395 protein-coding genes, 2 tRNA genes, 2 pseudogenes and 1 riboswitch (2 of these 400 running past the window's edge) are annotated in these 461,373 nt (G+C 74.1%); of the genes and pseudogenes, 137 read left to right on the top strand and 262 right to left on the bottom strand.

Translation table 11 applies throughout. The annotated features are described in order from the left end of the window. Positions 1-389: the 5' portion of a response regulator transcription factor gene (locus ASF47_RS11255; protein WP_162242272.1), read on the bottom strand. 283 nt of this gene lie to the left of the window's left edge; only the first 389 of its 672 coding nucleotides appear in the window; the start codon lies at positions 387-389; the stop codon falls past the left edge of the window. A gap of 353 nt (positions 390-742) precedes the next feature. Here ASF47_RS11255 and ASF47_RS11250 point away from each other — a divergent pair, with 353 nt between their 5' ends. Together ASF47_RS11250 and ASF47_RS11245 are read left to right on the top strand one after the other, a co-directional pair. Continuing rightward, on the top strand, positions 743-1,399 hold the full coding sequence (locus ASF47_RS11250; RefSeq protein WP_228942452.1) for a response regulator transcription factor: 657 nt from the start codon (positions 743-745) through the stop codon (positions 1,397-1,399). A 115-nt stretch (positions 1,400-1,514) separates the two neighbouring features. Beyond that, positions 1,515-2,375 (top strand): sugar transferase, encoded by an 861-nt coding sequence (locus ASF47_RS11245; protein WP_056864067.1) that lies wholly within the window; start codon positions 1,515-1,517, stop codon positions 2,373-2,375. A 1,174-nt stretch (positions 2,376-3,549) separates the two neighbouring features. On the opposite strand, the gene ASF47_RS11240 is transcribed toward ASF47_RS11245, so the two are convergent. Genes ASF47_RS11240 through ASF47_RS11230 form a run of 3 tightly spaced genes read right to left on the bottom strand, consistent with a single transcriptional unit; the run spans position 3,550 to position 8,908 of the window. Next, positions 3,550-7,047, bottom strand: coding sequence for an Ig-like domain-containing protein (locus tag ASF47_RS11240; RefSeq protein ID WP_056864066.1), 3,498 nt, complete (start codon positions 7,045-7,047; stop codon positions 3,550-3,552). A gap of 39 nt (positions 7,048-7,086) precedes the next feature. Further along, positions 7,087-7,962: a sulfotransferase family protein gene (locus tag ASF47_RS11235; protein ID WP_082500219.1), complete on the bottom strand. Its 876-nt coding sequence runs from the start codon at positions 7,960-7,962 to the stop codon at positions 7,087-7,089. Positions 7,963-7,972: 10 nt separating this feature from the next. Then, positions 7,973-8,908: a sulfotransferase family protein gene (locus ASF47_RS11230; protein WP_056864064.1), complete on the bottom strand. Its 936-nt coding sequence runs from the start codon at positions 8,906-8,908 to the stop codon at positions 7,973-7,975. A 145-nt stretch (positions 8,909-9,053) separates the two neighbouring features. Here ASF47_RS11230 and ASF47_RS11225 point away from each other — a divergent pair, with 145 nt between their 5' ends. The 3 genes from ASF47_RS11225 to ASF47_RS11215 are packed head-to-tail and all read left to right on the top strand — an operon-like array spanning position 9,054 to position 12,771. Further along, positions 9,054-10,163, top strand: a complete 1,110-nt coding sequence (locus ASF47_RS11225; protein ID WP_056864063.1) for a hypothetical protein — start codon at positions 9,054-9,056, stop codon at positions 10,161-10,163. Next, positions 10,160-11,197 carry a sulfotransferase gene (locus tag ASF47_RS11220; protein WP_056864062.1) on the top strand — a complete coding sequence of 346 codons (1,038 nt, stop codon included), beginning with the start codon at positions 10,160-10,162 and terminating at the stop codon, positions 11,195-11,197. The genes ASF47_RS11225 and ASF47_RS11220 overlap by 4 nt, the downstream gene beginning before the upstream one ends. 59 nt (positions 11,198-11,256) lie before the next feature. Continuing rightward, on the top strand, positions 11,257-12,771 hold the full coding sequence (locus tag ASF47_RS11215; protein WP_056864061.1) for a hypothetical protein: 1,515 nt from the start codon (positions 11,257-11,259) through the stop codon (positions 12,769-12,771). Here the strand turns inward: ASF47_RS11215 and ASF47_RS11210 are convergent. The 9 genes from ASF47_RS11210 to ASF47_RS11170 form a co-directional block, all read right to left on the bottom strand. Then, positions 12,761-14,065 (bottom strand): glycosyltransferase family 4 protein, encoded by a 1,305-nt coding sequence (locus ASF47_RS11210; RefSeq protein ID WP_056864060.1) that lies wholly within the window; start codon positions 14,063-14,065, stop codon positions 12,761-12,763. The two genes, ASF47_RS11215 and ASF47_RS11210, sit on opposite strands and share 11 nt — an antisense overlap. Further along, positions 14,062-15,321: a glycosyltransferase gene (locus tag ASF47_RS11205; protein WP_056864059.1), complete on the bottom strand. Its 1,260-nt coding sequence runs from the start codon at positions 15,319-15,321 to the stop codon at positions 14,062-14,064. The genes ASF47_RS11210 and ASF47_RS11205 overlap by 4 nt, the downstream gene beginning before the upstream one ends. A gap of 1 nt (position 15,322) precedes the next feature. Further along, entirely contained in the window at positions 15,323-16,747 is a 1,425-nt protein-coding gene (locus tag ASF47_RS11200) for an O-antigen ligase family protein (RefSeq protein WP_056864058.1), read from the bottom strand. After that, positions 16,744-18,276 (bottom strand): lipid II flippase MurJ, encoded by a 1,533-nt coding sequence (locus ASF47_RS11195; protein ID WP_162242271.1) that lies wholly within the window; start codon positions 18,274-18,276, stop codon positions 16,744-16,746. Before ASF47_RS11195 ends, ASF47_RS11200 begins: the two co-directional genes overlap by 4 nt. A 68-nt stretch (positions 18,277-18,344) precedes the next feature. Continuing rightward, positions 18,345-19,379 (bottom strand): hypothetical protein, encoded by a 1,035-nt coding sequence (locus tag ASF47_RS21455; protein ID WP_056864056.1) that lies wholly within the window; start codon positions 19,377-19,379, stop codon positions 18,345-18,347. Continuing rightward, positions 19,369-21,225, bottom strand: a complete 1,857-nt coding sequence (locus ASF47_RS11185) for a 6-bladed beta-propeller (protein WP_056864055.1) — start codon at positions 21,223-21,225, stop codon at positions 19,369-19,371. The genes ASF47_RS21455 and ASF47_RS11185 overlap by 11 nt, the downstream gene beginning before the upstream one ends. Before the next feature lie 13 nt (positions 21,226-21,238). After that, the gene (locus ASF47_RS11180) at positions 21,239-24,142 is read right to left on the bottom strand and encodes an Ig-like domain-containing protein (protein WP_056864054.1); all 2,904 of its coding nucleotides are present in this window, start codon (positions 24,140-24,142) and stop codon (positions 21,239-21,241) included. Beyond that, positions 24,139-26,775 carry an Ig-like domain-containing protein gene (locus ASF47_RS11175; protein ID WP_156697860.1) on the bottom strand — a complete coding sequence of 879 codons (2,637 nt, stop codon included), beginning with the start codon at positions 26,773-26,775 and terminating at the stop codon, positions 24,139-24,141. The genes ASF47_RS11180 and ASF47_RS11175 overlap by 4 nt, the downstream gene beginning before the upstream one ends. Then, on the bottom strand, positions 26,772-31,463 hold the full coding sequence (locus ASF47_RS11170; protein WP_056864052.1) for an SMP-30/gluconolactonase/LRE family protein: 4,692 nt from the start codon (positions 31,461-31,463) through the stop codon (positions 26,772-26,774). The genes ASF47_RS11175 and ASF47_RS11170 overlap by 4 nt, the downstream gene beginning before the upstream one ends. A gap of 157 nt (positions 31,464-31,620) precedes the next feature. Between ASF47_RS11170 and ASF47_RS11165 the strand changes: the two genes are divergently transcribed. Together ASF47_RS11165 and ASF47_RS21690 are read left to right on the top strand one after the other, a co-directional pair. Beyond that, positions 31,621-32,721, top strand: coding sequence for an LCP family protein (locus ASF47_RS11165; RefSeq protein WP_082500213.1), 1,101 nt, complete (start codon positions 31,621-31,623; stop codon positions 32,719-32,721). A gap of 330 nt (positions 32,722-33,051) precedes the next feature. Next, positions 33,052-34,611: a hypothetical protein gene (locus ASF47_RS21690; RefSeq protein ID WP_056864049.1), complete on the top strand. Its 1,560-nt coding sequence runs from the start codon at positions 33,052-33,054 to the stop codon at positions 34,609-34,611. 10 nt (positions 34,612-34,621) lie between these two features. On the opposite strand, the gene ASF47_RS11150 is transcribed toward ASF47_RS21690, so the two are convergent. Beyond that, entirely contained in the window at positions 34,622-34,912 is a 291-nt protein-coding gene (locus ASF47_RS11150) for a hypothetical protein (protein ID WP_056864048.1), read from the bottom strand. 328 nt (positions 34,913-35,240) lie between these two features. On the opposite strand from ASF47_RS11150, the gene ASF47_RS11145 reads away from it, so the two are divergent. After that, entirely contained in the window at positions 35,241-35,759 is a 519-nt protein-coding gene (locus tag ASF47_RS11145; protein WP_056864047.1) for a pyridoxamine 5'-phosphate oxidase family protein, read from the top strand. 43 nt (positions 35,760-35,802) lie between these two features. Next, positions 35,803-36,933 carry an SDR family oxidoreductase gene (locus tag ASF47_RS11140; protein WP_056864046.1) on the top strand — a complete coding sequence of 377 codons (1,131 nt, stop codon included), beginning with the start codon at positions 35,803-35,805 and terminating at the stop codon, positions 36,931-36,933. A gap of 30 nt (positions 36,934-36,963) precedes the next feature. Here ASF47_RS11140 and ASF47_RS11135 read toward each other — a convergent pair whose 3' ends face one another. The 6 genes from ASF47_RS11135 to ASF47_RS11110 form a co-directional block, all read right to left on the bottom strand. Further along, complete coding sequence (locus tag ASF47_RS11135; protein ID WP_056864045.1) at positions 36,964-38,748, bottom strand: L-lactate permease; 1,785 nt, start codon at positions 38,746-38,748, stop codon at positions 36,964-36,966. A gap of 91 nt (positions 38,749-38,839) precedes the next feature. After that, positions 38,840-40,261 (bottom strand): glycolate oxidase subunit GlcF, encoded by a 1,422-nt coding sequence (gene glcF, locus ASF47_RS11130; protein ID WP_235558721.1) that lies wholly within the window; start codon positions 40,259-40,261, stop codon positions 38,840-38,842. Next, positions 40,261-41,538: an FAD-binding oxidoreductase gene (locus tag ASF47_RS11125; RefSeq protein ID WP_056864044.1), complete on the bottom strand. Its 1,278-nt coding sequence runs from the start codon at positions 41,536-41,538 to the stop codon at positions 40,261-40,263. The genes glcF and ASF47_RS11125 overlap by 1 nt, the downstream gene beginning before the upstream one ends. Then, entirely contained in the window at positions 41,538-43,037 is a 1,500-nt protein-coding gene (locus ASF47_RS11120) for an FAD-linked oxidase C-terminal domain-containing protein (RefSeq protein WP_056864043.1), read from the bottom strand. The genes ASF47_RS11125 and ASF47_RS11120 overlap by 1 nt, the downstream gene beginning before the upstream one ends. 106 nt (positions 43,038-43,143) lie before the next feature. Next, positions 43,144-43,572: a GlcG/HbpS family heme-binding protein gene (locus ASF47_RS11115; protein WP_056864042.1), complete on the bottom strand. Its 429-nt coding sequence runs from the start codon at positions 43,570-43,572 to the stop codon at positions 43,144-43,146. Next, positions 43,569-45,800: a malate synthase G gene (locus tag ASF47_RS11110; RefSeq protein ID WP_056864041.1), complete on the bottom strand. Its 2,232-nt coding sequence runs from the start codon at positions 45,798-45,800 to the stop codon at positions 43,569-43,571. The genes ASF47_RS11115 and ASF47_RS11110 overlap by 4 nt, the downstream gene beginning before the upstream one ends. 141 nt (positions 45,801-45,941) lie before the next feature. On the opposite strand from ASF47_RS11110, the gene ASF47_RS11105 reads away from it, so the two are divergent. Both ASF47_RS11105 and ASF47_RS11100 read left to right on the top strand, forming a co-directional pair. Next, complete coding sequence (locus tag ASF47_RS11105) at positions 45,942-46,727, top strand: IclR family transcriptional regulator (RefSeq protein WP_228942538.1); 786 nt, start codon at positions 45,942-45,944, stop codon at positions 46,725-46,727. Between the two features lie 62 nt (positions 46,728-46,789). Continuing rightward, complete coding sequence (locus ASF47_RS11100) at positions 46,790-47,470, top strand: haloacid dehalogenase type II (protein WP_056864039.1); 681 nt, start codon at positions 46,790-46,792, stop codon at positions 47,468-47,470. Between the two features lie 4 nt (positions 47,471-47,474). Here ASF47_RS11100 and ASF47_RS11095 read toward each other — a convergent pair whose 3' ends face one another. From ASF47_RS11095 to ASF47_RS11080, 4 genes are all read right to left on the bottom strand, one after another. Further along, the gene (locus ASF47_RS11095) at positions 47,475-48,539 is read right to left on the bottom strand and encodes a hypothetical protein (RefSeq protein ID WP_056864038.1); all 1,065 of its coding nucleotides are present in this window, start codon (positions 48,537-48,539) and stop codon (positions 47,475-47,477) included. Beyond that, positions 48,536-49,117, bottom strand: a complete 582-nt coding sequence (locus ASF47_RS11090) for an RNA polymerase sigma factor (RefSeq protein WP_082500212.1) — start codon at positions 49,115-49,117, stop codon at positions 48,536-48,538. Before ASF47_RS11090 ends, ASF47_RS11095 begins: the two co-directional genes overlap by 4 nt. A gap of 48 nt (positions 49,118-49,165) precedes the next feature. Further along, the gene (locus tag ASF47_RS11085) at positions 49,166-49,678 is read right to left on the bottom strand and encodes a hypothetical protein (RefSeq protein WP_056864036.1); all 513 of its coding nucleotides are present in this window, start codon (positions 49,676-49,678) and stop codon (positions 49,166-49,168) included. 107 nt (positions 49,679-49,785) lie between these two features. After that, complete coding sequence (locus ASF47_RS11080) at positions 49,786-50,805, bottom strand: LLM class flavin-dependent oxidoreductase (RefSeq protein ID WP_056864035.1); 1,020 nt, start codon at positions 50,803-50,805, stop codon at positions 49,786-49,788. A 114-nt stretch (positions 50,806-50,919) separates the two neighbouring features. On the opposite strand from ASF47_RS11080, the gene ASF47_RS11075 reads away from it, so the two are divergent. Continuing rightward, entirely contained in the window at positions 50,920-51,963 is a 1,044-nt protein-coding gene (locus tag ASF47_RS11075) for an amidohydrolase (protein WP_200919042.1), read from the top strand. Then, on the top strand, positions 51,960-52,523 hold the full coding sequence (locus tag ASF47_RS11070) for a cysteine dioxygenase (protein ID WP_056864034.1): 564 nt from the start codon (positions 51,960-51,962) through the stop codon (positions 52,521-52,523). Before ASF47_RS11075 ends, ASF47_RS11070 begins: the two co-directional genes overlap by 4 nt. Positions 52,524-52,541: 18 nt before the next feature. Here ASF47_RS11070 and ctlX read toward each other — a convergent pair whose 3' ends face one another. Next, positions 52,542-53,570, bottom strand: coding sequence for a citrulline utilization hydrolase CtlX (gene ctlX, locus ASF47_RS11065; RefSeq protein ID WP_056864033.1), 1,029 nt, complete (start codon positions 53,568-53,570; stop codon positions 52,542-52,544). 360 nt (positions 53,571-53,930) lie between these two features. On the opposite strand from ctlX, the gene ASF47_RS11060 reads away from it, so the two are divergent. Both ASF47_RS11060 and ASF47_RS11055 read left to right on the top strand, forming a co-directional pair. Beyond that, positions 53,931-54,926 (top strand): hypothetical protein, encoded by a 996-nt coding sequence (locus ASF47_RS11060; protein ID WP_156697858.1) that lies wholly within the window; start codon positions 53,931-53,933, stop codon positions 54,924-54,926. Positions 54,927-55,003: 77 nt separating this feature from the next. Beyond that, positions 55,004-55,789: a hypothetical protein gene (locus ASF47_RS11055; RefSeq protein ID WP_156697857.1), complete on the top strand. Its 786-nt coding sequence runs from the start codon at positions 55,004-55,006 to the stop codon at positions 55,787-55,789. Positions 55,790-55,821: 32 nt separating this feature from the next. On the opposite strand, the gene ASF47_RS11050 is transcribed toward ASF47_RS11055, so the two are convergent. The 5 genes from ASF47_RS11050 to ASF47_RS11030 form a co-directional block, all read right to left on the bottom strand. Next, positions 55,822-56,733, bottom strand: coding sequence for an NAD-dependent epimerase/dehydratase family protein (locus ASF47_RS11050; protein WP_056864030.1), 912 nt, complete (start codon positions 56,731-56,733; stop codon positions 55,822-55,824). A 64-nt stretch (positions 56,734-56,797) separates the two neighbouring features. Continuing rightward, the gene (locus ASF47_RS11045) at positions 56,798-57,850 is read right to left on the bottom strand and encodes a hypothetical protein (RefSeq protein WP_056864029.1); all 1,053 of its coding nucleotides are present in this window, start codon (positions 57,848-57,850) and stop codon (positions 56,798-56,800) included. A gap of 242 nt (positions 57,851-58,092) precedes the next feature. Next, on the bottom strand, positions 58,093-58,677 hold the full coding sequence (locus ASF47_RS11040) for a DapH/DapD/GlmU-related protein (protein ID WP_056864028.1): 585 nt from the start codon (positions 58,675-58,677) through the stop codon (positions 58,093-58,095). Between the two features lies 1 nt (position 58,678). After that, positions 58,679-59,194: a cyclophilin-like fold protein gene (locus tag ASF47_RS11035; RefSeq protein WP_235558720.1), complete on the bottom strand. Its 516-nt coding sequence runs from the start codon at positions 59,192-59,194 to the stop codon at positions 58,679-58,681. A 32-nt stretch (positions 59,195-59,226) separates the two neighbouring features. Further along, entirely contained in the window at positions 59,227-60,246 is a 1,020-nt protein-coding gene (locus ASF47_RS11030; protein WP_082500211.1) for a zinc-dependent alcohol dehydrogenase family protein, read from the bottom strand. Positions 60,247-60,432: 186 nt separating this feature from the next. Between ASF47_RS11030 and ASF47_RS11025 the strand changes: the two genes are divergently transcribed. The 3 genes from ASF47_RS11025 to ASF47_RS11015 all read left to right on the top strand — a co-directional run bounded on the left by ASF47_RS11025 (position 60,433) and on the right by ASF47_RS11015 (position 62,851). Next, positions 60,433-61,341: a helix-turn-helix transcriptional regulator gene (locus ASF47_RS11025; RefSeq protein ID WP_056864026.1), complete on the top strand. Its 909-nt coding sequence runs from the start codon at positions 60,433-60,435 to the stop codon at positions 61,339-61,341. Continuing rightward, positions 61,341-61,754, top strand: a complete 414-nt coding sequence (locus ASF47_RS11020) for a (R)-mandelonitrile lyase (RefSeq protein ID WP_056864025.1) — start codon at positions 61,341-61,343, stop codon at positions 61,752-61,754. Before ASF47_RS11025 ends, ASF47_RS11020 begins: the two co-directional genes overlap by 1 nt. Positions 61,755-61,963: 209 nt before the next feature. Further along, a complete protein-coding gene (locus ASF47_RS11015; protein ID WP_056864024.1) occupies positions 61,964-62,851 on the top strand; it encodes an AbiV family abortive infection protein in 888 nt (295 codons plus the stop codon). Positions 62,852-63,236: 385 nt separating this feature from the next. On the opposite strand, the gene ASF47_RS11010 is transcribed toward ASF47_RS11015, so the two are convergent. Beyond that, positions 63,237-63,650 (bottom strand): winged helix-turn-helix transcriptional regulator, encoded by a 414-nt coding sequence (locus ASF47_RS11010; protein WP_200919040.1) that lies wholly within the window; start codon positions 63,648-63,650, stop codon positions 63,237-63,239. A 64-nt stretch (positions 63,651-63,714) separates the two neighbouring features. Between ASF47_RS11010 and ASF47_RS11005 the strand changes: the two genes are divergently transcribed. The 3 genes from ASF47_RS11005 (at position 63,715) to ASF47_RS10995 (ending at position 65,572) form a co-directional block, all read left to right on the top strand. Continuing rightward, positions 63,715-64,545 (top strand): SDR family oxidoreductase, encoded by an 831-nt coding sequence (locus ASF47_RS11005; RefSeq protein WP_056864023.1) that lies wholly within the window; start codon positions 63,715-63,717, stop codon positions 64,543-64,545. A 124-nt stretch (positions 64,546-64,669) separates the two neighbouring features. Beyond that, a complete protein-coding gene (locus ASF47_RS11000) occupies positions 64,670-65,128 on the top strand; it encodes a PaaI family thioesterase (protein ID WP_056864022.1) in 459 nt (152 codons plus the stop codon). A 249-nt stretch (positions 65,129-65,377) separates the two neighbouring features. Further along, positions 65,378-65,572, top strand: a complete 195-nt coding sequence (locus ASF47_RS10995) for a hypothetical protein (protein ID WP_056864021.1) — start codon at positions 65,378-65,380, stop codon at positions 65,570-65,572. 165 nt (positions 65,573-65,737) lie between these two features. Here ASF47_RS10995 and ASF47_RS10990 read toward each other — a convergent pair. From ASF47_RS10990 to ASF47_RS10965, 6 genes are all read right to left on the bottom strand, one after another. Then, positions 65,738-65,811 (bottom strand) — tRNA-Met (locus ASF47_RS10990). A 96-nt stretch (positions 65,812-65,907) separates the two neighbouring features. Next, positions 65,908-68,967, bottom strand: coding sequence for a UPF0182 family membrane protein (locus tag ASF47_RS10985; RefSeq protein WP_056864020.1), 3,060 nt, complete (start codon positions 68,965-68,967; stop codon positions 65,908-65,910). Then, a complete protein-coding gene (locus ASF47_RS10980) occupies positions 68,964-69,689 on the bottom strand; it encodes a PPA1309 family protein (protein ID WP_235558719.1) in 726 nt (241 codons plus the stop codon). Before ASF47_RS10980 ends, ASF47_RS10985 begins: the two co-directional genes overlap by 4 nt. Beyond that, complete coding sequence (locus ASF47_RS10975; protein WP_056864019.1) at positions 69,679-70,752, bottom strand: YlbL family protein; 1,074 nt, start codon at positions 70,750-70,752, stop codon at positions 69,679-69,681. Before ASF47_RS10975 ends, ASF47_RS10980 begins: the two co-directional genes overlap by 11 nt. A 93-nt stretch (positions 70,753-70,845) precedes the next feature. Continuing rightward, positions 70,846-71,118, bottom strand: a complete 273-nt coding sequence (locus tag ASF47_RS10970) for a hypothetical protein (RefSeq protein ID WP_056864018.1) — start codon at positions 71,116-71,118, stop codon at positions 70,846-70,848. A gap of 82 nt (positions 71,119-71,200) precedes the next feature. Then, positions 71,201-71,629, bottom strand: a complete 429-nt coding sequence (locus ASF47_RS10965; RefSeq protein ID WP_056864017.1) for a molybdenum cofactor biosynthesis protein MoaE — start codon at positions 71,627-71,629, stop codon at positions 71,201-71,203. A 67-nt stretch (positions 71,630-71,696) separates the two neighbouring features. Between ASF47_RS10965 and ASF47_RS10960 the strand changes: the two genes are divergently transcribed. Continuing rightward, positions 71,697-73,244, top strand: coding sequence for a zinc-dependent metalloprotease (locus ASF47_RS10960; protein WP_082500210.1), 1,548 nt, complete (start codon positions 71,697-71,699; stop codon positions 73,242-73,244). Beyond that, entirely contained in the window at positions 73,241-73,873 is a 633-nt protein-coding gene (locus tag ASF47_RS10955; RefSeq protein WP_082500209.1) for an NUDIX hydrolase, read from the top strand. Before ASF47_RS10960 ends, ASF47_RS10955 begins: the two co-directional genes overlap by 4 nt. Here the strand turns inward: ASF47_RS10955 and ASF47_RS10950 are convergent. From ASF47_RS10950 to ASF47_RS10940, 3 genes are read right to left on the bottom strand one after another with little or no spacing between them, the layout of a single operon-like run. After that, a complete protein-coding gene (locus ASF47_RS10950; RefSeq protein ID WP_056864016.1) occupies positions 73,801-74,373 on the bottom strand; it encodes a M48 metallopeptidase family protein in 573 nt (190 codons plus the stop codon). The two genes, ASF47_RS10955 and ASF47_RS10950, sit on opposite strands and share 73 nt — an antisense overlap. A 10-nt stretch (positions 74,374-74,383) precedes the next feature. Further along, complete coding sequence (locus ASF47_RS10945) at positions 74,384-75,439, bottom strand: PHP domain-containing protein (protein WP_056864015.1); 1,056 nt, start codon at positions 75,437-75,439, stop codon at positions 74,384-74,386. 2 nt (positions 75,440-75,441) lie between these two features. Continuing rightward, positions 75,442-76,257: an enoyl-CoA hydratase/isomerase family protein gene (locus tag ASF47_RS10940; protein ID WP_056864599.1), complete on the bottom strand. Its 816-nt coding sequence runs from the start codon at positions 76,255-76,257 to the stop codon at positions 75,442-75,444. 85 nt (positions 76,258-76,342) lie between these two features. On the opposite strand from ASF47_RS10940, the gene ASF47_RS10935 reads away from it, so the two are divergent. Continuing rightward, entirely contained in the window at positions 76,343-77,299 is a 957-nt protein-coding gene (locus ASF47_RS10935) for a TOMM precursor leader peptide-binding protein (RefSeq protein ID WP_056864014.1), read from the top strand. A gap of 1,056 nt (positions 77,300-78,355) precedes the next feature. Here ASF47_RS10935 and ASF47_RS21570 read toward each other — a convergent pair. The 6 genes from ASF47_RS21570 to ASF47_RS10915 form a co-directional block, all read right to left on the bottom strand. Next, on the bottom strand, positions 78,356-78,520 hold the full coding sequence (locus ASF47_RS21570) for a hypothetical protein (protein WP_165699038.1): 165 nt from the start codon (positions 78,518-78,520) through the stop codon (positions 78,356-78,358). A gap of 82 nt (positions 78,521-78,602) precedes the next feature. Further along, positions 78,603-78,866, bottom strand: coding sequence for a hypothetical protein (locus tag ASF47_RS10930; RefSeq protein WP_056864013.1), 264 nt, complete (start codon positions 78,864-78,866; stop codon positions 78,603-78,605). Between the two features lie 32 nt (positions 78,867-78,898). Then, positions 78,899-79,063, bottom strand: a complete 165-nt coding sequence (locus ASF47_RS21565) for a hypothetical protein (RefSeq protein ID WP_165699037.1) — start codon at positions 79,061-79,063, stop codon at positions 78,899-78,901. A 72-nt stretch (positions 79,064-79,135) separates the two neighbouring features. Further along, the gene (locus ASF47_RS10925) at positions 79,136-79,456 is read right to left on the bottom strand and encodes a WhiB family transcriptional regulator (protein ID WP_056864012.1); all 321 of its coding nucleotides are present in this window, start codon (positions 79,454-79,456) and stop codon (positions 79,136-79,138) included. A gap of 146 nt (positions 79,457-79,602) precedes the next feature. Next, positions 79,603-79,839: a hypothetical protein gene (locus ASF47_RS10920; RefSeq protein ID WP_056864011.1), complete on the bottom strand. Its 237-nt coding sequence runs from the start codon at positions 79,837-79,839 to the stop codon at positions 79,603-79,605. A 213-nt stretch (positions 79,840-80,052) separates the two neighbouring features. Then, positions 80,053-82,092, bottom strand: coding sequence for an ATP-dependent DNA helicase UvrD2 (locus tag ASF47_RS10915; protein WP_056864010.1), 2,040 nt, complete (start codon positions 82,090-82,092; stop codon positions 80,053-80,055). 99 nt (positions 82,093-82,191) lie between these two features. Between ASF47_RS10915 and ASF47_RS10910 the strand changes: the two genes are divergently transcribed. Further along, positions 82,192-82,437: a mycoredoxin gene (locus ASF47_RS10910; protein ID WP_056864009.1), complete on the top strand. Its 246-nt coding sequence runs from the start codon at positions 82,192-82,194 to the stop codon at positions 82,435-82,437. A 30-nt stretch (positions 82,438-82,467) separates the two neighbouring features. On the opposite strand, the gene nudC is transcribed toward ASF47_RS10910, so the two are convergent. After that, positions 82,468-83,382, bottom strand: coding sequence for an NAD(+) diphosphatase (gene nudC / locus ASF47_RS10905; protein WP_056864008.1), 915 nt, complete (start codon positions 83,380-83,382; stop codon positions 82,468-82,470). A 76-nt stretch (positions 83,383-83,458) separates the two neighbouring features. On the opposite strand from nudC, the gene ASF47_RS10900 reads away from it, so the two are divergent. After that, the gene (locus tag ASF47_RS10900; protein WP_056864007.1) at positions 83,459-84,538 is read left to right on the top strand and encodes an FAD-dependent oxidoreductase; all 1,080 of its coding nucleotides are present in this window, start codon (positions 83,459-83,461) and stop codon (positions 84,536-84,538) included. On the opposite strand, the gene ASF47_RS10895 is transcribed toward ASF47_RS10900, so the two are convergent. Beyond that, entirely contained in the window at positions 84,522-87,806 is a 3,285-nt protein-coding gene (locus tag ASF47_RS10895; protein WP_235558718.1) for an ATP-dependent helicase, read from the bottom strand. The two genes, ASF47_RS10900 and ASF47_RS10895, sit on opposite strands and share 17 nt — an antisense overlap. Further along, entirely contained in the window at positions 87,803-91,063 is a 3,261-nt protein-coding gene (locus ASF47_RS10890; protein ID WP_235558717.1) for an ATP-dependent helicase, read from the bottom strand. Before ASF47_RS10890 ends, ASF47_RS10895 begins: the two co-directional genes overlap by 4 nt. A gap of 140 nt (positions 91,064-91,203) precedes the next feature. Here ASF47_RS10890 and ASF47_RS10885 point away from each other — a divergent pair, with 140 nt between their 5' ends. After that, a complete protein-coding gene (locus tag ASF47_RS10885; protein ID WP_056864006.1) occupies positions 91,204-92,850 on the top strand; it encodes an alkaline phosphatase D family protein in 1,647 nt (548 codons plus the stop codon). Between the two features lie 78 nt (positions 92,851-92,928). On the opposite strand, the gene ASF47_RS10880 is transcribed toward ASF47_RS10885, so the two are convergent. From ASF47_RS10880 to moeZ, 6 genes are all read right to left on the bottom strand, one after another. After that, entirely contained in the window at positions 92,929-95,877 is a 2,949-nt protein-coding gene (locus ASF47_RS10880; protein WP_156697856.1) for a M14 family zinc carboxypeptidase, read from the bottom strand. A 189-nt stretch (positions 95,878-96,066) separates the two neighbouring features. After that, positions 96,067-96,735, bottom strand: a complete 669-nt coding sequence (locus tag ASF47_RS10875; protein ID WP_056864005.1) for a lysophospholipid acyltransferase family protein — start codon at positions 96,733-96,735, stop codon at positions 96,067-96,069. A gap of 27 nt (positions 96,736-96,762) precedes the next feature. Then, on the bottom strand, positions 96,763-97,101 hold the full coding sequence (locus ASF47_RS10870; protein ID WP_056864004.1) for an MGMT family protein: 339 nt from the start codon (positions 97,099-97,101) through the stop codon (positions 96,763-96,765). A 63-nt stretch (positions 97,102-97,164) separates the two neighbouring features. Further along, positions 97,165-98,082: a hypothetical protein gene (locus tag ASF47_RS10865; protein ID WP_056864003.1), complete on the bottom strand. Its 918-nt coding sequence runs from the start codon at positions 98,080-98,082 to the stop codon at positions 97,165-97,167. Between the two features lie 85 nt (positions 98,083-98,167). Beyond that, positions 98,168-99,070: a hypothetical protein gene (locus tag ASF47_RS10860; RefSeq protein ID WP_056864002.1), complete on the bottom strand. Its 903-nt coding sequence runs from the start codon at positions 99,068-99,070 to the stop codon at positions 98,168-98,170. A gap of 207 nt (positions 99,071-99,277) precedes the next feature. Next, on the bottom strand, positions 99,278-100,495 hold the full coding sequence (gene moeZ, locus ASF47_RS10855; protein WP_056864001.1) for an adenylyltransferase/sulfurtransferase MoeZ: 1,218 nt from the start codon (positions 100,493-100,495) through the stop codon (positions 99,278-99,280). Between the two features lie 272 nt (positions 100,496-100,767). Between moeZ and ASF47_RS10850 the strand changes: the two genes are divergently transcribed. The 3 genes from ASF47_RS10850 to ASF47_RS10840 all read left to right on the top strand — a co-directional run bounded on the left by ASF47_RS10850 (position 100,768) and on the right by ASF47_RS10840 (position 102,009). Then, the gene (locus tag ASF47_RS10850) at positions 100,768-101,355 is read left to right on the top strand and encodes a TetR/AcrR family transcriptional regulator (protein ID WP_056864596.1); all 588 of its coding nucleotides are present in this window, start codon (positions 100,768-100,770) and stop codon (positions 101,353-101,355) included. 80 nt (positions 101,356-101,435) lie between these two features. Beyond that, positions 101,436-101,657: a DUF3107 domain-containing protein gene (locus ASF47_RS10845; RefSeq protein WP_056864000.1), complete on the top strand. Its 222-nt coding sequence runs from the start codon at positions 101,436-101,438 to the stop codon at positions 101,655-101,657. Between the two features lie 52 nt (positions 101,658-101,709). Next, positions 101,710-102,009: a hypothetical protein gene (locus ASF47_RS10840; RefSeq protein WP_056863999.1), complete on the top strand. Its 300-nt coding sequence runs from the start codon at positions 101,710-101,712 to the stop codon at positions 102,007-102,009. A 15-nt stretch (positions 102,010-102,024) separates the two neighbouring features. Here the strand turns inward: ASF47_RS10840 and ASF47_RS10835 are convergent, their stop codons facing one another. Beyond that, positions 102,025-102,756: a ferritin-like fold-containing protein gene (locus tag ASF47_RS10835; protein ID WP_056863998.1), complete on the bottom strand. Its 732-nt coding sequence runs from the start codon at positions 102,754-102,756 to the stop codon at positions 102,025-102,027. Positions 102,757-102,933: 177 nt separating this feature from the next. Between ASF47_RS10835 and ASF47_RS10830 the strand changes: the two genes are divergently transcribed. Further along, complete coding sequence (locus ASF47_RS10830) at positions 102,934-104,481, top strand: DEAD/DEAH box helicase (protein WP_056863997.1); 1,548 nt, start codon at positions 102,934-102,936, stop codon at positions 104,479-104,481. Positions 104,482-104,557: 76 nt separating this feature from the next. On the opposite strand, the gene ASF47_RS10825 is transcribed toward ASF47_RS10830, so the two are convergent. Together ASF47_RS10825 and ASF47_RS10820 are read right to left on the bottom strand one after the other, a co-directional pair. Continuing rightward, complete coding sequence (locus ASF47_RS10825) at positions 104,558-105,235, bottom strand: L,D-transpeptidase (protein ID WP_056863996.1); 678 nt, start codon at positions 105,233-105,235, stop codon at positions 104,558-104,560. Position 105,236: 1 nt separating this feature from the next. Beyond that, positions 105,237-106,025, bottom strand: coding sequence for a ParA family protein (locus ASF47_RS10820; protein WP_056864595.1), 789 nt, complete (start codon positions 106,023-106,025; stop codon positions 105,237-105,239). A gap of 120 nt (positions 106,026-106,145) precedes the next feature. On the opposite strand from ASF47_RS10820, the gene ASF47_RS10815 reads away from it, so the two are divergent. After that, positions 106,146-106,931, top strand: coding sequence for an SDR family NAD(P)-dependent oxidoreductase (locus ASF47_RS10815; protein WP_056863995.1), 786 nt, complete (start codon positions 106,146-106,148; stop codon positions 106,929-106,931). A gap of 19 nt (positions 106,932-106,950) precedes the next feature. On the opposite strand, the gene ASF47_RS10810 is transcribed toward ASF47_RS10815, so the two are convergent. Further along, positions 106,951-107,832 carry a PHP domain-containing protein gene (locus ASF47_RS10810; RefSeq protein ID WP_056863994.1) on the bottom strand — a complete coding sequence of 294 codons (882 nt, stop codon included), beginning with the start codon at positions 107,830-107,832 and terminating at the stop codon, positions 106,951-106,953. A 59-nt stretch (positions 107,833-107,891) separates the two neighbouring features. On the opposite strand from ASF47_RS10810, the gene ASF47_RS10805 reads away from it, so the two are divergent. Beyond that, complete coding sequence (locus tag ASF47_RS10805; RefSeq protein WP_082500206.1) at positions 107,892-109,163, top strand: YibE/F family protein; 1,272 nt, start codon at positions 107,892-107,894, stop codon at positions 109,161-109,163. A gap of 26 nt (positions 109,164-109,189) precedes the next feature. Here ASF47_RS10805 and ASF47_RS10800 read toward each other — a convergent pair whose 3' ends face one another. From ASF47_RS10800 to ASF47_RS10785, 4 genes are all read right to left on the bottom strand, one after another. Further along, positions 109,190-109,840 (bottom strand): DUF6758 family protein, encoded by a 651-nt coding sequence (locus tag ASF47_RS10800; protein ID WP_056863993.1) that lies wholly within the window; start codon positions 109,838-109,840, stop codon positions 109,190-109,192. Between the two features lie 63 nt (positions 109,841-109,903). After that, a complete protein-coding gene (locus ASF47_RS10795; protein WP_056863992.1) occupies positions 109,904-110,458 on the bottom strand; it encodes a histidine phosphatase family protein in 555 nt (184 codons plus the stop codon). A gap of 42 nt (positions 110,459-110,500) precedes the next feature. Continuing rightward, on the bottom strand, positions 110,501-112,468 hold the full coding sequence (locus ASF47_RS10790) for a CASTOR/POLLUX-related putative ion channel (protein WP_056863991.1): 1,968 nt from the start codon (positions 112,466-112,468) through the stop codon (positions 110,501-110,503). Between the two features lie 51 nt (positions 112,469-112,519). After that, complete coding sequence (locus ASF47_RS10785) at positions 112,520-113,113, bottom strand: MaoC family dehydratase (protein ID WP_327138659.1); 594 nt, start codon at positions 113,111-113,113, stop codon at positions 112,520-112,522. Positions 113,114-113,196: 83 nt separating this feature from the next. Here ASF47_RS10785 and ASF47_RS10780 point away from each other — a divergent pair, with 83 nt between their 5' ends. Further along, positions 113,197-114,324 (top strand): endonuclease/exonuclease/phosphatase family protein, encoded by a 1,128-nt coding sequence (locus tag ASF47_RS10780; RefSeq protein WP_056863989.1) that lies wholly within the window; start codon positions 113,197-113,199, stop codon positions 114,322-114,324. 21 nt (positions 114,325-114,345) lie between these two features. Here ASF47_RS10780 and ASF47_RS10775 read toward each other — a convergent pair whose 3' ends face one another. The 12 genes from ASF47_RS10775 to ASF47_RS10720 all read right to left on the bottom strand — a co-directional run bounded on the left by ASF47_RS10775 (position 114,346) and on the right by ASF47_RS10720 (position 128,221). Next, positions 114,346-115,365, bottom strand: coding sequence for a hypothetical protein (locus ASF47_RS10775; RefSeq protein ID WP_056863988.1), 1,020 nt, complete (start codon positions 115,363-115,365; stop codon positions 114,346-114,348). Between the two features lie 23 nt (positions 115,366-115,388). Beyond that, the gene (locus ASF47_RS10770; protein WP_056863987.1) at positions 115,389-116,582 is read right to left on the bottom strand and encodes an acyl-CoA dehydrogenase family protein; all 1,194 of its coding nucleotides are present in this window, start codon (positions 116,580-116,582) and stop codon (positions 115,389-115,391) included. 116 nt (positions 116,583-116,698) lie between these two features. After that, positions 116,699-117,835, bottom strand: a complete 1,137-nt coding sequence (locus ASF47_RS10765) for a hypothetical protein (protein WP_056863986.1) — start codon at positions 117,833-117,835, stop codon at positions 116,699-116,701. Further along, positions 117,832-118,131 carry a DUF6752 domain-containing protein gene (locus tag ASF47_RS10760; protein ID WP_056863985.1) on the bottom strand — a complete coding sequence of 100 codons (300 nt, stop codon included), beginning with the start codon at positions 118,129-118,131 and terminating at the stop codon, positions 117,832-117,834. Before ASF47_RS10760 ends, ASF47_RS10765 begins: the two co-directional genes overlap by 4 nt. Beyond that, positions 118,128-119,714, bottom strand: coding sequence for a class I SAM-dependent methyltransferase (locus tag ASF47_RS21685; protein ID WP_056863984.1), 1,587 nt, complete (start codon positions 119,712-119,714; stop codon positions 118,128-118,130). The genes ASF47_RS10760 and ASF47_RS21685 overlap by 4 nt, the downstream gene beginning before the upstream one ends. 67 nt (positions 119,715-119,781) lie before the next feature. Beyond that, the gene (locus ASF47_RS10750; protein ID WP_056863983.1) at positions 119,782-120,780 is read right to left on the bottom strand and encodes a glycosyltransferase family 2 protein; all 999 of its coding nucleotides are present in this window, start codon (positions 120,778-120,780) and stop codon (positions 119,782-119,784) included. Then, the gene (locus ASF47_RS10745) at positions 120,780-121,859 is read right to left on the bottom strand and encodes a hypothetical protein (RefSeq protein WP_056863982.1); all 1,080 of its coding nucleotides are present in this window, start codon (positions 121,857-121,859) and stop codon (positions 120,780-120,782) included. The genes ASF47_RS10750 and ASF47_RS10745 overlap by 1 nt, the downstream gene beginning before the upstream one ends. Before the next feature lie 52 nt (positions 121,860-121,911). After that, positions 121,912-123,903 carry an endonuclease/exonuclease/phosphatase family protein gene (locus ASF47_RS10740; protein WP_056863981.1) on the bottom strand — a complete coding sequence of 664 codons (1,992 nt, stop codon included), beginning with the start codon at positions 123,901-123,903 and terminating at the stop codon, positions 121,912-121,914. Between the two features lie 131 nt (positions 123,904-124,034). Then, the gene (locus tag ASF47_RS10735; RefSeq protein ID WP_082500205.1) at positions 124,035-125,360 is read right to left on the bottom strand and encodes a phospholipase D-like domain-containing protein; all 1,326 of its coding nucleotides are present in this window, start codon (positions 125,358-125,360) and stop codon (positions 124,035-124,037) included. Between the two features lie 69 nt (positions 125,361-125,429). Next, positions 125,430-125,849 (bottom strand): hypothetical protein, encoded by a 420-nt coding sequence (locus ASF47_RS10730; protein ID WP_056863979.1) that lies wholly within the window; start codon positions 125,847-125,849, stop codon positions 125,430-125,432. Positions 125,850-125,874: 25 nt separating this feature from the next. After that, positions 125,875-126,963 (bottom strand): hypothetical protein, encoded by a 1,089-nt coding sequence (locus ASF47_RS10725; RefSeq protein WP_056863978.1) that lies wholly within the window; start codon positions 126,961-126,963, stop codon positions 125,875-125,877. 118 nt (positions 126,964-127,081) lie between these two features. Beyond that, positions 127,082-128,221 (bottom strand): hypothetical protein, encoded by a 1,140-nt coding sequence (locus ASF47_RS10720; RefSeq protein WP_156697855.1) that lies wholly within the window; start codon positions 128,219-128,221, stop codon positions 127,082-127,084. A gap of 51 nt (positions 128,222-128,272) precedes the next feature. On the opposite strand from ASF47_RS10720, the gene ASF47_RS10715 reads away from it, so the two are divergent. Genes ASF47_RS10715 through ASF47_RS10700 form a run of 4 tightly spaced genes read left to right on the top strand, consistent with a single transcriptional unit; the run spans position 128,273 to position 131,608 of the window. Then, entirely contained in the window at positions 128,273-129,544 is a 1,272-nt protein-coding gene (locus tag ASF47_RS10715; RefSeq protein ID WP_056863976.1) for a magnesium transporter MgtE N-terminal domain-containing protein, read from the top strand. Further along, a complete protein-coding gene (locus tag ASF47_RS10710) occupies positions 129,537-130,100 on the top strand; it encodes a DUF1003 domain-containing protein (RefSeq protein WP_056863975.1) in 564 nt (187 codons plus the stop codon). Before ASF47_RS10715 ends, ASF47_RS10710 begins: the two co-directional genes overlap by 8 nt. Before the next feature lie 11 nt (positions 130,101-130,111). Continuing rightward, complete coding sequence (locus ASF47_RS10705; RefSeq protein WP_056863974.1) at positions 130,112-131,275, top strand: Mrp/NBP35 family ATP-binding protein; 1,164 nt, start codon at positions 130,112-130,114, stop codon at positions 131,273-131,275. A gap of 3 nt (positions 131,276-131,278) precedes the next feature. Next, positions 131,279-131,608, top strand: coding sequence for a sec-independent translocase (locus tag ASF47_RS10700; protein WP_056863973.1), 330 nt, complete (start codon positions 131,279-131,281; stop codon positions 131,606-131,608). Between the two features lie 15 nt (positions 131,609-131,623). Here the strand turns inward: ASF47_RS10700 and ASF47_RS10695 are convergent, their stop codons facing one another. Continuing rightward, on the bottom strand, positions 131,624-132,157 hold the full coding sequence (locus ASF47_RS10695; RefSeq protein WP_056863972.1) for a hypothetical protein: 534 nt from the start codon (positions 132,155-132,157) through the stop codon (positions 131,624-131,626). A gap of 101 nt (positions 132,158-132,258) precedes the next feature. Between ASF47_RS10695 and ASF47_RS21680 the strand changes: the two genes are divergently transcribed. After that, positions 132,259-133,023, top strand: a complete 765-nt coding sequence (locus tag ASF47_RS21680; RefSeq protein WP_082500204.1) for a LysM peptidoglycan-binding domain-containing protein — start codon at positions 132,259-132,261, stop codon at positions 133,021-133,023. 11 nt (positions 133,024-133,034) lie between these two features. Continuing rightward, positions 133,035-133,589, top strand: a complete 555-nt coding sequence (locus ASF47_RS10685) for an Rv3235 family protein (protein ID WP_056863971.1) — start codon at positions 133,035-133,037, stop codon at positions 133,587-133,589. Positions 133,590-133,615: 26 nt separating this feature from the next. Here the strand turns inward: ASF47_RS10685 and secA are convergent, their stop codons facing one another. The 15 genes from secA to ASF47_RS10615 form a co-directional block, all read right to left on the bottom strand. Further along, positions 133,616-136,444, bottom strand: coding sequence for a preprotein translocase subunit SecA (gene secA / locus ASF47_RS10680; protein WP_056863970.1), 2,829 nt, complete (start codon positions 136,442-136,444; stop codon positions 133,616-133,618). Positions 136,445-136,517: 73 nt separating this feature from the next. Next, entirely contained in the window at positions 136,518-137,738 is a 1,221-nt protein-coding gene (locus ASF47_RS10675) for a winged helix-turn-helix domain-containing protein (RefSeq protein WP_235558716.1), read from the bottom strand. A gap of 5 nt (positions 137,739-137,743) precedes the next feature. Further along, positions 137,744-138,424 (bottom strand): response regulator, encoded by a 681-nt coding sequence (locus ASF47_RS10670; protein WP_056863968.1) that lies wholly within the window; start codon positions 138,422-138,424, stop codon positions 137,744-137,746. A 77-nt stretch (positions 138,425-138,501) separates the two neighbouring features. Next, the gene (hpf, locus tag ASF47_RS10665; RefSeq protein ID WP_056863967.1) at positions 138,502-139,134 is read right to left on the bottom strand and encodes a ribosome hibernation-promoting factor, HPF/YfiA family; all 633 of its coding nucleotides are present in this window, start codon (positions 139,132-139,134) and stop codon (positions 138,502-138,504) included. Positions 139,135-139,562: 428 nt separating this feature from the next. Next, complete coding sequence (locus tag ASF47_RS10660; RefSeq protein WP_056863966.1) at positions 139,563-140,354, bottom strand: ComF family protein; 792 nt, start codon at positions 140,352-140,354, stop codon at positions 139,563-139,565. 79 nt (positions 140,355-140,433) lie between these two features. Continuing rightward, positions 140,434-142,182, bottom strand: coding sequence for an LpqB family beta-propeller domain-containing protein (locus tag ASF47_RS10655; RefSeq protein ID WP_156697854.1), 1,749 nt, complete (start codon positions 142,180-142,182; stop codon positions 140,434-140,436). A 56-nt stretch (positions 142,183-142,238) separates the two neighbouring features. Next, entirely contained in the window at positions 142,239-143,876 is a 1,638-nt protein-coding gene (gene mtrB, locus ASF47_RS10650) for an MtrAB system histidine kinase MtrB (RefSeq protein WP_056863964.1), read from the bottom strand. Positions 143,877-143,883: 7 nt separating this feature from the next. Next, a complete protein-coding gene (gene mtrA / locus ASF47_RS10645; RefSeq protein ID WP_056863963.1) occupies positions 143,884-144,597 on the bottom strand; it encodes an MtrAB system response regulator MtrA in 714 nt (237 codons plus the stop codon). 64 nt (positions 144,598-144,661) lie between these two features. Next, complete coding sequence (gene ahcY, locus ASF47_RS10640) at positions 144,662-146,122, bottom strand: adenosylhomocysteinase (protein WP_056863962.1); 1,461 nt, start codon at positions 146,120-146,122, stop codon at positions 144,662-144,664. Between the two features lie 105 nt (positions 146,123-146,227). After that, positions 146,228-147,178 (bottom strand): DUF808 domain-containing protein, encoded by a 951-nt coding sequence (locus tag ASF47_RS10635; protein ID WP_056863961.1) that lies wholly within the window; start codon positions 147,176-147,178, stop codon positions 146,228-146,230. A gap of 80 nt (positions 147,179-147,258) precedes the next feature. Next, positions 147,259-148,365: an acyltransferase family protein gene (locus tag ASF47_RS10630; protein ID WP_056863960.1), complete on the bottom strand. Its 1,107-nt coding sequence runs from the start codon at positions 148,363-148,365 to the stop codon at positions 147,259-147,261. A gap of 13 nt (positions 148,366-148,378) precedes the next feature. Beyond that, a complete protein-coding gene (locus ASF47_RS10625) occupies positions 148,379-149,407 on the bottom strand; it encodes an SIS domain-containing protein (protein WP_056863959.1) in 1,029 nt (342 codons plus the stop codon). Continuing rightward, entirely contained in the window at positions 149,404-149,580 is a 177-nt protein-coding gene (locus ASF47_RS20670) for a Trm112 family protein (protein ID WP_082500203.1), read from the bottom strand. The genes ASF47_RS10625 and ASF47_RS20670 overlap by 4 nt, the downstream gene beginning before the upstream one ends. Further along, complete coding sequence (locus ASF47_RS10620) at positions 149,580-150,974, bottom strand: phosphomannomutase/phosphoglucomutase (RefSeq protein WP_056863958.1); 1,395 nt, start codon at positions 150,972-150,974, stop codon at positions 149,580-149,582. The genes ASF47_RS20670 and ASF47_RS10620 overlap by 1 nt, the downstream gene beginning before the upstream one ends. A gap of 92 nt (positions 150,975-151,066) precedes the next feature. Next, complete coding sequence (locus tag ASF47_RS10615; RefSeq protein WP_056863957.1) at positions 151,067-151,459, bottom strand: DUF3499 domain-containing protein; 393 nt, start codon at positions 151,457-151,459, stop codon at positions 151,067-151,069. A gap of 48 nt (positions 151,460-151,507) precedes the next feature. Here ASF47_RS10615 and ASF47_RS10610 point away from each other — a divergent pair, with 48 nt between their 5' ends. Next, positions 151,508-151,963 (top strand): metallopeptidase family protein, encoded by a 456-nt coding sequence (locus ASF47_RS10610; protein ID WP_056863956.1) that lies wholly within the window; start codon positions 151,508-151,510, stop codon positions 151,961-151,963. Positions 151,964-151,983: 20 nt separating this feature from the next. Here the strand turns inward: ASF47_RS10610 and ASF47_RS10605 are convergent, their stop codons facing one another. The 3 genes from ASF47_RS10605 to ASF47_RS10595 form a co-directional block, all read right to left on the bottom strand. Beyond that, positions 151,984-153,357, bottom strand: coding sequence for a DUF5719 family protein (locus tag ASF47_RS10605; RefSeq protein ID WP_056863955.1), 1,374 nt, complete (start codon positions 153,355-153,357; stop codon positions 151,984-151,986). After that, positions 153,354-156,254 (bottom strand): glycosyltransferase family 2 protein, encoded by a 2,901-nt coding sequence (locus tag ASF47_RS10600; protein ID WP_056863954.1) that lies wholly within the window; start codon positions 156,252-156,254, stop codon positions 153,354-153,356. The genes ASF47_RS10605 and ASF47_RS10600 overlap by 4 nt, the downstream gene beginning before the upstream one ends. A gap of 73 nt (positions 156,255-156,327) precedes the next feature. Further along, positions 156,328-156,582, bottom strand: a complete 255-nt coding sequence (locus ASF47_RS10595; protein WP_056863953.1) for a WhiB family transcriptional regulator — start codon at positions 156,580-156,582, stop codon at positions 156,328-156,330. Between the two features lie 289 nt (positions 156,583-156,871). Here ASF47_RS10595 and cofD point away from each other — a divergent pair, with 289 nt between their 5' ends. The 3 genes from cofD (at position 156,872) to ASF47_RS10580 (ending at position 159,685) form a co-directional block, all read left to right on the top strand. Then, on the top strand, positions 156,872-157,879 hold the full coding sequence (gene cofD / locus ASF47_RS10590) for a 2-phospho-L-lactate transferase (protein WP_056863952.1): 1,008 nt from the start codon (positions 156,872-156,874) through the stop codon (positions 157,877-157,879). A gap of 32 nt (positions 157,880-157,911) precedes the next feature. Further along, positions 157,912-158,856, top strand: a complete 945-nt coding sequence (gene cofE, locus ASF47_RS10585) for a coenzyme F420-0:L-glutamate ligase (protein ID WP_235557562.1) — start codon at positions 157,912-157,914, stop codon at positions 158,854-158,856. An 82-nt stretch (positions 158,857-158,938) separates the two neighbouring features. Beyond that, complete coding sequence (locus tag ASF47_RS10580) at positions 158,939-159,685, top strand: DUF3105 domain-containing protein (RefSeq protein WP_056863951.1); 747 nt, start codon at positions 158,939-158,941, stop codon at positions 159,683-159,685. Between the two features lie 15 nt (positions 159,686-159,700). Here the strand turns inward: ASF47_RS10580 and ASF47_RS10575 are convergent, their stop codons facing one another. Then, entirely contained in the window at positions 159,701-160,825 is a 1,125-nt protein-coding gene (locus tag ASF47_RS10575) for a mannose-1-phosphate guanylyltransferase (protein WP_056863950.1), read from the bottom strand. 58 nt (positions 160,826-160,883) lie between these two features. Here ASF47_RS10575 and ASF47_RS10570 point away from each other — a divergent pair, with 58 nt between their 5' ends. Further along, on the top strand, positions 160,884-161,642 hold the full coding sequence (locus ASF47_RS10570) for a TIGR03089 family protein (protein ID WP_056863949.1): 759 nt from the start codon (positions 160,884-160,886) through the stop codon (positions 161,640-161,642). Here the strand turns inward: ASF47_RS10570 and ASF47_RS10565 are convergent. From ASF47_RS10565 to ASF47_RS10530, 8 genes are all read right to left on the bottom strand, one after another. After that, a complete protein-coding gene (locus ASF47_RS10565; RefSeq protein ID WP_056863948.1) occupies positions 161,624-164,527 on the bottom strand; it encodes an FG-GAP-like repeat-containing protein in 2,904 nt (967 codons plus the stop codon). The two genes, ASF47_RS10570 and ASF47_RS10565, sit on opposite strands and share 19 nt — an antisense overlap. A 207-nt stretch (positions 164,528-164,734) precedes the next feature. Further along, positions 164,735-165,517, bottom strand: coding sequence for an ABC transporter ATP-binding protein (locus ASF47_RS10560; RefSeq protein WP_056863947.1), 783 nt, complete (start codon positions 165,515-165,517; stop codon positions 164,735-164,737). Next, positions 165,514-166,443, bottom strand: a complete 930-nt coding sequence (locus ASF47_RS21675; protein WP_235557561.1) for an ABC transporter permease — start codon at positions 166,441-166,443, stop codon at positions 165,514-165,516. Before ASF47_RS21675 ends, ASF47_RS10560 begins: the two co-directional genes overlap by 4 nt. Next, entirely contained in the window at positions 166,425-168,485 is a 2,061-nt protein-coding gene (locus tag ASF47_RS10550; RefSeq protein WP_200919038.1) for a glycosyltransferase, read from the bottom strand. The genes ASF47_RS21675 and ASF47_RS10550 overlap by 19 nt, the downstream gene beginning before the upstream one ends. After that, entirely contained in the window at positions 168,482-169,672 is a 1,191-nt protein-coding gene (gene glf, locus ASF47_RS10545; protein WP_056863946.1) for a UDP-galactopyranose mutase, read from the bottom strand. Before glf ends, ASF47_RS10550 begins: the two co-directional genes overlap by 4 nt. Positions 169,673-169,678: 6 nt before the next feature. Continuing rightward, positions 169,679-170,632 carry a glycosyltransferase family 2 protein gene (locus tag ASF47_RS10540; RefSeq protein ID WP_056863945.1) on the bottom strand — a complete coding sequence of 318 codons (954 nt, stop codon included), beginning with the start codon at positions 170,630-170,632 and terminating at the stop codon, positions 169,679-169,681. Continuing rightward, positions 170,629-171,540: a glycosyltransferase gene (locus ASF47_RS10535; RefSeq protein WP_056864590.1), complete on the bottom strand. Its 912-nt coding sequence runs from the start codon at positions 171,538-171,540 to the stop codon at positions 170,629-170,631. The genes ASF47_RS10540 and ASF47_RS10535 overlap by 4 nt, the downstream gene beginning before the upstream one ends. Before the next feature lie 15 nt (positions 171,541-171,555). Further along, entirely contained in the window at positions 171,556-173,028 is a 1,473-nt protein-coding gene (locus ASF47_RS10530) for an LCP family protein (protein ID WP_056863944.1), read from the bottom strand. Positions 173,029-173,163: 135 nt separating this feature from the next. Here ASF47_RS10530 and ASF47_RS10525 point away from each other — a divergent pair, with 135 nt between their 5' ends. Both ASF47_RS10525 and ASF47_RS10520 read left to right on the top strand, forming a co-directional pair. Beyond that, positions 173,164-174,411 (top strand): LCP family protein, encoded by a 1,248-nt coding sequence (locus ASF47_RS10525; RefSeq protein WP_056863943.1) that lies wholly within the window; start codon positions 173,164-173,166, stop codon positions 174,409-174,411. Continuing rightward, the gene (locus tag ASF47_RS10520) at positions 174,408-175,280 is read left to right on the top strand and encodes a crotonase/enoyl-CoA hydratase family protein (RefSeq protein ID WP_056863942.1); all 873 of its coding nucleotides are present in this window, start codon (positions 174,408-174,410) and stop codon (positions 175,278-175,280) included. Before ASF47_RS10525 ends, ASF47_RS10520 begins: the two co-directional genes overlap by 4 nt. Positions 175,281-175,371: 91 nt before the next feature. Here ASF47_RS10520 and ASF47_RS10515 read toward each other — a convergent pair whose 3' ends face one another. From ASF47_RS10515 to ASF47_RS10505, 3 genes are all read right to left on the bottom strand, one after another. Then, on the bottom strand, positions 175,372-175,923 hold the full coding sequence (locus ASF47_RS10515; protein WP_056863941.1) for a Dps family protein: 552 nt from the start codon (positions 175,921-175,923) through the stop codon (positions 175,372-175,374). A 65-nt stretch (positions 175,924-175,988) separates the two neighbouring features. Further along, a complete protein-coding gene (locus ASF47_RS10510; RefSeq protein WP_056863940.1) occupies positions 175,989-176,735 on the bottom strand; it encodes a dienelactone hydrolase family protein in 747 nt (248 codons plus the stop codon). 43 nt (positions 176,736-176,778) lie between these two features. After that, positions 176,779-178,590 (bottom strand): acyl-CoA dehydrogenase, encoded by a 1,812-nt coding sequence (locus ASF47_RS10505; RefSeq protein WP_056863939.1) that lies wholly within the window; start codon positions 178,588-178,590, stop codon positions 176,779-176,781. Positions 178,591-178,845: 255 nt separating this feature from the next. On the opposite strand from ASF47_RS10505, the gene ASF47_RS10500 reads away from it, so the two are divergent. From ASF47_RS10500 to ASF47_RS21065, 5 genes are all read left to right on the top strand, one after another. Continuing rightward, positions 178,846-179,178, top strand: a complete 333-nt coding sequence (locus tag ASF47_RS10500) for a helix-turn-helix transcriptional regulator (RefSeq protein WP_056863938.1) — start codon at positions 178,846-178,848, stop codon at positions 179,176-179,178. Then, the gene (locus tag ASF47_RS10495) at positions 179,171-180,487 is read left to right on the top strand and encodes a site-specific integrase (protein WP_056863937.1); all 1,317 of its coding nucleotides are present in this window, start codon (positions 179,171-179,173) and stop codon (positions 180,485-180,487) included. The genes ASF47_RS10500 and ASF47_RS10495 overlap by 8 nt, the downstream gene beginning before the upstream one ends. A 49-nt stretch (positions 180,488-180,536) precedes the next feature. Next, positions 180,537-184,118: an SIR2 family protein gene (locus ASF47_RS10490; protein WP_056863936.1), complete on the top strand. Its 3,582-nt coding sequence runs from the start codon at positions 180,537-180,539 to the stop codon at positions 184,116-184,118. 148 nt (positions 184,119-184,266) lie between these two features. After that, positions 184,267-184,524 (top strand): hypothetical protein, encoded by a 258-nt coding sequence (locus ASF47_RS21070; RefSeq protein ID WP_156697853.1) that lies wholly within the window; start codon positions 184,267-184,269, stop codon positions 184,522-184,524. A gap of 90 nt (positions 184,525-184,614) precedes the next feature. Then, positions 184,615-185,088, top strand: coding sequence for a hypothetical protein (locus ASF47_RS21065; RefSeq protein ID WP_056863934.1), 474 nt, complete (start codon positions 184,615-184,617; stop codon positions 185,086-185,088). A gap of 60 nt (positions 185,089-185,148) precedes the next feature. On the opposite strand, the gene ASF47_RS10475 is transcribed toward ASF47_RS21065, so the two are convergent. Further along, positions 185,149-186,456: a hypothetical protein gene (locus ASF47_RS10475; RefSeq protein ID WP_056863933.1), complete on the bottom strand. Its 1,308-nt coding sequence runs from the start codon at positions 186,454-186,456 to the stop codon at positions 185,149-185,151. Beyond that, the gene (locus ASF47_RS10470; protein ID WP_056863932.1) at positions 186,453-186,806 is read right to left on the bottom strand and encodes a hypothetical protein; all 354 of its coding nucleotides are present in this window, start codon (positions 186,804-186,806) and stop codon (positions 186,453-186,455) included. The genes ASF47_RS10475 and ASF47_RS10470 overlap by 4 nt, the downstream gene beginning before the upstream one ends. Positions 186,807-187,052: 246 nt before the next feature. Between ASF47_RS10470 and ASF47_RS20660 the strand changes: the two genes are divergently transcribed. Together ASF47_RS20660 and ASF47_RS10465 are read left to right on the top strand one after the other, a co-directional pair. Further along, positions 187,053-187,220 carry a ribbon-helix-helix domain-containing protein gene (locus tag ASF47_RS20660; protein ID WP_082500199.1) on the top strand — a complete coding sequence of 56 codons (168 nt, stop codon included), beginning with the start codon at positions 187,053-187,055 and terminating at the stop codon, positions 187,218-187,220. Beyond that, on the top strand, positions 187,217-188,533 hold the full coding sequence (locus tag ASF47_RS10465; protein WP_056863931.1) for a DUF3987 domain-containing protein: 1,317 nt from the start codon (positions 187,217-187,219) through the stop codon (positions 188,531-188,533). Before ASF47_RS20660 ends, ASF47_RS10465 begins: the two co-directional genes overlap by 4 nt. 193 nt (positions 188,534-188,726) lie before the next feature. Here ASF47_RS10465 and ASF47_RS10460 read toward each other — a convergent pair whose 3' ends face one another. Beyond that, positions 188,727-189,497, bottom strand: coding sequence for a hypothetical protein (locus ASF47_RS10460; protein ID WP_056863930.1), 771 nt, complete (start codon positions 189,495-189,497; stop codon positions 188,727-188,729). Between the two features lie 72 nt (positions 189,498-189,569). On the opposite strand from ASF47_RS10460, the pseudogene ASF47_RS10450 reads away from it, so the two are divergent. From ASF47_RS10450 to ASF47_RS10420, 6 genes and pseudogenes are all read left to right on the top strand, one after another. After that, positions 189,570-190,848: pseudogene (locus ASF47_RS10450) on the top strand (IS3 family transposase). 676 nt (positions 190,849-191,524) lie between these two features. Further along, entirely contained in the window at positions 191,525-191,821 is a 297-nt protein-coding gene (locus ASF47_RS10440) for an ArsR/SmtB family transcription factor (RefSeq protein WP_442937562.1), read from the top strand. An 89-nt stretch (positions 191,822-191,910) separates the two neighbouring features. Next, a complete protein-coding gene (locus ASF47_RS10435) occupies positions 191,911-192,597 on the top strand; it encodes a cation diffusion facilitator family transporter (RefSeq protein ID WP_327138658.1) in 687 nt (228 codons plus the stop codon). Further along, positions 192,597-193,307, top strand: coding sequence for a cation diffusion facilitator family transporter (locus tag ASF47_RS10430; RefSeq protein ID WP_056863926.1), 711 nt, complete (start codon positions 192,597-192,599; stop codon positions 193,305-193,307). Before ASF47_RS10435 ends, ASF47_RS10430 begins: the two co-directional genes overlap by 1 nt. Then, the gene (locus tag ASF47_RS10425) at positions 193,261-194,016 is read left to right on the top strand and encodes a methyltransferase family protein (protein WP_235558715.1); all 756 of its coding nucleotides are present in this window, start codon (positions 193,261-193,263) and stop codon (positions 194,014-194,016) included. The genes ASF47_RS10430 and ASF47_RS10425 overlap by 47 nt, the downstream gene beginning before the upstream one ends. Beyond that, positions 194,016-194,927 carry a cation diffusion facilitator family transporter gene (locus ASF47_RS10420; protein WP_056863925.1) on the top strand — a complete coding sequence of 304 codons (912 nt, stop codon included), beginning with the start codon at positions 194,016-194,018 and terminating at the stop codon, positions 194,925-194,927. Before ASF47_RS10425 ends, ASF47_RS10420 begins: the two co-directional genes overlap by 1 nt. Before the next feature lie 88 nt (positions 194,928-195,015). On the opposite strand, the gene ASF47_RS10415 is transcribed toward ASF47_RS10420, so the two are convergent. Next, a complete protein-coding gene (locus ASF47_RS10415; protein WP_082500197.1) occupies positions 195,016-195,630 on the bottom strand; it encodes a DinB family protein in 615 nt (204 codons plus the stop codon). A 9-nt stretch (positions 195,631-195,639) separates the two neighbouring features. On the opposite strand from ASF47_RS10415, the gene ASF47_RS10410 reads away from it, so the two are divergent. Beyond that, positions 195,640-195,951, top strand: coding sequence for a hypothetical protein (locus ASF47_RS10410; RefSeq protein WP_056863923.1), 312 nt, complete (start codon positions 195,640-195,642; stop codon positions 195,949-195,951). Positions 195,952-196,151: 200 nt separating this feature from the next. Here the strand turns inward: ASF47_RS10410 and ASF47_RS10405 are convergent, their stop codons facing one another. The 11 genes and pseudogenes from ASF47_RS10405 to ASF47_RS10355 form a co-directional block, all read right to left on the bottom strand. Then, positions 196,152-196,484: a YnfA family protein gene (locus ASF47_RS10405; protein WP_056864588.1), complete on the bottom strand. Its 333-nt coding sequence runs from the start codon at positions 196,482-196,484 to the stop codon at positions 196,152-196,154. Between the two features lie 55 nt (positions 196,485-196,539). Then, complete coding sequence (locus ASF47_RS10400; RefSeq protein ID WP_056863922.1) at positions 196,540-196,821, bottom strand: hypothetical protein; 282 nt, start codon at positions 196,819-196,821, stop codon at positions 196,540-196,542. Continuing rightward, complete coding sequence (locus tag ASF47_RS10395) at positions 196,818-197,300, bottom strand: MerR family transcriptional regulator (RefSeq protein WP_056863921.1); 483 nt, start codon at positions 197,298-197,300, stop codon at positions 196,818-196,820. The genes ASF47_RS10400 and ASF47_RS10395 overlap by 4 nt, the downstream gene beginning before the upstream one ends. Before the next feature lie 216 nt (positions 197,301-197,516). Continuing rightward, positions 197,517-198,386 (bottom strand): F510_1955 family glycosylhydrolase, encoded by an 870-nt coding sequence (locus ASF47_RS10390; RefSeq protein ID WP_056863920.1) that lies wholly within the window; start codon positions 198,384-198,386, stop codon positions 197,517-197,519. A 134-nt stretch (positions 198,387-198,520) separates the two neighbouring features. Then, a complete protein-coding gene (locus tag ASF47_RS10385; protein WP_056863919.1) occupies positions 198,521-199,168 on the bottom strand; it encodes a DUF305 domain-containing protein in 648 nt (215 codons plus the stop codon). Between the two features lie 134 nt (positions 199,169-199,302). Then, the gene (locus ASF47_RS10380; protein ID WP_156697852.1) at positions 199,303-199,812 is read right to left on the bottom strand and encodes a DUF6153 family protein; all 510 of its coding nucleotides are present in this window, start codon (positions 199,810-199,812) and stop codon (positions 199,303-199,305) included. A gap of 26 nt (positions 199,813-199,838) precedes the next feature. After that, positions 199,839-202,199: pseudogene (locus ASF47_RS10375) on the bottom strand (heavy metal translocating P-type ATPase). 313 nt (positions 202,200-202,512) lie between these two features. After that, the gene (locus tag ASF47_RS10370; RefSeq protein WP_056863917.1) at positions 202,513-203,106 is read right to left on the bottom strand and encodes a DUF305 domain-containing protein; all 594 of its coding nucleotides are present in this window, start codon (positions 203,104-203,106) and stop codon (positions 202,513-202,515) included. 198 nt (positions 203,107-203,304) lie between these two features. Beyond that, positions 203,305-203,712, bottom strand: coding sequence for a four-helix bundle copper-binding protein (locus ASF47_RS10365; RefSeq protein ID WP_056863916.1), 408 nt, complete (start codon positions 203,710-203,712; stop codon positions 203,305-203,307). 95 nt (positions 203,713-203,807) lie between these two features. Next, entirely contained in the window at positions 203,808-204,278 is a 471-nt protein-coding gene (locus ASF47_RS10360) for a hypothetical protein (protein WP_156697851.1), read from the bottom strand. Positions 204,279-204,517: 239 nt separating this feature from the next. Continuing rightward, positions 204,518-205,690 (bottom strand): acyl-CoA dehydrogenase family protein, encoded by a 1,173-nt coding sequence (locus tag ASF47_RS10355; RefSeq protein ID WP_056863914.1) that lies wholly within the window; start codon positions 205,688-205,690, stop codon positions 204,518-204,520. 59 nt (positions 205,691-205,749) lie between these two features. On the opposite strand from ASF47_RS10355, the gene ASF47_RS10350 reads away from it, so the two are divergent. Further along, a complete protein-coding gene (locus tag ASF47_RS10350; protein ID WP_228941923.1) occupies positions 205,750-206,217 on the top strand; it encodes a CoA-binding protein in 468 nt (155 codons plus the stop codon). Here the strand turns inward: ASF47_RS10350 and ASF47_RS10345 are convergent. The 7 genes from ASF47_RS10345 to ASF47_RS10315 form a co-directional block, all read right to left on the bottom strand. Next, the gene (locus ASF47_RS10345) at positions 206,206-207,396 is read right to left on the bottom strand and encodes a heparan-alpha-glucosaminide N-acetyltransferase domain-containing protein (RefSeq protein ID WP_056863913.1); all 1,191 of its coding nucleotides are present in this window, start codon (positions 207,394-207,396) and stop codon (positions 206,206-206,208) included. The genes ASF47_RS10350 and ASF47_RS10345 overlap by 12 nt on opposite strands. A 7-nt stretch (positions 207,397-207,403) precedes the next feature. After that, a complete protein-coding gene (gene purE / locus ASF47_RS10340) occupies positions 207,404-207,976 on the bottom strand; it encodes a 5-(carboxyamino)imidazole ribonucleotide mutase (protein ID WP_416383229.1) in 573 nt (190 codons plus the stop codon). A 4-nt stretch (positions 207,977-207,980) separates the two neighbouring features. Then, entirely contained in the window at positions 207,981-209,141 is a 1,161-nt protein-coding gene (locus ASF47_RS10335) for a 5-(carboxyamino)imidazole ribonucleotide synthase (protein WP_156697850.1), read from the bottom strand. 26 nt (positions 209,142-209,167) lie between these two features. Further along, the gene (locus ASF47_RS20655; protein WP_082500196.1) at positions 209,168-209,653 is read right to left on the bottom strand and encodes a winged helix-turn-helix domain-containing protein; all 486 of its coding nucleotides are present in this window, start codon (positions 209,651-209,653) and stop codon (positions 209,168-209,170) included. Positions 209,654-209,748: 95 nt separating this feature from the next. Next, the gene (locus tag ASF47_RS10325) at positions 209,749-210,687 is read right to left on the bottom strand and encodes an adenylate/guanylate cyclase domain-containing protein (RefSeq protein WP_056863912.1); all 939 of its coding nucleotides are present in this window, start codon (positions 210,685-210,687) and stop codon (positions 209,749-209,751) included. A 43-nt stretch (positions 210,688-210,730) separates the two neighbouring features. After that, a complete protein-coding gene (locus ASF47_RS10320; protein ID WP_056864584.1) occupies positions 210,731-211,243 on the bottom strand; it encodes a PH domain-containing protein in 513 nt (170 codons plus the stop codon). Positions 211,244-211,293: 50 nt separating this feature from the next. Beyond that, positions 211,294-212,145: a biotin--[acetyl-CoA-carboxylase] ligase gene (locus ASF47_RS10315; protein WP_056864583.1), complete on the bottom strand. Its 852-nt coding sequence runs from the start codon at positions 212,143-212,145 to the stop codon at positions 211,294-211,296. Between the two features lie 107 nt (positions 212,146-212,252). Here ASF47_RS10315 and ASF47_RS10310 point away from each other — a divergent pair, with 107 nt between their 5' ends. Beyond that, positions 212,253-213,830 carry an acyl-CoA carboxylase subunit beta gene (locus ASF47_RS10310; protein ID WP_156697903.1) on the top strand — a complete coding sequence of 526 codons (1,578 nt, stop codon included), beginning with the start codon at positions 212,253-212,255 and terminating at the stop codon, positions 213,828-213,830. Then, on the top strand, positions 213,827-214,045 hold the full coding sequence (locus tag ASF47_RS10305; protein ID WP_056863910.1) for an acyl-CoA carboxylase subunit epsilon: 219 nt from the start codon (positions 213,827-213,829) through the stop codon (positions 214,043-214,045). The genes ASF47_RS10310 and ASF47_RS10305 overlap by 4 nt, the downstream gene beginning before the upstream one ends. 18 nt (positions 214,046-214,063) lie before the next feature. Here ASF47_RS10305 and ASF47_RS10300 read toward each other — a convergent pair whose 3' ends face one another. Next, entirely contained in the window at positions 214,064-214,810 is a 747-nt protein-coding gene (locus ASF47_RS10300) for a response regulator transcription factor (RefSeq protein ID WP_056863909.1), read from the bottom strand. A 10-nt stretch (positions 214,811-214,820) separates the two neighbouring features. Beyond that, a complete protein-coding gene (locus ASF47_RS10295; RefSeq protein ID WP_056863908.1) occupies positions 214,821-216,260 on the bottom strand; it encodes an MFS transporter in 1,440 nt (479 codons plus the stop codon). Between the two features lie 90 nt (positions 216,261-216,350). Here ASF47_RS10295 and ASF47_RS10290 point away from each other — a divergent pair, with 90 nt between their 5' ends. Together ASF47_RS10290 and ASF47_RS10285 are read left to right on the top strand one after the other, a co-directional pair. Then, complete coding sequence (locus tag ASF47_RS10290; RefSeq protein ID WP_056863907.1) at positions 216,351-217,007, top strand: TetR/AcrR family transcriptional regulator; 657 nt, start codon at positions 216,351-216,353, stop codon at positions 217,005-217,007. A gap of 20 nt (positions 217,008-217,027) precedes the next feature. Next, positions 217,028-217,642 (top strand): Maf family protein, encoded by a 615-nt coding sequence (locus ASF47_RS10285; RefSeq protein WP_200919030.1) that lies wholly within the window; start codon positions 217,028-217,030, stop codon positions 217,640-217,642. Here ASF47_RS10285 and ASF47_RS10280 read toward each other — a convergent pair. From ASF47_RS10280 to ASF47_RS10270, 4 genes are all read right to left on the bottom strand, one after another. After that, positions 217,569-218,117, bottom strand: coding sequence for a GtrA family protein (locus tag ASF47_RS10280; protein ID WP_056863906.1), 549 nt, complete (start codon positions 218,115-218,117; stop codon positions 217,569-217,571). The genes ASF47_RS10285 and ASF47_RS10280 overlap by 74 nt on opposite strands. Positions 218,118-218,226: 109 nt before the next feature. Beyond that, entirely contained in the window at positions 218,227-218,328 is a 102-nt protein-coding gene (locus tag ASF47_RS22215) for an MFS transporter small subunit (protein WP_414855733.1), read from the bottom strand. Further along, positions 218,325-219,716 (bottom strand): OFA family MFS transporter, encoded by a 1,392-nt coding sequence (locus ASF47_RS10275; protein ID WP_056863905.1) that lies wholly within the window; start codon positions 219,714-219,716, stop codon positions 218,325-218,327. Before ASF47_RS10275 ends, ASF47_RS22215 begins: the two co-directional genes overlap by 4 nt. 118 nt (positions 219,717-219,834) lie before the next feature. Then, positions 219,835-221,049 (bottom strand): acyl-CoA dehydrogenase family protein, encoded by a 1,215-nt coding sequence (locus ASF47_RS10270; protein ID WP_056864581.1) that lies wholly within the window; start codon positions 221,047-221,049, stop codon positions 219,835-219,837. A 232-nt stretch (positions 221,050-221,281) separates the two neighbouring features. On the opposite strand from ASF47_RS10270, the gene ASF47_RS10265 reads away from it, so the two are divergent. The 5 genes from ASF47_RS10265 to ASF47_RS10245 are packed head-to-tail and all read left to right on the top strand — an operon-like array spanning position 221,282 to position 229,180. Then, positions 221,282-223,072, top strand: a complete 1,791-nt coding sequence (locus ASF47_RS10265) for an acetyl/propionyl/methylcrotonyl-CoA carboxylase subunit alpha (protein ID WP_056863904.1) — start codon at positions 221,282-221,284, stop codon at positions 223,070-223,072. A gap of 41 nt (positions 223,073-223,113) precedes the next feature. Then, entirely contained in the window at positions 223,114-223,641 is a 528-nt protein-coding gene (locus ASF47_RS10260; RefSeq protein ID WP_235558713.1) for a PH domain-containing protein, read from the top strand. Continuing rightward, the gene (locus tag ASF47_RS10255; RefSeq protein ID WP_056863903.1) at positions 223,638-225,179 is read left to right on the top strand and encodes a PH domain-containing protein; all 1,542 of its coding nucleotides are present in this window, start codon (positions 223,638-223,640) and stop codon (positions 225,177-225,179) included. Before ASF47_RS10260 ends, ASF47_RS10255 begins: the two co-directional genes overlap by 4 nt. 26 nt (positions 225,180-225,205) lie before the next feature. Continuing rightward, positions 225,206-228,604, top strand: coding sequence for a pyruvate carboxylase (locus tag ASF47_RS10250; RefSeq protein ID WP_056863902.1), 3,399 nt, complete (start codon positions 225,206-225,208; stop codon positions 228,602-228,604). 9 nt (positions 228,605-228,613) lie between these two features. Next, positions 228,614-229,180: a dienelactone hydrolase family protein gene (locus tag ASF47_RS10245; RefSeq protein ID WP_056863901.1), complete on the top strand. Its 567-nt coding sequence runs from the start codon at positions 228,614-228,616 to the stop codon at positions 229,178-229,180. On the opposite strand, the gene ASF47_RS10240 is transcribed toward ASF47_RS10245, so the two are convergent. Then, on the bottom strand, positions 229,177-229,728 hold the full coding sequence (locus ASF47_RS10240; protein WP_056863900.1) for a helix-turn-helix domain-containing protein: 552 nt from the start codon (positions 229,726-229,728) through the stop codon (positions 229,177-229,179). The genes ASF47_RS10245 and ASF47_RS10240 overlap by 4 nt on opposite strands. 60 nt (positions 229,729-229,788) lie before the next feature. On the opposite strand from ASF47_RS10240, the gene ASF47_RS10235 reads away from it, so the two are divergent. Further along, positions 229,789-231,006 carry a benzoate/H(+) symporter BenE family transporter gene (locus ASF47_RS10235; RefSeq protein ID WP_056863899.1) on the top strand — a complete coding sequence of 406 codons (1,218 nt, stop codon included), beginning with the start codon at positions 229,789-229,791 and terminating at the stop codon, positions 231,004-231,006. Here ASF47_RS10235 and ASF47_RS10230 read toward each other — a convergent pair. The 3 genes from ASF47_RS10230 to ASF47_RS10220 all read right to left on the bottom strand — a co-directional run bounded on the left by ASF47_RS10230 (position 230,987) and on the right by ASF47_RS10220 (position 235,231). Continuing rightward, positions 230,987-232,207, bottom strand: a complete 1,221-nt coding sequence (locus tag ASF47_RS10230; RefSeq protein WP_056863898.1) for a SpoIID/LytB domain-containing protein — start codon at positions 232,205-232,207, stop codon at positions 230,987-230,989. The two genes, ASF47_RS10235 and ASF47_RS10230, sit on opposite strands and share 20 nt — an antisense overlap. An 83-nt stretch (positions 232,208-232,290) precedes the next feature. Beyond that, positions 232,291-233,583: a SpoIID/LytB domain-containing protein gene (locus ASF47_RS10225; protein WP_056863897.1), complete on the bottom strand. Its 1,293-nt coding sequence runs from the start codon at positions 233,581-233,583 to the stop codon at positions 232,291-232,293. Positions 233,584-233,692: 109 nt separating this feature from the next. After that, positions 233,693-235,231, bottom strand: coding sequence for an LVIVD repeat-containing protein (locus ASF47_RS10220; RefSeq protein WP_056863896.1), 1,539 nt, complete (start codon positions 235,229-235,231; stop codon positions 233,693-233,695). A 115-nt stretch (positions 235,232-235,346) separates the two neighbouring features. Here ASF47_RS10220 and ASF47_RS10215 point away from each other — a divergent pair, with 115 nt between their 5' ends. Then, positions 235,347-236,036: a DUF305 domain-containing protein gene (locus ASF47_RS10215; RefSeq protein ID WP_056863895.1), complete on the top strand. Its 690-nt coding sequence runs from the start codon at positions 235,347-235,349 to the stop codon at positions 236,034-236,036. A 71-nt stretch (positions 236,037-236,107) separates the two neighbouring features. Here ASF47_RS10215 and ASF47_RS10210 read toward each other — a convergent pair whose 3' ends face one another. Then, entirely contained in the window at positions 236,108-237,514 is a 1,407-nt protein-coding gene (locus ASF47_RS10210; RefSeq protein ID WP_056863894.1) for an NAD(P)H-quinone dehydrogenase, read from the bottom strand. A gap of 29 nt (positions 237,515-237,543) precedes the next feature. Continuing rightward, positions 237,544-238,950, bottom strand: a complete 1,407-nt coding sequence (gene lpdA, locus ASF47_RS10205; RefSeq protein ID WP_056863893.1) for a dihydrolipoyl dehydrogenase — start codon at positions 238,948-238,950, stop codon at positions 237,544-237,546. A 70-nt stretch (positions 238,951-239,020) separates the two neighbouring features. Here lpdA and ASF47_RS10200 point away from each other — a divergent pair, with 70 nt between their 5' ends. The 7 genes from ASF47_RS10200 (at position 239,021) to ASF47_RS10170 (ending at position 245,174) form a co-directional block, all read left to right on the top strand. Beyond that, a complete protein-coding gene (locus tag ASF47_RS10200) occupies positions 239,021-239,473 on the top strand; it encodes a gamma-glutamylcyclotransferase (RefSeq protein WP_056863892.1) in 453 nt (150 codons plus the stop codon). A 56-nt stretch (positions 239,474-239,529) separates the two neighbouring features. Further along, the gene (locus ASF47_RS10195) at positions 239,530-240,327 is read left to right on the top strand and encodes a purine-nucleoside phosphorylase (protein WP_056863891.1); all 798 of its coding nucleotides are present in this window, start codon (positions 239,530-239,532) and stop codon (positions 240,325-240,327) included. Further along, positions 240,327-241,037 carry a TetR/AcrR family transcriptional regulator gene (locus tag ASF47_RS10190; protein WP_082500194.1) on the top strand — a complete coding sequence of 237 codons (711 nt, stop codon included), beginning with the start codon at positions 240,327-240,329 and terminating at the stop codon, positions 241,035-241,037. Before ASF47_RS10195 ends, ASF47_RS10190 begins: the two co-directional genes overlap by 1 nt. After that, positions 241,034-241,678, top strand: coding sequence for a biliverdin-producing heme oxygenase (locus tag ASF47_RS10185; RefSeq protein ID WP_235558712.1), 645 nt, complete (start codon positions 241,034-241,036; stop codon positions 241,676-241,678). Before ASF47_RS10190 ends, ASF47_RS10185 begins: the two co-directional genes overlap by 4 nt. Positions 241,679-241,716: 38 nt before the next feature. After that, positions 241,717-242,757, top strand: a complete 1,041-nt coding sequence (locus ASF47_RS10180; protein WP_056863890.1) for an aldo/keto reductase — start codon at positions 241,717-241,719, stop codon at positions 242,755-242,757. A 56-nt stretch (positions 242,758-242,813) separates the two neighbouring features. Continuing rightward, a complete protein-coding gene (locus ASF47_RS10175; RefSeq protein WP_056863889.1) occupies positions 242,814-243,434 on the top strand; it encodes a hypothetical protein in 621 nt (206 codons plus the stop codon). Positions 243,435-243,497: 63 nt separating this feature from the next. Next, positions 243,498-245,174: a phospho-sugar mutase gene (locus tag ASF47_RS10170; protein WP_056863888.1), complete on the top strand. Its 1,677-nt coding sequence runs from the start codon at positions 243,498-243,500 to the stop codon at positions 245,172-245,174. Positions 245,175-245,235: 61 nt separating this feature from the next. Here the strand turns inward: ASF47_RS10170 and ASF47_RS10165 are convergent, their stop codons facing one another. Continuing rightward, on the bottom strand, positions 245,236-245,859 hold the full coding sequence (locus ASF47_RS10165; protein WP_056863887.1) for a hypothetical protein: 624 nt from the start codon (positions 245,857-245,859) through the stop codon (positions 245,236-245,238). A gap of 180 nt (positions 245,860-246,039) precedes the next feature. Between ASF47_RS10165 and ASF47_RS10160 the strand changes: the two genes are divergently transcribed. From ASF47_RS10160 to ASF47_RS10120, 9 genes are all read left to right on the top strand, one after another. Further along, a complete protein-coding gene (locus ASF47_RS10160; RefSeq protein WP_056863886.1) occupies positions 246,040-247,047 on the top strand; it encodes a LacI family DNA-binding transcriptional regulator in 1,008 nt (335 codons plus the stop codon). Further along, positions 247,040-247,987, top strand: coding sequence for a ribokinase (locus ASF47_RS10155; RefSeq protein WP_056863885.1), 948 nt, complete (start codon positions 247,040-247,042; stop codon positions 247,985-247,987). Before ASF47_RS10160 ends, ASF47_RS10155 begins: the two co-directional genes overlap by 8 nt. After that, positions 247,977-248,381 carry a D-ribose pyranase gene (gene rbsD / locus ASF47_RS10150; protein ID WP_056863884.1) on the top strand — a complete coding sequence of 135 codons (405 nt, stop codon included), beginning with the start codon at positions 247,977-247,979 and terminating at the stop codon, positions 248,379-248,381. The genes ASF47_RS10155 and rbsD overlap by 11 nt, the downstream gene beginning before the upstream one ends. 8 nt (positions 248,382-248,389) lie before the next feature. Then, a complete protein-coding gene (locus ASF47_RS10145) occupies positions 248,390-249,883 on the top strand; it encodes a sugar ABC transporter ATP-binding protein (protein ID WP_082500193.1) in 1,494 nt (497 codons plus the stop codon). Continuing rightward, positions 249,880-250,875, top strand: a complete 996-nt coding sequence (locus ASF47_RS10140; protein WP_082500192.1) for an ABC transporter permease — start codon at positions 249,880-249,882, stop codon at positions 250,873-250,875. Before ASF47_RS10145 ends, ASF47_RS10140 begins: the two co-directional genes overlap by 4 nt. Positions 250,876-250,960: 85 nt before the next feature. Continuing rightward, a complete protein-coding gene (locus tag ASF47_RS10135) occupies positions 250,961-251,953 on the top strand; it encodes a substrate-binding domain-containing protein (RefSeq protein ID WP_056863882.1) in 993 nt (330 codons plus the stop codon). Between the two features lie 55 nt (positions 251,954-252,008). Further along, positions 252,009-253,001, top strand: coding sequence for a deoxyribose-phosphate aldolase (gene deoC, locus ASF47_RS10130; RefSeq protein ID WP_235558710.1), 993 nt, complete (start codon positions 252,009-252,011; stop codon positions 252,999-253,001). A 4-nt stretch (positions 253,002-253,005) separates the two neighbouring features. Beyond that, complete coding sequence (locus ASF47_RS10125; protein ID WP_056863881.1) at positions 253,006-254,454, top strand: aldehyde dehydrogenase family protein; 1,449 nt, start codon at positions 253,006-253,008, stop codon at positions 254,452-254,454. Beyond that, a complete protein-coding gene (locus ASF47_RS10120; protein WP_056863880.1) occupies positions 254,451-255,323 on the top strand; it encodes an aldehyde dehydrogenase family protein in 873 nt (290 codons plus the stop codon). Before ASF47_RS10125 ends, ASF47_RS10120 begins: the two co-directional genes overlap by 4 nt. 103 nt (positions 255,324-255,426) lie before the next feature. Here ASF47_RS10120 and ASF47_RS10115 read toward each other — a convergent pair whose 3' ends face one another. Next, positions 255,427-256,104 carry a hypothetical protein gene (locus tag ASF47_RS10115; RefSeq protein WP_056863879.1) on the bottom strand — a complete coding sequence of 226 codons (678 nt, stop codon included), beginning with the start codon at positions 256,102-256,104 and terminating at the stop codon, positions 255,427-255,429. Between the two features lie 69 nt (positions 256,105-256,173). Between ASF47_RS10115 and ASF47_RS10110 the strand changes: the two genes are divergently transcribed. Both ASF47_RS10110 and ASF47_RS10105 read left to right on the top strand, forming a co-directional pair. Beyond that, positions 256,174-256,785, top strand: coding sequence for a hypothetical protein (locus tag ASF47_RS10110; RefSeq protein ID WP_056863878.1), 612 nt, complete (start codon positions 256,174-256,176; stop codon positions 256,783-256,785). Next, positions 256,782-257,348, top strand: a complete 567-nt coding sequence (locus ASF47_RS10105) for a hypothetical protein (protein WP_056863877.1) — start codon at positions 256,782-256,784, stop codon at positions 257,346-257,348. The genes ASF47_RS10110 and ASF47_RS10105 overlap by 4 nt, the downstream gene beginning before the upstream one ends. Here the strand turns inward: ASF47_RS10105 and ASF47_RS10100 are convergent. Continuing rightward, a complete protein-coding gene (locus ASF47_RS10100; protein ID WP_056863876.1) occupies positions 257,321-258,427 on the bottom strand; it encodes an adenosine deaminase in 1,107 nt (368 codons plus the stop codon). The genes ASF47_RS10105 and ASF47_RS10100 overlap by 28 nt on opposite strands. A gap of 118 nt (positions 258,428-258,545) precedes the next feature. On the opposite strand from ASF47_RS10100, the gene ASF47_RS10095 reads away from it, so the two are divergent. Then, the gene (locus ASF47_RS10095; RefSeq protein ID WP_056863875.1) at positions 258,546-259,001 is read left to right on the top strand and encodes a MaoC family dehydratase; all 456 of its coding nucleotides are present in this window, start codon (positions 258,546-258,548) and stop codon (positions 258,999-259,001) included. Between the two features lie 16 nt (positions 259,002-259,017). Here ASF47_RS10095 and ASF47_RS10090 read toward each other — a convergent pair whose 3' ends face one another. The 11 genes from ASF47_RS10090 to ASF47_RS10040 form a co-directional block, all read right to left on the bottom strand. Next, positions 259,018-260,538 (bottom strand): fused MFS/spermidine synthase, encoded by a 1,521-nt coding sequence (locus ASF47_RS10090; protein ID WP_056863874.1) that lies wholly within the window; start codon positions 260,536-260,538, stop codon positions 259,018-259,020. Further along, a complete protein-coding gene (locus ASF47_RS10085; protein ID WP_056863873.1) occupies positions 260,535-261,821 on the bottom strand; it encodes a thymidine phosphorylase in 1,287 nt (428 codons plus the stop codon). Before ASF47_RS10085 ends, ASF47_RS10090 begins: the two co-directional genes overlap by 4 nt. A 56-nt stretch (positions 261,822-261,877) precedes the next feature. Further along, the gene (locus ASF47_RS10080; RefSeq protein ID WP_056863872.1) at positions 261,878-262,303 is read right to left on the bottom strand and encodes a cytidine deaminase; all 426 of its coding nucleotides are present in this window, start codon (positions 262,301-262,303) and stop codon (positions 261,878-261,880) included. Position 262,304: 1 nt separating this feature from the next. Next, the gene (locus ASF47_RS10075) at positions 262,305-263,633 is read right to left on the bottom strand and encodes an ABC transporter permease (RefSeq protein WP_156697848.1); all 1,329 of its coding nucleotides are present in this window, start codon (positions 263,631-263,633) and stop codon (positions 262,305-262,307) included. Further along, on the bottom strand, positions 263,630-264,853 hold the full coding sequence (locus tag ASF47_RS10070) for an ABC transporter permease (protein ID WP_082500191.1): 1,224 nt from the start codon (positions 264,851-264,853) through the stop codon (positions 263,630-263,632). Before ASF47_RS10070 ends, ASF47_RS10075 begins: the two co-directional genes overlap by 4 nt. Next, positions 264,850-266,415 (bottom strand): ABC transporter ATP-binding protein, encoded by a 1,566-nt coding sequence (locus ASF47_RS10065; RefSeq protein ID WP_056863870.1) that lies wholly within the window; start codon positions 266,413-266,415, stop codon positions 264,850-264,852. The genes ASF47_RS10070 and ASF47_RS10065 overlap by 4 nt, the downstream gene beginning before the upstream one ends. 172 nt (positions 266,416-266,587) lie before the next feature. Next, positions 266,588-267,694 carry a BMP family lipoprotein gene (locus ASF47_RS10060; protein WP_056863869.1) on the bottom strand — a complete coding sequence of 369 codons (1,107 nt, stop codon included), beginning with the start codon at positions 267,692-267,694 and terminating at the stop codon, positions 266,588-266,590. A gap of 110 nt (positions 267,695-267,804) precedes the next feature. After that, entirely contained in the window at positions 267,805-269,019 is a 1,215-nt protein-coding gene (locus ASF47_RS10055; RefSeq protein WP_056863868.1) for an amidohydrolase, read from the bottom strand. Positions 269,020-269,034: 15 nt separating this feature from the next. Continuing rightward, positions 269,035-270,096 (bottom strand): methylmalonyl Co-A mutase-associated GTPase MeaB, encoded by a 1,062-nt coding sequence (meaB, locus tag ASF47_RS10050; RefSeq protein WP_056863867.1) that lies wholly within the window; start codon positions 270,094-270,096, stop codon positions 269,035-269,037. An 11-nt stretch (positions 270,097-270,107) separates the two neighbouring features. Beyond that, on the bottom strand, positions 270,108-272,285 hold the full coding sequence (gene scpA, locus ASF47_RS10045; RefSeq protein ID WP_056863866.1) for a methylmalonyl-CoA mutase: 2,178 nt from the start codon (positions 272,283-272,285) through the stop codon (positions 270,108-270,110). Continuing rightward, complete coding sequence (locus tag ASF47_RS10040) at positions 272,282-274,132, bottom strand: methylmalonyl-CoA mutase family protein (protein ID WP_056863865.1); 1,851 nt, start codon at positions 274,130-274,132, stop codon at positions 272,282-272,284. Before ASF47_RS10040 ends, scpA begins: the two co-directional genes overlap by 4 nt. Positions 274,133-274,270: 138 nt before the next feature. Between ASF47_RS10040 and ASF47_RS10035 the strand changes: the two genes are divergently transcribed. From ASF47_RS10035 to ASF47_RS10020, 4 genes are all read left to right on the top strand, one after another. Then, entirely contained in the window at positions 274,271-275,344 is a 1,074-nt protein-coding gene (locus ASF47_RS10035) for a glycosyltransferase (RefSeq protein ID WP_056863864.1), read from the top strand. Between the two features lie 115 nt (positions 275,345-275,459). Continuing rightward, entirely contained in the window at positions 275,460-276,158 is a 699-nt protein-coding gene (locus ASF47_RS10030) for a succinate dehydrogenase cytochrome b subunit (protein ID WP_056863863.1), read from the top strand. 13 nt (positions 276,159-276,171) lie between these two features. Further along, positions 276,172-278,181: a fumarate reductase/succinate dehydrogenase flavoprotein subunit gene (locus tag ASF47_RS10025; RefSeq protein ID WP_056863862.1), complete on the top strand. Its 2,010-nt coding sequence runs from the start codon at positions 276,172-276,174 to the stop codon at positions 278,179-278,181. After that, positions 278,178-278,921, top strand: coding sequence for a succinate dehydrogenase/fumarate reductase iron-sulfur subunit (locus ASF47_RS10020; RefSeq protein ID WP_056863861.1), 744 nt, complete (start codon positions 278,178-278,180; stop codon positions 278,919-278,921). Before ASF47_RS10025 ends, ASF47_RS10020 begins: the two co-directional genes overlap by 4 nt. A 91-nt stretch (positions 278,922-279,012) precedes the next feature. On the opposite strand, the gene ASF47_RS10015 is transcribed toward ASF47_RS10020, so the two are convergent. The 4 genes from ASF47_RS10015 to trpS are packed head-to-tail and all read right to left on the bottom strand — an operon-like array spanning position 279,013 to position 281,899. Continuing rightward, entirely contained in the window at positions 279,013-279,240 is a 228-nt protein-coding gene (locus ASF47_RS10015) for an SCO4848 family membrane protein (RefSeq protein WP_056863860.1), read from the bottom strand. Next, on the bottom strand, positions 279,237-280,304 hold the full coding sequence (locus ASF47_RS10010; protein ID WP_056863859.1) for a YihY/virulence factor BrkB family protein: 1,068 nt from the start codon (positions 280,302-280,304) through the stop codon (positions 279,237-279,239). Before ASF47_RS10010 ends, ASF47_RS10015 begins: the two co-directional genes overlap by 4 nt. Next, positions 280,304-280,831, bottom strand: coding sequence for a 2'-5' RNA ligase family protein (locus tag ASF47_RS10005; protein ID WP_056863858.1), 528 nt, complete (start codon positions 280,829-280,831; stop codon positions 280,304-280,306). Before ASF47_RS10005 ends, ASF47_RS10010 begins: the two co-directional genes overlap by 1 nt. A gap of 9 nt (positions 280,832-280,840) precedes the next feature. Beyond that, on the bottom strand, positions 280,841-281,899 hold the full coding sequence (gene trpS, locus ASF47_RS10000) for a tryptophan--tRNA ligase (protein WP_056863857.1): 1,059 nt from the start codon (positions 281,897-281,899) through the stop codon (positions 280,841-280,843). Positions 281,900-281,989: 90 nt separating this feature from the next. Between trpS and ASF47_RS09995 the strand changes: the two genes are divergently transcribed. Beyond that, a complete protein-coding gene (locus ASF47_RS09995) occupies positions 281,990-283,108 on the top strand; it encodes a GNAT family N-acetyltransferase (RefSeq protein ID WP_056863856.1) in 1,119 nt (372 codons plus the stop codon). Here the strand turns inward: ASF47_RS09995 and ASF47_RS09990 are convergent. The 4 genes from ASF47_RS09990 to ASF47_RS09975 all read right to left on the bottom strand — a co-directional run bounded on the left by ASF47_RS09990 (position 283,081) and on the right by ASF47_RS09975 (position 290,997). Next, complete coding sequence (locus tag ASF47_RS09990; RefSeq protein WP_056863855.1) at positions 283,081-284,346, bottom strand: MFS transporter; 1,266 nt, start codon at positions 284,344-284,346, stop codon at positions 283,081-283,083. The genes ASF47_RS09995 and ASF47_RS09990 overlap by 28 nt on opposite strands. Before the next feature lie 130 nt (positions 284,347-284,476). Beyond that, complete coding sequence (locus ASF47_RS09985) at positions 284,477-284,950, bottom strand: hypothetical protein (protein ID WP_056863854.1); 474 nt, start codon at positions 284,948-284,950, stop codon at positions 284,477-284,479. Between the two features lie 77 nt (positions 284,951-285,027). After that, positions 285,028-288,660, bottom strand: coding sequence for an ATP-binding cassette domain-containing protein (locus ASF47_RS09980; protein ID WP_056863853.1), 3,633 nt, complete (start codon positions 288,658-288,660; stop codon positions 285,028-285,030). 123 nt (positions 288,661-288,783) lie between these two features. Beyond that, on the bottom strand, positions 288,784-290,997 hold the full coding sequence (locus ASF47_RS09975; RefSeq protein ID WP_056863852.1) for an NADP-dependent isocitrate dehydrogenase: 2,214 nt from the start codon (positions 290,995-290,997) through the stop codon (positions 288,784-288,786). Positions 290,998-291,177: 180 nt separating this feature from the next. Between ASF47_RS09975 and ASF47_RS20650 the strand changes: the two genes are divergently transcribed. Continuing rightward, entirely contained in the window at positions 291,178-292,326 is a 1,149-nt protein-coding gene (locus tag ASF47_RS20650; RefSeq protein ID WP_082500190.1) for an MIP family channel protein, read from the top strand. Positions 292,327-292,354: 28 nt separating this feature from the next. On the opposite strand, the gene ASF47_RS09965 is transcribed toward ASF47_RS20650, so the two are convergent. Beyond that, positions 292,355-293,089: a hypothetical protein gene (locus ASF47_RS09965; RefSeq protein ID WP_156697847.1), complete on the bottom strand. Its 735-nt coding sequence runs from the start codon at positions 293,087-293,089 to the stop codon at positions 292,355-292,357. Between the two features lie 103 nt (positions 293,090-293,192). On the opposite strand from ASF47_RS09965, the gene ASF47_RS09960 reads away from it, so the two are divergent. Continuing rightward, complete coding sequence (locus ASF47_RS09960; RefSeq protein ID WP_056863850.1) at positions 293,193-294,179, top strand: malate dehydrogenase; 987 nt, start codon at positions 293,193-293,195, stop codon at positions 294,177-294,179. A 73-nt stretch (positions 294,180-294,252) separates the two neighbouring features. On the opposite strand, the gene ASF47_RS09955 is transcribed toward ASF47_RS09960, so the two are convergent. From ASF47_RS09955 to ASF47_RS09930, 6 genes are all read right to left on the bottom strand, one after another. Continuing rightward, positions 294,253-294,699, bottom strand: coding sequence for a DUF3017 domain-containing protein (locus ASF47_RS09955; RefSeq protein ID WP_156697846.1), 447 nt, complete (start codon positions 294,697-294,699; stop codon positions 294,253-294,255). 10 nt (positions 294,700-294,709) lie between these two features. Further along, positions 294,710-295,561, bottom strand: coding sequence for a bifunctional methylenetetrahydrofolate dehydrogenase/methenyltetrahydrofolate cyclohydrolase (locus ASF47_RS09950; protein ID WP_056863848.1), 852 nt, complete (start codon positions 295,559-295,561; stop codon positions 294,710-294,712). A gap of 27 nt (positions 295,562-295,588) precedes the next feature. Then, positions 295,589-296,827 carry an MFS transporter gene (locus tag ASF47_RS09945; protein ID WP_156697845.1) on the bottom strand — a complete coding sequence of 413 codons (1,239 nt, stop codon included), beginning with the start codon at positions 296,825-296,827 and terminating at the stop codon, positions 295,589-295,591. An 11-nt stretch (positions 296,828-296,838) separates the two neighbouring features. After that, positions 296,839-298,419, bottom strand: coding sequence for a bifunctional phosphoribosylaminoimidazolecarboxamide formyltransferase/IMP cyclohydrolase (gene purH, locus ASF47_RS09940; protein ID WP_056863847.1), 1,581 nt, complete (start codon positions 298,417-298,419; stop codon positions 296,839-296,841). 38 nt (positions 298,420-298,457) lie between these two features. Further along, positions 298,458-298,553: riboswitch (ZMP/ZTP riboswitch) on the bottom strand. An 11-nt stretch (positions 298,554-298,564) separates the two neighbouring features. After that, positions 298,565-299,173, bottom strand: a complete 609-nt coding sequence (gene purN, locus ASF47_RS09935; protein ID WP_056863846.1) for a phosphoribosylglycinamide formyltransferase — start codon at positions 299,171-299,173, stop codon at positions 298,565-298,567. A gap of 20 nt (positions 299,174-299,193) precedes the next feature. Continuing rightward, the gene (locus ASF47_RS09930) at positions 299,194-300,534 is read right to left on the bottom strand and encodes a cell division protein PerM (RefSeq protein WP_200919028.1); all 1,341 of its coding nucleotides are present in this window, start codon (positions 300,532-300,534) and stop codon (positions 299,194-299,196) included. A 149-nt stretch (positions 300,535-300,683) separates the two neighbouring features. Here ASF47_RS09930 and ASF47_RS09925 point away from each other — a divergent pair, with 149 nt between their 5' ends. The 3 genes from ASF47_RS09925 (at position 300,684) to ASF47_RS09915 (ending at position 304,589) form a co-directional block, all read left to right on the top strand. Then, positions 300,684-302,579: a hypothetical protein gene (locus ASF47_RS09925; RefSeq protein ID WP_056863845.1), complete on the top strand. Its 1,896-nt coding sequence runs from the start codon at positions 300,684-300,686 to the stop codon at positions 302,577-302,579. Between the two features lie 119 nt (positions 302,580-302,698). Beyond that, positions 302,699-303,205 (top strand): RNA polymerase sigma factor, encoded by a 507-nt coding sequence (locus ASF47_RS09920; RefSeq protein WP_056863844.1) that lies wholly within the window; start codon positions 302,699-302,701, stop codon positions 303,203-303,205. After that, on the top strand, positions 303,198-304,589 hold the full coding sequence (locus ASF47_RS09915) for a hypothetical protein (protein WP_056863843.1): 1,392 nt from the start codon (positions 303,198-303,200) through the stop codon (positions 304,587-304,589). Before ASF47_RS09920 ends, ASF47_RS09915 begins: the two co-directional genes overlap by 8 nt. 80 nt (positions 304,590-304,669) lie before the next feature. On the opposite strand, the gene sucD is transcribed toward ASF47_RS09915, so the two are convergent. Together sucD and sucC are read right to left on the bottom strand one after the other, a co-directional pair. After that, complete coding sequence (gene sucD / locus ASF47_RS09910; RefSeq protein ID WP_056863842.1) at positions 304,670-305,578, bottom strand: succinate--CoA ligase subunit alpha; 909 nt, start codon at positions 305,576-305,578, stop codon at positions 304,670-304,672. A 19-nt stretch (positions 305,579-305,597) separates the two neighbouring features. After that, the gene (gene sucC, locus ASF47_RS09905; RefSeq protein WP_056863841.1) at positions 305,598-306,758 is read right to left on the bottom strand and encodes an ADP-forming succinate--CoA ligase subunit beta; all 1,161 of its coding nucleotides are present in this window, start codon (positions 306,756-306,758) and stop codon (positions 305,598-305,600) included. A 459-nt stretch (positions 306,759-307,217) separates the two neighbouring features. Here sucC and ASF47_RS21670 point away from each other — a divergent pair, with 459 nt between their 5' ends. Next, a complete protein-coding gene (locus ASF47_RS21670; protein ID WP_056863840.1) occupies positions 307,218-308,282 on the top strand; it encodes a M23 family metallopeptidase in 1,065 nt (354 codons plus the stop codon). A gap of 75 nt (positions 308,283-308,357) precedes the next feature. Here ASF47_RS21670 and pcrA read toward each other — a convergent pair whose 3' ends face one another. From pcrA to ASF47_RS09875, 5 genes are all read right to left on the bottom strand, one after another. Then, the gene (gene pcrA / locus ASF47_RS09895) at positions 308,358-310,805 is read right to left on the bottom strand and encodes a DNA helicase PcrA (RefSeq protein WP_056863839.1); all 2,448 of its coding nucleotides are present in this window, start codon (positions 310,803-310,805) and stop codon (positions 308,358-308,360) included. Positions 310,806-310,866: 61 nt separating this feature from the next. Next, positions 310,867-311,229, bottom strand: a complete 363-nt coding sequence (locus ASF47_RS09890) for a hypothetical protein (protein WP_056863838.1) — start codon at positions 311,227-311,229, stop codon at positions 310,867-310,869. A 10-nt stretch (positions 311,230-311,239) separates the two neighbouring features. Beyond that, on the bottom strand, positions 311,240-311,710 hold the full coding sequence (locus ASF47_RS09885) for a universal stress protein (protein WP_056863837.1): 471 nt from the start codon (positions 311,708-311,710) through the stop codon (positions 311,240-311,242). 52 nt (positions 311,711-311,762) lie between these two features. Further along, positions 311,763-313,193 (bottom strand): APC family permease, encoded by a 1,431-nt coding sequence (locus ASF47_RS09880; RefSeq protein WP_056863836.1) that lies wholly within the window; start codon positions 313,191-313,193, stop codon positions 311,763-311,765. Between the two features lie 99 nt (positions 313,194-313,292). After that, complete coding sequence (locus ASF47_RS09875; protein ID WP_162242270.1) at positions 313,293-314,378, bottom strand: glycerophosphodiester phosphodiesterase family protein; 1,086 nt, start codon at positions 314,376-314,378, stop codon at positions 313,293-313,295. 83 nt (positions 314,379-314,461) lie between these two features. Between ASF47_RS09875 and ASF47_RS09870 the strand changes: the two genes are divergently transcribed. After that, positions 314,462-315,004 carry a YbaK/EbsC family protein gene (locus ASF47_RS09870; protein WP_056863834.1) on the top strand — a complete coding sequence of 181 codons (543 nt, stop codon included), beginning with the start codon at positions 314,462-314,464 and terminating at the stop codon, positions 315,002-315,004. A gap of 4 nt (positions 315,005-315,008) precedes the next feature. On the opposite strand, the gene npdG is transcribed toward ASF47_RS09870, so the two are convergent. Then, positions 315,009-315,749: an NADPH-dependent F420 reductase gene (gene npdG / locus ASF47_RS09865; RefSeq protein ID WP_082500187.1), complete on the bottom strand. Its 741-nt coding sequence runs from the start codon at positions 315,747-315,749 to the stop codon at positions 315,009-315,011. Positions 315,750-315,838: 89 nt separating this feature from the next. Between npdG and ASF47_RS09860 the strand changes: the two genes are divergently transcribed. From ASF47_RS09860 to ASF47_RS09845, 4 genes are all read left to right on the top strand, one after another. After that, entirely contained in the window at positions 315,839-317,920 is a 2,082-nt protein-coding gene (locus ASF47_RS09860) for an acyltransferase family protein (protein ID WP_056863833.1), read from the top strand. Positions 317,921-318,012: 92 nt separating this feature from the next. Next, the gene (locus tag ASF47_RS09855; protein ID WP_056863832.1) at positions 318,013-319,044 is read left to right on the top strand and encodes an LLM class F420-dependent oxidoreductase; all 1,032 of its coding nucleotides are present in this window, start codon (positions 318,013-318,015) and stop codon (positions 319,042-319,044) included. 52 nt (positions 319,045-319,096) lie between these two features. Continuing rightward, positions 319,097-321,694 carry a bifunctional FO biosynthesis protein CofGH gene (locus ASF47_RS09850; protein ID WP_056864573.1) on the top strand — a complete coding sequence of 866 codons (2,598 nt, stop codon included), beginning with the start codon at positions 319,097-319,099 and terminating at the stop codon, positions 321,692-321,694. 41 nt (positions 321,695-321,735) lie between these two features. Then, on the top strand, positions 321,736-322,776 hold the full coding sequence (locus ASF47_RS09845; RefSeq protein WP_056863831.1) for a mechanosensitive ion channel family protein: 1,041 nt from the start codon (positions 321,736-321,738) through the stop codon (positions 322,774-322,776). A gap of 97 nt (positions 322,777-322,873) precedes the next feature. On the opposite strand, the gene ASF47_RS09840 is transcribed toward ASF47_RS09845, so the two are convergent. The 3 genes from ASF47_RS09840 to ASF47_RS09830 are packed head-to-tail and all read right to left on the bottom strand — an operon-like array spanning position 322,874 to position 326,057. After that, positions 322,874-324,130: a sugar ABC transporter permease gene (locus tag ASF47_RS09840; protein WP_056863830.1), complete on the bottom strand. Its 1,257-nt coding sequence runs from the start codon at positions 324,128-324,130 to the stop codon at positions 322,874-322,876. Then, positions 324,127-324,954 (bottom strand): ATP-binding cassette domain-containing protein, encoded by an 828-nt coding sequence (locus ASF47_RS09835; RefSeq protein ID WP_056863829.1) that lies wholly within the window; start codon positions 324,952-324,954, stop codon positions 324,127-324,129. Before ASF47_RS09835 ends, ASF47_RS09840 begins: the two co-directional genes overlap by 4 nt. Then, positions 324,954-326,057, bottom strand: a complete 1,104-nt coding sequence (locus ASF47_RS09830; RefSeq protein WP_056863828.1) for a substrate-binding domain-containing protein — start codon at positions 326,055-326,057, stop codon at positions 324,954-324,956. Before ASF47_RS09830 ends, ASF47_RS09835 begins: the two co-directional genes overlap by 1 nt. Before the next feature lie 168 nt (positions 326,058-326,225). On the opposite strand from ASF47_RS09830, the gene ASF47_RS09825 reads away from it, so the two are divergent. From ASF47_RS09825 to ASF47_RS09815, 3 genes are all read left to right on the top strand, one after another. Further along, positions 326,226-327,425 (top strand): ROK family transcriptional regulator, encoded by a 1,200-nt coding sequence (locus ASF47_RS09825; protein ID WP_056863827.1) that lies wholly within the window; start codon positions 326,226-326,228, stop codon positions 327,423-327,425. Between the two features lie 70 nt (positions 327,426-327,495). Continuing rightward, positions 327,496-327,984, top strand: coding sequence for a DUF5709 domain-containing protein (locus ASF47_RS09820; protein ID WP_056863826.1), 489 nt, complete (start codon positions 327,496-327,498; stop codon positions 327,982-327,984). Positions 327,985-328,381: 397 nt separating this feature from the next. Then, positions 328,382-329,701 carry an HNH endonuclease gene (locus ASF47_RS09815; protein ID WP_200919026.1) on the top strand — a complete coding sequence of 440 codons (1,320 nt, stop codon included), beginning with the start codon at positions 328,382-328,384 and terminating at the stop codon, positions 329,699-329,701. A 10-nt stretch (positions 329,702-329,711) separates the two neighbouring features. Here ASF47_RS09815 and guaA read toward each other — a convergent pair whose 3' ends face one another. The 6 genes from guaA to ASF47_RS09785 form a co-directional block, all read right to left on the bottom strand. After that, positions 329,712-331,304, bottom strand: a complete 1,593-nt coding sequence (guaA, locus tag ASF47_RS09810; protein ID WP_056863825.1) for a glutamine-hydrolyzing GMP synthase — start codon at positions 331,302-331,304, stop codon at positions 329,712-329,714. 279 nt (positions 331,305-331,583) lie between these two features. Then, positions 331,584-333,311 carry a GMC oxidoreductase gene (locus ASF47_RS09805; protein ID WP_056863824.1) on the bottom strand — a complete coding sequence of 576 codons (1,728 nt, stop codon included), beginning with the start codon at positions 333,309-333,311 and terminating at the stop codon, positions 331,584-331,586. After that, positions 333,311-334,933: a succinic semialdehyde dehydrogenase gene (locus tag ASF47_RS09800; RefSeq protein WP_056863823.1), complete on the bottom strand. Its 1,623-nt coding sequence runs from the start codon at positions 334,931-334,933 to the stop codon at positions 333,311-333,313. Before ASF47_RS09800 ends, ASF47_RS09805 begins: the two co-directional genes overlap by 1 nt. Positions 334,934-335,007: 74 nt before the next feature. Beyond that, positions 335,008-336,114 (bottom strand): GuaB3 family IMP dehydrogenase-related protein, encoded by a 1,107-nt coding sequence (locus ASF47_RS09795; protein WP_056863822.1) that lies wholly within the window; start codon positions 336,112-336,114, stop codon positions 335,008-335,010. A gap of 55 nt (positions 336,115-336,169) precedes the next feature. Continuing rightward, positions 336,170-337,672 (bottom strand): IMP dehydrogenase, encoded by a 1,503-nt coding sequence (guaB, locus tag ASF47_RS09790; protein WP_056863821.1) that lies wholly within the window; start codon positions 337,670-337,672, stop codon positions 336,170-336,172. Between the two features lie 20 nt (positions 337,673-337,692). After that, positions 337,693-338,580: a GNAT family N-acetyltransferase gene (locus ASF47_RS09785; protein ID WP_235558709.1), complete on the bottom strand. Its 888-nt coding sequence runs from the start codon at positions 338,578-338,580 to the stop codon at positions 337,693-337,695. A 144-nt stretch (positions 338,581-338,724) separates the two neighbouring features. On the opposite strand from ASF47_RS09785, the gene ASF47_RS09780 reads away from it, so the two are divergent. Then, the gene (locus ASF47_RS09780) at positions 338,725-340,272 is read left to right on the top strand and encodes a hypothetical protein (RefSeq protein ID WP_156697844.1); all 1,548 of its coding nucleotides are present in this window, start codon (positions 338,725-338,727) and stop codon (positions 340,270-340,272) included. A gap of 98 nt (positions 340,273-340,370) precedes the next feature. Here ASF47_RS09780 and groL read toward each other — a convergent pair whose 3' ends face one another. Together groL and groES are read right to left on the bottom strand one after the other, a co-directional pair. After that, complete coding sequence (gene groL / locus ASF47_RS09775; protein ID WP_056863819.1) at positions 340,371-341,996, bottom strand: chaperonin GroEL; 1,626 nt, start codon at positions 341,994-341,996, stop codon at positions 340,371-340,373. Positions 341,997-342,140: 144 nt separating this feature from the next. Next, positions 342,141-342,434, bottom strand: a complete 294-nt coding sequence (gene groES / locus ASF47_RS09770) for a co-chaperone GroES (protein WP_056864570.1) — start codon at positions 342,432-342,434, stop codon at positions 342,141-342,143. A 223-nt stretch (positions 342,435-342,657) separates the two neighbouring features. On the opposite strand from groES, the gene ASF47_RS09765 reads away from it, so the two are divergent. Next, positions 342,658-343,851 (top strand): class I SAM-dependent methyltransferase, encoded by a 1,194-nt coding sequence (locus ASF47_RS09765; RefSeq protein WP_056863818.1) that lies wholly within the window; start codon positions 342,658-342,660, stop codon positions 343,849-343,851. Here the strand turns inward: ASF47_RS09765 and ASF47_RS09760 are convergent. The 4 genes from ASF47_RS09760 to tsaD all read right to left on the bottom strand — a co-directional run bounded on the left by ASF47_RS09760 (position 343,848) and on the right by tsaD (position 347,966). After that, positions 343,848-344,990, bottom strand: coding sequence for a cobalamin B12-binding domain-containing protein (locus tag ASF47_RS09760; protein ID WP_056863817.1), 1,143 nt, complete (start codon positions 344,988-344,990; stop codon positions 343,848-343,850). The genes ASF47_RS09765 and ASF47_RS09760 overlap by 4 nt on opposite strands. A 90-nt stretch (positions 344,991-345,080) precedes the next feature. Beyond that, entirely contained in the window at positions 345,081-345,722 is a 642-nt protein-coding gene (locus ASF47_RS09755; RefSeq protein WP_235558707.1) for an MBL fold metallo-hydrolase, read from the bottom strand. Then, a complete protein-coding gene (locus ASF47_RS09750; protein WP_056863815.1) occupies positions 345,719-346,831 on the bottom strand; it encodes an S-(hydroxymethyl)mycothiol dehydrogenase in 1,113 nt (370 codons plus the stop codon). The genes ASF47_RS09755 and ASF47_RS09750 overlap by 4 nt, the downstream gene beginning before the upstream one ends. 70 nt (positions 346,832-346,901) lie before the next feature. Then, positions 346,902-347,966, bottom strand: coding sequence for a tRNA (adenosine(37)-N6)-threonylcarbamoyltransferase complex transferase subunit TsaD (gene tsaD, locus ASF47_RS09745; RefSeq protein WP_056863814.1), 1,065 nt, complete (start codon positions 347,964-347,966; stop codon positions 346,902-346,904). Positions 347,967-348,016: 50 nt separating this feature from the next. On the opposite strand from tsaD, the gene ASF47_RS09740 reads away from it, so the two are divergent. Beyond that, a complete protein-coding gene (locus ASF47_RS09740; RefSeq protein ID WP_056863813.1) occupies positions 348,017-348,880 on the top strand; it encodes a GNAT family N-acetyltransferase in 864 nt (287 codons plus the stop codon). Here ASF47_RS09740 and ASF47_RS09735 read toward each other — a convergent pair. The 10 genes from ASF47_RS09735 to glmS all read right to left on the bottom strand — a co-directional run bounded on the left by ASF47_RS09735 (position 348,802) and on the right by glmS (position 359,938). Beyond that, the gene (locus ASF47_RS09735) at positions 348,802-349,326 is read right to left on the bottom strand and encodes a GNAT family N-acetyltransferase (RefSeq protein ID WP_235558705.1); all 525 of its coding nucleotides are present in this window, start codon (positions 349,324-349,326) and stop codon (positions 348,802-348,804) included. The two genes, ASF47_RS09740 and ASF47_RS09735, sit on opposite strands and share 79 nt — an antisense overlap. 7 nt (positions 349,327-349,333) lie before the next feature. After that, positions 349,334-349,981 (bottom strand): tRNA (adenosine(37)-N6)-threonylcarbamoyltransferase complex dimerization subunit type 1 TsaB, encoded by a 648-nt coding sequence (gene tsaB, locus ASF47_RS09730; protein ID WP_056863812.1) that lies wholly within the window; start codon positions 349,979-349,981, stop codon positions 349,334-349,336. 38 nt (positions 349,982-350,019) lie between these two features. Beyond that, positions 350,020-350,958, bottom strand: coding sequence for a tRNA (adenosine(37)-N6)-threonylcarbamoyltransferase complex ATPase subunit type 1 TsaE (gene tsaE, locus ASF47_RS09725; protein ID WP_056863811.1), 939 nt, complete (start codon positions 350,956-350,958; stop codon positions 350,020-350,022). Then, positions 350,955-352,037 carry an alpha/beta fold hydrolase gene (locus ASF47_RS09720; protein ID WP_056863810.1) on the bottom strand — a complete coding sequence of 361 codons (1,083 nt, stop codon included), beginning with the start codon at positions 352,035-352,037 and terminating at the stop codon, positions 350,955-350,957. Before ASF47_RS09720 ends, tsaE begins: the two co-directional genes overlap by 4 nt. After that, on the bottom strand, positions 352,034-353,242 hold the full coding sequence (gene alr / locus ASF47_RS09715; protein ID WP_056864568.1) for an alanine racemase: 1,209 nt from the start codon (positions 353,240-353,242) through the stop codon (positions 352,034-352,036). Before alr ends, ASF47_RS09720 begins: the two co-directional genes overlap by 4 nt. A gap of 34 nt (positions 353,243-353,276) precedes the next feature. Continuing rightward, complete coding sequence (locus ASF47_RS09710) at positions 353,277-354,668, bottom strand: NAD(P)H-hydrate epimerase (protein ID WP_056863809.1); 1,392 nt, start codon at positions 354,666-354,668, stop codon at positions 353,277-353,279. A 58-nt stretch (positions 354,669-354,726) separates the two neighbouring features. Further along, positions 354,727-356,238, bottom strand: coding sequence for a CoA-acylating methylmalonate-semialdehyde dehydrogenase (locus ASF47_RS09705; protein ID WP_235558704.1), 1,512 nt, complete (start codon positions 356,236-356,238; stop codon positions 354,727-354,729). 2 nt (positions 356,239-356,240) lie between these two features. Continuing rightward, positions 356,241-357,599, bottom strand: coding sequence for an aspartate aminotransferase family protein (locus ASF47_RS09700; protein ID WP_056863807.1), 1,359 nt, complete (start codon positions 357,597-357,599; stop codon positions 356,241-356,243). Between the two features lie 109 nt (positions 357,600-357,708). After that, positions 357,709-358,062 (bottom strand): holo-ACP synthase, encoded by a 354-nt coding sequence (locus tag ASF47_RS09695; protein WP_056863806.1) that lies wholly within the window; start codon positions 358,060-358,062, stop codon positions 357,709-357,711. A gap of 31 nt (positions 358,063-358,093) precedes the next feature. Beyond that, positions 358,094-359,938 carry a glutamine--fructose-6-phosphate transaminase (isomerizing) gene (gene glmS, locus ASF47_RS09690; protein WP_056863805.1) on the bottom strand — a complete coding sequence of 615 codons (1,845 nt, stop codon included), beginning with the start codon at positions 359,936-359,938 and terminating at the stop codon, positions 358,094-358,096. 68 nt (positions 359,939-360,006) lie between these two features. Here glmS and coaA point away from each other — a divergent pair, with 68 nt between their 5' ends. Beyond that, entirely contained in the window at positions 360,007-361,023 is a 1,017-nt protein-coding gene (coaA, locus tag ASF47_RS09685; protein ID WP_082500185.1) for a type I pantothenate kinase, read from the top strand. 4 nt (positions 361,024-361,027) lie between these two features. Here coaA and glmM read toward each other — a convergent pair whose 3' ends face one another. From glmM to rplM, 3 genes are read right to left on the bottom strand one after another with little or no spacing between them, the layout of a single operon-like run. Next, the gene (gene glmM / locus ASF47_RS09680) at positions 361,028-362,392 is read right to left on the bottom strand and encodes a phosphoglucosamine mutase (RefSeq protein WP_228941722.1); all 1,365 of its coding nucleotides are present in this window, start codon (positions 362,390-362,392) and stop codon (positions 361,028-361,030) included. Positions 362,393-362,403: 11 nt separating this feature from the next. Continuing rightward, on the bottom strand, positions 362,404-362,910 hold the full coding sequence (rpsI, locus tag ASF47_RS09675) for a 30S ribosomal protein S9 (protein ID WP_374108206.1): 507 nt from the start codon (positions 362,908-362,910) through the stop codon (positions 362,404-362,406). Positions 362,911-362,951: 41 nt separating this feature from the next. Beyond that, entirely contained in the window at positions 362,952-363,395 is a 444-nt protein-coding gene (rplM, locus tag ASF47_RS09670; protein ID WP_056863804.1) for a 50S ribosomal protein L13, read from the bottom strand. 331 nt (positions 363,396-363,726) lie between these two features. Here rplM and ASF47_RS09665 point away from each other — a divergent pair, with 331 nt between their 5' ends. The 3 genes from ASF47_RS09665 to ASF47_RS09655 are packed head-to-tail and all read left to right on the top strand — an operon-like array spanning position 363,727 to position 366,142. After that, positions 363,727-365,016 (top strand): citrate synthase, encoded by a 1,290-nt coding sequence (locus ASF47_RS09665; protein ID WP_056863803.1) that lies wholly within the window; start codon positions 363,727-363,729, stop codon positions 365,014-365,016. A gap of 2 nt (positions 365,017-365,018) precedes the next feature. After that, entirely contained in the window at positions 365,019-365,672 is a 654-nt protein-coding gene (locus ASF47_RS09660) for an HAD family hydrolase (RefSeq protein ID WP_056863802.1), read from the top strand. Continuing rightward, positions 365,669-366,142, top strand: coding sequence for a hypothetical protein (locus ASF47_RS09655; protein WP_056863801.1), 474 nt, complete (start codon positions 365,669-365,671; stop codon positions 366,140-366,142). The genes ASF47_RS09660 and ASF47_RS09655 overlap by 4 nt, the downstream gene beginning before the upstream one ends. 16 nt (positions 366,143-366,158) lie before the next feature. Here ASF47_RS09655 and ASF47_RS09650 read toward each other — a convergent pair whose 3' ends face one another. The 3 genes from ASF47_RS09650 to ASF47_RS09640 all read right to left on the bottom strand — a co-directional run bounded on the left by ASF47_RS09650 (position 366,159) and on the right by ASF47_RS09640 (position 373,116). Continuing rightward, on the bottom strand, positions 366,159-367,481 hold the full coding sequence (locus ASF47_RS09650; RefSeq protein WP_056864564.1) for a M1 family metallopeptidase: 1,323 nt from the start codon (positions 367,479-367,481) through the stop codon (positions 366,159-366,161). Beyond that, complete coding sequence (locus ASF47_RS09645) at positions 367,478-371,386, bottom strand: Pls/PosA family non-ribosomal peptide synthetase (RefSeq protein ID WP_056863800.1); 3,909 nt, start codon at positions 371,384-371,386, stop codon at positions 367,478-367,480. Before ASF47_RS09645 ends, ASF47_RS09650 begins: the two co-directional genes overlap by 4 nt. Before the next feature lie 122 nt (positions 371,387-371,508). Then, entirely contained in the window at positions 371,509-373,116 is a 1,608-nt protein-coding gene (locus tag ASF47_RS09640; protein ID WP_056863799.1) for a long-chain-fatty-acid--CoA ligase, read from the bottom strand. 118 nt (positions 373,117-373,234) lie between these two features. On the opposite strand from ASF47_RS09640, the gene ASF47_RS09635 reads away from it, so the two are divergent. After that, complete coding sequence (locus ASF47_RS09635) at positions 373,235-374,515, top strand: S1C family serine protease (RefSeq protein ID WP_056863798.1); 1,281 nt, start codon at positions 373,235-373,237, stop codon at positions 374,513-374,515. 33 nt (positions 374,516-374,548) lie between these two features. On the opposite strand, the gene ASF47_RS09630 is transcribed toward ASF47_RS09635, so the two are convergent. The 12 genes from ASF47_RS09630 to ASF47_RS09575 all read right to left on the bottom strand — a co-directional run bounded on the left by ASF47_RS09630 (position 374,549) and on the right by ASF47_RS09575 (position 390,071). After that, complete coding sequence (locus tag ASF47_RS09630) at positions 374,549-375,613, bottom strand: GNAT family N-acetyltransferase (protein WP_056863797.1); 1,065 nt, start codon at positions 375,611-375,613, stop codon at positions 374,549-374,551. Next, entirely contained in the window at positions 375,610-377,295 is a 1,686-nt protein-coding gene (locus ASF47_RS09625; RefSeq protein WP_056863796.1) for an ABC-F family ATP-binding cassette domain-containing protein, read from the bottom strand. Before ASF47_RS09625 ends, ASF47_RS09630 begins: the two co-directional genes overlap by 4 nt. 57 nt (positions 377,296-377,352) lie before the next feature. Further along, complete coding sequence (locus tag ASF47_RS09620; RefSeq protein WP_200919024.1) at positions 377,353-378,081, bottom strand: lytic murein transglycosylase; 729 nt, start codon at positions 378,079-378,081, stop codon at positions 377,353-377,355. A 111-nt stretch (positions 378,082-378,192) separates the two neighbouring features. Then, the gene (locus tag ASF47_RS09615; RefSeq protein ID WP_056863794.1) at positions 378,193-378,600 is read right to left on the bottom strand and encodes a VOC family protein; all 408 of its coding nucleotides are present in this window, start codon (positions 378,598-378,600) and stop codon (positions 378,193-378,195) included. Between the two features lie 24 nt (positions 378,601-378,624). Beyond that, entirely contained in the window at positions 378,625-379,248 is a 624-nt protein-coding gene (locus tag ASF47_RS09610; RefSeq protein WP_056863793.1) for an HAD family hydrolase, read from the bottom strand. Further along, complete coding sequence (locus tag ASF47_RS09605) at positions 379,245-380,036, bottom strand: 3'(2'),5'-bisphosphate nucleotidase CysQ (protein ID WP_056863792.1); 792 nt, start codon at positions 380,034-380,036, stop codon at positions 379,245-379,247. Before ASF47_RS09605 ends, ASF47_RS09610 begins: the two co-directional genes overlap by 4 nt. Positions 380,037-380,061: 25 nt before the next feature. Next, entirely contained in the window at positions 380,062-380,658 is a 597-nt protein-coding gene (gene pth, locus ASF47_RS09600) for an aminoacyl-tRNA hydrolase (protein ID WP_056863791.1), read from the bottom strand. Continuing rightward, complete coding sequence (locus ASF47_RS09595; protein ID WP_056863790.1) at positions 380,655-381,341, bottom strand: 50S ribosomal protein L25/general stress protein Ctc; 687 nt, start codon at positions 381,339-381,341, stop codon at positions 380,655-380,657. Before ASF47_RS09595 ends, pth begins: the two co-directional genes overlap by 4 nt. A gap of 166 nt (positions 381,342-381,507) precedes the next feature. Continuing rightward, on the bottom strand, positions 381,508-384,021 hold the full coding sequence (locus ASF47_RS09590; RefSeq protein WP_056863789.1) for an FHA domain-containing protein: 2,514 nt from the start codon (positions 384,019-384,021) through the stop codon (positions 381,508-381,510). Positions 384,022-384,029: 8 nt separating this feature from the next. After that, the gene (locus ASF47_RS09585) at positions 384,030-385,997 is read right to left on the bottom strand and encodes a serine/threonine-protein kinase (RefSeq protein WP_056863788.1); all 1,968 of its coding nucleotides are present in this window, start codon (positions 385,995-385,997) and stop codon (positions 384,030-384,032) included. Positions 385,998-386,007: 10 nt separating this feature from the next. Next, the gene (locus ASF47_RS09580) at positions 386,008-387,336 is read right to left on the bottom strand and encodes an ABC transporter substrate-binding protein (RefSeq protein ID WP_056863787.1); all 1,329 of its coding nucleotides are present in this window, start codon (positions 387,334-387,336) and stop codon (positions 386,008-386,010) included. Positions 387,337-387,338: 2 nt separating this feature from the next. Next, entirely contained in the window at positions 387,339-390,071 is a 2,733-nt protein-coding gene (locus tag ASF47_RS09575; protein ID WP_156697843.1) for a hypothetical protein, read from the bottom strand. A gap of 181 nt (positions 390,072-390,252) precedes the next feature. On the opposite strand from ASF47_RS09575, the gene pepN reads away from it, so the two are divergent. From pepN to ASF47_RS09560, 3 genes are read left to right on the top strand one after another with little or no spacing between them, the layout of a single operon-like run. Further along, positions 390,253-392,745, top strand: coding sequence for an aminopeptidase N (gene pepN / locus ASF47_RS09570; protein WP_056863785.1), 2,493 nt, complete (start codon positions 390,253-390,255; stop codon positions 392,743-392,745). 35 nt (positions 392,746-392,780) lie between these two features. After that, on the top strand, positions 392,781-393,698 hold the full coding sequence (locus tag ASF47_RS09565; RefSeq protein ID WP_056863784.1) for a hypothetical protein: 918 nt from the start codon (positions 392,781-392,783) through the stop codon (positions 393,696-393,698). Continuing rightward, positions 393,695-395,020 carry a hypothetical protein gene (locus tag ASF47_RS09560; RefSeq protein ID WP_056863783.1) on the top strand — a complete coding sequence of 442 codons (1,326 nt, stop codon included), beginning with the start codon at positions 393,695-393,697 and terminating at the stop codon, positions 395,018-395,020. Before ASF47_RS09565 ends, ASF47_RS09560 begins: the two co-directional genes overlap by 4 nt. On the opposite strand, the gene ASF47_RS09555 is transcribed toward ASF47_RS09560, so the two are convergent. The 4 genes from ASF47_RS09555 to ASF47_RS09540 all read right to left on the bottom strand — a co-directional run bounded on the left by ASF47_RS09555 (position 395,017) and on the right by ASF47_RS09540 (position 399,206). Beyond that, positions 395,017-396,327, bottom strand: a complete 1,311-nt coding sequence (locus ASF47_RS09555; protein WP_056863782.1) for a reverse transcriptase family protein — start codon at positions 396,325-396,327, stop codon at positions 395,017-395,019. The genes ASF47_RS09560 and ASF47_RS09555 overlap by 4 nt on opposite strands. A gap of 241 nt (positions 396,328-396,568) precedes the next feature. Next, a complete protein-coding gene (locus tag ASF47_RS09550; RefSeq protein WP_425572632.1) occupies positions 396,569-397,549 on the bottom strand; it encodes a ribose-phosphate diphosphokinase in 981 nt (326 codons plus the stop codon). A 128-nt stretch (positions 397,550-397,677) separates the two neighbouring features. Next, positions 397,678-399,126, bottom strand: coding sequence for a bifunctional UDP-N-acetylglucosamine diphosphorylase/glucosamine-1-phosphate N-acetyltransferase GlmU (glmU, locus tag ASF47_RS09545; protein ID WP_056863780.1), 1,449 nt, complete (start codon positions 399,124-399,126; stop codon positions 397,678-397,680). A 1-nt stretch (position 399,127) separates the two neighbouring features. Further along, positions 399,128-399,206, bottom strand: a tRNA-Gln gene (locus ASF47_RS09540). Positions 399,207-399,273: 67 nt separating this feature from the next. Between ASF47_RS09540 and ASF47_RS09535 the strand changes: the two genes are divergently transcribed. Both ASF47_RS09535 and ASF47_RS09530 read left to right on the top strand, forming a co-directional pair. Then, positions 399,274-400,365: an ATP-dependent DNA ligase gene (locus ASF47_RS09535; RefSeq protein ID WP_082500182.1), complete on the top strand. Its 1,092-nt coding sequence runs from the start codon at positions 399,274-399,276 to the stop codon at positions 400,363-400,365. A gap of 36 nt (positions 400,366-400,401) precedes the next feature. After that, entirely contained in the window at positions 400,402-400,980 is a 579-nt protein-coding gene (locus ASF47_RS09530) for a hypothetical protein (RefSeq protein ID WP_056863779.1), read from the top strand. A gap of 340 nt (positions 400,981-401,320) precedes the next feature. On the opposite strand, the gene ASF47_RS09525 is transcribed toward ASF47_RS09530, so the two are convergent. Then, positions 401,321-402,409 (bottom strand): WD40/YVTN/BNR-like repeat-containing protein, encoded by a 1,089-nt coding sequence (locus tag ASF47_RS09525; protein ID WP_056863778.1) that lies wholly within the window; start codon positions 402,407-402,409, stop codon positions 401,321-401,323. A gap of 44 nt (positions 402,410-402,453) precedes the next feature. On the opposite strand from ASF47_RS09525, the gene ASF47_RS09520 reads away from it, so the two are divergent. The 4 genes from ASF47_RS09520 to ASF47_RS09505 all read left to right on the top strand — a co-directional run bounded on the left by ASF47_RS09520 (position 402,454) and on the right by ASF47_RS09505 (position 405,407). Continuing rightward, positions 402,454-403,332: an EamA family transporter gene (locus tag ASF47_RS09520; RefSeq protein WP_056863777.1), complete on the top strand. Its 879-nt coding sequence runs from the start codon at positions 402,454-402,456 to the stop codon at positions 403,330-403,332. 123 nt (positions 403,333-403,455) lie between these two features. Next, on the top strand, positions 403,456-403,662 hold the full coding sequence (locus tag ASF47_RS09515) for a hypothetical protein (protein ID WP_056863776.1): 207 nt from the start codon (positions 403,456-403,458) through the stop codon (positions 403,660-403,662). 54 nt (positions 403,663-403,716) lie between these two features. Further along, a complete protein-coding gene (locus ASF47_RS09510) occupies positions 403,717-404,649 on the top strand; it encodes an alpha/beta fold hydrolase (RefSeq protein ID WP_056863775.1) in 933 nt (310 codons plus the stop codon). Between the two features lie 8 nt (positions 404,650-404,657). After that, positions 404,658-405,407, top strand: coding sequence for a ZIP family metal transporter (locus tag ASF47_RS09505; protein ID WP_056863774.1), 750 nt, complete (start codon positions 404,658-404,660; stop codon positions 405,405-405,407). 11 nt (positions 405,408-405,418) lie between these two features. On the opposite strand, the gene ASF47_RS09500 is transcribed toward ASF47_RS09505, so the two are convergent. The 8 genes from ASF47_RS09500 to gatC all read right to left on the bottom strand — a co-directional run bounded on the left by ASF47_RS09500 (position 405,419) and on the right by gatC (position 415,282). After that, positions 405,419-406,282: an ECF transporter S component gene (locus ASF47_RS09500; protein WP_228942359.1), complete on the bottom strand. Its 864-nt coding sequence runs from the start codon at positions 406,280-406,282 to the stop codon at positions 405,419-405,421. Next, on the bottom strand, positions 406,279-407,898 hold the full coding sequence (locus tag ASF47_RS09495) for an ABC transporter ATP-binding protein (protein ID WP_056863773.1): 1,620 nt from the start codon (positions 407,896-407,898) through the stop codon (positions 406,279-406,281). The genes ASF47_RS09500 and ASF47_RS09495 overlap by 4 nt, the downstream gene beginning before the upstream one ends. Beyond that, complete coding sequence (locus ASF47_RS09490; protein WP_056863772.1) at positions 407,895-408,992, bottom strand: energy-coupling factor transporter transmembrane component T; 1,098 nt, start codon at positions 408,990-408,992, stop codon at positions 407,895-407,897. The genes ASF47_RS09495 and ASF47_RS09490 overlap by 4 nt, the downstream gene beginning before the upstream one ends. Next, positions 408,989-409,975, bottom strand: coding sequence for a hypothetical protein (locus ASF47_RS09485; RefSeq protein WP_056863771.1), 987 nt, complete (start codon positions 409,973-409,975; stop codon positions 408,989-408,991). Before ASF47_RS09485 ends, ASF47_RS09490 begins: the two co-directional genes overlap by 4 nt. Positions 409,976-409,977: 2 nt before the next feature. Then, positions 409,978-411,654: a hypothetical protein gene (locus ASF47_RS09480; protein WP_056863770.1), complete on the bottom strand. Its 1,677-nt coding sequence runs from the start codon at positions 411,652-411,654 to the stop codon at positions 409,978-409,980. A gap of 246 nt (positions 411,655-411,900) precedes the next feature. Then, positions 411,901-413,424: an Asp-tRNA(Asn)/Glu-tRNA(Gln) amidotransferase subunit GatB gene (gene gatB, locus ASF47_RS09475; RefSeq protein WP_056863769.1), complete on the bottom strand. Its 1,524-nt coding sequence runs from the start codon at positions 413,422-413,424 to the stop codon at positions 411,901-411,903. Next, positions 413,421-414,986, bottom strand: coding sequence for an Asp-tRNA(Asn)/Glu-tRNA(Gln) amidotransferase subunit GatA (gene gatA / locus ASF47_RS09470; RefSeq protein WP_056863768.1), 1,566 nt, complete (start codon positions 414,984-414,986; stop codon positions 413,421-413,423). The genes gatB and gatA overlap by 4 nt, the downstream gene beginning before the upstream one ends. Further along, positions 414,983-415,282 (bottom strand): Asp-tRNA(Asn)/Glu-tRNA(Gln) amidotransferase subunit GatC, encoded by a 300-nt coding sequence (gene gatC / locus ASF47_RS09465; RefSeq protein ID WP_056863767.1) that lies wholly within the window; start codon positions 415,280-415,282, stop codon positions 414,983-414,985. The genes gatA and gatC overlap by 4 nt, the downstream gene beginning before the upstream one ends. A gap of 119 nt (positions 415,283-415,401) precedes the next feature. Between gatC and wrbA the strand changes: the two genes are divergently transcribed. Further along, the gene (wrbA, locus tag ASF47_RS09460) at positions 415,402-415,998 is read left to right on the top strand and encodes an NAD(P)H:quinone oxidoreductase (RefSeq protein ID WP_228942354.1); all 597 of its coding nucleotides are present in this window, start codon (positions 415,402-415,404) and stop codon (positions 415,996-415,998) included. Positions 415,999-417,239: 1,241 nt separating this feature from the next. Here wrbA and ligA read toward each other — a convergent pair. Then, positions 417,240-419,381, bottom strand: a complete 2,142-nt coding sequence (gene ligA / locus ASF47_RS09455) for an NAD-dependent DNA ligase LigA (protein ID WP_082500181.1) — start codon at positions 419,379-419,381, stop codon at positions 417,240-417,242. A gap of 100 nt (positions 419,382-419,481) precedes the next feature. On the opposite strand from ligA, the gene ASF47_RS09450 reads away from it, so the two are divergent. The 3 genes from ASF47_RS09450 (at position 419,482) to ASF47_RS09440 (ending at position 422,609) form a co-directional block, all read left to right on the top strand. After that, positions 419,482-420,168 (top strand): alpha/beta hydrolase, encoded by a 687-nt coding sequence (locus tag ASF47_RS09450; RefSeq protein ID WP_082500180.1) that lies wholly within the window; start codon positions 419,482-419,484, stop codon positions 420,166-420,168. A gap of 151 nt (positions 420,169-420,319) precedes the next feature. Beyond that, positions 420,320-420,907, top strand: a complete 588-nt coding sequence (locus ASF47_RS09445) for a TetR/AcrR family transcriptional regulator (RefSeq protein WP_056863766.1) — start codon at positions 420,320-420,322, stop codon at positions 420,905-420,907. A gap of 58 nt (positions 420,908-420,965) precedes the next feature. Further along, positions 420,966-422,609: an MFS transporter gene (locus ASF47_RS09440; protein WP_056863765.1), complete on the top strand. Its 1,644-nt coding sequence runs from the start codon at positions 420,966-420,968 to the stop codon at positions 422,607-422,609. Between the two features lie 117 nt (positions 422,610-422,726). On the opposite strand, the gene ASF47_RS09435 is transcribed toward ASF47_RS09440, so the two are convergent. From ASF47_RS09435 to ASF47_RS09385, 11 genes are all read right to left on the bottom strand, one after another. Next, entirely contained in the window at positions 422,727-423,725 is a 999-nt protein-coding gene (locus tag ASF47_RS09435) for a methionine synthase (RefSeq protein ID WP_056863764.1), read from the bottom strand. A 7-nt stretch (positions 423,726-423,732) separates the two neighbouring features. Next, entirely contained in the window at positions 423,733-424,842 is a 1,110-nt protein-coding gene (gene mnmA, locus ASF47_RS09430; RefSeq protein WP_200919022.1) for a tRNA 2-thiouridine(34) synthase MnmA, read from the bottom strand. Next, positions 424,839-426,011: a cysteine desulfurase family protein gene (locus tag ASF47_RS09425; RefSeq protein WP_056863763.1), complete on the bottom strand. Its 1,173-nt coding sequence runs from the start codon at positions 426,009-426,011 to the stop codon at positions 424,839-424,841. Before ASF47_RS09425 ends, mnmA begins: the two co-directional genes overlap by 4 nt. A gap of 27 nt (positions 426,012-426,038) precedes the next feature. Next, the gene (locus ASF47_RS09420) at positions 426,039-427,028 is read right to left on the bottom strand and encodes an endonuclease/exonuclease/phosphatase family protein (RefSeq protein ID WP_156697840.1); all 990 of its coding nucleotides are present in this window, start codon (positions 427,026-427,028) and stop codon (positions 426,039-426,041) included. A gap of 62 nt (positions 427,029-427,090) precedes the next feature. Further along, on the bottom strand, positions 427,091-428,182 hold the full coding sequence (gene proB / locus ASF47_RS09415; RefSeq protein WP_056863761.1) for a glutamate 5-kinase: 1,092 nt from the start codon (positions 428,180-428,182) through the stop codon (positions 427,091-427,093). Continuing rightward, positions 428,179-429,723: a GTPase ObgE gene (obgE, locus tag ASF47_RS09410; protein ID WP_056863760.1), complete on the bottom strand. Its 1,545-nt coding sequence runs from the start codon at positions 429,721-429,723 to the stop codon at positions 428,179-428,181. Before obgE ends, proB begins: the two co-directional genes overlap by 4 nt. A 125-nt stretch (positions 429,724-429,848) precedes the next feature. Then, the gene (rpmA, locus tag ASF47_RS09405) at positions 429,849-430,103 is read right to left on the bottom strand and encodes a 50S ribosomal protein L27 (protein ID WP_056863759.1); all 255 of its coding nucleotides are present in this window, start codon (positions 430,101-430,103) and stop codon (positions 429,849-429,851) included. A gap of 47 nt (positions 430,104-430,150) precedes the next feature. Next, complete coding sequence (gene rplU / locus ASF47_RS09400) at positions 430,151-430,459, bottom strand: 50S ribosomal protein L21 (protein WP_056863758.1); 309 nt, start codon at positions 430,457-430,459, stop codon at positions 430,151-430,153. 216 nt (positions 430,460-430,675) lie between these two features. Further along, the gene (locus ASF47_RS09395) at positions 430,676-434,419 is read right to left on the bottom strand and encodes an Rne/Rng family ribonuclease (RefSeq protein ID WP_056863757.1); all 3,744 of its coding nucleotides are present in this window, start codon (positions 434,417-434,419) and stop codon (positions 430,676-430,678) included. Positions 434,420-434,781: 362 nt separating this feature from the next. After that, positions 434,782-435,513: a TIGR03936 family radical SAM-associated protein gene (locus ASF47_RS09390; protein WP_056864559.1), complete on the bottom strand. Its 732-nt coding sequence runs from the start codon at positions 435,511-435,513 to the stop codon at positions 434,782-434,784. Between the two features lie 19 nt (positions 435,514-435,532). Beyond that, positions 435,533-436,738, bottom strand: a complete 1,206-nt coding sequence (locus ASF47_RS09385) for a winged helix DNA-binding domain-containing protein (protein WP_056863756.1) — start codon at positions 436,736-436,738, stop codon at positions 435,533-435,535. Positions 436,739-436,789: 51 nt separating this feature from the next. Here ASF47_RS09385 and ASF47_RS09380 point away from each other — a divergent pair, with 51 nt between their 5' ends. Together ASF47_RS09380 and ASF47_RS09375 are read left to right on the top strand one after the other, a co-directional pair. Beyond that, positions 436,790-438,010: an MFS transporter gene (locus ASF47_RS09380; RefSeq protein WP_414855732.1), complete on the top strand. Its 1,221-nt coding sequence runs from the start codon at positions 436,790-436,792 to the stop codon at positions 438,008-438,010. A 4-nt stretch (positions 438,011-438,014) separates the two neighbouring features. Further along, on the top strand, positions 438,015-438,785 hold the full coding sequence (locus ASF47_RS09375) for a DUF4190 domain-containing protein (protein ID WP_056863755.1): 771 nt from the start codon (positions 438,015-438,017) through the stop codon (positions 438,783-438,785). 46 nt (positions 438,786-438,831) lie between these two features. Here ASF47_RS09375 and ASF47_RS09370 read toward each other — a convergent pair whose 3' ends face one another. After that, complete coding sequence (locus tag ASF47_RS09370) at positions 438,832-440,847, bottom strand: TIGR03960 family B12-binding radical SAM protein (RefSeq protein ID WP_056863754.1); 2,016 nt, start codon at positions 440,845-440,847, stop codon at positions 438,832-438,834. Between the two features lie 119 nt (positions 440,848-440,966). Between ASF47_RS09370 and ASF47_RS09365 the strand changes: the two genes are divergently transcribed. Beyond that, positions 440,967-442,088: a calcium:proton antiporter gene (locus tag ASF47_RS09365; protein ID WP_056863753.1), complete on the top strand. Its 1,122-nt coding sequence runs from the start codon at positions 440,967-440,969 to the stop codon at positions 442,086-442,088. 28 nt (positions 442,089-442,116) lie between these two features. Here the strand turns inward: ASF47_RS09365 and rodA are convergent, their stop codons facing one another. The 7 genes from rodA to ASF47_RS09330 form a co-directional block, all read right to left on the bottom strand. Further along, entirely contained in the window at positions 442,117-443,361 is a 1,245-nt protein-coding gene (gene rodA, locus ASF47_RS09360; RefSeq protein ID WP_228942343.1) for a rod shape-determining protein RodA, read from the bottom strand. After that, positions 443,358-445,535, bottom strand: a complete 2,178-nt coding sequence (gene mrdA, locus ASF47_RS09355; protein WP_235558703.1) for a penicillin-binding protein 2 — start codon at positions 445,533-445,535, stop codon at positions 443,358-443,360. Before mrdA ends, rodA begins: the two co-directional genes overlap by 4 nt. Next, positions 445,532-446,047 (bottom strand): rod shape-determining protein MreD, encoded by a 516-nt coding sequence (gene mreD / locus ASF47_RS09350; protein ID WP_056863752.1) that lies wholly within the window; start codon positions 446,045-446,047, stop codon positions 445,532-445,534. Before mreD ends, mrdA begins: the two co-directional genes overlap by 4 nt. After that, positions 446,044-447,054: a rod shape-determining protein MreC gene (gene mreC, locus ASF47_RS09345; RefSeq protein WP_082500179.1), complete on the bottom strand. Its 1,011-nt coding sequence runs from the start codon at positions 447,052-447,054 to the stop codon at positions 446,044-446,046. The genes mreD and mreC overlap by 4 nt, the downstream gene beginning before the upstream one ends. Then, on the bottom strand, positions 447,054-448,082 hold the full coding sequence (locus ASF47_RS09340) for a rod shape-determining protein (protein WP_056863751.1): 1,029 nt from the start codon (positions 448,080-448,082) through the stop codon (positions 447,054-447,056). Before ASF47_RS09340 ends, mreC begins: the two co-directional genes overlap by 1 nt. Before the next feature lie 188 nt (positions 448,083-448,270). Further along, entirely contained in the window at positions 448,271-448,678 is a 408-nt protein-coding gene (gene ndk / locus ASF47_RS09335) for a nucleoside-diphosphate kinase (RefSeq protein WP_200919020.1), read from the bottom strand. Then, a complete protein-coding gene (locus ASF47_RS09330) occupies positions 448,675-449,412 on the bottom strand; it encodes a pyridoxamine 5'-phosphate oxidase family protein (RefSeq protein WP_235558702.1) in 738 nt (245 codons plus the stop codon). Before ASF47_RS09330 ends, ndk begins: the two co-directional genes overlap by 4 nt. Positions 449,413-449,481: 69 nt before the next feature. Here ASF47_RS09330 and pdxR point away from each other — a divergent pair, with 69 nt between their 5' ends. Beyond that, complete coding sequence (gene pdxR / locus ASF47_RS09325; RefSeq protein ID WP_235558700.1) at positions 449,482-450,819, top strand: MocR-like pyridoxine biosynthesis transcription factor PdxR; 1,338 nt, start codon at positions 449,482-449,484, stop codon at positions 450,817-450,819. A gap of 13 nt (positions 450,820-450,832) precedes the next feature. Here pdxR and ASF47_RS09320 read toward each other — a convergent pair whose 3' ends face one another. The 3 genes from ASF47_RS09320 to ASF47_RS09310 are packed head-to-tail and all read right to left on the bottom strand — an operon-like array spanning position 450,833 to position 453,627. Then, the gene (locus ASF47_RS09320; RefSeq protein WP_228942296.1) at positions 450,833-451,207 is read right to left on the bottom strand and encodes a DUF4233 domain-containing protein; all 375 of its coding nucleotides are present in this window, start codon (positions 451,205-451,207) and stop codon (positions 450,833-450,835) included. Then, positions 451,204-452,643, bottom strand: coding sequence for a bifunctional folylpolyglutamate synthase/dihydrofolate synthase (locus ASF47_RS09315; RefSeq protein ID WP_056863748.1), 1,440 nt, complete (start codon positions 452,641-452,643; stop codon positions 451,204-451,206). Before ASF47_RS09315 ends, ASF47_RS09320 begins: the two co-directional genes overlap by 4 nt. A gap of 12 nt (positions 452,644-452,655) precedes the next feature. Continuing rightward, entirely contained in the window at positions 452,656-453,627 is a 972-nt protein-coding gene (locus ASF47_RS09310; protein WP_082500319.1) for a GNAT family N-acetyltransferase, read from the bottom strand. Between the two features lie 91 nt (positions 453,628-453,718). Here ASF47_RS09310 and valS point away from each other — a divergent pair, with 91 nt between their 5' ends. Then, a complete protein-coding gene (gene valS / locus ASF47_RS09305) occupies positions 453,719-456,367 on the top strand; it encodes a valine--tRNA ligase (RefSeq protein WP_056863747.1) in 2,649 nt (882 codons plus the stop codon). A gap of 79 nt (positions 456,368-456,446) precedes the next feature. Here valS and clpX read toward each other — a convergent pair whose 3' ends face one another. The 6 genes from clpX to tig all read right to left on the bottom strand — a co-directional run. Further along, complete coding sequence (clpX, locus tag ASF47_RS09300) at positions 456,447-457,730, bottom strand: ATP-dependent Clp protease ATP-binding subunit ClpX (RefSeq protein ID WP_056863746.1); 1,284 nt, start codon at positions 457,728-457,730, stop codon at positions 456,447-456,449. 202 nt (positions 457,731-457,932) lie between these two features. Continuing rightward, positions 457,933-458,538, bottom strand: a complete 606-nt coding sequence (locus ASF47_RS09295) for an ATP-dependent Clp protease proteolytic subunit (RefSeq protein ID WP_056863745.1) — start codon at positions 458,536-458,538, stop codon at positions 457,933-457,935. A 4-nt stretch (positions 458,539-458,542) separates the two neighbouring features. After that, the gene (locus tag ASF47_RS09290) at positions 458,543-459,145 is read right to left on the bottom strand and encodes an ATP-dependent Clp protease proteolytic subunit (protein ID WP_056864552.1); all 603 of its coding nucleotides are present in this window, start codon (positions 459,143-459,145) and stop codon (positions 458,543-458,545) included. 149 nt (positions 459,146-459,294) lie between these two features. Beyond that, a complete protein-coding gene (locus ASF47_RS09285) occupies positions 459,295-459,783 on the bottom strand; it encodes an SRPBCC family protein (protein WP_056863744.1) in 489 nt (162 codons plus the stop codon). Positions 459,784-459,837: 54 nt separating this feature from the next. Then, the gene (locus ASF47_RS09280) at positions 459,838-461,022 is read right to left on the bottom strand and encodes an esterase/lipase family protein (protein ID WP_156697839.1); all 1,185 of its coding nucleotides are present in this window, start codon (positions 461,020-461,022) and stop codon (positions 459,838-459,840) included. 141 nt (positions 461,023-461,163) lie between these two features. Then, on the bottom strand, positions 461,164-461,373 hold the 3' portion of the coding sequence (tig, locus tag ASF47_RS09275) for a trigger factor (protein ID WP_056863742.1). Its footprint extends 1,221 nt past the window's final position; 210 of the gene's 1,431 nt are visible here — the last part of the coding sequence; its start codon lies beyond the right edge, outside the window — the gene reads right to left on this strand; its stop codon occupies positions 461,164-461,166.

The following is a 461,373-nucleotide window of genomic DNA, read 5'->3' as shown; positions in this document are numbered from 1 at the left end:
TGCCCGGCCGCTGCCAGCCGCAGGGCGAGGTCGACCTCGCGCAGCGACGACGTGCACTCCACGACCTCGCTGGCGCCCGCCTCGAGAGCCGCGCCCCACCACGGGCCGCGCTCGGTCGTCGTCACCAGGACCCAGGGCGTGCCGACGCCGGCGACGGCGGTGCGCAGGGCGCCGAGGCGCCGCGGACTGCCCACGTCGGCCACCACGAGCACGACGTCGGGCCGGCCGTGCTCGGCGGCGGACCCGAGCACGACGTGCTCGGTGAGGAAGCCGCGCCGACGCAGCGCCGAGGCCACCGTCTCCGCCACGAGACCCTCGTCGGCGACGACCAGCACCCCCGGCCGCGACGGGGCGGGGCGCGACGTCGCCTCCGCGACGAAGGGCGTCACCACTGCCCGCCTCCCCGGCAGCGGGGCGGGGCGGCGGAGCCGGCCGGGCCGGCGGGTCTCGTGGGGCAGACGACGGCGTCTGTGCAGGTCACGGGCCCACAGTGGGGTGTGGACGGGTCGCCGGTGAGACGTCGCACCCCCGCATCCTGACTATTGGGCACGCGCAGGCGCAGCCGCCCGGCGGACCGACCGGTCGACTCGTCAAGCTTGGGTAGGGACCTAAGTCCCTGTGAGGACCCTGAGGGCCGTTCCTAGGCTCCGACCAGTCGCACGCACCGGGAGAGCCCGCGTGGTGCCGACTGCTGGAGGGGGGCCCAGTGAGTCAGTCTGTCGTGCCGCGGAGTGGGTTCCGCGTGCTGATCATCGAGAACCACGTCCTGTTCGCCGAGTCGCTCGAGCTCGCGCTCGGGGTGGAGGGCTACGACGCGCGCCGGGTGCGCCTGGACGACGTCGCCGGCGCGCCCGGGCAGCTGTCGAGCACCCTGGCGCGGCTGCGTCCGCGGATGGTGCTCATCGGGCTCGACCCGGGGCCGCTGGGCCAGGCGGCCCGCGTCGTGCGCACCATCGCCGCGACCGGCACGCCGGTCGTCGTCGTCACGTCCTCGCCCGACCGCGCCACCTGGGGGGAGTGCGTCCGGCTCGGTGCACGGCAGGTCGTGAGCAAGACCCGGCCGCTCAACGACCTGCTCGCCGTCGTGCGGCGACTGCACCACGGGCTGCCCGTGCTGCAGGTCAGCGAGCGCGAGGAGCTGCTGCGCCTGTGGCAGGAGCAGCGTCACGACCACGAGGACCTCCGCCGGCGTCTCGAGCTGCTGACGACGCGCGAGCAGGAGGTGCTCCAGGGGCTGATGCGCGGCTCGCTGGTGCGCGACATCGCCCGCGAGTCGGTGGTCTCCGAGGCCACGGTGCGCACCCAGGTGAAGTCGATCCTGGCCAAGCTCGGGGTCTCCTCCCAGCTCTCCGCGGTCGGCATCGCCCACCGTGTCGGGTGGTACTCCGCCGTGGGCTGAGCCGGCGTCGGGGCGGCCCGCATTTGTGCCGTATTTGCGGGATGCCCGCCCCCAGAGCCCTCCCTAGCGTGGAGCGCGATGAGCGGCCCGTGAGGGCGACTCGAGGGGGTAGCAGATGTCGAGCATCGAGCTGGAGCACGCCGGGCCCGAGCCCGGGTCACCGAGGGCGGAGCTCGCCCGGGTCGACGTGACGGGGGACGGTGGTCTGGTCGACGTGGGACTGGTCGACGTGGGACTGGTCGACGTGGGACTGGTCGACGTGGGACTGGTCGACGTGGTGCCCGAGGGTCTGCCCGAGCTGGTGGCCGACCTCGGTGCCGACCTGGCCGCCGACCTGGCCGCCGGGGAGCGGTGGCTCGGCTCACAGGCCACCCGGGCCTGCCGGGCGGCCTGCGACCTCGCAGGTCGCGCGGCCGCACTGCTGCTGCTGCTGGGCGTGCTGCCGCTGCTGCTGGGGCTCGTGGTCGCCGTGCGGCTGGACTCGGCCGGCCCCGCGCTCTTCCGCCAGGTGCGGGTGGGGCGCGGGGAGCGTCCCTTCATCATGCTGAAGCTGCGCTCGATGGAGGTCGCGGCCGAGCTGCGCCTGGAGGCCGTCGCCCACCTCGACGAGGGCAACGGGGTGCTCTTCAAGATGCGCCGCGACCCCCGCGTCACCCGGGTCGGTGCCGTGCTGCGGCGCTGGTCGCTCGACGAGCTGCCCCAGCTGTGGAACGTCGTGCGCGGGGACATGGCCCTCGTCGGACCGCGGCCCGCGCTGCCCTCGGAGGTGGACGCCTACGACGAGCGGACGCGACGACGTCTGCGGGTGAAGCCCGGGCTGACCGGCCTGTGGCAGGTCTCGGGCCGCTCCGACCTGTCGTGGGACGACAGCGTCCGACTCGACCTGACCTACGTCGACCAGTGGTCGCTGCGCCTGGAGGCCTCGATCCTCCTGCGCACCCTCGGCGCCGTCGTCGGCCGCCGCGGCGCCTACTGACGCGCGCGAGCCACGGCCGCCACCCGCTCGGGTGCGGAGCGGTCGGCCGTCGGCGGTCGGCGGTCGGTCCGACCCCGCAGCACCTCGCCCCGCTCCGGGACCCAGCAGCCGGACCGGCCCGCGGATCCGCTGGCCAGCCGGCCCGGGGCGGGCCCCGGGCGACCGGAGGCTCATCCACACCGGCAGTGCCCGACCCGCTCCGGGCGCCGGACACCAGCAGCCCGGGCGACGCCCCCACCGACACCCCTCCCCCGCCTGCCCCGCCCCCTGCCCCACCCCATGCCCGGCAACGGTCCTGGGTTGATCGAACATTCGTTCAACCCAGAAAGGCCTCGGCCCGCCCAGGACATGCAGCCCCACGAACAGCCACGACACCACCGACACCACCGGGCCGCCAGCAGCTGGCCGTTGGCAGTCCTGGGTTGATCGAACGTTCGTTCAACCCAGAAGGACCTCGGCCCGCCCACGACACGCAGCCCCACGAACAGCCACGACACCACCGACACCACGGTGCCGCGAGCAGCTGCCCGCTGGCAGTCCTGGGTTGATCGAACGTTCGTTCAACCCAGAAGCGCCTTGGCCCGCCGAGGACACGCGAGCCCACGACGGCGCCGACGCCACCGGCACCTCGACGCCACCGGCACCCTGGTGCCGCCGGCCGCCGGCCGCCGGCCGCCGGCGGCCTGTCGCCGATCGCCGGTCGCCGGTCCGCCCGGTCGCCGGTCGCTGGTCGCTGGTCGCTGGTCGCTAGCGGTCCTCCGTCGACCCGACGTCCGATCACCCAGGAGGAGCTGCGAGGCCACGAGCGTGGACCGACCGACGTGGCGCCGTCAGCGCGGGCACCGTCGCGCGGTGCGACGCCGGCCGCACCCGCGGGCACCGCGCCGAGCCGGGCGGCTGGCACCGCTGGATCGATCCTCCGACGGCGCCGACGGGCCCGGGAACGACGACGCCCCACCCCGCTGCGTGAGCGGGGTGGGGCGTCGTCGTCGGGTGACCCCCCTCCCCCCAGAGGGGTGGGCCCGTGTCGGGGGCGGGCGGTCAGGCCGGTGAGCGGGCCCGGCAGGCGGCCCGGGTCACCGGCGGACCGCCGGCGGCCACGGGAGCGTCGGCGGAGCGCCGGCGGCGGCGGCCACGGGAGCGTCGTCGGAGCGCCCTCGAGGGTCACCGGGGGTCATTGGAGGGTCACCGTGCGCCAGGCCGTGCGGGCGGAGACGTTGCCGGCCCCGTCGGCCGCGGTCACCTGGTAGCCGTAGCGGCCCGCCGCGGGCGGGGCGAAGGTGTAGGCCCAGGTGGCCGTCGGCACGCCGGGCGAGACCCCGGCGGCGACGGTCGTGTAGGGACCCCAGCCGCTGCCGTTCCACCACAGCTTGCTGACCGTGTCCTGCACCGCGACGCGCACCGAGGTGACCCCGACGGCGTCGGTGGCGTCGCCCGAGAGCACCACCGACGGCATCGACGCGGTGGCGTTGGTGGCGGCGGGTGCGAGCACCCGTGCCACCGGTGCGGTCGTGTCGGGTGCCCCGCTCAGCGTGAAGGAACGGGTGGCCGGGTCGGCGTCGGGCGTGCCCGACGCGTCGGTCGCGGTCGCGGTGACGGCGTAGGAGCCGGCCGGTGCTCCCGGCAGCGTGTAGCCCCAGGTGGCCGACGGGGTGCCCGAGCCCGTCAGGGTCGCGGCCACGGTGGCCGGCGCGGTGGTGAAGGCGGTGCCGTTCCACGAGCGGCCGGAGCCGTCGGTGATGGCGAGGCGCACGCCCGCCACCGCACGGTCGTCGGTGGCGGTGCCGCTCAGCGCGACGTTGCCGCTGGGCAGGCTCGCCCCCGCCTCCGGCGAGGTGATCGTGGTGTCGGGGGCGACGGTGTCGGGCGCCTCCGTGGTCACGGTGAAGGGCACCGAGGGCCGGGAGCCGTCGATGAGCCCGGCGGCGTCGCGCGCCTCCACGGTGATCGTGTAGGAGCCGGCCGCCCGTGGCGTCCACTCCCACGACCAGCCGGTGCTCGTCGCACCGGGCGCGTCCAGCGTCGCGGGCCACGACGTGTACCCCGTGGAGAAGCCGGTCGACCCGCTCCCGCTCCACCAGCGCCCGGTCGCGTTGTCCTTGAGGGCCACGCGCACCCCGGCGACGCCGACGTTGTCGGTCGCGGCGCCGGCGAAGCGCACGGTGCCCAGCGGCAGCGCCGCTGCGGGAGCCGGCGGTGGGGCGGGGAAGGTCAGCGTGCCGTCGGGGCGCGTGGTGTCGTTGGTGGTGGGCGGCGGCAGCGGCGGCGGGGTGGCGCCGGTCATGGCGAAGGAGCGCACGACCGCGGACCCGGCGTTGACGTTGCCGTTGTGGTCCACGGTCCGCACCGTGGCCAGGTAGCGGCCACGGGCGCCGACCCCGGGGAAGACGAAGCGCCACGACGCCGAGGTCGCGGGCGCGGCGCTCGAGGTCCACGAGGCCATCGACCACGTGGGGGCGGCGTCCCAGCTGGCGTCGGAGGAGTTCCAGTAGAGCCCGGTGTCGGCGTCCTGCACCGACAGCTCGACGTTGCCGACCGACTGGTTGTCGGCGGCGGTGCCGGTGAGGGTGACCGAGGCCAGCGGCAGCACGCTGCTCTGGGCGGGTGCGGTCACGACCGGGGCCGAGGGCCCGGTCGACTCGTAGGTGCGCGCGGCGGCCGTGTCGTAGACCTGGATCCGGTCGTTGCCGGAGTCGGCGACGTAGACCCGGCCCTGGCCGTCGCAGTCGACGCCGGCCGGGCCCCGGAAGGAGTAGGGGTCCTGGCCGTAGGTGGAGCCCCACCGGGTCACGAAGGTGCCGTCGGGGTTCATGACGGTGACCTTGGCGGCCTGCTCGTCGACGATGTGGACCTGGCCGCCGCAGAAGGTGAGGTCGGCGATGTCGCGGAACTGGCCGAGCGCCGTGCCCGAGGCGCCGAAGGTGGCCAGTGCGTTGCCGGCCTGGTCGTAGGTGCGCACCCGCGTCCCCGAGCCGATGTAGATCGTGCCGGTGGAGGGGTCGACCGCTGTGCCGCTCGCGGTGACCGGGATGAAGTTGGCGTCGGGGTCGTCGACGGTCGGGCTGGCGTCGAGCTCGGCGAAGGTGACGGCGTCGAGGATCTTGACGCTGGCGGCCATCCGGTCGGTGATGATCGCCACCTGCCGGCCGTCGGGTCGGGTGTAGAACTCCACGTCTCCGGGCCAGCGGAAGTGGCCGTTGTCGGTGTCGTCGGAGCCGATCTGGCCGACCTGGCGCACGTAGGTCGGGCTGCCGCCGGCGGTGGTCGGGGCGTTGTAGACCTGGAGGTGGTGGCCACGCTCGTTGACCACCCACAGCCGCTTCGGCGTGGTGGCCGTCGGCGGCTGCACCGCGATGTGGCGCGGGTAGTTCATGTCGAAGGCACCGCCCGGTCCACGACGGCCCCAGGCGCCGAGGGAGGCGCCGGTGGAGCTGAAACGCTGGAAGCGCTGGGCCCAGGCGTCGGCCACCCACACGTCGCCGGTGGCGTCGTCGACCGACACGTCGCGCGGCTGCGCGAGCATGCCCACGGGAGGTCGCCGCGATGGGCTCGGGGCCCGCAGCAGCGGGGTGCCGCCGGAGGTGTACTTCTCGACCTCGAAGCCCCCGAAGTCACCGACCCAGACGTTGCCCTCGTCGTCGACGTCGACCTGGCGCCCGCCGCCGGAGAACTGGCCCGGTCCCTCCCCCTCCCCGCCGAAGCTCCCGACGTAGGACCCGTCGCGGCGGAAGACGTCGATGTCGGAGTTCTCCGCGTCGACGAGGTAGACCCGCCCCGAGGCGTCGTCGACGGTGATGCTGCGGTTGTCGCCGCCGGTCTGGGTGGTGGCGAAGGTCGACAGGTAGGTGCCGTCGCGTCCGTAGACGTAGGCCCGGCGGTTGAAGGCGTCGGTCATGTAGACCTGGTCGTCGTCGGTGATGTCGATGCCGTAGACGCGCGCCTGGTTGGTCTCCGACGTGCCGGGCGGCGTGATGGCCCACGAGCCGAGCTCGTCGACGGTCTGGGTGGCGTCGTTGAAGTGCAGGTGCAGCAGGCGCGGCGGGTTGGCCTCGTCGAGGGTGTTCGCGGTCACCGACAGGTTCTGGTAGTGGCTGTCGAGCACCCACACGTCCCCGGTGTCCTCCTCCACCGTCATCCAGACGGGGTAGAAGGCACGGAAGCGGTTGCCGGTCGAGGAGCTCAGGCTGGCGTCGGCGGTGTAGAGGAAGTTGCCCGCCTTGTCGTACTTGGCGATCGCGGCGGTGAGCGGGTTGTCCTTGAGCTCCGCGACGTAGACCGCCCCGTCGGTGGGGTCGGTGGCGATGCTGTAGGGCTGGCCCAGCGGGTTCGGCCGGTAGAAGTCGCCCAGCGGGTTGCCCTGCTTGTCGTAGCGGCGCACCGAGAAGTTGAGGTAGTCGCCGACCAGCACCTCCTCGGTCACGGGGTTGTACTGCACGCCCCAGGCGAAGACGCCCGGGCGGCCCTGGCCGCCGATGGAGCGCAGGAAGCGGGGCTGCTGGCCCGAGGCCACCGCCGCGTCGGCGGTCGAGCCGGTCGTCGTCACGACCAGCAGGGCCGGGGCGAGCGCCACGGTGAGGGCGAGCAGGAGGCGGGCGGCGGCGACGCGCAGGCGGCTGCGCCGCCCCGGCGTACGGCGCGCAGCGCGCGGTCGGGTCTCGGACGGGTCGGTCATGGTTGCTCCTGGTGCGAGGGACGCCGCGGCGCCGGGGTGTCAGCGGTAGCCGAGGGCGAGGAGCTGGGCGTCCAGCACCTTGTCCAGGGCCGCGACGTCCCCGGTGGCGAGGTCGTCGCGGAAGGCCTCCGAGCGGGCCGGGTCGAAGTGGTGGCGGGCCAGTCCCCGCTCGAAGGACCGGCTGCGCGCCAGTCCCACGTGGTCGAGCACGGCGCCGAGCGTGCCGTGCGGGTCGGCGACGACGTCCTCGTGCCGCACCCGGATCCAGGACCCGGCCGGTGCGAGGGCGCGCGCGTCGTCGTAGGCCTCCATCAGCGAGCGCCAGGCCAGGCCCGCGAGCACCGGGAAGCTCTCACCGTGCTCGCGCCACAGCTCGTGCAGGTCGGGGCGCAGCGGGCCGAAGAGCAGCCGGCCGGCGCCGCGGTGGCCGTCCCACCACGGCATCTGCAGCCACGAGCTGGCCACCGCCCGACCGTCGCGCACGACCTCGACGACCAGGGCGTCGGGGAAGCACTCCAGCAGCAGGCCGGCGCGCGGCCAGCCGGTGAGCTTGTGCAGGAAGACCGGGGCGCCCAGCGCCTCGGCCCGGTCCTCCACCAGGTCGACCAGCCGCCGCCGCAGCCACGGGGTGGCGTCGGCGGCGGTGAGGTCGCGCGCGGGGTCGACGAGCAGCGGGGACACCTCGCGGGCCAGCAGCCGGTAGGCCTCGCTCGGCGCGAAGCGCGCCCCGCCCTTGCGGGTCACCCCGGCGGGCAGGCGCCGCCAGGCGACGTTGTGGGCGTGGCGGCTGCGCAGCACGCCGAGGTCGTCGAGGTTGGTCACGAAGCCGGTGTCCTCGTGGCGCGCCAGCACCTCGTGCACCAGTGTCGACCCGCAGCGCCCCGTGCCGAGCACGAAGACCGGTCTCGCCCTCACCGTCGGCCCCTCACCGGTAGCCGTGACGGGCCAGCGACGGCGCGAGGATGCGGGCCACGCCCACCGGCACCTCGCGTGTCGAGCGGTTGCGGTCGGGGTAGCTCAGCCGGCGCAGCTCCTCGGCCCACGCACCGTACTCGCCCAGCCCGGCGAAGCGGGCGGTCGCGCCGAGGACCGCGACGGGGTCGCGGACCAGCTCCTCGTAGCCCACGTGGCGCACGCGGCCCGGGTCGAGCCCGGCCAGCCCCGCGTCGAGGGCCTCGGTCTCGTGGAGCCAGTGGCGCGCGGCCAGCTCGGCGGGGTCGGCGCCCTGCGCCACCCGGTCGAGCACCCGCGCCCCGCCGTCCCACCACAGCTCCAGGTCGGGCCACCAGTCCACGCCGGTCAGCGAGCGCGTGACGGCACGGCCGTCGCGCGTCACGACCACGAAGCGCGCCCGCGGGAAGGCCTCGGCCAGCAGCGGCACCCGGCGGTTGTGGTCGATGCGCTTGGAGACCACCACCGCGGCGCCGGCGCTGCGGCGCAGCCGCTCCAGGTCGCGCACGAGGCCCGCGACGTCGACGGCGGGGTCGCCGGGGGCGGCGCCGGGCAGGGCGCCGCGGCGCACGAACACCGGCTCGCCCTCCACCGGCTGCGGGAAGAACCGCTCGGCGAGGCTGCGGCGCGAGGCGTAGCGGTAGGCGTCGTCGCCCCCGGGGCCGAACCACACCGCGCGGCGCCGCTCGGGCGCGAGGCGGGCCACGCGGCCCAGGGCCCCCAGCTCCGGCAGGGCCGGGAGCCGGCGGTGGTAGTTGCTGACCCAGCCCGCGCGCGGGTGCAGGGCCAGCGCGCGGTAGACCAGGCTCGTGCCCGAGCGCGGCGCGCCCAGCACGAACAGCGGCCCCGCGTCACCGCGGTCGTCGGGCCGGGCCGGACGGGTCGGCCGGGCTGCGGCGTACGACGTCATGGGGCTCCTCGGGTGGACGTTCTGACCCTCGGAGTCAAGCGAGCCGCGACCCCGTGCAGCGGGGCCCGGCGGGCACGTCCCCAAGAGTGGTGACGGCCCGTCGGGGCGGGGTCGGGGACGCTGATCGCTGCCTAGGTTCGGCGCCATGCAGCTGACCGAGCTCCTCACCGCCGCCGGCCGCGCCCGGTGGCTCCTCGTCGTCCTCCCCGTGCTCTGCGCCGCGCTGTGGGTGGGGGTGCACGCCGACGACTCCCCGCGCGCGACCTCGCTGGCCACCGTGGCCGTGGTCGTGCCCGAGACCGACACCAGCGCCTCGGCCGTGGCCCAGGCCGTCGAGGCCTTCCGCTCGGCGCTGGTCTCGGAGACCGCGGTGCAGGACGCCGGCGACGCCGTCGGCGTCGAGCTGGTCGTCGACCGCGACGTCACCGCCGAGCGCGTCGGCACCTCGAACCTCCTCGACGTCGAGGTGCGCACCCCGCCGGGCACCGACGTCGCGGCCGTCGTCGAGGCCCTCGTGCGCAGCACGGCCCAGGAGCTCTACGTCGCGCCCGTGGGCATCGCCCAGGCCCGGCTCGACCGCGCCGACGCCCGCTACGCCGACGCGCTCGAGCGCCGCGAGGGGCTCACCGAGCGCTCGGGGCTGCTGCTGCCGATCGAGGCCTACCGCGCCAAGGAGAGCGAGGCGACCCAGCTGCGGGTCGCGCTGACCACAGGCCTGGCCAACGGCACGGTGGGCGGCGCAGGGGCCGCCGCGCTCCAGGAGGCCCTGGACCGCGCCGAGGCCGACCTGGCCCGGATCGGCACCGCCGTCGACCGCTACGAGCCGGTGCAGGACGAGGTCGAGCGCTCCCGCGCCCTGCGCGCCGACGCCCGTGCCGAGCTCGACGCCGTGCTGGTGCGCCAGGACGCCGCCGTGCAGCCCGAGACCCTCGACGTCGGCGACCCCGTCACCGAGAGCCGCCGCACCCTGCTCGTGCGCGCCGGGGTGACGGGCGCCGTCGGCGGCCTGGCCCTGGCCGCGGCCGTCGTGCTGGCCGCGGGACTGCTGCGCGACCGCCCGCGCACCCACCGCTCGGGGCCGGCCCCGGCGCCGGCCAGGGGCGAGCCCGGGCCCGCGTCGACCCCCCGGCGCGAGACCCGGCGGGCGCGCCGCCGGCGCTCGGTCTCGGCCCCGCCCGCCCCCGGGGCCGACGCCCCGGACCAGGACCCCGAGCACGACGGCCCCCGCACCCCGACCCCGGTCGGTCGGCGATGAGCGTCGAGCCCGCCGCGGGCCCGCGGCCGGCCACCGGCCCCAACACCGGCCACACCACCGGACCGACCACCGGACCGACCCGCGTGCTCTACGTCGCCGGCACCGGGCGCAGCGGCAGCACGGTGCTGGCCAACCTGCTCGGCGGTGTCGACGGCTGGGTCAGCGTCGGCGAGATGCGCTTCGTCTGGGAGCGCGGCCTGCTCCAGGACCGCCTCTGCGGCTGCGGCGCCACCTTCTCGGCCTGTCCGTGGTGGGGCGAGGTGCTCGACCTCGCCCTCGGCCCCGGCCCCGGCGCGGAGCGACGGGCCCTGGCCGAGCGGATGCACGCAGAGCTCACCGCGCGCACCCGTCTGCGCACCCTGCCCACCCACGTCGTGCACCAGCGGGCGCGGGTCTCCCTGCGCCCCGACGGCGAGCTCGAGCGCCTCACCGGGCGTCTCTACGCCGCGGCCGCCGCCGTGGCCGGGGCCTCGGTGGTCGTGGACTCCTCCAAGCTGCCCACCTACGCCGCCGTGCTCGACGCCCTCGAGGACGTCGAGCCCCTCGTGGTGCACCTGGTGCGCGACCCGCGCGCCGCGGCGTACTCCTGGACCCGCGTGCGGGCCCAGCCCGACCTCGGCGCCGGCGCCCTGATGGAGCGGCGGGGCGCGTGGAAGAGCGCGGCGCTGTGGCTGCTGTGGAACCGCGGCATGGAGGCCCTCGTGCCGGCCGGGTCCGCCCGCTACGTGCGGCTGACCTACGAGGACCTGCTCGCCCAGCCGCGCGAGCAGCTCGACCGGGTGCTGCGCACCCTCGGGCTCGACGGCGGCGACCTCGGCGCGCTGCTGCCCGAGCCGGGCGTGGCGCGGCTCGGGGTGCACCACACCGTCGCCGGCAACCCCGCGCGCATGCGCAGCGGCCTGGTGCTGCTCACCCTCGACGACGAGTGGCGGCGCTCGATGCCGCGGGCACAGCAGCGCGCCGTCACCGCCCTCACCCGGGGCACCCTGCGGCGCTACGGCTACCGGCTGCGCCCCGGCGCCCCGGGGCGGTGAGCCGGCGCCGGCCCCTCGGGGGCGTCTGCGCGTCACCGGGTCGGCCCGCGTCACCGGTCGTGCTGCTCGTCGTCGCCCTCGCGCTGGGCGGCTGCGGCGGGACCGACCCCGCCGCCCGGGAGCCGGCCGCGCCGACCGCGCTGCCCGGCGCGACAGGGACGCCGGGCGCTGCGGGGGGCCGGCCCACCACCACCGGCTCCGCGACGCCCGCCCCGGTGCTCCCGGTCGACCCCGACGCCCGGGTCAGGGCGGGCGCGGCCGGGTGGCTGGGCCTGAAGTGGAGCCGGGCCCAGCCCGGCACCTTCGGCTACGTCGCCGACTTCCCCGCGGGCCTCACCTTCGCCGAGGTCGAGTGGTGCGACCTCGAGCCCCGCCCCGGGGTCCTCGACTGGACCCGTCTCGACGCGCTGGTCTCCGACGCGGTCACCCTCGGCCACGCCCCGATGCTCAAGCTGCGCACCGGCCAGTGCTGGGGCACCACCCCGCCGCGGGTGCCGCTGCCGCCCGGCCGGGTCGGCGACGAGGCGGCGGGCAAGCAGACCTCGACCCCGCCGCGCGACCTCGACGCCTACCTCGCGCTCGTGCGGCGGGTGGTGCAGCGCTACGCCGCGCGGGGCGTGCACGTGTGGGCGGTCGAGAACGAGACCGACGTGACCGGCTTCTGGGCCGCCTCCCCCGCCGCCTACGACCGGCTCGTGCGCCGGGTCGCGCCCGTCGTGCGCGCCGCCGACCCCCGCGCGCGGGTGCTCGACTCCGGTCTGTCGAGCACCGGGTACGGCGTCGTGCTGGCCGCCCGGCTGCTGGCACGCGACCGCGACCGGGCCGCCCTGGCGGCGTACCGGCTCCACTACGGGCGCCGCATCGAGGGCGGCGCCAGCCGGTGGCCCGCGGTCGAGCGGGTCGGGGGGCGCGACGGCCTCGCGGCGGTCCTGCGCAGCGAGCCCGCCCGGCGGGCCCGGCAGACCTGGCGCCACGCGCTCGCGCTGGTGCGCGACGGGGTCGTCGACGCCTACCAGCTGCACTTCTACGAGGCGCCGGAGGCGCTGGCCCAGGCGCTGCGGGCCGTGCGCGGCGCTCTCCCGCCCGGCGCCCGCGTCGAGGCGTGGGAGGTCGGCACCGCCTGGCCCGGCCCGCGGTGGGACGCCCGCCGGCAGGCCGGCGACCTGTGGCGCTCGACCGCGCTGCTGCTGGGCTCCGGGGTGCGCGTGGTGGTGCAGCTGCCCGTGGCCTGGACCCCCGATGCGGACGCCCAGGTCTTCCGTGGGCTGACCCGCCCCGACGGCCGCGTGCTGCCGGCCGGACGCGGCTGGGCGGTGCTCGCGCGGGCGCTCGCCGGCGCACGGCCCGGCACCGTGGCCCCGGTGCGGGAGCGACGCGGGCTGCGCGGGGTGCGGTGGCTCGCCGGGCCGGCCGGGTCGCCGCGGCCGTGGCGGGCGGTGGTGTGGTCGGAGACCGGCCCGAGCCCCGCGCCGCGTGCGTGGCGGCTGCGCGCAGCCACCGGTCGCCGGCTCCCCGTGGGGTCCGACGTCGGGGCCGCGCCGGTCCTGGTGCGCTCCCCCGGCCCTATCCGCTGAGCGCCGCCCGGACCGCGGCCTCAGGACCCACCGGACCCACCGGGCCCACCGGTCCGTGGCGGCGGGCGCGGGCGCGGCGGTAGACGGCCTCCAGCAGGTCGGTGGCGACGTCCCAGTCGTAGCGGCGCACGGCGTCGGCGCGCAGCTGGTCGGCACCGGCCTGACGGGTGGCGGCCGGCCGGTCGAGCTCGCTCTGCAGCACCCGGCGCAGGTCGTCGCCGTCGCCGGCCCGGAAGACGGCCCGCCCCGGGGCGGAGCCGCCGAGGATCTCCAGGTGCGGGGCGATGTCGCTGGCCACGACGGGCCGGGCGTGCGCGGCGGCCTCGAGCAGGGCGATCGGCAGGCCCTCGAGGAGCGAGGGCTGGGCGACGAGCGTGGCCCCGGCCTGCAGGGCGGTGAGGTGGGCGCCGTACTGGTAGCCGATGAGGTGCACGCGGGGGTCCAGGGCGGCGGCCGCGCGCAGCTGCTCGACGTAGGCGTCGGTGTGGCTGCTGTCGCCGACCAGCACGAGCCGCTGGTCGGTCGCGACGTCGCGGAAGGCGCGCACCAGGCCGAGCGGGTCCTTCTCCGGCACCAGGCGCCCGACGAACGCGACGTAGCCGCCCGGGCGCAGGCCGAGCCCGGCGAGGAGGTCGAGGTCGGCGGTCGGCACGACGGGCACGCCGTTGCCGATGTAGGTGGTGTAGCGGCCCAGCTCGTCGCGGTAGTGCTCGGCGAGCGCGCGGGAGACCACCACCACCTCGTCGGGCACGTGGGCCGACAGGGTCCGGCCGGCACGCAGCACGCGCTGCGCCCCACCGCCCCACTTGTCGCGCTGGTCGTCGAGACCGTGCACGGTCTGCACGACCGCGGCGCGGCTCAGCGAGCGGGTCAGCGGGGAGAACAGACCGGGACCCAGGGCGTGGTAGTGCACGACGTCGAGGTGGGCGCCGGCCGCGACGAGCGCGCTGAGCGCGCTGTGCACGAAGGCCTCTCCCCCGGCGTGGCGCACGGTGGGCAGCGAGGCCAGGTGCACCCCGTGGTAGCTGCGGGTCGTGCGCTCGGCGTAGCCCGGACGGCAGTAGACGGTGACGTGGTGGCCCCGGGCGGCCAGCCGCGTGGCGATCTCCTCGACGTGGCGCTCGACGCCACCGGCGCGCGCGGGCAGCCCGCGCTGCCCGATCATGGCGATGCGCAGCGGGCCGCGCGGGTCGCGACGGGGCCCCGCCGGCTCTCCGGCGGCTCCCGGTGCGCTCGGGGCGCTCGGGGCGGGCAGGGTGAGGGGCGTGCCGGGGCGGCTGGAGACGACGGTCATGACGCGCTTGCTTCCTGGTAGTGCCGGACGACGGAGCGGAGGTGGGTGCGGGGGTCGTGGTCGCGGGCGACCCGGGCCCTCCCGGCCAGGCCGCGGCGCCTGGCGCGGGCGGGGTCGGCGAGCACCGCGCCGAGCACCTCGGCGAGCCGGGCGGGGTCGTCGGGCGGCACGAGCCAGCCCGTGGTCTCATCGACCAGCTCCGGCAGCCCGCCGAGCGTGGTCGTCACGACCGGCACCCCGAGGGCCTGCGACTCCAGCACCGACAGCGGCTGGTTCTCGTGCCAGCGCGAGGGCACGACCGACGCGGTGGCGCCGGCCATCAGCGCGTGGAGCTCCTCGCGGGCCAGACGCCCGTGGAAGCGCACGCGCCCCGGGGCGACGGCCGCGGCGAGCCGCTCGAGCTCGGCACGGGCGGGCCCGTCGCCGGCGACGTCGAGCACCGGCCCCGCGGGTTGCCCGGCGCCCCCGGCGACCCCGGAGGAGGCCAGGTCGAGGGCGCCCACCGCGCGCACCAGGGTGTCCACGCCCTTCTCGCTGGACAGGCGCGCGGCCACCACGAGCCGCGGGTCGGCGGGCGGGCCCTCCGGAGGCGCACCGAGCACCGCGAAGTTGGGCTGCACGCGCACGCGCCCCGCCTGCACGCCGGCGGCGGCCACCTGGTCGCCGAGGAACCGGCTGGGGGCCAGGAAACGGTCGACGGCGTCGTAGGCCCCGAAGCGGCGGTGCAGGTCGACCTCGAGCGCCGCGGCGGCGCTGGCCGCGCGCGAGCCGCCCTGGCAGGAGCGCCGGGCGGCCTCCCACGGGCCGCGCGTCACGCACGCGGTGCAGGGCGCGTCGTGGTCGAGGAAGCGGTAGGTCGGACAGACCAGCTTGTAGTCGTGCAGGGTCAGCACGACCGGCACCCCGCGCGAGGAGGCCGCGTGGAGCACCGAGGGCGAGAGCTGGTGGTAGACGTTGTGGGCGTGCACGACGTCGGGGCGGAACTCCTCGATGGCCGCCGCCATGCCGCGGGCCGCGGGCACCGACCAGACCATGCGCCCGAGCAGCCCGAGGCGGGCGACCGTGCCGGAGGGCGCCGGGTCGAACTCCACGTGGCGCGGTGGGCGGCCGACCGAGGCGACGTCGTTGTCGGGGTGCTGCATCCCGAAGAAGGCGACCTCGTGGCCGTCGACCCGTTGCAGCTCGGCCAGGTCGAGCATGTAGCCCTCGGCCCCGCCGCGGCGGTGCAGGAACTTGTTGACGTGCAGGACGCGCATCTCACTCTCCCCCGGTGACGGCCTCCCCGGCCGCGCTGGCGCGACGGCCGGTGCCGGGCTCCACCGTGCCGCCCGTGGGGTCCTCCTCGGCGCGAGGCGGCCGGCCGTGCTCGTTATTGGGGACGGGTCCGGTGTGGAGGGCGGGGTGGAGCGCCGGGTCGAGGGCCGGGTCGAGGGCCGGGTCGAGGGCCGGGTCGGTGCCGCGCTGCACCATCGCCGAGACGCAGCCGGCCAGCGCGGCGAGGTAGACCCCGACCACGACCTGCGACATCAGGTTGGCCACGGCGCTCATCAGCACGTAGCCCGCGGCGACCCCCGCGAAGGCCGCGGCCAGGGCACGGTCGGCGACCGGGCCGCCCCGGGCGCGGGCCCAGCCGCGCACGGCGGTGCGCGCGAGCTGCGCCACGAAGAGCGTGAAGGCGAGCAGCCCGAGCAGGCCCATCTCGACGTAGGCGCGCAGGAAGTCGTTGTGGGGCTGCTTGCCCTCGAGGCTCTCCCCCGCGACCTGCTTGAGACCGATGCCGGTGACGGGGCTCTCCGAGGCCAGGTCGAGCGCCTCCGACCAGTACTCGAAGCGCCAGGTCAACGAGTTGCCCGGCTCGCCGCGCAGGCTCTCCTCGTCGCCGAGGTCGCCGAAGCGCTGGGCGATGCCGGGCACGAGCAGCAGCACGACGACCAGCGCGCCGGCCACGCCGAGGAGCAGCCGGCGCTGCCGCAGCGCCACCACGACCGCGACGCCCAGCAGGGCGGCCAGCCAGGCGCCGCGGGTGTAGGTGGCCAGCAGGCCGAGCGAGGCGAGCACGGCCACGGCGGCGCAGACCAGGCGCAACCGGGTCTCGCTGCGGTGCACGACCTGGGCCAGCGCCACGACGACCACGATCGAGAGGTAGGCCGCGAAGGGGTTGGGGTGGGTGAAGGTGCCGACCGCCCGGTCGAAGCCACCCGCCTCGAAGAGGCCCTCGCCCCGCACGACCTGCACCGCGGCCGTCGACAGCGGCACCACCGCGGCCAGCAGCAGCACGAGCACGAGACGGCGCCGGAAGGTCGCCGAGGCGGCCAGGCGCTCCACCACCAGCAGGGTCACCGCGATGCTGGCCAGCCTCGTCCACTCCACCAGCGCCACGGCGTACGCCGGGGCCACCGCGACGCCGACGAGGCCGGCCCCGGCGAAGGCCAGGGAGGTCAGGGCGAGCGGGGAGAGCCGCGGCCAGCCCTCGCGGCGCCAGGTCGCGAGCAGCCAGGTCGAGGCGGTGCCCAGCAGCAGGATGCCCAGGAGCGCGGCGGGGTCGAGGCCGGCCGGCCCCGGCACCCGCACGGCGTCGAGGGAGGTGCGCACGAGCAGGACGACGAGCACGAAGAGGTCGATGCGCCGCAGCGCGAGGCCCACGAGGAGCACCACGCCGAGGCCGACCACCAGGCCGGTCACGACCCGGCCCCCCCGGTGCGCCGGTGGCGGCCGCCGGTCGAGGCACGGCGCTGCACGACGACGGTGAGCACGAGGACCACGACGCCGACCGAGCCCGCGACCACGAGGCGCAGGGCCGAGCCCGGCAGCAGCGGGGCGAGACCGCCGCCGAGCGCCCAGGCCGCGCCGGCGGCCGCGGCGACGGCGAGCGCCCCCACCACCGACCCGCGCAGCGCCGCGGCGTCGAGCCGCGGTCGGGGCAGCTCGGAGCGCACCAGGCAGTGGTGGGCGTGGACCACGTTGGCGAGGTTGCCCGCCACGAAGGCGGCGGCGACGCCGAGCACCTCGTAGCCCGTGCCGAGCAGGGGCAGCACCGCCACCGGCAGCAGCGCCAGGTCGACGGCGACGCCGACGACCGCGTTGCGCAGCGGCACGCGGGTGTCGCGCGCGGCGTAGTAGGGAGCCAGCAGCGCCCGCTGCACCGCCGAGGCCGGGAAGGACAGCGCGAGCACGACCACGCACAGCCCCAGCAGCCGGGCGTCGGACTCCCCGAAGCGGCCGAGGCCGAAGAGCAGCTCCACGCCCGGCACGGCGAGCACGACGGTGAGCGCGGTCAGCGGCAGCGAGACCGCCACCATCAGCCGCAGGCCGAGGGTGGCCAGGGCGGCGGCCTCGTCGCGGCGGCCCGCGACCTGGGCCCGGGTCAGCCGCGGCAGCACCGCGACCATCACCGAGCGGAAGAGCACCGTGCCGCCGACGGCGGAGACCAGCCGGTTGCCGTAGTGCAGCACCGTCGCCGACCCGGGGGCCAGGAAGGACGCGATGGCGGTCTCGGCGACGCGGGCGAGCGGGTTGAGCCCGGCCGCGGTCGAGGGCCGGGCCAGCAGCCGCGGCAGCGCCACCAGCTCGGGGTCGCGCCAGCGCGGGCGGGCCACCCGGAAGCCCCGCACCACCGCCCAGGCGAGCACCAGCAGCAGCTGGCAGGCCGAGCCGACGACGTAGGCCAGCGGCAGCACCCGGACGTCACCGGGCCAGGTGAGCACCAGGCCGGCGGCCACCAGGTTCATCACCACCGTCATGGCGGCGGGCACCACGACCTGGGCGCGGGCGTTGAACCACGAGCGCAGCACCTCGCAGCCGGCCGCCAGCGGCAGCGTCCAGACCATCACCCACAGCAGCGAGGCGGTGAGCGCGGTCTGCTCGGCGTCGAAGCCCGGCGCCAGCACCCGGGCCAGCAGCGGCCCGAGCGCGCCGAGGGCCAGGGCCAGCGCGGCGCCGATGCCCACGGCCCCCAGCAGGGTGCCCGTCACCAGGCGTCGCATCCGCCGTGCCTCGAGGGTCACCGCCCAGGTGGCGAAGGTCGGCACCAGCACCTGGTTGCCGAGCAGGAGGAGCACGGCGGTGCCGGCCAGCGGCAGCCGCGCGGCGGCGACGAAGGCGTCGGTGTCGCGACCGGCCCCGAAGGCGGCGGCCGCCGCGACGTCGAGCAGCAGCCCGGCGCCGAGGGCGAGGGTGGCGACCGAGCCGCTGAGCGTGCTCTGGCGGGCCACGCCGCGCGTGCCGGTCGGGGGCGCCCCCGCGACCGCGGTCGCGGGCGCGACCGACCCAGGACCCACCCTCACCGCCGGGGGTCCCGCGGGGCCTGCCGCCGCAGCGACACGTCGGCCGCGGCGGCCAGGTCGGTCTCCAGCGCCGTGCACGCCGCCCGCACGCGCGGGTCGAGGTCGAGGCGGCGTGGACGCACGCTGCGCGCGTCGACGTGGGACCACAGCCCCGGGGCCGGCTCGAGGCCGAGGAAGCGCGCCATCGCACCCACCGACGGCTCGGGGTCGGCGACGGTCCGCTCGTAGGAGACCACGTGCACGTCGCGGCGCCGGTGCAGGCCACCCTCGAGCAGCAGCCGGTTGCGCACCACCCACAAGAGCGCCGCGGCCGACCAGGGGTCGAGGCGGGCCGGGTCGAGGGAGCGCACCAGGTCGAGGGAGGCCGGCGAGAGGCCGCGCTCCTGCCAGCGGCCCGTCCGGCGCCCCTCGGCCGCCGCGGCGGCGATCTCGGCCAGCACGCGGCGGTTGACGTCGCCGAACTTCGCGACCGCCGAGGCGGCGCGACCGTCGACGTCGCGGTAGACCCACACGGCGCGGCTCTCGGGCCCGAGACGGTCGAGCAGCTGCGCGGTGCGGTCGCTGTCGCACAGCGCCTTGAGCAGCACCACGGCGTGGCGGCTGTCGCCCACCACGCCGCGCACCACCGCGTCGTCGCGCAGCTGGAAGCGGGCGAAGGCGCGGCGGTCGTTCTCGTTGTGCACCTCGACCGAGGGGTCGCGCTCGATGCCGCGCACGACCATGTTGGTGCCCGAGCGCTGCACCCCCACCACGAGCACCGCGCGCGCCGAGCCGGCCGGGCGCGGGTGCGCCCGCCGCCACCGGTACGCCGACACCGCCCCGGCCAGCCGCTCGCGCGGGTCGAGCCCGTCCTCCTCCACGAGGCGGCCGAGACCGTCGCGGCGGGCCCAGGCCACGTGGCGGCCCGCGCGGGCGCGCAGCCGCGCGGCGGGCGAGGCGTCCTCGGGCAGCGGCGCGGCGGCGAGGGCGTGGACGGGCCCTGACGCGGTCTCGAGGGGGGCGTGGGAGTGGGACAGCGGGTCAGGACACACGGAAGACCTCCACCCGGTCGTTGCCGGTGTCGGTGACGTAGAGCCGGCCCTGGGGATCCAGGGCGAGCGCGGTGGGCCGTCGGAAGCGGCCGTGGGCGCGGCCGGGTCCGCCGAAGGAGCCCACGAAGGCCCCGTCGAGGCTCAGCACGCTGATCCGGTTGTTGTCGGTCTCGGAGACGAAGAGCCGGTCGCCGCGCACGGCCACGCCGTAGGCGCCGTCGAGCTGCCCGGGCCCCGTGCCGTGGCTGCCGAGCTTCGCGAGCAGCACACCGGTGGAGGAGAACTTGTAGACCACGTCCTCGGTGGGTGCGGCGGCGTAGACGTTGCCGGCGGCGTCGCGGTCGACCGAGGTGCAGCCGAAGAGGACGTAGTTGCCGGTGAGGGCGCCCTGGCCGCACGGCGCCGACCAGACCAGGTCGCCGGAGCGGGTCAGCACCTGCAGGCGACGGTTGCCGGAGTCGGGCACGTAGAGGAGACCGTCGGTGCCGACGTGGATCCCGCGGGAGTAGTAGAGCTGGTCGGGAGCGGCTCCCTGGCTGCCGAAGGAGCCGAGGGGGCCACCGTCGGCGGTGTAGTGCTTGACGTCGGCCGAGCGGGTGTTGTTGAGCCACACCGTGCCGTCGGCGGGATCGACGCCGACGCCGCGGGGGTAGTCCATGGCCGTGCCCGTGCCGCGGCCGCGGTAGCCCCAGGAGGTCTGGTAGCCCCCCGCGCGTCCGAAGCGCTGCACGCGGTGGTTGAAGGTGTCGGCGACGAAGACCTGACCGGTGCCCTGGTCGACCGCGACGCCCTCGGGCTGGTTGAAGCCGCCGGGCGGCGCGGGCTCGGGCACCGCCGGCACCTCGCGCACCAGCGCGCCAGACGGGCTGAAGACCAGGACCCGCTGACCGGTGTAGTCCATGACGTGGAGCGCGTGGTCGAGCCCCACGGTGAGCTCCCGGGGCCCGCCGGTGGTGCCCGGGTCGGGGCCGGGCACGGTGAGGGTGGCCACCGGTGTGCCGTCGAGGGTGAGCTTCTCCACCGTGCCGTCGGAGGCGTCGCTGACGTAGACCCAGCCGTTGTCGAGGTCGAGGGCGAGCCCGCGCAGGTCACCGCCCAGGAGGCCGGGTCCGGCACCCGGCGTGCCGAAGGTGCGCAGGTAGGCGCCGTCGCGGTCGAAGACGAGCACCCTGCGGTTGCCCGCGTCGAGCACGAAGACCTGCTCCTCGGGGCCGATCGCGATCCCGCGCAGGCCGAGGGTCTCCCCCGGCCCGGTGCCCGTGCGGCCGAAGCGGAAGAGGAAGGCCCCGGTGCGGTCGTAGACGTTGACGGTGTGCGGGCTGGTCCGGCTGATGCTCTGCGAGTTGACGGCGTAGACCCAGCCGTCGTGGTTCACCGCGAGCCGGGTCGTGTAGTAGCCCCCGGTGGGGTCGATGTCCCACGTCGCCCGCGGGGTGCCGTCGGGGTCGTAGACCTCGATCTCGCGCGGGATGGTGTCGGCGACGTAGAGCACGCCGGACGTGGGGTCGACCGCCAGGCCGTAGGGCTGGTTGGTCTGCCCCGGCCCGCTCCCCTTGCCCCCGATCACCTGGAGCAGCTCGCCGTCGGGTGAGTAGCGCTTGACGTCGTAGTTGTTGTAGTCGCCCACCAGGATCGACCCGTCACGGGCCGTGGCCGCGCCCCAGGCGTAGAGCCCGGCGTGGCCCGGACCGCCGATCTGGCGCACCCAGGTGGCGGTGACCGCGGCCTGCGCCGGTGGCAGGGGCAGGCTGAGCGTGCCGGCAGCGACCGCCGCCAGGGCGGCGACGACCGCCACGAGGGCCGCGGCGCCTCGGCGCCGCCGGCGCGACGGGGTGGGACGGGACACGGTGACGACCTCCTCAGGGAGCGACGGTGAAGGAGCGGAAGGCTTGCGTGGTGGGGTTGCCGGCGGCGTCGGAGGCCCGCAGCTGGTAGCCGTAGGACCCCGGGGCCGCGGCCCAGGGGCGCGACCACGTGGTGCTCGCCGCTCCGGGCGGGGCCAGCGCCGCCGGGAGCCAGCTGAAGGCGCCCCAGGAGCCGTCGAGGCGCAGCCACCGGCCCGTGGTCTTGTCCTTGAGCGCGACGTCGACCGAGGCCACCGCGCGGTCGTCGGTGGCGGTGCCGCCGAGGGTGGCGGCGTCGGCGGTCACGGTGGAGCCGGCGGCCGGCTGGGAGTCCGAGAGGACCAGTGGCGTGGTGTCGGGCGGCAGCACGCCGGTGAGCGTGAAGGAGCCGACCACGGCGACGGCACCGGCCCCCAGCACGTCGGTGGCGCGGGTGGCGACCTCGTAGCCGTCGGGCGACGGGTCGGCCCACGACCAGCTCCACGCGGTCGAGCCGGTGGAGGGGTCGGAGAGCGCGGCCGGGAGCCAGGCGGCGGTCGTCGAGAACGAGCCGTCGGGCTGCAGGAACTGCCCGGTGCCGCTGCGGCGGATCCTGACCTCCACCGACTCCACGCCGGTGTCGTCGGCCGCGTCGCCCGACACCACCAGCGGCGGCTCGATGGCCACGCTGTCGTCGGGCGAGGGGTTGGTGAGCACCGTCTCCGGGGCCACGGTGTCGGTGGTGGTCTCGGGCACCACCGTGAAGTCGACGGAGGTCGGGGGCGAGGCGTTGCCGGCGACGTCGACGCCGCGCACCTCGGCGTGGAAGCTGCCGGAGTACTCCACGCCGATGAAGCTCCACGCCCAGGTCATGCTCCGGGCGGTGTCGCCGACCAGCGGGCTCAGCGCCCAGGTCTGCGTCGTCGACCAGGTCGAGTTGCCCGCGTCGAACCACAGCCCGGTGCCGGTGTCCTGCACGGCCACCTGCACCGAGGCCACCCCGGTCTCGTCGGTCACGGTGCCGCTGAGGCGCACCGGACGGGCCGGCACGGTGGCGCCCTGACCCGGGTAGGCCAGGGTCGTGGTCGGCGGCGGCCAGGCGCTGCCGCCCCGGGCCCTGGCGGGGTCGAAGACCATCACGCGGTCGTTGCCCGCGTCGGCGACGTAGAGCAGGCCCTCGTCGTCGGTGGCGATGCCCGAGGGGTTCTTGAACTGGTAGGCGCCCTGGCCGTAGCCGCCCCACTTGCCCAGGAAGGTGCCCGAGGTCGTGAAGGCCTGCACCCGCGAGGCCAGGTCGTCGGTGACGTAGAGCACGCCGTTGCTGACGACCATGTCCCAGATGTGGCGGAACTGCCCGTCGCCGGTGCCGGACGTGCCGAAGCTGGTCAGCAGGGTGGTGCCGGTGGGGTTGTAGACGTAGACCTTGGTGCCGTCGGCGAGGAACACGTTGCCGGTGGCCGGGTCGATCGCCCCACCGTGGTTGCCGGCCCGCGTGATCTGGCCGATCTCCGTGCCGGAGGCGGCGTCGAGGATCTTGACCTTGCTGGAGTTGCGGTCGGTCACGATGGCCCGCCCGGCCTGGAACTCGATGTCGAGCGGCCACCGGAAGGAGCCCGGGTCGGCCGAGTCGCTCTCGGCGCTGCCGAGCTGGTCGACGAAGGTGCCGTCGTACTCGTAGCGCTTGATGTGGTGCCCGCGCTGGTTGGCCACCCAGACCCGCCGGCTGACGGGGTCGACGCCGATCCCGCGGGGGTAGTTCATGCCGTAGGTCGGCGAGGCCGAGCGGGTGCCCCAGGTGCCGATGAAGGCACCGGTCGGGGCGAAGCGCTGGAAGCGCTGGTTCCACGAGTCGGCCACCCACACGTCGCCGGTCTGGTCGTCGACGTCGACGTCGCGCGGCTCGCCGAGCTGGCCGGCGACGGCCGGCTGCGCGGGGCGCGGGAAGAAGCCGGCGTCCTCGCCGGTGGCGGTGAAGCGGTGCACGCGGGCGTTGCCGTACTCCGCGACGTAGACCGTGCCGTCGGGCGCCACCGCGGGCTGGCGCGGGCTGCCCAGGTTCAGCGGGCCGGTGCCGGCCCCGGCGCCGAGGGTGTCGACGTGGTTGCCCTGCAGGTCGAAGACCTCCACCACGCCGGTGGTGGGCACCGAGACGTAGAGCCGGTTGCGCGCGTCGTCGACGGCCATGCCGCGCGCGTCGCCGCCGAGCACGTCGGCGCCGTAGGTGGCCAGGTAGGAGCCGGTGGGTGAGTACTTGAGGATCCGGTTGTTGAAGGTGTCGGTGAGCCAGAAGTTCCCGGCCGCGTCGGTGTCGATGCCGTAGATGCGCGGGATGGTGCTGCTCGTGGTGCCGGGCGGGAGCACGTTGAAGGTGCGGGTGTTGCGCCCGTCGGAGAGCCGCCAGACCCGCACGGCGGGCGGGTTGGTCAGCGAGTTGGCGTAGTGGCTGTCGGCCTGCACCAGGTTGCCGGCGGCGTCGATGCTGATCCAGGCCTGGTAGTCGATGCCGTTGAGGGTGAGCTGGCGCAGGAACGCACCGTCCTTGCTGTACTGCGCGACCTTGTTGCCCGGCTGGCCGTCGGCGATCTCCGGCACGTAGATGTCGCCCTGGCGGGGGTCGACACCGATCGAGTACGGCTGGCCCGTCGCGTTGGCGCGGTAGAACGAGCCGAGGACCCGCCCGGCCGGCGTGTAGCGCCGCACCTGGTTGTTGAGGTAGTCGCCCACCACGACCTCGCCGTTGACGGGGTTGACCTGGACCCCCCACGGGAAGACACCGGGGCGGCCGTTGCCGCTGATCGAGCGCACCAGCGCCGGGGCGCTCCACGCCGCCTGCGCCGGCGGGCTGCTCAGGCCCACGAAGACCAGACCTGCGGCGACGACGGCCAGCGCCAGCACCACCGGGGGCACCCGACGCCGCGCCGTGCTCACCGGGGCGCTCACGGGGTCACCGTGAAGGACCGCCAGCCGGGCTTGCCCGTGCCGGTCGCGAGCCGGCCCGCGGTGTCGGTGGCGTCGGTGGAGAAGCCGTAGCCGCCCGGGGCGACCCCGGCCAGCTCGTAGGACCAGGTCGTCGAGGCGCCGCCGGGCGCGGCGAGCACGGCGCTGACCTTGGTGGCCGCGGCCTGCCAGGTGGTGCCGTTCCACCACAGGCCGGTCGAGGACTGCTTGATGCCGAGCTTCACGGACGCGACCCCCCGGTCGTCGCTGGCCGAGCCGGTGATGCTCACCGGCGCGGGCACGGAGGCGCCCGCGGCGGGCGCCGTGATGGTCACGACCGGCGTGGCGGTGTCGCTGCCGCCGCTGGTCGCGGTGAAGGACGTCGCCGGTCGCGGCGTCGGGTTCTGGTTGCCGCTGGCGTCGTCGACGCGCACCTGCACGGCGTAGCCGGTCGCGCTGGGCAGCGTGAGGCCCAGCGACCAGCCGGTCGAGGTCGAGCCCGGGGCGGCCAGGGTGGTGGGCACCCAGGTGAAGGCGCCCCAGCTGCCGTCGGGGCGCAGCCAGGTGGAGGTGTCACCACGGCGCACGGCGACGTACGCCGCCGCGACGGAGCGGTCGTCGCTCGCGGTGCCGGTCAGGGTCACCGGCCCCACGGGCACCTGCTGGCCCGCGCTGGGCGAGGTCAGCGAGCCGCTCGGCGCGGTCGTGTCGGGCGGCGGCGAGGCGCCCATCGTGTAGGTGCGCACGACGTCGGCGTAGGTGTCGGCGAGGTAGATGGTGCCGGTGGGCCCGACCTCGACCGCCGAGGGGTGGTGCAGGCCGCCGACGGTGGCCTCGACGCTGCGGTCGGGGGCCAGCACGACCATCTCGTCGTCGCCGCTGTCGGCCACCACGACACGGCCCGTGGGGTCGACGCCGACGCCCTCGGGGGCGTCGAGCGTGCCGCCCGCGGTCCAGCTCCGCACGGGCGCGAAGCCCGCGGCCGGCGAGTAGGTCAGCTCCTGCACCCGGTTGTTGCCGCGGTCGGCGACGTAGACGTGGCCGTCGGGGCCGACGGCCACCGCGCTGGGGAAGCGGAAGTTGGTGGCCCCGGCGCCGCGGGAGCCGAAGACGTGCACGGGCAGCGGGCCCTTGTTGTCGGTGCCGAAGACCGCGCCGGCGACGTCGTAGGCCTTGATGCGGTGGTTCTGGGTGTCGACGACGAAGGCGTAGCGGTCGGAGGCGCGGATGGCGATGTCGTAGGGCCAGTTGAAGGAGCGGGTGTCGGTGCCGGCCGGGGCGTTCTTGACGAAGCCGATGCCGGTGCAGCCCTCGTCGAGCACCTGCAGCTGGTGCTGCTTGGTGTCGGCCACCCACAGGTCGCCGGTGGCGGGGTCGACCGCGAGGCCGCGGGGCCAGTTGAACTGCCCCAGCTGGGTGCCCTCGGCGGCGCGCTGGCCGCAGTGGCCGACCAGGGACCCCGAGGCGTCGAAGCGGCGGAACTGGTGGTGCACGGTGTCGGAGACCCACAGGTCGCCGTCGGGTGCGAGCGCCATGCCGCGCGGCTCGTGGAAGACCGCGGTGGAGGTGGCCTCGGGCATCACCGCGCCGATGGTGCGGTCGTAGGAGAAGCCGGTGTCGGTGCGCTCCCAGCGCTCGACCCGGTCGCCCCACAGGTCGGCGGCCCACACGTCGCCGCTGCCGTCCTGGGCCACCGCGACGCGGCGCATCGTGGTGAACGTGCCCACGGTGGTGGGCTCGCCGTAGGTGCCGAAGGCGGTGACGAACGTGCCGGTGGTGGTGAAGACCTGCACCCGGTTGTTGAGCCCGTCGGCGACGTAGACCAGCTCCTGGCCCGTCACCGGGTCGAGGGCGGTGGCGATGCCGTAGGGGGTGCGGAACTTGCCCTCCGCGGTGCCGGTGCCGCCCCACGTCGCCAGGCAGGTGCCGTCGGGGGCGAACTTCACGACCTGGTTGGTCTTGTAGCCGGCGACGTAGATGTTGCCGGCGCTGTCGGCCTGCGCGTCGCGGTTGTCGTTGATGTTCGTGCAGGCACCGTTGGCCACGACGGTCTGCAGGACCGCCAGGTCGTCGTCGAGCACGACGACGCGGGCGCGGCCGGTGTCGCCGACGTAGACCTTGTCGCCCTTCGCGGAGACCCCGAGGGGGAAGGAGAAGGCGGTGGCGGGTCCGGTGGTGGAGCCCAGCCAGGCACCGCTCGGGGAGAGCTTGACGATGCGGCTGTTGCGGGTGTCGGCGACGTAGACGTTGTTCTGGGCGTCGACGCCCACGTCGCGGGGGTTGTCGAACTGTCCGGTGCCCGCGCCGTAGGTGCCCACCGACCACACGAGCGTGCCGTCGGCGGTGTAGCGCGCGACCCGGTTGTTGCCGGTGTCGGCGACCACGACCGTGCCGTCGGGCGCCGTCTCGACCCCCGAGGGGTACATCTCGGCGTGCAGCGGCCCGCCGAGCACCGGCCCCGGGTCGGCGGGGCCGGCCGAGGCGGGGGCCGCGACGACGAGGGCGGCGCTGAGCACCAGCCCGGCCAGGGCGGCCAGGACGGCCAGCGGTGCGGGGGTGCGGCGGGTGGTGGGCATCGGGTCCTCGTGGTGGTGTCGGGTGCAGGTGCCGCCGGGGCGGGCGGGCGGAGCCGTCACGGGGTGACGGTGAAGGTGCTGCGGGGCTTGGTGGGGTCCTGGTTGCCGGCGGCGTCTCGGGCGATGGCGGTGACGGCGTAGGTCCGCGCCAGCGGCGGCTGGAAGGTGAAGGCCCAGGTGGTGCTCGTCGCACCGGGGGCGGCGAGGACGGCGGTCACGGTGCGGTAGGACGCCCCGAAGCTGCCGTCGGGGCGCAGCCACTCCTTCGACACGGTGTCCTGCACGGCCAGCAGCACCGTGGCGACCCCGGTGTCGTCGGTGGCGCCGCCGCGCAGCGGGACGGCCCCGAGCGGCACCTGCGCCCCCTGGGCCGGGCTGGTGACGGTGGCGTCGGGGGCCACGCTGTCGCTCGCGCGCACCGTGACCTGCCGCGAGGCGGGGGTGGCGTCCTGGTTGCCGGCACCGTCGCGGGCCCGCGCCGTCAGCAGGTACCTCCCCGTCGCCAGCGGCACGTCGAGGGACCAGCCGGTGCTCGCGGCGCCGGGCGCTGCGAGGTCGGCCAGGCGCTGGGCGCCCGCTGTGGTGCTCCCCCAGCTGCCGTCGGCCTTGAGCCACAGCCCGGTGTCGCGGTCCTTGACCAGCACCGTGACCGAGGCGACGCCCGACCCGCCTGCGGGGTCGCTGGCGGTGCCGGTCAGCGACAGCGTCGGCGGCGCCACGACGGCGTCCTGCGCCGGGGAGGTCACGACCGTGTCGGGCGCCCCGGTGTCGGCGCCCGCGACCGTGAAGGACCGGGTCGCGGTGGCCGGGTTGGCCGCCTGGTCACGGGCGGTGACGCTCACGGTGTGGCCGCCGGCGGTGCCGGCGACGAAGGACAGCGAGAAGCCGGTCGAGGTGGACCCGGGGGCGGCGAGGGTCGCGTCGAGCTCCTGGCGGGTGCTCCCCCACGCCCCGGAGGCCTGGAGCCAGCTGCCGTCGGCGCGCTGCACCGCCACGGTGACCCCGGCGACCGAGGTGTCGTCGGTGGCCGTGCCGGTGACCGCGACGCTGCCCGCCGGGAGCGAGGCACCCGCGGCCGGTGCCGTGACCGTCACGCCCGGGGCCGTGGTGTCGGGCGGCGGCGGGGTGCCCTGGGGGTCCCACAGCGAGACCCGGTCGTTGCCGTAGTCGGCCACCGCGAGGTCGCCGTCGGTGGGGTCGACGGCGACCCCGCGGGGCTGCTCGAGCTGACCGCTGCCCGACCCCGTGGAGCCGAAGGCGGTCTCGACCGCGCCGGTGGCGTCGAGCACGACCACGCGGTCGTTGCCGGCGTCGGCGATGTGGAGGCGCCGGTCGGCGCCGGTGCCGGTGACCAGGAGGCCGCCGGGCTTGCGCACCTGGCCGCTGCCGGTGCCGGAGGCGGCCACGGTGGCGAGGAGGGCGCCGGCGGTGGAGTAGCGCTCGACGCGGTTGTTCTGGGTGTTGGAGACCAGCAGCGTGCCGTCGGCGTCGACCGCGACGCCCTCGGGCCTGCTGGCCGCCGCGGCGCCCGCGACCGGGAACGTGCCCAGCACGGCACCGTCGGAGGCGAGGTGCACGACGCGGTTGTTGTTGGTGTCGGCGATCCAGTAGCCGCCGCTGCCGTCGAGCGCGGTCTGGTGCGGGCGGCTCAAGGTCGTGCCGGCCGGGGGCTTGACCTGGCGCACGAAGGCGCCGGCGGCGGTGAAGACGTCGATGCGGTTGTTCTCGCTGTCGGTGACGACGACGTCGCCCGCGGCGGTGACGAGCAGTCCGCGCGGGAAGATCAGCGAGCCGTTCTGCGGCCCGTAGCCGCCCCACTGCGAGACGTAGGAGCCGTCGGGCGCGAAGCGCTGGACGCGGTGGTTGAACCAGTCGGCGGCGTAGAGCGAGCCGTCGGGGCCGTAGGCCACCGCGAAGGCGCCGTTGAAGCCGCCGGCGGTCGGCTTCGTGCCCCCCACCGTCCGGTCGTACGCCGGGGACGCGCCGGCGCCGTCGTAGACCGCGAGCCGGAAGTTGAACGTGTCGCACACCGCGACCTCGGTGGTGCCCGGCAGCCGGGTGACGCAGTGCGGCGAGCGGAACTGCTGGGCCCCGTCGCCGTAGGCCGCGACGGGGGTCGCGCCGAGCGAGCCGCCCGTGGCGGTGAGGTGCTGCACGCGGTAGTTGAGCGCGTCGGCCACCCACATGCCGCCCGCGCCGTCGGAGGTGACGCTGCGCGGCGACTTGAACTGCACCGCCCCGGTGCCACGGGTGCCGAAGGTGCGCACGCAGGCGCCGGTGGCCGCCTCGAGCACCACGATCCGGTCGTTGTCGGTGTCGGCGACCAGGACCCGGCCGTCGTCGGCCAGTCCGACGTCGCGGGGGCGGGAGAAGGCGGTGCCGCCGCAGGTGGTCTGGGTCCAGGCCGTCGCCCCGGTACGGGTGAGGGCCCGCACGCTGTTGGCGTAGGTGTTGGCGACGTAGACCCGGGTGGCGTCGTTGGCCAGGCCGTAGGGCTGGGTCAGCCCGCCGATGGTGCCGAGCTGCTGGCCGGTGCGCGAGAGGCGCACGACGCGGTTGCCGCCGGTGTCGGTCACCCACAGCGCGGTGGGGTCGGCCGCGTCGAGCTCGAGGTCGCGGGGGTCGGTGAGACCGGTCGTGGTCAGCGGCGTGACGGTGCCGGTGGCGGGGTCGAGGGTCACGACCCGGCTGCCCCCGGAGTCGGCGACGTACCAGGTGCCGTCGACCACGGCGAGGCCGGCGGGGTAGACCGGGGCGCGACCGCCGGGGTCGGAGAGCTGGTCGCGGTAGACCGGGCTCAGCGGCTCCTGCGGCGGGTCGACCGGGCCGGGGGCGGCGAAGACCTGGACGCGGTCGTTGTAGGTGTCGGCGACGTACATCCGGTCGTTGCCGAAGGCGAGGTCGTGGGGGTCGAAGAACTGGGTGTCGCCGTTGCCGCGCGAGCCGAAGCCGTCGCCGAGGTCGACGAGGTCGGCCGAGAGGTGCACCAGGCGGCTGTTGCCGGTGTCGGCCACCCAGACCGAGCCGTCGGGGGCGACCTCCAGGCCCTGGGGGCCGAGCAGGCCGGTGGCGAAGGAGGCCAGCGGCGTGCCGTCGAGGGCGAGCTTCTGCACCCGGTCGTTGCCGGTGTCGGCGACGTAGACCGCGCCCGGCGTCACCGCCACGCCCATGGGGTCCTGCAGCTGTCCGGGGGCCGCGCCCTGGGAGCCGACGGTGGCGAACGTGCCGCTCGCGGGGTCGAAGGTCTGCAGGCGGTGGTTGCGGGTGTCGGCCACCCAGACCAAGCCGTCGGCGCCGACGTCGGCGTTGGAGGGGTAGTTGAAGCGGCCCGTCTCGCTGCCCGTGGAGCCGTAGGACGGCACGCCGGTGGGCGACAGGTCGGCGGCGAAGCGCTCGATGCGGTCACCGCGCGTGTCGACGGCCCACACCGAGCCGTCGGGCCCGGTCGTCACGCCCTCGGGCCAGGAGAACGTCGCCGGCTGGGTGCCGCGGGCACCGACCCGGTCGACGTACGTGCCGTCGGGGCGGAAGCGCTGGATGCGGTGGTTGAGGCGGTCCATGACGTAGACCTGGCCGCTGGGGGCCACGTCGACGGCGTAGGCCTCGGCGAAGCCGGGGGCCGGTGCCTCGGCGCCCTCGATGGAGCGCACGGAGGCGCCCGCGGGGCTGAAGACCTCCAGGCCGCCGCCCCAGAAGTCGGCGCCGTAGACCGCGCCGTCGGCGTCGACGGCCACGCGTCGCAGGTGGTTGAACAGACCCGCGTCGGCCGGCGGGTCCTCGCAGGGCTGCGGGTGGTTGCTGCAGCGCCCACCGAAGGGCGGCAGCCACTGCGGCGTGGGGCCGGAGAGGTCCCAGCGAGCGATGCGCCCGTTGCCGGTGTCGGAGACGTAGATCGTGTCGCCGTCGGCGGACCAGACCGTGTTGTAGGGGAAGTTGAGCTGACCCTCGCCGCTGCCCGAGGCGACGCCGTCGCCGAGCACCACCGCGGGGGTGGTGCTCGCCCACACCCCGGCCGCGGACACGTCGTAGGCCTTGACCTGGTGCTGCTTGTAGGCCGTCAGCCAGATCCGGCCGTCGGGGCCGCGGGCGACGTCGCGGATGCCGTTGGCGCCCAGCGCGGTGCCGGTGGGCGACTTCCAGCGGAAGACCCCGTCGGCGTCCCAGGCCTTGACCAGCGACTGACCGGTCGAGGCGACGAGCAGCACGTCGTTGGCGGCGTCCCAGGTGACGCCGATGGGGGTGTTGAGGGTCTCGTTGCCGGTGCCGAGGCCGCCGCGCTGCCACAGGAAGGTGCCGGTGGAAGTGAACTTCTGGATCCGGTTGTTCTCGGCGTCGGCGACGTAGACGTCGCCGGCCTCGTCGACCGCCACGTCGCGCGGGCTGGCCATCTGCCCGGGCTCGGTGCCGTAGGTGCCGAAGCCGCCGAGCTTGGTGCCGGTGCGGCTGTAGAACAGCACGCGGTCGCGGCCGGTGTCGGCCACGACGAGCCGGTCGTGGACCGCGTCGACCTCGAGGCCGGAGGGGTACATCGCCGCCTGGGAGGGCCCGGCCAGGGTGCCGAGGAAGTCCGGCGGTGCCGCCGCGGCCAGCCGGGCCGGTGCGGCGCTCGCCGCGGGCTCGGCGCCGCGGGCGCTCGCCGCCAGGGCCAGGCACGTGGTCAGCACCAGCGCGAGGGTGAGCAGGGCCGCGGCGATGAGCACGGCCTGCTCGCCGTGGGTGCGCTGTCGTTCGATCCGGTGTCGGGCCACGAGGGCGATACGACCAGCGACCGCCCGGCCCCCCGGGCCCCGCAGGGCCTTTTGCCTCATTGTGGGGACCCCCGGCGGCGTCGCGCCCGCTCCCCACATTTGAGGACCCCCGCACAGGCCGTGGCGAGGGGGGCCCGGAGCGACGGAGGCTCGCCCCATGACGACCGCTCACGACGCTCCCCCGAGCCCTGGAGCACCGGCCGACCCCGCCGGCCCCCCAGCCGGCCCCCCGGCCAGCCGCCGCGCCCGCGCCGCCATCATGGTGGGCTGCACGGTGCTCACCACGGTGCTCGCCGCGGTGGGCACGCTGCTGGTGGTGCAGTCGCACCTGGCCGGGCAGGTCGACCGCGTCGACGGCGTCTTCACCGGCCTCGAGGACCGGCCCCCGCGCCCCAGCAGCGGCCCGGCGGCCGACTCGATGAACATCCTGGTCATGGGCACCGACCGGCGCGCCGACGGCCTCACCACCGGCACCGAGGCCGACCTCGAGGGCTGGATCCCGGGCGCGGGTCGCTCCGACGTCATGATGCTGGTCCACGTCGACGGCGACCGCGCCGGCGCCTCGGTGGTCGCCTTCCCCCGCGACTCCTGGGTCGACGTGCCGGGCTGGGGCTCGCACAAGATCAACGCCGCCTACTCCTACGGCGGCCCGCGCCTGGCCGTCCACACCGTCGAGGAGCTCACCGGCCTGCGCGTCGACCACGTCGCCATCACCGACTGGACCGGCTACGGCTCGATCATCGACGCCGTCGGCGGGGTCACCGTCACCGTGCCCCGCACCGTCACCGACACCCGGCACGACGTGGTCTGGGCCCAGGGTCGGCAGACCCTCGACGGGCGCCAGGCGCTGCTCTACGTGCGCCAGCGCTACGGCCTGCCCGGCGGCGACCTCGACCGCATCCGCCGTGAGCTGGCGGTGGCGCGCAACCTCGCCCGCGGGGCGCTGCGCGAGCTCGGCGGGCCCGCTCCCTGGGACGTCTACGACCTGCTCGACACCGTCACCCGCAACGTCACCGTCGACAGCGGCTGGGAGGTCTCCGACATGCGGGCCCTCCTCACCGAGCTGCGCGGCATGACCAGCGACGACATCACCTACCTCTCGGCCCCGGTGTCGGGGCTGGGCCGCGAGGGCGCGGAGAGCGTCGTCTACCTCGACCGCGCCCGGGCCGACACCCTGTGGGAGGCCCTGCGCACCGACACCGTCGAGGCCTGGGCGGCCCGGCACCCCGAGCTCACCACGGTCGGGCCCGTTCTCTGAGGCACCGTGCTCCGAGGCACCGTGCTCCGAGGCACCGTGCTCCGAGGCACCGGCCGATCCTCCAGATCGGTGATCCCGAGCAAAATCCGGAGACCTCCCCCACGCTCTTGTCCAGGGTCATGGGTCCCACGCGGCCCTGATTACCCCACTTTGCTGATGGATCGGCCACGGGGTCTGCCGATGCTCTAGGGGCACGGACCGACCCGGTGGTCCGCGCCCGGCACCCCCGCCGGCGTCCCACGGCCCCCCGCACTCCCCCCGGAGGCACCCTCCTCCCCCTCGCAGGTCCCGCGGTGGTCGTGGTCCCCACCCACGCCCAGGAGCTCCCCCATGCCCCCCAGCACCCCCCCGGCACGACCGCGCGCCCGCACGCGCCGCGCCCTCGTCGGCGTCCTCACCCTCCTGACCGCCGTCGTGGCCTCGCTGCTCGTCGGCGCCTCGTCCTCCCCCGGCTGGTCGGCCGACCTGTCGGGTCGGCTCACCAGCCAGAACCCGTCGCGCACCTACGACGTCGACACACCGGCCGGCACGCTCGCGGCCCGCGTGGACTTCGAGCTGCGCCGCGACTCCGGCCGCCTGGCGCGGCGCGCGGCCCGCGTCGCCCCGCCGACGCTGACGGTGTCGCTGCGCCGACCCGACGGCTCGGTGGTGATGAGCGACTCCGGCACGAGCCCGGTGCGGATCTCCGGCCGGGTCGCCGCGGGCTCCTACCGCCTGGTCGTGCGCACGTCGTACCCCCTCAGGGACCGCTACCTGGCCTACACCGCCGACCTGACGGTGCCCACGGCCTCCGCGACGCCCACCCCGACGCCGACCCCGACCCCGACCGCCACCGCGACGCCCACCCCGACACCCACCCCGACCGCCACGGCCACCCCCACGCCGACCCCGACCCCGACGCCGGTCACCACCGACCTCGCGCAGGAGTCCTGCGGCACCTGGGTGCTCTACCAGGTCTCCTCGGTCACCGACCTCGAGCGGCTGCGCCCGCGCATCGAGGCCGCCCTGGCCCTGCCCGGCGTCGTCGGCTTCTCGGTGCGCTTCCCGTGGGACGCCGTCGACCTGACCGGCACCCAGACCACCCACCCCGTGCTCGACCTCGCCGACGAGATCGCGCGCAGCGCCGGCAAGGCCCTCTCGATCCGCTTCATGGCCGGCGCCCACACCCCGGCGCGGGTCTTCGACGCCGGTGCCGCGAGCTACCTGGTCGACGGTGCCCGCGTGCCGCTGCCCTGGGACTCCACGACCGGCACCAACGACGTCTTCCTGCGTGAGTACGCCGCCTACGCCCGCAAGCTCGCCGCCTGGTCGCGCGCCCACGACGTCCACCTGCTGCACCTGTCCTGGTACGGCCTGGACTGGGCCGAGCTCAACCACGGCGCCGAGGTCCGCGCCGCCGCCGGCTACACGCAGACCGCCTGGCTCCAGGGCCACCGCGAGCTGATCGACGTGGCCGCCTCCCTCGCCTCGGCCAGCCTGGCCGTGGAGCTCCCGCTCTCGGGCTACGGACCCCTCTCGGGCGGGCAGTCGGCCGCGCTCGCCGACCACGTCGTCAGCCTGGTCGGCGCCGACAGCGACCGGTTCTTCGTGCAGGCCAACGGCTGGGACGAGACCCGCGAGTGGGGCTCGCCCGACATGACCGTGGAGGGCCAGTTCGACAGGATCTGGTCCAAGCCGGTCGAGCGCGGCCTGCAGATGATCCAGCCCGACGGCTACGACTGGGCGCCGGTCTTCGACCGGCTGCGCACCACCGGCGCCACCTACGGCGAGGTCTACCTGCCCAGCTTCTGGCAGGTGCCCGGGCCGACCCCGGCCTACGACAACAACACCGAGGCCCGGATCGCGCAGCTGGAGAAGGAGATCGCCGCCTTCGGCGCCACCTGCTCCTGACCGGGCCGGCTCAGGTCGGCGCCGCCCGGCTCCCCACCGGGGAGAGGGGCCGGCGGCGCTGCACCTCGGCGGCGACCAGCTCGTGCACGGCCCTCAGGCTGGCGGCGTAGCCCGGTGTCGCGTGCTCGGGCACCGGGTGGGCCAGCAGGCGGGCCAGGTCACGGCCCGGCAGCTCACGCAGCGCGGCGGCCACCTCCAGCGGCGAGGTGGCCGGGTGCAGCGCCCAGGCCAGGGAGCCGCGGGCCCGCAGCGACGCCGCACGCCGACGACGTCGGCGGTGCACCAGCTCGGTGAGGGTCATCGCTGCTCCTGGGGGCGTGGTCGGGGGGCCGACGGGGGCCCCTCGGGCCGGACCGGGGAGATCTCGAGGCTCGTTGGCGTCGCAGCGGCTGACGCCGACCCCCGTCGACGAGGTCCATCCCAGCCCAGCCGTCACACCCCCGACAGGGTCCAAGGTCCCTGCTTCCCGCGCCCGGCCGCTCGCCGGCCGCCACGGCGCGGGACCGGGGACGGGGGTCTCCGGTCCCGCGCGCGGCGGACCTTCGCCCCTGGGCACGACCCTCGCCGCGACGGTGGACTGGCGCACGTCCCCGCACGTCCCCGCACGCCGCCGCAGGCCAGGAGCCCCCATGGACCACCCCAGCGACCCCGCCGCCCACCTCGCCCCCGAGCCCACCCTGCGCGACCTGACCGCCCGTGAGTGCTGGGAGCACCTGGCCCGTCAGCCCGTCGGTCGGCTCGCCTGCGTGCTCGGCGGCAGGGCCGTGCTGCTGCCCCTCAACCACCGGGTGCACGACCACGCGGTGTGGTTCCGCACGGCCTCCTGGAGCCGCCTCGGCGTGCACCTGCCCGGCCTCGAGGTCGTCTTCGAGGTCGACGACGCCGACCCGCGCACCCGCAGCGGCTGGAGCGTGGTCGCCCGCGGCACCACCGAGCACGTGCTCACCGGCGTGCCCGGCTCCCCCGGGGCCGAGGACCACGGCGATCCCGCGCCGTGGCCCGGCGGCCCGCGCACCATGCTCTTCCGGCTCGTGCCCACCGAGCTGACCGGGCGGCTGCTGCGACCCGCGGCCGTCGTGGCGCCGGTCGGCGTACGTCCCGGGTCGGTGCAGCGCGACCCCGGTCACGTCGCCGTCGCACCGCGCTGAGCCGGGCCCGGCCCGGTTGGTCGGGGCGCCTACCGTCGGTGGGATGGACACCACCACCGACCTCCCCACCGCCGACCCCGCCGACGGGCCCGCCGGACACGACGCGGGCACCGCGCTCGTCGTCGGCGCCACCGGCATCGCCGGCTCCGCGCTCAGCCGGCTGCTCGTCGACCAGGGCTGGCGGGTCCTCGGGCTCTCCCGGCGCTCGGCCAGCGACGTGCCCGGCGTCGAGCCCGTGCAGGCCGACCTGACCGACGCCGCGGCCCTGGCCGCCGCGCTCGAGGGGCACCGCCCCACCCACGTCTTCCTCACCGCCTGGGCGCGCCAGGACACCGAGGCCGAGAACATCCGCGTCAACGCCGCCATGGTGCGCGACGTGCTCGCCGCCGTGCGGCCCGCCGGCTCCGTGCGCCACGTCGCGCTGCTGACCGGCCTCAAGCACTACCTCGGCCCCTTCGAGGCCTACGGCCAGGGCGAGGTGCCCGACACGCCCTTCCACGAGGACGAGGAGCGCCTGCCCTACCCCAACTTCTACTACGCCCAGGAGGACGAGCTCTTCGCCGCCGCCGGGCGTGACGGCTTCACCTGGAGCGTGCACCGCGCCCACACCGTCATCGGCTACGCACTGGGCAACGCCATGAACATGGGCCAGACCCTCGCCGCCCAGGCCGCGGTGTGCCGCGAGCTGGGGCGGCCCTTCGTCTTCCCGGGCTCGCAGACCCAGTGGGACGGCCTGACCGACATGACCGACGCCGGCCTGCTGGCCGAGCAGATGCACTGGGCCGCCACCACCCCGGCCGCCGCCGACACCGCCTTCAACACCGCCAACGGCGACGTCTTCCGCTGGCGCTGGCTGTGGCCCCGTCTCGCCGCCCGCCTGGGCGTCGAGCCCGAGGGGTACGCCGACCGGCCCCGGCCGCTCGAGCAGCAGATGGCCGACGCGGGTCCGGTGTGGACGGCGCTGGCCGAGCGCGAGGGCCTCGCCGAGCCCGACCTCGACCGGGTGGCGTCGTGGTGGCACACCGACGGCGACCTGGGCCGCGACATGGAGTGCCTCACCGACCTGGCCCGCAGCCGCGCCGCGGGCTTCACCGGCTACCGCTCCACGCTCCAGGCCTTCCTCGACCTCTTCGACCGGCTCGAGGCCGACCGGGTCGTGCCGCGGGTCGGGTGACCCGCGGCACGCCCGGCCGCGGCGCGCGGGTCAGCTGGTGGGCACCATCCAGCCCAGCACCGGGGTGGACTGCAGCCCGACGATGACGCAGACCAGCAGGAGCAGCCCGAGGCTCCAGCCGATCACCTTGCGGAAGATGTCGCCCTCGCGCCCGGCCATGCCCACCGCGGCGGCGGCGATGGCGAGGTTCTGCGGGCTGACCATCTTGCCGAGCACGCCGCCGGAGGTGTTGGCGGCGGCCATGAGCAGCGGGTCGAGACCGGCCTCGCGGGCGGTCTGCACCTGCAGCGCGCCGAAGAGCGCGTTGGCGGAGGTGTCGGAGCCGGTGACGGCCACGCCGATCCAGCCGAGGATCGGCGAGAGCAGCACGAAGGCCCCACCGGCGCCGGCCAGCCAGGCGCCCAGCGAGGTGGTCTGGCCCGAGAGGTTCATGACGTAGGCCAGGCCCAGCACGGCCATGACGGTGACGATGGCCGAGCGCAGCTCGACGTAGGTCTTGACGTAGGTGCGGGCGGCCTCGCCCGGCGAGACCTTGAGGATCGCGGCGGTGATGACACCGGCGAGGATCATCAGCGTGCCCGCGGCCGGGAGCCAGTTGAGCTTGAACAGCGTGGCCACCGGGTCGCCGGCGGGGTTGGTGATGTCGAGGCCGGGCCAGGCGAAGGAGTAGGTGAAGGGCTCCTCGGCGAGCGCGTCGACGACGGCGGGGATGCTGACGATCGAGAAGATCGCGATGATCACGAGGTAGGGCGCGTAGGCCTTGGCCACGTCGGCGCCGCTGTCGCGGGGCGCCTCCCCGGCACGCGATCCCGGCGAGGTGCCGCCGGGGCCGCTGGTCGCGCCCCCTCCGGCGGGGGCGCCGCGGCCGGTGGAGGCGGTGACGGTGGTCGAGAGGCCGTTCGGTCCCCGGCGGGTCGAGGTCGCGCGGGCGTCCTCGACCTCGTCGTCCTCGGCGGCGGCCTGCTCGGCGGTCAGCACGTCGGCGGGCGTCCAGACCCGCAGCAGCAGCACGACGGCGGCGGCGCCGACGAGGGCGGCGACGATGTCGGCCAGCGGCACCGAGATGTAGTTGGCGGCCACGAACTGCGCGACGGCGAAGGCGCCGCCGCAGACCAGCGCGGGCAGCCAGGTGGCCTTGAGCCCGCGGCGGCCGTCGACGACCAGCACCAGGATGAGCGGCACGATGACGGCGAGGATCGGGGTCTGGCGGCCCACCATGCCGCCGAGGCCGTCGACGGTCAGGCGGGGGTCGTCGCTGACCGCGGAGGTGACCGAGGCGAGCGTGACGATGGGGGTGGCCAGGGCGCCGAAGGCGACCGGGGCGGTGTTGGCGATGAGCGCGACGGCGGCGGCCTTGATCGGGCGGAAGCCGAGCGCCATCAGCATCACCACGGTGATCGCCACGGGGGTGCCGAAGCCGGCGAGGGCCTCGAGCAGCGCGCCGAAGCAGAAGGCGATGATGATGGCCTGGATGCGCTGGTCGGGGCTGACCTTCTCGAAGGAGCGCCGCAGCACGTCGAAGTGGCCCGAGGCGACGGTGAGGTTGTAGACCCAGATCGCGTTGATGACGATCCACAGGATCGGGAAGAACCCGAACGCCGCCCCGTCGAAGGCCGCGAGCGCGGCCTGGCCGACGGGCATGCCGAAGAGGGCGACGCCGATGACCAGGGCGACGCCGAGGGAGATCAGGCCGGCCAGCCACGCCTGGAGGCGCAGCCCGCCCAGGAGCACGAAGAGCGTGAGCAGCGGCAGCGCCGCGCACAGGGCGCTGAGGGCGAGCGAGTCGCCGACGGGTTGGAGGTCTTGCTGGAACATGCGGGCTCCCGAGGGTGCGGCAGTGGGGGACGGATCCGGGGACGGAGCCCAGGACGGGGTGGTGCGGAGGGTCAGCGGTGGGACGGAGGGGTCAGCGGGCGGCCGGGGTCGGGGCGAAGACGCCGGCGCCGGCGCCCTGGATCGAGGCGTCGAGCACCTCGATGGTGTGGGCCATGCCCATCGGGTGCCCGGAGCGCTCGATGGCCGAGGTGACCTGCATGAGGCAGCCGGGGTTGGCGGTCACCAGCACCTGGGCGCCGGTGGCGACGATGTTGGCGGCCTTGCGGTCGCCGAGCTCGCGGGCCGGCTCGGGGTTGATGATGTTGTAGATGCCCGCCGAGCCGCAGCACAGCTCGGCCTCCGCGATCTCCTTCAGCTCCAGGCCGGGGATGGCCTCGAGCAGGCGCCGCGGCTGCGCGCGCACGCCCTGGGCGTGGGAGAGGTGGCAGGCGTCGTGGTAGGCCACGCTCATCTCCAGCGGGTGGCGGGGGGCGACCGGTCCGAGCTCGTCGAGGATCTCGGAGACGTCGCGCACCTTGTCGGCGAAGGAGCGGGCGCGCTCGGCGTAGGCCGGGTCGTCGGCCAGCAGCGCGGCGTACTCCTTCATCGTCGAGCCGCAGCCGGCGGCGTTGACCACGACGTAGTCGACCCGGGCGACGTCGAAGGCGTCGACGAGGCGGCGGGCGTAGTCCTGCGCCTCCTCCTCGCGCCCGTTGTGGGCCGACAGGGCGCCGCAGCACCCCTGGGCCTGGGGCACCACGACGTCCATGCCCTCGGCGCGCAGCACGCGGGCCGTGGCGGAGTTGACGCCGGGGAAGAAGGCGCCCTGCACGCAGCCCGTCAGCAGGCCGACCACGGCGCGGCGCTGGCCGATCGCGTCGATGTAGGGCGGCAGCGGCTCGGGACGGCCCAGCCGCGGGGCGAGGCTCTCCATGGCGGCCAGCTGGGGCGACATCCGCTCCAGCAGGCCGGTGCGGCGCAGGGCGCGGTCGAGGCCGGTGGCCTGCATCGCGCGCAGCGGCCCGCGCATCAGCCGCAGCCGCTTGGGGTGCGGGAAGAGGGCGAAGATCAGCCCGCGCAGGGCCTTCTCCCCCGCGCTGCGCTCGTGGTGGCGCTCGACCTGGTTGCGGGTCTGCTCGATGAGGGTGTCGTACTGCACGCCCGAGGGACACGCGGTCACGCAGGCCATGCAGCCCAGGCAGGCGTCCCAGTGCTCGACCATGGAGTCGGTCATCGGCTCGCCCTCGAGGCCCTGCTTCATGAGGTAGATCCGCCCGCGGGGGCTGTCCATCTCCTCGCCCCACAGCGCGTAGGTGGGGCACGTCGGCAGGCAGAAGCCGCAGTGCACGCAGTCGCCGATGAGGGCGGAGTCGGGCGGGTTGTGGTCGTCGAAGGCGCCGCCGGGGGCGGGCATGCCGAGGTCGACGATGCCGCCCATCTCCCCCAGGGTCTCGCCCTGCCGCGGGCGGGGGTCGCCCCCGGCGCGGGTGTCGTTGCTGGACGTGTCGGTCATCAGATGCCTCCCACGAAGCGGCCCGGCGCGAGCCGGTGGTCAGGGTCGAGCTGGTCCTTCACGCGGCGCATGAGGTCGAGCGCCGGCACCGGTCCCCACACGTCGAGACCGGCCTTGAGGTGGGCCGGGGCGTCGACGACGACGGTGCTGCCGCCGCGGGCGGTGGTGGCACGGCGCAGGCCCTCGACGGCGGCGCGTGCCTCGTCGGGGCCGGTGCCAGGGGGCAGCGCGGCGTAGACGACACCCGCGCCGGCCGAGCCGCGCACGTGGGCCCCGGCGCGCTCGGCCGCGCCGAGCACGTCGGCGAGGCCGGAGAGCGCGAAGGTGCACTTGAGGGCCACGGAGCGCTCGTCGCCGCGCGCCGCGGTGTCCCAGGGGTACGCCGCGCCCGCGGCCGGGGCGTCGGTCGACTCCGAGGCCGCGGCGCCGAGCAGGCCGCGCACGGTGGCCGCCCGGGCGGCGACGCCGTCCTCGCGGCCCTCGAGCAGCACGCTCACGACGCCTCCGCTGCCCTGCGCGTCGCGGGGCCACTCGACCTCGATCGCGCCGGGCACGGCCTGGGCGTGGAGCACGGCCTGCGTCAGGCGCTGCGCCTCGGCGGGAGTGGCGGCGGGGACGCTGACCCACCGGTGGGCGGCGGGGCGGGGGTGGAGCCGGAAGGTCGCGTCGACGACGACCGCGAGGGTGCCCAGGGAGCCGATGAGGAGCTTGCCGAGGTCGTAGCCCGCGACGTTCTTCACCACGCGCCCGCCGGCCTTGGCCACGACGCCGTCGGCGCGCACCACGGTGACGCCGATGAGCAGGTCGCGGGCGCTGCCGACGGCGACGCGTCCGGCGCCGCTGGTGTTGGTGGCCAGCAGCCCGCCGATGCTGGTGCCGGGCACGGTCTCGTCGAGGGCCAGGCGCTGGTCGGCGGAGCCGGCCACCTCCTGCACGGCGCTGAGCCGGGCCCCGGCCTGGGCGGCGACGATGAGGTCGCCGGCCTGGTGGTCGAGCACGGCGTCGAGGCCCGCGAGGTCGAGCAGCACGTCGGCGCGGGTGGGTGGTGCCCCCCAGGTGAGCTTGGTGCCGCGGCCCCGCGGCACGACGACGAGGTCGTGGGCGGTGGCCGCGCGCATCACCTCGGCGACCTGCGCGACGTCGGTGGGTCGGGCCACGAGGCCGGGGCGCACGCCGTCGACGTCGTCGTGCCCGTCGTGCCCGTCCGGGTCGGCCACCTCGGCGCAGGCCGAGGCCAGGGCCTCGCGGGCCGGGGTGTCGAGGGTGGGGGCGCTCATCAGAACACCTCCGCGAGGCCGGCGTCCTGCAGCGGGTGGGCGCCCTTGTGGCGTCCGGGCACCTCGCCGCACAGCCGCGGGGTCGGGAAGACCTTGCCGGGGTTGGAGATGTTCTGCGGGTCGAAGGCGCAGCGCACCATCTGCATGGTGTCGAGGTCCTCGTCGGTGTACATCCGCGGCATGTACTTGGCCTTGTCCATGCCCACGCCGTGCTCGCCGGTGATCGAGCCACCGTGCTGGATGCAGAGGTCGAGGATCGCGCCGCTGACCTCCTCGGCGGCCTCGCCGGCGCCCTCGACGGCGTCGTCGAAGAGCACGAGGGGGTGGAGGTTGCCGTCGCCGGCGTGGAAGACGTTGGCCACGCGCACGCCCGAGGAGGCCGAGAGCTCGGCGATCGCGGTGAGCACCTCCGGCAGGGCGGTGCGCGGGATGACGCCGTCCTGGACGATGTAGTCGGGGCTGATGCGGCCCACGGCCGCGAAGGCGGACTTGCGGCCCTTCCAGATCAGGGCGCGGTCGGTGGGGTCGGTGGCCAGGCGCTGCTCGAAGGCGCCGTTCTCGGCGCAGAAGCGCTCGACCTCGGCGTACTCCGCCTCGACCTCGCCCGAGGCGCCGTCGAGCTCGATGACGAGCACGGCGCCGGCGCCCTCGGGGTAGCCGCAGTGGGTGGCGGCCTCGGCGGCCTCGATGGCCAGCGCGTCCATCATCTCGATCGCGGCGGGCACGATGCCCGCGGAGATGATGGCCGAGGTGGCGGCGCCCGCCTGGTCGGTGGTCGCGAAGCCGACCAGGATCGTGCGCACCTCCTCGGGCAGCCGGGTCAGCCGCACCGTGGTGGAGGTGACCACACCGAGGGTGCCCTCGGAGCCGACGACGGCGCCGAGCAGGTCGTAGCCGGGCGTGTCGGGAGCGTCGCCGCCCAGCGCCACGACGTCGCCGTCGGAGGTGACGAAGTCGGCGCCGACGACGTGGTTGGTGGTGAAGCCGTACTTCAGGCAGTGCGCGCCGCCGGAGTTCTCCGCGACGTTGCCGCCGATGGAGCAGATCTGCTGGCTGGAGGGGTCGGGGGCGTAGTAGTACCCGTGGGGGGTGGCGGCGCGGGTGACGTCGAGGTTGATGACGCCGGGGTCGACCACGGCGCGCTGGTCCTCGGGGCGCATCTGGGTGATGGAGCGCATCCGGGAGGTCACGACGAGGACGCCCTCGGCGTGCGGCAGCGCGCCGCCGGACAGGCCGGTGCCGGAGCCGCGGGCCACGTAGGGCACCCGGTGCTCGGCGCAGGCACGGACGACGGCGGCCAACTGGGCGGTGTCCTCGGGCATGACCACGAGCGCCGGGGTGACGCGGTAGTGCGCCAGTCCGTCGCACTCGTAGGTGCGCAGCCGGGCGTGGTCGCTGATCACCCCGTCGGCGGGCAGCAGCCGGCGCGCCACCTCGGCGACGGCCTCGATCCCCGCCGCCGTGGCCGCGGTGGGCCCGGGCTCCTTGGTCGTGGTCATCGTTCGTCCTCCGTGCTCGTGTGCTGCTGGGGGGTGCCTGCTGGGTGCCGCTGGGTGCCGCTGTGGGGTGGGCCGGGGTGGGCCGGGCGCCGGTGCGCCGGCGACCTCAGTCGGGCTGGGCGGTGAGGCCCGCACCCTCGATGCCGGCGACCGCGGCGGCCTCGTCGTTGTCGGAGGTGTCGCCGGTGACCCCGACGGCGCCGAGGAGCGCGCCGTCGGCGTCGCGCACCAGCACCCCGCCGGGCACGGGCACCAGCGCCCCGCCGACCGCGGAGGTGACCGCGGCGACGAAGTAGGCCTGCTGCTCGGCGCGCGCCATGATCGAGCGCGAGCCCATGCCCAGGGCCAGGGCGCCGTGGGCCTTGCCGAAACCGATCTCGAAGCGGCCCATCGAGGAGCCGTCCTCGCGCTCGACGGCGACCACGTGGCCGCCGGCGTCGAGCACGACGACGGTCATCGGCTTGAAGCCGGCCTCGGCGGCGTGCGCGCGGGTGCCGGCGACGATGCGGCGGGCGGTGTCCAGGTCCAGGCTCATCGGGTGCTCTCCTGCGTCGTGGGGGTGGCGGCCTGCGCCTTCCGGGCGGCGCGGCGGCGGTGGAGGATCGGCTCGGTGTAGCCGCTGGGCTGGGCCAGGCCCTCGGTGACCAGCTCGCGGGCGGCGAGGAACGCCTCGCCGTCGAAGTCGGGCGCCATGGGCGTGTAGGTCGGGTCGGAGGCGTTCTGTTCGTCGACCACGGCGGCCATGCGGCGCAGGGTCTCGTCGACCTGCTCGGCGCTGACCACCCCGTGGTGCAGCCAGTTGGCGACGTGCTGGGCGGAGATCCGGCAGGTGGCGCGGTCCTCCATCAGCGGCTCGCCGGTGATGTCGGGCACCTTGGAGCAGCCGACGCCGGCGTCGACCCAGCGCACGACGTAGCCCAGCAGGCTCTGGATGTTGTTGTCGATCTCGGCCTGGCGGTCCTCCGCGCGCCAGCCGGCGGGGTCGCCGAGGGGCACGGTGAGCAGGTCGGCGCGGCTGGAGCGGCGGCCGCCGGCGCGCAGCTCCTCCTGGCGGGCGCGCACGTCGACCTGGTGGTAGTGCAGGGCGTGGAGCGTGGCGGCGGTCGGCGAGGGCACCCAGGCGCAGCTCGCGCCGGCCTGCGGGTGACCCACCTTGGCCTCGAGCATCGCCGCCAGGCTGTCGGGGGCGGCCCACATGCCCTTGCCGATCTGGCCGTGGCCGAGCAGGCCGCACTCCAGGCCTACGTCGACGTTGTTGTCCTCGTAGGCCGTGATCCAGGTCTCGCCCTTCATGTCGTTCTTGCGCACGACGGGCCCGGCGAGCATCGAGGTGTGGATCTCGTCGCCGGTGCGGTCGAGGAAGCCGGTGTTGATGAAGACCACGCGCTCGCGGGCGACCTCGATGCAGGCCTTGAGGTTGAGGGTGGTGCGCCGCTCCTCGTCCATGATGCCGACCTTGATGCTCAGCGGCTCGAGGCCGAGCACGCGCTCGACGCGCTCGAAGAGGTCGACGGTCAGGCGCACCTCGTCGGGGCCGTGCATCTTCGGCTTCACGACGTACATCGAGCCGGTGCGGGAGTTGGCCAGCTGAGACCGCCCACTCAGGTCGCGCATGCTGCCGACCGCGCAGACCAGGGCGTCGAGGATGCCCTCGGGCACCTCGCGGCCCTCGCGGTCGAGCACGGCGTCGGACGTCATCAGGTGTCCGACCTGGCGGATGAAGAGCAGCGAGCGGCCCGGCAGCACGACCTCGCCGCCGTCGGGTCCGGTGTAGGTGCGGTCGGGGTTCATGGCGCGGGTGAAGGTGCGCCCGCCCTTGGTGACCTCCTCGGCCAGGGTGCCGTCCATCAGCCGCATCCAGTTGCGGTAGCCGACGACCTTGTCCTCGGCGTCGACCGCGGCCACGGAGTCCTCGAGGTCCATGATCGTGGAGACCGCCGACTCCAGCAGCAGGTCCTTGACCCCGGCCCGGTCGGTCGCGCCGACGGCGTCCCCGGCGTCGACCTGGACCTCCACGTGGAGGCCGTGGTGCACCAGCAGGACGGCCTCGGGTGCCGAGGCCTCGCCGCGGTGGCCGACCAGCTGGGCCGGCTCGGCCAGGCGGAGCACCTCGCCGCCGCCGACGGTGACGGCCAGCCCGTCACCGTCCACCGCGTAGGAGGTGGCGTCGACGTGCGACCCGCCGCTGAGGGGGAAGTGCGCGTCGAGCAGGGCGCGACCGCGGGCGATGACCTCGTCGCCGCGCACGGTGTTGTACTCCCCGCCCGGCGCGAGGTCGCCCTCGCGGGGGACGGCGTCGCTGCCGTAGAGGGCGTCGTAGAGGGAGCCCCAGCGGGCGTTGACGGCGTTGGTGGCGAAGCGGGCGTTGAGCAGCGGCACGACCAGCTGGGGGCCGGCGGTGAGCGCGACCTCGTCGTCGACGCCGGAGGTGGTCACCTCGACCGTCTCGGGCTCGGGCAGCAGGTAGCCGATCTCGGTGAGGAAGGCGGTGTAGGCCTCGGCGTCGGGGGTGCCGGGGTGGTCGCGGTGCCACTGGTCGACCTGCGCCTGCAGCTCGTCGCGGCGCGCGAGGAGCTCGCGGGTGCGGGGGGCCAGCTCGTGGACGACCTCGCCGGCGCCCTTCCAGAACGCGTCGGGGTCGACCCCGGCCGCCGGCAGCGCCTCCTCGGTGAGGAACCGGTGGAGGCTCTCGGCGACACTGAGGCCGCCGACCTCGACCCGTCCGCCCCGGTGACCTGTCTGCCCGCTGGTCTCGTCCGCCATGCCGCTCCCTCGTCGTCCGTCTCGCCGGAGTGCCCGATAAGAGCACTCTTGTCAGTTTTTCCGCATTGTGGAACGCTTGGTTCTCATCACGAAACTAGGCAGTGCGCCTGTGTGATGTCAACCACCCGGAGGGAGACCGTCGTGGCGACACCGGAGGACCGCGAGCGGCAGGACCAGCAGACCGGCAAGCAGGGCGGGGTGCAGTCGGTGCACCGGGCCCTGGATCTCCTCGAGGTCGTGGCGGGCCGCGGCGGGCACCTGACCATCGGTGAGATCGCCGCCGCGACCGACCTGCCCGTGCCCACGACGCACCGCCTGCTGCGCACCCTGGTCGACCGCGGCTACATGCGCCAGATGCCCAATCGTCGCTACGCGCTCGGCTTCCGGCTCGTGCCGCTCGGCGCCACCGCCGGCTCCACCGTCGGCGTCGACACCGAGGGCGTGCTCTCCGGGCTCGTCGACGCCCTCGGCGAGACCGCCAACCTCGCCGTGCTCTCGGGCTCCCGGGCGCAGTACGTCGCCCAGGTGCCCTCACGCCACACCATGCGCATGTTCACCGAGGTCGGTCGCCAGGTCGACCTCCACTCCACCGGGGTGGGCAAGGCCCTGCTGGCCCAGCTCGACGACGACCGGGCGCTGGAGCACGTGCGGCGGGTGGGCCTGGCCCCGCAGACCGAGCACACCCTGGCCACCGAGGCCGACCTGCTCGCCGACCTCGCCCTGGTGCGCGAGCGCGGCTACGCCCTCGACGAGCAGGAGCAGGAGGCCGGGGTGCGCTGCGTCGCCGTCGCGGTCGGCCCCGGACCCACCTCGTGGATGGCGGTGTCGGTGTCGGGGCCGGTCACCCGCATGACCGACGACCTCGTCGCCCGCGCCGTGCCGCTGCTCCACGCCGCCGGGCGCCGCCTGCACTCCCCCGCCACCTGACCCACCACCCGACCCGCCACCTGCCCCGCCACCCGACCCGCCACCTGATCCAGGAGACCCCCGTGTCCCTCCCCCCGCTCCCCACCCTCGTGGTCCTCGACGTCAACGAGACGCTGTCCGACCTCTCCCCGCTCGGCGCGGCGTTCGCCGCCGCCGGGCTGCAGGAGCACGAGGCCGAGCCGTGGTTCGCGGGTCTGCTGCGCGACGCCTTCGCCCTCACCGCCGCCGGGGCGCACCCGTCGTTCGGCGAGCTGGCCCGCGAGTCGCTGCTGGTGCGCGCCCACGGCCGGGTCGCCGACCCCGACGCGACGGCCGAGCAGGTGCTGGAGGCGGTGCGCGGACTCCCGCCGCACCCCGACGTGGCCGACGGGATCCGCGCCCTCGCCGGTCTCGGCACCCGAGTCGTCACCCTGAGCAACGGCCCCGCCGCCACCGCCGAGGCCCTGCTCGGGCGCGCCGGTGTGGCCCACCTGGTCGAGCGCACGCTGTCGGTCGACGACGCCCCCGCCTGGAAGCCCGACCGCCGCGCCTACGGGCACGCCCTCGACGCCTGCGGTGTCGGCGACGCCGGCGAGGCCCTGCTCGCGGCGGTCCACCCGTGGGACGTCGACGGCGCCCGGCGCGCGGGCCTGCGCACGGCGTGGGTCGACCGGCGCGGCTCGCGCTACCCGGCGTACGCCGCTCCCGCCGACCTCACCGTCACCTCGCTGGTGGACCTGGCCGACCACCTGCGGGCGCGCTGAGGCCTCACGGCTCGACGCTCCCCGCGGGGTGCACGACGTCGCCGTCGGGTGAGGACACGGTGACGGCGGCGAGGTCGTCGGTCGGGGCGAGGAACACGTAGAGGACTCCCGGCCACGTCGCCGCCCGCACCGGGTCGACCGTCGTGGTCGCGCCCGCGCGGTCTCGCCACGTCACGCCGGTCACCGCACCCTGGCCGTCGTAGACCACGACCAGGCGCTGCGCCGAGGCCCGCCCGACCACGTCGTCGGGGTCGCTGAGCTGCGAAGTGCGGTCGAGCGGGGTGGGGTCGTCGGGGCGCAGCCGTGAGCGGGTGATCGTGTCGCCCCTGCTGCCCGCGACCAGGCAGACGCTCCGGCCGCAGGGCACGGCCCACACCGTGTGCCGCTTCACCAGCCCCACGGTGTCGTAGCTGGCACGGTCGACCACCCTCACCGCCCCCTCCCCCACGTCGGCCGCGCTGAGCAGGCCGGGCGAGTCGGGCAGACCGGGGGTGAGCAGCCGCGAGCCGTCGCCCACGTCGACGCACCGCTCCACGGAGACCGGCCGGAAGCCGGAGCCCGAGGCACGGAAGGTCACCACGCTGGCCAGGGCGCCGCCGGCGTCGCCGAGGCGGAGCAGGGTGGTGCCGTCCGGACCCTCGGCCACCTCCCACCGGGGCGCCGCGGTCGCCTCGCCGGCGGGACGGAGGTCGTCGGTGAGCTCGGGCAGGAAGGAGTCGTCGGCGCTGCCGGGTCCGAGGTCGACGCTCTCCTGCGCGGGGCAGGCGAAGCCCTCGGCCACACCCCCGCGCCCGGCGGGGCGCTCGCCGGGGTCGACACCCCGGTCGGCGTCGCCGGGCAGCACGGGCAGGCCGGCCAGCAGCGCCGCACCCAGCGCCCCGGCCAGCCCGACGCCCGACAGTCCGGCCACCCAGGTCACCCGGGTCCGCGCGGCCCGGCGCGGCGTGCGCCAGGCACGCTCGCGTCGGGTCAGCTCGTCCCTGACGGCTGCGTGGAGGGCGGCGACGTCGACGTCGCGGGCCTCGGCGGCGTGCTCGAGCGCGCCGCGCACCCGGTCCTCGGTGCTCATCGGCGGCCTCCGTCGTGGTCCTCGGGGGTGGCTGCGCCGTCGTGCGAGTCGGCCCGCAGGTGGGCCTCGACCGCCGCGAGGGCGCGGGAGACGTGCGACTTCGCCGTCCCGAGCCGCGTGCCCATGGTCTCGGCGACCTCGGCCAGCGGCAGGTCGAGCCAGAAGCGCAGCACCAGGGCCTCGCGCTGGCGGTGCGGGAGGGCGGCGATCGCGCGGACGACCTCGTCGCGCTCGGCGACGCCGAGGGGGTCGGCGGCGACCTCACGCGTGGCGACGAGGTGCCGGTCGCGACGGACGACCTGGCGGTGCCGGTGGCGGTCGCGCACCTCGTTGACGACGGCACGCTTGAGGTAGGCGCGCAGCCGGTCGTCGTCGTGGAGCCGGGCGCGGCAGGCGTAGACGCGGCAGAAGGCCTCCTGCACGACGTCCTCCGGGTCCTCGGCGCCCAGCAGGGCCGCGAGACGCACCAGGCGGCGGGCCTCGGCGTGGAAGAGCAGGGCGAAGCCGGCCCCGTGCACGGGCTCCACGGCATCCACGGGGTCCACGGGCCTCCCCGCCTCGTCGGTCGCTGTCCTCACGACCTTCCTACGCCCCGACCCCCGGAAAGGTTGAGAGGCGCGGCGGTCCTACTCCCCCGGCGCCGGCGCGCCAGCGCCGAGGGTCACCAGCACCGTGCTGCTGCCGGCGTCCTCGACGGTGGTCACGACGGCATCGACCACGGCGGCGGCCGCGACGCCCTCGGGCAGCTCGAGCGGGCTCGGGTTCGGTCCGAGGTCGGCGGTGCACAGCTGCCCCTTCGGCACCGTGGCGTCGACGTCGACCTCCAGGGTGTCGGAGTCGAGCGCGCGCACGGCGGTGACCTCGGCCGGGCAGCCGCTGCTGCCGTAGGTCGTGAGCACCAGGGCGTCGCCGTCGAGGGTCAGCTCCGGGTCGAGCTCACCGGCCGGGGGCGCGTCGACCTCGACCTGCTCGGGGACCTCGCCCGGGCCCGGCGACGCGCCGGAGGTCGCCGACGGGGCCGGCGCCGGGTCGGTGGCCTGCTCGCTCCCGCCGTCGCCGCACCCGGCCAGCAGGCCGGCGGCGGCGAGGGCGGCCAGGGCCGCGATCGGACGGGGGACGGTGGCGCGGGTGCGGGTCATCGCTCTCCTCGAGTAGGGCGGCGTGGTCGCCAGCCTCTCCGACGCGGCCGCTCCCGGGTCGGTTCCCACGCCGCCCCAGGACCGCCGGGGCCCGTCCGCCCGCCTCCTCAGCGCCAGCCGAGCGCGGGGGCGACCTCGGTGAGCAGCGTGTCGAGCACGTGGGCGCAGTAGTCCACGCCGAGCTGGTTGGGGATCGTGAGCAGCAGCGTGTCGGCGGCCGCGACCGCCTCGTCGCGCGCCAGCTCCTCGACCAGCCGGTCGGGCTCCCCGGCGTAGGTCTTGCCGAAGCGCGCCTTGCCGCCGTCGAGGAAGCCGACCTGGTCGCCGCCGGAGCCCTGGCCGCCGAAGTAGGCGCGATCGAGGTCGGAGACGATCGGGAAGATGCTGCGGCTCACCGAGACGCGCGGGGTGCGGTCGTAGCCCGCGTCGGCCCACGCCTTGCGGAAGCGCTCGATCTGCTCGGCCTGGAGCTCGTGGAAGGGCACGCCGGTGTCCTCGCTGAGCAGGGTCGAGCTCATCAGGTTCATGCCCTGCTGGGCGGTCCACTCGGCGGTCTGGCGCGTGCCCGCGCCCCACCAGATGCGCTCGCGCAGCCCCTCGGAGTGGGGCTCGAGGCGCAGCAGCCCGGGCGGGTTGGGGAACATCGGTCGCGGGTTGGGCTCGGCGAAGCCCTCCCCCTCGAGCACCCGGAGCAGCACGGCGGTGTGCTCACGCGCGAGGTCGGCGTGGTCCTGGCCCTCGCGGGGCTGGTAGCCGAAGTAGCGGTAGCCGTCGACGACCTGCTCCGGTGAGCCGCGGCTCACGCCGAGCTGGAGCCTGCCGCCGGAGATGAGGTCGGCGGAGCCGGCGTCCTCGGCCATGTAGAGCGGGTTCTCGTAGCGCATGTCGATGACGCCGGTGCCGATCTCGATGCGGCTGGTGCGCGCCCCCACGGCGGCCAGCAGCGGGAAGGGCGAGGCGAGCTGGCGGGCGAAGTGGTGCACCCGGAAGTAGGCGCCGTCGGCGCCGAGCTCCTCGGCGGCCACGGCGAGGTCGATGGACTGCAGCAGCACGTCGGAGGCCGACCGCGTCTGCGACTGCGGCGAGGGCGTCCAGTGACCGAAGGACAGGAACCCGATCTTCTTCATGCAACTTTCAACGACTCGGGCGGCCGCCCTGTTCCCGACCGACACGCGGACCACCTCCCCTTAAGTCGAGTCATCTGGTCTACTTTGGGTCGCCCACCCGCCCGAGGAGTCGTCGTGCCCCCAGTCCAGCGCCCGGCCGAGCCGACCAGCGCCGTGCCGAGCAGCGCCGTGCCGCCGGCCGTCGACGTGCACCAGCACCTGTGGCCTGAGCCCCTCCTCGACCGGCTCCGCGCCCGCTCCCGCCCGCCCTACCTGCGCGGCTGGACCCTCCACACCGCCGCCGAGGCGCCGTACGACGTGCGCGCCGCGGACCACGACGTGGCGAGCCGCGTCGCGGCCGACCGGGCCGCGGGCACCGGCCTGGCCTGCGTGTCGCTCTCCGCGCCGCTGGGCGTCGAGTCGCTGCCCCGGCCCGAGGCCGACGAGCTGCTCGCCGCGTGGCACGACGGGGCGGCCGCCCTGCCGGGCCACTTCGCCGCGTGGGCCTCGGTCGCCGACGTCGACCCCGACCTCGAGGACCTCGCCGCCCGGCTGGCTCCCCGTGCGGGCGGGTTCGTCGGGGTGCAGCTGCCGGCGACCTCGCTGGGCACCCCGCAGGGCTGGGACCGTCTCGACGACGTGCTCGCGGTGGCCGCGGCCGCCGACCGGCCGGTGCTCGTCCACCCCGGCCCGGTCGCGGCCTCCCCCGCCGACGCGCCGGGCTGGTGGGCCCCGGTGGTCGACTACACCGCCCAGCTGCACGCCGCGTGGTGGGCCTGGCACGCCGCCGCCGTGCGTGCCCGGCACCCCGGCCTGCGCGTCGTGCTCGTGGCCGCCGCGGGCCTCGCACCGCTGCACCACGAGCGCCACGCCGCCCGCGGCGGGGACCCCGCCCCGGTCGACCCCGACCTCTTCGTCGACACCTCCTCCTACGGCCCGCGTGCGCTCGACGCCGTGGTGCGCGCGCTGGGCGTCGACACGCTGGTGCTCGGCTCCGACCGGCCCTACGCCGAGCCCCTGGCCCACCTGCTGGGCGACGCGGCCACCCACGCCGTACGCGTCGTCAACCCGCGGCGCCTGCTCGGCCCGCGAGGTCCCGCCCCGGCCGCCGGTGCCGCCCCCGATCCCGACCCCGATCCCGACCCCCGCCACCACCGACCCCAGGAGGGCCCGTCATGACCGCACTGCCGACCGACCGGCCGCTGCCCGCCCAGGACGCCGCCGCGATCCCCGACGTCGTGCGCGACCCGCTCGCGCTGACCGACCTCCCCGGGCGTGACCTGACGCCCGACGAGCTGGCCCGCCTGGCCGCGGGGATCGCCGCCGACCCCGCCTCGTGGGCCCACCTGGTGGGCTTCGACGACGACGAGCGGGTCTTCGCCTCCCTGCACCGCGACGCCCACGTCGACGTGTGGCTGCTGTGCTGGACCCCCGACAACGACACCGGCTGGCACGACCACGACACCTCCTCCGGCGCGGTCGCGGTGGTCAGCGGCGAGCTGGTCGAGAACAACCTCACCCTCGCCGCCGGCGCCCTGGAGACCCGCGTCGGCGCCGGGCGGGTCTTCTCCTTCGGCCCCGACCACATCCACCGGCTCAACGGCGCCGAGCGCGGCTCGGTCTCGGTGCACGCCTACAGCCCGCCGCTGTGGCGCATGGGGCAGTACGCCGTGAGCGACGCCGGCGTCCTGCGCCGGGTCTCGCTGTCCTACGCCGAGGAGCTGCGCCCCCTGGAGTGAGGCCGGAGTCGGATCCGCTCAGGCGTCACCGGCCACGTCGCGGCCGTCGGCGGTGTGGGGGTCCTCGTCGATCGCCTCGACCGCGGCGGTCGGCTCGGTCTCCACCCCGGGCGGACGGCGGTCGAGGTGGACCCCGGCGATCATGCAGCGCACCGACCCGCCGGCCAGCTCGATGGTCGGGATGTCGACCGCGACGATCTCGCAGGACTCCTCGATCGCCGCGACCTGCTCGGGGCGCAGGCTGCGCCGCGCCCGCGCCGACATGGCCATCACGTAGCGCCGCCGGCCCTCGGGGGTGCGACCGCACAACTCGACGGCGTTGCCGGCGAACTCCCTGACCTGCTCCTCGGTCAGCTCCACCACGCGCCGGCCGTTGACCGTGAGCCGCTCGCGCACCTGCTCGCGGCGCGCGACGTCGGGGATCATCTCGAGCGCGATGAGGGCCACGTCGGTGCCGATGCAGGCGATGACGTTGGTGTGGTAGACCGGCACGCCCGCGGAGTCCACGGCGTCGAAGGCCATCGGCTCGTAGCCGAAGTCGGTGCAGAAGCGCTCGAGCACGTGGGTGTCGGCGCGGTGGCTGACCGCGGTGTAGGCCACCCGCGAGACGTGGTCGAGCACCATCGCGCCGGTGCCCTCGAGGAAGATGCCGTCGGGCTCGAGGCCGGAGTAGTCGATGATCGTCTGCACCCGGTAGCTCGACTTCAGCATCTCCAGCACGTCGGAGCGCCGCTCGTGACGACGGTTGGAGGCGTACATCGGGTAGACCCCCACCACGCCGCCGGCGTGGGTGGAGAGCCAGTTGTTGGGGAAGACGCTGTCGGGTCGGGTGTGGTCGTCGTCCTCGAAGACGTGCACCCGCACCCCGGCCCCGCGCAGCGCGTCGGCCACCGCGTCCATCTCGGCCACCGCCCGGGCCGAGATCACCTCGTCGGGCTCGCCCTCGGGGGCCTCGGACTGGAAGGCGTTGTCGGCCGCCGTCGCCGGGTTGGGCAGGAACTTCGCGGCGCGGACCAGGATGACTGCGGACGGGGCTTGAGCACTCACAGGGCCGCAATCTAGGCCACCCGCCGGACCCCTGCGGCATCCAGGGTGGGGCCGCGCGGCCGCGGGTTTCGCCAGCCGACCGGTGAAACCCGCACCTGTCGGCCCACGCACGGGCCGACAGGTGCGGGTCCGGGCCGACAGGTCCAGCGATCGCCCGGGCGCACGGGGCCGCGAGGAGCCCGACAGGGTCGTTCGACCGTGGTGCGCGTCGACCGACGCCGTCATGCTGGGCGACGGTCGAGGGGCCCCGTGCCGGTCCCGACCCCCGCGTCCTCCACGACACCGGCGCTCCGCCGACGCCCCGCACGCGGCGCACCGCGCGCCGCGGTCCTCGCCATCGCGTCGTCCGAAGGGGCCGACATGACCGCCACGACCGCTCCACACCGCCACACACCCGCTCATGCCTCCGGCACCCGCTCGCCGGGGCCGCAGCCACGGTGGCGCCCCTCGCACGACGTCTTCGGGCAGACGTACTACGTCCTGCGCTGGAGCATGCCGGTGCTGCTCGTGTGGCTGGCGGTGGCCATCGCCACGGCCTGGCTGGACAGCGGACTCGCCCTGCCGATGACCTCGATCAGTGCGTACTACTACACCGACGTGCACACGGTGTTCGTCGGAGTGCTCATCGCCCTGGGCGTGCTCCTCGTGGTGATCCAGGGTCGGACGCCGTGGGAGGACGCGCTGATGAACACGGCGGGGGCTCTGGCGCCCTTCGTCGCCCTCCTGCCCACGCCGGTGACCGCCAGCGACACCTGCATCGCGCCCTACTGCACCTCACGCATGCTCGATGACGTCATCCCCGACAACCACGAGATCATCGCCTTCAACGTCCTCACCGCGATCCCCGTCTGGCTCATCCTGTGCGCCTACCTGACGCGCAGGGCCTGGACGATGCGACACGGCGAGCCCCGCGAGCGCCACTCGTCGATCTTCAGCGCCGCGACCACCACCGTCTTCGGCGCGGCGGGGCTGCTCGTCTGGTTCGACGACGGCACGCGGCAGCTCTTCTACGACCGGGCCCACCTGACGTCCGCGGCGCTCATGGTGACCATGCTCATCGCCTCCATGGTGCCGTTCGCGATGTGGATGGGACCGAGCACGCGGTGGCCCTTCACCCGGGGGCCCTTCGCGCGGTGGCCCGGTCTGCTCGGCAACGAGTTCTGGGTCGTCCTCTGGCTCACCCTGCTCGGGCTGGCGGCCTGCGGCCTCGTCTACGTCGTGAAGGACCAGTGGGACCACACGGTGCTGGTGGTGGAGATCGCGGCCATCGTGCCGTTCTTCCTCTACTGGGGCCTGCAGGGGCTCGCTCTCGGCCGACGGGACCGCAACGGTCCGCCCGTCGAGCGGTCGGCATGAGCGAGGGGTCCGACCAGCAGCGGCCCGCGCGACCCGGGTCGGCAGCACGGACGCGGCAAAGCTCCTTCTCTGCTCCCGTGGGAGCCGTGGCGCTGTGGCTGCTGGTCGCCTGCGGGATGACCGAGCCCGACGGGGGTTTCACCGGCACGGTCGTCACTCCGCCCGTGGCGGCGATGAGCTGCCCCTACGCCGAGTTCACCCAGGACGTCGCACCGCCGAACTGGACGGCCGCGGTCGTCGACGTGTGCGTCACCCCGGAGCGCGACCGGGTCCTGATCATCAACGTCTCCGGTCTCGCCCTCGACCTCACCCCGGCCCTCGGCTCCGCGCTGGAGGAGGCACACCACCCGCAGCCGACCTCGTTCCCGGGCGCGGTCGACCTGGCGATCCTCCGTGCGACCGCGCCGGAGAGCGAGGTCGACGGGACGGGTGTCGTCCTCCCGCCGGGCAGCTGGGTGATCGGCTCGGGGAGCCCGGCAGCGGTGCTCGTCGCACAGACGACGACCACGCTCGCCACGACCTACGCCGCGGACAAGCTCACCGCCTACGTCGAGTCGCGTCTGGCCGACCCCACCGCCGCGCGGGCGGAGCAGGTGGCGGCGTGCGCCCAGGAGGTCGCCGCGGACTGGTCGACGCTCCAGGACCCCTCAGCCGGCCTGGACCGCCTGCTCGCCGATGTCCTCCTCGGCGTCGGCATCACCTGCCGGTCCCTCGTGCAGGAGGTCGCCGACCTGGCGGGCGACCCGCCGCCCCAGGTCGGCACGCTGGAAGCCGAGCTCACGCGGTTCCGCACCGGCGTCGGGGCCAGTGCCGTCGACGACCTGCTGCGTCTGGTCCGCGCATCTGTGGGGGTGGTGCGCTGACCTCCTGCCCGCACCCCCCGGCTCCCCCGGCCTCAGGCGCGCGGGTCGTCGAGCACGTCGCGCCAGGAGTGCTCCGGCTCGTAGCCGAGCATCCGGCGGGCCTTGTCGATGGAGTAGAAGGTCTCGTCGCGGCCCATCTCCTTGCGCACCTCGACGCCGGCGTAGAAGCGCTCGATCACCTCGTCGGTGGTCGCGGCGACCGACATGTCGGCGTTGGCGACGTTGAAGACCTCGAAGCCGAGCCCGTCGGTCTCCAGGCAGCGCTGGGTCATCTGGCCCAGGTCGCGGGTGTCGATGTAGGCGAAGACGTTGCGCCGGCGCAGCGCGGGGTCCTCGAGGAAGGCCGGGAACATCTCGGCGTACTCGTGGGGCTCGATGACGTTGTTGATCCGCAGGCCGTAGATGTCGGCGCCGGTGCGGGCGTGGAAGGAGCGCGCGGTGACCTCGCCGGAGACCTTCGACATCGCGTAGGAGTCCTCCGGCACGACCGGGTGCTCCTCGTCGACGGGCACGTAGAGCGGCTTGCGCTCGCCCTGGGCGAAGCAGATCCCGTACGTCGTCTCCGAGGAGGCGAAGACGACCTTGCGGATGCCGAGCCGGGTCGCGGCCTCGAGCACGTGGTAGGTGCTGAGCACGTTGATCTCGTACGTCGCCGCGTCGGCGCGGATCATCGGCGCCGGGATCGCCGCGTAGTGCACGACCGCGTCGTAGGCCGAGCCGCGGGTCAGGTCGAGGTCGGGGTCGTCGAAGTCGGCCTGCGTCGGCACGCCGGCCATCGCGGAGTAGGTCTCCCCCGCGTCGGTGAGGTCGACCCGCAGGTCGGTGACGTCGGGGTGCCCGAGCGGGGTGAGGTCGGCGTTGGTGACCTGGTGGCCCTGGGCCGCGAGGTAGGGGGCCACGTGGTGTCCGGCCTTGCCGCTGCCGCCGGTGAAGAAGATGCGCATGCCTCCACCCAACCACCCGGGGCCGCGCCGTCCGCCCACCCCAAGGGGCCAGTGCCGGCCCCGGTCACATCCCCCCGACGCTGTCGCCCTCGGTGAGGAAGGTGGGCCAGCGGCCCGACGCGTCGTCGTCGGTGCGCACCACCGGGCTGACCGGCGCGCACGCCAGCGTCACCACCTCACAGGAGACGACCTGCTGGGCCCGCAGCGGGTCCAGGACGTGGCGCGGACGGATCTGCTGCGCGACGCCGAAGAAGGTGTCCTCGTCGCTGAAGGCCACCAGGGCGACGTGCCGCCAAGGCGCGTCGATCTCGCGGCGCTCGCCCGTCTGGGCGTCGTAGGCCACCGCGGGTGTGGGCCAGACCCCGACGTCGAGGAGGACGGTGCGGTCCGGCGAGAGCCGGCCGGTGCTGAAGTCCGTGGCCCGCCCCGGGAGCCGGGTGCGGCCCGCGCCCCGCACGTCCACGTGGTAGCCGTCGGCGAAGACGGTCTCGTCGAGGCCCTCGAAGGCGGGGACCCCCAGCGGGGCCTCGCCGGCCTCCGTGCTGGAGCCGTCGGCGAGGTCGATGGTCGCGTCGTCGTAGAAGAGCCGCTCGTCGCTGACCCCGCGCAGCAGCGGCATGATCTCGCCGTAGAGGTCGGCCAGGTCGTCGCCGCTGTCGGGCTCCTCGTCGGGTGTGCGGTAGAGCTGCTCGCCGGTGCGGGTGTCGAAGGCGGCGACCTGGAGCACGTGGGTGCCGTAGTCGTCGGTGGGCCCGCGCGACTGGTCGACCGTGGCGAGGACCGAGCGGTCCGCCGACACCGCGAGGTTGCCCCAGCCGACGTCCTCGACGCGCTGGGTCGCGCCCTCCGCGCTGGTGAACATCAGCGTCGACCCGCGCATCCAGTAGGCCCCCGTCGCGCCCAGCACGTACTGGTCGACCTGCCGCCCCAGCCGCACGCTGCTCTCCCCCACGTGCAGCGTGCCGTCGTGGAGCCACGAGGGCGCCGTGGCGTCCCAGGTGCTCGACCCCACCGGCAGCTCGAAGGGCGGCGCGTACGTCGCACCCGTCGACGTGCCGCACCCCGCGAGCAGCAGGGCCGACCCGACGATCCCGAGCGCTGTACGGCGGATCTCCACCACGTCATGGTCGCACGCCCCGGGACGGGACGTCCGCAGACAGCAAGAGGCCCTCACAGCGAGCCGTGAGGGCCACTTGGCGTTGTAGCGGGGGGACTGCGCACACCTGCGCTCGTCCCGGTGACCGTCGCCACTCCCCCGCTGCGCAAGGCACCTGCCAGGGCATCTGCCACCCGGTACTCATCGCTGGATCGAAGCACGTGGCGCGGACATGCCTACGCCCGTACGGTCGAGACCCTGGCTCAGCCTGGGGCGGCGTCGTCACCAGTCCCTCTGATGAGCTTCGCCGGGACGCCGCCGACGATCGTGTGGGCCGCTACGTCCGTGGTGACCACTGCGCCGGCAGCCACGATCGCACCGTCTCCGATCGTGACACCAGGGACGACTGTCACGGAGGCACCGAGCCAGACCTGGCGACCGATCACGATCGGCGCTGGGACCATGTCTGCGCGCCGCGCAGGATCGACGCTGTGGTTCAGGGTGGTCAGCGTGCTGCCGTGGCCGATGAGTGTGCCGTCGCCGATGGTGATGCCGCCGGTGTCCTGGAAACGGCAGCCGATGTTGATGAAGACATCCTTCCCGAGGGTCAAGTTCTTGCCGAACTCGCTGTAGAACGGCGGGAAGAGGGCGACCGACTCGTCGATGTCCTTGCCGGTGAGCTCTGCCAGCAGGTGTCGCACCTCCGCGGGTGTGCGGTAGCCGGTGTTGAGGTCGGCGGTGATCCGCAGGGCGTCTTGGGCTGCGCCGTGCATGAAGAGGTGTTCTGCTGAGCCCCCTTCGATCAGCGCCTCGCGGTTCACGTGGTCGAGGAAGTCCTGAAGGTCCATCTCAGTCACCCTGTACCTCGACGATCGCCGTGACCGGGCCGTCCAGCTCGGAGATCCGCTGAGCGGCGTCGCCGTCCAGCCTGCCGAGGACCACAATGCCCGGATAGTAGGACTGATCGCCGTAGTAGAGGACGAGGTCGTTGCCAGGGGCGTAGTAGCCCAGGTCACCCACGTCGGGGTCCGCGCCCTCGGGCTGACCGGCCAGGGAGAGCGGCGACGGGAGCGGCCCGGTCTTCTCCACGTTGCCGTGGTCCATCATGTCGATGGTCACGGGCAGCTGAGCGACCAGGTCCCGGGCGGCCGAGCTCTCGGCGAGGGTGGACTGGAAGCGCTGCCCGCCGATGGTGATCTGGATCCTCATCCTGCTCTCCTCTTCCTTGGCCGAGGCGGTGCTCTCCGTGTTCAGGGACGTCGTTGGGCTGTTGCTGGCAGGCGCAGTTTGCGGGCGCGTGTCGTCGCCGGGCTCGGGACGGCCGCAACCCTCGCCGGTCACTGCGATGGCGGTGGAGAGCACCACCGCCCCCAGTGTTCTCGACATCGGGATCGCGATCACAGCGTGAGCAGGACCTTGGTCGCCGTGCGCTGGTCCATGGCCCGGTACCCCTCGGCGGCCCTCTCGAGCGGGAGGGTGAGGTCGAAGACCTTGCCGGGGTCGATCGTGCGGTCCCAGATCAGCTGGATCAGCTCGGGCAGGAAGCGCCGCACCGGGGCGGGACCCCCGTGGAGGTGCACCCCGGCCATGAAGAGCTCGTCGCCGGGGACGGCGATGTCGTGGGAGACCCCGACGAACCCGACGTGCCCGCCGGGGCGGGTGGAGTGGATCGCCTGCATCATGGCCTCCTGGGTGCCGACCGCCTCGATGACCGAGTGTGCGCCGAGTCCGTCCGTGAGCTCCTTGAGCCTGGCGACACCGGCCTCGCCGCGCTCCTCGACGATGTCGGTGGCACCGAACTCGCGCGCCAGTGCCTGACGGTCGGCATGGCGGCTGAACGCGATGATCCGCTCGGCACGGAGCTCGTGGGCCGCCAGGATCGCGAGCAACCCCACCGCGCCGTCACCGACGACCGCCACGGTCTTGCCCGGTCCCGCCTCAGCCGCGACGGCGGCGAACCAGCCGGTCCCGAGCACGTCGGAGGCTGCCATCAGGGACGGGATGAGGTCCGGCTCCGGCATCCCCGGAGTCGCGACCAGGGTGCCGTCGGCGAGGGGGATGCGGGCCAGCTCGGACTGCGTGCCGAGCGTGCCCATCATGACGCGGTGCGTGCAGTACGCCTGGTAGCCGGCCAGGCAGATCTCACAGGTGTTGTCGGATGCCCAGAAGGAACCGACGACGAAGTCACCGACCTTGATGGTGCGGACATCGGCCCCGATCTCCTCGACGACGCCGACGTACTCGTGGCCCATCACCTGGTGGTCGACGGGCTCAGCTCCCCGGTAGGGCCACAGGTCGCTGCCGCAGATGCAGGTCGCCGTCAGGCGGAGGATCGCATCCGTGGGCTCGGTGATCTTCGGGTCCTCGCGGTTCTCGACCCGGACGTCCCCGGGACCGTGCATGACTACTTGACGCATCGCGGCGCACTCCTCTTCGTTGCTTGTGTTCGTTGCTTCTGTTCACGTGGTGGTGGCACCGACGCTGCGCCACGACGTCGAGTGAACCTGCTGTCCTGATCCGCTGGAAGTCACTGTCGAGAGGTGTACTGACAGGGCATCCCTCGTGGCTCTCCTCCGCGCCGGGAGCGGCTTAGGCTCGATGACGTGGACCAGCCCCATGACGTGCGCCAGGAGGTGCGTGAGTTCCTCACCACACGCCGCGCTCGGATCACCCCGGACCAGGTCGGCCTCCCGATCACCGGCACTCGGCGCGTGCCCGGACTACGCCGCAGCGAGGTCGCCGCCCTGGCGGGTCTGAGCGTCGAGTACTACGCCCGGCTCGAGCGCGGGCAGATCACCGGCGCCTCCACCGGCGTCCTCGACGCCCTGGCTCGCGCCCTGCAGCTCGATGAGACCGAACGCGCCCACCTGCTGGACCTGGCGCGCGCCGCCGACGGCATCCCGACCTCGGGACGCGCACGCCGTCGTACGCCGGGCAAGGCCGCCTCGCGACTGAGCCTGCAGTGGGCGCTGGAGGCGATCACCGACGGCGTCGCGTTCGTGCGCGACCCCCACCAGAACCTGCTCGCCACGAACGCGCTCGGTCGTGCGTTCTACTCGCCCGTCATCGGCGACGGCGGGCGGATTCCCAACCTCGCCCGTTTCCAGTTCCTCGACCCCGCCTCCCGCGACTTCTACCCCGACTGGGAGCTGTTCGCCCAGATGTGTGTGGGGATCATGCGCGCCGAGGCGGGCCGAGACCCCCACGACCGGGGACTGCAGGACCTCGTCGGAGAGATCGCCACCCAGAGCGAGACCTTCCGTCACCTGTGGGCCGACCACAACGTCCGCTCCCACGGTGCCGGCACCAAGCGCTTCCAGCACCCGGTCGTCGGCGAGCTGACCCTCGCCTACGAGGAGCTCGCCATCACCGCTGAGCCTGGGCTGGTGCTCATGGTCTACACGGCCGAACCTGACTCCCCCTCGGCCCAGCGTCTCCGTCTGCTCGCCTCCTGGGCAGCACCCGCAGACCCCTCTCGACCACCGCTCCACGAACACGTAGAAGGAACCTGATGCAGATCACCCGCAGCTCGATCGACACCGCCCGAGGCCCGGCTGACTGGTTCACCGGCGACGTCTACATCGACTCCGTCGCCGCCGCACCGTCCCCGTCACGCGTCACCGCCAACCTGGTCCACTTCATGCCCGGGGCGCGCACCCACTGGCACCGTCACCCGCTGAGCCAGACCGTCTTCGTCACCGAGGGCGTCGGCCTGTGCCAGCGCCGCGGCGGACCGGTCGAGATCATCCGACCCGGCGATCGTGTCCTGTTCGAGGCCGGCGAGGAGCACTGGCACGGCGCCGCCCCGAACCGGCTCATGGTGCACCTGGCCCTCAACGAGGGCGACGACCAGCATGACGTCGTCCACTGGCTCCAGCCCGTCACCGACGCCGAGTACACCGCAGCACCGGTGGCTCAGGACTGAGTGGAGTCGATCTCGCGGGAGCGGGGCTGGGTGTCCGTCCGACCCTGTCTGAGCGCTGGGAGGCCGACCTGGCCAGCGCGCCAGCCGTTTAGCGGCCGGCGCAGGTCCACAGCCTGCCCGCGATGCGCCCCGACCTGCAGCAATGCGTGTCGGGGCGTTGTTGTGCCACGAACGTGCTAGCTACCGGCGCCGCAGCGCCACAATGACCCATGGCCGTTCGGAGATTGCCCGACCTCACGCCGGCTCAGGTCTTGCGTTTGCAGGACGCTCTGCTGGCGAATGCCGATGCGCTGCTCACATCGGCACTAGCCGTCCTGGACCTAGGACACGTGGCGCTTGCCAGATCGCTAGCGATCCTGGGATTGGAGGAATCCGGGAAGGCGGTCGCAGTCCACGAGCGCCGCCTACTGATGACGAGCTTGCCCGAGGGTGAGCCGTTCCGGTGCGACGAGCTAGACGAGCTGTGGGCAAGTCACGAGCGCAAGCTAGAGACGGTTCACCGCTTCCTCCTGCATGAGCCCTACTGGTTCGGGACCGAAGCGCCGAACCCTGACGAGAATGCGGCGGTCCTAGGCGCCATCAAGTCGTGGGCGCGGCGTCAGGACAAGTCCAAGCAGCGCGGTTTCTACGTTGGCTTGAGCCGCAACGGCGAGGCGATGGCCCCAACTGACGTGGCCGATGCGCAGTCACTGCGCGAGATCATCGGGCAGGTGCACCAGATCGGTTGGCAGCTTCGCCTGGGCGAGCACATCGAGGGCAAGCGCCAAGACGAACAGGAGCGCGGCCTAGAACCAGTGAGACCTGAGGACCTGGACTGGCTCGACGCGGACCCCGAGACCCCTGCCTACCTGCGGCGCTTGGGAGCGCGCATGCGTGCGTCACTCGCGCACGGGCTCGACGGTCGGCCCCTGTCGAACGCTGCCTACCGGTTCAACCCGCCCGGGGCGGACCGATCACCATTCCGAAACCTTGGTAAGCCAGGCTATGAGGCCGAGACGCGCGAACTGATGACGATGTACGAACGCCTGGCGCCCACCGACGGTGACAACGCTTCACAAGCTGATTCCGCGGAGTGGCTGTCCCGCGACGCCGACTGAGCAACTGCCCGCGAGCTGCAAAGCCGCAGGTCAGCTTGCCCGACTCGGGCCGCTGCGTCGGCTGTGCCACGAACGTGCCAGCGAACGTCCGTTGCGGGCTGAGTCGGATGGAGAAGCGCCCGCTGTGCGGCATGGTCGGGCGGAGCCGGCAGGGCGGCATGGTCGGACGGTTGAAGGCATCCGCCGGACTACGCCGTACCGCGCACTGCGTCCTCCACGATCAAGTCCGATTCGCTCAGGACTATCGCGGTCTCGAGCTAGCTGCGCTGCTCGAGCGGGAGCGTCGTGGTGTGAGGCCGTCTAGAGCTGGTCCTGCTCGCGGACGTGGGCTGATGACGGCTTGCACGGACGCCGCATCTCGGTCTCTCCGCCTGGGACGGGAGGGTCAGGGCTGCGGACTGGCGAGTGCCGCGGTGCGAGCGAAGTTGACCGCGAGGCGCTGCGGCGGGCCGTCGTCCTGCATCGCTGCTTCGAAAACTGGCTCGGGCACGTTGAGGGCCCAAGCGTTCATGGCTTCGAGGACGCCTCGAAGTTCCAGGCCCACGGGGGTGAGCTCGTAGACGACTCGCGGCGGGATCTCGGCGTACGCCGTGCGGGTCACCAGGCCGTGGGTCTCGAAGCGACGCAAGCGGCTGGTGAGCGTGTGTGCGCTGATGCCCGGCAGGGCCTGCATCAGCTCGGTGAAGCGCAGCGGTCCGTGCATCAACTCCCGCACGACCAGGGTGGCCCATGGGCCGTCGAGGAGCATCAGGAAGCGGGAAACTCCGCACTCGGGCACGCAGACCTTGTTGATCGTCACGATTCGCACGATATGCCATTACTGCAGTTGACGTAACCGATGTAGTAGATGCACTAATGGCCGCATGACCTATCTCGTCCACGGCGCCTCCGGCGCTCAAGGCTCTCCTGTCCTCTCTGCTCTGCGCGCCACCGGCCACGACGCCACCGCTGCGGTCCGTGACCCTTCCTCGATCGTCGGCGCGGCAGTCGCGGTCGACTACAGCTCGGTCGACTCCCTCGTCTCGGCTTACCGCGACGCGTCCGGCGTCTTCGTCCACGTCCCCGTCGGCAGCCCCCAGCACCAGTCCGAGGTGGCCAGCAACGTGGCGATCGCCCTGGCTCAGGCCGGTGTCCGCCGCGTCGTGATGTCCACCAGCGGCTACACGCTCGAGGCAGACAGCGGACCCGCGATCCTCGCCGCAGCGCTGGAGTCCTCAGGCGCCTCGTACGCGATCCTCGAGCCCAAGCTGTTCCTGGAGAACCTGCTGCTGCCCCCGGTCCTGGGACCGGCGCGCTCCGAGGGAGTGCTGCGTTACCCCGTGCGAGCCGACTACCCACTGTCGTGGGTCTCGCACCTCGACGTCGCGGACGCCGCCGTCCGGCTCCTCACCGACGCGTCGGTCACCGGACGCGTCACGATCGGTGCGCTGCCTGCGCTGCTCGGAAGCGACCTCGCCGATGGTTTCAGCACGTACTTCGAGACGCCCGTCGTGTTCGAGGCACAGGACCCCGAGGAGTTCGGACGACAGATCATCCCGATGTTCGGCGAGCAGGGCGCTCGCCCCGTCATCGACTCCTACGTGTGGCGTCAGACCCAGGCCTCCGAAGTGATCGACGAGGAGCCCTCGGCCCAGCGCCTCCTGGGACTCTCGCCACGCACCGTCGCACAGTGGCTCGAGGAAGCCGCCGTCTGAGCGCCACCCACTCGACGCCCGGACCGGCGGCTCTTTCGGCCGCCCCCTCGACCTTGTGATGGCCGGCGCACATGGTCGAGTCTGTGTGGGTCGCACCGGCCCGTCCACGACAGCGAGGTCACCTATGGCACCCGACAGGTCCCTGCAGGACGTCTACTTCCCGGAGCTGCGCTGCTTCGGGTGCGGCCCGGCCAATGCCGACGGTCTCCACCTGCGCAGCTTCGCCGACGGCGACGGCCGGGCGGTCGCCCGGTTCACCCCGTCGCCGCACCACGACAACGGTCTCGGCTACCTCAACGGCGGCATCATCGCGACCCTGCTCGACTGCCACTCGGCGGCGGTGGTCACGCACGAGGCGCACGAGCGCGGCTGGCCGCCGCTCCCGGGCGCCGCCCTGCCCTACGTGACCGCCGGGCTCGACGTCTCCTACCTGCGGCCCGCGCCGCTCGAGCACGCCGTCGAGCTCAGCGCGAGCGTCGTGTCGGCCACCGAGGCGGAGATGACCGTCGAGGTCGTGCTCGCCTGGGACGGCCGCGACCGCAGCCGGGCCACGGCCCTGTGGAAGCGCTGGCGACCGCGCTGACCGTTCGAGTCATCGAACCCGCGTCGCAGCTACAACGGCGGCCGAGGGAGCCCGATACGTGGGCCGCTGGCGGCATCACTGCTCAACCAGCGGCGTAGACGCCTGCGAGCCACGGGGCAACGACCCGTCACGAGAGGCCCACCGGCAATACGTTCGGGATTTCCTCGCCATGGTCGACCCGACGACGGGCTTCATAAAAGACAACTAGGGCCTTCGTCGCGCAAGCCCGCAGACCTGGCAGCGCTATCGATGGGTGACGACCTCGTGGCGAGGCTGACCGCTTGGAACACGGCCTACTCGGAAGACAAGGTGCCTATCGAAGGCTCGGGCGACGAGGCTTGGCTGAGCGAAGGCAAGCGTTTACTCGGCGAGGTCCGCTCTGCTTTGCAGGACCAGCACCAGGTGGTCGTGACTGAACCGTGGTGGGGTGAGGAGCCGACCTGAGCCATGACCGCTCATCGGCAGAGTCGAGCGTATCCGAGGAATCTCGTGGCACGGCGCCACGGCTGCCGGCATCGGCCAGAGCTTCGTGGCACGTTCGTGGCACGGCCCTAAAACCAGAAACCGCCGCTGACCTCATTCCTCAGGTCAGCGGCGGTTTCTTACTTGTAGCGGGGGCAGGATTTGAACCTGCGACCTCTGGGTTATGAGCCCAGCGAGCTACCGAGCTGCTCCACCCCGCGCCGGTGAACAGAACATTACAGACGTCGCCCGGGAGGCACAAATCGGGGCCCGGACGACGTCGTCCGGGCCCCGATCGGGTGCTGCTGGTGCTGCCGTCAGGAGGTCGGCGAGGCGCTCTCCGACGGGCTCGCCGAGGCGTCGGCCGAGGGCTCGTCGCCCGCGGTGTCGCCCCCGTCGGAGCCGTCGGAGCTGTCGGAGCCCCCCACGCCGCCGGGGCGCGACTGGGCCAGGGTGATGGCCTGGCTGATGAGGTCCTGGGCCTCCTGGTTCTGCGCCTGGTACTCCGCGAGGTCCTGCTCGGCCAGCGCAGCGTCGGCGGCGTCGAAGGCCTCCTGGGCCTGGTCGAGCAGCTGGGCGATCTGCTGGTCGACGGTGAGGTCCTCCCCGCCGCCGTTGCCGCCACCGTTGCCCCCGTTGCCCCCGTTGCCGCCGGGGTCGACCGGGTCGGGCAGCTCGGTGTCGTCGACGCCGAGGGCGACCTGGAGCGCGTCGGTGAGGCTGCGTCCGACGCCGACCTCGTCGCCGTAGGAGACCAGCACGAACTGCAGGATCGGGTAGCCCGAGCTCGACGCCGAGCGCACGGCGTAGACCGGCTCGATGTAGATCAGGCCGTCCTCCACCGGCAGCGTGAGCAGGTTGCCGAAGATCGGGTCGGAGGTGCCCTGGGAGTAGGGCAGCAGCGCGTCGCGCACGCCCTCGTCCTGGGCGAACTCGTTGGCGATGAGCCCGGGTCCGGGCGTCGTCTGGTCCTGCAGCTCCAGCACGCTGAGCTGGCCGTAGGTGTCCGACGTCGCGTCGGAGTCCACCGACATGAAGGAGGCGAGGTTGTTGCGCTCGAAGGGCACGAAGACCGAGGTCAGCGACCACTCCCCCTCGCTGGTGGTGCTGCCGTCCTGGTTGGCGAAGAGCCGGTAGGGCGGCTGCAGGCTGGTCGAGGCCGAGTTGGGGTCCTCCGGCACCTCCCAGCGGTCGTTGCCCTGATACCAGTCGTTGGCCTCGGTGACGTGGTAACGAGCGAACTGGTAGCGCTGGACCTTGAAGAGGTCCTCGGGGTAGCGCAGGTGCTCCATGAGCTCCTCGGAGATCGAGTCGTAGGGCTGGACGGTGCCCGGGAAGGCGCCCTCCCAGGCCCGCAGGATCGGGTCCTCGGTGTCCCACTCGTAGAGCGTCACGGTGCCGTCGTAGGCGTCGACGGTGGCCTTGACCGCGTTGCGCATGTAGTTGATCTCGTCGGTGGGGATCGGCTGCAGGCCCACGTTGTCCTGGAGCGAGTCGTCGATCATCGTGGCGAACGACTCCTTCTCCGCACCGGGGAACCGGTCGGTGGTCGTGTAGCCGTCGACGATCCACTGCACCCGACCGTCGATCAGCGCCGGGTAGGCGTCGCTGTCGATGGTCAGCCAGGGGGCGACCTTCTGGACCCGCTCGCTGGGGTTGCGGTCGTAGAGCACCTTGGAGTTCTCGTTGACCCGGCCCGAGAGCAGGAAGTTCGGCTCGCCGTACTTCACCGCGAACATCAGCTGGTCGAAGGTGTTGCCGATGTCGACGCCGCCGTCGCCGTCGTAGGTGGTGCGCTGGTCGGTCTCGCTGTCGTTGGCCAGGCCCAGCTCGACGTCGGCGTCGTCGGCGTCGGCCTTGCCAACCACCGAGTAGTCGGGGCTCTGCTCGCCGAAGTAGATCCGGCTCTCGTAGCCCTCGTCGCCGAGGTTGGACAGCGTGTCCTGGCCGGCCTGGTTGCCCTCGGCCCACACGATGCCGCCGTCGTTGTCCTCGCTGGCCGCGACCGGTGCGTTGGTGGCGGTGCGCTGGTTGGCGAAGGCGGCGATCAGGCCGTTGCCGTGGGTGTAGGTGGTGTGGAGGTTCGACCAGTTGCGGTCGCCGGCCGGGATGCCGGACTGGTCGAGCTCGCGCACGCCGAGCACGAGCGCGCGGTCGACGCCGTCGATCTCGTAGCGGTCGACGTCGAGCACGGGCGCCACCGAGTAGTAGGCGCGACCCTGCTGGGTCTGCTCGAAGGTGTCGCGCACCAGCCGCGGGTCGATGAGCGGCACCGAGGTGACCTGACCGTCGACCTGCGAGAAGTTGCCCGCGTCGGCGGTGGCGGTGCTCTGGTACTCGGTGGTCTGCACGTCCTCCAGGTCGTACGCCGTGCGCGTGGCGTCGATGTTGGCCTGGATGTACTCCTCCTCGCGGTCGGCCTCGGAGGGGTTGACCTGGAACTGCTGGACGATGCCGGGCCAGATGATGCCCAGCAGCACCGCCGACAGCGCGAGCAGCGCGATGCCCACCGACGGCAGCGTCCAGGTGCGGCGCCACACGTTGAGGAAGAACAGCACCGCGCAGATCACCGAGATGCCGATGAGGATGTTCTTGGCCGGCAGCACGGCGTTGGCGTCGGTGTAGGTGATGCCGGTGATCAGCCCGCCGGCGTCGGTGGCCAGGTCGAAGCGGTCGAGGTAGTAGTCGCCCGCCTTGGCCAGCACGAAGAGCCCGAGCAGCACCGAGAGCTGGGCCTGGGCGGCGCCGGTGAGGCGCTCGCTGGGCACCTGCAGGCGGATACCGCCGTAGAGGTAGTGCGTCAGCGCCGCGGCGAGCAGGGCGACCACGAAGGTCGCCATCGCGAAGTCGACGAGGTAGTGCAGCCACGGCAGGTCGAAGACGAAGAAGCCGGCGTCGCGGCCGAAGTGCTCGTCGTCGTAGCCGAACTCGCCGCCGTTGCGCCACAGCATGAAGGTGCGCCACTGCCCCGCGCCCGAGGTGCCGGCGAAGACCAGCAGCACCGCGCCGACGGCCAGCACGAGCCAGCGCCGGATCGGGTTGACGGCCTCGCGGTAGCGGTCGAGGCCGTTCTGGTCGGGCATGCTCACGAAGAGCGGGCGGGTGCGGAAGGCGATCACCACGTTGACACAGACCACGAGCGCCATGAGCAGCCCGAAGACCGCGAACATGCCGACCCGGGTCCACAGCACGGTGGTGAACACCGAGGTGTAGCCGACCGAGCCGAACCACAGCCGCTCGGTGTAGAAGCTGGCGAAGGCGGTCAGCGCGAAGAACGCGACCACCAGCACCGCGCCGGTGATCACCAGCGCGCGCGATCGACTCCGTGGCCTGGGCGGCGGGGAGCCCTGCTGCTCCTCGTCGTACGTCTCACTCACCGTGGGTCCCTCTCGTCACTGCGGTCGTTGCTCATGTCGGTACTCGTGTCGCTGCTGGTGTCGGCCGGGTCCGGGGCGGAGCCCGGGGCCGGGTCGGCGCCCGGTTCGCCGGGGTCCTCGAGGAGCGTGGCGGCCAGCAGCTCGACGAGCGCGGGCACGAGGTCGGCTCCCCCGACCACCTTGGAGTCGTCGTCGTGGCTGCGGAAGCGCATCGCGCAGTACGCCGACCCGTGCCGGGTCACCCCCGCGGCGATCCGCAGCTCCTGGCGCTCCGGATGGGTCCGGGCGAACTCGGCCGCCGCGTCGGGGTCGGACGGCACGTCGGCGTCGGCGCCCGGCGGCAGCACGAAGCGCTCGACGACCGCGGCGCAGCCGGCCACGTCGGCGGGCCACACGATGGTCTCGAGCACCTGCTCGAGCAGCTCGTCGGGGCGCAGCTGGTCCTGCTCGATCGCGGTCAGCGAGCCCTGCTCGGTGGAGGCGTCGAGGCCCATGGCCGCGGCGAGCGCCGGCTCGTGCTCGACCAGCTGGCCGGTGTCGACGAGGGCGAAGAGGTGCGCCGGCTGGTCCCAGCCGCTGGTGGCGACGTGCTGCTCGATCTCCAGCACGGCCGCGGCCAGCGCGGGGTCGACGTCGAGGTCGCTCAGGTCGTCGAGCAGGTCGTCGCCGGGAAGGTCGTCACCGGGCAGGTCGCCACCGGGAAGGGGGTCCTCAGGCGTCATCGGGCACGTCCTCACAGCTGGGAAGGGCGGCGTCGGGGTCCTCGACCCAGTCCTGGATCGCCGCGAGGGTGGAGTCGAAAGTGTCGGCGCGCAGCAGCCGGATGCCGTCGACGTCGGCGCCGAGGGCCTCCTCGCAGTTGTCCGGGGGCACGAGGAAGAGGGTGGCGCCGTCGTCGGCGGCGCCGGCGATCTTCTGCTGGATCCCACCGATGGGGCCCACCGAGCCGTCGAGGGCGACGGTGCCGGTGCCGGCGATGACCTCCCCTCCGGTCAGGGAGCCCTCGGTGAGGGTGTCGTAGATGCCCAGGCTGAAGACCAGGCCGGCGCTGGGGCCACCGATCTTGGGGTCGATGGCCACCGAGACCTCGAAGGGGAAGCGGTAGCCCTCGCCGGGCACGACGCCGATGCGGGGCTGGCCCTCGACCTCCTCCGGGGTGATGCTCACCTCGCGGCGCCGACCGTCGCGCTCGATGACGACGGCGAGCGGCTCGCCGGCCTCGGCGCCGGAGACGGCCGCGACGAGCTGACGCGGGGTGCGCACCGGCTCCCCGCCGACGCTGCGGATGATGTCGAGCGGCTCGAGCACGCCCTCGGCGGGTGTGCCCTCGTCGACGAAGTAGACCTTCACGGCGCGCTCGACGTCGTAGCCGAGCTTCTCCAGGGCCACGGCGGTGGCGACGTCCTGGGAGGTCACCATCGAGATGGCGCCCTGCTGCTGGTCCTCCTCGGCGCTCTCGTTGTCGGGGTGGATGAAGTCGTAGGGGTAGACGGCGTCCTCGGGGTCGGCCCAGGCCCGCAGCAGCGTGAAGAGGCTCGACCCGCCGGTCTGGCCGGGAGGTACCGCGGCCGAGACCGAGACGGTGGTCATGCGCAGCTGGCCGGTGTCGCGGTAGGTCTTGGCGCCGCGCACCTGGATCGTCTCGTTGCCCTCGGGCTGGGCGAGCACGTCGACGGTGGTGCCGGGGGCGTAGGTGCCGAAGGGCAGCCGCACCAGCGAGGTCACGAGGAACAGCGCGAGGACCAGCGGCGCGGCGATGAGCGCGGCGATGGAGCGCTGGGTCATGGCGCCAACTGTCTCATTGGTCACCAACCGTCCCGTCCACCGGCTCGCGTGCCGTGAGCCAGGGCGGACCGCCCGGTCGGTCGGGCGCTCGGGTCAGGACGCCCGGCGCGACTCGCCGGGGCGCTGCGAGGCCGCGGGCCCGCGGGGCGCGCGCGAGGGGCGCACGGCGATGCCGGTGCTCCGGTCGCGCTCGGGGGCGGGGGCGGCGTAGCCGGCGCGGTCGGGCCGGGCCAGCGCGCCGGCCATGCGCTCGAGGGCGGCCTCGCGGTCGACCTGCTCACGCGGCTCGCGACCCACCCAGCCGACCCAGGCCATGGCCAGGACGGCCACGACGGCGGCAGGCGCCAGCCAGAGCAGGATCTCCACCTGTGCAGGGTAGGTCGCCCGCGGGCCGCGGCGGCGCCGAAACGCCGGGCGCCGGCTCGGGCAGTGGTCGCCCGGGCACCGCTCAGGGGGTGCCGACCCACTCGTCGGTGCCGTCGACGAAGCGCTGGTGCTTCCAGATCGGCACCTCCGCCTTCAGCGTGTCGATCAGCGCCCGCGAGGCCGTGAAGGCGTCACCGCGGTGGGCGGCGACCGTGGCCACGACGACGGCGATGTCGCCGATGGCCAGCGACCCGGTGCGGTGCACCGCCGCCACGGCCTGGACGTCGTGGTCGGCGGCGACCTGCTCGCAGACCGCCTCGAGCCGCGCCAGGGCGGTGGGGTGGGCGCTGTAGTCGAGTCCCACGACACCCGCGCCGTGGTCGTGGTCGCGCACGCGGCCCACGAAGAGGGTCAGGCCCCCCGAGGTCGGGTCGTCGAGGGCGTCGAGCACCTCGGTGACGTCGAGCGGGTCCTCGCGCAGGGCGGCCAGGCGGACGGCGGGATGAGCCATGGGCGCGACCCTACTCACTGTCCCACTCACCGCCGGCGGGTTGGGGCTCACGGCGTACCGTGGGGCCATGAGCAACGACTCCGGCGACACCCCGAACGACTCCGGGAACGGCCCTGACGACAGCGGTCAGAACCCGTTCAAGGGCACGCCGTTCGAGCAGTTCTTCAACCAGCTCGGCGGGATGGGCGGGGGCGGCGGCGCCACGCCCGGCGGCTTCGGGTTCGGCTTCGGCACCGGCGGCTCCGGCGCGAGCGGTGGCGGAGCGGGCGGGGCTGGCGGCTTCCCCGGGTTCCCCGGCATGGGCGGCCCCGGCGGCATGCCCGACCTCAACCAGCTGTTCGGCCAGATCCAGGCCATGATGCAGCCCTACGACGGCCCGCTGAACTGGGACGTCGCCCTCGACACCGCCCGCAAGGCCGTCGCGCAGCAGCCCGACCCCTCGCCCACGCAGCGCCAGAAGGACGCCGTGGCCGACGCCGTGCGCCTGGCCGACCACTGGCTCGACGACACCACCGCCTTCCCCTCCGGCGTCACCTCGACCGCCGCCTGGAGCCGCGCGGAGTGGCTGGTCGGCACCGTCGAGGTGTGGAAGGTGCTCGTCGAGCCGGTCGCCAAGCAGACCGTCGACTCGTTGAGCTCCGCCCTGCCCGAGGAGGCCCGCGCGGCCTCCGGCCCCCTCCTCGGCATCATCGGCAAGGCCGTGGGCGTCATGCTCGCCAGCCAGGTCGGCTCCGGCCTGGGCGCGCTGGCCTCCGAGGTGCTCACCGCCTCCGACGTCGGCCTGCCCCTGGGCGCCGCCGGGCGCGCCGCCCTCGTGCCGGCCAACGTGGAGGCCTTCGCCGCCGGCCTCGACGTCAGCACCGACGACGTCCTGCTCTACCTCGCGCTGCGCGAGGCCGCCCACCAGCGGCTCTTCGCCCACGTGCCGTGGCTGCGCGAGCACCTGCTCGGCGCCGTCACCGCCTACGCCCGCGGCATCGAGATCAACGCCGAGGCCATCCAGAGCCGCATCGAGGAGCAGATGCGCGGCGTCGACCCCACCGACCCCGAGTCGATGCAGCGCCTGCTCGAGGGCGGGCTCTTCGACATGCCCAAGTCCCCCGCCCAGGAGGCCGCGCTGCTGCGCCTGGAGACGACGCTGGCCCTGGTCGAGGGCTGGGTCGACGAGGTCGTCGGGCAGGCCACCGCCGAGCGCATGCCCGCCGCGGCCAAGATGCAGGAGGCCGTACGCCGCCGCCGCGCGGCCGGCGGCCCGGCCGAGGACACCTTCGCCTCGCTGGTCGGCCTCGAGCTGCGCCCGCGCCGGCTGCGCGACGCCTCGACCCTGTGGGGCTCGCTGCGCACGCGTCAGGGCACCGAGGCCCGCGACGGGGTGTGGATGCACCCCGACCTGCTGCCCAGCGCCGCCGACCTCGACGACCCGCTGGGCTTCCGCGAGGACGCCGCCGCCCCGGCCGAGATCAGTGAGTCGGACTTCGACGCCGAGCTGGCCAAGCTCCTCGACGGCGACCTGCCGGACGGTGACCAGCCCGGTGACCAGCCCGGTGACCAGCCCGGTGACCAGCCCGGTGACCAGCCCGGTGACCAGCCCGGTGACGGCCCGACCCCGGCGTGAGCCTGCACGCCGACGCGCTCGCGGCCCTCGAGGCCTGGGCGGCGCCCGACGCCGCCCAGGAGGCGCTGCGAGTGCGCTACGTCGCCCACCTGCGCGCCCATCACGACGGTCTGGAGCGCGGCTGCCGGCCCGACCACCTCACGGCCAGCACGCTCGTGCTCGACCACGACCGCGCCCACGTGCTGCTCACGCTGCACGCCAAGGCGCGGGAGTGGTTCCAGCTCGGCGGCCACTGCGAGCCCGGTGACGCCACGCTGGCCGGCGCCGCGCGGCGCGAGGCCACCGAGGAGTCGGGGCTGCGCGACTTGGTCCTCGACCCGGTGCCGGTGGAGCTGAGCGAGCACCCCGTGCCGTTCTGCGGCCCGCGCGACGGGGTGCTCGTGCACCACCTCGACGTGCGCTTCGTCGCCGTGGCCGCCCCCGGCGCGCAGGTCGCGGTCAGCGAGGAGTCGCTCGACCTGCGCTGGTGGCCGGTCGACGCGCTGCCGTCGGGCCCCGACGGGCGACCCGACCCCGACATCGCGGCCCTCGTGGCCCGCGCCCTGCACCGGGCGGGTCAGTCGACGCCGTCGGCGCTGCCGTCGGCGGGCGGCTCGACCCGCGCCGCGGCCGACCAGCCCAGCAGGTAGCCCTTGGCCCGCTCGGCCTGGGGGTAGCGGTCGACCCACGCCCAGAAGCGGGCGTCGTGGCCGGGCTCCAGCAGGTGGGCCAGCTCGTGGACCAGCACGTAGTCGATGACCCACGCCGGCATCCCCTGCAGCCGCGCCGAGAGCCGGATCGAGCGGTCGCCCGGCGTGCAGGAGCCCCAGCGCGAGCTCTGGTTCTCCACCCACCGCACCGTGTCGGGCACGGCCATGCCGCCGAGGTAGCGGTCGTTGAGCGACACCGCCCGGGTCCGCAGCTCCTCGTCGCTGGGCAGGCGGCGGCGCTCGGCGCGCTCGAGGCGGGCCAGCATGGTCTCCACCCACTCGGCCTCCTCGCTGGGCGAGAGGGTGTCGGGCACGAGCACGACGATCCGGTCGCCGTCGCGGTAGGCCGAGACCGTGCGCCGGCGCCGCGTCGAGCGGCGTACCTCCACGTCGGGGCGCGCCCGCGAGCCCGCGGGGTCGCTCGTCGGCGGCGGTGACATGGACGACAAGTTAAGCCTTGGCGCCCGCCCAGGCGAGGAGGCGCTCCCGGGGCCAGGTCGTCACGATCCGCTCGGGGTCGATCCCCGCGGCCTCGGCGCGCTCGGCGCCGTGGTCGAGGAAGTCGAGCTGGCCAGGGGCGTGGGCGTCGCTGTCGATGGAGAAGAGGCAGCCGATGTCGCGGGCCAGCTCCAGCAGCCGGGTCGGCGGGTCGCGGCGCTCCGGGCGGGAGTTGATCTCGACCGCGACGTCGTGCTCGGCGCAGGCCTCGAAGACCGCCCGGGCGTCGAACTGCGACTCCTTGCGGGTCCCCCGCCCGCCGGTCACCAGCCGGCCGGTGCAGTGGCCGAGCACGTTGGTCCAGCGCTGACCGACCGCCGCCACCATGCGGCGGGTCATCGCGTCGCCGTCCATGGCCAGCTTGGAGTGCACGCTGGCCACGCGTACGTCGAGCCGCGCCAGCATCGCGTCGGTCTGGTCGAGCGAGCCGTCGTCGAGGATGTCGACCTCGATACCCTTGAGCAGCGTGAAGCCGCCGGCGGGTCCCCCGAGGTGGTCGTTGACCGCGTCGACCACGTCGAGCTGGCGGGCCAGCCGCTCGGCGCTGAGGCCGCGGGCCACCTTCAGCCGTGGCGAGTGGTCGGTCAGGACCTGGTACTCGTGGCCCAGCTCGATGGCGGTGAAGGCCATCTCCTCGATCGGCGAGCCGCCGTCGGACCAGTCGGAGTGGGAGTGCAGGTCACCGCGCAGCAGCGCGCGCAGCTCCTGCCCGCCCGTCGCCAGCGGACCCGCGTGCTCGGCCTCCAGCCGCGCCAGCCGCTCCGGCCGGATCCCGCGCACGGCGTCGGAGACCACCGCGGCGGTGCTGGAGCCGATGCCGGGCAGGTCGGTGAGGGTGCCCTCGTCGACGGCCCGGGCGACCTCGTCGTCGTCCATCGTGAGCAGCGTGGCCACGGCCCCGCGGTAGGCCTTGACCTTGTAGGTGTCCTCCCGGCCCCGCTCGAGCAGGAAGGCGATGCGGCGCAGTGCCGCGACCGGGCCGTCCGTGTAGGCCCCGTCCTCGGCCATGCTCAGCGACCCTGGAAGTGCGGGCGCCGCTTCTCCTGGACGGCGCGGATGCCCTCCTGGAGGTCCTCGGTGGCCATGGTGACCGGCTGGGCCAGCGCCTCCCACTGCAGGGCGTGCTCGAGGTCGGCGTGGCCGCCGCGCAGGGCCAGGGTGGTCAGCCGCGCGGCCACGGGGGCGGAGGCCGCCACGCCGGCCGCGGCGTCCAGCACCTGCTCCAGGAACGTCTCCTGCTCCACCACCCGCGAGACCAGGCCGAGTCGCAGCGCCTCGTCGCCCTCGACCAGGCGCCCGGTGAGGAAGAGGTCGCGAGCAGCGGCCGGACCGACGACGTCGGGCAGCAGCCAGGTGCCGGCCATGCCCGGGTGCAGACCGAGCTTGAGGAAGGGCACGCCCATCCGCGCCCCGCGCGCGGCCCACCGCACGTCGCAGGCCAGGGCCAGGCAGAGCCCGGCACCGATGGCCGGGCCGTTGACCGCGGCGAAGGTGGGCACCTCGAGGCGCCGGATCGAGAGCCAGGCGCGGTAGAAGGCCATCATCCGGGTGCGGTGGCGGTCGACGCCGGCCTCCGGCTCGCTGGCCAGCCAGCTGGTGACCCCGCCGGAGGTGAAGGCCGAGCCCTCCCCCGTGACGACCACCGCGCGCAGCGACGCGTCGCCGGCCAGGTCGTCGACCGCGCGCACCCACGAGGCCGTCATCTCCTCGGTCATGGCGTTGCGCTGCTCGGGGTTGTCGAGCACCAGCAGGGCGACGCCCTCGCGCGGGCGCTCCACGCGCAGGTGCTCGTAGGTCGTGGGCTGGTCCGAGGTGAGGTCGGTCATGGCCCCGAACATAGCGGCCGACCCGCCCGCGCGGAGCCTGTGGACGACCGCCGGCCGACCGGGCCGAGCGGGGTAGGAGCGCCACGTGCCCTCCCACACGACGTCTCCCCCGGCCGCCCGGCCCACGCTCCTGCCCGGCCTGGTCGTCGCGACCCGTGAGGCCGGCCGCCTCCAGGTCGGTCTCGACGAGCCACGGCGGGTCGTGCTCCCCGACCACCCCGACGTACGCCGGCTCCTCGCCGCCCTGCGCGACCGCACCCCGCCGACTCCCACGACGCCCGAGGGCGTGCGCGCGCTGACCGCCCTGGTCGGGGCGGGCCTGGTCGTCGACGCCGACCTGCTCGACGCCGCCGGCGCCGGCACCGCGGGTCCCGGGGCCGTGGCCGCGGCGTTCGCGGCCCACGGCGACGCCGCGGCGCTGCTGCTGCAGCGGCGCTCGGAGGCCGTGGTGGCGGTCGAGGGCGGTAACACCGTGCCGGTGGCGGCCACCGACCTCGCCGTGCGACTGCTGCGCGAGGCGGGGGCGGGGGTCGCCGACCCCGGTGAGGCCCGGGGAGCCGGCGGGGGCCGGGCCCGACGGGCGGGCGCCGCACGAGCCCCGGCGACCAGGCCCGACGTCGTGCTCCGCCTCAGCGCGGGCCCCCCGGCCCGGGCCGGTCTCGACCCCCTCCTGCAGGAGGCGCAGCCGCACCTGCTCGTCGTCGGTGGCCCCGACGGCGTCGTCGTCGGCCCCTTCGTGGAGCCGGGGGTCACCGCCTGCCTGCGGTGCGTCGACGCCGCCCGGGCCGAGCACGACCCCCGGCGCGGGCTCGTGCTCGAGCAGGTCGCCGCCGCGCCGGCACCGGTCGCCCCGCTCGACCCGGCCCTGCTGCACCTCGCGGTGTCGTGGGCCGTGCGCGACGTCGTCACCTACCTCGACGGCGGCACCCCGTCGACGTGGTCGACCACGGTCGAGGTCGACGAGCTGCTCTCCTGCCGGAGCCGTCGCTGGCTGCGGCACCCGCGGTGCGGCTGCTCCTGGGACGGCGCGCAGGTGGTCTGACGGTGACGACGTCGGTGAGTGGCGGGAGACGACGCCTGCGGCGGCCCTCGACCTGTCGTACGCCGCCACTTCTCGGACGGGCCGGCCGGCGACGGCACACAGCCCCGCCCGGCGGGATCCGGCGCTGGCGGCGCCCGCAGTGACCGAACGTGCGGCAAGTGGCGGAAGACGACACCTCCAGGCGCCCTCGACCGGTCGTTTCCCGCCACTTCTCGGGCCGGCCGGCGACGGGACACAGCCCCGCCTGGCGGGGCGGCGCTGGCGGCGCTCACGGTGACCGAACGTGCGACAAATGGCGGTAGACGACACCTCCAGGCGCCCTCGACCCGTCGTATCCCGCCACTTCCCGGGTCAGCCGGCCGGCGACGGCACACAGCCCCGCCCGGCGGGATCCGGCGCTGGCGGCGCTSGCGGTGACCGAAYGTGCGACAAATGGCGGGAGACGACACCTCCAGGCGCCCTCGACCCGTCGTATCCCGCCACTTCCCGGACCGGCCGGCCGGCGACGTGACCCAGCCCCGCGCGGGGCCGGCGCTGGCGGCGCTCGCGGTGACCGAACGTGCCGTAAGTGGCGGGAGACGACACTCCCGGCGGCCCTCGACCGGTCGTTTCCCGCCACTTCTCGTCGCCGGCCGGCGACGAGACACAGCTCCGCGCGGCGGGGCCGGCGCTCGCGGTGACCGAACGTGCGCGAAGTGGCGGGAGACGACACCTCCAGGCGCCCTCGACCGGTCGTTTCCCGCCACTTCTCGGGCCGGCCGGCGACGGGACACAGCCCCGCCTGGCGGGGGCCGGCGCTGGCGGTGCTCGCGGTGACCGAACGTGCGGTGAGCAGCGGGAGACGACGCCTCCGGGCGCCTTCGACCGGTCCTATCCCGCCACTTCTCAGGCCGGCCGGCCGGCCGGCGACGGGACTCAGCCCCGCGTGGCGGCAGCGCTCGCGGGGGTCGACCGTCCGAGGCGGGGTGCCCGAGACCTCCACCGACCACTCGAGCACCGACGGGGCACGACGTGACGATCCCGAGGACCGTCCGGGCCCGCGCCCGGCCGGGGCGTCTACCAGTGCTCGGAGTCGAGCTTGCCCTCCAGGGCGCGCAGGTGGCGACGCGCGCAGGTCACGCAGAGGTCCTGGCGGCGTCCGCGCTCGAACGACACCGTCCAGGCCAGCAGCCGCTGCGGGTCGTCCTCGACGGTGCCGCACAGGTCGCAGGTGGTGCTCATCCCCCGACCCTAGACCTGTCGCACGCGCCCGAGCCGGGCACGACGAGGTCGTGCCCGGCTCGGGTCGGTGTGCCGCGTGCGCTCAGAGCGCGCGGGCGAGGGCGAGGCGCGCCTGCTGGGCGGCCGCCTCGGAGCGGCGGGCCAGCCGCTTGGCCTTGGCCAAGCGCTGGTCGCGGCGGGTGTGCGCCTCTCCCAGGCGCTCGGACATTTGTATGCGTGCCAGTTCTTCGTGCATGAGATTCATCGTGGTGCTCCGGTTCGGGTCGCTGTGGGTGTCGGTGCGGGGGTCGGCGTGGCTGCCTGCGCGGATCGCGGCGTCGAGCCGGGTCGTGGTCGGGGTGGTCATGGTCGTGGTGCCTCCTGGTCGGGTCGGTGCGCTCAGAGCGCGCGGGCGAGGGCGGTGCGGGCCTGCTGGACGGCGCGCTCGGCTCGCCGGCTGCGACGGTGCACCCGGGCCAGCTCGTGGCCGCGGCGCTGACGCTGCGCCTCGTCGAGGCGGGAGGTGACCTGGGCTCGGGCCAGGTGGTCGTTGAGCGGGTACATCACGGGATCCTTCGGGTCTCGGGTGGTGCCGGGTCGTGCGGACGGGGTGGAGCAGGACGGTGCCGGCGGCGGTCAGGCCGCCACCTCGCTCTTGCGAGGACGGCCGCGGGGCCGCTTGCGGGGGATGACGACGCCCTGGAGGAAGAGCTCGCCGCCCCAGACGCCCCAGGGCTCGCGCCGCTGCAGCGCACCGTCGAGGCAGAGGTGCCTGACGGGGCAGCTGCCGCAGAGGGCCTTGGCGTGCTCGACGTCCTGGGGGGTCTCGGCGAACCAGAGCTCGGGGTTGTTCGTGCGGCACGGCATGAGTGCGTCGTCGACGTCGACGGCGCGGTCGTGCAGCAGACCGAGGGTGGGCTCGACCGTCTCGTGGCGGTGGAGGTCGCTGATGGTCATGTGTGTCACCTCCTTGTCCTTGACCGGTCGCTGGGTGGTGCGGGGGTTCGTGGGGCCCGGGGTTCCCGGGGTCCTGGGGGAATGCAAAAGGCCGCGGATCCCGGGTTACGGGTTCCGCGGCCTGGAGGCTGCCGAGCTGTCGAGGATCAACAGGTCGGTGGACTCCAGGCGTGGACACCCGGGATGAAGGCGTGGCCGAAGGCCAGATCGCCCGCGACGACGCCCTGGCGCTCGGCGGCGACGGACACGACGGCGGTGGACACGACGGCGGAGGACACAGTGGTCCCCTGGGTCGACGCGGTGAAGGCGATCGTGCGGCCGCAGACGGGCAGGGCGGAGCGGGACGGGGTCTGAGCCGTCATCCAGAGCTTGGTGCTGGCCATCGAGGCCACCTCCTTCGGTGCGTCGTGCGCCGGCTTCGTCAGGGCCGTGGTGCGCTGCTGGTCGTGTGGTGAGGAAACTACCGGGCTGCTCCTGTAAGGAGCAAACCATTTTATGACTATTTCCCGGTTTTCTTCCGCGGCCCGCTGATCAGGGCTGCGGGGGCGCCCACGAGGGGGCTGCCGAGGGGCTGCCGAGGGGCCGCGCGGGGCGGGTCAGGACAGCAGGGCGAGCACGTCCTCGCCGTACTTCTCCACCTTGGACCGGCCGATCCCGCTGATGCGCAGCAGCGCCTCAGGGGTGCTCGGGCGCAGCTCGGCGACCAGCTGCAGGGTGGCGTCGCTGAAGACCACGAAGGCCGGCACGCTCTCCTCCCCCGCCCGCTCGCGACGCCAGTCGCGCAGCCGCTCGTAGAGCGCCTCGTCGTAGGAGGCGGGGCAGTCGACGCAGCGCCCGGTCTTCTTCTCCGCCGCGGTCGACAGCGGCTGGCCGCACTCGCGGCACGTCATCGCCTTGCGGGCGCGGCCGGGCCCGCCGGTCGGGCGCGACTGGTCGGGCAGGAGCGGGTCGAGGAAGCGCGAGGGCTTGCGCGAGGCCCGGCCGCCGGGGTTGCGGGCCAGCGACCACGACAGGCTCAGCTCCGCGCGGGCGCGCGTCATGCCGACGTAGAGCAGGCGGCGCTCCTCCTCGACCGCCTCGGGGGTCTCGGCGTAGGTGATCGGCATCGTGCCGTCCTGCAGGCCGCACAGGAAGACGGCGTCCCACTCCAGGCCCTTGGCGGCGTGGAAGGTGGCCAGCGTGACCCCGTCGGCCACCGGCGCGTGCTGCTCGGCCGCACGTCGGTCGAGGTCGTCGACGAAGGCCCCGAGGGAGGCGCCGGGCTGGCCGGCGTGCTCGGCGGCCTGGTCGACGAGGGCCTGCCACGACTCCCACCGGTCGCGGGTCTGCCCGCGGGCGGTGGGCGGCTGGTCGGTCCAGCCCATCGCGGCCAGCGTGGCCCGCACGACCTCGACGATCTCGTCGGGGTCGGTGACCTCGGCGCTGGAGCGGGCGGTGCCGCGCAGCCGGGTGACGGCCTCGCGCACCTCGGGGCGGTCGAAGAACCGTGCCGCGCCGCGCACGACGTAGGGGATGGAGCGCGCCGAGAGCGCCTCCTCGTAGGCCTCGGACTGCGCGTTGATGCGGAAGAGCACCGCGACCTCCGACATCGGGTGGCCGCTCTCGCGCAGGGCGAGGATGCGGGCGGCGGTGGCCTCGGCCTCGGCGACCTCGTCGGGGTGGGGGGCGTAGCGCACGGCGGCGCCGCCCGGGCGCTGCGCCTGCAGCGAGACGCCCTCGCTGTCCGACCCGGCCAGCAGGGTGTTGGCCGCGCCCACGACCTGCGGCGTGGAGCGGTAGTTGCGCACCAGCTCCACCGACGTCGTGCCGGGGTGGCGCTGGGGGAACTCGCGCAGGTAGCGCGCGTCGGCGCCGGCGAAGGAGTAGATGGTCTGGGCGGGGTCGCCGACCACGCACAGCTCGTCACGACCGCCCAGCCACAGGTCGAGCAGGGCCGACTGCAGCGGCGAGACGTCCTGGAACTCGTCGACGACGAACCACTTGTACTGCCGGCGCACCTGGGCCGCGACCCGCTCGTCCTCGGCGAGCAGCCCGGCCGTGAGCAGCAGGATGTCCTCCATGTCCATGCGGCCCTGCCCGCGCTTGACCTCCTCGTAGCTGGAGAAGATCCGTCCCACGGTCTCGGCGTCGTGGCCGGTCACCGTGCGGCCGCGCTGGGTGGCGACCCGGGCGTAGTCGTCGGGGTGGACGTTGCTCACCTTGGCCCACTCCACCTCCGAGGCCAGGTCGCGCAGCAGCGCCTGGTCGGCGTTGATGCGGTGGCGTCGCGCGGCGCCCGCGAGCAGGGGGATCTTCGACTCCGTGAGCGCCGGGAGCTCGGTGCCCTGGACCTGGGGCCAGAAGTAGCGGAGCTGGCGCAGCGCGGCGGCGTGGAAGGTGCGCGCCTGGACTCCCCCGGCGCCCAGCACGCGCAGCCGCTGGCGCATCTCCCCCGCCGCGCGGGTGGTGAAGGTGACCGCCAGGACCTCGGTGGGCACGTAGACCCCCGAGGCCACGCCGTGGGCGATGCGGTGGGTGATGGCCCGGGTCTTGCCGGTGCCCGCGCCGGCGAGGACGCGCACCGGTCCGCGCAGCGTCTCGGCGACCTGGCGCTGCTCGGGATCGAGGGCGTCGAGGAGGTCGGCGGGGCGGGTCACGAGGGGAACAACTCCTGGGGCAGGCTGGTTGACGACAGGTACGACGACGCCCGCCTCGGGCGTCGTGACCACCCTAGATGTCGGAGGCGACAGTCCCAGATGAGCTCGTTCACGATGTACTCCACCCCCTGGTGCGGCTACTGCCACCGCCTCAAGAGCCAGCTGGACCGTGAGGGCATCTCCTACGACGTCGTCGACATCGAGCAGCAGCCCGACGCGGCGCTGATCGTGGAGCAGGCCAACAACGGCAACCAGACCGTGCCCACGCTGGTCTTCAGCGACGGCACGTCCCAGACCAACCCCTCGCTGGCGCAGGTCAAGGAGAAGCTGGCCGCGCTGGCCTGAGCGCGGAGGCGGACCACCCGCCCGGCCGGCTCACCACTGGCCGGGCAGCGGACCGCCGTACCAGTGCTCCACGAGGGAGCGGCTGATGGAGACCCCGCCGGGCAGCACGAGCGTGCCGGCGCGGGTCTCCTCGATCATCTGGGCGCGGGTGAACCAGCGCGCCTCCTCGATCTCGACCTCGTCGACCTCGATCCGCGTGCTCGTGGCGCGGCCCACGAAGCCCACCATGAGGCTCGCGGGCATCGGCCAGGGCTGGTTGCCGAAGTAGGACACCTCGCCCACCTCGACCCCGGTCTCCTCGGCCACCTCGCGGCGCACGGCGTCCTCGAGGCTCTCCCCGGGCTCGTAGAAGCCCGCCAGGGTCGAGAAGCGTCCGCGTGGCCAGACCCGCTGGCGCCCCAGGAGGCACAGCTCGTCGTCGGCACCGGGCTCGCCGTGGGTGACCAGCATGATCACCGCGGCGTCGGTGCGGGGGAACTGGGTGCGCCCGCAGCGAGGGCAGGTGAGCTCGTGCCCGGCGGCGCGCGGCTCCAGCGGGGTGCCGTCACGGGGGCAGAAGCGGGTCACGGCCAACCACTCGGCGATGCCGAGGGCGTGGAAGAGCAGCGGGGCGTCGGCGCGCGACTCCGGGGCGTCGCCGGCCAGCAGCGGGAGCAGGTCGCGCAGCCCGGCCCACCCCGGCTCGTCGGGGTCGGGACGGTCGGTGACCAGGGCGAACCACGCCCGGTCGTCGCGCTCGCCCAGCAGCACCCGCAGCCCGTCGGGTGTCTCGTCGGGCCGCACCCAGTCGATCCGGCCGCCCCGCGGGCGCACCTGCGCGCCCGCCACCACCAGCACCCGGGTCGCCGGGTCGGCCCACTGCCGCTCGAGCCAGGCCTCGTCACGTCTGCGCACCGACGCCCGGTCGTGCGCGTCGACGGTCAGCAGCGTGTGGGGAGCGGTCACGCAGCGACCCTAGGCCGCCCGGACAACCCGGGAAGTGTCGGGCCCGTCGCGGCGTTCTCCCGACATGGCAGCGCCCGTGACCCTCCTCGACGCGGTGGTCGTGGGCGCCGGCCAGGCCGGCCTGTCGGCCTCCCACCACCTGCGCCGGCTCGGTCTGCGCCACGTCGTCCTCGACGCCGAGACCGCGCCCGGCGGTGCCTGGCAGCACCGTTGGGACACCCTCACCATGCGCGACGTGCACGGCGTGGCCGACCTGCCCGACTCCCCCGCGCCGCGGCCCGGCGAGGAGCGCGCCAACGTGGTCGTGCCCGCGTGGTTCGCCGCCTACGAGCGTGAGCAGGCCCTGCCCGTGGTGCGGCCGGTGCGCGTCGAGCGCGTCGAGCCGGCAGACCCCGACGACCCCGGCGGCCCGCTGCGGGTCGTGGCCGGCGACCGCACCTGGACCACCCGCACCCTGGTCAACGCGACCGGCACGTGGAGCCGACCGTTCGTGCCCGCCTACCCCGGCGCGCGGACCTTCCGCGGGCTGCAGCTGCACACCCACGACTACCGCGGGCCCGAGGCGCTGCGCGGGAGGCGCACCGTCGTCGTCGGCGGCGGGGCCTCCGCGGTGCAGCTGCTCGGCGAGCTCGCCCCGGTCACCGACACCCTCTGGGTCACCCGCCGCCCCCCGGTCTGGCGCACCGACGACCTCACCCCGGAGGCCGGCCGCGCCGCGGTCGCCCTGGTCGAGGAGCGCGTACGCCGCGGGCTGCCCCCCGCCAGCGTGGTGAGCGTGACCGGGCTGGCCCTGCGGCCCCAGGAGCAGGCGGCGGCCGCGCTCGGCGCCTACGAGCGACGGCCGGTGTTCCGCAGCATCGAGCCCGACGGGCTCCGCTGGGCCGACGGGTCCTTCGAGCCGGCCCAGGCCCTCCTGTGGGCCACCGGCTTCCGCGCCGAGCTGTCCCACCTCACGCCCCTGGGTCTGCGCGGCGCCGGCGGCGGCATCGCCGTCGACGGCACCACCGTCGTGACCGATCCGCGGGTGCAGCTGGTCGGCTACGGGCCCTCGGCCAGCACCATCGGCGCCAACCGTGCCGGGCGGGCCGCCGCACTCGCCGTGCTGCGTCTGCTGCGGAGCCGGGAGGCCGGCGCAGCGCTCACCGCGACGGGCTGAGCAGCGCCTCCAGCTCCTCGCGGCCGGGCAGGTCGGCGGGCTCGACCACGCTGCCGGTGCGCACGAGGTAGAACGCGGCGCGCACCTGCTCGGGCGCCACGCCGTGGAGCTCGGCCCAGGCCAGGCGGTAGAGCGCGAGCTGCATTGGGTCGGTGGCCTCGGCGCGACCGGTCTTCCAGTCGACCAGCAGCCAGCCCCCGTCGGGCTCGGCGTAGACGGCGTCGATGCGCCCGCGCACGACCTGACCGGCCAGGACCAGGGCGAAGGGGGCCTCCACCTGGTGGGGCACCCGGGTGGCGAAGGGACCGGACTCGAAGGTCGCGACCAGCGCCTCGAGGTCGGCGTCGTCGTCGATGCCCGCGTCGGCGCGCCCGGGGAGGTCGCCGTAGTCGAAGAGGTCCTGCTGGCCGAAGCGCGCCTCGACCCAGGCGTGGAAGCGGGTGCCGAAGCGGGCCGCGGCCGAGGGCGGGCGCGGCATCGGACGGGCCAGGTCGCGCGCGAAGGCCTCGGGGTCCTCCCGCAGCCGGGAGACCGCCGTGGCCGACAGGCTCGAGGGCATCGGGACCGCGACGTGCTCGGAGCGGTCGCGCCGGGCCTCGGCGAGCAGCCGGTCGAGCTCGGCGTCCCACTCCGCGACCCGGGCCGCCTCGATCATGTCGAGGCCGAGGTCGGGCGCGCCCACCACGGCCGTGCGCACCCGCTCGGCCGCCTCCCGGCGCAGGGCTGCCTCGCGGCCCACGGCGGTGCTCGGCCACGGGCGCGACGGGTCGACCGCGTCGTAGGGGTTGGGGTCGCCCTTCGCGGGCTTCTCCCGCCACGGCCGCGGCGGCTCGCCCCAGGCCTCGACCCTCTCGGCGACCACCCGCTGGTAGGCCGACGGTCCGAAGGGGGTCGTGCGGGAGGTCCAGCAGTAGCTGGTGACCGACAGCACGTGCGCGGCGCGGGTGAAGGCGACGTAGCCCAGGCGCAGCTCCTCCTCGGCGTCGTGGGCGCGTGTGGCGGCGCGGTAGGCGTCGAGGGCCGCCTTGTCGTGGCCGGCGAGCTGCGGCAGGTCGGGAGCGTCGCCGCGCAGCGGGGCGGGCAGCACGCTGGGCGAGGAGGTCCACAGGGTGCGTGAGCGGTTGGAGGGGAAGCGGGTCTCGCAGACCCCGACGAGGAAGACCGCGTGCCACTCCAGACCCTTGGAGCGGTGCACCGTGAGCAGCTTGACCGAGTCGGCCAGGGTCGGCGTGGCGACGTCGAGGCCGTTGCCCTGGTCGTCCTCGGCGGTGAGGTAGGCCAGCAGCGCCGGGAGGCCCACGTCGCCGTCGACGGCCTGGAAGTCGGCCACGGCGCGCACGAAGAGGTCGAGGTTGTCGCGCCGCGAGAGGGCGGCCGGGTCGACGGCGGAGGCGAGCTCCACGTCGACGCCCGTGAGGTCGACGATGCGGCGCACGACGTCGAGCAGGGGCTCGCCGACGTGCGAGCGCAGCAGGCGCAGCTCCGCGCCGAGCAGCGCGAAGCGCTCGCGGGCCTCCGCGGAGAACGGCAGGTCGCCGGGGTCGGCCAGGGCGTCGTCGAGGCAGGCCACCTCGGCGGGGTCGATGCCGTCGGCGATGTCGAGCAGGTGGTCGGTCACCGAGCCGGCCTCGGCCCCCCGCCCGCCCCGGCCGGCGATCTCGTCGGCGCGCTGGCCCAGCAGGCGCAGGTCGCGCGCCCCGATCGCCCACCGCGGCCCGGTGAGCAGCGTGAGCAGCGCGGCGTTGGCGGTCACGTCGTGGAGCAGGTGCAGCACCGCGACCACCTCGGCCACCTCGGGCAGCCGCAGCAGGCCGGAGAGACCGACGATCTCGACGGGCACCCCGGCCCCCGACAGGGCGTCGAAGACCTCGGCGGCGTGGGCGTTGTCGCGGGTGAGCACGCCGATGTCGCTCCAGGTGGTGCCGCGCTCGCCGCCGTGGACCGCCTGCACGTCCTCCACGAGGCGGGCCAGCTCGTCGGCGTGGGTCTCGAGCACCTCGGCGCCCACGGCGCCGGGCTCCGCGCCGGGCTTGGCCTGGAGCGGCTCCACCTGGTCGTAGCGCTCGTACAGGGGGGCCGCCAGCGCGTTGGCGACCTCGAGGATGCGCGCGTCGGAGCGCCGGTTGACCGTCAGCGGCAGCACCGGCACCGCGCCCCCGCGTGCCGCGGGGAAGGTGTCGGCGAAGTTGAGGATGTTGGAGACCGACGCGCCGCGCCAGCCGTAGATCGCCTGGTTGGGATCGCCCACCGCGGTGACGGCGTGCCCTCGGCCGCGGGCCTCGTCGGGCCCGGAGAAGAGCCGGGAGAGCATGGTCGCCTGCGCGACCGAGGTGTCCTGGTACTCGTCGAGCAGCACGACCCGGAAGACCGCCCGCTGCGCGAGGCCCACGTCGGGCTGCTCGCTGGCCAGCCGCGCCCCCAGCTCGATCTGGTCGGAGAAGTCCATCAGGCCGAGCTCGGCCTTCAGCCGACGGTAGCCGGCCACGAGCTCGAGCAGCTCGCCGCGACGGTCGATGGCCGAGAGCGCGGCCTCGACGGGCTTGCGGTAGGTCGTGCGGTCCTTGCCGGCGCGCTCCGCGGCGAGGGCGGCCGCGAACCCCGCCCGGGCCTCGGCGTCCACCCGGCGGACGTCGTCGGGGCCGACGAGGTGCTCGCTCATGGCGCTGTCGAGGGCGAGGAGGTTCTGGATCGCGGTGGGCGGGTGGTCGGTGAGCTGGTGGATGTCGCCGGTGAAGCGCTCCACGACCCGGGCACCGAGCTGGTAGCGCGCGGCGTCGGTGATGACGCGGGTGTCGGGCTCGTGGCCGATGCGCAGGCCGTGCTCGGTGAGCAGGTTGGCGGCGTAGGCGTTGTAGGTGAGCACGCTGGGCTCCAGGACCTCCTCGACGGCGTCGTCGTCGCGCGCGCCGCCCCGCGGCAGCGGCTCGTCGAGCACGCCCGCGGTGCGCAGCGCGGCCCGGATCCGCTGGCGCAGCTCGCTGGCCGCCTTGGTGGTGAAGGTCAGGCCCAGCACCTGCTCGGGGCGCACCTGCCCGGTGACGACGAGGTAGACCACCCGCGCCGCCATCAGGGTGGTCTTGCCCGACCCGGCGCCGGCGATGACGACGCCGGGGGCCAGCGGGGCCGAGATCGCGGCCCACTGCTGGTCGCTGGGCGCGTAGTCGGTCTGCATCACCCGCTGCAAGTCGGCCGGGGTGTCGATGCGCAGCGGCGCACGGCCCGTGCCGGGGGTCGGGGGGATCGGCGGGATCGGGGGGATCGCGCTCACGAGGCGGTCACCGCCCCGGCGCCCTTGATCGGACAGATCGCGACGAAGTCGCAGTCGCGGCAGTGCTGGCCCACCACGGCGGGGAAGGACTCGCGCCGCAGCATCACCGCGCCGTGGGCGAGCTTGTCGCGCAGGGCCTCGCGCCCCCGGCTGCCGGCGGGCTGGGGGTCCTGCGGCTGGACGACGGCGTGCTCGGTGTCGTCGAGGGCGCCCAGCTGCACCAGCTCGGCACCGCCGGCGACGCCGTGCCCCTCCTCGGGCAGCACCGCGTCGACGGCGCCGCTGTCCACGGCGTACTGGTAGAGGGCCAGCTGCACGTGCTCCTGCACCGAGGAGGTCGAGGGGGCGGTGCGCCCGGTCTTGAGGTCGACCACGACGACGCGCCCGTCATGGTCGAGCTCGAGACGGTCGGCGTAGCCGTTGAGCAGCACCTGCTCGCCGTCGGGGAGGTCGACGACGGTGGAGAAGCGCGCCTCGGTCCGCAGCAGCCGCCGGGCGTTGGTGTGGTGCCAGCGCAGGAAGCGCGCCAGCGCCACCCTCACCCGGGCGTGCTCGCGCGCCCGCGACCACGGGGTGCGGAACTCCAGGCGGCCCCACACCGCGTCGACGTGGGTCATCAGCAGGTCGACGTCGTCGGGCCCCGCCGCCAGCTCACCCGTGGCGACGCGCTCGGCCAGGGCGTGGAGCATCTTGCCCAGGTTGGCCGACTGGTGGGAGCGAGCCGCTCCCCCGGCCTCGCGCTCCAGGAACCACCGCATCGGGCAGGTCTGGAGGGCCTCGAGCACGCTCGCCGAGATCGGCACCGGCCGGTCGGGGTCGCGCACCGGCTGCACCGAGCGGGTGGCGGCGCGGGTGCCCCACCAGCTCGCGGGATCGGCGTGCGGGGCGAGCGGCCGGGTGCCGGCGCTCTCCCCCGCGAGCCGCGCCAGCCGTCGCGCGGCGGCGTCGCGCAGCGCGGGCGTCGTCGCGGGGTCGGCGACGGTGCGTCGCAGCTCGCTCACCAGGCCGTCCATCGACAGCGGGCGCTCGGGTCGCCCCACCACGGCCTCGACGCTGACGCCGAGCTCGTCGAGGAAGCGGGAGGGCTGCTCGCCGTCGTCCTCCGGGGAGGCGACGGCGGTGACCACGAGCCGCTGCCGCGCGCGCGTGCAGGCGACGTAGAAGAGGCGACGCTCCTCGGCCAGCAGCTCGCGCGCGGAGACCGGCGGCACGAGCTCGCCCTCGCCGATGCGGTCGGCCTGCAGCAGGGTGGTGCGCCGCCGCAGGTCGGGCCAGGCGTCCTGCTGCACGTGGGCGACCACGACCAGGCGCCACTCGAGCCCCTTGGAGCGGTGGGCCGTCAGCAGCCGCACGGCGGCGCCCCGGGTGCCCTGCTCGGCGAGGGTGTCGGCCGGGATCTCCTGGGCCACCAGGGTGGCGAGGAAGGAGCGGACGCCGCGGTGGTCGCGCTGCTCCTCGGCGCGCGCGGCGACGTCGAAGAGGGCGCACACCGAGTCGAGGTCGCGGTGGGCGCGACGGGCCGGGGCCCCGCCCTGCTCGACCGCGCGTCGCAGCCGGGCCGGCCAGCCCGTGCCCGACCACAGCCCCCACAGCAGCTCCTCGGCGCTCACGCCGGCCTCGAGGTCGTCGTGGGCGGAGGCGAGCAGCGCGTGCAGGGCCCGGGCCCGGGTGACCTCGCCCCCCTCGAGTCCGTCGAGGAACCCCCGCTCGACCAGGGCCAGCCGCACCAGCTCCCGGGAGGGGCGGGGCGCCCGGTCCTCGGCCAGCGCCCGGTGCTTCTCGCGCACCCGCAGCTGACGGCCCAGCCGGCGCACGTCGCCGGCGTCGAGACCGCCCAGCGGCCCCACGAGCAGCGCCTCGACCCGGCCGGGGTCGAGGTGGTCGGGCGCGGTGGGGTCGGCGACCTCCAGGTCGACCACGGCGCGCAGCGCGTCGAGCAGCGGCAGCACCGCGGGGTCGCGCACGAGCGGCACCTCGTCGCTGGCGACCTCCACCGGCACGCCGGCCGCCCCCAGCGCCCGGCGCAGCGGGGGCAGCGAGGTGCGGCCCGAGCGCACGAGCACCGCCATGTCGTCCCACGCCACGCCGTCCTCGAGGTGCGCGCGCCGCAGCAGGTCGGCGAGGTGCTCGGACTCGGCGCGGTCGGTGTCGAAGGTGCGCACGACGACGCGGCCCTCGCCGAGCCGACCCGGCTCGGCCACCGGGTGCAGGAAGGCCTCGCGGGCCTGCTCGTCGATGCTGCCGGGGAGCCCGAGGCGCCCGGCGACGCGCTGGGAGGCGACGAGCAGCCGCGGGCCGAAGCGTCGGGTGGTGCGCAGGGCGACGACCTCGGCCGGGCTGCCGTCGCGGCGCGGGAAGCTGGTGGGGAAGTCGAGGATGCCGCGCACCTCGGCGCCGCGGAAGGCGTAGATCGACTGGTGCGGGTCGCCCACCACGGTGAGGTCGCGACCGTCGCCGGCCAGCGCCCGCAGCAGCGCCACCTGACCGGGGTCGGTGTCCTGGTACTCGTCGACGAAGACGTGGGAGAAGCGGCGCCTCAGCTCCTCGCGGTGCACCTCCGCCTCCAGGGTCGCCCGCCGGATCAGGTCGGAGTAGTCGGTGGCGCCCTGGGTGTCGAGCACCGTGAGGTACTGGTCGAGGAAGAGCCCGGCCGCGGTCAGCTCGGGGGCGCCGTGCACCTGCCCGAGGCGGGCCAGCTCCGCGCCGTCGAGACCCTTCTCCCGGGCCCGCGACAGCACGGCGTGCACCTCGCGTGCGAAGCCGCGGGTGCCGAGCGCGCGCTGCAGCCCCTCGGGCCAGGCCACGGCCTCGGGGGTCGGCACCAGGAGCTCGCGCAGCACGACGTCCTGCTCGGGGGCGCTCAGCAGACGCAGCGGGGCGTCGTAGAGCTCCGCCGGCGCGTACTGCCGGATCAGCGCGTAGGCGAAGGAGTGGAAGGTCGAGCTCAGGCTCGTCGCCATGGTGCGCCCCAGCCGCGCCGTGACCCGGTCGCGCAGCTGGTCGGCGGCCTTGCGCGAGAAGGTCAGCGCCAGCACCTCGTCGGGCCGCGCCCCGTCGTCGACGCGCCGCACGATCGCCTCGACCAGCGTCGTGGTCTTGCCCGTGCCCGGCCCGGCGAGCACCAGCAGCGGCCCGCCGGCGTGGTCGACCACGCGCTGCTGCTCGGCGTCGAGACGCGGCACCGGGGCCTCCGCGTGCTCGTGCACGAGGTGGTAGCGCGGGGTGGCCGGACGGTCCGGGCGGGGCGGGCGGGTCACGGGCCCCATCTCAGCACCCGGCGCCGACAGCCGTTCGCGCGCCCGCCCCCGACCCGTCACCACCGGGCCACCGCCAGGGCCCCGGGGGTCGACAGCGTGAGCCGCGCCGACATCCGCACCACCCTCTCGGGAGCACCCAGATGAACGCCTCACCCCGCCCTGCCCTCACCGGGCCCGCCCTCACCGACCCCGCCCTCACCGGCCCCACCCGCCGCGCCGTCGTGGGCACCGCCCTCGGCGCCGGCGTCGGGCTCACCGCCACCCTCACCGGCACGCTGGCCCCCGCCGCCTGGCTGCCCGGGGCCGCCGCCGCCCCGGCCCGGCCGCTGAGCCGCGACCCCTTCACCCTCGGCGTCGCCTCCGGCGACCCGCTGCCCGACGGGGTCGTCCTGTGGACCCGGCTGGCCCCCGAGCCGCTGGCCGCCGACGGCCTGGGCGGCATGCCCGCCCGCGAGGTCGCGGTGCGGTGGGAGGTCGCCACCGACGAGCGCTTCCGCCGGGTCGTGCGCCGCGGCGTGGCCCGCACCGGCCCCGACGCCGGCCACAGCGTCCACGTCGAGGTCCAGGGCCTCTCGCCCGCCCGGCCCTACTGGTACCGCTTCGCGGCCGAGCGGTGGGTCTCCCCCGTGGGCCTGACCCGCACGGCCCCGGCGTACGACTCCTCGCCGGCCTCGCTCAGCATGGCCTTCGCCTCCTGCTCGCAGTACGAGCACGGCTTCTTCACCGCCTACCGGCGCATGGCCGAGGAGCAGCCCGAGCTGGTGCTGCACCTCGGTGACTACCTCTACGAGTACACGAAGGACGACTACGTCGTGGCGCCGGGCAACGTGCGCGACCACGAGGGCCCCGAGACCGAGACGCTGGCCGGCTACCGCCAGCGCCACGCGCAGTACAAGACCGACGCCGACCTGCAGGCCGCCCACGCCGCAGCGCCCTGGGTCGTGGTGTGGGACGACCACGAGGTCGACAACAACTGGGCCGACGAGGTCCCGGAGAAGCCGGCGGTGCCGCAGCCGGGCTTCCTGGCCCGTCGCGCCGCCGCCTTCCAGGCCTACTACGAGAACATGCCGCTGCGCCGCACGTCGGTGCCGCAGGGCATCGACCTCCAGCTCTACCGCCGCGTGCAGTGGGGCGACCTGGCCACCTTCCACATGATGGACACCCGGCAGTACCGCGACGACCAGGCCTGCGGCGACGGCACCGCGGTCGACTGCCAGGAGGCGCTCGACCCCTCGCGCACCCTCTGCGGCGACGCCCAGGAGCGGTGGCTCGTCGAGGGCCTCGCCGCCTCCACCACCACCTGGGACCTGCTGGGCCAGCAGGTCTTCTTCGCCCGCCGCGACTTCACCGCCGGCCCCACGCGGTCGCTGTCGATGGACGGCTGGGACGGCTACGCCCCCGCCCGCCAGCGCCTCGTCGACGCCCTGCCGGCCGACGCCAACAACGTGGTGCTCACCGGCGACGTGCACCGCCACTACGCCAACGACGTGCTCGCCGACTTCGACGACCCCGACTCGGCCGTGCGCGCGGCCGAGCTGGTGTGCTCCTCGGTCACCAGCGGCGGCGACGGCTCCGACACCACCGCCGCGACCGACACCCAGCTGCGCGAGAACCCGCACATCAGGTTCGCCAACAGCCAGCGCGGCTACGTCATGACCGAGATCGGCCGCGACAGCCTGCGCGCCGACTTCAAGGTCCTGCCCTACGTACGCCGCCCCGGCGCCCCGGTGTCGACGCGGCAGTCGTTCGTGGTCGAGGCCGGCCGCCCCGGCCTCCAGCGGGCCTGAGCGCACGCGCCGGGAGCCGGCACCCCGCGTGGGGTGCCGGCTCCCGGTGTCCTGCCTGCGTCGCGGTGCGCGCCCGGGTCAGGGCAGGCGCACCACCACGGCGCGCGAGGCGCTCCGCTCGACCTGCTCGGTGGCCGGGAAGACCGCCCGCAGCACGTGACGACCGCGCCCCAGGCGCACCGTCACCTTCTTGGAGCCCTCGTCGGCGCGGGTGATCCGCACGGTGCGCACGACACCCTCGCCGCGCTCGCGCAGCTGCACGGTGCCCACGGCCTCGCCGAAGCTGAAGGACAGCCGCACGGTGGCCGCGGCCTTGACCGCGCCGGCCTTGCGCGCGGTGAGGCGCGTGGTCGACGTCGCCCTGGCCGGCGCCACCTCCTCACCGGCGGGGGCGGCCCAGAACAGGCCGCGGGCGGCCTGGCTCAGCCCGCCCTTGGGGTGGGTGCGGAAGAACACCGAGGTGCCGAAGACCATGCCCTTGGCGCCGCTGGCGGCCTCACCGGAGATGACCGAGGCCTTGCCGGCCGCCTCAGCCGGACCGCCGGCGGGGCTGCCCTCGGCCGTGGGGCGCCAGTGGCCCGCGAGCAGCGGGTCGGCGGCGTAGGTCTGCTCGGCCGTCGTGCCCTCGCCGAGGTCGGCGAAGGACAGCGCGGGGTAGATGAACGACGCCTCCTGCGCGTACGGCGCGAGCGCCGAGCCGGCCGGGGTGTCGACCGCGACGATCCCGTTGCCCGAGCGGTTGCCGGCGACCGGGGTGGCCGAGACGAGGCCGAGCAGCGCGGCGGCGTTGTAGCCGGCCGTGCCGCGACCCACGACGCCGTGGCCCTCGTCGAGCCAGGCCTGCAGCGCGGTCAGGCCGGGCGCCTGGGGCTCGGTGAAGCTCAGCGCCCCGCCGACCCAGAGCACGTCGGCGTCGGCGAGCACCGAGGCGTCGGCGGCCAGGCCGGCCGCGGTGACCGGCACGAGGTCGTCGAAGCCGAGCTCGAGCAGCGAGAGCTTGTCGTCCTGGGTGCCGGTGTAGGCGACGGTGAGGTCGTCGAGCCCCCGGGTGGCCCCGTCGTCGAGGGCGTCGAGGTCGGCGGCGCGGGCGCGGGTGAAGCGCACGCCGAGGTCCTCGGCGACGTCGGCGGCAGCGGCACGGTCCTCGGGCCCGACGACGGCGGAGCCGTCCTCGAGCATGGAGACGGTGACGCCCTCCTCCAGCAGCGCGTTGAGCGCCTGGAAGTCGGCGACGCCCGCGACGTCGAGCACGAGGTGCTCGCCCTCGGCCGGCACGGAGCCGGTCGGGGTCGCGTCGGTCAGCGGCGTGGTGGCACCGAGGGGCGCGTCGGTGGTGAGGCCGACCTTGTCGACGGTGGCACCCCACAGGTAGGAGTAGCTCCAGGCGGAGATGTCGTACATCGACGGCACCTTGTCGGAGATGTCGGAGCCCAGGTCGAGCAGCACGTTGGCCATGCCGCGCAGCGGCTGGTGCATGTCGACGACGTAGGAGCCGGCGGGGTAGGTCGTGCCGTCGACGGTGGTGGCGCGGTCGAGCGTGCCGACCTCGACGCCGTTGAACCGCAGCTGCTCCACGACGCGCGCGGCGTCGCTGCGCGAGCGCTGGGCGGCGCCGACGGGGATGACGTAGGCGCGCGGGAGCACGACCGGGTCCTGGTCGTCGACGGAGTCCCACAGCGGCTTCCACTCGTCGGGGCCCTCGACGGCGTCGACGGTCTCGGTGGTCAGCGACTCCTTGGGGGCGCCGGCCGCGCCACGGCGGAACATCTCGATCTGGTTGGCCAGCATCGCGTCGTCGTTGGCCACGACGTAGTCGACCATCGACTCCATCGTCTGCTTGGCCACCGCGGTGTTGATGACGGCGTCCTCGGGTGTCGTCACCGACGCGAAGGGCGTGCCGGGGGTCGAGGTGCGGCCCTTGGGCAGCTCGACGGTGCTGGTGACGGCGCCGTGGAAGGCGGCGTACTGCGCGGTGAAGATCGGCGGGAAGTCGTCCCAGCCGTCGGGGGTGTCGCGGTAGGGGATCTTGATCTTGCCGGTGTTCTCGGTGGTGTCGTCGTCGGTCGCCGGGTCGTAGTAGGTGTTGCCCGGGATCTCGGCGGCGACGACGTCGTCCTCGACCTGGCGCGCGACGGCGTAGCCGTGCGGGATGAAGAGGTCGTACTCGTAGTTCTCGCCGTGCGGCGGACCGCAGGGCTCGACCTGGAGCACGCCGGTGTAGCCGTGGAAGTCGGCGGCGTAGAGCGCCTGGAGCGCCTGCGCGGTCTTGACGAAGGAGACCGACTCGGGGGTCTTGCTGGTGATCATGTCGCGGTTGGGGTCCAGCGAGAGCGCCGTGGCGCGGGTGGCCTTGGTGCGCCCGTCGGGGTTGAGCGAGAGCGAGAAGTAGAGCCGGTGGCCGGCCAGCATCTCCCCGACCTCCTCCTCGGGGGCGGCGACGAGGTCCTCGATGACCTGCATGGCCGCGTCGGTGCCCTCCCACTCGTTGCCGTGGATGTTGGCGCTGAACCAGATCGGCGTCTTGTAGCCGGCCGCGAGGTCGGCGTCGGCGGCCGCGGCCTCGGGCGCGGTGCGGATCTTCTCGCGCCACGCGGTCTGCTGGGCGGTCTGCGCCTCGGTCTCGGGCGCGGTGAGGGTGACCAGGTAGAGGTCGCGGCCCTCGGTGGAGGTGCCCACCAGCTGGGTCGAGATCCGGTCGCTGGAGGCCATCAGCTCGTTGAGGCGCGGGGCGAGGTCGGAGTAGGAGATGGTGCCGTTGACCGTGGTGGCGTCGGGCACGGTCGGCGTCGGCTCCTCCAGCGTCGGCTGGGCGGGGTACGACGAGGGCATCGTGATCGGCTCGCCGAACGACTCGGCGGCCGCGGCGAGCTTCGCGGCGGCCGCCGTGCTCGGGCGCGCGGCGCTCTGGTCGGGGGTGACGCCCCGGCCGCCGGCGGCGGACGTCAGCGCGGAGGACCCGCTCGGGCCCGAGGGCTCGGCGGTGGCAACGGGGGCGAGGAGCGCGAGGGTCGTCGCAGCGACAGCCATGGTGCTCAGGCTCGCGAGGGTGCGGTGGCGCAAGGGGATTCGCTTCCTGTCGTGGGGGCCTCCGCGACAGGAGGTCGTCGCGGTGGATCGTCAGAATGTCTGACGATCTTCAGCGAACCGTGTCCTGAAACACAACGGTTACCGTCTGTCCGTCATGTGGACGGGCGTTCCGCCAGGCGGACCCCGGAGTCAGGCCGGCGGGGTCCGCTCGTTGTAGGCCCCGGCCTCCTGCTGGCCCGAGAGGGCGGCCACCGCCCTCATGACCTCGTCGGTGAGCTCGCGCCGGGCGCGACCCGACGACATCCCCGCGAACCGCTCGCCGGCGACGATCGGCTCCCCGAAGCGCACCGTCACCCGGACCAGGCGCGGCCAGGAGCTCCCCACCGGCTGCAGCCGGTCGGTGCCGACGAGGCCGACCGGCACCACAGGCGCTCCGGCGGTCAGCGCGAGGTGGGCCACCCCGGTGCGCCCGCGGTAGAGCCGGCCGTCGCGTGAGCGGGTGCCCTCGGGGTAGAGCCCGAAGGCCTCGCCCCGACCGAGCACCTCGAGCGCCACGTCGAGGCTGGCCAGGGCCGCCCGCGGGTCGTCGCGGTCCACGGGCAGCATGCCCAGACCCTCGAACCACGCCCGCTGCGCGCTCCCCCGCAGCCCCGTGCCGGTGAAGTAGTCCGACTTGGCCAGGAAGACCACCTTGCGCGGCGCGGTCACCGGGATGACGACGGAGTCGATGAAGCTGAGGTGGTTGCTGGCCAGGATCACCGGGCCCGATCGCGGCACGTGGTGGAGCCCCTCGATCCTCGGCCGCCACACGGCGCGGGCCAGCGGGGGGACGACGGAGTGGAGCACGCGGTAGAACACCTGGCCAGTGTCGCGGTTACCGGCCGGTCAGCCGATCCGGTGTCCACCGGAGCCACCCGGCGGCCTCCAGTACGCCGAGGCCAGCTCGACGCGCAGCGCACCGGCCCCCGTGCTGCGGGTCGGGGTGCCCTCCTCGCGGTAGCGCGCCACGGCCTCCCCCTGGTGGCTCGGCGGCAGCGTGCCGTCGGCGCGCACGACGCGCCACCACGGCACCGGACCGCCGTGCTGGGCCATCACGTTGCCCACCCGCCGCGGGCCGAAGCGCCCCACCGCCTCGGCGATCGAGCCGTAGGTCGTCACCCGCCCGGGCGGCACCTGCTCGACGCAGGCCAGCACGGCCTCGACGTAGTCCTCGGGATGGTGCACCCCGCCATTGTCGCCCGCCGCCGGTCGGGCCCGGACCGGACCCGGGTCAGGCCCGGGTCGGCCTCACAGCGGCGGACGGAAGGGCTCGGTGCCGGGGGCCAGCCGCAGACCCTCGATGCCCGACGTGCGCCGGGCGAAGGCCAGCTCGCGGGCCAGGTCGCCCAGGCCGTTGGTGCCGGCCAGCGGCGCGAGCGCGATCGTCGACAGCGTGCCGAAGGCCCGGCCCTCGGCGTCGAGGAAGCCGCTGCCCGAGTCGCCCGGCACACCGGGCGTCAGCGTCAGCACGTCGGAGCTCCACGGGCTGGTCGCGCCGAGCGACGTGCCCACCTTGGGCGAGAGCAGCGTGGTCGGGCGCAGGCTCGACTGGCCGTAGCTGCGCACCACCTCGCCGGCCGCCGGGGAGGAGTCGGCCAGGCCCACGGGGCCGCCGGAGAAGGGCACCGACGGGTTGACCTCGCGCACGTCGGCGGCGTCGACCTTCACCAGCGCGAAGTCGTTGAAGGCGCAGGCATCGGCGTTGCTGGTGCCCGCGGCACGCATCGCCCGCCAGGAGGAGTAGGCCAGGCGTCCGCGACCCAGCGTGGTGCCGCCCCCGGCGAGGGTGGCGCCGGTCGCGAAGCGCACCCGCGTGCCCAGCGGCACCGAGGCGGTGCTGCAGCCGTCGGTGTCGGTGGCCTCGCCGAGACCGGCGCAGTGGGCGGCGTAGCCGACGTAGACCCCGCCCCGGGCATCGGTGAAGACGAAGTTGCCGGTGCACTGCGCACCGGAGGTGAACATCTGCACGCCGGGGTGGATCGTCGCGGTCTCCGCCGGCGCCCAGGAGGTGACCCGCGCGCGCCGGTCGGCGGCCTCGGCGCCCGGGGTGGCCACCAGCCCGGCGACCAGGGCCAGCAGGGCCAGCAGGGCCAGCAGGGGACCCGCCCCGAGCGCCGGGGCGAGGTCGGGGCGGGAGGGGCGCAGGCTCGCTCGGGAGAGGGACATGACCCCCCAACGAGCGACGACCCCGTCCGGCTACGCGGACGGGGTCGTCGGATCGGCGGCGGCTGGCCGCCTCAGGGCACCGGCCTCAGAGCACCGGGTCGAAGGGCTCGGTGCCGAGCACGAGGTCGAGGCCGTCGATGCCGGAGTGCTGCTGGGCGAAGGCCAGCTCCTTGGCCAGGTCGCCGATGTTGTTCGAGGCCGGGAGCGGCGCCAGGCCGAGGGTCGACAGCGTGCCCACCGCGGTGCCGTCGGCGCTGAGGAAGCCCGACCCCGAGTCGCCGGGCACGCCCGGGGTGACGGTGTAGAGCGGGTGGGTCCAGCCGTCGGTGGCCGGGTCGTCGCCCAGGCTCGCCCCGGTCTTGGGCGAGAGCAGCTCGAGGCCACCGCGCAGGCTCGAGTTGCCGTAGGAGTGGACCCGGTCGCCGGCGGCGGTGCCGTCGGTGTCGATGCCGGTCGGGCCCCCGAAGAACGGCACCGAGGGGTTGACCTTGCCCACGTCGGCGGCGTCGACCCGCACGAGGGCGAAGTCGTTGTAGGCGCAGGTGTTGGCGTCGCTGGTGCCGATGCGGTCCATGGTGTCCCACGAGGAGTAGGCCAGGGTGCCGGCGCCGAGCCGGGTGCCCTCCCCGAGCAGGCTGCCGCCCTCGTTGAAGGTGACGCGGGTGCCCAGCGGCAGCGAGTCGGCGAGGCAGCCGTCGGTGTCGGTGGCCGCACCGGTGCCGGCGCAGTGGGCGGCGTAGCCGACGTAGAGGTTGCCGGCGGCGTCGTCGAAGACGAAGTTGGAGGTGCACTGGGCGCCCTCGGTGTACATCTGGGTGCCCGGCGTGATGGTGGCCTCGGCGGCGGGCGCGAAGGCGCCGGGGTCGGTCTGCGCCGACGCGGTCGTCGAGGTGGCCAGGGCGGTGCCGAGCGCGGCGCTGCCGAGCAGGGCCACGGCGGCGGTCCGGCGCGAGCCGGGGCGGGTGGTGCGGGGGGTCGGGGTCCTCATCGGGCTGGGTGCCTCCTGTGGTGGGTCGCGGCCACGCGGAGGTGACCCACGACACGGTTGGGTACTCCTCCAACGACCCTGGCCCGTCCGGGTCACGCGCCTGGCCCGGACGGGCCAGGCGGCGCTGGGGGCCGCACGCGCAGCGGCGCCCGCCCCCGGGCCGGGGACGGGCGCCGCTGCAGGCTCACCCGGCGGGTGCGCCGGCGGTCAGTACGACGGCTGGCTCGGGTCGATCTGGTTGACCCAGGCCACGACTCCGCCGCCCACGTGCACGGCGTCGGAGTAGCCCGCACCCTTGACGATGGCCAGCGTCTCGGCCGAGCGCACGCCGGACTTGCAGTGCATGACGACCTGCTTGTCCGACGGCAGCTGCTCGAGGGCCGAGCCGTTGAGGAAGTCGCCCTTGGGGATCAGCACCGAGCCGGGGATCCTGTTGATCTCGTACTCGTTGGGCTCGCGCACGTCGACCAGGACGAAGTCGCGGCTGCCCTCCTCGCGCTCCTTGAGCATGTGCTCGAGCTGGGTCACCGAGATGGTCGACCCGGCGGCGGCGTCGGCGGCCTCCTCGGAGATGGCGCCGCAGAAGGCGTCGTAGTCGATGAGGCCGGTGACGGTGGGGTTCTCCCCGCACAGCGCGCAGTTCGGGTCCTTGCGCACCTTCAGCTTGCGCCACTCCAGCTCGAGGGCGTCGTAGATGACGAGCTTGCCGACGGCGGGGTCGCCGATGCCGGTGAGCACCTTGATGGCCTCGTTGACCTGGATCGAGCCGATCGCGGCGCAGAGCACGCCCAGGACGCCACCCTCGGCACAGCTGGGCACCATGCCCGGCGGCGGGGGCTCGGGGTAGAGGCAGCGGTAGCAGGGCGCCTCGGCGCTGGTGCCGTCCTCGAGCCGGGCCTGGGGCCAGAAGACCGACGCCTGGCCGTCGAAGCGGTAGATGGAGCCCCACACGTAGGGGATCCCCAGGAAGTACGCCGCGTCGTTGACCATGTAGCGAGTGGCGAAGTTGTCGGTGCCGTCGACGATGAGGTCGTAGCCCTCGAAGACCTGCATGACGTTGTCGTTGTCGAGGCGCTCCTCGTGCAGGACGACCTCGACGTAGGGGTTGGCCTCGGCGATCGACTCCTTGGCGGAGACCGCCTTGGACTTCCCGATGTCGGACTGGGTGTGGATGATCTGGCGCTGCAGGTTCGACTCGTCGACCTCGTCGAACTCCGCGATCCCGAGGGTGCCGACGCCGGCAGCGGCGAGGTAGAGCAGGGCCGGGCTGCCGAGGCCGCCGGCGCCGATCACGAGCACCTTGGCGTTCTTGAGGCGCTTCTGCCCCGTCATCCCCACGTCGGGGATGATCAGGTGGCGGCTGTAGCGGCGGACCTCGTCGATGGTCAGCTCGGGGGCCGGCTCCACGAGAGCTGGGAAGGACACAGGGGCTCCTCGGACGGTCGGTGGTGGACGAGGGTCAGAACGCTTCGACGCCCACGCGTGTTCCCGGCCATGCTCCCGGCCCGGTGGGCGGCTGCCGCGCCGCGTCCCGTCATCCGGACCGAGGTGACCTGCGGGTAGCATCGCGCCCTGCACGAGTGCGGCGCCGGGCGCCGCGGGACCTCAGCGAGCAGGAGCACCGCGTGACCACAGGCCAGCACCCCTCCGACACGGCGCGCGCCGACGTCGACCAGGCCCGTCCCCGCGGGGGCCGGATGCCGCGTCGCGAGCGACGCACCCAGCTGCTGGGGTCGGCCCTCGAGGTCTTCGTGGCGCAGGGCTACCACGCCGCCGCCATGGACGACATCGCGGAGCGCGCCGGGGTCTCCAAGCCGGTGCTCTACCAGCACTTCCCCGGCAAGCTCGACCTCTACCTCGCGCTCCTGGACTCCTCCTGCGACGCCATCATCGACAACTGCCGCCAGGCGCTGCTGTCCACGCAGGACAACAAGCAGCGCGTGGCCGCCGCGATCGACGTGTTCTTCGAGTACGTCGCCGCCGAGTCGGGCGCCTTCCGGCTCGTCTTCGAGTCCGACCTCACCAACGAGCCCGCCGTGCGCGAGCACGTCGACCGCGTGACCACCGAGTGCGCCACCCTCATCGCCGAGGTGATCCGCGACGACACGGCGCTGCCCGACCCCGCCTCGCGCCTGCTGGCCGTGTCGCTGGTGGGAATGGCGCAGGTCAGCGCGCGGTTCTGGCTCACCGAGGCCGGCGGCATCGACCGACCCGACGCCGCGGCGCTCGTGGCGGGCCTGGCCTGGCGCGGGATCCGGGGCTACCCCAAGGCCGACGAGGCCTGATCCCCACCCGGGTGGGAGCATCGAGCCAGCACGTCCCCGCACACCCCACCGCAGCACCCAGACGACTCACAGGAGGACCCGTGGAGGTCAAGATCGGCATCCAGCAGGCAGCACGCGAGCTGGTCGTGGAGACCGACGAGAGCGCCGAGGCCATCGGACAGCTCGTCGCCACCGCCGTCGACGCCGGCGGCGTCGTCACGCTCCGGGACAGCAAGGGCCGCACGGTCATCGTGCCCGCCGCCAAGCTGGCCTACGTCGAGATCGGCAACAGCGTCGCCGGACAGGTCGGCTTCCGCAGCTGATCGCGAGGAGGGGCCGGGTGCCCGTTGCCCCGGCCCCCCACGGAGGAGGACCATGAGCGTCGTGGACGTCGATGCGATCCTGTGGTCCCTCGTCGGTGGCACCGTCGTGGCGCTGCTGGCGCTCTGGATCGCGCGGGGCGGCCGCGACGACTCCCCGCTGTGGCTGGTCGTGCTGGCCGGCATCGCCGCCGCGGCCCTGGGCACCCTGGCGCACGGCGCGGTCTACAACCGGGCCGTGACCGGCTTCGACTGGTGGCGCCACGCCTGGCAGCTCGCGGCCTCGGCGATCGGGGTGTCGCTCACCCTCGCCCTGCTGCGCGGTGAGCGCACGCGTCACCGCGCCGCTCGCTGAGCGCCCGGGCCTCGCTCAGCTCTCGAGGCCGAGCTCGGCCATCCGCTCGGTGTGCCGCTCGGTCAGCCGGGTGAACATCCGCCCGATGGCGGCGAGGTCGAGCCCCGGCACGTCGGCGCCGCCGGCGAGCAGCGACGACAGGGCGTCGCGCTCGGCGGCCACGCGCTGGGCCTGGGTGAGGGCCTCCCCCATGAGCCGGCGCCCCCACAGCGCGAGCCGACCGCCGAGGCGCGGGTCGGCGGCGATGGCCGCGCGCACCCGGTCGACGACGAAGGCGGCGTGGCCGGTCTCCTCGACCGAGGCCAGCACGAGGTCGCGGGTGTCGGTGTCGAGGAAGGCGGCGATCTCGCGGTAGAAGTCGTCGGCCAGCCCGTCGCCGACGAAGGCCTTGACCAGACCCTCGTACCAGTCGGCCGGCGCGGTGTGCTCGTGGAAGAGCTCGATCGGCTCGCGGAAGGGGGCCATCGCGGCGAAGGGGTCGGCGCCGAGCGCCGTGATCCGCTCGTGCAGCGGGGCGACGCGGGTGAACTCCGCCGCGGCCTTGCCGGCCACCGCCACCTTGTCCTCCAGCCGCGGGGCCAGCTTGGCGTCCTCGGCCAGCCGCTCGAAGGCGGAGATCTCGCCGTAGGCGATGGCTCCGAGCAGCTCGACGACGGCCTCGCGGTAGGCGGGGTCGTCGAGTGCGAGCGGGGTGTCCTCGCCGCCCGGGGCGCCGGCCGGGTCCGGCCGGTCTGTCGATGGGGGCATGGTCGCACCCTACCGATAGACTCGGGGGCAGGGCGCCGTGCCCGCCGGGCGCGAGCGGCCCACGTATGTGCGCGGCTGACGCTGTCGAGAGCTACCTGCACCGTTGACTGGGGCAGCCCGACGAGTCCGCCGCATCCGGACTCCCGGCCCCTCACCCGCGCCGGGCTCACGAAAGCGATGAGATCACTGACCACGTTCCGAGAGCTCGGGGTCCTCCCCGACATCTGCGACGCGCTCGAGCGCGCCGGCATCACCACCCCCTTCGCCATCCAGGAGATGACGCTGTCGGTCGCCCTCATGGGCACCGACCTGATCGGCCAGGCCCGCACGGGCACCGGCAAGACCCTCGCCTTCGGCATCCCGGTGCTGCAGCGCAGCGTCGCCCCCAAGGACCCCGACTACGCCGAGATCCCGCAGGGCAAGCCGCAGGCGCTCATCGTCGCGCCCACCCGCGAGCTGGCCCTCCAGGTCTCCAGCGACCTCGCCATCGCCAGCAAGGACCGCGGCCTGCGCGTCCTCACCGTCTACGGCGGTGTGGGCTACGACGGCCAGCTCGAGGCCCTCGAGGCCGGCGTCGACGTCGTCGTCGGCACCCCCGGGCGACTGATCGACCTGGCCAACCGCAGGGCCCTCGACCTCTCCCACGTGCACGCCCTGGTGCTCGACGAGGCCGACGAGATGCTCGACCTGGGCTTCCTGCCCGACGTCGAGCGCATCCTGCGGATGACCCCCGAGACCCGCCAGACCATGCTGTTCTCGGCCACCATGCCCTCCGCGATCGTCGCCCTGGCCCGCACCCACATGCGCCACCCGATGAACATCCGCGCCGAGTCCTCCTACGACACCACCCTCGTGCCGGCGACCGCGCAGTTCATCTACCAGGCCCACGACCTCGACAAGCCCGAGATCATCGGGCGCGTGCTCCAGGCCGAGGACGCCGAGAAGATCATCGTCTTCACCCGCACCAAGCGGCAGTCGCAGCGCATCGCCGACGACCTCGCCGAGCGCGGCTTCAGCGCCAGCCCGCTGCACGGCGACATGGCCCAGGTCGCCCGCGAGAAGGCCCTCGCCAAGTTCCGCGAGGACAAGATCCGCGTGCTCGTCGCCACCGACGTCGCGGCCCGCGGCATCGACGTGCGCGGCGTCTCCCACGTCATCAACTACACCTGCCCCGAGGACGACAAGACCTACGTCCACCGCATCGGCCGCACCGGCCGGGCGGGGGCGACCGGCACCGCGATCACCTTCGTCGACTGGGCCGACGTGCAGCGCTGGAAGCTGATCAACAAGACCCTCGACCTGCCCTTCGACGAGCCGGCCGAGACCTACTCCACCTCCCCGCACCTCTACACCGACCTCGGCATCCCGGCCGGCACGAAGGGTCGCATCGTCGACCCCGCCCCGGTCGAGCGCAAGCCCCGCGAGGAGCGCGGCGGCGACCGCGGTGGACGTGGCGGCGAGCGCGGTGGACGTGGCAGCGACCGCGGTGGAGACCGCGGTGGAGACCGCCCCGCGCGCAACCGCAGCCGCACCCGCTCGCGCGGTGGCGACTCCGGCGGCTCCGCTGCGACCGCCGCGCCGACGACGGGCCCCGCCACCGACGCGCCCGAGGGCTCCGCCGAGGGCGGTGCTCCCCGCGCCCGTCGCCGCCGTCGCAGCCGCGGCGGCTCCGGCCAGGGCGGCCAGGGCGAGAGCCCGTCCCAGGCCGCGGCCGAGACCGCCTGAGCCAGCAGCACCACGCACGGCCCGCCGGTTCGCCGGCGGGCCGTGCGGCGTTCCGGGTGCAGGCCGGTCGGGCCGGTCAGGCCGTGACGACGACCTCGGTGCCCAGCGGCGCGAAGGCCCACATCAGCCGCGCGTCGGAGCGCTGCTGCCGGATGCACCCGTGCGACCGGGGGGTGCCCAGGTCGAGGCGGCTCTGCACGCGCTCGCCGTCGTCGACCGGGATGTCGTGGAAGCCGATCGCGGCACCGCTCGGGCCGCGGGTGAAGCGCACGAAGTAGCGCATCGTGCCGGAGTCGTCGATGCCGATCGCGTCGAGCGAGCGCGACCACACCTCGTAGGTGCCGGGGTCGAGGTTGTCGGTGAGGCTCCCGGAGACCAGGTACGTCGACGCCACCGCGCCGGAGCCCTCGACCAGCCAGACGCGCTGGCGCGACTCGCTGAAGACCACGCGCCGCCCGCTGCCCGAGCGCGCGGGCAGGGTGTCCATCGCCCGCCGCAGCGGGGCGGCGCCCTCACCCCACGCGGCCGCGGGCGCGCCGGCCACCGCCGGGTCCTCGGGCTCCGGCTCGGCCCCCGCCCGCGGTGGAGCGCTCTCGAGCGCGACGACCGGCGCCTCCTCCTCCTCGGCCGACGAGGGCAGCACACCCGTGCCGCCCAGGACGGCCACGGCCGTGACGAGGAGCGAGGAACCGAGGGCGGCGAGGCGCCCGTAGCGCGGGCCGCCCTGGCCGCTCCCGGTCCGCCGGCCGGTCATCTCAGGACGTCGCCTTCGGGCGCTGCGAGCGGGTCACCAGGTTGGCGGCGACGGCGCGGTAGGCCTGGGCGCCCTTGCTCGTGCGGCTCGTGGCCAGGATGGAGCGGCCAGCGGCGGGCGCCTCGGCGAACTTGATCGTCTTGGGGATGGGGGGCTCGACCACCTCGAGGTCGTAGGTCTGCGAGATGGTCTCGAGCACGGTGCGGGCGTGGTTCGTGCGCCCGTCGTAGAGGGTGGGGAGCACGCCCCAGACCTCGAGGTCGCGGTTGGTGAAGCGGCGCACGTCGTGCACGGTGTCGAGCAGCTGGCCCACGCCGCGGTGCGACAGGGTCTCGCACTGCAACGGCACCAGCACCCCGTCGGCGGCGGTGAGGGCGGCGACGGTGAGCACGCCCAGCGAGGGCGGGCAGTCCAGCAGCACCCAGTCGTAGCCGGCGTCGGCCTCCTCGAGGGCCTCCACCACCCCGCGCAGCACGTGCTCGCGCCCGGTGCGGGTCAGCAGGTCGGCCTCGGCCCGCGCCAGCTCGATGGTGGCCGGCAGCAGGTCGACGCCGTCGTCGGTCTCGATGACGACCTCGAGCGGGTCGACGCCCTTGGTGAGCACGTGGTGCACCGACAGCTCCAGCACCTCGGGGTCGATGCCCAGGGAGAAGGTCAGGCAGGCCTGGGGGTCGAGGTCGACCAGCAGCACCGCGTGGCCCAGCTCGGCGAGCGCCGCACCGATGGAGGCGACCGAGGTGGTCTTGGCGACGCCGCCCTTCTGGTTGGCGATCGCGAGTGTCGTGGTCATCACCGCCCATCATGCCGGACGCGGGCCCGCCCGTGTCGGACGCTCGCCTGCCGTCGCCGGCCTGCTGTCGCCGGCCCGCTGTCGCCGGCCTGCTGCCCCGCGCCTGCTTCACTGGGCGCCATGTCCTCCCCGCAGCCCGACCGCCCCGCGGGCACCGCCCTCGTCACCGGACCCACCGCCGGCATCGGCCGCGCCTTCGCCGAGCAGCTCGCCGCCCGCGGTCACGACCTCGTGCTGGTCGCCCGCGACACCGCCCGCCTCGAGGGGGTCGCCGCCGAGCTGTGCGCCGCCCACGGGGTGGCGGTCGAGGTGCTCACCGCCGACCTCGCCGACCGCGGGCAGCTGCTCCGCGTCGAGGAGCGCCTGGCCGACCCCGCACGGCCCGTGGAGCTGCTGGTCAACAACGCCGGCTTCGGCCTCAAGCACCGCTTCCTCGACAACTCCGCCGACGCCGAGACCGCGATGCTCGACGTGCTCGTCACCGCGGTGCTGCGGCTCAGCCACGCCGCGCTGGGGCCGATGGCCGAGCGTGGCCACGGCGGGGTCGTCAACGTCTCCAGCGTCGCGGCCTTCCTGCCGCGCGGCACCTACTCGGCCGCCAAGGCCTGGGTCAACCAGTTCGGCGCCTGGGCCTCCCACGAGTACGCCCCGCGCGGCGTGCGGGTCATGACGCTGTGCCCGGGCTTCGTCAGGACCGAGTTCCACGCGCGCATGGACGTCTCGCGCGGCTCCGCGCCCGACCTGCTGTGGCTCGAGGCCGACCGGCTCGTGCGGGACGCGCTCGCCGACTACGACCGCGGCCGCAGCCTCTCGGTGCCCAGCGCGCAGTACAAGGCGATCACCGCGCTGGCCCGGGTCGTGCCCGGCGGCGTGCTGCAGCGCTTCCAGGGCCTGGGCCGGCGCTGACCGGCACTGACCGGCCCGGTCAGGGCAGGAGGAGCGGCTGCGGGGTCGCGCGGCCCGAGCGGGCCGCGGCCGCGGCCGCCAGCTCGAGCAGGCGGTGCAGCTGCTCGGGGGGCGTGGTGTGGCAGCCCAGGTCGTGGTCGACCTTGCCCGTGCCGTGGTGGTCGCTGGACCCGGTGGCGACCAGGCCGAGGTCGGTCGCGATCGCGCGCAGCCGCTCCCGGGCCGCCGGCGCGTGGTCCTGGTGGTCGACCTCGATGCCGGCCAGGCCGCGCTCGGCCAGCGCCGCCAGGGTGGCCGCGTCGGGGCGCTCGTCGCTGCGCCGGCCCCACGGGTGGGCGATCACGCTGACCCCGCCGGCGCCGGCCACCGCGTCGATCATGTCGGTCAGCGGCGCGGCGTAGCGGTCGACGTAGGCGGGACGGCCGGGGTTGAGGAAGCGGGTGAAGGCCTCGGTGCGGTCGCCGACGACGCCGCGCTGCACGAGGGCGTCGGCCACGTGGGGCCGGCCGCTGGCCGCGCTGTCGCCGGAGACGGCGGCGACGTCGGCCTCGGTGATCTCGATGCCGAGGGCGTTGAGGCGGGCCACGACGTCGGGCACGCGCGACACCCGCCCCTCGAGGATGCGGGTGAGCCCCTCGGCCAGGGGCGGGTACGTCGGGTCCGGCAGGTAGGCCAGCAGGTGCACCGACTGGCCCTCGTGGCGGGTGCTGATCTCCATGCCGCGCACCAGCCCGATGCCGACGTCGGCGGCGGCGCGCTCGGCCTCGGCCCAGCCCTCGGCGGTGTCGTGGTCGGTGAGCGCCACCACGTCGAGGCCGGCGGCCGCCGCGGCCCGCACCAGCTCGTCGGGCGACTGGGTGCCGTCACTGGCCCGCGAGTGGGTGTGGAGGTCGATGCGCACGCCCCCACCCTAGGACCACCCCACCGACAGGGCCGTCGCGTCCGGGCATGATGACGCCCATGGGGAGTCACCGAGCCGACCGCACGCCGCCCCGCTTCCCCGCCGCCACCGCCGCGGCCGTGGAGTCGGGCCACGGCCACTCCCACGGCGGACCTCCCCCGGCGCTCGACGTGGGCCTGCGCGCGCGGGCGGTGCTGCTGGGCCTGCTCGCCGTGGGCGCCGTGGTCACCCTCGTCGGGCTGGTCGTGCTGTGGCCCGCGTCCTCCGACGCGCCCGAGGAGGTCGACTTCCTGCGCAGCGGCACGACCACCCTCACCGCCCCCGTCGTCGACGTCGGTCCCTCCTGCCCGGTGCTGGTCGACGGCGAGCAGGGCTCGCGCGAGCCGCCGCCGGAGGACTGCGACACCCTCACCGCCGACGTCGGGGGCGAGGACGTCACCCTCGGCGTCCCGCCCTACGTCGGCCGCTCGGGCCTGGTGGCCGGCGACACGGTCCGTCTCATCCGGCTGCCGGCCTCCAGCACGCCCGACGGCCAGGTGGGCTACGGCTTCGCCGGGGTCGAGCGCACCCTGCCGCTGGGGCTGCTCGCGGGCGCCTTCGTGGTCCTGGTCGGCCTCGTCGCCCGCCTGCGCGGACTCCTCGCGCTGGTCGGCCTGGGCCTGGCCGCGCTGGTCATCGCCCGCTTCCTGCTGCCGGCGCTGCTCGCGGGCGGGTCGGGCTGGGCCGTGGCCGCCGTCGGCTCCGCCGCGATCATGTACGTCGTCCTCTACCTCGCCCACGGCCCCTCGCTGCGCACCAGCGCGGCCCTGCTCGGCACCCTGGCCGGCATCGCGGCCACCGCCCTCCTCGGCGTCTGGGCGGTCGGCGCGGCGCGACTCTCGGGCATCAGCGACGAGACCGGGGAGGTGCTCGCGACCTACGCCCCCGCCCTCGACAGCCAGGGCGTGCTGGCCTGCGCGGTGATCATCGCCGGGCTCGGGGTCCTCAACGACGTCACGATCACCCAGTCCTCGGCGGTGTGGGAGCTGCGCGCCGCGGCGCCGGAGCTCTCGCGGCGCCAGCTCTTCGGCAGCGCCATGCGCATCGGGCGCGACCACATCGCCTCGACGATCTACACGATCGTCTTCGCCTACGCCGGCACCGGCCTGGCCGTGCTCATGCTGCTCAGCCTCTACGACCGACCCTTCCTGGAGCTGCTGGCCGACGAGTCCATCGGGGTGGAGATCGTGCGCACCCTGGCCTCCGCGGTCGGGCTGGTGCTGGCCGTGCCCCTCACCACGGCCGTCGCGGCGCTGACGGTCGGCGGGGCCGTGGTGCCCGAGGACGCCTGACCCGCCCCCTGCTGCCCCGCCGCGGCTCACCAGGCCGGGGCCGGCCCCCCGAAGGGCAGCTCGACCAGGCCGGGGCCGAGCGCGGAGACGTCGCGCAGGTGCCACTCGCCGTGCAGGAGGAGCACCGCCGGCGCGGGCCGCACGACCACCCACAGCCACCTCCCGTGGGCCTCGCCCGCGAGCACCGAGCGGTCCCACTCGCCGTCGGCCGCGCTGGTCGAGACCGCCCACAGCGGCACCTGCTGGCCCTCGACGCGCAGCCGCACCACCGGCGCGGCTCCCCCGATCTCGTAGCCCGGGTCGGTGTGGGGTGCGCCCGCCACGCGCGCCCCGAGGCCGGTGCCGGCCTCCTCGGTGACGACCACGACGTCGACCGGGCCGTCGGCCTCCGTGGTGCCGGTGCAGGCGGTGAGCACCGCCCGCGCGGCCCCCGGTCGGGCCGCGACCACCCCGAAGCCGGTCACCGACCAGTCGGGCCCCAGCGGCCAGGGCAGGAGGCTGGGCAGGTCGCCGGCCATCTCGAGGTGGTCGGTGAAGTCGGCGTAGCCGACCTCCGAGGGGCGCCACAGCGGGGCGGCGGCGCCGTGCTCGGGGCAGGACCAGAGCCCTGGGCCCTGCTCCGCGGGCAGCGGAGCGACGGGGGCCGGGCAGCGGGGGCAGGCTGCGGAGAGCGGCACGCAGCCACGGTGACCGCCCTCGGGCCCCGCCGTCAAGGGCCGTCAAGGGCCGCCAAGGGCCGCTCAGGCGTTCCACCGCAGGACGACGGGGGTCTCCCGCTCGTGGCCGAGCACCGAGACCGTGGCGGTGTCGAGGCGCAGCAGCCGGCCGTCGGCCACCGGGAGGTCGAGCCACCGCGCCGCCAGGGCGCGCAGGGAGTGGCCGTGGGCGAAGAGCAGCACGTCGCCGTCGACGCCCCGCGCCCGCGCCACGACCCGGTCCAGGCGCCGCGACACGTCGGCGGCGTCCTCGCCGCCGGGGCAGCCGTGGGTCCACACCGTCCAGCCCGGCACGTCCTCGCGGATCGCGGGGGTGGTCACGCCCTCGTAGTCGCCGTACTCCCACTCGCGCAGGTCGTCGTCGACCTCGGCCGAGGCCCAGCCGGCCAGCTCCGCCGTGCGCCGCGCGCGCAGCCGCGGACTGCTCAGCACCAGGGCGAAGTCGCGCCGCAGCCGCCCGGCGAGGCCGGCCGCGACCTCCTCGCCCTCGGGCAGCAGCGGCAGGTCGGTGGTCGAGGTGTGCCGACCCTCCCGGCTCCACTCGGTCTCCCCGTGCCGCACCAGCCAGACGTCGCCCATGGCGCCATCCTGTCAGCCAGCCCCGACGCGGCCCCGGCGCGGTCACGACTCGGCCAGCACCACCACGCGGTCGCCGGGGAGCACCGTGAGCAGGTCGGACTTGGCCGGGTTGAGCCGGACCCCGAAGTCCTCGCCCCGCACGGCCAGCGCCGTCGACGTCCAGCCCAGGGCGGTCTCGCCGCGGCGCGACGCACCGGCCACCACGCTCGCCCACGCGACCGGCGCGCCGGGTGCGACGTACCAGTGGGCCGGGCGCAGGTAGACCTCGCTGCCCTCGGAGCCGAGCAGCTCGGCGAAGACGTCCTCGAGCCGACCGTCCTCGGAGAGCTGGGTGACGATGAGGCTCACGATCTCGCCGCTCACCACGACGTCGTCGATGTCGGCGACCTGGGCGAGCAGGCGGTTGCGGTCGTCCATCATCTCGCTGACCACCGCGGTCGGGTGCTCCCGGCGCGAGAGGATGTCGCGCACGTGCAGCAGCGTGACCAGCGTGCGGGCGTCGGCGGCCTGCGCGTCCAGGTGGTCGGAGTAGCACAGCACCAGCACCTGGTCGAGGCCCTCCACGACGTGCTGCTCCAGCACGGCGCGGTCGGTGGTGCCGGCGCGCACGACGCTCACCGCGAGGTGCTCGAGGTCGGCGGGCAGCACCGGGTCTCCGTGGGTGGTCACCACGGTCAGCGTCGAGCCCGGCTCGGCGTAGTGGTCGAGCTCGCGCAGCATGATCGGGGCGCGCTCGTTCCACCCCAGGAGCAGGGCGCGGGTGGGGTGGGCGTCGGTGCCGTCCTCGACGCCGAGCACCGCGGGGTCGGGACGGGTCCGGGCGACCTCGGCGCCGGCGAGCACGCCGTCGTCCTCGGCCACCACGATGAGCGTGGCCGTGCCGACCACGGCCGAGGGCGGCGGGTTGAGGCGCGTGACGCCGCCGTCCAGCAGGCCGATCACGGTGGCCCGCTCGTAGAACAGCTGCGCCTCCTCGTACGTCGCGCCCGCCAGCCCGTGGTCGGTGAGGAAGTAGATCTCGTCGCCGTCGTAGTCGAAGAGTTCGGTGTAGACCGCGGCGGCGCCGGACTGGCGCGAGGTCTGCACGACCAGCTTGGCCACCGTCTCGCGGATGTCGAGCAGCGAGGTGCGCCGGGCGCCGACGAGCCGGGCGACCTCCAGGTTGGCCGGGTCGCGGATCTCGGCCACGATCCGGGGCCCCTCGGAGCCCTCGTGGGTGAGCGCCAGCAGGGTCTTGACGACCTCGCTGTCGGGGTCGTCGGAGTCGGGCGCCAGCAGGATGACCGAGCGCGCCGTGGCGTGGCTGCTGACCGCGAGCTCGTCGACGTCCATCGGCGACCCCGACCGGCACACCACCCGCGTGCCGCGCAGGTCGGGCACCTTGGCGCGGATCTCGTCCTCCATCTCGACCTTGTCGCGGTCGGCGAGCACGACCACCACGGGTCGTCGCCGGCTCTCGTTGGCCAGGGCCAGCTCGCGCAGGATCGTGAACACCGAGTCCGACCAGCCCAGCACCACCGTGTGGTCGCGCTCGAGCACGATCGAGCGCCCACGGCGCAGGTCGGCCAGCCGCGCGTCGATCCCGGCGGCGATGACGCCGATGAGGGCCGAGACCACGAAGAGCCCGGCCACGGTCAGCAGGAGCATGGCGGCCACCAGCCGCCACGGCGCCTGCTCCTCCCCCGCCACCGTGCCGGGGTCGAGGGCGTGCAGCAGGGCGGAGAAGACCTCGTCGGCGAAGCTGCGGTCGGCGACCGGGTCGTCGGAGCCGCGCAGGCCCAGGAGGCTGACGGCCGCGGCGAAGGCCACGACCAGCACGGCGGTGCCCGCGGCCAGCCAGCCGACCAGCGCCGGCGTGCCGCGGGCCATCGAGTTGTCGAACCGGTAGCGCAGGCGCTCGCCCGGCCGGGGCGGACGGGTGCCCCGCCGGGTGGCCGGGGCGGTCCCGGCCACCCGGTCGGTGGGCGCGGCGGCGGTGCGACGCCTCAGCTGCGGTGCGGTGCGGGCCATGGTGGGGATGGTGCCCCACCCCGCCGGTCGTCGGCAGCGGAACGCCGTGGGTCAGGCCTGTGGTCCGGCCCAGTTCTTGTCCGGCTGCGGCACGGGGCGCCCGGGCTGCTCGCCACCGCGCTGCGTGAGGTAGTTCTCCTTCGGCACCATCACCTTGCGCCGGAAGACGCACACGACCTTGCCGTCCTGGTTGTAGCCGATGGTCTCGACGTGGACGACGCCACGGTCGTCCTTGCTCGTCGACTCGGTCTTGCCCAGCACCGTGGTCTCGCCGTACAGGGTGTCGCCGTGGAAGGTCGGCGCCACGTGGCGCAGCGACTCGACCTCGAGGTTGGCGATGGCCTTGCCGGAGACGTCGGCCACGCTCATCCCCAGCAGCAGGGAGTAGACGTAGTTGCCCACGACGACGTTCTTGCCGAACTGCGTGGTCTCCCCGGCGTAGTTGGCGTCGAGGTGCAGCGGGTGGTGGTTCATCGTGAGCAGGCAGAACAGGTGGTCGTCGTACTCGGTCACGGTCTTGCCGGGCCAGTGCTTGTAGGTCGCTCCGACCTCGAACTCCTCGTAGCTGCGGCCGAACTGCATGGGCTCTCCTCTGGCTCGGGCGTCGGGCGTCGTCGTGCACCCGCTCGCGGTGTCGCACGCCATGGTGGCGCACACCGCACCCGGGCGGCCGGGTGCCCGCCGTGGGTTTCGTCACGCCCCGGCGGTGGGCCGCCTACACTTCCCCCGTGCCGTCCCTCCCGCCGACCGACGACCCCCGCCACCTCGCGCCGGGCCCGCGTCCCCTGCTGACGCTGCTGCCGGTGGCGGCCGTGCTGGCCAGCGTGGCGCTCGTCCTGGCCCTCACCGGCGGGCTGCCCCCCGGTGACGACGGCAGCGCCGACCTGCGCGCGGCGGAGGCCGGCACCACGCCCACCGCTCCCGTGGCGGCCACCACGCGCCCGACCCAGGAGGTGCTGGAGGCCCCCGCCGCCATCGAGCCCGCCCCCGGGCAGCGGGCCCAGCAGCTGCGCGCCGCCCTGGAGCCGGACACCGCGGTGCCCGGCCGGCAGACGGCCCTGCCGGTGCGACGCCTCGCGCGCCAGGTGGAGGAGCGCACGACCTGCCAGCCCGAGACCGTCGAGCGCGAGCTGACGGTGCTGTCCTACAACATCAAGTCCGGCTTCGCGAGCGGGCGAGGGCTGCAGCTCGACGACTACGCCCGCGCGATCGCCGCGACCGCCGCCGACGTCGTGCTGCTCCAGGAGGTCGACCGCAACCGTGCCTTCTCGCGGCGCACCGACCAGCCCGGGATCCTCGGCGCACAGCTGGGCATGCAGAACGCCTTCGGGGCCAACGTGCTGCGCAGCGGGGGCAGTCAGTACGGCACCGCGATCCTCTCGCGCTTCCCCATCGAGGAGTCGGCCAACCGCCTGCTCCCGTTCCTGCCGGGCAAGGGCATGCAGCAGCGCGGCCTGCTGCACGCCACGATCGACGTCGACGGCGTGCCGGTGAGCCTCTACAGCACCCACCTGCAGAACCGCTCCGAGCCCTCGCGGATGGCCCAGGCCCGTGCGATCAACCAGGTCATGGCCGCCGACCCGCTGCCCAAGGTGCTGGGCGGCGACATGAACGCGCACCCGACCTCGGCGCCGATGCGCACGCTGGCGGCCACCATGGTCGACAGCTGGCCCTCCTCGGGCGCCGGGCCCGGCTTCACCCACCCCTCGGTCAACCTGCGCGGCCGCATCGACTACCTGCTGCACGGCGGGTCGGGCATCACGCCCCTGGCGAGCTCGGTGCCGGCCGTCACGCTGTCCGACCACCGGCCCGTGCGCACGACCTACCAGGTGCAGGGCGTCGTCGAGACCTGCTGACACCCGGCGCCGGCGTCGCGGTCAGTCCACCACCTGCGAGGCCACGAGACCCGCGAGCGCGACCAGGGCGGCCTCGCCCACCTCGACGGCGTCGATGCTGGAGGGGTGGACCCCGGGGACCTCGACGGGGGTCAGGTCCTCCCAGGAGCCGACCAGCCTCGTGCCGGCGTCCCGGAGCACCGCCACGGTGTCGGCCGCCTGCTCGACCACCCACGGAGCCACCGGCAGACCCAGGCGCGGCTCCTCGGCCCGGCGCGCGGCCAGCACCGTCTTGGCGAGCACCTGCTTGCGCAGCCTGGCCCCGGTCGGGAAGGTCAGGCCCTGGGCGTCGAGGAGCTGGTTGACCCGCTGGAGGACCAGGGTCGACGTCAGCCCGAGGGAGGCGTTGGCCCCACCGGTGCCCTCGTGGACGGGCACCGCCACGCCCAGCACCTCGCCGAAGCGGTGCGCCAGGGTGTCGCGGGGTGCGCCGGGCCCCGGCACGGTGACGACCTGCACGTGGTCGTGCCCGACCGCGCGCGACCAGGAGTCGACGACGCGCGGCAGGTGCTGCTGACGCCAGAACGTGCCTCCCGCGGTGACCCGGTCGGCGACCCCGGCGCCGCGCCCGGGCCGCTTGGCGGCCACGTCGGCGACGTACTCGTCCCAGCCCCAGCTGCGGCCGTTCTGGATCGTCTCCTGCCACAGCGACGCGACCGAGCGGTTGAGGTCGCGGGCCGTCACCACCACGTCCACCACGGCGCCGCCGCCGAAGGCTCCCACCACGCGGTCGACCTGGTCGGGCCCCGCGGGGCCGAGGAACTCCATGGACACCACCGCGGTGCCGTCGTGCCCGTCGATCTCGTCGACCATCCGGCGCCACGGGCGCCCGGGGCTCGCGGACAGCGCGTCCTTGACCGCGGCGACCTGGCGGCCCCAGCCCGCGCCCGGCACGAGCACGCCGTGCGCACCCAGCTCCGCCTTGGCGGCGAAGAGCAGGTCCTGCACGAAGCTCGTGCCGGACTTCATCAGTCCGACGTGGAGGACCACCCGCTGCGCCATGTCGCGAGACCCTAGGTCACCGCTCAGCGCAGCCGATAATCCTTCAGCACGGCCCGGCCGATGATCATCTTCTGGATGTCGGCGGTGCCCTCGCCGATCAGCAGGAACGCCGCCTCGCGGTAGAGCCGCTCGATCTCGTACTCCTTGGAGTACCCGTAGCCCCCGTGGATGCGGAAGGACGCCTCCACCACCTCGTTGCAGTACTCCGCCGCGAGGTACTTGGCCATGCCGGCCTCGACGTCGTTGCGCTGCCCGCCGTCCTTGGACCGCGCCGAGCGGACCATCATCGCGTGGGCGGCCTCGACCTTGGTCGCCATCTCGGCCAGGCGGAACAGGATGGCCTGGTGCTCGACGATGGGCTTGCCGAAGGTCTCGCGCTGCTGGGCGTAGGCGATGGCGAGCTCGAAGGCGCGGTTGGCGACGCCGGTGGCGCGGGCCGCGACGTTGACGCGACCGACCTCGACGCCGTCCATCATCTGGTAGAAGCCCTGGCCGGGAGCGCCGCCCAGGATCTGGTCGGCGGAGATGCGGTGACCCTCGAGCACCAGCTCGGTGGTGTCGACGCCCTTGTAGCCCATCTTCTCGATCTTGCCCGGCACCGTGACGCCCTGGGCGGTCTCCCCGAAGCCGGCCTCCTTCTCGACGAGGAAGGTGGTCATGTTCCGGTAGACCGAGTCGGCTCCCTCGTCGGTCTTGACGAGCAGCGCCACCAGGGTCGAGGAGCCGCCGTTGGTCAGCCACATCTTCTGGCCGGTGATCTCGTAGCCCTCGTCGGTCCTGACGGCCTTGGTCTTGATGGCCGCGACGTCGGAGCCCAGGCCCGGCTCCGACATGGAGAACGACCCGCGCACCTCGCCGGTCGCCATCCGCGGCAGGTACTTCTGCTTCTGCTCCTCGGTGCCGTGGTGCATGAGCAGGTAGGCCACGATGAAGTGGGTGTTGATGACCCCGGAGACGCTCATCCAGCCGCGGGCGATCTCCTCGACGACCAGGGCGTAGGTCAGCAGGGACTCGCCCAGACCGCCGTACTCCTCGGGGATCATCAGGCCGAAGACGCCGAGCTCCTTGAGCCCCTCGACGATGTCGGTGGGGTACTCGTCGGCGTGCTCGAGCTCGGTGGCGACGGGGAGGATCTCGGACTCCACGAAGGAGCGGACGGCCTTCAGGATCTCGGACTGGTCCTCGGTGAGTCCCTCGGTCTGGCACAGGCGGGCCATCGGCACGTGCTCCTTCGTCTCGGCGCGGCGACGCGGCGGCGTCGGTCGTCGGACCCAAAGTAACCCGTCAGTAGCCTAGGGTCACTTGTGGGGAACGCCACAGCACCGGCCGGGTCTCACCCGTCCGCGCGCCTGGGCAGCAGCCGGCGCAGCGCACGGCCGGCGCGACCGGCTCGGCCGGGAGCCGGGCCGGGTGGGGCGGCGGCGCGAGCAGGCGCGGTGCTCGCGTCGGGGTCCGGCGCCGCGCGGTCGCGCAGCTCGCCGACGAGATCGGCGACCAGCGCGACGGCGACCTCGGCGACCTCGGCGTCGGTCACGGAGTCGGGGTGGCGACGCGGCGGCACGACGTCGGGCACGAGCAGCGAGTCGAGGTCGCCACGGACGTCGTAGCCGCCCGCGCGCACCGCCGCCACCGCCCGCAGCCCGCGGGCGCGGCAGTCGGCGACCTGGTCCTCGCCGGGCCAGAAGGGCTCGCCCGCGCGGGGCGCGAGCAGCTGGTCGGCGAGGTGGCTGCGCAGCCACCTCCCCCGGTCCTGGGCACCCCAGGGACCGCTCAGCGCGGCGTTGACCCGTCGCAGGGTCTCGGCCTCGACGACCCCCATGCCGGTGTTGGCGAAGCGTCCGCTGGTGTCGACCACCGCGGGGTCGAGATCCAGCAGCGCGGCGAAGCGGTGCCACAGGTCCTCCCGCGGCTGGTCGCGTCCCGGCACGGGGAGCACGTGCACCCGCTCCGCGGGCACCGCACCGCCCCAGCGCTCCAGCACCAGCCCGAGGTCGAGGGCACGCCAGTCCCACACGTCGCGAGGGTCCTCGGACTCGCCTCGTCCGTAGTCGGCCAGGGCCGTCGTGCCGCGGTTCTTCAGGTGCTCCTGCCAGCTCGACGCGAAGAGCGAGAGCGGCTCGCGGGCGGTGACGACCACGTGGACCTCGTCGGCCGGCAGGGCCTCCACCGCGCGGCGCGCCTGGGCGGCGCTGGCGGCGCAGAAGAACTCGTGCGAGACCAGCACGTCGCCGCTGTGGGCGGCCGTGTCGGCGAGGACGACGTCCCAGGCCTCGGCCGCGCCGGGCCCGCGCCGGCGTACGCCAGGGTCCTCGCGCACGACCAGCGAGCTCAGCAGGTGGTCGCGCTTGGCCCGCCCGGGGAGCAGCAGACCCGCTTCCAGCAGCGCGGCGCGGTGCGACCACCACCCGGCCTGCAGGTAGCTGGTGCCCGTCTTGGGCAGGCCGATGTGCAGGAAGGCCCGACGGCTCATCTGCCGAGCTCGGCGGAGTACCGGTCGAGCACCTCCTGCGCCCGGGCCGGGTCGCTGGAGGCCAGGGGCAGCAGGAGCTCCTGGACGACGTCGGTCAGCTCGGCCAGGCGGAGGTTGAGCCGGCGCAGCTCGCCCACCTCCTCCTCGAGGTCCGCCACGCGTGCCCGCAGGGCCTCGAGCCCGTCGGGGCCCTCGCTGGCGACGGCCGGGCGCGAGCGCAGGCCGGGGGCCAGCCGGCGCAGCCGGTCGACCGGGCCGGCCGGCCCGGGGTCGGGGCGTTCGTCGGGTGCGTTCATGCTCTCCACTCCATCACCATGCGGTAGCCCCGCAGCGGGGTCTCGTCCTCGATGCCGCCGGCCGGCGGCTGACCGGTGTGCGTGACGTCCACGGCCCCCTCCTCCACGACGCGTGCGCCGCGTGCGAGGACCTCCGAGCGCACCTGGTCGGGCTCGAGGCCGTGCAGCAGCAGGTGCTGCGGCAGGGGCGGGTCGGCCGGCGGCAGCACGAACTCGAGGTAGAGGCGCCCGCCGCCGGACAGCGCCATCTCGGCCAGGCGCCACAGGTGGCGTCGGCCACGGTCGCTGGTGGCGTCGGCGACATGACGCGCGAGGAGGGCCCGGGGGCCCTCGCGACGGGCCAGGCGCGCGCCCCAGAGCATGACCTGACGCAGCTCGAGCAGGTTCATCGAGGCGAAGTCGGCGCCCCACCCCTCCTCCTGCGAGCGGGCGTGGAGCCGGGCGAACCCGTTGGGTGAGAAGTCCAACCCCAGCACCGGGTGACCACGCCGGGCCAGCCACACGGCGTCCTGACCGCGCCCGCAGCCCACGTCGACGACCTCGCAGTCCGCCGCCTCGCGCCGGTGCAGCAGGCGGGCCAGGTCGTGCGGCTTGCGGACCGGGCCGTGGTGGACCGCGTCGGAGTAGCGCCGGTCCCAGTGGTTGCGCGCCGCGCGGGTGCCGCGGAACCAGCCGTCGAGACGGCGGGTCGTGGCCGCCGGGGGCGCGTAGGCGAAGGCGGGGTCGGGCCGTCGCCAGGAGGGGCCGTAGGTCGCCGCCAGGAGGGCCTCCGGGTCGGCCGGGGCCGGCAGCGAACGCCCCTCCAGGACCACCGAGCTCCGCGGCAGCAGCGCGGAGCGGTCGTAGGGCACCCACAGCTCGCCCATGAGCATGAGGTGACCCTCGACGAGGGCGCCGGCGAAGACGTCGATGGTGCGGCGGGTGCCGTCGGAGACGGTCAGGTCGACGCGGAAGGCGGCCCCGCTGTAGCGGGTGGTGTCGTGGCCGGCGCGGATGAGGTGACGCTGGACCCGGTAGGACTCGAGGATCACGTCCACCGGGTGCTCGTGGGAGCTGAGGTAGGCCAGGTCGACGTCGTTGTCGTGCCCGACGAAGCTGCCCTCGCGCACGGCGCCGAGCAGGGTGCCGTAGGCCACGAAGGGCTCCACGCCGGCCTCCTCGAGGTCGGCGAGGAGCCGGGCCGTGGCGTCGAGGAGGAGCGCGGTCGCCTCCTCCCCCTGGTCGCCGAAGGCGACCGCGAGCCGGCCGTGGTTGTCGACGACGAGGTCGCGGCCCTCCCGGTCGACCAGGCGCACACGGTCGGGGCCGGGCCCCATCACGACCTCGCGGTCCAGCAGCACGGTCTCGCCGCAGGAGACCGTCATCCGCACGGGCCCGTCGAGGGCCTGGGCCAGCTCGCGCGGCCAGGGCACCGCGACCGCACCGGGCGGCCCCGAGGGGGACGGCGTGCGACCCGCGACCCGCTCGGTCCACAGGGACCACACCCGACGACCGTCGAGGAGCACGTCGAGGAGGACGTCGTCGCTGTCGCCGAGCAGGAGGCCCGCACGATCGACGTCGACGACCTCGGGCAGCCGTGGCACCGTCGTACTCCCTCCCCCGTCGTGGAACGGCGAACCTACCAGTCGCGGGCGCCCCCGCGACGTCGGCTCACACGAGGTCGCGGAACCGCCGGGGCACGCGCACCAGCGGCTGGCTGCGCATCGCCTGCACCTGCCCGGCGCCGGTCGCGCGCCACATCGCGCCCTGGCGCTGCACGATGCGCTCGAGGCGCGCCGGTCGCGGACGGAAGCGCTCGACCTGCTCGAGGTCGATGTCGGCGGTGATCTCGTCGAGCAGGTCGACCATCTCGTCGGCCGGGCGCTCCCAGCTGGTGCGCGCTGCGCGGCCGTCGTCACGGAACGCGGCGTGCCGCTTGGCCGCGGCGTCGGCCAGGTGGTCGCGGTCGGCGAACTTGAGGTGGAACATGAACAGCTCCGGGTCGACCGCGTAGGGGCACTCGATGCCGTGGGAGGCGTGGGCCCAGCGCGCGGGCACCCACTTCAGGCTCGGCTTGCACATGAGGGGCGCGAACTTGGCCAGCGCGCGCTGCGAGAGCACGGGGACGTCGTCGCGCAGCGGCCCCTCGCGGGAGACGTCGTGGACGACGTTGAGGGCCGTGACGCCCACCGCCTGCCGCCCGGGCCGCGCCGCGACGTAGTGGAGCAGCGAGGCGTGGTGGTCGGGGTCGGGCACGATGAACTCGTCGGTGTCGCAGAACACCACCGCGTCGTAGGCCGCGAGCAGCCCGGCCGAGAGCCCCGCCATGACCTCCATCCGCGACGGCTCGAAGCCGCGCTTGCGCAGCGGGGGGATCCGCAGCACCGGCCCGGCCAGGTCGTCGGTGGACCCGTCGGTCGTCTGGTCGTCGACCACGTAGACGTGCTCGGCGCCGACCTGGGCGGCGTAGTGACGCACCCAGCGCCCCAGCATCGCGCCCTCGTCGCGGGCCATGGTCATCACCGCCACGCTCGGCAGCTCGCCCTCGGGGGCGGCCGACACCAGGTGGGAGAGGTCGGCAGGGTCTGCGGGGTCCTCCGGCGCCGGGAGCGGGCGCGAGGGGTCCGACGGGTCCGCGGACCCCGAGGAGCGGCGGCGCAGGAGCGCCATCAGTCCTCCTCGCCCCGACCGGCCGGCCCGGAGCCCTGCCGGCGCGCCGCGCGGCGCTGCTTGCGCTCGCTCTGGCCCCACTCGCGCACGAGCAGCTCGAGCCCGTCGACGGCGGCGGCCAGCTGGTCCTCGGCGGAGATCTCGTCGGTGTGCACGCCCGGCACCCGCACGGGTCGGAGGTCCTCGAGGTCGCCCACCACGCGGTGCCCGGCGCCGGCGAGGCGCTCGACCTGCGCGTGCGCCTCCTCGCGCACCCACTCCTCGTCCAGGCCCAGCCGGGGCTCGAGGGGGGTGCGGGCCACGAGACCGCGCTTGGCCAGGGAGTGCTTCACGAACCGGTCGTAGCCCTGCGGGACCGCTCCGTCCACCACCATCTTCTCGTTGAGGCGGCGCAGCACCATGGCCGTGGCCGGACCGATGGAGCGGTTGGACCGCACCTCGAGGTCGTAGCCCGAGGGGTCGACGCCGAGCACCTCGGCGAAGCGCCGCCAGAGCAGGTCGTGGGGCGCGCCCGAGGGCGGCACCGTCACCAGGGTGAGGCGCCCCTCGCCGAGCACCCGCGCCCAGCGCTCCGCGATGACCGGGAGGTCCTGGTGGCGCCAGAAGTTGCGCGCGATCGGCGAGTCCCTGTCACGGTCGCGCACCGCAGCCAGGAAGTCGGGCCAGGTCGCCGACGAGCCGTTCTGCATCGACTCCAGCCACATCGCCGGGATGTTGCGCGACAGGTCGCGACACGTCATCACCGCCTCGACGGTGGTGTCGGGGAAGGCGGCGAGGATCTGCTCGATCTTGGCCTCGCTGCGCGGGCCGAGGAACTCCATCGAGACGACTGCGGTGCCCTCCCAGCGGCTGGCGTCCTCGACGACGGCGGCCCACGACCCGTCGAGCGGCATCGGACGCTGGCCCGGCCCACCGCGCTCGATCAGCTCCCGCACGGCCTTCACCTGCTCGCGCCAGCGGCTGCCGGCGAAGAGCACGCCCGACTCGGCGAGACGCTCCCGGTGGTGGCCCAGGACGTTCTGGACGAAGCTCGTGCCGGACTTCATCGAGCCGATGTGCAGCACCAGTCGTCGCGCCATGGGCATGCTCCTCCGAGAGGTCGTCGGGTGGGGCACCGGCCGGACGGGAGCGTCAGGGAAGCGTGACGCGGGAGACCGGCACCCAGTGATCCGTCGCCAGCCTCACCAGCGGGATGCGGCTCGGAGCATACCCGTCCCAGGTCGCGTCGCCGGGACCGAAGAGCCAGTCCACCCGCATCGTGCCGCGCGGCGGGGTGCAGCGGCCGTCGGCGTAGCGCCCCCCGGTCGCGCTGCGCAGGGTGGTGCCGGCCATGACCTTGCAGACGATGGTCTCCTTCTCGTTCATGTCGCCCACGTAGAAGACGGGCACGCCGGTGGCCTCGAGCTCGTTGATCCGGGCCAGCTGGGCGCGCACGGCCTTGTCGCGCTTGGCCTGGTACTCCCAGGGCGCGTTGTGGACGGCCATCACCCAGATGCGTCGCCCCGTGGCGCGGTGCTCGAGGAGCACGACCGGCCGGTCGAGCTCGCGGCTGATGAACTGGGTCCGGATGACGGTGCGCTCGATCGGCTTCCACACGTCGCGCCGCCACAGCAGGGCCGACTCGACACCCAGGTCGCCGGACGCCGGGGTCTGGAAGCTGGCGTACTCGCCCTCGCCGGCGGCGAGGATCGCCGCGAGCTGCTCGGCGGTCTGCTCCTGCACGCCGACGACGTCGGCGTCGAGGGTGCGCAGGGCCCGGGCGGTCCACTCCGCGCGCATGCGCGCGGGGGCCAGCTGGTCGTCGTGGGCGTAGGGCCGGGTGTGGCCGTTGCCGACGGTGTTGAAGGTGGCGATGCGGAAGCTGAGCGGCCCCTCGCGGCGCGTCACCGTCGTCGGCTTCGTGCTCGGAGCCTGCCGCGCGGCGGTCCCGGGCACGGCGGTCTGGCCGCGCTCGTCGTTGCCGACGCAGGCGCGCTGGCCCTCGCTCGTGCGGGCGCACCCGTGCAGCCAGCCCAGGCTGAGGTCGGTGTAGGTGCCGGGGCCCACGACCGGCACCGGGCTGCTCCCACCGGGCGCCGAGCCGTCACCGAGCTGGCCGTAGACGTCGGATCCCCAGCACCACCGTCGCTGCGCGTCGTCGATCAGGCAGGAGCTTCCCTCGCCCACGGCCACCCGCCTGGCGACGTGGCCACCGGACACGGCGACCGGCGAGGTGGACCCGGCGAGGGTGCCCGTGCCGAGCTGGCCCTGGTCGCCCCGGCCCCAGCAGCTCACCGCACCGGCGCCGGTGCGGGCGCAGGCGTGGGTCCACGAGACCGACACCCCGCTCCAGGCGGTGCCGGTGCCGACGCGGGTCGGCTCGGCGCGGTCACGGTTGTCGCCCACGCCGAGCTGGCCGAAGAGGTTGCGGCCCCAGCACCACAGCGAGCCGTCGCCCTTGACCGCGCAGGTGGACCAGCCGTTGACCGAGACGCGCTTCCAGTCCGACCCGGGCACCCGGGTGGGCGTGGTCCGGTCCTGGTCGCCGGGCACGCCCAGCTGACCGGCGGAGTCGTCGCCCCAGCACCACAGGGTGCTGTCGGCGCGGGTCGCGCAGGTGTGGAACCAGCCCGTCGAGACCTGCTTCCACTGCCTGCCGGCCACCCGGGTGGGCTCCAGGCGCACGTCGCGGGTGCCGTCGCCCAGCTGGCCGCGGTGGTTGACGCCCCAGCACCACAGGCTCGCGTCGGTGCGGGTGGCGCACGTCGAGGCGCCGCCGGCCGACACCGTGGCCCACGCGGTCGAGCCCCCCACCTGCTCGGGGATCGCGGTGCCGGGGCCGGTGCGGTCGAGGCCGAGCTGGCCGTAGGTGTTGCGTCCCCAGCACCACAGGGTGCGGTCGCCGCGGATCTCGCAGGAGTGCTCGCCGCCGGCGGCGACCCGGCGTACGGCGGGTGCCCGGCGGGCCGGTGCGTCGGCGACCGTGACCGCGGCCGACCTCGCCGAGGCGCCCGCAGACCGCGGCTCCTCGGCGGCCCCGGCCACCGTGCCGGCGCCGGCCAGCAGGGTGGCCACCAGGACGACGAGGGCGGCCAGGACGACCAGGGCACCCGTGGGGGCGTGCGGGCGCAGGGGAAGGCGCATGACGTGCTCCGACTCGGGGAAGAGGAGGGGGGACCGGGGAAGGCTAACCTCCCCCGGTCCCCCACGTCCCGCGATCGGGCGAGGCGCCTCTCGCGCCCCGCCCGCCACTCACGTCACAGACGTCCCGGACGTCACTGCGTCAGCAGCCACGCCTTGGCGTAGGGATCGACGTCGGTGGCCGTGCGACCGGCCACGACCCGGCTGACCGGCGGGTTGGCGAACAGCGTGTTGGCCCAGGAGATGTACTGGCGCACGATGCCGTCGCGCGTGATGATCATGCCCTGCTCGTCGGACTTCAGGCTCGAGCCCGACCAGTTCGCCGAGCCGTTCAGCACGATCCGGTCGCCACGGCTGCCGCCGTAGTTGCCGCTGATGGCGATCGACTTGATGTGCAGGTAGCGGTCGTAGACGCCGTCGCCGTCGGGGTCCTGCACGATGTGGCGCCGCGGCACGGGGCCCAGGATGTCGCGGACGTTCGGCGTCATCACCGAGTAGTTGATGCGGATGTTGCACCCGGCGTTGTACTTCTGGCGGATCGCCCGCGCGACCGCCTCGCCGCGCAGGCCGTTGAAGACCGACTGCATGATCCGGATCTGGGTCCGGCCGTTGATGCCGAAGCCCTTCCGCACGTTCTTGCACCGGGTCTTGCCGAGCATGTCCACGACCTGGTCGGAGCGCCCCAGGCGCGGGTAGAACCACGAGCGGTAGTCACCCTCGGCGAAGGTGTCGAACGTCGGGCGGTGCAGCTTGTCGCGCGAGGCCTGCGTGAAGATGCGCTCGTAGCCCCGGTAGGTCTTCTCCCGCCCGGCGAGCGTGATGAGGTCGTCCCACTGGTTGTTGGCCGCCGACTCGGTGAGGTTGCCGGAGCCCTGCATCACGACGTGTCGCGACTTCCCCACCTTGCTGAAGAGGAAGAACTTCGAGTGCACGATGCCCGTGCCGGCCTTGCCGCGGCAGGAGTTGTTGCAGACCCGGAACCAGCTGCGCATGCCCGCCTTGCGGGACTTGTTGCCGACCGCGAGAGCCCGCTTGAGGGTCCGGTAGGACCCGTCGGGCTGCTGCTGGGCGGCCAGACCGCCCGACATGATGACGCGGACGCTGACGCCGCGCTGGTGCGCGGCGCGCAGCGAGCGCACGAAGAGCTCGCTCTTGAAGTTCCACGTGATCATCCGGATCCGCTCGCCCGCGGGCGTGCGGGCGATGGCCTCGCGGATGTGCTTGTTGATGACGTGCGACCGGTCGTTGAGGGGGTTGTTGAAGAGCAGTCCCTGGGGCACGGTGTAGCCGCCCGCCCGCTGCCGCGACGGGCCCGAGGCCGACGCGTAGCGGTCGACCGACGACACCTCGACCGACGCGGTGGTGGCGCTGGGCGCGGCCTGGCTCGGCACGGCGACCGCACCGCTCAGCAGCAGCGGCAGGCCCACGAGGGCGCCCACCAGCATCCGGCGTACAAACATCCTTGCTCCATTTCCCGACCCGCGGTGGCGGGTCGTTCGCCTGCCGACGGCAGGCGTTCGCACCCTTGATCAGCCTTGGCAGCTGCGCAGAGCCCGACGGTACTCGGGGCTCGACGCGAGGCTCTCGGTCTCGTTGACGACGTTGCCGGGGACGGCGTAGAACCGGCCCGCGTGCTCCACGATGGTCTGGCCGAACTCGCAGCGACGGCGCTCCGGCTCCTCGACCCGACCGTCCTGCACGCACCCGGCGTACCCGCGTGGCAGGTCCTGGCCCGCCACCCAGACCGCGTCGCACTCCGGGAGGCCCGAGCCGGAGGGCGACGTGGAGGACGAGGTGGAGGTCGAGGTGGAGGACGAGGGAGACGGGTCGGTGGCCTGCTCGGCCGGGCCGGCCGAGCCGCCGTCGGACCCGCAGCCGGCGAGGAGCACGACGAGGAGGGCCCCTGCCGACGGCACGAGGGCCCGGCGTCGTCGTCCGCGGTCGCTCACCCCAGCAGGGTAAAGCATGCCCGGGTCACCGGGTCCCGGCCACGGCGCGCAGCAGGGCCGCCGACTCGGCCACGAGCCGGTCGACCTCGCCTCCCGGGCCGGGCGGGCCGGGCGGGTCGACCGACCCGGCCCCCGTCGCGGCGACCAGCGCGGACCGCGCGTGCTCGCGCAGGGCCCGGGCGGCACGCAGCACGTGGGCCGGGTCGGGCGGGCTGACGGCGTCGGGGTACTCGGACGGGTCGGCGTCGACCGGGAGGTCCTCGAGGTCGCCCGTCAGGGCGACGCGCCCGCCGGTGACGAGCGCCCGGATGTCGGCGTTGCGCCGCGCGGCGGCCGCGGCGGCCGTGCGGTCGAGGACCGGACGCTCCTCCAGGGCGCGCAGCGCCCCGAGCGGGCCGAGCGCCGCCTCCCGCACGAGCGCGCGGTAGACCGGCCCGGGCAGCCCTGTGAGCAGGGTGTTGGCGCGGCGCAGCACGTCGCAGGAGGCGTAGCCGAGCGAGTCGTTGCGCCGGGCCACCGACGGGTCCGCGATCGAGGCGTCGAGCCCCGCGGCGGTGGCGAAGCGCCGCCACAGCTCCGAGGCGGGCGCGTGGCCCGGCACGGTCACCAGCCCGACGCCGGCCACGGCCGGGTGGTCGCCCCACCGCGCCACCACGACCGGCACGTCCTGGGCCCGGTGGAAGACCCGGTGGGCCCGCGAGCCGCCCTCGGGGTCCTCGATGAGTCGCAGGTAGCTGGCCCAGTCGTCCTTGCCCTGGTTGCGGGTGAAGGTCTGCCACTGGGCGGCCACGGCGCGCAGCTGGTCGCGCACGGTCACGACGACGCTCACCTCGAGCCCGCGCAGGGGGCTCACCAGCTCCTCGACCTGGGCCTCGGTGGCGAAGCCGAGGAACTCCATCGAGACCACCGACACCTCCGCCGGCGAGGCGTGGACCCGGGCCGCGAGGTCGAGCCACCGGGCCCGGTTGCGCCGCGGGGCCTCGGGAAGGCGCAGCATGCGGCGCACCGCGCGGGTCTGGACGCCGAAGCCGCCGACGAACTCGGCACCCGAGGCGAGCAGCTCCTGCTTGTGGCCGCCGAGGATGGACTGCACGTAGCTCGTCCCGGACTTCATCGTCCCCACGTGGAGCACGACTCGACTGCTCAACGGGCCTCCCGGGGAGATGGAGCCGATCTGGCGCGGGAGCACCGTAGCACCGCGTCCCGACCGCGCCGCCGCCCCGCGGCGCGGGTCAGCGCCACCACCGGCGCCGGGGGCGCACGGCGACCTCCCCGGCTGCGCCCGCGGCGTCGAGGAGCCGCTGCGCCACCGCGGCCGGGTCGACGCCGGGGACGGCCTCCACGTCGGGCGTCGGGTCGCCGGGGCGGGCCAGCACCGGGTCGAGGTCGGCCGGGTCGCCGTGCACCGACCAGCCCGCCGCCGCGACCTCGTCGAGCCAGGCCCGGGTGGCGGGCACGAGCACCTCGGCCAGCCCGGCCGGTGCCAGCGGCCGCGCCGAGCCGGTGGCGGCCAGCTCGCCCTCGGCGTACCCCTGCTTCACGACGCGGGCGCGGACGCGGGGATCGAGACGGTCGCCCAGGGCCCGGTTGACCGCCCGCAGGAGCGCGGTCTCGGGCGCGCCCAGCGAGGCGTTGCCCGGCAGCGACAGCGCGGGGTCGACCAGTGCGGGGTCGACCCCGGCCGCCTCGGCGAAGCGCTCCCACAGCACGGCGGCCGGCGCCCCCGGCGGTGGGCACAGGACCAGGTGTCCGCGGTCGGGCCCCAGCCGCGCGGTCCAGCGCTGCAGCGCGCCGACGAGGTCCTGGGCGTGCCAGAAGTGGGGACGCGACCCGCCGTCGTCGGGGCCGGCGGGCTCGCGGCCGGTGTCGGCGCGCAGCTGCTCGCGCTCGAGGTCGGCGAAGGACCAGGTGGCGCCGAGCTTGACCTCCTCCTGCCAGTGCGCCGTGGCCTGACGGCCGAGGTCGCGGGCGGTGACGACCACGTGCACCTCCCGCCCGGCCAGCGGTGCGAGCGCCCGCTCCACCTGGTCGGGCGCCGCTCCCCCCAGCACCTCGTGGCTGATCACCGCGGTGCGGCCACCGGCGTCGAGGAACTCCCCCGCGCGGGCGCAGACCGCGGCCCACGCGCCCTCGACCTGCTCGGCGGCGAGCCCGAACCGGGCCCGGCTCCCCCTCACCTCGACGGCGCCGTGGAACATCGCCCCCGGCCGGACGAAGGGGTAGACCACGCCACCGGCCCGCAGCTCGTCGCGGTGCGCGGCGAGCAGGGCCTGCAGCCAGGTCGTGCCGGTCTTGGGCAGGCCCACGTGGAGGACGACCCTGCCACCGCCCGGGCGGGCCGACCGGGTGTCGCGGGGCTGCTCGGGAGGCACCCGCCCATGCTGCCACCGCCCCGACCCCGACCGGGGCACTAGCCTCCTCCTGTGAGCTCCGCCCCCTCCCGCGTCTACGCCGCCCGCCTCGTCGGGCTGCCGATCTTCGACCCCCAGGGCGACCAGGTCGGCAAGGTGCGCGACCTCGTGGTGTCGGTGCGCTCGGAGACCAGCCAGCCGCGCGTGCTGGGCCTGGTCGTCGAGGTCTTCGGCCGGCGCCGGATCTTCGTGCCGATGACCCGGGTGACCCACATCGACAGCGGCCAGGTCTACACCACCGGGCTGCTCAACATGCGCCGCTTCGAGCAGCGCTCCACCGAGACCCTCGTCATGGGCCAGATGCTCGACAAGACCGTGCGCATCGCCGGCTCCGGGGTCACCGGCACGGTCTACGACGTGGCGATGGAGCAGGCCCGCAACCGCGACTGGGTGCTGTGCCGGGTGGCGGTGCAGGAGCCGGCCAAGGCCCTGCGCCGCAAAGGCCAGACCCACGTCGTGGAGTGGCGTGACGTCGAGGGGCTCACGCTGCGCGAGGAGGCCCAGGGCGCGACGCACCTGGTGGCGGCGCTCAACGAGCTGCGACCCGCCGACGCCGCCACGATGATCCACGAGCTGCCGGTCGAGCGCCGCTCGGCGGTGGTCGCCGCCCTCGACGACGAGCGCCTCGCCGACGTGCTCGAGGAGCTCCCGGAGGAGGACCAGGTCGAGATCCTCAGCCACCTCGGCGACGAGCGCGCCGCCGACGTGCTCGAGGAGATGTCGCCCGACGACGCCGCCGACCTGATCGCCGAGCTGCCGCCGGAGACCGCGGCCACCCTGCTGGAGCTGATGGAGCCCGACGAGGCCGAGGACGTGCGGCGCCTGATGTCGTACGTCGAGGACACCGCGGGGGCCATGATGACGCCCGAGCCGGTGATCCTCGGGCCCGACGCGACGATCGCCGACGCGCTGGCCCACGTGCGCAACCCCGACCTCACCCCGTCGCTGGCCGCCCTCGTCTACGTGTGCCGTCAGCCGCTCGAGACCCCGACCGGGCGCTTCCTGGGGGTGGCCCACATCCAGCGGCTGCTGCGTGAGCCCCCCTCGACCCTGGTCGCGGGGGCCCTCGACGACTCGATGGAGACGCTGCCACCGGAGGCCACCATCGACCAGGTGGCGGCCCACCTGGCGACCTACAACCTGGTGGCCGCGCCCGTCGTCGACGAGAACGGTCACCTGCTCGGCGCGGTGACGGTCGACGACCTGCTCGACCACATGCTGCCGGAGAACTGGCGCGACCAGGGTCTGCGGCCGCGACGTCGCCGGGGGGCCGCTCGTGGCTGAGAGCCGTCGCGCGCGTCTCGACACCCCCACCGAGACCCGGCGCCAGCTGGTGCGGCGCCCGTCCTACGACTCCGACACCTTCGGGGTCTTCGCCGAGCAGTTCGCCCGCTTCATGGGCACCGCGAAGTTCCTCATCTACATGACGCTCTTCGTCGTGGTGTGGGTGGTGTGGAACCTGCTGGCGCCCGCCGAGCTGCGCTGGGACGACTACCCCTTCATCTTCCTCACCCTGATGCTCAGCCTCCAGGCCTCCTACGCCGCGCCGCTGATCCTGCTGGCGCAGAACCGCCAGGAGACGCGCGACAAGGTCGTCGCCGAGCAGGACCGGCAGGCCAACGCGCGCGCCCACGCCGACATGGAGTTCCTCGCCCGCGAGGTCGCCTCGCTGCGGATGTCGGTGGGCGAGGTCGCCACCCGCGACTTCCTGCGCTCGGAGCTGCGCTCGCTGCTGCACGAGCTCGAGGACCGGGCCGGTGACCGGGCCAGCGACCGGCCCGGCGAGCGACCCGGCGACCGGGTGGCGGGCGACGACCGTCCCGCACCACCCCTCGCCTAGGATCGGGGATCATGAGCACCTCCCTCGTCGACCAGGTCAACGCCGCGCTCGCCACGGTCAACGACCCCGAGATCAAGCGCCCGATCACCGACCTCGGCATGGTCGACTCGGTGGCGGTCGACGACACGGGTCTGGCCAGCATCACGGTCCTGCTCACCGTCGCCGGCTGCCCGCTCAAGGACACCATCAACCGCGACGTCACGGCCGCCGTCACGAAGGTGCCCGGCATCTCGGGCGTCGACCTGACCCTCGGGGTGATGACCGCGGAGCAGCGCGCCGGCCTGAAGGAGATCCTCAGCGACGGCAAGGCCCAGCGCGAGATCCCCTTCGCCCAGCCCGGCTCGCTCACCAAGGTGTTCGCGATCGCCTCGGGCAAGGGCGGGGTCGGCAAGTCGTCGGTCACCGTCAACCTCGCGCTCGCCATGGCCAAGCAGGGCCTCAAGGTCGGCGTGGTCGACGCCGACATCTACGGCCACTCCGTGCCGGCGATGCTCGGCGTCGCCGACTCCCGCCCCACCCAGGTCGACGACCTGATCATGCCGGTGCCGACCTCGTCGGGGGTGTCGGTGATCTCCATCGGCATGCTCAAGCCGCGCCGCGACCAGGTCGTGGCCTGGCGCGGACCCATGCTCGACCGGGCCCTGGTGCAGATGCTCGCCGACGTCTACTGGGGCGACCTCGACGTGCTCCTGCTCGACCTGCCGCCCGGCACCGGCGACGTGGCCATCTCGCTGGGCCAGCACCTGCCCGGGGCCGAGGTGGTCGTCGTGACGACCCCGCAGGAGGCCGCGGCCGAGGTCGCCGAGCGCGCGGGCACCATGGCCTCGATGATGCACCAGCGCGTCGTCGGCGTGGTCGAGAACATGAGCTTCCTGCCCTGCCCGCACTGCGCCGCGGAGGGCACCGAGCACCGGCTGGAGATCTTCGGCTCCGGCGGGGGCGCCCGGGTCGCCGAGACCCTGTCGTCGCGGTTCGGCTACGACGTGCCCGTCCTGGGCCGGATCCCCCTCGACGTCTCGCTGCGCGAGGGCGGCGACGTCGGCAAGCCGATCGTCGACGCCGACCCGACCGCCCCGGCCGCGGAGGTCCTCACCGCGGTGGCGACCCGCCTGGCCGGTCGCGGTCGCGGACTGGCCGGCATGCAGCTCGGCCTGACCCCGACCGCTAAGTTCTAGTCCGTGCCTGGATTCGCCGAGCTGGCCGTCATCGCGCTGGTCGCGATCCTCGTCTTCGGCCCCGACCGTCTCCCCGACCTGGCCAAGCAGGCCGGGCAGATGGTGCGCAAGGCCAAGGAGTTCGCCAACTCCGCGCGCGACGAGCTCCGCGACGAGCTCGGCCCCGAGTTCTCCGACCTCGAGCTGCGCGACCTCGACCCGCGCGCGATCGTGCGCAAGCACATCATGGAGGCGATGGAGGAGGCCGAGCAGGAGGAGAAGCGCCCCAAGCGGCCCGGCCTCCGGCCCCTCGCCGACGGCGAGCTCCCGCCGTACGACGTCGACGCCACCTAGGCGGGCCCACCCGCGTCAGTCGCGGCTCTGGACGGCCGCGAGCGCGGCGAAGGACACCAGCGCCGTCCGGTCGACCCCGGTGAGGACCTCGGCGAAGTCCGACCCGACCCGCTGGAGCACGCCCTCGTGCCGGGCTCCGTCGACCAGGTGCAGCAGGCAGCGCTCGCGCGCGCCGGCGAGTCGGCGCAGCGGCGAGCCGAGGCCGAGCCGTGAGACGGGCGACCAGGCCACCTCAGGCACCGAGCGCGCCGAGGCACCGCGCACGACGTCGACGGCCCGGGTGAGCACCACCCAGTCCTGGGCCGCGCCGCCGACCACCACCCAGTCCGCCGCCACCCGCTCGAGCACCCCGGTGACCGCTCCGACCCCGCGCACCTCCAGCGCCACCGGCAGTCCCACCGAGGCCATGAGCCGGCTGGCCAGCGTCACCTGCTGGTACTCCGCCCGGGCACGGTCGGCCAGCTCCACGACCCGCTCGGCGTCGTAGGCCGCCTCCGCCTGCTGCTCGAGGTCGTCGAGCACCGCGAAGAGCTGCTCCTCCCAGGACACGAGGCAGATCCTGCCCCACCCGTCTGTGGAGCGACGGTTGACTAGACCACGCAATCGACGTCAAATGATGCAAACAGACGCAAACGCAAAGGTCTCTCGGGATGTCCTCGTCGTCGATCGTCCGCTGCACCGTGGTGTGGGCCCTGGTGGCCGCCACCACCGTGGCGCTCACCGCAGCCCTGCTGCCCGGTCTGCTGCCCGGTCTGCTGTCCGGCGTGGTCCGGCCCGCCGTCTGGGCCGACCGGGGCTTCGAGGACCTGCTCGTGGCCGGCTGCAGCCTGGCGCTGCTGGGATGCGGCTGGTGGGCGCTCCTCGCGACCACGGCCGTGGTCACCGACGTGCTGCGCGGGCGGGCCGGGCACCGCACCCGCGGCGTGCCCGACGTGGCCCGCCGCTGGGTGCTCGCGGCGTGCGGGCTCGCCCTGGCGGGCACGACCGCCGCCGGCACGCTCGTGCCCGCCACGGCCGCACCGGGCGCCGACGTGCCCGGGCGCCAGGGCCAGGCCCAGTCCGCCCAGACCGCCCAGACCGCACCGACCGCACCGGGCCGCGGCCCCGCCGACGAGCGTCTGCTCACCGGGCTGCCCCTGCCCGAGCGGGCGGTCGGCACGCTCGCGGCCCGCCTCGGCGGCTCCGCGCCGGCGTCCGTGACCGTCTCCCCCGGTGACAGCCTCTGGACCCTCACCGCCTCGGCGCTGGAGCGGGCGGGCCGACCGGCCACGCCCGCCGCCGTCGCCGCCGCCTGGCCCCGGGTCCACGAGGCGAACCGCAGCGTGGTCGGGCCCGACCCCGACCTCATCCACCCGGGCCAGCGCCTCGTGCTGCCCGCACCCCCGACGAGCCCCGGCCCGACGCCGGGTCAGTGAGGAGCACCGCCATGACCGGATCCGTCGCCCGCAGCACCAGCAGCCGGCCCAGCACCCGTCACAGCACTGTCGTGCCGCTGCGCGCCCCCGTGCCGGTGGAGGCCGTGCAGGGCACCCTCGCCCTCGACCTGGCCCCCGACGACCTGCCGCCCACCGCGCCGCGGAGCACCCGACCCGCCACCGCCTCGCCCGCGTCGGTCCACCGTATCGACCAGCGCGCCCGCCGGGAGGCCGAGCGCTGGGCGTGGCGCTACGTCCAGGCGGTGGTGGAGATCGTGGGCGGCGACCGGCCGGTCTCCCAGCTGCTGTGCTGGACCGACCGTCAGGTCTACCTCGACCTCGCGCGCCGGGCGCTGCTCGTGGCGCGCGCCGGGGACCACCAGCCCGGGGTGGCACGGGTCCAGCCCGTGCGTCCCCAGGTGCGCAGCGTGCACGCCAGCGACGTGCGGCCCGGGGTGATGGAGGTCAGCGCCCACGTGCGGTACGGCGCGCGCTCCCGCGCGGTCGCGGCGCGCTTCGAGGAGCGCCGCGGCCGCTGGACCTGCACGGCCCTGGAGTTCGCCTGAGCCCGGCCCGCACGGGCCGGGCCGGCTCAGCCGTTGACCCGGGTGGTCAGGCCCGTGGGCCCACCCTCCGCGCCGTGGCACTGCTTGAACTTCTTGCCCGAGCCGCAGGGGCACTTGGCGTTGCGCCCGGTGCCGGCGAACTCGTCGTCGCCCGCGGGCCCGCTGACGACCTCGGCCTCGCCGTCCTCGGCCGGCGCGGAGTACGCCAGTCGCTGCGGCGTCGTGGGCTCCAGGCCCTTGGCCCGGATGTGCGGCCGCGCGGCGGCCTCGGCCTCGGACTCCTCCTGCGCCGGGGCGCCGGCGGTCACGGGCGAGCGCAGGCCCTCGGCCACGCCGAGCACGGGGGCCGCCGGCTCCTCCTCGACGGTGACCTCGAGGTTGAACAGGAAGCCGACGGCCTCCTCCTTGATGCCGTCCATCATCGCGGCGAACATGTCGAAGCCCTCGCGCTGGTACTCCACGAGCGGGTCGCGCTGGGAGTAGGCGCGCAGGTAGATGCCCTCGCGCAGGTAGTCCATCTCGTAGAGGTGCTCGCGCCACTTGCGGTCGAGCACCGAGAGCAGCACCCGCCGCTCGAGCTCGCGCATGACCTCGCTGCCGACCTGGGCCTCGCGCTCGTCGTAGGCGGCGTGCGCGTCGGCCTTGAGCGCGGTGACGAGGTCGTCGCGGTCGATGTCCTCGCGGCTGCCGGCCTGCTGCTCGAGGTCGGCGATGGTGACGCCCACCGGCCAGATCTGGCCGAGGTCGGTCCACAGCTGCTCGAGGTCCCACTGCTCGGAGAAGTCCTGCGTGGCCCCGGTGACGTAGCCGGTGACCACGTCGTCGAGGAAGGTGCGCACCTGCTCGGCGAGGTCGGCGCCCTCGAGGACCTCGCGACGCTCGCCGTAGATGACCTGGCGCTGGCGGTCCATGACGTCGTCGTACTTGAGGACGTTCTTGCGGGACTCGAAGTTCTGCGACTCCACCTGGCCCTGGGCGTTGGCGATGGCGCCGGTGACGCGCTTGTTCTCGATCGGCACGTCGTCGGGGATCCGCAGCACCTGCAGCACCCGGTCGACCCACTCGGACTTGAACAGCCGCATCAGCTCGTCCTCGAGGGAGAGGTAGAACCGCGACTCCCCCGGGTCGCCCTGGCGACCGGAGCGACCGCGCAGCTGGTTGTCGATGCGGCGCGACTCGTGGCGCTCGGTGCCGACGACGTAGAGGCCGCCGAGCTCCTTGACCTCGTCGTGCTCGGCCTTGACCTGCTCGCGGATGCGCTCCACGGTGCCGGGCCAGGCGGCGTCGTACTCCTGCGCGGTCTCGCCGGTGGGCTCGAGGCCCTGCTTGCGCAGCGCCTCGTCGGCGAGGAACTCCACCGAGCCGCCGAGCATGATGTCGGTGCCTCGCCCGGCCATGTTGGTGGCGACCGTGACGGCGCCTTTGTGACCGGCCAGCGCGACGATCTTGGCCTCGTCGGCGTGGACCTTCGCGTTGAGCACCGAGTGCGCGATGCCCAGCTTGGTCAGCTTCTTGGACAGGTGCTCGGACTTCTCGACCGACACCGTGCCGATCAGGACCGGCTGGCCCTTCTCGTGCCGCTCGCGGATGTCGTCGGCGACGGCGTCGTACTTGGCCTCCTCGGTGCGGTAGACCAGGTCGCCCTGGTCGATGCGCGCCATGGGGCGGTTCGTCGGGATCGGGACCACGCCGAGCTTGTAGATCTTGTCGAACTCCGAGGCCTCGGTCATGGCCGTGCCGGTCATGCCGGAGAGCTTCTCGTAGAGGCGGAAGTAGTTCTGCAGGGTGACGGTGGCCAGCGTCTGGTACTCCTCGCGGACCTGGACGCCCTCCTTGGCCTCGATCGCCTGGTGCAGACCGTCGTTGTAGCGGCGCCCCGCGAGCATGCGGCCGGTGTGCTCGTCGACGATGAGCACCTCGCCGTTCATGACGACGTACTCCTTGTCGTTGTGGAACAGCTCCTTGGCCTTGATGGAGTTGTTGAGGAACGAGATCAGCGGGGTGTTGGCCGACTCGTAGAGGTTCTCGATGCCGAGGTGGTCCTCGACCTTGGTGATGCCCGGCTCCAGGACCGAGATGGTGCGCTTCTTCTCGTCGACCTCGTAGTCGACGTCGCGCTCGAGGCGGCGGGTGATCTTGGCGAACTCGCCGTACCACTTCACCTCGTCCTGGGTGGGGCCGCTGATGATGAGCGGGGTGCGGGCCTCGTCGATGAGGATCGAGTCGACCTCGTCGACCACGGCGAAGAAGTGGCCGCGCTGCACGCAGTCCTCGATGGAGGAGGCCATGTTGTCGCGCAGGTAGTCGAAGCCGAGCTCGTTGTTGGTGCCGTAGGTGATGTCGCAGGCGTAGGCCTCGCGCCGCTGCGCGGGCCGCATGTCGGGGAGGATCACGCCGGTGGTCAGGCCCAGGAAGTGGTGGATGCGGCCCATCTGGTCGGACTGGTACTTGGCCAGGTAGTCGTTGACCGTGACCACATGCACGCCCTTGCCGGCCAGCGCGTTGAGGTACGACGGGAGCACCGCCACCAGCGTCTTGCCCTCGCCGGTCTTCATCTCGGCGATGTTGCCCAGGTGCAGCGCCGCGGCGCCCATGACCTGCACGTCGAAGGGGCGCATGCCGGTGACGCGGCGCGAGGCCTCGCGGACCGTGGCGAAGGCCTCGGGCATGATGTCGTCGAGCGTCTCCCCCGCGGCGAGTCGCTCCTTGAGCTCCACGGTCATGTGCTGGAGCTCGGCGTCGCTCATCGCCTCGAAGTCCTCCTCGATGGCGTTGACCGCCTTCGCGACCGCCTCGAGCTGTCGGAGGATCTTGCCCTCGCCGATGCGAAGGAGCTTGTCGAGGATCACGGGCACCGGGGTTCACTCCTAGCTGGGGCCTAGCGGTAGTCACAGGCGGATCCACCTTACCCAGGGGGGTGGCTCGTCCCTAACCGGCCAGGGCCGAGCGCAGCTCACCCGCGAGGTCCCCGAGCTCGCCCACGACGACGTCGGCCAGGCCGAGCCAGCCGGCCAGCGCGCGCAGCTCGGCCGCGAGCTCGGCGGCGGTCTCCTCCGGGGCGCCGGGCTCGGCCCACGCCGCGGGCACCCGGAGCAGCCCCGCTCCCCCGGCTGCGCGGCGGTCGGCCTTGAGGTCGACCCGCGCGACGATCTCGTCGCCGAGCAGGAAGGGGAGCACGTAGTAGCCGTGGCGCCGCAGGTGCGCGGGCACGTAGATCTCGATGCGGTAGTGGAAGTCGAAGAGCCGCTCGGTGCGCTCGCGCTCCCACACCAGCGGGTCGAAGGGGCTCAGCAGCGCGCGGGCCCGCACCGCACGGGGCCGCCGCGCGCCGACGTGCAGGTACGCCGGGCGCGCCCAGCCCTCCACGGCGACGGGGAGCAGCTCGCCGCTGTCGACGAGCGTCTCGACCGCGGGGCGCACCTGGTCGACGTGCATCCGGTAGTAGTCGATCAGGCAGCGCTGGGTCGCCACGCCGTGGGAGCGCGCGGCGCGGCGCACCAGCTCGAGGTGCTGCTCGGCCACGGGCGGCGTCGGCAGCGCGAGGACCTCCGGCGGCAGCACCCGCTCCGGCAGGTCGTAGAGCACCTCGAACTGCCGGGTGCGCCCGGCGATGGCGACCTCACCGGTGGTGAACAGGTAGTCCAGGACCCTCCGGGTCGAGGACCAGTTCCACCCCCAGTGGTCGCGGCTCTCCGGGCCGGCGTCGCCGCGCCAGCCGGCCAACTGACGGGCGGTGGCGGCGCCGTGGGCGGCCAGCCGCGCCAGCACGTCGGCCTCGAGGCCGGGGTTCTCCTCCAGCACGCTCCACTTGCCGCGCCGGGCGCGGTAGTGCGCACGACGGTGGGCCATGTGCGGCCACAGCTCGACCGGCATGAGGGCCTGCACGTGGGCCCAGTACTCCACGACCCGGCGCGGGCGCTGCTCGGAGGCACGGTGCAGCAGGTCGGTGTCGTAGGCGCCCATGCGTGACCACAGCGGCATGTAGTGGGCGCGCTGGAGCACGTTGACCGAGTCGACCTGCAGCACGCCGGTGCGCTGCAGGGTGCGCTGGAAGGTGCGCATGGTCGGCACGGCGGGCCGCGGGTCGAGGAAGCCCTGCGCGGCCAGCGCGATCCGGCGGGCCTGGGCCCGCGACAGCGAGTCGGTCACCGGCCTCAGGGCAGGTCGAGGAGCTTCTCGCGCACGGCGTACATGACCGCCTCCATGCGCGAGTGCAGCTGGAGCTTCTCCAAGATGTTGCGCACGTGGTTCTTCACCGTGTTCTCGGAGATGAACAGGTTGCGGGCGATCTCGCGGTTGTTCATGCCCTTGGCCACGAGCCGGAGCACCTCGAGCTCGCGCTCGGTCAGGCGCAGGCCCGGCACGTGCTCGCGCTCGGGGCGCGACATCTGCTTGAACTCGTCGATCAGCTTGACCGCCATCGACGGGGAGATGAGGGACTGACCGTCGGCCACGACCCGGACGGCCTGGGCGACCTCCTCGATGGAGGAGTCCTTGAGCAGGTAGCCCGAGGCGCCGCTCTTGACCGCCTCGTAGAGGTCGGCCTCCTCGTCGGAGACCGTGAGCATGATGATCTTGGCCGACGGCACGGCCTCCTTGATGGCCAGGCAGGCCTCGATGCCCGAGCGCTTGGGCATCCTCACGTCGAGCAGCACGACGTCGGGCGCGACGGTCGAGGCGACCGTGGTGCCCTCGACGCCGTCGCCGGCCTCGCCGACCACCTCGATGCCGTCCTCGATCGCGAGGAGCATGGTCAGGCCCCGGCGGAAGAGCTCCTGGTCGTCGACGACGATGACCCGGACGTCCTCACGGGGGGCTGGGGTGGGGTCTGGCACGAGCGCATCATGGCACGTCCGGGCCCCTCGCGGGGCCCGGACGGACCAGGTGGGCGGGTGCTCGGGGCGGGCGGGGCTCAGGCCTCGCCGAGGTCCTTCCCGAGATCGAGGGAGATGACGCCGTAGTCGTAGCCGCGACGGCGGTAGACGACCGCGGGCCGCTCGCTGTCCTTGTCGACGTAGAGGTAGAAGTCGTGCCCCACGAGCTCCATCTCGTAGAGCGCCTGGTCGAGGGTCATCGGGCTGGCCGGGTGGGTCTTCTCGCGCACGACGAGCGGTCCGTCGCCGGTGACGGTGATCGGGCCGACCTGCCGCTCCTGCACGGCCTCGTCGTCGGGGGCGAGGGTCTCGGGCTCGGTGACGTCGGCGAGGGCCTGGCCCACCGAGACCGGGGTGCGGCGGCCGCGGTGCACCCGGCGCCGGTCGGCGGCGCGGCGCATCTGGGCGGCCATCTTGTCGAGGGCGAGGTCGAGGGCACCCATCTTGTCGTCGGCCGCGGCCTCGGCGCGGATGACGGGGCCCTTGGAGAAGGCGGTGAGCTCGACGTGGACGGCCCGGTCGTGCTGCCGGGGGTTGGGCTCGCAGTCCACCTCCACGTGGACCCGCATGATCCGGTGGTCGTGCTTCTCGAGCCGGGCGAGCTTCTCGGAGACGTGACTCCGGAAACCCTCCTTGATCTCGCAGTGACGTCCGGTGACCACAACTTCCATGTGAACCTCCTTGTGCGCGCCCGGGGGCGCGCCGTTGGTGTTGCTCAGCTCCTGGGCACGCCCTCCTGGGGGCAGGCGGACGCCCGGGGCCCGCGGGCCCCGGTGCGCGAGACGGGCTCTCGCCCCAGGGATGGAGTCCGCCCGGCCGACCTGGTCTTCGACCCCACACTCGCCTGCTGAGGCTCCCGCAGCTTCTCTGCCACTACCGGCCTTCTCCCGCCGACGGCCGCATCTGACGGCCGGGACGAGGCAGGACTTACGACTAAGCCGCACCGTGCTCGTCGCCGCGCCGGGGGCGGACCCCCGGACGACGACTTACGTGGACCGTTTCGCCTGCGACTGGCATCGGCTTGCCGCTGACGCGTCCGGGCTGACCGGAGCGTCCTTGCGACGCAACCACGGACCCGGGCGGACTCCATGACGAGACACTAGGGGAGGCCGGGACCCGACGAAAGGGACGATCGGTCGAGTTCAGCAAACTCTTCGGATCGGCCCCGACGAGCCGGAGCCCGGCGGCGGGTCGCGGCGACGGTCGCCACCGCGGCAACGCCGACGCCGACGGCCTCCAGCGCCCGCTGCGCCTCCCGCGCGGTGACGCCCGTGGTGAGCACGTCGTCGCACAGCACGACGCGCACCCGGCGCGCCCCCACGCGGACGCCGAGGCGGCGCAGCCCCGGCGTGGGGCAGGTCAGCGACCCGGCGAGGTTGGCCGCCCGCTCGGCGGCCCCGAGGCCGGCCTGGTCGACCAGGCCGGGGCGGGTGCGCAGCAGGGGTGCCACCTCGACCCGCGCTCCCCCGCCGCGCAGGGCGGCCGCGGCCACGCGCACCATGGCCAGCGTGGGGTCGTGCCCGCGGGCCCGCACGCTGGCGGGGCGCGAGGGCACCGGCACGAGCACGACCACCGCGTCCGCAGCGTCGGACGCACCGGGGCCGGACCCCAGGGCGGCGGCCGCGGACCGCGCGAGCAGCCGCCCCAGCGGGGCGCGCAGCGAGAGCAGCCCGCGCTCCTTGTGCCCGAGCACCAGCTCGCGCAGCAGGTCGGCGTAGGCGCCGCACGCCCAGGGGGTCACCAGCCCGGGCGGCACCGGGTCGGGCCAGGTCACCGCGGCCGCGGTGGGCAGGGTCGCGCCGCAGGGCGCGCACAGCAGCCGCCCCGGGCGCGCGCAGCCCACGCAGCTGCTGCCCAGCAGCAGGTCGGTGACGGCGTCGCGCAGCAGCACCCCACGATCGCACCAGCCGCGAGGGCGGCGGGCAAGCGCGACCGGGCCGGCCTGTGGAGGACCCGCGGGTCGCGCCGCGCTAGCCGACGTAGGCCAGCGAGCCGACCCCGTCGGCCAGCGGGCGGGCCGCGGTCGGCAGGCCGGTCAGGTCGACCAGCCCGTCGGGGGTGAGGGCGTAGAGGACCTCCCCGGTCACCGGCGACCCGGCCAGCCCCGACGCGCGTCCGAGGGTCACCGACAGCCCCTCGGGTCCCGGGGGCGACCCGTCGACGCCGACGGCCCCGACGCGGGTGGTCTCCGGGCCCAGCCGCTGCATCACCGCCACGCTGGTCGGGCTGCGCCAGGCGACGTCGACGATGCGGCCCCGGCTGCCCTCGTCGGGACGCAGCTGGACCGGTCGGGTCACCCGCAGCACCTGGCCGCGGTCGTCGTAGCGCACCCGCGAGACCAGCAGCCGGTCGCGCTGCGGGCCGCGCACGACCGCCACGACGCGGCTGGCGTCGCGCGAGACGAGGAAGCGGCGTACGTCGGAGCCGCTCACGCCCGGCACGGTGACGCTGCGGCGGCGCTCGCCCACGAGCACGGAGACCTCGGCGCCGTCGGCGCCACGGTCGACCAGCCAGAGCCGGTCGCTGTGGTCCCAGGCGGGGGCGAGCAGGTCGGTGGCGCCCGGGACGACGCGCACCACCTTGCCCGAGCCGCGCACCGGCGCGGTGACCAGCGAGGTGCCGCCGTCGACGACGCCGGCCACGGTGGTGGCGGTGAGGTTGACCGCCACGCTCGAGACGCCCACGGCCCGCGAGCCCAGCGGGCCGTCGACCGGCGCGAGCGTGTCGGGGCCGCCGGAGACGAGCAGGCCGTCGCGCAGGCCGTAGAGCAGCGAGCTGGACTGAAAGCCGACCGGGGAGTAGAGCGCCCCCTCGGTGACGCTGAAGCGGCCGTCGCCGCCGGGCAGCCGCACGGGCTGGCCGTTGACGCTGAGCTGCACGGCCTCGATGCGGGGGTCCTGGCGCAGGGTCCAGGCCAGCTGGGCCAGCAGCAGCTCGGTCTCGCGCTCGGAGGTCGGCGGGGTCGCGGGACCGGTGAGCGACACCTGCGCCACCCCGTCCTCGGAGACCGGCACCGACAGGTCGACCTCCAGGCCCGGGGGCAGGAAGGTGCTGCTCACCCCCGACGCGCCGCGGCCGGGGCCCTCGACCAGGCCCTCGACCAGGGAGCTGGCGAAGGTGTCGTCGACGGGGGCGTAGACGGGCTCGGGCACCAGGATCTCCGCCAGCGGGTCGACGAAGTAGAGCGAGACCTGGCGAAAGCGCTGGTCGAACCAGCTGTCGGGCACCACGAGCGCGTCGGGCGGGTCGCTGATGCGCAGGTCGCCGTCCTCGACGCGCACGGTGAAGGCCAGCTGAGAGCGCGCGGCCGAGAGCCGGCCCTGCCAGGCGCCGCGAGCGTCGAGCTCGGCGGCGCCGGTGAGCGCGACCACGACGCGGGTGCTGCCCTGGGGCAGCTGGCGGTCGTCGTAGGTGATGGTCGCCTGCTGGGGGTTCCAGGCCGCGGCGGCCTCGCGGGTGAGGTACTCCGAGGCCGTGGCGGTGTCGATGGGGCTGGCCTGCATGGCCGCGAGGAAGCCCTCCACCACCTCGGCCGCCGACATGCCCGGCTGCGGGGCGGGCGGGTCGATCGCCGGGGCGGCGCCCTCGTCGGAGGTGCTCGACCCCGTGCCGGCCTCGACGACCGGGCCCTCGTCGGGCAGCCCGACGCAGGCGGTGGCCAGCGGGCCGACGAGCAGCAGCGCGAGCACGGCGAGGAGCGCGCGCGCCCGGCTGGTCACCGGGCGGACCCCTGGGCGGATCACCGGGCGGTACACCGGGCGGTTCACCGGGCGGTTCACACCGTCTCCACGGCGTCGTCGGGGATGAGCACGATGGGGCTGCGGCGCAGGGACGCGCCGGCGTGACGGGGCAGGGTGAGGCGGAAGTGCGCCCCCTCCCCCGGGCGGCCCCAGGCCTGGAGCCAGCCGCCGTGCAGGTGGGTGTCCTCCAGCGAGATCGACAGCCCCAGGCCGGTGCCGCCGCTGGTGCGCGCGCGGGCGGGGTCGGCGCGCCAGAAGCGGTTGAAGACCATGGCCGACTCCCCCGGCGCCAGGCCCACGCCGTGGTCGCGCACCGCGACGGCGGCGGCGTGGTCGTCGGCGGCGACGCGCACGACCACCTCGACCGGCCCGCCCGGGTGGCGCGCGCCGGCGTGGTCGATGGCGTTGGTGACCAGGTTGCGGACGATGCGCTCGACCCGGCGTACGTCGGCCTCGGCGAGGCAGGGGTGGTCGGGGGCCTCGACGAGCAGCACGACGTCGCGCTGGGCGGCGAGGGGGCGGGTGGCCTCCACCACGCGGTGGGCGACGTCGACGAGGTTGACGTCGTCGAGGTCGAGCACCGCCGCGCCGGCGTCGAAGCGGCTGATCTCGAGCAGGTCGACCAGGAGGGTCTCGAAGCGGTCGAGCTCGGTCTGGAGCAGCTCGGCGGCGCGACCGGTGACGGGGTCGAAGTCCTCGCGGGCGTCGTGGAGCACGTCCCCGGCCATGCGCACCGTGGTGAGCGGCGTGCGCAGCTCGTGGGAGACGTCGGAGACGAAGCGTCGCTGCACGCGGCTGAGCTCCTCGAGCTGGCGGATCTGGCGCTGCAGGTTGGAGGCCATCTGGTTGAACGACGTGGCCAGCCGCGCCAGGTCGTCCTCCCCGGTGACGCGCAGGCGCTCCTGGAGGCGACCCGCGGCGAGCCGCTCGGCCACGCGCCGTGCGAGCCGGATCGGGGTGACGACCTGCCGGGTCACCAGCCAGGTGACGCCGGCGACCAGCACCAGCAGCAGCGCGCCCGCGGTGAGCAGGGCGCGGGTGACCAGCGCCAGGGTGTCCTCCTCCTCGCTGAGCGGGAAGAGGAAGTAGAGGGTGTAGGTCTCACCGTCGGCCGGCAGCCGCACCTGCGAGCCCACCACGACCCCCGGCTCGCTCGACACCGGCTCGCCACGCTCGTCGAGGCGGGTCAGCTCGGTGTAGGTCCAGGCGATGCTGGAGGAGGTCGCGAAGTGCCGCACCAGCGAGTCGGGCACGCTGTCGCGGTCGAGCCAGGGGGTGTACGTCGCGCCCGCTCCCGTCGGGTCGGCGCCGACCGGACCCGCCAGCACCACCGCGAAGCCGCGGGTCTCGCCGCGCGAGATGATCGGCTGCACCAGGTCGCGCTGCTGGCCGACGGCGTCGAGGTTGAGGTTGATGGCGGCCTGCAGCCGCTCGTCGGCCTCGCCGGTCTCGCTGCCGACCTCGGCGAGCACGGCGTCGACACGGTTCTCCAGGAGCCCGTCGCGGGTCTGCTGCAGCAGGAACCATCCGACCACGCCGACCACGGCGGCCGAGAGCAGGACCGTGCTGACCACCACGCGGGCCTGGATCGAGCGGCGCCAGAAGGTGAGCGCGTGGCGCAGCCCGACCGGCAGGCGGGAGGCCGCCGGCAGGCGGGGCCAGGAGGACGCCACGTCGGCCCTAGGCCGTGCCGGCCTTGTAGCCGACACCCCGCACGGTCACGACGATCTCGGGGTTCTCCGGGTCGTGCTCGACCTTGGAGCGCAGCCGCTGCACGTGCACGTTGACCAGCCGGGTGTCCGCGGCGTGGCGGTAGCCCCAGACCTGCTCGAGCAGCACCTCGCGGGTGAAGACCTGCCAGGGCTTGCGGGCCAGGCAGACCAGCAGGTCGAACTCGAGCGGCGTGAGGCTGATGGGCGCACCGCCGCGGGTGACGGCGTGGCCGGCGACGTCGATGGACAGGTCGCCGATGTCGAGGGTCTCGGCCTGGGAGGTGGCGTCGAAGCGACGCACCCGCGCCCGGATCCGGGCGATGAGCTCCTTGGGCTTGAAGGGCTTGACGACGTAGTCGTCGGCGCCCGACTCGAGCCCGACGACGACGTCGACGGTGTCGCCCTTGGCGGTGAGCATGACGATCGGCACGCCGGACTCGGCGCGGATCTCCTTGCACACGTCGATGCCGTCCTTGCCGGGCAGCATCAGGTCGAGCAGCACCAGGTCGGGGCGGTAGTCGCGGAACTGCTCCACGGCCAGGTCGCCGCGGGTGCACATGCGGCTGTCGAAGCCCTCCTGGCGCAGCACGATGGTGAGCATCTCCGCCAGCGACGCGTCGTCGTCGACGACGAGGACCCGCCCCTTGGTGGTGTAGTCGCTCGGGCTCGCTGCCTGGCTCATGGCTCCATCCTGCACCCTGACGGGCGCGGGCGGGCCGGCGTGGTGCCGGCCCGCCCGCTCCTGCTCAGTAGCGGTACTGCTCCGACTTGTAGGGACCGGCGACGTCGACGCCGAGGTAGGCCGCCTGCTTGTCGCTGAGGGTGGTCAGCCGCACGCCGAGGGCGTCGAGGTGCAGGCGGGCCACCTCCTCGTCGAGGTGCTTGGGCAGCACGTAGACCCCGGTGGGGTACTCCACGGGCTTGGTGTAGAGCTCGATCTGGGCCAGCACCTGGTTGGTGAAGGAGTTCGACATGACGAAGCTCGGGTGGCCGGTGGCGTTGCCGAGGTTCATCAGGCGCCCCTCGGAGAGCACGATAATGGCGTGCTCGTCGCGCTCGCCCGCGGCCGGGAAGGTCCACACGTCGACCTGCGGCTTGACGTTCTTGCGCACGATGCCCTCGAAGGACTCCAGGCCGGCCATGTCGATCTCGTTGTCGAAGTGGCCGATGTTGCCGAGGATCGCGTTGTGCTTCATCCGCTGCATCTGCTCGACCGTCACGACGTCCTTGTTGCCGGTCGCGGTGATGATGATGTCGGCGGTGTCGACCACGTCGTCGAGGGTCGCGACCTGGTAGCCGTCCATGGCGGCCTGCAGGGCGCAGATCGGGTCGATCTCGGTCACGATGACGCGGGCGCCCTGGCCGCGCAGCGACTCCGCGGAGCCCTTGCCGACGTCGCCGTAGCCGCACACGACCGCGACCTTGCCGCCGATGAGGACGTCGGTGGCGCGGTTGATGCCGTCGACGAGGCTGTGGCGGCAGCCGTACTTGTTGTCGAACTTCGACTTGGTCACCGAGTCGTTGACGTTGATGGCCGGGAAGAGCAGCGAGCCCTCGCGCATCATGTCGTAGAGGCGCAGCACACCGGTGGTGGTCTCCTCGGTGACGCCCTTGATCTCGCCGGCGATCTGGGTCCAGCGGTCGGTGCTCTCGGCGAGGCTGGCGTTGAGCGCCTCGAAGATGATCCGCTGCTCGTGGCTGGTGGCCGAGGCCGGGTCGGGCGCCTCGCCCCTCTTCTCGGCGTCGACCCCGAGGTGCACCAGCAGGGTGGCGTCGCCGCCGTCGTCGAGGATCATGTTGGCGAAGCGGGGCTGGCCGTCGGCACCGGCGGGCCACTGCAGCACCTGCTGCGTGCACCACCAGTACTCCTCGAGCGTCTCGCCCTTCCACGCGTAGACCGGGACGCCCTGGGGGTCCTCCGGCGTGCCGTGCGGGCCCACCGCGACGGCGGCCGCGGCGTGGTCCTGGGTGGAGAAGATGTTGCAGGAGGCCCAGCGGACCTCGGCACCGAGCGCGGTGAGGGTCTCGATGAGCACCGCGGTCTGGATGGTCATGTGCAGCGAGCCGGTGATGCGGGCACCCGCCAGCGGCTTGGCGTCGCCGTAGCGCTCGCGCATCGCCATGAGGCCGGGCATCTCGTGCTCGGCCAGCTGGATCTCGGTGCGGCCGTAGTCGGCCAGGGAAAGGTCGGCGACCTTGAAGTCCATCGGTGTGTCTCCTCAGGAGGGGTGGAGCCAGGTCTGCGTCGCGCATCTGCGCATCGTCGGGATCTCCCACGCGGACCCTGCCAGGGTAGGCGGGGCCGAGAAGTTTCAGGAATTCCCGAGCAGCCGCTTGACCGGCACCACGTGGAGCACCGCCACGACCACGGCGCCCACCAGCAGCCCCACCAGGGCCGAGGCCAGGGTGTTGACCAGCCAGCCCGCGACGGCGCCGACGGCGGCCAGCGCGTCGTGGGCGCCCTCCTCCAGGTGGTGCACCAGGTCGTAGGGCGCGTGCCAGCCGAGCTCGTCGACACCGACGAGCAGGATGTGGCCGCCGACCCACAGCATCGCCGCGGTGCCGACGACCGAGATCACGGTGAGCAGCTTGGGCATGCCGGCCACCAGGGCGCGGCCGACCTTCTGCGCGAGGGCCGAGGAGCGCTGGGTGAGGCTCAGCCCGACGTCGTCGGTCTTCACGATCAGCGCGACCACGCCGTAGACCAGCACCGTGATCCCGATGGCCACCACCACGAGGATGAGCGCGCGGGAGACGAAGGCCTCCTCGGCGACCTCGTTGAGCGAGATGACCATGATCTCGGCCGAGAGGATCAGGTCGGTGCGGATGGCCCCGGCGACCATCGTCCGCTCCAGCTCCTCCGGCGAGCCCGAGGCGGCCGGGTCGGCCCCGTGGGCGCCGCCGTGACCGCTCAGCTTCTCCCAGACCTTCTCCGCGCCCTCGTAGCAGAGGAACGCACCGCCCAGCATGAGGACGGGCGTGAGCACCCAGGGCAGGAACTGCGAGAGCAGCAGCGCCGCCGGCAGGATGATGAGCAGCTTGTTGCGCAGCGAGCCGATCGCGATCTTGCGGATGATCGGCAGCTCGCGCTGCGCCGCGACGCCCTGCACGTACTGCGGGGTCACCGCCGTGTCGTCGACCACCACGCCGGCGGCCTTCACGCTCGCACGCCCCGCGGCGGCGCCGACGTCGTCGACCGAGGCGGCGGCCAGCTTGGCCAGCGCGGCGACGTCGTCGAGCAGCGCGAACAGCCCGCCGCTCATCGGCGCGGCTCGTCGGTCTGACGGGCCGCACGGGGCGCGGCGGCGGCGGGGGCGGGTCGATGGCTCGGCACGCGCTCACCCTAGCGTCGCGGCCGGGCCTCCCGGGCCGCGTCGGCCGCCGCGTCGGCGACGGCGCCGGCGATGACCTCCGCCTCCTGCGAGGCCACCGCGACGTCGGCGGCGTGGTCGACGCGCTTCTCGGCGAAGCCGAACGGGTCGACCAGGTGGCCCAGCACCGGCGCGACCCGCGGGGAGGCGAGCAGCAGCGCCAGCGCCACGGCCAGCGCCGAGGTCAGCACCAGGCCGAGCCACGGGTGGTCGGCGGTCCACGTCGTGTAGCCGGCGTACTCGGCGCCCTTCACGGCGAAGCCGTGGAAGAGGTAGACCACGAGGGTCCAGGCGCCCATGCGCGTGAACCACCCGCCGCGCCGCGGGACCAGCGCGAGGAACGACCAGGCCAGCACCGTGCCGCTGACCAGGAGCACCGAGCGCGTGAGGAAGGCCCGGGTGTCGCTGACGTCGAGCTCGCCGTAGAGCGCGCGGTAGTAGTACCACTCCGTGGAGGCCCAGGTGTCGGTCCAGGTGGTCAGCACCCAGGCCGCGACGAAGGCCACGACGGCCACCGGCCGCAGCCACGGCGCGCGGAGCCGCTCGAGCCGCTGCGGGGTCGCGGCGAGCCCGAGCACGAAGAAGGGCAGCAGCCCCAGCACGCGGGCCATGTCGAGGGTGTCGCCCGCCCACAGCCCCGCGGCCAGGCTGGTCAGGACCGCGACGGCGATCGCCGCCGCGGCCGGCAGCGCGGTGAACACCGGGGTCAGCAGGCGCCAGAAGAAGAGCGCCGAGAGGTACCACATCGGCCAGTGCGGGTCGCGGAACAGGTTCTCCAGCTCCTCGCCCCCGACGTGGATGCGGAAGAGCGCCAGGGCGCACTCGAAGAGCACGTACGGCACCGCCACGGTGCGCACCAGCTGCCACAGCCGGCGCCGGCTCCACGTGAAGGAGCGCGAGAGGTAGCCCGTCACGAACACGAAGGCGGGCACGTGCCAGGCGTAGAGGAAGTCGTAGAGGTGGTCGCGCAGCCCGCTCTCGGGCAGCAGCACCCAGGAGTGGCCGAGCACGACCAGGGTCACCAGCGCCATCTTGGCGTTGTCGAACCAGGGGTCGCGGGTGGTCGCCCGTCCAGTCATGCGGCCGCCTCGGTCAGTCGTCGACCAGGCCGAGGCTGACGTACTGCGCGGCGTAGCTGCCCGAGAGCAGCAGCGAGGCGTAGCGCGCGACCTCGGTGGTGGCCTCGGTGGTGACGGTCTCCACCCGCACGCCGCGGGCGTCGGCGGCCGCCGTCAGCCGGCTGCGCTGCTCGCCCACCAGCGGGTCGTCGCTGCCGTCGTCGAGCACGATGAGGATCGGGCGCAGGTCGCCGCCACCGTCGGCGAAGGGGTCGACGAAGACGTCGCGCGGGCGCGCCGCCTCGAGCACGGGCAGCAGCTGCTCGACGTCGCCGGCCAGCGCGTTGCGCCCCGTGGCGCGTCGCAGCGACTCCGCGAGCCGGCGCGCCGCGCGGGCGGCGAGCACCGAGCCGCCCCACACGACCGGATTGGCGTCGGCCAGCGCGATGGCCAGCATCTTGGCGGGGTTGACCGCGATGTCGCGGTGCGGCGAGCAGGCGATCGCCACCGCGTCGAGCGCCTCCGCGACGCTGTCGGCGTCGGCGCGCGGGCCCAGGCCCACGCGGTCGAGGTAGGTGAGCATGACCACCGCGATGGCCAGCTGGTCGGTGGTCGCGGTCGGAAGGATGGTGCTGTAGCGGCCGGCGGCGTGCTCGGCCACGCTCGAGCCGGGCGCGCAGGCCACGACGACCTGGCAGCCGCGGCGCACGGCCTCGGCCAGGGCCGACTTGGTGCCGGGGTCGCCGCCGTCGGGCGCCAGCACGACCACGAGGTCGAGGCTGCCCGCCCAGCCGGGCAGCGACGGGCCGGCCCACGCCACGAACGGCACCGGGCACCACGGCTCCAGCACGGCGCGCAGGAGCCGGGAGTCGGGGCCGGCGGCGATGACGGCGCGCGGGCGGGAGAACTCCTGGCTGCGCACGACCGCCTCGTCGAGGGCGGGGGCGGCCTCGCCCGCCTCGCGGCGCACGCGCGCGCCCGACTCCGCCAGCCCGCGCAGGCGCAGGTCGGCGGTCGAGAGGGCGGCCTCGTCGTCGAGCCGGGACTCGTCGAACCAGCTCACGGCGTCCGGGCCTCGTCGACGAGCAGCACGGGGATGTCGTCGCGCACCGGGTAGGCCAGCCCGCAGCCCTGGCAGACCAGCTCGACGGCCCCCGCGGCGGCGGGGGTCTCGGTCAGGTCGGAGCGGCAGGCGGGGCACACGATGATCGCCAGCAGCGAGGGGTCGAGCGCCATCAGAGCGCCCCTCCCCCACGGATCAGGCCCAGGACCTCGTCGCGGATGGTGCTCATGGTCTCCTCGTCCCTGCCCTCGGCGTTGAGCCGGAGGAGCGGTTCGGTGTTGGACGGCCTCACGTTGAAGGTCCAGTCGGCATGGGTCACGCTCAGCCCGTCGAGCCGGTCGACGGTGACCCCGGGTCGCTCGGCGTACGCCGCCTCGACGGTGGCCATGACGGCCACGGGGTCGGCGACGGTGGAGTTGATCTCGCCGCTGACGGGATAGGGGTCGTAGTCGGCCAGCAGGCTCGACAGCGGCTGGTCGGTCTCCGCCAGCGCGGCGAGCACGTGCAGGGCGGCCAGCATGCCCGAGTCGGCCCGCCAGAAGTCGCGGAAGTAGAAGTGGCCGCTGTGCTCGCCGCCGAAGACCGCGTCGGTCTCGGCCATCGTGGCCTTGATGAAGGAGTGGCCGACGCGGGTGCGCACCGGCGTGCCGCCCAGGCGCGTGACCAGCTCGGGCACCGCCCGGCTGGTGATGAGGTTGTGGATGACCGTCGCGCCCGGCTCCTTGGCCAGCTCGCGGGCGGCGATGAGGGCGGTGACCGCCGAGGGCGGTACGGGCACGCCGCGCTCGTCGACGAGGAAGCAGCGGTCGGCGTCGCCGTCGAAGGCCAGCCCGACGTCGGCGCCCTCGGCGAGCACCCGGGCCTGGAGGTCGCGCAGGTTCTCCGCGTCGATCGGGTTGGCCTCGTGGTGGGGGAAGGTGCCGTCGAGCTCGAAGTACATCGGCACCAGGTCGACGACGTCGGCGCCGAGGCGCTCGAAGACGGCGGGCGCGGTGTGGCCGGCCATGCCGTTGCCGGCGTCGGCGACCACGCGCAGCGGGCGACCCCGACCGCCGGTGCCGACCGGGGCGAGCGAGAGCAGGTGGGCGGCGTAGGCCTCGAGCACGTCGTGCTCGCTGATCGAGCCGGTCGAGGCGGTGAGCGGCCCGTCGGGCGCGAGGACCCGGTCACGGATCTCGGCGAGCCCTGTGTCCAGCCCGATGGGCGCGGCGTGCGCACGGCAGAGCTTCATCCCGTTGTACTGGGCCGGGTTGTGGCTCGCCGTGAACATCACGCCCGGCAGGCCGAGGTGGCCCGAGGCGAAGTAGAGCTGGTCGGTCGAGGCGAGCCCGATGTGGACGACGTCGGCGCCCGCCTCGCTCGCACCTTCGGCGAAGGCGCCCGCCATGCCCGGCGAGCTCGGTCGCATGTCGTGCCCGACGACGACGGTCGTGGCCCCCACGACCTCCACGAACGCGCGCCCCACCGCCCGGGCGAGCTCCTCGTCGATCTGGTCGGGCACGGTCCCGCGCACGTCGTAGGCCTTGAAGACGGCCGCGATCGAAGCGGCGTCGAGGGTCGAGGGCATGACCGGAGCCTAGTCGTGGCGACCGTGGGTCTGCGCAGGGGCCGAGCACGGGCCACAACGACCGAGCGGCCCAGGGAGCCGGTGGGCCGGGCTCAGTGGTCGGTCGTGAGCATGCGCAGGTGGCCCTTGCGGCCGGTCTCGCGTCCGGAGCCCGACTCGGAGGTCTGCTGCCGGGGATCGCCGACGACCTCGGGGGCCGGGCGGCGCGGCGCCGGCCGGGCGGCCTCGCGCACGGCGTCGGCGAGCGCGAGCAGGTCGTCGTTCGACGGGCCGCGGTCGACGGTGTCGCGCTGCAGGCGCAGCACCTCCCACCCGCGCGGGGCCGAGAGGCGCTCGCTGTGGGCCTCGCAGAGGTCGTAGGCGTGCGGCTCGGCGTAGGTCGCCAGGGGGCCCAGGACGGCGGTCTGGTCGGCGTAGACGTAGGTCAGGGTCATGACGGCGGGCCGGCCGCACGCGGTGCGGGAGCAGCGGCGGGCGGAGGTCACGCGGTGACGCTACCCCGCCACCGGTGCGCATCGGATTAGGCTCGCCCCGTGCCTCCCCCGACGCCTGAGACCACCCGCGGCGGACCGCGTCGCCGCGACCGCCGGGGCCGCGGCATGCGCGGTCCCGCGGTGATGCCGCAGCGCCCCGGCACGGTCGCCGTGCGCACCGCGCGGGAGCGCTTCGACCGGCTCGTCGTCGACATCGTCAGCGAGATCGACGAGCGCTGGCAGGACCGCCTCGGCCTGGTCGAGTACGGCGTCGAGGACACCCCCCAGGTGCCCGACGACTGGACGAGCGAGACCGTGCCGCTCTCGACCCTCGTGCCCGCCAGCGGCGGGCGCCCTGCCCGTCTGGTGGTCTTCCGCAGGCCGATCGAGCACCGCGCCGAGACCCGCTCGGAGCTCGAGGCGCTCGTGCTCACCGTCGTGGTGGAGCAGGTCGCCGACCTGCTGGGCATGGCTGCGGAGGACGTCGACCCGAGGTACTCCGACCTCGACGACTGACGCCGGCCGGGCAGTCCGCCTCAGCCGAGCCCGGGGCGTACGGCGGGGACCAGCGCGCTGCGCACGAGATCGCGCAGCGGCACCACCACCGACCCGTCGGGGCCGGCGCGCAGCAGGGAGGCGACCACCTCGGCACGTGACGGCACCACCCGCACCAGCACGGCACCGGCGGGCAGCGCGAGGCTCGTGCCGCGGTCGGGGCCGACCTCGGTCCGTCGGGTGCGCAGCGGTCGACCCTCGGCGTCCCACGCCTCCACCTCGACCACGCCGGCGGTGGTGGCGCCGCCCAGGACCAGCTCGGCCCCACCGGGGCCCGGGGGCACGACCGCCGCGGTGGCGCCCGTGACCAGCGGCCCGGCGACCGTCTCGGCGAGGTCGCCGTCGACGGAGGACCGCAGCGTGGCGGTGACGGGCGCGGAGGAGGTGACCGCCAGGCCCAGCGCGCCGTCGGCCGCCGGCGACGACAGCAGGGCACCGAGCGAGACCACCTTGACGCTGCCGGGGTCGACGACGAGCTCCGGCAGCTCCTCGGGGGCGAACACCGACTGCGCGGTCACGATCCCCACCTGCACCCTGACCGCGTCGTCACCGGGGTTGGCGACCACGAGGGTGCGGCGACCGTCACCGGCCGGCACCCCGAGCAGCAGGTTGTCGGTGCGGGGCTCGGCCTGCGAGGGCAGCCACTCCCGGGAGGCCGCGGCTGCGCCGAGCTCCTCGAAGGAGTCGACGACGGTGGCGGCGATGCGGCCCCGGTCGGTCGTGACCCGCAGCGTGAGCTCCTCGCGGCGTGGGACGAGCTCGGCGAGGTCGAGGCGCAGCGTGCGTCCGGGCCCCACCGCGACGCCGCGCAGCCGCTCGGCGTCGAGGGCGCCGGACTGGCTGTAGACGGCCACGTCGGCGACGGCCGGGCCGCCGTCGGGGTTGTGCAGCTCGAGCACGGAGGTGTGGGCCCCACCGGCGCCCACGCCGGTGAACCACTGGTCGGAGGACGGCGGCGGGCAGTCCACCGCGCTCGTCGCGTCGCGGGCCGAGCGCCCGGCGACCAGGCCGGGCGCCCTCTCGCCCTCGCCGGTGATCTCGACGCTGCCGTCGTCGTCGAGCCCGGCGGTGACCCCGTCGCCGACCTCGACCTCCTCCTCGCCCGCGGCCACCGTGCCGGGGGCGCCGGCGTCGCTGCCGACCACGACCCGACCGCCGTCGGCGGCTCGCGGGCACACCAGGGTGCTGCGCGTCAGGGCGGCCTCGGACGGTGGCTGGGCCCCCGGTGCGGCCACCTCGTCGGGACCACCCACCGCGAGCGCGGACAGCAGCACCAGCAGCGGCAGCACGACCGCCAGGACGACGGTGGGCGCCAGGCGTCCCCCTCGGACCTGCTCCGACCTGCGACCGCTCATCGCGCTCGCCTCCTCTCACGGGTGGGTGCGCCGAGCACCACGACCGCCACCGCACCGAGCAGCTGCACGCCGAGGAGCGCGACGTGGAGCCACGAGCGCGGCCCGTCGAGGGCGTCGGGGTCGAGCGCGCGGGCGACGCGCCAGGCGCGGGTCGAGCGGTCCTCGGCGCTGGCCTGGACCAGGCCGCCGGTGGCGTCGAGGTCGGCGGCGACGTCGCCGTCGGCGGGCGAGGGCAGCACGACGTACTCGATCCCCTCCCCCGCGAGGGCGTCGACGACCGCGGGGGTCGGGCGGGCGGTCAGCTCGCGGACGTCGGCGGCCAGGCTGCCGTCGCCCCCGCTGAGCGCCAGCACCTCGTCCTCGCCGAGGGTGGTGCCGTCGCCGCGCACGACGGAGTAGGTGAGGCCCTGCGACACGTCGCCGCGCAGCACCAGGATGCCGTGCTCGGGGCCGAGCTCGGCGCGCTGCACCATGTAGGCCGGGATGTCGTCGTCGACGGAGTCGGCGAGGGCGTCCTCGGGCCCCGCCACGAACCACCCGAGGGTGGCCAGCGGCACGAGCCCGGCCAGGGCGGCACCGACCAGGACCCCGCCCCGCAGCAGTCCCCGGGCCTCGCGCCTGGCCGACTCCCAGGCCCCCATCGCCCCGAGGACGGTCGCGGTGACGAGAGCGCCCTGGAGCAGCACGACGAGCGCACCGAGGCCGGCCGGCGTCGAGGTGGCCGCCAGGGCGAACGAGACCGACGAGAGGCCCAGCGCGAGCAGGGCCGCGACGGCGGCGGCCAGCCAGCACACCAGCACCGGCACCCGCGTCGCGCGCGGCACCAGCGCGAGCACGGCCAGCACGGCGGGCACGAGCCCGAGCGCCACCGGGGCGCCGAGGTCGCTGACCCGTCCGGCCAGCAGGTCGAGCCCCCCGAGCGCGGCGTGCGGGAGGCGGCCCGGCTCGAGCAGCAGGCCGGCGCCCGCGCCCTCGCGCAGCGCGCCGACCCACCACGGCGAGAGCAGCACCACCGGCACGAGCAGGGCGGTGACCGGCGGGCCCCAGACCGAGCGGTCGCGCACCACCGCGCGGAGCAGGAGCGCGGCGCACAGCAGCACCACCACGCCCAGGACGGCGGCGAAGAGCCATGCGGCCGGACCGAAGGCGGTGACGAGGGCGAGCAGCAGACCGCTGCGCCAGGCCGCGCGCCAGCGGCGGTCGGGCGCCGGGTCGGCGAACCCGAGGGCGGCGTGGGCCAGCCACGGCAGCAGCGCGGCGGCCACGACCGGCCCGAGGCGACCGGCGCCCCAGGCCCCGCTGGCCACGGGCACGAGCGCGAAGGCCGTCGACCCCCACAGCAGCAGCCAGCGCGGCATCCCGCGCGGGGAGACCAGGCGCCCCACGACACGCAGGAAGCGCCACGAGCCCCACAGCGCCACCGGCACCGCCAGCACCAGCACGGCGCTCAGCGCCGCGGCGGGCGAGCCGAGCAGCAGGCCGCCCAGCAGCGCGAGCGGAGCGACGTACGGCGGAGCGGGCACGGCCGTCCCCTGGCCGATGGCGTGCCACGACTCGGTGTGAAGGCGCCACCACGAGCCGACCGCGTCGGGCACCGGCGAGAGCGCGCCGCCCACGACCGATCCGAAGGCCTCGCGCGCTCCCACCACGGCGAGGAGCACGACCAGGGTCAGCACGATCGCGACGGGGTTGGTGACGAAGCGCGCGACGACACCGGTGTCGGCGTAGGGGGCGTCCTCGTCGTCCTCGGCCGGTCGCCGCGCGGCGAAGGAGGCCGGGTCGAGCTCGGCCGCGGCGGCGCGTCGCCGCTCGGCGACGTCGGCGGCCTGGTCGGTGGCGGCGGCGAGGAGGTCGGACACGGCGTCGAGGCCGTGGCGGTAGGGCAGCCAGCGTGGCGCGAGGAGGCCGCGCACCTCCTCCGACGGGGCGGTGCGGGCCTCACGACGCTCGCGACGCGCGGCAAGCACGGCCCGCGGCCGGGCGGCGATGTTGACCAGGGCGGCGAGCTCGTCGAGGGCCTCGCCCACCGCCCGCACCAGCAGGAACCCCACGACGCGCAGCAGCGTGCCGAGGGCCAGGCGCAGCGCCTGCAGGGGCCAGAGCCGGTGGTCGGAGTTGACGAGCAGGGTCCACAGCGCGGCGCGCCGCTCCTGGTAGTGGGTGTGGCGTCCGGTCAGGGGCGTGCGGCGCAGCCCCCGGTGGGCGGCCTCGGCGTGGAAGACGACGGCGCTGGGCACGACGAGCGTGTGGTGGCCGGCGGCGGCGGCGCGCCAGCCGAAGTCGAGGTCGTTGCCGAAGATCGGGAGGTGCTCGTCGAAGCCGCCCACCTCGTCGAGCACCGAGCGGCGCACGAGCATCCCCGCGGTGTTGACGGCCAGCACCCGGCGCACCTGGTCGTGCTGGCCCTGGTCGTACTCGCCGCGCTCGAGACCGGTCTCGCGGCGCCCCGTGCCCGAGATCGTCGCGCCGACCTCCAGGAGGCGTCGCAGCGAGGGCCACTCGCGCAGCTTGGGGCCCAGCACCGCGGCCTCGGGGTGCTCGGCCGCCGCGGCGAGGAGGGCCTCGAGGGCGCCGGGGTCGGGGTTGGCGTCGTCGTGGAGGAGCCAGACCCAGTCGTCGGGGGCGGTGCCGGGGGCGCCGTGGGGTCCGGCGTCGACCCGGGCGAGGCCCTCGCGCACCGCGGCGGGGTAGGACGTCGAGCCCGGCACCACGTGGACCGGCCCGAAGGCGGCCTCGAGCAGGGCCACGCTGTCGTCGCGGCTGGTCGTGTCGACGGCGACGACGCGGTCGACGGGCCGGGTCTGGCCCGTCACGCCGTCGACGACCGCGGGCAGCCAGCGCGCTCCGTCGTGGCTGACCACGAGGGCGACGACGGCAGGGCTTTCCGAGGCGGGCACGACCGCAGACCCTAACCGCCGCGGTGGGGACGCCGAAATGAGAGCGGCCCCGGTCGAGGACCGGGGCCTGCACTCAGACTGCGCGCTTCTTCAGCTTGCGGCGCTCCCTCTCGGAGAGCCCGCCCCAGATGCCGAAGCGCTCGTCGTTCATCAACGCCGACTCGAGGCAGTCGTCTCGGACCTCGCAGGTGAGGCACACCTTCTTGGCCTCCCTGGTCGATCCCCCCTTCTCGGGGAAGAAAGCCTCCGGGTCGGTCTGCGCACAGAGTGCACGCTCCTGCCAGCCCGCCTCGTCGGCGTCGGATTCGAGGAGAAAGAGTTCTCTCACGGCGCTCGCCCTTTCGACCCTGCATTGCTCTGGTGGTGCATGAGGTGTTGCTCGTGGGGGTGTGCTGCCCGCGGCTGCGGCCGGGCCGGGAACCAGGTGGAACCGTGAACAACACTGCGGGAATTACATGCCTGTCGTGCACCGTAAGTCAAGCCCGGTTCTGGTATGGCACCATCCCGCGCGCGCACCACGACCGACCGGCTGCCGGGCATGGCCCGGACGGGCCATGACGGGCCACCCGCCCGTGCCTGCCGCGCGGTCCGGGACCGGGGTGCGGCACAGTGGAGCCATGCGCGAGATCACCGTCCTGTCCGGCGGCATGGGCGGGGCCCGCTTCCTCCAGGGTCTGCTCCACGGCATCGCCGAGGGGCTGCTGCCCGGGGTCGCCCCCGACGCCCGGGTCACCGTGGTGGCCAACACCGCCGACGACCTGTGGGTCCACGGCCTCAAGGTCTGCCCCGACCTCGACACCGTCATGTACACCCTCGGCGACGGCATCGACCCCGAGCGCGGCTGGGGTCGGCGTGAGGAGACGTGGAGCGTGCGCACCGAGCTGGCCGAGTACGGCGTGGAGCCGACCTGGTTCGGGCTCGGCGACCGCGACGTGGCCACCCACCTGGTGCGCACGCAGATGCTCGACGCCGGCTACCCGCTCTCCCAGGTCACCGAGGCGCTGTGCCGACGCTGGCGGCCGGGCGTCCGCCTGCTCCCGATGAGCGACGACCGGGTCGAGACCCACGTGGCGATCGCCGACGCCGAGGCGCCGAGCGGTCGGCGCGTCGTGCACTTCCAGGAGTACTGGGTCCGCCTGCGCGCCTCGGTGCCGGCCGAGGCCGTGGTGGTGGTGGGCCTCGACGAGGCGCGCCCGGCCCCCGGCGTCGTGGAGGCCGTGGCCGAGGCCGACCTCGTGCTCGTGCCCCCCTCCAACCCCGTCGTGTCGGTCGGCACCATCCTCGGCGTGCCCGGGATCCGCGAGACCCTGCGCGCCACCGCCGCTCCCGTGGTCGGCCTCTCCCCCATCGTCGGCGGCACCCACGTGCGCGGCATGGCGGCCCAGGTCCTGCCCGCGATCGGTGTCGAGGTCAGCGCCCGGGCGGTCGGGCTGCACTACGGCGCCCGCTCCTCCGGCGGGGTCCTCGACGGCTGGCTGGTCGACTCCGCCGACGCCGACGCCCTCCCCGCGCTGCGCGAGGCCGGACTGGCCGCCGAGGCCGTGCCGCTGATGATGACCGACGTCGACGCGACGGCCCGGATGGTCGCGGCCGCACTGGCCCTGGTGGCCGCCCCCCGCCCGTGAGCGGTGCTGCTGCGGGCGGTGCCCTGAGCGTCGTGGCCCCCGACGGCGTGCCCGAGGTCGGGGCGGGCGACGACCTCGTCGGCCTGCTGCTGCCGCTGGTCGCGCTGCAGGACGGCGACGTCCTGGTCGTCACCAGCAAGGTCGTCAGCAAGGCCGAGGGCCGGGTGCGCGTCGGCGGGCGCGAGGAGGCCGTGGCCGAGGAGACCGTGCGGGTGGTCGCACGTCGTGGCCCGACCCGCATCGTGCGGACCCGCCACGGGCTGACCATGGCCGCGGCCGGGGTGGACGCCTCCAACGTCGCGCGCGGCTCGGTCGTGCTGCTCCCCCTCGACCCCGACCGCTCGGCGCGCGGCCTGCGCGAGGAGGTCCGGCGCCGCTCGGGCCGCAACGTGGCCGTGGTCGTCACCGACACCGCCGGCCGCGCCTGGCGCGAGGGGCAGACCGACATCGCGGTGGGGGCGGCCGGCCTGCGCGTCGCCGAGGACTACGCCGGCCGGGTGGACGCCCACGGCAACGAGCTGGCCGTGACGCTGCCCGCGGTCGCCGACGAGATCGCCGGCGCCGCGGAGCTGGCGCAGGGCAAGCTCGGGGCCCGTCCGGTGGCCGTGGTGCGTGGCCGGGCCGACCTCGTCCTCCCCCCGGACGACCACGGCCCGGGTGCCCGCACGCTGGTGCGTCCCGAGGGCGGCGACCTCTTCGGGTTCGGCGCCCGCGAGGCGGTGGTGCGGGCCCTGGCCGGCGACCCGGCCGACCGGGCTCCCTTCGGAGCTCCGGCCACCGCCGAGGAGCTGGCCGACGCCGTCGGGCTCGTCACCGGCCGGCGACCGCGTCCCGGTCCCGACGGAGGCCTGCGCGCCCCGGCCCACCCCGCCCTGGCCGCCCTCGCCTTCGCCCACGGCTGGCTGGTGGAGCCGCCGGGGTCACCGCTCGGTGACGATCGGGCCGCCGAGGCCCACCTGCGCCCGCCGGGTCCGTAGACTCACCCGGCAGGCTCACCCGAGAGGGGGACCCGCACCGACCCGCGCACCCGCACTCCGAGCACCGAGGGACACCAGCACCGTGGCCAAGCCCGCCAAGACAGACCGCCAGGCGAAGATCGACGCGATCCGCAAGTCCCAGAAGGGCGCCGAGAAGCGCCAGGGCTTCGTCATCGTCGGTGTCTGCGCCGCGATCGCCCTGGCCCTCATCGGTGCCGCCGTGTGGGGCCCCGTCACCGGGTGGCTCGACAAGCGGGAGTACGCCGACCTCGCGGTCTCCGAGATCGGCGCGCCCGCCTCGGCCTGCACCGACGTGACCACGAAGAAGGCCGACGGCGTCCAGGACCACGTGCCCGACGGCACCACGGTCGACTACAAGACGAGCCCCCCGGCCTTCGGCGCCCACTGGAACATCGCGGGCGAGGCCCCCGCCACCATGTCGCGCAAGGTCTACACCGACGACCGCCCGGCCCTCGAGGCCCTGGTGCACAACCTCGAGCACGGCTACACGATCCTCTGGTACGACGAGACCATCGCCGACGACGACGAGGCGATGACCGAGATCCGCGCGATCGCCGACAAGTACGAGGGCACCAGCAACCAGCGCGACAAGTTCATCGCCGCGCCCTGGACCTCCGAGGACGGCGACGCCTTCCCCGACGACGCGCACGTCGCCTTCACCCACTGGTCGGCCGGCGGCCAGGGCGAGACCGACACGACCAAGCAGGTCGGCGCCTTCCAGTACTGCTCGGGCCCCAGCGGCGCCGCGCTCGACGCCTTCATGGTCGAGTACCCCTACTTCGACAGCCCCGAGCCCAACGGCATGTGACACGGGGCCGCGCCCTCAGGTCAGCCGGGTCCGGCCCGACTCGGTGAGGGCGGCCACGACCGCCTTGACCTCCTGGGCCCGGGCCCGCGTGGTCACCAGCAGGGCGTCGGGGGTGTCGACGACGACCACGTCGTCGAGCCCGACGACCGCGACGAGCCGACCCGAGGGCACCACCAGGCCGGTGCTGTCCACGGCCTCCACGAGCGACGCGTCGCCCAGCACCACGGGCCCCGTCGCCGCGTCGGCGCCGTCGGCGCCGAGCAGCGCGGCGAGGGAGTCGAAGTCGCCCACGTCCTCCCAGCCGAAGCCGGCGGGCACCGTCGCCACCCGGCCCGCGGCGGCCGCGGGCTCGGCCACGGCGTGGTCGACCGCGATGCGGGGCAGGCCCGGCCACAGCTCCTCCAGCCGCGAGCCGTCGGCGGCGATCGCGCGCAGGTCGGCGGCGAACTGCGGGTGCCACTGGGCCAGCAGGTCCAGCAGCACACCGGGGCGGACGACGAACATGCCGGCGTTCCACCGGTAGCCGCCGCTCGCGAGGTAGCCGGCCGCGACCTCGGGCGAGGGCTTCTCCACGAAGGAGGCCACCCGTGCCGCGCCGGGGTGGCCCTCGAGGTCCTCGCCCTGCTGCACGTAGCCGAAGGCCGAGGACGGGTGGGTCGGCTCGATGCCGATGGTCACCAGCCAGCCGTCGCGGGCCACCTCGACCGCGGTGGTGACCACGGCGGCGAAGACGGCGGGCTCGGTGATGACGTGGTCGGCGGCGAAGGAGCCCATCACCGCGTCGGGGTCGGCGCGCTCCAGCAGCGCGGCCGCCAGGCCGATCGCGGCCATCGAGTCGCGCGGCGTCGGCTCGGCGAGCACGGCCTCGGCGGCCACCTGCGGGAGCTGGCGCACCACCGCCGGGCGGTGGGCGGCGCCGGTGACGACGACGAAGCGGTCCTCGGCGAGCGGCTCGAGCCGGTCGACGGTCTCCTGGAGCAGCGTGCGCCCCTCGCCGCGCAGGTCGCGCAGGAACTTCGGCGCCGCGGCGCGGGACAGGGGCCACAGCCGGGTGCCGGCACCACCGGCCGGCACCACCGCCCAGAAGTGGTCGAGGGGTGCAGGGGGCGTGCTCGGCACGTCGGTGCCCGGGGCGCTCATGGGGCCTCACCCTAGGGCGTGGCCGAGGTCACCGGCCCCGGTGCCTAGGCTGGACCGGGTGACCATCTTCGCCGCCCTGCTGAGCGACCTGCTGCGCCACGAGCCGGGCCGTCCGCTGCTGACCTACTACGACGAGCGTCCGGGCGACGGGCCCGACCAGCACCCGGGCGAGCGGGTGGAGCTCTCGGTCACGACGTACGCCAACTGGGTCGCGAAGGTGTCCTCGCTGCTGGTGGAGGAGCACGACCTCGAGCGGGGACAGGTGCTGCGGGTCGACCTGCCGGCCCACTGGCTCACGCCGGTCCTCCTCGGCGCGGCCTGGAACGTCGGGCTCGCCGTGGACCTCACCGGCGACGGACCCGCCGACGCGGTCGTCTGCGGTCCGGCGGGGCTGGAGCGCTGGGCGGCCCACGCCGACGAGGTGCCGGTGCTGGCCTGCTCGCTGCGCCCGATGGGGGTCCGCTTCGCCGACCCGCTCCCGGCAGGGGTGCACGACGTCGGCGTGGACGTCTGGTCGCAGCCCGACTCCTTCGTGGCCTGGGACCCCGCCCAGGACGACGACCCCGCCCTGGTCGGGTCGGGCGCCCCGGTCACGCAGGCCGAGCTGTGGAGAGCGGCCGCCGCCGGGAGTGCACTCCCTGACGGCGGCCGCCTCCTCTCGGTGACGAACCCGGCTTCCCCACCGGGGATCGTCACCTTCACCGAGCCGCTCGCGCGCCGCGGCTCGCTGGTCCTGGTCGTGGGTGGTGCCGAGGAGCGGCTCGCGGCCGTGGCGGCCGCGGAGCGCACCTCGGCGCGTCACCCCGCCAGGTCGTAGTCGCCCATCCCCTCGGCGAGGAAGCGGCGCGGCTCGAACCCGTCGGCGCTGGCGCGCAGCAGCCACAGGTAGCCGGTCCGCTTCTCGCGCACGACGAGGTCGGGGTGGCCGGTGAGGCCGACGTCGCTCACGCCGACAACCCAGTCGTACGCCGTGACGTCGAGTCCCAGCGTGCGGGGGTCGGTGAGCCCTCCGGGCCCGTTGCCGGGGTAGAGCGTCAGCCGTGAGCCGTTGCGCAGCAGGCTGTCGGGAGCACCGTCGGCGTCCCACAGCCCGGCGCCGACCTGCTGGGTGGCCGTGATCGCGCTGCGCGCCACGTAGCTCTCGCCGAGGCCGTCGAGCCCCGCGCCGGGGTAGATGCGCATCGACCCGCCCCGCGGCTGGCCCATGAGGTCGGGGCGGCCGTCGCCCGTGGTGTCGCCCACGGCGGCGAGGAGCGCGACGTCCTTGAAGCCGGTGCCGATCCGCAGCGCCTTGCCGAGGCGGCCCTGGCCGTCGCCGCGGCGCAGCATGAGCACCCCGGTGGCGGCGTTGCGCACGACCACGTCGCCGAGGCCGTCGCCGTCCCAGTCGCCCACGCTCATCACGGCGTCGGCGCCGGGCACCCGGACGCCGGTGTCGACGAGGGGGGCGGTGTCGACCGTGCCCGGGTTGGCCAGGACGACCAGGGCGTCGCCGCGGCGGGCGAGGACGTCGGGCGCGGCGTCGCCGGTGAGGCTGGCGCCCGAGACGATCCCGTCGAGGCCGGCCACCCGGTCGACCGGGCCGAGCACGTGACCGAAGCCGCCGTCGCCGCGCGAGGGCATCACGAAGCCGGCACCGCCGGCGCGACGCACCAGCAGGTCGGCGCGACCGTCGCGATTCCAGTCGCCGGCCGCGGTGACGACGTCCCAGCGGCTCCAGTCGCCCGCGAGGCGGGTGGCGGCCGCGAAGGACACCGCACCGGTGCCGGACCGCACCCCACGGTGCAACGTCGCCGAACCGGCGGCGTCGCGGACGACCAGGTCGGCCACGCCGTCGCCGTCGAGGTCGCCGGGGGCGGCGAGCAGGTCGCTCGCGGCGAGCACGAGACCGGTGTCGACGCGCCGGAAGCCGCCGGCCCCGTTGCCCAGGAAGGCGTCGAGGCGCCCGGTGGTGTCCTGGCGCGCGAGCAGGTCGGCACGACCGTCGCCGTCGAGGTCGCCGGCCGCGGTGAGCAGGTCGTGGCCGGCCAGGGCCGTCAGCGACCGGGGAGCCGCGGCGAACCCGCCCGCCCCGTCGCCGGCGCGCACGCCGGTCGTGCCGTCGGCCGAGCTCGCCACGAGGTCGGCGAGACCGTCGCCGGTGAGGTCGGGCGAGGCCACCACCGCGTCGACCGAGCTCCAGTCGCCGGCCACGGCGCGGGGCTTGGCCAGGCGGGTCAGCCCGCCGGTGGGCAGCACGAGGAGCCGGCCGTCGGAGGCCCGGCGCAGCACCACGTCGGGGTGGGCGGTGTCGGCGAGGTTGGACTCGAGCTGTCGGCCCGCGAAGCCGGTCTGCGTCGCGGCGGCCAGCCGCCGGATCTCGGGCAGACGGGCGTAGAGGTAGCGACCGGGGCAGGCCGTCGACCCGGCGTCGCGGTGGCCGTTGATCGCCGGGAAGCGCTGGGAGCCGACCTGCTGGGAGCCCGAGGAGGCGTCGACGCCGTGCAGCGAGAGCTTCCAGGCGAAGAGCGCGCCGTAGGCCTGCACCACGGCCTGCGAGGGCTGGGCGACGTCGTAGTTGCCGATGGCCGACATCGCGAAGGAGTAGTCGTTGTAGCCCAGGGTGTGGGCACCGACGACGGCCCGGTCGATGCCGCCGTAGCGGCCCTCCCAGATCCGGCCGAAGCGGTCGACGAGGTAGTTGTAGCCGATGTCGGACCAGCCCTGCGAGCGCGTGTGGTAGGCGTAGATGCCGCGGATCAGCGCCGGCACCTGCTCGCGGGTGTAGTCGTTGGCGTTCACGGTGTGGTGCACGAAGCCGGCGTGCACCTCGCCGTAGCGCAGCGAGGAGGCCGAGCGCATCCGCTCGTCGGCGCCCCACTGGGCCCGGGAGAAGATCTGCGGGCGCGGGGTCGCCTCCGCCGCGCTGAGCGCGAGCTGCTCCTCCCCCGCGGCCGGCTCGGACGACGCGTCCACCGGGGCGGGAGTGCCGCCCGTCGTGCCGCCCATCGTGGAGGTGTCGAGCGCCGGGCGCTCGGTGACGGTGTCGGCGGCCTCGCCGGGGTCGATGACGGACAGGCTCATGTCGTCGGGGGCGGCCGTGCCGCGTGCCACGTCGACGCGCACCTGCACCTCGTCGACCGTGCCCACCAGCACCGGGTCGGTGCCCGGGCGGGCCCGCCGGGCCTCGGCGCTGTCGGGGTCGGGCCCGTGGTCGTCGTGGTACTCCAGGTCGCTCCAGGCCCCCCACCGGCCGTCGGTGCGGGTCCGCACCACGAGGGCCACGTCGTCCTCGTCGACCTGCTCGCCGTGCTGCCAGGTGACGCCGACGGCGCCGTAGCCGGTGACGCGCTGCGGCGCGCTGGTGATCCGGGTGCCGGCAGGGCCCTGCGCCGCCCGGGCGGCGAGCGTGCCCGCGCGGGCGCTGCTGCCGGCCGGCGGGGTCAGGGCGTACTCGCGCACGTCGGGGTCGACGGGCGCCGTGGGCACCGTGGTGGCCTCCTGGGCGCCCCGGGCGTACGCCGCGAGGTCGCTGGCCGCCGCCGTGCGCGGCGGGGTCAGCAGCGCGGGGCCGGTGAGGCCGGCGGCGCGGCTGCCCTCGGGGGCCTGGCGCACGACGTCGAGGCTGATGACGCTGGCGGCGGGGGTGAGCACGGCGAGCACCACCCCGAGGGCCAGCAGCTGCTGGCAGAGGGTGACGAAGCGGGACCTGCTGGGTGACATGGGGGTACTCCAGTGCGCGGGGAAGTTCACACGGTGCGCAACTTTCACACGCGTCACAGGGGGCACGCCACGAGAAGTGAGTAACTACAACGCTGTAATTTCCACTCGACACGCCGGCCGATCCGAGATTTGTCAAGTTCCCGTTCCTCCCCCGGACGGCACGAACCCCCGCAGCCCGGGGGCTGCGGGGGTTCGTGTCACGGGGGCTCAGATGTCGGCGCCGAGCTCCTCGTCCTGCTCCTCCTCGTCGGTGCCGGCGTCGTACTTGAGGTACTTGATGCCGGGGCCGACCTCGCCGTCGTAGCCGACCTTGCCGCTCTCCAGCACGATCACCCGGTCGCACATCTTGCGCACCGACGACGCGGCGTGGCTGACGTAGAGCAGCGTGCGACCCGAGTCGCGGATCTCCTGCATGCGCTCGAGGCACTTCTTCTTGAAGGGCTTGTCCCCCACCGCCAGCACCTCGTCGGCCAGGAAGATGTCGGAGTCGACGTGCACCGCGACCGCGAAGCCCAGCCGGGCGAACTGCCCCGAGGAGTAGTTGCCGACCGGGGAGTCGAGGTGGCGCCCGATGTCGGCGAACTCCACGATGTCGTCGAACTTGCGGGCCGTCTCACGCTCGGTCATGCCCAGCACGGCGGCGTTGAGGTAGACGTTCTCCCGGCCGGTGAGCTGCGGGTGGAAGCCGGCGCCGGTGGCGATCAGCCCCGCGATCCGGCCCCGCGTCAGCACCCGCCCGGAGTCGGGCTTCATCACGCCGTTGATCATCTTCAGCAGCGTGGACTTGCCCGAGCCGTTGAGACCCATCAGGCCCACCGACTCGCCCTGCTCGACGGTGAAGGAGACGTCGTCGACGGCCTGGAAGGTGTCGCTGACCTGGTGGCCCTTGAGCATGGCCACCGTGACCTGCTTGAACGTGCGGTGGTAGCGCAGCGTGAAGGACTTGGTGGCCTGGTCGACCACGATGGAGGTGTCGGCGGGGTAGCTCAATTCAGACGCTCCGGGATCTTGTTCTCCAGGCGGGTGAAGACCAGCTGGGCGATGACCAGCACCACGAGCGAGACCCCCACCATGGCCAGGCCGCGGGTGAAGAGGTGGTCGGGCAGCTCGGTGGCCGCGGTGGCGGTCGGGTCCTGCGTGGTGCCGACCCAGAAGGCGCGCTGCACCAGCAGCACGGCCTCGGCGAGCGGGTTGAGCATGTAGTACTGCGCGAAGGAGCCGAACCGCTCCTCCACGACGGCGTAGGGGTAGATCATCGGCACGCCGAAGCGCACGAAGTTGGTCAGGATGCTGACCACGCTGGCGAAGTCGCGGAAGTAGACGTTGGCCACGCTGAAGAGCAGCGCGAGCGCCGTCGCCAGCAGCATGATGATGCCCAGCGCCAGCGCCAGCGCGACCGGCACCATCGGATCGGGCACCCAGCCGTAGAACAGGCAGACGACGAAGAGGATCACGACCTGCGGGGCCACGTGGTAGAGCGAGACCAGCATCGAGGCCACGGGGAACATCTCGCGCGGCAGCGCCATCTTCCGCACCAGCGACTTGTTGCGCACGATCGACCGGGTGCCGGCGTTGAACGTCTCGATGAAGAAGTGCACGACGATGAGCGCCGAGAAGACGTGCACCGCGAAGTTCTCGGTGCCGCGGTCGAGCAGCTTGCCCAGGATGAAGTAGTAGATGAGGAACTGGCTGAGCGGGTTGATGTAGGACCACAGCAGGCCCAGGAACGACCCGGAGTAGCGGGCGCTGATCTCGCGCCGCACCAGCAGGCGCAGCAGGTAGCGGTTCTGGAAGACCCCCAGCAGCCCCGACCGCGCGGTCGGAGGGGCGAGGTCGGCGTCGACCCGACGGTGCGGGCGCGGCTCCTCGAGCGCGGCGCCCGTCGAGGAGGCCTCGCTCATCTCGTCCCGCGCCACGGCCGCAGGGTCTCCTCCCACGCCTCCGGCGAGGTGATCGCGCCGAGCGAGGCGCGGTACTCCTCGGCCAGGCGCGGCCACTCACGGCGCAGCCGGTCGTGGCTCTCCAGCGTGCGCTTCATGAGGTCGCGGAAGCGCTCGGGGTCGCGCTGGTAGAAGGCCGCCGACGTGCCGTCGTTCATCGACACGACCGCGGAGTCGTACTTGGCCAGGCGGTACCACTTGGCGTCCATCGCCGGCACCTCCGCCTCCGGGTGGCGCCGCGAGAGCTCGCGCACCGGGCGCAGCTGGCGCAGCGGCATGAGCGCGGCCGCCAGCAGCGTCGCCTTGCGACCGGGCACGCCGGTGTCGTCGCGGCCCTTGCGCGGCGGCTTCTGCCGGCGCACGGAGGGGAAGGCGTCGGGGTCGACCTCGAGCTGGGCGTCGGGGAACTGCTTCACGAAGGCCCGCACCTCGGGCAGCTTCGTGGCCAGCTGCGCGTGCAGGGCCTCGGGGCCGGCGAAGACGTCCTCGAGGGCGCGCAGCCGCAGCTCGGCGGTGGAGTACTGCATCGAGACGAGGTGCGCGATCTGGTGGTTGAGGCTCTCGCGCACCATCCGCCCGCCCTTGGGGTACGGCGAGTGCAGCAGGGCCGCCACCAGGCGGTTGCGGTAGTGGAAGTAGGACTGCCAGTCGAGGGCGTCGTTCTTGTCCGACCACGGCACGTGCCACACGGCCGCGCCGGGGAACGTGACCGTGGGGTAGCCGGCCTTCTTGGCGCGCAGCCCGAACTCCGAGTCGTCCCACTTGAGGAACAGCGGGAGCGAGAGGCCGACCTCCTCGAGCACCTGACGGGGCACGAGGCACATGAACCAGCCGTTGAAGTCGACGTCGATGCGCTGGTGCAGCCAGCGCGAGGAGCGCAGGTTGCGCGCGGCGAAGTCCCAGTCGTGGAAGACGCCCGGCGCCGACTGCCACCAGAAGCGCCACGGCTGCACGATCTCGCCGAAGCTGTGCAGCCGCGAGCGGGAGTAGATGTTGAACATGTGGCCGCCCACGATGGTGGGCCGGCGGGCCAGGTCGCCGAAGGTGACCGCGCGGACGATGCCCTCGGGCTCGCAGACGACGTCGTCGTCCATCATCATCGTGTAGGTCGCGGTGCCCTTGCGCACCGACTCCAGCTGGCCCCGGGCGTAGCCGCCCGAGCCGCCCAGGTTGCCCTGCTCGATGACCCGCAGTGTGTCGCCGAGGGCCTCGCGCGCCGCGGGGAAGTGCTCGGAGTCGCTGACCAGGTCGGTGCCCTGCTCCATGACGAGCACCTCGTCGAGCAGCGGGCGCAGTGCCTCGTCCTCGCCGATCTGCACGAGCAGCTCGGCGCAGAAGTCGGGGCGGTTCATGGTGGTGATGGCGATGTCGACGGTGCCGTGCTGCGCGCGCTCGGCGGGCACCTCGGCGGTCCACTCGGCCGACTCGACGACCACGTCGTCGTCGCCGGCGAGCACGTCGTACCAGTACCAGCCGCCGTCGACGAAGGGCTTGAGGGTCAGGTCGAAGCTGAAGGTGCCGCCGTCCTGGTCGCCGGTGGTGACCGCGTCGACGCGCTGGGAGTTGCCGCGGGCCATCGACTTGTAGACGACCAGGCTGGCGCCGCGGCCGCGCAGGCGCACCGTCAGGCGCACCGCCGACACGACGCTCCAGCGCCGCCAGTAGCTGGCGGGGAAGGCGTTGAAGTAGGTGCCGAAGGAAAGCGACTCCCCGCTGGTAACCCGCAGCGCGGTGCGCGACTCGATCTGGTCGGGGTGCAGCCGGCGCCCGGAGCGGGTGCTCTGGCGCATCGACGCCGCGTTGAGCTCGCGCGCGTTGCGGTTGGTGCCGATCTCGTACTTGTCGGCGTCGAGGACGGCGGGCTCGGTGTCGACGTAGAGCGGCAGCACGTCGAGGTCGCCGTCGAGCGGCAGGACCTGGCGCATCAGCAGCCGGGTGCTGGTGCCGGCCCCGCCCGCCGCGGCGGTCGAGTCGGTCGTGGGGGTCGTGCCCGTGGTGGTGCCCGTGGTGGTGCTCATGCGTCCACTCCTCCGCTCGTCAGCGGCGCACCCTCGGAGAAGTGCGGCGCGAGCTTGTTGTCGACCATCGACAGCGCGGAGCCGATGGCCATGTGCATGTCGAGGTACTTGTAGGTGCCGAGCCGGCCTCCGAAGAGGACCATCGGCTCGGCCTTGGCCAGGTCGCGGTAGGCGAGCAGCTTCGCGCGGTCCTCGGCGGTGTTGACCGGGTAGTAGGGCTCGTCGCCCTCCTCGGCGAAGCGGGAGTACTCGTGCACGACGATGGTCTTGCCGGGCAGGTAGGTCCGCTCGGGGTGGAGGTGCTTGAACTCCAGCGTGCGGGTGTAGGGCAGGTGCTCGTCGTTGGCGTTGACCACTCCGGTGCCCTGGTAGTCGTCGACGTCGAGGGTCTCGGCCTCGAGGTCGATGGTGCGCCACGACAGGCGGCCCTCGACGTTGCCGAAGTACTCGTCGACGGGTCCGGTGTAGACGACGGGGACCTTCCCCTTGTACTCGTCCTGCACGTCGAACCAGTCGGTGGACAGGCGCACCTCGATGTTCGGGTGGTCGGCCATCCGGGTCAGCCACGCGGTGTAGCCGTCGACGGGCAGGCCCTCGTGGGTGTCGTTGAAGTAGCGGTTGTCGAAGGTGTAGCGCACCGGCAGCCGCGTGATGATGTCGGCGCTGAGCTGCGTCGGGTCGGTCTGCCACTGCTTGGCGGTGTAGCCCTTGACGAAGGCCTCGTAGAGCGGGCGCCCGATGAGGCTGATCGCCTTCTCCTCGAGGTTGGTCGCCTCGGCGGTGTCGATCTCGCTGGCCTGCTCGGCGATGAGCGCGCGGGCCTCGTCGGGGCTGAGGTCCTTGCCGAAGAACTGGTTGATCAGCCCGAGGTTCATCGGGAAGGAGTAGACCTGGCCCTGGTAGCGCGCGAAGACGCGGTGCTGGTAGCCGGTGAAGTCGGTGAAGCGGTTGACGTACTCCCACACGCGCTCGTTGGAGGTGTGGAAGAGGTGGGTGCCGTACTTGTGCACCTCGATGCCGGTCTCGGGGTCGATCTCGCTGTAGGCGTTGCCGCCGATGTGGTCGCGGCGCTCGAGGACGAGGACCTTGAGGTCGAGCTCGCGGGCGCAGCGCTCGGCGACGGTCAGGCCGAAGAAGCCGGAGCCGACGACGACGAGGTCGGGCTGGGAGTGATCAGGTGTCGACACGATCGGTCAGTCTACGGACGACGAGGGCCGGGCCCGCATCCCACGCGCGGCGCGCATGGCACGGATCACGTTGCGCGCCTCCGCCCGCCCGCCGCGCAGGGGGCTGAGCAGCACGACGCCGAGGGTCACCAGCCACGGCTTGGCCCGCACGAGGGCGTTCTCGCCGTAGCGCAGGTGCACGACGAAGAGGTTGCGGTACATGTAGAACCCCTTCCACCCGGCCAGGTCGTGCTGCTGGTCGAAGTCGAGCTGGCGCACGAGCACCGCGTCGCGCAGCGCCCAGATGTGCGCACCCGCCTCCCGGGCGCGCAGGGCGTAGTCGACGTCGTCGTAGAAGATGAAGTACGACGGGTCGGGCAGCCCGATCCGGTCGACGACGCGGCGCCGCACCATGAAGCCCTCGAAGGCGACGTTCTCCACCTCCACCCGCTCCGGCATCGCCGCACGGGTGCCGTAGGTCGTCTCCACCATCGCCGTCTTGGGCTTCACCGCCCAGGGACGGGTCAGGTCGAAGCGCAGCGCGGCCTTCTCGCACAGCCGCCCGGAGGAGTCCTCGCGCACCGCGGCGAGGCAGTCCTCGTCGACGGCCATCATCACCGCCAGGCAGTCGGGCGCGGGCACGACGTCGTCGTCCATCAGCCAGAACCGGTCGTGGCCCAGGGCGTGGGCGGTGCGCAGCCCGAGGTGGAAGCCGCCCGCGCCGCCGAGGTTCTCCTCGCTGCGCACGACCGTGAGCGGCGCGAGACCCGGCAGGTCGGCGCCGGCCCCCGCGAGCACGTCGGCCGTGGCGTCGGTGCTGGCGTTGTCCACGACCACGATCGCGTCGGGGCTGTGCTCCTGCGCGGCCAGCCCCCGCAGCATGCCGACGAGGAGCTCGGCACGGTTGTAGGTGACCACCACCACCGCCACGCTCTCGGCGGGCGCGCCCGGCCGGCTGGGCGGGCTGGACGGGCTGGTCACGACAGGTACCTCCGGTGTCCGGTGAAGTCGCCGCGCAGCCCGGCGAGCATCGCCCGCGCGCTCAGCAGCAGCCGACCCGGCTGCGGTCGGGTGAAGGAGTAGAACCACACCGTCTTGGCCACGAAGGCCAGCGCGTGCGGCCAGCCACGGTAGTCGCGCAGGTTGAGCAGGTTGTTGCGCGCCATGCAGTAGTGCTTCAGGTCGCTCGGGCTGTGGTTGTACGTCGTGCGGCCGAAGGCCATCGGGGTGCCGAGCGCATCGGTCGCGGGGTGCAGGACCCGCGCCCCGACGACGGTCGCCACGCGCGCACCGGCGCGCCGGGCGCGCCACAGGTACTCCACGTCGTCGCCCCAGATGAAGAACTCCGCGCGGGGCAGACCGATGCGCTCCACCAGCGCGCGGGTCACCAGCACGCCGTTGAAGGGGATGACCACGTCGGGCAGCAGGCCGTCGGTGGCGGCGGCCTCGACGTCGTCCATGGCGTGGACCACCCGGGTGCCTCCGGGCAGACGGATCGGGAAGACCAGGCGGCGCGGGTCGTCGTGGGCGGCCACGACCGGACCCCAGAAGTCGAGGTCGCGGTGCTCGAGCAGCAGCGGCAGCGCCTCGACGTCGGGCAGGCCGTCGTCGTCCATCAGCCAGACCAGGTCGGCGCCCTCCTCGAGCGCCCAGGCCAGGCCGTCGTGGAAGCCGCCGGCGCCGCCGCGGTTGTCCTCCAGCGTGCGGGCGCGCACGTCCTCGCGCCCGGCCAGCCAGTCGCCGGTGCCGTCGGTGGAGGCGTTGTCGACCACCAGGACCTGCGCCAGGCCCGGCACCTGCGCCAGACGGTCGACCAGGTCCCGCAGCAGCGCGAGGCGGTTGAAGGTGACGACGACCGCCACGACACGGGGGGCGGGGGTCTCGGGCACGGAGGTCACCCTAGGTCAGCAGGCGGCGCCGAGGTCCTGGGCCTGGTTGGCGGCGTAGCCCCCGCTCAGCGAGCCCACCGAGCCACCGGTCACGGGGCCGTCGACGGGGCTCGTCGAGCCCGAGCCGCCGGCGCCGCCCGCGCCGGAGCCGGCCGGAGCGGTGCCCTCGGCCTTGGCGATGGCGGCGGCGACCTTGGTCTGGATCTCCTCGACGTCGGGGTGCGCGGTGTCGATCATCGGCGGCACCAGCGAGAGGGTCGAGACCTTCTGGCCGCGGGCCTTGAGCGCCAGCTGCATGAACGTGTCGAGCTCGGAGGCCGGGAGGTTGGTGGAGACCATCTCGGAGGAGGCGGCGGCGATGGACTCGAAGTTGCGCACCGCGACCTGGGGGCTGACCTGCTGGAGCATGGCGTTCATGACGCACTTCTGCCGCGCCATGCGCGAGTAGTCGTCGGAGCCCTCGCGGGCCCGGGCGTACCAGAGCGTCTCGAAGCCGTCGAGGGTGCGCGTGCCGGGCTCGATGTAGCCGGTGACGTCGTCGCCGAGACCGCCCACCGGGATCGGAGAGCGCACGGTGAGCTCGACGCCGCCGACGGCGTCGACGAGGTCCTTGAAGCCCTGCAGGTTGACCATGGCCCAGTAGTTGATCCGCAGCCCGGTGATGCCCTCGACGGCCGAGACGGTGGCGTCGACGCCGGGGTTGTCGGAGTCGCCGAAGAGCTCGGTGTTGTCACCGGCCCAGGTGCTCACGCCGTTGAGGTAGCAGCCGTCGCAGTCGAAGCCGTCGGGGAACTGCTCGTCCATGACCGAGCCCGGCGCGAAGGGGAAGTCGGCCATGTTGCGGGGCAGGCCGACCAGCACGGTGCGGCCGGTCTCGACGTCGATGGAGGCCACCGTCATCGAGTCGGGGCGCAGACCCCAGCGCCCCGCACCGGAGTCGCCGCCCATGAGCAGCACGTTGTAGCGGCCGTCGTGGGCGTCGGTGACAGTGGAGGAGGCGAACATCGTGACGATGAAGTCGCGCTGCACGGCGACCACGTGGGCGCCGAAGAGCATGGTGCCGGCGACCGAGAGGCAGAGCAGGCCGTTGACCCCGACCACCGCGCGGCGGTGGCTCATCGAGAGCGTCAGCGGCTGGCCGATGCGCCAGGCGTCGACGAAGAGCGCGGCCCAGGCCACGGCACCCACCATGAGCAGCACGCGCAGCACCAGCAGCACGGCCGGGCTCACGGCCATCTGGAGGGCCAGGCCGGGGTGGATCGCGACGGCCAGGCCAACGACCAGCACGGTGAGCAGCGTGCCGAGCCAGATCCGCACGGCGATCCTGCCGATGCGGCGGTCTCCGGCGACGAGCTGGGCCGAGCCCGGCACGACGAGGGTCATGGCCATCAGCGCGAGCGCTCGGCGGAAGCGCACGCGGGCCGCGCGGTCGGCTGCGCTCGGACGGGGCTGGCCGTCGAGCAACCCGGGGGAAGGTACGGGTGGCATCGAGGTGTCTCTCTCCTGCTCAGGACTGGTGGGGAAGGGTCCAGTGCTGTCGGCCAGTATCACCAGCCTCAGGAGTCACACGGGCCCCGACGCGCCGTGCCCGGCCAGGTCGGCCCATCGCGTAGCGTCCTCCCCATGGCAGACGGGCCCGGCCGCGGCGGCGACGACGAGAAGCGCTTCGACTGGCTCTACGGCGGACAGGGGGCGAGCGACCCCGACGCGACCCGGCCGGTGCGGCGCCAGCCCCGCCCCGCCTCCCCCGCCGCCGGGTCGGGCGCCCCCGACGACGAGGCGACCCGGGTCATGCGGGCCCAGCCCCGTGACCAGCCCCGTGACCAGCCCCGTGACCAGCCCCGCACGGCCACCCCGCCGCCCCGGGCCCCGGTCGCGCCGGCGCCGGCCGCGGCCTCCTCGGGCCGCCGACGTCCGCGCTTCCGCGCGCGCTACGTGCTGCTCCTGGTGCTGCTGTGGGTGGTCTACCTGGTCGCCGTGCCGGTCTTCGCCTGGACCAAGGTCGACAAGGTGGCCTTCGAGCCCCGCGGGGAGCGCCCGGCGGAGCAGCCGGGCACGACGTACCTGCTCGTCGGCAGCGACTCGCGCCAGGGGCTGAGCGCCGCGGAGCGCAAGGAGTACGGCACGGGCGACGCGAGCGGTCAGCGCACCGACACGATCCTGCTGCTGCACACCGGCTCCGGGCCCAACCTGCTGATGTCGATCCCCCGCGACTCCCTCGTCGACGTGCCCGGGTCGGGCACCACGAAGATCAACGCCGCCTACGCCTTCGGGGGCCCGAAGCTGCTCACGCAGACCATCGAGCAGAACACCGGCATCCGCGTCGACGAGTACGTCGAGATCGGCATCGGCGGCTTCGTCGACCTCGTCGACGCCGTGGGCGGCATCGAGATCTGCCCCCGGCAGGCCATGGTGGACCCGCAGGCCAACCTCGACGTGAGGAAGGGCTGCCAGGAGGCCGACGGCGTGACCGCCCTGGGCTACGCCCGCTCCCGCAAGACCAGCGGTCTCGGCGACATCGAGCGCGCCCGCCAGCAGCGCGAGGTGGTCGCGGCCATCGGGCGCGAGGTGGTCTCGCCCTGGTCGGTGCTCAACCCCGTGCGCTACTGGCGGCTCAACCTCGCCGCCACCGAGACGGTCACCTTCGGCGACGGCATGAACCCCGCGCGGGCCGCGATGTGGGCCTCGGCGATGACCCGGGTCAACGGGGAGAACGGCCTGACCTGCTCGGTGCCGATCAGCGACCTCGCCGTCAACTGGGACCCCGAGCGCTCGCGGCAGATGTTCCAGGCGATCATCGACGACGACACCGACAGCATCGACGACAGCCTGTGCACGCCCTCGGGCCTGCCGGAAGGAGCCACCTCGTGAGCTACGAGACCCTCACCTGGAGCGTGGACGACGACGGGGTCGCCACCCTGACGCTGCACCGCCCCGAGCAGCTCAACGCCTTCGACCTGGTGATGGCCCGCGAGCTGCTCCAGGTCTTCACCGTCGACGCCCACGACGACGCCGTGCGCGCCGTGGTCGTCACCGGCGCCGGTCGCGCCTTCTGCGCGGGCATGGACCTCTCGGCCGAGGGCAACGTCTTCGGGCTCGACGAGTCCCTCGACGTCACCCCCGAGGAGCTGCGCGAGCGCTACGACCAGGAGCCCTACCAGGACGGCCTGCGCGACACCGGCGGCAAGGTCACGCTGGCCATCCACGCCCTGCCCAAGCCCGTGATCGCGGCCATCAACGGCGCCGCGGTCGGCATCGGCGCCACGATGACGCTGGCCATGGACCTGCGCCTGGCCTCGACCCGGGCCAGGGTCGGCTTCGTCTTCGGCCGGCTCGGCATCGTCCCCGAGGCGTGCTCGAGCTGGTTCCTGCCCCGCATCGTCGGGGTGCAGCAGGCGCTGGAGTGGGTCTACTCCGCCGACGTGCTCACCGCCGAGCAGGCCCTCGAGGGCCGGCTGCTGCGCTCGGTGCACGAGCCCGACGACCTGCTGCCGGCCGCCCAGGAGCTGGCCCGCTCTTTCGTCAAGGACCGCTCCCCCGTGGCGCTCGCCCTGGCCAAGCAGCTGGTCTACCGCAACAGCGCCGCCCCGGAGCCGCTCGACGCGCACCTGTCGGACACCCTCGCGATGTTCCACACCTCGATCGGCGACGGCAAGGAGGGGGTGGCGGCGTTCAAGGAGAAGCGCACGCCGGTCTTCACCTCCCGCGCCTCCGAGGTGCCGCGGGTCTTCCCGCGCTGATCCGGCCCCGTCCCTCGACCGGACCCGGTCCGGACGCAGACGACCCCCCGCCCAGGAGGGCGGGGGGTCGTCGACGTCGAGGGGGCGTGGCTCAGCCGGCGGCCGCCGCGGCCTGCGTCTCGGAGGTGGCTCCGGCGGTCGACAGACCGCCCGACTTGTCCTCCAGGTGGGCGCGCACGAACCAGTGGAAGAGCTCCAGCTCGTTGATCTGGGCGATGAACATGTCCTGGGTGACTAGGTCGAGGTCGTCGAGCTCCTTCATGCCGTCGCGGTAGGAGGAGATGACGCCCTGGTAGACCAGGTCGAGGGCACCGAGGTGCTCCTGGGTGGTGGCGCGACCGATGCTGTACTCGTCCCAGGTGCGGTTCTCCACCAGCGAGCCGGGCGTGCCCTTGGGCGAGCCGCCGAGGGTCGCGATGCGCTCGGCCAGGTCGTCGGCGAAGCCGCGCACGGTCTCGACCTGGGGGTCGATCATCTCGTGGACGGCGATGAAGTGGGGACCCACGACGTTCCAGTGGACGTGCTTGAGCGTCAGGTGCAGGTCGTTGCAGGCGTAGAGGCGGCCCTGGACCAGCTCGACGACGCGTGCAGCGTCCTCGTCGCTCATGCCGGGCACGGTGTACTTGAGGTTGGGAGTGGCCATGGATCGAACGTACTGCGGCCCTCCGGGGGTCCCATCACCCGAAGGGGTGCCGCCGCCCGAGCTCCTCAGGCCGGGGCGATGGTGCGCCCGAGGAGGGCTCGCAGCTCGCTCGTGTGGCGCTCCGCGGCCTGCTCGTCGTACATCGAGGTGTCGGCCATGGAGTAGCCGTGCGCGGCGCCGGCGTAGACCTCGTTGAGGTGCGGGCGACCCGCCTCCTGGAGGGTCCGCTCGAGCGTCTCGACGGCCTCCAGCGGCATCGAGGCGTCCTGGTCGGCGTGGCCGAGCACGAACTCCGCGGTGGAGGCGGCCACGGCCAGGTGCGGGCTGTCGGGCTCGTCGGTGACCAGTCCTCCGCCGTGGAAGCCGCCGACCGCGCCGACGGTGCCGGGGAACTGCCCGGCGGTGCGCAGCGCGAGCCGCGCGCCCATGCAGTAGCCGATCACGCCGATCGGTCCGTCCCCGGCGTGCTCGAGCAGCGTGGCCACCCAGGCGTCGGCGTCGGGGCCCGACCGGTCGGGGGTGAGGGCGGCGATGCGGTCCATGACCCCCGAGGCGAAGAAGGCCTCCCGGGCGCCGTCCTCGCGCAGGTCGCCCTCGGGCTCGAGGTCGGCGGCCGAGCCGTCGCGGTAGAACACGTGCGGCACCAGCACGACGTAGCCCCACGAGGCGATGCGGTCGGCCATGTCGCGGGTCTGGCGGCGCAGGCCGATGGCGTCGACGTACATCAGCACGCCGGGGCGGCCGTCCTCACCGGTGAGGTAGGCCTCCGCGGTGCCGTCGGCGGTCTGGATCGAGAGCGTCTGCTGGGTCATGGCGCCGACGCTAGCGACCGCCAGGTCACCGGTCGGCGCCGACCTAGAGCCAGGCGTCCTCGACGTCGAGGACCGTGCGGTCGAGGCGCTCGAGCAGGTCCAGCTGCGGGTGCACCCGGGGCAGGTCGCAGCGCACGAACCAGCGCGCCGCGTGCCGCTTGCCGGCGTGCAGGTCGCTGTCGCCGTCGGCGGCCATCGCCTGCTGGAGCCACAGCCAGGCGACCACCACGTGCCCCGCCACCTCCAGGTACGCCGAGGAGTTGGCCGTGCTGACCCGGGGGTCGCCCGCCGACCAGAGCGTCGCCGTGACCGCGACCAGCCGGTCGGCCGCGGCCTGCACCGCCGCGGCGTCCTCGGCCAGGTCGCCCCCGCGGGCCGCGGCCGCGTCGGTCGTCTCCCTGATCCGGCGGGCGAGCAGGCGCAGGCCCGCACCGCCCTCGGCGACGACCTTGCGCCCGAGCAGGTCGAGGCCCTGGATGCCGTGGGTGCCCTCGTGGATGGGGTTGAGCCGGTTGTCGCGGAAGTGCTGCTCGACGTCGTACTCGCGGGTGTAGCCGTAGCCGCCGTGCACCTGGATGGCCAGGTCGTTGGCGGCCAGGCACCACTGGGAGGGCCATGACTTCGCGATCGGGGTCAGCACCTCGAGCAGCCGGTGCGCCTCCTCGCGGGCCGCGGGGTCCTCGGCGGTCTGCTCGTCGTCGACCAGACGGGCGGTGTAGAGCACCAGGCCGAGACCGCCCTCGACCCAGGCCTTCATCGTGAGCAGCATCCGGCGCACGTCGGCGTGCTCGACCAGGCGCACCGGCGGCGAGGCCGGGTCCTTGGCGCCGACGGGGCGGCCCTGGGTGCGCTCGCGGGCGTAGGCGAGGGCCTTGAGGTAGCCGGTGCAGCCCAGGGCGGCCGCGCCGAGCCCGACGCCGACGCGGGCCTCGTTCATCATGTGGAACATCAGCGCCAGGCCACGGTGCTGCTCCCCGACGAGGTAGCCCACCGCGCCCGGCTCGCCCCCGGGACGGTGGGCGCCCTCGCCGAAGTTGAGCAGGGTGTTGGTGGTGCCGCGCCAGCCCATCTTGTGGTTGAGCCCGGCCAGCACGACGTCGTTGCGCTCGCCCAGCGAGCCGTCGTCGGCCACCAGGTGCTTGGGCACCAGGAAGAGCGAGATGCCCTTGACCCCGGCCGGCGCGCCCGCGGTGCGGGCCAGCACGAGGTGCACGATGTTCTCGCCCATCTCGTGGTCGCCGCCGGAGATCCACATCTTGTTGCCGCGCAGCCGGAAGGTGCCGTCGGGCTGCTCGGTGGCGGTCGTGGTCACGTCGGCCAGCGAGGACCCCGCCTGCGGCTCCGAGAGGCACATCGTGCCGAAGAACCGGCCCTCGAGCATCGGGCGCACGAAGCGCTCGACCTGCTCGGGGCTGCCGTGGGCGACCAGCAGGTGGGCGTTGGCCTGGGTGAGGAACGGGTAGCCCGCCGTGCCGCAGTTGGCGGCCTGGAACCACGCCGCCACCGCCGAGGCGACCACCTGCGGCAGCTGCAGGCCGCCGAGGTCCTCGTCGAAGGTGGCGCCGGTGAAGCCGCTGGCGGAGTAGACCGCCAGCGCCTCCTCCACCTCGGGGTGCAGGTGCACCCGCTCCCCGTCGAAGCGGGGCTCCTCCTGGTCGTTGCGCTTGTTGTGCGTCGCGAAGTGGCGCGTGGCCACCGTCTCGGCCAGGTCGAGCACCGCGTCGAGGGTGTCGCGCGAGTGCTCGGCGTACCGCTCGCGCGTGAGGAGGTCCTCGACCCGCAGCCACTCGTGCAGTTGGAAGGCCAGGTCGGCGCGGGACATCACCGTCGACGACGGGGTGGTGCTGCGGGTCATGACGACCTCCTGCTCAGAGCTGGCTCTGCACCCCCGCGAGGAGCTGCCGGGCCATGACGATGCGCTGCACCTGGTTGGTGCCCTCGTAGATCTGGGTGGTCTTGGCCCCACCCATGGCCCACCCCATCTGACCTGCGGTTTCTCCGTGGTCGTGTCACACAGAGTCACATAGCGCATTCCTCAGCATGCCGACTCGTTCGGACTGGTGCTGGCAGTGATTGCCCAGCTTCCGGTCGCGCAACACGGGTCAGGGACATGACCGACCAGATCCCAGCGCCTGCATCCGGCTGCTGCCAGCACTACCCCAACCGCGTCCTGCGCAAGCGTGACCTCGCCCGTGAGCTCGGCGTCTGCGACAAGACCATCGACAACCTCGTCGAGGGCGGCAAGTTGCCCCAGCCTTGCTCGCTGAACTCCATCGCGGTGTGGATGCTCTACGACGTCCACGACTTCATCAGCGCCGCCAGCAAGGCCCTCACCAGCGCCCGCGACCGCGAGTCCACCAAGGAGGCGACCTCCTCCGAGGGGACTCAGGACACCAAGAAGGCGAAGAAGCCCGCACACAAGGCAGGCAAGTACAGTGTCTGACCGCAAGCGGACTGCCGCCAAGCAGAAGATCACGCGTCGCCGCGACGACGACCCCGTCAAGATCGCGAACGACTTTCGGGTCTCGTGGTACCCCGGTGGCGTCCCGGGCAAGGGCAACAAGCGGAGGCAGCAGCGCTGCAAGAGCCGTGAAGAGGCCGAGGCGTTCGCCGCGGAAAAGTACGCCGAGATCGACCGGCACCGCTCGCGTGGGCCGCTGAGCCACGAACCCTTGGGCGTGGCCTACCTGCGCTTCGTCACCTTCCTCGGCACCTCGAACACTCCGCAGGGCACCACCGACCAGTACCGGTCGAACTGGAGATGTCACATGCCTGAGGCCGTGGCAGACGTCCCCTGCGGTGACCTCAACGTCGGACACTGGACTCAGGTGTTCGAGGAGATGCTGATCGACGGCGCCAGCAAGGAGACCATGCGCGCTGTGGCGCGGACGCTAGGCGCCCTCATCACCTACGCCGAAAACCGCAACTACTTCGGCGACCGTGACGCGTTCGGAGTCTCCGCGCGTCGACGCCGCGGCATCGTGGCGGATCTGGCCAAGAGGGCACCAGCCGCCGCGGATCAGGACAAGATCGGCGTGGAGCACTGCCCTGCTCCCACCACGATCCACCGATTCGCTCGCTTCGCGGAGAGCGTCTTACCCGGTTACGGGTTCCTGCTCGTTCTTCTCGCCTTCGCAAGCGGTCTTCGCTTCACCGAGTGCCTCGGCCTTCGTGTCGAGCACATCGACCTGCGCACCGGCAAGATCCGTGTCGTCCAGCAGTTGAACCGCTACCAGGTCTGGCCCACGGTCGCGCCGCCCAAGGGTGGCAAGTCGCGCACGGTACAGATCTGGGCAGCCTACGAGTGGGTTCTTCACCGGCTCGTCGCGCAGGCAGCTACCCACACGGAAGATGACGAGGGCTGGCTGTTCCCGCCAGATCGCAAGGTCAAGCGCTGGGCTGACCGCGTCAACCGGCTGATCAACCAGGACGCTGTGGCGTTGTACAACGACGACGCGGACGGGCAAAGCGAGACGGACGACAGCACGAGGTGGGGTTGGACGTTCCATTGGCTCCGCCACGGACATGCGTCCTACAGCCTGGCCTCGAAGGAGCACGGCGGCCTCGGCTTCAGCGTGACTTACGTGCAGGGGCAACTCGGGCATGCCAAGCCCACCACCACCACGGACCGGTACCAGTCCCCCATCGCCGGAGAGGGCGATGCTGCTCGCAAGATGTCGCGGACGCTCCCGTGGGAGGTTACGACTCACGAGACACCCCCGGCATCTGCGATGACCGAGGAAGTCGCTTGATCGGGCGCCGGCGGCGTCCTTTGTCACCGCGAGTCGCTACGTTGCCCGCATGTGGTTCCGCGAAGTCGACGTGCCGGACGAACTGATCGAGGCGGCGACGGAGGGCAAGCTCGTGCTCTTCGTCGGGGCGGGGGCGTCCCTCGACGAGCCGTCGGGCCTTCCTGACTTCGCCAACCTGGTGCGGGACGTGGGAGCACGCGCCCGCAGGGTGCCAACGGATCGCGACCTGGAGCGACCCGATGTGTTCCTGGGCGACCTCGGGGATCTCCAGATCGAAGTTCACACGTTGGTCGCAAACGCAATCAACATGCCCGACAGCCAGCCGAACCGCCTCCACGAGGCGATCATCGACTTGGCACGGGTACACCCCAACCCCCGGGTGGTCACCACCAACTACGACCTCCACCTCGAACGAGCCAGCCGCAGCAAGGGGCTGGATCTCGACGTCTACCGCGCGCCCGCGCTTCCGGTCGGCGACGACTTCACCGGCATCGTCCACCTGCACGGGGCCTTGGACCAACCCCCTCGCAGACTGGTGGTGACCGACGAAGACTTCGGCCACGCCTACCTGCGTGAGGCATGGGCGGCCCGGTTCCTCGACCGCATGTTCGCGGCCTTCTCCGTCGCTTTCATCGGCTACAGCCACGGCGACATCGTCATGCAGTACCTGGCGCGCTCCCTGGGCCGCGAGGGGCGACGTTTCGTCTTCACGCATGATGCCGACAGCCGCGAGTGGCGGAGGCTCGGGCTCCGTCCCGTGCACTACCCGGTTGACGGCTCGTCCCACCTAGCGCTGGTCGACGGGCTCGAGCGCTGGGCCGAACTCACCTCGTGGGGACGACTCGATCATAGACACCGTATCGCCGAACTGGTCGGCAACGGCCCGCCCACCATCCCCGAGGAGGTCTCGTACCTCGAGCAGGCCCTTGGTGACCCGGAACGGGTTCGCTACTTCACCGAGCAGGCTCGTGGATCCGACTGGTTGTTGTGGGCTGCGAACCGTCCCGAGTTCAACTGGCTCTTCAGTCCGACGGTCCCCTCCGGCGCAGACCGGACGGTCGCGGAGGCACTCACAACTTGGGTGGCCGACCAGTACGTCATGGACGAGCAGGAGTCACCCACCGCTCTTCGCCTCCTTCGCAGTCGGCCGTGGAGCCCCGGCATGTGGGACACCGTGGCGCACCGGCTGTTCGCCCAAGAGCGACGCGTACCGGACTGGCAGGTGCCGTGGCTCCTACTCGTTCTGCATCGCTCTCCAACCGACGACGGCGATCTGCTCGACATGCTCCTGTGCAAGGAGTCATGGCAGGAGCGCCCCGACCTCGCGCTCATGTTGCTGGAGCACCGCACGCGGCCACTGCCCCGGTCCGGTCTGGACTTCGGGCCCTCGAGCGACGCGCCTCGGTTCGAGGTCGCATTCGCGGGCGACGACCACTGGCTCGACGAGGCATGGAAGAAGGTCTTTGTCCCGCTGCTGCCTCAGCACGCACCGGAGCTGCTGGACCTGGCGGTGCGCCAGCTGCGCGACGCCAATCGGCTCGCTGGAGCGCTCCAGCCGGGATTCGACGCTCTGTCCTTTGGCCGCTCAGCGATCGAACCTCATCCACAGGACGAGTTCCGAGAGGTAGCCGACGTGCTGATCGATGCGGCTCGCGACAGCCTCGAACACCTCCTCCACGCGTTGCCCCAGGAGGGGGCTGCGGCGGTCGATCGGCTCGCTCGCGCGCGCGAGCCCCTCCTTCGGCGCCTCGCCGTGCACGCATGGCGCTTGCGCGAGGACCGGTCTCCCGACGAGAAGCTGCGCTGGATCCTCGACGAGAACCTGCTCTACGACCTCGACCTCCAGCACGAGGTCTACATGCTCCTGGGGGACACGGTCGCGCTTGCATCAGACGACGCCGTCGGCGCCGTGTTGGATCGCGCGAAAGACGGGCCGCAGGACGGAGAGGAACGCTCGCCGTACGTCCCCTACAACCTGCTCGCCTGGCTCCACAGCGCCGCACCGGAGAACGCCACCATCACCGAGGAGTTCACCAGGCTGCAGGAACAGCATCCTGAGTTCGCGCCTCGCGAGCACCCGGATCTGAACATGACGATGACGTCGGGGTTCGTGGAGGACGCGGAACCGTTCTCCCGAGACGAGCTCCATGAACTCATCGAGTCAAGCCCCAGCGAGGCGTACGCAGCCATCCGGTCGTATGCGACCGCCGACGAGTTCCGGCTCACGGGCCCGACTTGGACCGGAGCGCTGAACGCGCTGCGCGGGTGCGTATCCCACTACCCGAGCGACGGGATCCGACTGGCGGACGTGCTGGCGCCAGAAGACAGCGACGTCCGCGACGCCCTCGTTCGCGCCTGGAGCGCGGCAAACTTGTCAAGCACACCCGAGCGGGCCAGCGGCGCGGAGCCCCTCGAGGAGAACCGACCGCACCCCATCGCCGTCACGCCCGAAGACGTACTCACGGTAATCGCGTCCTGGCCAGCGGATGCAGTGAGATCCGCAGTGGCCAACATGTTCGCCCGCGGCGGCACCGCCGACCACCCGACCGCATGGCACACCATGATGCCCGCACGCCGCCTGGCCACTGACCTCTGGCCCACCACGCAGATCACGGGCAACGTCGTGGACAGCGAGGACCACTACCTCGAGGCAATCAACCATCCGGCCGGCGACCTCGCGCAGTTCTGGATGAACGTGGTTGCCCACGAATGGCGGGCGCACACCGACACCTGGTCCGGATTGCCTGACGAGCTCCGGGCAGAGCTCGACCGAATGGTCCAGGACCAGTCCCGTAACGGGCTCTTGGCCCGTGTTCTGCTGTCGACGAGACTCCGCTTCTTCATGGGGGCGGATCCCGCATGGGCGAAGTCCCGACTCATGCCGTTGTTCGCGTGGGACCGGGACGAGGCTGATGCCTTCGAGGTGCGCGGGATCTGGCGGTCGTTTGTGCAGTACGGCCAGTACGACGACCAGATCCTCGCCGAAGGACTCCTTGACGCGATGTTGGCGACGATGCGACGCGCGAACGGTCTCGACGACGACGAAGCCGTCGCTCAGCTCGGCCGCCAGCTCGCGACCGTCGCACTGAAGTCCTCGCTGGACCCGAGGGGCTGGTTGCCCACACTCACGACTGACGCGCCCACCGTCCTGCAGTTGGCTTGGATCCGGTCCGTGGGCCGCCAACTACGTGACATGGACCCGCAGGAGGCCTCCGCCCAGTGGAGCCGGTGGATCAGGGAGTACTGGGCCGGACGGATCGACTCCCTACCCCGACCCTTGACCACGGACGAAGCGTCGGCCATGGCCCTGTGGGTGCTGGGGCTACCTGATGACCGGCCGGCGGCGGTCGAACTGGTGGAACGCACCGACGCCGGCTTGGTGAAGGACGACCGCGTCCTGATGCACCTCACCGGCTCTCGCCGCGAGCACGAAGACCTGACCCGCGACCCCGAGACTTGGGCGCGTTACCTGGTTCACCTTCTGCGGGGCACTACGGATCCGCCCTGGGCGCTCGACCACTACCTGCGCGAGATCGTCAGCGTTCTGCGGCCGGTGGCACCTTCAGCCCTGCTTACCGAGCTCATCGAGGAGGCCATGCGCCTCGGATGCACCAACGCAGCGGACTGGTGAAGCAGGCGCCGTTGACGCACGCCTGCTGTTCGGTCACAAGTGCCGACTCCACATCAGACCGCGCTCCGGGTAGCGGCGGCGCGAACGAGTCCACAGCCCGTCATCGCCTGCCCGCCCGGATGTCGTGTCGGCCCGCGACCCTGACGGCATGAGCACCCCTGAACAACGCGCCCACTGGCGCCGACGTGCGACCTGGTTGACGCAGCTGGGCCTTGCCACCGACGAGCCCGCCCCCGCGGAGACCGTTGAAGAGGTCGGCCATGCTGTGCTCCACCTCCTGGATGAGATCGAGCGCCTCGAGGACGAGCTGCGCGAGTCGCGCCGCATCGGCGTCTGGCTCTACGACCACCTCGCCCCGGGGCCCGCATCCTCCTCGGCGACGTGTCCGAGTGGCCGTGGCTCGTGACCAACACCAAGGAGCGATGACCGCAGTGCCGCGATCCGTACGGCTCAAGGGGGCACTGTGCAGCCCCACCCTCGGGGCACGGTGGCGCACATGACCGACGACCACGACCACGACCATCGGGCCGAGGTGGCGTTCCTCGACTACGTCGCTGCGCCAACGCCGGACAACGCTCACGCAGCCGAGCTCGCCATCGCCCTCCTGCAACGCCGCTACGACGGACTCCTCCGACGGCTGGACAGCAACGCAGCCCCTCCCCTGACGCCCGCACACACCCACAACGCCTGGGACCTACCGGAGGCCTGCCTCGAGGGCAGCCTCACGGACCTCGCGGAGGGGACGTTGGAGGACTGGCCGGCCACCCTCGCCCATGGCCTTGAGGCCCTGCGCGCACTGGTCCATGACGTCGACGAGGCGAGACGCTACGGACGGCTGCTCTACCAACAGGTGACGGTCGGAGTGATCGACTACGGCGCGCTCGGAGTGCCGATGGACTCGGAAGAGTGGCCGGCCTGGTTGACCGACTACGACGGTGACGACCCTGCTCGGCAGGCCCCCGCGCCGTAGGCCAGGGCGTGGACCACGCAGAGTGAGGAGGAGCGCATGATGCGCTCCTCCTCACTGGTTCTACGGGTGCATGAGGGCGATGCCCTCGGTCAGGGTCTCCCTCACCTTCTGCTGGGTGTCTCGTCCGAGCACAATGAGCTTCTCGAGCGAGTTCTTGGCCTGGATGGCCAGGCGGCCCACCTCGTCGAGCTGGCTGATGCCAGCGAGCGCGACGTTGAGCCGCGCCTCGACCTGGTCGAGGTCGATCTCGGACCCGTCGTCGTGCCGGACCTTCAACATCGCCACGTGCTCGCGAAGGAGAAGGTAGATGAGCTCGGGTACGCCATCACCGTGTTCGGTGCTGACGACGTACGCGCAGGTGTCCACGCGGGCGAACGATCCGCCACCGGGCACCTCAACGTCTGTCGGGACGAGCACGAGACCGCCTGCCGCGTCGCGGACACGGCATGCGTTGGCGATCTCCTCGCGGTGTTGCTTCGCCGACAAAGCTCGTGTTCTCGACTTGGATTCGATGACGATCCTGACCTGTCGGCCGTGGCCTGTGATGGCCTGCGACAGGGTCGCGACGCCATCGCCTGTGCGACGGGTGGTCCCACCTGTACCTGGCTGACCTCCGGTGCGCTCGAACATGTCACCTGCGGCCGTCACGACGTCGTGGCACAGCGCCATGGCGTCGTTGTCGTTGGCGGCCCCGATCGCGCGGCTGCTCTTGGCGCCGGCGGTCTTGGCCACCTGCGCGGCCTCGACGAGGCCCTTGACGAGAGCGAGCTGCTCACCGAGCTCGCGACGGGTGCCGCCGAGCTCTTCGAGCACCTCCTTGCGCAACTGGCGGACCGGTCCGTCGCGATCGAGGCTGAGGGCATCGCGGACCGACTCGGAGTGCCGAGTCAGCGCCGTGGTGAGCTCCCGGACCCCCGCGTCCTGAACGGCTCGCGCCGCCTCCATGACGCTGGCTCGGACGTTCCCGGCCTGGCCGGCGAGCGCTGCCTCGACTTGGGCGGGGAGCCGGTCGAGGACCGCGCTGGCCGTTTTCGCGACCGCCTCCTCGCCTCCCCGGAGGCGCAGGAGCGTCTGATCAAGGTTGGCCAAGGCCGCCTCGGACTTCGCGTCCACCCTGTCCGCGAACGCATCCAGAGTGCGGGTGAGCGAGCCGGTGTCGATACCGGCTGTGCCCAGGGAGAGGGCGACCAGGCCGACGGGGACGGCGCGCCTGACCAGGTCGGCTGCGGCGTCCGCGCCGTGCTCGGTCATGTGACCTCGGACGAACGCGGCGGCCTCGCCGTGAGTGACGGACAGGTCGTGTATCACCACGGTGTCCCCGGTGACGGTGACCGGTCCGGCCCCGGTGGGGATGTGAGCGACAGTCATCGCGCACCTCCCAGATCCGTAGGAAGCGGAAGATCGGCGGGGAGACCCAGCCGGGCCTTGCGGCAGATGAGGCATGTCTCGGGAGGCGTCTCTGCCACGTGCAGCAGTGTGGCCTCCCAGACCCACAGCTCCGCCATCACGACATCGGGGTCGGTCAGGCGGTCGGCGAGGGCTTCCTCGACCTGGAGCTGCAGGATCCGCAGGGACTCTTCGTCCGAGCTGCGGTGCGCGGCCGCCGAGGCGGCGCGCTGGGTGAGCTCTGTCCAAAGCTTCAGGAGACGCGTCGTCTCCCGGTCGCCGGGCGGAGCGGGGTTGGCAGCGAGCGCAAGCGCGGGCTGCGGCTGGTTCATCGGTGTCACGTAGACCCTCCAGCGGGTGTCGGCCGCAGCGGTGTGGGCCTGATGCCCCCACCGTCAGCGGGGGCTCTCTTGTCTGGCCCACCGGCACCCGTCCGCGCCAGGACGCCGCACGCAAGCGTGTGGCGCAGATTTCGTCGAACGGTCTGTCGACCTGATTGCGGCGTGACGCCCGACGAGGACTTTCAGTGATCGTCGCGACAGCGGCACCACATCAGACCGATCACATCAAGGAATCGCATGGACCACCGATCCACCACCGCCCACAACGACGTCGTCATCGTCGTGCGCCTCCCGCACGACCTGCGCGACGCCCTGAAGGAGCACGCTGCCGCACAGGACCGTTCTGTGGCATCGCTGCTGCGCATGGCCGCGCGCACGTACCTCGAGAGCGAGGAGGGCCGGTGAGGACGGCCAGCCCCGAAACGACCCAGTCCGCGGCCGCGGCTTCCGACGCGGACTCTTTCGAGTTGCTGGGCCGGCTGAGGTTGGCACGCCGCCTGGAGAACCGCGAACGTGCACCCGAGCTCGCTCCGGAGGCGCTGCACGGGATTGCCGGGAACGTCGTCCGCGCCCTCGCTCCGCTCACCGAGGCGTCGGTACCGGCCATGCTGTTGACCCTCCTCGTGTCCTTCGGCGCCATGGTCGGCCGCGACGCGTACGTGCTCGTCGGTCATCAGAGGCACTACCCGGTGCTCTTCGGTGTCGTCGTCGGCACTTCCGCCCGCGCTCGCAAGGGCACCGGGGCTGCGGCCGTGCGCCCTGTCCTCGCGGCCGCCGATGCGGAGTTCATGAAGAAGCGGCAGATCCGCGGCGGCATCCAGTCGGGCGAAGCTCTGATCCAGGCTGCGGCCGCCTCGGATCATGACGACGCGGAGGCGAACGAAGATGCCGACCAGCGCCTCCTGATCGTCGAGGAGGAGTACGCACGCCTCCTCACGGTGGCCGGACGCCAGGGGTCGACGCTGTCCGCCATCATGCGCTCCGCCTGGGACAGCGATGAGCTGAGTGCCCGCACGAAGGCGCAGACCCTGACGGCTGGCAACGCACACGTCGCGGTGCTTGGTCAGGTCACGATCGCCGAGCTCACCGAGGTCCTGAAGCCGGTCGACATCACGAACGGGTACGCGAACCGCTTCCTGCACGTGCTCAGCCACCGCGGCGCCCTCCTTCCCGAACCCGGGCGCCTGGCGGATGCCCAGGTCGAGGAGTTCGGGAAGCGGTTGCGCCAGGCCGTCGAGTTCTCCCACCGCTGCGGAGAGGTGAAGCGCAGCCCCGAGTTCCAGGTCGCCTGGGAGAGGCTCTACCGAGTCGTCGAGTCGCAGCCCTCTGGCGGCATGGTCTACGACTCCCTCACTGGCCGCGCGAGTCCCTACCAGCTCCGGCTTGCCATGATCTACGCGTTACTTGACCAGTCCCCGACCCTCGAAAAGGCTCATCTCAGGGCTGCTGCCGCGCTCTGGGAGTACTCCGAGGCGTCGGTCGCCTACATCTGGGGCGCAACGCTCGGCGAGGAGGGACTCGACCGCCTGTATGCCGCCGTCAAGGCTGCCGGCGAAGACGGACTCGACCGCACCCAGATCAACGGCCTCTTCTCGAAGAACAGGAGCAGGACCGAGCTCGACGGCCTCGTGGCTCGGCTCGTCGAACTCGGGCTCGCAGTCGCGTCCTCCCAACCAACGGGAGGTCGTCCCAGGCAGGTCGTCACCGCTGTGACCTGACGGAAGAAACGAAAGAACGAAGAAAGCTCAACCGAGCTTTCTTCGTTCTTTCGTTTCTTCCGTAGACCCGCGGACGCCGGCGCCCGGGTCAGCCTTGGGCGCCGGACCACGCCGCAGGACCGCGGATCATCGCCACCCGCCTCGGGATACGAGCGCCACCGACACCAACCTCACACGCACCTCGGGCCGGCCGTCATGGGTGCTCAGCGAGCCGGCGCAGCATGTTGGCCAGGGCGATGACCGCGTCGGCGACCACCCCCGCCTCGGTCCGCGTGGGCGCCCCGCGATGCTTCACCGCCTGCGCGAGTTCGATGGTCGCGCGGGCGAACTTCCGCATCTCTGCGTTCTCCGGACCCGGCAGTCTGGCTTCGATGTACCGATCGAGGCGCACCTTCGTCTTTGCGACAGCGGGCTCGTCCTCGCCCGGCGGCGTGTGCTGCTCGTGGATGTACACCTTGCGGCTCAGAGCCTCGGCGAGGTGAACGCAGTCGTTCCCCACGGCTCGATAGTCCTGCGGAGTCCGCGCGGTGCGGAAGTGCCGCCGCAGCTCACCGACCTCAGTGTCGATCTCGGGCCAGCCCAGCCGGTCGTGCTCCGAGGCCGCCTCCATCAACGTCGAGTCCAAGGCCCGGTCCTGCATCGACATCATCGTCGCGTAAGGACTATCGAACAGATCACCGAGCAAGTCCCGCCGCGCTTGCCAGCCGCCAGGGCCTGATGCCCCTTTGCGGATCCAGTACGAGCGCCATGACGCATGGTCCCGGAACGGCAACTTGAACTCATGCCCCGCCCGCGCAGATGCACGCTCCAACGCCCGCACGGCCGTACGCATCTCCATGTCCGAGGTGCGCTGGTCGCCGCTCGTGCCCGAGAGTTGCAAGTCGTCGCGCACCAGGTCCATCAACGCCAACGCCACGTCCAGGTCCCGGGCCGCCTCGTCAGGGCGCTCAACCAGCGCAGCCAAACCGCCCCGTGTCGAGTTCCTTGAACCGCCCCGGCAAGTCCGGAGACTCCATTCGTTGGGAAGGTTGGAGTCATGTCAGGGAGTACGTCGAAGAGGTACCCGGCCGAGCTGCGTGAGCGGGCGGTCCGGATGGTCACCGAAATCAGGGCCGATCATGAGTCGGAGTGGGCGGCGATGACGAAGGTCGCCGAGCTGCTGGGCGTGGGGACGCCGGAGACCATCCGGAAGTGGTGTCGCCAGGCCGAGGTTGATGCCGGCCAGCGGCCCGGGATGACCTCGGAGGAGTCGGCGGAGCTGAAGCGGTTGAAGCGGGAGAACGCTGAGCTGAAGCGGGCCAACGCGATCCTCAAGAGCGCATCGGTTTTCTTCGCGGCCGAACTCGAACGGCCACAGCGCTGATCGTGGCCTACATCGACGAACACGTCGGTGTCTGCGACGGCGACGGTCTGCGATGGGGTGTCGAGTCGATCTGCGACCAGCTCACCGAGCTGGGCTGCAAGATCGCCCCCGCGACCTACTACGAGCACCGCTCCCGCAAGCCCACCGCCCGCGAGGCGCGGGACGGGGAGCTGAAGCCGAAGATCGCCGCAGTCCATGCCGCGAACTACGGCGTCTACGGTGCCCGGAAGGTGTGGCTGACATTGAACCGTGAACGCGCTGCCGAGGAGCCGCCGATCGCGCGCCGCACCGTGGAGCGGCTGATGGGCGAGATGAACCTGGCCGGTGCGGTGCGCGGGAAGGTCAAGCGGACCACGATCAGCGACCCGAAGGCGCCCAAGCCGCTCGATCTGGTCGACCGCAACTTCGCGCCGCTGGCACCAGATTGCCTGTGGGTCGCGGACTTCACGTATGTCTCGACGTGGTCGGGCTGGTGCTACACCGCGTTCGTCATCGACGCCTACGCCCGCAGGATCCTGGGCTGGTCAGTGGCGACAACAATGACCAGCCAGCTCGTCGTCGACGCGGTCGAGCAAGCGATCTGGACCCGGCAGCGTGAAGGCAAAGACCTGGCCGGTCTGATCGCGCACCACGACCACGGGGTCCAGTACCTGTCCGTGGCCTACTCCGAACACCTGGACGCTGCCGGGATCAAGCCCTCGACAGGAGCCGTGGGCTCGTCCTACGACAACGCCCTGGCCGAGTCGGTGTAGGGCTCTACAAGACCGAACTGATCAAGCCGAGGCGGCCGTGGAAGGGCTTCGACGACCTCGAGATCGCGACCGCCGAGTGGGTCGACTGGTTCAACCACCGCCGACCCCTCGAGTACTGCGACGACCTCACGCCAGTCGAGGCCGAGCAAGCTCACTACGCTCACCACCAGACCCCAGCAATCGCTGGAGTCTCAAACTAGAAGGTCTCCGGACACGCCGGGGCGGTTCATCCAGTACCGAGCACGCGAACGGGGCAGCCCCCAGTCGCAGGCGTCTGCGTTGTTCCGCATCCACCGCACGTCGGCCTGGTGGGTGCGCATCCAGGACACGTCATCGGTGGGGCGCTGCGCCCACGTCATCATCCTTGGGCTCGACGTCCCGGCTGCTGGCTGAGCCGACACGGTGGTGGCCGCGGGGTCAGAGCTGCTCCGGCCGAGGGCGTAGGAGCCACCCATGAGACTCAACAGCACGACGACGACGATCAGGGCTATCCAGCCGCCTCGGCGCATGTGACGTCGGGGTTGGGGCGAGTCAGACATGCTCACCACCTCCACCTTTCATCGTGCCCGTCTCCGCTGGTCGGCGGACGAGGCAGAGGTCCTGCGGGAGTGGGGGCGTCTGTCACTCGTTCCGGGCGCGCGGACCGCGGAGAGGTGCGGACGCAGCCTTGCGGGCTCCGTACCGCCTGTCGGTCGCGGCCGACGCCTCCGGGACAGCTCCGGGGCTTGCTCGTCGGACACCACCACCGCGCGGACGCGTCGTGGGTGCTAACATCGCCGAACCATGATGCCAACGATTGATGCTGCTACCGCTCCCGCGCCTCCCGACTCACTCGAGCGCGCGGGCCTGGAAGCGGCCGGCTGCCTGTTCCACGGCTTGAGCGACCCGAACCGGCTCATCATCCTTCGCCACCTCGCCCTCGGCGAGCACCGCGTCGTCGACCTCATGGCCCACCTCGGGCTCGCGCAGTCGACCGTGTCCAAGCACCTCGCCTGCCTCAAGGACTGCGGCCTCGTCGACTCCCGCCCCCAGGGCCGCGCGTCGCTGTTCTCCCTGACCCACCCCGAGGCCGTCCTCGAGCTGCTCACCGCCGCGGAACGGCTTCTCGGCCTGACTGGCGACGCCGTGACGCTGTGCCCGAACTTCGGCACCGCCACCCGCAAGGACGCCTGATGACCGCCCACGTGCACACCCCCGCCGCGCTCACCGCCGACGACAGGGCGCGTCTCGGTCGTCGCGCCCAGCTCCTCGCCGGCGCGTCCGTGGCCTACAACCTCATCGAGGCGGTCATCGCCATCACCGCCGGCATCATCGCGGGGTCAGTCGCACTCGTTGGGTTCGGACTCGACTCAGTCGTCGAGGTCTCGTCCGGGCTCATCATCTTGTGGCAGTTCCGCCACCGGCTCCCCGAGTCCCGCGAACAGCAGGCGCTGCGCTTGATGGCGCTGTCGTTCTTCGCGCTCGCCACCTACGTCACCTTCGAGTCGGTTCGCGCCCTGCTCGGCGACCACGACCCGGACACCTCGACGGTCGGCATCGCGCTGGCCGCGGCTTCGCTGGTCATCATGCCGTTCCTGTCCTGGGCCCAGCGGCGCACCGGCAAAGCCCTCGGCTCGAACGCGGTGGTCGCCGACTCCACCCAGACGCTGCTGTGCACGTACCTGTCCGCGGTTCTGCTCGTCGGGCTCCTCCTCAACGCGACCCTCGGCTGGTCGTGGGCCGACCCCATCGCGGGCCTGGTCATCGCCGCGGTCGCCGTGAAGGAGGGCCGTGAGGCGTGGCGTGGGGAGAACTGCGGCTGCGGACCCGTCGGCCTCGGCGCAGACGACGACGCCGACGGCTGCTGCGGCGGCGGCACCTGCACCGACGGCTGCTGCACACCCGCCGCCCAAGACGCTGAGCGCGCCGTCTCGGCGTCCGAGGTGTTCGAGATCGGCAGGCGGCCCTGATGTCTCGACCCACGCACAACCTTCCCGGCTCCCCGTCGCTAACCGACGCCGAAACCGAACGCCTGACACGCCGCGGGCTGCGGCTGGCGCAGTTCACGGTCGCCTACAACGTCGTCGAGGGTGCGGTGGCCATCACGGCCGGCCTGATGGCCGGGCTCGTCTCCTTGGTCGGGTTCGGTCTGGACTCCGGCGTCGAGTCGGCCGCGTCTGTGCTGGTCGGGCTGCGGCTCGCGGCGCGGCTGCGGCACGGGGAAGCTGACGAGGCCAAGGAGCGACGGACCCTCAAGGCCGTCGCCGTCACGTTCTTCGTGCTGGCCGCCTACGTCGTCTTCGAGGGCACCCGGTCCCTGCTCGCAGACGAGGCGCCGGAGCACTCGATGGTCGGCATCGTCCTGCTCGCCGCGTCGGTGGTCGTGATGCCGCTGCTCGCGCGCGCCAAGCGCCGCGTCGGCGAACAGCTCGGCGGAGACCCGCTCATCCTCGCCGACGCCGCCGAGACCCGCATCTGCGTCCTGCTGAGCATCTCCACGCTGGTCGGTCTCGGCCTGTACGCCCTCACCGGCGCGGCGTGGCTCGACCCCGTCGCCGGGTTCGTCATCGCCGCGTTCGCCGTCCACGAAGGCCGCGAAGCGTGGGAAGGCGAACTCGTCGAGGACGACGACGATGACGATGACGATGACGATGACGAACAGGATGAGGACGATGACTGAACTCGGCAACGACGCGGTCGCCGTGACCGCGCTGGCCATCTACGCGCTCTACCTCGGCGTCGGGTTCGGACTGCGCACCTGGGTGCAGTGGCGCCGTACCGGCGACACCGGCTGGCGAGGCATCTCCGGCAGGTTCGGTTCCCCCGAGTGGTGGGCTGGAGTCCTGTTCACCCTCGCGCTCGTAGCCGGCGTCCTCGGCCCCATCACCGCCCTGTTCGGACTCGACCCGGTCGCAGCCCTCGACGCAGCGCCTGTCCAGCTGCTCGGCGTCGCGGCGGCGGTCGCCGGCATCGCGGCAACGTTCGTCACCCAGCTCGCCATGGGCACCAGCTGGCGCATCGGCGTCGACGAGACCGAAACCACCGACCTCGTCACCGCCGGCCCGTTCGCGCTGGTCCGCAACCCCATCTTCACCGCCATGGCCACCACCGGCCTCGGCCTCGCGCTCATGGTTCCCAACCCCGTCGCACTCTTCGGGTTGGTCCTCCTGCTCGTGGCACTGCAGCTGCAGGTCCGAGTCGTTGAAGAGTCCTACCTCGTGCGCACCCACGGCCAGTCCTACGCCGCCTACGCGGCCACCGTCGGCCGGTTCGTCCCCGGCCTGGGACGCCTGACGCCCGAACCCTCCAACCACCCCGCCACCAACCCCGCCACCAACCCTGCCGACGGCTCGACCGACCGGCCCGCAACCACCGAGAGAGTCGCCTGATGGGCGCCGGACACAGCCACGGACCCGCAGCCGGGCACGCCGGTGGACGGCACCGCTGGCGTCTCGCCGTCTCCTTCGGCCTCATCGCCGTGTTCTTCGTGGTCGAGCTCACCTACGGCCTGATCTCCGGGTCCTTGGCGCTGCTCTCGGATGCTGGCCACATGGCCGCCGACGTCGTCGCCCTCGGCGCAGCGCTCGTCGCCACCCGCATCGCCACTCGCCGCGACACCACCGGGCGCCGCACCTACGGCTCGTACCGCGCCGAGGTGTTCGCCTCCGGCCTGGCCGTCCTGCTCATGCTGGGTGTGGCCGTGTACGTCGTCATCGAGGCGTTCGGCCGCATCGGCGAGGAGGTCACGGTCGAGACCGGTCCCATGCTCGTCGTCGGTGCGCTCGGCCTGGTCATCAACGTCATCGCGATGGTCCTGCTGCGCGGCGGCGCCGCCGAAAGCCTCAACGTCAAGGGCGCCTACCTCGAGGTCGTCGCCGACACCGCCGGGTCCGTCGGCGTCATCGCCGCCGGGCTCCTCGTCGCCGCCACCGACAACTCGTACTGGGACACGCTGGTGGCGCTCGCCATTGGCACGTTCGTTGCCGTCCGGGCGGTCATGCTCGGTCGCGAGGTCCTCGCCGTCCTCGGCCAGCACGTCCCCGCTGGCATGGAAATGGACGACATCACCGCCGACCTCGAGGCCATCGACGGCGTCGACGACGTCCACGACCTGCACGTGTGGACCCTGACCTCCGGCATGCACGTCGCCACCGCCCACCTCGTCGCCCGCGACACCACCACCGCCGCAGGTGTGCTCACCGAAGCACGACGGGTGCTGCGCACCGACCACGGCATCGAGCACGCCACCTTGCAGGTCGAAGCCTCCGCCGACCGCGGCTGCCACGAGTTCGACTGGTAGCAACGCCGTCAGGACCCCTCTGTCAACCTCGGTCCAGGAACGTACGACTCGCGCCCGGCCCTCACCCGACGGTGAGTGCCGCACGGGGCTACTCGAGGGTGAGCTGGGCCCGGTGGAAGTCGTAGTGCCGGGTCGGGTAGCGATACACCTGCTCGAGCGTCATCGCGTCGCCGAAGAACGGGTCCCAGCCGACTGGGAAGTGCATCCGGAGCCTCAGCGCGTCGTCGGACTCCGCATCCAGGCGGCGATGGAGCCGGTCGATGGTGTGGTCGAGCTGCCGCGTCAGCCGGGGGCCGTGGAAGACGAGTGCGCCACCCACGGAGCCGACGTAGTTGACGTAGTGGAACGGTCGAGTGCCGACGTTCAACGCGGCCGCGAAGGCGCGGCTGAACGGCTCGGGAAGTCGTCCGAACAGACGGACCAGGGGCAGGAGGCGGCGCACGAGCAGGTAGCCGAACGCCATGTGCCACAGCATCTGACCGTTGGTCCACCGTGTCCCGTTCGTGCGGCGGCGAAGGTCGACAGCGGTGGCCTGGGACACGACGTGGCGCAGGTCAGCTCGCGCTCGCTCTAGCTCGGCATGGATGCTCTGCCGGTCCGGCGGCTGCCCCTGTGTGGCCACGACCCAGTCTCCCGCGCGATGGCTGCTCACGGAACCGCTGACCGTGACGGGAGGGCAGTGACTCCGCGAGCGGTCGGGCATGCTGGTGGCATGGACGTGGAGCTGCTGGTGGTGACGGAGTGCCCGCACGAAGCCTCTGCCTACGACCTGACCGTGGCTGCGCTCGCCGAGCTCGACGCCTCAGCGTCGGTGTCCGTGACCGTCATCGAGTCCGATGAGCAGGCTCAGGCGCGCGGGTTCACGGGCTCACCGACGTTCCTCATCAACGGCCGGGACCCGTTCGCACAAGCGGGCGCAGCCGTGGGGCTGGCGTGCCGGATGTACCAGACTGCGTCCGGTCTGGCCGGCGTGCCAGGACTCGCCGAGCTGCGTGAGGCACTGCGCCGCTCGATGCACGCATGAGCGCGGCTCACGCCCTCGACGCTGGGTCGCGCTTGAGGCGCAGTGCCACCCACAGCCCGCATCGACGGCAGATGTAGGCGCCGCCGTTCAGGGCGTGCAAGGCGGCCCGCGGCTTGCTTCGCCCGCAACACGAGCAGCTCAGCTGCGTCGGCTCCATACCTGCATGCTCCCACTCCGGGCTGTGGGCTCGCGGCGAGCGCTCAGCCCGTCCGCGGGGCGTACATGATGACCGTCACCCCGACCAGACAAACCAGTGCGCCTGCCACGTCGTACCGGTCAGGACGGAAGCCGTCGAGGGCCACACCCCACAGCAGCGAGCCGACCACGAACACGCCACCGTACGCGGCCAGGATGCGCCCGAAGTTCGCGTCCGGCTGGAGCGTGGCCACGAAGCCGTACAGGCCCAGCGCGATGACGCCGGCACCGCCCCACAACCAGCCCCGGTGCTCCCGTACGCCTTGCCACACCAGCCACGCCCCACCGATCTCCGCGACGGCGGCCAACGCGAACAAGAACAGCGACTTCACGACCATGGACGTGAGTCTCCCAGTCGGTCCCATCGCGACGAGGAGCCCGTCCCCGCCGCGGTCAACCGGTGTCACCGGCCCGTGTCGCGCCCAGCTCAAGCTCGACAGGGCCAGCACCTTCCGGGAAGGCGCAGGCGACCTGCCGCGACCGGGAGCGACGCACCAGGACCCCTGCGATGCTGGCAACACCGACCACGACAGCGAACACGACGTCCGCGAACGCCAGGGTCGCGGCCGTGGCGGCGAACCCGGCGACGCCCAGGAACCCCACGACGGGGGTCGCGCAGCACACCGCGCACGCCGCAGTCGCCCCTCCCCCCAGATGCCGGTCCTTGAACGTCATCGTGAGCCTTCCACGGCGGTGGCGGCCGCGCTGGCCGGGTTGATGGTGATGGCGGTGAAGGGGATGGGGCAGCACTCGGCCGAGGCGCGGGCCAACAGGTCGTCGCATCCGGCGTCGATGGTGGCGGCGAGGTTGTCGCGGATGGTCTCCAAGTCGGTGATGGGGTTCTCGACCTCGATGAGCTTTTCGCGTGCCCGCTGCTGAAGACCCCCATCCACGCGCTTGCCGTGCCGGTGCCGGCCAAGCTCGAGCAGGTCGGCCACCTCGTCCAGTGTGAACCCGCGTTGCTGTGCGGCCTTGATGACGCGCAGCACCGTGACCGCCTCGGCGGGGTAGAGCCGGTGCCCTCCGGGGCTGCGGTCCGGTTCGGCCAGAAGACCCCTACGTTCGTAGTACCGCAAGGTCTCGATGTTCACCTCCGCGGCAGCAGCCACCGGCCCCCGCCGAAAGCCCGCCACTGCGCCAGCATCGCTCGTCATGACGTGGTGCCGAGCGTCGCTCCGGCGCGTTGGACCAGCCCGTCGAAGCCCTCGACGTACGCCGTCGGCACCAACACATCGACCGCCACGTGCCCGTCCACTTGGTCACTGGACACGCCGCGAGGATGCGGGGAGCGTGCGCGAGCGGCCGACGACCGCCTCCTGGGCCGGCGCCGAGGCGTGAGTCGCGCCGTTCGGGCCGGCGCATCCGGGGCATCAGTGGACCTGGAGGAGAACCTCCCAGGTCTGGCCCTCATCGGTGGACTCGTACACGCCCTTCTCGGTGGCTGCGTGCCACCTGCCCGCTACGGCGTCAAGTGCTTCGGCGGGGCCGTCGAGCTGGCCTGCCTTCTGCCACTGGACGGCGTCGGAGCTGGTCATGACCGTGCCGTCGGCGCCGATGCCTACCAGCGGTCCGTCGGGCTGCCAGTCGATGGCCGTGAGCGTTGGCGCCCCGGCTACTGGGCGGGGCTCCTGCCCGTCGGTGGAGCGGACAAGGGCGCCGCGGTCGGTGGTGGCGTAGACGGTGTCCGGGTCGGCGGGATCAGCGGCGAGATCGTAGAGCGGCTGCGTGCTGAGGGTGGTCCAGTTCTTGCGGTCGGTGGTTGTGAGGAGCGACCCGCTCACGGAGTCGTAGGCGTAGATGCGGTCGCCCGCCGGTTCGATGGCGTGCAGGTCGGCGTCGCCGAGCAGCGACACTGTCTCCCACGTCTCGGCGCCGTCGGTGGACTCGATCAGCCCCAAGCTGGCCGGGAGTCGTTCGCGCAGGTCGGGATGGCCGGACCCGAGGAAGTGACCTGGGCCCACCACGGCGAAGCCCATGGTGTCCTGCCATCGGTCGGCGACCCGTTCGGGCGTCCCGTCCTGGCCGACGCGGAAGACGCCGAAGTGGGAGGCCACGTACAAGGTGCCGTCGCCTGGGTCGACGCCGAGGCCGTGCACGTGGCCCAGCGCCGTGTCCTCGGCAGCGTTCGGCGCCCCCGGCGGGGTCGGGCTGTCGTCGGTTCCGCAGCCGGTCAGGACGAGAGCGGCGGCTCCGACGGTGAGAACGGTTGCGGTCATGCGGCGTTGCGGGCGGTGGAACATGACACTCCGGGTGGGGGTGAGTGGGTCTGGGTGAGCGGGTGGTCTACGCGGTTCGGGGACAACCCGGTGGTGCAGGGCGGTCACCCGACATGGGGTGACCGCCCCGCCGCGGACGAGCGCGGATGCTTGGTGCCTCAGGAGCCGAGCAGCGAGTTCATCTTCTCGATCTCGGCCGTCTGCGTGTCCACCACATCACCGGCGAGGTCGACGGCCGGCTTGTACTGGCCGTTCTCCTGCTGCTCCTGGGCCATCTCGACGGCGCCCTCGTGGTGCTCAACCATCATCTCGAGCCACATGTTCTGAAACTCGGCGTCGGAGGCGTTCTCGAGCTCGTCGAAGTCCTCGCCCGACATCATGCCGGGCATGTCGGAGGCCAGGCCGTCCATGGAGTCACCCATCCCACCCATGTCGTGCCCGGCGTTGGAGTGGTCGCGCATCGTCGCGGGGATCTCCTCGTCCCAGTCCTGGAGCCAGTCGCTCATGGTCTCGATCTCGGGGCCCTGGGCCTCGCGGATGTCGTCGGCGAGCTGCTGCACCTCGGGGTCGAGGGTGCGGTCGACGGTCAGGTCCACCATCGAGAGGGCCTGGGCGTGGTGCTGGATCATGTCGGTCGCGAAGGCGACGTCGGCGTCGTTGTGGTCGGTCTCGGACACCTGCGCGGACGTGTTGCCGGGCGCCTCGTCGTTGCCGCACGCGGTGAGCGTGAGTGCCAGGCCGAGGGTCAGGCTGCCGAGCAGCAGGGTGGGCCGGCGTACGAGCGCGGCGGGTCGGGGGTAGCGCATGAGGTGGTTCTCCTGTTCGAGGTCATCAGGGTCAGGCAGGTCGGGTGCGCACCGCTCGGGCAGCACTTGATCCAGGCGCGCGACAAGGTGCAGGCGCAGCAGGGACCGTGCTGGGTCGGCGGGCTACCTGCCTGTCAGCACCTGATGACGGAGAACTGCCACACGGGCGGTGGGCCGGTGCCGCGGACCCGCCGCTGGACCCGGGCGCGTACGGCGGCGGGTGCGAACGTGGCCGGCAGCAGCGGCCGCCGTACGCCGACGGCCAGCAGGACGAGCAGGGTGAGCGCCGCGCCGGCGAGCATGACGACGCACAGCATGGCCATGCCCGCCATGTCGTGTCCCGAACCCGAGCCCCGGTCAGCCTCGGCGCGGACGGCTGTGGTCCCTGTGGCGTGTTCCGCGGCGTGGGCGTCGTGTGAGCTGCTGGCAACCATCTCCGTGGCGTGGGCAGGCGCCGTCATGCCGGTGGCAGCCACTGGCGCGACGGTGGTGCCGTGGCTGGTGAGGGCGTGCATGCCGAGGATGCCGACAACGAGGGCCACGACGAGCGCTGCCAGCGCAGTGGGGACGCTGACGCGCGCAGCCGCCGGCACCCGCAGGGGTCTGCGGGTGCCAGCGGCGGTGGTCGTGGGCGCGGGGCTCATCGGGTTCGATGCTACGGACGGCGGGTTCAGCCGAGCCGTTGGGTGCGCAGTCGCAGGGCGTTGATGATGACGCTGACCGACGACAGGGCCATGGCGGCCGCGGCGATGACCGGGGACAGCAGCCACCCGAACACGGGGTAGAGGACGCCGGCCGCGATGGGGATGCCCGCGGTGTTGTACGCGAAGGCGAGAAAGAGGCCCCTGCGCACATTCGACATGACGGCGTGGGAGAGCTGGCGGGCGTGGGCGATGCCGTTGAGGTCGCCGCGGAGGAGGGTGACACCGGCGGACTCGATGGCGACGTCGGTGCCGGTCCCCATGGCCAGGCCCACGTCGGCGGCCGCAAGGGCGGGGGCGTCGTTGACTCCGTCGCCGGCGAACGCGACGACGCGGCCTTCGGCGCGCAGGCGGTTGACGACGTCCGCCTTGTGGTCGGGCAGCACCTCAGCCTCGACGCGGTCGATGCCGAGGTCGGCGGCAACGGCCTGCGCGGTGACCTGGTTGTCGCCGGTGAGCATGATGACCTCGATGCCCTCCTTGCGGAGCGCGGCCAGGGCGGCGGGGGTGGTGTCCTTGACCTGGTCGGCGATGCCGATGACGCCGGCCGGCTGCCCGTCGATGGCGACGAGGACGGCCGTGGCGCCGCTGCGGCGCAGCTCGTCCGCCGGCCCAGCCAGCTCTGCCGGGTCGACGCCCTGGCTGGTGAGGAACCCGGTCGTGCCGATGAGCACCCGGCGGCCTTCGACAGTGCCGAGGACGCCCTTGCCGGCGGGCGCGTCGAAGTCAGCCACCTCAGGCAGCCTGCCGCTCGACTGGGCCTGGGCCTTCTCGACGATGGCGCGGGCCAGGGGGTGCTCGGAGGCGTTCTCCACCGCGGCTGCGAGCCGCAGCAGCTCGTGGGCGTCGTGGCCGGTGGCGGGGTGGATGGCGGTGACGGCGGGCTTGCCTTCGGTGAGGGTGCCGGTCTTGTCGACGACGACGGTGTCGACCTTCTCCATCCGCTCGAGCGCTTCGGCGTTCTTGATGAGGACACCCATCTGGGCGCCGCGGCCGACGCCGACCATGATGGACATGGGTGTGGCCAAACCGAGGGCACACGGGCAGGCGATGATGAGGACGCTCACCGCGACCACGAGGGCGTGCGCCAGTTGGGGGTCGGGTCCGACGAGGGCCCAGACGACGAACGCGAGCACGGCGATGCCGATCACGGTGGGCACGAACACCGCGGAGACCCGGTCGACGGTGCGCTGAATGGGGGCTCGGGAGCGTTGCGCCTCGGCGACCATGTTCACGATGCGGGCCAGCATCGTGTCGCGGCCCACCGCGGTGGCGCGCACCAGCAGCGCGCCGGTCTGGTTGAGGGTGCCGCCGATGGCGTTGTCGCCGGCGTGCTAGGTCACCGGCATCGACTCGCCGGTGACCAGCGACTCGTCGACGGCGGAGTTCCCGTCCTCGACGAGGCCGTCGACCGGGACCTTCTCGCCGGGGCGCACGCGCAGCAGGTCGCCGAGCTGGACCTGGTCGAGGGTGACTTCTTCGTCGGTGCCGTCGTCGCGGATGCGGCGGGCGGTCTTCGGGGAGAGGTCGAGGAGCGCCTTGATGGCACCCGAGGTCGCCTCGCGGGCGCGGAGCTCGAGGACCTGGCCGAGCAGGACGAGGGTCGTGATGACGGCGGCCGCCTCGAAGTACACGTCGACGGCGCCGTCGGTGCGGAAGGCGTCGGGGAAGATGCCGGGCGCGACGGTGGCGACGACGCTGAACAGCCAGGCGACGCCGGTGCCCATCGCGATGAGGGTGAACATATTCAGGTTCCGGGTTCGCACCGATGCCCAGCCGCGGACGAAGAACGGCCAGCCGGCCCACAGCACCACCGGGGTGGCGAGGGCGAGCTGGATCCACGTCGACCCGGTCGCGGAGACGTTGTCGTGCAGCCACGGGACGAGGTCGCGGCCCATGCGGAGAATGAGGACCGGGATGGACAGGGCGACGCCGATCCAGAACCGACGGGTCATGTCGCGCAGCTCCTCGGAGGGCCCCGCGTCAGCGGTGACCATCACGGGTTCGAGGGCCATGCCGCAGATCGGGCAGGTGCCCGGCCCGTCCTGCCGGATCTCGGGGTGCATCGGGCACGTGTACTCGACCACCTCGGCACCGGATGCGGCCGGAACCGGCTGGCTGGGTGCGCTGCCGGGGGCGCTGTTGGACGCGTGGAGGAACGCCTCCGGGTCCGCGAGGAACCGGGACCGGCAGCGCTCGGAGCAGAAGTGGTGGGTGACGCCTTCGTGCTCGGCGACGTGCTCGGTCGTGGCGGGGTCGACGTCCATGCCGCACACGGGGTCCTTGACCGCTCCGCTCTGAGCGGTGACGTGGTGCTGGTGGCTGCTCATGACTCGATGATACCCCCTGGGGGTATGTTCGCAACCCCCGACTCGGTGGTGGGCGGGTGAGGTGTGGCGAAGCGGTCGGGGTCGCCGGCGTACTCGCGTTGGCACCCGTCGGAGCAGAACCACACGGTGCGTCCGAGCCGTTCGAGGCTGGGCCCGGTCGGCTCGACGGCCACGACGCTCAGGCGGGGGTGGATGAGGCGATGAGCGCCATCACCAGGCTCGTCCGTTCGTGACAGACATGCGTCCGCGCCGGGTGGTGGAGGCCTGACCGAAGAGTTGTGGACCCCGGTCAGGCCTCCAGACGCGAGAGAGATCAGCGGGCCACGTTGCCGACCAACGGGAGAGCGAGAAGCGCACGCAGGAGTGTCTGCGCGGCGCGCCATGCGTCCCGCTGCCCCATGGCCGAGCCCTCGAAGTCCGGGACCGGTCGCTGCTCGGCCTCCTCCGGAGTGGTCGCCGGGCCGTTCTCCTCGATGTCCTGGACCAGCCAGTCCATCTCCTTGATCTCCTTGCGCTGCGCGGCGGTGATGCCGTCGGCCAGCTCGCGCACCCGGACGTCCTCGATGCCCGCCCTCTCGCTGGTCAGGATGGCGATCGAGTGGTGCGGGATCATCGCCTTCATGTAGCTCTCGTCCTCGACGAGCGCCTGCGAGCGGGACAGATAGAGCGCCGTGCCGCCGAGAAGGAGCGCGCCCACGACGATGGCCACGTTCACCGTGCGGTTGCGGTACATCATCCCCCACATGAAGGCCAGCATGATGAGCGCCATCGCCGCGCCCATGAGCAGCGCCATGTAGAGGCGCTCCTCGCTGAAGCGGACATGGTCGGCACTGAAGGCGTTCGTGTACGTGAGTGCGAACATCACGACAGTGGACGTCGCGATCATCAGGCCGAACCTGAGGTACATCTTCGCCTCGTGCCGTCCCCGTGGTCCTCACCGCTGTCGCTCGTGTTGTGGTCCTCGTGCTGGTGGTGGTGCTGGTCGTCCTGCTGGTGCTGAGTCATGGTCGTCGGTCCTTCCAGTCTGTGAGCCGCGCAGCGCGTGAACGGCGCGCCCGATGGCCGGACCCCGTGGGGCCCGGCCATCGGCCGGTGCGGTCGGTTCTCAGCCGATGGCGGCCAGCAGGCGGTTGCAGGCGTCCTCGCAGCGGCGGCAGGCCTCGGCGCAGATGCGGCAGTGCTCGTGCATCTCGGCGTGCTGCTCGCACTCCTCGGCGCAGGACTTGCACGCCTGCGTGCACGCTTGGAGCACGGCCCGGGTGATGTTCGCGTCGTAGCCGGTGTGGCGTGACAACACCCGTCCGGTGGTCTCGCAGATGTCGGCGCAGTCGGCGTTCGTGCGGATGCACTTGGTCAGGTCGGCGACCATCTCCTCGCTGAGGCACGCATCGGCGCACGCGGTGCACGTCTGGGCGCACTCCACGCATGCGGCCACGCACTGTGCCAGGAGCTCGCGGTCGGCGTTGATCTCGGCGGGGTAGGTCTTCATCATCTCGGTGATCGTGCTGGACATTGTCTTCTCTCCGTCTCTCGTTGGTGTGGACCTGCTGTACGGGTGTGCGTAGTGGCGTCACGGCCAAGCCGTGGCGCAGGCGAACGCACCAACCCTCAGGTCCGGATCACCGGAGAGAAGCGAGGCGGATCTCGGGGCGGAGGGCCCCTGAGCACGCGCGCGAGCCAGGAGGCGGGAAACGTCAGCCGCGGTGACAGTGCTGCAGTCGCGTGTGTTGACCCAGGCCACCATCCGCGGCGATGCAGAAGCACCGCAGCGGCACACAAGATCGCCAAGCAGGCGCCGAACAGGTGAAGCGTGTGAGCGGCAGTGCCGCCGTCGTCGCTGCTGTGGTCGGGCCGGACGGTCAGAACCTCGCCAGCGGCCAGCCGGGGGTCCGTCGGCACGGTCAGGCTGTCGGCTCCAGGGGCGGTGCCGGACGTCGCGGACCCGGAGGCCGACATGCCGACATGGCGCGCGAACACGTCATCGCCGGAGGCCCCCATCAGGACGAAGAGCGAGGCCATCACGCACGCAACCAGCCACCCATGGGGCGGCTCCAAGGACATCGTCTTGTGCGCGCGCATCAGCAACACCGTACCCAGTCGCCGTCCTCACATGCCGATCCGCCGGAACGGCGGCCGGCCGGCGCTCGTGCTCGTCGTCGAGCAGGATCACGGTCGCGGACGTGTCACACAAGCGACACACAGACCGTGCGGACGGGTGCGTCTCGGTGCTTGAAGATGCCGAACTCGGCCATTGTCACGTCGCGCCTGTCTGGCACCATGGCCACAGGAATCGCCGCTTTGGACCGCAAACCCGCAGGTCAGAGCTGTGACTGAACCCCTGCAAGGAGCTGCCGTGCCATCACGATGCGTTGGACCTGGTTGGTGCCCTCGTAGATCTGGGTGATCTTCGCATCGCGCATCATGCGCTCGACGGGGTAGTCCTTGGTGAAGCCGTAGCCGCCCAGCACCTGCACGGCGTCGACGCAGACCTGCATGGCCACGTCGGAGGCGAAGCACTTGGCCGCGGCGCCGAAGAACGTGAGGTCGGCGTCGCCGCGCTCGGAGCGGCCGGCGGCGGCGTAGGTCATCTGGCGGGCGGCCTCGATCTTCATGCCCATGTCGGCGAGCATGAACTGCAGGCCCTGGAACTCCGCGATCGCCTTGCCGAACTGCTCGCGCTCCTTGGCGTACTGCAGCGCGTAGTCGAGCGCGCCCTGGGCGACGCCGACGGCCTGGGCGGCGATGGTGACGCGGGTGTGGTCGAGGGTCTTCATGGCGGTCTCGAAGCCGGTGCCCTCGGCGCCGATCATCCGGTCGGCGGGGATGCGCACGTGGTCGAGGTAGACCTCGCGGGTCGGGCTGCCCTTGATGCCCAGCTTCTTCTCGGGGGCGCCGAAGGAGACGCCCTCGTCGGACTTCTCGACGACGAAGGCCGAGATGCCCTTGGAGCGCTTCTCGGGGTCGGTGACGGCGAGCACCGTGTAGTACTCCGACTCCCCCGCGTTGCTGATCCACCGCTTGGTGCCGTTCAGCACCCAGTCCTCGCCGTCGCGCACGGCCTTGGTCCTCATCGACACCGCGTCGGAGCCGGCCTCGGGCTCGGAGAGGCAGTAGGAGAAGCCGCCCTCGCCGCGGGCCAACGCCCCGAGGTACTTCTTCTTCAGCTCCTCCGAGCCGGCGATCTGCACCGGCAGCGAGCCCAGCTTGTTGACGGCCGGGATCAGCGAGGCCGACACGTCGGCGCGCGCCACCTCCTCGATGACCAGCACGGTCGCGAGGGCGTCGGCACCGGCGCCGCCGTACTCCTCGGGCACGTGGGGGGCGTGGAAGTCGGCGGCGAGCAACGCGGCCGCGGCCTCGTGGGGGTAGCGGGCCTGCTCGTCCACCTCGGCGGCGTGGGGGGCGACCTTGGCGTCGCACAGGTCGCGCACCGCCTCGCGGATCGTCTGGTGCTCCTCGGACAGGGCGTAGAGGGGATAGTTGGACGTCATAGCATCCGAGGTTACTCGGAGGTAGGACGCACGTGCACCCCGCGACCTAGGCTGGCGGTGTGACCTCCGACGCCCCCCTCCCCGGCGCCCCCCTGACCGGCGACTGGCAGCACGCCGGTTCGGTCGACCTCATGCTCGACGCGTGCGACACCTGGGCCGTCGTCGGGCTCTCCGGCGACCCGAGCCGTACGGCGTACGGCATCGCCCACCTGCTCCAGCAGCGCGGCAAGCGGATCGTGCCGGTCCACCCGGCCGCCGCCGACGGGCGTCTCGTCGTGCTGGGCGAGCCCGCCTGGCCCACCCTCGCCGACGTGCCCTTCGCCCTCGACGTGGTCGACGTCTTCCGTCGCTCGCAGTTCGCCGGCGAGGTGGCCGACCAGGCGGTCGCCGTCGGGGCGCGCGGGGTGTGGCTGCAGCTCGGCGTGGTCGACGAGGCGGCCCTGCGCCGCACCCGGTCCGCCGGCGTGGCCATGGTGATGGACACCTGCCCGGCCATCGAGTGGCGCCGGCGCGGCTCAGCCGTCTGAGGGGCCGTCTGAGGGGCCGGCTGAGGGGTCGGCTGAGCGCCCGCGCACGAGTCGGGCGGCCCCCTGGGAGGCCAGGGAGACCAGCTGCTCGAGGGGGCCACGGCGCCCGGCCGCGGCGTAGAGCGCGCCGATGCCGAGCAGCACGAGGAGGTGGGCGGGGTAGGCCGAGGACTCCTCGGGCGGCCACAGCCGGTCGGTGCGCAGCAGCACGTGCAGCGAGTAGAGCGTGAGCACCATCGTCCCGGCGCCGAAGACGATGCCGACCGCGCGACGCGCGACGTCGAGGCCGTGGCGCACCAGGGTGGCGTCGAGGAGCAGGCACAGCCCCAGGACCAGGCCCGCGCTGCCGATGGTCTGCAGCAGGTCGAGCGTGGTCGAGCTGTGCGGCGCCGCGGCCACCAGCCAGCCCGGCTCGCCGGGCGGCGTCGTGCCGAACATGCCCCCGGCGGCCTCGTCGAGCTGCGCGGCGGTGAGGTCGGTGCGTGCCACCAGGGCCCCGGCCAGGACGCTGGACCCCACCGCGAGGGCCAGCCCGCCGAGCGCGACCGCCGTCCCGACCGCGCGCCGGGCGAGGTCGAGACGGCCCAGGGCCAGCCCCACCAGCACGTAGGACAGCCAGGGCACCGCTGGGTAGTAGCCGGTCCACAGCAGCTCGGCCGACAGCCCGGTGGGATCCGCCACCAGCTGGGCGAAGGTCGGGCTGGCGACGCCGCGCGGGGCGAGCTCGGCGCGCAGCACGTAGGAGAAGAGCGGCGCCGCCGCCACCCAGGCGGCGGCCAGGCCCAGGAGCGCGGGCGGGCGGAGCCCGAGGAAGGGCAGGGCCAGCAGCAGCAGCACGGCGTAGTAGGTGAGGATCACCGCGAGCCCCGAGTCGGGCTGGCCGAGCGCGAGCCCGAGCAGCCCGATCAGCACCGCGCGGACCACGATGCCCGTCGAGCGCGCCGCGCGCTCGCGCCCCTGCACCGGCTCGCGGCGCCCAGTGGTCAGCGCGAGGCTGACCCCCAGGAGCACCGCGAAGAGCGCCGAGGCCCGTCCGCCGGCCAGCCACTGCGCCGCGCTGAGCGACCCGTCGGGGTCGCGCGGGTCGACGACGTGGGTCGCCACCATGCCGACCAGGGCCAGGCAGCGGGCCACGTCGACGCCGAGCAGGCGCCCCGCGCCGTCCCCCGACCCCGGCACGGTCGGGTCAGAAGCCGAGGCGACGGGGGGCGGCCTCGCGGCGCACGACCTCGCCCTTGGCGTGGGCCGCGGTGCGCAGCTCGGCCTGGAAGTCGCGCATCCGCTGCTGCAGCCGCGGGTCGGTCGCGGCCAGGATCCGCACGGCGAGCAGGCCGGCGTTGCGCGCGCCGCCCACCGCGACGGTGGCCACCGGCACACCGGCGGGCATCTGCACGATGGAGAGCAGGGAGTCCATGCCGTCGAGGTACTTCAGCGGCACCGGCACCCCGACCACCGGCAGCGGCGTGACCGCGGCGAGCATGCCGGGCAGGTGGGCGGCGCCGCCGGCGCCGGCGATGATCACCGACAGGCCGCGCTCGTGGGCGCGGCGGCCGTAGTCGAGCATCTCCTCGGGCATCCGGTGGGCCGAGACCACGTCGGCCTCGTGCGGCACCTCGAACTCGGCCAGCGCCTCCGCGGCGGCCCGCATGACCGGCCAGTCGGAGTCGGAGCCCATCACGATGCCGACGCGCGGGGCGGGCCGCCCGGTGGCAGGACCGGTGGGGGTGCCGGTGGGGGTGCCGGTGGGGGTGTCGGTCACGGGTCTACTCGCTCTCGTTGCCGAGGTCGCCGCGGAACCAGGCGGCGGCGTGCCGCGCCCGCTCCAGGCAGTCCTCGAGGTCGTCGCCGTAGGCGTTGACGTGCCCGACCTTGCGCCCGGGGCGCAGGTCCTTGCCGTAGAGGTGCACGCGCAGGTGGGGGTCGCGGGCCAGGGCGTGGGGGAAGCCGTCCCACAGCCGTCCCACCTCGGTGTCGTCGCTGCCGAGGATGTTGACCATCACCGTCCAGCGCGCGCGGGGGGCCGGCGAGCCCAGCGGCAGGTCCATGACGGCACGCAGGTGGTTCTCGAACTGGGAGGTCACCGCGCCGTCCTGGGTCCAGTGACCGGTGTTGTGCGGGCGCATGGCCAGCTCGTTGACGAGGATCCGCCCGTCGTTGGTCTCGAAGAGCTCCACGGCCAGCACCCCGGTGACGCCGAGCTCGCCGGCGATGCGCAGCGCGATCTCCTGCGCCTGGCCGCCCAGCTCCGGGTCGAGGTCGGGGGCGGGGGCGACCACCTCGTGGCAGATGCCGTCGCGCTGGGTGGAGGCGACGACGGGGTAGGCCGCGGCCTGGCCACTGGGCGAGCGCACCACGAGGGCCGAGAGCTCGCGGCGGAAGTCGACGAGCTCCTCGGCCAGCAGGCCGACGCCGCCCTCGGCGGCGGCGCGCAGCGGCTCGGCGCAGTCCTCGAGCGACCGCACGAACCACACCCCCTTGCCGTCGTAGCCACCGCGGGTGGTCTTGAGCACGCAGGGCAGGCCGAAGGCCTCGACCTCGTCGGGGGAGGCCACGACGGCGTTGCGCGGGCACGGGACGCCCAGCTCGGCCAGGCGCGTGCGCATCACGGCCTTGTCCTGGGCGTGGACGAGGGCGTCGGGGCCGGGTCGCACGGCGACGCCGTCGGCCTCGAGCGCGTGGAGGTGCTCGGTCGGCACGTGCTCGTGGTCGAAGGTGACCACCGGGCAGCCGTCGGTGACGCGGCGCAGCGTGGCGAGGTCGCGGTAGTCGCCGACGACGTGGTCGGGCACGACCTGCGCGGCGGAGACCCCCTCGGCCTCGGCGAGCAGGCGCAGCGGCAGACCCAGGGCGATGGCGGGCTGGGCCATCATCCGGGCCAGCTGGCCACCGCCGATGACGGCGAGGACGGGAGCGGACTGGGGCACGGCCCCAACCCTAGGAGACGCCCCCGTCAGGCGACCACGGGGCGCTCCGCGGCGGACACGCGGTCGGCCTCGGGAGCGCGGTAGGCCATCTCGGGAGCCCCGACACCGGGGGCGGCCGGGCCGTCGGCGCAGTCGGTCGCGACGTCGGCGTCGATGACGATCGGGGCCACCGGCTGTGCACCCTCGCCGCCCGCGGCCGGGTGGCCGGGAGGCGGCTGCGGCTCGAAGCGCAGGCCCTTGCCGCGGATGGTGGTGATCAGGTGCGGGCGCCGCGGGTTGTCGCCGATCTTGCGGCGCACCCAGCCCAGGTGGACGTCGATGGTCTTGGAGGAGGTCCAGAAGCTGGTGTGCCACACCTCGCGCATCAGCTGCTCACGCGTGACGATCTCGCCGGGGCGGGAGATGAGGGCGAGGACGAGATCGAACTCCTTGCGGGAGAAGGTGATCTCGTCGTCCCCCTTCCACGCGCGGCGGGTCTCGGGGTCGAGGGAGACGTCCTGAACGCTGTACACGGGACAACCGTACGAAGCGACCCGGGCGAAAGTAAGGAAATGCCGCAAAATGACAGTGGCAGGAAACTGTCACGCTGGGGAGACTGAAGAAATGCTCAGTGGCGACGAACGGCCACCGGCTCGACGAGACCGAAGCCGCGCACCGGTCGGGCCGGCAGACGGCGGGTCTCGAACTGGTCCTCCGGCAGCACCGCAGCCGTCGCGGCGTCGATGATGATCCGGTTGCGGCGGGCCACCGCGGTCAGCCGCGCGGCCATGTTGACCGGCGGGCCGAAGACGTCGCCCAGGCGCATCACCACCGACCCGCTGGCCAGGCCGAGGCGGATGTCGGGCATCCGCGGGTCGCGACCGATCACGTTGATGATCCCCTCGGCGGTGTCGTAGGCCCGGATGGGGTCGTCGTTCACGAAGAGCACCGAGTCGCCGATGCTCTTGATCACCCGGCCGCGCTGGGTGGCCACGACGTCGGCGCAGCGCACCTCGAAGAGCTCCACGAGGTCGCCGATGCGCTCCTCGGTGAGGGTGTTGCTCAGGGCGGTGAAGCCCACGATGTCGGCGAAGCCGACGGTCAGCGTGGTCGTGTGGAGGTCCTCGTCGGTGGCGCCGAGGGCCTCGATGCGGGCCGCGGCGGCGGCCAGGTGGCGGCGCCACGCGTAGATCAGCATCGACTCGAAGGGCTTGGAGAAGTCCTCGACGACCTGCAGGGCCAGGTCGACGCGGGCCCCGGGGCCGGCCTCGTCGGCGTCCATCTCCTCGACGTGCTGCACCAGGGCCGAGACCTCCCAGTCGGCCAGGCGCGCCATCGTCTGCCCCACCGCACGCGTGAGGTTGACCGCGAGGTCGAAGTCGATGAGCCCGGAGCGCACCACCTCCAGCAGGACGCCCACCGCCTCGGAGTCGGCGCCCATGAAGGCCGCCTCGTCGGCGGGGTGCTCGGGGAAGCCCAGCGCGCGCCACAGCCGGCGGGCCTGCTCGAGCGAGACACCGGCGTGCTCGGCCAGCTCGGGTGAGGTCAGCACCGGCACGTCGCCCATGATCGCCCGCTCCAGGTCGCCCGGTCGCCTGCTCGGCCCCGGCTCACGCACCGTCGGCCCGCGAGCGCGGCTCGTGCAGGTCGTGCAGGAGCAGGTTGAGGCGGCGGTGGGTCTCCTCGACGTGGGGGATGTCGGGCAGCGCGACCTGACCGTGGGTGCTGGCGTCGCTGATGATCAGCGTGCCGCAGCCCAGGAGCCGGTCGACCAGGTGCAGCTCGATGGCCACGTCGCTGATCCGCGACAGCGGGATGTCGTGGCCACGGCGGGTCACGACGCCGGTGCGGGTGATGAGACGACGGTCGGTGAAGGTGTAGGAGGCGGTGAGCCAGACCAGGAAGGGGCGCAGCACCCACCACAGCGCGGCCACGGCGACCAGCGCCCACACGACCAGCGACGCCACGCGGCCCACCTCGCCCTCGAGCAGCACCTGCGCCGCGACGCCGACGGCGAGCAGCACGACGAGGGTCAGCAGCGGCAGCAGCAGCGCCTTGGGGTGGGTGCGGGTGCTGAGGACGACGGACTCCCCGTCGTTGAGCAGCTTCTGCGAGATGGCCACCACACGATCATGTCACCTGCGGGCGACCCGCGCGCACCGGTCGGGCCACCTCACAGGGCGCGCGCGTGCACCACGTCGCCGGCCCCCACGGCCACCTCGCCGTCGGGTCCCGCGACCACCAGGCGACCCTGCTCGTCGACCCCGGTCGCCCGCCCCAGCAGGGTCCGCCCCGCGGGCAGCTCGACGCGCACGCGCCGGCCGACGCTCACGCAGGAGGCGGCGTACGACGCGCGCAGCCGCTCGGCCGCGCCGGCGCCGCCGCTCTGCCAGGTGTCGTAGGACTCCCGCAGCGTGGCGAGCAGGTCGACGAGGAGGGCCGCGCGGGTCGGCACCGGGAGGCCGAGCCGGTCGGCCTCGAGCGCCAGCGAGGTGGCCGTGGCGACCGGCAGCCGGTCGGCAGGGGTCCCGACGTTGAGCCCGATCCCGACCACGGCGGCCGCACCGGCGGGACCCTCGACCCGCTCGACCAGGATCCCGACCAGCTTGCGCTCGCCGCCCGCGGGGGCGCACAGCACGTCGTTGGGCCACTTCACCCCGGCCTCGAAGCCGTGGGCGCGCAGGGTCGCGGCGACCGCCTGCCCGGTCAGCAGCGGCAGCCACGGCCACTGCTGCGCCGGCACCCGCGGGCGCAGCAGGACCGAGAAGGGCAGGGAGGTGCGCGCCGGCATCTCGAAGCCGCGGTCGAGGCGTCCCCGGCCCGCGGTCTGGTGCTCGGCCACCACCACCAGCCCCTCGGCCTCGCCGGACCGGGCCCGCTCGGCGACCAGCGCGTTGGTGGACGGCGTGGAGGCGACCACCTCCACCCTCAGGCCGGGCACCACGAGCGCGGCCGGGTCGAGCGGGGCGTCGAGCGGGAGCCGCTCCGGCTCGTGGGGTGGGCGCTCGGCGGTGTCCGGGGTCACGGGCACTACATTGACGCACGACCACTCGACGGGCCAGATCAGGAGGCCGGATACACGTGAGCGCACAGCCAGGCGAGGGCACCGACGTCCCCTCTCAGGAGACAGGCATCGACCTCCACACCACCGCGGGCAAGCTGGCCGACCTCGACCGCCGTCTCGACGAGGCGGTGCACGCCGGCTCGGCCAAGGCCGTCGAGAAGCAGCACGCCAAGGGCCGCCAGACCGCGCGCGAGCGCATCGAGCAGCTCTTCGACGAGGGCTCCTTCGTCGAGCTCGACGAGCTGGCCCGGCACCGCTCCACCGCCTTCGGCCTGGAGAAGACCCGCCCCTACGGCGACGGCGTGGTGACCGGCTACGGCACCATCGACGGTCGCCAGGTCTGCGTGTTCTCCCAGGACTTCACCGTCTTCGGCGGCTCGCTGGGCGAGGTCTACGGCGAGAAGATCACCAAGGTGATGGACCTCGCCATCAAGACCGGCTGCCCGATCATCGGCATCAACGAGGGTGCCGGCGCCCGGATCCAGGAGGGCGTGGTCTCCCTCGGCCTCTACGGCGAGATCTTCCGCCGCAACGTGCACGCCTCGGGCGTCATCCCGCAGATCTCCATGATCATGGGCTCCTGCGCCGGCGGCCACGTCTACTCCCCCGCGGTCACCGACTTCACGATCATGGTCGACGGCACCTCCAACATGTTCATCACCGGGCCCGACGTCATCAAGACCGTCACCGGCGAGGACGTCTCGATGGAGGAGCTCGGCGGCGCGCGCACCCACAACACCAAGTCGGGCAACGCCCACTACATGGGCTCCGACGAGGCCGACGCGATCGAGTACGTCAAGGCGCTGCTGTCGTTCCTGCCGCAGAACAACCTCGACGAGTCGCCGACCTTCGACGACCCCGCCGACCTCGAGCCCTCCGAGCTCGACCTGGCCCTCGACACGATCATCCCCGACTCCCCGAACCAGCCCTACGACATGCACACCGTCATCGAGGCGGTCGTCGACGACGAGGAGTTCCTCGAGGTCCAGGAGCTCTTCGCCCCCAACCTCATCGTCGGCTTCGGCCGCGTCGAGGGACACTCGGTGGGCGTCGTGGCCAACCAGCCGATGCAGTTCGCCGGCACCCTCGACATCGACGCCTCGGAGAAGGCCGCGCGCTTCGTCCGCTTCTGCGACGCCTTCAACATCCCGGTGCTGACCTTCGTCGACGTGCCCGGCTTCCTGCCCGGCACCGACCAGGAGTGGAACGGCATCATCCGCCGCGGCGCCAAGCTGATCTACGCCTACGCCGAGGCGACGGTGCCGCTCATCACCGTCATCACCCGCAAGGCCTACGGCGGCGCCTACGACGTCATGGGCTCCAAGCACCTCGGCGCCGACATCAACGTCGCGTGGCCCACCGCCCAGATCGCGGTGATGGGCGCCCAGGGCGCGGCCAACATCGTGCACCGCAAGGAGCTCAAGGCCGTCGAGAAGGAGGGCGGCGACGTCGAGGCGCGTCGTGCCGAGCTCATCGACGAGTACGACACCACGCTGGCCAACCCCTACATCGCCGCCGAGCGCGGCTACATCGACGCGGTCATCACGCCCCACGAGACCCGCGTCGAGGTCGTCCGGGCCCTGCGCCTGCTGCGCTCCAAGCGCGAGACCCTGCCTGCGAAGAAGCACGGGAACATCCCGCTGTGAGCGCCGAGCAGGAGCCGGCGGCCCCCGTGCTGCGGGTCGTCACGCCTGACGCGACGCCGGAGGAGATCGCTGCCCTGGTGGCCGTCGTCTCCGCCCTCGGCGCCGGCCCGGCGCAGGCGCCGCGACGCCCCGAGTGGAGCGCCCCGGCCCGCCTGGTGCGGCGCAACCCGCCGCACGGGCCGGGCGGCTGGCGGGCCAGCGCGCTGCCGCGCTGAGCCCACGCGCGGCCCGGCTCAGCGCTGCTCGGCGCAGCGGTAGCCGACCTCGCCGACGGCCTCCACGAAACGGGGCCGGTCGCCGGTGTCCCCGAGCCGGTGGAGCAGGGCCTCGACGCACGCGTCGAGGCCCTGCCGGTCGTCGTCGTCGACCACCGTGGGGCCCGGCCGGTCGCCGCGCACCGAGAGCACCAGGTCGGCCTTGCCCCGCACCCGACGTCCGGTCGAGAGCAGGGTCGTGAGCAGGGTGCGCTCGTGCGCGCCGAGCTCGACCGGCCGCCCGTCGAGCTCGACCGCTCCGGTGGCGGTGTCGAGCACCAGGCCGTTGAGCTCCAGCGTCGCCGGCAGCAGGACCCCGGGCGGTGTGCGCGCGGCGAGGCCCGCCGCGTCGGCGACCAGCGCGTCGGCCTTGGCCCGCAGGTCGCGCGGGCGGAAGGGCTTGACCAGGTAGTCGTCGGCGCCGGCCTGCAGACCCGCCGCGGCGTCGCCGTCCTCGGCCATGGCCGAGATCATCACGACGTGGGTGCCGCTGAGCTCGCGCAGCCGGCGCGCCACCGCGAAGCCGTCGAGGCCCGGCATGTTGACGTCGAGGGTCGTCAGGAGCGGCGCGTGCGCGCGCACCGCGTCGATGCCCTCGAAGCCGTTGCCGGCGAGCACCGTGGTCAGGCCCGCCTGGGTGAGCACGATGTCGATGAGGTCGCGGACGTCGGGGTCGTCCTCGATGACCACCGCGACGGGGGCGGCGGCGGGGGGTCGCTCCGGCATGGCCGGGAGCCTAGGGCATGGTCGGGCCCCGCCCGCCGGGGGCGAAGCAGGCCGCGACCACCGCCACCGCGACCGCGGCGGACCCGGTCAGGAGGGCGACGCCGATGGCCCCGTCGTAGCCGGTGGGGGTGATGTCGCCACCCGCGCCGAGGAAGACGGCGGTGAGCACCGCGACGCCGAGGGCGACCCCGAACTCGCGGATCGTGGAGTTGGCCGAGCTGGCCACGGCGAAGTCGGCGTCGGGCAGGCCGTCGAGCACGGCGGTCGCGCTGGGCGCGAAGGTCAGACCCATGCCGATCCCGGCCATCGCCAGGGCGGGCACGAACGACGGGTAGGACGCCTGGCTCTCGGTGAGGGCCGCGAACCACGCCAGCGCCCCGGTCTGCAGCAGCAGCCCCGTCACCAGCAGCGCGCGCAGGCCGGTGCGCGCGGCCAGCGCCCCGGCGATCGGTGCCACGACCATCGGCGCCGCCGTCCAGGGCAGCGTGCGCAGCCCGGCCTCGAGCGGGGAGTAGCCGTCGACGACCTGGAGGTACTGCGAGAGCAGGAAGACCGTGCCGAAGACGCCGAGGGTGAAGGTGAGCCCCACGGCGTTGGCCACCGAGAAGCCCCGGGAGGCGAACAGCCGCAGCGGCAGCACCGCGTGGGCACGCCCCCGCGCCCACCCGACGTACGCCGGGAGCAGCGCGACCGCCGCGACGAGCGGGCCGGCGACCCGCACGTCGGACCAGCCGTCGTCGTTGCCGTGCACGATGCCCCAGATGCCGAGGAACACCGCGCCGCCGAGCAGCAGCGTGCCCACGGGGTCGAGCCGCTGCCAGGTGCCGCGCGACTCGGGCACGGCCCAGAGCAGCAGCGGCACGGCCACCACCGCGACCGGCACGTTGAGCCAGAAGATGGCCTGCCAGCTGACGCCCTCGACGACGGCTCCCCCGACCACCGGACCCAGCGCGACGCCGAGCCCGGAGACGCCGCCCCACACGCCGATGGCCGCCGCGCGCCGCTGCGGCGTCACGCTCGCCGCGAGCAGGGTCAGCGACAGCGGCATGATCGCCGCCGCGCCGAGGCCCTGCACGGCGCGCGCGGCGATCAGCGACTCCGCGCTCCCGCTGAGCGCGGCGGCGATCGAGGCGGCCGTGAAGACCACGACGCCCGCCAGCATCACGCGCCGGCGCCCCAGGCGGTCGCCCAGGGTCGCGGCCGGGAGCATGAAGGTCGCGAACGACAGCGTGTAGGCGTTGACGAACCACGACAGCTGGCTGACGCTCGCGGCCAGGTCGGCCTGTACCACCGGCAGGGCACTGGTCATCACGAGGTTGTCGAGCGTGGCCATGAACATCGGCAGCGAGGCCGCGAGGACCGCCAGCGCCACGGGCACGTGGCGACGCGCGGGCGGCGCGGGCGGGGTCGGTGTCAGCGCGGGGGTGGGGCGGTCGTCGGTGAGGGACATCGTGGGCTCCCTGGTGAGGAGGTCGCGGGAAGGCATCGGATGATCACCTCCGACGACGACGGTAGGTAATCGACTGATAACATGTCAAGCATGCCCTCCTCCCGCGCCGAGACCCGCCCCCCGGACCGCGCCGCCGGAGCCTCGCGGATGAGCGCCGAGGACCGCCGCGAGCTGGTGCTCGACGCGGCCACCCGGGCCTTCGCCCGCGGCGGCTACCACGGCACCAGCACCGACGCGGTCGCCCGGGAGGCCGCGGTCTCGCAGCCCTACGTCGTGCGCCTCTTCGGCACCAAGCTCGACCTCTTCCTCGAGGTCTTCGAGCGCGCCACGCTGCGCATCGACCGGGCCTTCGCCGACGTGCTCGCCGAGGGACCCTTCGACCCCGACAGCGACGACGACTGGGGACGCATGGGCCTGGCCTACACCGAGCTGCTGGCCGACCGGGCGCTGCTGCAGGTGATGATGCACGGCTTCTCCGCCGGCGACCTCGACGAGGTGGCCGAGCGGGCCCGCGCCTGCATGGGCCGCATCTTCGCGACCGTGCGGCGCACCGGCTGCACCGACGACCGGGCGCGCGACTTCGTCGCCCACGGCATGCTGCTCAACGTCATGCTCGCGATGCGGGCCCCCGAGCACGTGGGCGAGCGCGGGGCCGACGGCAGCGGCGCCCTCGACGCCCTCACCAGCTGCACCTTCGGCGAGGCCCTCGACGTCGTGGCGCCGCCGTACCCTGCGCCCGGTCGCTAGCCGGCCTCTAGGCTCGTGCGGTGACCTTCGTGCTGGCCAGTGCCTCCCCCGCCCGACTCGCCACGCTGCGCAGCGCCGGCCTCGATCCCGTGGTCGTGGTCAGCGGCGTCGACGAGTCGGTGCTCGACGGCCTGCCGGCCGCCGACCTCGCCCTCGGACTCGCTCGCCTCAAGTGCGACGCCGTGGCCGAGCGGGCCGGGTCGACGGGCTCCGAGGTGCCCGCCGACGCCCTCGTGCTCGGCTGCGACTCGGTGCTCGAGCTCGACGGCCGGGCGCTCGGCAAGCCCCACTCCCCCGCCGAGGCCGTCGCGCGCTGGGAGGCCATGCGCGGGCGCACCGGGGTGCTGCGCACCGGTCACCACCTGCGCGACCTCGCCAGCGGGCGCTCGACCGGGGCGACCGCGTCGACGACCGTGCACTTCGCCCGGGTCAGCGACGCCGAGATCGCGGCCTACGTCGCGACCGGCGAGCCGCTGCACGTCGCGGGCGCCTTCACCGTCGACGGCCTGGGCGGCGCCTTCGTCACCGGCATCGAGGGCGACCACCACAACGTGGTGGGCGTCAGCCTGCCGCTCCTCCGCGAGCTGACGGCGGCGCTGGGTCGGTCGTGGACCGACCTGTGGGCGCGGCCGTGAGGGTCTCCTCGGCGGGGTAGATGTCGCCGAGCCCGATCGGGCGCCGGAACACGAAGGTGCGGAAGAGGTAGAACCGCGCACCGACTCCGAGGGCCAGGCCGATGACGTTGGCCGCGACGTTGTCGGAGACCGGGTCGTCGAGGCCGAGCACGTCGCGGCTGACCACCAGGCACAGCACCGGCAGGGCCATGGTCGCCACGTTGATGACGACGAAGGCCGAGCGGCCCCCGTCGGCCTGGCGCGGCGGGCGGTCGCGGAAGGCCCAGCTCCGCGTGCCGCGGTAGCTGATGACCATGCCCACGGTGTTGGCGACGACGTAGGCCAGCACCGGCTGGTCGGGCAGCAGCGCGTGCTCGCCGGTGTTGAAGCCGTGGACCAGGAGGTTGAACAGCACGAGCGCCACGACGGTGGCCAGGCCGCCGACGGCCAGGAACCTGCCGACCTCGGCGAGGACCCGCTCGCGACCCTCGCCCATGGGTCCAGGCTAGGCCACGACGACGTCGGGCCGGGGAGCGACGTGCTCCCCGGCCCGACGGCCGTACGGTTCCGGAGGGGTCCGGAAGGTCCGGAGGGTCCGGCCGGCCTCAGCCGGTGAAGAGCGCCGAGGCCTTGCGGACGGTCTCGACGATGCCGTAGGCCAGCGGGACGCCGACCAGGGCCCAGGCGACGACGATCCGGGCGCTCATGCGTTGCTCCTCTCGGTGGCACGGGCCGCGCGCGGCTCGTGGTACTTGCTGGCGACGGGGCGGACCATCGCGTTGGCCAGCAGGCCCACCGCGAGCAGGCCGACCATGATGAACAGCGCCGGGCGGTAGTCGCCGGCCACGAGCTCACCGGGGGTGCCCTGGCTGTCGAGCACCGAGTTGACGATGAGCGGCCCGGCGACGCCGGCGGCCGACCAGGCGGTCAGCAGCCGGCCGTGGATGGCGCCGACCTGGTAGGTGCCGAAGAGGTCGCGCAGGTAGGCCGGGATCGTGGCGAAGCCGCCGCCGTAGAAGCTGATGATGACCGCGGCCAGCAGCACGAAGAGCGCGGTGGCGCTGCTGCCGACGGTGGCGAGCAGCACGTAGAGCACCAGGCCGAGGCCGAGGTAGACGAAGTAGATGCCCTTGCGCCCGATGACGTCGGAGGTCGAGGACCACACGAAGCGACCGGCCATGTTGAAGATCGACAGCAGGCCGACGAAGCCGCCGGCGGCCACGACCGAGACCGTGCTCGTCGCCCCGTCGCGGAAGAAGTCCTGGATCATCGGTGAGGCCTGCTCGAGGATGCCGATGCCGGCGGTCACGTTGCAGAACAGGATGGTCCACAGCAGCCAGAACTGCGGGGTCTTGATCGCGTTGGCCGCGGAGACCGAGTCGGTGGTGACGAGGCTCTTCTGCTTGACCGTCGAGGGGTCGAAGCCGTCGGGGCGCCAGTCGTCGGCCGGCACGCGCATGGTGAAGGCGCCGAACATCATGAAGACCAGGTAGAGCGCGGCGAGCGTGAGGAAGAGCAGCACGAGCGCACTGCCGTCGGCCACGGGGTTCTCCGTCGCGCTGAACGAGGGGTCGTAGGCGGCGAGCAGCTCGCCGCTGAGCGGGCTGGCGATGAGCGCGCCGCCGCCGAAGCCCATGATCGCCATGCCGGTGGCCAGCCCGGGACGGTCGGGGAACCACTTGATGAGCGTCGAGACCGGCGAGATGTAGCCGATGCCGAGGCCGATGCCGCCGATCACGCCGTAGCCGAGGTAGAAGACCCAGATGCTGCCGATCGCGATGCCCAGGGCGCCGACGAGGAAGCCGGTGACCCAGAAGCAGGCGGAGACGAACATGGCGGCGCGCGGACCGTTGCGGTCCACCCACGTGCCGAAGAGGGCGGCGGAGACGCCGAGCATCACGATCGCGATCGAGAACGAGATGCCCACGGCGGTGAGGCTGGAGTCGAAGTGCTCGACCAGGGCGCTCTTGTAGACGCTGGTGGCGTAGACCTGGCCGATGCAGAGGTGGACGGCCAGGGCGGCCGGGGGGATGAGCCAGCGGTTGAAGCCGGGCGGGGCCACGGTCTTCTCACGGGCGAGGAACGACGGAACCACGGGGGATACCTCCGAGTCGGGAACCCGCTAGTTCTACTCCCCCGCCCGAGTGGCGTGGCTCACCCCCCTGGGGTGGCTGGCCCGTGGCGTCGGGTGTAGGGGGCCCGCCGCACGGGCCTCACTCCACCGGGAGGCCCAGGCCCCGTGCGATGAGCATCCGCTGCACCTCGGAGGTGCCCTCGCCGATCTCGAGCACCTTGGCGTCGCGGTAGAAACGGGCCACGGGGTACTCCTCCATGAAGCCGTAGCCGCCGAAGACCTGCGTCGCGATGCGGGTCGCGGTGACCGCCGACTCGGTGGAGTAGAGCTTGGCCACCGCCGCCGCCTGCTTGAAGTCGCGGTACGGCGCGCCGCCGTCCTTCATCGCCGCGGCGCGGTAGGTGAGCATCCGGCTGGCGTGCAGCATGACCTCGAGGTCGGCCAGCTGGAAGGCCACGCCCTGCTTGCGCCCGATGGGGCCGCCGAAGGTCTGGCGCTCCCCCGCGTAGGCCAGCGCCATGTCGAGGCAGGCCTGGATGCAGCCCACCGAGAGCGCGGAGATCGCCACGCGCCCGTCGTCGAGGGTGGCGAGGAACTGGGCGTAGCCCCGGCCGCGCTCGCCCAGCAGGTGGTCGGCCGGGACCCGCACGTCGTCGAAGGACAGCGGGTGGGTGTCGGAGGCGTGCCAGCCGAGCTTGTCGTAGGCCTTCTCGGCGGTGAAGCCCGGCGTGCCCGCCGGCACCATGATCGCGGAGATCTCGGGCCGGCCGTCCTCGCGCGTGCCGGTGCGGGCCGTGGCGGTGACCAGCGAGGTGATCGCGCTGCCGGAGTTGGTGATGAACTGCTTGGCGCCGTTGACCACCCACTCCTCCCCCGCCAGCTCCGCGCGGGTGGCGGTGGCGCCGGCGTCGGAGCCCGCACCGGGCTCGGTGAGGCCGAAGCCGGCCAGCTGCTCCCCGGCGACCAGCGCGGGCAGCCAGCGCTCCTTCTGCTCCTGCGTGCCGTAGGTGAGGATCGGGTTGATGCCCAGGCCCACACCGGCCTGCAGGGTGATGCCCATCGACTGGTCGACGCGCCCGATCTCCTCGATCGCCACGCACAGGCTGGTGAAGTCGCCGTCCTCGCCGGCCCCGCCGAACTCCTCGGGCGCAGTGAGGCCGAAGAGCCCCAGCTCGCCCATCTGCTGCACCACGTCGACCGGGAAGTGGTGCTCGCGGTCCCACTGCGCGGCGTGGGGGGCGATCTGGGCCTGCGCGAAGTCGCGCACGCTGCGGCGGAACTCCTCGTGCTCGCGGGAGAGCTCGAAGGCCGAGCCCGGGAGGCCGGCGGGGACGGAGGACGTGACGGCGGTCATGTCGCCCATGCTAGCGGCGAGGTTAGCGTCTGTTAACCACGTGGGCGGCCGACTCCCGGACCGGGGGAGGGAGTCCGGAGGACAGACCTCGCCGACGCCGGCGCGGAGCGGGCGATAGCCTGCCCACGAGGTGCGGCCGGAGCCGTGCCGAGGACGACGCAGGACCCCTGCGGAGCCCCACCCAGGACAGCCAGAACCCACCAGCCCCACCACAGACACCCAGGAGTGACAGGTGCCGGAGACCACGCCGCTGCAGAAGGTGCTCATCGCCAACCGGGGCGAGATCGCGGTCCGGGTCATCCGGGCCTGCAAGGACGCCGGCATCGGCAGCGTCGCCGTCTACGCCGAGCCCGACCGCGACGCCATCTTCGTGCGCATGGCCGACGAGGCCTACTCCCTCGAGGGCGCCACCCCGGCCGAGTCCTACCTCGACATCGCCAAGATCATCGCCGTGGCCCAGCGCTCCGGCGCCGACTCGGTCCACCCGGGCTACGGCTTCCTCGCCGAGAACGCCGACTTCGCGCAGGCCGTGCTCGACGCCGGGCTGATCTGGATCGGCCCCCCGCCGGCCGCCATCGAGGCCCTGGGCGACAAGGCCAAGGCCAAGCACATCGCCGACAAGGCCGAGGCGCCCCTGGCCCCCGGCACTAAGGACCCCGTGGCCGACGCCGACGAGGTCGTCGCCTTCGCCCGCGACAACGGCCTGCCCGTGGCCATCAAGGCCGTCTTCGGCGGTGGCGGTCGCGGCCTCAAGGTCGCCCGCACCCTGGAGGAGATCCCCGACGCCTACGAGTCGGCGGTGCGCGAGGCGGTCACCGCCTTCGGGCGCGGCGAGTGCCTGGTCGAGAAGTTCCTCGACAAGCCGCGCCACGTCGAGACCCAGTGCCTGGCCGACCAGCACGGCAACGTCGTGGTGGTCTCCACGCGCGACTGCTCGCTGCAGCGGCGCAACCAGAAGCTCGTGGAGGAGGCGCCCGCGCCCTTCCTGAGCCAGGAGCAGCTCGCCGAGCTCTACGAGTCCTCCAAGCGCATCCTGCGCGAGGCGGGCTACTACGGCGCCGGCACGTGCGAGTTCCTGGTCGCCCAGGACGGCACCATCTCCTTCCTCGAGGTCAACACCCGCCTCCAGGTCGAGCACTGCGTCTCCGAGGAGGTCACCGGCATCGACCTCGTGCGCGAGATGTTCCGCATCGCCGCCGGCGAGGAGCTCGGCTACGACGACCCGGAGATCCGCGGGCACTCCATCGAGTTCCGCATCAACGCCGAGGACGGCGGGCGCAACTTCATGCCCGCGCCGGGCACCCTCACCGCCTGGGCGCCGCCCAGCGGACCCGGCGTGCGCGTCGACGGCGGCTACGAGTCGGGCCAGACCGTCCCCGGCTCGTTCGACTCCCTCATCGCCAAGCTCGTCGTCACCGGCCGCGACCGCACCCAGGCCCTCGAGCGCTCGCGCCGCGCGCTGGAGGAGTTCGTGGTCGACGGCATGCCGACCGTCATCCCCTTCCACCGCGCCGTGGTCTCCGACCCGGCCTACGTCGGCGCCTCCACCCCCACCGGCGAGGGCTCCTTCGAGGTCTACACCCAGTGGATCGAGACCGAGTTCGACAACCGGATCGAGCCCTACGCCGGTGAGGCCGGCGAGGCGGCCGAGGAGGCCGAGCGCCAGAAGGTCGTCGTCGAGGTCGGCGGCAAGCGCCTCGAGGTCGTCCTGCCCGGCGGGCTCGGCGGCGTCGCCGCGGCCGCCGGCGGCGGGGGCAAGGCCAAGCCGAAGCGGGCGGGCGGCAAGAAGGCCGGCGCGGCCGCCAGCGGCGACGCCGTCACCAGCCCGATGCAGGGCACCGTGGTCAAGGTCGTGGTCGCCGAGGGCCAGGAGGTCGCCGAGGGCGACACCGTCGTGGTCATCGAGGCGATGAAGATGGAGCAGCCGCTCAAGGCCCACAAGGCCGGCACCGTCACCGGCCTGCAGGCCGAGGTCGGCGCCACCGTCACCAACGGCGCCGTGATCTGCGAGCTCAAGGACTGAGCCGGCGGGCGCCGAGGGGGTCGGTCGGTAGCGTCGGACCCGTGCCCCACGAGCCCGACCCGCAGCCCGGCCTGCAGCCCGACCCGCATCCCGAGCTGCGAGCCCCGTCGCAGCGGGTCAGCCCGCGCGCCCGCACGATGTGGACCGTCGAGACCCTCCTCGAGGGGGTCGTCTCCGCGGCCCTCGTGGTGGTCGTCGTGGCCCTGGTCGACGCGGTCGACGTCACCTGGTGGGGCGTGGCCCTGCTGGGAGCCGCGGTCGCGGCGTACGCCCTGGTCGTGCCGCGGTGGCGCTGGGCGGTGCACCGGTGGGAGGTCACCGACACCGCGGTCTACACCCAGGTCGGGTGGTGGAGCCTGGAGCAGCGGGTCGCGCCGCTCTCACGGATCCAGACCGTCGACCACGTCGTCGGCCCGGTCGAGCGGGCCTTCGGCCTGGCCACCGTCACCGTCACGACGGCCTCGGCGGCCGGGGCGCTGCGGGTCTCCGGCCTCGAGCGCGACCGTGCCCGCCGCCTCGTCGACGAGCTGACGCTGCGCGCCGAGGCCGCCGGCGGCGACGCGACGTGAGCGAGCCGGAGCCGGTGGTCGAGCCGGTGGTCGCGGAGTCCGAGTGGCAGCGCCTCGACCCCCGGATGCTGCTGGTGCACCCGGTCAAGGAGGTCGTGCGCTTCCTGCCGGTGCTCGTCGGCGTGTGGTTCGCCGGCAGTGCGGCGGGCTCGTCGTGGCAGCTGCTGGGGGTGGCGGTGCCCGTGGCCCTGGGGGTGCTGCGCTACCTCACGACCAGCTTCCGCGTCGCCCACGACCGCGTCGAGCTGCGTCGCGGCCTGCTCGAGCGCCACGTGCTCTCCACCCCCGTCGACCGGGTGCGCACGGTCGACCTCACCGCCTCCCCGGTGCACCGCGTGCTGGGCCTGACCACGATGCGCGTCGGCACCGGCACGGCCTCCAGCGACGACGACGAGCAGCTCGACCTCGACGGGCTGCCCGTGGAGCGGGCCCGCCGGCTGCGCGACGAGCTGCTGCGCGCGGCCCCCTCCGCGCCGGGCGCCGAGGAGGACCTCGACGCCGAGGGCCGGTCGCGGCCCCCGGTGCCCGCGGCGCCGCCCGTGCTCGTGCTCGACGCCGCCTGGGCCCGCTACGCCCCGCTCACCAGCGCGGGGCTCGTGCTCGCCGCCGCCGTCGTCGGCGGTGGGCTGCAGCTCCTGCAGGTCCTCGGGGGGCTCGACCGCATCGACGTCGACGGCGTGGCCCGCGACGTCGCCACCGCACCGCTGCTGGCCCTCGCCGCCGTCGCCGTGGGCCTCGGTCTCGTGGTCGTCGCCGGGCTCGCCGTCGTGGCCTACCTGGTGTCCTACTGGGGCTTCTCGCTGCGGCGGTCGGGAGCCAGCTGGCACCTGGTGCGCGGCCTGCTCACCACCCGGGAGACCAGCCTCGACGACGCGCGCCTGCACGGCGTCACCCTGGCCGAGCCGGTCGGGCTCCGCCTGGCCGGCGGCGCCGGGCTCAGCGCGATCGTCACCGGGCTGCGGGGCGAGGGCGGCGCGGCCAGCGCCCTGCTCACCCCGCCCGCGCCGTACGCCGTGGTCGCCGCGACGGCCGCGGCCGTGGTGGGCGACACCGAGCCGGTCACGGGGCCGCTGGTGCCGCACGGGCCGCAGGCGACGCGTCGTGCGTGGGTGCGCGCCTGCGCGCCGGCGCTCGTGCTCGCGGGCCTGGTGGTGGCGGGGGTGCTCGCCGACCTCCCGGGCACGTCGTCGTGGCTGCTGCCGCTCGTGCCCGTGCTGCTCGTGGGCGGCGCCCTGCTGGGCCGCGACCGCGCCCGCTCGCTGGGTCACGCGCTCACCGCGCGCCACCTCGTGGCGCGCCGCGGCAGCGTGGTGCGGCGCCGCGACGTGCTCGCCCGCGAGGCGGTCATCGGGTGGACGCTGCGGGCCACGTGGCTCCAGCGGCGCGCCGGCCTGTGCTCGCTGGTCGCGACGACCGCGGGCGGGCGGCAGTCGGTGGTGGTGGCCGACGTGCCGCGCGCCCTCGCGGTCCGGCTCGCCACCTCCGCCCGGCCCGGGCTGCTGGAGCAGTTCCTCCTGGTGGACGAGTCACACGGCTGACACACCGACGTCGGTACCCTCCGGGCATGTTCTCCAAGGTGCTGGTGGCCAACCGCGGCGAGATCGCGATCCGGGCGTTCCGTGCGGCGTACGAGCTCGGGGCCGAGACCGTCGCGGTGTTCCCCTACGAGGACCGTGGCTCGGAGCACCGGCTCAAGGCCGACGAGGCCTACGAGATCGGCGAGCGCGGCCACCCCGTGCGCACCTACCTCGACCCGGACGCGATCGTGGCCGCGGCGGTCCAGGCCGGCGCCGACGCGGTCTACCCCGGCTACGGCTTCCTCTCGGAGAACCCCGCACTGGCCGAGGCCTGCGCCAACGCCGGGATCACCTTCATCGGGCCCACCGCCGACGTCCTCGAGCTGACCGGCAACAAGGCCCGTGCCATCGCCGCCGCCAAGGCGGCCGGCGTGCCCGTCCTGGCCAGCGTCGAGCCCTCGACCGACGTCGACGCCCTCGTCGAGGCCGCCCAGGAGCTGCCCTTCCCGCTCTTCGTCAAGGCCGTGGCGGGTGGCGGCGGGCGCGGCATGCGCCGCGTCGACGACCCGGCCAGGCTGCGCGAGGCCGTCGAGACCTGCATGCGCGAGGGCGAGGCCGCCTTCGGCGACCCCACCGTCTTCGTCGAGCAGGCCGTGGTGGAGCCGCGCCACATCGAGGTGCAGATCCTCGCCGACGGCCAGGGCGGGGTCATGCACCTCTTCGAGCGCGACTGCTCGGTGCAGCGACGTCACCAGAAGGTCGTGGAGATCGCCCCGGCGCCCAACCTCGACCCGGAGCTGCGCGAGCGCATGTGCGCCGACGCGGTGCGCTTCGCCAGCGAGATCGGCTACCGCAACGCCGGCACCGTCGAGTTCCTCCTCGACCCCGACGGCAACTACGTCTTCATCGAGATGAACCCCCGCATCCAGGTCGAGCACACCGTGACCGAGGAGGTCACCGACGTCGACCTCGTGCAGTCGCAGATGCGCATCGCCTCCGGGGAGAGCCTCGCCGACCTCGGGCTGTCGCAGGAGACCGTGCAGCTGCGCGGTGCCGCGCTGCAGTGCCGCATCACCACCGAGAGCCCCGCCAACGACTTCCGCCCCGACACCGGCACCATCACCACCTACCGCTCCCCCGGCGGCGCCGGTGTGCGCGTCGACGGCGGCACGACCTACTCCGGCGCCGAGGTCAGCGCCCACTTCGACTCGATGCTGGCCAAGCTCACCTGCCGCGGTCGCGACTTCCCCACCGCGGTGGCCCGCGCGCGCCGCGCCGTCGCGGAGTTCCGCATCCGTGGTGTCGCCACCAACATCGCCTTCCTCCAGGCGCTGCTCGACGACCCCGACTTCGCCGCGGGCCGGGTGACCACGTCGTTCATCGAGACCCACCCGCAGCTGCTCACCGCACGCGCCTCCGGCGACCGCGGCACCAAGCTGCTGGCCTACCTCGCCGACGTCACCGTCAACAAGCCCCACGGCGAGGCCCCGGTGACCCTCGACCCCCGCACCAAGCTGCCGCGGGTCGACCTGTCGGTGCCCGCCCCCGACGGCACCCGCCAGCAGCTGCTGGCGCTGGGGCCCGACGCCTTCGCCCGCGACCTGCGCGAGCGCACCGGGGTGGCCGTCACCGACACCACCTTCCGCGACGCCCACCAGTCGCTGCTGGCGACCCGGGTGCGCACCAAGGACCTCCTCGCCGTCGCCGGCCACGTCGCCCGCACCACCCCGCAGCTGTGGTCGCTGGAGGCCTGGGGCGGTGCGACCTACGACGTGTCGCTGCGCTTCCTCGCCGAGGACCCCTGGGAGCGCCTGGCCCAGCTGCGCCAGGCCGTGCCCAACATCTGCCTGCAGATGCTGCTGCGCGGGCGCAACACCGTGGGCTACACCCCCTACCCCACCGCGGTGACCCACGCCTTCGTCGAGGAGGCCGCCGCCACCGGCATCGACGTGTTCCGGATCTTCGACGCCCTCAACGACGTGGAGCAGATGCGCCCGGCCATCGAGGCCGTGCGCGCCACCGGCACCACGGTGGCCGAGGTCGCGCTGTGCTACACCGGCGACCTCTCCGACCCCGCCGAGGACCTCTACACCCTCGACTACTACCTGCGCCTGGCCGAGCAGATCGTCGACGCCGGCGCCCACGTGCTGGCCATCAAGGACATGGCCGGTCTGCTGCGCGCCCCCGCGGCCCGCACGCTGGTGACCGCGCTGCGCGAGCGCTTCGACCTGCCGGTGCACCTGCACACCCACGACACCCCGGGCGGGCAGCTGGCCACCCTGCTGGCCGCCATCGACGCCGGGGTCGACGCGGTCGACGCCGCGACCGCCTCGATGGCGGGCACGACCTCGCAGCCGCCGATCTCGGCGCTGGTCGCCGGCACCGACTTCTCGGCGCGCGAGACCGGCCTCGACCTCGCGGCGGTCAACGCGCTCGAGCCGTACTGGGAGGCCACCCGCCGCGTCTACGCCCCCTTCGAGTCGGGCCTGCCGGCGCCCACCGGGCGGGTCTACCGCCACGAGATCCCCGGCGGCCAGCTCTCCAACCTGCGCCAGCAGGCGATCGCGCTCGGCCTGGGCGAGAAGTTCGAGCAGATCGAGGACATGTACGCCGCGGCCAACGACATCCTGGGCCGGGTCGTGAAGGTGACGCCGTCCTCCAAGGTGGTCGGCGACCTCGCGCTCCACCTGGTCGCCGCGGGCGCCGACCCCGAGGAGTTCGCCGCCGACCCGGCCTCCTTCGACATCCCCGGCTCGGTGATCGGCTTCCTGCACGGCGAGCTCGGCGACCCGCCCGGCGGCTGGCCGGAGCCGTTCCGCACCAAGGCGCTGGAGGGTCGCTCCTACCAGGCGCCGGCCGAGGAGCTCACCGACGAGCAGGCCGCGGGCCTGGGCCTCGACGGCGAGGTCAGCCAGCGCACCCGCCGCGACACGCTCAACGAGCTGCTCTTCGCCGGCCCGACCAAGGAGTTCCGCGAGTCGCGCTCGACCTACGGCGACCTCTCGGTGCTGTCCACCCTGGACTTCCTCTACGGGCTGCGCCGCGGCGAGGAGCACACCGTGGAGATCGCGGAGGGCAAGAAGCTCATCCTCGGCGTCCAGGCGATCGGCGAGCCCGACGAGCGCGGCATCCGCACGGTGATGTGCACCATCAACGGCCAGATGCGCCCGATCCCGGTGCGCGACCGCTCGGTCTCGGCCGACGCCGCGGCCGTGGAGAAGGCCGACCCGTCGAAGCCGGGCCAGGTCGCGGCCCCCTTCCAGGGCGTCGTGAGCGTCGTCGTGGCCGAGGGCGACCGCGTCGCCGCGGGCGACACCGTGGCCACCATCGAGGCCATGAAGATGGAGGCGGCCATCACCGCCCCCGTCGACGGCACGGTGGAGCGGGTGGCGCTGTCGGGCACCCAGGCCGTCGAGGGCGGTGACCTGGTCGTCGTGCTGGCCTAGGGTCGAGCGATGACCCACGTCGTCCTCTTCCACCACGCCCTCGGGCAGACGCCCGGCTTCCACGCCTTCGCCGACCGGCTGCGCGCGGCCGGTCACGAGGTCACCGCCCCCGACCTCTACGCCGGGGCGACCTTCACCGACCTCGACGAGGGCGTGGCCCACGCCCGCACCACCGGCTTCGACGTCGTGCGCCAGCGTGGCCTGGACGCCGCCGCCGACCTGCCCGACGACGTGGTGTGGGCCGGGATGTCCCTGGGGCTGATGCCGGCGCAGACCCTGGCCCAGACCCGACCCGGCGCCCGCGGGGCGCTGCTCCTGCACGGCGGCGTGCCGCCGGAGGCGCTCGGGTCGCCCTGGCCCGACGCCCTGCCCGCCCAGGTGCACGTCATGGAGCACGACGACTGGGGCGACGTCGACGACTGCCGCGCCCTGGCCGCCGCGCAGGACGAGGTCGAGCTCTTCCTCTACCCCGGCGCGGGCCACCTCTTCACCGACGCCTCCTCGGTCGACCACGACCCCGCCGCGAGCGACCTGCTCCTCGAGCGGGTCCTGGCCTTCCTCCAGCGGGTCGGCTAGCCCCCGGGCGTCGCGGGCGCAGGCGTGGTGATGACGTCGACGCCCGTCATGCCGCCGGCACCCGCCGTGTAGGTGTGCGGCCGGTCGGCCGCCCACTCCGCGGTGGCGCCCGCGGCGAGCTCCAGGGGGGCGTCGTCGCCCGGCTCCACCCGGCACGAGCCGGTCAGCACCACCATGCGCTCGCGGGTGCCCGTGGCGTGGGCCGGCGAGCGGCGACGACCGCCGGGAGGCATGCGCAGCAGCCAGACCTCCACCGTGCGGTCGGCCTCGGCGAGCACGTGCAGCCGCACGGTCTCCAGCCCCGGGTCGGCCACCGCGACCCCGTCGCGGTCCTCGACGAGGGCGGCCAGCGGCACACCGAGCGGGGCCGCGAGGGCGTAGAGCGTGTCGAGGGTCGGGTTGCGGCGCCCCGTCTCGAGCTCCGAGAGCGAGCCCTTGCCCACGCCGGCGGCCTCGGCCAGCGCGGCCAGCGACAGCCCGCGCGCGCGGCGTACGGCGCGCACCCGCGCACCGGCCTCGGCGCCCGGGCCGTGGGCCTGGTCCGCCACGGGCGGCTCCCTCCGACTAGGGTTCTGTATACGGAACCCTAGCGCGGCGAGGAGGCCCCGGTGCCGACCACGACCGACGACGTCCCGGAGGCGCCCACCCACGGCAGCCCGGTGCTGGCCGGCGTGGTGGTCGCCCTCGTCGGCTTCTCCAGCTCCTTCGCGGTCGTGCTGGCCGGGCTGGTGGCCGTCGGCGCCTCGCCCACCCAGGCCGCCTCCGGGCTGCTGACGCTCTGCGTCACGCAGGCGCTGGGCATGCTCTGGCTCAGCCTGCGCCACCGCATCCCGCTCACCCTGGCCTGGTCGACCCCGGGCGCGGCGCTGCTGGCCACGACCGGCGGTGCCGTGGGCGGCTGGCCCGCGGCGGTGGGCGCGTTCGTCGCCACCGGCGCGCTGGTGCTGCTCACCGCGGCGTGGCCGCGTCTGGGTGACCTGGTCGCCCGGGTGCCGCCCGCGCTCGCCCGGGCGATGCTCGCCGGGGTGCTGCTGCCGCTGTGCCTGGCGCCGGTGACGGCGCTCGCCACCGACCCGTGGGCGGTGGGGCCGGTCGTCGTGGTGTGGCTGGTCCTGCTGCGCGCGGCCCGCCGGTGGGCCGCGCCCGCGGCGCTGGGCGCCGCGCTGGTCGTCGCCGTGGTCGACGTGACCGCCGGCGACGGCGCCCGGCTCGCCGCGGGCGACCTGCTGCCGCGTCTCGACCTCACCGCCCCGACGTGGACGCTGCCGGCCCTGGTGGGCCTGGCGCTGCCGCTCTACGTCGTCACGATGGCCTCGCAGAACCTCCCCGGGGTGGCGGTGATGAGCGCCGAGGGCTACGCCGTGCCGTGGCGCGAGTCGATGGCGGTCACGGGGGTGGCCACCGTGGTCGGCGCCCCGGCCGGCGCCCACGCGGTCAACCTGGCCGCGATCACCGCGGCCCTGGCGGCCGGCCCCGAGGCCGGCCCCGACCGTGGGCGCCGCTGGGTGGCCGCCGTCACCGCGGCGGTGGCCTACCTCGCGCTGGCGGTGGCCAGCGCCGCCCTGGCCTCGCTGGTGGCCGCCTCCTCCAGCGCGGTGGTGCCGGCCGCCGCCGGTCTGGCGCTGCTGGGCACGTTCGCCGCCTCGGCCAGCGACGCCCTGGGCGCGCGCGAGGAGCGCGAGGCCGCGGCGGTCACCTTCCTCGTCGCCGCCTCCGGCGTCGTCGTGCTCGGCGTGGGGGCGGCGTTCTGGGCGCTGCTGGCCGGGCTCGGGGTGCGCACTGCGCTGTGCGCGGGCCCCCGGGCGGTCACGACACCGCGACGGTGAACCAGGTCGAGCGCAGCCCCAGCGCGGAGCGGAACGCGTCGCCGCTCACCGTGACCGAGCCCCGCGTGCCGCTCAGCACCAGGGCCGAGACCCGACCGCCCCACTCGCCGTTGCCGTCGCGGGCGGTGACCCGCACGCCCCGCAGGTCGCCGACCGCGGGCCAGCGCCGCTCCAGGGTCTCGTCGGCCAGCCGCACCGACCAGTCGTGCACGGGGTTGCCGGCCCAGTCGTCGTACGGGTCGGCCCGGGCCACCAGGTAGGGCACCGAGCCGGCCGAGGTCCATCCCCCGCTGCTCGAGGAGAACTGCGTGAAGGCGGGCGACCCGTCGGCGAGCAGCACCTGCCCCACGGTGTCGGCGATCGCGGCGTCGGAGGCGGGGTGCTCGGAGCCGACCCCGCCGTAGACCTGGGAGGCCGTGGTGTCGTAGACGTCGAAGTGGCCCCCGCGGGGGTGGAGCCGCTCGTAGGCGGCGTAGGTGCGGGCCGCCACCGCCTGGGCGCGCACGGCGGCCGGCGACCAGCTCGCCGGCACCTCGCGCGGCACCACGCCGCGCAGGTAGGCCTCCAGGCGCAGGTCGTTGACGGTGTCGCGGGCGGCCGAGCCCGGGGTCACGGTGGCGGCACGCAGCCGACCGCGGTACCGCTGGTCCCCGCCGGGCGTCACCAGGGTGAGCGGCTGACCGCCCGCGGCGAGCTCCCCGTCGCCCTCGAGCTCGCGCCAGCGCCGCCATCGGTCGGTGCGGAAGGAGACCCGGGTGGCCCCGGTGGCGGCCTGCTGCACCCGCCACAGCGAGGCGCCCTTGTCGGGCAGCAGCGTCAGCTCACCGGTCGCGGTGTCGCGCAGCGTCAGCCCCGGCCGGGCGCGCACGACGAGGTCGTCGGTGGTGTCGGCGCCGACGAGCACGTCGATGCGTCCGGCGCGCCGGCCCCAGGTCAGGTCGGGGTAGTAGAAGTCGAGGATCTCGCGGTGGTCCAGGCCCTGGCGGGCCGCGCCCTCCGCGCCGTACTGCGACATGCCGTGACCGTGACCGTAGCCGTGGCCGGTGAGGGTCAGCACGGCGTCGGGCGGCACGGTCCAGGTGTCGGCGGCCGACGCGGCCGACGCGGGCGGCGTCGCCGCGAGCGGGGCGAGCAGGGGCGCGGCGACGGCGGCGAGCAGCAGGGCGACGCGCGCACGACCGCGGGGGCGGCGGAGCAGCATGACCCGATGGCACCACAGGTCACCGCGGCCCCGCGGCGCTCTGCGCGAACTACGCCGGCGTAGTTCGCGCGGACGCGCGGTGCTCAGACGAGCCAGAACCAGTCCGAGCGCAGCCCGAAGAACGAGCGGAACCGGTCACCGCTCAGCGTGCTGGAGGCGTCGGTGCCGCTCACGCGCACCTCGACGACGCGACCGCCGCGCGGGCCGTCGCCGTCGCGGCGGGTGACCTCCACGCCGGTGAGCTCTCCGATCTGCGGCAGCGCCCCCTCGAGCGCCTCGTCGCTGATCCGCACCGTGCCCTCGGGCCACGGCACGTAGGGGTTGCCGCGCCACGGGTCGTAGGGGTCCTTCTTCGCCCGCAGGTAGCCGAAGGAGCCGGCCCGGGTCCAGCCGCCATTGCTGGCCGAGAACTGCGCGAAGATCGGCTTCCCGTCCTTGGTGCGCACCTGGCGCGCGGTGGCCCGGATCGCCGCGTCGGCCCGCGGGTGCTCGGCGGAGAAGCCTCCGTAGACCTGGCAGGCGGCGGTGTCGCACAGCTGGTAGTGACGCGAGCCCGGTGCGGCGGCGCGCTCGAAGGCGGCGTAGGTGCGGGCGGCGACGGCCTGGGCGCGGATCGCATCGGGGTCCCAGGTCGAGGCGATCACCTCGGCCGGCACCACCCCGCGCAGGTAGGACTCCAGCGCGACGACGTTGACGGTGTCGCGGCCCGCCCCGGAGGCCGCCGAGCGCAGCGCGCCGCGGTAGTCCACGGCCCCCGCGGGCGTGTGCAGCCGCACCGGCGCTCCCCCGGCCGCGAACTGCGCCTGCCCCGGCAGCACCCGCCACCGCTTCCAGGGGCCGCCGGAGGTCTGCGACGAGACCAGGCTGTCGCCGTCGGCGGCGGTGATCCGCCACCGGCTCGCCTCGGGGCGGGCCTCGTCGAGTCGCCAGGTGCGCGCCGAGCCCGCCGACCCGGTCGCGGTCAGGGCCCGACGCGCGCTCACGACGACGTCGTCGCTGGTGTCGGCCGAGATCAGCACCCTGACGTCGCCGCCGACCGTGCCCCGGCCGGTGCCGGGGTAGTAGAAGCGCAGGATCCGCTGGGCCCCGAGTCCCTGGCGCGCGGCGCCCTCGGCGCCCCACTGCGACAGGCCGATGCCGTGGCCGTAGCCGCGCCCGGCCAGGTCGACGCCACCGATCGGGGCCCGCCGCTCCCCCTCCTCGGCGGCCGCGCCGCCCGGCGGCACGGCGACCGACAGCAGTGCCACCGACAGCAGGGCCACCGACAGCAGGGCCACCGACAGCAGGGCCACCGACAGCAGGGCCACCGACAGCAGGGGGCCTGCGCCGCTCAGGCGGCGCGCGGGGTGGGCACGGGTGGGGCGGAGGTGGCGCACAGGGACTCCCGGGGGGTGGAGGCAAGCAGGACGCGCCCGATCCTCACAGGAGGACCGGGCGCGTCTCAAGCCCGCTCGGTGCGGTGCGGTGCCGTGCGGGGTGGTGCGGTCAGCCGTTGTAGGACGGCTGCGACTGGGCGTTGAAGGTGCCCATGCGCACCTTCTTGGCCTTGTTCACGCGCGGGTCGTCGATGGCGAAGACCTCGAGGCCGCGGGTGATGTCGCTGGAGTAGATGTGGCCGTTGTACCAGTACGTCGACCAGGAGCCACCGAGCACGAGCTCGGTGTCGGAGATGGCTCCGCGGTCGAAGTGGGCGATCTCGACCGGCTTGCGGGAGTTGGTGAAGTCGAAGACCGAGAAGCCGCCCTGGTACCACGCCTGCACCATGATGTCGCGGCCCTCCACCGGGATCAGCGAGCCGTTGTGGGCCACGCAGTTCTCGGTGAGCGCCTGGGTGCGCGGGATCTTGTAGTAGCTGCGGAACTCCAGGTCGCGACGCACGATGTCGTAGATGCCGTTGGCGCCCCGCTTGGGGCCGGTGCCGGGGTTGCAGGTCGGCGCACCGCCGCCGCCGAGCTCGTCGGTGAAGACGACCTTGGTGCCGGCGTTGTTGAAGGTGGCGCTGTGCCAGAAGGCGAAGTTGCGCTCGTCGCGGACCCGGTCGATGACGCGGGGCTCGGCGCGCTTGCTGATGTCCATCAGGATGCCGTCGCCCATGCAGGCCCCCGCGGCGAGGTCCTTCTTCGGGTAGGCGGTGATGTCGTGGCAGCCGCTCGTGGCGCTGTTGCCGCCGGGCACGCCGCTGCCGGGGTTGCCGCCGCCGGGGAACAGCCTCGGCGTGCGGAGCAGCTCCGCCCCGGCGGGGTCGGCCACGGGCACGGTGACGATGCTGATGCGGTCGTGCGGGGTCTGGCAGTCGGGGAAGGCGTCGTTGGGTCCGTAGGAGGACACGTAGACGAAGAGCCGCTGCCCCGACTTCGACGGGGCGAGGGTGTGGGTGTGCGAGCCGCAGTCGGTCTCCACCGACGCGACGTACTCCGGGGCGGCGGGGTCGGAGATGTCGAAGACCCGCAGACCCTCCCACGACGACTCCTCCTCGGCCGACTGCGAGACGCTGCTGCACGAGTCGTCGCTGCGGCTGGAGTCGACGCTCAGCACGAGGACGTCGCGGTAGACCGAGACGTCGCCCTGGCCCCCGGGGCACTCGACCTGGGCCACGCGCTTCGGCTCGGTGGGGCGGGAGATGTCGAAGACCGCGAAGCCGTTGTAGTTGCCGTCGTAGGCGTACTTGCCCTGGAAGGCCAGGTCGCTGCCGACGCCGCCGTTCTCAGGGGTGAAGGAGCCGACCAGCGGCTTGCGGGCGATCTGCCGCACGTTGCTGCTCTTGTCGACCTCGCCCTGGTCGGCGGTGGCCTCGTAGGAGTCGAGCCCGGCGAGCGCCTGGCCGGGCAGCGCGCAGGCGTCGTCGAAGTTGTCGCCGGCGGCGCGCAGGTCGGCGCGCTCGGCGGGGGTGCAGGTCGGGTCGGTGCGCTCGGCGGAGGCCGAGCCGGCGCCGGTGACCGTGAGGCCGGCGACCGCGCCGGCGCCGAGGGCCAGCGAGAGCAGCGCGAGCCCGGCGCGGGTGCGGCGGGGGGTGGGTGGTGTCACGGGGGTGGGCCCTTCGTCCGAGTGTCGAATCCCTCCGCGGGTGCCGCGGAGGGGTGGGTCAGGAGAATCTTGGCCGCTGTGGCCCGATCGCGCCACCCTGTGATGTGCTGGATCCATGACTCGGGTCGTTGTCCTGCACCGTACGTCGATCGCCGCGGCCGCCGCCGTGCTCGCGCTGGGCCTCGCGGGGTGCAGCTCCGACGACGGCGCCGCGGACACGCCGGAGGGGGGCGCGTCGGACGCCCCTGCGGCGGCGCTGCCGGCCGGGGTTGACGCCGACGACGCGTCGTTCCTGACCCAGATGGTGCCCCACCACGCGCAGGCGCTGACGCTGGTCGACCTGGCGCAGACCCGGGCTGCGAGCCCGGCCGTGCTCGCAGCGGCCGACCGCATCGCGGCGGGCCAGGGCCCCGAGATCCTCGAGATGGCGGCGTGGCTCGACGCCCGCGGCCTCCCGGTGCCCGACGAGTCCGACCTGGCGGAGATGACCGAGGCGGTGTCGGGCGACTCCGCGACGGGGCACGAGGGTCACGGCATGGAGGGCATGGAGGGCATGGAGGGCATGGGGGCCATGCCCGGGATGCTCGGCTCCGACGACCTCGACGCCCTGGCCGCGGCCGAGGGCGTCGACTTCGACCGGCTCTTCCTCACCGACATGATCCGCCACCACGAGGGCGCGGTCACGATGGCCGAGGCGGTGCTCGCCGACGGCTCCGACCAGCGCGTCAACGAGATCGCCACCGAGATCTCCGCGGGCCAGACCGCGGAGATCGAGCGGCTCGAGGTCCTGCTCGACCGGCTCTGAGGCCGGCCGCGCGGCGGCCGCTCCCGGTCAGACGCGGCCCGGGCGCGGGTCAGACGCGGCCCGGGCGCGGGTCAGACGCGGTGCAGCCGGCGGGCGGCCTCCGCGATCGACCCGCTCATCGAGGGGTAGACGGTGAAGGTGGCCGCGAGCTGGTCGGCGGTGATCGACTCCGCCACGGCCAGCGACACCGGGTGGATCAGCTCGCTGGCCCGAGGACCGACCACCACGCCGCCGACGACGATGCCGGTGCCGGGACGGCAGAAGAGCTTGACGAATCCGTCGCGCACGCCCTGCATCTTGGCCCGCGGGTTGCCCGAGAGAGGCAGCATGACGACCTCGGCGGTGATCTCCCCGTTGTCGACGGCCTGCTGCGACCAGCCGACCGTGGCGATCTCGGGGGCGGTGAAGACGTTGGAGGCGACCTTCTTGAGGTCCAGGGGCGCGACGGCGTCGCCGAGGAAGTGGTACATCGCGATCCGGCCCTGCATGGCCGCCACCGAGGCGAGCATCAGCACACCGGTGCAGTCACCGGCGGCGTAGACCCCGCGGGCGGTGGTGCGCGAGACGCGGTCGACGCCGACGAAGCCGCCGTCCTTGAGTCGCACGCCGGCGTCCTCGAGACCGAGGTCGGTGGTGTTGGGCACCGAGCCGAGCGCGAGGATGCAGTGCGAGCCCTGCACGCTGCGGCCGTCGGTGAGCGTCACGGTCACGACGTCGCCGTCGCGGGTCACCGACTCCATCCGCGAGCGGGAGAGCACCTTCATGCCGCGGCGCTTGGAGACCTCCTCTAGCACGGCCGAGGCGTCGGCGTCCTCGCCGGGCAGCACGCGGTCGCGCGAGGAGACGAGGGTGACGGGGATCCCGAGGGCGAGGTAGGCCGACGCGAACTCGGCCCCGGTCACGCCCGAGCCGACCACGATCAGCTCGGTCGGCACCTCGGTGAGGTCGTAGACCTGCTCCCAGGTGAGGATCCGCTCGCCGTCGGGCTGGGCGCTGGGCAGCGTGCGGGGCGAGGCGCCGGTGGCGATGAGCACGGCGCCGGCCTCGAGGGTCTGCTCGGAGCCGTCGGGGGCGGTCACCACGACGCGCTCGGGGCCGTCGAGGCGGCCGCGGCCGCGCACCACCGTGACGTTCTCGCGGTCGAGGCGGCGGCCGATGTCGACCGACTGCTCGGCGGCGAGGGCCTTGACCCGGGTGTTGACCCGGGCCAGGTCCACGCTGAGCGTCGTGGCCGCGTCACCCTCCACGTCGTGAAAGTTGACCCCGAGCTCGGCGGCGCCGGCGACCTCGGTCATCAGCTCGGAGGTGGCGATGAGGGTCTTGCTCGGCACGCAGTCGGTGATGACCGCCGACCCGCCGAGACCGTCGGTGTCGACCACGGTCACCTCGGCCCCGAGCTGGCTGGCGACCAGCGCGGACTCGTAGCCCCCGGGACCACCGCCGATGATGACGACCTTGTCGACTGTCCGGTCGGGCATGGCTGTGCTCCTCGCGCTGGCGGGCTCGGTCAGAAGTTGATCATGTGGCCGGCGATGCCGTGCACGGCTTCCTTCACCGACTCACCCAGCGTCGGGTGGGCGAAGACGTTGCGGGCCACCTCGTCGGCGGTGAGGTCCCACTGCTGGGCCAGGGTCAGCACCGGCAGCAGCTCGGTCACGTCGGGGCCGATGAGGTGGGCACCGATGATCTCGTTGTGCTCGGCGTCGGCGACGACCTTCACGAAGCCGACCGCGTCGCCGAGACCCTGCGCCTTGCCGTTGGCCGAGAAGGGGAAGGTGGAGGTCTTGACGTCGTAGCCCTTGTCCTTGGCCTGCTGCTCGGAGTAGCCGAACGAGGCCACCTGCGGCTGGCAGTAGGTCGCCCGCGGGATCATGTCGAAGTCGATCTCCATGGTCTCCGCGCCGGCGATGGTCTCGGCGGCCACGATGCCCATGGCCTCCGCGGCGTGGGCCAGCATCATCTTGCCGGTGACGTCGCCGATGGCGTAGACGTGCTCGACGTTGGTGCGGCCCCGCCCGTCGACGGCGATCGCTCCCCGCTCGGTGAGCTCCACACCGGCCGCCTCGAGGCCGTAGCCCTCGACGCGCGGGGCGAAGCCGATGGCCTGCATGACCTTGTCGGCCTTGAGGACCTCCTGCTGGCCGTCCTTCGACACCGTCACCGAGACCTGGTCGCCGGAGTCCTCGATCGACTCGACCTTGGTCGACAGGCGCACGTCGACGCCGAGCTTCTTGTAGTGCTTGAGCAGCTCCTTGGACACGTCGGCGTCCTCGGTGGGCACCATGCGGTCGAGGAACTCCACGATGGTCACCTCGACGCCGAAGTTCTTCAGCACGTAGGCGAACTCCACGCCGATCGCGCCGGAGCCGGCGATGATGATGGAGCCGGGCAGCTGGTCGGTGAGGATCTGCTCCTCGTAGGTCACGACCCGCTCGCTGAGCGAGGTGCCCGGGATGAGCCGGGTCTTGGCGCCCGCGGCGACGATGAGGTCGGTGCAGGTGTAGGAGGTGACGTTGCCGTCCTTGTCCTTGACGTCGACGCCCTGACCGCCGTCGACCGCGCCGGTGAGGGTGCCCCAGCCGTCGATCTCGGTGATCTTGTTCTTCTTCATCAGGAAGTGGACGCCCTTGACGATGCCGCCGGAGACCTGGCGGCTGCGCTTGTGGGTGGGCCCGAAGGCCATGGTGGCGTCGCCCTCGATGCCGTACTTGGCCTTCTCGTGGGTCAGCACGTGGGCGAGCTCGGCGTTCTTGAGCAGGGCCTTGGAGGGGATGCACCCGACGTTGAGGCAGACACCGCCCCAGTACTTCTCCTCCACCACGGCGACCTTCTTGCCGAGCTGGGCCGCGCGGATCGCGGCGACGTAGCCACCGGGACCGGCGCCGAGGACGAGGACATCGAAGTGCGTGCTCACGGGCCCCACCCTAGGGCTCGCGCGCAGGTCGGCCCAAGGCGGGCGGGCACCCGGCACTACTCTTCGTCACGTGACGCTCTACGCCGCCTACGGGAGCAACCTCGATCCCGCCCGCATGGGCGAGCGCTGCCCCCACTCGCCGCTGCGCACGACCGGCTGGCTGGAGGGCTGGCGGCTGACCTTCGGTGGCGAGGAGCACGGCTGGGACGGCGCCCTGCCCACCATCGTCCAGGACCCCTTCGAGCAGGTCTTCGTGGCCGTCTACGACGTCACCCGCGAGGACGAGAGCAGCCTCGACGGCTGGGAGCAGGCCGACACCGGCCTCTACCGCAAGACCCGGGTGCGGGTCTCCACGCTCACCGGCGAGCAGGTCACGTGGGCCTACGTCCTCGACGCCTACGAGGGCGGCCTGCCCTCCGCCTCCTACCTCGGCGTGCTGGCCGACGCCGCCGAGGCCGCCGACGCCCCCGCCGACTACGTCGCCGCCCTGCGCCGACGCCCCTGCCGCTCCTCGGGCCTGTAGCTCCCCGGGCGCGGCCCGTGGCCCGCGACGGGTCGCGGCACGCATAGGCTGAGGAGGTGAACGACGACGCATACTCCCTGGCCACCGACGCCGCCCAGAAGCTCGCCGACCTGACCGGCGTCGAGCGCCACGACGTGGCCCTGGTGCTCGGGTCCGGCTGGCTCCCCGCGGTGGACGCACTCGGCGAGGCCACGGCCGAGATCGCCACGACCGACCTGCCCGGCTTCAACCCCGCCGCGGTCGCCGGCCACTCCGGCACGATCCGCTCGGTGCGCTCGGGCGAACGCAACCTGCTGGTCTTCCTCTCGCGCACCCACTACTACGAGGGCAAGGGGGTGCCGGCCGTGGTCCACCCGGTCCGCACCGCGGCCGCCGCGGGCTGCTCCACGATCGTGCTCACCAACGGCTGCGGCGGGCTCAAGGAGACCTGGAGCCCCGGCCAGCCGGTGCTGATCAGCGACCACATCAACCTCACCGGCCGCTCCCCCATCGAGGGCGCGCGCTTCGTCGACCTTACCGACCTCTACTCCCCGCGCCTGCGCGCGCTGTGCCGCGAGATCGACCCGAGCCTCGACGAGGGCGTCTACGTCCAGTTCCCCGGACCGCACTACGAGACCCCCGCCGAGATCGGGATGGTCCGCGCGATCGGCGGCCACCTGGTCGGGATGAGCACGACTCTCGAGGCCATCGCCGCGCGCGAGGCCGGCATGGAGGTCCTCGGCATCAGCCTGGTCACCAACCTCGCCGCCGGCATGAGCGGAGAGCCGCTCGACCACGCCGAGGTCCTGGAGGCCGGTCGCGCCGCGGCCAGCCGGATGGGAGACCTCCTCTCCACGATCGTCCCGCGGATCTGATGGCCCCCGACGAGACGACCGGCGAGACCCCCGACCCCACCGGCGACCTGTCCTCGGGTCGCGAGACCCGGGCCCGACTGGTCGAGGCGGCCACGCGGGCCTTCGCCGACCACGGGGTGCAGAACGCCTCGCTGCTCGACATCACCCGCCAGGCCGGCCAGCGCAACCGGGGCGCGGTGCACTACCACTTCGGCTCCCGCGCGGGGCTGCTGACCACGGTGCTCGACCAGTTCACCGACGTCCTCGCCGCGCGCGAGCGCGAGCTGCTCGCCGTGGCGCACGAGCGGCCCGACGACGACCTCGGTGCGGCCGTCGAGGCCGTCGTGCGTCCCAGCGTCGAGGTGGCCGAGAGCGACTGGCGCGGTCGCTGCTACCTCATGATCGTCGCGGAGCTGATCGCCGACGACCACGCCCGCGCCATGGACGGGGTGGAGGAGGCGCTGGCCCGCACCGGGGGCCACGAGGTCTACGCCCTCATCGTCGAGCGGATGCCGACGATGCCCGACGCGCTGCGCGACGAGCGGCTGAGCCTGATGACCGGCTTCGTGCTGCGCGCCATCGGCGACCGCGCCCGGGCCCTGGGCGGCGACTCCCCCCGGCGCGAGCGCCTCGACACCGACGCCTTCGTCGCCAACCTGGTGGCCATGGCCGCGGCGATGCTGCGCGCCCACCCCCTGCCCGACGTGCCCGCGTCCGACCTGCCCGCGTGAGCACGCTGTCGGCGCGCATGCGCGAGGGGTCGATGGCCGAGCACCGCGCCGCCGAGGCCTCGGTCTTCGTCACCCGGCTGCTCGAGGGCGGGGTCGACGCCGCCGGCTACACCGCCTACCTGCTGCGGCTGCAGCGCGTGTACGCCGCGCTCGAGCGCACCGCCCGCGCCCACCTGCACCACCCCGGTGTCGTCGCGGTCCACGACCCCGACCTCGAGCGGTCGGCCGCGCTGGAGGCCGACCTGGAGCACTGGGCGCCCGGCGGGCCCCGCGAGGTCGACTCCCCCGCGGTCGCGGCCTACGAGCGCCGCATCGAGGCCAGCACCGGCGTGGCCGGCGGCGCCGGCTTCGCGGCCCACCACTACACCCGCTACCTCGGCGACCTCTCCGGGGGCCAGGCCATCGGCCGCACCCTCGACCGCACCTTTCACCTCGGGGGCCGCGGCACGGACTTCTACCGCTTCGACGCCGTGCCGAGGCCCAAGCCCTACAAGGACGGCTACCGCCTGCGCCTCGACGGGCTCGACCTCGACGAGGCGCAGCAGCAGGCGGTCGTGGCCGAGGTGCAGGCGGCCTTCGCCCTCAACCAGGCGCTCTTCGTCGAGCTCGCGGCGGAGCTGGACCTGCTCGGCGCGCGCTGACGCACCCCCGGCTTGGACCGCCGCGCTTGGGTGGACCCATGAGCACCTCCGCACCGACCCCCGCGAGCATCCCGACCCGCACCCTCGGCACCGCCTCCCACGAGGGTCGACCCCTCACCGTCTCCGCCCTCGGCCTGGGCTGCATGGGCATGTCGGAGTTCTACGGCACCGGCGACGAGCAGACCGGCGTCGACACCATCCACCGCGCCCTCGACCTCGGCGTGACCTTCCTCGACACCGCCGACATGTACGGCCCCTTCACCAACGAGCAGCTGGTGGGCCGCGCCATCGCCGGCCGCCGTGACGAGGTCCAGCTGGCCACGAAGTTCGGCAACGAGCGGCTGCCCGACGGCACCCGCCTGGGCATCAACGGCAGGCCCGACTACGTGCGCACCGCGTGCGACGCCTCGCTGCGACGGCTCGGCGTGGACCACCTCGACCTCTACTACCAGCACCGTGTCGACAAGACCGTGCCGATCGAGGAGACCGTCGGCGCGATGGCCGAGCTCGTCGAGGCCGGCAAGGTCCGCCACCTGGGGCTCTCGGAGGCCTCGGCCGCCACGATCCGGCGCGCCCACGCCACCCACCCGATCACCGCGCTGCAGACCGAGTACTCCCTGTTCACCCGGGACCTCGAGGACGAGATCCTCCCCGTGCTGCGTGAGCTCGGCATCGGCCTGGTGCCCTACTCGCCGCTGGGTCGCGGCATCCTCACCGGCGCGATCACCGACGAGAGCCAGCTGGAGGAGGGCGACTCGCGTCGCACGGCGTACTTCCCCCGGCTCAACGGCGAGGGGCTGCGCGCCAACCTCGCGCTCGTGGCGAAGGTGCGCGGGATCGCCGAGGCCAAGGGCTGCACCCCCGGCCAGCTCGCGCTCGCCTGGGTGCTCGCGCAGGGCGACGACACCCTCGGCGTCGCCCCCATCCCCGGCACCAAGCGCGTGCGCTACCTGGAGGAGAACGCCGGGGCCGTCGCGGTCTCCCTCGACACCGCCGACCTCGAGGCCCTCGAGCGTGCCGTGCCGCGCGACGCCGTGGTGGGCGAGCGCTACGGCGACATGAGCAGCATCGACGCCTGAGCGGGCGCCGAGGGCCCACCCGGTTTCCCCGCACCGGCGTGGGGCAGCCTCCGGTCGTGCCCCGTCGTCTCCTGGTCGCCCTGCTCTCCGTCCTCGTCGGCGTCACCGCCGCCTGCAGCAGTGGCGGCGGCCAGGACGGGTCGAGCGGGCCCGGCGCTCCCTCCGCGTCCTCGCCGGCCACGCCGACCCCGAGCGACCCGGCGCCCCCCGCCCGCTCGACCGCCCTCGCGCTGGACCGGGGCACGAGCGCCCGGTGCGCGCCCGCCCGGAAGCCCTACGTGGTCTGGGAGTCGTTCCGGGTGAGCGCCCCGGCGACGGTCGAGCGCCTGGTGCTCGAGGGGCTGCAGGGCGTCGAGGTCTCCGGGCAGTCGATCAGTCGCCGCCCGCCCGGGCAGGTGTCCTACACCGGCATGGCAGGCGGCACCGCGCCTCCCCGGAGCGAGCGCGACACCGTGGCGTGGGGCGAGCGGAGCGCCCTGCCCGCGCAGGTGAGGCCCGGCGACTACTACGTCTTCGCACGCGTCTCGCAGCCCCGCCGCGGCGGCGGCTGGGACCGCTTCGGCCTGGAGTTCACCGACGCCGACGGGGTGGCGGGCAGCGTGACGCGCGCCTGGGCCACCGGCTTCCGGGCGGCGTCGGACCCGGTGCCGGCGCCGGGTGGTCGCTGCGGCTCCTGAGCGCTCGCGGCGCCGGACCGGCCCGGCTAGGACCGCCGGTCGCCACGCACTAGCGTCAGCCCCATGACCCGCCCCGACCTCGCCACGCTGCTCGACCTCGCCCGCGCCTGGACCGCCGACGACCCCGACCCGGCCACCCGGGCCGAGCTGGACGCGGTCGTGGCGGCGGCCGAGGCGGGCGACGCGGCGGCGCAGGGCGACCTGGCCGACCGCTTCGACGGCACGCTGGAGTTCGGCACGGCCGGCCTGCGCGGCGCCCTGGGTGCGGGGCCCCGCCGGATGAACCGCGTGGTGGTGACGCGGGCGGCCGCCGGTCTCGCGGCGTACCTCCGGGGGACGGGGGCGCGCGGCGGCGTGGTGATCGGCTACGACGCGCGGCACAACAGCGACGTCTTCGCGCGCGACACCGCCGAGGTGATGACCGGCGCCGGCTTCGAGGCCCACCTGCTGCCCGCCCCCCTGCCGACACCCGTGCTCGCCTACGCCATCCGCGAGCTCGGCTGCGCCGCCGGCGTGATGGTCACCGCCAGCCACAACCCGCCCGAGGACAACGGCTACAAGGTCTACCTCGGCGACGGCAGCCAGATCGTCGCCCCCGTCGACGCCGCCATCGCCGCGCAGATCGCCGCGGTCGGCCGGGTCGCCGACGTGCCCCGCGGTCGCCCCGGGCGGGTGCTGGGCGAGGAGGTCGTCGACCGCTACCTCGACACCACCGCCGCCCTCGTGGCCGACGGGCCGCGCGACCTCGACATCGTCTACACCCCCCTGCACGGCGTCGGCGGCACCTCGGTCGCCGCGGTGCTGGAGACGGCCGGCTTCGCGGCCCCCCGCGTGGTGGAGCAGCAGGAGCAGCCCGACCCCGACTTCCCCACCGTCGCCTTCCCCAACCCCGAGGAGCCGGGCGCCATGGACCTGGCCATGGAGCTGGCCGCCCGCGTCGACGCCGACCTCGTGGTCGCCAACGACCCCGACGCCGACCGCTGCGCCGCGGCCGTGCCGACCCCGCAGGGCTGGCGCATGCTGCGCGGCGACGAGGTCGGTGCCCTGCTCGCCGACCACCTGCTGCGCTCGGGCCGCGAAGGCACCTACGCCACCTCCCTCGTCTCCTCCAGCCTGCTCGGCACCATGGCCGCTGCCGCCGGCCAGCCCTACGTCGAGACCCTCACCGGCTTCAAGTGGATCGGTCGCGTCGACGGCCTCGCCTTCGGCTACGAGGAGGCGCTCGGCTACTGCTGCGACCCCGAGCACGTGCGCGACAAGGACGGCGTCTCGGCGCTCCTGCTGCTGTGCGACATCGCCGCCGGGGCCAAGGCCGAGGGCCGCACGCTGCTGGACCTGCTCGACGACATCGCGCGCCGCCACGGCCTGCACGCCACCGACCAGCTCTCGGTGCGCGTCGAGGACCTCGGCGTCATCACCCGGGCGATGCAGACGCTGCGCTCCACCCCGCCGACCGTGCTCGGCGGCCTCGCGGTGGAGGCGGTCGACGACCTCGCCGCTCCGCCCGCCGGCGGCCTTCCGCCCACCGAGGGTCTCCGCTACCGCCTCGCCGAGGGCGCGCGCGTGGTCGTGCGCCCCAGCGGCACCGAGCCCAAGCTCAAGTGCTACCTCGAGGTGGTCGTGCCCGTGGAGGCCGGCCCTGACGACGACGTGGCCGATGCCGTCGCGGCCGCCCGCATCGTCGCCGCGGGACGCCTCGACGCCGTCCGCACCGACCTCGCGGCCGCCGCGGGGCTGTAGGCCCCGGCCGGGGCCCGGCGCTGCGCGACGAGGTCGCACGGGCAGGGTCCTACGAGCAGGGTCACACGAGCAGGGTCACCACGAGGGCGACGGCGAGCACCACGACGACGCCCACCCAGGGCCAGCTTGTGGTGCGCCGGGCCTCGCCGAGCAGCGCCTCCTGCTCGGGCGAGCGGGCCGCCACCCCGCGCGCCAGACGGGCCTGCTCGGCCAGGTGGCGCAGCCGCTGCTCGACGAAGTCGGCCTGGTCGACGCCCTTGCCCGCGGGCGCGGTGACCTCGCTGAGCCAGCTGCTGGGGCGACCTCCCCGACGGGCCGCACGTGCCTCGCCGATGAGCTGGCGCGAGCTGCGCGCGATGGTCGGGGAGACGAAGCGGCGCTCACCGGCGAAGACGGCCAGGACGTGGCGCACGACCACGCTGGTGACCGCGGCCAGCGGCACCCGCTCGGTGCGCACGAGGTGGCGCAGCACCAGCACGTCGCCCTCGACCCAGACGGCCGGGCGCAGCATGACCAGCCACACCACGACCTCGAACAGCGCGACGCCCACGACGAGGGCCGGGCCCAGCCCGCCGTACACGCCGGCCAGGACGAGGACGGCCGGACCGATGGCGAGACCGAGGTAGCCGGTGAACCTGCCGTTGCTGGGCGGGAAGCGCTGGACCTCGACGCTCTCGTCGACCACGTGACTCTCCTCCACCCGTGCTGACCGGCTCCAGCGACGCTCGTCGCCCACGCACCCATCCCATCATCCAGGGCCAGGGCGAAGCACCCGCGGCCCGACGGGCAGCAGCCCTTGACAGTGACGACGGTCACTCACTAAGTTCTGCAATCGATATCAGTAATCGATTACAGGAGGTGGGCCGTGGCCAACATCCAGGACGTCGCGCGCCACGCCGGTGTGTCGACCGCCACCGTCTCCCGCTTCCTGGCCGGGGAGCACGTGCGCAGCCACGACGCCGTGGCCGCGGCGGTCGAGGCCCTGGACTACCGCCCCAGCCGCACCGCCCGTGGCCTGCGGATGGGAAGGCACCTCGCCGTCGGCGTGGTCGTGCCCGACATCACCAACCCCTTCTTCGCCGCGGTGACCCGCGGCGTGGAGGAGGTGATCACCCCCGCGGGCCTCCAGGTCGTCATCGCCAACAGCGGTGAGAGCGTGGCCCGCGAGGCCGAGCTGGTCGGCGACCTCGAGCGTCGGGTCGACGGCATCGTGCTCGCCCCTGCCACCGAGACCGACGTGGTGCCGAGCCGGCTCGCGGCCTCCGGCACACCCGTGGTCTTCGTCGACCGCGTCGTCACCAGCGGCAGCGACGTGGACTCCGTCGAGGTCGACAACGCTGCCGGTGCCCGGCTCGCGGCCGAGCACCTGCTCGGCCTCGGCCACCGCGCCATCGCCGTGATCAGCGGGCCGCAGACCTGCACGCCGGGCCGCGAGCGCCACGAGGTCTTCCTCGCCGTGCTCGCCGAGCACGGGGTCGTGCCCGCGGCCGACCACGTCGAGATCGCCGACTTCACCGAGGCGGGCGGGTCCGCGGCCATGCACCGTCTCCTCGAGCGACCCGACCGGCCCACCGCCGTCTTCGTCGCCAACAACCTCATGGTCGTCGGCGCCCTCAAGGCCATCCGTCTGCGCGGGCTGCGCCTCCCCGACGCCCTCTCGGTCGTCGGCTTCGACGACCTCGACCTGGGCGCTCTCCTCGATCCCCCGCTGACCGTGGTCGACCGACCCACCGTCGCCCAGGGCGCGGCGGCCGGACGCCTGATGCTGGCCCGCCTCGAGCACCCCGACCAGCCCCGAGCCTCGCTCACCCTCCCCGTCGAGCTCGTCGTGCGCGGCTCGACCGCCGCCCCACCCAGGAGCCCCCATGCGTGACAGCGTCCTCGTCGTCGGCAGCATCACCGCCGACCTCACCACCTTCGCGAGCCGACACCCCGAGCCCGGGGAGACCCTGCTCGGCTCCGACTTCGGCCTCGTGCTCGGCGGCAAGGGCGCCAACCAGGCCCTCGCCGCCCGGCGGGCCGGAGCCCCGACGACGATGGTCGGCTGCGTGGGCGACGACCTCTTCCGCTCCGTCGTCCTGGAGGGCCTGCACGCCGAGGACGTCGACACCTCCCTCGTCCGCACCGTGTCCGGTCCCACGGGGATCGCCCACATCCGCGTCGACGGCGCCGGGGAGAACAACATCGTGATGGTGCCCCTGGCCAACGCCGCGCTCGGCCCCGCCGAGGTCGAGGCAGCCGTGCGCGCCGCCGCGCCGCGCGCGTCGGTGCTCCTGCTGCAGCTCGAGATCCCCCTGGAGTCGGCGGTCCACGCCGCCCGGGTCGCGCGGTCCCTCGACATGACGGTCGTCCTCGACCCCGCCCCGGCCGCCGCCCTCCCCGAGGAGGCGTGGGCCCTGGCCGACGTCGTGACCCCCAACGAGTCGGAAGCCGCACGCCTCACCGGCACCACGGTCACCGACACCGCGAGCGCCGCCACGGCGGGCGCCTGGTTCGTGGAGCGCGGCGCCGGGCGGGCGGTGATCACCCTGGGCGGCCAGGGAGCCGTCGTGGTCGAGGCCGGCGGCACGACCGCGCACGCCCCCTTCCCGGCCGATCCGGTCGACACCACTGCCGCCGGCGACGCCTTCGCCGGCGCCCTCGGCGCCTCACTTGCCCGCGGTCTGGCCTGGGCCGACGCGCTGCAGCGCGCCATGGCCGCAGGTGCCCTCGCGGTCGGCGTGCGGGGTGCCAGCCCCAGCCTCCCCACCGCAGCCATGGTCGACGCGCTCCTCGCGCGTCACCCCCGACAGGAGACCCACCGTGCGTCGTAACCGCGCCACCCTCAACGCCCAGCTCAGCCGCGTCGTCTCCGAGATCGGCCACACCGACCTCCTCGCCGTCACCGACGCCGGCCTGCCCATCCCCGCCCACGTCGAGCGCGTCGACCTGGCCCTGGCCGAGGGCGTGCCGTCGTTCCTCGCCGTCCTCGACGTCGTGCTGGCCGAGCTCGAGGTGGAGGGGGCCACGGTGCCCGCCGAGATCGCGTCGCACTCCCCCGCGATGCTCGCCGAGCTGCGGAGCCGCCTCGCCGAGCGCGGCGTCGAGCTGACCCTCGTGCCCCACGTGGAGTTCAAGGCCCTCTCGCACGGCGCCCGCGCGGCGGTCCGCTCCGGCGAGTTCACCCCCTACGCCAACGTGCTGCTGCACGCGGGCGTCGTCTACTGAGGTCCGCCGTGCGACTCGAGCTGCACCAGATCCACCAGAGCTTCGGCGACAACGCCGTCCTCAAGGGCGTCGACCTCACCGTGGAGCCCGGTCGGGTGACCGCCCTCGTCGGGGAGAACGGCGCGGGCAAGTCGACCCTCACCCGGGTCATCTCCGGCGTCCACCAGCCCGACGGCGGACGCCTGGTCGTCGACGGCCACGAGGCGGCCTTCCACGGACCCCAGGACGCGATGGCCCGCGGCATCCGGGTCATCTACCAGGAGTTCCGGCAGAACCTCTTCCCCCACCTCGACATCGCCTCCAACCTCTTCGTGCTCGACCCGACGGCCCGCTTCGGACGCTTCCCCGTGCGCCGCGCCGCGCGGCGGCGGGCAGCGCGGGAGATCCTGGACCGTGTCGGCCTCGACGTCGACCCCTCCCGCCTGGTCTCCTCCCTCGGTGTCGCCGAGCAGCAGCAGCTGGTCATCGCCAAGGCGATGAGCGAGGACGTCCGGCTGCTGATCCTCGACGAGCCGACGGCGGCCCTCGACGACGCCGAGTCGGAGCTGCTGTTCACCCAGGTCGCGCGACTGCGGGACCAGGGGGTCGCCCTCGTCTACATCAGCCACCGGCTGAAGGAGGTCTTCGCCCTCGCCGACGAGGTGGTCGTCCTGCGCGACGGCCAGGTGGCGCTGGCGGCGGCGCCGGCCGAGACCTCCGAGGCCGAGGTGGTGACCGCGATGGCCGGTCGCAGCGTGGAGGACCTCTACCCGCGGCACTCGGACCCGACCGAGCGCCCTCGACTCGAGCTGTCCGGGTTCAGCGCGTCGGGCCTGGTGGCCGACCTCGACCTGGTCGTGCACGAGGGCGAGGTGGTCGGCATCGGCGGCGTAGCCGGGTCGGGCAAGGGCGAGATCCCGCGTGGCCTGTTCGGACTCGCCTCGACGGTCGACGGCGAGGTCCGCATCGACGGTGAGGTCGTCGAGCTCTCGAGCCCGCGGCGGGCCATCGCGGCCGGCGTCGCCTACGTCAGCCCCGACCGGCAGGCCGAGGGGCTGCTGCTCCAGCAGTCGGTCGGTGCCAACATCTCCCTCGCCTCGCTGCCCGACCTGGCCCCCCGCGGCGTCGTGCGCCGCGGCGAGGAGCGACGGGTCGCCGGCGACATGGTCACGCGCCTGGGCATCCGCACCCGCTCGGTCGACACCGAGGTCGGCGACCTGTCGGGGGGCAACCAGCAGAAGGTGCTCTTCGCCCGCTGGCTGCGGCGCCGCCCGCGCGTCCTCCTGCTCGACGAGCCGACGCGGGGGGTCGACGTCGCCGCGAAGGCCGACATCTACCGCCTCATCGACGAGCAGACCCGCGAGGGCACCGCGATCCTCCTCGTCTCCTCCGACCTGCCCGAGCTCGTCGCCATGTGCGACCGCGTGATCGTCGTGCGGCACGGCCGCGCCGTCGCCGAGCTCAGTGGACCCGCCCTGACCGAGGAGTCCGTCCTCGCCCACGCCCTGGAGAGTGCCTCATGATCGACAAGCTCGGACCCCTCGGACGCGAGCTGCGCGCCATCTGGATGCTGCTGTTCGTGGCGGTGCTGCTCTTCATCGCCACCCCCGACTTCCTGGTCACCGCGAACCTGCTCAACGTGCTGCTCGCGGCCACCGTCACCGCACTGCTGGGGGCGGGCCAGACCTTCGTCATCATCCAGGGCGAGATCGACCTCTCCGTGGGCGCAGTGCTCGGCCTCTCCGGGGTGACCACGGCGCTGGTCCTGCAGGACCACTCGCTCGTGGTCGGCCTCGGCGCGGGTCTCCTCGTCGGCTGCGTCGCCGGGCTGGTCAACGGCCTGCTCGTCACCAAGACCCGGATGCCCTCGTTCATCGCCACCCTGGCGATGATGTCGGTGGTCGCCGGCCTCACCCTGCGCATCACCGAGGGCAACCCCGTGGCCGTGGCCGACGAGGGCTTCCGCGCGATCGGGCGCGCCAAGCCGCTCGGCGTGCCGCTGCCCATCCTCATCATGCTCGTCGTCTTCGTCGTCTTCGGCCTGCTGCTCTCGCGCAGCCGCTTCGGCCGCTACGTCTACGCGGTGGGTGACAACCCGGAGGCCGCACGGTTGTCCGGCATCCCCGTCGACCGGGTCAAGATCTCCGCCTTCGTCATCAGCGGCCTGCTCGCCGCCATCGGCGGCTTCATCCTCACGGCCCGGCTCAGCACGGCCCAGCCGACGGCTGGCAGCGGGTTGGAGCTCGCCGCGATCGCCGCGGTCATCATCGGCGGCACGAGCCTGGCGGGGGGTCGCGGCGCCCTCGTCGGCACGGCGATCGGCGCCGTGCTGCTCGGCACCATCGACAACGGACTGAACCTGCTCGACGTCTCGCCCTTCCTCCAGGACGTCGTCAAGGGGCTCGTCATCCTCTTCGCCGTCTACCTCGACCGCAACGGCGAGGTCCTGCGCCGCCTGGTGCGCCGCGCCACCCCGACACGACGCCGCGACCCGGCCCCGACCCCGGTCGGCTAGCCCGCCGGCCCGCACACCCTGCACGACACGTCTCCACCCACGCACCGCCCACCCACGCACCGCCCACCCAGATCGGAGCACCACCATGCGACTGTCCCCGCGACCCACCCTGCGGACCACCACCCTCGCGCTCCTCGCCACCAGCACCCTGCTGCTCGCCGGCTGCGGCCGCGGGGAGGAGGCGGCCGCCGACGACCAGACCGCCACGCTCGTCATGAGCACGCTGAACAACCCGTTCTTCGTGTCGGTCGCCGACGGCGCCGAGGCGGGCGCGCAGGAGCTCGGCATCGACCTCAGCGTGCAGAACGCCAACAACAGCGACCAGGCCGCCCTCGACCTCACGGTCGACGCCGTGGGCCGCACGCCCGACGTCCTCATCATCGACCCGGTGAGCAGCCAGGGCGGCACGGCCATGGTCGAGCAGGCCAACGACGCGGGCGTGCCCGTCATGGCCTTCGACCGCGCCCCCGACGGCGGTGACCTGGAGACCTTCATCGGCTACGACGCGGTCCAGGCGGGCAAGGCCGGCGCCGACGCGCTGGCCGAGGCCGTCGGTGAGAAGGGCACGGTCGTCGAGATCCAGGGCATCATGGGCACCAACGTGGCCCAGGAGCGCAGCCAGGGCTTCCAGGAGCAGATCGCGACCTATCCCGGCATCGAGGTCGTGGCCACCCAGGCCGCGGAGTTCGACCGGGGCACCGCCCTCGACGTCATGACCAACGTGCTCCAGGCCAACCCCGACATCGACGGTGTGTACGCCGCCAACGACGAGATGGCCCTCGGCGTGGTCGCCGCCCTGGAGAGCCGGGGGCTGGCGGGCACGGTGCAGGTGGTCGGCAACGACGGCATCGCCGACGCCCTGGAGGCGGTCGGGGCCGGCACCATGTACGCCACGCACGCGGAGTCGCCGTACTCGCTGGGCAAGGAGGTCATGAAGATCGCCGCAGCCATCGCCGACGGCGAGGAGCCCGGTGAGACGAAGGTGCTCGAAGGCACGCTCGTCACGAAGGCGGACGTCGCCGACTTCTGTGCCACGCTTGAGGACCTCGGCGACACCGACACGTGCGCCGCTCTGTGATCACCGTCCCCTCGCCGGACCGCCCGGCAGCAGCACCCGAAAGGCATCTCACGTCGTGACAGTCTCAGTGCCCGCGTCGGGCCAGGCTCTCCGCACCAGCGGCGACCTGGCCGACGTGGCCTCCACGGACGCGTCCCTGCGCCGTTTCCTCCACGGGCTCCCCGGTGTCGACCAGGTCGGCGCCGAGGCCCGGGCCGCGTCGCTGGCGACGCGCTCGATCAAGACCACGGCCAAGGAGCACGCGCTCGACCTGGCCATCCGCATGGTCGACCTCACCACCCTCGAGGGCTCCGACACCCACGGCAAGGTGCGCGCGCTGGCCGCCAAGGCCGTGCGCCCCGACCCCGCCGACCCGGCGTGCCCGTCGGCGGCCGCGGTGTGCGTCTACCCCGACATGGTCGCCACCGCCAAGGAGACCCTCGGCGACAGCGGCGTGCACGTGGCCGCCGTGGCCACCGCCTTCCCGAGCGGTCGCGCGGCCCTCGACATCAAGCTCGCCGACACCCGCGACGCGGTCGAGGCCGGCGCCGACGAGATCGACATGGTCATCGACCGCGGGGCCTTCCTCTCCGGCCGCTACCTCCAGGTCTTCGAGGAGATCGTGGCCGTGCGCGAGGCCTGCGCCCGCGCCGACGGCGAGGACGCCCACCTCAAGGTGATCTTCGAGACCGGCGAGCTGCAGACCTACGACAACGTCCGCCGGGTCTCCTGGCTGGCCATGCTGGCCGGCGCCCACTTCATCAAGACCTCGACCGGCAAGGTGCAGCCCGCCGCCACCCTGCCGGTGACGCTGGTGATGCTGGAGGCCGTGCGCGACTTCCGCCGCCAAACCGGCCAGATGGTCGGGGTGAAGCCCGCGGGCGGCATCCGCACCAGCAAGGACGCGATCAAGTACCTCGTGATGGTCAACGAGGTCGCCGGCGCCGACTGGCTCGACCCGGACTGGTTCCGCTTCGGCGCCTCGACGCTCCTCAACGACCTGCTCATGCAGCGCACCAAGCTGCGCACCGGCCGCTACTCCGGCCCCGACTACTTCACCCTGGACTGATCCCATGACACCCAGCAGCCCCTTCGACTACGCCCCGGCGCCCGAGTCGCGCGCCGTCGTGGACATCAAGGCGACCTACGGCCTCTTCGTCGGCGGAGAGTTCGTCGACGGCCACGGCACGCCCTTCAAGACCGTCGACCCCGCCACCGAAGAGGTCCTCGCCGAGGTCGCCGAGGCCAGCGACGCCGACGTCGACGCCGCGGTCAAGGCCGCCCGCAAGGCCCACGAGCGCGTGTGGGGCCGGATGCCCGGCCGCGAGCGCGCCAAGTACCTCTACCGCATCGCGCGGATCATCCAGGAGCGCAGCCGCGAGCTGGCCGTGCTGGAGACCATCGACAACGGCAAGCCGATCAAGGAGTCGCGCGACGTCGACGTGCCGACGGTCGCCGCGCACTTCTTCTACTACGCCGGCTGGGCCGACAAGCTCGAGCACGCGGGCTACGGCACGACCCCGCTCGGCGTCGCCGGCCAGGTCATCCCGTGGAACTTCCCGCTGCTGATGCTGGCGTGGAAGGTCGCGCCCGCCCTGGCCTGCGGCAACACCGTGGTGCTGAAGCCGGCCGAGACGACGCCGCTGACCGCGCTGCTCTTCGCCGAGATCTGCCAGCAGGCCGACCTGCCCGCGGGCGTCGTCAACATCGTCACCGGCGCGGGCGCCACCGGCCAGGCCCTCGTGGCCCACCCCGGCGTCGACAAGGTCGCCTTCACCGGCTCGACCGCGGTCGGCAAGGCCATCGCCCGCACGGTCGCCGGCACCTCCAAGAAGGTCACGCTCGAGCTGGGCGGCAAGGCGGCCAACATCGTCTTCGACGACGCCCCCGTCGACCAGGCCGTCGAGGGCATCGTCACCGGCATCTTCTTCAACCAGGGCCACGTCTGCTGCGCCGGCTCGCGGCTGCTGGTGCAGGAGTCGATCGCCGAGGAGGTCCTCGACCGCCTGCGCGAGCGGATGTCGACCCTGCGCCTGGGCGACCCGCTCGACAAGAACACCGACATCGGCGCGATCAACTCCGCCGCCCAGCTCGCCCGCATCCGCGAGCTGGCCGACGTCGGCGAGCAGGAGGTCTCCGGCGAGCGCTGGTCGCCGGCCTGCGAGCTGCCCGAGCGGGGCTTCTGGTTCCCCCCGACGGTCTTCACCGGGGTGACCCAGGCCCACCGCATCGCCCGCGAGGAGATCTTCGGCCCCGTGCTGTCGGTGCTGACCTTCCGCACCCCCTCCGAGGCGGTCGAGAAGGCCAACAACACCCCCTTCGGCCTCTCCGCCGGCATCTGGTCGGAGAAGGGCTCGCGCATCCTGGAGATCGCCAGCCGGCTGCGCGCCGGCGTGGTGTGGGCCAACACGTTCAACAAGTTCGACCCCACCAGCCCCTTCGGCGGCTACCAGGAGTCCGGCTACGGGCGCGAGGGCGGCCGTCACGGCCTCGCGGCCTACCTCGAGGGAGGACAGCGATGAGCGACCGCATCGACGTGCGCAAGACCTACAAGCTCTACGTCGGGGGCGCCTTCCCCCGCTCGGAGTCCGGCTACACCTACGAGGTCACCGACGCGAAGGGAGCCTTCGTGGCCAACGCCGCCCTCGCCTCGCGCAAGGACGCCCGCGACGCCGTCGTCGCCGCCCGCAAGGCCTTCGGTCCCTGGTCGGGCCGCACGGCCTACAACCGCGCCCAGGTGCTCTACCGCGTCGCCGAGGTGCTCGAGGACCGTCGCCCGCAGTTCGTGCAGGCCGTCGTGCAGTCCGAGGGCCTGTCGGCGAGCAAGGCCGAGCGCGTGGTCGACGAGTCCGTCGACCGGCTGGTCTGGTACGCCGGCTGGGCCGACAAGATCACCCAGGTGGTCGGCGGCGCCAACCCCGTCGCCGGGCCGTTCTTCAACCTCACCACCCCCGAGGCCACCGGCGTCGTCGCCGTCCTCGCCCCCGAGCGGTCCTCGCTGCTCGGGCTGGTCACCGCGATCGCGCCGGTCGTGGTCACGGGCAACACCGCGGTCGTCGTGTCGTCGTACTCCCGCCCGCTGGCGGCGGTGACCCTCGCCGAGGTGCTCGCCACCTCCGACGTGCCCGGCGGCGTGGTCAACGTGCTGACCGGGTCGGCCGCGACCCTCGGCCCGTGGCTGGCCTCGCACATGGACGTCAACGCCCTCGACCTGCTCGGCACCGCGGGCCAGACCGAGCTGGCGCGCGACCTGGAGGTGGCCGCGGCCGACAACCTCAAGCGCGTGCGTCGCGCCCCGGCGGCCGAGCCCGACTTCACCCGCGAGCCCGGGCTCGACACCATGACCGACTTCCTGGAGCTCAAGACGGTCTGGCACCCGATGGGCGTCTGACCCGAGTCACGCACCCCGACAGCAGCGACATCGACGACGCCCCCGGCCCACGGCCGGGGGCGTCGTCGCGTGCGGGCTCGCGGAGGAGGCTCTCCTGGCGGGGTCAGTCCGCGGCGGCCAGGGCGCTGCGGGTGGCGGTGACCACGTCGGCGACGGCCTGCCGCGCGGCGACCGGGTCGACCGGGCGCGCGGCGGTGAGGGTTACCCGCACGACGGCGCTGCCCTCGCGGAACCACACCCGCGAGACGCCCGTCGGGTCGTCGCCGTCGAGCAGGGTGCCGCAGGCCTCGAGGTCGGCGGGGAGGCCGACGACCGGCGACTCCACCGTCTCGCCGCGCGAGCGCATCAGCGCGCACGCCTCGTCCCAGGTGCGCTGGGCGGCCTCCTCGTCGCTCTCGGGGGCCGCCGACCCGGTGTCGGTCGAGGGCGAGCCGGAGACGTCCGTGGCGGGCCCCGCGGAGGACCCGGTGGAGCCGGACTCCTCGGGCTCCTCCTCGACGACGACCGGCACGCTGAGGACCCCGATCGAGCCGACGTCGTAGGCGCGCAGGCGACAGCCGCCGGCCACGAGGTCGCCGGTCGCCTCGACACCCGGCGCCTGCCAGTCGAGGCTGCGCAGCAGGGAGGTGTCGAGCACCTGTCCGCAGACGCGCGGGGAGACGTCGGGCGGGTCGGCGACGGGGGCCTCTCCCCCGCCGGCGACGGCTGTCGCCGTCACGACCACGACCGCGCCCGCCACGAAACCCGCCGCGACGCCGAGCGCGGTCCTCTTCTCCACCATGGGGCCCTCCTGCCCGCCGGGCCCGCCCCCGAAACACCGACGCCCCGCGCCAGGCGGCACAATGGGCCGGTGCGTGCCCGGGTGATCGTCCTCGCCGGCCCCTCCGGGTCGGGCAAGTCGCGACTCGCGGAGCGGATCGGGCTGCCCGTGCTGCGCCTCGACGACTTCTACAAGTCCGGGGGCGACCCCACGCTCCCGCGGATCACCGAGGGCGCCAACGCCGGCATCGTCGACTGGGACCACCCCGACTCCTGGCTGCCCGAGGACGCCCTCGAGGCGATGGTCGCGCTGTGCCGCGACGGGCGCGCGGAGGTGCCGGTCTACGACATCGCCCACGACGGTCGCACCGGCACCCGGCTGCTCGACCTCGGCGGCGGCGACCTCGTCCTCGCCGAGGGCATCTTCGCCCAGGACGTCGTGGGCCCGGCCCGCGAGGCGGGGATCCTCGGGGCGGCGCTGTGCATCCGTCGCTCGGCCGCGCTCACCTTCTGGCTGCGCCTGACCCGCGACCTGCGCGAGCACCGCAAGCCACCGCTGGTGCTGGTGCGCCGGGGCCTCGCCCTGGCCCGCGCGCAGCGCGGTGTGGTGGCCGACGCCGTGGCCAAGGGCTGCCGCCCGGTCTCCCCCGACGAGGCCGTGGCCGTGGTCGACGCCCTGCGGGCCGGGGCGCCGGCGCCGTGACCGGCGGCGCCCCGCTGCCCTTCGGGCCCGCGCTGCGCCAGCCCGACCAGCGCTCCTGCGGCGCGGCGGTGGTGGTCGTGGCGCGCATGCTGGACGACGCGGCGTACGCCGAGCGCGCCCTGCCCCGCTTCGGCGCGGAGGTGCTGGCCGCCCACCGACGGCTGACCGGGGCGCGGGACGCGACCGGTGCCCTGCAGGCGCCGTGGCCGCGCGCCGTCGGCACTCCCCCGTGGGCCGTCGCCCGCGCGCTGCCCCGCGGCCCCCACGGGGTGCGCCGGGCCCGCGGCCGCTTCGAGGACCTGCTGCGCGCGGTCGGCCACGGCCCGGCCGCGCTCTACGTGGGCGACCGGTGGCTGCCGCGCCACGTGCTGCTCGCGGTGGGACGCGACGGCGACGGGCCCGCGGCCCGCCTGGGGGTCTACGACCCCGGGTCCGGCACGGTGCGCACCCTGACCCGCGACGCCTACGCCGACGGCGCACTCCCCCTCGGCCGCTGGCGGCGACCCTGGTTCGCGGTGCTGCCGACGCGGTCGGCTCAGGCCTCGGCGGCCAGCGCGGCGTAACCGGGCTTGACCACGCCGTCGATGATCGCGAGGCGCTCGTCGAAGGGCAGGAAGGCCGACTTCATCGCGTTGACGGTGAACCACTGCAGGTCGTCGAGCCCGTAGCCGAAGGCGTCGACCAGCGAGGCCATCTCCGCGGTCATCGACGTGCGGCTCATCAGCCGGTTGTCGGTGTTGACGGTGACCCGGAAGCGCAGGTCGGTGAGCAGCTTGATCGGGTGCTCGGCGATCGAGGCCGCCGCGCCGGTCTGCACGTTGGAGGCCGGGCACATCTCCAGCGGGATCCGCTGATCGCGCACGTAGGAGGCCAGCCGGCCCAGGGTGACCGAGCCGTCGTCGGCGACGGCGATGTCGTCGACGATGCGCACGCCGTGGCCGAGCCGGTCGGCGCCGCACCACTGGATCGCCTCCCAGATCGACGGCAGCCCGAAGGCCTCGCCGGCGTGGATGGTGAAGTGGGCGTTCTCGCGCTGGAGGTACTCGAAGGCGTCGAGGTGGCGGGTGGGAGGGAAGCCCGCCTCGGCCCCGGCGATGTCGAAGCCGGCGACACCGCGGTCGCGCCAGGCGATGGCGAGCTCGGCGATCTCCATCGACCGGGCCTGGTGGCGCATCGCGGTGAGCAGCTGGCGCACGACGATGCGCCCGCCGGTGGCGGCGACACCCTGCGCGAAGCCCTCGGCCACCGCCGCGACGACCTCGTCGAGGGTGAGCCCGGCGTCGACGTGCTGCTCGGGGGCGTAGCGGACCTCGGCGTAGACCACGCCGTCGGCGGCCAGGTCCTCGACGCACTCCCGCGCGACCCGGGTGATCGCGGGGCCGTGCTGCATGACCGCGACCGTGTGGTCGAAGGTCTCGAGGTAGCGCACCAGCGACCCGGAGTCGGCCGACTCGGCGAACCACGCCCCGAGCGCCTCCGCGGAGTCGGCGGGCAGCGCGTGGCCGACCTCGGCGGCCAGCTCGAGGATGGTCTGGGGGCGCAGACCACCGTCGAGGTGGTCGTGCAGCAGCACCTTGGGCGCGCGCCGCACCTGGTCGTGGGTGGGCGTGGGGCGGGCGGTCGGTGCGGTCGGTGCGGTCACCCCCCGATCCTCCCGCACCGCCACCCGCGACCGGAGCGCCGGGTGGCGCGCTAGGGTCCCCAGACGGTGTCCGGTCGCGGCCGGCGCCACGACCGCCACCCGCCACGAGAGGCCCCCCATGCGCACCTTCAGCACCTTCGACGAGCTCTCCGCCGCCGCCGGCGAGGAGCTCGGCACCAGCGACTGGGTCGAGATCGACCAGGCGCGCGTCGACACCTTCGCCGACGCCACCGGCGACCACCAGTGGATCCACGTCGACGTCGAGCGCTCGGCCGAGGGCCCGTTCGGTGGCACCATCGCCCACGGCTACCTCACGCTCTCGCTGATCCCGTGGCTCGGGTCCTCGGTCTTCGCCCTCGAGACCCCCGGGGCCAAGCTCAACTACGGCGTCAACAAGGTCCGCTTCCCGAACCCGCTCCGCGTGGGCAAGCGGGTGCGCCTGACGGTCACCATGGGCGAGGTCACCGACCTCCCGGCCGGCAAGCAGATCACGCTGCGCCACGTCGTCGAGATCGAGGACGAGCCCAAGCCGGCCTGCGTGGCCGAGACCGTCGTCCTCCTGCTCGAGGGCTGAGCCCGCGCGGCGGCGCTCAGGCGCTGCCGTACGGCGTGAGCAGCTGGTCGACCGGGGCGAAGGCGTCGGTGAGCACCTCGGCGTCGCCGGTGAAGGCGTCGAGGTCGGCGTCGGCGCGCACCTCCCACGTCAGGTCGCGGCCCTCCAGGCCGGCCGCCAGCGCCGCGAGGTCGAGGAGCCGGTCGGAGCCGACGACCACGACGTTGCCGCCCGCGGTGCCGGCGAAGGCCGCCGGCCGGGCGAGCACGGCGACGTGGTCGAAGACCTCCCGCAGCGTCGCCGTCTCGGCCCGCACGAAGGCCAGCGGGCCGTGGTCGATCAGGTTCATGACGTAGACGCCGTCGGACCGCAGCACGCGGTGCACGTCGTCGACGGCCTCGACCGTCGTGAGGTGCCACGGCACGGAGACCCCTCCGAAGGCATCGCCCACCACGAGGTCGCGGCTGTCGTCGGCGAGCCGGTCGAGGCCCAGGCGCCCGTCCTCGACACGCACCTCGAGGTCGGGGCCGGTCTCGAGCCCGAGCCGGTCGCGGTCGACCTCGATCACCCCCGCGTCGATCTCGGAGACCACGCTCGAGGTGCCGGGCCTGACCTCGGCGAGGTAGCGCGGCAGCGTCAGCCCGCCGCCGCCGAGGTGGAAGGCCTCGAGCGCCTCGCCGGCGGGGAAGGCGGTGTCGACGACCGTGGCCGCGGCCTGCACGTACTCGAAGTCGAGGTAGGTCGGGTCGGAGAGGTCGACGTAGGAGTTGCGCACCCCGTCGAGCACCAGCACCCGTCCGTCGGGACGCTCGGGGTCGTCCTCGACGACCGCGCAGTGGTAGGTCGTCTCCACGTCGCAGCCGCCGGGGGCCACCGCGGCGCCGAGTCCCGCGGCGCCGACCAGCACGAGGGCGGCCGCGCCGGCGCGCCAGCCGCGCACGCGCCAGTCGGCCGCGACCCCCGCGAGCACGAGCAGCACGCCGAGACCCACCAGGATCGTGCTGACCGGCACCGTCGAGACCAGCACGAACCCGGTCACGACCGTGCCGGCGATGGACCCGGCGGTGCCGAGCCCGGAGAGCCGGCCCACGACCGTGCCGGTCTCGGCCAGGGTCGTCAGCCGCAGCTTGGTCACCATCGGCGTCACCGCCGCCAGCAGGGCGCCGGGCACGAGGATGGTCAGCGTCGCGGTCGGCAGCAGCAGTCCGCCCGAGTCGAGTTCGGCGGCGCTGCGCACCAGCAGGGGGGTCAGCGCCACGACCACCCCCGAGACGGCCAGCAGCGCGCCGAGGGTGCGCCGGGGGTCCACGACGTCGGCGGCGCGACCGCCCGCCCAGGAGCCGAGGGCGATCGCGGCGAGCGCGATCCCGATGACCACGGTGTTGGTCTCGAGGGTGAGCCCGAGGTAGGGCGCCAGCAGCCGCAGCGCCACCAGCTCGACCACGAGCACGGCCGCCGAGGAGCCGAAGACCAGCGCGCCCGCGGCGCGCGGGCCCAGGCCCGTGGCCGGGGTGCCGGCAGCGGTCCCAGCGGGGGTGCCGGCGGGGTCGGGGGTCATCCCACGCGGTCGATGACGATCGGGCCGACGGCGACCTCGGTGCCGGCGGGCACGACGTCGTAGCCGCCCTCCAGCGAGGCCAGGGCGCGCTCGAAGCGGGCCGGCTCGTCGGTGTGCAGCGTGAGGAGCGGCTCGCCCGCGCGCACGGCGTCGCCCGGGCGGGCGTGCCACACGACCCCGGCGCCGGCCTGCACCGGGTCCTCCTTGCGGGCACGGCCCGCACCCAGGCGCCACGCGGCCATGCCCACGGCCATCGCGTCGAGGCGGCTGAGGACACCGTCGGCCGGGGCGGTGACGACGTGCTGCTCGCGGGCCACCGGCAGCGTGGCGTCGGGGTCGCCGCCCTGGGCGGCGACCATGGCCCGCCAGGCGTCCATGGCCGACCCGTCGGCGAGCCGGTCGGCGGGGTCGACGTCGGTGACGCCGGCCGCGGTGAGCATCTCGCGGGCCAGCGCGACGGTGAGCTCGACGACGTCGGCGGGTCCGCCACCGGCGAGGACCTCCACCGACTCCTCCACCTCGAGGGCGTTTCCGGCGGTCAGGCCGAGCGGGGTCGACATGTCGGTGAGCAGGGCGACCGTGCGCACGCCGGCGTCGGTGCCGAGGGCGACCATCGTCTCCGCCAGCTCGCGGGCCCGGTCGACGGACTTCATGAACGCCCCGGTGCCGACCTTGACGTCGAGCACCAGGGCGCCGGTGCCCTCGGCGATCTTCTTGCTCATGATCGAGGAGGCGATGAGCGGGATCGCCTCGACCGTGCCGGTGACGTCGCGCAGGGCGTAGAGCTTCTTGTCGGCCGGGGCGAGCCCGTCGCCGGCGGCGCAGATGACCGCGCCGACCGACTCCAGCTGGGCCATCATCTCCTCGTTCGACAGCGCCGCGCGCCAGCCGGGGATCGACTCGAGCTTGTCGAGGGTGCCGCCGGTGTGACCCAGGCCGCGACCCGAGAGCTGCGGCACCGCCACGCCGCAGGCGGCGACGAGCGGGGCGAGCGGGAGGGTGATCTTGTCGCCCACGCCACCGGTGGAGTGCTTGTCGGCGGTGGGCCGCGAGAGCGAGGAGAAGTCCATGCGCTCCCCCGACGCGATCATCGCGGCGGTCCAGCGGGCGATCTCGGCGCGGTCCATGCCGTTGAGCAGGATCGCCATCGCCAGCGCCGACATCTGCTCGTCGGCGACCTCGCCGCGGGTGTAGGCGTCGACGACCCAGTCGACCTGGCTGTCGCTGAGGCGCTGGCCGTCGCGCTTGGTCGTGATGACCTCGACCGCGTCGTGCTTGCTCACGTGGGGCTCCTTGTCGACGGCTCCGTCGCCGTCACCGTTGGGCTGGGACCGGCACCCTAGGACAGGTCGTCGGGTCCGAAGGCATCCGGCAGGACCTCGGCCATCGTGCGCAGCCCGGAGACGGTCCACAGCTGCAGCTCACGACCGCCGTTCTCGAACAGCAGCTGGCGGCAGCGGCCGCACGGCATGATGACCGCGCCGTCGCCGTTGACGCACACGAAGTGCGTCAGCCGGCCCCCGCCGGTCAGGTGCAGCTGGCCCACGAGGCCGCACTCCGCGCACAGCGTCACGCCGTACGCCGCGTTCTCGACGTTGCAGCCGGCCACGGTGCGCCCGTCGTCGACCCGCGCCGCCGCGCCCACCGCGAAGCGGGAGTAGGGGGCGTAGGCGTGCGTCGCCGCCTCGACCGCGACGGCCCGCAGGGCCGCCCAGTCGAACCCGTCCGGGGAGTCCGGGGAGTCCGGGACGTCGGGGGCGGCCACGTCAGGCCTTCACGAACGGCTCGCCGTCGGCGGCGGGTGGTCGCACCCGTCCGACGAAGCCGGCCACGACGATGACGGTGGCGAGGTAGGGCAGGGCGCCGATCAGGTCGCCGGGGATCCGGTCGACCAGGCTCAGCTGGGTGCCGAGGTTGCGCATGAACCCGAAGAACACCGCGGCCAGCGCGGCCCAGACCGGGTGCCAGCGACCCATGATGACCGCGGCGAGGGCGATGAAGCCCGTGCCGGCCGACATCTCCTTGTCGAAGGCCCCGGAGCTGCCGACGGTGTAGTAGGCGCCGCCGAGCCCGGCCAGCAGGCCGCCGAAGAGCACCGCCTGCCAGCGCAGCCGGTTGACCTTGATGCCCACGGTGTCGGCGGCCTTGGGGTGCTCGCCGACCGCGCGCACCCGCAGGCCCCAGCGGGTCTGGAAGAGCAGCAGCGCGACGACCACGACCGCGGCGTAGGTGAGGTAGACCAGGATCGTCTGCTCGAAGAGCGCCTGGCCGATCACCGGGATGTCGCTGAGCACGGGCACGGCCAGCGGCTCGAGCGGGTCGGGGTTGTTGAGGCGACCGGTGCTCTCGCTGGGGATCTGGCCCAGCAGGAAGCCGGTCAGGCCGGTGGCGAAGGCGACGATGACGACGCCGAGCACGACCTGGTTGACCTGGTAGCGCAGCGCGAAGAGACCCAGGATCGCCGAGACGAGCATGCCGGCGAGCGCGCCGCCGAGCAGGCCGAAGGGCGCGCACAGCCACAGCGGGATGAAGGCCAGCGACGACAGCGCGATGCTGGCGAAGAGCGAGGCCGAGAAGGCGCCGGCGAGGAACTGGCCCTCGATGGCGATGTTGATGACGCCGGCCCGCTCGCACACCACGCCGGCCAGTGCGCCGAGCACCAGCGGGGTGGCGATGCTGATCGTGCCGGGGATCGGGTTGGAGATCGAGGCCTGGAACCCCTCGCCCTGGTCGGCGAAGGCCCACGCCATGAAGGCGACGTAGAACGACAGCCCGACCAGGACGTAGAGCAGGAGCCCGGGTCCGCCGCGGGGCACGCGGTTGAGGGCGGCGAGCACGACGCCGGCCAGGGCGAGCACCAGGGCCACCCAGTTCACCAGGGAGCCGTCGAGGGAGCGCGGCTGGCTGTCGGCCGAGCGCTGGGCCTCGAGCAGGTAGGTGACCGAGAAGCTGTCGGTGGTGAGCCGGAAGAGCAGCACCATCGCGGCGGCCAGGGCGAAGACCACCACCAGCCGCACCTGACGGCGCACGTCGGCCCGGTCGCGCACCTGCTCCTCGGGGGCCTCGCTGCGTGCGGGGGCGTCGACGACGCTCATCCTCCCCATCCCTTCGCCTCGACGCTGGAGCCCTGCCCGCGTCCCTTGATCCGGAAGATGCCGCGCACCAGGGCCGGTGCTGCGACGAACAGCACGATGAGCGCCTGGAGCACCTGCGAGAGCTCCGGGGCGATGCCGGCGGCGCCCTGCATCGACAGGCCTCCGGCCGAGAGCGCCCCGAAGAGCAGACCGGCCAGGACCGTGCCGACGGGGGTGGCCCGGCCCAGCAGGGCGACGGTGATGGCGTCGAAGCCCACGGTGCCGGCGACCTGGTCGGTCACCGAGTTCTGCTGGCCCAGCACCGTCATCGTGACCGCCAGCCCGGCCAGCACGCCGGCCAGCGTCATCGCGGTGACGTAGACGCGGGGAACGCTCATGCCGGCGGTGCGGGCGGCGTCGGGGTTGGCGCCGACGGCGCGCATCTCGAAGCCCAGCGTGCTGCGCTCCAGCAGCCACCACACGACGAGGGCGGCCAGCACGGCCAGCACGATCCCGAGGTGCAGGTTGCCGATCGCGGGGAAGGTCGCGCTGTCGTCGACCGGCGGGGAGAGCTTGTTGTCGCTGTTGGGGCGCTGGAAGGCCTCGAGACCGAGGAAGTAGAGCACCACGAAGCGGGCGACGTTGTTGAGCATGATCGTGGTGATCACCTCGTGCGCGCCGGTGCGGGCCTTGAGCAGCCCGATCACCCCGCCCCACAGCGCGCCGGCCACCAGCGCCGCGAGCAGCGCCACGAGCGCGTGCAGCCCGGTGGGCAGGTCCCAGGTGAAGCCGACGTAGCCCGCGGCGAGGCCCGCGACCAGCATCTGGCCCTGGGCGCCGATGTTGAACAGCCCGGCGCGGAAGGCCAGGCTCACGCCCAGGCCGGCGCAGATGAGCGGGGCGGCGCGGTTGAGGGTGCGGGTGAGGGCGTCGGCGCCGCCGAGCGAGCCGTTGACCAGCGCGGCGTAGCCGTCGCCGACCGCCTCGCCGGCGAAGCGGAAGAAGTCCCAGGGATAGCTGAAGAAGTACGGCAGCGAGCCCAGCACGCGCTCGGTGGAGAACACGATGAGCACCGCGCCGACCACGAGCGCGAGCACGACGGCCAGCACGCTGTCGACGACGGTCGGCACGAAGGCGGAGGCGTCCAAGCGCCGGCGCGGCGCCGCGGCGGCCTCGTGGGGGTCGACCCGGTCGGGGTCGACGACGGGCGGGGCGGCGGGGCCCTTCTGCGGGTCGCTCATGCCGCTCCTCCCCCGGTGCCGTGGGTGCCGGCACCGGTGGCGCCGGTGGCCCCGGTCTGGTCGGTGTCCGTGGCGCCGGCCATCATCAGGCCGATCTCCTCTCGGGGGATGTCGGGGGTGACGGTGCCGACGATGCGGCCGTCGTACATGACCGCGATCCGGTCGGAGAGCGCGAAGACCTCGTCGAGCTCGGTCGACACGATGATCACCGCCGTGCCCTTGTCGCGCTCCTCGACGATGCGCTTGTGGATGAACTCGATGGAGCCGACGTCGACGCCGCGGGTGGGCTGGGAGGCGATGAGCACCTTGAGCGGGCGGGAGAACTCCCGGGCCACGACGACCTTCTGCTGGTTGCCGCCCGAGAGCGCGCTGACGGGGGTCTCCATGGTCTCGGTGCGGATGTCGAACTCCTCGATGCGCTGGCGGGCGTTGGCCTCGATGGCGCCCAGGCGCAGCGCGGGGCCGCTGGCGAACTGCTCGCTGCGGAAGAGGTCGAGCACGAGGTTCTCGCGCACGCTGAAGGAGCCGACGTAGCCGTCGTGGGAGCGGTCCTCGGGCACGTAGCCGATGCCGTCCTCCAGGCTCTGGCGCGGGCCGTGGCGGCTGATGTCGCGCCCGTCGAGCCAGATCTCGCCGGCGTCGGGGCGCACGAGCCCGAGCAGCGACTTGATCAGCTCGGTCTGCCCGTTGCCCTGCACGCCGGCGATGCCGAGCACCTCACCGGCGCGGGCGACGAAGGAGACGTCCTTGACGACCTGGTGGCCGCGGGGGTCGATGACGGTGACGTTGCGGGCCTCCAGCACCGGCTCGCCGACCGCGGCGGCGGCCTTGTCGACGACCAGCTGCACGGAGCGGCCGACCATCATCTCGGCCAGCTCGGCCTCGCTGGCGGTGGGCTCGGCGGTGCCGACGACCTTGCCGCGGCGGATCACGCTGATCCGGTCGCCGACGGCGCGGACCTCGCGCAGCTTGTGGGTGATGAAGATGATCGAGGTGCCCTGGGCGCGCAGCTCGCGCATGATGCCCATGAGCTCGTCGATCTCCTGCGGGGTCAGCACCGCGGTCGGCTCGTCGAGGATGAGCACCTTGGCCTCGTTGGCCAGCGCCTTGATGATCTCGACGCGCTGCTGCACGCCGACGGGGAGGTCCTCCACGAGGGCCTCGGGGTCGACGGCGAGCCGGTAGCGCTCGGAGAGCTCGCGCACCAGCCGTGAGGCGGCCTTGCGGTCGAGCACGCCGAGGCCGCGGGTGCGCTCGCGCCCGAGCATGACGTTCTCGGCGACGGTGAAGGGCGGCACGAGCATGAAGTGCTGGTGCACCATGCCGATGCCGGCGGCGATGGCGTCGGCCGGCGAGGCGAAGGCCACCGGCTCCCCGTCGACCAGGATCTCGCCCTCGGAGGGGTCGAGCAGGCCGTAGAGCATGTTCATCAGCGTGGACTTGCCGGCGCCGTTCTCGCCGAGCAGGCAGTGGATCTCACCGGGCCTGATCGTGAGGTCGATGCCGTCGTTGGCGGTGAAGGAGCCGAACCGCCTGGTCAGGCCCCTGATCTCGAGTTCCATCTACTCCCTCACGACGTACGTCGGCCGCTCCCCCGAGATGGCCGGGGGACGACCCTAGACCCGACAGGTCGGGGCGGGGTCCCCGCCCCGACCTGTCGGAGGTGCTGCTGTGCTGGTTCTAGTGCTGTGCTGCTGGTGGTGCCGGTCGGCCGGATCGGCCGGGGGCGGCGTGTCAGCCGACGGTGATCTCGCCGTCGATGATCTGCTGCTTGAGGTCCTCGATGTTGGCCTGGAGCTCCTCGTCGACGTCGTCGCTGAACGGGGCGAGCTTGACGCCCTCGTTCTCCAGCGTGCCGACGTAGACCTCGTTGGAGAACTCGTCCTCGGCGGAGGCGAGCACGGCGTCCTGCACGGCGACGTCCATGCCCTTCATGACCGAGGTCAGCAGCACGTCGCAGTACTCCTCGGCCGAGACGCAGCCGTCGGTGTCGACCCAGATCGCCTTGACGTCGTTGTCCTGGGCGGCCTGCAGGCCACCGAGGCCCGCGGGGCCGGCGACCGGGAAGATGACGTCGGCGCCCTGGTTGATCATCTCGGTGGCCGTCGACTGGCCGAGGTTCTTGTCCTCGAAGTCGTTGGTGAAGGAGCCCTCGGCGGACTCGGGGTCCCAGCCGATGACCTGCACGTCGGAGCCGGTGTCCTCGTTGTAGCGCTCGACGCCCTGCACGAAGCCGGTCATGAAGATGGTGACCGTGGGGATGTTCAGGCCGCCGAAGGTGCCGACGACGCCGGACTCCGAGGAGGCCGCGGCGGTGTAGCCGGCCAGGAAGGAGGGCTCGGCGGTGTTGAAGGTGAGGCCCTTGACGTTGGCCGGGGCGGTGTTGTCGCCCTTGTCGTCGGTGTAGGCGAAATCGACGATGGAGAAGTCGACGTCCTTGTTCTTCTTCGCGGCGGCCAGGGTGGAGTCGCCGAGGAGGAAGCCGACCGTGGTGATCGAGTTGCAGCCCTGGCTGACCAGCTCGTTGATGTTGTCGTTGAACTCGGAGGGGTCGTTCGACTCGATGTCGGCCTCCTGCATCCCGTAGGCCTCGACCGCGTCGCGCAGGCCCTGGCGGGAGGTCTGGTTGAACGACTTGTCGTCGAAGCCGCCCGAGTCGGAGACCATGCAGGCCTTGAAGTCGGGGAACTGCTGGCTCGGGTCGGCCGAGGCCGACTCCGAGGTGCTCTCGGACGGCGTCGACGCGGGGTCCTCGCCGGCGTCGGTCTCGCGCTCGCCGCACGCGGACAGGGACAGGGCGACCATGGTGGCCACCGCAGCGATTCGGGCCGTCTTCTTCACGGCGATCCTCCTGGGTTCGTGACTGGCACCCCGCAGCGCGGGGCACATCGCGTCACCCTAGGTGGGCCCGGACGCCTTGTGCGCCCCGCGAGCCGAATTTCGTGAGGTTGTTACCTGTCGGTGACCAAGCTGCGCACCGCGGCCTCCGCGAGCATCGTCGCGCCGACCCCGATCGCCCGCTCGTCGACCTGGAGGTTGCCCTGGTGCAGGTCGTAGGTGGGCCCGCCCGGGGTGCGCGTGCCGAGGCGCAGCATGGCGCCCGGGACACGGTCGAGGTACCACCCGAAGTCCTCGCCGCCCAGGCTCTGCGGCGCCAGCACCTCCGCCTCGGGGCCGAGGACGTCGTGCACCGCCCCGGTGAGCACGTGGTGGGCCGAGGCCTCGTTGACCACCGGGGGCACGCCCCGCTGGTAGTCGAGGTCGGCGGTGACGCCGTAGGGCCGCACGACGTCGTGGACGACCTCGCGCACCAGCTTCTCGCAGTCGGCCCAGGCCACGGCGTCGCGGATGCGGATGGTGCCGGCCACCAGACCGCGCCCCGGGATGACGTTGGCGGCCGAGCCGGCGTTGACGATGCCCCACACCACGCTGACCCCGGCGCGCGGGTCGAGGCGGCGCGAGAGGATCGCGGGCAGCTCGGTGACGATCTTGGCCAGGGCGAAGGTCAGGTCGCCGGTCAGGTGGGGGCGCGAGGTGTGCCCGCCGGTGCCGCGCAGCCGGATCTCCACCTTGTCGGTGGCGCTGGTCAGCGCCCCGAGGCGCAGCCCGACCTGCCCCACGTCGACGGCGGGGTCGCAGTGCAGGGCGAAGGCGCGCGAGAGGCCGTCGAGGCGGCCCAGCTTCATCAGGTGCAGCGCTCCCCCGGGCATGACCTCCTCGGCCGGCTGGAAGAACAGCCTCACCCGTCCGGGCAGCAGTCCCGCACGGTGCACCTCGGCCAGCGCGAGCGCGGCGCCGACCAGCGAGGTCGTGTGCACGTCGTGGCCGCAGGCGTGGGCCACGCCCGGTGTCGTGCTGGCCCAGTCGTGGCCGGTGTCCTCCTGCACGGGCAGCGCGTCGAGGTCGGCGCGCAGGCCCACCGCGGGCTCCCCGTCGTCGGGCCCGAGCTCGGCGACCAGGCCGGTCTGCGGCAGCAGCTCGACCTCCCAGCCGGCGGCCGCGACCCGCGCCGCGACGACCTCGGTCGTGCGCGTCTCGGCCCACGACAGCTCGGGGTGGGCGTGCAGGTCGCGGCGCAGGGCGACGAGCGCGTCACGGTGGGCGGCGACGGAGGCGGCGATCACCGCTGACGCGGTCGTGGGAGCAGTGGGGCCGTCGGAGGACATCGGGTGCAGGCTAGTTCACCGGGCGTCGGTGCCCGGCGGGTGTCCGCCCGTCCCGTGCCGGTCGTCGTCCCGGCCGTCGCGGTCGCCGTCGTACGCCGCGAGCAGCCGGTCGGCGGCCACGGTGGCGGGCAGCTCGCCCGCGAGCACCTGGGCGCGGACCTCGGCGCGGAGGGCGCGCACGCCGGGCGAGAGCCGCAGCCGCTGGTCGAGCTCGTCGCGCACCATCGCCCAGGTGAAGTCGAGCTGCTGCTCGGCGCGCTTGGTCGCCAGCCCCGCCTCGCCGAGGTGCGCGCGGTGGTCGAGCACCCGCTCCCACAGGTCGTCGACGCCGGTGCCCTCCAGCGCCGAGCAGGTCACCACCGGTGGGGCCCACTCGCCCCGGCCGCGCACCATGCGCAGCGCGCCGGCGAGGTCGCGGGCGGCGGCGCGGGCCTCCTGCTCGCGGTCGCCGTCGGCCTTGTTGACCGCGATGACGTCGGCGATCTCGAGGATCCCCTTCTTGATGCCCTGGAGCTGGTCGCCGGTGCGGGCGAGGGTGAGGAAGAGGAACGTGTCGACCATGCCGGCCACGGTGACCTCCGACTGCCCCACGCCGACGGTCTCGACCAGCACCACGTCGTGGCCGGAGGCCTCGAGCACCGCCATGGCCTGCACCGTGGCCCGGGCGACGCCGCCGAGGGTGCCCGCCGAGGGCGAGGGCCGGATGAAGGCGGCCGGGTCGGTGGCCAGGCGGCCCATCCGGGTCTTGTCGCCGAGCACCGAGCCGCCCGTGCGCACCGAGGACGGGTCGACGGCGAGCACGCCGACGCGGTGGCCGGCGGCGGTCAGCCGGGTGCCGAGGGCCTCGATGAAGGTCGACTTGCCGACGCCGGGCACCCCGGAGACGCCCACCCGCACCACGCCCGCCCCGGCGCCGCCCGCCGGGTCGCCGGAGCCCTCGGCCAGCGCGGTCAGCAGCTCGCGCGCCTGGCGGCGGTGCTGCGGGCGCGAGCTCTCGACCAGCGTGATCGCCTGCGACACCGCGGCGCGCCGCTGGGCCCGGACGCCCTCGACGAGGGCCTCGACGTCGACGGGCACGGGGCCCGGCCTCAGTGACCCAGCTGCTCGCGCAGCCGGGCCAGCAGGTCGAGGGCCGACTCGGCGATGACGGTGCCGGGCAGGAACACCGCGGCCGCACCCATCTCCTGCAGCGTGGGCACGTCGTCGGGCGGGATCACGCCCCCGATCACCACCATGATGTCGGGCCGCCCCTGCTCGGCCAGCGCCTCGCGCAGCGCCGGGAGCAGGGTGAGGTGGCCGGCGGCCAGCGAGCTGACGCCGACGATGTGCACGTCGGCGTCCACGGCCTGCTGGGCGACCTCCTCGGGGGTGGAGAACAGCGGCCCCACGTCGACGTCGAAGCCCATGTCGGCGAAGGCCGAGACGATCACCTTCTGGCCGCGATCGTGACCGTCCTGGCCCATCTTGGCCACCAGGATGCGCGGGCGGCGGCCCTCGGCCTCCTCGAAGTCGGCGGTCGCGTCGAGCACCTGCTGCACCTTGCCGGCGCCCGGCCCGTCGCCACTGCCCGACTCGTCCCTGAACACGCCGGAGATCGTACGGATGACCGCCTGGTGGCGCCCGTAGACCTTCTCCAGCGCGTCGGAGATCTCCCCGACGGTGGCCTTGGCGCGCGCGGCGTCGACGGCCAGCGCGAGCAGGTTGCCGTCGAGGGAGCCGTCGGTGGTCGGGCACTGCTCGGCCGAGCGGGTCAGCGCCGCGAGGGTGCGCTCGACCTCCTCGTCGTCGCGCTCGGCGCGCAGCCGCTCGAGCTTGGCGATCTGCTGGCGGTAGACGTCGTCGTTGTCGACGCGCAGCACGTCGAGCCTGTCCTCCGCGGCCAGGCGGTAGGTGTTGACGCCGATGACCTTCTGCGCCCCGGAGTCGATGCGCGCCTGCGTGCGGGCGGCCGCCTCCTCGATGCGCATCTTGGGGATGCCCTGCTCGATGGCCTTCGCCATGCCCCCGGCGCGCTCGGCCTCCTGGATGTGGGCCCACGCCTTCTCGGCTAGGTCGTGGGTGAGCCGCTCGATGTAGTAGGAGCCCGCCCAGGGGTCGATCGTGCCCGTCGTGCCGCTCTCCTGCTGCAACAGCAGCTGGGTGTTGCGCGCGATGCGGGCCGAGAAGTCGGTGGGCAGCGCGATCGCCTCGTCGAGGGCGTTGGTGTGCAGCGACTGGGTGTGGCCCTGGGTGGCGGCCATCGCCTCGATGCAGGTGCGCTGGACGTTGTTGTAGACGTCCTGGGCGGTCAGCGACCAGCCGCTGGTCTGGCTGTGGGTGCGCAGGCTCAGCGACTTGGGGTTCTGCGGGTCGAACTGCCGCACCAGCCGGGCCCACAGCGCGCGGGCCGCGCGCAGCTTGGCCACCTCCATCGAGAAGTTCATCCCGATGGCCCAGAAGAACGACAGCCGCGGCGCGAACTGGTCGATGGTCATGCCGGTGCCGAGCCCGGCGCGGATGTACTCGACGCCGTCGGCGAGGGTGTAGGCCAGCTCGAGGTCGGCGGTCGCCCCGGCCTCCTGGATGTGGTAGCCGGAGATCGAGATCGAGTTGAAGCGCGGCATGCGGGCCGAGGTGTAGCTGAAGATGTCGGAGATGATCCGCATCGACGGCGCCGGCGGGTAGATGTAGGTGTTGCGGACCATGAACTCCTTGAGGATGTCGTTCTGGATGGTCCCCGCGAGCTGCTCCGGCGCCACCCCCTGCTCCTCGGCGGCGGCGATGTAGAGCGCCAGCACGGGCAGGACGGCGCCGTTCATGGTCATCGACACCGACATCTCGTCGAGCGGGATCCCGTCGAAGAGGGTGCGGGTGTCGTAGATGGAGTCGATGGCCACGCCCGCCATGCCCACGTCACCGCGCACGCGCGGGTGGTCGGAGTCGTAGCCGCGATGGGTGGCCAGGTCGAAGGCGACCGAGAGCCCCTTCTGGCCGGCCGCGAGGTTGCGCCGGTAGAACGCGTTGGACTCCTCGGCGGTCGAGAAGCCGGCGTACTGGCGCACGGTCCAGGGCTGGGTGGTGTACATCGTCGGGTAGGGCCCGCGCAGGAACGGGCTCAGTCCGGGGTAGGTGTCGAGGGCGTCGAGGCCCTCGAGGTCGGCCTCGGTGTACTGCGACCGGATCTCGATGCCTTCGGGCGAGGTCCAGGGCCGCGCCTCGGGCTGCGGCGCGCTCGTGGTGCCACGGCCGCTGAGCGGCAGGCCGGCGAAGCTGGTCGGGACGGTCATGCGAGCTGCTCCCTCGTGCGGGTCAGGAAGGACAGGGCGTCGACGCCGAGCGCGCAGGCGTCGTCGGTGCCGTCGAGGGGCTTGCCGGCCACCACGACGTGGCGCGCGCCGGCCTCGCGCAGGGCGCGGGCCGCGGCGGTGCCCCAGGCGGCGTAGGTCGCGTCGCTGCCGGCGAGCACCGCCACCCGCTGCCCGTCGTACGCCGAGAGCAGCGCATCGACGTCGGCGGTGGCCCCGGCGACGTCGACGCCGATGCCGCCCGCGGCGAGCAGGTTGGTGGCGAAGGTGGCCCGCGCGGTGTGCGAGGCCACCGACCCGAGGGTCGCCAGGAAGGCCCGGGCCGTCGGCGGGTCGTCGCGCAGCGCCTCGAAGGCCGCGCCGTAGGGGCGCACGCCGACCCAGCCCGACGCGGAGTCGGGGGTGACCGGCTCGCGCTCGGGCAGGACCTCGTCGACCTGGGGGAACTCGGTGAGCCCGGTGAGGGGTCGCCGGCGGCGGGCGACCTCGTCGTCGCGGCGCTCGACGGTCCGTGCCACGCGGGCCAGCAGCGAGCCGTCGGCCAGGGCGGCCGCCGCGCCGCCGACCTCCTCGGTGCGGCCGAGCTCGGCCCAGCCGGCGACGGCGAGGTCGTCGGTGAGCTTCTCCACGGCGTAGGAGCCGCCGGCGGGGTCGGCGACGTGGGCGACGTGGGCCTCGTCGACGAGCAGCGCGGAGGTGTTGCGGGCGATGCGACGGCCCAGCGCCTCGGGGCGGCCCAACGGGCTGTCGAAGGGCAGCACGGTGACGGCCTCGGCCCCGCCGACGCCCGCGGCGAACGCCGCCACCGTGGTGCGCAGCATGTTCACGTAGGGGTCGTAGCGGCTCATCATCGGCCGGCTGGTCACGACGTGCTGGCGCTGGGCCAGCCGCACCCGCTCCTCGTCGGTGACGCCGCTGAGCTCCAGCACCCGCGCCCAGAGCCGGCGGGCCGCGCGCAGCTTGGCGATGGTGGCGAACTGGTCGTCGGTGGCGGCGTAGCGCACCTCGACCAGGCCGGCGGCCTCGGCGACGGTGAGGCCCGCCCCGGTGAGCGCCCGCAGGTAGGCCGCGGCCACGGCCATCGACCAGCCGAGCTCCTGGGCGTCGGAGGCGCCGCGGTCGTGGACGGCGGTGGCGTCGACGACCACGCCGAGCAGCCCGCGCTCGTGGGCGGCACGGGCCACGGCGACCAGGGGGGCGAGGTCCACCTCGCCGGCTGGGCCGGCGCCCGGGCCGATGCCGTGGCGCAGGGCCGCGCCGAGGGGGTCGGCGCCGAGGTTGGTGCCCGCGGCGAGCTCACGCTCGCCGGCGTGGGCGAGGAAGCCCTCGGCCAGCGCCTGCTGCGCCGCCGCGTCGCCGCGGGCCTCCAGCACGACGGGCGCGAGGTCGAGCAGCACGCCGTCGAGGGCGGTGGCGAGATCGGCGTCGGGCGCCGCGCACAGCCACAGCGAGGTCACGCCTCCCTCGAGGTCGACCAGGAGGGTCTCGTTGGCCACCCTGGCGTCGGCGCCGGCGGGCAGGTCGAGGTGGGCGCGCACGTCCCAGTCCCCGGCGCGCTGCGGGCGGCCCTCGGTCCGGAGCCCCTCGAGCAGGTCGGAGGTGCCGAGCGGGGTGACCGCGATGTCGTCGAGGGTGGTGCGGGTCAGCCGCTCCCACACGAGCGCGTCGGGGTCGTCCTCGCCGAGGCGACGAGCCTTGCGCAGCACGCCGGCCGCGGCCCTCTCCCAGTCGGCGCGGTCCCACCGGTCGCCGGCGTCGGCCAGGTCGAGCGCGCCCTGCTCGGGCTCGAGCTCCGCGGGCTCCTCGAGACCGCCTTCGACTTCAGTCATGGCGGCACCCTAGGGACGCGACGTGACGGCGGCCACCGAGTGTGACCTTTTCGACCCCGACCCGTCCCCGGGGCGGTGTTCACCGTCAGGCCGCGCGCCCGTCGCGGTGCCGTCGTCCGGCGGGCCCACCGTGGGCGCATGCGGATCGCCGTGGTCTCCGAGTCCTTCCTGCCCGCCGTCGACGGCACCACCACGACGGTCAGGGCGGTGGTCGACCGTCTGGTCGACCGTGGCCACCAGGTGGTGGTGGTCGCGAGCGGGCCGGGGCTCACCACCTACCGCGGCGCCCGGGTCGTGCGCACCAGCGCGCTGACCAGGCCGGGCGGCCAGGTCCGGGCCGCCCTCGACGCGTTCGCGCCCGACGTCGTGCAGGTCACGGGGCCGGGCACGATCGGCCGCAAGGCGCTCAAGCACACCCACCGCACCGGCGTGCCCTCCCTGGTCGTGCAGCAGGCCCCGCCGCGCGACCTGACCTGGGAGCGCTGGCGCAGCACGGTCGTCGAGCGCACCGACCACCTCGTCGTCACCGCCCCCTGGCTGGCCGACCGCTTCTCCTCCCTCGGCGTCACCGCCGGCACGTGGCTGCCGGGGGTCGACGCCCGCGCCTACACCCCGGCCCTGCGCGACCCGTGGCTGCACGACCACTGGGCGCGGGCGCGCTCGGCCCGCGGCCCCCTGGTGGTGGTCGGCTACGTCGGCAGCCTGCACAAGCGCCACGGGGTGCGGCGGCTGGCCGAGCTGGCCGACGTGCCGGGCATCCGCCCCGTCGTCATCGGCACCGGGCCGCAGGAGGACTGGCTGCGCGAGCGACTGCCCGCGGCCAAGGTCACCGGCGCACTGTCGACCGGCGACCTCACCGTGGCGCTGGCCTCCCTCGACGTCCTGGTGCACCCCGGCGAGGAGGAGACCTGCTGCCACGCGCTGCGCGAGGGCGCCGCGAGCGCGCTGCCCCTGGTGGCGCCGCGCAGCGGGGGCGCCCGCGACCTCGTGCTGCCGCTGGAGACCGGCCTGCTCTACGACCCCGACCGTCCCGGGGCCCTGGCCCGCGCGGTGGCGGCGGTGGCCGCCGACCCGCGGCGCGCCCTGCTCGGCCACCGGGGCCGCGAGCTCGCGCTGGACCGCTCGTGGACCGACGCCGCCGACGAGCTCCTCGGCCACCTGGACCGCCTGGCCCGGGGTCATGCGGGCGCCCGCCCCGCGCACGGGCTCTGAACCCGCCCTGAGCGGCGCCTGAGCCGGTCCTGAGGGCCGGCGGGTCTCGTCGACGGGGGATATGTCACACGCCACGATGGAACTCACCCCCCAGATGGGGGGTAGCGTTTGTGATGTGGCAACCCCGACTCTCGTCAGAGGAGCGCGCGCTTCGCGCTCGACGATCACGCTGAAGATCCTGATGGCCGCCAGCGGGCTGGTGTTCATCGGATTCGTCCTCGCGCACATGTACGGCAACCTCAAGGCCTTCGGTGGCGAGGAGTCGTTCAACGAGTACGCCGAGCACCTGCGCACCATCGGGGAGCCCCTGCTCCCCGAGAGCGGCCTGCTGTGGATCCTGCGTCTCGGCCTCATCGCTGCGCTCGTGGTCCACGTGGCCTCGGCGTTCGCGCTGTGGAAGCGCGCCAGCGACGCCCGGCCGGTGAAGTACCAGGTCGCCAAGCGCCGCAACTCCTCGCTGTCCTCGCGGACCATGCGCTGGGGCGGCCTGACGATCCTGGCGTTCCTCGTGTGGCACCTGCTGAACTTCTCGATCGTCAAGATCAACCCGGCCGGCGGGGAGACCAACAACCCCTACCAGCTGATGGTCGACACCTTCGACCTGTGGTGGATGACGCTCATCTACCTGGTCGCGATGGCCGCGCTGGCGATGCACCTGCACCACGGCACCTTCAGCGCGATGCAGACCCTCGGCTTCACCCAGACCGTCGCCGCCCGCTCCCGGGCACGCCTGGCCGGCTGGGTCGTCGCCGTGGTCGTCGCCGGCGGATTCTCGCTGGTCCCCCTGTTCACCCTCTTCGGCGTCATCGAGTAAAGGGAGCCCCTCCATGGCAACCACCGACACGTACCTCAACCAGCCGTCGCAGCAGCAGTCCGACGACGCCCACGGCTACTACACGCCCGGTGCGCCGCTCGTCGACGAGAAGGCCCCGACCGGCCCCATCGCGATGCGCTGGACCAACCGCAAGTTCTCCAACGCGCTGGTCAACCCCGCCAACCGGCGCAAGCTCAACATCATCATCGTCGGCACCGGGCTCGCCGGCGGCGCGGCCGCGGCCACGCTCGGCGAGGCCGGCTACAACGTGAAGTCCTTCTGCTACCAGGACTCCCCGCGCCGGGCGCACTCCATCGCCGCGCAGGGCGGCATCAACGCCGCGAAGAACTACAAGGAGGACGGCGACTCCGTCCACCGCCTCTTCTACGACACCGTCAAGGGCGGCGACTACCGCTCGCGCGAGTCGAACGTCTACCGCCTGGCCGAGGTCAGCACCAACATCATCGACCAGTGCGTCGCCCAGGGCGTGCCCTTCGCCCGTGAGTACGGCGGCCTGCTCGACAACCGCTCCTTCGGCGGCGTGCAGGTCTCGCGCACCTTCTACGCCCGAGGCCAGACCGGCCAGCAGCTGCTCATCGGCGCCTACCAGGCCCTGGAGCGCCAGGTCGCCGCCGGCACCGTCACCACCTTCACCCGCCACGAGATGCTCGAGCTGGTCATGGTCGACGGCAAGGCCCGCGGCATCATCGCCCGCGACATGGCCACCGGCGAGATCGAGACCCACCTCGCCGACGCGGTCGTGCTCGCCTCCGGCGGCTACGGCAACGTCTTCTTCCTCTCCACCAACGCCATGGGCTGCAACGTCACCGCGACGTGGCGGGCCCACCGCAAGGGCGCCTACATGGCCAACCCCTGCTACACCCAGATCCACCCGACCTGCATCCCGGTCTCGGGCGAGCACCAGTCGAAGCTGACCCTGATGTCGGAGTCGCTGCGCAACGACGGCCGCATCTGGGTGCCCAAGAAGGCCGAGGACTGCGACAAGGACCCGCGCGACATCCCCGAGGAGGACCGCGACTACTACCTCGAGCGGATCTACCCCTCCTTCGGCAACCTCGTGCCCCGCGACATCGCCTCGCGCCAGGCCAAGAACGTCTGCGACGAGGGCCGCGGCGTCGGCCCGATGGTCGGCGACTTCCGCCGCGGCGTCTACCTCGACTTCTCCGACGCCATCGCGCGTCTGGGCAAGGACGGCATCGAGGCCAAGTACGACAACCTCTTCGACATGTACGAGCGGATCACGGGTGAGAACCCCTACGAGGTCCCGATGCGGATCTACCCCGCCGTGCACTACGTCATGGGCGGTCTGTGGGTCGACTACGACCTCCAGTCCAACCTCGAGGGGCTCTTCGTCACCGGCGAGGCCAACTTCTCCGACCACGGCGCCAACCGCCTCGGCGCCTCGGCGCTGATGCAGGGCCTGGCCGACGGCTACTTCGTGCTGCCCAACACCATCCGCGACTACCTCGCCCACGCGCCCTTCGCGCCGATCGACGAGTCGCACCCGGCGGTGGCCGAGGCCAAGAAGTCCGTCGAGGACCGGATCGCGAAGCTGCTCTCCATCCAGGGCACCCGCTCGGCCGACAGCTACCACAAGGAGCTGGGCCACATCATGTGGGAGTACTGCGGCATGGAGCGCTCCGAGCCCGGGCTGCGCAAGGCGATCGACATGATCCGCGAGCTCAAGGCCGACTTCTGGAGCAACCTCAAGGTGCTCGGCACCGCCGACAGCCTCAACCAGAGCCTCGAGAAGGCCGGCCGCGTCGCCGACTTCATCGAGCTCGGCGAGCTCATGTGCATCGACGCCCTCAACCGCCGCGAGTCCTGCGGCGGCCACTTCCGCGCCGAGTCGCAGACCGACGAGGGCGAGGCGCTGCGCCACGACGACGAGTTCGCCTACGTCGCGGCCTGGGAGTTCGGCGGCGACGCCGGCCAGCCGGTGCTGCACAAGGAAGACCTTCTCTACACGGCCATCGAGATGAAGCAGCGGAGCTACAAGTGAACCTGACCCTCAACATCTGGCGGCAGGCCAACCCCACCGCCGCCGGCGCCATGCACCAGTACCACGTGCAGGACATCTCCGAGGACATGAGCTTCCTGGAGATGCTCGACGTGCTCAACGAGCAGCTCAACGAGCAGGGCGAGGACCCGGTCGCCTTCGACCACGACTGCCGTGAGGGCATCTGCGGCTCGTGCGACCTGATGATCGACGGTCAGGCCCACGGCCCCGAGGTCACCACGACCTGCCAGCTGCACATGCGGTCCTTCAAGGACGGCCAGGAGATCACCATCGAGCCCTGGCGTGCCAGCGCCTTCCCGGTGATCAAGGACCTGATCGTCGACCGCTCGGCCTTCGACCGGATCATCCAGGCCGGCGGCTACGTGTCGGTCAACACCGGCGCCGCGCCCGACGCCCACGCCACCCCGGTGCCGCAGGCCGACGCGCTCAAGGCCTTCAACGTCGCCACCTGCATCGGCTGCGGCGCCTGCGTCGCCGCCTGCCCCAACGGGTCGGCCTCGCTCTTCATGGGCGCCAAGATCACCCACCTCGGCCGACTCCCCCAGGGCCAGCCCGAGCGCGACGAGCGCGTGGTCAACATGGTCGCCCAGCACGACCACGAGGGCTTCGGCGGCTGCACCAACATCGGCGAGTGCACCGCGGCGTGCCCCAAGGAGATCCCGCTCGACGTGATCTCCCAGCTCAACCGCGACCTGCGCACGGCGATCCGCAACGGCCACTGAGAGCACCACCGAGTCCCCCGCACCACCACACGAAGGGCCCCGACCGCGAGCGGTCGGGGCCCTTCGTCGTGGGCGGGTGCCGTCCTGCCGGTCAGTCCTGGGCGCGGGCCCGCAGCGCCTTCAGGCCGAGGCGGCCCAGCACGACGGCGATGACCAGGTTGACCACGATCAGCACGGTGTGGGCCACCCAGTAGCCGGTCGGGCGGTCCTCCCCCGAGGCGTGCGCCGACCACAGGTTGCGGGTGAACATCGCGTAGGTCACGACGTTCCACACCGCCACCCCCACCAGCAGCCAGGCGTGCTTGCGCTCGAACCTCATCGGTCCTCCCCCTTGGTCGTCCTGAGCACGACGGCGAGCGCCGCCGCGCCGGTGGCGGCCCCGGCCACGAAGGGCCGGACCCGCGAGCCCGCCGCCTCACCGGCGGCGCGGGCGGTGCCGTCGAGCGCTCCCCCGGACGCCAGCGGCGGGCCCTGCACCGGGTCGGCCGGCTCGGCGACCCGGGCGGCGCGCGCGGCGCGCGTGGTGAAGGCGAAGGCCGCGGCGTAGAGCACGAGGCGGGAGAAGTAGTTGATCCACACCAGCAGGATCAGCGCGATCCCGAAGGCCTGGGCCGCCGGCTGCTCGCGGGTGGCGGCGAGCAGCACCCCGGAGAGCTGCTTGAGGGCCTCGAAGACCACGGCGCCGAGCAGCGCCCCCTGCCACAGCGAGCGGGCGGGCACGTGGGGCTCGGCCAGCAGCCGGAACATCGCGTAGAACAGCACCGTGTTGGCGGCCAGGCCGAAGACCACCGTGAGCAGCCGCACCAGCCACGACAGTTCCTCGCCCAGGCCGAGGGCGTCGAGGATGACGGTCGAGAACGCGCTCACCAGGCCGGCCACGGCCACCGAGAGCAGGAGCACCGACCCCAGCACCACCAGGGTCACGAGGTCGCGCAGCTTGCCGACCACGAAGTTGGGCAGCTCGCGGGTGGGGGTCTCGAAGACGACCAGGAGGGCGTCGCGCAGGGCGGAGAGCCACCCGAGGCCCGAGTAGAGGACGCCCGCCAGGCCGATGACGGCGGCCCAGCCGGAGAAGGTGCGGATGTCGGCCAGCGAGACCTGGCCCTCGTCCTGGCCGATCAGCCCGGGCAGCAGCTGGTCGATCGCCTCGCGCAGGTCCTGGTTGGCCCCGGGGTAGACCTGGGAGACGTAGCCGACGACGAAGAGGGCCAGGGCCAGGATCGGGAAGACCGAGAGGAACCCGAAGTACGTGACGGCGCCGGCCTGCTGGCCGGCCTTGACCGCGCCGTAGTGCTCCTGCATGAGCAGGACGTGGTCGACGCCCGGGCGCCGCCGGCGCAGCCCTCGCAAGGCGTCCTGGGCCCGCTGCACGACGGAGGCCATCAGCGGGCCTGCGCGCCGGCGCCGAGCACGAACTCGTGGCGCGGGCGCCAGCCGTGGGCCTCGTCGTGGACGTAGAGGTGGAAGTCGGTCACGTCGAAGGTGCACTCGAAGTCGGCGAGCTCGGCGAAGGCGCGGTCGAGCCGCTCGTCGTCGAGGTGGTGGGCGATCGTGACGTGGGGGTGGTAGGGGAAGCTCAGGTCGACGTCGAGCGGCCCCCGGCGCACGGCCTCGGCCAGCTGCTCGCACTGCGAGATCCCCTCGGCGAGCATCACGAACACGACCGGGGAGACGGGGCGGAAGGTGCCCGTGCCCCGCAGGTGCACCCGGAAGCCGTCGAGACCGTCGGCCACCGAGCGCAGGTGGTCGGAGACCTGCTCGAGCTCACCGTCGACGATGTCGGTCGGCGGCACGAGCGTGATGTGGGTCGGGATCATGGCCGCGGTGGCGTCACCGACGGAGGCCCGGTAGTCCTGGAGCTCGCTGGCCCAGGGCTCCGGGATCGCCACCGCCACGCCGATCGTGATCACGGTGCGACCCTAGCGGGACGGGGCGACGAACCCGACCCGCTGGTAGACGTCGCGCAGGGTCGCCTCGGCGACCTCCGCCGCCTGCTGGCGGCCCTGCTCGAGCACGGCGCTGAGGTGGGCCTGGTCGTCGAGCAGCTCCAGGGTGCGCTCGCGGAAGGGCGTCACGAAGTCGACCACCACCTCGGCCAGGTCCTTCTTGAGGTCGCCGTAGCCGCGCCCGGCGTACTGCTCCTCCAGGGCGGAGACCGCCTCACCGGTGAGGGCGGAGTAGATCGTGAGCAGGTTGCTGACGCCGGCCTTCTCCTCGGGGTCGAAGCGGACCTCGGAGCCGGAGTCGGTCACGGCCGAGCGGATCTTCTTCGCGCTCACCCTGGGGTCGTCGAGCATCTCCACGATGCCGGCCGGCGAGGACGCCGACTTCGACATCTTCGCGGTGGGGTCCTGCAGGTCGGCGATCTTGGCCGTGGCCTTGAGGATGTAGGGCTCGGGCAGCCGGAAGGTCTTCTTGTAGCGGTGGTTGAAGCGCTGCGCGAGGTCGCGGGTCAGCTCGAGGTGCTGGCGCTGGTCCTCGCCCACCGGCACGTAGTGGGGGCGGTAGAGCAGGATGTCGGCGGCCTGCAGCACGGGGTAGGTGAACAGGCCGACCGACGCGGCCCCCTCCCCCGCCTTGGCCGACTTGTCCTTGAACTGCGTCATCCGCCGCGCCTCGCCGAAGCCGGTGAGGCACTGCAGCACCCAGCCGAGCTGGGCGTGCTCGGGCACCTGGCTCTGCACGAAGATCGCCGAGCGGGCCGGGTCGACGCCCATGGCCAGCAGCTGGGCCGCCGCGCGCAGGCACCGCTCGCGCAGCACCTTGGGGTCCTGCTCGACGGTGATCGCGTGCAGGTCGGCGATGAAGAAGAACGGCTGGTGGTCGCGCTGGAGGTCGACCCACTGCCGGGTCGCGCCGAGGTAGTTGCCGAAGTGGAAGGAGTCGGCGGTCGGCTGGATCCCGGAGAGGACCCGGGGGCGCGCGCCCCCGGTGGGGGCGCTGGGGACGGCGACGTCCGGCTCGGTCGTGGCGGGCATGGGCCCATTCTCCCCGACGCCGAGCCGGGTCCTCCCCCGGCCCCACAACCCGGTTGCCCCGGCGCCGGCCCGCTTGGCAGGGTGCGCGCCATGACCCCGCCACCACCGCCGAGCGCCGCCCCCGTCCTCACCTCGCACGACGGTGGCCGGACCGTGGTGCTGCGGGGCCACCGCCCCGAGGACGCGCAGGGCTGCCTCGAGCAGTGCCAGGACCCCCTCACCCAGCGCTGGACCACCGTGCCGGTGCCCTACACCCGCGAGCTGGCCGAGGACTTCGTGGGCCGCGTCATGCCCGCCGGCTGGGCCGACGGCAGCGAGTGGGGCTTCGTCGTCGAGGTCGACGGCAGGTACGCCGGCAGCGCGTCGCTGCGCCCGGAGGGCAGCGACCGCGCCGAGATCGCCTACGCCGCCCACCCGTGGGTGCGCGGCACAGAAGCCGTCGAGCAGGCGCTGCGGGTGCTCCTCGACTGGGGCTTCGAGCAGCAGGGCCTGCGCACGGTCGTCTGGTGGGCCGAGCGCGGCAACTGGGCCTCGCGCAAGACCGCGTGGCGCCTGGGCTTCGAGGTCGACGGCTCGCTGCGGGCGTGGCTGCCCCAGCGCGGCGAGCTCCACGACGCCTGGGTCGGCACGCTGCGCAGCACCGACCCGCGCCGGCCGCGCACCCGCTGGCTGGAGGTGCCGACACTGGAGGCCGACGGGCTGCTGCTGCGGCCGTGGCGCGACACCGACGTCGCGCGGGTCGTCGAGGCGTGCAGCGACCCCGAGAGCCAGCGTTGGCTCGGGCAGCTGCCCGCGCCCTACACCGACCACGACGCGCGGGCCTGGCTCGAGGACGTCACCGAGCGGCTCGCCACCGGCAGCGCGGTGAACTGGGCCGTGGTCGACCCCGGCGCGCCCGACCGCGCACTGGCCTCGGTCGGGTGGTTCGGGCTCACGCCGTACGTCACCTGCGAGATCGGCTACTGGACCCACCCCGACGCCCGCGGCCGGGGCGTCGCGACCCGGGCGCTGCGCGCCGTGGCGCGTCACGCCTTCGACGACCTGGTGGTGCGCCGGGTCAGCTGCGGCGCGGCCGCCGGCAACACCGCCTCGCGGCGGGTGATCGAGCGGGCCGGGTTCACCGCCTACGGCGTCGAGCGGCTCGGCGCCCTCGTGCGCGACGGGCGGGCCGACCTCGTCCTCTACGACCGGCTGGACACCGGGGCGTAGGAGCGCTCCTCGCCGGCACCCACGTCGACGGGGGTGCGGCGCGCGCCGCGCTTGTCGTGCCAGGAGGCGAGCAGCAGGATCGCCACGCCCAGCACCGAGAGCGCCGCACCGACTAGCGCGGGCGCGCGGTAGCCGTAGCCGGCCGCGATGACCACGCCGCCCAGCCAGGCGCCCAGGGCGTTGGCGGCGTTGAGGGCCGCGTGGTTCATCGCCGCGCCCAGGGTGACGGCGTCGCCGGCCACGTCCATGAGCCGCAGCTGGAGGTTGACGACGAGGATCGAGCCGACGGCGGTGATGAGGAAGACCACGGGCAGCAGGAACCACCCGTAGGGGGCCACGGCCCAGAAGGCCAGCATCAGCACGCCCGAGCCGACGCCCGAGACGATCAGCGAGCGGAACACCGACCACGAGGCCAGCTCGCCCGCCACCCAGGTGCCGGCGACCATGCCGAGGCCGAAGGCCAGCAGGAAGACCGGCACGGTGCCCGAGCCGAGCATCGCGACGTCGGTCACGGTGGTGGCGATGTAGGAGTAGACCGCGAACATGCCGCCGAAGCCGATCGCCCCGGCCGCCATGGTCAGCCAGACCTGGCTGGAGCCGAAGAACTCGCGCGCCTCCTTGGCGCCGGTGGCCTCCGGGTCGCCCGGGCGGGAGGGCACGAAGGCGAGGACGAGGGCCATGGTGAGGGCGGCGATGACCGCGGTGCCGACGTAGGCCGCGCGCCAGCCGAGGTTCTGCCCCACGAAGGTCGCGGCGGGCACGCCCACCACGTTGGCCACCGAGAGGCCCAGCATCACCGCGGCCACCGCCCGGCCGCGCTTGTCGGGGGCCGCGAGCTCGGCCGCGACCAGCGAGGCGACGCCGAAGTAGGCGCCGTGGGGCAGACCGTCGAGGAAGCGGGCGGCGGTGAGCATGCCGTAGCCGGTCGCGAGGGCGCTGAGCACGTTGAAGAGGGCGTAGGCGCCCATCAGTCCCACCAGCAGGCCGCGCCGGGGCAGCCGCGCGGCGAAGAACGACAGGACCGGCACCCCGGCGACCACGCCCAGGGCGTAGGCGGAGATCACGTGGCCCGCGGTGGGCTCGGAGACGCCGATGCCCTCCGCGATCTGGGGCAGCAGGCCCATGGTCACGAACTCGGTCGTGCCGATCGCGAAGCCGCCGAGGGCCAGCGCCAGCACGGCCAGCGCGTAGCGCGGGTGGGCGCCGGTGCGCTCGGGGGCGGGAGCGGGGGTCGTCATGGGGAGAGCCTTCGATCGATCCAAGTCGGGGGTGACGCCATGCTCCAACCCCGGCGGCGCCCGCGGCTATTCCTGGGACGCCGATCGCCGCGGATCGTGAGAGGTCTCACGCCGGGAGGCGCCCCCGGCCTCAGCAGACCTCGCGCAGCCCCTGGACGGCCTCGCTGAGCCGCTCACGCTCGCGCTGCACCGCGGCGCGGTCCACGGGCGTGCCCTCGGCGTGCTGCTCGGCCTCGGCGGCCAGCCCGTCGAGGGCCGTGCGGGCCTCCTCCAGGCGCGCCCTGGTCTCCCCGCCGAGGTTGTCCTCGGCCGCGGCGAGGGTGTCGCGCAGCGCCGTCAGCTCCCGCTCGGCGGCGGCGGGGTCGGCGCCGATCCGGTCGGCCACCGCGCCGGCCTGGTCGGCGACCTGCCCCATCGCCTCCCGCGCCACCGAGCAGGCGGCGTCACCCGCGGCGTCGGAGGCCGCGTCGCGCACCTGCTCCTCGGAGCAGGCGGTCAGCGAGGCCGCGAGCACGCAGCCGGCCAGGAGAGCGGGCAGACGGCTGGGCAGACGGCTGGGCAGACGGCTGGGCAGACGGTCGGCTGCGCGGACGGTACGACGCACGGGGGCTCCTCGACGGGCGGGACGGGCGGAGCCACCAGCGTGCCAGACCTGCGGGGACCCAGCCGGCCGCCGCCGGTTCAGCCGGCCAGGTGGGCCCAGCGCGACGACAGCTCGCGCCACGGGCCCACCTCGGCCACCTCCCCGTCGAGCAGCACGACCACGCGGTCGGCCTCGGCCAGGGCGGCCTGCTTGGAGGTGGCGCCCAGCACGGTCGTGCCGCGACCGCGCAGGGCGGTCCACAGCTCGATCTCGGTGGCGGCGTCGAGGGCGCTGGAGACGTCGTCGGCCAGCAGCAGCTCGGTGTCGGCGGCCAGCGCCCGGGCCAGGGCCAGGCGCTGGACCTGACCGCCGGAGAGGCGCACCCCGCGGTGGCCGACCACGGCGTGCGGGCCGCCGGCCTCGTCGACGTCGGCCTGCAGCCGCGCGTCGACGACGGCGCGGTCGAGACCGCGGGCGTGGCCCAGCCGCACGTTGTCGTCGAAGGTGCCCGAGAGCACCCGCGGCACCTGGGCGACGTGCGCGACCTGCCCCGGTCGCAGGAACAGCTGCGGGTCGTCGACCTCCACGTCGTTCCACCGGATCGACCCGGTGTGGGAGACGAGCCCGGCCAGCGCGGCGAGCAGGCTGGACTTGCCCGAGCCCACCTGCCCGAGCACCAGCACCAGCTCGCCGGCCTCGACGGTCAGGTCGACCCCCACGACGCCCCGGGTGCCGTCGTCGTGCACGGCGTCGACGCCGCGCAGCTCGAGACGGCGCAGTGGCACGCGGTCGCTGGGGGCGGGCTCGGGAGCGGCGCCGGCGACGAGGTCGACGCCGGGGGGCAGGTCCATCAGGTCGACGCCGCCGGCGAGCCGGCTGGTCGCCTGCTGCCAGGCCCGGGTGCCGGGGGCCTCGGTGATGACCGACCCGGCCACCCGGCCGAACCAGTCGAAGCCGTTGACGGCGTTGGCGACCAGCAGTGCGGTGGCGAGGTCCCAGCCACCCGCGACGAGCACGGCCCAGGCGGCCACGACGCCGCACTGCACCATGACCACCGGCACGCCGTCGAGCACGGCCTGCACCCGGTGCTCGCGCACCGCCGCCTCGACGCGTCCGCCGTCGACGTGGCGCAGGTGGGCGTGCACGGCCGGGGTCGCCGCGGCGAGCTTGACCGTGCGGCTCGACTCCAGGGCCGAGACCAGGGAGCGGCCGAAGCGGGCCCGCGCCGCCGAGGACGCGGCCGCGGAGCGCCCGGCGATCGGGCGACCGACCGAGGAGGCCAGCGCCGAGGCCACCATCACCGCGAGCAGCACCGCGCCCGCCAGCAGGCTGCCGGAGAGCAGGGTGGTGACGACGATGATGATCAGGCCGTTGACGAAGTCGACCCACCGGTCGGCGTAGCGCGCGAAACGGTCGGCGTCCATGGCGCGGGCCACCACCTCCCCGGGCGGGGTGCGGGTGAGGCGCTCCTGGCCGGTCTGCCCGACCAGCACCGCCATGCGCACCCGGAGCATGACCTCGATCCACCAGCGGGGGTAGCGGCGGAAGGCCTCGGCCAGCATGAGCGGCGCGACCATGAGGGCCGCCACGAGCACCACCGTCAGGCCCACGGTCGTGCCCGTCGTCGCGTCGCCCTGCTCGAGGCCCTGGACCAGGCGGCCCCACACGAAGCCGGTGGCCGCACCGTAGGCCCCCGTCAGGGAGGCCAGCAGGAAGAGGGCCGCACCGACCAGGCCCCACGCGGGGCGGATCGCCAGGGCGTGCCTGATGCCGCCGGCCAGGCTGCGCCCGCCCCCGACCTCGGGCAGCGCGGGCGGCGGGCCGCTGCGCCGACGCCCGCCCACCGCGGTCGCGACCGGCGGCGCCGCCTCCCCCGACGTGCCTGCCTCTCCCGGCCCACCCGGCTGCTCCGGCTGCTCCGGCTGCCCCGGCTGCCCCGGCTGCCCCGGCTGCCCCGACTGCCCCGACTGCCCCGACTGCAAGGCGTCCTCGCCGCCGGCGTCGAGCAGGGTGCGGAAGCGACCCGGGCCGGCGGCCAGCACGGCGCGGGGGCCCTGCTCGACCACGCGGCCCGCCTCCAGGACGGCCACGAGGTCGGCACGGGCGGTGGTGGAGAGACGGTGGGCGACGAGCAGGCCCGTGCGGTCGGCCAGCAGCCGGTCGGCGGCCCGGACGACGAGCGACTCGGTGAGCGGGTCCATGCGGGCGGTGGCCTCGTCGAGCACGACCACGGCCACGTCGCGCACGAGCAGCCGGGCGAAGGCGACCAGCTGCTCCTCCCCCGCCGACAGGGTCGTGCCGCCGGGTCCCAGCGCGGTGTCGAGACCGTCGGGCAGCCCCGCGACCCACGGCTCGAGGCCCAGCTCGGCGATCGCCGCCTCGATCCGCGCGCGGGGCACGTCGGAGAAGAGCGCGACGTTCTGGGCCAGGGTGCCGGCCAGGATCTCGGTGCGCTGGGTGACCACGCCGACCGCGGCGCGCAGCTGCTGCAGGTCGAGGTCGAGCACGTCGACACCCCCGAGCAGGACCGTGCCCGGCTCGGGGTCGACCGCGCGCGAGACGAGCGCCGCCAGCGTCGACTTGCCCGACCCGGTGCGCCCCACCAGGGCGCACGTGCGGCCCGCCGGCACGCGCAGGTCGACCTCGCGCAGGGCGAAGGAGCCCTCGGCGTAGGAGAAGTGCAGGTCGCGCAGCTCGAGGTCGAGGCGCCCGGTCGGCACCGGGGCGCCGCCGACCGGCTCCGGCTCGGTGTCGAGCAGCTGGCGCAGCCGCATCAGGGCGCCGAGTCCGGCCTGGAGGTCGGGCAGGTGCTGGGCCAGGGTGGCGATCTGACCGGTGAAGCGGGTCGTGACCAGGAAGAGGGTGACGAGGCTGGCGACCGACAGCCCGCCGTCGACCACCAGGGCCACGCCCACCACGCCCGTGGCGGCGAGCAGCGCGTGCAGCAGGACGCCGGCGCGCCGTGCCACGCGGGTCTCCACCTGGAGCACCCGGTCGAGGCGCTCGTGCACCCGCGCCGAGAGCTCGGCGCAGCGGCGCACGACGTGGGCCTGGCCCAGGCTGGTGCGCAGGTCGTCGCGCCCGGCGACCCCCTCCTCCATCGCCGCGGCCTGGTCGGTCCACGCGATCTCCTCGACGACCTTGCGCCGCGAGACCTCGGGCAGCAGCGGACGGACCACGAGCACCGCGGCCACCGCGAAGAGCGGGAAGAGCAGCCAGGCGGGCCACCAGGTGAGCCCGGCCACGACCCACAGCGGCACCACGCCGAAGGCGGTCTGCAGCGCGTCCCACACCTGGCGGCGCACGAGGGTGCCGACCTCGTGGGTGTCGTCGTCGACGCGGTCGAGCACCTCGCCGACCGCCTGCTCCGAGAGCAGGGCCAGCGGCTGGTGCAGCGCCGCGTCGAGCAGGTCGGCGCGCAGCGCGCCCTCGGCGCGGTCGACCACCCCGGCCCACAGGGTGCGCCCGACGGCGTCGAGCAGGGCCGCGCCAACCACGCAGAGCGCGAGCGCCCCCACGAGGGCGACGACGGGGTCGGCGGCGAGCCGACCGGCCACCACGGTGCCGAGGGTCTGGCCGAGGGCCGCCAGGACCGAGGCGGTCAGGGCCACGGTGGCGACCGGGCCCCGCAGGCGACGCCAGTCGACGCGGCGGGAGGGGTCGGAGGTCGAGGGCCTCGTCGGTGCGGACGGGGTGGTGGTGTCGCGCTCGGCGAGGCTGGTCCTGGTCATCGCCCCGCACGCTACGCGCCGGCACCGACGCCGATCGACCGGTTTTCCCGCGACGCACGACCGGGCCGGCCCCGTCGTACGACAGGACCGGCCCGGCCGGTGGAGCGCGGGTGCGGCGGGACGTCAGGCCAGGGTGGCCAGCGCGTCGTTCAGGGTCTGCGACGGGCGCATGACGGCGTCGGCCTTGGCCGCGTCGGGGCGGTAGTAGCCCCCGATGTCGGCCGGGCTGCCCTGCACGGCGTTGAGCTCGCCGACGATGGTGTCCTCGGCGTCGGCCAGCGTGGTGGCCAGCGCGGTGAACCTCTCGGCCAGGTCGGCGTCGTCGGTCTGCGCGGCCAGCTCCTGGGCCCAGTAGAGGGCCAGGTAGAAGTGCGAGCCGCGGTTGTCGATGCCGCCGATGCGGCGGGTGGGCGACTTGTCCTCGTTGAGGAAGGTGCCGGTGGCGCGGTCGAGGGTGTCGGCCAGCACCTGCGCGCGGGCGTTGTCGGCGTAGCCGGCCAGGTGCTCGAAGGAGGCGGCCAGGGCGAAGAACTCCCCGAGGCTGTCCCAGCGCAGGTAGTTCTCCTTGACCAGCTGCTGCACGTGCTTGGGGGCGGAGCCGCCGGCGCCGGTCTCGAAGAGGCCGCCGCCGTTCATCAGGGGCACGACCGAGAGCATCTTGGCCGACGTGCCGAGCTCGAGGATCGGGAAGAGGTCGGTGTTGTAGTCGCGCAGCACGTTGCCGGTCACCGAGATGGTGTCCTCGCCGCGGCGGATGCGCTCCAGGGAGTACGCCGTGGCCTCGGCGGGCGCCATGATCTCGATGGTCAGGCCGTCGGTGTCGTGCTCGGGGAGGTACTCGCGCACCTTGGCGATGAGGTTGGCGTCGTGGGCACGCTGCTCGTCGAGCCAGAAGATCGCGGGGGCGCCGGTGGCGCGGGCGCGGGTGACGGCGAGCTTGACCCAGTCGCGGATCGGGGCGTCCTTGGTCTGGCAGGCACGCCAGATGTCGCCCGGCTCGACGGTGTGCTCGATGAGGGTCGCGCCCGAGCCGTCGACCACGCGCACGGTGCCGGCGGCCGGCACCTCGAAGGTCTTGTCGTGCGAGCCGTACTCCTCGGCGGCCTTGGCCATCAGGCCGACGTTGGGCACCGAGCCCATGGTCGCCGGGTCGAAGGCGCCGTGGGCGCGGCAGTCGTCGATGACGGTCTGGTAGACGCCGGCGTAGGAGGAGTCGGGGATCACGGCGAGCGTGTCGGCCTCCTCGCCGTCGGGGCCCCACATGTGGCCCGAGGTGCGGATCATGGCCGGCATCGAGGCGTCGATGATCACGTCGGAGGGCACGTGCAGGTTGGTGATGCCCTTGTCGGAGTCGACCATGGCCAGCTTCGGGCCGTCGGCCAGGCCGGCCTCGACCGCGGCCTTGACGGCGTCGCCGTCGGGGAGGTCGGCCACGGCCGACATCAGGGCGCCGAGCCCGTCGTTGGGCGAGATGCCGGCGGCGGCGAGCTGCTCGCCGTACTGCTCGAAGAGCGTGGGGAAGAAGGCCTGCACGACGTGGCCGAAGATGATCGGGTCGGAGACCTTCATCATCGTGGCCTTGAGGTGGGCGGAGAAGAGCACGTCGTCGGCCTTGGCCCGCGCGATCTGCTCGGTGAGGAAGCGCCGCAGGGCCGCGACGTTCATGAACGTGCCGTCGACGACCTCGCCGGCCAGCACCGGCACCGACTCCTTGAGGACCGTCACGGTGCCGTCGGCGGCGACGTGCTCGATGCGCAGGGTGTCGTCGGCCTCGATGACCACCGACTTCTCGTTGGAGAAGAAGTCGTCCTTGCCCATGGTGGCGACGTTGGTGCGCGAGTCCTCGCTCCAGGCGCCCATGCGGTGCGGGTGGGCCTTGGCGTAGCCCTTCACCGAGGCGGGGGCGCGCCGGTCGGAGTTGCCCTCGCGCAGGACCGGGTTGACCGCGGAGCCCTTGGTCTTGTCGTAGCGGGCCCGGATCTCCCTCTCCTCGTCGGTCTGCGGGCTCTCCGGGTAGGCCGGCAGGTCGTAGCCCTGCTCCTGGAGCTCCTTGATGGCCGCCTTGAGCTGCGGCACCGAGGCCGACACGTTGGGCAGCTTGATGATGTTGGCCTCGGGCTTGGTGGCCAGCTCGCCGAGCTCGGCGAGGTGGTCGGCCACCCGCTGCTCCTCGGTCAGCCGCTCGGGGAACTGCGAGATGATGCGGCCGGCGAGGGAGATGTCACGCGTCTCGACCTCGACGCCCGCCTGAGCGGCGTAGGCCTGGATGATCGGAAGGAAGGAGTACGTCGCGAGCAGCGGCGCCTCGTCCGTGTGCGTGTAGATGATGGTGGCCATGGTGTGCGGCGACTCCTCAGGAGCTGGAAGAATTCTTGATGTCAAGATACCCGACGCGTCGGCGACCACGGGTCGCACCGTCCGGGCCCGCCCAGCCTGTCAGCCGTCGGCTGTCTAGTCACCCCGTCGGGGGTGCGCCGGCGGGTTTGGTCGGGTCGCCGCGGGGGGACGACTCCGGGCATGGCCACATCCCCTGATCCCACGTCCTCGGAGGCCGTCACCCCGGCGGCCACCGCACCCTCCGCCCCCGACGGCACCCCTGCCCAGAAGCTGGCCGCCGAGGCGCTCGGCACCGCCGTCCTCGTCCTGGTCGGCTGCGGCTCGCTCGTGCTGGCCTCCAGCAGCAGCGGGTTCGGCGACGCCAACATCCTCTCGGTGGGCCTCTCCTTCGGCCTCGCCGTCACCGTCATGGCCTACGCCGTGGGACGCGTCTCCGGCGGGCACTTCAACCCCGCCGTCTCCGTCGCGGCCGCGGTCAGCGGGCGGATGACGTGGGCCGAGGCCGGCCGCTACGCCGGCGCCCAGGTCGTCGGCGGCATCGTCGGCGCCCTCGTGCTGCTCGTGCTCGCGCTGGGCAACGACCGCTTCGAGGCCTTCGACACCAGCCTGGCCGCCAACAGCTGGGGCGACGACGGCACCGGCTACGCCCTCTGGGCGGCGCTGCTGGTCGAGATCGTGCTCACCGCGCTCTTCGTCTTCGTCATCCTCGCGGTCACCGACCGCCGCAGCAGCGTCAACGCCGCCTTCGCGCCGCTCGTCATCGGCCTGACCCTGGCGGTCATCCACTTCGTGGCCATCCCCCTGACCGGCACGTCGGTCAACCCCGCGCGCTCGATCGGGCCCGCGCTCTTCTCCGGGGTCGACCCGCTGCTGCAGCTGTGGGTCTTCATCGTGGCGCCCCTGCTCGGTGCCGTGGCCGGCGGCCTGGCCTACCCCGCGCTCTTCGGTCGCGACGCCGACCCGGTCGAGGGCTCGGGCCTGAGCTTCTCGCGCCCGGCCAGGGCCCAGCAGCCCGTCGCCCAGCAGGGCGGCCAGCAGGGCTGGTCCCAGGGCGCCCAGCAGGGCGGCTGGGCCCAGGGCGGCCAGCAGGGCCAGCAGGGCTGGGCGCCCGAGCCGGCGCCGATCATCCAGGACGGCTGGCAGTGGGACCCGGTCGCCGGGCAGTGGAAGCCGCTCGAGCAGCCCCAGGCGCCCCAGCAGACCGGCCAGCAGACCGGCCAGCAGGGCTGGGGGCCGACCACCGGGCAGACCGGGCAGACCGGTCAGACCGGTCAGGCCGGCGGGCAGTGGCCCGACGAGGGCGACGGCCGCACCCAGATCCGTCCCTGACCCACCTGCCGACCCACCCGCTCGACGCTCACCCGACGCCGGTGAGGACGACCTCGTCCTTACCGGCGTCGCTGCGCACCAGCCCCTCTCCGGGGGCGTAGGAGTCGACGCGGGTGCCGATGCCGCTCTCGACCTGGAGCACCACCACGTCGTCGGAGGAGCCGCCGGGGCGCGCGAGGTCCTGGTCGACCGCGAGCACGGTGACGACCACGGGCGTGCCAGCCGTGCCCCCGACGGCGAGCCACCCGTCGCCGTACCGCGGCTGCGCCGGCATCCACAGCCCGGCCTCCGCGCCGTCGACACCGGCCTCGAAGTCGAGCCCGCCCCCGGCGCTGGCCATCCACCACACGTTGCCGTCGACGTCCTGCGCGAAGAGGTCGACCACGCGGCCGCCGCCCGCGCCCCGGTCCGTCGTCACGGTCGTGAGGGCCGTGGTCGGCACACCGGCGACGTCGGGCCCGGCGCTGACGCTGCGGGTGACCTCGAGCCCGGGGCCCTGCGCGCCGGTCGGCGTCGTCGGCGCGGCCAGGGTCGCGACGCCGCCCGGCTCCAGGGGGAACCACGGGTTGTCGACGCGCCCCACGAAGTCGTCGGGGTCGGGCGTGGGCGTGGGCACCGTCAGCAGGTCGACGCCCGTCGGCGGGCTTAGCGGCGCCGAGGAGGAGCAGCCGCCGAGGACGGCGGCGGCCGCCAGCGTCACCACCGCGGCGCCCGCACCGCGACGGGAGGGGTGGGCGGGGGGACGGCCGCGGCGCAGACGCATGGCGCCCATGCTCCCCCAGGGCGCGAACCCCGCTGCTGCTGGGCCCCGCGCCGCTGCTAGCGTCGGAAGCCAGACCGCCCCAGGACCTCGTCAAGGAGATCTCGTGAGCCCCACCCCGTTGAAGGTCGCCGTCACCGGCGCCGCCGGCCAGATCGGCTACAGCCTGCTCTTCCGCCTCGCCAGCGGTGCGCTGACCGGCGGCCAGCCGATCGAGCTGCGCCTGCTCGAGATCACCCCCGCGCTCAAGGCGCTCGAGGGTGTCGTCATGGAGCTCGACGACTGCGCGTTCCCGGGCCTGGCCGGCGTCGAGATCGGCGACGACGCGGAGACCATCTTCGACGGCGTCAACCTCGCCCTCCTGGTCGGTGCCCGCCCCCGCGGCCCCGGCATGGAGCGCGGCGACCTGCTCTCGGCCAACGGCGCGATCTTCACCGCCCAGGGCAAGGCCCTCAACAAGGTCGCGGCCTCCGACGTGCGCGTCGGCGTCACGGGCAACCCCGCCAACACCAACGCCCTCATCGCGATGACCAACGCCCCCGACATCCCGCAGGAGCGGTTCTCGGCGCTGACCCGCCTCGACCACAACCGCGCGATCTCGCAGCTGGCGGCCAAGACCGGCGCCGCGGTGACCGACATCAGCCACATGACCATCTGGGGCAACCACTCCGCCACCCAGTACCCCGACCTCTTCCACGCCCAGGTCGGCGGACGCAACGCCGCCGAGGTCGTCGGCGACCAGGAGTGGATCGAGAGCACCTTCATCCCCACCGTGGCCAAGCGGGGTGCGGCGATCATCGACGCCCGCGGCTCCTCCTCGGCCGCGTCGGCCGCCTCGGCCACCATCGACGCCGCGCGCGACTGGCTCTACGGCTCCGCCGAGGGCGACTGGGTCTCCATGGCCGTGCGCTCGCAGGGCGAGTACGGCGTGCCGGAGGGCCTCATCTCCTCCTTCCCCGTCACCACGAAGGACGGCGACTGGTCGATCGTCGAGGGTCTGGAGATCGACGACTTCTCCCGCGCCCGCATCGACGCCTCCACCGCGGAGCTCGCCGACGAGCGCGCCGCGGTCACCGAGCTCGGACTCATCTGAGCCGCTGACGCGCGAGCATCCCGCGCACACCCACGAGGGCCCGCCCGGAGCGATCCGGGCGGGCCCTCGTGCGCTAGGTGCCCGGCTGGTTCGGGATGGTCTGGGCCAGGAAGAGCAGCACCGCGCCGACGCCGCCGAGCAGGAGGCAGTCGAGCAGCCGGTGGCGCACGGCGAGCATGCCGGCGTCGCGTCGCGGCAGCACCAGCCGGAAGGCGGCCGCACCGACCAGCGCCCCGCCGATCCAGCGCACGCCGAGGCGCCAGTCGCCGGACCAGGCGATGAAGACGCCGGTGGCGCCGGCAGCGAGGACGAAGAGGTAGAGCAGGCCGCCGACGGTGGAGGGATGACGTCGGTCCTCGGGCTCCTCGCCGACGGGGTCAGCGGGGTGAGCGGGGTCAGCGGGCTCGGCGGGATACGCCACGGCCTCGAGCTCGGCCGCGACCTCCTCGGCCGACGGCACCGGCGGCACGTCGTCGAGGTGGGCGGGGGGCTCCTCCCCCGCGGGCTGTGGCCGGCTCATCAGGGTCACCTCAGACCGTGGCCTTCTCGGCCATCGTGACCAGGTTCGACAGGAGCATCGCCCGCGTCATCGGGCCGACGCCGCCGGGGTTGGGCGAGACCCAGCCGGCGACCTCCCAGACCTCGTCGGCGACGTCGCCCGCGATCTTGCCGTCGACGCGCGAGACCCCGACGTCGAGCACCGCGGCGCCGGGCTTGACCATGTCGGCGGTGATGATGCCGGGCACCCCGGCGGCCGCCACCACCACGTCGGCCTCGCGCACGTGGGCGGCCAGGTCGCGGGTGCCGGTGTGGCACAGCGTCACGGTGGCGTTCTCGCTGCGCCGGGTCAGCAGCAGGCCCAGCGGGCGGCCGACGGTGACCCCGCGTCCGACGACCACGACGTGGGCCCCGGCGATCCCGACGCCGTGGCGGCGCAGCAGCTCGACGATGCCGTACGGCGTGCAGGGCAACGGGGCCTCCGTGCCGAGCACCAGCCAGCCCAGGTTGGTCGGGTGGAGGCCGTCGGCGTCCTTGGCGGGGTCGACCAGGCCGAGCACGCGGTTCTCGTCGATGCCCCGCGGCAGGGGCAGCTGCACGATGTAGCCGGTGCACGCGGGGTCGGCGTTGAGGCGGGCGACGTGCTCCTCGATCTCCTCCTGCGTCGCGGTCGCGGGCAGGTCGACGCGGATCGACTCGATGCCGACCTCGGCGCAGTCCTTGTGCTTGCCGCCGACGTACCACCGCGACCCGGGGTCGTCGCCGACCAGCACCGTGCCCAGGCCGGGCACGACGCCCTGCTCGCGCAGGGCCGCCACCCGGGCCTTCAGCTCGTCCTTGATCGCCGCCGCCGTGGCGCTGCCGTCCAGCCTCTGTGCCGTCACGACCGCCAGTCTAGGGACGCGGACGCCTCAGCGCCCGACCGGTGCGCCGACGCGCTCGAGGTGGCGCTGCGCGGCGCCGGCGGCGGGGTGGGAGACGACGGCGGCCGTCACCGCGATGCCCGCGATGAGCGCCCACCCCGGCGTGCCGACCTCAAGGGCGAGGAAGGTGTAGAGCGCCGGGAAGGCGATCGCCTCGACCTGCATGCCCATGCCCCACACGCCCTGGTAGTCGCCGAGACGGCGGTGGTCGGAGAGCTCGGCCGCGAAGCCCCACGACGCGGCCGACTGCCACAGCTCGGCGCCGGTGATCGTGACGTGGCCGACCCACAGCAGCGCGATCGAGACCCAGCCCGCGGTCTCGTGGGTGACGCTGAGCACCAGGCAGGAGGCCACGAAGGCCCACCCCGACCACCGCACGGCCCGCAGCGCGCCCGCGACGGTGTCGGAGCCCCGTGAGGCGCGCACCTGCAGCAGCACCGCCAGCACCGTGTTGGTGCCGAAGAGCCACGCCAGCAGCGTCTGCGGGGCGTCGGTGCGCTCCACCAGCCACAGCGGCACGACCACGTTGAGCAGCACCTGGTTGGACCCCAGGACGCCGTTGCACAACGCGAGCACCACGAAGCCGGGGTTGCGGTAGGCGGCGGGGCCGGCCTGCTCGAGCGGGCCCCGCACCACCACCGGCCGGGCGACGGACGGCAGCCGCGAGACCATCGCGGCGTTGAGCAGCAGCAGCGCGCCGGTGAGCAGCGGGACGGCGACGATCGCCTCGCGCGTGCCGATGCCCAGCGCGACGCCACCGGCCCCGGCCCCGAGGGTGTAGCCCACGTTGCGGGCCGCGCGCATGTAGGCCATGGCCCGCACGCGGGTCTCCCGGGGGAAGACGCTGATCCGGTAGACCTCGCGTGCGGAGCGCGCCGCGGTCTCGACGGCGGCGAGGGTGGCGAGCACGGCCACGAAGAGCACGAAGCCACCGACCGCCGGCCACGAGAAGTAGAGCAGGGCCTCCAGCACCGAGGCGAGCACCCACAGCCGCTTCGCGCCGACCCGGTCGCTGACCCGGCCCAGGGGCACCGAGAGCGCCAGCGCGACCCCCGCCGAGACCGACAGCCCCAGGCCCACCTGGGCCCCCGAGAGACCCACGACCTGGGTGAAGAACACCGCGGTGCCGGTGAGGAAGGAGCCGGTGGCGAAGGCCGACAGGACGCACTGCAGCGCGAGGTCGCGCTCGAGACGGGTGGGCGGGAGCAGGCCCGGGGGGAGGCGCACGGAGGCTGGGGTCAGTGGAAGAAGTGCCGCGTGCCGGTGAGGTACATCGTCACGCCCGCGGCCTTGCAGGCCTCGACCGTGAGCTCGTCGCGCACCGAGCCGCCCGGCTGCACGATGGCCGTGACGCCGGCGTCGATGAGCACCTGGGGGCCGTCCTCGAAGGGGAAGAAGGCGTCGGAGGCGGCCACGGCGCCGCGGGCGCGGTCCTCGCCCTCGCCCAGGGTGTTGGCGCGCTCGACGGCCAGCCGGCAGGAGTCGACGCGGTTGACCTGACCCATCCCGATGCCCACCGAGGCGCCCTGGCGGGCCAGCAGGACGGCGTTGGACTTCGCCGAGCGGCACGCCCGCCAGGCGAAGGCGAGGTCGGCGAGGACCTCCTCGGAGGCCGCCTCGCCGGTCGCCAGGGTCCAGCCCGACGGGTCGTCGCCCTCGGCCTGGAAGGAGTCGCGCTCCTGCACCAGCAGGCCGCCGCTGATCGGCCGGGTCTCCACCCCGCCGCGCTCCAGCGGCTCGCACACCAGGATCCGGATGTTCTTCTTGCCCTGGAGCACCTCGACGGCGCCGTCCTCGTAGCCCGGCGCGACGATCACCTCGGTGAACACCTCGGCGACCTGCTCGGCCATGGCCACGGTCACCGGGCGGTTGGCGGCGATCACGCCGCCGAAGGCCGAGACCGGGTCGCAGGCGTGGGCACGGCGGTGGGCCTCGGCGACGTCGGCCCCGACCGCCACTCCGCACGGGTTGGCGTGCTTGATGATCGCCACCGCGGGCTCGGCGAAGTCGTAGGCCGCGCGGCGGGCGGCGTCGGTGTCGACGTAGTTGTTGTAGGACATCTCCTTGCCGTGCAGCTGCTCGGCCGAGGCCAGTCCGGCCGCACCGTGGCCGCTGCGGTAGAGCGCGGCCGGCTGGTGCGGGTTCTCCCCGTAGCGCAGGACCGAGGCCTGCTCCCAGGTCGCGCCGATCCAGGCCGGGAAGCCGGTGCCGCGGGAGGAGTCGGTGAGCACGCTGCCCATCCACGAGGCCACGGCCACGTCGTAGGACGCGGTGTGCACGAAGGCCTCGGCGGCCAGCGTCTTGCGCTCCTCCAGGGTGAAGCCGCCCGCGGCGACGGCGGCGAGCACGTCGGCGTAGCGCTGCGGCGAGGTGACGATCGCGACCGAGGGGTGGTTCTTGGCCGCGGCGCGCACCATCGAGGGCCCGCCGATGTCGATCTGCTCCACGCACTCGTCGGGCGAGGCGCCGGACGCGACGGTCCGGGTGAAGGGGTAGAGGTTGGAGACGACCAGGTCGAAGGGCTCCACGCCGAGGTCGGCCAGCTGCGCCACGTGGGTCTCGAGACGGCGGTCGGCCAGGATGCCCGCGTGCACCCTGGGGTGCAGCGTCTTGACCCGGCCGTCGAGGCACTCGGGGAAGCCGGTGAGGTCCTCGACCTTGGTGACCGGCAGGCCCAGCCCCTCGATCAGGGCAGCCGAGCCACCGGTGGAGACCAGGGCGACCCCGGCCTCGTGGAGGCCGCGGGCGAGCTCCTCGAGCCCGGACTTGTCGTAGACGGAGACCAGGGCCCGCTGGATCGGGACGCGCATGTCGCTCATGGAGGGGTTGCTCCTCATCGGTTCGTCGGTCGAGTCGATGAGGGCACCCAGGCGGTCGATGCACTCGCCCCCGCGTGGATCGAGCGGGGCACTCCCCGGTGGTGGTCCCACCTGCGCCAGTCGTGTGCGCCCATCATAGGAGGACTCAGCCGCCGAAGCGCACCCGGCGACCCTCGAGCACCAGGCCCTCGCGGGCGATGCGGCCCACCGCGTCGACGAGCATCGCGCGCTCGGCGGTCTTGATCCGCTCGTGGAGGCTCGCGACGTCGTCGTCGTCCTCGACCGGCACGACGCTCTGCGCGACGATCTGCCCGGTGTCGACGCCGGCGTCGACGACGAAGAGCGTCGCACCGGTGACCTTCACGCCGTACTCCAGTGCGTCACGCGGACCGTGCATGCCCGGGAACGACGGCGACAGCGCCGGGTGGGTGTTGACCACGCGACCGCCGAAGCGGCCCAGGAAGCTCGCCCCGACCAGCTTCATGAAGCCGGCCAGCACGACCAGGTCGGGCTCGTGGGCGGCGACGGCGTCGGTGAGGGCGGCGTCCCAGTCCTCGCGCGAGGGGTGCTCGCCCACGCGGTGCACGAAGGTCGGCACCCCCGCTCGCCGGGCACGGGCCAGCCCCTCGATGCCGTCGCGGTCGGCGCCGACGGCGACCACCTCGGCGCCGTACGCCGGGTCGGCGCACGCGTCGAGGAGGGCCTGGAGGTTGGTGCCGGAGCCCGACACGAGGACGACGAGACGGGAGGCCACGGCCGGACTCTAGCCCGCGCTCAGCGGCGCGGGCGCGAGGAGCGGCGCAGCCGCGACGCCCAGGGGCGGCCGACGACGGGCGCCGGCGCCTCGCCGTCGAGGTCGCGGGACCGGTGGCGCTGCCAGGCGGTGACGAGCAGCCCGCCGACCAGGCCGCCGAGGCCGAAGGCGGTGACGGCGTGGACGGTCAGCTCGTGGGCCAGCGGGCCCACGTCGCGCATGCGGCCCGGGCCGACAGCGCCGCCCGCGAGGGAGGCGAGGAGGCCGAGCACGAGACCGGCCACCACTCCCCCGGCGCAGCCGCGCAGCGCGCCCTCGTCCCAGCGCAGGGTCGGTGCCCGGCGCTGGGCCTGCACGGCGACGACCGCGGCCACGAGGGCGGGCAGCGCGACGAGGGCGACCGTCCAGGCGGGGGTCGGTCCGGTGTCGGGCAGGGCGGCCAGCAGCGGGAACATCGGCAGCGGGCCGAGCACGACGGCGGAGGGCGAGACCAGGGTCCCGACGCCGACGGTGAAGCCCGGACCCACGAGGTAGGAGGCGGCGAAGAGCACCGCGTTGGGCACCACGGCGAGGCTGGCCACCGAGAAGGCGGTGGCGTCGCCGGCGTCGGTGTGCAGCTGGGAGAGCACGTTGGCGGCGGTGTCGAGGTCGACCAGGAGGGCCAGGAGGAAGGCCGCCGCGGAGAGGGCCAGCCAGGTCACCAGCAGCCGGCGCGCCACCCGGGCCGCGTGGCGCAGCACCGGGGGCACCGCCGGGGCCCAGATGGCGGCGCGGCCCGAGGCGACCGCGATGGCCGGGGTCGCCACCAGCAGGCCCAGGCCGAGCACCCAGCCGAGCACCGGGGTGGTCGCGGGCGCCGTGGTCGCCGTGGCGGCGAGGGTCACGACCCCCACCGCGACCACGGCGTAGGCGACGGTGAAGAGCAGCGCGGCCACCGGCACGGTCCAGTCGCGCTCCCCGTCGCTGATGGCGTCGGCGTCGGGGCCGTGCCCCGACACCGCGTCGCCGACACGCAGGCCCACCCGCCAGCACGACCAGGCGCACAGGGCCGTGAGGCCGAGAGGGACGGCGGTGAGCGCGACCCCGCCGACCACCACGCCCGAGCCGTGGGCCGTCAGCCACGCCAGCGCGCCGACGCGCAGGGCGTCGTGCGGCTCGCCGTGGGCGCCGGCGTCGGTGAGGAACCACCCGATCACCGCCACCGCGAGGCACACCAGCAGGGTCGCACCGGCTGCCGCGGCGCCGCCGAGGGTGGCGGTGAGCACGAGCGGCCGGCGGTGGGCACCGCCGGGCGCCGGGCGCCGGCCGGTGGCGCCGGGGGTGCGGCGCGCGGTCGAGGAGTCGGGCAGCAGCGAGGTCATGGCCCGTCCATCCTGACCCCGCCCCCCGGCGTCGCGTCGGTCCCACGCCGAGCGGCGCGGGCCCTCGGCGCGGGTGGCGAGCGCCACGCCGGTGACGCGCCGCTCGGGTTGGCGGGCCTCACCGCGGATCGCTTACGTTGGACGACGCCATGGCGGACCCCACCGACTTCGACGCGTTCTACAAGGACGCACGCGCGCGACTGCTGCTGCAGACCTATGCGCTCACCGGGGACCTGGCCGCCGCGCGCAGCGCGGTGCGCGACGCCTTCGTCGCCGCCTGGCACCACTGGCGCAAGGTCTCGCGCAGCGCCGACCCCGAGGCCTGGGTGCGCCCCGTCGCCTGGTCGCACGCGCTGCGACGCCACACCACGCGGCCCTTCCACAAGGAGAAGGGCCTCGACCCCGAGGCCGCCGCCACCCTGGAGGCGCTGGCCGGCCTCCCGCTGCTGCAGCGCCGGGTGCTGCTGCTGGCCCACCTGGCGTCGCTGTCGATGACCGACCTGGCCCGCGAGGTCGGGATCCCCCCGGCCGACGCCGAGCGGGAGCTGCAGAGCGCGACCGCGCGCTTCGGACTGCTGCGCGACCTGCCCACGCCGTTGGTGCGCACCGCGCTCGAGCCGCTGGCCGAGGTCGTCGCCGAGGCCCGCTGGCCCCGCCCGACCATCGTGCGGCGCACCGGGGCCGCGCGGCGGCGTACGCACACCGGCGTGGGCGCGGCGCTGGTCGTGGGCGCGCTGCTGGTGACGGGCACGCTGGTCACCGACACGGCCGGGGTGAGGCCCACGCTGCAGCGCGACGCCGTGGCCGCGCCCGGCGACTCCGTCGCCCCCGGCGCGGAGAACCCCACCGACGACGCGCCGACCGGCTCCCCCACGCCCGAGCCCGAGCCGCTCGAGGCCGCCGCGCTCCTCGGCGCCGAGGACGTGGCCGCGCGGCTCCCGGGCGGCGGCTGGCGCGAGGGCGCGACCACCGACGGCACCGAGGGCGACGGCCTGGTGCTGCCCTGCCAGGGGGCGCGGTACGCCGACCCCGAGGGCACGGTCGCCCTGGTGCGCGCCTTCCGGGACCGCCCGCGCGGGCAGGAGGCCCCCCGCTCGGCCTGGCAGCTCGCCGAGTCCTCCCGCACCGACCGGGCCGCCCGGGCCGCCTACGACGGCGCCGCCGGCTGGTTCGCCGGCTGCGACGAGCCCCGGGCCCAGCTGATCTCGACCCAGCGCGTCGACGGGGTCGGCGACGAGGCGGTGCTGCTGGTGCTGCGCGACTGGGCCGCGCCGGCGCGCACGGTGGTCGCCGGCGTGGCCCGCACCGGTCGCATCGTCACGGTGACCGCCTCCCAGCGCCGCGGCACCTCCGCCGACGACCTGCTCGACCAGGCGCGGCTGCTCGGGGGCGCCGTCGACGGTCTGTGCGACCTCACCGACGGCGGGGCCTGCACCACCCGGGCGCGGCTCAGCCCCACCGACGCCCTGCCCGTCGGCGAGGTGCCCTCGCTGCTCTCCGCCGTCGACCTGCCCCCGGTCGGCTCGGTCACCCGCCCCTGGGTCGGCACCGAGCCCGAGCGCGCCCGCGACAACGACGCGGCGACGCGCTGCGACCAGACCAGCTTCGTCGGCGACTTCCGCGGCGCGCGCTTCAGCGACAGCCGCACCCGCACGTTCCTCGTGCCGGGTGGACGGCTGCCCACGTCGTTCGGGCTGACGCAGACCGTCGGGTCCCTGCCGGTGCCGCAGGCGCGGGCCCTCGTCGAGCAGGTGCGCTCGAGGATGGCCAGCTGCGCCGACCGCGACCTGGGCACCGACGTGGTCACCGTGACCTCCCAGACCGGTCCCGAGCGCTCCCTCGACGTCTGGGACGTCACCGTCGACGTCTCCGACGACACCTCCGTGCGCTTCGTCGTCGCCCTGCTGCGGCGCGGCACGGCGGTCAGCCAGATCGGCTTCGTGCCCGGCCCCGACGCCACCATGGCGGGCGGCGCTTTCCTCGCGCTGGCCGAGCGCGCCGCCGAGCGGCTGGCCGAGCAGCCGGCCCCCCGACGCGCCGGCTGAGAGCCGCTCCGCACGGGTGCGGCGTGTCGTGCAACCGCACGGCCCCGCCGCGCGTACCACTCCCGGAACAGCAGCGACACGGGAGCACGCGACGAGCGCGGGCACGAGACGGAGACGCCATGGACGAACGCGAGTTCGACGACTTCTACGCCGCGTCCTACGCCCGGCTGGTCGGCCAGGTCCACGCCATGATCGGCAGCCGCGACGAGGCCGAGGAGTGCGTGCAGGAGGCCTTCGTGCGGGCCTGGGCGCACCGGCGCAGGCTCGACCGGGCCGACCACCCCGAGGCCTGGGTGCGCACCACCGCCCACCGGCTGGCGGTGAGCCGCTGGCGCCGTACCGTGCTGGGTCGCCGCCCCGCCGACCGCGCCGTCTCCGCGCCGGTCGCCGCCCCGCCACCGAGCGAGGCCCACGTCGCGCTGGTCGCGGCGCTGGGACGCCTGCCCGAGGCGCAGCGCCAGGCGCTGGTGCTGCACCACATCGCCGACCTGCCGGTGCGGGCGGTGGCCCGCGAGGTCGGGGTGCCCGAGGGCACGGTGAAGGCGCGGCTCAGCCGGGGCCGCGCCGCTCTCGCCGCCCTGCTCGCCGACGACGACGGCCTCCAGGAGGGAGCCCACCATGCCTGAGCCCACCGATCCCGCCGACCTCTTCACCCGCTTCCTGGCCGAGGAGGCCCCCGTGCACCCCCTGCCCGCGTCCGAGGTACGCCGCCGCGGCGACCGGTTGCGCCGCCGCCACCGCGCCCTCACCGCCGCCGCCGGCGCCGCTGCGGCCCTCCTCGTCGCCACACCCCTCGCGCTGGCCACCCGGGGCGCCGAGACCGCCGGCCCCGACCCGGCGGCACCGAGCCCGACCGCCACCCCGGCGCCGGGCGACGTCGACTGGGTGACCCGCGTGCCCGCCGACTTCCCGCTCGGCGCGGGCCTGCGGGGCCTGGGCGAGCAGCCCGAGGTCGTGCCCGGCTTCGCCCCCGACCCGCCGGTGCGGGGCTGCCAGGGCGGGGCCTACACCGCCGAGGCCCCCGTGCGGGCCCTCGACGCCGTGCAGCTCGACGCGCCCAACGCGCCGGGCTCCGAGGGCGGCGTGCAGCGCGGCCTGCTGATCTACGCCGACGACGAGGCAGCCCGGGAGGTGCTCGCGGCGCGGGAGGCGGCGCTCGCGGACGGCTGCGGCTCGGCCGCCCCGCTCGTCTCCGACCTCGGCGAGGGCTCGGTGGTCTGGGTCCAGCGCTCCGGCGACGCCGGGGAGGGCGAGCTCGTGCAGCTCGTCACGGTCGGCAACGCCGTGCTCGCGACGTCGACCACGTTCGGCGGCGCCGGCGACGCGCAGGTCGTCGAGCAGACCCGGGAGCTGGCGCAGAGCACCTCGGCCCTCGTGGTCTCCTCGCTGTGCGTCTTCGCCGCCGACCCCTGCTCGCAGCCGCCCGGCGCGCCCGACGCCGCGGCGACGACGGCCGGCGACCGGGTGCCCGACGGCTTCCCGCTCACCGCGGGCTACCCCGACGACGCCGCCGCCGGGAGCGGTCAGCCGGGTCTCCAGGAGCTCTCCCGGGCGGTCAGTCCGCTGACCCTCACCGCGTGCGGGCGCGAGGTGGCGCTGCCCCCCGGTCGCACCGACCTCGTCCGGGCCGGGTGGAGCGACCGCGACGACCTCCGGCTGCGCAACCTGGCCGTCTTCGCCCGCGCCGAGGACGCCCGCGCCTACGCCGACGACGTGCTCGCGCTCCACCGCGACTGCCCCGTCGACACCGGTGCCACCGGCACCGCCGTCGAGACCGCGGTCGTCGCCAGCGACCTGGGCGAGCAGGCCGGCGTGGTCGTCCGGAGCACCACGGGCGCCGACGCCGCCCCGCCGCAGGTCCTGCACGTGGTCAGGGTGGGACGGGCGGTGCTGGTCTCGCTGGTGACCGGCCCCTCCGTGCCGGCCGGCTCCAGCCCGGCCGAGGCCGCCGCGCAGAGCGACACCGCCGTGCGCGAGGTGGCGGCCGCGATGGAGGTCTTCGCCGGCTGACGGGCTCCGCCCGCACGCACGAGCGGCCCGCCCCCCGCGGGGGACGGACCGCTCGTGGCGTACGCGGGGTGGGTCCGGGGTCAGAGACCCTGGAGGATCTCCCGCATCAGCTGGGCGGTCTCCGACGGCGTCTTGCCGACCTTGACACCCACGGCCTCGAGGGCCTCCTTCTTGGCCTGCGCCGTGCCCGAGGAGCCCGAGACGATGGCGCCGGCGTGGCCCATCGTCTTGCCCTCGGGAGCGGTGAAGCCCGCGACGTAGCCGACGACCGGCTTGGTCACGTGGTCCTTGATGTAGGCCGCCGCGCGCTCCTCGGCGTCGCCGCCGATCTCGCCGATCATGACGATCGCACGGGTGTCGGGGTCGGCCTCGAACGCCGCGAGGGCGTCGATGTGGGTGGTGCCCACGATCGGGTCGCCGCCGATGCCGATGGCGGTCGAGAAGCCGAAGTCACGCAGCTCGAACATCATCTGGTAGGTCAGCGTGCCCGACTTCGAGACCAGGCCGACCGGGCCGGAGCCCGAGATCGTGGCCGGGGTGATGCCGGCCAGGGCCTCGCCCGGGGTGATGATGCCCGGGCAGTTGGGCCCGATCATCCGGGTGCCGCCGTGGTTGCTGGAGCCCTGGAGGTAGGACCACACCTCGGCGGTGTCCTGCACCGGCACGCCCTCGGTGATGACCACGAGCAGGCCGATGCCCGCGTCGATGGCCTCGAGGCAGGCGTCCTTGGTGAACGCCGGCGGCACGAAGGCGACCGACACGTCGGCGCCGGTCTCCTTCATGGCCTCCTCGACGGAGCCGAAGACGGGCAGCTCGACGCTGGAGCCGTCGGCGGCGGTGTGGGTCACGGTGGTGCCGGCCTTGCGGGCGTTGACGCCGCCCACGACGTTGGTGCCGGACTTCAGCATCAGGGCGGTGTGCTTGGTGCCCTCACCGCCCGTGATGCCCTGGACGATGACCTTGCTGTCCTTGTTGAGGTAGATCGACATTTCGCTCTCAGTCCCGTTCTCAGGCGTTCGCCAGCTCGGCGGCCTTGTCGGCCGCGCCGTCCATCGTCTCCACGAGCGTCACCAGCGGGTGGTTCTTCTCCTGGAGGATGCGGCGACCCTCCTCGACGTTGTTGCCGTCGAGGCGGACGACCAGCGGCTTGGTGGCCTCGTCGCCGAGGATGTCGAGGGCGCCCACGATGCCGTTGGCCACGGCGTCGCAGGAGGTGATGCCGCCGAAGACGTTGACGAAGACGCTCTTGACCTGCTCGTCGTTGAGGATCACGTCGAGGCCGTCGGCCATGACCTGCGCCGAGGCGCCGCCGCCGATGTCGAGGAAGTTGGCCGGCTTGACGCCGCCGTGCTTCTCGCCGGCGTAGGCGACCACGTCGAGGGTCGACATGACCAGGCCCGCGCCGTTGCCGATGATGCCCACGGCACCGTCGAGCTTGACGTAGTTGAGGCCCTTCTCCTTGGCCTTGGCCTCGAGCGGGTCGGCCGCGGCCTTGTCCTCGAAGTCGGCGTGCTCGGCGTGGCGGAACTCGGCGTTCTCGTCGAGGGAGACCTTGCCGTCGAGCGCCTCGAGCCGGTCGCCGGCCAGGCGGGCCAGCGGGTTGACCTCGACGAGGGTGGCGTCCTCCTCGACGAACACCTTCCACAGCGCGAGCACGGTCTGCACGGCCTGGTCGGTGAGCGCCTCGGGGAAGGCCGCCTCGGCGACGATCGCGCGGGCCTTGGCCTCGTCGACACCGGTGCCCGGGTCGATGGCGATCTGCTTGACGGCGTCAGGGTTGGTCTTCGCGACCTCCTCGATCTCGACACCGCCCTCGACGCTGGCGATGCAGAGGTACTGACGGTTGGCGCGGTCGAGCAGGAAGGAGAAGTAGTACTCCTCCTCGATGCTGGCCGCGGGGGCGATGAGCACCCGGTTGACCGTCAGGCCCTTGATCTCCATGCCGAGGATGGCCTGGGCGTGCTGCTCGGCCTCGTCGGGGGTCTTCGCCAGCTTGACGCCGCCGGCCTTGCCGCGGCCACCCGCCTTCACCTGCGCCTTGACCACGCAGACGCCGAGCTTCTCGGCGGCCTCGCGGGCCTCGGCGGGGGTGTTGGCGACGATGCCGGGAGTCCCCGGGACGCCGTGCTTGGCGAAGAGCTCCTTCGCCTGGTACTCCATCAGGTCCACTGATCCACCAGTTCTCTAGTGTGCTGCGCTGTGAGGGCGCCTTGGTTGAGTCGTTGGACGAGCCTGGGCGAGCCTGGGCCCGACGACCGTCCGCTCCCGCGTGAGCACGGGCGGAGGCCTCCGGCACCTTAGTCCCGTCGCGGGCCGCGGCACGAGGGCGCGGGGGCGCGACGTGACCGAGGTCATGCGGTGACGGGCCGCCGTCGTCCACATTTGTCACGGCGCCGAGTTCCGCCTGCTGCACCGGGTCCGTTACAGTCTTGGCTCGTTCGCCCCCGACCACCTGAAAGGGTGGGCCGACCGCCAGGTCCGGCGCCCCCCACCACCGTCGATCACGGGAGTCACTGCTTCATGGGTCATCACCGAGTCGCACCCACCGGCACCAGCCGCAGCGATCTCGGGACCCCTGACACCCCGGCGGACACCCCGGCTGTCACCCCGGCCTACCGCGGTCGTCGCGTGGCGACCGTGCCCGTCGACTCCGCCGCGACGACCGCCGCACCGGCGGCGCCCTACGTCGGCCGCCGCGTGGCCCGCCCGGCCCCGGTCGTCACCGTCGAGCCGGTCACCGCGTCCGCCGGGCGCCTCGACACCGGCCCGGGTCTCGACGCCGGCACGGTGGACCGGATCCTCGCCGACCTCGAGCCGGTCGACCACACCACCTCCTTCGCCTCCGACCCGACCGAGCTGCTGCCGCTGACGCCGGCGCGCCCGGGCCTGTCGCACCCCGAGACCGCCGAGCTCCGCACCGCGGGCAGGCGCAAGGCCGTCAAGCACGCCGGCGACCGCGGCGCGCTCCTGCGCCGGATGCCCTCGGTGCCGGTGCTCGTGGGGATCGCGGCGCTCGCGGTCTCCGTGGGCGGCGCGGTCACCGTCACCGACACCGACCTGGCCGCCCAGGAGGCGGCGCCCGTCGGCCCCAGCAGCGCCCTCACCGGCTCCAGCGGCGGTGGCGTCGTGGGCCTCGACCGCGAGGAGCGCATCTCGCGCGACTCCAGCCGCGACGCGCTGGGCGACCTCGCCGACGAGCGGCTCGTCGAGGCCGCCGAGGCCCAGGCCGCGGAGCGCAACACCGAGCTGCGCACCCTCGCCAACGCCGCCGAGGTGCAGTCGAAGAAGATCGAGGCCAACCAGTGGGTCCTGCCGCTCAGCGGCTACCGCCTCACCGCGCGCTACGGCGAGTACGGCCTGTGGGCGACCTACCACACCGGCCTCGACTTCGCCGCCCCCACCGGCACGCCCCTCGTGGCCATCGCCAACGGCACGATCACCTCGACCGGCTACGACGGCGCCTACGGCAACAAGACCGTCCTCACCCTCGAGGACGGCACCGAGCTGTGGTTCTGCCACCAGACCTCGATCGACGTCTCCCCCGGCGAGACCGTCACCGCGGGCCAGCAGATCGGCACCGTCGGCTCGACCGGCAACGTGACCGGCCCCCACCTCCACCTCGAGGTCCGCCCCGGCGGCGGCGACCCGGTCGACCCCTACGAGGCGCTCTCGGTCAACGGCGTCACGCCGTAGCACCGCCAGGGCCGGGCTCCGCCCCGCCCTTCTCGTGCCCGCCCCAGGACCCGGCCGCCGGCCTCGGCCTCGGCCTCAGAGCTTCTGCACGGGCGCGTAGCGCAGCAGCAGCCGCTTGACGCCCTGCGAGCCGAAGTCGATCGAGGCCACCGACTTGTCGGCCACGCCCTCGACCGCCACCACGGAGCCGAGGCCGAAGGAGTCGTGCTGCACCCGGTCGCCCGGCTCCAGCGACGGCACCTCGCGCGCCGGCCGCGACTTGGCGGCGGCGTCGGCGCGCAGCGCGGCGGAGGAGAAGTTGCGGCGACCGGCCGCGGTCGGCGAGCCCAGGCCGCCGCCGTAGGAGCCGCCCAGGTCGGGGCGCGACCACTGGGTCTGCGCGGCCTCGGTGCGGCGCCAGTCGACGAGGTCGACCGGCATCTCGTCGAGGAAGCGCGACGCCGGGTTGTGCGACGGCGCCCCCCAGGCCGAGCGGACCACGGCGCGGGAGAGGTAAAGGCGCTCGCGGGCGCGGGTGACGCCGACGTAGGCCAGGCGTCGCTCCTCCTCCAGCTCCGGCTGGTCGCCGAGGGCCCGCGAGTGCGGGAAGACGCCGTCCTCGAGCCCGGTGAGGAACACCACCGGGAACTCCAGCCCCTTCGCCGTGTGGAGGGTCATCAGGGTCACCACGCCGGTGTCGTCGGGGTCGTCGGGGTCGGTGTCGGGGATCTGGTCGGAGTCGGCCACGAGCGCGACGCGCTCCAGGAAGTCGCGCAGACCGGGCGCGACCTGCCCGGCGTCGACGTCGGCCGGGTCGGCCGAGGGCCCCGCGACGGGGTCGTCGCTGAACTCGCGCGCCACCGCGACGAGCTCGGCGAGGTTCTCCGCGCGCGTGGCGTCCTGCGGGTCGTCGGAGTCCTCCAGGGCGGCGACGTAGCCCGAGCGGGCCAGCACGGTCTCGAGCACGACGTCGGCGCGCTCGCCTCCGTCGACCATCGACTGCAGCTCCTCGATCATGGCCACGAAGCCGCGGATGCTGCCCAGCGAGCGGGTCGCGAGCCCGGGCGCCTCCTCGGCGCGTCGCAGCGCCTCCCAGAAGGTCGTGCGGTCGCGCTCGGCGAGCGCGTTGACGCACGCCACCGCCCGGTCGCCGATGCCGCGCTTGGGGGTGTTGAGGATCCGGCGCAGCGAGACCTGGTCGTCGGGGTTCGCCAGCAGCCGCAGGTAGGCCAGGGCGTCGCGCACCTCGCGGCGCTCGTAGAACCGCACGCCGCCGACCACCTTGTAGGGCTGGCCGGTGCGGATGAACACCTCCTCGAAGACCCGCGACTGGGCGTTGGTGCGGTAGAAGATCGCGACGTCGGAGGCCCGCGCGCCCTGGTCGACGAGGGTGTCGATCTCGGAGGAGACGAAGCGGGCCTCGTCGCGCTCGTCGTCGGCGACGTAGCCCACGATCCGCTCGCCGTCGCCGGCGTCGGACCACAGCCGCTTGGGCTTGCGGCCCTTGTTGTGGCCGATGACGGCGTTGGCGGTGGTGAGGATGGTCTGGGTGGAGCGGTAGTTCTGCTCCAGCAGGATCGAGGTGGCGTCGGGGAAGTCCTCCTCGAAGTCCAGGATGTTGCGGATGTTGGCGCCGCGGAAGGCGTAGATCGACTGGTCGGCGTCGCCGACGACCATCAGCTCGGCCGGCTCGACGCGCTCGGCGGGCTCCACGGTCGAAGTCGGGTCGGCGAGCGAGGCGTCCTCGAGCTGCTCGGCGCACAGCTGGTGGACCAGGGCGTACTGCGCGTGGTTGGTGTCCTGGTACTCGTCGACGAGCACGTGGCGGAAGCGGCGCCGGTAGGTCTCGCGGACCTCCGGGAAGCGCTGGAGGAGGTGCACCGTCGACATGATGAGGTCGTCGAAGTCGAGGGCGTTGGCCTCGCGCAGGCGGCGCTCGTAGAGGGTGTAGGCGGCGGCGTAGGTCTGCTCGAGGTTGTTGGTGGCCAGGGCCGTGGCCGCCTCGGCGTCGCGCAGCTCGTTCTTGTGGTCCGACACCCAGTGCAGCAGGGCGCCGGGCTGGTAGCGCTTGGGGTCGAGCTCGAGGTCGGCGACCACCAGCGACATGAGCCGCTTCTGGTCGGCGGCGTCGTAGATCGAGAAGCTCGACTTCAGACCGAGCTTGTCGACCTCCTTGCGCAGGATGCGCACGCAGGCGGAGTGGAAGGTCGAGACCCACATGATCCGGGCCCGCTTGCCGACCAGCTCCTCGACGCGCTCCTTCATCTCGGCCGCCGCCTTGTTGGTGAAGGTGATGGCCAGGATCGAGCCGGGGTGCGCACGGCGCTCCTGGATCAGCCAGGCGATGCGGCGGGTGAGCACGCGGGTCTTGCCCGACCCGGCGCCGGCGACGACCAGCAGCGGCGCGCCCTCGTGCACGACGGCTGCGCGCTGGGGCTCGTTGAGCCCCTCGAGCAGCTCCTCGCGCGTGGGGCCGCGCCGGGTGGTGCGGGGCTCCTCGGGAGCGACGGACTCGAGACCAGGGAGGGGGAACGGGATGCTCATGCTGCCCTCCACCCTACGGCCGCGGTCGGCGTGGTCGGGCAGCGCCGACGCCGCGGTCGGCTCAGTAGGAGCCGTGGGCGGGCGACCAGAAGACCGCGACCGCGATGGTGAGCACCGTGAGCCCCAGCAGCGCCGCCCACAGGCCCTGGGCGATGCGCTCCTTGCGCAGGTTGGCCATCACCAGGCCCAGGATGACCAGGCCCACCACCAGCTTGACCCCGATCTTGGCGTGGTCGACGTCGGTGTCGCCGGCCTCGAGCACGCCGACCAGCGCGATCCCGGCCAGGACGGCCGTGCCGGCGCCGTCGCGCATCAGCTCGTTGACCCGCTTGTGCGGCTCGCGGGCCTGCACGAGCAGGCCGCCGAGGAGGGCCGCGAAACCGAGGATGTGCACGAACAGCAGGACCAGCCGCAGGATCTCCATGCCGCGCAGCCTACGGTCGCGGCGCGCGGGGCCGCGGCACAGGGCGCACGACCAGCACGGGGCAGGGCGCGGAGTGCTGGACCCGCTGGGCGGTGCTGCCGAGCAGCACGGTGCGGCTCAGCCCGCGACCGCCCGCGGCGACGACCACGAGGCCGGCTCCCAGCGCCGAGGCGGCCTGGGTGATCTCGTGGGCCGGCGAGCCGCTGCGGATGCTGGTGCGGACCGTGGGGCCCCAGCCGTCGAGCTCCGCCGCCACGACGCGCACGGCGCTCTCCGCGGCCGCCCGGAACGACGAGGACTCCCCCTCGGCCCGCGTGCGGTCGGCGGGGGTCAGGTCGTCGGCGAAGGCCACCGCGGCGAGCGGACGCACCACCGCCAGCACCGTGACGTCGGTGATCCTGGCCGGGTCGGCGAAGGAGCGCAGGTGGCGCGCGGCGTCGAGCGACTGCTGCGAGCCGTCGGTGGCGACGATGACGTGCACGGGGGCCTCCTCGGGCGTCCGGTGGTGCTGGGGGCTGGTGGGGGGGCGGGCCTCAGGTGCGGGGCTCGACGGTGGACTCGCCCCGGGCGCGGCCGTGCGGCCGGTCGCGGCGACCGACCAGGCGCTCCACGACGTAGAGCACCAGGCCGACGGCCAGCAGCCCGCCGCACCACAGCAGCGAGGTGGGGTCGTCGTACACGACGTAGGCCAGCAGCACCAGGTTGCCGACGATCCCGACGGCGAGCAGCGCGGTGGGGGCGGTGTAGGTGTCGTCGGCCTCGTCGTGGCCGCGCAGCCTGAGCGCGGAGAGGATGACCAGGCCGTAGATGAAGAGGGTGAAGACCACCGTGACGGTGGCCAGCCGCGCCACCACGTCGACGCCGACGCCGGCGCGGTTGAGCAGGGCGCCGACGACCAGCAGGGAGCAGACCACGACGGCCGCGAAGCTCAGCGCGACCCAGGGGCTGCGGCGGCTGGAGTGGATGCGGGCGAAGACGCCCGGCACGACGTCCTCGCGCGCCATGCCGTAGAGGATGCGCGACTGCGTGACCACCGAGACCAGGGTGGTGTTGGTGATGGCGACCATGGCGATCACGGCGAAGACCACGCTGAGCAGCCCCACGGGCAGGGGCAGCACGCCGGCCTCGACCACCTCCAGCAGGGCGGCGTCGGAGGAGGCCAGGTCGGCCACGGGCACGACCAGGGCCGCGGTCACGGCGACCAGCACGTAGATCACGCCGGCGACGACCATGCCGCCGACGAGGGCCCGCGGGAAGGTGCGGGCCGGGTCGATGGTCTCCTCGGCGACGTTGGCGGCGTTCTCGAAGCCCGTCATCGCGAAGAAGGCGAGCGCGACGCCGGCCACGATCGCCAGCACGGGGTCGCCGTCGGCCCGGAACTCGGTGAGCGTGCCGAAGTCGGCGTCGCCCTGCGCGACGTAGACGACACCGATGACCACGACGATGACCAGACCGGCGATCTCGACGACGGTCATCACCATGTTGGCCACGACCGACTCGGTGATGCCGATGTAGTTGACGACCGCCAGCACGAGGATGAAGACCAGCGCCACCAGCAGGCCCGGGGGCAGCTCCCACACCTCGGCGAAGTAGGCGGAGAAGCCGGTGGCCAGCGACCCGGCCGCGGCGAAGGTGGCCGAGAGCATCGAGATCGTGACGAGGAAGGTCAGCGCGGGGCTGCGGAAGGCCTTGTTGACGTAGAGCGCGGCGCCGGCGGCCTGGGGGTACTTCGTCACCAGCTCGGCGTAGGCCAGCCCGGTGATCGTCGCGACCGACACCCCGACGGCGAAGGCGATCCAGAAGGCGCCCCCGACCGCACCCGCGACGGCGCCGATGAGCACGTAGATGCCGGAGCCGAGCACGTCGCCGAGGACGTAGAAGAACAGCAGCCTCCCGGTGATCGACCGGGTGAGGTCCCCGTCGTCGGGGAGCGCGGTCGTGGTGGCTGCGGAGGAGTCGGCCATCGGCCCACCGAAGCCGCCCTCGGAGCCCGGGGTCAAGCCCGCGGCGGCGCTCTCACCCCGCCGGGTGACCCGGGCCCCCGCCCCGGCGGAGCGGGGGCCTCAGGCCGGCACGCGCACGCCGACCGGCGCCAGCCAGGCCTCGCGGGCCGCCACCGCCGCGTCGGGCTGGTCGGTGATCAGCCCGTCGACGCCGAGCTCGAGCAGCAGCTCCACGAAGCCGCCGAGGTCGCCGTGCGCTGCGGGGCGCTCCCCGGCCTCCTCGCCCCGGCGGAAGGGGGCCGGCAGGAAGTGGTTCTCGGCCCGCAGCGTCCACACGTGGACGGTCAGCCACTCGCGGTGGGCGTCGGCCACCAGGGTGGAGGGGCGCATGCCGCGACCGCCGGGCGCCTCGGCGGCCACCAGCGAGTGGTGGGCGCCGACGCCGTCGGCGTAGCGCTCCACCAGGGCCAGGCCCGCAGGGCTGGCCAGGTCGCCGAAGGTGCGCGGGTCGCCGGCCGCGGCGAGGTCGGCGGGGCGTCGGTCGCGCCGGTCGAGCAGCTGCACCAGGGGCACCCGCACCTGGCCGGCCAGCTGCTGGAGGATCGTGGGCTCGAAGGACATCACCGTCACCCGCGAGCGCGGCGTGTCGACGCCGTGGCGCCGCAGCGTGGCGACCAGCGCGGTGTCGAGCGGCAGCCCGCGCGAGGCGGACCAGGCGGCGTCCTTGAGCTCGATCATGACCCCGATCGAGCGGCCCCGGGCGGACGACTCCGCGGCCACCATCTCCAGCACGTCGTCGAGCGTCGCCACCGGGAGCCGGCCGTCGTGGGCGGCGCTGGCCGGGCGCAGCCCGGGCATCCGCTCGACCACCCGCAGCGTGCGCAGCTCCGAGAGCGGGAGGTCCTCGGCGAACCAGCCCGTCACCTCCTCGCCGTCGACCACCCGCGTGCTGCGGCGGTGGGCCAGCCCGGGGCGCGCGGCGATGTCGGTGGTGCGGGCCAGGTCGCTCTCGTGGCGCACCACGAGCACGCCGTCGGCGCTCACGACCAGGTCGAGCTCGATGTCGTCGGCGCCCATCGCGATCGCGGCGCGGTAGGCCTCGAGCGTGTGCTCGGGCCAGGTGCCGCTGGCGCCGCGGTGGCCCACGACGGCGGGGGTCACGGCCAGGGTGCGGGGACGACGGACGGGCAGGGACACGGTGGTCACGACCTCGACGGTGCGTGGCACCTCCGTCCGCGCGGTGACCCCGAGGTGAACGACGCGTGAGGGGCGGTGGGCAGGATGGGGCCGTGGACCTCTCCCCCGTCGGCACCCTGTCGCCCTCGCCCGCCCTCGACCACCCCGACCTGCTCGCCGCGCCGGTGGCCCGCGCCCTGGCCTCGCTGCCGGGCGCGGAGCGTGTCGGCGTGGTCGCCATCGACCCCGACCTGGCCGACACCGCGGCCCTGAGCGAGGCCCACCAGGTGCCGCTGGAGGCCAGCGCCAACTGCGTCCTGGTGGCCGGGCGCCGCGACGGGGAGGAGCGGGTCGCCGCCTGCGTGGTGCGCGCCGACACCCGCGCCGACGTCAACGGCCTGGTCAAGCGCACCCTCGACGTGCGCAAGGCGTCGTTCCTGCCGATGGAGCGCGCGGTGGCCGAGTCGGGCATGGAGCACGGCGGGATCACGCCGATCGGCCTGCCGGCCGGCTGGCGGCTGCTGGTCGACGCGCGGGTGCTGGACGTCGAGGTGGCCGTCGTCGGCTCCGGCGTACGCCGCTCCAAGGTGCTGCTGCCGGGTCGCCTGCTGGCCGACCTGCCCGGGGCCGAGGTGGTGGAGGGCCTGGCCGGCTGACGGGCTAGAAGCCGGTGACCTTGATGCTGGAGTGGATCTTGTAGCGCCGGTTGATCGAGATCAGCACGGCGGTGAGCGGCTCGACCTGGCGGGCCAGGCGCAGCTTGCCGGCGTCGATGCCGGGCCGCCCGGTGACGCTGGCGCACAGCGCCATGACGGTCTCCTTGGCCTCCTTGACGTCGCCGACCACCAGGACGTCCTCGTGGGCCAGCACGTCGTCGTCGCCCCACAGCGAGACCGCCGAGACGTTGTGGAAGGCGCCCACCACGGTGGCCGAGTCCCCCACGATGCGCTGGGCCGACTCCGCGGCCGACCCCTCGCCGCCGTCGATGACCAGGCCGTGCGCGCCGCGCTTGTCGAAGGCCAGCGGGTTCACGCAGGAGATCACCGTCGTGCCGGCCAGCGGGAGGGTGGCGACCAGCTCGTCGTGGCCGTCCCACGGCACGGCGAGCAGCACGAGGTCGGCGCCCGCGCAGGCGTCGGCGTTGGTGGCGCCCGTGACCGTCCCGGCGCCCTCGACGCCGACGAGCCGGTCGGCCACCTCGGCGGCGACCGCCTCGGCCTTGTCGGCGGCGCGCGAGCCCAACACGACGTCGTGGCCGCCGCGCGCGAAGCGGTAGCCGAGCCCCTTGCCCTGCGGCCCCGTGCCGCCGACCACGGCGATGCGGTGGCGGACCGTACCGGCGCCCGGGTCGGCGTCGTGGTCGGTGGCGGTCTCGGACGTGGCGGCGGGCTGGCTGGTCACGCGAGCGAGTGTGCCAGTGGCAGCGAGGACGCCGTACTCGTCATCAGGTTTTGGTACCGTCGGCCCCTCAACCGCGCAGGAGCTCAGGGGTGGCGAGTCGATACCGCAGCGATGTCCAGGGCCTGCGCGCCGTCGCCGTGCTCGTCGTCATCGCTGCGCACGCCGGTGTCCCCTTCCTGCCCGGCGGCTTCGTCGGGGTCGACGTCTTCTTCGTCGTCTCCGGCTTCCTGATCTCGGGGCTGCTCTTCCGCGAGATGCGCCGGGGCGAGAAGGTCTCGCTGACCGCCTTCTGGTCGCGCCGGGCCCGGCGGATCCTGCCCGCCGCCACGCTGGTCACGGCGCTCACCGTGCTGGCCTCGGTGGCGTGGATGAGTCTCATCGACGCGCGCGAGGTCGTGGTCGACGCCGTCTGGGCCACCCTCTTCGCCGCCAACGTCCGCTTCGCCGACCAGGGTGACTACTTCTTCGCCCAGGACGGTCCCCCGTCGCCGATGCAGCACTACTGGTCCCTGGCGGTCGAGGAGCAGTTCTACGTCGTCTGGCCGGTGCTGCTCGTGGTCTGCGCCCTCGCGGTGCGCCTGGTCACCCGCTCCGACGAGCGCCGGCTGCCCGAGCGCACCCTGGCCGTCGTGCTGGTCGCGCTGACCGCGGCCAGCTTCGCCTGGTCGGTGGCGGGCACGGCCGGTGACTCCGGCAGCGCCTACTACTCCACCCTCGGGCGGGCCTGGGAGCTCGGCGCCGGCGCGCTGGCCGCACTCGCCGCGCCGCGCCTGCGCAAGCGGATGCCGGCCCTGGCGGTGCCGCTGCTCGGTGCCGGCGGCCTGCTCGCGGTGGGGCTGGCCTGCGTCCTCTACTCCTCGGCCACGGCCTTCCCGGGGTGGGCCGCGCTCCTGCCGGTGCTCGGCACGGTGGCGCTGCTGCTCGCCGGCATCCGGCCCGGCCCCCGCCACGACCCGGTCCGGGCCCTGCTGACCTGGCGCCCGGTGCGGGTCCTGGGCGACTGGTCCTACTCCCTCTACCTGTGGCACTGGCCCGCGCTGATCCTCGCCGAGGAGTGGGCGCTGCGCCCCCTGACCGGCGCGGAGCGCGCGCTGGTGCTGCTGGTGGTGCTGAGCCTGGCCGCGCTGACCTTCCGCTTCGTCGAGACGCCCTTCCGACAGGGACTGCCCCCGCGGCTGCTCGTGGCCCCCCGTCCGCTGCTGCTCTACCCGCTGAGCCTGGCCGTGGTCGCCGCGTCCTGCGTCGGCGGGTGGCAGTGGATCGAGGCCCGCACGGGCCAGGGCGACGTGCCCGCGATCGCGGTGGCCGACCCCGCGGGCGCCGACAGCACCGTCGCGCTCGTGCGGGCCTCGGTCAACGCCGCGCGCGACCGGATGGCGGTGCCCAGCGAGCTCGACCCCAACCTGCTGACCCTGCGTGACAGCGTGGCCGACGTCGGCGCGTGCGACTACGAGGAGGACGTGCAGGAGCTCTGCCTGCGCGGCGACCCCGACGGGGAGCGCACCGTGGTGGTCACCGGCGACTCCCACGCCCGTGCCTGGATCCCGGCCGTGGAGCGGATCGCGGTGGAGAACGGCTGGAGGGCCTACTACCTGGTCAAGCCGCAGTGCCCGGCCGCCCACGTGCCGGTGGCGCCGCTCAACGAGCGCCGGGTCTTCACCGAGTGCACCGGCTTCCAGGACTGGGTGGTCGACCAGGTCGAGGCCCTGCAGCCCGACCTCACGATCGTCTCCTCCTCGCCCCCGGTCAACGGGGTGTGGATCGACGGCGAGCTCGCGGCCACGATCGAGCGGGTCGCCCCGGTGCTGGAGGAGGGCTACGACGAGCTCTTCGACGAGCTGCACGCCGCCTCCGAGCGGGTGCTGCTCATCAAGGACGTGCCCAAGTCGGGCATCGACCCCGGCGAGTGCCTCACCACCGGCACCCCCAGCCTCGGCGACTGCATGTTCCAGCCCGTCGAGCGCGCCGAGATCCTCGGCGACGTCGCGGTGAAGTCGGCCCTGCTGGCCGACGCCGAGGTCGTCGACCCCACCCCGTGGCTGTGCTACCAGGGCGAGTGCCCGGTGGTCATCGGCGGCACGCTGTCCTACCGCGACACCGACCACCTGACCACGGAGTACTCCGAGCTGCTGGCCGGCTCCCTGGGCCGCGCCACCGGCATGACCGACTGAGCACCGCCGCACCGATGGTGACAGCACCGCTGTCACGGTAGGGTCGCGAGCGTCGCCGCCGGGACCGGCCCGGCCCCAGGCCCAGGAGACCCATGAAGCTGTCGATGCCCCTCGTCTACTCCGGCAACCCGCGCGAGGCCGCCGACCAGGTCGTCGCGCTCGAGAAGGCCGGTCTCGACATGGTCTGGGTCGCGGAGCCCTACGGCTTCGACGCCCCCACGCTGATGGGCTACCTCGCCGCCAAGACCGAGACCATCGAGATCGGCGCCGGCATCCTCAACGTCTACTCCCGCACCCCGGGGGCGATGCTGCAGACCGCGGCGGGCCTCGACAACGTCTCCGGCGGCCGCGCGGTGATCGGCCTGGGCGCCTCGGGACCCCAGGTCATCGAGGGCTTCCACGGCCTGCCCTACGACAAGCCGCTCGGCCGCACCCGCGAGATGGTCGAGATCCTGCGGCTGGGGCTGCGCCGCGAGCCCCTCGTGCACGAGGGCAAGGTCTTCACGCTGCCCCTGCCCGCCGACCAGGGCCTCGGGCTCGGCAAGCCGCTCAAGCTGCTGACCCGCCCCGAGCGCCCGGTCGTGCCGCTGTGGGTGGCAGCGCTCGGCCACGCCAACGTGCGGATGACCGCCGAGATCGCCGACGGCTGGCTCCCCTTCCTCTTCCACCCCGAGAAGGCCCAGGAGGTCTGGGGCGAGCCGCTGGCGCAGGGGCGCGCCAAGCGCTCCGCCGACCTCGCGCCCCTCGAGGTCAGCGCCGGCGGCCTGGTGGCGATCGGCGAGGACGTGGAGGGGATGCTCGACCTGATGCGCCCCACCTACGCGCTCTACGTCGGGGGCATGGGCGCCAAGGGCAAGAACTTCTACAACGAGCTGGCCCGCCAGTACGGCTACGAGCAGGAGGCCGAGCAGATCCAGGAGCTCTACCTCCAGGGCAAGAAGAAGGAGGCCGAGGCGCTGGTGCCGCTGGAGTGGCTGCGCGCGGGCAACCTGGTCGGCCCCGCGTCCTACGTCAAGGAGCGCATCGCCGCCTTCCGGGAGGCCGGTGTCACCAACCTCTCGGTCACCCCCGCCTCCGCCGACCCGGCCGCGACGATCGCCCAGGTCAAGGAGTGGGTCTCCTGAGCGGGTGTCCTGAGCGCCGGGCCCGCAGGGGGCGCGGGATAGCCTCTCGGTGATGGCTGAGCGCACCGCCCCGAGACCCGACCCCGACCCGACCCCCCAGCAGGTACGCCGCGCCCTCGCGCGCGCCGAGCGCGGGGCGGCGCTCGACGTCGAGGAGGCGTCGGTGCTGCTGGCCGCCACCGGCGCCGACCTCGACCGGCTCTGCGCGGCCGCCGCCACCGTGCGCGACGCCGGGCTGCTCGCCGCGGGGCGCCCGGGCGTGGTCACCTACTCGCCCAAGGTCTTCATCCCGGTCACCACGATGTGCCGCGACCGGTGCCACTACTGCACCTTCGTGGAGAGCCCGGGCCACCTCCAGCGCGAGGGCCGACCGCTCTACCTCTCCCCCGACGAGATCCTCGACCTGGCCCGCCGCGGCGCCGAGCTGGGCTGCCTCGAGGCGCTCTTCACCCTCGGCGACCGCCCCGAGGAGCGCTGGCCCGAGGCGCGGCAGTGGCTCGACGAGCAGGGCTACGACTCGACCCTGGCCTACGTGCGCGCGATGGCCGTGCGGGTGCTGGAGGAGACCGGGCTGCTGCCCCACCTCAACCCCGGAGTGATGAGCTGGGAGGAGATGAACCGGCTCAAGCCGGTCAGCCCCTCGATGGGCATGATGCTCGAGACCACCTCGCGACGGCTCTTCGAGACCCGCGGGCTGGCCCACTTCGGCTCCCCCGACAAGGACCCCGCCGTGCGGATGCGGGTGCTCGAGGACGCCGGTCGTCTCTCCATCCCCTTCACCACCGGGCTGCTCGTCGGCATCGGCGAGACCCTGCGCGAGCGCGCCGAGACGGTGTTCGCGCTGCGCGGGGTGGCCAAGGCCTACGGCCACGTGCAGGAGGTGATCGTGCAGAACTTCCGCGCCAAGCCCGACACCGCCATGCGTCACCGCGACGACCTGGGCCTGGAGGAGTACCGCGCCGCGATCGCGGTGACCCGCCTGGTGATGGGCCCCCGCATGCGGGTGCAGGCCCCGCCCAACCTCGTCGACGCCTCCGAGGGCTCCGCGGAGTGCCGCGCCCTGCTCGACGCCGGCGTCGACGACTGGGGCGGGGTCAGCCCGCTCACCCCCGACCACGTCAACCCCGAGCGCCCGTGGCCCACCCTCGAGCGGCTGCGCGCCCACACCGCGGCGGCCGGCCTCGAGCTGGCGCCCCGGCTCACCGTGCACCCCGAGCACGTCCGGGCCGGTCTCGGCGGCGGCAGCCCCTGGCTCGACCCGCGGGTCAGCGCCCACGTCGCGGCGCTCGCGGTGCCCGACGGGCCCGCGGCCGGTCTGGCGCGGGTCGGCGTACGACCGGAGGGGCGGGTGTGGCAGGAGCCCGACGGCGGGGCGGCCTCGCTCACCACCAGCACCGGGCGCACCGACCTGCACGCCAGCATCGACACCGAGGGCCGCAGCGAGGATCGCCGCTCCGACTTCGCCGGGGTCTACGGCGACTGGGACTCGGTGCGCGACGCGGCCGGGTCGACGTCGCTGATCGACGGCGCTCCCGCGGTGCTCCACGCCGAGGGGGCCGCCGCGCTGCGGGCCGCGGAGGCCGACCCCGGCGGGCTCGGCGACGAGCACGCGCTCACCCTCATGACCGCCGAGGGCCCGCTGCTGGAGCAGGTGTGCCGCCTGGCCGACGACCTGCGCCGCGAGGTCGTCGGCGACACCGTCACCTACGTCGTGAACCGCAACATCAACTTCACCAACGTCTGCTACGTCGGCTGCCGCTTCTGCGCCTTCGCCCAGCGGCGCACCGACGCCGACGCCTACTCGCTGTCCCTCGACGAGGTCGCCGACCGGGCCGCGGAGGCCTGGGACCTCGGCGCGACCGAGGTCTGCATGCAGGGCGGCATCGACCCCGAGCTGCCCGCCTCGGCCTACGTCGAGCTGGTGGGGGCCGTGCGGCGTCGCGTGCCGCAGATGCACGTGCACGCCTTCTCCCCGATGGAGGTGCTCAACGGCACCGCCCGCACGGGCCTGTCGACCGAGGACTTCCTCATCAAGGCGCGCGAGGCCGGCCTGGGGTCGCTGCCGGGCACGGCCGCGGAGATCCTCGACGACGACGTGCGCTGGGTGCTCACCAAGGGCAAGCTGCCCACCTCCACCTGGATCGACATCGTCTCCACCGCCCACCGCGTGGGCGTGCCGACGACCTCGACGATGATGTACGGCCACGTCGACAACCCGCGGCACTGGGTCAACCACCTGCGCGTGCTGAGCCGGGTGCAGGACACCGCGCGCGAGCACGGCGCCGCGGAGTTCACCGAGTTCGTGCCGCTGCCCTTCGTGCACACCTCGGCCCCCATCTACCTCGCCGGCGTCGCCCGCCCCGGACCCACGCTGCGCGACAACCTCGCCGTGCACGCGATGGCGCGGATCCTGCTGCACGGGCGCATCGACAACATCCAGACCTCCTGGGTCAAGCTCGGCGTCGAGGGCACCCGCGCGATGCTGCGCGCGGGCGCCAACGACCTCGGCGGGACCCTGATGGAGGAGACGATCTCGCGCATGGCCGGCTCCGAGCACGGCTCGGCCAAGACGGTCGCCGAGCTGGTGGAGATCGGCGCGGGCATCGACCGGCCCGTGACCGAGCGCACGACCCTGTACGCCGCCCGCTGACCCCGCCCGCGGGGTCGGCCGCGGACCGGGCACGATGACCCATGCGCGTTTCGTGGACCAACGCCCTCATCGCCGGCGGGTCGGCCCTGCTCGGGGCCCTCGCCCTCATCGTGCTGACCCACGTGGTGGCCCGCCTGGTGCAGCGACGCTGGCCGCCCGGGGAGCGACTCTTCCGCCAGGCCCGGGTCCCCTACCGGGTGCTCGTGCTGGTCATCGCGCTCAACGGCTGGGTGGCCGGCGTGCGGCGTCGCGGCGACGACGAGGTGTGGTGGCACGCCGCGGTCCTGGCGGGGCGGACCCTGTGGATCATCGCCGCCGCCTGGCTGGTCACCGTGGTGCTGCTCTTCCTCCAGGACCTCGGCCTGGGCCGCGCCCGCACCGACGTGCGCGACAACCGGGCCGCGCGCCGCGTCCGCACGCAGGTGCTCATCCTGCGCCGTCTCACCGTGGCCCTCATGGTGGTGGTCGCCCTCGGCGCGATCCTGCTCAGCTTCCCGGGGGTCCGCACCATCGGCGCGAGCGTCCTTGCCTCGGCCGGCCTCATCTCGGTGGTCGCCGCGCTGGCCGCGCAGTCCACGCTGGCCAACGTCTTCGCCGGCATCCAGCTGGCCTTCAGCGACGCGATCCGCATCGACGACGTCGTGATCGTCGAGGAGGAGTGGGGCTGGATCGAGGAGATCACCCTCAGCTACGTCGTCGTCCGGCTCTGGGACGACCGCCGCATGGTGCTGCCCTCGACGTACTTCACCACCACCCCCTTCCAGAACTGGACGCGCCGCAACTCCGAGCTGCTGGGCGCCGTGGAGCTCGACCTCGACTGGCGCGTCGACACCGCCCGGATGCGCGAGGCCCTGCCGGGGGTCATGGCCTCGGCCGGCGAGCTGTGGGACGGGCGCGTCTCGCTGCTGCAGGTCACCGACGCCGTCGCCGGCTTCGTGCGGGTGCGGGTGCTGGTCACCGCCGTCGACGCCGGCACGCTCTTCGACCTGCGCTGCCACGTGCGCGAGCAGCTGGTGGCCTGGCTGCGCGACCACGACCCGGCCGGCCTGCCCCGCACGCGCCTCGAGGTCGAGCGGGACTGAGCCGGGCGCGGGCGCCCGGGTGCGGACGCGCCGACGGGCGGGACCCCGGGAGGGTCCCGCCCGTCGGCGGTGGTGCGGGTGGGGCGGGGCCGGGCCGCTACCCGCGTCCGCTGGAGGAGCGCACCCGGCGCGAGACCGAGTCGATCGCGACCGCCAGCAGCAGGACCGCACCGGTGACCATGAAGCGCACCGAGGAGTCGACGTTCATCAGGTTCAGGCCGCTCTGGATGGCCTGGAGCACGATGATGCCGAGCAGCGCGGAGTACGCCGACCCGCGGCCGCCGAAGAGGCTGGTGCCGCCGATCACCGCGGCCGCGATCGCGGTCAGGTTGGTGTCGGTGGTGCCGCTGCTCTGCGAGACCGAGGTGAGCTGACCGGCCAGCAGGATGCCGCCCAGGGCCGCGAAGGTCGAGGTCGCGGCGAAGACCGAGAAGTAGATCCGGCCCACCTTGATGCCGGCGCGACGGGCCGCCTCCTCGTTGCCGCCCACGGCGTAGACGTGGCGACCCCAGGTGGTCTTGCGCAGCATGAGGTCCATGACGACGACCAGGGCCACGAAGAGCACGAACAGGTAGCCCCACCCGCGGTCGATGCCGAGGTAGTAGGTCAGGAAGCCCAGCCCGCCCGCGAGGAGCACCGCCTTGATGCCGACCATGGTGAGGTTGGGCGGGGTCAGGCCGGCCGCCTTGCGCCGGCGCACCATCAGCAGCTGCGAGCCGACGTAGGCCAGCACGACCACCGCGAGCAGCACGTAGGCCGCACCGTCGCTGAGGAAGCGCTCGCGGGCGAACTGCCGCAGGCCCGAGTCGGTCGGCAGCACGATGGTGCCCTGGTCGCCCAGCACGTAGAGCAGCGCTCCCTGGAAGCCGAGCAGGCCGGCGAGGGAGAACACGAAGCTGGGCACGCCGAGGCGGGTGTAGAGCAGGGCGTAGACCGAGCCGATCAGGGTGCCGATCAGGATGCCGGCGATCATGCCGACGACCAGCGACTGGCTCTTGTTGGCCACCAGCACCGCCATGGAGGCGGCCGCGAAGCCCGAGACCGAGCCCACCGAGAGGTCGATCTCCCCCAGCAGCAGCACCAGCACGATGCCCAGCGCGATGACGCCGACCGGTGCGGCGAAGAGCGTGATGTTGACCAGGCTCTTCGACGACAGGAACGTCGGCTCCTGGGAGTAGAAGACCAGCGAGATGACGATGAGCCCGATGACCACGGGCAGCATGCCGAGCTCACCGCCCTTGAGCCGGTTCCAGACCGCGCGGGCCTGGCCGCCGAGACCCTGGCTCTGGATGAGCCGCTCGTCGGCGATGTCGGCGGCGACGGCCGACTGCGTCTCGTCGGTCGTGGCGCTCACTGGCCCGCTCCCTCGGTGGTGTCGGTGGTGCCGGCACGCCGGCTGGCGCGCGCGGCGACCACGTTGTCGGAGGCGCCGGTGATGGCCGCGACCAGCTGCTCGGTCGTGGTCTCCTCGGTGCGGAACTCCGCGGCGTTGCGGCCCAGGCGCATGACCACGATGCGGTCGGCCACGGCCTGGACGTCGGCCATGTTGTGGCTGATGAGGATGACCCCGAGCCCGGTCTCGCGCAGCCGCTCGACGAGGTTCAGGACCTCCGCGGTCTGCGCGACACCGAGGGCCGCGGTGGGCTCGTCGAGCATGACGAGCTTGGGGTTGCCCACGAGGCTGCGGGCGATCGCCACCGTCTGGCGCTGACCGCCCGACAGCCCCGCGATGGGGATGCGGACCGAGGGGATCTTGGCGGAGAGGGTGCGCAGCAGGCGCCACGCCTCCTTCTCCATCGTGACCTCGTCGAGCACCGGCCCGAGCAGGCGCTCCTGGCCCAGGAACAGGTTGGCGACGACGTCGAGGTTGTCGCACAGGGCCAGGTCCTGGAAGACCGTCGCGATGCCCAGCGCCTGGGCGTCGGACGGGCCACCGACCGAGATCTTGCGGCCCGCGAAGGTGATGTCACCCTCGTCGGGCTGGTAGACCCCCGAGATGACCTTGACCAGGGTCGACTTGCCCGCACCGTTGTCGCCCACGAGGGCGACGACCTCGCCGGCCGCCACCTCGAGGTGCACGTCGGTGAGGGCCTGCACGGCCCCGAACCTCTTGTTGATGCCGGTCAGGGACAGGACGGTCTGTCCCGTGACCGGCTTCTCCGTCGTCGTGGCGCTCATCAGGAGATGCCAGCCTCCGAGCACGCAGCGGCGTAGTCGCCGGTGCAGATGTCGGCGGCGGAGTAGAAGCCGTCGGCGATGACGGTGTCGGCGACGTTGTCGGCCGTCACGACGATCGGGTCGAAGATGTAGGACGTGACGCCCTCGTAGTCGCTCTGGTCGATGCCGGTCTCGCTGGTCGACGCGGGCTCCTCGCCCTGGGCCAGGGCCACGGCCACCTCGGCGGCCGTCTCGGCCTCGATCGGGATGGGCTTGTAGATCGTCATCTCCTGCTCACCGGCGAGGATGCGCTGGATCGCGGCGACCTCGGCGTCCTGACCCGTGATCGGGGGCAGCTCGTCGGAGGAGACGCCGGCGCCGGTCAGGGCCGCGACGACGCCGCCGGCCTGGCCGTCGTTGGCGGCGTAGACGCCCTGGATGTCGCTGGGGTCGTACTTGCTCAGCTGGTCGGTCGTCCACTGCTGGGCGTTCTCGGGGCTCCAGTCGGGGTTGTCGTACTCCTCGGCGATGGTGACGCCGCTGGAGTCGAGCACGCTGTGGGCGCCGGCCTTGAACTGCGCGGCGTTGGGGTCGCTGGGCGCACCGTTGAGCATGAGGATGTTGCCGGTGTCGCCGACGGCCTCGACGAGGGCCTCGGCCTGCATCTGGCCGACGGTCTCGTTGTCGAAGGACATGTAGTAGTCGGCGCCGTCGATGAAGCGGTCGTAGGCGATGACCGGCACGTCCTGGCCCTGGGCCTCCTGGACCATGCCGGTGGCGCCGGCGCCGTTGACCGGGTCGAGCACGACGACGGACGCGCCGGCGGTCAGCGCGCTGGTGAGCTGCTGGGCCTGCTTGGCCTCGTCCTGGTCGGCGTTGTAGTAGTCGACCTCGCAGTCCGAGCACAGCTCGGCGACCGCGGCCTCGAAGAGCGGCTTGTCGAAGGCCTCGTAGCGGGTGGTCTTGGACTCCGGGAGGAGCAGGGCGATGGTGCCGCCGGAGGCGCTGTCGCCGCCGCCGTCGGAGCCGCTCTCGGCGTCGTTGGCGCCGCAGGCGGTGAGGCCAGCGGTGCCGATGGCGAGCACAGCACCGAAGGCTGCGAGGCGGTGCAGGGGTGTGGACATGGTTCTCCCTCGACTGGGGCGGGCACGCCGCCGGGTTGACTGGGTCGAGTGTCAGCCGTCACAGACTTGTCGTCAAGTAGTGAACGCAAAGATGGTCATAACTCGTTACTCGCACGTTGATCATTCACGTCTTGACCACAAGCTGTGACCCGAGGCACAGTTCCGCCCATGACCAGACAGCGCCTCGACGCCGCCCCCGGGTCGACGTCGACGCTGCGCACCGCCAACCAGCACCGCGTGCTCGACGTCCTGCGGGGGCTCGGCGTCGTCGACCCCGCGGTGGCCGGCGAGGACGTCGACGCCCTGCCCGCGGAGTACACGCAGGCCGAGCTCGCCCGCACCACCGGGCTGGCCCCGGCCACGGTGTCCAACATCCTGCGCGACCTGTCGTCGGCCGGGCTCGTCGCCATCGCGCCCGGCAGCGGCCGGCGCGGGTCCTCGGTGAGGCTCGCCGAGACCGCCGGCGTCGTCGCCGGCGTCGACTTCGGCCACAGCCACGTCGCCGTCGCCGTCGGGGACCTCGCCGGCCGGCTCCTCCACGAGGAGCGCCGCCCCCTCCACTCCGGGCTCGACCACCGCGCCGCCCTCACCTGCGCCCACGACATGCTCCGCGGCATGCTCCCGGCCGGGCCGACCCTGCGCACCGTCGGGCTGGGCCTGCCGGCCCCCGTCACCGCCGACGTCGTGCAGTCCTCCGCCATCCTGCCGTCATGGGTCGGGGTCAACGCCCGCACCGCCGCCGAGCAGGTCTTCGGCGCCACCGCCCTGGTCGAGAACGACGCCAACCTGGGTGCGCTCGCCGAGCACCGCCGCGGCGTGGGCCGCGGTCACCGCAGCTCGGTCTTCGTGAAGATCTCCTCCGGCGTGGGCGCCGGCGTCGTCATCCGCAACGAGCTCTTCCGCGGGGCCCACGGCAGCGCCGGCGAGATCGGCCACCTCACCCTCGACGAGCAGGGCCCGCTGTGCCGCTGCGGCAGCCGCGGGTGCCTGGAGGCCTACACCTCCATCGGCACGGTGCAGTCGATGATGGGCGGCCAGCTGCCCGGCGCGGTCATCGAGGAGATCGTCGACGCCGCCCTCGCCGGCAACGTCGCCGCCCAGCGCGCCTTCGAGGACGTCGGGCTCCACCTGGGCTGGGGGCTGGCCAGCATCGTCAACCTGCTCGACCCCGACATCGTGGTCGTCGGCGGCGACATGGCCCGCGCCGGCGAGCTCGTGCTCGAGCCCGCGCGGGTCGGCCTGCGCCGCCACGCCCTCGACGCGGCCGCCCTGACGCCCGTGCTGGCCAGCGAGCTCGGCAACCGCGCCAGCCTCGTGGGTGCCGTCATCGTGGCCGCCGAGCGCACCGAGCTGATCGCGCCCGCCTGAGCCCCCCGCGTCGGGCCCGGGGTCCCTTCGGGTGACCTGACCACGCCGTGGGGCGGCCTACGGTGGAGCCATGACCGAGAGCACTCCTGACCCGACGACCGACGCCGAGACCTACGGCGACTACTCCGTCGACGACGAGGACCAGCCCACCAACATGGACGACCTCGGCGACCCCGACGTCGCCGACGAGCTCGACCGCGGCTACTCCCCGCCGGAGAAGTACTCGGCCGCCCAGGGCTTCGGCAACACCCCCTACGAGGAGGCCACCGGCGAGACCCTCGACCAGCGCGTCGCCCAGGAGGTGCCGGAGGCCGACCCCTACGAGCAGGCCGAGAAGGCCGACGCCGATCCCGACGTGCGCCTCGACCAGCTCGACGACGGCGAGGTCGGCGACGAGCGCGCGGGCCGCCTGGTCGACCCCGACCAGGGCCTCGGCGAGGACGTCGACCAGGAGCTCGTGGGCGACGACGTCGGCATCGACGGCGCCGCGGCCTCGGCCGAGGAGGCCGCCGTGCACGTCGTGCCCGACGACTCCGACCCCGACACCTTCAACGCCTGACCGACGGGCGCAGGACGCAGAAGAGGCCCCCGGCTGCTGCCGGGGGCCTCTTCGCACGTAGTGAACCGCTGGCGTCTCGGGTCACCAGCGGCTCGAGAAGAACGTTAGGCGCTCTCGCGTGCGCTGTCAGCCGCTGCGCCGCGAAATGGCCCGGTCGGGCCATGCGCCATGGCCCGGGGAGCGGCGTACGCCTGGCACGTGCGGGTCAGGCGGGGGTCGTCCCGGCACCTCTCGCACCCACCGCCGCCACTCCGCCTGCGGCGCGCAGCCCCGCGCCTGCCCGACCCCACCGTCGCCCACCACCCGACCAGCCTTCCAGCAACCCTCCACAACGCGCCGCTCACCATCGACACGAGACTGACCTCGGCGTACAATCGAACACATATTCGCATCATCGGTGGTCGAGGTCGCGGGCCTGGTGGCAGCCCTGGCCACCGTGGCCCCGCTCGATCCTGCGGGTGACGACGGGCGGTCCCGCCGTGCCGCTCTCACCGACGCCGAGCTGGTCGACCTGATCCGCGCCCTGGAGGAGACCAAGGCTGCGGCGGCCGCAGCACAGGCCCGGGCCACCGCGCGACTGGCCGCGTCGCAGCGGGCCGCCCAGCGCGCCGCGGGCGTCCGCCGCGACCGCATCGGCGCCGGCATCGCCGCGCAGGTCGCCCTGGCGCGCCGCGCCAGCCACCACCGCGGCACCCGTGACCTCGGCCTCGCGGAGGTCCTCGTCCACGAGATGCCCCACACCCTGCGGGCGCTGGGCGCTGGCGTCCTCACCGAGTGGCGCGCCACCCTGCTGGCCCGCGAGACCGCCTGCCTGAGCCTGGAGGACCGGCAGGTGGTCGACGCCCACCTGGCCGGCGACACCGCCACGCTGGAGGCCCTCGGCGACCGTGAGCTCGTGGCCGCAGCGCGGCGCATCGCCTACGAGCTCGACCCGCACTCCGCCGTGGACCGCAACCGCCGCGCCGCCCAGGAGCGCGCCGTCACCCTCCGCCCGGCTCCCGACACCATGGCCTACCTCACCGCCCTGCTGCCCGTCGCCGACGCGGTCGCCGCCTACGCCGCCCTCGGCCGCGCCGCCGACAGCCACCGCGGGTCGACCACGGCCGGCCGGGCCGAGTCCGAGCGGCGCTCGCGCGGGCAGGTCATGGCCGACACCCTCCTCGAGCGCCTCACCGGCCGCAGCCACGCCGAGCCCGTGCCCGTCGAGGTCTGTCTCGTCATGACCGACCGCACCCTGCTCGCCGACGACGACGAGCCCGCCACCCTGCTGGGCTACGGCACCGTGCCGGCCGACTACGCCCGCTACCTCACCGCCGCGGCCGCCGACGCCGACCACGCCTGGTACCGCCGGCTCTACACCGCGCCCACCACCGGCCGGCTCCTCGCCAGCGACTCCCGCGCCACCCACTTCGGCGCCGGCCTGGCCCGCCACCTGCGGGCTCGCGACCACGCCGTCTGCCGCACCCCCTGGTGCGACTCCCCCGTCCGCCACAGCGACCACGTCAGCGCCCTCGTCGACGGCGGACCCACCACCACCGACAACGGTCAGAGCCTGTGCGAGGCGTGCACTTACGCCAAGCAGGCGCTCGACTGGCGCGCCCGCTGCGCTGCGGGCCCACGCCACACCGTCGAGCTCACGACCCCCACCGGCCACACGTACCACTCCACCGCCCCACCCCCACCGGGAGCGGGCAGGCACGCCACCTTCGTCACCTGACGCAGGGGGCTCACTCCCACTCGATGGTGCCCGGGGGCTTGGAGGTGATGTCGACCGTGACCCGGTTGACCTCCTCGACCTCGTTGGTGATGCGGGTGGAGATCCGCTCCATGACCTCGTACGGCAGGCGCGCCCAGTCGGCCGTCATGGCGTCCTCGGAGGTGACCGGCCGCAGCACGACCGGGTGGCCGTAGGTGCGGCCGTCGCCCTGGACGCCGACGGAGCGCACGTCGGCGAGCAGCACGACGGGCATCTGCCAGATGTCGCGGTCGAGGCCGGCGGCGGTCATCTCCTCGCGGGCGATGGCGTCGGCCTGGCGCAGCAGGTCGAGGCGGGCGCGGGTGACCTCGCCGATGATGCGGATGCCCAGGCCGGGCCCGGGGAAGGGCTGGCGCCACACGATCTCGGGGGGCAGGCCGAGCTGCTCGCCGACCAGGCGCACCTCGTCCTTGAAGAGCGTGCGCAGTGGCTCCACGAGCTCGAACTCGAGGTCGTCGGGCAGTCCGCCCACGTTGTGGTGGCTCTTGATGTTGGAGGCACCGGCGCCCCCGCCGGACTCCACGACGTCGGGGTAGAGCGTGCCCTGCACGAGGAAGGCGACGGTCTCGCCGGTCTCCTTCACCGCCTCGCCCAGCACCTCGGCCTCGGCGGCCTCGAAGACGCGGATGAACTCGCGGCCGATGACCTTGCGCTTCTCCTCGGGGTCGGTGACGCCGGCGAGGGCGTCGAGGAAGCGCTGCTCGGCGTCGACGACCTTGAGGTCGACGCCGGTGGCGGCGACGAAGTCGCGCTCGACCTGCTCGGTCTCACCCTGGCGCATGAGGCCGTGGTCGACGTAGACGCAGGTCAGCCGGTCGCCGATCGCGCGCTGCACGATCGCGGCGGCCACGGCGGAGTCGACGCCGCCGGAGAGCCCGCAGATCGCGTGGCCGCGCTCGCCGATCTGCGCGCGGATCGACGCGATCTGCTCCTCGACGATGTTGACCATGGTCCAGGTCTGGCGGCAGCCGGCGATGTCGACGAGGAAGTGCTCGAGCACCTGCTGGCCGTGCTCGGTGTGGAGCACCTCCGGGTGCCACTGCACGCCGGCGAAGCCGGCGTCGACGTTCTCGAAGGCGGCCACGGGCGTCGTGGCAGTGGAGGCCAGCACCGAGAAGCCCGCGGGGGCGGCGGTGACGGAGTCGCCGTGCGACATCCACACGGTGTGCTCGGCGGGCACGTCGGCCAGCAGCGTGCCGGGCTCGGCGACCGAGACGGCGGTGCGGCCGTACTCCCGGGCGCCGGTGCGCGCGACCTCGCCGCCCAGGCCGGAGGCCATCAGCTGGAAGCCGTAGCACATCCCGAAGACCGGGACGCCGGCCTCGAACAGCGAGGCGTCGATGCTCGGCGCACCCTCGGCGTAGACCGAGGAGGGACCGCCGGAGAGGATGATCGCCTTCGGCCGGCGCGCGAGCATCTCGGCCACCGGCACGTGGTGCGGCACGATCTCGGAGTAGACCCGCGCCTCGCGGACGCGGCGGGCGATCAGCTGGGCGTACTGCGCGCCGAAGTCGACCACCAGCACGAGGTCGTGGTCGGGCAGCCCGGGCGTCTCGTCACTCATGGACCCAGCCTATCGAGGCCCGGCGCCGTGCCGTCGCGCCGGTCTCGACCCCGGACGAGCGTGCGCAGGAGGGGGAAATGCACCAGGGCCCGGCCGGGGAGGGAGGGTTGGCCGGGCCCTGATCGTCCACGCCTCTGTGGGACAGCGCCTGGACCACTGACCCGGCCTTGGGAGGGAGCATGACTGCCGGGTCTGCTCACCTCAACGAGCCCCCCGAGGCCGGGTTACGGGGCTGACAGGACTTCCTTCCAGAACCGCGCGCGGTCTAGACAGGCGCCCTCAGCTGACCCCCACGATCGGCAGCCGCAGCGCCGCCGGCGCCTGCGGAGGTACGGCGGGCGAGCGCGGCTCGACCGGGGCCACGCGCTCGTAGCCGGCCCCCAGCGGCGGGCGGCGGTCGGCCTCGCCCTTGTTGGGCCACAGCGCCATCGCCCGCTCGGCCTGGGCGGTGATCGTCAGCGACGGGTTGACCCCGAGGTTGGCGCTGATCGCCGACCCGTCGGCGACGTGGAGGCCGGGGTGGCCGTAGACGCGCTGGTAGGGGTCGACGACGCCGGTCTCGCTGCTCTCGCCGATGGCGCAGCCCCCGATGAAGTGGGCGGTGAGCGGCATGTTGAACGGCTCGCCGATGTTGCCGCCGGCGGTGCCGCCGAGCACGCCGGCGATGCGGCGCACGGCCTCGTTGGCCACCGGGATCCAGGTCGGGTTGGGCGCACCGTGACCCTGGCGCGAGGTCATCCGCCAGCGCCCGGTGAGCCGGTCGCGCTTGCCGTAGGTGGTGATGGAGTTGTCTAGGCTCTGCATCACCAGCGCGATGACGGTGCGCTCCGACCAGTGGCGCAGGTCGTAGAGCTCGAGGAGCTTGGCCTTCTCGGTCCACATCGCCTTGAGCCAGGTGCGCCAGCGCGGGCCCTCGCCGTCGCCGTCGGTGAGGACGGTCTGCATCATCGCCATGGTGTTGAAGCCCTTGCCGTAGCGGCACGGCTCGATGTGGGTGTGCTCGTCGGGGTGCCAGCTGGAGGTGATGGCGACGCCGTAGGAGTAGTCGGTCGGGTCGGAGGCCGGCGCGATCGCGCCGAGGATCGACTCGGAGTTGGTGCGCGAGAGGTAGCCGAGCCGGTCCGAGAGCCCCGGCAGGTGGCCCTCGTCCTTCATCCGGTGCAGCAGCTTCTGGGTGCCGAGCGAGGCGGCGGCGAAGACGACGTGCTCGGCGGTCAGGGTGCGGGTCGTGCGGGCGGTCGCGCGCCTGGCCTTGGTGTACCTGACCGCGACGTCGTAGCCGCCGCCCTCGCGGGGGCTGACCCGGGTCACCGTGGTCAGCGGCATGACCCGCGCGCCCTTCTTCTCCGCGAGGTAGAGGTAGTTCTTGACCAGGGTGTTCTTGGCGTTGTGGCGGCAGCCCGACATGCACTCGCCGCAGTTGAGGCAGGCGTTGCGGTCGGGGCCCTCGCCCCCGAAGAACGGGTCGGCGACCTTCTCCCCCGGCTCCTGGCCGGGGCCGCCGAAGAAGACCCCCACCGGCGTCGGGTGGAAGGTGTCGGCCACGCCCATGTCGCCGGCGACCTTCTCCATGACCTCGTCGGCCGGGGTGCGCACGGGGTTCTCGACCACGCCGAGCATCCGCTTGGCCTGATCGTAGTAGGGGGCGAGCTCCTCGCGCCAGTCGGTGATCGAGGCCCACTGCGGGTCGGCGTAGAACTGCTCGAGGGGCTCGTAGAGGGTGTTGGCGTAGACCAGCGAGCCGCCGCCGACCCCCGCGCCGGCCACGATCAGGGTGTCGCGGACGGCGTCGATGCGCTGGATGCCGTACATCCCCAGGGCCGGGGCCCACAGGTAGCGCTTGAGGTCCATGGTGCCGGAGGCGAAGTCGTCGTCCTCGAAGCGCGGCCCGGCCTCGATGACGCCGACCTTGTAGCCCTTCTCGGTCAGTCGCAGCGCGGTGACGGAGCCGCCGAAGCCGCTGCCGATCACCAGGACGTCGTAGTCGTGCTCCACGTGCTTGCCCATCAGGCGCGCCCCAGCTTCTTCATCAGGCGGAGGTTGAGGGTCATCACCTTCGCGTAGGTCTCTTCCGACATGCCCAGCACGGGCGAGAACCGCAGCAGCCGCTGGGTGGCGACCGACTGCGACTCGGTGTAGCGGTGGATGCCCTCGCTGCCCTGGCGCCGGCCCATGCCCGAGGCGCGCATGCCGCCCATCGGGGAGTCGACGCTGGCGAAGGTCGCGGCGAAGGCCTCGTTGACGTTGACCGTGCCGCAGCGCACCCGACGGGCCAGCTCACGGGCGCGGGCGCCGTCCTGGCTGTAGATCGAGGCGTTGAGGCCGTAGTCGCCGTCGTTGGCCCGGGCCACGGCGTCGGACTCGTCGTGGAAGCGGTAGAGCGAGATCACCGGGCCGAAGGTCTCCTGGCCGAAGCAGGTCATCTCGGGGGTCACGCCCTCGAGGATGGTGGGCTCGAAGACGAAGGGGCCGAGGTCGGGGCGGGCCCGTCCGCCGGTGAGCACGCGGGCGCCCTTGGCCACGGCGTCCTCGACGTGACGGGTGACGGTCTCGAGCTGGTCGGCGGAGATCAGCGAGCCCATGTCGTTCTCCCACGCCAGCGTGGCCCCCAGCGTCATCGCCTGGGTGCGGGCCACGAAGCGCTCCACGAAGCGGTCGTAGACCTGGTCGGCCACGAAGAGCCGCTCCATCGAGACGCAGAGCTGGCCGGCGTTGGAGAAGGCACCGCGCACGGCGCCCTCGGCGGCGCGCTCCACGTCGGCGTCGCGCAGCACCAGCATGGGGTTCTTGCCGCCGAGCTCCAGCGAGCAGCCGATGAGCCGCTCGGCGCAGGCCTGGGCCACGCGGGTGCCGGTGGCCGTCGAGCCGGTGAAGCAGACGTAGTCGGACTTCGCGATGATCGACGTGCCGACCACCGAGCCCGGCCCCGAGACGACCTGCCACAGGTCGCGCGGGAAGCCGGCCTCCTCCAGCAGCTGGGCGCCCAGCAGCGCGGTGAGCATGGTCTGGCTGTCGGGCTTGGCCACGACCGCGTTGCCGGCCATCAGCGCCGGCAGGCCGTCGCACAGCGCCATCGTGAAGGGGTAGTTCCACGGCGAGATGATGCCGACGACCCCCTTGGGGACCCGGTTGACCTCGACCCGCGTCAACACCGGCACCACGCCGGCCCTGCGCCGGGTGTCGAGGTGGTCGTGGGCCGTGCGGGCGTAGTAGCGCGCCGTCAGCGCGATGTGCAGGGGCTCGTCGAAGGCGTGCTTGCGGGCCTTGCCCGACTCCAGCACAATCAGGTCGAGGATCTCCTCCTGGCGGTCGAGCACGAGGTCGTGCAGCCGCATGAGGATCGCCGAGCGGTGCTCCAGGCTCGTGCGCGACCAGGCGACCTGGGCCCGGCGGGCGCGGACGAACGCCTCGGCCACGTCGGCCTCGCTCGACTGCGGCAGGTGGGCCAGCGGCGCCCCGTCGAGGGGCGAGTGCACCTGCACCGTCTCCCCCGAGGTGGCCAGGACGCGCTGGGTCAGCGAGGCGACGTAGTCGGGCTCGAGGGCGTAGGACGCGGTCGGGTCGTGCTCGGGGTCGTGCGGGCCCTCGACGAGCGGGCCGCCGGCCGGACTGGGGTTCGCGGCGTTCATGTACCGAGAGTATGTGACTGCGGTCTCCGCGACTACCCTTCGGTAGCTCTCGGCCGGGAAAGCCTTCTCACGCCTCAGCCGATGACGACCCCGACCCGCTGGAACTCCTTGACGTCGGTGTAGCCCGTGGTCGCCATGGAGCGCTTGAGGGCGCCGATGAGGTTCATCGTGCCGTCGGCGACCCGCGAGGGGCCGAAGAGGATCTCCTCGAGGGTGCCGACGGTCTCGAACTGCACGCGCCGACCGCGCGGCAGCTCGGCGTGGTGGGCCTCGGTGCCCCAGTGGAAGCCGTGGCCCGGCGCGTCGGTGGCGCGGGCGAAGGGAGAGCCGACCATGACCGCGTCGGCCCCGCAGGCGATGGCCTTGGCGACGTCGCCGGACTGGCCGATCGACCCGTCGGCGATGACGTGGACGTAGCGCCCGCCGGACTCGTCGAGGTAGTCGCGGCGCGCCGCGGCCACGTCGGCCACGGCGCTGGCCATGGGCACGGCGATCCCGAGCACGGTGCGGGTGGTGTGGGCGGCCCCGCCCCCGAAGCCGACCAGCACGCCGGCGGCACCGGTGCGCATCAGGTGCAGCGCGGCCTGGTGGGTCGCGCAGCCGCCCACGATCACCGGCACGTCGAGCTCGTAGATGAACTCCTTGAGGTTCAGCGGCTCGGCCTGGCTGGAGACGTGCTCGGCCGAGACCGTCGTGCCCCGGATGACGAACATGTCGACACCCGCGTCGACCACGGCCTTGGCGAACTCCTTGGTGCGCTGCGGCGACAGCGAGCCGGCCACGGTCACCCCGGCCTCGCGCACCTCGCGCAGCCGCTCGGTGATGAGCTCGGGCTTGATCGGCTCCTCGTAGATCTCCTGCATCCGGCGGGTGGCGTCGACGCCCTCCAGCCCCGCGACCTCGGCCAGCAGCGACTCGGGGTCCTCGTAGCGGGTCCAGATGCCCTCGAGGTTGAGGACGCCGAGGCCGCCGAGGCGACCCAGCGCGACGGCGGTCGCCGGCGACATCACCGAGTCCATGGGTGCCGCGAGCACCGGGAGGTCGAAGCGGTAGGCGTCGATCTGCCAGTGGGTGCTGACCTCCTCGGGGTCGCGGGTGCGCCGCGAGGGCACGATCGCGATGTCGTCGAAGGAGTAGGCACGCCGGGCGCGCTTGGCCCGGCCGATCTCGATCTCGGTCACCGGGGAAGGCTACTAGAGGTGCGCCGGGGCCCCGACGTGCAGGAGGCCCGGCGGATCAGCGGCCGGTGTAGTTCGGAGCCTCGACGGTCATCTGGACGTCGTGGGGGTGGCTCTCCTTGAGCGAGGCCGAGGTGATCCGCACGAAGCGGCCCTTGTCCTGCAGCTCGGGGATGGTGCGCGCACCGACGTAGAACATCGACTGGTTGAGCCCGCCGATGAGCTGGTGGGCCACCGCCGAGAGCGGACCGCGGTAGGCCACCTGGCCCTCGATGCCCTCGGGCACGATCTGGTCGTCGCTGGTGACCTCGGCCTGGAAGTAGCGGTCCTTGGAGTAGGACTTCTTGCCGCGGCTCGACATCGCGCCGAGCGAGCCCATGCCGCGGTAGGCCTTGAACTGCTTGCCGTTGACGAAGACCAGGTCGCCGGGCGACTCCTCGCAGCCGGCCAGCAGCGAGCCGACCATGACCGACTCCGCCCCGGCCACGATCGCCTTGGCGATCTCGCCGGAGTGCTTCATGCCGCCGTCGGCGATCACCGGCACGCCGGCGGGGGCGCAGGCCAGCGAGGCCTCGTAGACCGCCGTCACCTGGGGCACGCCGACCCCGGTCACGACGCGGGTGGTGCAGATCGAGCCCGGGCCCACGCCGACCTTGACCGCGTCGGCGCCGGCGTCGACGAAGGCCTGGGCGCCCTCGCGGGTCGCGACGTTGCCGCCGATGACCTGCACGTGGCGGGTCGCGGGGTCGCCCTTGAGGCGCGCGACCATGTCGAGCAGGAGGCGCACGTTGCCGTGGGCGGTGTCGGCGACCAGCACGTCGACCCCGGCCTCGACCAGGGTGGTGGCCCGCTCCCAGGCGTCGCCGAAGTAGCCGATGGCCGCGCCGACCATGAGCCGTCCGGCGCCGTCGTAGGAGGCGTGGGGGAACTGCTCGCCCTTGACGAAGTCCTTCACGGTGATCAGGCCGGCCAGGCGGCCCGCGTCGTCGACCAGCGGGAGCCGCTCGCGCTTGTGCTTGCGCAGCAGCAGCGTGGCGTCGTCGCGCGAGATGCCGACGTGGCCGGTGATGAGCGGCATCGGCGTCATCATCTCGTCGACCTTGGTCGTCGCCCACTCCGCGACCGGGGTGAAGCGCAGGTCGCGGTTGGTGATGATGCCGAGCAGGCGGTTGTCGGTGTCGACCACCGGCAGGCCGGAGACGCGGTACTCCCCGCAGATGCGGTCGAGGTCCTCCAGCGTCGCGTCGGGGCCGATGGTGACGGGGTTGGAGATGATGCCGGTCTGGGTGCGCTTCACGAGGTCGACCTGGTAGGCCTGGTCCTCGATGGAGAGGTTGCGGTGGAGCACGCCGAGGCCGCCCTCGCGGGCCATGGCGATGGCCATGCGCGACTCGGTGACGGTGTCCATGGCCGCGCTCACGAGCGGGACCTTGAGCGAGATCTCGCGGGTCAGCCGCGAGGTCGTGTCGATGTCGGCCGGCGCCAGGTCGGAGTGACCGGGCAGCAGCAGGACGTCGTCGTAGGTCAGCCCGAGGGCGGCGAACTTGTCAGGGAGCTCCACCCCCCAAGCCTAACCGCGGGTCAGCCGGGAAGCGGCTTCAGGTCGCGCACGGGGACCCTGACGCTCAGCACGTCGGCGGCCATCCTGATCCGCCCCCGCATGCCCGCGGCCAGCACCATCGGCAGCACCGCCTGGTTGTCGGAGCGGGTGGTGAGCAGGATCTCGTCGGCGCCGAGCATGTGGGCCAGCCTCGAGGCGTCCACGAGCAGGCGCGTGCCGATGCCGCGGCGCTGGAAGCCGGGGTCGACCCGCAGCGCCACCGGGCGCACCACCGCCCCGTCGTCGCCGGGCACCGGGTCGTGGACGGTGGCCAGACCCACCACGACGCCGTCGAGCACGGCCGAGACCGAGGCACCGTCCACGGCGTACTCCGGGGTCACCCCGCCGCCCAGGCGCCGGCCCGGGCTGGTCGTGCCGATGGCCGCCGACTCACGGCTGCGCTGGAGCACGTCGCTGACCAGGTCGGCCATGGCCGCGCCGCGGGCGCGCTCGGTCTCGGTGAAGGGCGCCGCCCGGCGCACCTGCACCTGCACGTCGCCCACCGTCAGCTCCAGGGAGTCCTGCGGCGGGCCGTCACCCGGCGCGGGGTCGGACTCGGCGTCGAAGAGGCGGGCGACCACCTCGGGGAAGGAGGTCGGGCGGGCCAGGATCGTGCGCGCCGCCTGGACGTAGCGGGTCGGCTGGTCGGAGAGGGCGGCGGCCGAGCACGGGGTCGCCGACACGTAGGTCCACCCCGACCCCTCGACGAGCAGCGCGAGGTCGTGGACGTCCCAGCCCTCGGGGGTGCGCATCACGAGCTCGTCGGTCACGGCGTCGGCGCCCGGGAAGATCTGCAGACCCAGGATGTTGACCCCCGCCTCGCCGCAGCGCTGGGCCAGGCGGGCGAGCCCGCCGGGACGGTCGGGCATGGTCGTGCGCACTCTCCACAGCATGTCGCCCACGCTCGCCGCCGCGCGTTGCCGGGAGGGATCGGGGATGTTTCGGGCGTGCAACGGCTGCTCGCAGCGTTGCGGTGCGACGTGGGCGGCCCCTCGCCTGAGAGGCTGTCGCCCATGACGACGGCACCTGCGCGCGCGCTGGCGCCGTCCGTGGTCCACCGCGTGGTGCACCGCGTCGGCGCGGCCGTCGAGTCACGCTGGACCGTGCCGCTGGCGGCCGTGCTCGTGGTGCTGCTGCGCCTGCCCGGTCTCTCGCGGCCCGTGCGGGCCGACGAGGCCGGCTTCCTGCTGGTCGCCCGCTCCTGGGACCCCTCCCCCGACAGCGTCTACGGACGCTACTTCGTCGACCGGCCCCCGTTGCTCATCGAGGTCTTCCGGCTCTCCGACCTCCTCGGGGGGCCGCTGTTCATCCGGGTGCTGGGCGCGCTGGCCGCCGCCCTGCTGGTCGTGGCCGCGGCCCGCACCGCCCGGCTCGTGGCCGGGGAGCGCGCCGCCGGGTGGGTGGCGGTCGCGGTGGCCGCGATGAGCGCCAACACGCTCATCGACGCCGTCGCGGTCAAGGGCGAGCTCCTCGGCGTGCCCTTCGTGATGGCGGGCTGCTGGCTCTCGCTGCTCGCCCTGCGGCGCGACTCGGCCGCCCTGGCCTTCCTGGCCGGCGTGCTCGCCTGCACCGCGGTCGGCTTCAAGCAGAACCTCGCCGGCGGCCTGGCCTTCGCCGGCGCGCTCCTCCTCGCCTCCCTGCTCACCCGGGCCGTCGCCCCCGGCACCTTCGCCCGCCTCGCACTCGCCGGGCTGGCCGGCGCCGCCACCCCCGTCGCCGCCACGGTGGCGTGGGCGTGGTCGCAGGGCGTGCGCCTCGACGTGCTCTGGTACGCCGTCTACGGCTTCCGCTCCGACGCCGCCGTGGCGCTGGCCGGCGAGGCCACCGGCGAGCCCGCGACGCGGCTGGCCACCCTCGTGCTGAGCGCCGTCGGGGCCGGGATGCTGCTCATCGTCGCCGGCTTCGTGGTGCACGTGCGTGGCGAGTGGGCCGGCGACCCCGCCCTCACCGCCGCGACCGCCACCCTGGTCCTCTTCGACGTCACCGCGCTGGTGCTCGGCGGCAGCTTCTGGCGCGACTACCTGCTGGCCCTGCTCCCGGCCACGGCGCTGTGCGCCGCCCTGCTGGTGCGCCACGGGTCGCGGCGCGGCCTGCGCATGCGGGCGGTGATCCTCGGCGCGGCCGCCTCCACCGTCGTCTGCCTGCTGGGGTGGGTCGTGATCCAGGCCAGCGGGCTGCAGGAGTTCGACGAGGTGCGCACCGGGCAGGCCGTCGGGCGGGCCGCCGCTCCCGGCGACACGATGGTCGTCTTCGGGGGGCGCGCCGACCTCCAGCTGGCGAGCGGCATGGCCTCGCCGTACGAGCACCTGTGGAGCCTGCCGATGCGCACCCTCGACCCCGACCTCGCCGACCTGGGCGCGGTGGTCGCCGGACCGGAGCGTCCGACGTGGATCGTGGAGTGGGTCGACTTCACCACGTGGAGCCCGGCCGGCGGTGCGGCGCTCGCCGACCTCGTCGGGAGCGAATACGTCGCGCACGGTGCGGGCTGCGGCGACGAGGGCCGCACCGTGTGGCTGCTCCGCGGCGTCGAGCGCCCGGCGGTCGCGCCCGACTGCGGCTGACCTGACCGGCCTGCCGACCGGGCCCGCCGCAGACGACGACGGCGCCGGGCCCCGTGAGGGACCCGGCGCCGCCGGTGGATCAGGTGGTGCCTAGCGGCTCAGTGGCCGTGCCCGTGGCCGTGGCCGCCGCCCGCGGGGGCGTCGTCCTCGTCCTCGGGCTTCTCGACGATGAGCGTCTCGGTCGTCAGCAGCATCGCCGCGATCGAGGTGGCGTTGACCAGCGCGGAGCGGGTCACCTTGACCGGGTCGAGCACGCCCTGGGCGACCAGGTCGCCGTAGGTGTCGGTGGCGGCGTTGTAGCCGTTGCCGACGCCCATCTCGCGGACCTTGGTGGTGACGACGTAGCCGTTGACGCCACCGTTCTCCGCGATCCAGCGCAGCGGCTCGTCGGCCGACTTGCGCACGATGCGCACGCCGACGGCCTCGTCGCCGGTGAGGCCGAGGTCGCCCTCGAGCACGGACACCGCGTGGATGAGGGCCGAGCCGCCACCGGCGACGATGCCCTCCTCGATCGCGGCGCGCGTCGCGGAGACGGCGTCCTCGATGCGGTGCTTCTTCTCCTTCAGCTCCACCTCGGTGGCGGCGCCGACCTTGATCACGCAGACACCGCCGGCCAGCTTGGCGAGGCGCTCCTGGAGCTTCTCGCGGTCCCAGTCGGAGTCGGTGTTCTCGATCTCGGCCTTGATCTGGTTCACGCGACCCTCGACGGCGGCGGCGTCGCCGGCGCCGTCGACGATGGTGGTGTTGTCCTTGGTGACCACGATGCGGCGGGCCTGGCCCAGCACCTCGAGGCCGACCTGGTCGAGCTTGAGCCCGACCTCGGGGGCGACGATCTCGCCACCGGTCAGCGTCGCGATGTCCTGCATCATCGCCTTGCGGCGGTCACCGAAGGCGGGGCTCTTCACCGCGACGGCGTTGAAGGTGCCGCGGATCTTGTTCACGACCAGGGTCGAGAGGGCCTCGCCCTCGACGTCCTCGGCGAGGATGAAGAGCGGCTTGCCGGCGGCGATGACCTTCTCCAGCAGCGGCAGGAGCTCGGCGATCGCCGAGATCTTGCCCTGGTGCAGGAGGATGTAGGGGTCGTCGAGGACGGCCTCCATGCGCTCGGGGTCGCTGACGAAGTACTGCGACAGGTAGCCCTTGTCGAACTGCATGCCCTCGGTGAAGTCGAGCTCGGTGCCCATGGAGTTGGACTCCTCGACGGTGATGACACCGTCCTTGCCGACCTTGTCGAAGGCCTGCGAGAGCAGGTCGCCGATGACCTTGTCACGGCTCGAGATCGTGGCCACGGAGGCCATGTCCTCGACCGAGTCGACCTCGCGGGCGGCGTCGCGCAGGGCGTCGCCGACGGCGGCCGCGGCGAGGTCCATGCCCCGCTTGAGGCCCATCGGGTTGGCGCCGGCCGCGACGGCCCGCAGGCCCTCGTGGACCATGGCCTGGGCGAGCACGGTGGCGGTGGTGGTGCCGTCACCGGCGACGTCGTTGGTCTTGGTGGCGACCTCCTTCGTCAGCTGCGCGCCGAGGTTCTCGAAGGGGTCGTCGAGCTCGATCTCACGGGCGACGGTCACACCGTCGTTGGTGATGGTCGGCGCGCCCCACTTCTTGTCGAGGACGACGTAGCGGCCCTTGGGGCCGAGCGTCACCTTGACGGCGTTGGCGAGGGCGTCGACGCCCCGCTCGAGGGCGCGGCGGGCGCTCTCGTCGAACTCAAGAATCTTGGGCATGCGTTCTCCTTAGAAGCACGAGGCTTTCAAGCACTGGCCTGACGTGCCTGGCGCCCGGCTGGCGAGGCGCCGCCGCGACGACGACCGTGGAGCGAAGCGGGTCGTCGAGCGGCGGCAACGCTGCCAGCCGGGATGCCAGGTGCGTCAGGAGACGACGGCGAGGACGTCGCGGGCGGAAAGGATGAGGTACTCCTCGCCGGCGTACTTGACCTCGGTGCCGCCGTACTTGCTGTAGATGACCTTGTCGCCGACGGCGACGTCGAGCGGGACGCGGTTGCCCTTGTCGTCGATGCGGCCGGGGCCGATCGAGACGACCTCGCCCTCCTGGGGCTTCTCCTTGGCGGTGTCCGGGATGACCAGGCCGGAAGCCGTGGTCTGCTCGGCCTCGAGCGTCTTGACGACGATGCGGTCCTCGAGGGGCTTGATGTTGACCGACACGATGTCGACCTCCACTTTCGTCACTACTTGATGGCGGGTGGTGCACGTCTGGGTCCACCGCTCGCGTGGCACGCCGTCGCGGGGGTCGCGCTGCGCTGCGGGTGGCTGGCACACTCACGGGGAGAGTGCCAACCCAGAAACTAGCACTCGCTCACCCTGAGTGCCAGGGCCGGGGTCCCCCGCGGCTGCGGCGGCACCCGGACGGCCTGACAGGATCGCGGCCATGGACCTCGACGACCTGCGGTGGCTGCTCACCGACGACGGCCAGGCCCTGCTCGCCGAGGCGGTGGCCGTCCTGCGGGCCGGGCCCGCGACGCCGGACCCGCTGCGGGTCTCGGCCTCGCTGCGCCGGCGCCACCCCGGGACCGACCCCGCCCACGTCGCCGCGGCGCTCACCCAGGCCACGCTGCGCCGCCGCGCCGAGGCCAAGCTGGGAGAGGACGCCCGGCTGCTCTACTTCACCCCCGACGGCCTGGAGCAGGCGACCCGTCGCGCCGTCGCCGACCACCGCGCGGCCCGGCTGCGCGCCTTCGAGGCGATCTCGCTGGTCGACCTGGGCTGCGGCATCGGCGGGGACCTGATGGCGGGCGCCCGGGCCGGCATCGTCTGCGCGGGCGTCGACCTCGACCCGGTGCGGGTCGAGGTCGCGCGGGCCAACCTGGCCGCGCTGGGCCTCGACGGCGCGACCGTCGTCGCCGACGCCACCACGGTCGACACCTCCCCCTTCGACGTCGCCTTCGCCGACCCGGCGCGGCGCACCGCACGGGGTCGCACCTTCGACGTCGACGACTGGACGCCGCCCTGGTCGTTCGTCGAGGGCCTGCTGCGCCGCGACGCGTGCGTCAAGGTCGCGCCCGGGATCCCCCACGACCTCGTGCCCGAGGGCGTCGAGGCCGAGTGGGTCAGCGACCACGGGGAGGTCAAGGAGGCCGCCCTGTGGGCGGGCCGGCTGGCCACCACCCGCCGCCGGGCCACCGTCATCGGCGACGGCGGCCTGGCCACGCTCACCGACGAGGACGACCCCGGGGCTCCCGTGCGGTCCCTGGGGGCCTACCTCTACGAGCCCGACGGCGCCGTCGTGCGCGCCGGGCTCGTCACCGCCGTCGCCGCGGCGCACGCCGGTGACGGCGCGGGCCTGCTCGACCCCCACATCGCCTACCTCACCTCCGACTACGCGACCCGTACGCCGTTCGCGCGCGGCTACGAGGTGCTCGAGGAGCTGCCCTACCGCGAGAAGCAGCTGCGCGCGGCGCTGCGCGAGCGGGGCGTGGGCCGGCTGACCATCAAGAAGCGCGGCGTCGACGTGGTGCCCGAGCAGCTGCGCAAGCGGCTCGCGCTGCAGGGTGACGGCGAGGCCACCCTGGTGATGACCCGCGTGGCCGGCGAGGGCACCGCCCTGCTGGTGCGCCCGCTCTAGCCCGGGGCGTGCCCCGGCGCCGCCCCGGCCAGGTGGACCCGCGCCAGGGGGTGGCCGCGCAGCGGCTCGGCCAGCAGGCCCCACACCTCGGCGACCAGGCCGTCGGGGGCGCGGCGGGCCTCGAGCACGCGCTCGAGCCAGTCGCGCACCTCGATCATGATGGTCTCGTCGCCGACCACGAGGGCGGCGGCGAGGCAGCCGAGGACGTGGTCGACGTAGCCCGGGAAGTCGGTCCACCAGTCGGGGGCGCTGGAGGGCGCCCCGACCGCGACGTCGTGGCGGGCGGCGATCGCGCGCACGACGTAGGGCGCGATCTCGTGGTGGTAGTCGGCGATCCAGGCGGCCTCCACGTCGGCGGGCCCGGCCTCGGCGGGACCCGTCTGCGGCACCCGTGACGGGAGGGCGTCGATGACCCGCGCCGCCTCGCCCGGGGTGGCGGCGTAGGCGGTCGCGCCGAGCGCGAGGGCGCGGGTCTCGTCGCCCCCGAAGGCCTGGCCGCCCACCACCACGGGGATGCCGATGGCCCGGATGGAGCTGAAGAGCGACTTCTGCCCGGCCAGCGAGGAGGTGAGCGAGGCGCTGAAGAGCACCGCCCGGGGCTTGAGGCTGAGGATGTCGTGCAGGAGCCCGGCGGGCTCGGGGTCACCGCCGACGTAGGTGACGCGGTAGCCCGCGAGCAGCAGCGACTCGGCCACGATGAGCGCCGGGAGCGCGTGGCGCTCGTGCTCGAGGCAGGAGACGATGACCAGCGGCGCCGACGGGTCGGCCTCGGGGGCGAAGGAGCCCAGCCAGTGCACGAGGCCCTCGTTGATCGCGGTGGCCTGGTGCTCCTGGGCCACGCTCCACCCACCGGTCAGCCAGAGGTCGCCGATGCGGGCCTGGGCCGGCACGACGAGCCGCTCGATGACCTCCATGGGGGCGGCCCCGCCCTCGTGGCGCTCACGCACCACGGCCAGGGCGCCGTGGCGGTCGCCCGTCTCCAGCGCGGCCCAGTAGGTGGTCCACGCCGGCTCCCACTCCGGGTCGTCGACCGGGGCGAGGGCCACCGGGGGGAGGGTCGTCGTCGCGTCGTGGGTCGGGGGACCGCTCGCGTCGGTCGCCGGGTCGGGACCGGGGTCGTGCTGCACCTGCTGCTGCACCGTGCACCTCCTGGGGGGATCTCACGACTTTACCCAGGCCGACCCTGGCGGCCCTCGCCCGAGCGGGCGAGGGCCGCGGGTGGAGCGGGCTCAGCCCGCCAGGCCGGCGCGCTCGGCGCCGATGGTGGTGTCGTCGCCGTGACCGGTGTGGACCACGGTCTCGTCGGGCAGGGCGAGGAGCTTCTCGCGGATCGAGGCCTCGATGACGTCCTCGTCGCTGTAGGAGCGACCGGTGGCCCCCGGACCTCCCTGGAAGAGGGTGTCGCCGGTGAAGACGCACCCCAGCGCCGGGGCGTGGAAGCACACGGCCCCCGGGGCGTGGCCCGGCGTGTGCAGCGCCCGCAGGACCGTGCCCCCGACGAGGATCTCGAAGCCGTCGCCGAGGTCGACGTCCCACAGGTGGCCCTCGCCGTCCTCGGTGAGGTGGGTCAGGTCCCACAGCGGCTTGTCGTCGGGGTGCAGCATGATCGGCGCCACCACCCGCTCGCGCAGGGCCGGCGCGACCCGCGAGTGGTCGTCGTGGGCGTGGGTCAGCAGGATCGCCCGCACGGTGCGCTCACCCACCAGCGCCAGGATGTCCTCGACCGAGTGCGGGGCGTCGATGACGACGCACTCGGTGTCGTCGCCGACGACCCAGAGGTTGTTGTCGACCTGGTGGGTCTCGCCGTCGAGGCTGAAGGTGCCGCTGGAGACGGCGTGGTCGATCCGCACTCCCCCGGCAGCGCCGCTCACACGATCACCACCGAGCGCAGCACGCCGCCGTCGTGCATCTTGGCGAAGGCGGCCTCGACGTCGTCGATGCCGATCTCCTCGGTCACGAAGGCGTCGAGGTCGAGCCGGCCCTGCTGGTAGAGGTCGACGAGCATCGGGAAGTCGCGGCTGGGCAGGCAGTCGCCGTACCAGCTGGACTTCAGGGCGCCGCCGCGGCCGAAGACGTCGATGAGCGGGATCTCCGGCACGGTCATGTCGGGGGTCGGCACGCCGACCAGGACGACGGTGCCGGCCAGGTCGCGGGCGTAGAACGCCTGCTTCCAGGTCTCCGGGCGGCCCACGGCCTCGATGACGACGTCGGCGCCCTCGGCCCCGGCGTAGGTCTGGGCGCAGATCTCCTTGATGGCCTCCACCGGGTCGGTGGTCGAGGAGTCGACAGTGTGGGTGGCGCCGAGGGCCTTGGCGGTCTCGAGCTTGCCGGCGTCGATGTCGACGGCGATGATCGGGCTCGCGCCGGCCAGCGCGGAGCCCGCGATCGCGGCCACGCCCACGCCCCCGCAGCCGATGACCGCGACCGACTTGCCGCGGCCCACGGCGCCGGTGTTGATCGCCGCGCCGATGCCGGCCATCACGCCGCAGCCCAGCAGGCCGACGGCGGCCGGACGGGCCGACGGGTCGACCTTGGTGCACTGGCCGGCCGCGACCAGGGTCTTCTCGGCGAAGGCGCCGATGCCCAGCGCGGGGCTGAGCTCGGTGCCGGCGTCGTCGCCCTCGGCCAGCGTCATCTTCTGGGTGGCGTTGTGGGTGGCGAAGCAGTACTGCGGCTCGCCGCGCTCGCAGGCGCGGCACTGGCCGCACACCGCGCGCCAGTTGAGCACGACGAAGTCGCCGGGGGCCACCGAGGTGACGTCGTCGCCGACGGCCTCGACGACGCCGGAGGCCTCGTGGCCGAGCAGGAACGGGAAGTCGTCATTGATGCCGCCCTCGCGGTAGTGCAGGTCGGTGTGGCACACCCCGCACGCCTGGATCTTGACCACGGCCTCGCCCGGCCCGGGGTCGGGCACGTTGATCGTCGTGACCTCGACGGGCTGTCCCTTGGCCCGTGCGACGACGGCCTTCACCTGCTGCATGGTTCTCCTCCGGTCGGGGATGGCGCCAAGCGGCGCCGGTGGCCCCGAGCCTAGGCGGTGCCCCGGACGCTCAGCCGGCGAGGACGTCGGTGACGGGCAGCGAGGAGTCGGCGGGCAGGTCGAGGGAGGAGGGCGTGCGGCCGCGGGCGACCATCTCGGCGCCGAGGGCCGCCACCATCGCGCCGTTGTCGGTGCACAGGCCGGGCCGCGGCACCCGCACCCGGATGCCCAGGGTCTCGGCGCGCGACTCCGCCAGCGCCCGCAGCCGGGAGTTGGCCGCGACCCCGCCGCCGATGAGCAGGTCGTCGATGCCCTCGCTGGCCGCCGCGTCGAGCGCCTTGCGCACCAGCACGTCGCACACCGCCTCCTGGAAGGACGCCGCCACGTCGGCCACCGGCACCGGCTCCCCCGAGCGCTCCCGGGTATCGACCCACCGCGCCACCGCGGTCTTGAGCCCGGAGAAGGAGAAGTCGAAGCGGTGCCGCTCGAGGTCCTTGCGGGCGGTGAGGCCGCGGGGGAAGTCGATGGCCACGCTGTCTCCCTCGCGGGCGACCCGGTCGACGTGGGGACCCCCGGGGAAGGGCAGGCCCAGCAGCCGGGCGACCTTGTCGAAGGCCTCCCCCGCGGCGTCGTCGATCGTCGAGCCCATCGAGACGATGCCGTCGTCGTGGCCGGTCACGTCGGCCACCCGCAGCAGGCTGGAGTGGCCCCCGCTCACCAGCATCGCCACGCAGGGCTCGGGCAGCGCGCCGTGCTCGAGCTGGTCGACGGCCACGTGGGAGGCCAGGTGGTTGACGCCGTAGAGCGGCTTGCCGAGGCCGAGCGCGAGGGCCTTGGCCGCGGCCACCCCCACCAGGAGGGCACCGGCGAGGCCCGGCCCGTGGGTCACCGAGATCGCGTCGACCTCGTGCAGGGCGACCCCTGCGGTCTCGCAGGCCCGCTCGATGGTCGGGACCATGACCTCGAGGTGGGCCCGGCTCGCGACCTCGGGCACGACGCCGCCGAAGCGCGCGTGCTCCTCGACGCTGCTGGCCACCGCGTCGGCGAGCAGGGTGCGCCCGCGCACGATGCCGATGCCGGTCTCGTCGCAGGAGGTCTCGATGCCCAGCACCAGGGGTCCGTCGGTGTGCTCCACGCGCCCATTGTGCCCGTCGAGCGCCGGGGGTCGCGTGCCAGCATGGCGGGGTGCGTGACGAGGGTGTCGGTGTCGAGGTCGGGGTCGGGGTCGGGGTGGACGGCGGCGTCGGGGAGGGGCCGACGGGCGAGCCGGCGCGGGAGGTGTCGGTCGAGGAGCTCTACGCCGGGTGCGGCGCGGCGCTGCTGCACCACCAGGTGCCGCGCGCGGGGGTGCGGCGGGCGTGGCTCGCCGGGCCGACCGCGGCCGCGTGGTGGGGGCCGGGCGGTCGACCCGGTGGGCCCGTCGACGTCGTGACCGCGGTGGGCCCCCCGGCCCTGCTCGGCCCCGTGCTGACGCTGGCCGCCGCCACGTCGCCCACGCCCGGGCGGCTCAGCGTCGAGGCCCGCTCGGCCCACGTCGTGCCGGCGCCGTGGCGCCAGGTCGACCCGTGGACGTGGCACTGGATGCGGGCCCGGCGCGGCGACGTGCCGCTCGCGCCGACCCCGGAGGTGGTCGACCTCGGCCTCGCGCACCCCGAGGAGGTCGACGCCGTGCTCGACGCCGCCAACCCCGGGTCCTTCGCCCGCTCCGACACCCCGGGCGTCCTCACCTGGCACGGCGTACGCCGCCCCGGGCCGGGCCGCCCGCTGGTGGCGGTCGGTGCCCTGGCCGCCCAGCCCGACGGCAGCGGGCACCTGCGCGGGGTGGCGGTGCTGCCCGGGGAGCGCGGCCGCGGGCTGGGCCGGGCGGTGTCGACGTCGCTGACCCGCGCGGGCCTCGCCCTGGCCGACGTGGTCACGCTGGGCGTCTACACCGACAACGCCCCGGCGCTGGCCGTCTACGCCTCGCTGGGCTACGAGACCGTCCACACCTTCGTCTCGGGCCCCGCGAGCGCACGCTCGAGCACGACCGCGGCGGTGCCGTCGCGGTAGTAGCGCGACCGGCGCGCGATCTCGCCGAAGCCGCGGGCGGCGTAGAGGGCCCGGGCGCCGGCGTTGTCCTCGCGCACCTCGAGCAGGAGCCGCTCGGCGCCGGCCTCGCGGGCCAGCGCCGCCACGGCCTCCAGCAGGGCGCTGGCCAGCCCGCCGCGGCGCCGGTCGGCGGCCACCGCGATCCGCTGGAGCTCGGCGGGATCGGGGCCCGGGTCGGGGTCCGGGTCGGCGGCGGCCGTCGCCGGCAGGGGCAGGCTGACCACGGCGTGGCCCACCACCTCGGAGCCGTCCTGCGCCACGAGGTAGACGACGGTGGGCAGATCGCCGGCGAGGCCCGCGCCGACCAGCGCCTCGCTCCAGGCGTCGTCGCCGAGCCCCTTGCGCTCGAGGCCGACCACCGCGTCGAGGTCGGCGAGGGTTGCGCGGCGCACGAGCGCGCCGCTCACGGGCCCGTCACGGGGCGGCGGCGGCCGGCACCGCGCGCGCCACCGCGTCGGGGCGGCGCAGGTAGAGCGGCTCGGGGTCGAGCAGCTCGACCCGCTCCTCCGCGATGGCACGGGCCAGCCAGCCTGCGCCGGGGCGCTGCGGCCCGAGCGCGGCGGGGAAGGCCTCGGGATAGAGCGCGCCGCCCTCGCCCACCACGGGACGGTCGGTGGCCAGCACGGCCGGCTTGTCGACCACCGGGCCCTCGAGGCGGGCGCCGTCGGCGTCGTAGGAGGCGAGGTAGACCTCCTTGCGCCGGGCGTCGGTGGCCACGACGAAGCCGCCGGCCAGCCGCTCGCCGAGGGTGTCGGCGGCCTCGACGGCCAGCACGTCGAGGGAGCAGGCGGCGTAGACCGGGAGCTCCAGCACGAAGCCGAGCGTGCGCGCGGTGACGAGCCCGACCCGCAGCCCGGTGAAGGGCCCGGGGCCGGCGCCGACCCCGATCGCGGTGAGGTCCTGGCGCACGATGCCGGCCTGGGCCAGGGCCCGCTCGATGAGCGGGGCCAGCTGCTCGCCGTGCTTCATGGTGCGCTCGGAGACCAGGTCGACCACGACGTCGTCGCCGTCGTGGAGGGCCACGCAGACCTGGGGCGAGGAGGTGTCGAAGGTCAGCAGCACGCGCCCGAGGCTAGCCCAGCCCGCGGACCGACCCGGGATCAGCCGAGGGCGCGGAAGGACAGGGCGTGCCAGCGCGGGCCGACCGGCGTGATTTCCACCCGGCGCGGGTCCTCGCTGCCCTCGGGGTCGAGGTCGCGCACGATGTTGATCTCCAGGCGCGACTCGCTGAGGCCCTCGGCCAGCCCCGCGCCCCACTCCACCACCGTCACCGCGTCGGACAGCGAGGTGTCGAGGTCGAGGTCGTCGAGCTCGTCCAGGCCGCCCAGGCGGTAGGCGTCGACGTGCACCAGCTGCGGACCGCCCACCTCCGAGGGGTGCACGCGGGCGATGACGAAGGTCGGCGAGGTCACCCCGCCGCGCACGCCCAGCCCCGCCCCGAGGCCCTGGGTGAAGGTCGTCTTGCCGGCCCCCAGCTCGCCGGTGAGCACGATGAGGTCGCCCCGCGTGAGCTGGCCGGCCAGCGAGCGGCCGATCCCGCGCATGGCCTCCGCGGTCGGCGCGGCCCAGACCGCCGTACGCAGGGGCCGGCGCATCTCGACGTGCGGGGAGTAGCGCAGGATCTCCTTGAAGCCCTGGCGCTCCCAGAAGCGCACCGTGCGGGGCAGCTCCTCGCGCGCGACGACGGTGAGGTCGTCGGTGCCCGTGCCGGAGGCCTCGACCGCCTCCACCGCGGCCTCGATGAGCGCCCCGGCGATGCCGTGGCCCTGGTGGTCGGGGCTGACGGCGAAGCGGCGCAGGTAGGTCGTGCTGCCGACCGGGTCGAGCACGACGGCACCGACGGGCTCGCCGTCGAGGCAGGCCAGCAGGCCCCCGCCGCCGGCGCCGACGCGGCTGAGCCTCTCAGCGATGGTCTCGACGCTCTCCCCGAGCGCGTCGGCCGGCGGGTCGAGCGGGGGGCGCGCGGAGAACGCGGCCCGCACCACCTCGAGCACCTCGCGGGCGTGCTCCGGGCCGACCTGGCGCACGGTGAGCGTCATCGGCGCGACACCTGCTCGGTCGCGGCGGCCACGAGCTGGTCGATCTCGGCGTTGACGTGGTCGTGGCGCTCCATCATCACCATGTGGCCCGCCCCCTCGCACTCCAGCAGCCGCGAGCCCTCGATGCGCTCGTGCAGCTTGCGGCTGTGGCCGACCGAGGTGAGCTTGTCGGCGGTGCCGCACACGATCGAGACCGGCACCTGCTCGAGCACCTCCACGCTGTCGAACTTGTCGAGGCCCTTGAAGCTCGGGAAGAACTCCGCGACCACCGCGAAGGGCGTCGCGCTGAGCATGTCGTCGACGAAGCTGATGTAGGAGGCCGGCACGTCGTCGCCGAAGGCGAAGACGTCGGTTGCCACCGTCGCGAAGCTGCGACCGAGGCGACGCGCGAGGTCGACCAGGTGGTGCCCGCGGGCCAGGGTCTTGACCGCCGAGCCGGTCACCCGGCTGCCCAGCGGGGTCGGCACCAGCGGCAGCAGCAGCCGGCTCGGGTCGAGCCCGCCCGCGGTCGTGGCGATGAGGCCCACGCCGACCACCCGGTCGCCGACCAGCTCGGGGAACTGCTCGACCAGCGCCACGATCGACATGCCGCCCATCGAGTGGCCCACGAGCACCACCGGGCCCTCGGGCACGACCTCGTCGAGCACCTGGCGCAGGTCGCGGCCCAGCTGGTCGATGGTGGCGTTGCCGCGCGGGGAGCGGCCGGAGCGGCCGTGGGAGCGCTGGTCGTAGTAGACGCTGCGCACCAGGCCGCGGTAGCCCGCGCGCTGGAAGTGCCAGCAGTCGAGGTTGAGCGCGTAGCCGTGGCAGAACACGACGGTCAGCGGCGGCTCGCCCGGCCCGCGGCCGAGCTGGCCGCGCGGCGCGGCGTACTCGTCGACCTCGACGTGCAGCGGCACGCCGTCGTCGGCGACCACCGTGCGCGCCGGGGAGCGCAGCGAGCCGAAGCGCACGGTGTCGCCGGCGCCGTGGCGGGCCATGACCCGGCGGTAGCGGGCGACGCTGACGGCGGCGGTGCCGGCCGCCGCCGCGCCGGCGGCCCCGGCCGCCAGCTGCCAGATGCGGCTGCGGGCGCTCATGCGGTCTCCTGCGGCTCGAGGACGGGTACGACGGTCGGGGCCGGGTCGGCCCCGGGCACCGCCCCGGTGTGGCGCCGGTGCAGCCGCCCGCCGAGGCGGGTGACGATCTCGTAGCTGATCGTGCCGCACGCCTCGGCCCAGTCCTGGGCGCTGGGCGCCGGCGCCGGGCCGATCAGCACGGCCTCGTCGCCGGCCCGGGCACCGGGCGCGCCGAGGTCGACGACCAGCTGGTCCATGCAGACGGTGCCGCGCACGGGCACCCGGTGGCCGGCCACGGCGACCTCGGCCCGGTCGGAGGCGTGGCGCGGGACCCCGTCGCCGTAGCCCACCGGCACCAGGCCGAGGGTCGTGGCGGCGGGGGCGACCCAGCGGTGGCCGTAGGAGACCCCGGCACCGGCCGGGACCTGCTTGACCAGGGCGAGCGGGGAGCGCACGGTCATCGCCGGGCGCAGCCCGAGGTCGGGGGTGTGCCCGGGGGCGGGGTCGAGGCCGTAGGCGGCCAGGCCGCAGCGCACGAGGTCGAAGCGGGCCGAGGGGCGCAGCAGGGCGCCGGCGGAGTTGGCCAGGTGCCGCACCTCGGGGCGCAGCCCGGCGGCCTCGGCGAGCGCGACCGCCTCGCGGAAGGCGGCCTCCTGGGCGGCGTTGGCGGGATGGTCGGGCTCGTCGCTGCACGCGAGGTGCGACCACAGGCCGGTGACGCGCCACGACCCGTCGCGCTCGCCGGCCCGGGCGGCGGCGACCAGCGCGGGCCAGGCGGCGGCGGTGGAGCCGCCGCGCGACAGGCCGGTGTCGACCTTGAGCTGGAGCCGCGCCGGACGGCCCGCCCGCGACACCGCGGCCGACACCGCGGCGAGCTGGTCGAGGTCGTAGACGGTGACGTCGACGTCGGCGGCGACGGCGCCCGCGTGGTCGTCGGCGGGCACGGTGAGCCAGGTGAGCAGCCGGCCCCGGTCACCGGCGGCGCGCAGCGCGGCCGCCTCCTCCAGCGTGGCCACGCCGAGCCAGTCGGCGCCGGCCCCACGGGCCGCCCGGGCGACCTCGAGCATGCCGTGGCCGTAGCCGTCGGCCTTGACCACCACCATGAGCGCCGCGGGCGCCACCTGCGTGCGCAGCACGCCCACGTTGTGCCGGACCGCCGCCAGGTCGACGACGATCTCGGGGTGCGGGGGCCCGGGCTCGGGCGCGGCGGAGGGCGACGGGGTCATCGCGGCCATTCTCCCACCACCGCGCGCCGACGCCTCACCCGGCGAGGCACGCGCGCACGACGCCCGGCACCGCCCGGGCGACGTCGAGGGCGACCAGCGGCCCGCCGTCGGCGGCCACGGTGGCGGCGGCGCCGTGCACCCACGACCCGACCGAGGCGGCGTCGAAGGGGTCGAGGCCGGCCGCGAGCAGGGCGCCCACGAGCCCGCCCAGCACGTCGCCGGCGCCCGCTGTGGCCAGCCACGGCGTGCCGGTGGTGGTCGAGCGCACCCGTCCGGCGGGGGTGGCGACGAGCGTGTGGCGGCCCTTGAGCAGCACCACCGCGTCGTACGCCGCCGCCGCGTGGCGGGCGAAGTGCAGCGGGCGGGCCTCGATCGCGGCGCGCTCCTCCCCCAGCATCGCCGCCAGCTCCCCGGCGTGGGGAGTGAGCACCGCCGGCACGCCGAGCGGGCCCTCGACGTGGGCGAGGGCGTCGGCGTCGACGACCACGGGCACCCCGTCGGCGAGCGCCGCGCGCAGCTCCTCGCCGGCGGCCTCGCCGCCCCCGGAGCCGACCACCCAGGCCTGCACCCGGCCGGGCCCGACGACCTCGGGGTGGGCGTCGCGCACCCGGTCGGTGACGGCGCTGTCGCCGACGTGGCGCACCATGCCGACCAGGCCGGTGGCCGCGCCCGCGACCGACAGCAGGGCCGCGCCGGGATAGGTCGCCGAGCCGGCCCGCACGCCGACGACGCCGCGGGTGTACTTCTGGGCGTCGGGCGCCGGGCGCGGCAGCAGCGCGGCGACGTCGGCCGGCTGGAGGGCCTCGAGGTCGGCGGGGGGCAGGTCGAGGCCGAGGTCGACCAGGTGCACCGGTCCGCAGGCGGCCGCGGCCGGGTCGACGAGGTGCGCCGCCTTGAGCGTGCCGAAGGTGACGGTGAGGTCGGCGCGCACGTGGGCGCCGTCGAGCTCACCGGTGTCGACGTCGACGCCCGAGGGCGTGTCGACCGCCACCACGGGCACCCCGCGCACGGCCTTGAGGGCGGCCACCGCCTCGGGGCGCAGGCCGGGTCGACCGCCGATGCCGACCACGCCGTCGAGCACCACGTCGTAGTCCGCACCGGCCAGGGGGGCCACGCCGTCCACCACGCGTCCCCCGGCGGCCCGCAGCGCGGCGAGGCCCTGGGCGTGCACACGCTCGGAGAGCAGCAGCGCGTGGACCCCGCAGCCGCGACGGGCGAGGTGGGCGCCGGCCCACAGGGCGTCGCCGCCGTTGTCGCCCGAGCCCACGAGCAGCAGCACCCGTGCGCCGTACGACGCACCGAGCAGCCTCGCCACCGCGTGGGCCAGGCCGGTCGCCGCCCGCTGCATCAGCGCGCCCTCGGGCAGCCGCGCCACGAGGGCCGCCTCGGCGGCACGGACCTGCTCGACGGTGTGGGCGCTCCTCATGGCCCGACCCTAGCCACGCCGTGCCACGCGGGGCGGGAGTCGCGGTCGGGCGTCGCGGTCAGGAGTTGCGGGGGAAGCCCAGGTCGACCCCGCCGTGGCTGGGGTCGAGCCAGCGGCTGGTGACGGTCTTCTCGCGGGTGTAGAAGTCCACGCCGTGGGTGCCGTAGGCCTTGGTGTCGCCGAAGAGCGAGGCCTTCCAGCCGCCGAAGGAGTGGTAGGCCACCGGCACCGGGATCGGCACGTTGACCCCGACCATGCCGACCTCGACCTCGCGCTGGAAGCGACGCGCGGCGCCTCCGTCGTGGGTGAAGATCGCCGTGCCGTTGCCGTAGGGCGAGGCGTTGATGAGCGCGACCCCCTCCTCGTAGCCCTCGACCCGCACCACCGAGAGCACCGGTCCGAAGATCTCGTCGGTGTAGACCGCCGAGGTCGTCGGCACCCGGTCGACCAGGGAGGGGCCGAGCCAGAAGCCGTCGGGCTCGCCGTCGACCTCGACCCCGCGCCCGTCGACGACCACGTCGGCGCCGTCGGCGACGGCCACGTCGAGGTAGCCCGCGACCTTGTCGCGGTGCTCGCGGGTGATGAGCGGACCCATGTCGCAGGCACGACGGCCGTCACCGGTGCGCAGGGTGGCCATCCGCTCGCGCACCTTGGCCACCAGGGCGTCGGCGACGGAGTCGACCGCCACGACGACCGAGACGGCCATGCAGCGCTCCCCGGCGGAGCCGAAGCCGGCGTTGACCGCGGCGTCGGCCACCAGGTCGAGGTCGGCGTCGGGCAGCACCAGCATGTGGTTCTTGGCCCCGCCCAGGGCCTGCACGCGCTTGCCGGCGGCGGTGCCGCGCTCGTAGACGTAGCGCGCGATCGGCGTGGACCCGACGAAGGAGACCGCCGCGACGTCGTCGTGGTCGAGCAGCGCGTCGACGGCCTCCTTGTCGCCGTGCACGACGTTGAGCACGCCGTCGGGCAGGCCGGCCTCCTGCATCAGCGCGGCCATCCACACCGCGGGGCTCGGGTCCTTCTCGCTGGGCTTGAGCACCACGGTGTTGCCGGCCGCGATCGCGATCGGGAAGAACCACAGCGGCACCATCGCCGGGAAGTTGAAGGGGCTGACGACGCCCACCACGCCGAGCGGCTGGCGCAGCGAGTAGACGTCGACGCCGGTGGAGACGTTCTCGGAGTAGGCGCCCTTCACCAGCTGCGGCATGCCGCACGCGAACTCCACCACCTCCAGGCCGCGGGCGATCTCGCCCATGGCGTCGGAGAGCACCTTGCCGTGCTCGCCGGTGAGGATCTCGGCGAGCTCCTCGCGACGGGCCGTGAAGAGCTCGCGGAAGCGGAACATCACCTGCTGGCGCGCCGCCATCGACGCCACCCCCCAGGTCTCGTACGCCGCGCGCGCCACCTCGACCGCGTGGTCGACGTCGGCGGTCGAGCCGAGGCGCACGTGCTTGGTCGCGACGCCGAGGGCGGGGTCGGTGACCGGCTGGGTGCGGGTCGACTCCCCCGCCCAGGCGGCGCCGCCCACCCAGTGGTCGAGCACGGGCAGGTCGGTCGGGTTCCGGGTCACGGTCACTCCTCGTCGAGCAGGGTCAGGACGGCGTCGTAGGCCTCGAGGGCCTCGGCGACCTCGTCGTCGGTGACGACGCAGGGCGGCACGACGTGGATGCGGTTGTCGGCGGTGAGCGGCAGCAGACCGCGGGCGAGCAGCTCGGACTTGGCGCGGGCCATGCTCGCCGCGGCCAACGGCTCGCGGGTGGCGCGGTCGGCGACGAGCTCGAGGGCCCAGAAGACGCCGACGCCGCGCACCTCGCCCACCACGCGGTGGCGCTCGGCGAGCGCGGCGAGGCCGGGCCCGAGCACGTCGGTGCCGATGCGGCGGGCGTGGTCGACGATGCCCTCCTCGGCCATGGCGTCGAGCGCGGCGACGATGGACGCCGCGGCCAGCGGGTGGCCGGAGTAGGTCAGCCCGCCCGGGAAGACGCGCTCGTCGAAGGAGGCCGCGATCTCCTCGCCGATCACGACGCCGCCGACCGGCACGTAGCCGGAGTTGACGCCCTTGGCGAAGGTGAGGAGGTCGGGCACGACGTCGTGGGCGTCGAGGGCGAACCACTCGCCCGTGCGCCCGAAGCCGGCCATCACCTCGTCGAGGATCATCACGATCCCGTGGCGGTCGCACAGCGCGCGCACGCCGGCGAGGTAGCCCGGCGGGGGCACCAGCACGCCGGCGGTGCCGGGCACCGTCTCGAGGAGCACCGCCGCGATCCCCGAGGGGCCCTCGCTCTCGACGACGCGACGCAGGTGCTGCAGCGCGCGCTCGCCCTCCTCCTCGGGCGTGGTGGCCCAGAACTCGCTGCGGTAGAGGTAGGGCCCGAAGACGTGCACGTGCCCGCGGGCGAACTCGTTGGGCACCCGCCTCCAGTCGCCGGTCGCGACGACCGCGGCGCCGGTGTTGCCGTGGTAGGAGCGGTAGGTCGAGACGACCTTGTCGCGTCCGGTGTGCAGGCGCGCCATCCGGATCGCGTTCTCGACGGCGTCGGCACCGCCGTTGGTGAAGAAGACCTTGTCGAGCCCTGCGGGCGCCCGCTCGGTGATCCGGCGCGCCGCCTCGCCGCGCACCAGCGCCGCCGTCGAGGGGGCCACCGTCGCGAGGGTCGCGGCCTGCTCCTGGATCGCGGCCACGACCTTGGGGTGCTGGTGGCCGATGTTGACGTTGACCAGCTGGGAGGAGAAGTCGAGCCAGCTGCGGCCCTCGTGGTCCCACACCCGCGACCCCAGCCCGCCGGCCACCACCATCGGCGACAGGGCCCCCTGGGCCGACCAGGAGTGGAAGACGTGGGCGCGGTCGAGCTCGCGCGCCCGGGCGTCGAGCCCGGCGCCCTCGACCGTGGTCGGATCCGTGGTCGGATCAGTCGTCGGATGCGTCGTCATCGGGGTTCATCTCCTACGGATCCGTGCGTCATGGGCGCGCTGACGACGGCAATCGTCGCCACGGGGCGATCAAACCACGAATCACGCCGTCGTGCGACGACGACCCGGCTCAGGACTCCAGCACCACGACGGCGGAGGCGATGCCGGCGTCGTGGGACAACGAGAGGTGCACGGAGGCGACGCCGAGGTCCCGGGCGCGGGCCAGGACGGAGCCGCGCATCTCCATCAGCGGGCGTCCGGAGGACTCCGAGACCACCTCCGCGTCGTGCCAGGCCAGGCCGACGGGCGCGCCGAGGGCCTTGGCCAGCGCCTCCTTCGCGGCGAAGCGGGCCGCGAGCGAGGCCAGCGGGCGCCCGGCCTCACCGGGGGTGAAGAGCCGCTCGCGCAGCCCCGGGGTGCGGGTGAGCGAGGCCCCGAAGCGCTCGATGTCGCAGACGTCGATGCCGACGCCGATCACCGCCACGTCGTGGCCGTCCCGCTACCCCGCAGCCCGCTCACTCGACGGTGACCGACTTGGCCAGGTTGCGGGGCTGGTCCACGTCGTGGCCCATCGCCGAGGCCAGCTCGCAGGCGAAGAGCTGCAGCGGCACCACGGCCACCAGCGGCTGGAGCAGCACGGGCACGCGCGGCAGCGGGATGAGCACGTCGGCGTAGGGCACGATGGTCGCGTCGCCCTCCTCGGCCAGGCAGATCGTGACCGCGCCGCGGGCGCGCACCTCCTGGATGCCCGAGAGCATCTTCCCGTGCAGCTGGTCGCGCCCGCGCGGGGGCACGACGCACAGCACCGGCAGGCCCTCCTCGACCAGGGCGATGGGGCCGTGCTTGAGCTCGCCGGCGGCGAAGCCCTCGGCGTGGAGGTAGGCCAGCTCCTTGAGCTTGAGCGCGCCCTCGAGCGCCACGGGGTAGCCGGCGTGGCGGCCCAGGAAGAGCACCGAGCGGGTGCCGACGTGGGTGCGGGCCAGCTCGTAGACCTGCTCGCAGCGCCCCAGGACCGCCTCGATCTGGTCGGGCACGGCCTCGAGCTGCTCCATCACCTGGGTGATCTCGTCGCCGTAGCGGGTGCCCTTGACCTGCGCGAGGTAGAGCGCGAGGAGGTAGCAGGCCACCAGCTGGGTCAGGAAGCCCTTGGTCGAGGCGACCCCGATCTCGGGTCCGGCGTGGGTGTAGATGACGGCGTCGGACTCGCGCGGGATCGTCGAGCCGTTGGTGTTGCAGATGGCCAGGACCTTGGAGCGCTGCGAGCGCGCGTGGCGGATCGCCTGGAGGGTGTCGGCGGTCTCCCCGGACTGGCTGATGGCCACCACGAGCGTGGAGTAGTCGAGGATCGGGTCGCGGTAGCGGAACTCCGAGGACAGCTCGACCTCGACCGGGATCCGGCACCAGTGCTCGATGGCGTACTTGGCGACCATGCCGGCGTAGAACGACGTGCCGGCGGCGATGATGATGATCTTGTCGATGTCGCGCAGCTCCTGGTCCGACAGGCGCATCTCGTCGAGCTGGAGCGCGCCGGAGCGGGTGCGACGGCCCAGCAGCGAGTCGGCCACCGCGCGCGGCTGCTCGAAGATCTCCTTGCGCATGAACCAGTCGTGGCCGTCCTTCTCGGCCGCCGAGAGGTCCCAGTCGACGTGGAACTGCGTGGCCTCGGCGGGGCGGCCGTCGAAGCCGGTCACGGCCACGCCGTCGCGGGTCAGGGTGACGACCTGGTCCTGGCCGAGCTCGAGGGCCTCGCGGGTGTGCTCGATGAAGGCGGCCACGTCGGAGCCGAGGAAGTTCTCCCCCTCCCCCAGGCCCACGACGAGCGGGGAGTTGCGGCGCGCCGCGACGACCCGGTCGGGGTCGTGGGCGTCGACCGCGACGAGCGTGAAGGCCCCGTCGAGCATCGCGCACACGCGCTGCATCGCGGTGGTGAGGTCCTCGCCCGACTCCACCTGCAGCTCCAGCAGGTGGGCCACGGTCTCGGTGTCGGTCTCGGAGGCCAGCACGTGGTCGTCGGCCTCGAGGCGGGCGCGCAGGTCGGCGAAGTTCTCGATGATGCCGTTGTGCACCAGGGCCACGCGACGGCTCGCCCCGACGTGGGGGTGGGCGTTGACGTCGTTGGGGGCGCCGTGGGTGGCCCACCGGGTGTGCCCGATGCCGAGGCTCGCCGCGGGCAGCGGCTCCTCGGCCACGAGCTTCTCCAGGTTGGCCAGCTTGCCCGCGCGCTTGCGCGTGGCCAGCGCCCCGTCGTCGACCAGCGCGATGCCCGCGGAGTCGTAGCCCCGGTACTCCAGACGACGCAGCCCCTCGACCACCACGTCCTGGGCGGGCCTGCTTCCGATGTATCCCACGATCCCGCACATGGGCCGAGAGTCTATCGAGGGGCGGGCCCTCCATCGTGCAGGGCGCGGCGGCTGCAAGGATGAGGTCCATGCCGAACCAGGGGGCGACCCGGTCGTCCAACGGGCACCACGCCCACAGCGGCCACCACGGTCACGAGGACACCGGGCGGGAGACCTCCCCCTACATCGAGCTCGACCGCTCCGCCTGGGCCGCGCTGGCCCAGGAGACCGAGAGCCCGCTGACCGCCGAGGAGGTGCGGCGCCTGCGCGGCCTGGGCGACAACCTCGACATCGACGAGGTCCGCGACGTCTACCTCCCGCTCTCGCGCCTGCTCAGCCTCTACGTCGGCGCCGCGGGCGACCTGCACCGCGAGCAGGAGGGCTTCCTGCACCGCCGCACCCCGCCGCGCACGCCGTTCGTGATCGGCCTGGCCGGCTCGGTGGCCGTGGGCAAGTCCACGACCGCGCGCGTGCTGCAGCAGATGCTGGCCCACTGGCCCGAGCACCCCCACGTCGCGCTGGTGACCACCGACGGCTTCCTCTACCCCAACGCCGAGCTCGAGCGGCGCGGGCTGCTGCAGCGCAAGGGCTTCCCGGAGTCCTACGACCGCCGCGCCCTGCTGCGCTTCGTGGTCGACATCAAGTCGGGCAAGGAGGAGGTGGAGGCGCCGACGTACTCCCACCTGGTCTACGACGTGGTGCCCGAGGAGCGCGTCGTCGTCAGCCGCCCCGACATCGTCATCATCGAGGGCCTCAACGTGCTGCAGCCCGCCCGCACCCGCGAGGACGGACGCACGGGGCTGACGCTGAGCGACTTCTTCGACTTCAGCGTCTACGTCGACGCCGGCACGACCACGATCCGCGACTGGTACGTCTCGCGCTTCCTGCGGCTGCGCGAGACCGCCTTCCGCGACCCCGGGTCCTACTTCGCCAAGTACGCCGCGCTGACCCACGAGGAGGCCGTCGCGGAGGCCGAGCGCATCTGGGACGCCATCAACGGACCCAACCTGGTGCAGAACGTGCTGCCGACCCGCTCGCGGGCCACGCTCGTGCTGCGCAAGGACAAGGACCACTCGGTGCGCTACGTGCGCCTGCGCAAGCTGTAGCCGCTCAGGCCAGGGCGAGGCGGCGGCGCACCACGTCGGCGAGGCGCTCGGCCACGGCCGAGGCCCGCTCGGGGGTGGGCGCCTCGACCATGACCCGCACCAGCGGCTCGGTGCCGGAGGGGCGCAGCAGCACCCGGCCCTCCTCGCCCAGGTCGGCCGACTCCGCGGCCACGGCCGCGGCCACCTCGGGGTCGGAGTCGCAGCGCGCGCGGTCGACCTCGGGCACGTTGACCAGCACCTGCGGCAGGCGGGTCATCACCGAGGCGAGGTCGCGCAGGCTGCGACCGGTGCTCACCATGCGCTCGCACACGTGCAGCGCGGTCAGCAGGCCGTCGCCGGTGGTGGCGTGGTCGCTCATGATCACGTGGCCCGACTGCTCGCCACCGAGGGAGTAGCCGCCGGCGCGCATGTCCTCGAGCACGTAGCGGTCGCCGACCTTGGTCTGGCGCACGGTGATGCCGGCCGGGCGCAGGGCGCGCACCAGGCCGAGGTTGCTCATCACGGTCGCCACCAGGGTGTCGTCGACCAGGCGGCCGCGCTCCTGCATCGCCAGGGCGAGCACGGCCATGACCTGGTCGCCGTCGACCACGGCGCCGGTGGCGTCGACGGCCAGGCACCGGTCGGCGTCGCCGTCGACGGCGAAGCCGGCGTGGGCGCCCTCGTCGACGACCGCGCGGCGCAGCCGGTCGAGGTGGGTGGAGCCGTAGCCGTCGTTGATGTTCAGCCCGTCGGGCTCGGCACCGATGGTCACGACGTCGGCGCCGGCGTCGGCCAGGGCGCGGGGCCCGACCTCGCTGGCCGCGCCGTGGGCGCAGTCGAGCACGACGCGCAGGCCCGCCAGCGGCGTGTCGAGGGTGCGCACCAGGTGGGCGGAGTACTCCTCCACGGTGGGCGCGTAGGGGCGCACGCGACCGACGTCGGAGCCGGTCGGGCGCTCCCAGGTGCGGCCCAGCTGCGCCTCGATCTCGCGCTCGAGGTCGTCGTCGAGCTTGACCCCGCCGCGGGCGAGGAACTTGATGCCGTTGTCGGGCATCGCGTTGTGCGAGGCGCTGATGACGACGCCGAGGTCGGCGCCGAGGGAGTCGGTGAAGAACGCGACCCCGGGGGTCGGCAGCACGCGCAGGCGCAGCACGTCGACGCCGGCCGAGGCCAGCCCCGCCACGACGGCGTGCTCGAGGAACTGCCCGGAGATGCGGGTGTCACGGCCCACGACGGCGAGCGGCCGCCGCCCGGTGAACTCGCCATGATCGACGAGGACACGGGCGGCGGCCGCTCCGAGGCCCAGGGCCAGCTCGGCGGTGAGCACACCGCCGTTGGCCAGGCCACGGACGCCGTCGGTGCCGAAGAGGGGCCCGGTGGGAGCCACCACGTCGGCGCGGATCAGCGCTTGCTGAACTGGGGCGCCTTGCGCGCCTTCTTCAGACCGGCCTTCTTGCGCTCGATGACACGCGCGTCGCGGGTCAGGAAGCCGGCCTTCTTCAGCGTCGGGCGGTTGGCCTCGACGTCGATGGCGTTGAGGGCGCGGGCCACACCGAGGCGCAGGGCGCCGGCCTGGCCGGTGATGCCGCCGCCGTGGATGCGGGCGATGACGTCGAAGCGACCCTCGAGCTGCAGGGTGGCGAACGGCTCGTTCACGACCTGCTGGTGCAGCTTGTTCGGGAAGTACGAGTCGAGCGTGCGGCCGTTGACGGTCCACACACCGGTGCCGGGCACGAGGCGGACGCGGGCGACGGCCTCCTTGCGACGGCCGGTCGCGTTGGCGGGGGCGATGGTCGCGGGACGCTCGGGGGCGTCGGCCGACGGGGCGCTCTCGGAGCTGTAGGCAACGCCGCGCTCGTCGGTCTCGAAGGTCTCCTCGACCTCGTTGGTGGTCTCAGCCACGGTAATCCTCACTCAGCTTTCTGCATGGACGTTGAAGGAGCCACTGCTCACTGGGAGATCTGGGTGATCTCGAACGGAACGGCCTTCTGGGCCTCGTGCGGGTGGGTCGGGCCGCTGTAGACCTTCAGCTTCTTCAGCATCTGACGGCCGAGCTTGTTCTTGGGGAGCATGCCCCACACGGCGTTCTCGATCGCCTTGCGGGCGTCCTTCTCGAGGAGCTCGCCGATCGGGGTGGCCGAGAGACCGCCCGGGTAGCCGGAGTGGCGGTAGGCCATCTTGGTGGTCTTCTTGGTGCCCGACAGGGACACCTTCTCCGCGTTGATGACGACGACGAAGTCACCGGTGTCGACGTGCGGGGCGAAGATCGCCTTGTGCTTGCCGCGGAGCAGGTTCGCGGAAGTCACGGCGAGCTTGCCCAGGACGATGTCGGTGGCGTCGATGACGTGCCACTCCCGGGTGATGTCACCGGGCTTGGGGCTGTACGTGCGCACGGCTGATCTACTCTCATTCGTTCGTGGGGACCGCCAGGTGGAGCCTGGCGGGGGGTGGAGCTGCGACTTCTGACGAACACGGCCCGGCTCGCCGCCGGTCGGGACCGGCTGGTGGCCTCCGGGACTGCACCTCGCCGGCAGCCGGGGACGGCTGTGACGAGGCGCGGCAGGAGTCGCGACCACTCAGGGTAGGCGTGCGCGGGCGACGGGGTCAAAACGCCCCGGGCGGGCACCGCGTGGCGCCCGTCGCTCACCCGCAGGGGTGGCCTCGCGACCCGGGTCGTGGACACCGGGTTCCGCGTGTCACGAGACGACGGATACGTTAAGACGCGTGACTGATTCTCTGACCGTCCGTGACAACCGCACCGGACAGGAGTACGACGTCCCGATCCTCGACGGCACCATCAAGGCCGCCGACCTCGGGAAGATCAAGACCGCCGAGGACACCCCCGGCCTGGCCGTCTACGACCCGGGCTTCGTCAACACGGCGTCCTGCCGCAGCTCCGTCACCTACATCGACGGCGAGAAGGGCATCCTGGAGTACCGGGGCTACCCCATCGAGCAGCTGGCGGAGAAGTCGTCCTTCCTCGAGGTGGCCTACCTCCTGATCCACGGCGCCCTGCCGACCAAGGCGGAGTACGACGCGTGGGTGCACGAGATCACCTACCACACCTTCGTCCACGAGAACGTGAAGACGTTCATGCAGGGCTTCCGCTACGACGCCCACCCGATGGGCATGCTCATGGCCTCGGTGGGCGCGCTGTCGACCTTCTACCCCGACGCCCGCAACATCAGCGACGCCGACAACCGGCACATGCAGATCGTGCGCATGATCGCGAAGATGCCGACGCTGGGCGCCTGGTCGTTCCGCCACGCGCAGGGCAAGCCCTACGTCTACCCCGACAACGACCTCAGCTACACCGCCAACTTCCTCTCCATGCTCTTCAAGATGAGCGAGTCGAAGTACGAGGCCGACCCGCGCCTGGTCAAGGCCCTCGACGTGCTCTTCATCCTCCACGCCGACCACGAGCAGAACTGCTCGACCAACGCCGTGCGCTCGGTCGGCTCCTCGCAGGTCGACCCCTACTCCGCGGTCGCCGCGGGCGTCGGCGCCCTCTACGGCCCCCTGCACGGCGGCGCCAACGAGGCCGTGCTGCGCATGCTCAAGCGCATCGGGTCGAAGGAGAACATCCCGGCCTTCATCCAGGGCGTCAAGGACGGCAACGAGCGGCTGATGGGCTTCGGCCACCGGGTCTACAAGAACTTCGACCCCCGCGCCACGATCATCAAGAAGGCCTGCGACGACGTCTTCGAGGTCACCGGGGTCAACCCGCTCCTCGAGATCGCCAAGGAGCTGGAGAAGATCGCGCTCGAGGACGAGTACTTCATCAAGCGCAAGCTCTACCCCAACGTCGACTTCTACTCGGGGCTGATCTACGAGGCCTTCCAGTTCCCCCCGGAGATGTTCACCGTGCTCTTCGCGATCGGCCGCACCCCCGGCTGGCTGGCCCAGTGGCTCGAGCTGGTCCAGGACAAGGAGCAGAAGATCGCCCGGCCCAAGCAGATCTACACCGGCGACCGGACCCTCGACTTCGTCCCCGCCTCGGAGCGCTGGGCCTGACCTTGGCCCCCTCCCCCGCACGACCCACGACCCCCGCCGGCCCGCCCGCGGGGGTCGTCTGGGACCTGGGCAACGTCATCGTCGACTGGGACGCCTCCGCGGCGATCGCGGCCGGCGTCGGCGCCGAGGAGGCCGCCCGCTTCCTGGCCGCCGACGACTTCGACTTCATGGCGTGGAACCACGGCTGCGATGCCGGCGGGTCCTGGGACGACGCCGAGGCCGCGGTGGCCGCCTCGCACCCGCACTGGGCCGAGCACGCCCGCTCCTACCGGCGCCACTTCGCGGCCTCGCTGCGCGGCGAGGTGCCCGGCACCGCCGACCTGCTGCGCGAGCTGCACGCCGCCGGGGTGCCGATGTGGGGGCTGACGAACTGGTCCCACGAGCTCTACCCCCACGCACCGCGCCTCTTCGACGTGCTGGGCCTGCTCGAGGACGTCGTGGTGTCGGGCACCGAGGGCGTGGCCAAGCCCGACCCCCGCGTCTACCGGGTCGTGGAGCGGCGCGCCGGGCTGCCCCTCGTGCGCCTGGCCTTCGTCGACGACCGCGCCGACAACGTCGCGGCTGCGAGCGCGCTGGGCATGCACGGGCTGGTCTTCACCGACGCCGACGCCCTGCGCGCCGACCTGCGCGCCCTGGGCCTGCCGCTGCGGGCGTGAGCGCGCCCGCGGCGCTGGTGCGCGTCGACGCCCTGTGGCGCCCCGGCCTCGACCGGGCCGAGCTGCGGGCTGCGGCCGAGGACCTCGCCGGACCGCTCACGCGGCTGTGCCCGCGCTGCGCGGGCACCGACCACGGCCGCCCGCGCACCGCCGACGGCGCGCTGTCCCTGGCGTACGCCGCGGGTCTCGTGGTGCTGGCCCGCGCGGAGGGCACCGGGCTGCGGCTCGGTGTCGACGTGGAGCCCGACCCCGGTGTCGGCCCGACGCCGGCGGGGCTGGCCGACCGCGCCGCGTGGACGCGCGCCGAGGCGGTGCTCAAGGCCACCGGCGAGGGCCTGCGCCGTGACCCGACCTCCGTGCGCGCCGACGAGGCCTGGACCACCGCCCTGCCGCTGCCGCCCGGCTGGGCCGGCACCCTCGCGGTGCTGCCCGCGCGGCCGGTCGAGGTCCGGTGGCGCGCGCACCGCTGAGCGCGGCCCGCGAGCCTCAGGCCGGCAGGTCGGGCAGGGCGGTCTCGTGGAGCCAGGGGTGCAGCAGCGCGGCGACGTCGTGGCCGGTGGCGGCGCCGGCGTGGGCCAGGAAGTCGTCGGTGACCACCGAGCCGCCCGCGTGCTCGGCCACCCAGGAGCGCAGCAGGGCGAAGAACGCCTCGTCGCCCACCGTCAGCCGCAGCGCGTGGAGGGTGAGCGCGCCGCGCTTGTAGACCCGGTCGTCGAACATCAGCTCCGGGCCCGGGTCGCTGAGCAGCAGGTCGTGATCGAGCTCGGCCAGCCGGGCGTGGTGGTGGCGGGCGTGCTCGTCGGCGCTCTCGCCGCCGGACTCCTGCGACCACAGCCACTCGCTGTAGCAGGCGAAGCCCTCGTGCAGCCAGATGTCGCGCCACCGGCGCAGGGTGACGGCGTTGCCGAACCACTGGTGGGCCAGCTCGTGGGCGATGAGGCGGGTGGCGTCCCAGTCGCCGCGCACGAGGTTGCGCCCGAAGGTCGACAGGCTCTGGCTCTCCAGCGGGATCTCGAGGTCGTCGGCGGTGACGACCACGGCGTAGCCGTCGAAGGGGTAGGGCCCGAAGAGGCGCTCGAAGACCTCGACCATCTCGTGCTGGCGGCCGAAGGCGGCGACGTAGTCGTCCTCGTCGAGGTCCTCGGGCGCGACCACCCGCAGCGGGGTGCCCGAGGCCGGGCGCCCCAGGAGCTGCCAGTCGGTGTAGCGCCCGATCTGGGCCGTGGCCAGGTAGGTGGCCATCGGCTCGGACTGCTCGAAGACCCACGTCTCGCTCGACCCGCCCCGGCGGTGCTCGCGCAGCACGCCGTTGGCGACGACGTGGTAGCCCGCGGTGACGCGGAAGGTCATCCGGTAGGACGCCTTGTCGTCGGGGCGGTCGTTGCAGGGGAACCAGGTCGGCGACCCGTGCGGCTGGGCCGCCACGATGACGCCGTCGGTCAGCTCCTCCCAGCCGGCGTCGCCGAGGTGGCGCTCGACCACGGGCCGCGGGCTGCCGGAGTAGCGCACGACCACGGTGAGCAGGGTGTCAGGGGCGACCTCGTCGTCGAGGGTCAGCACGACCCGGCCCGAGCGGGCGGAGTGCTTGGCCAGCCGCGCGCCGGTGACACGGACCTTGTCGACGCGCAGGTGGGCCAGGTCGAGCACGAGCCGCCGGGTCGCCTCGAGCACCCTCACCGAGAGCGTGGCCTGGCCGGTGAGCCGGTTGCCCTCGACGGCGTAGGTCAGGTCGAGGTCGTAGTGGCGCACGGCGTAGGCGGGGTCGCCGTGGCCGGGCAGGTAGTTGTCGGCGGTCGGCAGGCCCCTCACGAGGAGGCCTCGCCGGCGGCCCACGGGCCGATCGGGTTGCCGATCCAGATCGTCTTGTCGGGCACCGACTCACCCCTCATCACCAAGGACACCGGGCCGACCGTAGCGTGCCGGCCGATGCTGGCCGCGGGCAGGATCACCGAGTTGGGCCCGAGCGTGCCGCCCCGGCGCACCCGCACCCGGTCGGTGGCCAGCAGCCGGTCGTGGAAGAGGTGGGTCTGCACCACGCTGCCCTGGTTGACCGTGGCCCCGTCGCCGAGCTCGACCAGGTCGGCCTCGGGCAGCCAGTAGGTCTCGCACCACACCCCACGGCCCACGGTGGAGCCCATCGAGCGGAACCACGCGGTGAGCAGGGGCGTGCCCGTGGCCAGCCGGGCGAACCACGGCGCGGCCACCACCTCCACGAAGGTGTCGGCCAGCTCGTTGCGCCACACGAAGGAGCTCCACAGCGGGTGGGTGCCGCTGCGGTGGCGGCCCACCAGCAGCCACTTCGTCGCGGTGGCGAGCGCGGCCGCCACGAGGCCCCCGGCCACCAGCAGCGGCACCAGGGCGAGGACGACCACCACGAGGACCGTCGCTCCCCCGCTCGGCCCCGTGACCGCGTCGGCCGCAGCGAGGGCGAGGAGCCCGACCACCGCGTGGAGCAGCACCGCGCAGGCCAGCGGCACCACGCGCGCCGCCTCCCACAGGGCGCGCGCGACCCGCAGCCGGGTCGGCGGGGCGTAGGTGCGGGCGTCGTCGCCCGCGCCCGTCGTACGCCGCAGGGCCGCGGGCGGGCTGCCCAGCCACGACTCCCCCGCGCGCGCGGTCTTGCGGTTGGGCGCGGCCGAGAGCACCGCGACCAGTGCCCGCTTGGGCACCTTGCGACCCGGGGCGGCCATGCCGGAGTTGCCGACGAAGGCCCGCTTGCCGATCTTGACCCGCTCGACGCGCAGCCAGCCCCCGCCGAGCTCGTAGCCGCCGATGAGGGTGTCGTCGGCGAGGAAGGCCAGGTCGTTGACGGTGGTCAGCGCCGGCACCATCAGCACCGTCGAGGCCTCGACGTCGGCGCCGACCCGGGCGCCGAGCAGGCGCAGCCACGCCGGGGTGAGCGTCGAGGAGTAGAGCGGGAAGAGCCACGTGCGGGCCTCGTCGAGGACCCGCACCGTGGCCCACACGCCCAGGGCGGGGCGGCTGCGCACGGGGTAGACCCCCGGGCTCAGCCCGAGCGCCGCCAGGCGCACCACGCCCAGCACGAGCGCAGCCAGCACGAGCAGACCCACCAGCGTGCCCGGCACCAGCCAGGGCAGCAGCGCGCCGAGCAGGTCGAGGGGTCCGGTGACGGCGCTCAGGTCGGCGCCCAGCAGCGCCACCAGGGCTCCGGCTCCGATGGCCAGCGCCGGGAGCAGGCCGAGCGCGACCGCCACGGCGGCGTAGGCCACGACCCAGGCCGCCGAGCTCGCCGGGCGCTCCGACCAGGGCCCGCGTGCGGCGCCCGAGACCCGGGTGGCCGGGGCCCCGGACCAGAACTCCCCGTCGGGCACGACACCGACGACGGCGGAGCCCGGCGCGACCTCGGCGTCGTCGCCGACGCGGGCGCCGGGGCAGAGCATCGAGCGGGTGCCGACGCGGGCACGCCGGCCCACCCTCACCTCGCCGAGGTGGAGCACGTCGCCGTCGACCCAGTAGCCGGTGAGGTCGACCTCCGGCTCCACCGAGCAGCCGGCGCCCAGGCGCAGGAAGCCGGTGACCGGCGGCACCGAGTGCAGGTCGGCGTGACGGCCCACGCGGGCGCCGAGCAGCCGGGCGTACCACGTGATGAGCGGGGCGCCGCTGAGCGCGGTGGCCCCGAGCTGGTCGACCATGCGCTCGGCGGCCCAGACCCGCAGGTGCACCTTGCCGCCGCGCGGGTAGTCGCCCGGGGTGATGCCGCGCAGCCAGAGCCGCGCCGCGCCGGCGGCCAGCACCATCCGGCCCGGAGGCGTCAGCACCAGCAGGGCGGCCGGGCCCAGCAGCCACCACGGGGCGGTGGGGAGCCCCCCGACGTCGAGCAGGTCGTGGACCAGGGTGCTGGCGGCGAGCAGCCACACGGCCCACCGCGGCGCGGCCAGCGCCCGCAGCGCCACGACCGCCGCCACCTGCCCGGCCTGGGTCTTGAGCGGGATCGGAGGCACCAGCCGGTCCTGGGCGTTGTCGACGCCGGCGTCCATCGAGTCGACGAAGTCGGCCAGCCCGCCCAGCGTCGGGTGGTCGTAGACGTCGCCGACCGCGACGTCGGGGTGCTCGCGGCGCAGCAGCGTGACGACCTGCGCGGCGGTGAGGCTGCCGCCGCCGACGTCGAAGAAGTCCTCCTCGCGCCGGGTGACCGAGGCGCCGAGCACCTCGTTCCACAGCTCGGCGATCCGCGCGGCGGTGCCGGTGAGCCCCGACTCCTGCGGCGACGCGGCGCTGAGCGGCCACGGCAGGGCGTCGCGGTCGACCTTGCCCGAGGTGCGGGTGGGGATGTCGTCGACGACGGCCAGGCGCGGCACGAGCGCCGCCGGCAGGTCGCGGCGCAGCGCGGCCACCGCCGCGGCCGCGTCGTAGCGCTCGTCGACGGTGACGTAGCCGACCAGCAGCTGGTTGCCCGTGCGGGAGCGGCGTACGGCGGCCGCCGCCCCGACGACCCCGGGCAGGGCGAGCAGCGCCGAGTCGACCTCGCCGAGCTCGATGCGGCGACCGCCGAGCTTGACCTGGTCGTCGGCGCGGCCGCCGAAGAGCAGGCCGGCCGGGTCGTGGACCACGAGGTCGCCCGAGCGGTAGGCCCGCTCCCAGCCCAGCGTCGGCATCGGGGCGTACTTCTCGGCGTCCTTGACCGGGTCGAGGTAGCGGGCCAGCCCGACGCCGCCGATGATCAGCTCGCCGGTCTCCCCCACCGGCACCTCGCGGCCCTCGGCGTCGACGACGGCGAGGTCCCAGCCGTCGAGCGGCAGCCCGATCCGCACCGGCCCCTCGGCGCCGACGAGGGCGCCGCAGGCCACCACGGTGGCCTCGGTGGGGCCGTAGGTGTTCCACACCTCCCGGCCCTCGCGGGCCAGCCGGGCGGCCAGCTCCGGCGGCAGCGCCTCGCCGCCGAGGATGACCATGCGCACGCGCTCGAGGGCCTCGTCGGGCCAGAGGCTGACCAGGGTGGGCACGGTGGAGACGAGGGTGATGCGGTTGGCGGCCAGCCACGGCCCGACGTCCATGCCGCTCTTGACCAGCGCACGGGGCGCGGGCACGAGCGTGCCGCCGTAGCGCCAGGCCAGCCACATCTCCTCGCAGCTGGCGTCGAAGGCGACGCTGAGCCCGGCCATCACCCGGTCGTGCGGGCCGATCGGGTCGTCCTGGAGGAACATCCGCGACTCGGCGTCGACGAAGGCCGCGGCGTTGCGGTGGCTCACGGCCACGCCCTTGGGGGTGCCGGTGGAGCCGGAGGTGAAGATGACCCAGGCGTCGTCGTCGTGAGCCGGGTCCTCGCGCTCGCGGGGTGCGGCCGCGCGGCGTGGCTCGATCGCCAGGTCGGCGCCCACGACGGCGGCGACGTCGGCCTCGCCGAAGACCAGCCGGGCCCGCTCGTCGGGGTCGTCGGCGTCGACGGGCACGTAGGCCGCGCCCACGAGCAGGGTGGCCATGATCGCGATGTAGAGGTCGGTCGTGCCGCTGGGCAGGCGGACCCCGACCCTGTCGCCGCGGCCCACGCCGAGCGAGGCCAGCTCGTCGGCCACCTCGTCGGCGGCCTCGGCGAACTCGAGGTAGGTCAGCTGCTCCGCACCGCTGTCGAGGGCCGTGGCGTCCGGGAAGGTCGCCACCGTGGTGCGGAAGACGTCGACCAGGGTCCGGGGGGCGGGCGCCGCCGCGCCGCGGCGCAGGGCGCTCGTCGGGGCGGTGCTCGTCGTGTCGCTCACGGGGCGGAGGGTGTCGCAGCCAGGTGAACGGCCGGTGTCGCGACCGAGGGCTGGGCGCCCGCGGGCCGGCGTGCGCGGGCCGGGCGAGCGCGGGCCGGGCGAGCGCGGGCCGGACCGGTCGGTCAGTTGACCGCCCGGTCGCGACCCTCCCAGTAGGGAGCGCGCAGCGAGCGCTTGAGGATCTTGCCCGTGGGGTTGCGCGGGAGCAGGTCGAGGATGTCCACGGACTTGGGGCACTTGAAGTGCGCGAGGTGCTCGCGGCAGTGGGCGATGAGCTCCTCCGGCGTCGCCGAGGCGCCCTCCTTGAGCGAGACCACGGCCTTGACCGCCTCGCCCCAGGTGTCGTCGGGCACCCCGATGATGGCGACCTCCATCACCGCGGGGTGCTCGGCCAGCACGCGCTCGATCTCGGGGCTGTAGATGTTCTCCCCGCCCGAGATGATCATGTCCTTGAGCCGGTCCTCGACGAAGACGTAGCCGCCGTCGTCGACCCGGCCCATGTCGCCGGTGCGGAACCAGCCGTCGGCCGTGACGACCTCGGCGGTGGCCTCGGGCTTGTTCAGGAAGCCCTTCATCAGCTGGGGCGTGCGCAGCCAGATCTCGCCGTGCTCGCCCACCGGGAGGTCCTCCAGCGTGGCCGGGTCGACGATGCGCACCTCGACGTCGGGCACCGGGCGCCCCGCCGAGACCAGCCGCTCCGGGTGCTCGGGGTCGCGGTGGTCCTCGGGCATGAGGTGGGTGGCGACGCCCGCGACCTCGGTGAGGCCGTAGACCTGGATGAAGTCGGTGTCGGGCCAGGCCTGCATCGCCGCGCGCAGCAGCGGGGGCGGCATCGGCGCCGCGCCGTAGGTGTAGGTGCGCAGCGCGCCGAAGAGCTTGACCGCGTCGGGGCCCGCCTGCAGGACCTGGGCGAGCACGGCGGGCACGAGGAAGGTGCGGTTGGCGCCGGCCATGATCGCCCCGGCCAGGGAGGCGCCGTCGGGCTCGCGGGTCATCACGCTGGGGATGCCGTCGTGGATGCCGAAGAGCACGTAGGACGAGCCGCCGACGTGGAAGAGCGGCATGGCCACCATGGACTTGTCACCGGGCTCGAACTCCCAGCCGTCGTGGGCGTTGACGGTGTGGGCGACCATGTTGGCGTGGGTCAGCATGACCCCCTTGGGGCGCCCGGTCGTGCCGGAGGAGTAGAGCACCAGGCAGGTGTCGTCGGGCGTGACGGCCGGGTCGCGGTCGACCGGGGTGGCGGCGGCCAGCATGGCCTCGTAGGCGTCGCCCTCGGCCCCGTCGGTGGTCACCTCGACGACGTGCTCCACGCCGGTCAGCCGCTCGCGCACCCGCTCGAGCAGCGGCGCCAGCTCGGAGCCCACCACGACGACCTTGGCCCCGGAGTCGTTGACGGCGTAGTCGACCTCGTCGGGTGCCAGGCGCCAGTTGACGACGGCGTTGGCCGCACCCAGCATCGCGGCGGCGAGGGAGACCTCGACGCAGGCCGGGTGGTTCTTGTCGAGGAAGGCCACGACGTCGCCGCGACCGACCCCGAGCCCGCGCAGCGCCCCCGCGGCGCGGCGCACCCGGTCGTGCCACTGCGCCCACGTCCAGGTGCGGCCGAGGTAGGTCATGCACTCGCCGTCGGGGTCCACCGACGCCCAGTGGGCCAGCCGGTCGTCGACGAAGACGGCCGTGGGGGCGGGGCGGGAGGACGTGGTCTCGGGCGTCGCCGTGGCACTCATGGCCCAGATTGTGACCGAGAGCACAGTCAGCCACAAGGGTCCGTCCCGCACCGGCTTCTTCCCCCGCCAACAGGGCCGTCTCAGCCTGGTCACAGGGTGGCTGAGCACAGTCGTCACCATGAACGACTTCCCTCGCGACGAGCAGCCCGCCGGCCCCACCCGCTCCGACCAGCCGGCCTGGCCCGCCCCGGCCGGCCCGCCGCCGCCCCCGCCGTACGCCGGGTCGACGGCCGTGGCCGAGCGGCCGCGGCGTGGGCGCACCGTGTTCGCGGCGGGCCTGCTCACCGCCGCGCTCGTCGTGGGCGGCGGCGCCGGGGTCGGCGGTGCGGCGGTCTGGTCCTCGCTCAGCGACGACGCCACGGGCGGGTCGGCGTCCGGGGCCTCGACGGCGAGCACCACCTCGCAGGTCGTCGACACCCCCGAGGACCCCGGCGAGCAGGGCACGGTGCAGCAGGTGGCCCAGGAGGTGCTGCCCTCGGTGGTCAAGATCGAGGTGCAGGGCGCCCAGGAGTCCGGCTCCGGCTCCGGCATCGTGCTCTCCTCCGACGGCCAGATCCTCACCAACAACCACGTGGTCGAGGTGGCCGGCGACTCGGGCACCATCCAGGTCGACTTCAACGACGGTTCGACGGCACTCGCCGAGATCGTCGGCACCGACCCGCTCACCGACACCGCCGTGATCCAGGCCCAGGACGTCAGCGGCCTGACCCCCGCCACCATCGGCTCCTCCGACGACCTCCAGGTCGGACAGGGCGTCGTGGCCATCGGCTCGCCCTACGGCCTCGACGCCACCGTCACCAGTGGCATCGTGAGCGCGCTGGACCGCCCGGTCGACGTCGGGTCCGACAGCGAGGGCAACACCACCGCCTACCCCGCCGTGCAGACCGACGCGGCCATCAACCCCGGCAACAGCGGCGGCCCGCTGGTCGACATGTACGGCCACGTCGTCGGCATCAACTCCTCCATCCGCACCGCCGGCAGCGGCTCGACCTCGCCCTTCGGCGAGACCGCCGAGGGCGGCTCGATCGGCCTCGGGTTCTCGATCCCGATCGACGAGGTCATGCCGATCGTGGAGCAGATGGTCGACGGCGAGACGCCCACCCACGCGCGGCTCGGCATCACCGTGAGCGACGTGCGCGCCGAGGGCGGCTCGACCGCGGCCGTCGTCGACGGCGCCCAGGTGCAGGAGATCGGCGACGGCTCGACCGCCGGCGACGCGGGACTGCAGGCCGGCGACGTGATCATCCGCATCGACGACACCGCGATCTCGGGCTCCGACTCGCTCATCGCCACCATCCGCTCCTACCGCCCCGGCGACACCGTCACCGTGACCTACGTGCGCGACGGCGAGGAGCAGACCACCGACCTCGAGCTCGACTCCGACGCCACCACCTCCTGACCCCGGCGCGACCGGAGGACGGTCACCACGGGGTCAGTCGTCACGAGGGAGTCGGCGCTGGAAGGCGCCGGCTCCCTCGGCCGCGTGGAAGCCCAGGGCGTCGTTGACCGCCACCATCGGTGCGTTGACGTCGGCGTTCCAGGTCAGCACGCGGCGCACGGAGGGGTCGGTGGACTGCAGGAGCCGCAGGTTGGCCGTCTTGACCGCCAGCCCGAGCCGGTGGCCCCGGTGCTCCCGCCGCACCAGGGTGCCCCACTGGAAGGCCCGGCCCGGCTCGTGACGGCCGGTGACCAGGTCGGTGTAGGCCACCACCTCGCCGTCGGCGTCGAGCGCGACGGTGCCGATCCTCGTGCGGCCCTGACGGCGCTGCACCTCCTCGGCCTCGCGCACCCCGGCGGGGTCGGCGGTCTCGGGCTCGCGGTCGAGGTCGCCGGTCGGGGCGTCGGACTCCACGCTGGCGCTCGCCTCGGCCCACCCCCGCAGCAGCTCCTGGGGCACGGGACCCACGAAGGAGCGCAGGGCGTAGCCGTCGTGGTGCGAGGCGGCCCGCGCGGCCAGTCCGGCGAGGAGCTCGGGGTCGACGGGCAGCTCGAGCGTGCGCAGCACCTCCACCAGCCCGAGCTCGAAGCCGTGGCGGCGCAGGAACGCCGGCCCCGCTTCGGCGGCCCCGTGGTCCGGCGCCCCCGCGGGCCACCAGGTCCGGGCCTGCACGACGTCGCGCCCTCGCTCGCGCGCGACCCCGAGCAGGTGCTCGAGCACCGCGGAGCCGTGGCCGCGGCGCTGGTGCGCCGGCGCGGTGCCCACCTCGACCTCGGCGGTGTCGCGGTTGTCGCGCAGGCTCGCACCGATCCACCCCGCGGCCACCACCTGGTCGCCCACCACCCCGGCGTAGGCGCTCGCGCGCCGGGTCCGGCTCGCGCCCTCCACCTGACCCTGCAGCTGCAGGCGCAGCTCCTCGCGCCGCCACGGCGTCGCGAGCTCCTCGTGCCCGTGGCGCTGGGCGGCCTCGTAGGTCGCGTGCCACGGGTCGAAGGACCCCGGGTCGAAGGGGTCGACCTCCACCACCGTCAGCGCGCCCGCCGCCGCGCCCTCGCTCACCGGGCGCGCTCCACGCGTCCCTCGTCCCACACCGGCCCGTCGGACTCGTAGACGTCGCCGTCGGCGCCGTAGACCAGGAACCGGTCGAAGCCGCGCGCGAACCAGCGGTCGTGGGTGACGGCCAGCACCGTGCCCTCGAAGGCCTCCAGCCCCTCCTCCAGCGCCTCGGCCGACTGCACGTCGAGGTTGTCGGTGGGCTCGTCGAGCAGCAGCAGCGTGGCGCCGGAGAGCTCGAGCAGCAGGATCTGGAAGCGGGCCTGCTGCCCGCCGGAGAGCGACTCGAAGCGCTGCTCCGCGGCGTGGGCCAGCTCGTAGCGGTCGAGCACCCGGGCGGCCTGCTCGCGCCCCATGCCCGCGCGGCGCTCGTCACCGCGGTGCAGCACCTCCACGAGCGTGCGCCCGACCAGCTCGGGATGGTCGTGGGTCTGCACGAACCAGCCCGGCCGCACGCGCGCACCCAGGCGGGCCAGCCCCCGGTGGCGCACGGGCTCGATGACCACGTCGCCCACCGGGCGGTGCTCGACGTCGGGGTCGGTGCCGCCCGCGGCCAGCAGGCGCAGGAAGTGCGACTTGCCCGAGCCGTTGGAGCCGAGCACGGCCACGCGCTCGCCGTACCAGACCTCCAGGTCGAAGGGGCGCATCAGGCCGGAGAGCTCCAGGCCCTCGCAGACCACGGCCCGCTTGCCGGTGCGACCGCCCTTGAGCCGCATGGTGACCTGCTGCTCGCGGGGCTGGTCGGCCGGCGGCCCGGCCTCCTCGAACTTGCGCAGCCGGGTCTGCGCCGCGCGGTACTGCGAGGCCAGGCCGTCGTTGTACTCCGCCTTGATCTTGTAGCGCAGCACGAGCGCCTTGAGCTTGGCGTGCTCCTCGTCCCAGCGGCGGCGCAGCTCCTCGAAGCGCAGGAACCGGTCCTTGCGCGCCTGGTGGTAGGAGGAGAAGCCCCCCGGGTGGGTCCACACCGTGTTGCCGGCGGCGCCCAGCTCGACGGTCACGACGCGGGTGGCGGTGTTGTCGAGCAGCTCGCGGTCGTGGCTGATCATGAGGATCGTCTTGTCGGACTCGCGGATGCGCTGCTCGAGCCAGATCTTGCCCGGCACGTCGAGGTAGTTGTCGGGCTCGTCGAGCAGCAGCACCTGGTCGGGCCCGCGCAGCAGCAGCTCGAGCACGAGGCGCTTCTGCTCCCCGCCGGAGAGGGTCGCCAGCTCGCGGTACTTCGCGCGGTCGAAAGGCACGGCCAGCGCCGCGGTGGTGCAGACGTCCCAGGTGACCTCGGCGTCGTAGCCCCCCGCGTCGGCGTACTCCCCCAGCGCCGTGGCGTAGGCCATCTGCGTGGCCTCGTCGTCGCTCTCCATCAGCGCCAGCTCGAGGCGGTCGACCTCGGCGGCGGCCGCGCGCACGCGGGGGCTCGACACGCTGAGCAGCAGGTCGGCCACCGTGGGGGCCTCGCCGAGGTCCTTGCCGACCATCTGGCGCATCACGCCGAGACCGCCGGAGCGGGTCACGACCCCGGCGTGGGGCACCAGGTCGCCGGTGATGAGGCGCAGCAGCGTCGTCTTGCCCGCGCCGTTGGCGCCGACGAGCGCGACCTTGGCCCCCTCGCCCACCCGGAACGACACGTCGTCGAGCAGCACCCGCCCGTCCGGCAGCTCGTAGCGCACCCCGGCGACATCCACGTGACCCACGACGAGCCATTGTCCGGCACGCGCGGCCGCAGGGCACCTTCTTTGTCGCGGGGGCCGTCAACCCCCGGCGGCCCGGGCGTACGCCGACGCCGCGGCGTGCACGGCGTCGACGTACTCGCGCGAGCGGTTGTAGGTCAGCACCGCCGCCTCCCAGGTCTCCAGACCGGTGAGGTCCTCGCCCGCCGCGCACAGGTAGCGCGCCGCCCCGAGCGCGGCGTCGTCGAGGTCGCGGGGGTCGGCCGCGCCGTCGCCGTCGCCGTCGGCCCCCCACGGCTCCCACGTGGTCGGCAGGAACTGCATCGGCCCCACGGCGTGCTCCCACACGGCGTCGCCGTGCCAGCGCGCCGACCCGCCGGTGGCGCGGATGGCCGCGAACTCGCCCGACCCGTCGAGCGCCGGACCGAGGATCGTGCTCGAGGAGCGCCCGTCGGCGCCGAGCGTGCGACCGCCGAGCGTGCCGTGCTGCGACTCCACCCAGCCGATGCCGGCCAGGGTGGTCCAGCCGACCCGGCAGCCGGGGTCGGAGAGCTGGGCGTCGGCGTAGGCGCGCAGCGCGGGCACCGGGATGCCGGTGGCCCGCGCCGTGCGGGTCAGCCAGCGCTGCTCGACGAGCTGCCCGGCCGAGCGGGCACGCTCCGGCGGGGTGGGCGCGGCGACGTAGTCGGCACCCGGCGTCAGGTCGAGCACCCGCTCGGGGGCGTAGAGGCGCGAGGCGGCGAGGGCGAGCAGGCACACGACGGCGAGCAGTCCCGCCAGTCGCACCACCGCCCGGGGCGGGCGGCTCACCCGCGACGGCGGCGCGCGAGGGCGCAGCCGGGCACGGGGAGGTTCACGGGACCATCATGGACCGACTCGGCCCCGACGGCGCTCAGCACCCGCCGGGACGCCGCCGACCGGTCAGGCCGGGCCCGCCTCGTCGTCGAGCTCGGCGAGGCTGCGCAGGAGGCAGAACTCGTTGCCCTCGGGATCGGCCAGCACGACCCACCCGCTGCCCGGGCCGTGGATGCCCCGACGGTCGGCGACGACCGTGGCGCCGTGGGCGAGCAGCGTCCCCAGCTCCGCCTCGCGGGTGGCCGAGCGGGGGCGCAGGTCGAGGTGCAACCGGTTCTTGACCCGGCGGACGTCGGGCACCTCGATGAAGAGCAGCCGGTGCCCGCTGCCGGGGTCGCGGATCATGCACTCCTCGTGGCCGGGCAGGTTGGGGTCGCCCTCGAGGTCGACGTAGCCCAGCACGGGCTTCCACCACTCGGAGAGGGCGTACGCGTCGGCGCAGTCGACGCTGGTGTGGGAGACGAAGGCGGTCACCCGCCCAGGATGGCAGCCGCCGTCTCAGTCGGCGAGCGAGATGCCGGCGCCGTGCAGCAGCGAGACGAGTCGCTCGTGGCCCTCGGCGATGGTCCAGCGCACCCCGCGCAGGCCGACCCCGCACGCGGACGCGACGTTGTCGGCGCGGTCGTCGACGAAGACCACGTCGTCGGGGTCGGCACCGATCATCGCGACCGCCCGCTCGAAGTAGGCCGGGTCGGGCTTGGCCACGCCGAGGTCGCAGGAGTAGACGCTGACGTCGAAGCGCTCGTCGTAGCCCAGCACCGTGCGCATGTGGGCGGCACGGTGGGCCTCCTGGTTGGTGCCCAGGTGGACGCCGTGGCCCGCGGCGCGGACCCGCTCCACCACGGCCCACGAGGCGGCGTCGGGCTCGGTGGCCAGCCAGATGGCGGCGTGGAGGTCGCGGGCGGGCACGTCGACGCCGTGGCGCTCCAGGACGCCGGCGAGGTCGGCGAGGAAGTCGCTGCGCCCGACCAGCGCCTCGCGCTCCACCGCCACGGCCTCGCGCAGCAGGGCCTCGGAGGCCTCGTCGCGCTCACCCAGCCAGGGCGCGGCGGCGCGCTCCCAGCCGCCCGGCAGCGACTGGAGGACGCCGTCGGCGTCCCACAGGACGTGCTGCGGCCTCACTCGGTGCCGTGGGCGGCGATGAAGGCCAGGATCCGCTCGGACAGCTCGGGGCGGCACACGACGACGTCGGGCAGGTAGACGTCGTCCTGGTTGTAGACCAGCGGGCTGCCGTCGACGCGGGAGGTGAACAGCCCCGCGGCCCGCGCCACGGCGACCGGGGCGGCGGAGTCCCACTCGTACTGCCCGCCGGCGTGGACGTAGGCGTCGGCCACGTCACGCACGACCGACATCATCTTCACCCCGGCCGAGCCCATCGGCACGAGCTCGGCGCCGATCTCCTCGGCCAGGGCCTGCACGAAGGCCGGCGGGCGGCTGCGCGAGACCGCGATGCGGGGCCGCTCGGAGCTCGAGGCGGGCACGGCGGGGGCCTCGCCGGTGGTGAAGGTCTCCCCCAGCACGGGCTGGGCGACCGCGCCGGCGGTCAGGTCGCCGCCGTCGGCGGAGCGCTCCCACAGGGCCACGTGCACGGCCCAGTCGTCGCGCGGGGGCTCGGAGAACTCGCGGGTGCCGTCGAGCGGGTCGACGATCCAGACCCGGTCGGCCTCGAGGCGGGCCTTGTCGTCCTTGCCCTCCTCGGAGAGCACGGCGTCGCCGGGGCGCAGCTCGGCGAGCAGGCCCATCAGCAGCTCGTGGGCCGCCCGGTCGCCGGCGTCCTTGAGCTCGCGGCCCTCGAGGCCCTCCTGGCGGACCTGGAGGAGGCGGCGTCCCGCCACCTCGGCCAGCCAGGTGGCGAGCACGTGGTCGTCGGTGGCGGAGGCGGCGGGCGGGGTACCGGGGTCGAAGGTCACGGCCGCGACCCTACCGGGGCCCGCCTCAGGAGTTGAACCGCTGCTGGGTGCGCTCGAGGCCCTCGGTGACCAGGCTCTCGACCGCGTCGGCGGCCAGGTCGACGCCGAAGGGCAGGACCTTGCGCTCCGCGGTCGAGTAGTTCGACAGCACGAAGTCGGCGACGTCCTGGCGGCCCGGGGGCCGGCCGATCCCGACCCGCACGCGGTGGAAGTCGCCGGTGCCCAGCGAGGAGCGCATCGACTTCAGGCCGTTGTGGCCGTTGTCGCCACCGCCCAGCTTGACCCGCATCGTGTCGAAGGCGATGTCGAGCTCGTCGTGGACCGCCACGATGCGCGCCGGAGCGACCTTGTAGAACGACGCGAGCGCCTTGACCGGGCCGCCCACCTCGTTCATGTAGGAGCGCGGCCGGGCGAGCACGACGCGCGGGCCCGGGGTGCCGGGCGCACCGAGTCGTCCCTCGACGACGTCGGCGCGCCCGGTCTTGTGCGCCCGGAAGGACGCACCCATGCGACGGGCCAGCTCGTCGTTGACGAGGTAGCCGATGTTGTGGCGGTGACCGGCGTACGTCGGGCCGGGGTTGCCCAGCCCGACGACCAGCCAGACCTCGGAGGTCTCGCTCACTCCTCGGAGGAGGAGTCCTCGGAGCCCTCGGCGGAGTCGCCCTCGGCGGCCTCGGCCTCGGCCTGCTCCTCGTCGGACTCCTCGCGCTCGATGCCGGCCTCGGCCTCGGCCTCCTCCAGCTCGGCCTCGAGGGCCTCGGCGCTGATCTGCTCGGTGACGTTGACGACCAGCGTCTCGCCGTCGAGGAGCAGGGTCGAGCCCGAGGGGAGGGTGAGCTCGGAGGCGAGGATCTGGGTGCCGGCGGGCAGGCCCTCCACGGAGACCTCGATGGTCTCGGGGATGTTGGTGGCCTCGGCCTCGAGCTCGATCTCGGTGGTGTCGGTGACGACCAGGGTGTCGGGGCCGGCCTCGCCGACGATGGTGACGGGCACCTGCACGGTGACCTTCTCGCCCTTGGTGACGGCGACGAAGTCGATGTGCTCGAGGTGGCGCTTGATCGGGTCGATCTGCACCTCGCGGGTCAGCGCGAGCTGGGTCTTGCCGTCGATCGAGAGCTCGAGCAGCGCGTTGGCGCCGCCGTGCTTGAGCGCCATCATGGTCTCGTGGCCCGGCAGCGTGATGTGCTGGGGGTCCATGCCGTGGCCGTAGACGACGGCGGGGACCTTGTCCTCGCGGCGGATGCGGCGGGCGGCGCCCTTGCCGAACTCGGTGCGGGACTCGGCGGTGATCTTCTCGGCAGACATGCTGCTTCTCCTGTGCGGTCGGCTCGTGCGGTGTGGAGGTGGTGCGTGCGTGTGGTCGCCCGGAGGACGGGACCGAGACGCACAGCACGGCGCGATGAGGCAGCCGACCGCGTCGATCACGGAGGTCTGTCTCCAGACCGTCCCTCGCCGAGGCAACCGCAGCAGTCTAGCCCGGCTCCCGGCCACCCACGAATCGCGCCGCGGCGTCGACGGCGTCGACGAGGTCGTCGAGGTCGGTGCGCACGGGCGTCGCGTCCGTCCGCGGCGGGTCGGGCACGGGCCGGCCCAGCCCCCACCAGTCCAGCGGCTGCACGTGCACCGCGGCGGTGACCGCCGCAGCGCCCGGGGGCTGACCGCCCACCCAGGCCAGCTGCACGGCCACCTCGTCGCCGGCCCCCCCGGCGCCCGCGCCGGCGACGAGGGCGCGACCCGGCACCGCAGCCGGGAGGGCCGCGGCCGCGGTCGTGCCGAGCAGGTCGAGGCTGCCCTCCTCGTCGAGGCGCAGCGCGACGCGACGCGTCACCACCGAGCGCACCGCAGCGGGCACCGCGCGGGGTCGACGGGTCGCCGCCAGCAGGTGCAGCCGGGGGTCGCGGCCGGCCAGCCAGGCCAGCGCCTCGGCCGTGCCGGGCGAGGCCGACTCCAGCAGGTCGAGGTCGTCGACCACCACGAGGACCTCCCGGGCGGTGCGCAGGGCGGCCTCCGCGGCGCGCACCGGGCCCTCCCCCGCGGCGACGTCGGCGGGACGCGCGTGCGGGAGGCCGGCCAGCACCGCGAGTCCGGCGAGCGGCGCCCGCCCGGGTGCGGCGGCTCCGCCGTCGACGAGCACGACGGCGAGGGCGTCGGGTGAGCGGGAGAGCGTCGCGGCGCCCGCCATCGTCAGCAGCGCCGCGGTGCGCCCCGTGCCGGGGAGCCCGGCCACGACCGTGTGGGCGCCGGGTGCCAGCGGGTCGAGGTCCACCGGGCCGTCGCCGCCGACCCCGACCGGCACCGCGCCGGCGGCGTCGCCCCGGTCGTGCTCGTCCCACGCCCGGGCCAGGGCGGCCTCGCCGAGGGCGTCGGCGGGCAGCAGGTCGCGCAGGCGCACCCGCTCGGGCAGGAGGGGGCCCGTGACCGGGTCGAGCACCGGCGAGAGGCGCCGGGCGGCGCGGTCGACCAGCGCCGGGGCCACGCCCTCCAGGCGCACGCGCGGCAGCCGCTCCTGGCCGCTGCGGGCCAGGGCGGCGTACGACGGCTGGGCCGCGTCGACGAGCAGGGTCGCCGAGCACCGCTCGGGGAGGTCGGCCTCGCGCTCGTCGACGCAGACGGCGTGGACGCCGACGGCGGGCCCGTCGCGCAGCAGCTCGGTCAGCGCGGCCGACCCGCCCGGGGCGTCGGCGAGGGCGCGGTGGCCGTGGACGACCACGACGTGGGCCGCCCCGCGCTCACCGGCACGGCGCCGGCGCACGGTCGCCAGCAGGTCGCCGAGGCGGGCCTGGTGGCCGCTGGGATCGACCCCCACCCGCGCCGCCCCGCTCGCGGGACCGGCGGGCCGCAGGTGCGGCAGCCACCGCAGCCACGACCAGGCCTCGTCGGCGCGGGTGCTCAGCACGGTGAGGCCGAGGTCGCCGGGAGCGTAGGCGGCGCACAGCTGCAGCAGCAGCCAGCGCAGCACGGCGTCGCCGACGGCGCCGGGACCGGCCACCCCGAGCACCGGGGTCCCGCGCAGGGAGACCGCCACCGGCACGTCGCGCAGCCAGGGCCGGTCGGCGGGGGTGCCGCCGCGCAGCTCCATGCCGGCCGGTCGCGGGCCGGTGCCCACGCGCAGCACGAGGAAGTCGTCGTCCTCGGGACGCCGCTCCCACAGCCGCCGACCGTGCTGCAGCACGGTGGCCACCGTGCTCGCCGGGTCGGGCAGCAGCCCGCGGGCCTCCTTCTGCTCCTGCAGCACGGCCTCGCGCAGCAGCCGCCGCACGTCGTCGCCGAGGTCGCTGGGCCCGGCGCGCCCTCCCCGCCACCTCCGGCCCCGCGGGGCCGGGGGGAGGTCGATGACGAGCGGGTGGGCGGCGCCCCGCACGCGCGGGGGCCGCTGGAGCCTGAGCCAGCCGGGCGCGGCCGGCTCGGTCAGGGCGGCCGCCGCCGCACCGACGCGCAGCTCGCACAGCGAGTCGCCCACCTCCAGCGACTCGCCCTGGCGCCACGACACGGGCACCTGTGGTGGGCAGGCCCGTCCGTCGATGGCGGTGCCGTTGCTCGAGCCCAGGTCGGTCACGGTGACGGCCACCGAGGTGACCCCCACCCGGCAGTGGCGCCGCGAGAGCGAGTGGTCGGCCCAGGAGAGCGCGCCGCTGCGGCCGATCTCGTGCGTGCCCGCCGGCAGCGGGAGGACCGCGCCGCTGTCGGGCCCGCTCACGACGTGCAGCTGGAGACCGCGGCCCAGCCGGGGAGGCGAGACGTCGGCGCCGAGGAAGCCGATCCGGCTGCCGTCGAGGAGGCCGAGGTCGGCGACGGTGCCGCGTCCGGTGGGGATGCCACCGTCGAGCGTGGTGGGTCCCCCGCGCGGCACGACCATGGGTGCGTCGGGGGCCCCGGCGAGGGCGCGCAGCCGACGCTCGAGCTCGGCGGCGGGGCCGGACTCGTCGCAGTCGACGAGCACGTCGAGGGCCCGCGCGGGGGTCTGCAGCGTGACGGTGACGCGCACGGGGCGGGTCAGCTCCCGCGCGACTCGACGCTGAAGCGGGCCCGCGGGCTCACCCGCAGCTCCCCGACCTGGGCCCGCAGGAAGCACGGCCCGGTGAAGGAGGCCACCACGGTGAGCCCGTCGCCGGAGAAGCGCAGGGCGCTGCAGCCCTCCAGCTCGACGCCGTCGAGGCCGCCGGCCACCGCGGTCAGCACGCCGGTGGCCGAGCCGGTCACGGGGGCGGCCAGGAGCGGCCGGGCCAGGTCGGGCTCGCCTCCCCACAGCGGGTAGAGCGTGTACTGCACCGGCGCGCCGCCGGCGGTGCGCAGGTCGACGCGGGGCGCGACGTCGACCTCGACGCCGCGCAGCCGCTGCACCGGGTAGGCGTCATCGCTGGTCTGGCGGGCCAGAGCGGTCTCCCCCGCCTCGGCCGCGCCCTCGAGCCAGCCCTGGAGCTCCTCCTCGCTGTCGACGCCCAGCTCCAGCGGCAGTCGCGCGGTCACGGCCACCTCACCGCGCGCGGGCACCTGCCCGACGTCGACGGCCCAGCCGCAGTCGGCCAGCACGCCGGTGTCGGCGACGTTGTTGGCGCGCGCTTGCGCGCCCGACCAGGAGATCGATCCGGGGCACTCGCCGCCGTCGGCGGCCGGCAGCACCTCGAGGAAGGGCCCCGTGAGCGGCGAGCCGCCCGCGGAGTAGGTCACGGTGAGCTCCACGGTGGAGGAGGCCGGGTCGTAGCCGGCCTCGCGGTCGATGCTCAGCCCCGTCGGCAGCGGGTCGCCGTCGAGGGAGGCCTCGGCGGCCACGCCGACGGGCACCTCCGGTGCGTCGCCGCCGCCGTCGTCGGCGCCCGCGGTGACCACGCCCAGGGTCACGGCCGCCGCCGTGGCGAGCGCCACCGCGCCGGCCGCCCACGGCACCCAGCCCGGCCGGGCGGCACGGCGCCGCGGCGGGGTGGACGGCGCGGTCGACGGCGCCGTCGACGGCGGGGCCGACGGGGGCGGACCCGTGGGTGCGGCGAAGGCCGCGGCCGGTCGGTCGGCGTGGAGGTTGGTGGCGCCCACGTCGAGGTGGGCGGGGCTGGCGTCGATCTGCACCGCGGGCGCCCGCAGCATCGTGCCCTGCACGATGTCCCACTCCTCGGGGGCCGGCTGGACCTCCAGGCGCGGGGCGTCGAGCACCTCGTCGGGCAGCTGGCGCAGCGCCTGGGCGGTGGCCGCGGCGGTCATGCGCGTCGTGGGGTCCTTGGCCAGCATCGTGGCCAGCACGTTCCACAGGGCAGGGGCCACCGGCAGGCGCGGCGGCTGCACCGACGCGTGCCGGAAGCCCACCGTGTGAGCCGTGCCGGAGCCGGAGAAGGGAGTGCGCCCGCCGAGCAGCTCGTAGAGCAGGATGCCCGCGGCGTAGACGTCGGAGGCGGCGCTGAAGCTGCCCTGCACGAAGAGCTCGGGCGGCATGTAGCCGGGGGTGCCGAGCAGGCCGGTGGCCTGCACGGTCGACTCCTGGGCCAGGCGGGCGATGCCGAAGTCGGTGAGCAGCAGGTCGCCCTCGTCGTAGTCGCCGTCGACGCCGCGCAGGAGCACGTTGTCGGGCTTGACGTCACGGTGCAGGCAGCTCTGCTGGTGGGCGGCGTCGAGCGCGTCGAGCACGGCGGCGGTCAGCCGCACCGCGTCGCGCGCGCGGAGGGTGCCGACGTCGCGCAGATGCTTGCGCAGGTCGGTGCCCTCGACGAGGTCCATGACGATCGCCAGCGCGTCGCCCTCGACGACGAGGTCGTGGACCTCGACGATGTTGGGGTGGTGCAGGGCGAGCAGGATGGCCCGCTCCTGGATGAAGCGCCCGACGATCTGCGGGTCGTGGGCCAGCTCGCGACGCAGCACCTTCGCGGCCACCCACCGCTCGCCGACGCGGTCCCACGTGCGCCACACGGTGCCCATCGCACCCTCGCCGAGCTCGTCGACGAGCTCGTAGCGACTGCCCAGGGCCTGACGGTTCACCGGCCCGCTCTCATCGACCGGCGGCGGCGGTCGCGAACCAGTACAGGCGCGGCGCCGCCTCCTCCTCGGTGGCCGCGACCGGGCGGACCTGCGGGTCCTGGGTGGTCGCCTCGAGCGCGACGACGGCGTCGGGCGCGAGCGCCTGGCTGTCGGCGAAGTCCAGGGCCGGGCCGGCCAGGCCGTCGGAGGCGTCCACGGTGAGCCCGGTGAGAGCCGCGGCGACGTCGGCCGGCTCGACCGACCCGGCCTCCACGGCGGCGGCCGCGAGCGCGAGCACCGCGTCGTGGCTGGCGGTGTCGGCGCCCTCGGCCACGTCGGCGAAGGGCACGCTGCCGAAGAGGTCCTGGAGCTCCGGGTCGCCGGCGGCCAGGCGCAGGGCCGAGAAGTACGACGCGGTCGCCTCGGCGCGCTCGCTCGTGCCGAGGGTGGTGGCGTCGGAGGCGTCCAAGCCGACGGTGAGGAACTCCCCGGCCGGGGTGCCCCCCGCCTCGGTCAGCCCCGTGGCGAAGCCCGGGCTGAGGGCCTCGGGCGACAGCACGACCGGCGCGGTGCTGCCGCGGCCCTGGAGCGCGGCCACGACCTGGGCCTGGCTGGTGGCCGAGGCCGCGACGACCACGCTGTCGGCCGTGCCGTCCTCGACGGCGCGGGTCGCCCGGGCCACCACGTCGCCGAGGTCGTCGCCGGTGTAGTCCTCGCGGTCGGCCGAGCCGACGCCGTCCACGTCGACGCCGTCGGCGCTGACCACGAAGGGCTGCTCGAGGCCACGCTCACCCATGGCGGCGAGAAGGGCCTGGTCGACGGCGTCGCCCGAGGGGCCGGTGGCCCACACGCCGTCGGGCAGGGCGGTGAGCTCGCGCTCGTAGGGCAGCAGGAGGGGCACACCGGCCCCTGCGGCCGCGTCGACCGCGGCCTGCAGGTGCTCGCCGGTGCTGGCGGCGACGATGCCGGACACGCCGGCGTCCACGAGGTCGGCGACCGCCCGGGTCGCGCCGTCGCTCGTGCCCGCGTCGTCGACGACCTCGAGCTCCACGTCGGCCCCGCCCAGCCCGAGCCGGTACGCCGCGACGCGGGCGCCCTCGGCCGCGGTGAGGACGTCCTGGCCCTCCCCCGGCGCGGAGCGCAGCGAGACCAGCACCCCGACCCGCAACGGCTCGCCGACCTCGGCGAGGGCTCCGGCCGCGTCGAGCTCGACGGCCGGGGCGGCGCCGGCGGCACCGGACGCGGGGGCCGCGGGCTCCTCGCCGCCGTCGTCACCGCTGCAGGCGACCAGCGTGGTGAGCGCCAGGGCGGCCAGGGTCAGGCCGGCGGCGCGGCGGGCGCGGGGCGGGGTCGTGCGCACGCTCAGTCCTGGCCGAGGTGGAAGGAGTAGACCGTCAGCACGTCGCTGCCCTCGGGCACGTCGAGGCCGAAGGCCGGCAGGGCCTCCTGCAGCTCGAGCGCACGCGCCATCTGGGCCTGCTGCAGGAAGACGTCGGCCAGGGCCTGGCTGCGCACGCTGCGGAAGCGCGTGGCCCGGGCGTTGGCCGAGGAGATCTGCTCGTTGGCCACGGCGGTCTGGGTGGCCCCGGTGACCAGCGAGCCCAGGATGCCGGTGCCGCCGGACTCGCGGGTGCCGAGGTCGGCCAGGACGTTGCCGAGGTCCTCGGTCAGGCGCGACTCGGAGTCGGCGACGCTGCGGTTGGCCGCCGAGACCGTCGAGTCGAGCACGGAGAGCGCGTCGCCGACGGCACCGTCGAGGGCCAGGCCCGACGCGCGGACCGTGGCGTCGAGCTGGGTGCGCTGGGCCTCGATGCGCTCGGCCCCCTGCCCGGTGATCCGGTCGGAGGTGCGCTGGGCGCCGCGGCCCAGGCGGCCGAAGAGCTCGCTGACCTTGCCGCTGGCCTGGATGCGGGCCGCGTCGGTGCCGGCGATGGCCTCGCCCAGCGCGCCGCCCGAGCCCGAGAGGCCATCGGTGATCGCGTCGATGCTGGCGTCGAGGTCGGCCTCGAGGCCGTCCTGGTTGCAGGCCACCTTGGTGTAGGTGAGGACGAGGCGGTCGACGGGCTTGCTGAGGGCGGGAGCGTCGTCGACGTCCTCGCACGAGGGTGCGGCGTAGGAGTCGCTGAGCGACACGACGCTCTCGGTGAGCTTGGAGAGCCGGCCGGCCAGGGAGCCGGCGGAGGCGTTGGTGGCGGCGGTGACGCGCTCGAGGGCCTGGTCGACGCCGCTCTGGATCGCGGCGAAGTCGACCGCCACGGCGTCCTTCGACGAGAGTCCCGCGATGCTGTCGAGGGTCGCGACGACCGGCGCGAGGCGCGCGTCGACGGCCGAGCCCGGGGTGGCGCAGCCGGCCTGGTCCTGGGCGGCCTGGATCTGGCCGGCCAGGGTCGCGTCGGCGGTGGCCGCGGGGTCCATGGCGCACACGGTGCCGCGCAGCGCGGCCAGGTCGGCCTGGAGGCTGCGGGCGGTGGCGGCCTGGGAGACGGCCTGGGCGTTGATGGTCTCGAAGCGGCGGCGCAGCCCGGAGGTGGCGTCGGGGCCGAGGAGGTTCTTGAGGTTGGTCAGCGTGACGCTCAGCTGGCCGAGGACGGCGTCGAGCGGCTCGAGGGGGTTGCCCGGGTTGGCGGGGTCGACCTGGAGCGCGGTCTTCTTCACCGACTCCACCAGCGAGGTGACCCCGGCGACCTGGACACCCAGGTCGTCGACCAGGCTCTCGTCGAAGCGGCCGCCGAGGCGGTCGCCCAGGGCCTGGAGGACCTCGCCCTGGTCGCCGACGGCCCGGCTGGCCGCGGAGAGCACGCAGACCGCGGAGGTGGACTCCTCGGTGCAGGTCGCGACGTCGGCGGCGGAGCCGATCTGCTCGCGCAGGGAGTCGACGATGCGCTCGCTGCACTCCGTGCCGGCCTCGCCGAGGGTCTCGAGGCGGCTGGCCACGGCCACGAGCTGGCCGTAGACGGTGTCGGAGGCGAGGCTGCCGCCGAGCACGACGCCGCAGCCGCCGCCGGTGCCGGCGGGCTGGGGAGCGGGGATCCGGTCGGGGTCGCCGAGCTTGGCCTTGACGGCGTCGATGCTGCGGGCGAGCGCGGCGTTGGCGGAGTCGGTGGCGCCGTCGAGCTCGCCGCCGACCTGGCCGCGCAGGGCGTCGAGGTCGGTGGTGAGGCCGCTGAGGGAGGCCGTGACCTCCTGCGAGGAGCGCTGCAGCTCGGCGATGGTGCGGGCGCCGAGCTGGTCGGCCGAGGCGCCGAGGCGGCTCTCGATCTCGCCCAGGACGCCGCTGGCCTCGGTGAGCACGGCGTTGACGTCTCCGACGAGCTGAATGGTCTGGGCCTCCATCGACACCGTGCTGCCGGCGTCGTCGGCGAAGGCCTGCTCCAGCAGCGCCGCGACCGAGGTGTCGGTGACCAGGCCGGGCTGCACGCTGAGGTCGACGTCGGGCACGCTGAGCGAGTCGGACTTCATCACGAGGCGGAAGGTCGCGCTGGGCGCGAGGCGCGGCGGGGCGAGCATCGAGGCCCACTGCACCTGGGCGGCACCGTCGGCGGATTGGCTCAGCACGCCGTTGGTGCCGTCCTCGCCACGGGTCAGCACCTGGGTCAGGCCCTCGTCGCCGAGGTCGGCGGAGGCCACGACGGTCAGGGGCGCGCCGATGAGGGCGTACTGCGTGCGCGAGACGCCCTCGGCGTCGTAGCTGACCCGCTCGGGCCGCACGGTGGTGTTCTGCACGGTGATGTCGATGACGACGCGGCCGCTCTCGCCCTCGATGTCGGACAGGTCGGTGCCGGCCCGGTCGTCGAGGCGGTAGGTCGTGGAGACGCGCACCGGGAGGTCGGCGGCGTCGGCGGCGTCGAAGTCCTGGCTCTCGCTGGCCGAGCCACCGTCGGAGTCCTGGGTGATGGTGGTGCCCGAGAGCGAGCCGATGCTGCCGTCGGGGCCGAGCTGCACGTCGACCGCCTGGAGGGTCTGCTCGGTCGCGGCCTCGGCCGAGGTCGTGGCCGCCGAGAGCAGGCCGCCGACCAGAGCGACGACCACCGCCGACTGGGCCGTGCGGCGGACCGCTCCCGGGTGGTTCCTCGCCGAGTGACGGGCGACAGACATGGCTCTCCTCGTGAGGGCGCGGCGGAGGGTCGGGCCGGCCCGTGGTGACGGTCCTGGTGCGGGGGGTCGACCCGTGGTGTGTCCACCCCGACGGGTGGGCAAACCTGGTCTAGACAGATTCCACCACGAGTCGGCGCCGCTCCGCACGCCTTCGTAAAGAATGGCGTCGTAGGGTCCGGGCATGTCGCTGACCCTCGTGGAGGCGCGCTCGCGCGCGGCCGCCCTGTCCGACCTGTCCTACGCCGTGGCCCTCGACCTCACGGGGTGGGAGACCGGCACCTTCGGCGTCGACACCACGGTGCGGCTGCGGACCACCTCCCCCGACACGTTCCTCGAGCTGACCGCGGCCCAGGACGTGACGGTGGCCGTCGACGGCGTCGCGCGGGAGCCGGCGTACGACGGGCGCCGTATCGCCCTCGCGGGCCTGCCCACCGGGGTGCCGGTGGAGGTGCGGGTCACCGCCCGGGTGCCCTACGTGAGCGACGGCGACGGGATGCACCTGGCCACCGACCCGGCCGACGGCGCGACCTACGCCTCGGCCTACCTGGGCATGGACGTCACCCAGCGGGTGCTGCCCTGCTTCGACCAGGTCGACCTCAAGGCCCCGGTGAGCATGAGCGTCACCGCCGAGGCGGGATGGACGGTGCTGGCCAACGCTCGCCCCGAGTCCCGCGAGGAGGTCGGGGGCACGGCCGTGCGCTGGCGCTTCGCCACCACGCCCCCGGTGCCGCTCGACCAGCTCGTCGTGTGCGCCGGGCCGTGGCACTCGGTCACGTGGGAGCACGCCGGCCTGCCCTTCGGGTGGCACGCCCGGGCCTCCCTGGCCGCCGACCTCGACCGCGACGCCGCCGAGCTGGTGGCCACGACCACGGCCTGCTTCGACCACTACGCCGGGCTCTTCGCGGAGCCCTACGCCTTCGACTCCTACGACCAGGTCTTCGTGCCGGGGCAGAACTGGGGCGCCCTGGAGACCCCGGGCTGCGTGACCTACCGCGACGAGCTGCTCCCCCGCGGCCGCACCACCGCGCGGGCCACCGCCCAGCGCGCCACCGTGATCGCCCACGAGATGGCGCACATGTGGTTCGGCAACCTGGTGACGATGCGGTGGTGGGAGGACACCTGGCTCAACGAGAGCTTCGCCGACTACCTGGGCTACCGCGTGGCCGAGGCGGGCGCGGGCTTCGCCGGGGCGCTGGTGGCCCACGAGGCCGGCCGCAAGCCGGCCGCCTACGACGCCGACCAGCGCCGCTCGCGCCACCCCGTCGCGCCGCTCGCCGAGGACGTCCCCGACGTCGACAGCGCCTTCGCCAACTTCGACGCCCTCTCCTACGCCAAGGGCAACTCCTGCCTGCGCCAGCTGGTCACCTGGCTGGGCGACGACGACTTCCTCAGCGGGGTCGACGCCCACCTGACCCGTCACCGCTTCGGCAACGCCTCCCTCGCCGACCTCGTCGCCTCCCTCGACGAGGCCTCGCCGCGCGACGTGCGCGGCTGGGCCGAGCGGTGGCTGCGCACACCCGGCTTCGACACGGTCCTCGTCGAGCGACCCGAGGAGGGCGGCGACCCCCTGCTGCGGCGCGAGGGCGTGCGCCCCCACCGGCTGCGGGTCACGGCCTACGACGAGCACACGTGGGCCGAGGTCGCCACGCGCCTGGTCGACCTCGAGGACGACCCGGTGCGGCTGGAGGGCTGGGGCGCCCACGTGGTCGTGCCCAACGCCCACGGGGAGACCTTCGCGCGGCTGCGCCTCGACGCGCGCTCCTGGGACGCGGTGGCCGCCGGGCTGGGGTCGGTGCCCGACCCCCTGACCCGCGCGGTGCTGTGGGCCACGGCCTTCGAGCGGGTGCAGGCGCGCGACCTGCCGGTCGCCGACTACCTCGCCCTGGTGGCGCGCCACCTGCCGCTCGAGCACGACGTGGCCCTGGTGCAGGCCGTGCTGCGCCGCACCCTCGACACCGTGGTCGTGCGGTCGGTGCCGCCCGCACGGGCCGCCGAGGCGGTCGAGACCGTGGCCGCCGCCTGCCGCGCAGGGCTGGCCGCCCTGGCGCAGGGCGGCGCGTCCGAGGGCGCGGCGGGCCTCGAGCGGGCGATCGTGCTCACCGAGGGGCTGGCCGCCACCAGCCACGACCCGGGGCTCCTGCGCGAGTGGCTCGACGCGGGTCGCACCGCCCAGGGCGTCGAGCTCGACCCGGCCCTGCGCTGGAGCGTCGTCGCCCGTCTCGCGGCGCTCGGGGCCGCCGACGCCGCGCTCGTGGCGGCCGAGCGGCGCGCCGACCCGAGCGTGGCCGGCGAGCTGGGGGCCGCCGCGGCCCTGGCCGCGCGCCCCACCGCCGAGGCCAAGGCGGAGGCCTGGGCCGCCGCGGCCGACGACGACCGGGTCTCGAACCGGATGTTCGAGGCGCTCGTGGGCGGCATGTGGTCGCCGGAGCAGGCCGACCTGCTCGCGCCGTGGGTCTCGCGCTACCTCGAGCAGGGGCCGCTGCTGGCCGCCCGCCGCGGCCAGGCCTTCGGCGCGGTCGTGGGCCTGCGCTCCTTCCCCCGCGTGGCGCTCTCCCCGGCCCAGGTGCAGCAGCTGGAGACGGCCCTGACCGGGTCGCTCCCGACCGTGCTGCGCCGGCACTGGGAGGACCGGCTCGACGACCTGCGTGCGGGGGCCGAGGGCACGAGCACCTAGATTGTCCCGATGATCGAGGCGACGGGGCGGGGCGCATGAGCGAGCAGGTCAGGGCCCTGGTGGCCGAGGTGCAGGGACACCTGGAGACCCTCAGCGCCGACCCGGGGCGCGACGAGGCGCTCTACGACGACCTGCGTGCCCGGCTCAACGACGTGCCCTCCGAGGAGCGCACCAGCGCGTGGCGGCGCACCAGCGTGCTGCTCGACCTCGCCTTCCGCAAGCGCGCCAGGCGCGCCCACGCCCAGCTGTCGATCATCCGGGAGAACCACCGCAAGGCCGACACCCTCGACCGCTTCGACGTCTTCTGGGCCCGCTGCGTCGCGCTGCTCGACGGCTGGACCCTCGGCGGCCACGGCTACCGCCGCGCACTGCGCGACCAGGGACCGGCGGTGTGGGCCGACGTGGCCGAGCTGACCGCGCTGCTCGACGCCGCCGGCCACCGGGCCTTCGCCAACTCCGGCACGCTGCTCGGGCTGGTGCGCGAGGGCGACGTCATCGCCGACGACGACGACGCCGACCTCGGCGTGCTGCTGCCCGGCGGCACCCTCGCCGAGGTCGTCGCGGCCTGGGCCGACCTGCGCGCGCGGCTGGCCGCCAACGGCGTCACCGACGCCGACTTCGAGCAGCGCAACGCCCTGCACTCCAAGGTCATCGGGGCTCGCGGCACCCGCATCGACCTCTTCCCGGCCTGGGTGCTCGAGGACCGCGCCTGGGTCTGGCCCCACACCGCGGGCGACGTGCCGGCGGCCGCCCTGCTGCCCCTGGCCTCGCGCGAGACCTCCGCGGGCACCGTGCTGGTGCCCGCCGAGCCCGAGCCCTTCCTCGAGAGCAACTACGGCGCGGCGTGGCGCCGGCCCGACCCCACCTGGGAGTTCGACTGGGCCCGGGCGCGCACCCGCTTCCCCGACTTCGTGGCCGCCCACCCGGAGTTCGCCGAGGACGTCACGGAGTGAGCACCGGGCGGGTGCTGTGGCTGCACTGCGGGGCGTTCAAGACCGGCTCCTCGCGCATCCAGACCCACGCCTGGGAGCAGCGCGACGCCCTGCTCGACGCCGGCTGGCTCTACCCGCGGGCAGGGCTCTCGCTCGACGAGCCCGAGGTGGGGGTGCGTCACACGCCGCTGGTCTACCGCTGGCGCGACCGCCCCGCCTGGGAGGCCCTGGTCGACGACCTGGTCGCGGAGGTCGTGGCCTCCCCCGCCTCCCGCGTGCTGCTGTCGTCGGAGGCCTGGAGCCGCCCGGGGGCCGAGGACTCCCTCACCGCGCTGCTCACCCGGCTCCGCGACGCCGGCGCCGTGCAGGAGGTCCGCGCGGTGGTCTACCTGCGCAACCGGCTCTCCTACGCCCGCAGCCTGCACCGCGAGCTGGTGCGCCGCCGCGCCCAGGTGCGCGACCTCGACGACTTCGTGGCCGGCGAGCAGCGGCTGCTCGACCCCGTCGCCGCGCTGCGCGCCCTGCACGCCGCGCTGGACGCGGTCGGCGGCAGCCTCGAGGTGCGCTCCTACGAGCAGGCGCCCGACACCGCCGCCGACCTCTTCGCCCACCTCGGGCTGCCCTTCGACCCCGGCCCCCACGCGCGCACCAACACCGGGCTCGACGCCTGCGAGACCGAGGCGCTGCGCCAGCTCACCCAGGTCGCCCCCGAGACCCGGCCGGCCTGGCCCGGGCTGGAGGCCGTGCTCGCCGCCGCGGCCGTGCCGGTGGCGCTGGAGCGCACCGCCTGGAGCGAGCGGGTCTCCCCCGGCCGGCTCGCCCTCGCCCCCGACGAGCGCGAGGAGCTGGCCCGCCTCACCGGCTGGGACGACACGCGGCTCGACCTGCTGCTGCGCACAGGGGAGCCCGGCCACCGCGACGTCACCGCCCTCGCCGGCCTGCTGCGCGGGCTCGTGGCCGACCACGTCGCCGCCACCCACGAGGAGGTCGTCGACACCGTCGTGCGCCCGAGCCCCGCCGTGAGCGCCCTCGAGCTCGACGCCGGCGACCTGCTCGCCCCCGAGGTCCGCGTCAGCGGGCTGCTGCTGCTCGCCGCGGGCGTGCCCGCCGACGGCACGCGGCTGCTGGTCGTCTCCGACGAGGGCGAGCAGGAGGGCGACACCGGGCGGGCCTCGGCCGGCTTCGGGCGCCGCCACCCCGACCGCCCCGAGGCCGGCGCGGCGCGCTTCGCCGTACGCCGGGTGCGCTGGGGCTCCGGGCGGCGCCTGTCGCTGGTGCTCGCGCTGGCCTCGGGCGAGCGCCACGAGCTGGCCGAGCTGCGCCGTCGCTGGCAGCCGCGCTAGCGGGTCCAGTCGATCGCGCCGTGCTCGGCCAGCAGCCGGGCGCCGCGCGCGGGGTCGTGCTGGGCCACCCAGGCGATCCGGCCCCGCAGGTGCTCGGCGAAGGCCGGCACCTGGTCCCGGTTCTGCGTGCTGGGTCCGTGGCGGCGGCAGTTGTGCAGGATCGCGCGCAGCAGGTCGACCTCGTGGCGGGCCACGCGCGGGCGGTCGTTGACGACCAGCCCGGCCAGGCTCTGACGCCCGGCCCGCGGCAGCACCGCCGTCTTGCGGGGGTTGAGCCGGAAGCCCTCGTCGCGCACGACCTCCTCGACGGCGTCGAGGAGCCGGCTGGTGCCGCGGCCCCAGCCCGCGTCGCCCGAGAAGGCCAGGTCGTCGGCGTAGCGGGTGTAGCGACCACCCCACGCGGCGGCCAGGGCCGTGAGCCGTACGTCGAGCCCGAAGGCCGCGAGGTTGGCGGTGGCCGGCGAGGTGGGGGCGCCCTGCGGGAGGTGGGGTGCGGCGAGGCGGCGCCCGAGGCGCCAGTGGGCGTCGAGCAGGCCCGGGTCGGCGGGGCGCGGGACCCCGCGCCAGGCGGCCAGCGGCAGCACCGCGGTCGTCAGCCCGGCCAGCGCGTGGGCGACGGGCTCGGGGTAGCCCGCGGTGCGCCAGATCCCGTGCACGCGGCCGACGGTGACGCTGGCGAAGAACGACTCGAGGTCGAGGCGGAGCACCACGGGCCGACCGGCGTGGGGCGCGGCGTGGGAGCGCACCGAGCCGCCGGCGCGGAAGCCCCGGGCCGCGTCGTGGGGCGGCACGAGCCCGAGGGCCTCGTCGAGCAGGCGCCGCTGGAGGCGGCGCAGGCGGGGCTTGGGCGCCTCGAGCACCCGGATGCCCCCGCTGGCCGCCACCCGGTGGGAGACCCGGTAGTGCTGCAGCGGCGCCTCGCCAGCGGTGCGCGCCCAGTGCTTGGGGTCGGCGAACCAGTCGAGCTCGCCGACGTCGAGCTCGAGGAGGGCGGCCAGGTCGGCCAGGTCGTGCAGCACCGGCAGGCGCCAGCGGTTGGTGAGCATCCGCGTCGGCGACACCGGCCGCGCCACGGGACGCGCCCGCCCGGCCCGGGCGGCCGCGGGACGGCTCGCCACCAGGGTCGCGAGCTCGCGCGGGCGGTCGAGCGGCGGGCGCGGGTGCAGGGCCACGACCTGGCGGGCCAGCGACGTCAGCCAGCGGGGGCGGCGCCCGAGCACGGCAGCGCCGCTGGCCACCAGCCCCTCGGTGCTCCACTCGCCGGCGAGGAACCCCGCGGCCAGCGCCCTCGCGAGGTCGGGTCTCACCGGCTCGCCCCGGCCCCGGCGCTCGAGGCGTCGGGGTGCGGCAGCGTGGCTCGACCTGTCCCGTCGTGCGCGCGGGGTCCTGCAGCGGAGCGCAGCGACTCGCGCGCGGTGCCGTGCCCGGACGTGCCGGTGGTCCCCGGGGTAGCCCCGGGGAGGCGGGCCGGTGTCACGCACCGGTCCACCGTCTCGAGGTCACGCTGCCGCACGCCGCGACCCTAGCCGCGACGCCCCGGCGGCTGGCTCAGGCGTGCCCGTCGAACATCGAGGTGACCGAGCCGTCCTCGAAGACCTCGCGGATGGCGCGCGAGACCAGCGGGGCGATCGAGAGCACCGTGAGCTTGTCGAAGTGCCGGTCCTCGGGGATCGGCAGGGTGTTGGTGACGATGACCTCGGCGGCCGGGCTGTTCTTGAGCCGGTCGACGGCGGGGTCGGAGAGGATCGCGTGGGTCGCGGCGATGATGACGCCGGCGGCCCCGTCGGCCATGAGGGCCTCGGCGGCCTTCACGATGGTGCCGCCGGTGTCGATCATGTCGTCGGTGAGCACGCAGATCTTGCCGGCGACCTCGCCGACGACACGGTTGGCGACGACCTCGTTGGCCACGTCGGTGCGGCGGGTCTTGTGGATGAAGGCCAGCGGGGCCCCACCCAGCTTGGCCGACCAGCGCTCGGCGACCTTGATCCGCCCGGCGTCGGGCGAGACGACGCACAGCTGCTGGTCGCCGTACTTCTCCATCACGTAGTCGGTGAGGATCGGCAGCGCCATGAGGTGGTCGACGGGGCCGTCGAAGTAGCCCTGGATCTGGTCGGCGTGCAGGTCGACGGCGATCAGCCGGTCGGCGCCGGCGGTCTTGAAGAGGTCGGCCATCAGGCGCGCCGAGATCGGCTCGCGGCCGCGGTGCTTCTTGTCCTGGCGGGCGTAGCCGTAGAACGGCATGACCACGGTGATCCGCTTGGCCGAGGCGCGCTTGAGCGCGTCGACCATGATCAGGTGCTCCATGATCCACTCGTTGATCGGCGCGGTGTGGCTCTGCAGCACGAACGCGTCGCAGCCGCGCACCGACTCCTCGTAGCGGACGTAGATCTCCGAGTTGGCGAACTCGTAGGCCGAGGTCGGCACGAGGTCGGTGCCGAGGATCTCGGCCACCTCCGCCGCGAGCTCGGGGTGGGCCCGCCCACTGAAGACCATCAGGTTCTTCTCGGTGGTCTTCTTCATTCCGGTCACGGCGCTGCCTTCGTCTCGCGGGAAGGGGGACGACGAGCAGTCTGGCCCAGACCGGCCCCGCTCCCCAACCCCGGGTCCACCGTGGTCCTCGCGCGTGTGCGACACCTCTCGTTCACCCCGGCGACGCCTCAGGGCTCCTCGGGCCGCGCCGCCTCCGCGGCCTCGGCCTGGGCGGTCCCGGCGCGGCGCTGCCGGGCCCAGCCCTCGATCACGCGCAGCGGCCCGGCGCTGACCGCGAGGGCGCCGGCGGGCACGTCGCCGCGCACGACGGTGCCGCCGCCGGTGGCGGCGCCGTCGCCGATGCTCACGGGCGCGACGAAGGTGTTGTTGGAGCCCGTGCGGGCGTGGCGGCCCACGGTGGTGCGGTGCTTGGCCACGCCGTCGTAGTTGGCGAAGATCGTGCCGGCGCCGATGTTGGTGCCCTCGCCGATCTCGGCGTCGCCGACGTAGGACAGGTGGGGCACCTTGGCGCCGTCGCCGAGCACGGCGTTCTTGGTCTCCACGAAGGCCCCCACCTTGGCCTCGAGGCCGAGCCGGCTGCCGGGGCGCAGGTAGGAGAACGGGCCGACCGTGGCGCCGGCCCCGACGACGGCCAGCTCGCCGTGGGTGCGCACGACCCGGGCGCCCGTGCCGACCTCGCAGTCCTTGAGCGTGGTGTCGGGGCCCACCACGGCGTCCTCGGCGACGACCGTGGCGCCCAGCAGCTGGGTGCCCGGGAGGATGGTCACGTCGGGCTCGAGCACCACGTCGGCGTCGATCCACGTGGTCTCGGGGTCCATGACGGTGACGCCCTCGCGCATCCAGCGCTCCACGATGCGCCGGTTCAGCTCGCGGCCCAGGGCGGCCAGCTGCACGCGGTCGTTGGCGCCCTCGGTCTGGCGCACGTCGTCGATGGCGTAGGCACCGACCATCATCCCGCCGTCGCGGGCGATCTGGACCAGGTCGGTGAGGTAGTACTCCCCCTTGGCGTTGTCGTTGCGCAGCCGGGGCAGGGCCTCGACGAGGAAGTCGCCGTCGAAGGCCATGATCCCGGAGTTGATCTCGCCGATCTCGCGCTGCTCCGGGGTGGCGTCCTTCTCCTCGACCACCGCGACCACGTCGCCGAGCGCGTCGCGCACGACGCGGCCGTAGCCGAACGGGTCGGGCACGAGGCCCGAGAGGATGCTCACCGCGCGCTGGGCGGCCTCGTGGTCGGCGGCGAAGCGCCGCAGCGACTCCCCGCTCAGCAGCGGGGTGTCGCCGTAGGCGACCAGCACCGTGCCCTGCGGGCGCGCCTGCGCCGCGACCAGGGCGTCGACCGCGACCCGCACGGCGTGGCCCGTGCCGTGCTGCTCCTCCTGCACCGCCAGCACGGCGGAGGGGTGGATCGAGGTGATGTGGGGCCCGACCTGCTCGCGCTGGTGGCCCACCACCGCCACGACCTGGCGTGGCTCGAGCGCGCCCACCGCGGCCAGGACGTGACCGATCATCGAGCGACCCCCGATGGGGTGCAGGACCTTCATGGTCTTCGACCGCATCCGGGTGCCGCCGCCTGCGGCGAGGACGATGACGGTGACGTCGTTCAACGGTGCCTCCATGCTCCCCGGGTAGGAGTCGAACCTACGTCGCTAGTCCTGATTCAAAGTCAGGCGGGCCCTGCCGGCAGACCAACCGGGGATAGGTGCCACAGGGTAGGGCCCCCGCCGAGGAGCGTCACAACCTGCCGGTCTCGCTACGGTGGCCGGGTGGACCTGCCCGTGATGCCGCCCGTGCGGCCGATGCTCGCCAAGGCCGTCGACGGCGTGCCCGACCCCGCCGCCCAGGGCGGGCTCTCCTTCGAGCCCAAGTGGGACGGCTTCCGCTGCCTGGTCTTCCGCGACGGCGACGAGGTCGAGCTGACCTCGCGCAACACCAAGCCCCTCACCCGCTACTTCCCCGAGGTGGTCGCCGCGGCGCGCGAGCAGCTCCCGCCGCGCTGCGTGCTCGACGGGGAGCTCTTCGTCGCCTCCGGGGGCCGGCTGCAGTTCGAGGTGCTCCAGGAGCGCATCCACCCCGCCGCCTCCCGCGTCGAGCTGCTCTCGACCACCACCCCGGCCTCCTTCGTCGCCTTCGACCTGCTCGCCCTGGGCGAGGACTCCTACGTCGACCGCCCCTTCCGCGAGCGCCGCGCGGCGCTCGAGCAGGCCCTCGCCGGCCTCGTCGGCGGCGGCGGGCCCTGCCACCTGACCCGCACCACCACCGACCGCGCCGAGGCCCAGGGCTGGTTCGAGCAGTTCGAGGGCGCGGGCCTCGACGGCGTGGTGGCCAAGCCGCTCGGCGCGGCGTACGTCGAGAACGGGCGCACCATGCTCAAGGTCAAGCACGTGCGCACCGCCGACGTGGTGGTGGCGGGCTACCGCGAGCACAAGACCTCCACCCCCGAGGCCCCGCTGCTGGGCAGCCTGCTGCTGGGACTGTGGCACGAGGGCCGCCTCCAGCACGTCGGGGTCAGCGCCAGCTTCACCGCGGCGCGCCGCGCCGCGCTGGTCGAGGAGCTGCGACCGCTCGTGTGTCCCGTCGAGGAGCACCCGTGGGGCGAGTGGCAGGAGTGGGCGGTCGCCAACCCCGACCGGGTGCCCGGCACCCAGAGCCGCTGGAGCGCCGGCAAGGACCTGTCCTTCACCCCGCTGCGCCCCGAGCGGGTGCTGGAGGTCAAGTACGACCACATGGAGGGCAGCCGCTTCCGCCACACCGCCCACTTCCTGCGCTGGCGCCCCGACCGCGACCCGGCCTCCTGCGGCTACGACCAGCTCGAGGAGCCGGTCGGCTACGACCTCGACAGCGTGCTCCAGGGCTGAGCGGGGACCACTCCCGCGGACCACTAGAGTCGCAGGATGACGCAGACCCCGGGCGGCGCACCCGCCGACGAGACCGTCCACCCCGACTACGACGTCGTGCTGCTCGTCGAGCAGGCGCTCAGCGCCGCCGACGCCGCCCAGGTCAGGTCGCTGCACGAGGCCCTCGAGGAGCCGGTGGTCTACCACGTGCTGCTCCCCGTCGACGACGCCCCGGCCCGGGTGCAGGCGGCCATGGGCTCCCTCGGCGGCGCCGAGCCGCTCGCCTCGCCCGCCGTGGTGCTCGACGAGGACGACCTCGAGGTCGTCGAGCAGGAGGCGCTGGGCCGCAGCGAGCGCGAGCTCGCCGACACCCTGGCCCACCTGCGGGCCTCCGGGGTCACCGTGCACGGCGAGCTGGTCACCGCTCCCCCGGTCGACGCCCTGGCCGCCAAGGTCGCGGCCGTCGACGGCCGCGAGGCCATCATCCTCACCAGCTCCCACGTCGTCGCGGAGTTCTTCCACGTCGACTGGTCCTCCCAGGCCCGCCGCAAGCTGGGGGTGCCGGTGCTGCACCTGCTCGAGCACGAGACCTTCGACGAGCAGGCCGGCGGCGGCGAGGGCGCCACCCTCATCTGAGCCACCCCTCCCCCGCCCGACCCCCGATTTTGTTGCCGAACTGTGGATTTCGCTTGGACGTCCTGTTCGCCCGCCGGCCGTAGTGTTCTTCTTGTCGGAGCGGTCCGGGGGGACCGACACCGACAACCACGATCCGAAGCGACGCAGCACCGCGATTCTGGGGGGAACGCGGTCACGACGCCGAGGTGAACAGGTCCGGGACTCCGGGGGGAGTCCGACAGGTCGCCGGGGGGCGACCAGGACCAAGATCAGAAGACCCGCTCGGCCACCGGCCGAGCGGGTCTCTGTCTTCTCAGGGGCCTGTCTTCTCAGGGGCCTGTCTCTCCAGGGGCCTGTCGTGTCAGGGGAGCACCGCGGCCCGGACCACCATCACGTCGGGCAGGTCGCTGACCACCGGGCGCCACGTCTCGCCGCAGTCGAGCGACCCGAAGACGGTGCCGTTGCGTGCGCCGACGTAGAGCCCGGCGCGCTCGTGGGTGTCGGTGCACATCGCGTCGCGCATCACCGCGACCCAGAAGGGCGCGGGCAGGCCCTCGCCGTGACCGGTCCAGGTCTGCCCCGCGTCGCGCGAGCGCCACACCAGCGCGCGGCCCTGCGGCGGGAAGCGGCCGTCGCCGCCGCCGAGGGGGAAGACGAAGAGCGTGTCGGGGTCGTGGGGGTGCACGACCACGGGGAAGCCGAAGTCGGAGGGCAGCCCGTCGGCGATCGAGGTCCACCGGGTGCCCTCGTCGTCGGAGCGGTAGACCCCGCCGTGGTTCTGCAGGTAGAGCCGATTGGGGCGCGCCGGGTGGCGGGCCACCTTGTGGACGCACTGGCCGAACTCGGGGTACTGCTCGCCCTCGGGCAGGAACTCCGCGCGCAGCCCCTCGTTGGCCGGCGCCCACGAGGCGCCGCCGTCACGGGTGCGGTAGACCCCGCCCGTCGAGATCGCGGCGACCAGGGAGTCGGGGTCCTCGGGGTGCGGCAGCAGGGTGTGGAAGGCCTGGCCGCCGAAGCCGGCCCCCCACCGCTCGCGGTGGGGGTGGTCCCACAGCGCGTCCACGAGCACGAAGCTCTCCCCGCCGTCCTGCGAGCGCCACACCGCCCCCGGCTCGGTGCCGGCCCAGACCACGCCGGGTGCGCTGCCCGCCACCAGCTGCCAGACCCGCTCCACGGCGGCCTCGCGCCGCTCCTCGAACCGCACGCCCCCGTCGGGACCGGCCTGCCAGGTGGCACCCAGGTCGTCGGACCAGGTCACGCGGGGACCCAGCCACATCGAGGAGGCGCCGGCGAGCAGCCGCACCCGGCCCTCACGCGTGTCGACCAGGCAGGAGTAGACCTCGTCGGTCTCGACGTGCGGCCCCGTGAAGCGCCACTCCTCGCGCTCGGCGTCGGAGCGGCCGATCCACAGCCCCTTGCGCGTGCCCACCATCAGGACGGTCTCGGACATGCTCGGATTCCTCTCGTCGACGGGTCGGTCACTACCGTGACCCGGTGAGCGGGCGGAAGTCATCGGTGCGGCGCGTGTCGACCTCGCCCGTGCTGCTCGTCCTGGTGGGCATCGCCTCGGTGCAGCTGGGCGCAGGGGTGGCCAAGAGCCTCTTCGACGAGGTCTCCCCCACCACGCTGGTGTGGCTGCGCCTGGCCTCGAGCCTGCTGATCTTCGCCGCCGTCGTGCGCCCGCGCCTGCGCGGCCACAGCCGCGGCGACTGGCTGGTGGTGCTCGGCTTCGGCCTCGCGCTCGGCACCATGAACTGGGCGATCTACCAGTCCTTCGCGCGGATCCCGCTCGGGATCGCGGTCACCATCGAGTTCGTCGGGCCGCTCAGCCTGGCGCTGCTCGGCTCGCGGCGGGTGCGCGACCTGGCGTGGGTGGGCCTCGCCGCCGCCGGCGTGGCGCTGCTCGGCCTCGACACCGACGGCGTCACCTGGGCGGGCGCCGGGTTCGCGCTGCTGGCCGGCGCCGCGTGGGCGGCGTACATCCTGCTGAGCGCGCAGACCGGACGGCGCTGGGAGGGCGTCGACGGCCTGGTGGTCGCCAGCCTGGTCGCGACCCTGCTGCTCACGCCGTACGTCGTGGGACCGGGGCGCGGCGACCTCGACAGCGCCTGGGTCCTCGCCGTCGGCGCGGCGGTGGGGCTGCTCAGCTCGGTGGTGCCCTACAGCTGCGAGCTCGTGGCGCTGCGCTCGCTGCGCCCGGCCGTCTTCGGGATCCTGATGAGCCTGGAGCCGGCCGCGGCGGCGCTCGCCGGCATCGTGGTGCTCGGCGAGCTGCTGAGCGCACCGCAGTGGCTGGCCATGGCGTGCGTGGTCGTGGCCAGCATCGGCGCCACCCGCAGCGGGCGCCCGCTGCCGGCGCCCGTGCCCGACTGAGGTCTGACACGGTGTCGCGGGCACGGTTCATCCCCCCGACACACGGCCTTGACGTGGTCGTCGCGCCACCGCACTAGGGTCGGGGCCACCGCACCACCCCGGAGTCGTCAGCAGGAGCCGCCCATGCGCACCCGGATCCCCCACCAGGTCCTCCAGCCGCTCGCCCGCGCCCGTCGCTGGCCGGTCGAGGCCCAGCAGCGGGCCTGCCGCAACGCCATGGTCGCGAGCACCGCCCTGGCCCGCACCCGGGCCGAGCGCGACGACGTCGAGGAGTTCTTCGCCGCCCGCGCCCGGGCCGCCGAGCCCGACCCCGACGCCCGGCACGCCTGACCGCGCGTCGCACGTCACGCCCCGCGCCGCGCGATCCTGCGGCATGATCGGGTCATGCCGATCTCCCGCGCCCGCACCGGGACCGCCTCCTCGCTGAGCTTCCACGAGGTCCTCTCCGACGACGGGACGCGCCTGCGGGCGTGGACCAACGACCCCGAGGGCGCCTTCCCGGGGCCCACCGTGCTGCTGTGCAACGGCCTGGGCACCAACCCCTGGTCGTGGCCGGCGCTGCTCGAGCCCGACTGCGGCGTGCGGGTCATCTCGTGGAACCACCGCGGCACCGGTGGCTCGGCCCGCCCCGTCGACACCGACCGCGTCGGCATCGAGGAGTTCGTCGAGGACGGGCTGTCGGTGATGGACCACTTCGGCGTGGACCGCGCGGTGCTCATGGGGTGGTCGATGGGCGTCAACACGATGTACGAGCTCGCCTTCCGCCACCCCGAGCGGGTCGCCGGGCTCTTCGCCGTCGCGGGCGTGCCCGGCGACACCTTCGCGACCATGCTCGGCCCGCTGCACCTTCCCCACCCGCTGGCGCGCCTGCTCACCGTCAACGTCTCGCGCGCCATGCGCCTGGCCGGCCCGCTGCTGACCCCGATCTCGACGCGACTGCCGATCGGCGAGAGGGCCGTGGCGCTGCTCAGCCACAGCGGCTTCATGCTGCCGGTGCACGACCTCGAGGCGACCGCGCTCACGGTCAAGGAGTTCCTCACCACCCCGCTGGGCTGGTACTTCCACCTCGCCCTGCGCACCTCCGAGCACGGGCGGGTCTCGCTGCGCAACATCCGCGTGCCCGCCGCCTTCGTCGCCGGCACCTGGGACGTGCTGGCCGGCGCCCGCGACATGGCCAGCGCCGCCGCCCGCATCCCCGGCGCCACCTACACCGAGATCGCCGGCAGCCACTTCCTGCCCCTCGAGCACCCCGACCGGGTCCACACGTTGCTGCGGGAGTTCCTCGCCACCGTCGAGGGCAAGGCACCGCGGCGCTGAGCGGCCACGTGCCGATCTGGCTCCAGGCCGGGGGGTGGGGGCTCGTCGCGGGCGGGGCCCTCGTGCTCGGCGCGGCGATCGCGTGGTTCGTCACCGTGCCCCGCACCGTGGTGGCCACCGTCATGGCCTTCGGCTCCGGCGTGCTCATCTCGGCGCTGGCCTTCGACCTCGTCGAGGAGGCCGAGGCGGGCGGCGGTCTGGGGGCCACCGTGCTCGGCTTCCTGGGCGGCGCCGCCGTCTACACCCTCGCCAGCGCCGCCCTGGCCCGGCGGGGTGCTCGGCACCGCAAGCGCTCCGGTGACCAGCAGCCCAGCGAGGAGGAGCAGCAGGGCAGCGGTGCGGCCATCGCCGTCGGCGCCCTGCTCGACGGTGTGCCCGAGTCGGTCGTGCTGGGCCTGAGCCTCCTCGGCGGCCAGGGCGTCGGGGTGCCCGTGCTGGCCGCGATCGTCATCTCCAACCTGCCCGAGGGCCTCTCCAGCGCGTCGGGCATGCGCCGCAGCGGGCGCTCCGCGCGCTACGTCTTCGGGGTCTGGGGCGGCATCGCCGTGGCCAGCGGAGTCGCGGGCCTGCTCGGCGCGCTCCTGCTGGGAGGGGCGCCCGCAACGCTGATCGCGGTCATCACCGCGCTGGCCGCCGGGGCCATGCTCGCCATGATCACCGACACGATGATCCCCGAGGCCTTCGAGAGGGCGGGCACGTGGACGGGCGCCGTGGCCACCCTCGGCTTCGTCGTCGCCTTCGTCCTCGACCGCGTCTGACCCCGGTCCGGTCAGCCCTGCGGTGCCACCTCGGCAGGGGCGACCCGGCCGGTCACGAGGCTGCGCCGCGCGGCGCGGCGCAGGGTGGTCAGCACGGCGGGACCCAGCACCAGCACGGCGACGACGTTGGTCACCGCCCGCACGGTGTCCCACCCGGCCGTGGAGGTGAGCAGCGTGTAGACCACGAAGGTGTGCAGGTTCTCCAGCACCGGGGCGCCCGGCTCGAAGGCCAGCTGGAGCTCCTGGCCGGGCACGTAGACGCCGGTCAGGAAGGGCCAGCTGGAGAGGTTCATCAGCAGCCCGTAGACGTACGCCGCGACCGCGGCGTAGACCGCCAGCAGCACGAGCTCGCCGCGGCCCGTCACCCGTCGTGGCAGCAGCCCCGCGCCCATGCCCACCCAGGCCGAGCAGATCATCTGGAAGGGCAGCCACGGCCCGACGCCCGCGGTGAGCAGCGCGGAGGCGAAGAGCGAGGTGCAGCCGAGCACGAAGCCGAAGCCCGGCCCGAAGACCCGCCCGGCCAGGATGATGAGGAAGAAGACCAGCTCCACGCCGCCGGTGCCCGGGGAGACCCCCCGCACCACGGCCACCACCGCGCTCAGCACGCCGAGCACCGCCAGCACCCGGGGGTCGAGACCGCCCTCGCTGACCTCGGCGAGCACCACGGCCACCACCACCGGCAGCAGCACCAGGAACACGAACGGCGGGTCGACCCGCTCGCCCGCGGGGGCGTCGAGCAGCAGCGGCCACAGCAGCATGAGCAGCCCGGCGACGCCGGCCACGACCAGGACCGCCGCCGTGCGCCGCGAGACCGGCACCGCGGCGGGCCGCGCCGGCTGCGGGGCGCGCACCCGCGGGGTCGTCGAGGAGCTCACGCCGTCACCGGCTCGCCGGGGCCGGCGGCCAGCGCGGCGACGACCTCGTCGACGCGCAGCCAGGGCGCGCCGAGGACCTTGGTGACCTGCGGGGCGAAGGCGGGCGACTCGGCCACGACCCGGCGCACGGGGCCGGCCGAGACGACCTCGCCCTCGGCCAGGACGACCACGTCGTCGGCGGCCTGGGCCACGAACTCGACGTCGTGGGTGGCCACCAGCACGGCCTGACCGCCCGCGGCGAGGTCGCGCAGCACCCGGGCGAGCACGTGCTTGGCGGCGTAGTCGAGACCGCGGGTGGGCTCGTCGAGCAGCACGACGCGGGGCCGGGCCACCAGCACCACGGCGAGCGCGAGCGCGAGGCGCTGGCCCTCGGAGAGGTCGCGCGGGTGGGAGTCGTCGGGGATGCCGGGCACGAGGCGGTCGAGCAGCGCGCGGCAGTCGCCCGGGGCGCCGTCGACGTCGGCGGCCGCGCACTCCTCGGCCACGGTCTCGAGGTAGAGCAGGTCGGCGGCGGTCTGGGGCAGCATCGCGACGTGCCCGCGGCGCCGGTCGGCCGGCAGCCGGCCGGTGTCGACGCCGTCGACCTCCAGGTCGCCGCCGCGGCGGGCGCGGCTGCCCTGGAGGGTCCACAGCAGGGTCGACTTGCCGGCGCCGTTGCGCCCCATGAGGCCGACGACGCGTCCGCCGAGCAGGGTGAGGTCGACCTCGCGCAGGGCGACGGTCTGGCCGTGGGCCACGGTCACCCCGCGGGCCCGGGCGGCGCGCGCGGCGTCGGGGGCGACCGGGGCCGGCGCGGCCGGCGGCTCCGCGAGGCGCTCGCGCAGCGCCCGCACCCGCCGCCGGGCGTCGCGCACGCTCAGCGGGAGCGGGTCCCAGTCGGCGGCGCGGCCGAGCTCCACGAGCGGGGGCGCGACGGGCGAGGTGGCGAGCAGCTCGGAGGGCTCCCCCACCCGCACCCCACCGTCGCCGGTGAGCAGCACCATCCGGTCGGCGAAGGGCACGACCCGCTCGAGGCGGTGCTCGGCCAGGAGCACCGAGACCCCCAGGTCGTGCACGAGGCGCGTGAGGGTGGCCAGCACCTCCTCGGCCGCCGTGGGGTCGAGGGCGGAGGTGGGCTCGTCGAGCACCAGCAGCCGCGGGTGCATCGTGAGCACCGCGCCGATGGCGACGCGCTGCTGCTGGCCACCCGAGAGGGTGCGCAGGTCGCGCCCGCGCAGGTCGGCGATGCCGAGCAGGTCGAGGGTCTCCTCGACCCGGCGGCGCATGGTCTCGCCGGGCAGGCCGAGCTGCTCCATGCCGTAGGCCAGCTCCTCCTCGACGGTGTCGGTGACGAAGCCGGCGGCCGGGTCCTGCCCGACGTAGCCGATGGCGTGGGCGCGCTCGCGGGGCGGGTCGTGCACGATCGAGCGGCCCTCGAGCAGCACGTCTCCGGAGAGCACCCCGCCGGAGAAGCGCGGCACCAGGCCGGTCACCACCCCGAGCAGGGTCGACTTGCCCGCGCCGGTCGGGCCCGAGACCAGCACCAGCTCGCCCTCCTCGACCTCCAGGTCGACGCCGTGGAGCACGGGCCGGGCGGCGCCGTCGTAGGCGAAGCCGATGTCGCGTAGCGCGATCACGCCGTCACCACCCGGGGGGCGGTGACCCGCGTCGGCGGGCTCGCCACGGCGCCCAGCAGCGCCACCCCGGCGCCGAGGAGCACCGCGAGGCTCACCGTCGGCACGGCGTCGAGGCGGGGCAGCGCCACCAGCGGCTGGTGGCGCGCGACCCACTGGCCGAGCACGGCCACCACCACGCCCGCGGCGACCACGAGCAGCTCGGGGGTGCGCCAGCGGTCGGGGCGGTAGCGCGAGCGCTCCACGCGCCGGCCGGCGCTGACCGTGCCGAGCACGGCCACCGCGACGCCGAGCAGCAGCATCGGCGTGGCCAGCCAGCGGGGCGCCTCCTGGTCGAGGCCGGCGTAGACGCCGACGCAGACCCCGCACAGGCCGGTGAGCATGAGGGCACCCGTGACCCGGCGACGCGTCGGCGAGGCGTCACCGGAGCGGCCGTAGCCGCGGGTGTCCATGCCGGCGGCCAGGGCCAGGGAGCGCTCGAGCGCGTCCTCCAGCACCGGCACCAGGAAGCGGCGCATCGACCCCACCCGCCCGGCCGCGGGCGCCGCGCGCAGCGACTGCGCTGCGCGCACCCGCTGCACGCTGTCGGCCAGCTGCGGGAGCACCGAGACCGCGACCACGAGCGCCGTGCCGACCTCGTAGAGCGCCGGGGGCACCGAGCGGAGCAGCCGCTTGGGGTTGGCCAGGGAGTTGGCCGCGCCCACGCAGATGACGATCGTGGCCAGGCGCAGGCCCTCGTAGGCGCCGGCGAGCAGCGACTCCAGCGTTACCGGCCCGAGCAGCACGATGCCGGCCGCGGCCTCGGGCAGCGGCACCGCGGGCAGGTCGAGCAGCACCGTGCCGTTGGACCCGCCGCCGAAGACGACCCGGAACACCACGCGGATGACCACGATGGCGACGCCGAGCCACACGTAGAGCCGGAACGACGCCCCCCACGGCTGGTCGGAGCGGCGCAGGCCCACCGCCAGGGCCGCGACCCCCACGAGCAGCAGCAGGCTGAGCGGGTTGGTGGTGGCCGAGGCCGCCACGGCGAGACCGATCGCCCACAGCCACCAGGCCACGGGATGGAGGTCGCGCGCGAGACGGCCGCGGCTCACGCCTGCGGCCCCCCGGCGGAGCGGCGGCGTACGGCGAGCACGACACCGGCCACGGCCAGCAGCCCGGCCACGGCGCTCAGCCCCACCCACGCGGGCAGGCCGTCCGCGTCGGCGGCCGCATCGGCGTCGTCGGCGGAGTCGGCGGCGGCGTCGGCCAGCACCTCGGCGCCCGAGGGCTCGGCCGAGCCGCTCGCCGAGGGGCTCGGCGACGCGGAGGCGTCGTCGCGCTCGCCCCGCCCGCCGCGACCCTCGCGCCCGGGACGGTCCTCGTCGCGGGCGCGCTCGTCGGGGCGCCGGTCGCCTGATCGCGCGGAGCGGTCGGACCCGGCCGCGCCGGTCGTCTCGGACGGGCCGTCGGGGTCGGCCGTGGCGCTCGGCGCCGGGGTGGCCGCGGGCGCTGAGGGCGCGGGGCCACCCGCGCCGCCGCCGGCCGAGCCGCCGCCGGAGCCCCCGGAGCCGCTCCCGCCGGAGCCGGCGCCGCCTCCGGAGCCACCCGCGGGCTCGTCGTACCGGGCCGGGGCGACACCGGGCTGGTCGCTGCCGCTGCCGTCGACCCACGCGAAGGCGACCGAGCCGCCCTCGGGCACGGTGAGGCCGGAGACGCCGCGGGTCGCGTAGGTCCACGAGCCCGACGTGCCGTCGGAGACCCACAGCGACCAGTAGGCGGTGGCCGGCGGGGTGCGCTGGCAGGTCTGCTCGGCGGGCTTGCCCTGCACGGTGCAGACGAAGTCGCCCTGGCCGGCGACGTAGGCCAGGTCGACGCCGGCGGCCTCGAAGACCTCCTGGGCCGAGTCGCCCCCGCCCCCGGGCACGCAGAGCTGGGCGATGCCGCCGCCGAGCTCCTTGAAGTCGACGACGGCGCTGGCGCCCTCGCCGCCGGTGCACGACGCGGCCGAGGCCGGGGCCGGCACCAGCGCGGGGCCCGTCGCCACCGCCGTCAGGACGGCGGCGGCGACGGCGCGCAGGACGGTGTGGGCGCGCACGGTCAGCGCACGACCCGGACGGTGGCCTCGCCCGTGCGGTCGGCGAACTGACCCTTCGCCCGGAGCGTCGCGAGTCCCAGCGCCCCGCTGACGCGCACCTCGGTGACGACGCGGCCCTCCTCGTCGGCGCGGGCCACGCTCTTGGAGCCGCGGAACGTCACCACGGTGCGCTCCCCGGGCACGAGGCCGGAGACGGTCACGACGTGGGACCCACCCCGCTCGGCGCGCCGGGCGGTGTCGACGCCGAGGGTCTTGGGGCCGAGCACACGCACGTCGACGGAGCCGACGACGCCGCTCTCGCCCCGCACCTCGTAGGTGGCGGTGCCGGCGCGCTCGGGGCTGACGGTGAGGCCGGCCGAGCCGTCGCGACCGGCGGTGGCGCCCGCGGTCTCGCCGCGGCCGGCGCCACTGCCGGTGAGGCAGAGCTTGGCGCCCGGGGCCAGCCCGGTGACCTCCACGGTGAGGGCGCGGCCCTTGCGGGCGAGGTCCTTCGCGGCGACGGCGTCCTCGCCGGTGTCGGTGGAGGAGGCCAGCGCGGGCGCGGCCTGGGCGGTGGCGCGCAGGAACTGGCCTCGGTCGGCGGGGCGGACGCCGTCGGTGCGGGCGCCCTTCCGGGCCGTGTCGTCGTAGGCCACGGCGCCGAGGTCGGCGTCGTCGAAGCGGTTGCAGTCGCCGACGCCGGCGACCTGGCGGGCCCGCAGCCAGGCCGCGGCGTCGGCGGCGGCGTCGGCGCTGGCCGCGCCCACGCCGAGGTCGGCGAGGTCGCCGAGGGCCCAGCCGGCCAGGCCGGTGCTGTTGGCGTTGCCGGGGAAGGCGGTGGCGTCGGTGCCGGAGTCGAAGGAGCCGTTGGCGTTCTGGAAGCCCGCCAGCCAGGCGGCGGCGTCGGCCAGCGCGGCGTCGACCTCGGCGTCACCCGCCTGGGGCAGCAGCGACAGCACCGCCTGCGCGGTGGCGTCGACGCTGGCGTCGGCCCCGCTCCCGCAGGCCTGGTCGGTCGCGGTGGCCGGCGCGAAGTCCTGGCGGAAGAAGCCGGCCCCGCACTGCTGGAGCAGCAGGAAGTCGGTGGCGGCGTCGGCCTCGTCGCTGCCCGCGGCCTGGAGGCCGCGCACGGCGAAGGCCTGGCCCAGCGTGTTGGCGAAGTCGCCGGTCGGGTCGGGCTCGCCGTCCTTCGTGGCGACGTCGGCGATGCGCCCGGCGGTGGCACCGGTGTCGGCGGTCTGGGCCTCCAGCGCTCCGACGAGGTCGATCTCCTCGACGGTGGCCGGGTTGACGCCCGCGGCCTGGAGGCCCACGAGGGCCTTGGCCACGGCGCCGGCCGCGCGCCCGGCGTACTGGGCGCCGTCGAAGGGGTAGGCGTAGTCGGTGTAGACCGTGGGGTCCTCGGCGACGGCCGCGGCGATCGCGTCGACGGTGGCGTCCTGCCCGCCGACCGCGGCCAGCGCGAGCTCGGCGTCGATGGACAGGCCGTAGTCGGTGAACGGCGCGCCGAAGCTGCGGTAGGTCAGCAGCCCGTCGTCGACCTGGCCCGCGAGCCAGTCGCCGGCGCGCTGCGCGGCGACGGGGTCGAGGTCGCCGGCGGCGGCCTGGGCCGGGGTGGTGAGGCCGGGCACCGCCAGCAGGGCCAGGGACAGGACGGGGGCGGCGGCGAGGGCGCTCGCGCGGCGCAGGGGGTGACGCATGGGGATTCCTTCCCGCTGCGCACGGCGGGAGGCGCCCCGGCTGATCCGGGGCGGGCCACCCGCCGTGTTCCTCGACAGCGAATGATCAGGACGCGTCGCAGCGGGTGCTCCGGCTCGCCGCCCCGGGGAGGACCCGGCACGGCCTACGGTTGCGGGTCAGCGCCGGACTCCGACCGGCTTCCCCCACGTGCGGGCGTGATGAGTGGTGCGGGGGCAGCGTAACCCGGGACCGCCCCCGCCGCCGCCTCAGGACAGCTTCTCGAGCACGAGCTCCTTGACCCGTGCGGCGTCGGCCTGGCCGCGCATCTCCTTCATCACGGCGCCGATGAGCGCACCGGCCGCGGCGACCTTGCCGTCGCGGATCTTGTCGGCGATGGCGGGGTTCTCGGCGATGGCCTTGTCGACCGCGGCCGACAGGGCGCCCTCGTCGGAGACCACGGCCAGGCCGCGGGCCGCGACGACCTCGTCGGGGGTGCCCTCGCCGGCCAGCAGCCCGTCGAAGACCTGGCGGGCCAGCTTGTCGGTCAGCTCGCCGGCGTCGACCATCGCCTGCACGCGTGCGACGTGCTGCGGGGTGACGCCGAGGGCGCCGATCTCGACACCGGAGTCGTTGGCGCGCCGCGCCATCTCGCCCAGCCACCACTTGCGCGCGGCCTGGGGCGCGGCGCCGGCGGCGATGGTCTCCTCGACCAGGCCGAGGGCGCCCGCGCCCACGGTGTCACGCATCTCCAGGTCGGTGAAGCCCCACGACTCCTGCAGCCGGGCCAGGCGGGCGCGGGGGTTCTCCGGCATGGTGCCGCGCAGCTGCTCCACCCACTCGCGCGACGGTGCCACCGGCACCAGGTCGGGCTCGGGGAAGTAGCGGTAGTCCTCGGCGTCGGACTTCTCGCGACCCGACGTCGTCACGCCGGTGTCCTCGTGCCAGTGGCGCGTCTCCTGCAGGATCGAGCGGCCCTCCCCCAGCACGGCGGCGTGGCGCTGCATCTCGTAGCGCACCGCACGCTCGACCGAGCGCAGCGAGTTGACGTTCTTGGTCTCGGTGCGGGTGCCGAGCGCACCGGAGCCCTTCGGGGCCAGGGAGAGGTTCACGTCGGCGCGGATCGAGCCCTGGTCCATGCGGGCGTCGGAGACACCGAGGGCGACGATCAGCTCGCGCAGCTGCGCGACGTAGGCCTTGGCGACCTCGGGGGCCTGCGCACCGAGCCCGGTGATCGGCTTGGTGACGATCTCGATGAGCGGGATCCCGGCGCGGTTGTAGTCGACCAGCGAGTAGTCGGCGCCGTGGATGCGGCCGGTGGAGCCGCCGACGTGCAGCGACTTGCCGGTGTCCTCCTCCATGTGCGCGCGCTCGATCTCCACGCGCACCGTCTCCGTGCCACCGTCGGCGGTCGGCACCAGGACGTCCATCCAGCCCTCGAACGCGATCGGCTCGTCGTACTGGCTGGTCTGGAAGTTCTTCGGCATGTCGGGGTAGAAGTAGTTCTTCCGCGCGAAGCGGCACCACTCGGCGATGTCGCAGTTGAGCGCGAGGCCGATGCGGATCGCCGACTCCACCGCCTTGGCGTTGACCACCGGCATCGCACCCGGCAGGCCCAGGCAGGTCGGGCAGACCTGGGTGTTGGGCTCGGCTCCGAACTCGGTGGGGCAGCCGCAGAACATCTTGGTCGCGGTGTTGAGCTCGACGTGGACCTCCAGGCCCATCGCCGGGTCGTAGGCGGCGAGGACCTCGTCGTAGTCGACGAGGACGTCGCCGGTGGTGGAGGTGCTCATGCGGAGGCTCCGTTCGCGTCGGTCGGGCCGGCCTGGGCGGCCAGGGCGGGCGCGCGGTCGAGCAGCGGGCCGCCCCACCGCTCGTGGAGGGCGGCCTCGAGGGCCGCGCCCACGCGGTACATCCGGTCATCGGCCAGGGCCGGCGCCAGGATCTGGAAGCCGGCCGGCAGGCCGTCCTCGTCGGCCAGGCCGCTGGGCAGCGACATGCCGGGCACCCCGGCCAGGTTGGCCGGGATGGTGGCGAGGTCGTTGAGGTACATCGCCAGCGGGTCGTCGAGCTTCTCCCCCAGCTTGAAGGCCGTGGTCGGCGCGGTCGGTGAGACCAGGACGTCGACCTTCTCGAACGCGGCGGCGAAGTCGCGGGCGATGAGCGTGCGCACCCGCTGCGCCGTGCCGTAGTAGGCGTCGTAGTAGCCGCTCGACAGGGCGTAGGTGCCGAGGATGATGCGGCGCTTGACCTCGTCGCCGAAGCCGGCGTCGCGGGTGGCCCGCATGACCTGCTCGGCGCTCGGCGAGTCGACGCCCTCGGGCAGCACCCGCAGGCCGTAGCGCATCGCGTCGAACTTGGCGAGGTTGGAGGAGGCCTCGCACGGCATGATCAGGTAGTAGGTCGCCAGGGCGTGCACGAAGGTCGGGCACGACACCTCGACGACCTCGGCCCCCGCCTTGACCAGCAGCTCCAGCGACTCCTCGAAGCGCGCTTGCACCCCGGCCTGGTAGCCCTCGCCGGAGAGCTCGCTGATCACGCCGACGCGCACGCCGGAGAGGTCGCCCTCGGCGCCGCGGCGGGCGGCGTCGACCAGCGACGGCAGCGGCTGGTCGACCGAGGTGGAGTCGAGCGGGTCGTGCCCGCCCACCAGCTCGTGCAGCAGCGCGGAGTCGAGGACCGTGCGCGTGACCGGGCCGACCTGGTCGAGGGAGTTGGCCATGGCCACGAGGCCGTAGCGCGAGACCCCGCCGTAGGTCGGCTTGACGCCCACGGTGCCGGTGACGGCGCCGGGCTGGCGGATCGAGCCGCCGGTGTCCGTGCCGAGGGCCAGCGGAGCCTCGAAGGCGGCCAGGGCCGCCGCCGATCCGCCGCCGGAGCCGCCGGGGATCCGCTCGAGGTCCCACGGGTTGCGGGTGGGGCCGTAGGCGGAGTGCTCGGTGGAGGAGCCCATCGCGAACTCGTCCATGTTGGTCTTGCCCAGGATGGGCAGGCCGGCGGCCCGGAGCCGGGCGACCACCGTGGCGTCGTAGGGCGGGACCCAGCCCTCGAGGATCTTCGAGCCGCACGTCGTGGGCAGCCCCCGGGTGGCCAGGACGTCCTTGACCGCGATCGGCACGCCGTCGAGCGCCGAGGCCGGCGACCCCGCCGCGCGACGCTCGTCGGAGGCGGCGGCCGCCGCCAGCGCACCCTCGGCGTCGACGTGGAGGAAGGCGTGCACGCCGGCGTCGGGTCCGCCGTCGACCGCGGCGATGCGGTCGAGGTGGGCCTGGGTCAGCGCGACGGAGGTGGTCGTGCCCGCGGCGAGGTCGGCGGCCAGGTCGGCGGCCGTGCGGCGGGTCAGGTCGGCGCTCACTGCTCGTCCCCGAGGATGCGCGGCACCATGAAGCGCTGCTGCTCCGACTCGGGGGCGCCGGCCAGCGCGGCCTCGGCGCCCAGCCCGGGCACCACGACGTCCTCGCGGAAGACGTTGGTGAGCGGGAGCGCGTGGGAGGTCGGGGGCACGTCGTCACCGGCCACGCCGCTGATCGAGGCGACCGACTCCAGGATCACCGACAGCTGCGGGGCGAGGTGGTCGAGCTCGGCGTCGGACAGGTCGATCCGGGCGAGGTTCGCCAGGTGCTCGACCTCGTCTCGGGTTATCTCAGGCATGGCGCTCATCCTAGGGCCGTCGCCCCGGGTCACCCGCAGGGACCTTGTGGGGCGCCGGGCGATGGCTACCGTGGAAGTTGAACGGTCAACCGACTCGCGATCCCACGGAGGTACCACCCGTGCCCAGCAAGCTCTCGATCATCTACTACTCCGGCTTCGGCAGCACCCACGCCATGGCCGAGCGCCTGGCCCAGACCGCCGAGGGACTCGGCGCCGAGGTCCGGCTGCGCCACGTCGCCGAGACCGCGCCCCGCGAGGCCGTCGAGTCGGTCGACGCCTGGAAGCAGCACGTGGAGGAGCAGGCGAGCAAGCCCACCGCCAGCCCCGACGACCTCGACTGGGCCGACGCCGTCCTCTTCGGCTCGCCCACCCGCTACGGCCACGTCACCAGCCAGCTCCAGTCCTTCATCGACACCCTCGGCCCGCTGTGGGGCCAGGGCAAGCTGGCCGACAAGGTCTACGCCGCCTTCACCTCCAGCCAGACCCTCCACGGCGGCCAGGAGACGACGCTCGAGGCCATGCACACGACCTTCGCCCACTTCGGCGGCATCATCGTGCCTCCGGGCTACACCGACCCGGTGAAGTTCGCCGACGGCAACCCCTACGGCGTCGGCAAGGTCACCGGCCAGACCAGCGAGCTCGACGACACCGACCGCAGCGCGCTCGACCACCTGGTCACCCGCGTGCTCTCGGTCAGCGACAAGCTCAACGCCTGAGCCTGCGCTCCACCCGCTCGCGAGCGCCGTCCCACAGCCGTGGGGCGGCGCTCGCTGCGTGTCGGGGAGGCATCTGCCCCAGTGCGGTCGGCCAGTGCGGTCAGTCGTCGGCGTCGGTGAGTGGCGGGAGACGACACCTGCGGCGGCCGTCGAGTCGTCGTACGCCGCCACTTCTCGGGCGGGCGGGCGGGCCGGCCGGGAACGGGACGTAGCCCCCCGTGGCGGGCCCGGTGCTGGCGGCGCTCGCGAGGAGCGACCGTGCGGTAAGTGGCGGGAGACGACACCTGCAGCGGCCGTCGAGTCGTCGTACGCCGCCACTTCTCGGGCGGGCGGGCCGGCGACGCGAGGCGCCCCCGGTGTGGCCCGCCGGTGCTGGCGTCGCTCGCGGGGACCGACCGTGCGAAAAGTGGCGGGAGACGACACGTGCAGCGGCCGTCGAGTCGTCGTACGCCGCCACTTCTCGGGCGGGCAGGCCGGCGGGCCGGCGACGCGAGGCGCCCCCGGTGTGGCCCGCCCGTGCTGGCGGCGCTCGCGGGGAGCGACCGTGCGGCAAGTGGCGGAAGACGACACCTGCAGCGGCCTTCGAGTCGTCGTACGCCGCCACTTCTCGGGCGGGCGGGCCGGCGACGCGAGGCGCCCCCGGTGTGGCCCGCCCGTGCTGGCGGCGCTCGCGGGGAGCGACCATGCGGCAAGTGGCGGAAGACGACACCTGCAGCGGCCCTCGAGTCGTCGTACGCCGCCACTTCTCGGGCGGGCCGGCCGGCGACACGAGGCGCCCCCGGTGTGGCCCGCCGGTGCTGGCGGCGCTCGCGGGGAGCGACCGTGCGGCAAGTGGCGGAAGACGACACCTGCAGCGGCCGTCGAGTCGTCGTACGCCGCCACTTCTCAGGCGGGCGACCGGGGACGCGAGGCGCTTCGCCCGCGTGGCGGGTCCGAGCGGGTCCTCGTGCGGGTGCTGGTGGTGTCCACACGGTCGCGGGCGTGGCTCCTGAGGAGCGAGCGCAGCGAGCGTCTCGAAGGCCTCCCGCCTCGACGACCACCTGGCGCCGTGGTTTCGAGACGGTCGCTGGCGCTCCCTCCTCAACCACCGGGGGGGGCGCTCACTCCTCAACCGCCCGGGGGGGGGTGGCGCTCCCTCCTCAACCCCCCGGGGGGGGTGGCGCTCCCTCCTCGACCACCGGGGGGCTGGCGGTCCCTCCTCGACCACCCGGGGCTCGGCGCCGGAGCACCGCCCCCGGGGCTCAGCCAGCGTCGTCGCCGGCATCCTCAGGAGCCTGGGACGCCGCGTCCTGGTCGTCAGCCGGGGGTGGCGGTCCCTCGGCGAGCAGGCGGGTGAAGCCCTCCTCGTCGAGGACGGGGAGGCCGAGCTGCTCGGCCTTGTCGGCCTTCGAGCCGGCGTTGGCGCCGACGACGACGAAGTCGGTCTTCTTCGACACCGACCCGGCGGCCTTGCCGCCGCGCGAGAGGATCGCCTCCTTGGCCGAGTCGCGGCTGTAGCCCTCCAGCGACCCGGTGACGACCACGGTGAGCCCCTCGAGGGTGCGGGGCACCGACTCGTCACGCTCGTCGGCCATGCTCACGCCGGCCTGCTCCCAGCGGTCGACGATGGCGGCGTGCCACGGCACCTCGAACCACTCGATGACGGCCTCCGCGATGGTGGGCCCCACCCCCTCGGCCGCGGCGAGCTGCTCCTCGGTGGCGGCGCGCAGCGCGGCCATCGAGCCGAACTCCTGGGCCAGCGCCCGTGCGGCGGTCGGGCCGACGTGGCGGATCGAGAGGGCCACCAGCACCCGCCACAGCGGGACCTGCTTGCGCTCGCCGAGGTGGGCCAGCAGCCGCTGGCCGTTGGCCGACAGCACCCGCTCGCCCTCCTCGCCCTTCTTCGCCGCGCGCGTGAACAGGTCGGTGCGCAGCAGGTCGTCGGGCCCGAGGGAGAACACGTCGCCCTCGTTGGCGAGCACCCCGGCGTCGAGCAGCGCGGAGGCCGCCTCGTAGCCGAGCCCCTCGATGTCGAAGGCGCCGCGGCCCGCGACGTGGAAGACCCGCTCGCGCACCTGGGCCGGGCAGTGCTCGTGGTTGGGGCAGCGCAGGTCCTTGTCGCCCTCCTTCTGCTCCGCCAGCGGGGTCTCGCAGGCGGGGCAGTGCGTGGGCATGACCCACTCCGCCAGCCCCTCGGGCCGCAGCGCGAGCACGGGCCCGAGGATCTCGGGGATGACGTCGCCGGCCTTGCGCAGGATGACGGTGTCGCCGGGTCGCACGTCCTTGCGGCGCACCTCGTGGGCGTTGTGGAGGGTGGCGTTCTCGACCGTCGAGCCGGCCACCCGGGTCGGCACCATCACGCCGTACGGCGTGGCGCGCCCGGTGCGGCCGACGTTGACCCGGATGTCGAGCAGCTCGGCGTTGACCTCCTCCGGGGGGTACTTGAACGCGATGGCCCACCGCGGCGCCCGGCTGGTCGAGCCGAGGCGTCGCTGCAGCGAGACGTCGTCGACCTTGACCACGACCCCGTCGATCTCGTGCTCGACGTCGTGGCGGTGCTCGCCGTGGTGCTCGATGAAGGCGCGGACCTCGGCGAGCCCGGGCAGCACCCGCACCCGCGGGCTGGTCGGTAGCCCCCAGGCGGCGAGCGCGTCGTAGGCCTGCGACTGCGAGGCCGGCTCGAAGCCGCGCCGCGCGCCGATGCCGTGGCAGACCATGCCGAGCGCCCGGGTGGCGGTGACCCGCGGGTCCTTCTGGCGCAGCGACCCCGCGGCGGCGTTGCGCGGGTTGGCGAAGACCGGCTTGCCCGCGTCGGTCATCGCGGCGTTGAGCCGCTCGAAGGCCGCGGTGGGCAGGAACACCTCGCCGCGGACCTCGACGAGCTCGGGCACCGCGAAGCCCTCGGCGGCGACCAGGCGGTGCGGGACGGAGTCGATGGTCTTCACGTTGGGGGTGACGTCCTCCCCCGTGCTGCCGTCGCCGCGGGTCAGCGCCCTGACCAGGCGGCCCTGCTCGTAGAGCAGGTTGATGGCCAGCCCGTCGACCTTCAGCTCGCACAGCAGCGCCGGGTCGTCGACGCCGTCGCGGGCCAGACGGGCGTGCCAGGCCTCGAGCTCGTCGTAGGAGAAGGCGTTGTCGAGGCTCTCCATGCGCTGGAGGTGGTCGACGGCGGTGAACTCGGTGCTGACCGCGCCGCCCACCCGCTGCGTGGGCGAGTCGGGGGTGCGCAGCTCGGGGAACTGCTCCTCCAGCTCCTCCAGCCGGCGCATCCGGGAGTCGAAGGCGGCGTCGTCGAGGGTCGGCGAGTCGAGCACGTAGTAGCGCCAGCGGGCGTCCTCGACCTCCTCGCTGAGCCGACGGTGCTCGTCGCGGGCGTCGTCGCTCACGGGGACAGGCTCGGTCATGGGAGCCATCCTGCCGGGTCGCGCCGACAGCGGCGCACCCCCTTCCGGTCCGGGGTGCTCCGGGCCCATCCACCCCCCGCCGCGGCACCGAAGAAGCACCGTGACCACCCCGCACGCCGAGCGCCCCGCGCCCTCGCTGACCCGGCTCGACGTCGAGGGCGCTCCCCGGGCGCTCGTGCTGATGCTCCACGGCGGCAAGCCCACCTCGCAGCAGGTGGTCGACGGTCGCAGCGCGTCGTGGCGCCGCGTGGCGGCCCTGCAGCGGGCCATCACCCCCGCCCTGCACGAGGCCGGCGCCTCGACCTGGCTGCTGCGCTACCGCGCTCGCGGGTGGAACCTCGACGGTGCGGGCGCCATCGCCGACGCCCGGTGGGCCCTCGCCCAGGCCCGCACCGAGCTCCCCGACACCCCCGTCGTGCTGCTCGGTCACTCCATGGGCGCGCGCACCGCCGTGCACGTCGCCGACGACGACCGGGTCGCCGGCGTGGTCGCGCTCGCGCCGTGGCTCCCGCCCGACGAGCCCGTGCGCGCCCTCGCCGGCCGGCACCTGCTCGCCGCCCACGGCCGCAGCGACAAGATCACCTCGGCGCGCCAGACCGCGGCGTACGTCGAGCGCGCGGCCCGCGTCGCGGCGTCGGCCCGCCTCGTCGACATGGGCCGCGTGGGGCACTACATGTTCCGCCGTGTCGAGGACTGGAACCGCGTGGCCACCGAGGGCGTGCTCGACCTCCTCCCGCATGAGCCCCAGCGCCGGGCCGACCGGCCCGAGCACCGCCGCGCCGACTGAGCGCGCACCCCGCCCCTCCCCCCGCGGGACGCCGGACCGACATCCGCGCGTTGGCGCGGGAACACCTGGGCGTGCCATGCTGTTCGGGATGGAACGGAACCGTTTCGTTTCATCCAGGTAAACGCACCGCACGACCAGACGTGGAGCAGCCATGACCCCCGCCGAGACCCGCCCGCGCGTCGAGGGAGACCGCGAGCAGGAGATCCTCGACGCCACCCTCGAGCTGCTGAGCGAGGTCGGCTACGACCGCCTCACCATGGACGCCGTCGCCACCCGGGCCAAGGCGTCGAAGGCGACGCTCTACCGCCGCTGGGGCGGGGGCAAGGTGGCCCTGGTCATCGACGCCCTCAAGGCGGCCAAGCAGCAGCCCGACCTGCCCGACACCGGGAGCCTGCGCGAGGACCTGCGGGCCACCTTCTGCGGCATGGGCGGCCTGACCGACGGCGAGACGGTCTCGCACTTCACCAGCATCCTCACCGCGATCAGCGTCGATCCGGAGTTCGCCACCGCCTTCCGCCGCGACGTGCTCGAGGCCAAGATCGCCGGCTCCCGCACCATCTGGGAGCGGGCCCGCGCCCGGGGCGAGCTGCGCGAGGACATCGACCTCGAGCTCATCGAGCCGGCCCTGGCCGGCATCGTCATGCACCGCGTCTTCCTGCTCGGCCGAGCACCCGACGCAGACACCATCACGCGGGTGATCGACCAGATCATCCTCCCCGCGGCGACCCGCCGACCCTGACCGGGCCCGCCCGCTCCACCACGTCTCCACCACGTCTCGACCAGACCAAGGACATCCCATGACCGACACCGCACCGCCCGACCAGCAGGCAGGGGCGCACGAGCCGCGCCAGCTCCGCCTCGGCTGGGCCCTCGTCGTGATCTCGATCGCGCAGCTGATGGTCGTGCTCGACGCCACCATCGCCAACATCGCGCTGCCCTTCATCGGCGCCGACCTCGACATCGACCAGGCCAACCTCACCTGGATCGTCACCGGCTACGCCCTGGCCTTCGGCGGCCTGCTGCTCCTCGGCGGCCGCCTCGGCGACCTCTACGGCCGCCGCCGCGTCTTCATGATCGGCCTGGTCGTCTTCGCGGTCGCCTCGCTGCTCGGCGGCATCGCCACCAACGAGCCGCTGCTGCTCGCGGCCCGTGGCCTCCAGGGCCTCGGCGCGGCGCTCGCCTCGCCCGCCGCCCTGGCGCTCATCACCACGACCTTCCCGGCCGGCCCCGCGCGCAACCGCGCCTTCGCCGTCTACGCCGCCATGTCGGGCGCCGGCGCGGCCGTGGGCCTCATCCTCGGCGGCTGGCTCACCGGCATCTCGCCGCAGCTGCTCGGCGTCGACGTCGACGGCTGGCGCCTCACCTTCCTCATCAACGTCCCGATCGGCCTGGTGGCCGCCGCCCTCGCCCCGCGCTTCCTCAACGAGTCCGAGGGCACCGAGGGCCAGCTCGACGTGCCCGGCGCCGTCACCGGCACCCTGGGTCTGCTCGGCCTGGTCTACGGCCTGACCCGCGCCGGCGAGGAGGCCCACGGCTGGGGCGACACCTGGACCATCGCCTCGCTGGTCGCCGGCGTCGCGCTGCTGGTGGCCTTCGCCTTCGTGGAGTCGCGCGCGGCGCACCCGCTGCTGCCGATCCGCATCTTCCAGAACCGGACCCGTGCGGCCAGCTTCCTGGTGATGATGCTCGTGCCGGCCGCGATGTTCGCGATGTTCTTCTTCCTCAGCCTCTTCATCCAGCAGGTCGTGGGCTACAGCCCGCTGCACACCGGTTTCGCGTTCCTGCCGTTCTCGGTGGGCATCGTGATCGGCGCAGGCCTGTCGTCGAACCTCGTCAACCGCATCGACCCACGCTTCATCGCGGGCACCGGCACGCTGCTCGCCGCGATCGCGCTCTTCGGCTTCTCGCGGCTCTCGGTCGACGAGTCGAGCGCCAACCTGCTCCAGGCCGTGATGCCGGGCGGCCAGCCCGTGGGCGAGGACCTGAACTACTGGGCCTCGATCTTCCCCTTCATCGTGCTGATGAGCTTCGGCATGGGCATGGTCTTCGTGCCGCTGACCCTCACCGCCGTGCACCACGTGCGCGCCGAGGACAGCGGCATCGGCTCGGGCGTGCTCAACACCATGCAGCAGGTCGGCGGCGCCCTCGGCCTCGCCGTGCTCGCCACCGTGTCGCTGCACTTCGCCAGCGGCCGGGGCGAGGAGCTCTCCCCCGACCTGCTCGCGGCCGCGCAGCAGCAGGGCCTCAGCGGCGACCAGATCCCGCAGGTCGTCGGCGCCGCCACGCAGCTCGGCTCCTTCACCGACGGCGCGACCGCGGCCTTCCTCGTCGGCTCGGCGATGATCCTGGTCGGCTCGCTCATCGTGTGGCTCTTCCTCGACGTCAAGCACGAGGAGCTCGCCACCGACGGCCCCGAGGGCGCCCCGGTGCACATGGGCTGACGCCCGCACCCCACCGCTCGACGCCACGGGCCCGGTCACCTCGGTGACCGGGCCCGTGGCGTCGGTGCCCGTGCGCCCCAGGTGCGGCCCAGGTGCGCCCCGGGTACGGCGGAGCCCTCAGCTCAGGCGGCGCGCTGTGTCGCTCGACAGGGCCAGCGCGCGGCGCGACCACGCGACGTCGGCGCCGGCGAGGCCGCAGGCCGGGCTGACCAGCAGCTGCCCGGAGACGGTGCCGGGGTCGATCCCCAGCATGTCGAGCCAGCGCTCGACCCGCTCGACGAGCGCCCTCTCCCCCGCCTCGGGCCCGGCGGCGGCCGTGGTCGGCACGACGCCGAGCACGACGCTGTCGCCGGCCTCGAGCGCCTCGCCGAGGGCGTCGTGGTCGGCGGCGGTCATCAGCGACAGGTCGACGGCGAGGCCGCGGGCCCCGGCGCCGCGCAGGAGTCCGAGAGGTGTGCCGGCGGCGCAGGTGTGCACCCACGCCTCGCCGCCCGCCTCGGTCGCGGCCCCGAGCACCCAGCCGAGGGCGTTGGAGGCCTCGGGCGGGTGCACGGTGCGGTGGCGGCCGAAGCCGGAGGCGGTGGGCACCCGGGCGTCGAGCACCGCGGCCAGCGCGGGCTCGTCGACCTGCACGACGAGCCGGGTGACGTCGGGCAGGCGCCGCCGCACGTCGCGCACGTGGTCGCGCACGCCCTCGGCCAGCGCCTGGGCCAGCTCGCGGCGCGCACCGGCGTCGGCCAGCAGCTTGTCGCCGCGGGGACGCTCCACGGTCGCGGCCAGGGTCCACGGCCCGGCCACCTGGATCTTGAAGGCGCCCGTCAGGCCCTGGGCCTGCTCCTCCAGCACGTCGAGGTCCTGGGCGAGCAGGCTGCGGGCGCGCCGGTGGTCGACCCCGGCGCCGCCGCCGGTCAGGCGCCAGCCGGCGGGCTGGAGGTCGGCCCCCAGCTCGGCCAGCACCGCGAGGCCGCGCCCGGTCATCGAGGCGGTGGCGCCGCGGCCGGGCAGCTCCACGAGGTGGGGCAGGTCGGGGAGGCTGTCGAGCACGGTGCGCGTCGCCTCGGCGACGGCGGCGGCGTCGTCGCCGGGCATCGAGCCGATGCCGGTGGCGGCGGTCATGCGGCGCTCACGCGGCGACCCGGGTCGTGGCGGTGATGGTGGCCGAGCCGACGACGCGGGTGCCGTCGTAGAAGACCGCGGCCTGGCCGGGGGCGATGCCGGAGGCGTGGTCGAGCAGCTCGACGCGCACCCGGTCGCCGTCGTGCACCTCGACCCGGGCGCGGTGCTCGGCGCCGTGGGCGCGCAGCTGCACGGTGACCTCGGGGCCCTCCAGCACCCGCGGCACGGTGCCGCACCAGCGGGGGCGGTCGGCCTCCAGGGCGCTCACCGCGAGCCGCTCGCGCGGCCCGACTCGCACTGTGCCCTCCACCGGCTCGATGTCGAGCACGAAGCGCGGCCGCCCGTCGGGGGCGGGCACCCCGAGCCGCAGTCCCTTGCGCTGGCCGATGGTGAAGCCGAACGTGCCGTCGTGGCGGCCCAGCTCCTCCCCCGTGGCGTCGTCGACGATGGCGCCGCCGTGGTTGGGCGCGCGGTCGCCGAGCTTCTCGCGCAGCCAGCCGGCGTTGTCGCCGTCGGCGACGAAGCAGATGTCGTGGCTGTCGGGCTTGTCGGCCACGAGCAGCCCGCGCCGCTCCGCCTCCGCGCGCACGGCGGGCTTGGGGGTGTCGCCGAGGGGGAAGAGCGAGTGGGCCAGCTGCTGCTGGTCGAGCACCCCGAGCACGTAGGACTGGTCCTTGCCGGCGTCGGCGGCACGGTGCATCTCCACCAGCCCGTCGGTGCCCGTGCGCAGCTGCGCGTAGTGGCCGGTGGCGACGGCGTCGAAGCCCAGCGCGAGGGCCCGGTCGAGCACGGCGGCGAACTTGATCCGCTCGTTGCACCGCAGGCACGGGTTGGGCGTGCGGCCGGCGGCGTACTCGTCCATGAAGTCCTCGACCACGTCGGCGTGGAAGCGCTCGGAGAGGTCCCAGACGTAGAACGGGATGCCGATCACGTCGGCGGCGCGGCGGGCGTCGTTGGCGTCCTCGATGGTGCAGCAGCCGCGCGCGCCCGAGCGGTACGACGCCGGGTTGCGCGACAGCGCGAGGTGGATGCCGGTGACGTCGTGGCCCGCCTCGGCCGCGCGGGCCGCGGCCACCGCGGAGTCGACGCCGCCCGACATGGCGGCGAGGACCTTCACAGCCGCGCCGCCCGGGCCCGCGCCACGACGGGGCCGATGGCCTCCAGCACGGCGTCGACGTCGGCGTCGGTGGAGGTGTGGCCCAGGGAGAAGCGCAGCGAGCTGCGGGCCTCGTCGTCGGGGTGGCCCATGGCCAGCAGCACGTGGGAGGCCTGCGGCACGCCGGCCGAGCAGGCCGAGCCGGTGGAGCACTCGATGCCGCGCGCGTCGAGCAGCATGAGCAGCGAGTCGCCCTCGCAGCCGGGGAAGGACAGGTGGGCGTTGCCGGGCAGCCGCTCGACCGGGTCGCCGTTGAGCACCGCCTCGGGCACGGCGGCCAGCAGGCCGGCCACGAGACGGTCGCGCAGGGCCGCCACCCGCTCCGCGTGGGCGGCCTGGTGCTCCACGGCGTGCGCGACCGCGGTGGCGAAGCCCGCGATCGCGGGGGTGTCGATGGTGCCGCTGCGGATGTCGCGCTCCTGCCCGCCGCCGTGCACCAGGGCGGTCACCTCGACCTGGCGGCGCACCAGCAGCGCGCCCACGCCGTAGGGGCCGCCGACCTTGTGACCCGTGACGGTCATCGCGTCGAGCCCGGAGGCCGCGAAGTCCAGCGGCACCGCGCCGAGGGCCTGCACGGCGTCGCTGTGCACGGGGATGCCGTGGGGCGCGGCGAGCGCGACGACCTCCGCCACCGGCTGCAGGGTGCCGACCTCGTTGTTGCCCCACATCACCGACACCAGCGCCACCGAGGCGGGGTCGCGCTCGATGGTGGCGCGCAGGGCGTCGAGGTCGACCCGGCCCTCGAGGTCGACCGCGAGCAGCTCGACCTCGGCGCCCTCGTGCTCCCCCAGCCAGTGCACCGGGTCGAGCACCGCGTGGTGCTCCACCGCGGTGGCCAGCACCCGCACGCGGCGCGGGTCGGCGCTGCGGCGCGACCAGAAGATGCCCTTGACCGCGAGGTTGTCGGCCTCGGTGCCGCCGGAGGTGAAGACGACCTCGCCGGGCCGGCAGCCCACCGCGTGCGCGATCTGCTCGCGGGCCTCCTCCACCACGCGCCGGGCGTGGCGGCCCGAGGCGTGCAGCGAGCTGGGGTTGCCCACGTCGGCCAGGTGCCGCGTCATGGTCTCGATCGCGGCCGGCACCATCGGGGTGGTGGCGGCGTGGTCGAGGTAGACGGGAGTGGCGGTCATGTCCCTCCCAGGGTACGGCGGGGCCGCTCAGCCCACGACCACGAGGTCGGCCACGAGGGCGAGGTGGTCGGTGCCCCCGATCTCCACGGTGCGGGTGTCGAGGGCCAGCACGTCCTCGCCCACCAGCACGTGGTCGATCGCCACCGAGGTCGGCAGCGGCACCCCGAGCACCGGGAACAGCCCGTTGGCCGGCCAGGTGGGCTGCCAGCCGGCGTTGGTCTCGGCGGCCGCGTCGGCGTAGCCCTCGTCGAGGAGGCGGCGCATCGGCGCGTGGTCGAGGGTGGCGTTGAAGTCGCCGACGACGACGTCGGCGTCGGTGTCGCGGGCGACGTCGCGCAGCAGGTCGAGGTCGGCGTGCCAGCGCTCGGGGTCGACCGGGGCGGCGGGGTGCACGGCCAGCAGCCGCACGGTCGCGGCCCCGAGGTCGACCTCGACGCCCCAGGTCTGGGTGAAGGTGTCCGCCGCGGTCGCCTCGCCCAGCGGCGCCCGCGACAGCACCATCGTGCCGTCGATCGAGGCACCGGTCTCGCCGATCCGCTCGGGCAGCAGCTCGTCGAGCCCGGCGCGCTCCATGTCGGCCAGCGCGTCGTCGGTGACCTCCTCCAGCACCAGCACGTCGACGTCGTTGTCGACCGCCGCGCGCACGACCTCGGCACCGTCGGCCCGCCCCTTGAGCAGGTTGGCCGTCATCACCGTCACCCGCGCACCGTCGCCCGCGTCGGGCGGCGTGCCCGCGACCAGCGGCGACCACCACCAGGCGTGCAGCCCCCCGAGGCCGAGCACCACGAGGGCCGCGACCACGGCCGGGCCGCGGCGGCCGCTGCGGCCGCCGGTGAGCGCCCGGCCCAGCAGGAGCAGCAGGGCTGCGGCGTACAGGGGCAGCGCGACGGGGGTGAAGGCGACCGCCTGCACCGCCCAGCCGGGGCTCGGGTCGGTGGACCTCAGCGCGGTGAGCAGCAGGGCGGGCCCGAGGGTCGCCACCAGCAGGAGCCACCACACCGCGCCTCGCCACCGCACGGGGCCGAAGGTAGCAACGGCCCCCAGCCCGACCTGAACCGGCGACGTGGGCCGGTGGGTGCTCAGAGCACGACGAGGGCGTCGCGGTGCACGAGCTCGCGCTCGTAGGAGCGTCCGAGCAGCCCGGGCACCTCCGTGGCGTCGACGTTCACCAGCCCGCGGGCCACCGGGCGGCCCTCGGGGTCGACGAGGTCGACCGGGTCGCCGGCGTGGAAGACCCCGGTGTGACCGGTGACCCCGGCGGCCAGCAGCGAGGCGCGGCGCTCGACCACCGCGCGCACGGCGCCGGCGTCGAGCACGAGGGTGCCGCGGGGCTCGGTGGCGTGGGCCAGCCACAGCAGCCGGGTCGGGCGGCGCCTGCCGGTGCTGTGGAAGAGCGTGCCGACGGGCTCGCCGGCTACGGCCTCGCCGGCCCGGGCCGCGGAGGTCAGCACCACCGGGATGCCGGCGCCGGTGGCGATGCGGGCGGCCTCGACCTTGGTCTCCATGCCGCCGGTGCCGACGCCCGCGGCGTCGGTGGACCCGATCCGCACCCCGCCGAGGTCGTCGAGTCCGTGGACCTCCGGCACCAGCGCGCTGCCGGGCTCGCGGGGGTCGGCGTCGTAGAGCCCGTCGACGTCGGAGAGCAGCACGAGCAGGTCGGCGTGCACGAGGTGGGAGACCAGGGCGGCGAGGCGGTCGTTGTCGCCGAAGCGGATCTCCGAGGTCGCCACCGTGTCGTTCTCGTTGACGATCGGCAGCACACCGAGCTCGAGGAGCTTGGCGAAGGTCTGGTAGGCGTTGCGGTAGTGCGAGCGCCGGGTGACGTCGTCGGCGGTGAGCAGCACCTGGCCGGCGGTGAGGTCGTGGCGGCGCAGCTCCTCGGTGTAGCGGTGCACCAGCAGGCCCTGGCCGACCGCCGCGGCGGCCTGCTGGGCCGCCAGGCCGCGCGGACGACGGGCCAGGCCCAGCGGCGCCAGGCCGGCGGCGATGGCCCCTGAGGACACCAGCACCACCTCGGCGCCGCGGGCGCGGGCGGCGGCCAGCGCGTCGACCAGGGCACGGACCCGCTTGGGGTCGATCCCGCCGGCGGCGGTGGTCAGCGACGACGAGCCGACCTTGACCACGATCCGGCGCGCGGCCAGCACGACCTCGCGACCGGCGCCGCTGCTCACCGGCCGGGGTCCTGCTCGGACCAGTCCGGGTCCTCGCTCCCGCCGATCTCGTACGACGAGGGCCCGTAGGTCTGGCCCTTGCGCTCGGCGTCGAGACGGCGCGCCACGTCGGCGCGGGTCTCGCCCTCGGCGCGGTGCTCCATGGCCTCGTCGATCTCGCGGCGGCGGCTGGCCGCCGGGCGGGAGTGGTCGATGCGCTGGTCCTCGCCGCGGCGACCGAGCATCTCGGCGCCGGCGTCCATGCCGGGCTTGAAGTCGAACACGACGGCGTTGTCGGGGTCGCCGATGAGCACGGCGTCGCCCTCCTGCGCGCCCATCGACAGCAGCTTCTCCTCCACGCCGAGCCGGTCGAGGCGGTCGGCGAGGAAGCCGACGGCCTCGTCGTTGCTGAAGTCGGTCTGGCGCACCCACCGCTCGGGCTTCGTGCCGCGCACGCGCCAGCCGTCGACGGTCTGGGAGACGGTGAAGTCGCCGCTGCCGTCGGCGCCCTGGGGCCGCAGCACGATGCGGGTGGTCTCCACCGCGGGCTTCGCGGCGCGCGCGGCGGCCACGATCTCGGCCATCGCGAAGGTCAGCTCGCGCAGGCCCTCGCCGGAGGCGGCGGAGATCGGGATGACGCGCAGGCCGCGCTCGCGCAGGTCGTCGATGGTGATGTCGGAGAGGTCGCGCCCGTCGGGCACGTCGATCTTGTTGAGCGCGACCAGGCGCGGGCGGTCCTCGAGGCCGCCGTAGCGGCTCAGCTCGTTCTCGATCACGTCGAGGTCGTCGACGGGGTTGCGACCCGGCTCGATGGAGGCGGTGTCGATGACGTGCACGAGCGCCGCGCAGCGCTCGATGTGGCGCAGGAAGTCGTGGCCCAGGCCGCGGCCCTCGCTGGCGCCCTCGATGAGGCCGGGCACGTCGGCGACGGTGAAGGTGGTGTCGCCGCCGGTGACGACGCCCAGGTTGGGCACCAGGGTGGTGAAGGGGTAGTCGGCGATCTTGGGCCGCGCCCGCGAGATCGCGGCGATCAGGCTCGACTTGCCGGCGCTGGGGAAGCCCACGAGGCCGATGTCGGCGACGACCTTGAGCTCGAGCACGATCTCGAGCTCGTCGCCGGGCTCACCGAGCAGCGCGAAGCCGGGGGCCTTGCGCTTGGAGGAGGCCAGCGCGGCGTTGCCGAGACCGCCGCGCCCGCCCTGGGCGATGACCAGCTCGGTGCCGGGTCCGACCATGTCGGCCAGCACCTCGCCGCGCGGGTCGGCCACCACGGTGCCGTCGGGCACCGGCAGCACGAGGTCGGCGCCGTGCCCGCCGTTGCGGTGGGCGCCGGCGCCGTGCCCGCCGTGCTCGGCGCGACGCTTGGGGCTGTGGTGGTAGTCGAGCAGCGTGGTCACGTCGGGGTCGACCCGCAGGATCACCGAGCCGCCGGGGCCCCCGTTGCCGCCGTCGGGGCCGCCGAGGGGCTTGAACTTCTCACGGTGCACCGAGGCCACACCGTTGCCTCCCCGGCCTGCGCTGATGTGCAGCGTGACCCGGTCGACGAACGTGGGGACAGCCATGGTGCCTTCTCTCGATGGTGCTGCTCAGGGGTGGTGCTCAGGGGTGGTGCGGACGACGAAGGGCGCCCCGGAGGTCCGGGACGCCCAACGAGGAAGAGCCTGGTGTGCCAGGTGGGAGCGTCAGCTCACTCGCCCGGGACGATGTTGACGACGCGACGGCCACGGCGCGTGCCGAACTCGACCGCACCGGCCTGCAGCGCGAACAGGGTGTCGTCGCCGCCGCGGCCGACGCCGCTGCCCGGGTGAAAGTGGGTGCCTCGCTGGCGCACGATGATCTCGCCGGCGTTGACCAGCTGGCCGCCGTAGCGCTTGACGCCGAGGCGCTGGGAGTTGGAGTCGCGACCGTTCTTGGTGGACGCCGCGCCCTTCTTGTGTGCCATGTCGAATCCTTTGGTGTGCGCTGCAGGAAGCCTGAGACCGGGAAGGCTCAGAGGGAGATGTCGGTGACCTTGACCTGGGTGTACTTCTGACGGTGACCCTGGCGCTTCTTGTAGCCGGTCTTGTTCTTGTACTTCTGGATGATGATCTTGGGGCCCTTGGTGGCGCCGAGCACCTCGACGGTCACCGAGGCCTTGTCGAGGGCCGAGGAGTCGGAGGTGACGCTCTCGCCGTCGACGGCGAGGACGACGGGCAGCGTCAGCGTCTCGCCGACCCCGGTCGTCACCTTGTCGATCTCGATGACGTCGCCCACGGCAACCTTCTGCTGCTTGGCGCCTGCGCGCACGATCGCGTACACCGCGGTCTCCTTCGTCGGGTTGTGCTGTGTCAGTTGACAGGTAAGTCGGTGGTCTGGGGCTCCCGTGCCGCCGCACCGGGCCTGACCGGCCGGGCGTCGTGGGTGGTGCCACACAGAAGGGCACGCATCAGCGCACCGAGGACCCATAGTACGGACCCGCCGGGGCGACAGCAATTCGGTGTCGCCCCGGCGGGCCGTGGCGCCGGACGGGCCGGCTCAGCGCTTGCGGGTGCCCTTCTTCTTGACCGGCACGTGCGCGGCCGAGCCCTCCTCCGAGGACTCCCCGGCCTGCTCACCAGCGGCCTCACCGGCGGTCTCGCCGGCGGTCTCGCCGGCAGGGGGGCCGGCAGGGCGGGTGGCCCGGCGGGTGCGCGTGCGGGTCACGACGGTCGGCTCGGCCGGCGCCGCGGGCGGCTCCGGGTCGGCCTCCGACGCGGGCTCCGGGTCGGGGTCAGGGGCCGACTGCGGTGCGGGCTCCGCCGGCGCCGGCGCCGGCTCGGGCGCTGAGGCGGGCCGCGTCGCCGTACGACGACGGGTGCGGGTCACCACCGTGGTGGCGGGGGCCTGCGCGGCCTGGGCCTCGCTCACCGCGTCGGGCTCCGGCGGTGCCACCGGCTCGGGCGTCGGGGCCGGCGTCGGCTCCACCGGCGCGACCACGGGGTCCTCGGCCGCGACCGGCTCGGTCACCGTGGGCGCCGTGCGGCTCGCACCGCGCCGACGGCTGCGGGTGACCACCGTCGTCTGCTCGGCCGCGGGCTGCTCGGCGCCTGCCTGCTCGGCGGTCGCCGACTCGGGTGCGGGCTGCTCGGGTGCGGGCTGCTCGGGTGCCGCGGCGACCGGTGCCTCGTCCGTCTCGGTGGGCTCCGGGCGCGCCATGGCCGCGATGTCCTTCGGGGAGGGCGGGGTGGGGGGCTTGGAGGCTCCCCCGTCGCCCTGGCCGCCGCTCTGCTCGGCCTGGTCGTCCTGGCCGCGGCCGCGACCGCCGCGCGAGCGACGTCCGCCCTGGCCGCCGCCGTCGTTGCCGCCGCCGTTGCCGTTGCCACCGCCGCCGTTGCCGCCACCGCTGCGGTTGCCACCGCGCCGACCCTCGTCGTCGCGCTTGGGCTCGACGGGCTCGTCGTGGGTGACGATCCCGCGACCCTGGCAGTGCTCGCAGTTGTCGCTGAAGGCCTCGAGCAGTCCGGTGCCGATGCGCTTGCGCGTCATCTGCACCAGGCCGAGCGAGGTCACCTCGGCGACCTGGTGGCGGGTGCGGTCGCGCCCGAGGCACTCCACGAGACGTCGCAGCACGAGGTCGCGGTTGGACTCCAGCACCATGTCGATGAAGTCGACGACGATGATGCCGCCGATGTCGCGCAGCCGGAGCTGGCGCACGATCTCCTCGGCCGCCTCGAGGTTGTTCTTGGTGACGGTCTCCTCGAGGTTTCCGCCCGAGCCGGTGAACTTGCCGGTGTTGACGTCGACGACGGTCATCGCCTCGGTCCGGTCGATGACCAGCGAGCCGCCGGAGGGCAGCCAGACCTTGCGGTCGAGGCCCTTGGCGATCTGCTCGTCGACGCGGTAGGTCGTGAAGAGGTCGTGGCCGTTGTGCTCGGCGGGCTCGTAGCGCTGCAGGCGGTCGGCGAGGTCGGGGGCGACGTGCGAGACGTAGCTCTGCACGGTGTCCCAGGCGTCGTCGCCCTGGATGACCAGGGTCGCGAAGTCCTCGGTGAAGAGGTCGCGGACCACCTTGAGGGTCAGGTCGGGCTCTCCGTAGAGCAGCTGGGGGGCGCTGCCCTTGGACTTCTTCTCGATGTCCTCCCAGCGCGCCTTCAGCCGCTCGACGTCACGGGTCAGCTCGTCCTCGGAGGCACCCTCGGCCGCGGTGCGGACGATGACGCCGGCGCCCTCGGGCACGATCTCCTTGAGCAGCGTCTTGAGGCGGTTGCGCTCGGTGTCGGGCAGCTTGCGGGAGATGCCGCTGGTCGTGCCGTCGGGCACGTAGACCAGGAAGCGGCCGGCCAGGCTGATCTGGCTGGTGAGCCGGGCGCCCTTGTGGCCGATCGGGTCCTTGGTGACCTGCACGAGGACCGGCTGGCCCGAGGACAGCACCGACTCGATCTTGCGGGGCTGGCCGTCGCGGTGGCCCAGCGCGGACCAGTTGACCTCGCCGGCGTAGAGGACGGCGTTGCGGCCCTTGCCGATGTCGATGAAGGCGGCCTCCATCGAGGGCAGCACGTTCTGCACGCGCCCGATGTAGACGTTGCCGATGATCGAGGTCTGCGACTCACGGGCGACGTAGTGCTCGACGAGCACCTTGTCCTCGAGCACGCCGATCTGGGTGAGGTCCTCGCGCTGGCGGATGACCATGGTGCGGTCGACCGCCTCGCGACGGGCCAGGAACTCGGCCTCCGACACGATCGGCGCGCGGCGCCGACCGGCCTCGCGGCCGTCGCGGCGGCGCTGCTTCTTGGCCTCGAGGCGCGTGGAGCCCGAGATCGCGGTGATCTCGTCCTCGGCCGAGCGCGGCTTGCGGACCCGGGTCACGGTGTTGTCGGGGTCGTCGCCGTGCTCTCCCCCGTCGTCGCCCGAGCGGCGCCGGCGACGACGCCGGCGCGAGGAGCCCTCGCCGGACTCGGTGTCGTCCTTGGCGTCCTGCTCCTGGGGGCCAGTGTCGCCACCCTGGCGCTGACCGCCGCGGCCGCCTCCCTGGTTGCCGCCCTGGTTTCCGCCCTGGTTGCCGCCCTGGTTGCCGCCCCGGTTGCCCTGGCGACCCTGGCCGCCGTCACGGGCGGAGCCCTGGTCGGCGTCCTGGTCGGAGTCCCTCTCCGCGTCGCCGCTGGCGTCCTGGCCCTCGGAGTCGTCGTCGGAGTCGTCCTCGGAGCGGCCGGAGCCCCCGTCGCCGGACTTGCGGCGCCGACGGCCACCGCGGCGGCGACGACGTCGGCCGCCACCGCCCTCGGAGCGGTCCTCGTCGGAGTCCTCGGACTCGTCCGAGTCGTCGGTGCCGTCGTCGTCGGTGTCGTCGCCCGACGCGTCGGCGCCGCCCCGGGCGGTGTCGGCCTCGTCGGCGGGCCCGGTGGTGGGAGCCATGCTGGCGGCGACGGCCTCGAGCTCGTCCTCCTCGGGTGCCGCCTCCTGCGGCGCGGCGGTGCGGGTGCCGCCGGCCGAGCGGCTGCGACCGCGGCTGCGCGTGGTGGTCGTGGTGCGGGTGCGCGCGGGGGCGTCGGTGCCCGCCTCGTCGGGGGCCTCGGCCACGACCTCGGTCGGAGCCTCCGCGACCGGGGTCTCCGCGTCGCTGGGCTCCGCGACGGTGGGCTCGGCGGCGGGCACGGGGGTGGGCTCGGGGGTGGGCTCGGTCCGCACGGGAGCCGCGGCCCTGCCACGGGTGCGGCGGGTCACGGTCGCCTTGGTGGCCTTCGCGGCGTCGGGGGCCTGGAAGAGCACGGCCGGCGCCGCGGCCACCTCGGTCTCGGCGGGCGTCTCGGCGGGCGTCTCGACCGGGACCTCGGTCACGACGGCCTCGGGCGCCGGCGCCTCGGCGGCGGCCGCCTCCGCGGCCCTGGTCGCCGCGCTCTTGCGGGTGCGGGTCGTGGTGGTGGCCTTCTTCGCGGCCGGCGCCTTCTTGGCGGCGCTCTTGCGGGCGGCGGCTTTCTTGGCCGGCTTCTCCGCGGGCGCCTCGCCCGGAGCCTCGGCAGGCGCGTCGACCGCCACCTCGGCGGGCACGTCCGGGGCGACGTCGGCGGGCGCCGGGTCCGAGGTCGACGGCTCGGCGGCCGCCGCCTTCTTCGTGGTGCGCTTGGCCGGCGCCTTCTTGGCGGCGGCCTTCTTCGCGGGGGCGTCGGCGGCGGTCTTCTTGGCGGCCGTCTTCTTCGCGGTCGTCTTCTTGGCCGCGGCCTTGCGGGTCGTCACGGTGACGGTGGGGGCCGTGTCGGCGCCCGTGTCGGTGGTGACGTCCTCGCCCAGGTTCTCGTCGGGCATGTGGTGCTCCTCTGCCCGGGCGGCGCACTGGCGACCCGGACGTGTCAGACGTCGGCCCGCAGGAGGTCCGGGGCACGACGCGTAAGCCTTCGGTGGCGGCGACACCCTCCGCGGTGCGTCACTGGACGCGTCGTCGTCGCCTGCCGCGGTCGCTGGGCCTGCCCCGGGAGGATCCCGGGGCCGGGGGCCGACTCGCTGTCACCGAGCCTGCCGGGCCGCGTCGCGGTCTGGCGCCGACGTCGCACCCACTGTGCCGACCCCGAGAGTGCGGGCCGGCGAGAACGTCGTCGGGTCGTCGTCCGCGGCAGGTTCCACCGGTGCGACGACCGTGGCGAGTATCGCACACGGGCCGTCGATCCAGGTCATGTCCGCGCTGCGAGCGGGTCGCCGACCGTGCCGGTCGACTCCTCCAGCGGCCCCTGGGCCAGCCGGGTCAGCAGCGGAGCGGGCCCCGCCTGGAGGCCGCCGACGGCCGCCAGGCCGGTGAGCACGTCGTCGGGCCGCACCGAGGGCACGCCGTGGCGCAGCACCAGGTCGAGCGTCGAGCGCGCCCCCACGCCCGCACCCGTCACGGGGCCGGCCTCGAGGCTGAGCACGGCGGCGCGGCAGTCGAAGGTGCGCAGACCCTTCTTGGTCATCCGCTCGACCTCCACCGACTCCTGCCCCAGGAAGGCCTCGACCGCAGCGCGGGCGTCCGACTCCTCCGCGGCGACGTCGAGGCGCCAGTGGCTGGCCTGGAGGAGGTCGGCGAGCGATCCCCCGGGAGAGACTGCGACCTCGAGGATGTCGAGCCCGTCGGGCAGCGCCTCCTCCAGCGACGCCCGCACCGCGGCGACGTCGACGACCTCGGCGAGCCCGATCTCGAGGTACTCCGCCTCGCTCGCGGAGCCCGTCGGCGCTGCCCCGGCGTAGGAGATGCGGGGGTGGGGGTTGAAGCCGGAGGAGTAGGCCATCGGCACGCGGGCGCGGAAGACGGCGCGCTCGAAGGCGCGGCTGAAGTCGCGGTGGCTGGTGAAGCGGAGGCGTCCGCGCTTGGCGTAGCGGATGCGCAGGCGCTGGACCGGAGGGGCTTGCTGCTCGGGCTGCTCTCGCACCCGCACAGGCTACGAGAGGTCAGGCCGGTGCCCGCATCGCCGGCGAGGGGTAGACCGTGCCGACGCGCTCACCGGCGAGCCAGTCGGACAGCCGGTCGGCCTCGGTCCCCAGCGCGGCGCGCCCGGCGGCGGGGACCTCCTCGAGCAGGCGCACGAGCACGCGGCCCGCCTCGTCCTGCACCCAGCAGCCCACGACGCGACCGTCCCACCACGCGGTGGTGCCGGCGTTGCCGTTGCGGTCGAAGAGCGCGTCGCGGTGACGGCCGAGGTAGAAGGCGCGCTCCTTCCAGCCCATGACCGTGGGGTCGAGCACGGGCAGCAGCGCCGCCCAGGGCCCGACCTCCTGGCCCCGGGCCCCGTCGAGCGGGTGGTCGAGGAGGTCGTCGTCGGGGAGCAGCCATCCGGTGGCCCCGCCGTCGAGCGCGACCTCCACGGCCTCGAGGCGCGCGAGCGCCGCCCGCACGATGCCCTTGGTCGCGCCCAGCCACCACACCAGGTCGGCCTCGGTGCCCGGCCCGAAGGCGCCGAGCCAGCGGCGCACCAGCTCGGCCCAGCCGTCGGAGGCCGACCACGGTCGGGGCTCCTCCCCCAGCCACGCCGCCATCGGCGCCCAGCGCGGACGGGAGACGCGCCAGTGACCCGTGTTGACCCCCCGCACCACCTCGGCCTCGGCGCCCAGCAGGGTCAGGAGCCGGCTCACCGTCGGGGGCACCGACGACGAGGGCGCGCCCGCCACGGGCGCCGGCGCCGCCAGCGCCGGCACGGCGGCCCTGACCTCGGCCGCCTGGCGACCCTCCACGGAGCCCGCCACCACGCCGAGCACCTCCCGGCGTGCACGCTCGACCCAGGCGGCGCCCGCGCCCGGGTCCGCCAGGCCGTGGGCCTCGGCGTCCTTGGCCAGGCGCGCCCGCTCGGTGCCTGCCACCCGTGCGGAGGCGCTCCCCCAGGCCGCGGGGAGCAGGTCGCGCGGCAGCACGAAGAGGGTCCGGCGCATCGCCAGCTGCTTGACCAGCACGCGCTCCTCGTGGAGCGCGCGCTCCACGTCGGAGCGACGCAGCCCGTCGACCCGCGCCTGCAGCGACAGGTGCACCGTGGCGGGCTCGGTGGCGTGGAGCACCGCGACCGCACGGGTGGCGTCCTCGGCGTCGGCGCGACGCCGCACCGGGTCGATGCCGTGGCGCAGGGCGATGCGGTCGCGACGCTGCCGGTCGCTCACGTGGAGCACGACCCCATCCTGCCCCCACCGCCCGTCGTACGTCGTGGGTGCGGTGCCAGCATGGGCCCGGTGAGCAGCCCCGGACCCGTCACCCGCACCGTGCCCCTCGTCCTCGTGGGCGTGCTGCTGCTGGCGCTCAACCTGCGCCCCGCCGCCGTGAGCGTCGGCCCGGTGCTGGCCGAGGTCAGGAGCGGTCTCGGCCTCGGGGCCGGCGAGGCCAGCCTGCTCACCTCGCTGCCGGTGCTGGCCTTCGCCGTGCTCGGTGCCCTCGCACCGGCCACGGCGGCGCGCGTCGGACTGCACCGCACCACCCTGCTCACCCTGCTCGCCGCGGCGGCCGGGCTGGTGGCGCGGGTGCTCACCGACGACGACGTGGTGTTCCTGGCCGCCTCCCTGCTCGCGGTGGGCGGCATGGCGATGGCCAACGTGCTGCTGCCGTCGCTGGTCAAGCTGCACTTCCCCGACCGCATCGGACCGGTCACCTCGCTGTACACCGCCGCCCTCGCCGTGGGGCTCACCCTCGCGCTGACCCTCACCGTGCCGATCTCCGAGGCGGGCGGCGGCTTCCGCTGGGGCCTGGGCACGTGGGCCCTGCTGGCGGTGATCGCGGCGCTGCCGTGGGTCGCGCTGGTGCGACGCGACCGCGCGGTCGAGCGCGGCGGCTCGCGCGTGTCCTTCCTCGACGTCGCCCGCACGCGACTGGGCTGGGCGATGGCGGGCTGCTTCGGGCTCCAGGCGCTCCAGGCCTACGCGATCTTCGGCTGGTTCGCCCAGCTGTGGCGCGACGCCGGCTGGTCGCCGACCGCCGCGGGGGCGCTGGTGGGCCTGCTGGCCGGCACCGGCATCCCGCTGTCGCTGTGGCTGCCGCGGCTGATGGCGACCACCTCCCGACCGCGCACCCTGCTGCTGGGGGTGATCGGCACCTACCCCGTCGCCTACCTGGGCATGGTGCTGAGCCCGTGGTGGACCGCGCCGCTGTGGGCCGTCGTCGCCGGCGTCGGCGCCTGCACCTTCCCCCTCGTGCTCACGCTCATCGGGCTGCGCGCCCGGACCCCCGAGGGCACGGCGGCGCTCTCGGCCTTCAGCCAGTCGGTCGGCTACCTGCTCGCCGCCCTCGGCCCCTTCGCCGTGGGGCTGCTCAACGAGGCCACCGGGGGCTGGACCGTGCCGCTGCTCGTGCTCACCGCGCTCGTGCTCCCCATGGCCGTCCTGGGGGCCTACGTCGCCCGTCCGGTGTTTCTCGAGGACGCCCTCCCGCCGGCGCGCCGCGCCCTACAGTGAGCGCGTGACGACACCTCCCCACGGCCCCGGCGACCAGGGCGGCGCCGACGGCGACCCGGCCGGCCCGCCGTCGCCGTACGGCCAGCCCACCCCCTACGGCCAGCCCGGGGGGTCGCCGTACGGCCAGCCTGCGGGGTCGCCGTACGGCCAGCCCGGGGCCCAGCCCGCCGGCCCCTACGGCCAGAGCTACCCCGGCGGCCCCACCCACCCGAGCGGCTCGCAGGGCACCGACACCCTCTCCGTCGTGGCGCTGGTGCTGAGCTTCACCTGCTGCCTGTCCTTCGTCGGGGCGATCCTCGGCCTCGTCGGGCTGGGCCGCACCAAGGAGGGCCGCGCCAAGGGCCGCTGGGCCGCGGTCACCGCCATCGTCGTGGGCCTGCTCGGCACCCTCGCGCTCATCGGAGGCATCGTCGCCCTCGTCACCGTGGGCACCAGCCTGACCACCCTCGACGACCTCGAGGCCGGCACCTGCCTCACCGCCGACGGGCTGACCGACGACTCCGAGGAGAACGTCACCGACATCCGCGAGGTCGACTGCACCGAGGCCCACGACGGGGAGGTCGTGGCCACCGAGGTCGTCGACGGCGAGCCCACCGGCTGCGCCGAGCTGGCCAGCGCCGAGGGTTACGACGGCACCGAGGTCGACATCTCCCGCATGACCCTCATCCCGATCTCCGAGCAGGTCCCGCCGCAGGACGGCGACCGGGTGGTCTGCGTGGCCTACAACACCGACGGGTCCTCCCTCGACGCCCCGCTCCTGGGCGCCGCCTCCTGACCCCGCTCCCGAGGACGCCGGGTCGGACGGCGGGTCAGACGACGGGTCAGACGACGGCGAGCGGCAGCAGCTGGCGCCCGGTGGGGCCGATCTGGATCTCGGTGTCCATCTCGGGGCACACGCCGCAGTCGTAGCAGGGGGTCCAGCGGCAGTCCTCGACCTCGACGTCGGAGGAGGGGTCGATGGCGTCCTCCCAGTCGGCCCAGAGCCAGTCCTTGTCGAGGCCGGAGTCGAGGTGGTCCCACGGGAGGGTCTCGTCGTAGCCGCGCTCGCGCACGGTGTACCAGTCGACGTCGACGCCGGTGCCCGCCAGCGCCTGCGCGGCGGCCTGCATCCAGCGGTCGTAGGAGAAGTGCTCGCTCCAGCCGTCGAAGCGGCCTCCGTCGCGCCAGACCTGCTCGATGACGGCGCCGACGCGGCGGTCGCCGCGGGAGAGGAGTCCCTCGACGATGCCGGGCTTGCCGTCGTGGTAGCGGAAGCCGATGGCGCGGGCGAACTTCTTGTCGGCGCGCACGGTCTCGCGCAGCTGGCGCAGCCGGTCGTCGGTGGTCTCGTGGTCGAGCTGCGCGGCCCACTGGAAGGGGGTGTGCGGCTTGGGCACGAACCCGCCGATGGAGACCGTGCAGCGGATGTCGTTGCGCCCGGAGACCTCGCGGCCCTTGGCGATGACCCGCTTGGCCAGGTCGGCGATCTGGAGCACGTCCTCGTCGGTCTCGGTGGGCAGGCCGCACATAAAGTAGAGCTTCACCTGCCGCCAGCCGTGGGAGTACGCCGCCGCGACGGTGCGGATCAGGTCCTCCTCGGTGACCATCTTGTTGATCACCTTGCGCAGCCGCTCCGAGCCGCCCTCGGGGGCGAAGGTCAGGCCCGAGCGCCGGCCGTTGCGGGAGAACTCGTTGGCCAGGGAGATGTTGAAGGCGTCGACGCGCGTCGAGGGCAGCGAGAGCGAGACGTTGGTGCCCTCGTAGCGGTCGGCCAGGCCCTTGGCGACCTCGCCGATCTCGGTGTGGTCGGCGCTGGAGAGCGAGAGCAGGCCGACCTCCTCGAAGCCCGTCGTGCGGATGCCGTTCTCGACCATCGCGCCGATGGTCTCGATGGAGCGCTCCCGCACCGGGCGGGTGATCATGCCGGCCTGGCAGAAGCGGCAGCCGCGGGTGCAGCCGCGGAAGATCTCGACCGAGAAGCGCTCGTGGACGGTCTCGGCCAGCGGCACCAGCGGCTTGGCGGGGTAGGGCCAGGCGTCGAGGTCCATGAGCGTGTGCTTGCGCACGCGGTGGGGCACGCCGGGCACGGTCGGCACGACGGCCTCGAGCGTGCCGTCGGCGGCGTAGGAGACGTCGTAGAAGCGGGGCACGTAGATGTTGCCGCTCACCGCGAGCCGGCGCAGCAGCTCGTCGCGGCCCGAGGCCATGTCGCCGGCCGGGCGGCCCTGGGCCTTCCAGTCGCGCACGACCTCCGAGATCGCCAGCACGACCTCCTCACCGTCGCCGAGCACGGCGGCGTCGATGAAGTCGGCGATGGGCTCGGGGTTGAAGGCGGCGTGGCCGCCGGCGAGCACGATGGTGTCGCCGTCGGTGCGGTCGGCGGCGTGCAGCGGGATGCCCGCGAGGTCGAGGGCGTTGAGCATGTTGGTGTAGCCCAGCTCGGTGGAGAAGCTCAGCCCGAGCACGTCGAAGTCGCGCACGGGGCGGTGGGCGTCGACGGTGAACTGCGGGATCGGCCCCTGCGCGTCGCCGCGCCGCATGATCTCCTCCAGGTCGGGCCACACCGCGTAGGTGCGCTCCGCGACGATCCAGTCGCGCTCGTTGAGCACCTCGTAGAGGATCTGGACGCCCTGGTTGGGCAGGCCGACCTCGTAGGCGTCGGGGTACATCAGCGCCCAGCGCACGGTCTCGCCGCCGTCGGCGCTCTCGGCCGCGCAGTCCCACGCCTTGACGGTGGAGTTGAGCTCGCCGCCGACGTACTGGATCGGCTTCGACACGCTCGGCAGGAAGGGCTCGAGGCGGGAGAAGACGCTCTCGCCGAGCACGCGGCTCCCGGCGGAGCCCAGGGTCGGGGACATGCAGCAACCTCACAGCGGGTCGTGGTGGCGTCCGGGGGTCCCCGGACGCGCTCCGGACAAGGTCTCAGGGTACGTCAGCCCCGCGGAGCCGACCGAGTCCGCGCGTCTAGGCTCGTGCCATGACCGACACGAGCGTCCGCGGCCGGTTCCAGTGGACGGTCGTGGTGCCCGTCCTCGCCCTGGTGGTGCTCGCCGCCACCTGGGCCAGCCACGAGGCGTGGCCGGTGCTGGTGCTCATCGCGGTCGTCCTCGTCGGGGCGATCGTGGCCGCCGTGCACCACGCCGAGGTCGTCGCCCACAAGGTCGGCGAGCCCTTCGGCTCGCTCATCCTGGCCGTCGCGGTGACCGTGATCGAGGTCGGGCTGATCGTCATGCTGATGACCAGCGGCGGCGAGGGCACGAGCACCTACGCCCGTGACACCGTCTTCGCCGCCCTCATGATCACCCTCAACGGCATCGCCGGGATCGCCCTGCTGGTGGGGGCGGTCAAGCACCACCTGGTCAGCTTCAACGCCTCCGGCACGGGCTCGGCCCTCTCCACCGTGGTGGCGCTCGCCGCGGTCTGCCTGGTGCTGCCCAGCTTCACCACCTCCGGCGCGGGTCGGGAGTACTCCGCCTCGCAGCTGGGCTTCGCCGCGGTCGCCTCGCTCGCGCTCTACGGCGCCTTCGTCTTCACCCAGACCATCCGCCACCGCGACTTCTTCGTGCCGGTCACCAGCGACGAGCAGGGCCGTGTCACCGGCCTGGTCGACGAGGACGAGGACGGCCACGCCGACCCGCCGCCGGCCCGGGAGGCCTGGCTGAGCCTGGGCCTGCTGGTCGGGGCCCTGGTCGCGGTGGTCGGCCTGGCCAAGCTGCTCTCCCCCACCATCGAGGACACCGTCTCGGCCCTGGGCTTCCCCTACGCCGTCGTCGGCGTGGTCATCGCCCTGCTCGTGCTGGCCCCGGAGTCGATCGCCGCCGTGCGCAACGCCGCGCGCGACCGGGTGCAGATCAGCCTCAACCTCGCCTACGGCTCGGCGATGGCCTCCATCGGCCTGACGATCCCGACCATCGCGGTGGCGATGATCTGGCTCGACGGCCCGCTCGTGCTCGGCCTCGAGCCGACGCAGATGGTGCTGCTGGCCATCACCGTGGTGGTCTCGAGCCTCACCATCGCGCAGGGCCGGGCCAAGTCGCTCCAGGGCTTCGTGCACCTGGTGCTGCTCGCGACGTTCCTGTTCCTGTCCGTGCAGCCCTGAGCCGCACCGCCCCAGGGGTGCACCGGGCTCAGCGGACGGCGCGCACCCGGGGCGAGGCGGTGTAGCGCTGCGGCTGGGGCGCGCTGGCGCGCAGGTGGATGTTCTGCAGCAGGCCGACGGCGAGCATGCCGGCGAACATCGAGGAGCCGCCGTAGGACACGAAGGGCAGCGGCACGCCGGTGACGGGCATGATCCCCAGGCACATGCCGATGTTCTGGAAGGCCTGGAAGCCGAACCAGCAGGCGATGCCGGCGGCGGCGACGCGGCCGAACACGTCCTCGGTGCGGGTGGCGATGACCAGCGCCCGCCACAGCACGACGAGCAGCAGGGCGATGACGAGGCCGGCGCCGAGCAGGCCGAGCTCCTCGCCGGCCACGGTGAAGACGAAGTCGGTGTGCTGCTCGGGCACGAAGCCCGAGCGGGTCTGCGAGCCGTCGAAGAGGCCCTCGCCGACGAGGCCGCCGTTGCCGACCGCGATGCGGGCCTGCTCGACGTTGTAGCCGGCGCCGCGGGGGTCGAGGTCGGGGTTGGTGAAGGCCATGAAGCGGTCGACCTGGTAGTCCTTGAGCACCCCGGCCGCCACCGCGACCGCGGCGGCGGTGACGCCGCCGCCGGCGAGCAGGGCCAGCCACCGGCGCGGGGCCCCGGAGACCGCCAGCACCCCGAACACGGTCGCGGTCAGCACGAGCATCGTGCCGAGGTCGGGCTGGAGCAGGATGAGCGCGGCGGGCACGGCGGCGATGAGGAGCATCAGCCCGACCTCGACCCCGCCGACGCGCGAGCGCCAGCGGCCGCGGGCCCGGCCGGCGAGCACGAGGCCCATGCCGATGACCACGGCAAGCTTGGCGAACTCCGAGGGCTGCACCGACATGCCGCCGAGCATCAGCCACGAGCGCGAGCCGTTGATGGTCGTGCCCATGACGAGCACGAGCACCAGGCCGAGCACCGAGCCGAGGTAGACCAGCGGCGCCGCGACGCGGACCCAGCGGTGGTCGGAGACGGCCACCCCGGCCATCAGCACCAGGCCGATGGACACGTTGACCAGCTGCTTGTCGCGGTAGGCCGTGGGGTCGCCCCCGGTGAGGTCGTCGCGACCGATCGTGGCCGACCAGACCAGCAGGGTCCCGAGGGTGACCAGGCCGAGCACGGCGCCGAGCAGGACCCAGTCGACGCCGGCCCAGCGCAGCCGGGGACGCGTGGTCGCCGACACCGGGGCCGGGCGCAGGCCCGGACGCGTGCTCGGTCGGACGGTCGGGCGGACGGTGGTGCTCACCGGGACTCCTCCGTGGTCGGCCGCACCGGCGGCAGGATCGAGCCGTCGTCGGCGAAGGTGGGCAGGCCCGCGGGCGGGGTGGTGCCGGGGATCGCGGCGTCGTCGGCCACGACCGACTCGCCGTCCACGCCGTACAGCGCCTCCCAGATCTTGCGCACCGCCGGGCCCGAGGTGCCCGAGCCCGTGCCGCCCTGGCTGACCATCATCACCACGACGTAGTCGTCGGAGTAGGAGGCGACCCACGAGGTCGACTGCTTGCCGTAGACCTCCGCGGAGCCGGTCTTGGAGCGGATCGGCACCTCGTCGAGGGGGAAGCCGACCATGCGCCAGGCCATCGTGCCGACGCGGGTGACGTTCTCGAGGGCCTCGTCGACGTAGCGCAGCGTCTCCTCGGGCAGGTCGACGCGACCCTGCACCTTCGGCGGGATCCGCTGGATGACCTTGCCGTCGGGGCCGACGACGGCCTTGCCCACGCGCGGGGCGTAGAGGGTGCCGCCGTTGGCCAGCGCGCCGTAGGCGCGGGCCAGCTGGAGCGGGGTGACGATGGTGTCGCCCTGGCCGATGGCGAAGTTGACCGCGTCGCCGGCGCGGTAGGCGAAGCCCTCGACGCAGAACTCCCCGGCGAAGGTGTAGACGAAGTCGGAGGTCTCGGCGTCCTGCGGCTTGTCGGCGATGCCGCAGTAGTAGTCCTTCATCGACTCGTAGTAGGCGAGCTTCCACTTCCGGTCCGCGATGCGGCCCGAGGCCTCGCCGGGCAGGTCGATGCCGGTCTCGGAGCCGAAGCCGAAGGCCTGCGCCTCGGCCACGAGCGGGTCCTTGGCGTCGACGTCGCTGACGTCGGAGCCGAAGCGCTGCCAGTAGTCGTAGCCCACGCGGTAGAAGAAGGTGTTGCAGGAGACCTCGAGGGCCTTGGCGAAGGAGATGAAGCCGTAGGCGCCGGACTCGTAGTTCTTGAAGTCGCGGTTGCCGACGCGGAAGGAGGAGGAGCAGTTCAGCGACGTGCTCGGTGAGTAGCCGTGGGTGAGCGCACCCGCGGTCATGAACGGCTTCCACGTCGAGCCGGGGGCGAACTGGCCCTGGGTGGCGCGGCCCAGCAGCGGGGTGCCGGCCGCCTCGGAGAACAGCCGCGAGAGCTGCTTCTGGGTGATGCCGCCGACCCAGACCTCGGGGTCGTAGGTGGGCTGGCTGGCCATGGCCACGACGCGGCCGGTGTCGGCCTCGAGCACCACGGCGGCGCCGGAGTCGGCGACGTAGTTCTTGCCCGTCACGGTGTCGAACGTCGAGCGGGCGGTCGTGATGGTCTGGGCCAGCTGGCGCTCCACCACGCCCTGCACGCGCGCGTCGATGGAGGTGACGAGGGTGTCGCCGGGGCGGGCCTGCACCTCCCCGTCGTCGCCGAGCACGCGGCCCATCGAGTCGACGGCCACCGACTTGTAGCCGGGCATGCCGCGCAGCCAGGCGTCGTACTGCTTCTCGACGCCGGCGCGGCCGACCGAGGAGGCGCCGTTGACCGAGCTGTCGTCGTCGGCCTCGGCCTGGTCGAGCTCGTCCTCGGTGATCGGGCTGAGGTAGCCCAGCACGTGGGCCAGGTTCACGCCGTACGGCGAGGGGTAGGAGCGCACGGTCTGCTGCTCGGCCAGCACCGCGGGGTAGTCCTCGGGCTGCTCGAGGATCATCAGCGCGGTGCGCTTGGGCACGTCCTCGGCCACGGGCACCGGCTGGTAGGGAGAGCCGTTCCAGCACGAGCCCTCGATGCTGCCGGGGTCGCCGCAGGTCAGCAGCGCGCGCCGGATGTCACGGACCGGGGTGCGGCTGACCTCGGCGACCCGCTCGAGCACGGTGCGCTGGTCGCGCGCGCGCAGCTTGCCCAGCAGCGTGCGGTCGACCGAGACCACCCACGAGGTGCGGTTGCTCACCAGGGGTCGGCCCATGTCGTCGACGATGAGGCCGCGCTGGGGCTGCACGACGATGTCGCGCACCGACTGGGAGGCGGCCTGGGTCCGGTACTGCTCGCCGCTGACGACCTGGAGGTAGTAGAGGCGCACGCCGAGGGTCGCGAAGAGGGAGAAGACGAGGGCCTGGATGACCACGAGGCGCAGCCGGCTGCGCCGGGTGCCGGCCTGCTCCTCGCCGTTGACGGTCAGGCCGGTGGGCCGGCCGGTGCGCACGCTCACAGCAGGGCCGCCCGGCCGGGCTCGAGGCGGCGGAAGGCGGCCATGAGGGGAGGCAGCACGAAGGGGGTGAGCAGGACGTCCCAGACCAGGGCGACGCCGATGACCTGGATCATGTCGCCGACCCCGAGCACCGGGTCGCGCAGCAGCAGGCCGCTGATCGCGAAGACCGACGTGCCGACGAAGGACGAGGCGGCGACGGTGCCGACCACGGTGACCGCGGTGGGTCGCACGTCCTGGCGCACGAGCCCGGCGACGTAGCCGACGACGAGCAGCGCGAGGGCCCAGCGGCCGGCGACGTGGTCGGCCGGCGGGGCCAGGTCGAGCAGCAGGCCGGCGGCGAAGCCGAGCACCATCGCGAACTGCGGGCCCCGCGTCAGCGCCGCGGCCACGACGACCAGCAGGCACAGGTTGGGCACGATGCCCTGCCAGGCCAGGTGCGGGAAGAGGGCGACCTGGAGGGCGAGGGCCACCAGCACGGCCAGCCCGGCCACCGCCGCGCGCAGCGCGCTCATCGCAGCTCCCCCTCGGCGTCGATGACGGCGCGGTCGCTGTCGGTGCCGGCGGGCACGATGACGCCCACCAGGTCGAGGGAGCTGAAGTCGACGAAGGGCTCGACCACGGCGCGCTGCGAGGTGTCGCGCAGCGAGCTGTAGACCTGCGTGACACGTCCGACCGGGATGCCGGAGAGGTACGGCGCGCCCGCGTCGCTGCCCCACGTGACGACGTTGTCGTCGCGCGCCGGCACCGACTGGTCGTCGACCAGCTCGAGGTCGAGCCGACCGCCGTCGCCGAAGGAGCCGCGCCCACGCAGGAAGCCGACCTCCATGCTCTCCCCCGCGCGGGCGCCGACGGTCGACTCGGAGTCGATGACCAGCACGACCGTGGCGGTGGTGCGGGTGACCCGCAGGACGCGGCCCACGAGCCCGTCGTTGTTGACGACCGTCATGTCGGGGGCGAGCCCGGCCTGCGAGCCGGCGTCGAGGGTGACGGTGCTGGAGAAGGACTGGGCGGGTCCGACGCCGACCACGCGTGCCGGGACGAGGGTGTAGCCCAGGTCCTCGGCGGTGCGGGTGAGCCCGTCGTACTCCGCCAGGCGGTTGGCGTCGAGGCCGGCGGTCGCCAGCTCGCCGCGCAGCAGCGAGTTCTCGGCCTCGAGGGCGTCGAGGTCGTCGCGCAGCGATCCCTGCGTGCGGAACCACTCCGGGATGCTCGCGAAGGGGCGGACCACCGCGGTGGCCCCGGTCTCCACGGGGCCGAGGGCCTCGCCCACGACGCGGCGTGCCGGCTCCAGCGGGGAGTCCTCGCCGCCGGTGCGGTCGAGCACCATCAGGCTGGTGCTGGCCAGCACCAGCGCCAGCAGCAGGGCACGGGAGGGACGGCGCTGCGGCCCGCGGCCCGCGCTCCAGCGACGCTCGCGCTCGGAGCGGGAGCGGACGGTCGAGCCGGAGCGGCCGGGCAGGCCGGACGCGCCGGGCTGGCCGGAGCCGTCGGGGGTGCGCACGTGCTCGAGCAGGCTCATCAGTAGCGCCTCGGGTCGCTCACGAGCACCTGCTGGAGGGCCTCGAACTCCTCGACGCACTTGCCGGCGCCGAGGGCCACCGAGGTGAGCGGGTCCTCGGCGACGTGGACCGGCATGCCGGTCTCGTGGCGCAGCCGCTCGTCGAGGCCGCGCAGCAGCGCGCCGCCGCCGGTGAGGACGATGCCGCGGTCCATGATGTCGCCGGCCAGCTCGGGCGGGGTCTGGTCGAGGGTGGCGCGCACCGCGTCGACGATCGCGTGCAGCGGCTCCTCCAGGGCCAGGCGCACCTCGGCGCTGGAGACGACGACGGTGCGCGGCAGGCCGGAGACCATGTCGCGGCCCCGGATCTCGGCCTCGGGCTCGTCGGGCAGCGGGAACGCCGAGCCGAGGGTCATCTTGACCTCCTCGGCGGTGCGCTCGCCGAGCATGAGCGAGTACTCCTTCTTCATCCACGCCACGATCGCGGCGTCGAGGTCGTCGCCCGCGGTGCGGATCGACAGGCTGGTCACGATGCCGCCCAGCGAGATCACGGCGACCTCGGTCGTGCCGCCGCCGACGTCGACCACCATGTTGCCGGTGGCCTGGTGCACCGGGAGGCCCGCGCCGATGGCGGCGGCCATGGGCTCCTCGACGATGTAGACCCGGCGGGCGCCGGCCTGGTAGCCGGCCTCCTTCACCGCACGCTGCTCGACCGCGGTGATGCCGCTGGGCACGCAGATGACCATGCGGGGCTTGGCCCACGACCGGCGCCGGTGCACCTGCTGGATGAAGTAGCGCAGCATCTGCTCGGTGGCCTCGAAGTCGGCGATGACGCCGTCCTTGAGGGGGCGGATGGCGGTGATGTTGTCGGGCGTGCGCCCGATCATCCGCTTGGCCTCGTGGCCGACCGCGAGGATCTCGCCGGTCGAGGCGTTGAGGGCCACCACGCTGGGCTCGTCGAGCAGGACGCCCCTGCCGCGGGCGTAGACCAGCGTGTTGGCGGTGCCGAGATCCACGGCCATGTCCCGGCCGAAGAAGCTGTTCGCCATGACTCGTGCCTCGCAGTGCGCTCGTGCCGTGCAGGGGAAGGAGGGCACGACGGACGGGTCGACCCTCACCCGAGGGTAAGGACGACCCCGCCCGGTTCGGCGCAGGCACGCCGAGGCGCGTGGTGCGTGTGTGACTCGTGGGGTGGCGACCCCGGTGGACTCAGGGGCCCGGGCTCAGGGGCCCGGGCTCAGAGGCCGGGGAACCAGATCCCGATCTCGCGCTCGGCGGACTCCGGCGAGTCGGAGCCGTGCACGAGGTTCTCGCGGTTCGACAGCGACAGGTCGCCGCGGATGGTGCCGGGGGCGGCCTTGCGGCCGTCGGTGGCGCCGTTGAGGGCGCGCACGACCTCGATGGCCTCGTCGCCCTCGAGCACGAGCGCGACGAGCGGGCCGCTGGTGACGAAGGTGCGCAGCGGCGGGTAGAAGTCGCGCTCGACGTGCTCGGCGTAGTGCTCGTCGGCCTTCGCGGCGTCGATGAGGCGGTGCTCCATGGCCACGATGCGCAGGCCCTTGGCCTCGAAGCGGGAGAGGACCTGCCCGACCAGTCCGCGCTTGACGGTGTCGGGCTTGAGCAGGACGAGGGTGCGCTGGGTCATGCTCCGCACCCTAGCGAGGCCCGGCCCGCCGCGACCCGCCGGAGCACGTCGGCGGGCACCGGGGCGTCGGTGAGGGGGTCGCTGACGGCCTCCCCCAGCCGGCGTACGACGGGCACGTGCCCGCCCCACGTGCCGGCCTCGACGTCGGCCTCGTCGTCGACGGGCCCCTCGGCGCGCACCTTCATCGAGGCCTCGTGCAGCGGCACGGCGAGCACCGCGGTGGCGGCGACCTCCTTGCGGGTGCTGGGCCGCAGCGTGGCCGCGCGACCGGGCACCATGTGGTCCACGGTGAGGTCGAGCGCACGCACCTTCTCGGCGGGGTCGGTGACGATCCGGGCGGGGCCGACCACGACCACGGAGCGGTAGTTCATGGAGTGGTGGAAGGCCGAGCGGGCGGTGACGAGGCCGTCGACCTCGGTGACCGTGACGCAGACCGTCGCGCCCTCGGAGCGGGTGAGCCAGCGGGCCGCGACCGAGCCGTGCACGTAGAGGGTGCCGTCGCGGTCGGGCCCGTCGAGGTCGACGGCGAAGGCGACCGGCAGCACCAGCGGGTGGTCGCCCACGTCGACGCCGAGGTGGGCGACGAGGGCGTCCTCGAGCAGCGCGTGCATGGCGGCACGGTCCTCGACCGCGCGGCTGCGACCGCGGGTCACGCTGGTGCGCGGCGTGGGCGAGAGCGGGGTGGGCGAGAGCGGCGTGGGCGAGCGCGGGGCGGCAGGGGCAGGTGTGGACACGGCGTCCAGCCTCGTCGTTGAATGGCCCGCGCGCACGTGCCACTCCTCGACCAGATCGGCAGGCCACTCGTGACGACCGCACTACCCGTGCACCTCGACCGTCACGCCGCCGACCCGCTCGGGGTGCAGCTGGGCGACCAGGTGCGGGCCCTGGTCGCGCGGGGAGCCCTCTCCCCCGGCGACCGGCTGCCCAGCAGCCGCGCCCTGGCCGCCGACCTCGGGGTGGCGCGCGCGGTCGCCGAGCAGGCCTACGCCCAGCTCGTGGCCGAGGGCTGGCTGGAGGGACGCCACGGGTCGGGCACCTTCGTCACCGCCCTCCACGCACGGGTCGCACCGCCGGCCGCGCGGCCGGCTCCCGCACCAGCCGGCGCGGCGCTGGTGCGCCTCGACGCCGGCACCCCGTGGATCGACCCGCGCCACCGGGCGGCCTGGCGGCGCGCGTGGCGCGAGGTGTCGGCGAGCGTCCCGCCCCGCGGCTACGACGACCCGCGCGGCCTGCCGGAGCTGCGGGAGGCCCTGGCCGAGCGGGTCGCCCGCACGCGGGGCCTCGTGCTCGACCCCGACGAGGTGCTCGTCACCGCCGGCACCACCGACGGGCTCCGCCACCTCCTGGGCGTCCTCCCACCCGGCCCGGTCGGCGTCGAGGACCCCGGCTACCGCGCCGCGGTCGAGACGGTGCGCGGGACCGGCCGCGAGGTGCGCGACCTCCCCGCGCTCGCCCCCGTCGACGACCTCGCCGGCTGCGCCGCCGCCTACGTCACCCCCGCCCACCAGCACCCGCTCGGCCCACCGATGCCCGCCGCGCACCGGCTGCGCCTGCTCGAGGCCGCGCGGCGCGCCGACGCGGTGGTGGTGGAGGACGACTACGACTCCGAGTTCCGCTACGACGTCGCACCCATCCCCGCCCTCGCCGCGCTCGACCGCGACCGGGTGGCCTACCTCGGCACCACCAGCAAGACCGTCGCCCCCAGCCTGCGCCTGGGCTGGCTGGTGCCGCCGGCCCACCTGGTCACCGCTGTGTGCGAGCGCCGGGCCGCCACCCACGACGCGGCCTCCTGGCCCGCCCAGCGGGCCCTGCTCTCGCTGCTGCGCGACGGCTACGTCGACCAGGTCGTCCGCTCCGCGCGCCGCACGTACGCCGAGCGCGCGGCCCGCGTCGTGGCCGCGCTGGCGCCCCTCGGGGAGCCGGCCGGCCCCCCGGCGGGCATGTACGTCACCGTGCCGCTCGACGCCGACCGCGCGCAGGCCGCCCGGGCCGCTGCGCGGGCCGCGGGCTTCGACGTGCCGCTGCTGGCCGACTACGCCCGCGGCTCGGGGGCGACCGGGCTGGTGGTGGGCTTCGGCGGCTGCACCGACGCCGAGCTCGACCGGGCCCTGGCCGCGCTGGCGGGTGCGGCCCGGGGGTGACGCCCGGGGAGGGCTAGACCGGCTCGGGTCCGCCGTCGCGCTCCAGGGCGGCGTAGGCCGCGGCGCGCTCGCGCTCGATCTTGACCCCGAGGAGGACGGCGGTGCCCCACAGCAGCGCGAAGACCGCGCCGAGGAAGAACATGATCGGCACCACGAAGCCGAGCAGCACCGCGGCCGCCTGCACCACCCAGCCGGCGGTGTAGGCCCACTCCGCGCGCAGCATCCCGGCCAGCAGGACGCAGGCGACGGCGAGCCCCAGGCCGATGGCCAGGCCGACGCCGGTGGAGACGTCGGTCAGGGTCAGCAGCACCGGGGTGGTGAGGCCGAGGGTGATCGCCTCGAGGCTGAGGATCGCGGCGCACATGCCGCGCTTGGGCGAGCGCTTCACTGGTCGTCCCCCTGCTCGAGCTGCTGGTCGATCTCGCGGCGGGCCACCCGCTGGGCCTGCGTGCCGCGCTCGCTGACGAGCAGGCCGCGGGCCTCGCCGGCGGTGACGACCGACCCGGTCACCAGCACCGCGCCGGAGCCGAGCGGGTCGCCGAAGGCCTCCCCGGCCTCGGCGAGCGCGGCGGCGGCGTCGAGGGCCTCGGCCAGGCGGGGCACGACGGTGACCTGGTCGTCGTCGAAGATGCCGCGCGCGATCTCGGCGAGGTCCTCGGCGGGCAGGGCCCGGTCGGTGGAGCTCTGGGTGCACACGACGTGCGAGAGGTGCGGCTCGAGCGCGGAGAGCAGGCCCTCGGCGTCCTTGTCGCCCATGACCCCGACGACCCCGATGAGCGGGGAGAAGGTGAAGGAGTCGTCGAGCGCGGCGGCCAGGGCCTCGGCGCCGTGGGGGTTGTGCGCGGCGTCGAGCACGATGGTGGGGCTGCGGCGCACGACCTCGAGACGCGCCGGCGAGGTCACCTCGGCGAAGGCCGCGCCGACGAGGTCGGCGTCGAGGGGCTGCTCGCCGCCGACGAAGGACTCGACCGCCGCGAGCGCCACGGCGGCGTTCTGGGCCTGGTGGGCGCCGTGGAGCGGGAGGAAGACGTCGTCGTAGCGCGCCCGGAGGCCCTGCAGCGAGAGCACCTGGCCGCCGACGGCCGGGGTGCGGGCGGCCACGCCGAAGTCGAGGCCCTCCTGCACGACCTCGGCACCGACCTCGGCGGCGCGCGCGAGCAGCACCGCCGCGGCCTCCGGCGTCTGCTGGGCCAGCACCACGCGCGAGCCGGCCTTGATGATGCCGGCCTTCTCGGCGGCGATGGTGTCGGGCCGGTCGCCGAGGTACTTGGCGTGGTCGACGGCGACGGGCAGCACCACGGCCACCGCCGCGTCGGCGACGTTGGTGGCGTCCCATGCCCCGCCCATGCCGACCTCGAGCACCGCGACCTCGACCGGGGCGTCGGCGAAGGCCGCGAAGGCCATGCCCACCACGGTCTCGAAGAACGACAGCGGGTGCAGCTGGTCCTCGTCGACGAGGTGGGTGTAGGGCGCCACGTCGTTGAAGGCGCGCACGAAGGCCTCGTCGTCGAGCGGCTCGCCGTCGATGCTGATGCGCTCGTTCATCCGCTCCACGTGGGGGCTGGTGAAGCGGCCGGTGCGCAGGTCGAGCGTGCGCAGCAGGGTGTCGATCATCCGCGACGTGCTGGTCTTGCCGTTGGTGCCGGTCAGGTGCACGACGGGGTAGGAGCGCTGCGGCTCGCCGAGCAGCTCGGTGAAGGCGGCGATCCGGTCGAGCGAGGGCTCGAGGCGGGTCTCGGGCCAGCGCGAGAGCAGGGCGTCCTCCACCTCGGAGAAGGTCTCGGCGAGGCGGGGGACGTCGGGTGTCGCAGGGGTCTGGGTCATCGCCCTCCCAGTCTAGGAGGTGGCCCCGGTGGGATCGTCGCCCGCCGCGGGCCCGGGGTCGGGCCCGGGGTCGGGCTCCACCAGCAGGTTGGCCATGTCGACGACCGGCTCGAACCCCAGGGCGGTGTAGACGTGGTTCGAGACCGGGTTGGCCCGGTCGGTGAAGAGGCAGGGCCGGCGCCCGTGGTCCAGCGCCCGCGCCGCCACGGCGGCCACCGCGGCGGCGGCGTACCCGTGGCCGCGGTGGGGGGCCGGGGTGTAGACCGGGCCGATGCGCAGCACCCCGTGCGCCGGGGCGTTGTGGCCGGTGAGGTGGACCGCGCGCCCCTCGACGTCCTCCCAGACCCACAGCAGACCCGCCTCCGTGCGGCGGGCCACCTCGGCGCGGTCGACCACGTCCACGGTGTCGTGCTCGGGCGTGCGGCCCGCCTGCGCCGCCGCGTCGACGTGGAACGCCGCGAACCACCCCGCCAGCAGGTCGAGGTCCCGCGACGTCGCGGCCCGCAGCCGGCCCGCCGGAGACCGGGGCGCCACGAGCTCGCGCAGCTCGAAGAGCCGGGTCTGCTCGTGCACCCGCACCTCTCCCCCGCCCCCGGCCGCCAGCACCTCGCACAGCACCCGGGTCGCCGGCAGCGCACCGTTGGCCGCGCGCACCTCCTCGCCCCGCTCGAGCAGCAGGCCGGCGAGGGCCCGCGCGGCGACCTCGCTCATGGGCAGCACGAAGAGCGGCCAGGGCGCGAGCGGCGCGGTGCGCATCGCGGCGGAGACCACCGCACCGTCCTCGCGCACCAGCGCCCACCAGCACGGCCGGCCGGCCCCGGTCCAGGGCTCGCCGCGCTCGGCCGCCTCGACGGCCCGGCGGGTCACGGAGGCCACCACGGTCGCCACCACCGGGTCGGCGGCGAGCACCGGCTCGGCCGCGGCGAGGAAGGCGGCGGGGTCGGTGAGCAGCTCCACCGTCGTGCGGACGGTCGCGTCGGGCATGCCCGGCATGGCTAGGACGGTGCCGCTGACCAGCGCTAATGGTTTCGGGAACCGATTTCAGGGTGACGACCGGCACCCGTAATCTGGGGCCATGACCGAGACCCAGTCCCCCCAGGCCCCCGACACGACGAGCGCGACCCGCGCCGTCGTCGTACCGGACAAGCCTGCCCTGGAGGGTCTCGAGGCCTCCTGGAGCCAGCGGTGGAAGGCCGACGACACCTACGCCTTCGACCGCACCCAGCCGCGCGAGAACGTCTTCTCCATCGACACCCCGCCCCCGACGGTGAGCGGCAGCCTGCACGTCGGCCACGTCTTCTCCTACACCCACACCGACCTGATCGCGCGCTTCCAGCGCATGCGCGGCAAGTCGGTCTTCTACCCCATGGGCTGGGACGACAACGGCCTGCCCACCGAGCGCCGGGTGCAGAACTACTACGGCGTGCGCTGCGACCCCTCGCTGCCCTTCGACCCCGACTTCGAGCCGCCGGCCAAGCCCGACGCCAAGAAGCAGGTGCCGATCAGCCGGCCCAACTTCATCGCGCTGTGCGAGCGGCTGGTCGAGGAGGACGAGAAGGTCTTCGAGACCCTCTGGCGCACCCTCGGGCTGTCGGTGGACTGGAAGCAGCACTACACGACCATCGGCCCGAAGGCCCAGACCGTCAGCCAGCGCGCGTTCCTGCGCAACTACGCCCGCGGCGAGGCCTACCTGCAGGAGGCCCCCACCCTGTGGGACGTCACCTTCCAGACCGCCGTCGCCCAGGCCGAGCTCGAGGCCCGCGAGTACGCCGGCGCCTACCACCGCGTCGCCTTCCGCACCGTGGCCGCCGACGGCTCGCCCGGCGAGCCGGTCCACATCGAGACCACCCGGCCCGAGCTGATCCCCAGCGTCGTCGCCCTCATCGCCCACCCCGACGACGAGCGCTACCAGCCGCTCTTCGGCACCCACGTCACCAGCCCCGTCTTCGGGGTCGAGGTGCCCGTCCTGGCCCACCCCGCCGCGGAGATGGACAAGGGCGCCGGCATCGCGATGTGCTGCACCTTCGGCGACCTCACCGACGTCACCTGGTGGCGCGAGCTCGACCTGCCGGTGCGCACCGTGGTCGGTCGCGACGGACGCTTCCTGCGCGAGACCCCCGAGTGGCTGGCCGGCGAGCCCGCCGCCGCGGCGTACGCCGACCTGGCCGGCAAGACCGCCTTCAGCGCCCGTGAGGCCGTCGTGGCCAAGCTGCGCGAGTCCGGCGACCTCGACGGCGAGCCCAAGCCCACCCAGCGCATGACGAACTTCTACGAGAAGGGCGACAAGCCGCTGGAGATCGTCGCCACGCGCCAGTGGTACGTGCGCAACGGCGGACGCGACGCCGGCATCCGCGAGGAGATGATCGCCCGCGGCGGCGAGATCACCTGGGTCCCGACCCACATGAAGCACCGCTACGACAACTGGGTCGGCGGCCTCAACGGCGACTGGCTGATCTCGCGCCAGCGGTTCTTCGGCATCCCCTTCCCGGTGTGGTACCCCCTCGACGACTCCGGCGAGCCCGACTACGCCCACCCGCTGCTGCCCACCGAGGCCGAGCTGCCCGTCGACCCCTCCACCGACGCCCCCCGCGGCTACGACGAGGCCCAGCGCGGCCAGGCCGGCGGCTTCATCGGCGACCCCGACGTCATGGACACCTGGGCCACCTCCTCGCTCACCCCGCAGATCGCGGGCGGCTGGGAGTCCGACGACGACCTGTGGCAGCGCGTCTTCCCGATGGACCTGGCCACCCAGGCCCACGACATCATCCGCACCTGGCTCTTCTCGCGCGTCGTGCGCAGCCACTTCGAGCACCACGCCGCGCCGTGGACCCACGCCATGATCTCCGGCTTCATCATGGATCCCGACCGCAAGAAGATGTCGAAGTCCAAGGGCAACGTCGTCGTGCCCGACGAGATCCTCACGAAGTTCGGCGCCGACGCCGTGCGCTGGCGCGCCGCCATGGCCCGCCCCGGCCTCGACTCGCCCTTCGACGAGAGCCAGATGAAGGTCGGGCGCCGCCTGGCCATGAAGGTGCTCAACGCCTCGAAGTTCGTCCTCGGCGGCGTCGGCGCCACGACCCTCAACGCCTTCGAGGTCTCCGAGCCCGTCGACTGCGCGCTGCTCGGTCGCCTCGCCATCGTCGTCGAGCGCGCCACCGAGGCCTTCGAGGCCTACGACTACACCACGGCACTCGAGACGGTCGAGAAGTTCTTCTGGGAGTTCTGCGACGACTACCTCGAGCTGGTCAAGGAGCGCGCCTACGACGAGACCGGCGGCGCCGGCGCGGCCTCGGCCAAGGCCGCGCTCGCCCTCGCGCTCGAGGTGCAGCTGCGCCTGCTCGCGCCCTTCCTGCCCTACGTCACCGAGGAGGTCTGGTCGTGGTGGCACCCCCGCGGTGACGCCGACGGCTCGATCCACCACGCGCCGTGGCCCACCGCCCTCGACCTCGGCGCCCCCGCCGCGGCCGACCCGTCGACGCTGGACGCCGTGGCCCAGGCGCTGATCGGCGTGCGCGGCGCCAAGTCGCAGGCCAAGGTCTCGATGCGCGCCGAGCTCTCCCGCGTCGAGGTCGTGGGCCCCGAGGCCCTCGTGGTGGCCGCCGAGCGCGCCGCCGACGACCTGCGCCGCACCGGACGCATCACCGGCGAGCTGGTCTTCCGCAGCGACCCCGAGGCCACCGCGATCTCGGTGCGCGCCGAGCTCGCGGCGCCCACCGAGGGCTGAGCAGGCCCCACGCACGACGAGAACCGCCCCGGACCGACGGTCCGGGGCGGTTCTTCGTGGGTCAGGGTGCGACCCGGGGTCAGGCCGACTTCTTCTTCTTGGTCTCGCTCTCGCGGGGCACCAGCGTGGGTGCCTCGTCACCGGTGACGACCGCTCCGGTGACGACGACCTTGGCGACGTCGCCGCGCGAGGGCACGTCGTACATCACGTGGAGGAGGACCTCCTCGATGATGGCGCGCAGACCGCGCGCACCGGTGCCGCGCTCCATGGCGTTGTCGGCGATGGCCTTGATGGCGTCGTCGGTGAACTCCAGCTCGACACCGTCGAGCTCGAAGAGCTTTTGGTACTGCTTGACCAGGGCGTTGCGGGGCTCGGTGAGGATCTGCACGAGCGCGGCCTGGTCGAGCTTGTTGACGCTGGCGATGAGCGGCAGGCGGCCGATGAACTCGGGGATCAAGCCGAACTTGGTGAGGTCCTCGGGGCGCACCAGCGCCAGCAGGTCCTCCTCCTTGCGCTCGGCCTGGGTGCGGACCTCGGCGGTGAAGCCCAGGGTCTTCTTGCCCACCCGCTGCTCGATGATGTGCTCGAGACCCGCGAAGGCGCCGCCCACCACGAAGAGGATGTTGGTGGTGTCGATCTGGATGAACTCCTGGTGCGGGTGCTTGCGTCCGCCCTGCGGAGGCACCGAGGCGGTGGTGCCCTCGATGATCTTGAGCAGGGCCTGCTGCACGCCCTCGCCGGAGACGTCGCGCGTGATTGAGGGGTTCTCCGCCTTGCGGGCCACCTTGTCGATCTCGTCGATGTAGATGATGCCGGTCTCGGCCTTCTTGACGTCGTAGTCGGCGGCCTGGATCAGCTTGAGCAGGATGTTCTCGACGTCCTCGCCGACGTAGCCGGCCTCGGTCAGCGCCGTGGCGTCGGCGATGGCGAAGGGCACGTTGAGCATGCGGGCCAGGGTCTGGGCGAGGTAGGTCTTGCCGCAGCCGGTCGGGCCGATGACGAGGATGTTGGACTTGGCGACCTCGACCGCCTCGTCCTTGCTGTGCTTGCCCGAGACAGGCTGGAGACCGGCCTGCACCCGCTTGTAGTGGTTGTAGACCGCGACGGCCAGCGACTTCTTGGCCTGCTCCTGGCCGATCACGTAGGAGTTGAGGAACTCGAAGATCTCGCGCGGCTTGGGCAGCTCGTCGAGGCTGACCTCGGCGCCCTCGCTGAGCTCCTCCTCGATGATCTCGTTGCACAGGTCGATGCACTCGTCGCAGATGTAGACGCCGGGGCCTGCGATGAGCTTCTTGACCTGCTTCTGCGACTTGCCGCAGAAGGAGCACTTCAGCAGATCGCCGCCGTCACCGATACGTGCCACGGGGTCATCCTCCTCGTTGCCGGCGCCGGGGCCGGGGTCCTACCTGTGCTGTCTGCCGGGTGCTGGGTGGAGCGGTGTGCCGCTGGGTCGGGCGCCGGCCGGGGCCGGGCGGGGCGACCCGACGACGGTACTCCCCCGCCGCCGCCACGAGGGCGGTGACACGAGGGTGGCCGTCGGGTCGCTCCGGGTGGAGCGGGGTGGCTCAGGCCAGGGCCGGGCTCTTGAGCGACTCGAGCACCGAGTCGATCAGGCCGTACTCCACCGCGGCCTCGGCGGTGAGAATCTTGTCGCGCTCGATGTCGCGGCTGACCTGCTCGATGTCCTTGCCGCTGTGGTCGCTGATCATCTTCTCGAGCAGCTCGCGCATGCGGATGATCTCGTTGGCCTGGATCTCGATGTCGGAGGTCTGGCCGAAGGTGCCCTCGGTGTAGGGCTGGTGGATCAGGATGCGGCTGTTGGGCAGCGCCATCCGCTTGCCCGGGGTGCCGGCGGCGAGCAGGATCGCGGCCGCGGAGGCGGCCTGACCCAGGCAGACCGTCTGCACGTCGGGCTTGATGAAGCGCATCGTGTCGTAGATCGCCGTCAGCGCGGTGAAGGAGCCGCCGGGGCTGTTGATGTAGATGCTGATGTCCTGGTCGGGGTTCATCGACTGCAGGCACAGCAGCTGGGCGATGACGGCGTTGGCCACGTCGTCGCTGATCGGCGTGCCGAGGTAGATGATGCGCTCCTCGAACAGCTTGCCGTAGGGGTCGATGCGGCGGAAGCCGTAGGAGGTGCGCTCTTCCCACTGCGGGATGTAGTAGTTCATGTCGTCAGTCCTTCTGCCGGGCCGGGCGGCCGTCGTCGGCGGCTTCGCGAGCGCTCTTGATGACCTGGTCGACCAGGCCGTACTCCTGGGCCTGGTCGGCGGTGAACCAGCGGTCGCGGTCGGCGTCGGCGATGACCTGCTCGACCGGCTGGCCGGTGTGCTCGGAGATGAGGTCGAGGAGCACCTTCTTGATGTGGAGCGACTGCTGGGCCTGGATCTTGATGTCGGAGGCCGAGCCGCCCATGCCCGAGGAGGGCTGGTGCATCATGATGCGCGCGTGCGGCAGGGCGTAGCGCTTGCCCTTGGTGCCGGCGCAGAGCAGGAACTGGCCCATCGAGGCGGCCAGGCCCATGCCGACCGTCGCCACGTCGTTGGGGATGTAGTTCATCGTGTCGTAGATCGCCATGCCGGCGTCGACCGAGCCACCCGGGGAGTTGATGTGGAGGAAGATGTCCGCCTCCGGGTCCTCCGCCGAGAGCAGCAGGAGCTGTGCGCAGATCGCGTTGGCGTTCTGGTCGCGCACCTCCGAGCCGAGGAAGACGATCCGCTCGCGCAGCAGGCGCTGGTAGATGTGGTCGTCGAGGACGTTGAGCCCGGCCCCGCCCATCGTGGGGCCGTGCGCCGAGGAGCTGGAGTTCTGGTTCACGTTGGCGACCCTAGCCCGTGCCACGGACACATCCACGCCTTATCCACCCCTGTTCGCCGACAGCGGATTTATGACCGCCCGACGGGGTCCTTCGGGGTCCGGCGGGGGCCTCAGCCGCCCTCGGCGGCGACCCGGAGCAGCTCGACGCCCTCGCGCATGCCGGCCTCCAGCTCGTCGGCGTGCCCGGCCGCGCCCCCCAGCAGGGCACCCGCGAACAGCCCGCTGACCCGGGTCAGCGCACGCGGCACGGGCCGACGGTGGACCACACGGGTGCCCCCCGCCTCCGGGGTCAGCTCCCAGATCCAGCGCGCGCCGCTCGACGGGGTGTCCCAGGCGAGCACGCGCGGTGCCTCGACGGTGGCGACGACCGACCGGGTGGGCCACACGACCGGGCCGCGGCGGTTGACGCCGACGTACCACTGACCCGGGCGCAGGCCCCCGGGCTTGAGCGGCAGCATCCTGACGAGCTCGGGACTGCGCCGGGCCATGGCCCCGAGATCGGTCAGCAGCGCCCAGACCCGCTCCGGCGGGGCGGCGACGAGAGCCTCCGCGCGAAGCTCGCGGGCGGCGCCGGTCGTAGCACTGGCCTCGGCATCCATGACGCGCAGCCTGCCACGCCGGCGGCCCCGACGTCAGCCCTCACACCAGCCGCCTCACGACAGCCAGGTGGCGAGGGCGCCGTGGACGTCGGGGTGGTTGAGCAGCCCCCAGTGGTCGGTGCGCCCGACGTGGAGCACGTCGGCGCCGGGGAAGAGGGTGCGCCCGCGGGCGTCACGACCGTAGGCCGAGCGCGGGCGCACCAGCAGGTCGCCGACGAGGCGGCCCACCGGGTGGCCCTCCGACTCGCTCAGCGTGGCGGCCACGAGGTGGTAGCGGGCGTGCGGCAGCGGCGGCACGTCGTCGGTGAGCCCCGCGACCAGGTCGTGCACGCCCGAGGAGCGCCAGTCGAGGATCCGACCGAAGGCGGCGGTCTCGGGCAGCAGGCCCAGCCCGCGACTGCCGTGGCCGACCCCCTTGGCCACCGGCGCCCCCAGGTGGGGCGTGCCGAGGGTGACCACGTCGCTGACCAGGCCCGTCCACGGCTGCGGGTGGTCGGCCGCCACCGCGCCGGCGGCGCGGATGACCAGCCCTCCCATGGAGTGGCCCACCAGGGCGATCCGCGTCACCGGCACGGGCCAGGCCTCGACGAGTCGCTGGAGCAGCGCCGTCATGGCCACGCCGTTCTCCCGCAGCGGCAGACCGGTGTTGGCCCGCAGCACGATCGGGGTCCACCCGGTGGCGGCCAGCGCCTCCGGGTAGGTCTGGCGGCCCTCGTCGCGCCCGCGGTCCCAGTAGGAGTCGTCCTCGCACAGTCCGTGGAGGAACACCACGAGGCGCCCGGTGGCGTCGTGGAAGGCCGCCGACAGCCCGGCCTCGTCGACCTCCACGTCGCCGCCGTCGCGGCGCACCGCGAGCGGGATGGCCATCTGCGGGCGCTCACGCAGCAGCCTGTCGCCGATGAGGCCGTTGACCGCGGCGCTGAGGAAGCGGCCCTCGGGCCGTGACTCCAGGCGCGGCCCCACCCCGGTGGCGGCGACCCGGTCGAGCCCGGTCGAGGCGGCGCGCAGCCCGGCGCTGAGGCCGCCGTAGATCCCGCCGGCGATGCCACGGTGGGCCCGCTCCACGACCCCCGGCCCGCCGTGGGTGACCGCACGGCCGATGCCGTGGACCCGGTCGAGCACGGCCACGTGGGTGTCGCGGACGCTGCGCACCACCAGCTCGTCGGCCACCTCGCACAGCAGCGAGGCGGCGTCGAGCACCGAGGGGCCGGGCGCCGGCGTGACGGGGACGGGGCTCATGACGCCCATGCTACCCGTCAGTGCACACCTGTGCACTCCCCTGGGGAGACGGGGGTACGCCGAGAGCCCGCCGGTCGCGACCGGCGGGCTCTCGGGGTGCAGCGGGTGGTGCGGTGCCGTCGCCGGGCGACGGCGTCGGCCTCAGGCCTCGGACTTCTCCGCGTCGGCCTCGGTGACCTCGGGGGCCTCGTCGGTGGCCTCGTCGGCGCTCTCGTCGGCGGCCTCGACCTCGGCCTCGGGCTCACCGATGGTGCCGTCGGGGCGCAGGTTCTTCAGCTCGACGGTGTTGCCGGAGGCGTCCTTCACCACGGCCGACTCGACCAGGGTCGCGAGCGCCTTGCCGCGCAGGAT

The sequence above is a fragment of the Nocardioides sp. Leaf285 genome (assembly GCF_001422955.1).
In the GTDB taxonomy this organism is placed as follows: Bacteria; Actinomycetota; Actinomycetes; order Propionibacteriales; family Nocardioidaceae; genus Nocardioides; species Nocardioides kribbensis.
The sequence above is the reverse complement of the archived record's forward strand: the minus strand, read 5'-3'. Positions and strand labels throughout refer to the sequence as shown.

Excerpts from the sequence above, each read along its gene's own strand:
- ASF47_RS11245 (WP_056864067.1), top strand. The coding sequence starts at position 1,515 with ATGTCGAGCATCGAGCTGGAGCACGCCGGGCCCGAGCCCGGGTCACCG.
- ASF47_RS11240 (WP_056864066.1), bottom strand. The coding sequence starts at position 7,047 with ATGACCGACCCGTCCGAGACCCGACCGCGCGCTGCGCGCCGTACGCCG.
- ASF47_RS11230 (WP_056864064.1), bottom strand. The coding sequence starts at position 8,908 with ATGACGTCGTACGCCGCAGCCCGGCCGACCCGTCCGGCCCGGCCCGAC.
- ASF47_RS11225 (WP_056864063.1), top strand. The coding sequence starts at position 9,054 with ATGCAGCTGACCGAGCTCCTCACCGCCGCCGGCCGCGCCCGGTGGCTC.
- ASF47_RS11220 (WP_056864062.1), top strand. The coding sequence starts at position 10,160 with ATGAGCGTCGAGCCCGCCGCGGGCCCGCGGCCGGCCACCGGCCCCAAC.
- ASF47_RS11210 (WP_056864060.1), bottom strand. The coding sequence starts at position 14,065 with ATGACCGTCGTCTCCAGCCGCCCCGGCACGCCCCTCACCCTGCCCGCC.
- ASF47_RS11205 (WP_056864059.1), bottom strand. The coding sequence starts at position 15,321 with ATGCGCGTCCTGCACGTCAACAAGTTCCTGCACCGCCGCGGCGGGGCC.
- ASF47_RS11165 (WP_082500213.1), top strand. The coding sequence starts at position 31,621 with ATGACGACCGCTCACGACGCTCCCCCGAGCCCTGGAGCACCGGCCGAC.
- ASF47_RS21690 (WP_056864049.1), top strand. The coding sequence starts at position 33,052 with ATGCCCCCCAGCACCCCCCCGGCACGACCGCGCGCCCGCACGCGCCGC.
- ASF47_RS11150 (WP_056864048.1), bottom strand. The coding sequence starts at position 34,912 with ATGACCCTCACCGAGCTGGTGCACCGCCGACGTCGTCGGCGTGCGGCG.
- ASF47_RS11145 (WP_056864047.1), top strand. The coding sequence starts at position 35,241 with ATGGACCACCCCAGCGACCCCGCCGCCCACCTCGCCCCCGAGCCCACC.
- ASF47_RS11140 (WP_056864046.1), top strand. The coding sequence starts at position 35,803 with ATGGACACCACCACCGACCTCCCCACCGCCGACCCCGCCGACGGGCCC.
- ASF47_RS11135 (WP_056864045.1), bottom strand. The coding sequence starts at position 38,748 with ATGTTCCAGCAAGACCTCCAACCCGTCGGCGACTCGCTCGCCCTCAGC.
- glcF (WP_235558721.1), bottom strand. The coding sequence starts at position 40,261 with ATGACCGACACGTCCAGCAACGACACCCGCGCCGGGGGCGACCCCCGC.
- ASF47_RS11125 (WP_056864044.1), bottom strand. The coding sequence starts at position 41,538 with ATGAGCGCCCCCACCCTCGACACCCCGGCCCGCGAGGCCCTGGCCTCG.
- ASF47_RS11120 (WP_056864043.1), bottom strand. The coding sequence starts at position 43,037 with ATGACCACGACCAAGGAGCCCGGGCCCACCGCGGCCACGGCGGCGGGG.
- ASF47_RS11115 (WP_056864042.1), bottom strand. The coding sequence starts at position 43,572 with ATGAGCCTGGACCTGGACACCGCCCGCCGCATCGTCGCCGGCACCCGC.
- ASF47_RS11110 (WP_056864041.1), bottom strand. The coding sequence starts at position 45,800 with ATGGCGGACGAGACCAGCGGGCAGACAGGTCACCGGGGCGGACGGGTC.
- ASF47_RS11095 (WP_056864038.1), bottom strand. The coding sequence starts at position 48,539 with ATGAGCACCGAGGACCGGGTGCGCGGCGCGCTCGAGCACGCCGCCGAG.
- ASF47_RS11085 (WP_056864036.1), bottom strand. The coding sequence starts at position 49,678 with ATGACCCGCACCCGCGCCACCGTCCCCCGTCCGATCGCGGCCCTGGCC.
- ASF47_RS11080 (WP_056864035.1), bottom strand. The coding sequence starts at position 50,805 with ATGAAGAAGATCGGGTTCCTGTCCTTCGGTCACTGGACGCCCTCGCCG.
- ASF47_RS11070 (WP_056864034.1), top strand. The coding sequence starts at position 51,960 with ATGACCGCACTGCCGACCGACCGGCCGCTGCCCGCCCAGGACGCCGCC.
- ASF47_RS11060 (WP_156697858.1), top strand. The coding sequence starts at position 53,931 with ATGACCGCCACGACCGCTCCACACCGCCACACACCCGCTCATGCCTCC.
- ASF47_RS11050 (WP_056864030.1), bottom strand. The coding sequence starts at position 56,733 with ATGCGCATCTTCTTCACCGGCGGCAGCGGCAAGGCCGGACACCACGTG.
- ASF47_RS11040 (WP_056864028.1), bottom strand. The coding sequence starts at position 58,677 with ATGGACCTTCAGGACTTCCTCGACCACGTGAACCGCGAGGCGCTGATC.
- ASF47_RS11030 (WP_082500211.1), bottom strand. The coding sequence starts at position 60,246 with ATGCGTCAAGTAGTCATGCACGGTCCCGGGGACGTCCGGGTCGAGAAC.
- ASF47_RS11020 (WP_056864025.1), top strand. The coding sequence starts at position 61,341 with ATGCAGATCACCCGCAGCTCGATCGACACCGCCCGAGGCCCGGCTGAC.
- ASF47_RS11015 (WP_056864024.1), top strand. The coding sequence starts at position 61,964 with ATGGCCGTTCGGAGATTGCCCGACCTCACGCCGGCTCAGGTCTTGCGT.
- ASF47_RS11005 (WP_056864023.1), top strand. The coding sequence starts at position 63,715 with ATGACCTATCTCGTCCACGGCGCCTCCGGCGCTCAAGGCTCTCCTGTC.
- ASF47_RS11000 (WP_056864022.1), top strand. The coding sequence starts at position 64,670 with ATGGCACCCGACAGGTCCCTGCAGGACGTCTACTTCCCGGAGCTGCGC.
- ASF47_RS10995 (WP_056864021.1), top strand. The coding sequence starts at position 65,378 with ATGGGTGACGACCTCGTGGCGAGGCTGACCGCTTGGAACACGGCCTAC.
- ASF47_RS10980 (WP_235558719.1), bottom strand. The coding sequence starts at position 69,689 with ATGACGCCTGAGGACCCCCTTCCCGGTGGCGACCTGCCCGGTGACGAC.
- ASF47_RS10975 (WP_056864019.1), bottom strand. The coding sequence starts at position 70,752 with ATGACCCAGCGCTCCATCGCCGCGCTCATCGCCGCGCCGCTGGTCCTC.
- ASF47_RS10965 (WP_056864017.1), bottom strand. The coding sequence starts at position 71,629 with ATGGCTCATCCCGCCGTCCGCCTGGCCGCCCTGCGCGAGGACCCGCTC.
- ASF47_RS10960 (WP_082500210.1), top strand. The coding sequence starts at position 71,697 with ATGAGCAACGACTCCGGCGACACCCCGAACGACTCCGGGAACGGCCCT.
- ASF47_RS10950 (WP_056864016.1), bottom strand. The coding sequence starts at position 74,373 with ATGTCACCGCCGCCGACGAGCGACCCCGCGGGCTCGCGGGCGCGCCCC.
- ASF47_RS10945 (WP_056864015.1), bottom strand. The coding sequence starts at position 75,439 with ATGGCCGAGGACGGGGCCTACACGGACGGCCCGGTCGCGGCACTGCGC.
- ASF47_RS10940 (WP_056864599.1), bottom strand. The coding sequence starts at position 76,257 with ATGACCGACCTCACCTCGGACCAGCCCACGACCTACGAGCACCTGCGC.
- ASF47_RS21570 (WP_165699038.1), bottom strand. The coding sequence starts at position 78,520 with ATGAGCACCACCTGCGACCTGTGCGGCACCGTCGAGGACGACCCGCAG.
- ASF47_RS10930 (WP_056864013.1), bottom strand. The coding sequence starts at position 78,866 with ATGACCACCCCGACCACGACCCGGCTCGACGCCGCGATCCGCGCAGGC.
- ASF47_RS21565 (WP_165699037.1), bottom strand. The coding sequence starts at position 79,063 with ATGTACCCGCTCAACGACCACCTGGCCCGAGCCCAGGTCACCTCCCGC.
- ASF47_RS10925 (WP_056864012.1), bottom strand. The coding sequence starts at position 79,456 with ATGACCATCAGCGACCTCCACCGCCACGAGACGGTCGAGCCCACCCTC.
- ASF47_RS10920 (WP_056864011.1), bottom strand. The coding sequence starts at position 79,839 with ATGGCCAGCACCAAGCTCTGGATGACGGCTCAGACCCCGTCCCGCTCC.
- ASF47_RS10910 (WP_056864009.1), top strand. The coding sequence starts at position 82,192 with ATGAGCTCGTTCACGATGTACTCCACCCCCTGGTGCGGCTACTGCCAC.
- ASF47_RS10885 (WP_056864006.1), top strand. The coding sequence starts at position 91,204 with ATGAACGCCTCACCCCGCCCTGCCCTCACCGGGCCCGCCCTCACCGAC.
- ASF47_RS10880 (WP_156697856.1), bottom strand. The coding sequence starts at position 95,877 with ATGGCTGTCGCTGCGACGACCCTCGCGCTCCTCGCCCCCGTTGCCACC.
- ASF47_RS10865 (WP_056864003.1), bottom strand. The coding sequence starts at position 98,082 with ATGTCCCTCTCCCGAGCGAGCCTGCGCCCCTCCCGCCCCGACCTCGCC.
- ASF47_RS10860 (WP_056864002.1), bottom strand. The coding sequence starts at position 99,070 with ATGAGGACCCCGACCCCCCGCACCACCCGCCCCGGCTCGCGCCGGACC.
- ASF47_RS10850 (WP_056864596.1), top strand. The coding sequence starts at position 100,768 with ATGCCGCGTCGCGAGCGACGCACCCAGCTGCTGGGGTCGGCCCTCGAG.
- ASF47_RS10840 (WP_056863999.1), top strand. The coding sequence starts at position 101,710 with ATGAGCGTCGTGGACGTCGATGCGATCCTGTGGTCCCTCGTCGGTGGC.
- ASF47_RS10835 (WP_056863998.1), bottom strand. The coding sequence starts at position 102,756 with ATGCCCCCATCGACAGACCGGCCGGACCCGGCCGGCGCCCCGGGCGGC.
- ASF47_RS10830 (WP_056863997.1), top strand. The coding sequence starts at position 102,934 with ATGAGATCACTGACCACGTTCCGAGAGCTCGGGGTCCTCCCCGACATC.
- ASF47_RS10825 (WP_056863996.1), bottom strand. The coding sequence starts at position 105,235 with ATGACCGGCCGGCGGACCGGGAGCGGCCAGGGCGGCCCGCGCTACGGG.
- ASF47_RS10820 (WP_056864595.1), bottom strand. The coding sequence starts at position 106,025 with ATGACCACGACACTCGCGATCGCCAACCAGAAGGGCGGCGTCGCCAAG.
- ASF47_RS10815 (WP_056863995.1), top strand. The coding sequence starts at position 106,146 with ATGTCCTCCCCGCAGCCCGACCGCCCCGCGGGCACCGCCCTCGTCACC.
- ASF47_RS10805 (WP_082500206.1), top strand. The coding sequence starts at position 107,892 with ATGGGGAGTCACCGAGCCGACCGCACGCCGCCCCGCTTCCCCGCCGCC.
- ASF47_RS10795 (WP_056863992.1), bottom strand. The coding sequence starts at position 110,458 with ATGGGCGACGTCTGGCTGGTGCGGCACGGGGAGACCGAGTGGAGCCGG.
- ASF47_RS10790 (WP_056863991.1), bottom strand. The coding sequence starts at position 112,468 with ATGGCCCGCACCGCACCGCAGCTGAGGCGTCGCACCGCCGCCGCGCCC.
- ASF47_RS10785 (WP_327138659.1), bottom strand. The coding sequence starts at position 113,113 with ATGGCGTGCGACACCGCGAGCGGGTGCACGACGACGCCCGACGCCCGA.
- ASF47_RS10775 (WP_056863988.1), bottom strand. The coding sequence starts at position 115,365 with ATGGCGCAGCGGGTGGTCCTCCACGTCGGACTGATGAAGTCCGGCACG.
- ASF47_RS10770 (WP_056863987.1), bottom strand. The coding sequence starts at position 116,582 with ATGGCCCGCCTGTGCCAGACCGAGGGACTCACCGAGGACCAGTCCGAG.
- ASF47_RS10765 (WP_056863986.1), bottom strand. The coding sequence starts at position 117,835 with ATGAGCCGTCGGGCCTTCCTGCACATCGGCCTGCCCAAGACGGGCACC.
- ASF47_RS10760 (WP_056863985.1), bottom strand. The coding sequence starts at position 118,131 with ATGAACGCACCCGACGAACGCCCCGACCCCGGGCCGGCCGGCCCGGTC.
- ASF47_RS10750 (WP_056863983.1), bottom strand. The coding sequence starts at position 120,780 with ATGGCGCTCCTGCGCCGCCGCTCCTCGGGGTCCGCGGACCCGTCGGAC.
- ASF47_RS10745 (WP_056863982.1), bottom strand. The coding sequence starts at position 121,859 with ATGGCGCGACGACTGGTGCTGCACATCGGCTCGATGAAGTCCGGCACG.
- ASF47_RS10740 (WP_056863981.1), bottom strand. The coding sequence starts at position 123,903 with ATGCGCCTTCCCCTGCGCCCGCACGCCCCCACGGGTGCCCTGGTCGTC.
- ASF47_RS10735 (WP_082500205.1), bottom strand. The coding sequence starts at position 125,360 with ATGTTTGTACGCCGGATGCTGGTGGGCGCCCTCGTGGGCCTGCCGCTG.
- ASF47_RS10725 (WP_056863978.1), bottom strand. The coding sequence starts at position 126,963 with ATGAAGTCCGGGACGAGCTACGTGCAGTCCATCCTCGGCGGCCACAAG.
- ASF47_RS10705 (WP_056863974.1), top strand. The coding sequence starts at position 130,112 with ATGAGCACCTCCCTCGTCGACCAGGTCAACGCCGCGCTCGCCACGGTC.
- ASF47_RS21680 (WP_082500204.1), top strand. The coding sequence starts at position 132,259 with ATGTCCTCGTCGTCGATCGTCCGCTGCACCGTGGTGTGGGCCCTGGTG.
- ASF47_RS10685 (WP_056863971.1), top strand. The coding sequence starts at position 133,035 with ATGACCGGATCCGTCGCCCGCAGCACCAGCAGCCGGCCCAGCACCCGT.
- hpf (WP_056863967.1), bottom strand. The coding sequence starts at position 139,134 with ATGGAAGTTGTGGTCACCGGACGTCACTGCGAGATCAAGGAGGGTTTC.
- mtrA (WP_056863963.1), bottom strand. The coding sequence starts at position 144,597 with ATGAGCCAGGCAGCGAGCCCGAGCGACTACACCACCAAGGGGCGGGTC.
- ahcY (WP_056863962.1), bottom strand. The coding sequence starts at position 146,122 with ATGGACTTCAAGGTCGCCGACCTTTCCCTGGCCGACTACGGCCGCACC.
- ASF47_RS10635 (WP_056863961.1), bottom strand. The coding sequence starts at position 147,178 with ATGAGCGGCGGGCTGTTCGCGCTGCTCGACGACGTCGCCGCGCTGGCC.
- ASF47_RS10630 (WP_056863960.1), bottom strand. The coding sequence starts at position 148,365 with ATGACTGGACGGGCGACCACCCGCGACCCCTGGTTCGACAACGCCAAG.
- ASF47_RS20670 (WP_082500203.1), bottom strand. The coding sequence starts at position 149,580 with ATGGCGCTCGACCCCTCGCTGCTGGCGATCATCGTGTGCCCCGCCTGC.
- ASF47_RS10620 (WP_056863958.1), bottom strand. The coding sequence starts at position 150,974 with ATGCCCTCGACCCTCGACGCCGCTTCGATCGCGGCCGTCTTCAAGGCC.
- ASF47_RS10605 (WP_056863955.1), bottom strand. The coding sequence starts at position 153,357 with ATGAGCGGTCGCAGGTCGGAGCAGGTCCGAGGGGGACGCCTGGCGCCC.
- cofD (WP_056863952.1), top strand. The coding sequence starts at position 156,872 with ATGCGCGAGATCACCGTCCTGTCCGGCGGCATGGGCGGGGCCCGCTTC.
- ASF47_RS10575 (WP_056863950.1), bottom strand. The coding sequence starts at position 160,825 with ATGAGCGCCCCGGGCACCGACGTGCCGAGCACGCCCCCTGCACCCCTC.
- ASF47_RS10565 (WP_056863948.1), bottom strand. The coding sequence starts at position 164,527 with ATGTCACCCAGCAGGTCCCGCTTCGTCACCCTCTGCCAGCAGCTGCTG.
- ASF47_RS10550 (WP_200919038.1), bottom strand. The coding sequence starts at position 168,485 with ATGAGCACCACCACGGGCACCACCACGGGCACGACCCCCACGACCGAC.
- ASF47_RS10530 (WP_056863944.1), bottom strand. The coding sequence starts at position 173,028 with ATGCCACCCGTACCTTCCCCCGGGTTGCTCGACGGCCAGCCCCGTCCG.
- ASF47_RS10525 (WP_056863943.1), top strand. The coding sequence starts at position 173,164 with ATGGCAGACGGGCCCGGCCGCGGCGGCGACGACGAGAAGCGCTTCGAC.
- ASF47_RS10515 (WP_056863941.1), bottom strand. The coding sequence starts at position 175,923 with ATGGCCACTCCCAACCTCAAGTACACCGTGCCCGGCATGAGCGACGAG.
- ASF47_RS10510 (WP_056863940.1), bottom strand. The coding sequence starts at position 176,735 with ATGACCCAGCAGACGCTCTCGATCCAGACCGCCGACGGCACCGCGGAG.
- ASF47_RS10505 (WP_056863939.1), bottom strand. The coding sequence starts at position 178,590 with ATGACCCGCAGCACCACCCCGTCGTCGACGGTGATGTCCCGCGCCGAC.
- ASF47_RS10500 (WP_056863938.1), top strand. The coding sequence starts at position 178,846 with ATGACCGACCAGATCCCAGCGCCTGCATCCGGCTGCTGCCAGCACTAC.
- ASF47_RS10490 (WP_056863936.1), top strand. The coding sequence starts at position 180,537 with ATGTGGTTCCGCGAAGTCGACGTGCCGGACGAACTGATCGAGGCGGCG.
- ASF47_RS21070 (WP_156697853.1), top strand. The coding sequence starts at position 184,267 with ATGAGCACCCCTGAACAACGCGCCCACTGGCGCCGACGTGCGACCTGG.
- ASF47_RS21065 (WP_056863934.1), top strand. The coding sequence starts at position 184,615 with ATGACCGACGACCACGACCACGACCATCGGGCCGAGGTGGCGTTCCTC.
- ASF47_RS10475 (WP_056863933.1), bottom strand. The coding sequence starts at position 186,456 with ATGACTGTCGCTCACATCCCCACCGGGGCCGGACCGGTCACCGTCACC.
- ASF47_RS10470 (WP_056863932.1), bottom strand. The coding sequence starts at position 186,806 with ATGAACCAGCCGCAGCCCGCGCTTGCGCTCGCTGCCAACCCCGCTCCG.
- ASF47_RS20660 (WP_082500199.1), top strand. The coding sequence starts at position 187,053 with ATGGACCACCGATCCACCACCGCCCACAACGACGTCGTCATCGTCGTG.
- ASF47_RS10430 (WP_056863926.1), top strand. The coding sequence starts at position 192,597 with ATGTCTCGACCCACGCACAACCTTCCCGGCTCCCCGTCGCTAACCGAC.
- ASF47_RS10425 (WP_235558715.1), top strand. The coding sequence starts at position 193,261 with ATGACGATGACGATGACGATGACGAACAGGATGAGGACGATGACTGAA.
- ASF47_RS10420 (WP_056863925.1), top strand. The coding sequence starts at position 194,016 with ATGGGCGCCGGACACAGCCACGGACCCGCAGCCGGGCACGCCGGTGGA.
- ASF47_RS10415 (WP_082500197.1), bottom strand. The coding sequence starts at position 195,630 with ATGCCCGACCGCTCGCGGAGTCACTGCCCTCCCGTCACGGTCAGCGGT.
- ASF47_RS10410 (WP_056863923.1), top strand. The coding sequence starts at position 195,640 with ATGGACGTGGAGCTGCTGGTGGTGACGGAGTGCCCGCACGAAGCCTCT.
- ASF47_RS10405 (WP_056864588.1), bottom strand. The coding sequence starts at position 196,484 with ATGGTCGTGAAGTCGCTGTTCTTGTTCGCGTTGGCCGCCGTCGCGGAG.
- ASF47_RS10400 (WP_056863922.1), bottom strand. The coding sequence starts at position 196,821 with ATGACGTTCAAGGACCGGCATCTGGGGGGAGGGGCGACTGCGGCGTGC.
- ASF47_RS10395 (WP_056863921.1), bottom strand. The coding sequence starts at position 197,300 with ATGACGAGCGATGCTGGCGCAGTGGCGGGCTTTCGGCGGGGGCCGGTG.
- ASF47_RS10390 (WP_056863920.1), bottom strand. The coding sequence starts at position 198,386 with ATGTTCCACCGCCCGCAACGCCGCATGACCGCAACCGTTCTCACCGTC.
- ASF47_RS10385 (WP_056863919.1), bottom strand. The coding sequence starts at position 199,168 with ATGCGCTACCCCCGACCCGCCGCGCTCGTACGCCGGCCCACCCTGCTG.
- ASF47_RS10380 (WP_156697852.1), bottom strand. The coding sequence starts at position 199,812 with ATGAGCCCCGCGCCCACGACCACCGCCGCTGGCACCCGCAGACCCCTG.
- ASF47_RS10370 (WP_056863917.1), bottom strand. The coding sequence starts at position 203,106 with ATGTACCTCAGGTTCGGCCTGATGATCGCGACGTCCACTGTCGTGATG.
- ASF47_RS10365 (WP_056863916.1), bottom strand. The coding sequence starts at position 203,712 with ATGTCCAGCACGATCACCGAGATGATGAAGACCTACCCCGCCGAGATC.
- ASF47_RS10360 (WP_156697851.1), bottom strand. The coding sequence starts at position 204,278 with ATGCGCGCGCACAAGACGATGTCCTTGGAGCCGCCCCATGGGTGGCTG.
- ASF47_RS10355 (WP_056863914.1), bottom strand. The coding sequence starts at position 205,690 with ATGACGTCCAACTATCCCCTCTACGCCCTGTCCGAGGAGCACCAGACG.
- ASF47_RS10325 (WP_056863912.1), bottom strand. The coding sequence starts at position 210,687 with ATGGGCGACGTGCCGGTGCTGACCTCACCCGAGCTGGCCGAGCACGCC.
- ASF47_RS10300 (WP_056863909.1), bottom strand. The coding sequence starts at position 214,810 with ATGCCGGAGCGACCCCCCGCCGCCGCCCCCGTCGCGGTGGTCATCGAG.
- ASF47_RS10295 (WP_056863908.1), bottom strand. The coding sequence starts at position 216,260 with ATGTCCCTCACCGACGACCGCCCCACCCCCGCGCTGACACCGACCCCG.
- ASF47_RS10290 (WP_056863907.1), top strand. The coding sequence starts at position 216,351 with ATGCCCTCCTCCCGCGCCGAGACCCGCCCCCCGGACCGCGCCGCCGGA.
- ASF47_RS10280 (WP_056863906.1), bottom strand. The coding sequence starts at position 218,117 with ATGGGCGAGGGTCGCGAGCGGGTCCTCGCCGAGGTCGGCAGGTTCCTG.
- ASF47_RS22215 (WP_414855733.1), bottom strand. The coding sequence starts at position 218,328 with ATGAGCGCCCGGATCGTCGTCGCCTGGGCCCTGGTCGGCGTCCCGCTG.
- ASF47_RS10270 (WP_056864581.1), bottom strand. The coding sequence starts at position 221,049 with ATGACCGCCGTCACGTCCTCCGTCCCCGCCGGCCTCCCGGGCTCGGCC.
- ASF47_RS10250 (WP_056863902.1), top strand. The coding sequence starts at position 225,206 with ATGTTCTCCAAGGTGCTGGTGGCCAACCGCGGCGAGATCGCGATCCGG.
- ASF47_RS10245 (WP_056863901.1), top strand. The coding sequence starts at position 228,614 with ATGACCCACGTCGTCCTCTTCCACCACGCCCTCGGGCAGACGCCCGGC.
- ASF47_RS10230 (WP_056863898.1), bottom strand. The coding sequence starts at position 232,207 with ATGCTGCTCCGCCGCCCCCGCGGTCGTGCGCGCGTCGCCCTGCTGCTC.
- ASF47_RS10215 (WP_056863895.1), top strand. The coding sequence starts at position 235,347 with ATGACTCGGGTCGTTGTCCTGCACCGTACGTCGATCGCCGCGGCCGCC.
- ASF47_RS10210 (WP_056863894.1), bottom strand. The coding sequence starts at position 237,514 with ATGCCCGACCGGACAGTCGACAAGGTCGTCATCATCGGCGGTGGTCCC.
- ASF47_RS10190 (WP_082500194.1), top strand. The coding sequence starts at position 240,327 with ATGGCCCCCGACGAGACGACCGGCGAGACCCCCGACCCCACCGGCGAC.
- ASF47_RS10180 (WP_056863890.1), top strand. The coding sequence starts at position 241,717 with ATGAGCACCTCCGCACCGACCCCCGCGAGCATCCCGACCCGCACCCTC.
- ASF47_RS10170 (WP_056863888.1), top strand. The coding sequence starts at position 243,498 with ATGACCCGCCCCGACCTCGCCACGCTGCTCGACCTCGCCCGCGCCTGG.
- ASF47_RS10155 (WP_056863885.1), top strand. The coding sequence starts at position 247,040 with ATGCGTGACAGCGTCCTCGTCGTCGGCAGCATCACCGCCGACCTCACC.
- ASF47_RS10140 (WP_082500192.1), top strand. The coding sequence starts at position 249,880 with ATGATCGACAAGCTCGGACCCCTCGGACGCGAGCTGCGCGCCATCTGG.
- ASF47_RS10135 (WP_056863882.1), top strand. The coding sequence starts at position 250,961 with ATGCGACTGTCCCCGCGACCCACCCTGCGGACCACCACCCTCGCGCTC.
- ASF47_RS10125 (WP_056863881.1), top strand. The coding sequence starts at position 253,006 with ATGACACCCAGCAGCCCCTTCGACTACGCCCCGGCGCCCGAGTCGCGC.
- ASF47_RS10120 (WP_056863880.1), top strand. The coding sequence starts at position 254,451 with ATGAGCGACCGCATCGACGTGCGCAAGACCTACAAGCTCTACGTCGGG.
- ASF47_RS10115 (WP_056863879.1), bottom strand. The coding sequence starts at position 256,104 with ATGGTGGAGAAGAGGACCGCGCTCGGCGTCGCGGCGGGTTTCGTGGCG.
- ASF47_RS10095 (WP_056863875.1), top strand. The coding sequence starts at position 258,546 with ATGCGCACCTTCAGCACCTTCGACGAGCTCTCCGCCGCCGCCGGCGAG.
- ASF47_RS10090 (WP_056863874.1), bottom strand. The coding sequence starts at position 260,538 with ATGACCCCCGACCCCGCCGGCACCCCCGCTGGGACCGCTGCCGGCACC.
- ASF47_RS10075 (WP_156697848.1), bottom strand. The coding sequence starts at position 263,633 with ATGAGCGTCGTCGACGCCCCCGCACGCAGCGAGGCCCCCGAGGAGCAG.
- ASF47_RS10070 (WP_082500191.1), bottom strand. The coding sequence starts at position 264,853 with ATGAGCGACCCGCAGAAGGGCCCCGCCGCCCCGCCCGTCGTCGACCCC.
- ASF47_RS10065 (WP_056863870.1), bottom strand. The coding sequence starts at position 266,415 with ATGGAACTCGAGATCAGGGGCCTGACCAGGCGGTTCGGCTCCTTCACC.
- ASF47_RS10055 (WP_056863868.1), bottom strand. The coding sequence starts at position 269,019 with ATGTCCTCCGACGGCCCCACTGCTCCCACGACCGCGTCAGCGGTGATC.
- scpA (WP_056863866.1), bottom strand. The coding sequence starts at position 272,285 with ATGACCGTCCCGACCAGCTTCGCCGGCCTGCCGCTCAGCGGCCGTGGC.
- ASF47_RS10040 (WP_056863865.1), bottom strand. The coding sequence starts at position 274,132 with ATGACTGAAGTCGAAGGCGGTCTCGAGGAGCCCGCGGAGCTCGAGCCC.
- ASF47_RS10035 (WP_056863864.1), top strand. The coding sequence starts at position 274,271 with ATGCGGATCGCCGTGGTCTCCGAGTCCTTCCTGCCCGCCGTCGACGGC.
- ASF47_RS10025 (WP_056863862.1), top strand. The coding sequence starts at position 276,172 with ATGGCAACCACCGACACGTACCTCAACCAGCCGTCGCAGCAGCAGTCC.
- ASF47_RS10015 (WP_056863860.1), bottom strand. The coding sequence starts at position 279,240 with ATGAGGTTCGAGCGCAAGCACGCCTGGCTGCTGGTGGGGGTGGCGGTG.
- ASF47_RS10010 (WP_056863859.1), bottom strand. The coding sequence starts at position 280,304 with ATGGCCTCCGTCGTGCAGCGGGCCCAGGACGCCTTGCGAGGGCTGCGC.
- trpS (WP_056863857.1), bottom strand. The coding sequence starts at position 281,899 with ATGCCCGCCACGACCGAGCCGGACGTCGCCGTCCCCAGCGCCCCCACC.
- ASF47_RS09995 (WP_056863856.1), top strand. The coding sequence starts at position 281,990 with ATGACCCCGCCACCACCGCCGAGCGCCGCCCCCGTCCTCACCTCGCAC.
- ASF47_RS09990 (WP_056863855.1), bottom strand. The coding sequence starts at position 284,346 with ATGACGACCCCCGCTCCCGCCCCCGAGCGCACCGGCGCCCACCCGCGC.
- ASF47_RS09980 (WP_056863853.1), bottom strand. The coding sequence starts at position 288,660 with ATGACCAGGACCAGCCTCGCCGAGCGCGACACCACCACCCCGTCCGCA.
- ASF47_RS09975 (WP_056863852.1), bottom strand. The coding sequence starts at position 290,997 with ATGGCCACCATCATCTACACGCACACGGACGAGGCGCCGCTGCTCGCG.
- ASF47_RS20650 (WP_082500190.1), top strand. The coding sequence starts at position 291,178 with ATGGCCACATCCCCTGATCCCACGTCCTCGGAGGCCGTCACCCCGGCG.
- ASF47_RS09965 (WP_156697847.1), bottom strand. The coding sequence starts at position 293,089 with ATGCGTCTGCGCCGCGGCCGTCCCCCCGCCCACCCCTCCCGTCGCGGT.
- ASF47_RS09955 (WP_156697846.1), bottom strand. The coding sequence starts at position 294,699 with ATGAGCCGGCCACAGCCCGCGGGGGAGGAGCCCCCCGCCCACCTCGAC.
- purH (WP_056863847.1), bottom strand. The coding sequence starts at position 298,419 with ATGAGCGACATGCGCGTCCCGATCCAGCGGGCCCTGGTCTCCGTCTAC.
- ASF47_RS09930 (WP_200919028.1), bottom strand. The coding sequence starts at position 300,534 with ATGACCTCGCTGCTGCCCGACTCCTCGACCGCGCGCCGCACCCCCGGC.
- ASF47_RS09925 (WP_056863845.1), top strand. The coding sequence starts at position 300,684 with ATGGCGGACCCCACCGACTTCGACGCGTTCTACAAGGACGCACGCGCG.
- ASF47_RS09920 (WP_056863844.1), top strand. The coding sequence starts at position 302,699 with ATGGACGAACGCGAGTTCGACGACTTCTACGCCGCGTCCTACGCCCGG.
- ASF47_RS09915 (WP_056863843.1), top strand. The coding sequence starts at position 303,198 with ATGCCTGAGCCCACCGATCCCGCCGACCTCTTCACCCGCTTCCTGGCC.
- sucD (WP_056863842.1), bottom strand. The coding sequence starts at position 305,578 with ATGTCGATCTACCTCAACAAGGACAGCAAGGTCATCGTCCAGGGCATC.
- pcrA (WP_056863839.1), bottom strand. The coding sequence starts at position 310,805 with ATGAGCATCCCGTTCCCCCTCCCTGGTCTCGAGTCCGTCGCTCCCGAG.
- ASF47_RS09890 (WP_056863838.1), bottom strand. The coding sequence starts at position 311,229 with ATGGAGATCCTGCGGCTGGTCCTGCTGTTCGTGCACATCCTCGGTTTC.
- ASF47_RS09880 (WP_056863836.1), bottom strand. The coding sequence starts at position 313,193 with ATGGCCGACTCCTCCGCAGCCACCACGACCGCGCTCCCCGACGACGGG.
- ASF47_RS09855 (WP_056863832.1), top strand. The coding sequence starts at position 318,013 with ATGAAGCTGTCGATGCCCCTCGTCTACTCCGGCAACCCGCGCGAGGCC.
- ASF47_RS09850 (WP_056864573.1), top strand. The coding sequence starts at position 319,097 with ATGGCTGAGCGCACCGCCCCGAGACCCGACCCCGACCCGACCCCCCAG.
- ASF47_RS09845 (WP_056863831.1), top strand. The coding sequence starts at position 321,736 with ATGCGCGTTTCGTGGACCAACGCCCTCATCGCCGGCGGGTCGGCCCTG.
- ASF47_RS09835 (WP_056863829.1), bottom strand. The coding sequence starts at position 324,954 with ATGAGCGCCACGACGACGGAGAAGCCGGTCACGGGACAGACCGTCCTG.
- ASF47_RS09830 (WP_056863828.1), bottom strand. The coding sequence starts at position 326,057 with ATGTCCACACCCCTGCACCGCCTCGCAGCCTTCGGTGCTGTGCTCGCC.
- ASF47_RS09825 (WP_056863827.1), top strand. The coding sequence starts at position 326,226 with ATGACCAGACAGCGCCTCGACGCCGCCCCCGGGTCGACGTCGACGCTG.
- ASF47_RS09820 (WP_056863826.1), top strand. The coding sequence starts at position 327,496 with ATGACCGAGAGCACTCCTGACCCGACGACCGACGCCGAGACCTACGGC.
- guaA (WP_056863825.1), bottom strand. The coding sequence starts at position 331,304 with ATGAGTGACGAGACGCCCGGGCTGCCCGACCACGACCTCGTGCTGGTG.
- ASF47_RS09805 (WP_056863824.1), bottom strand. The coding sequence starts at position 333,311 with ATGGGCAAGCACGTGGAGCACGACTACGACGTCCTGGTGATCGGCAGC.
- ASF47_RS09800 (WP_056863823.1), bottom strand. The coding sequence starts at position 334,933 with ATGAACGCCGCGAACCCCAGTCCGGCCGGCGGCCCGCTCGTCGAGGGC.
- ASF47_RS09785 (WP_235558709.1), bottom strand. The coding sequence starts at position 338,580 with ATGCCCGACCGTCCCGGCGGGCTCGCCCGCCTGGCCCAGCGCTGCGGC.
- ASF47_RS09780 (WP_156697844.1), top strand. The coding sequence starts at position 338,725 with ATGACGACGGCACCTGCGCGCGCGCTGGCGCCGTCCGTGGTCCACCGC.
- groL (WP_056863819.1), bottom strand. The coding sequence starts at position 341,996 with ATGCCCAAGATTCTTGAGTTCGACGAGAGCGCCCGCCGCGCCCTCGAG.
- ASF47_RS09765 (WP_056863818.1), top strand. The coding sequence starts at position 342,658 with ATGGACCTCGACGACCTGCGGTGGCTGCTCACCGACGACGGCCAGGCC.
- ASF47_RS09750 (WP_056863815.1), bottom strand. The coding sequence starts at position 346,831 with ATGCAGCAGGTGAAGGCCGTCGTCGCACGGGCCAAGGGACAGCCCGTC.
- tsaE (WP_056863811.1), bottom strand. The coding sequence starts at position 350,958 with ATGACGCTCACCGTGCGCCAGGTCGGCCCGGAGCACGCCCGCGAGGTG.
- ASF47_RS09720 (WP_056863810.1), bottom strand. The coding sequence starts at position 352,037 with ATGAGCGCCCGCAGCCGCATCTGGCAGCTGGCGGCCGGGGCCGCCGGC.
- alr (WP_056864568.1), bottom strand. The coding sequence starts at position 353,242 with ATGACCCCGTCGCCCTCCGCCGCGCCCGAGCCCGGGCCCCCGCACCCC.
- ASF47_RS09710 (WP_056863809.1), bottom strand. The coding sequence starts at position 354,668 with ATGAGGAGCGCCCACACCGTCGAGCAGGTCCGTGCCGCCGAGGCGGCC.
- ASF47_RS09700 (WP_056863807.1), bottom strand. The coding sequence starts at position 357,599 with ATGACGACGCATCCGACGACTGATCCGACCACGGATCCGACCACGGTC.
- glmS (WP_056863805.1), bottom strand. The coding sequence starts at position 359,938 with ATGTGCGGGATCGTGGGATACATCGGAAGCAGGCCCGCCCAGGACGTG.
- coaA (WP_082500185.1), top strand. The coding sequence starts at position 360,007 with ATGCCGAACCAGGGGGCGACCCGGTCGTCCAACGGGCACCACGCCCAC.
- ASF47_RS09640 (WP_056863799.1), bottom strand. The coding sequence starts at position 373,116 with ATGAGTGCCACGGCGACGCCCGAGACCACGTCCTCCCGCCCCGCCCCC.
- ASF47_RS09635 (WP_056863798.1), top strand. The coding sequence starts at position 373,235 with ATGAACGACTTCCCTCGCGACGAGCAGCCCGCCGGCCCCACCCGCTCC.
- ASF47_RS09595 (WP_056863790.1), bottom strand. The coding sequence starts at position 381,341 with ATGTCTGCCGAGAAGATCACCGCCGAGTCCCGCACCGAGTTCGGCAAG.
- ASF47_RS09575 (WP_156697843.1), bottom strand. The coding sequence starts at position 390,071 with ATGTCTGTCGCCCGTCACTCGGCGAGGAACCACCCGGGAGCGGTCCGC.
- pepN (WP_056863785.1), top strand. The coding sequence starts at position 390,253 with ATGTCGCTGACCCTCGTGGAGGCGCGCTCGCGCGCGGCCGCCCTGTCC.
- ASF47_RS09565 (WP_056863784.1), top strand. The coding sequence starts at position 392,781 with ATGAGCGAGCAGGTCAGGGCCCTGGTGGCCGAGGTGCAGGGACACCTG.
- glmU (WP_056863780.1), bottom strand. The coding sequence starts at position 399,126 with ATGGAGGCACCGTTGAACGACGTCACCGTCATCGTCCTCGCCGCAGGC.
- ASF47_RS09530 (WP_056863779.1), top strand. The coding sequence starts at position 400,402 with ATGACGCAGACCCCGGGCGGCGCACCCGCCGACGAGACCGTCCACCCC.
- ASF47_RS09525 (WP_056863778.1), bottom strand. The coding sequence starts at position 402,409 with ATGTCCGAGACCGTCCTGATGGTGGGCACGCGCAAGGGGCTGTGGATC.
- ASF47_RS09515 (WP_056863776.1), top strand. The coding sequence starts at position 403,456 with ATGCGCACCCGGATCCCCCACCAGGTCCTCCAGCCGCTCGCCCGCGCC.
- ASF47_RS09510 (WP_056863775.1), top strand. The coding sequence starts at position 403,717 with ATGCCGATCTCCCGCGCCCGCACCGGGACCGCCTCCTCGCTGAGCTTC.
- ASF47_RS09480 (WP_056863770.1), bottom strand. The coding sequence starts at position 411,654 with ATGCGTCACCCCCTGCGCCGCGCGAGCGCCCTCGCCGCCGCCCCCGTC.
- gatB (WP_056863769.1), bottom strand. The coding sequence starts at position 413,424 with ATGAGCACCTCCACCACCGGCGACGTCCTCGTCGACTACGACGAGGTC.
- gatC (WP_056863767.1), bottom strand. The coding sequence starts at position 415,282 with ATGCCTGAGATAACCCGAGACGAGGTCGAGCACCTGGCGAACCTCGCC.
- ligA (WP_082500181.1), bottom strand. The coding sequence starts at position 419,381 with ATGACCGAGCCTGTCCCCGTGAGCGACGACGCCCGCGACGAGCACCGT.
- ASF47_RS09445 (WP_056863766.1), top strand. The coding sequence starts at position 420,320 with ATGACCCCCGCCGAGACCCGCCCGCGCGTCGAGGGAGACCGCGAGCAG.
- ASF47_RS09440 (WP_056863765.1), top strand. The coding sequence starts at position 420,966 with ATGACCGACACCGCACCGCCCGACCAGCAGGCAGGGGCGCACGAGCCG.
- ASF47_RS09435 (WP_056863764.1), bottom strand. The coding sequence starts at position 423,725 with ATGACCGCCGCCACCGGCATCGGCTCGATGCCCGGCGACGACGCCGCC.
- ASF47_RS09425 (WP_056863763.1), bottom strand. The coding sequence starts at position 426,011 with ATGACCGCCACTCCCGTCTACCTCGACCACGCCGCCACCACCCCGATG.
- obgE (WP_056863760.1), bottom strand. The coding sequence starts at position 429,723 with ATGGCTGTCCCCACGTTCGTCGACCGGGTCACGCTGCACATCAGCGCA.
- rpmA (WP_056863759.1), bottom strand. The coding sequence starts at position 430,103 with ATGGCACACAAGAAGGGCGCGGCGTCCACCAAGAACGGTCGCGACTCC.
- ASF47_RS09395 (WP_056863757.1), bottom strand. The coding sequence starts at position 434,419 with ATGCCCGACGAGAACCTGGGCGAGGACGTCACCACCGACACGGGCGCC.
- ASF47_RS09380 (WP_414855732.1), top strand. The coding sequence starts at position 436,790 with ATGGGCCCGGTGAGCAGCCCCGGACCCGTCACCCGCACCGTGCCCCTC.
- ASF47_RS09370 (WP_056863754.1), bottom strand. The coding sequence starts at position 440,847 with ATGTCCCCGACCCTGGGCTCCGCCGGGAGCCGCGTGCTCGGCGAGAGC.
- ASF47_RS09365 (WP_056863753.1), top strand. The coding sequence starts at position 440,967 with ATGACCGACACGAGCGTCCGCGGCCGGTTCCAGTGGACGGTCGTGGTG.
- mreD (WP_056863752.1), bottom strand. The coding sequence starts at position 446,047 with ATGAGCGCGCTGCGCGCGGCGGTGGCCGGGCTGGCCGTGCTGGTGGCC.
- mreC (WP_082500179.1), bottom strand. The coding sequence starts at position 447,054 with ATGAGCCTGCTCGAGCACGTGCGCACCCCCGACGGCTCCGGCCAGCCC.
- ASF47_RS09340 (WP_056863751.1), bottom strand. The coding sequence starts at position 448,082 with ATGGCGAACAGCTTCTTCGGCCGGGACATGGCCGTGGATCTCGGCACC.
- ndk (WP_200919020.1), bottom strand. The coding sequence starts at position 448,678 with ATGACCCAGCGCACCCTCGTCCTGCTCAAGCCCGACACCGTCAAGCGC.
- ASF47_RS09315 (WP_056863748.1), bottom strand. The coding sequence starts at position 452,643 with ATGACCCAGACCCCTGCGACACCCGACGTCCCCCGCCTCGCCGAGACC.
- ASF47_RS09310 (WP_082500319.1), bottom strand. The coding sequence starts at position 453,627 with ATGCCCGACGCGACCGTCCGCACGACGGTGGAGCTGCTCACCGACCCC.
- valS (WP_056863747.1), top strand. The coding sequence starts at position 453,719 with ATGACCGAGACCCAGTCCCCCCAGGCCCCCGACACGACGAGCGCGACC.
- ASF47_RS09295 (WP_056863745.1), bottom strand. The coding sequence starts at position 458,538 with ATGAACTACTACATCCCGCAGTGGGAAGAGCGCACCTCCTACGGCTTC.
- ASF47_RS09290 (WP_056864552.1), bottom strand. The coding sequence starts at position 459,145 with ATGGGCGGGGCCGGGCTCAACGTCCTCGACGACCACATCTACCAGCGC.
- ASF47_RS09285 (WP_056863744.1), bottom strand. The coding sequence starts at position 459,783 with ATGGATGCCGAGGCCAGTGCTACGACCGGCGCCGCCCGCGAGCTTCGC.
- ASF47_RS09280 (WP_156697839.1), bottom strand. The coding sequence starts at position 461,022 with ATGAGCCCCGTCCCCGTCACGCCGGCGCCCGGCCCCTCGGTGCTCGAC.